Origin of the sequence: Fischerella sp. JS2, assembly GCF_032393985.1 — a bacterium.
Taxonomy (GTDB): Bacteria; Cyanobacteriota; Cyanobacteriia; order Cyanobacteriales; family Nostocaceae; genus Fischerella.
Genome location: NZ_CP135918.1, coordinates 5,248,113 through 5,709,485, shown reverse-complemented (window position 1 = coordinate 5,709,485; position 461,373 = coordinate 5,248,113). Strand labels below are relative to the sequence as shown.

Genomic DNA, 461,373 nt, shown 5'->3' with positions numbered 1-461,373 from the left:
GTCTTTACCTCTTGCTATCCTTGGGAAACATAGGTAATGATGGGCAAAGACTACTAATCTGACTAGTTAAATCTAGCGGAATTTTTTTGCTATCAAACAGGTGCATTTGTCATTTATTAAAAACTAATGAAGCATCTTAAAGCAGCTGTCACTAAATTATGTATCAAACCAAGCAACAATCCCTAACAGAAGCTATGAATATTGCTGAATTGGGAACAATGGAAATGATAGAAAATGCTGCCGTTAATGAAGAACAAATTCTGGAAGTTTTAAATGCAGTGGCAGATGAAGAATCCCCAATTGCAGAAAATCTAGAAGTTGATGGACGCGATGGGGATGAAATGGCAGCAGCGCGTCCTTCAGGGTATAATAAAACCGAGTATGATGATGCTGTGGGCGCGTTTTTTAAAGAAATGGCGCGTTATCCATTGCTAAAACCCGATGAAGAAGTTGAATTAGCGCGGCGAGTGCGGTTTTTAGAGGAAGTTAACGAAATCCAAGCTGCATTACGACAAGAACTAGGATATCAACCTAGCAAAGCAAATATAGCAGCGCATCTACAAATAACAGAAAAACAGTTAGAAAATCGTTTGTATCAAGGTAGGGTAGCGAAACGCAAAATGATTCGCTCTAACCTACGACTTGTTGTATCAATTGCGAAGCGATATTTGAATCGTGGTGTACCTTTTTTGGATTTAATTCAAGAAGGGGCGATGGGTTTAAATCGGGCAACAGAAAAGTTTGATCCGGATAAAGGATATAAATTTTCTACTTATGCTTATTGGTGGATAAGACAAGCAATTACAAGGGCGATCGCAAACGATGCCCGAACAATCCGTTTACCAATTCATATTGTTGAAAAACTCAACAAACTCAAGAAAGCCCAGCGAGAACTCAAACAAAGACTAGGGCGTAATCCTAACGAAATCGAAATGGCGGAAGCATTAGAAATTCCGCCCCAACAATTACGTCAACTCCAACAATTACGACGGCAAGCATTATCTTTAAATCATCGTGTCGGTAAAGAAGAAGACACGGAATTAATGGATTTGCTAGAAGATGAAGATAACCAATCTCCAGAAGCAAAAATGAACGAAAGTATGATGCGTCAGGAGATTTGGGAAGTGCTAGGCGACGTACTCACCCCACGAGAAAAAGACGTGATTTCCTTGCGTTATGGATTGACAACCAGCGAACCCTGCACCTTGGAAGAAGTTGGTAACATGTTCAACCTTTCTCGCGAACGAGTACGACAAATTCAAAGTAAAGCGATGCGGAAATTACGACGTCCTCACATCGCTAAGCGGTTGAAGGGATGGTTAATATAATTTGTCAATTGTCAATTGTCATTTGTCATTGGTTAAGAGTTAAAGACTTGGAACTCTTGACTATGGACGTTGATTATGGACTAATGACAAAGGACTAATGACAAATGACCAATGACTTCTCAAATTGATTTAATAGTGCGTTTTGCCGAACCTGCTGATTGCGGTGTGCTATTTGAGTTAGTGCAAGGGCTAGCAGAATACGAAAACCTCTCTCATGCAGTTACCGGCAATTCCTCTACACTCAAGGAGCATTTATTTGGCTCCCCTAAATATGCTGAGGCTATATTAGCAGAATATACAGGGCAAGCTGTTGGGTTTGCCCTATTTTTTCATAATTATTCAACATTCCTAACCAAACCAGGAATTTATCTAGAAGATATATTTGTTTTACCAGAGTATCGCAGCCAAGGAATTGGCAAAGCACTTTTGACTAAAGTTGCTCAAATAGCTGTAGAAAGAGATTGCGGACGCCTAGAGTGGAGTGTTTTGGATTGGAACGAACCAGCGCAAGCATTTTACCGCCGCATGGGAACATCGATTTTAGAAGAATGGCGCATTTGTCGAGTTACGGGTGAGGCGCTGAGGGAATTGGGGAAGGGGGGAGTGTAGGGAGATGGGGGGTGGAAAGTGGGGGGAGTATGAGGAGTAAGGGGACAAGGGAGAAATTATACCAATTCAAATAATGTTTGCGACAGATAACCCCACCCGCCTAACGGCACCCTCCTCTTTCTGAGGGGAGGGTTGGGGTGGGGTCTTATATAATCCATGTGTTGTATTCTTTTTTCAAATTGGTATAACCTATTTCCTATTCCCTGTTAAGAGTTCCCTCTTACCAATGACAATTGACAATTGACAATTTACTAACTACGACAGCCTGTCTTTTGACGAGGAAAAGCTGTGAAGCTGAGAATTAGTAAGGATTATGGACTTATTAGTCCTTATTGCAGAGGAAACATGAAATGAAAAAGATTTTGTTAGTGTTGTTGCTTGGCATCACAATCTTCACCTTCGCTTTTAATCGTCCTGCTTTAGCCGCAGATGCAGCCAACGGCGCTAAAGTCTTTAGTGCTAACTGTGCTGCTTGTCATGCGGGTGGTAAGAACTTAGTGCAAGCAAATAAAAGTTTGAATAAAAGCGATTTGGAAAAATATGGCATGAACTCAGCAGAGGCAATAATTGCCCAAGTGACAAATGGGAAAAATGCTATGCCAGCTTTCAAAGCGCGTTTAAAACCAGAACAAATTGAAGATGTTGCTGCTTACGTGTTAGGAGAAGCTGAAAAAGATTGGAAGTAGAAAAATAGGGACTAGGAACTAGAAACTAGGAACTAAAACACAAAATGAGTATTTGAAACTACAGATGCAGACATATAGACACGGGTAAAATAAGTGTTTGTTTGTGTTTGTCTGTAGTTTCATCTCAATAGTTAATTTTATTTTCACCTGCCCGATTTGCAAAAGAGATGTGTAGCTGTGTGAGGGTTTTCCGTATGGTAGGTGTGGAAAAATCAATATATTTTCAGTGTTTATTTTAGGTGATGAGTAAGAAATATTTTAGTAGTTAAATAAGAACGCAAAGCTTAGAATTCTGGCTATTTATAACGCGCGTAATTAGTACCTATTTTCCTGATTATTTTTAGGTACTTGATTTATACACAAAAAGCGAGGATTTATGAATTGCTGTTATCGCTTTGTTTTTAGTTTAATTTTAATTACTGTTATTGTGCTTAGTTGTTCATTTGTATCTGCACCTGCTTATTCATTAACTACTTCTATCATCCCAACTACAGCAGAAGATTTTTTCAAGTTGGGGATAGAAAAAATGCTATACGGTAACTACCAAGGAGCAATTCAAGAATTTCAACAAGCGATTGAACAAAAACATGATTTTGCTGCTGCTTATAGTAATCGTTGTCTTGCTTATCTCAACATTCAAGATTACCAAAATGCGATCGCAGACTGTACCCAAGCAATTAATTTTTCACCAAAGAATGCTGAGGCTTATTTAAATAAAGGCATTGCTGAGTATAGACTAGGTTACTATGAAGCGGCTATTGCTGACGATGAGCAAGCGATCGCTCTCAAACCAAGTGATTTTCGCGCCTATTATAACCGAGGAATCGCCAATGCTTCTTTGGAAAAGTATCAGCAGGCAATTACAGACTACAATCTTGCCCTAAGTCAAATCCCCCATACAGGTAGCCCTCTACTTGCTGATATCTATAATGATCGAGGGTTAGCGCGTTTAGAGCTAAGAGACTTCCAAAATGCTATGCTCGACTTTAATCGGGCAATTCGTCTCAATGCCGTTGACTATCGAGCCTATTTTAACCGAGGTTGTGCTTGTGCCAAAAGTGAAGATTACCCTGGTGCTGTAGATAATTTTACTAAAGCTATCCGGCTTAACCCAAGTGATGGTAGTACTTATATTAGCAGGGGAATAGCCTTCCATCGCCTTGGTTATGAACAAGCTGCGATCGCAGATTTACTCAAAGCAGCTGATTTCTTTGGATATCAGGGAGAGAAAGTCGCATACGAAAAAACACTATTTTTAATCAAGACTGTACAAAAGCAAATATCGTTTAAAGTCGTAGTTTCCTAAATTACTACAAAACTCTCTGTCCCTTCTACGTTTCAAAAATACGACAGTCTGTCTTTTGACAGCTATTTGCAATAATTGCTAAATATCACTGATATCAAGTTCGGCTAATTACTTACAATATTATGCTTCGTTGTTGGGCATTGGGTATAGGAAAATCATCAGTATCTTAATTACCTATTACCAACCTACGCGACGTTATAAGTATTCAAGCGAACATGATATGAATGTTTCTACTACCAGTGATATAAAAGTGAAAAAGTGCTTTTTTTTGCTTCCAGGAACTATAATTAATCTACTCATAGCCTATCCTGCTCTTGCTGATGACACTAAATACAATCAGCAGCTTATTGATAAATCTCTGCAAACAAATTCAGAAATTCCTACCTTAAGTGAAATAGAATTAACTGCGACAAATGCTGAATTATTAACTCAGCTATCTACAACATCTACTGAAGCAATAGCACAGGTAGAAACAGAACCCTCTACCACTGACGAAACTACTAACGAAGCGGATATCGAACTAGAGGCGATCGGGGAAATATACACTTTGCCCCAATCTACTCCTACTTACGTAATTGAACAAGAAGAAATTCAAAAACAAGGCTCTACAAGTGTAGCTGATGTTCTCAAAAGAATGCCAGGTTTCGCCATTAATGATGTCGGTTATGGAGCAGATATCCACACAGGTACATACTATCGGGGACATTCAATTAATCAGTCAGTATTCCTGATTAATGGCAGACCGATTAATACTAATATCAACACATATCATGGAGCCACTGATTTAAATAGTATTCCTGTAGAATCAATTGAAAAAATTGAATTATCAAGTGGTGCAGTCACAACCCTGTATGGTTCATCTGGTTTTGGTGGAGTAGTTAATATTATTACAAAAGAAGGCGGCTTCACTCCTCAATTTAATGCTGCTGTAGAATTCGGCTCATTGAATTTTAATAATCAACAAACAAGTTATAATGGCTCCTTTGGTTCTGTTAAATATAATTTCAGCTTTGAAAGAAGTTTCATCGATAATCGCTATAAAGTACCAGAAGGTGCAGCAAATCGCAATGCCGATGGTTATTTAACTAATGCAGATACTGCTATCAGTAGCTATTTTGGTAGCTTAATTTTCGATTTAAATGACAGAAATACTCTCAGTTTCGACGCGACAAAACTTAGCAGTCGTCGCGGTTTAGTATATTTTGGTTTCCCACTTCAAAAAGACCGACTAGACCACGATGGACTTAATCTTGGTTTATCTTGGAAAACCCTACTAGGTAATGGCGAGAATTCCATTCTAACAACTACATTGGGTTATAACCAGGATTACTTTAGTACTTATGGGCCGACTTCTTTTCAAGGTAGAGAATATTACCGCACTGGTGTTTTAGATACTCAATTATTTACAGCTAGATTAGATCACGATTGGCGAACTAGTCCAGGTAATAGATTGCGATGGGGTTTAGAGTTTCACAATAATAACTTAGATGGTAAGACTGAAAGTACACGTCCTGATCGAGTTGCTTTAAATGAAACTGAAAACGAGAATCTATTAAACACAGCTTTATTTGTTCTCAATACTTGGAACATCACTAAAAACTTGGAACTAGATTTAGGATTGAGACAAAGCTTTGATAGTAAGTTTGGTAATTATCTCAATCCTAGCGTGGGATTTCGTTATGGTGTGACACCAAACTTTGCTGTGCGCGGAAGTTGGGCAGGAGGACAGCGTAATCCTGGTTTAGATCAACTGTATGTTTATGATACGGTTCATGGTTGGTTGCCAAATCCAGACTTGGAACCAGAAACAGGTTCATCTTGGACTGCGGGAGTAGATGTAAATTTCTCAGAGAATTTGACAGGACAATTTACTTACTTTGGCAGTAGTTTAGACAATCGCCTGGGAATTATTCAAGGAAGATGGGAAAATATTGGGCTTGTCGATACTAACGGTTTTGAAGCAGCGTTAAAGTGGCAAATTGCTTCTAGTTGGTCTACTTTTGTTAACTATACTTATACGGATGCCCAAATTAAAACAGGAGTAGAAAAAGGCTTGCAGTTAGGCATGATCCCCTATTCTGTAGCTCAAGCTGGTATTGGTTATCAAAGTGGAGGATGGCAGGCTAATTTGTATGCTACTTATAATAGTGGCGCGCGTCGCGCCTTCTTTACCAACCCAGGAGATAAAACTACAGATTTTGTCCCACCATTCTTTAATTTAGATTTTAGCGCTCGCATCCCTTTAACAAGAACTTTAGGAATTAGGGTTTATCTAGAAAACTTACTGGGTGAACAATACGAACGAGTCAATCGTACCTACAGCCCTGGGTTTACTTTTCGGATTGGTTTAACATCGAATTAGTTAGTGGTTGTTGGTTGGTAGTTAGTAGGTACAGACGCGAGGAACATCGCGTCTGTACAATAGTAGTTAGTAGTTAGTGGTTAGTAGTTATTTAGTTGTTTAATACTTACTCCACCCTACGGGAAGCCACTTGCGTGTCTACACACTCCCCACACTCCCCCTACCCCGCACCTCCCCACCTCCCTACCCCGCACCTCCCCATGAGAGCCAAAATTGAAAACGATGTACTGTTCCTGCATCACGAAGACGTACCAGAGTATAAAAAAGGTGGTTCTGTGGTGAGGAATAGCTATTTTTGGGCGCTGCGTTCAATTGCAGGTAAAGCTTCCAGATATGGTGATTGGGAATATGAACCAGAGGTGTGGTTCGCACTCAGACGGATGCTGTTGTCTTTTACCGAGTCTGGTTATTTAGGTTTTCGAGAAACTGTACTGGAGTTTCCCGCAGGTGAGGAAATTCCAGAAGCACTGCGAGATGTTTCGACTTGGCAGTAGCGATCGCTAAACCTATGGTGCTATACGATACCTATCTCGTGGATAAAGTGTTGCCTGTCTGACGTTGGCAAGATGTAGAATTCTTGCTGTCAGCCTTTCTAGTCCAATCGCCAGTCCTCCATGAGTTGGCATTCCCAATTCAAACATCCGCAAATGAGTTTCAAAAGACACAGGATCAATACTACGATTTCTAAGTGCTTGCTCTAAATCTTCTCGTTTATGGAGTCGTTGTCCACCCGTTGTAAGCTCGATTCCTTCAAACAGCAGGTCAAAGCTTTGCGCTGCACCACCGTTACCTCGTGGGTGCGTATAGAACGGTCGCCCTATCAATGGGAAACCAATGACAAACAAGGCAGGTATTCCAGTTTCTGATTCAGCCAGTTGACAAAGCTGGCGTTCTGCTTCAGGGTCGAGATCATCTACGAGGTCACTACGACCGAAGTGTTGATTTAACAGCCTTAGACATTCGTCAAATTCCCACACTGGCACGTTCAGCATCTGAGGAAGTAGTTTTTCTCGATACCTCTTGAGTATCTCTCCATAATCTTGGTTAAGTCGTTCAAAAATAAAGTTAAGCAGCTCTCGCTCTAATTGAATCAACTCTTGTGGACTATCAATAAACCCCATTTCCAAATCTAAAGAGTAGTATTCTGTTAGATGACGGCTGCTAGCATGTGGTTCAGCACGATACACGTGACCTGTCTCAAAAACCCGCTCTAGCCCTGCTACTCCATATTCTTTATAGAATTGTGGACTTTGAGCAAGATAAGCGCAGCGTTCAAAGTATTTGATTTCAAATAAATTTGTTCCCCCTTCTGTTCCACTAGAAACGATTTTAGATGTAAATATTTCGGTAAAATATCTTTCTTTTAAGAAAAAGCGAAAATAATCCAGAATCGCTGCCTGTATTTTAAAGATGTCACCAATGCTCTGATTGCGGAGTGATAGAGGACGGTGATTTAAAATAGTGTCAATTCCAATTTCGGCAATATTTGAAGAAGAATTGAAGGGAAGAATTTGAGTAACTCGGTTGAGAACAGATATTTCAAAAACTTCTACCTCAAACCCAGCCTTTGCTCTGGTGTCTGGTCTTACTTTACCTTTAATTTCTACTGGCTCATCTAACTTGAGTGAAACTGCTTGAATTGCAGTTGAAGAAGCAACGCATTGGACTTCTCCACTACAGTCTCTAACAATGATAAATGTTGTCCGAGCCAGTTCTCGCAGACGATATACCCAGCCACAAATCATAACTTCTTCTGTTGGCAACGAATGCAGAGAAGCAATAAGCATTCGTGAGGCACTTTTCATATGTAATGGTTTCCAAACTATTAACGATGCTGGAACCATATCAACGGCGGTGCCATCCAGCTTCCACTTTCTTTGCACTTTACAAGAATGTGGCTCTTAATTGCTGCGGTATCGTCACAGTTACGTTTTGCCCTACTAATGCCCATCCTACAAAGGATCTCCTTTTCAGGCAAACCTCTCAGAGGGGTCTGTCCTCTTCGGCGAGTTGAGAAAATCTTAGCAAATTTGCCGCGATGATAGCTGATACCAATTTTGGATTAACGATTTATACAAAGTGTTTCTTCAGAGACTAGTCCCTGGTAATGGGCAAATTTAGCCAACTGCTCAAATTGTGTGCTAACCAGTCAAGTTCTGGGATAGTTAGACGATCGCCACTAACAAGTTCAAATTTCTTTATCCCTGCCCAAATGTTAATTTGAGGAGGAACTTTCACATTACCCCCTTCGGGATCTCTGTTGTATGAAAGACGAGTCAGTTCAACTTTCACAATATCTTGTCGAGCCGCACTAAGAGCTGGTGGACATTTTACTCCCAGGAGTTCACGAGTCAGAGAGATTTGCTGCCCAGTAATCCGAAGTTTGACTTGTCCGAATAAAGTATAGAGAATAGTCCAAATCAAGTAAAAGCCTACACCCAAGTGACCGATTGCAAATAGGGCTGCGAACCATCCGCCACTACTCCAGCTACTGAAAGCGATGCTGTACCACTTCACCAGAAAAGAGTTCCATGCGATCGCAAATCCAATTATCGGGATTAATCCCAGATGAAACCCTCGTGGTGGAATCAGAATCTCTAACATTTGTCTGGTGTTAGTAAGCTTAACTTTGCTACCAACAGGTTTTTTCGCAATTGCTAAGGAACTTGTTCGTAAATTTGATTTTTCTAAAGCTTCTAACGCCTGCTTTGCAGATTTCAACCGTAAATCTAGACTGGGTTCTGTAAGCCATTTTAGCCAATCAACGAGATTCGGGCTGAGATTGACTCTATCTTCAAACAGTACTCGCATCTCCCGTTGTGGCAATTCATCGGGGTGCTGTCCCGTCACCAGATAAATCAGCGTTGTCCCCAAAGCATAAAGGTCTGAAGCGGGTACTGTGCGTCCACCGAATTGTTCAGGAGGCATGTAGCCATAAGTACCAACAACCGTCCTTGTACCACTATGCACTACAGTTTGCACACTACCAAAATCAATTAGGTAAATCTGTCCAGGACTATTACCAGTGCGATCGCCTAACAAAATGTTACTTGGTTTAATATCTCGATGCACGACAGGAGGTTGGCGACTATGGAGATAATCTAAAATTTCTAGTAATTGCTTAGCGATCGCTTTTATTTCTGACTCACTAAAGGTACGACCAGACTCTATCCAATTTTGTAATGATCTAGCTTCAATATAACTTTGAACCAAAGCAAAGCCTTTGCCTAATTCAGTCTCAACCTCGAAGCGATCAATATATTTAGGAATCGCTGGATGATCTAGAGATTGTAGGACTTCTACCTCACGTTCAAAAAGTTTCAAATCATCCCAATTAAAGTCAGGACTAAACAACAGCAACTTGACTACAACAGACGATCCTGTTTGTAAATCGTTTGCGAGAAAAGTTCTCCTACCAGTCTGGCGACCAAGCAGGGATTGAATGCGATAGCGATCGCGCAAAACTTGATTAACTAGTTGATCCATTGCTTTTGGGTGATAAGCGGGGTAAACGGCTTAACACTGTTCTATCAGTCTAATCACTTACTATTTTATCTTTTTGCAATAATTCGTTATAACTATCACTAAAATTTTGCTCTTTGAGCTGTCACCTTCAACCCATAAACAGAATTGTTCACAATATCATTTCCGTAGGATGTAAGACTAGAAAAATTGCCATTTTGGGACATCTGGCGTTCTGTGCAATAGTCCTTCCACCAACACCAAGCCAACCAGCCAATTTCCTGCTCTTTTAACAGCCGCAAAAATGCTTGATAGGTAAAACCATTTTCGGGTGCATGATTTTGATCGCTACCATCAAGATCGTAATAACAGCATTGAGTTTTTCCCTCAATTTCTTCATCTTGCTTGTTAGCAATTTCACCAAAAACAATAGGCAGATTAGCATCGATAGCCGTTTTGAGATGCGGTATCCCGTCATAGCCAGCCCAATAAGCGTGACTGCTAAATAAAAGATTGCGGTTAGGATCGTAATCAATTAACTCCTGACCAATTTTCGTAAACACTTCAATAGATTGACCGCAATCGGGCGCGTCAATCATAATCGGTAAATGTAAATACTGGCGTATTTTTGTAATAGCAGTTTTGTAGGCATTCTTGAAAGTATTTAATGCACTAGTAGAATTATTAGCCCAGCGATAAACACCCAATTCATTTGCTAAATTGATGATCAGATACTTTTGATGTTTTTTAAGAACATTCAGGACAGGTTCAGAAGTCCACCAGGGAATTAACTGGGTATTTAACAGGTTGACATCACCTTTGCAGGTGAGATCCCACAAACCCAGTACTGGAATAATCCGACTCGTCTTGCATCTGGTGAGAAAATTATCCAAGTCTGCAATTGAATAAGCGGGGCGATCGCTTTGACCATAATCCTTGTACCATTGAATTCTGACAGCATTAGCTCCTGTTTTTTCTAGTTCTGCTAACTTATCAGTTTTGGGAAAATCCCAGTCATCCAGCAGGGGTAGGTTGATTCCTCGCAGAATAACTTTGTTGCCGAGGGAGTCATACAAGTATCTACCCTTGGTATATAAACTAGGATTGCGATCGCTTTTTTTGATTTTAGAGGGTCTAGCAGCTGCTGCAACCGACAGCGACAAATTGGCAAAGCAACCAATTCCAGCCCAGGCTAAAAATTTACGACGATCCATAAGGATCTCCTTATTTTTGTTTACAAAAATGTTTATCTTTCTCGCTCAGGCGAGAATTGTTTTTAAAATAATCATCTAACCAATTGCAGCCCCTAGCAATTAGCTGTTCAAAATCTAGAGTTTCTACATTCCAAAGTTCAACAAGTCCATCATCACTAACAGAGGCTATTTTTTTACCATCTGGACTGAAGCTAATATTCCAAAAAGCATAACCATGTCCATAAATGGTTTTCAGTTCTTGACCATCTGTTAACTGCCAAAGTCGGATTGTACCGTCAGCGCTGGCAGAAGCAAGAATTTTGCCATCTGGACTAAAGCTAAGTTTGGTAACTTCGGCATTATGACTATGAGTTTTGAAGGATTTGATTTCTTGTCCGTCCAAATTCCAAAGTTTGATAGTTTTATCCCGACTTGCAGAAGCGATTGTTTGACCATTGGGACTAAAACGGACATTTGTGACGAAACTTTTATGTACTTTGAAGGATTTGAGATTTTGTCCTTGCAAGTTCCACAGTTTGATTGTCCCATCATTATGAGCAGAAACAATTGTCTGACCATTGGGGCTAAAACTAGCACTGAAAACTTTACCCGTATCTGCTTTTAAGGTTCTGAGTTCTTGGCCGTTGATATCCCATAGTTTGACGGTACCATCATAACTAGCGCTCACCAGGGTTTGACCATCTGGACTAAAGTTTACATCTTTAACTTCTTTATTATGTCCTCTGAAAATTCTAATATTCTGACCATTCAAATTCCATAGTTTGATAGTTTTGTCGTCATTAGCAGTAGCAATTATCTGACCATTAGAACTGAAATTAAGACTCCAAACCCGATTCCATTCATTCTCGCTATCTGCTTTTATTAATGCTAGTTCTTGACCATCAATACTCCACAATTTAATAGTCTTATCATCTCCGGCTGAAGCAATAATTCTACCATCTGGACTAAAACTTACACTCCAAAGCGAATCATTATGTCCGATGAAAGTTTTGGGTTCTAGTAGAGCGCTAATATTCCATAGTTTAATTGTGTTATCAGCACTAGCTGAAGCAATAATTTTACCATCATGACTAAAACTGGCACTAAAAACACTATCGTCATGACTTCTGAGGGTTTTGAGTTCTTTGCCATTAACACTCCACAATTTAACTGTTTTGTCAGCACTGGTGGAAGCAATGATTTTCCCATCTGGGCTAAAACTGACACTAATTACATAATTGTCATGTTTGCCAAGAGTTCTGATTTCTTTGCCCTCTAAGTCCCACAGTCTAACGGTGGTGTCTCCTCCCGCAGTGGCGATCGCTTTACCGTCTGGGCTAAAACTCACACCAAAAATAGATTGTTTACTGGCTCTAAAGGTTTTGATTTCTCGTCCATCAATACTCCAAATTTTGATGAATCCCCCTCGATCGGCCGTGACAATAGTTTTATTATCAGGGCTACAACTGATGCTCCAAACAGAATCTTTATACCCTTTGAAAGTCTTGATTTCCTGACTATTAATGTTAAAAAGTTTGACTGTATTAAATTTGCCTTTATTAAGTTTGGCTGTATTATCTTGACTAGGAGCAGCAATTAATTTACCATCAGGGGTAAAGCAAATACTGCTCATAAACTCCTCTTCGTCCTGTCCTTCTAAGGTAATAATATCCCGCCCATCAATACCCCAAATTTTAACAGTATTATTTGCACTAATGGCAGCAATCATCTTACTATCTGGGCTGAAACTCACACTTCTAAAAAGCTGATTTGGGACAGGGAATTTTTTGATTTCCCTACCATCAATACTCCAAAGTCTAACTGTGTTATCTTCACTAGCAGTAGCAATAGTTTGACCATCTGGACTAAAAGTTACACTTCTGACAGTATCATTATGTTTTTCTAGGCGATTTTGTTCTTTGACTTTGTAAACTGCTCGTTGCAATGCTAATCTTACCGATTCTTTAGTGTTAGCATCTACCGAAGTTGTTGATTGCAATTGCATGGCTGCTTTTAGTGCTGCTACTAAAGCATCAAGTTCTTGATTTGAGTTGAATAAAGCAGTAGAAGAGATACTCAAAGATTTGATTCTTTCCTGTTGTATATCTTGGATCATCATATTGGCCCAAATTGCCGCAGCTATTGCTGTAATTAGAGTTATTGCTAATACTCCCCCGCCCATCTGAATCCGTCGTTTAGCTTTTTGATTTGCTGCAACTAAAACTTCGTTCGCTTCTGCTAAAATCCTTGATGCTTCTGCTTCTGCTTTTAATCTTTTCTGAACATCCCGCTTTTCTAATTCCTGACTAGCATCTAAAAATCTCCGATCCAAATCGCTTAAACCTTTATCTGCTGCCCAATCACGCGCATCTTGCAAAGTTTGCCCCCGCAACAAACGCGATTCATCCTGATAGTTAGAATTTACCCAAGCTTTTAATGCTTGTGCATAGGGTCGAATATTTGCCAATATTTTGTCAAGCCATGCTTGATTAAATATCTCTGCATAGATGCGATTATAAATTTGCAGTTTTCCCTGTTGCTTAACAATTAACCCCGTCAGGCGTAGTTGCATTTGTTCAGGGCTATCATCTGCGGGGATTTCTCCCTGGTGTAAGATTTGCTGATATAAGCCTAATAATCGCCCAGTTTGATTTTCTGCATTTTGCGTCAGGCGATCGCGGATTGTTCGTAAATGTTCTGGTTCGTCCTGTGCTTCCCAATTTTCAATGATTTGGTTTTGTACCAATTCCTCTACACATTGCTTTTCCTGATGTTCTCGGAATGAATAATGAGAACCACAAATTAGTTGACACAGTTTCTGAGTTAAAAATGGCTGCCCACCAGTCCACTTTAACACCTCTTCCATGATCGCTGTCGGTCTAGCAACTCTTCCCTCGAAACCTCGAATTAAAGCGTCTATTTCATTTAATTTAAATCCAGTTAATTCGATAGCTTTTCCGATATTAAAAGGTGTGCGATTTATATCAGCAATTAAATTAGAAGGAGTCGCTACTCCCAATAAGCAAAAGGTGAGCCTTTGATATTCTGGATTATCTGCCCGTTGATTATAGCAAGCACGAATAAAAGCGAAAAAATCATCTTTAAAATTTATTCTTAAAATACTATCAATTTCATCAACAAAAATAATGATTTTGCCAGGTAATTCTGTTAGTAATACATCATCAATTAATTCACTTAATCGTTGTTTTGGTGGTAAAAATTCTTGCGATCGCCACCAAGTTCCAAAATTCACTTTTCTGGATAAACCAAACCCCCGCAATAGCTCAGAAACAAATCCGCCATACCATTCGGAAGGTGTGACATGGCTGCCAATTCTTGTCAAATCAACCGATGCACATTGTATACCTTGCTCTTTCAGTTGTTTCATAATATGTACCCGCAAGCTAGACTTACCCATCTGCCGCGAGTTTAAGACATAACACAAATCCCCATTTTTTAAGCCTTCATAGAGGTCAGAATCAGCTTGACGCACCACATAAGTTGGGTGTTGATATTCTAGGCTACCTCCGAGTTTGTAATAGTTTAAATTTGTCATGATGTTTCAATGGCTAATCTGAGCATCCAGATTATAACTGTTAAAATTATCAAGAGTACTTTATCTCGTTCTTTTAGCAAGTACTTTTAAAGCATAAACTGGATTATTTACGATTATTTACGAAATCATTTCTATAGGGTGTGAGATTATAAAAATTGCCATTCAGCGTCATTTAATAATTGGTAAAATTATCCTTTTACCAGCACCAAGCCATCCAATCAATTTGTGGAGAAACCCATGACCAGAGTAAATTTAGACTTACCTGAAGAAGTTTTCTCAGCCCGTCGTCTTCCCCCAGATGACTTTGTGCGTGATATGCGGCTAGCTGCTGCTATCTATTGGTATCAAAAGAGTGAAATCTCCCAGGAAAAAGCTGCTCAAATTGCAGGTTTAAACCGCCGTGATTTTCTTGCAGCCCTTGCCCGTGAGCAAGTAGATGTGTTTGCTGTAGACTTTGATGACTTGCAACAAGAGTTAAACCGTGTTTAGTTTAATTAGCTGTAATTGACTGTTCTTCCCAAGGAGAACATGTTGAACGCCCTAAGAAATGCGTGTTACAGCCCTGGACTTTAAAAGTATAGGTAGTCCCCGAATGAACATTATTGACTCTAAAGTCTCCGCTTCCACCTCCAGGGCGTTTGATTTGAACCTCATCTTTACCGGGACGCGACCAACGCACATTGTAAGTATCGTAGTTTTCCTGGCCATTCCAATGAATGACTAAGCTATTACCATCTTGATAGAGATTATCTATGCAGGGGCGATCGTAAGCACAAGCTATGTTGTCGTTACCAAAACCAGCCTGTACAACGGATATTGGAGTCAGAAAAAGTGTTAATGTACCCAACCCCCCCAGAGTAGTAAGAGTTGCCAAGGCTGTTCCTAAATATTTTTTGGACATGATTTGTACCTACTTTAATTGAATAATGTTTGATGAATAGATGACTGAAATTGCTCGTCTGGATTAGGATTAATTACACTTTAATCTTTACTTTATAAACTCTTTCTGAATAGCCGTGTTTGATTTTGGCTGTTAATTCATCCTCGATTGGAATTATGCACCGTAATTTTATGGCTGTCGATCCAGAAAATGTCAGGAGTTCAATAGAGCATTGAATTAATAATGTTAGGTAAGCTAAATCCTTTTATCTTAACTATTTTGTCTAGATTGTTAACTGACGTAATATTTCAATTTAACCATATATGGCTACTTATTTGATTAGGTGTTAGAGGTCGTAATTAAAATTAGTCTGACCTGCAACTGACTTTTTATGACATTTACTGATCTTTTATATAAAACTGGTTTTTTAATTTCAAAATTCTCAGTTAAAACACTGATTTTTTAGGTATAGACAGCAATTAAATGAAAGCACATAATCTTAGTTAACAGTCAAGTTTGCTACTAAATTCATAAATTAAAAGGAAATAGTAAAAGGATAATTTTAAATCATGGTTAGTCAAAAAACGATTGAAATTGTCAAGGCAACTGCACCGATTATTAGAGAAAAAGGTGAAGAGATTACTAGGCGGATGTATGAAATTACCTTTGCAGAGCGACCTGACTATAAACGCGGCTTTGAAACTACTTGGATGCAGCATCTAGACGGTGGTGAGCAAGCACACAAGTTAGCTGCGGCTGTTTATGCTTATGCTACTCATATTGACCGCCTAGATGAGTTGGCTATGGCGGTAGAACACATTGCCCATCGTCATGTAGAGACTCACATACTTCCTGAGCAGTATCCGTTGATTGGCGAAAAGCTTTTGCAGGCAATGAAAGATGTTTTACAAGATGCTGCAACTGATGAAGTTATTTCGGCATGGGCTGAAGCCTATGCTGCTTTAGCAGACATTTTTATTCAAAAAGAAAAGGCTATTTATCAACAAGAAGATCGAGAACTAACTGAGCGATTAGCGAAGGCAAATGGCTAGTGGTAAGCGATTTTGGTTATGCCTTTAAATAAAGGTGATATATATGCTCAGACGTATTTTACTTTCTGTTTCGATACTAACTCTATCTGCGACTTCGATCAGTTCTACCTTAATTAGCCATCAGGATCAAGCTCAAGCTCAAGTCGCAAGACCATCAGGTATCATAACTCGCCCTAATGTTGTGACAAAATGTTATATCTATAAGCTAAATCCAAATTTAGCCCAAATACAACAAAACGTATACAACCAAGTTAATCAGTATCGAGCTTCTCAAGGTCTCGCGCCTCTGAAACTAGATGCTTGCGTAAATCAGCAAGTGCAGGCATATGCTCAAGAAATGGCTAACGCAGGAAAACCTCTCAATCATCAAGGACTTGAGCAGCGAGGGCAAGCATTATCACAAATCTTCCCCCACAATAGTTATGCCTACTACGAAAATGAGTATACCTGCTTTGGTTGTGATAGCGATCCTGCAACACCAGCAGTTCAGTGGTGGCTGAATAGTCCTGGTCATCGAAATAATATTTTGAGTCAAACTGAACTAACAGGAATAGGAGTTGCCGTGAATGACAAAGGCGAATACTATTTCGCGCAAATGTTTATTCATGCTCAGTAAGCTGTAGCAACTGTCTTGATTGTCAAGCGATCGCTTGCATATAAACAATGCAGTCGCATCACTGGAAACTTTATTTAAAAGGAAAAAGTTATGCCTAATGAGCTTTTTCGTCGCCACTTTTTGAAGGCAGGGGTCGGTTTCATTGGTGCAGCAGCAGGTAAAGTTCTATTTGGTGACTTCTCTACTGTTGTTTTAGCTCAATCTACTAGGCAACTAGAATGGCGTTATTGCCAAAAGTGTCAAGCTTTATTTTATGACGGATATGGGAAAAAGGGACGTTGCCCAACTGGTAATGGTCATGTGGCGCAGGGTCTGAATTTTTTCCTTGCCTATGACACTCCAGAAACACCGACTGCACAAGCGGCTTGGCGGTTTTGCAACAAGTGCTACATGATGTTCTATGACGGATATCCAAATAAGGGTGTTTGTCCCGCAGGTGGTGGTCATGTAGCACAAGGATACAATTTTGTCCTCTCACATGATATCCCTGCGTCGGGTCTAGAACAGAATGCTTGGCGATTCTGCAACAAGTGCCACGCAATGTTCTATGACGGATATGAGAATAAGGGTACTTGCTCTGCTGGCGGTGGTCATGTGGCAGCAGGATACAATTTTGTCCTGAGATTTAAGGGAAATCTGGAAGATGATGTTCAACTGGTTCCTTGTTCGCCACCTTCCTGTTATTGAATAAACGATCGCAATAGAGCAGATATGCGATCGGCTATTCAATACCTTATGGCAAAAGTATTGGAAAAGGAGAAAGTATTATGTATGATGAGTTTTCCCGTCGTCAATTTTTAAAAGCAAGTGTCGGTTTCATTGGTGGAGCCACAGGTACAGTCTTACTTGGTGATTTCTCTACCGTTGTTTTAGCTCAATCCAGTGGAGTACAAGATCGGTGGCGCTTCTGTCGTAAGTGTCAAGCGATGTTTTATAACGGTTATGACACTAAAGGAGCTTGTGCTGCGGGTGGTAGCCATGAAGGAGCAGGGTTTGAATTTGCTCTTCCCTACGGTGGTTCGCCAACACCCAATGCACAGGACAATTGGCGCTTTTGTCGTAAGTGCCAAGCAATGTTTTTCAATGGATATCCCAATAAAGGAGCTTGCCCTGCGGGTGGTACTCATAAAGCAGCTGGATTTAATTTTGTCCTCCCACACGATATACCGCCAACATCAACAACACAGGAAGAATGGCGCTTCTGTGGTAAGTGTCAAGTAATGTTTTACAACGGTTATGACAATACAGGAGCTTGTGCTGCGGGTGGTTCCCATGAAGGAGCAGGATATAACTTCGTCCTCCCACACTACCCATGAAGAAGAGCAGATTATGTTTACAAATTTTTCCACCAAGAGTTCTTTGTCAAAACAGCAAATTCCAAGAGATATTATGCTCAGACGTATTTTCCTTTCTGTTTCAATACTAACTTTATCTGCTACTACGATTGGTTCTACCCTAATCAGCCATCAGGATAAAGCTCAAGCTCAACATCTAGGAATACTTTCTGAGTGGGGCTTAGTCAATGTTATTAGTGTAGGTTGGGGCAGTATGGCAGTATACCATAGCGCTCCGCTCGTCAATCCCGATCACTGCTCAGTCACTAATGGTGGTTATACGACAAACTCAAATGATCCCAATCACAGCTTATTTCACACAATTCTCTTGAACGCATTTATGAATAAGAAGGAAGTTCAATTACTCATTCGGAACTGTGTTAATGATAAGCCACAGATTATTGGAGTTAATATTCGCTGATTAGCAAGATAGAGAGCGAAAAATTTCGGGTTGCCTGTTTACTCATAATCAAGTTTCCCAAATATCCAATACAGACTAATAAGTAACAAATAAAGAGTCAAAACAGAAGTTTCAAAAATAGGAAGTAATTTTATTATGACTGTATTCAAAGTGAGTACATCTAATCTTCTATCTTTTTCAACCCTGTTTATTGCGACTATGGGGTTTAGCATAATCGCCTTTTCTGAAAGAGCAGAGGCTAATCTTAGATTTTGCAACAATACTGGTGCGCTGGTGGATACGGCGATCGCTCCAAGTTGCCTATCCTAAACGATAATAGCGAGATCGATATTTCCCAACGATTAGTTGCCTTACAATAAACACTAAACCAAGAAAATTGGGAAGCAGACAATGAGTACCACAGATAATTCCCCAATAGACGATCACTCATCAGCAGATGTAATATCTGTAACAGAGTTGCAGTGTCAACTTAATGATTTACTCAAGCAACTATCACCAGAACGCTTACAGGTACTTGCTGATTTTGCGGCTTACTTGGCAAATACTGAAAGCGAGGCTGCAACCCAAGAACTTGTAGCAATTCCTGGATTGTTAGAGCGAATTAAAAAAAACCAAGCAACCCCTAAAACTCAATACGCAAACTGGAGAACTCTTCGCTCCGATGTATGAAGTCTTGCTACATCCCGATGCTCAAGAAGTGTATGTCAACGCGGACAAAAGCCTAGCGAAAAAAATCGCTCGATGTTTGGAACAGCTAGAACAAACTCCGCGTTCCCATCCAAATATTAAAGCTCTCAAGGGGGATTATGCAGGGTACTATCGCTACCGAATTGGGGATTATAGGGTCATCTACTCTATAAACGATGAGTTAGTACAGGTATTTGTTGTGGCGATCGCTCATCGTAGCGAAGCATACGAATCATGAATGATATTTATCAACAGTATTGCAGAGTACGTTTTTTATCTTGGCAGTACTGACGGCGTTGCTGTTGGTAATGCTGTGGAAATATCGAAAAGTGCTTCCAGCTACACCTTGATGGGTGGTTCTGGTAGTTTTTCCAAAAGCAACAAGTGCTATGTGACCGAACCAGAAAAAGAATCTGAGAAACAGCAAGGTATTAGCAAAGAAGCGTGGGCTGCAATTAGTGCGATCGCAGTGGCGTTAATTGGCGGTATTGTTACTATATTCGTTACGATATACAAACCTTCGCCTAGTCCATCACCTTCTAATTCTCCTTCACAATCTTCTACAATATCAAGTTCACCATCTGAAACTACTCCTGTCCCGACTGTTCCTCCATCTGCTTCTGCGTCGGCTCAAAAGTTGTCACAGGCTTTAGATATTGTCAACATAGATTTTAGTGAGCCTAAACTACGTGACCACTTAGACAACCCATCCTCTAATTATCCGCAGTTTGCTGAAGGCTGTCTCAAGCTTCTTATACCAATTCAAAAAATGTTTGCGACAGATAAGGCATTGAGGATGAAGTCATAACCAGTCAAAGAAGCAGCAATTTGAGGAGTGAGGAGAGCTAGGAGTTGAGCAACCTTGGTTTGCAGATGCTCCAGGTGATCAAATAGCTCCCATTTCAAGTCTTGCTTGAGATATTCCCAAACGCGCTCTATGGGATTCAGTTCAGGAGAATGAGCAGGCTGGAACAAAAGAACAATATTCTCTGGAATTTGTAAACGTTTAGCTTTATGAAATAAGCCGTTATCAACTTGGAGAATGTTAAGTGATTTGGGATAACAGGCAGCGAACTCGTTCAAAAATTGTTGGTAGCATTCGGTATCAACATGAGAAAACTGCCAAAATAAACTTTCCCCAGTAAGTGGTTCAACTGCTCCATATAGCCAGAACGCTTTAAATTGCCACTGCCAATCACCAATAGGCTTAACTCCGGGAAGAGTAATTTTACGTCCTTCAATGGTTTTGAGTCCAAATCGACTCTCATCTTGTACAAAATAACGAATATTTTCGTACTGGGGCAAGATAATGGCACTGTATTGAGCAATTAATTGCAAGTCATCACCGAGTTTTTTTTAAAAGACTCTAGTTTTTCTTCGTCCTGTTTTCGGTTACGCGGACGTGGGACTTTCAGCTTGGCTTTGAGCCTGTAACGTGCCAGATGATGTACAGTTGCGTACTCAGCTTGCACACCCAAGGTTTTTTCTAACCAATGTTGTATTTGTGTGTACCGTTGAAACCCACCTTCTGGTTGTTCGAGTTGTTTTTTCAAACTCGATACAGCCCAATCTGGTATTGCTCTTTTTCGACCTGAACTCGTTCCAAATTCAACAACCGCCTCAATTCCTCCTTCTCGATAATCTGCCAACCATCGATGTACTGTAGCTCGATGTTTTCCCAAGATTTTAGCAATCTCACTTACACTCATTTCTTGCCCTTTAATCAGATATAGGGCTTGTATACGTTCTTTGCTCCGAGACTGTTTTTGATGTCTGAGCAACTTCTCTAGTTCCTCGACACTATCAACTATCTCGATCTGTGTTACCCCTACCATCACATACCCTGAATGCTACTTCTGTCTATTTTTACCATCTGTCGCATTCTTTTTTCAAATTGGTATTAATAATCAACGCCTAAAGAAAAAAGTGTATTTTGACGTGATTTTTTGGAACTATACACAAGAGTTAGGAGGTAAAGTAACCTCTGATTCGCCCGATGGTGAGCTTAATACGAATATACTGAAAGCTGCTATGCTCAAGGCTTACAACACACGTAACGGCAGTAATGCTCTGTCTTTTGGAGACATTGTGGAACCAAAGCAGTGAGAAAGAGCATAAACATCAAATTTTGTAGCTTGTATACCGCTTATGAAACGTTATTAATAATATTCATACCAAGTTGTGTTTAAAAACCTCACCCCCTGCCCCTAATCCCCACTCCCCCAAGGGAGTGGGGACCCCGAGTTCCCCTCTCCTTACCAAGGAGAGGGGTGCCAAAGGCGGGGTGAGGTAATATCTATGAATGCAACTCGGTATCAATCTCCCAACCAGTAATCAAATACTATATCTTCAAGTGTTCCCGAAAATATTGTTGATATAACTGACAGCGTGGGGCTAGTTTATCACCTACCCTCTTCACCAATCCCATACTATATAACTGATATGCTTGCATTGTTTCTATACAGACTGGTTCTGTTGCTGTAACTACTTGCATAAATGCCTTAGCTAGATGAGGATTTACTTGAAGACAATTCAAAAGTCGGCGTAAGTGTTCTTCATAAATTCCGGCATTTGTAGGAGCAGTTTGTAATAAGTTTTCCAGCGTTATATCCCCAACCGCGAGGTGATAAAGTGCTAGTCTAATTAAATATGGATGTCCTCCAAACATAGACATTAATTGCTGTATTTGTGTTTGATGATAATTAAGTTTATGACGCTGGGCTAAGTCTGCTATTTGTTGTGGGGCAAATTCTATCAATTCAACTACTAACCCAACATTAAATGGTGATTGATTGATATCCAATGACCCATAATTTTCAGTTGAATGTACTACGGCTAATCGTAATTTTTCCCAAACTTCTACAGTTTTAGCTTCTTCATGCCAACTACGTAACATGGCAAAAAAACCTTGAGAAATTTCCGGATATTGAAAAACTCTATCTACTTCATCTAATGCTAAAACTAAATTATTACTGATTTTATTCAGAATATTATCTTCAAAATATGTAGTGCAATTAATTATGCTACCCCTATACTCATCCCAAGATTCATTGAAGGAAGTAGGTAGTTTTAATTTGTGACTCACATAAGCACAAAAGCAGCGTAAAAATTTATCCAAATTACTAAAAACTGTTGCTTCTGCTTGCAACAAGTTTAAACGTACTGTGTAATAACCTCTCTGATTTGAATGAGCGATAATTCTCTCAAGCAGCGATGTTTTACCCATTTGTTTTGGGGCTTTAATCCGAATTAAAGAACCTGCCTGGAGAATTGTTTCATAACAACGTTCTTCTATTGGCATTCGCGTAGCGTCTCCTGTAGAGAATCGCTGGATATAAAATGCAGAATTGAGTGGTACTAAACCTTCTGGGTATTCTGGCCGAAATTCATTTTTAATGTTACTGTAACTATCATGATGCACTTCTGCTGGTAGAATATTTATCTTTCTCAAGTTATAACGCTCGATCGCTGCGCGAAAATTAGTTTTACTAACTTCTTCCCCTAATGCTTCTGAAAGTAACTTCCACAATTTGAAACCTACATCCTGCCGGAGATATTGAGCTGAATAATCTTCATTACTGGCAATTTCCTCATAACTTAGTCCTTGCCATGATCCTTGAAGGATAATTCTTTCCACATCTTTTAAGTGTCTGTTATTTTTGTTAAAGACAACTGCATCTAAAATTTCTAACCCTTCTTCCCAGTTCATTCTTCATCCTGAATAGATATATAATATTTTTTATTTGAGTTTAAAAAAAGATTTACTTTTGAAGACTGATAAAATCAAAAGTACTGTGTTTAATAGACCACTTCAACATCTATTTCAAAGTAAATCTGCGATCGCGATTTCTTATCTATGCTGGTTTACCATTGTTTTTTCTTGCTTGCTTTCTCTTACACTTGTACGCACAACCGTATTTTTTCATGTAGAGGAATAAACAAGCTCAACAATATAGGGTCTAATTAATCACAGTCTGTTCCTACAATATCATTTAGAGACTTCCAGGGTATCAGCCAAGATATGTGCAAAACTGGGATATATGGTAAAGTTTAATTTAGCTAGATATGAATGATCAAACCAAAACAAGCAGAGGAATCAAAACATCATCTTTTGTTTGTCCAATCCCCAAAAAGCGTCCATCTTCTGCGTAAACTCGCAATATTTGTGAAGAATTATTTTCAAAAGCAATCTTCTGTCCTTGACACCATTTTTGATCTGCTGGTGCGCTTAAGCTGACAGATGGTAAATGCTGCAAAGCTATGTCGGGGGGAAGGGGTTGAAATGTTCCGGCTTGCAATTGTGCTTCTAAATCTGTAAAAGTCAGACTATCTGCTATATGAAACCCACTGCTAGCAGTGCGTTGCAAAGCTGCAAGAGTACCGCCTGTTTCTAATACACTACCCAAATCACGAGCGATCGCTCTAATATATGTTCCCGTACCACAGGCGATCGCAACATCTACTTCTGGAAATTCCCCTTCTCGCCAGTCTAAAATCTCTATTTTGAAAACTTCCACTGTTCGTACTGGTGCTTCCACCATTTCACCTTTACGCGCTAACTCGTATAAACGCTTTCCGTCTACTTGTATGGCGCTGTAATTCGGTGGAATTTGCTCAATTTTACCTTGAAACTGTTGTAGTGCAGTTTCTACTGTTTCCAGAGCCAAATTCGTCACAGCTTTCTCTGTAATAGTTTCTCCTTGTAAATCATCAGTTGTGGTACGCATACCCAGCTTAATTGTCGCTTGATAAGCTTTTTCACCAGGAAGATATTGTAATAAGCGCGTAGCTTTGCCCAGTGCAATTGGTAACACACCAGTTGCTGCTGGGTCGAGAGTACCAGCATGTCCAACTCGCTTGAGACGCAAAAGTTTTCGCGTCTTCGCTACGCAGTCGTGAGAAGTCCAACAAAATGGTTTGTTGAGATTAATGAAACCAAACACAATGAATTATTTGGGGATAGGGGATCGGGGATCACAAACAAGGAGGACACGGGAATGGAGACAAATGACTATTGTACAGACGCGATAAATCGCGTCTCTAGCTTAATCATCTAGCCCATTGTTGCAAAATATAAGCGTAAAAAGCCTCTTTATCAACTTTATCCATTGCATAAATTTTCCGTCCTCCAGACACTATCTTTGTACGTCCTTGGCTGGGGCCGCAAGTAATAATTTCGGTTTCCCACTCCTGGAGTTGATATAATTCTGGGCGGGCTAAATAAGCTGTTGCTAGTACATCCCAAAAATAATAATCCTGGGGAATCACCAGTGCATAACATTGTCCTGCTAAATCTGAGATGGGATAGTGGCGTTGTTGTCCCATTTTTCGGACGATCTCAGATGTTACAGGTACATTGTTAGTCAAATCTAGAGGACACATAATAATTTCAATTTGAGTTTGCCATACCCGTGCAGCCGAAACTGCGTCCCAATAAACATTCCATTCTGCGGAACCATCTTGTCCTGGTTCCCAATTCTTTTCCACATTACCAGAGACATTTAGCGCCCCTCCCATCCAAACGATTTTTTGAATTTTGGCTTCAATATCTGGTGCTTTATCTAATGCTGTGGCGATCGTTGTTAATGGGCCAGTTACCATTAGCGTCACAGGTTCTGGTGCCGAACGCAACACTTTCACCATAAAATCCTGACCAGGTTCTGAGACTAAAGGTGTAATAATGCGATCGCTTTGATTAAGAATCGGCAGATGATCTACCACAAAAGAATCACGACGATAGAGATAGGGGAAAGGATGAATACCGCGTACAGTACTTTCTGCGACGGGAATATGAGTACTCCCCATCAAATCCAGGATTTTACGTGTAGCACTAACAGCAGGTTGGACATAGCAATCAGCAGGAGTGACAACGACACCAAGAAGTTGGATATGATCCATAGTCATCAGTAGCATAGTTGCTAAGTAGTCATCAACACCACCATCGTGATCCATTAATACAAGTTGTTTAGACATAACAGGAGAATTAATAAATGGATGAGTTTATGAAAGCCGCCATTGACGAAGCCAAACAAGGTAGACAAGAAGGTGGGATTCCCATTGGTTCTGTGCTTGTTAAAGATGGCAAAATTGTTGGCAGAGGACATAACAAGCGTGTCCAAGACAACGATCCTGTCACTCACGCCGAAATTGATTGTCTGCGTAACGCAGGTAGAATTGGCAGCTATAAAGGTACAACACTCTATTCAACCTTAATGCCGTGCTATTTGTGTGCTGGTGCTGTCGTGCAATTTGGCATCAAAAAAGTTATAGCCGCAGAATCAAGAACTTTCCCTGGTGCAAAAGAATTTATGGTATCTCGCGGTGTTGAAGTTGTTGATTTAGATTTAGCAGAATGCGAAAAAATGATGAGTGAATTTATTCAACAAAATCCCAAACTGTGGAACGAAGATATTGGGAATTGAAGGGGAAGGATGAAGGTTCAAGTATGAAGGATGAAAAATATATTTCATGGTTGGTTAGTTGTTGGTTGTTAGATATTTCTAATGTCCACTTCCCACACTCTCCACACTCTCCACACTCCCCACACTCCCCACACTCCCCACACTTCCCACACTCCCCAATCCAAAATCAATATGACCCTACCACCCCAGTTACTTACCGATCCATTTCTGCAACTCCCAACTCCAAATTCAGTAAGAGTTGTGTGGTTTACCGAATTTGCTGGTAACAAACATTTGGTTTCCTATGGTGAAAATTTAGCTACAGTTGCTTTAGCCAAAACGACTAAACTTAGCCGCACTCGTGAAGATCAACAATCAAGAGTAGGAAGTCAAATCCAAGATGGACAAGTTTATCAACACCCTGTTTCCCGTCATATTTGGAGGCATGAAGCTGAAATAACTAGTTTAATTCCCAACACAAGGATTCCTTATCAAGTTATAAGTGTACGGGAGGATAACCAAAGTGTGAGTAGTGAAGTGTTTAGTCTTGCACCTGCACCTACATCCAACACCCCACTCAAAATTCTCCTGACCTCCGATCACCAAATCAAGCCGATGGTAGCCGCAAATTTACAAAAGGTTGTAGAAACAGTTGGACAACTAGATGCAGTTTGGTTTGCTGGTGATTTGGCGAATATTCCCGATCGCGCCAGTGAATGGTTTGATGATCATCGGGGTGGTGCATTTTTCCCCTGTTTCCAAGGTCGTGCTAAATATGAAATAGAACATAACGGTATAAAAACCAGCTACACTGGCGGACAAATTATTCAACACGCACCCATGTTTACTTGCATTGGTAATCATGAAATCATGGGGCGGTATGCTAAAAAAGGCAGTTTGAACGAAGAGTTTAACGATACTATTCCCCGGGCAGCAGCTCTGAAATTATACGGTGAGCAATCCCTGAAAGAGAATTCTTTTAATACCGATACCTACGAAGAGATATTTACTTTACCGCAGAGTCCAGAAGGCGGAAAAACCTACTATGCTACTACCTTTGGTGATGTGCGTTTGGTAGTACTTTATGCTACGAACATGTGGCGCTATACCATTAATGAAGGTAAATACAAGGGAAAATACGGTGAACCAGAAACAGAATTAAACAATCCTCAAGAGTGGGGTTACGGTCAGCATATATACGAACCAGTTGCCAAAGGAAGTCAACAATACAACTGGTTGGTACAAGAACTCAACAGCCCTGAGTTTAAACAAGCCAAGTATAAAGTCGTGATGCTACATCATCCTCCTCATACTTTAGGTGATAATATAATCCCTGCCTATACTGATCCAGTACAGATAATTGAACAGGATGAAACTGGCAATATTCAGGCAGTGCGTTATGAGTACCCCAAACAAGCAGACTATATTATGCGTGATGTGCTGCCATTATTAGAAGCAGCCGAAGTGCAGTTGGTATTTTTTGGTCATTCTCATTTATGGAACCGCTTTTGCACTCCATCAGGGATGCACTTTTTAGAAACTTCCAATGTTGGCAATTCTTATGGCGCTGCGTACGGTAAAACCAAACGTAAGAATTTACCACCTTGGGAAAGTCAGGATTATGTGGCAAGTGGTGATCCTTATGGGTTAGAACCACTCACACCTACAATTGCACCTATTTTAGATGAAGATGGTCAACCTATGCCTTACATTGCCAGTAACGATATTACAGTGTTTAGTATCTTTGATACAGGTACGGGTACAGTAAGCAGCTATCGTTTTGATACGCGCAAGCTAGATGGAGAGGTAATGAAGTTTGATGAATTTAAGCTAAATCAATAGACCTACCCTTTCTTTTTTGTGCGCTGCATCCTTAACCGACCATTTTCAGGTAGGTTGCAACTATGGATTTGTGGGACATTGCTTTATCTACTGCGATCGCTACATTTTCCCAACCCCTACTAGATGTGTATCTATCATTTTGTGAATTGGTATAACCTGCGGAATGTGGGTTAATCAAAAAGCACCTCAAGCTTTGAGGTGCTTTAAAGATTTTTTACCTTAATTTATTACATCACCACTTTCTCTAACATCAGTTTAGAAGCTTTGACCTGCTCTGGTACAGTGACGGGGTAATCTCCTGTGAAACAGGCAGAACAAAAACTTTGTGGGTCTTCTCCCGTCGCTAACAGCATTCCCTCCCAACTGAGATAGGCCAGGCTATCTACTTCTAGTTGCTTAGTGATTTCTGCTACTGATTTTGTCGCTGCAATCAACTGATCTTGACTATCGGTATCAATGCCGTAGAAGCAAGGGTGAGTGACTGGCGGTGAAGAAATTCGCATATGTACTTCTGTAGCCCCGGCTTCACGCAAGGTTTTGACAAGTTTGCGACTAGTAGTTCCTCGTACAATTGAGTCATCGACAATTATGACTCGCTTACCATTGAGTACATCTTTGAGGGGGTTAAGTTTCATGCGGATGCCTGACTCACGCATGGTTTGGGTAGGCTGAATAAATGTGCGTCCAACGTAGCGATTTTTGATCAGTCCTTCGGCATAGGAGATACCGGAGGCTTGAGAAAAACCAATGGCAGCAGGAATTCCAGAGTCAGGAACACCAATGACAATATCTGCGTCTATAAACGATTCTGTTGCTAGTTGCCGCCCTAACCGCATCCGGTAAGTGTACAAGCTTTCGTTGTGCATGACACTATCGGGACGGGCAAAGTAAATCATTTCAAAGATACACAGCTTGCGTTGCTGCTGCTGACTCCAGTGGTAGGAAGCCAAACCCTCTTGTGTAATCCAGACTAATTCACCTGGTTCTACATCGCGTAGATACTCAGCGCCAATAATATCTAAACCGCAAGTTTCAGAAGCAAGCACATAACGCACCGGATCGCTTCCCAAAGTACCAATGACTAAAGGACGAATGCCATTGGAATCGCGAACACCCATCAAACCAGCAGGTGTACCAATTACCAAACTAAAGGCTCCACTCAGACGACTAAAAGCTTTAATGCTGCCCTCTAGCCAATTTTGACCTGCGTCTATTTCTTGAGCGATCGCAAAAGCAATCATTTCAGAATCAGTTGTAGTCACCAAGTTACAGTTATTCTGTAGTAACTCTTGGCGTAACTGAATTGTATTGACTAAATTGCCATTGTGTGCTAAAGCCAGTGTTCCTAAGCAAGTATCAACAACAGCAGGTTGGGCATTTACTTTTCGACTCGAACCTGTGGTGGAATAACGAGTATGACCAACTGCCATCTGACCAGGTAAGCTGCTTAAAATTCCTTCGTTGAAGACCTGGGATACTAAACCCATGTCTTTATGCAAATGTACTTGTTCACCTTCAAAAGTAGCAATGCCGGCAGATTCTTGCCCCCGGTGTTGGAGAGCGTATAATCCAAAGTAAGTAAGTTTAGCAACATCTTCTCCTGGTGCATAGATGCCGAAAACACCGCAAGCTTCTTCTGGCTTATCTGGTCGAGTATCCTGATGAGTCATTTGGTTATTGGTTGGTAGAGGCTGGTCATCCGCAGTGATGGGATGGGTGGGAATCATGCTAGCTTTGCTCCTGATGAGGGTGTCAAGTCACTAGGATTATGTAAATGGACGGATGCAAAAATATTAATAAATGGTTAACCATCCATTAAAACAGTAGCGTAATTATTATTTTCGCGGAAGCTAATCAAGCGCCAAATGTAAAGTGCCCAAAGTATGAAATTTGATGCATCTTTAGATTACTTAACGTTCTTGGGTATTAGTGTAAATGGCTAGACGCCTTTTGATCGCCTTTAAGTAGTGATCGCTCATCTCCTCAATCCTAGCGTTGATTAAAGTTTGACCATCAGAGGATAAAACCCGCAACCCAATTTCGGAATTCCCAACTTTACCCAGTTTTTGCCAGTTTTGGCCTAGGTTTTCCTGTAAGTAAGATTCCCAAATTTCTTGTTGTTCTGGTGCTACGGAAACTAAAATTCGCCCACCACCTTCACCAAACAGTACTTCATCTAGACGTTGCGAATTATCTACAGGTAACTTGAAGCTAACTTCTGCACCCATTTTACCCGTAATACAACACTCAGCCAGAGCAATTACCAAACCACCCTCAGCACAATCATGGGCTGAACGTACCCAACCTTGACGAATTCCTTCACGGCAAGCTTTTTGTACCCGTCTTTCCCAGTCAAAATCTACCCGTGGTGGAATGCCCGCAACAATGCCGTGAATACTAGCTAAATATTCCGAAGCGCCCAAGGTAATTTTGGATTCTGATAGTCCTAAAAGATAAATTACATCACCTGCTAAGCGCCAAGCTTGACCACAAATTTTGCTTAAATCGGGGATCAACCCCACCATACCGACAACCGGAGTTGGATAAATCGGCTGAGGATTTCCTTGAGAATCAAGAGTCTCGTTGTACAGAGAAACATTACCCCCAGTTACCGGGGTTGCTAATTCCCGACAACCTTCTGCCAAACCACGACAAGCTTCTGCTAATTGCCAATAACCAATCGGTTTTTCTGGGCTACCAAAATTGAGGTTATCAGTTACCGCCAAAGGTTCTGCACCCACACAGCTAAGATTGCGTGCTGCTTCTGCTACTACGGCTTTTGCCCCTTCGTAAGGGTCAAGATAAACGTAGCGGGAATTACAATCTACTGTGGCAGCAACACCCGATTTTGGATTTTGGAGCCACTGCGTTACGGGGGTTCCTCCCGTTGTAGCATGTGGCGTGATTTTGGATTTGAGATTGGGGATTTCTTCTAATGGACGCAAACGCATCACCGCAGCATCACCACCACCGGGTAAGATCACTGTGTTGTTCTGCACCTGATAGTCATACTGGCGATAAACCCAGTTTTTAGAAGCAATCGTCGGATTATCCAGTAAATTCAAGAAAATATCATTCCAAGTATGCAGTTTTCCTTGAATTTCTATGCCAGTAGTTGTACATGCGGGCAAAGAATCTGATGTCCATTCCCAAGCTTGGCGCACATATTCTGGTGGTTCTGCTAATAATTCTCTCTCATACACAGGTGTATTTTCAGCCAAAGCTGTAGCAGGAATTTCTGCTGCTACTTTACCTCGAAAGAGAATCCGGACAACTGGTTCGGCAATGACTGTACCAGCAACAACGGCATGAAGTCCCCAACGATGGAAAATATCGATTAATTCTTGTTCCCGTCCCTTCTCGGCTACAAACAGCATTCTCTCTTGAGATTCGGAAAGCAGATATTCATAGGGAACCATCCCGATTTCGCGCACAGGTACTTTATCTAAATCAAATTCAATACCCACACCACCTTTGGCTGCCATTTCCGAGGTAGAACAGGTGATCCCAGCAGCACCCATGTCCTGGGCTGCAACAACTGCACCTGTTTTAAAAGCTTCCAGACAAGCTTCTATGAGAGACTTTTCTAAGAAAGGATCACCGACTTGCACCGCCGGGCGATCATCTATTGATGCGTTAGTTAGTTCAGCACTAGCAAAACTTGCACCCCCCATACCATCGCGTCCAGTGGTGGAACCAACGTAAAGCACCAGATTGCCAATACCAGATGCCCCAGATTTGACAATTTCGGATGTTTCCATCAATCCCAGGGCCATGACGTTGACTAAGGGATTACCAGAGTAGGCAGGATCAAAGTAGACTTCACCGCCAACGGTAGGTACTCCCACCGAATTACCATAATGGGCAATCCCTGCTACCACACCAATAAATAGCCTTTGTGTCTTAGGATCTTCCAGAGAACCGAAGCGGAGAGAATTTAATACAGCAATGGGACGCGCCCCCATTGTAAATATATCACGCAGAATGCCTCCAACACCAGTGGCGGCTCCTTGGAAGGGTTCGACTGCACTGGGGTGGTTGTGAGATTCTATTTTAAACGCTAGTCGCAGTCCCTCACCTAAGTCTACAACACCAGCATTTTCACCAGGACCCACCAGGATGCGATCGCCTGTGGTCGGAAACTGTTTCAATAAAGGGCGAGAATTTTTATAACAGCAATGCTCTGACCACATCACCCCAAACATACCTAGTTCAGCTTTGTTAGGATGACGCCCTAGTCGCCGGACTATTTCTTGGTATTCTTCAAGTTTAAGACCTTCAGATGCTATCTCTTGAGGAGAAAAAGGAGGTTCGGAAGCGCTGGTCATGGAAGTTTGCACCAAGGGGACAAAGGATTATTGTATCGATTTTCTGTCCCGTTCCTGTCAACCGATTTTGGATTTTGGATTTTAGATTTTGGATTGACTCCACAGATAAATCTCAGCTAATTCTAGGTAATTTTCCGATTGAGATTGTGATAATTATGCTCATATCTGTCGCCAGCATGGAATTAGCAAGGGTTTGTTTTGTGAGTCAACAGCAAAAATACGTAAATTTTTATCGGGTTTTTCGGCAAACAGAAATACTTCAGTATTTTCACGAGTTCTAAAAATAAAGACCATTTCATAATATATATATTTACTAGATTTACCAAGCACTCAAACCTGAACTCTAAGTTTGTTGTGTAAACATCCCATAATTGAGCTTTTGAAAATATACAGTTTTGAACGGAACAGGGTATTTTGCTATTTATCTGTTTGCAAGTACCGACAACATATACTATGACAGCGATCGCTTGTACAAAATATAATTTCTAAAAATTAGCAATACAGATAGGTTATAGGCTTGTACTGCAATTAAATTAGGATTTTAGTGCTATGAAATTATCAACTGCTATCTCTTTGTAAATTCGATAATTCATTTTTCAAGACAACCAATATTAATTGCCATGCTAAAAATATGAACCAAGATTAAATTTATTATTGCTTCACAATAGTAGTTATTTTTCCAATGCAAAAAAATATCCGGATGCTTGTCTTAAGTTCAGAATAGATACAAATAGATTCAATACTGTTCGCATCAAAGATAGTTTGTATGATTTAGTCACATCATAAACAGGTGAATCATCTTGTAATGTCAAACTTGTATGTTGAAAAATTTTTAAAGAGTTTCTTTGAATACGCAGTTCAGTGTATCTCATAATGCAGGATATCCAGCTTGAAAGGGAAAAATCCTGCTAAATACAAGATTTACCCAAGTATATTGTGATGACAATCACAAATATGCATGATTAAGATCCTATGCCTGCAATTGCTAAACAGAGAGAATAAATGACAACTGAACTCTAGCCGAGTCATTAATAGGGAACACACTAATTGCCGACAGTTTTCTCAAAGCTGTCGGCTTTTTGTTTCTAAATGCTTAGTAGTTAGTTGTTGGTGAGTCCAATTCCCGTTTGACTGATTATTGCGATCGCAAACAATGATACAAAATCTCTTTCCAGCGTGCCACATCTATTGACCAAATGACATTTATATTGGGGGTTTTTCGCATTACACCTAACTCATCCACAACTGTTGCACCCCGCGTGAGTTGGCTTGTTATTTCTACATCCACAAAATATTTGCCTTGACGGATGACAATATCTGGTTCAAGGGCAACTGCCATTGCTACGGGATCAGGTAACATCAAACCAAAGGCAGACTGGATTGTTATACCAGCATCTAAAGCTTTAATGTTGCACTCCATAGCCAGATGTGCTGTTTCTGTACCGAAATTAATAACTTGTTCTATTTCACTGGGGGTTAACGCTGCATCGTGGCGACTCAATTCCCAACCAACCATTTCACAAGGCATACCACTGTGAAAAACTATCTTAGCTGCTTCTGGGTCTACCCAGATGTTATATTCAGCAGCAGGCGTAACGTTACCAACACTATTAGCTGCACCACCCATAATTACACAACGCTGTACTAGTAGTGCAATTTCTGGCGCGCGTAATAATGCTGTCGCAATGTTAGTAAGTGGCCCTAGCGTCACTAAAGTAATTTCACCGGGATAAGTCTTAATTGTGTCAATAATTACGTCTACTGCATGTGTTGCCTGGGGCTTACTCTTAGCTTCCGTGTAGTATTTATTACCCATGCCATCGTCGCCATGAAACCAATGAGCATAACTAGATTCTCGCAACATTGGTTTGGCGCAGCCGATATACACAGGTATAGAAGCTTTGCATACTTCAAGTGTGTACAGTGCGTTTTTTGCCCCTTGTTCTACTGAGACATTTCCACTAACAATTGTTACCGCTTCCACATAGACATCTGCCCAACGCTGCGCCATAATTAAAGCCACAGCATCATCAGAAGCAGTATCTGTATCAATCAGAAATTTACGCATAGACGCTGTGAATAAAAATGATTTTGGGTAAAGGCTGTTAGTAGTTAGTGGTTAGTAGTTAGTAGTTAGTGGGTACAGACGCGAGGAACATCGCGTCTGTACATTAGTGGTTAGTTGTTAGTTTTTTAATACTTACTCCACCCTACGGGAAGCCTATGAGCGTGTCTACACACTCCACCCTTACCTTAAGCCTATGAGCGTGTCTACACACTCCTCACACTCCTCACACTTCCCCATCTCCTAAATCTGCCATGCGTTAAGAAATTTATTCACTACTCTGTTAATAGTTTGTTTAAGCTGATTCTGGCGATACCATTTTTGGAAAGCCATTTCGTAATCTTCGCCTTTGGTTTGGAAAGTATTCCAAGCATCAAGGGCTACACCTAGTCCCCAAAATAGGAAAATATACAGTGACCAAGATAGACCTGCGCCACCGACTAGATCAACTAAGAGCAAAACACCGTTGACAATGGTAAATTTACCAAAGCGCTTTTTGAATCTTCCTATACGATAGTTGTTAAAAGCTTGCCTTTGCTGTATTTCTCCTTGGGTAATTTGCCAATCGCGTTCTGCTAGTTTCAGGGTTTCTAGGGGAATTTCTAATTCTCTAGCAATTTCTAAGAGTTGTTCATAAGAAAATTCTTTTTCTTGGTCTTTGGCTTGGCGGGCGATCGCCAAGTGTAGAATTTTCTGTATATCTTCTTGAGTGTATAAACGGGTGAATGGATCTTCTGGTGCTGTCATAGTAATGTCTCTGTTATTACTTTTTTTAACTGTATTTCTACTTAATAGTGATTACGCATTTGTGCGATCGCCAGCAATGCACTTGCCAATATCCTTAGACTAGCAAACCTACGGTTGGTTTTGGTCGTTGGTTGTTGATAATTAGTTGTAGAGAATGCGTTCCATGCGCCAAACCAATATTCTTTTGTCATATCCGCCACTAGCAAAGAACTGTCCGTTGGGACTAAAGGCGATCGCACTTACCCAGTCGGTATGTCCCTCAAGTGTATTCAGTAACTTTCCTGTGGTTAAATCCCATAACTGTACTACGCCTTGTTTCCCGCCACTAGCTAATATACGTCCATTGGGATTAATCGCAATGGCATTGATCCAATTATTATGATTAATCGAGTTGTTTTCTGTAAGAGTACTAGCGAAATCTCCTGTTTTGGCATTCCACAGTTTAATAGTGCCATCATGGCTAGCAGTAACTAAAGTTTGTCCATCTGGAGTAAAAGCTAAATCACTGACTACTTGAGTGTGGGCGGAAAACTGACGAATGAATTGACCAGAATTTAAGTCCCATAACTTGACTACACCCTGAGTGTCACCACTGGCGAGGGTTTGACCGTCCGGACTAATCGTAATTTTAGAAATGTTGTTGTAGTGTACTAAAGTAGCTAGGGGACGCTTTTTTACCAAATCCCACAGGCGAATTCCATCTAAACCACCACTAGCCAGAATTTTTCCATCAGGAGTTGTAGCTAAAGATAGAACGTTGCTAGTGTGACCGCTGAAGGAACGAGTAAATTTGTTGGTTTTGAGATTCCAAAGATTAACGGTGTAATCGTTACTACAGCTAGCCAAAGTTTGACCATCTGGCGAAATCACCATAGATTCCACAGCTGTTTTCTGAGCCTTGCGGATAGTTCCTATAATATCGCCCTTTTTTATACTCCACAAACGAATAATACCGTCGTTGTGTGAACCTCCACTTACCAAAGTTTTGCTATCGGGGCTGAAGGTCAGGGATTTAATGCTTCCAGGATTATTATTAAAGGTATAAATTCGCTGGGGATGGAAAAAGTTATTGCTAGTTTCAGGATTTGGTCTGGCTTCAACAGTCGCTGGATTTACAGGCGGTATTTGTACTAAGGAAGCGATCGCCACAGCAGCTGCTATACTTACCCCTGTTATAAAGGAAATTTTAAATCTGCTATTTAAGATTTTGTCAAATACTTTACTATAACTATTATTCATATATTTTTTAGATTAGAACTACGAGCGATCGCCTCAGACTTACTTTACTTTTGTAAGTCAAGAAAAAAAACTCCACAAGAGTAGAAACCAGATAATTGGCGATCCTCCGTGAATTTTCTAATCTTAAATATAAAATTTTAAACTTAAATTCTACTGAGGTGGTTTTTTCTTAGCAATAGTCAGCATTGGTAAAGTCGGACTAGAAGAGCGGGAAGGCAAGTAATGTTGTACCACAGTTTCCTCAGCAGGTAGAGGACGACGTTGTTGACGTAGCCAAAATTTTAATAAAAGTGTTATTCCTGCTGTTCCAAAACCAAAAGCGAACAAAGACCACTTATCGTCAAATCCACCGATCAGCGCTTCTACCACTCCCATCGTAATCAATACGCTGATTAGTGGTTCTTTTCGGTATGATAATTTTAAAAAACGAGGCAATAGAGCATTCATCACAGCTTGGTTTATTTCAGTTCACCTTTTGTGTAAATTTACTGAGAAATATTAACCTGCATTTAGCACTCTGAACTAGAGCCTACATTTACATCATAATATTATATTTATTTATTAAACGAGACTACTACAGTAGACTACTTTTGGGCAGTTTTCCTAAAAGTTATGGAACCCTGACTTGTAAAAGAAGCCAGATTTCTTGTTTTTCACATCAGAAAACCAGTTGGAATACCCAACTGGTTGAAATCTTCTTCATCACTTGCTTACAAGTAGCAGGGTCGGACTTTTTAGCAATTTACTTCAGACCGAGCCATGATAAAACGCCCTTATCGGTAAAGTATTCAATCAGCACCATCAGAATAAAGCCAATCATTGCAGCTCGACCATTCAAGCGCTCAGCATATTCATTAAATCCAAATTTTGGCTCTTCTAGCTTAGGGGTGATGCTTGGTTGTGATTGTGTCATCATTTGAAAAATCCTCTTGTTGGAAAATGTAAATTAGTACACTTTTGTGGTAAAGCATATTGAGCTATATTGCTCAACTACTGTTTTACATTTTTTTATTATTCTTCATATATTTTAGAAATACTCAGGAAATCGTCAAGACCTGCCGTACAAAGTCAAGGGTTAATCGTCAATAGCCCTAAAGTTTAAAACAAGTTATATTTCTTTTGACTCTTGACTATTAACTTTTGGCTGAAGGAGCAAATCGAAGTGAATGTTAAATTGGTGATATCACGGCAAACTCAGGGAAATTCGTATTTTTGGATTCAACATACCAGGGATAAGACTGACAAACTAAAGCTAAACAAAAATTAAATTAATTAGGGGCAGTGAATGGATATAGGTGTTCCCAAAGAAACTAAAGACCAAGAGTTTCGAGTTGGGTTGAGTCCCTCTAGTGTCAGGGTACTCAAAGAAAGCGGTCACAATATATTTGTAGAAACCCAAGCAGGTGCAGGTGCGGGATTTACGGATGATGACTACAGAAATTCCGGCGCAGAAATCGTCTCAACACCAGAAGATGCTTGGAATCGCGATTTAGTGGTTAAAGTCAAAGAACCCCAAGTTGCTGAGTATATTTTATTGCAAAAAGAGCAGGTTTTATTTACTTATTTGCACTTAGCTGCTAGCCGGAATTTGACCGAACATTTAATTGATAGTGGCGTTTGTGCGATCGCCTATGAAACAGTAGAACAACCTGGTGCAAACAGGCTACCTCTGCTTACACCCATGAGCGTCATCGCTGGGCGTTTATCAGTGCAGTTCGGAGCAAGATTTCTCGAACGGCAACAAGGGGGTAGAGGTGTCCTTTTAGGTGGAGTACCTGGCGTTAAACCAGGTAGGGTAGTAGTTTTAGGCGGCGGTGTAGTTGGCACAGAAGCCGCTAAAATTGCTGTCGGCATGGGGGCTAGCGTTCAAATTCTGGATGTAAATGTAGAACGCTTGAGCTACTTGGAAACTCTTTTTGGCTCACGAGTAGAACTACTTTACAGCAACTCTGCTCATATTGAAGCAGCAGTTCGCGAAGCAGACCTCTTAGTTGGCGCGGTTCTAGTACCAGGACGGAGAGCGCCAATTCTTGTGTCTCGTGAAATGGTTAAACAAATGCGACCAGGGTCAGTCATCGTCGATGTGGCAGTTGACCAAGGCGGCTGTATAGAAACTGTGCATCCTACATCTCACACCAACCCTGTCTATGTTGAAGAAGGTGTATTGCACTATGGCGTTCCTAACATGCCGGGGGCAGTTCCTTGGACAGCAACTCAGGCACTTAATAACAGTACTCTACCATACGTGGTGCAATTAGCAAACCAGGGAATGGAGGCACTAAAAAATAACCCCGCATTAGCCAAAGGTGTCAACATCCAAAATCATCGCTTGGTACATCCGGCTGTGCAAGAGGTATTTCCAGACTTAGTGTAGGAGTGAGGGGTGCAGGGGTGTGAGTAGAGACGCGAGGAACATCGCGTCTCTACAGGGGTGTAGGGGTGTAAGAGTTTAATACAATCCCCAAAAATTAGTTAATACCCTTACACCCTCATACCCTTGCACCCTTACACCCCTTCTTCTGTCAATTGCTGAAAACTTCAATCTAATGGCATGATTAAATAATTAATAATCAATTACCCATCAAAGGCAATGACGGGAACGAGTAGTTTCTGAGTCGGTGCCAGAGCGAGTCAGGGATGGTGTAAGCCTGACCATACGGCAGAAATGAAAATCCTCCCTGAGCCGCCCTCCGAACAAAGACTCAAAGGCTTTAAGTAGATAGGGACGTGTCCCGTGCGTGATAGCGGGTCGCTCTTCCCAGTCGGGAGTAGCTGCAAAGACCTAAGTTGTGAGACTTGGGTAAATTTGGGTGGTACCGCGCTCACCTCAGCGCCCCAATGTGGAGGTGTAGAGTTTGGCTTTGGCTAGCTCTGCAATTATTCTGCATGGATAGTGAACGCGGTAATTATGTTTAGAGAAGTTGAAAAGAACCTTCGTTTTCCTAGCCTTGAGCAAGAGGTGATCGACTTTTGGAAAACGCACCATATTTTTCAAAAGTCAGTGGAGAAAGATGCACCTCAAGGAAATTATGTATTTTATGAAGGGCCGCCAACTGCTAATGGCAAGCCAGGAATCCATCATGTAATTTCCCGTGCTTACAAAGATTTGTTCCTGCGCTACAAAACGATGCAAGGCTATCGAGTGGAGCGTAAGGGCGGATGGGATACTCACGGTTTACCTGTCGAGTTGGAAGTTGAGAAGAAGTTAGGCTTTACCAAGAAGGCTGATATTGAAGCTTTTGGCATTGCCAAGTTTAACGAGTTATGCAAACAATCGGTCTTTGAACGCATCCAGGATTGGCAGGCGATGACCGAACGGATTGGTTACTGGCTGGATTTAGAAAACGCCTATATTACTTACGAAAATCAATATATTGAGTCTTGCTGGTGGTTGATGAAGTCGCTGTGGGAACGCAATCTGCTATTTGAAGATTACCGCTCGACTTGGCACTGTCCGCGTAACAATACCAGCCTTTCGGATCATGAAGTAGCACAGGGATACCGAGATGTAGAAGACCCTTCAATTTACCCGAAGTTTCCTGCATATACTGCTGAACTTGTCAAGCGTGGTTTGTTGGAAAATGAGACACAGCCAGTTTATCTGCTGGCTTGGACAACTACCCCTTGGACGCTCCCTGCTAACGTTGCTCTGGCTGTGAGGGCAGATGCTATGTATGGGCTGTTTGCAGCACCACCTCAAGCAGGCGATCGCTCACAACGAGACCTCTACATTCTTGCGAGTAGTCTGGCTGAGCAAGTCTTCGGAGAGGGGAATTATCAAACGCTGAAAACCTTTACAGGTGAAGTATTGGTGGGACTTCGCTATCAACCTCTTTTGCAAGGTTATGTACCGGAGGGAGAAGACCTTTCCCAAGGGTTCCGTGTAGTTAGCGATGAGCAGGTGATCGTCGATGAAGGAACAGGGGTGCTTCATATCGCTCCTGCTTATGGGGATCTGGAATTGGGGCGCAAGTACAACTTGCCGATGCTTTTTTCTGTGGATTTGCTGGGTCAAGTTTATCCCCAGGTGAAGCTAGTTGATGCTCCTGAGGGTGAGGGACCTTACACTGGAGAGTTTTTCAAGAACGCAGATCGGCAAATTATCGCGGATTTGCTGGACAAACAGCTCCTTTATCGAGCCACAACTATTAACCACACTTATCCATTCAACTACCGGGATAGGACACCACTCATCAACTATGCCAAAAAGAGTTGGTATATTCGGACAACTGCTGTTAAAGACAAACTTATTGCCAACAACAACAAAATTCACTGGCATCCCGAATATATCCGTGATGGTCGATTTGGAGATTGGTTAAGAAATAATATCGATTGGGCATTATCGCGGGAACGCTACTGGGGTGCGCCTCTGCCTGTATGGGTGAGTGAAGACGAAAGTGATTATATCTGTGTAGGCAGTGTCAAAGAGTTGGCAGAATTGACAGGGCGGGATTTGTCAGGGTTAGATTTGCATCGTCCTTATATTGACGAGATTGTTTTTGAGAAAAACGGCAAGTTTTTTCAGCGCGTTCCCTATACAGTTGATGTCTGGTTTGAGTCGGGAGCTATGCCTTATGCCCAATGGCACTATCCCTTTGAAAATCAGGATGTGGTGGCTCGGAATTTTCCTGCCGATTATATTTGTGAGGCGATCGATCAGACACGCGGCTGGTTTTATAGCCTACATGCTCTTGCCACCTTGCTTACAGATACTGGCGGTTCTCTGGCTCATATCGCTCAGGATTCTCCTGCTTTCAAAAATGCGATCGTTCTTGGACACATTGTGGATGAAAAAGGCGAGAAGATGTCTAAGTCAAGGGGAAATACAGTTAACCCTTGGACTGTCTTGGATTCTCAAGGAGCCGATGCACTGCGGTGGTATCTTTACAGCACTAGTCCACCAGAAAATACCAAGCGCTTCTCTCAAGCACTTGTTGAAGATACATTACGCGACTTTTTGATCACATTATGGAATACCTACAGTTTCCTAGTGCTTTACGCCAATCTCGATCAGCCAGATTTGCAACAGGATGTTCCTGTCTCGAAGCGTCCTGAGATCGATCGCTGGTTGGTGTCCAAGGTGAATGTACTGCTCCGAGATGTAACCGAGCAATTAGAAGCCTACGATCCCACTAGTGCCAGTCGAGCAATTCGCGATTTTGTGGTCAACGATCTCTCCAATTGGTATGTGCGTCGCAATCGCCGCCGTTTCTGGAAGTCGGAAAATGATGGCGATAAACTCTCAGCTTACAAAACTCTTTACGAGACGATAGTCATTGTTGCTAAACTCATGGCTCCGATGGCTCCCTTTGTGAGCGAACACATTTACCAAAATTTAGTATTGAGTGTCTTTCCTGATCAACCAGAATCAGTACATTTAGCTAACTGGGAAAAATTTGATGCCACGCTTATCGATACCAATCTGTTGCGTGACATGGAGATGCTGATCCGGATTGTAGAGTTAGGACGTGCTGCTCGTGCGACAGCAAAGGTTAAGATCCGGCAACCACTAGGGGAAATCTTAGTACGCGTTCGCAATCAAGCCGAGATGGCTGGACTCAAGCGCTTAGAAGAACAGCTCAAGGAAGAACTTAATGTTAAAAAAGTGACTTATTTAGACATAGCGACAGATTTCGTTGATTATACAATCAAGCCAAATCTGCCTCTGGTTGGCAATCGTCTCGGAAAACAAGTACCTGCGTTGAAGAAAAAGCTGGAAACTATTGATACCCGCGAAATTGTCCATAATATCCGTGAGGGTAAACAGACAGTTATTCATCTAGATGAAAAATCTTACTACCTTGAGCCGGAGGCATTTCTCATTGAGGTTAACAGTCCAGAAGGTTATGCAGCGATTGAAGAATACGGCTATTTAGCAGCGCTGAATACTCAACTCACACCAGAGTTAATTCAAGAAGGGGTTGTGCGAGAGGCGATTCGTCTCTTACAAGAGGTACGCAAAAAAGCAGGACTTAATCTTTCAGATCGGATTTGTCTTGGGTTGGAAACGTCAGGAACACTTTTAGAGGCTCTTAAAGCTCATCTGGAAATAGTGAAGAATGAAGTATTAGCCCAGGAGATTGAGTTTGCGGAACTCAAGGAGGCGTGTTATGTCACCTATGTGAACATTAACGATATACAGTTGAGAGTCACCCTTCAGAAAATCTCTGGCGATGGGGTGATGGGGTGATGGGGTGATGGGGTGATGGGGTGATGGGGAACTCACCGGTCCCCTGCAGGGGATTAGGGGCAGTGGGGGGACAAGGGGGACAAGAAGGAATTGGTTACTATATATTATTCTTCTCACACTTCTCACACCCCTCATACTCCTCATACTCCTCATACCCCTCACACTCCCCAATCCCCTATTTCACCTTAATCGGTGTCAGGGCTACACCTTTGTAGTAATGCCCTAAAATTTGCAGGTGGCTGGCTCCCTGCAAAGCTAGGTTGTAAGCGCCCCATTGACTCATGCCAATACCATGACCAAAACCTAGCCCTTGGAATGTGAAACCACCATTACCGTTGGAGACATTGAAGCGGGTACTTTTTAGCTTTAAGGCTGTACGTACTTCTTCGCCTCGTAGTATCTTTTCGCCTTTGTCGCCAACAATTTTTAAAGCTTTCACACTGTTAAAAGGCGATCGACTTTCTATAATTATTTGTTTGGCATTACCTATTTCTGGAAATTTACTGCTAATTTCCGTAGGACTAAAAGTTCTCATCCAATAGCATTCGCGGATATTTTGATCAAAGTCGGGAACAGCACGCAGGTAGGGTTCTTTGCTTAACCAAACATCTTCGACGTTTTCAGTATGTCCACCAGAACAAGCATGAAAAACTGAGAGGATAATTTGGTTGTTGTAAGTGAGGACTTGCCCGGCGGTAGCGTCAACAGCCGCATAAGTGTTACGAGATTCGCTAATCACACCTTTATAGATCTGCCAGCGATCAGGGCTAGCACCCAAATCGTAAATGGGATTGTTGCGCTGTCTTCCTCGTTCATAAAGGGCATAGGTACGAGCTGCGATCGCTTGGGCTTTGAGGGCTTCTAGGGGCCAACGGCTATCCATTTCGCCACCCAAAACACTGTAGAGATATTCTTCTAAATCTACCCAGTTAACAGCAGTGACACCTTTATTTGTGGGAACAACTAAAGTTCTTCCTCGATACCAGCGATCGCCTATATAAACAAATCCCTTACCTGTTGGTTCAATCCAAAACAAACCAGATTGCCACTTATCTAAGGCTACTCCACCGGGAACTGTTTGGGCATAGTACGCATTCATTGCTGGTAGTTGTCCCAGAGTACGCCCGCTACCATCCTTGACAATCGCAGTTGTAGAACTGCCAACTTTAACCTGCTGGGCATCCCGTTCAATTGCCACCCGCAGGATCACAGACGCTTGGGCTGGTAGACATAATGCAATCCATAAAAGTACACCGAACCACCAATGACGTCCTTTGATTTGGGAAAACAAAGAGGCTAAGAACAGTTGGAATTTCATGCCGCTGATCATTTAGTTACAGTTTATATTTATCAGACGCTCACTTTGACAGTAGTTTCCCGGAGATAGGGTTTGAATCTCCATATGATAGGGATATTTGATGGCATAACTTGTGTGGCGATCGCTTCTTTTAGCGTCACCAACAAATCTGTTGCTGCCAATATTTACGTTTTCATTACTTCTGGGTTACGCATCACTGATCAGCTAAGATTTTGCCTTTGGCTTGATTTTGTCATATCAACGATAGGGAACCGAATTACCGATGAGTCTGTGTTTTTAACCTATTCTGCCTAAGCTTTCTGATTTCAACAAGACCTTATAAACTAAATAACCAATCTTGTGCCGCTTGTGGCGATCGCAAATGTACTACTTGTAGGTGAGCATATTCCGGTTGACTAAACAAAATTGGGTACTCTTTTCGCCTTTTGTGGTAGGTATTTAGTCCCCATAACAAAATAGAATCACGACTGAATGTAGTTTTCCATGTTTCGCGGTTGCCATTACAGACTGGTTGTTGCGTCACTACGCGCCAAAATGTCCGTTTCAGCAGACGACTCATAGTTAAAACAAAAGCATAGTCTAGCCAAACAATTGTATCTGCTTTTCGCCAAATAATTTCCCGTACTTTGCTGTAATTACCATCTACTACCCAACTATCACCTGACAGTGCCTGAGAAACTCTCTGTTGAAAAATATCATCTGCTACTTCTGTCCAGTTGGGTTCCCAGTGCAGATAGTCTAACTCTACATGGGGAATGTTAAGGCGCTGTTGAATTTGCCGCGCCAAAGTCGTTTTACCTGAACCAGTGGTCCCTACGACACAAATGCGTTGCATAGCAAAATTGACACATTAAAATACACCTAAATTAAATTCGGAATTTGAAATTGTTGAAATTATTGAAGAAGGCAGCTATGCAGGAGGCAGAGGGCACAAGGAGCGATGTTCCTGGGGGATTCATACCCACCAGCAATTCGTATCCGCTAAACTTCGTTTTAGCGGGGATCTTAAACCCAAAAGCTCGGACGGCAATAGGGCTGCTCAACCGACAACTCAACATAGATGCCTCCTGCCCTGGTGCCCTCTGCCTTCCTCGCGCAGCGAGATAACTTAGTACCTTCAATTTGGAATTGACTGCTAAAAATTTTGAACAAAGGATATTATCTTGATTTAAAGTAGACCCTCACGGTTTTTTTGCCTACCAACGAGGGTATGAAAAATCGACCACCGATAAACACCGATGCACACAGATAGATCATGAGTTTGCTGCTAAATTAATTTCACAAATGACAAATGACAATTGACACCTACTTAAAAAAGTGGCCCTGAAACTCGGGCCACTTTTAGTTTCCCAGCTTAAAACTTGATGAAGATTTAATGGGACTTTTCAGTAATCGGAACCCATTCGGTGTGGAAAGTACCTGGTTTGTCGATGCGTTCGTAGGTATGGGCGCCGAAGTAGTCGCGTTGAGCTTGAGTGAGGTTTTGGGGCAAGCGATCGCGACGATAGCTATCAAAGTAATCTAAAGATGCACTAAATGCAGGTACGGGAATTCCCAATTTAGCAGCAGTTGCTAAGACTTCCCGCCAAGCTGCCTGTCTATCGAGAATTGTTTGCTTAAATTCTGGTGCTAACAGCAGGTTAGGTAATGCTGGGTCTTCGTTAAAAGCCTTCTTAATCTTGTTCAGGAATCCAGCGCGAATAATACAACCACCTTTCCAAATTCGCGCTAATTCACTCAGCTTCAAATTCCAGTTGTATGTTTGTGAAGCTTTGGATAGCAGTGCCATCCCTTGAGCATAAGAACAGATTTTTGAACAATACAGGGCATCACGCACCATATTGATGAAGTCCTTGGTTGGCCCATTGTACTTACCGGAAGGGCCTGTAAGTACCTTAGATGCAGCTACCCGTTCTTGCTTGTAGGAAGAAATAATGCGGGCATTTACTGCTGCTGTGATTGTAGGTATAGAAACCCCCAATTCCAATGCTGTCTGCACTGTCCAGCGTCCAGTACCCTTTTGCCCAGCCGAGTCGACAATTAATTCGACCAAAGGCAAATTTGTATCTGGGTCGATGTAGGGGAAGATATTAGCGGTGATCTCAATCAAAAACGAATTGAGTTCATCGGTGGTGTTCCATTCGGCAAAAACTTCGTGTAGTTGATTATGATCCAATCCACCAGCATTTTTCAGCAAATCGTAGGCTTCAGCAATCAGTTGCATATCGCCGTACTCAATGCCGTTGTGTACCATTTTCACGTAGTGACCAGAACCACCAGGGCCAATATAGGTAACACAAGGACCATCATCAACTTGGGCAGCAATTTTATTGAAGATAGGAGACAGATACTGATAAGAGCTTTCAGTACCTCCTGGCATTAAAGAGGGGCCATTAAGCGCCCCTTCTTCACCACCACTTACACCCATGCCGATATATCGAAACCCTGCGGGTTCTAGTTCTTGGGTGCGTCTATCTGTATCTTCAAACCAAGAGTTACCGCCGTCGATAATAATGTCGCCTTCATCAAGCAAAGGTTTGAGCTGGGCAATCACTGCATCTACAGGTTTACCAGCTTGTACCATGATTAAGATTCTTCTGGGTCGTTCCAGAGAAGCGACAAACTCTTCCAGGGTAAAAGCAGCTTTGACGTTTCTGCCCTGGGCGCGTTCTGCCATGAACTTGTCGGTTTTTTCGCGTGAGCGATTGTAAACAGCAATTGGGAAGCCATTACGCTCAACGTTGAGAGCGATATTTTCCCCCATGACGGCCAAGCCAATCACACCAAAGCTTTGTAGGGTCATAAATTTTTGGCTAACTCTTCGTGATCTTTTATCTTTAAGGGTAGTCCGAGATTTTCGCTTCTTTCCTAAAGAAGACATTAAAAGTTCAGCGACAGAGTATAAATGCACAAACTACACAGATAAGTAATTTCAATTTGTATCGAAATCAACAATTATCTTGCAAAATTAGTTAATGGTTAGTAGTTTGTTGTTTGTTGTTTGTTGTTTGGAACTACCAACCAACTACCAATAACCAACTATCAACCACCAACCACCAACTATCACCAGTCCCATGACGTAGTTAAGGAGAAACACGAAATGCTGGCACATGTCCTAGCACTAACAGTCGGTCTTGGCAGTATAGCCATTTATTTAGCGGCTTTCTTTTTCCCAGAAATTCACCGTAAAAATGATTTTGTCTGGAGCGGTATAGGACTGTTTTACGCGTTAATGTTATGGGTGTTTGCGCCACGCATTACCGGGGGTCTGTTACTAGGTCATATTGCCAGTGTGGCACTTTTGGTTTGGTTTGGTTGGCAAACCCTTTCATTGCGTCGTCAGTTAGCGCCTTCTGCACAACAAACCCCTGTACCGAGTACAGAAGCAGTGCAAAATACGATTCAGGAACAGGTGACTAAATTATCACTTCCACAACGTCTGGGACAGATACAAAGCAGACTTGGTGGAATTTTCTCTGGTGCTAAGAACCGCGTCCAACAAAGTGTTAGTACAAAAACATCAGAAACTTCTCAACCTACAGAAAAACCAGCTGTTGAGATTCTCGATCATCGTACTACTACAGCACAAGCAACACCAGAAGCAGCTACAACTTTAGACCAACCCATAGATACACCTGTTGATATTGAAGCTAAAACAGAGAGCGTACCGGAGGCAATTCCTCCTCATCCTCCATCACCTGACTTGGTAGAAGCTGCCCAAGAAGCTGCTGCTCAAGCCGAGGAAGTAGCAGAAAAATTAGAACAAATTCCTGTAGAAGAAATTGCACCGGATGCCGAACTTGCCCCACCAGCAGAAGCACCATCCGAACAAACACCACTGAGCGATCGCCCTAGTTAAATAGGGTACAAAAAGACAGAAAGCTGAAGATTGAGAGTAACAAGCCAATAACATAGGCTTTTCAGTTTTCTGTCTCTTATAAAGCAGTTAGTTGGTAGGGCAAACTTATTAGCTATGTAAGAGTTGGCTAATCAACACTAGTAAAGCCAGTGTCTCAACCAATTTCTCTGAAAAATTTGTTTATTAATGGTTCATTTGGTTCTGTAGTTTTGGGAATGAACGCTGAAAAAGTTCGTCTGTTGCTTGGAATAGCAACGGCTGAGTATCGATATAATCCATATAATCAAGATGAATTGGTCTGGGTGTACGGAAATATTGCGTTTTTCTTTACAAATCGTGTTTTAGCTGAAATTGCTTGGCAGACTAATATCTACACCTACGAACCTTGTTTACCCGATGCAGGATCAATTCCTCTTGATCCCTGGATTATTTGGAATGGTCTGACAGTGGTGGAAGCAGAGAGGGAACTAAGACGTAACTCAATCAATTTTCGCAAGGTTACAATCCCGAAAGGATTAACATTCGAGGGTGATAGTGTTGTAGAACTGATTACTAGCTGTAATACGCGATTAATATTTAGAAGCTATTTAAATTGGCAGTTAGAAGGTTTTAATTTATCCAAACGATTTCAAATAGATACACCTTTAGAAACCTTTCTTGAGTTCTATACTTACTGATCTTGGTAGTGCTGTCCAGTGAAAATACGCATAATGTAAAATTAGACGCAAGTCTAATAGAATGATGAGCGATCGCAACCAGTAACACAGGCAAATATTATTTTTACAATGCCCTACTGTATTAACCCCCGTTGTCCAAATCCTCTTGCTCCTGAAAATGTAAATAATTCAACTTGTCACAACTGTGGATCAGAAATACTCCTGCAAGGTCGTTATACAGTTGTTGAAAAACTAGGCAAAGGTGGTTTTGGCACTACTTTTGCAGTAGATGATCGCGGTACACGCAAAGTTTTAAAAGTTCTCACAGATGAGAACTCCAAAGCAATTGAGCTTTTTCAGCAGGAAGCACAGGTTTTGAGTCAGTTGCAATGTGCTGGTATTCCTAAAGTAGATCCTGACGGTTATTTTACAGTTCTACCAAACAATAGCTCTGCACCCTTGCATTGTCTGGTAATGGAAAAAATAGAGGGGGTTGATTTAGAAAAATGGATGAAATCTCGTCATTGTCAGCCTATTTCTCAAACTCAAGCTTTTGATTGGCTCAAACAATTAGTTAATATTCTATCTGTGATACATAACCAGCAGTATTTTCACAGAGATATTAAACCTCAAAATATTATGCTCCGACCCAATGGACAGCTGGTTTTAATCGATTTTGGAGCAGTACGGCAAGTTACCACAACTATCTTAGAAGGCGTTTGTCATACCAGAATTGTTTCTAAAGGCTATTCTCCCCCAGAGCAACAAAACGGTTACTCAGTGCAGCAATCTGACTTTTTTGCTTTAGGACGCACTTTTGTTTTTCTACTTACAGGTAAAGAACCTCAAGATTTAGCTATCTATAATCCTTTAACTAATCAACTGGACTGGCGTCCTTATGCATTGCAGATTTCGCCACTATTTGCAGATTTAATTGACTGTTTAATGGCTCCAGTTGCAAGTCAACGCCCTGAAAATACACAGGTAATTTGGCAATGGCTAGAGAAAATTGAGCAAGATATCAATCAGACAGATATATGGTCACAAAAAACATTACTACAAACATTGCCAAAATCAGTATTATCTTCTGCGACTACGATCTTTTCTCATCCTAGCAAAACACGTCAAAAAACTTGGAAAATCTTTCTTGGTTCAGGAGTAGGATTAATTGCTGCTGTTACAGCACTTATTAATCCAATTAGCACTAAAAACTCAGTTCCTACTAACAAACCCTCTGTTTTAACTCCCTCAAAAGTTTCCATCGTTAATCAAAAATCTCAAGAAACTAGAGATATTAAACCATCTGCTACTGTAGTTAATAAAAATGCAGCGATCGCTACACAGTTACAAACAGAAACCATACAACCCAAACCACAAAAATCTCAAGTAAATTTAAAATCAGAATCAAAAGCATTAAAAACTTCTGTAAACTATAAAAATAACAATCTTAATTTAAATAATAAAAGTAAACGCCCAGTTATTCTCCAAAATCAGCTAAAAATAAAAAGTAAACCAAAAAAGGAAAAAACAGAACTAAAAGTAAACAAAGACTTTAGAAAAATTAAAGTTATAACAAATAAATTATCAAGTGAAAAAACACCAAGAATAAATATTAAGCAGCAAAAACTAAAAAAGCCATTAGTTCCTCAAAAAATAAGACGTAAAACTCAAAATCAGCAAACCAGACACAGGATAAAAGTGAAGTTAAAAAGAAATCACAATCATCTCAAAAAAGACAGGAAGTAATTACTTTGACGATATATAGTTTTTTTAACGCACCAGGTAGCAAAGGTAAGCGCAGAGTAACGCAGAGTTTTTTATTGTCTGTTGATACGAATTAACTCTGTTAAAATGCTATCCAAACTGCCGTTGACTTGAATTCTATCTATCTTCTCTGCAATCCGTTCTAGCACTTCCAGTTCTTTTAAACGCAAGGCAACGGGGTTATCTTCCATCACTTTGGCAGTGTTCAACATACTACGGGTCGCAGCAGTTTCTTCACGGCGACGCACTACGTTTGCTTGAGCAGCTTTTTCCGCCTCTACAACCTTGCTCAAGATTGTTTTAATCTCACCAGGGAGAATAATATCTTTTACCCCTACTGAGTCAATTTCAATTCCATAGTCTGCGGTTTTCTCACGAATATATTCAGCAACGCTTGTATCAATTGCTCCCTTATTCTCCAGTAAGGCATCTAGAGTTCTTTCACCAACAGCAGCACGTAAGGCAAACTGTAGCTCTTTGTACAAGAAACCATTGATATCTGATAAACCATTTTTTGCTTTCAATGAATCGAGTATGCGGAAGCCAGCTGTTAAATTTAAGCGCAGAGGCACTTTATCCTTAGAGAGAATGTCTTGTCCGGATACTTCCATACTTTGCAAGCGCAGATCAATTGTTTCGGTTTGCAAAGAACGTCCAAATATCCACCAAGCATGTATCCCTGGTGGGAGTTGCGCTTGAAATTCTTGATTAATGTACAGTAGCCCAATGTGCTGTGCTGGTACTTCCCGAATATGCAAACAATTACGGCTCAAAGACACTACCTCTGGCGAACCAGATACTAATTCTGCAACTAGGTGAGGTGGTAATTTAGCATCAGCGCTGATGTCAATAATTTCTACCTCAACTTCTCGCCAAAACAGCTTACGACTATAAGGTGGGAGGATAGAAATGACCTTACCTTGATAACGGACAATTGCTACCTGCTGACTTATTAGCTGTACCGTTTTGCAGTATACTGCGACAAATTCGGAATGTCGTTCAATCAGCACATCTTCTAAAGGAAAGCTTGGGTTTGGTACAATCCGGCTAAGAGTACGGATTGTAACATCTTTGTCTACAGACCAGAATGCATACTCCCCTGGTTCTAAGGGTTGCACAAAATTATTTTGTACATAAAGTAAACCAATCTCATACTCAAAGATTTGAAACTTTTTCAGCCCATATAAATCAATACCACGTAATTGCTGCACAAACTCAGCAGGTAGTTCTAAATTTTCTTCTAAGTTGAAGAGATGGGATTCTACCTCAATAAAACCCCGCCAGAAAGCCTGTAGTTGATTAGGCCCAATACTTAGCCAATTTTGACCCAAGCGGACTAAAGCTGCTTGATTAAATGATGTTTGTACTACCAACAGATATTGTTTTAGGTCTAAGCTGTGATTCCGCAGCAAAAGTTCTAGGTTTTCAATTTCTGCTTCTGGTTGGTTGAGGTCATAAGTTTTCACCTGCCAATGCCAACCAAGATATCTGTAGTATCCAGGCTGCAAAACTTTCTTAAAATCACTACGGTGATATAAAATTCCAATTTCATTGGGTTTAATATAAAAGGCTTTCCACATAGAAATTTCAATAGGTAATTTGGGCAACTTTGCCTAATGGGAAATACTTAATGTGAATACCTGTTACTTGGCACAAAAAACGCAAGTAACACATATAATTTTTTTGAATATCCAAGTTATAGCATTTTATCTAGCTTTTTGTAATACAAATACTACAAAAAATTAAAACCAATTGGAAAAATGAATGATTGCGACAGATAGATAGCTCAAAAGCCTATCTAGTAGATATTTCACGATCCAAAATCCAATATCCAAAATCTAAAATAGTAGAACTCTGCCAATGTAGGTATATTACAGTTTCGGTGCGGGCGAGGGCATTTCCCAAACTGGATTAAGATTGCTGCTTCTTTTCCTAGACTACCCGTGGGCGATCAAGAAAAAGAAAACAACTCTCAGATATGCCGTTCAGTCTTTCTGTTCAGTGAATCTCGTTGAGAAACCAGATGAGAAAAACGAAGGGACATACTCAAGTCAGGGAAGAATACACTCGCGCTGGCTCTTTAACTGCCACTACTGAAGATCACAGGGTGACACCAGTAGTAGAATACCTACATCGCAGAGTTTGTAATTTGGGATTTCTCCCATACCATGAAAGTGGTAGTGTCTTTTGACCCGGACAGGGTTGGTGAAAAGTATAGGAATCGAACCTATAACCAATCGGCTGGAAACCGATCGCTCTACCAGTGAGCTAACTTTTGGGGAGTTTGATGTAGGAATTGAACCGACCTCAACCGATCAACTCGGATGCTCTACCACTGAGCTAATCAAACGGTGAATAGTATGCAGTGCTTGGCGGTATACGCAATTAGACCAGAGGCTAGCGCACCAGTCGGGCTTACAGAACCCGAACCACAGCTTTGCGACTTTACTACTATCTTTTCCAAATCTAGCACAGTCAAATAATGAAGCAATTCGCGTACCTTCTTGTGCTAGTTAGCCGTTCTGGACGCGTGGATTCTATAATGATTGGAACAACATCATTTGCTGCTAATTCAGGCATGAAGCTGTGACAGAAACTGGAAGCTATAAGGATACTGTAAACCTACCCAAAACTAAATTTGATATGCGGGCAAACGCTAGCAAGCGTGAACCCGAAATCCAAAAATTTTGGGAAGAGAATAAAATCTATGATCGCCTATCTCAAAATAATCCTGGCGAATTATTTATATTGCACGATGGGCCTCCCTATGCAAATGGCTCTCTGCATATTGGTCATGCTTTAAATAAAATTCTCAAAGATATTATTAATCGCTACCAACTGCTGTGCGGTCGTAAAGTGCGCTATGTTCCTGGTTGGGACTGTCATGGTTTGCCGATTGAACTCAAAGTTTTACAGAATATGAAAGCTGCCGAAAGGCAAAACTTGACACCTTTACAACTGCGGCAGAAAGCGAAAGAATTTGCCCTAAATGCTGTCAATGAACAGCGTCATAGTTTTAAACGCTATGGTGTTTGGGGTGATTGGGAACATCCATATTTGACCTTGACACCGGAATACGAAGCAGCTCAAATCAGTGTGTTCGGACAAATGGTGTTAAAAGGTTACATCTATCGTGGCTTGAAGCCAGTACACTGGAGTCCTAGTTCTAAAACTGCTTTGGCAGAAGCTGAGTTGGAATATCCAGAGGGCCATACTTCTCGCAGTATCTACGCCGCTTTTCCAGTGACGAATTTGTCGGAAGCGGTGAAACCTGCTTTGTCAAAATTTTTACCAGATTTAAGTGTAGCAATTTGGACAACCACACCTTGGACAATTCCTGGGAACTTGGCAGTGGCATTGAATGCAGAACTTAACTACGCAGTTGTAGAAGTTACTTCACCACGAGAAGATGTAGGGTTTAAATACCTCATTGTCGCTGCTGATTTAGTAGACCGCCTGTCCGCCACTCTAGAAACTCCACTCACAGTAAAAGCCACAGTCAAAGGCAAAGATTTAGAACATTCTACTTATCGTCATCCCCTGTATGACCGTGAAAGCCCAATTGTCATTGGTGGCGATTATGTCACTACTGAATCTGGTACTGGCTTAGTCCACACTGCTCCTGGACACGGTCAAGAAGACTACATTGTCGGTCAGCGTTATGGTTTGCCCATCTTAGCCCCTGTTGATGACAATGGTAACTTTACCGCAGAGGCGGGACAGTTTGCAGGGTTGAATGTGCTTGGTGATGGGAACCAAGCGGTAATTGATGCTTTGACTAGTGCTGGTTCCTTGTTAAAAGAAGAACCCTATATCCACAAATACCCCTACGACTGGCGGACAAAGAAACCAACGATTTTCCGGGCCACAGAACAGTGGTTTGCTTCTGTGGAAGGCTTCCGCGAAGAAGCACTCAAAGCGATCGCTTCTGTAAGATGGATTCCCGCCCAAGGTGAAAATAGAATCACACCGATGGTTGCAGATCGTTCTGACTGGTGTATCTCTCGTCAGCGGAGTTGGGGTGTACCAATTCCGGTATTCTACGATGAAGCCAGTGGAGAACCACTGCTGAATGAAGAAACCATTGCCCACGTGCAAGCAATTATTGCCGAAAAAGGTTCTGACGCTTGGTGGGAACTATCAGTTGAGGAATTGTTACCTCAAACATACTGCAATAATGGCCGCACCTACCGCAAAGGTACAGATACGATGGACGTGTGGTTTGATTCTGGCTCATCTTGGGCATCTGTACTCAAGCAGCGTCCAGAATTACGCTACCCTGCGGATATGTACTTAGAAGGTTCAGATCAGCATCGGGGGTGGTTCCAGTCGAGTTTGCTTACCAGTGTGGCAGTTAATAACTGTGCGCCATACAAAACTGTATTGACTCATGGTTTTGCCCTAGATGAACAAGGGCGGAAAATGAGTAAGTCGCTGGGGAATGTAGTCGATCCAGCCATTGTCATTGAAGGTGGCAAAGATCAGAAAAAAGAGCCAGCTTACGGTGCTGATGTGTTGCGGTTGTGGGTATCGTCGGTAGACTATACCTCCGATGTGCGCCTGGGTAACAATATTATCAAACAACTTGTTGATATCCGTAACAAGATTCGTAACACCGCTAAGAATTTACTGGGTAATTTGCATGATTTTGATCCAGCAAAAGATGCTATACCCTATGAACAATTACCGCAGCTAGACAAATACATGCTGCACCGGATGACAGAGGTATTCCAAGAAGTTACTGAAGCATTTGATAGCTTCCAATTCTTCCGCTTTTTCCAAACTGTGCAGAACTTCTGCGTGGTGGATTTATCCAACTTTTATATGGATATCGCCAAAGACCGGTTGTACATCAGTACTCCCAATGCTTTGCGCCGTCGTAGTTGTCAGACAGTGTATTGGTATGCACTGGAAAACTTAGCCAAAGCGATCGCACCTGTATTATGTCACTTAGCCGAGGATATCTGGCAATATCTCCCCTACCAGACTCCCTATAAATCAGTATTTGAATCTGGTTGGGTGCAGTTGGAACAAAGTTGGCATAACCCAGACCTAGCAGCTTTTTGGCAACAAATACGCGAGATTCGCCTGGATGTCAATAAGGTATTAGAACAAGCTAGGGTAGAAAAAATGATTGGTTCCTCCCTAGAAGCAAAAATCTTGCTCTACATCAGTGATACAGAATTATTGAGTGCAATCAAATCACTGAATGCTAGCAACAGCAACGGTGTAGACGAACTCCGTTACCTGTTCATTACCTCACTTGTGGAATTGGTAGATACACCAGAAAAACTGCAAGGTTCAAAATACAACTTGCAAGCCGATCAGTGGCGAATTGGTGTACTACAAGCAGACGGGCAAAAATGCGATCGCTGTTGGAATTACTCTACTCATGTGGGAGAGAATGCAGCACATCCACTCATTTGTGAACGGTGCGTGGCTGCATTAGCAGGAGAATTCTAATAGCTATCAGTAGTTCCAGTCTGTAGCTAGGAAGATGTTTTTGAATATCGAACACCGATGAAAATACAGACAGCCAACGCAAAAACCAAATCTGTGTTCATCGGTGTACCCTTCGGGAAGCCGCTTGCGCGTCTACGATAATAATTATCCCTCCAACTGCGCCACAATCTTAAAATCGACCACCCATGCGCGCGGATGAGTTATCGCTATGCATGATTAGTTCTGTTGAGTTCCAGTCTGTGGCTGGGAAGATATATTTTTGCAAAGCGAACACAGATACACACCGATGCACACGGATGGGCGATCGCTGTGCATGATCAGTTATGTTGAGTTCTAGTCTGTGGCTGGGAAGATGTATTTTTGCAAATCGAACACAGATACACACCGATGCACACGGATGGGCGATCGCTATATGTCATTCTGGAATTTTCTACTATTGACAATTGACGATTGACTAACGAGTAAAATCGCTACATTAGAAGATGGAGAAAAAAATCACAGTTGACCCACACAGAGCGGGTACTCACGTAAAACCATGAGTGTAAACGCCACTATTACAGATAATCCTTTATTAAAAGGCGCTGGTTTGCCTGATTTTGCGAAAATCAAACCAGAGCATGTAGTGCCAGCGTTTAATCAGTTACTGGCAGAATTGGAACAAGAACTAACCAAGTTGGAAGCTGATGTTCAGACAAGTTGGAGTGGTTTAGTAGAACCTTTAGAAAAAATCACCGAACGCCTGAATTGGAGTTGGGGTGTTGTTAACCATTTAATGGGTGTAAAAAATAGCCACCAACTGCGGGAAGCTTTTGAAACTGTGCAGCCCCAGGTGGTACAGTTTTCTAACAAGCTCAGCCAAAGTCAACCAATTTACAATGCTTTTAAAACCCTGCGTGGAAGTGAAGCTTGGAATAGTTTTGACTCTGCCCAACGGCGTATAGTCGAAGCTGCAATCCGTGATGCGGAACTTTCTGGCGTGGGTTTACAAGGTGAAGCACGCGATCGCTTTAACGCTATTCAGATGGAGTTAGCGGAACTTTCTACTAAGTTCTCTAATAATGTTCTGGATGCGACTAAAGCTTTTAGCTTGACGCTGACGAAGAAAGAAGAAGTGGACGGCTTACCCCCGAGTTTGCTGAGTCTGGCTGCACAAGCGGCGCGAGATGCGGGTGCAGAAAATGCTACCCCGGAAAATGGCCCCTGGCGCATCACTTTGGATTTTCCCAGTTACTATCCTTTTATGCAGTACAGCACTCGTCGCGATTTGCGGGAGGTGCTTTACAAAGCTTATATCAGCCGTGCTGCTGCGGGAGGTCTGGACAATAACCCAATCATTGAACGCATTTTAAAGTTGCGTCAAGAACTAGCAGAGTTACTTGGCTATAAGACTTATGCGGAAGTTAGCCTAGCTAGTAAAATGGCTCCCAATGTAGAAGCTGTCGAAAAGCTATTGGAGGAACTGCGCGGGGCTAGCTATGACGCTGCTGTTAAGGAATTAGCAGAATTAAAAGCTTTTGCTGCCAGTAAGGGAGTAGCAGAAGCAAATGATTTAAAACATTGGGATATTGCCTATTGGGCAGAACGTCAACGGGAAGAAAAGTTTGCTTTCACAGCTGAGGAATTGCGTCCTTATTTTCCCCTTCCCCAAGTACTTGATGGCTTATTTGGGTTAGTAGAAAGACTATTTGGTGTTACAGTCACTCCTGCTGATGGTCAAGCACCAGTTTGGCATGAAGATGTCCGCTATTTCCAAATTGCTGATGAAACTGGTAATGCGATCGCCTATTTTTACTTAGATCCCTACAGCCGTCCTGCGGAAAAACGCGGTGGTGCTTGGATGGATATTTGTATCAATCGGGGTAAAGTTGCTGAAAATGGTGTGAGCAAGACTCGCTTACCTGTAGCATATCTGGTGTGTAATCAAACACCACCCGTTGATGGTAAGCCCAGTCTCATGACTTTCGCGGAAGTGGAGACTTTATTCCACGAGTTTGGTCATGGTTTACATCACATGCTGACCAAGGTAGATTATACTTCAGCAGCAGGTATCAATAATGTTGAATGGGATGCCGTGGAATTACCTAGTCAGTTTATGGAAAACTGGTGCTATGACCGCGCAACTTTATTTGGCATGGCTAGGCATTATAAAACAGGCGAACTATTGCCAGAACATTATTATCAAAAGCTGTTGGCAGCCAAGAATTATATGAGTGGTAGCGCGACGTTGCGGCAACTCCACTTTAGCTTGTTGGATATCGAATTACATTACCGCTATCGTCCTGGTGGTGATGAAACTCCCAAACAAGTACGCGATCGCATTGCCACAACAACCACTGTCATACCTCCGTTACCGGAAGATGCTTTCTTGTGTGCTTTCGCACATATTTTTGCGGGTGGTTATGCTGCGGGTTACTATAGCTACAAATGGGCGGAAGTACTGAGCGCAGATGCTTTTGCCGCTTTTGAAGAAGTTGGTTTAGAAGACGAACAAGCTGTAAAAGCCACAGGTAAACGTTACCGTGATACAGTCTTAGCCCTCGGTGGTAGCAAGCATCCAATGGAAGTATTCAAATCTTTCCGGGGTCGCGAACCGAGTACAGAACCACTACTCCGGCACAATGGTTTAATAGCTGCTTAGTTATCAGCAAAGGCAGAGGGCAGATGGCAGAAGGGATTTATCCCTAACCCAATATGCCCTAACCTTACGACCAGCAAAGGCTGCCTTGTAGTTTAAGATCGCCACTAAATTTCTCGCAAGGGAATAGAAAAGGAGCTAAGTGAAAGATACACAAAGCTCCAAGTATGGCGCAGAAGTATAAGTAGGTAGGTTTATGGAGGACTACCCGCTTTTTTGTCTCCACAAAATTAAAGTATCAGCTATGCAAAACAACCACAATGTAAATAAAACAGTGGTGCAACAGCATTATTTTTATTGAATCGAACCGTACTTTACACCTGTAATTTTCCGTGGGAACGAGAGTAAATCAATTACGTCTGAATGTGGGTGGGTACCGTCTTTGGTGAGACAGTTGTAAATTTTTAACCTAAATGTATCGCCCAAATTACTTAAAAGTTAGCCTGTCTTTGCTTCTAAATTTACTTCTGTGTGGTTTACCCTCGGTAGCTTTCACACAGACAATTGCTCAACCACAAACTTCAAATAAACAGAATCGCGTCAACAACCGCAATCAGCAAAGTGGTAGTGTCCAAGTCAAGGTTCCGATCAAAACTCTTCCTGGACGTCGGGAAAATGGTAGCACACGTAGAGGCGGCTGTCTTTTCGGTGATCAACCGCTTATAGTTTTACTATTACCATCAACTAATCTAGGATTGACAACTGCTGCATATCCCAAGTTTTTTTGGTACACACCTGAAAATACAGCTCAAACGATCCTATTTTCTCTCTACAAAGTAGATGAAAAGCTGCGTCCGCGCACTTTAGTGTATCAAACGAACTTTAAACCCAGTCCTCAAGCTAGGATCATGAGTCTAACTCTACCTAATAATGGTAAGGTTCCACCTCTGGCAATCAACCAAACTTATCAATGGTCTGTCTCTATTGTTTGTGATATACAAGACCCTTCTCCCCGTTCTGTTATTAGTGTCCACGGTTGGGTGCAGCGAGTGAATATCAGTAATAGTTTGGCTAATCAGTTAAAGCGATCGAGTTTAAGGGAACGTCTTTCCGTCTATGCTGCACAAGGTCTGTGGTTTGATGTACTATCAACAGTTACGGAGTTACGCGCCTGTAACCCATCAGACACCACAATTTCTGATACTTGGACAAGTTTATTACAGCAGGTCGAGTTAGATTACTTAGCTAAACAGCCTTTTTACCAAAAGTGTCCTCGACGCTAATATCTATATTTGAATTAACTAACTCCCTCCCTTTATGGCAAACTACTAGTCATGCCTACCCCACTTTTCCACAGCACGACGCAGTGAACTTGGTGGCAAACTTTCTGGGGCAAAAGGTTGACCTTGGGCAACACATTCTAAGGCTTCAAAAAATGCCTGCACACCCGCAGCAGCACCATCAGGATGATCCATGATGCCAGTACCAGCGTTGAGAATCACATCTTGACCATAATCGGCTAAGGCTTTGGGAACTATACCTGGATGAATGCCAGCCGAAGGGACGGGGAAGACTCCACGACTACGCAAGATATCTCTTATTTGGGCTTCTTCTGTTGGAGCAAAAGGTAAACTGCCGTAGTGTGCTGGATATAGAACAGCGTCAGCACCAGCATGAGCCATGAGGGTTCCTAATACCACTGAATATGTCATACCATAATCGGGAGCGTCACACATTGCCCCTGCCAGTGCTGGATGGGCAAAAATGGGAATGTTGATTTCGGAGTCATTAGCTAAGGCTGATAGTACTGAAAAACCGTAGGTAAGGACATTTAACAAAAGTGCGTTCGCCCCCTCCCGTACTAAAAGACGGGCTTTCTCTAGTAATTTGTCTGCCGTACCTGTAACGTTGACTGCATACAATACTGTACGCCCTGTTTTTTGCTTGACTTCATCTATAACTTGGCGACAAGCCTGGAGGCGTTGTAGGGTGGGGGCAATATCTAAGTCCCCCAAAATTTCATCATCTTTGATAATATCCAGTCCAGCATGGGCTACTTCTGCCAAAATCGCGGCGTGGTCTGAGGCTGAAAGCCCCAATGCAGGTTTAAATATAGCCATAATCAAGGGGCGGTCAAACACCCCCAAGCGTTCACGAATACCTCTAATTCCAAGTTTGGGAGAATGACCGTAAGTTTCTGGTAGACGTACCGCCACAATTTTCGCTGCACCAGCCATTGAATATTTACCAAATATCATCGTTAAGAGACTGGCTATATCATTTTCCACATTACCTTTGGGAAAGCGAATAGTGGCAAGGCTATCACCTGTTTGGGTTTCGGTTTGGACTGAAACTACTTCTGCTAAGTGCGATCACAAAGCTGCTTCTCTATGGACAAAACGTGCATCCCAAGTTCCGACTGTTTGCCCCACCGCGATAATTTTAGCTTGCTTATAGGGGTTTACACCCGCAGGAAAGCGGTAGTCTACTTCAATGGACATTTGTCTAATGGTTAGTAGTTAGTGGTTAGTGGTTAGTTGTACTCTACAGGAAGTGCTAGGGCGTCTATGAAATCATAAACTATCAACTACCAACCACCAACTACTAACTACTAACTACTATTGTATAGACGCGATGTTCCTCGCGTCTCTACCCACGAACTACTAACTACTAACTACTAACTACAGCGTTTCCAAATAACTAAGCAGGTCTGCCATTTCTTTAGCACTAGGCTGGAATTTCGGCATGGGAGGAGTGTCGCCACTGATCACTTGATGAATTAGACCATAGGGTGATTTGTGCTTGGAGACTCCTTGTAAACTGGGGCCGACACGACCATCCGCTTCCCAACCATGACAACCAGCACAGTTGATTTGAAAGATGGCATGTCCCTGTATCGGATCACCAGTCAGGGATAAAACTGTCTTGACATAGGGGTCGGAAGCTCTTACTATGCGAACAGCAAAAATCCCCAAGACAAGCGCTAGCAAAATTGCCAGAGCCATCAAAGCGATGCGCTGAATCATGATTTTAGGTTGGGTAATTTGGTTATCCAAATTTTTTTGCTGTCAAAGTTAGGTGTACAAAAGTTTTTCATTTCATACACATAGCTTAAAATTTCTTTGATTGTGTTTGCAAGCACAAATCTATATTTTCTGTGTTCTGTTGTTGCCTAAAACCATCATCAGACATGGGATTGATGCCAAATTTGGTAAGATTGGGAACAGGACATAAATCTTTAACAACTGCAACAAGGAGATTTCAAGTGGTTGAACCCCTACTAGACGGCATTGTTCTGGGTCTCATCTTCGTAACTCTGGCTGGATTGTTCTACAAAGCCTACCAGCAATTTAAACGCCCCAATCAGTTAGGAGGTTAATTTCAGTGAACAGTGAACAATTATCAGGTGTATGATACCCACTAATGAAACTGATAGCTGATAACTGATAAATGTGAATCATTGGGGAGATAGGATGTTGGGGTAATGGGGAGACACAATTAGAAATTAAAATTTTTAATTGATTGTGTCTTTGTTCTCCCACGCCTTCTTCTCAATCTTCTGTTTCTGTTTTTCTGTAGAAAGTAAGGGCCGTGTTACCATAAATTTTTTGGCGGCAAATTTCTAAACTGGGAATTACAAGGGGTGTATGATTTTGGGGACTGTGTTCGACTGCTATTTCCCCATCAGCATCTAATAAGCGGTATGATGCGATCGCTTCTAATACTGGCTGGTAAACTTGACTAGCATAAGGCGGATCGAAGTAAATTCGATCAAACTGCTGTCCAGCGAGTTTTGGCAACCACTGCACTACATCACCACGCAGCACTTTCCATTCCTGTCCATCTTTCGCTACTTGTTGCCAGTTTTGTTGGATAATTGCACAGGCACGACTAGATTGTTCGATCGCGATCGCACTTTTTGCTCCTCTACACAATGCTTCCGCACCCATCGAACCTGTACCGGCACACAAATCTAGCCAATAACATCCTTCTATTGTTCCCTGCCAAATATTAAAAATAGCTTCTCTAACCCGGGCGCTTGTGGGTCTCGTGTCTTTACCTGGTAATGTTTTTAACGAGCGATTACCGTAAATTCTTAGAGCCATGAGTTTGGGATCGAAATTAACGCAGACTTAAGTACAAACTCACTTTCGCTCTAACTTTTGATCACAAAAAGTGGTTTACATAAAATATTAGCTAATTACTGTTCCATGAGATAACTATCCACCACTTTTTAGCAGAATCTTTCCATCTTCTCGGCATAGATGGTGGGGAGGATAAAACAGATTTATGAATGAGATAAATTTACAAAAATTAACTTGATTTTAAGCAGCAATTTCTTCGTGATCGCGGACTTGGGCAACAAAATTAGACAGAATTTGCAATCCAATATTAGAAGATTTTTCGGGGTGAAACTGGACTGCCATTAAGTTTTCCTGGGCAATAGCGGCTGTAACTGTTTGACTACCGTGAGTGACGGTAGCAGCGCGGACTTCAGGTTCGGCGGGGTCAACATAATAAGAATGGACAAAATATACCCAAGGTTGAGGCGCTAAATATTCCCATAAAAGACATTTTGGTTGAGTCAATTCGAGTTGATTCCAACCCATATGGGGAATAGTAATCCCTGGTTCTGGACGGAAGCGCCGTACTTTTCCTCTAATAATTCCTAGTCCTGGTTCACAGCCTTCTTCACTGGAATCAAACAAAATTTGCAGCCCCAAACAAATACCTAAAAAGGGTTTACCAGATGCGATCGCTGCTTTGATGGGTGCTTCTAAATTCCGCGATCTTAAATGTTGCACTGCCGGATCAAATGCACCCACTCCTGGTAATACTATTGCATCTGCTTTTTCTAATTCCTTTGCAGAATCTGTGACTTTGGGAGTGGCCCCAGCTTTTTCTAAACCTTTACAGACTGAGTGCAAATTTCCCATGTCGTAGTCCACGACTGCTATAACCGCCATTAACTTGCTCCCTGTCAATTTATTATGGAGGGTAATTCTATTTTAAATAATATTCCTTATAAAGAGAAGGTTGCTATTAATTTATTTTGAAACTTGGCTACCTGATCAACAGTCAAATTCCTCTGATGATTTATTGATTGAACTAGCTAAACTTCATTAGTTATCTCATGATTTAACTTTCTTGGCGATTGTTGCCTGTGGATACGCAACTTGTCGATAATCGAGTACCGGAAAAAATTGCAGAACTCTGGCCGGATGGGATGAACTGCTGTAGTCTGACCAAAAAGCAGAGGCAATTAAGCATGGAGTCCAATTCTAGTTTTGGTGCAACTGTGTTGCATACAAAGGTGAATTTAGAGCAATTGGTGATAGAGACAGGAAATATTGAAATTAGCCATGACCACGGCAAATTTGTCTGTTGAAGGTCTAAATTATTTAGCACTAGATTACCCAAGACAGTCCTAATTAAGAGTTTGCATCTTTATCCACGTTTCTATTTTGACTAAAGAAAAATCGTCCTCAAGAGTTGCTGATTTTTTATTAATTATTCACAGGGTGGCACTTTGATAATATTTTTTGCGTCTGTTTGTAGAAAAATTTCTCTAGGTATATGTTGCCAATCTTACTAATTCTTCCGATCGCTCAAACAACTCCTGTGCCACCATCACCACCTGAAGAAGTAGTACAAACTCAACAAGTACGTCCTTTACCAGGAAAACTGGATCGAATACCGACCTTTAATAGCAATAGTCCAGAAAAAGTTCTGACAGAAGGAATTCTCCTTTCTACCTTTCCTGGTGAAGGCAAGAAAGTCCCAACAGCACATCTCAATTATCCGTTTAAAGGAAGATTTGATATTTTTGCCCATCATGTTGCTGAAGCACCCACCCCAAATGACTTGCGATCGCTGTATCTAGGGATAATCCTACATAACCCAGGTAAACAACCAGTAAAGATTAATGTGTTTCAAGGGGCAACTTATTTAAGTCAGCCAGATGCACCCTTTGTGGAATTGCCATCTTTTACCCAAAATCTTTTGGGAAATGTTTTTGCTGGGCCAGGCGATCGCGTAATGAATGATGTCTTACGCGGACGCCGCCAAGAAATCTTTCCTGCCCAAATTGTGATTCCGCCAGGACAAAGTCAGATGCTGTTGAATGCACCAATTCCAGTCAGAGGACTTACCCCACCTTTGAATGGTCGATCTGCTTTGATGCGTCTGCATAGCAATGGTACTGTCTACGCAGCTAGTTTAGCGATGTTTGCAAAAACCAACCCTGATGGTAGCGATCGCCCACCTACTTTAGAAGAATGGGAAAATTTACTCAATAATGGTAACTTAGCCGGGCCGCGAGATAAAACCCCTACTCCTTTAGAAAAAACTGACAAACCTATAGTCTATGGACGTGTCGCAGGTGTAGCAAACGGTTCTTTTTGGCGGGCTTTTATTACAGATAATGCTAAATCCAAATATCTAACTATTCCTCAGCCTGGTCAAGCTTATTCTTATGCATTGAGTACTGTCCCTGGTGGAACTTTAGGGACTGGTCAAATTCAAAGCGCACCCATGCTAGTACGCTATCCTGACACTGCCTATCGCGCTCATGGAAATTACGGTATCCAATACAGCCTGAAGTTCCCATTGTATAACAACACACAAACACCACAAAAAGTAACTATATCTATGCAGACACCCCTGAAAGAAGACCAGTTGGTCAAACCAGGGTTACGCTTTTTGAGTACACCAGCACAGCAAGTGTTTTTCCGTGGAACAGTTCGCTTAGGCTACAAAGATGATCAAGGTAAACAGCAAACTCAGTTTGTGCATTTGGTGCAAAAGCGCGGTCAGGCTGGGGAACCTTTGGTAGTTTTGAATATGAAGGCTGGTGACAAGAGATTAGTACAAGTAGATTTCCTCTATCCACCTGATGCAACACCACCGCAGGTATTAACGGTTGAAACTGGAATCAGGGAACAGTGATTGAAGAAGGCAGAAGTACGGAGGCACAGGAGGCGTGGGTTGCAAAGCTGCGGGCGAACAAAGAACGCCGTGGCAGAAGGGAATTAAAGGGGGATACCACCGGACACGCCGTTTTGCGTCTTGTGACCCCCAGGAACATTGCAGACGACGCATTATTACACACAAAACGCGCAACCATGCGTGGTAATTCCGCTTGGCGAACTCCAATTGAGGGTGGGTTCTCAAAACGAACGTTTTTTCTCACTAATACTGAGAATAGTTGCAATAACTCCGTTCGTTTTGAGAAGGGTTGCGCGTTTTGTGCAGGTTTTTCCCTCGACCAGTAAATCTTCGATTTACTGGGGGTCTTAAACCCATTTGGCAGAGGGTACAGATGGCTCAATCACGAACGAAAACTTTAGATCTTCGCATAGCTGCCATCTGCCCGAAGCCTTTCTTGATAACTAAAAAATAAAACCCCTAGTGAATTCACTAGGGGTTGCTAAATACTCTCAAATAAACCATCTTTTTCTGAAAGAAACCCAATGTCTGCACTTTAGTTGGGAAGTACGTTGCTAGCATAGGCATCCATCCCATAGGCAGGAGTGCGATCGCTATAGTCTATATCCTTACCAGTGATGGATTTAGCCAGTTTTTCAAAAGATTCAGAACGCCAGTTACGTTCGTGGATAGGCTTTCTTTGTTCTCCCAGGAAGTAAGCCATAGAACCCAGTAAGGAAGCTGCTACCCAACCAACAATGAACAATCCTATCAAGATAGTCATCATAATCTTTAGCTCCTTAATTTAATTTTTATTGCTTTATATAAATAAATGTAACAAATATTTGAAAATTAAGTAATGGTGTGAATACCGAAAAAAAGATAGGGTATTCCACACCCATCCCGTGCAGGTGCGTCTCTACCTTCTGCCTCCTGCCTCCTGCCCTCTGCCTTTCCCTGGTCAGCAATATTTTCTCATCTCCCCTATTTCTCCCCGATTGTTTCTTAATTTACTAAATATCAAATTCATCAAAGCCATTGAGAAATGGTTTTAACTCTACTCTCCAATTAGGAAAATGCACATGAGCTATAAAACCAGTTTGTTACCCGCAGTGATGATATCTGTTGCGGCTATTAATACTCTTACCGCACCAGCATCAGCTGAGACTGCTTCAGTGAGTAACGGAAAACAAGTAGTTCCTGCCGTTTTGAGCGTCCGTCCGCCGTCTGAATATCCTGTACCGGAAAGACTTACCGAATACACAAATTCTATTGCTGATGCTACCAATCTCTCCATGAGAAATGAGCATTGTGCCACCATCTCTGGCAGTGATAACGGATGGGATGACAGTGACTGCTTCTAATTATCAACCCCATATAGCTATTGTGACGGTTGAGGAGGATTTTCATGCCTATGCGATTCGGAAAACCTTGCAAGACCGTCATCAAGTCAAATGCGACATTATCGAAACTGACCGATTAGCTGATAGTGGTAAACTCACTTGGTCGCCGACAGCAGCTTATGCGCCAATTCTCCCCACTCTTGGCGGACAAGAAGTAAATGTGCAGGAGCTAGATGTCATTTGGTGGCGGCGACCTAGTGGGACTTCATGGAAAAAATCTCACCAACCTCAACTACCACCTGATGTAGTGGATGAGGCAGCCATAGATGTCATTTTGAATGATTGTATGGCGAGTTTTACTGGCATCATGCTCAACGAATTTCGGGGCGTGTGGATTAATCATCCTGATGCTAGTCGCAAAGCAGAGAACAAACTGTCGCAATTACGAGCAGCATTGCAAGCAGGCTTACGCGTTCCTAAAACTTTAGTGAGTCAAGACCCTCAGATTATCCGCGATTTTTGTACGGCTTTGAATAACCAAGTGATCGTCAAGACAGTCGCGGGTACAACTAAAGCCCCATTAACCACCAACCAGGTCAACCATGCTTTGTTATCCTGCGATCAAACATTACGATTATCGCCAGCCATTTATCAGGAAATGATTTCTGGTACTCGTCATTTGCGAGTGAATGCGTTTGGTGATAAGTTTTACGCAGCTTTAATCACTTGCGATCACTTGGATTGGCGTGTTCATCTGGATGAGGTAGTTGTAGAACCCTATCAACTGCCAAAGGAAACTGAGACTGGTCTAGGTACATTCATGAATATACTGGGGCTACGGATGGGCATCTTTGATTTGAAATTGGATGCCAACGGCGAACCTATTTGGTTAGAGGTCAATCCCCAAGGTCAATTTTTATTTGTTGAAGGACTTTCTGATATGAAGTTAGCAGATGCATTTGCCGATTTCTTATTTCAAGAAGCGACAAGTTACACATCAAAATTTAAAACTCAGGAATCAAACAAGCTACATACTTAGCTTTGAATTCTAAGTTTTTATAGCAAAATGTTACGGTTCAATGCGTGATTCAATTCCCTTATAGGTTATGAATTTCCCACCTTACCCAAAATTACTTTGAGTAGGGTGGTTTTTTATGACTAATATTCATCAGTTCAATACACACATTTTAGTTTTATATATGTCCGCTAGAACACTTATATTATTCGTTGGGGTCGGTAATGAGTGATTATACCAATTTTGGCTTTTAGGATTTTGGATTTTGGATTGAAAGTCTTTATTGCAAAACTGTTTCTGTAATTTCAAACAATGCTACCTATCACAAATTTGGTATTATTAGTTATTTTTTCACTATGTCCAATGCTTAATGCCCAAGCTTTATATCATAAGCAATTAGTTGGACATCATATTATATGTAACAAAATTAAATATAAAAAAAGACAGGTAAATTGCCTGTCTTACACTTGATAATTCTAATCAAAATTTAGAAATTCATTTCAGCTGCTTGGACTTTTTCAACTTGCTTCTTCTTCAGAATTAGCATGATTTGAGCTAACATTACCAAGCAGATGAATGCAATCATCCATTTAACTCTGTTGGGATCTTGCAGTACGATTTCTGTGTCATCTTGACCAAAGCCACCAACGTTAGGATTATTGGTCAAAGCATCGCCATTTTTGACTGCTTGTCCTTCAGAAACAATCAACTCAGGACCAGCTGGAATTGTATCGACAACTGTTTCGCCAGAGTCAGTTTGAATGCTAAGTTGATACTTAACGCTACCGTATTCATCTTCCTCTTTGGCAATTTTGGTAATTGTGCCAGTAGCGGAAGCTGTGTAAACAGTATTGTTGCTCTTTTCGCCAGTGGGATAAACTTGTCCGCGTCCCCGGTTAGCACCCAAGTGAACTGCATATTTGCCGAAGTGAATGTTCTTGTCGCTGGCCGGATCAGGGGAAAGAACTGGGAAGACGATTTCTTGGTACTGTTCGCCAGGGATGGGTCCGACAAGGAGGACGTTATCTTGTCCTTCTTTATAAGGCTGGAAGTAAACATCGCCTACTTCTTCTTTCAATTCTTCAGGAATGCGATCTTCGGGAGCAATCTTGAAGCCTTCTGGCAACATTAACACAGCACCGACGTTCAAACCAACTTTGGAACCGTCAGCACCTACTTGTTGAACGTTGGTGTTGTAAGGAATTTTGACTACCGCTTTAAATACTGTATCAGGTAGAACTGATTGAGGAACTTCTACTTCCGCAGGCTTAGCTGCTAGGTGGCAGTTAGCGCACACAATCCTTCCTGTCGGTTCGCGGGGTGTTTCTGGATAGGTTTGCTGGGCCCAAAATGGATAAGCGGCAGCAGATTGAGGTACGGCTAGATCGCTAGTGAAGAAAAATGTCAAAGTAGCGATCGCAATGAGCAATGTTTTGGTAATTACTCTAGCACTACGAGTTAGTCTCGCTGGTGTCAAGGCTTTTCTCATCTCTTAAGGACTAGTTTCTAGGAGCAACGTCAAATAATACAGGAGAGTTGTTATCAGTTATCAGTTACCGGGTTTGCTTATTCACTAACTGTTCACTGTTCACTGAAATTTAGGCCCACCAAGGTTCTTCGCCTGTGCGGAAGTCAGTTTCTGTCCAAGGAGTGAGGACAATTTTATCATCTTGTGTAGAGGCGTGAGACAAAGCCAAAGATAGCGGTGCAGGTCCCCGGACAACTTTACCGGTTGCATCATATTGAGAACCGTGACACGGACACTTGAATTTGTTCTCAGCAGCGTTCCAAGGTACAACACAACCCAAGTGGGTGCAAACCGCATTAATTCCGTAATCAGTAATTGCTTCTTTGCTTTCTACCACAATATAAGTGGGGTCGCCCTTTAGTCCCTGAACTAGAACGCGATCGCCCACATTATGGCTTTCTAGAAACTTGCTGACACTGACATCGTTACCCAATTCATCTTTGGCAGTTGTACCACCACCAGCACCACCACTTGCAGGCGGGATAAAATACTTGACAACGGGAAATAATACTCCTGCGGCAACTCCGGTTACAGTTCCAAAAGTGAGAAGATTCATGAACTGGCGTCGCCCCATATCGGGTACGTCCATTGATTCGGAAAATTGAGCCATAATTTACGCGTTCTTGGTGTATTTTGTAAACAATTTTGACTTGAGTTCTAATTATCGAGAAACTCATGCCTATGTTTTGATGCCCATGCCCACAAAGACGCCAGTTTTTCTTTTTAAGATATTTCTAGCATCTTTTCTTGTAGCATTACATTTCTTTATATTCTTATCATACTTGAGTAACTGAACTTAACATCATAACTAAATGTAAAATATAATTGAGAACAGTCATGACAGGACAAGAATTACGTCAACTGCTGCTAGAAAAGTGGGGACGCTCTTATGATGTTCAGCTGCGCCGCACTCAAGGTAAAATATTTTTGCAAGTCATGTGGAAATATCTAGAACAAGCTTCTTTTCCCTTAAGTGAGGCTGAGTACCAAGAGCATTTGGATAGTATTGCAAACTATCTGAATTATTTAGGTGGAACAGCACAGGTACAAGAATTTATTCAAGGAACACGAGAACGTCCACGACTTGGGAAAGCTGTCAGTATTCCTCTAGACTTAGGAGAACGTTCAACGGAATGGTTAATATAAACTTTTATAAGTCTGTAAGTTTAAAACAGTAACTTCTGCTAAATATTTATTTGTTTTCACATACTTGTTCACTCTTTTAATTGCTAGCTAATACCCTAATAAGATTTTGGATTTGAGAATTTGGATTGATGTCATTCCCTTTATTGCAATCCTTTTTTAAATTGGTATAACCAGATAAACAATATAAAATTTACTACTAATGACTAAAAGCTGGAACGCGAATTTGCTTTTATTTGCGCCGAATTTTCTTATGAAAAAAGATGATTTATCTTTACCATCTAGTTGCATTCTCCGCAAAGCAACATCTACTGATATCTGGTCAATTCGCTGGTTGGTGCTGTCAGCTAAACTTGACCCGACACAATTAAATTGGCAACAATTCTGGGTGATTGAATGTGAACAACAAGTAGTAGCTTGTGGACAACTACGTAAGTTTTCCGGCGCACAAGAACTTGGTAGTTTAGTAGTCAAAGCAAATTGGCGCGATCGCAATTTGGGGAGTGTTCTGACTCAGCAATTAATCCATGTTGCTACTCAACCGCTATACCTGGAGTGTTTGGGTCAGCGTCTGGCTGAATTTTATCACAGGTTTGGTTTTGTACCTATTTGTTTTGAAGATTTACCGCGATCGCTTCAGCGCAAGTTTCAATTATCTGAGTTAGGAAAAAAGTTGCGGATTGTGCCTGTAGTATTCATGCATTACCAAGATAACTAAGTCATTTGATATACTCACCGTCCTAAAGGGTCGGTGATTCTTGATGTCTCACAGCAACAATCATTAGCTGATTGCAAAAAACAATTCAGCACTCAAAAGATATTGTCATGAAGATTGCTCACCTAGTAAAAACTCTAATGTTTTGGTAACAATAGTAATTAATTAGACATGCTCGACACTAGCTAAATACATTAAAGATATTGTAAAACTAATCTCACAAGCTAGCTAATTACACTTATTCAGTGTAAATACTGTAAAAGGTGATAATTTAGCTAATGAAGAATTTTCCTGATACCAGCTAAAAAACGCTGATTTTGGGAAAAAGAGCAATTATTGGGAGAAATTACGATATGAGGGATGTTTATCTGTTGGCAGCAGGCTTGTTAACAGGATTAGTTTTACCAGCATCGACTTTACCACAACAATCTATTTTTCATACTGATGATTATCCAGTACACGGAAAGAACAAAGAAAACTTACAGCCAGTAGTAAGTGAGACATTAGTCCCCACGTTGGAAACTTCTTCACCAGAATTTAGCGAGCAAAATTTGCCTGTAGCAACAGAATTATTTTTAACACCAAGCTATGAACCTATTTGGAAGCCTACGTCTGGAAACGAACTTTATTATCATAGATTAGCTGCTCTCAAAGCTGGTCAAATTTATACACGCATAGCCGAGGAAGAATTAAAGACATTATGGGATGGTAATAACCATCAATTAACTTATGAAGATTGGAAAAGTTTGTTAGCGATGGAAGCCAAAGCAATGGCCAAGGGTCAAGGTAAAAATCGCTTGAGTATCCTTCTTGGCGATTCCTTGAGTATGTGGTTTCCGAAAGAAATGCTCAAGCATGAAAATTTGTGGTTGAATCAGGGAATTTCCGGCGATACTTCTAGTGGTGTTTTAAAAAGATTATCGGCTTTTGCCAAAACTAAACCGAGTGTCATTTATGTCATGGTTGGGATTAACGACCTACGCCAAGGTAAAAGTAATGAAACGATTTTAAGCAATTATCGCTTGATTATCCGACGCTTACGACAAAATCATCCAGAGAGTATAATTATTATTCAATCTATCTTGCCAAGCCGCTTGTCTACTATTCCTAATAACCGCATTCGTACTCTCAATCATCAACTTGCTTTGATTGCCCAAAAAGAAGGAGTAAATTATCTCAATCTCTATAGTTGGTTTGCAGATTTTGAAGGAAACTTGCGGGAAGATTTAACCACAGATGGTTTACACCTAAGCGAAAATGGATATGAAGTTTGGCGATCAGCAATTGAACGAATAGAATCTCAACTAGCTTTTGGTTCTTAGAGCGATCGCAACAAAAATAATCACTTTGTTAATAAAATTGTTTACTAACTTGTATAAAATTCACAAGCTACAAATATTTTGTTTTTAATAGGGGTTAGGAATTAGTTAACAGTTAACAGTTAGTAATAGAATTTGACAACTGATAACTGATAATTAATAACTGAACTACACTACGCCCCCCTACACTTTCTAATCACTCTACTAGACCATGTTTCATTGCAAAGCGCACTAATTCAGCTCTATTGCTAGCGCCTGTTTTTCTCAATAAACTGCTGACGTACTTTTCCACTGTCCGAGGACTTAGGTGCAACTTTTGACCCATATCAGCATTAGAAAGACCATGAGTCAAAAGTTCTAGAACTTCTCGTTCTCTAGGAGTCAGTTCTAAGAACCACTGGGATTTTTGAATCTCATTTAACTGTGAGCCGTTACCATCCAAAGTGTTGGTATTTTCTAGATGAGAAAGACGGTATGCAGATTGAATAATTTGTGATCGCGCCAATAAATTACGAATAGCTGCTCCTAACTCTTCTAATTCAAAAGGCTTGGGTAAATACAAATCACACCCAGATTGATAACCAAGAATTCTTTCCTGTGTTTTTGTTCTTGCTGTCAACAAAATTACTGGTAGCAAACGAAATTCAGATTTTTGGCGGACTTGGCGTACCAGTTCATAACCGTTCATTCGTGGCATGACAATATCAGTAACCATCAAATCAGGATGGTACTCTTCCACCTTTGCTAAAGCTTCTTGACCGTCATCAGCAACAATTACCGAGTAGCCAGACAGTTCAAGATAATCGCTGATAGACAGACGAGTGCCCGGATCGTCATCCACTACAAGGATCGTCAAGGGCATGGACTGTACACCCCTAGCATTTTTTACTAATAAATTTGCTTCTATGATCACTATCAGTGAATACAAATAATAATAGTACTCTTATGTTTCATACTATGACAGGAGTAATAGCTAATCACTCTCCAAAGGTTGAATTGCTAAGTTTTTCTACCATCGGTAAGAGGAATTGTTATATAAAGTAACTATGGAAAAATCAGACACTCCAGAATCTATATCATTAAATATAAAAATATTTACAAATTTTAACAAAATATTCAGCATAGAACTAAAAAATAAAGTATTTTTTAGGTATATACATACATAATATGTAGTTCCAAGAAAAAAATTGAACATAAAACAGTAGATAAATCAAGACAAATAAATATAACCGTAAATTTGAAGTTAGCACATAAGTATCTGTTGTTTATAAGGCATTCATGACATTTACTTACTTCAAAAATATCTTCGGCTCACCTTGCTAAATCTATCCAGAGGTAAGAAGAAAAGACTTAACAAATTATGTATTGTGTAGATTAGTTTTGAAAAAGCAAGAAAAAAGCCTGTGGTTCCAATTAGAGATAATAATCCAACCAAAATCACGCCCTATGTGACTTATGGGCTAATTGCTGTTAATGTTGTAGCATTTCTTTATGAATCTAGTCTCCCTCCCCAATATTTAGATGGATTCTTTCACTTATTTGCAGTAGTACCGCGAGAACTTACAGCTAGTTTTGCAGGTATTTCTGTAAATCAGCCCGTACCAGAGTGGGTAACTTTATTTACTGCCCAATTTTTACATGGTGGTTTGCTACACCTTGGTGGCAACATGTTGTTTTTGTGGATCTTTGGTAACAATGTCGAAGACAAATTAGGTCATATTAAATATTTATTTTTCTATTTAGCTAGTGGTGTTCTAGCAACATTAGCTCAATGGTACTTTTCCCAAAATTCTGCTATTCCCTCATTAGGAGCAAGTGGTGCGATCGCTGGTGTTTTGGGAGCATACATCATTCGCTTTCCCCAAGCTGAAGTTCTTGGCGTTGTTCCCTTGGGATTTTTCTTCCCTACCTTCCGTGTACCAGCATACTTTTTTCTAGGATTTTGGTTTATTGAACAAGCTTTCTACGGTCTTGCTAGTCTAGAAGCACCAACAAACATTGGTATGGAAAACGGAGGTATTGCCTACTGGGCCCATGCTGGTGGTTTTGTGGTTGGGGCAATTCTTGGCCCGATACTGGGATTATTTCAACAAGATTCAGAGCAAGAAAAATATAATTGGTAGTCATTGGTCAATGGTCAATGGTCAATAGACACTTGACAATTGACAATTGACTCTTGACAATGGACTTTTTAATAATTTTTCATTGCCCGTTGCATTTCGCGCTGGTCTTGACGTTTTTTAATATCCTCTCGTTTGTCATGTAACTTTTTACCTTTAACAAGGGCGATACTAACTTTCACCCAACCGCGTTTGAGATACATCTTTAAAGGAACCAAAGTCAATCCCTGCTGCTCTACCTTACCAATTAGCTTGCGAATTTCTTGGCGATGCAGCAGTAATTTGCGTGTACGACGTGGTTCATGGTTAAAATACTGTCCACTGGCAGTATAAGGGGAAATATGCACGTTAATCAGCCATACCTCTCCATTGCGGATTAAAGCATAGCCATCTTGAAGATTTACCCTACCTGCACGAATTGATTTTACCTCAGTCCCCGTCAACTGAATACCAGCTTCGTAGGTTTCAAGAATTTCGTACAAATACCGGGCTTGCCGATTGTCACTAATAACCTTATAACCGTCGCTCTTATCACTCATTGAAAATGTTACTTGCGTCTAAATAATAACTAAAAAAATCCTTGAGGTTGCCTAGTTAATTTATAAAAGGCCATTAAACCAATATAATATGCCCAACTGGATATTAGTCCTATCCTAGCTTTTCTTAGAATGGCTGCGTTGTATATATCTTAAGCAAGAGTATATAAGGTTTTTAGTTTCCAGCTGTAGATTGATTTTGTTGTGATGGCAAGTCGGTAGAGTGGTGAATAAATTTGCAACAGATTCAGGAAAGCATCATTATGAAAAACAACTTCAGCAAAATGGTTAGCGCTAGTGTCCTCACTTTGGGCATGACAATTCTCCCCTTAACCATACCCGCGCAAGCACAAACCACCACAGATCCCACGATTAATAATCCTAATAATCCGAATGCACCAACTACCGGAGTTTATTATGATAGAGGTTTTGACTGGGGATGGTTAGGATTACTCGGTTTGTTAGGTTTAGCAGGTTTAGCAGGCAGGAAGCGTAACGATGAGTCAACTCGTTATCGCGATCCGAACGCTGTAGGTAGTAGCACCTATAGAGAATAATTCTACATACACCGTCCAATCACAACCAAACTAAAAACTGTAGTACTTTAGCAAGATGATAAAAAATGAAAAGCCTTGAGAGGTATTCTACTCAAGGCTTTTTTTACAAACTTTAATCTGTCCCAAGTTCTGGATGCAGTGAATTTACTTGTCGGTTATGGTCTGATACCACAGGATTCCAGTAGCTGGCAACTAAAGCAACTAAAAGCCACCAGACACTATTAACTACAGGGCGATACCACACAGTGTCTACAAAACCATGACCTAGCATACCTACTAAAGCAGCGATCGCTCCAATTAACCACAAACCATCTACGCTATTTAATTGTCGGAATCTTTGCAGTTGCAACCAACCTGTATTAAATATTACTAGTAGTAACCAAATGAAACTAACCAAACCAACAATTCCGGTTTCCACAGTCACTTCTAACAAAATCGAGTAGGCGCTTAAAGCGTTATACCGAGGTAGTTGGTAGAGTGGATAAATCTCATTAAAAACATCATGTCCAGGCCCAATACCAAAAATCGGAAAGTCTTGGATCATTCTGAACACCGCAGTCCAAACATTTATACGGAAGTTATTACTACTATCTTCACGCCCCGCAAAAATACTGTTAATGCGTAAGCGAAAAGTTTCCGAAACGCCAAACATGATTGCAAAAAAAGCTACAAAACACCCTAACAGTATGGGTACTAACCAGATACGCCAAAACCGGGGTAAGTAATCAGCGTACCAATAGCGTAATAGCAAGACAGCAGCAACTAGTGCGATCGCCAAACCAATAAAGCCACCACGACTGTCAGCAAAACGAAAGCAGGCAAGATTCACAACCAACATAGTGATAGCCAACCCTTTACGCAGCCATCCTCGCCAAGCAAACACCGCCGCCAAACTCAAAATCACAGCTGGTAACAAATATCCAGCCAGCAAATTTGGATTACCCAAATAACTATAGACCCTGGTATTTTTAGACAATGGAGATTCAGGGTCAACCCAAGTTGCCAGCTGTGCAGCACCAAAAATCTTCTGCCGCACACCATAGATACTGACAACTAAGGACACATGTAAGTATAAAACCAGTAAAAAAGCTCGAATCCGGGGCGATTTAAGTATCCTGGCACACAGAGCAAACAGCACTAAATAAAGTGTAAAATTTATTAATCCTTCTAAAGCTGCTTTTTTCTCTGGTGATAAGGCCGTAGCAACCACGCAGACTCCCCAATACAGCAACACCAGCAAGTGAATAGGGGTAGCAAATAAATTATTTGAGGAGCTTACCTCATCAGACAAAGTTAACAGTAGCCAAAATCCTGTACAAGCAGCTAACAAAACCCCAAGTAGGGTTGTATTCGCTGCGGTAAAAGGTGCTAACACTAACACCAAGCTGACTAAGGTAGCCGCTATGATATCTCCCCACTGCATTAAAATACTGCTTTGCCGCCAAGAGCGCAGCACTCCTACTAGAGAACCATGCAGGTAGCTAGAGTCCAGGTATTCCTGGAGTGGAAGATAAGATAATGTGAATTTTCGCCAGATTATATTCATAGATGCTGTAAGCAACTAGCACAGAGCGTAGAACTTGGATTTAATGATAGTTCGGTATTTTTCAAAAATAGAAAAATTTCCAGTCCATAGTCCATGCTAATTGAAGACAGACATCCGATTTTAGATTTTGGATTTTGGATTTGTATTCCGACTGAGTGAAATACTCAGGTGGTAAAGACATCCGCTAACAGGATTTTAGATTTTGAATTGGTTTTCTATGGAATTTGCGGGTTGTATCCTACGAGTGTGACTAGGAAGCAGTTGTTGAGGAAATATCGCTCAAAACTTCTGCTTTTTCTTGATTTAGTGGCAAACTCAGGATATAGCGGAATCCTGCCTCTGGTGATCCTTGAATTGAAAGATACCCGCCGTGTAATTCTGCTAAATGACAACTGAGCAGTAAACCTAGGCTTTCCCGCGAGAGAGAACCAGAACGCCTAGTTGTATTGAGGATACTTGATGTCGAAACTTTCACAGTTTGTGATTTGTCTAAGCCTAATGGCAGACTAGATACATCTTCTTGATCTTCCAACAGAGCATTAAATTCGGCGGCTGTCTCTTCTGTTAGTTCTAGCAACGGCACTGCACTCAGACGAAAATAAGGATCAACCTCGGTGATTCCATCTCCCAGCCAAGGATGGGAAACCCACACCGTAATGTTAAGCGTATTTTCCTTATGAGAAACATGAATTCGCACAACACTACCTGTAGCAGAAAGTTGAATCACACTAAAAATCAGGTGATAGAGTATCTGTCGCACCTTGTCTTTATCCAAAAGCCAAATGCGATTGCGTCCAGGTTCAAGAGATAGGCGAATATCCTGCTCACGGCGATTAGCAGCCTCTTCCAGAGTATTAATTGCTTGTTGACACAGCATTTCAATATCTACAGACGATAGATTCAAAGCTGTCTCAGTTTCATCCATTGCTCCCAGTTCAGAAATTTCATTTACCAGAGAAAGCAGGTATCTACCGCTATGTTGGATAATGTCTAAATATTCTCTCTGCTTGGTAGTCAAAGGCCCATAAATTTCACGTCCCAAAACACTAGCCATACCCAGTACAGATGTTAAAGGTGTACGTAACTCCTGGGTTAACTGTTCCAACAGTTCTAACTTTAGTTGACTAGTAGGAACTGAACTGGTTGGCAAAGTAATTGGACTGATTCTAATTTCACTTTCACTCTTTTTAGGCTCTGGGAGTGACCAGTCAGAAACGCTATGCGCTGTTTTTATTTCTGAAGTCGCTTGCAGGAGTCGGTTGCGTTCAAATTCGCTCATACTCCAACGAGCGATGATTTGTAAAAACTCAATGTCTCGATTGGTAAAATTGCGTGGCACTAAATCCATTACTGCCAATGCGCCCAAACAATTTCCACAAGCATCAAATAGTGGCGCTCCTAAATAAGCACGAATGCCATAATCCTCCACTAATTTGCTAGCAACAGTACTGCCTGCATCTCCTAGCTTTTTGGTATCATTTATAACTATAGTTTGCGAATTTTCTACTACTTGAGTGCAAAAAGACTCCTGACGTAGTAATTGGCGATTTTGCGCTAACTGATTCATTAATCCCAATCTAGATAAGCCTACTGCTGATTTGAACCAATGGCGTTCTTGATCGACAAATCCCAAAATCGAAATTGGTGCTTCCAAAAAGTGAGCAGCAGTTTGAGTAGCTTCTTCAAAAACTGGAATTGTTTCTGGTTGTCGTAACCCTAATTCTGACAATGCCCTGAGACGTTGTTGTTCTCTCGTTTCTGGAGATGCCCAACCATCCTTTAAAGACAACAATTTATTTTCCGACTCTACCATTACCACTGTCACCTTGATAATTCTAGATAATGTAATTTATATAACCACTGTTTATGGGTTATTCGCTATTATTCAGCATTCCCCAATTTTGTGTCCGATCAACAAAGTAGATGTAAAATTTTTCACTCGTCAAAAGATTTTTGCATAGTTAGAATACTGGTTATATATTAGTCATTTTGTCTGAGTTTAGTGCCTTAGACCTACTCATAACTAGCTTTTTACTCAAATTGGTCTCTAGAATTACTAGGAGTTTTGTTCTACTTCTTTCTAAGTACTACAGAAGTTTTTTCAGTATTTCGGAACCATGTACTGATCATTGCTGATTCTCATGTTGAAATCCGTTAGTATCTAATTCTACATGGGTAATATAAAACTAACGAGAATGGGTAATGGGGAATAACAAAGAAAAAAGACCAATTATCAATTACCAATTATCTGGAAAAATTTTGCTTATTACTGAAAATGAATATACCAATAACAATCCCTTTTGTAGACTTGAATTTACAACATCTGCCGATTCAAAATCGGCTGCAACAGGCAATCCAATCAGTATTAGAACGGGGAGATTTTGTTTTAGGAAAAGCACTTTCAGATTTTGAAGCAGCTTTTGCCACGGCTTCTGATACAAAATACGGAATTGGTGTTGCATCTGGAACTGATGCGATCGCTCTCGGTTTACAAGCTTGCAATATCCATCCTGGAGACGAAGTCATCTTACCAGCTAACACTTTTGTGGCAACACTCATTGGAGTTTTGCGTACAGGAGCAAAACCAATTTTAGTAGATTGCGATCCCTACACAGCTTTAATTGATTTAGAAGCAGCAGCAAAAGCAATTACAGCAAAAACAAAAGCAATTATTCCTGTACATCTTTATGGCCAAATGGTGTCACCGAAACAGCTATTAGATTTGGCTGATACCCATAAAATATTAATTTTTGAAGACGCCGCCCAAGCACATTTAGCCGAACGGGAAGGATATCGCGCTGGTTCAGTAGGTACAGCAGCTGCTTTTAGTTTTTATCCCAGCAAAAATTTAGGATCATTTGGAGATGGGGGAATACTCCTAACGCAAGATCAAGATGTAACTGAAAAAATGGTACGTTTGCGTAACTACGGTGCGTCCCGCAAGTATTTTCACACAGAAATAGGAACCAACAGCCGCTTAGATACCATCCAAGCTGCTGTGCTGCACCAAAAATTACCATATCTGCCAAACTGGAATCGCGATCGCCTTACTATTGCTCAGCATTATGATACTGAACTAGCAGCTCTAGCAACACAAGGTATTATTCCCATCCAAAACTACAGTGCTGAAGGGCATGTATACCACCTGTATGTAATTAGAATTTGTGAATCTTGTCCTGTAAATCGTTCTGTCATTCAAGAACAACTCACAGCTATAGGAATTCAAACAGGAATTCATTACCCAATTCCTTGCCATCTGCAACCAGGATTCTCGAATTTGGGCTATCAAAAGGGTGATTTTCCTCATGCAGAAATGCTAGCAAATCAAATCTTATCGTTACCTATATATCCAGGTTTAAGCAACAGCCAAATTCAGAAAGTTACAGATGCGATCGCCCGCATTCTAAAAGTTAATTCTTCCACTGAAAGCCTCTTGTTTACTTAAAGGGGAGATGGGGAGGTTTGGGGAGTGTGGGGAGTGTGAGGAGAATAAACAGTGACCAATAACGATTGACAATTGACCATTGACAAATGACCAAAATCTATGCTCAATCAGCGTTCATTTCAAAATATAATTTCACCAAAGTTGCTTAGCTTAGCCATTCTAGCTATTTTAGGTCTGCTATATGCTCCTGTGTTACTGTATTGGCTGGATGGTTGGTTACATAAAAATATCAGCACAGAACACGAATATTTTAGTCACGGTATTATTGGTTTACCTTTTGCTGCATATATAGCTTGGCTAAAACGGAAACTTTGGCAAAGACTACCAGATCATCAACATCCTTTTGGTGCTGTCCTCTTATTAATAGGAGGAATTTTTTATCTAAGTGGAGTTAGCGAATGGGTTAATCTTTCTTTGCCTGTCATGCTTTCAGGATTGTGCTTATGGTTCAAAGGCATTCCTGGCTGCAAATTACAAAAGTTTTCCTTGCTGTTAGTTTTTCTGGCAACACCAACACCACTTCCCTATTTAATTGCCCCCTATACCTTTCCTTTACAAAGTTTCATTGCTGGTACGGCAGGCTTTATTTTAAATCAGTTTGGTATGACAGTAACTGTCGATGAGATCAATATATATGTAGGAGGAAGAATTGTAGAAGTCGCTCCTTACTGTGCAGGGTTAAAAATGTTATTTACGACTCTCTATGTCGGCTTGATGCTACTTTATTGGACTAATACATTATCATCTCGACGCAAGACCATTTCATTTTTATTGATAGCCATGTTGATTAGCATTAGCGGCAATATTATTCGCAATACTTTATTAACCTACTTTCATGGTACGGGTAATGAAGGAGCTTTTCATTGGTTACATGACAGTTGGGGTGGTGATATGTTTTCTGCCGTCATGTTAATGCTATTGATACCTGTTCTAAATAATATTGATAATTTCTTCTCTGAATCTGTAGAAATTCAGCAAAAACAAGTTAGTGGGTAGAGACGTGAGGAACATCGCGTCTGTACATTAGTTGTTAGTGGGTAGAGACGCGAGGAACATCGCGTCTCTACATTAGTGGTTAAAATGTTAAGTAAAGTAAAATAATTCTCACATCTGAGAGTAAAAGTCAATGGTGCTATTTGGATTTGGTAAAAAATTAACCGTGCCTAGTCCTGAGGAAGCTTTGCCAGGACGGGCCGAAGCTATGCCAGTTACTAACCGTCATTATGTGCTAGGTAATCCGATCCAGCCTCCATTTCCAGAAGGTATGGAAATGGCTATTTTTGGTATGGGATGTTTTTGGGGTGCAGAACGCAAGTTCTGGCAACTACCTGGTGTTTATACTACTGCTGTTGGTTACGCTGCCGGCATCACTCCCAACCCTACTTATAGAGAAGTGTGTACTGGTATGACTGGTCACAACGAAGTAGTGTTAGTTGTGTATGATCCCAAGGAGATTAGTTACACCGATTTACTCAAAGTCTTTTGGGAAAATCACGATCCCACCCAAGGAATGCGTCAGGGTAACGATGTGGGTACACAGTATCGCTCTGGGATTTATGTATATTCTGAGGAACAAAAAAAACTAGCTGAAGCTTCGCGGGACACATATCAAGAAGCTCTCAGTAAAGCAGGTTACGGCAAGATCACCACAGAAATTCTCAATGCGCCGGAATTTTATTACGCTGAAGACTACCATCAACAATACCTGGCCAAAAATCCTGGTGGTTATTGCGGTTTAGGAGGGACAAATGTTGCTTGTCCTGTGGGATTAGTTGAATCTTAATTATATGGAATAAGTAAGTCGGCACAAATAAAGCTAAATAGTTGGGGTCGTCATTTGTCCTTTGTCATTGGCTATTGGGTAGGGGCAAGGGATTTTAGTATATTCAGTTTTGATGTCAAGATACACATACAAATGCTTTGCCCTTACAGGCATGTTTACTTTTCGTAACTTGCATTATGCTTATTCCCGCCGACTTACATCCTCTTTCCTTCTGCCTTCTGCCCTCTGCCTTGTTTCTTAAAAAAATTTTGGGTTGATTGTTAGAAAAATATGATAAAAACCAACAAGTATTAAGAAATGCTTATAAGTGGTGTAAATCATCAATTTTTAAATATCAATCACTAAAAATCGCTCATATTAGACTTTTTCCTTCTTTTTTAGACTTACAAAAAATATTGCTCATTCTATATATATATAATTGCTGGATATTTTTTGTTGTTAACAACTATTCAGAAATTCTTATTAAAAAATATTGCCACTACTTGAACTAATTGTTAAAGTGTGTATTGGCAGCAAGACTAGTAATCCTAGTAAAAATTACAGGAGTAAACTATGAGCCACATCCATTCTGCCGATCGCGTAAAGTGTTAATTTTCGGCTTTGGAGATGAAGTGAGATTCAGTAGTTCATTCGTCTTACCTCATACCGTGATTCCTAAAAGTCGTGATGGTGATTGTATAGCGAAGGTGCGGTAAGACTAGAATTTGGAGGTTAAAATCCATGAATATTCAAGGCAAGGTAGCTCTAATTACTGGAGCTTCCCGTGGTATTGGACGTGCCATAGCTTTAAAACTAGCGCAACAAGGTATGAAACGCTTGATTTTAGTGGCACGCGATCGCCATAAGTTGGCAGAGGTAGCTAAAGAAATCGAGGCAATAGGCGCACAAGCCACAATTATGGCATTAGATTTGACTAAACCAATCTTTGTAAATGTTGCTATTGCTCAACTTTGGCGTAGTTATGGCCCGATTCACTTGCTGATAAATTGTGCAGGTGTAGCCTACCAAAACTCCTTCTTGCAATCTAAACTACCCCAAGTTCAAGAGGAACTTTCCCTCAATTTATTAGGGACTTATACCCTAACTCATATGATGGCTCGACGCATGGCAAGTCGCAGCGAAGGAACAATTGTGAATGTCTCTAGCCTTATGGGGAAAGTGGCTGCACCGACGATGGCGACTTACTCGGCTACTAAGTTTGCCCTTTTAGGGTTTACGCAAGCTTTACGCCGCGAACTTGCTCCATACAACATCCAAGTCATTGCATTACTACCAGCTCTGACAGATACCGATATGGTACGCGACTTAGAGTTATTTCGCTGGGTGATGCCAATGACTCCCGAACAAGTAGCTCAAGCATTTGTATGTGGATTACAAAAAGACTCATCAGAAATTTTAGTTGGATGGCAAAGCCATTTAGCAGTTTGGTGTCAACGTTTTGCTCCTTGGTTGTTGGAGAAAATTTTACAAATGGCAACTCCCAAAGTTCAAGAATCTGGAAGACGAAAAGCTGGCAAGCAAAATATGTTCAGAACAAGGATGCATTCATCATCAGACTTTTCACATTTTGCAAATAGTTTTGTAAAACTCAGATAGATAATAAGGCGATCGCTCAAACTATATCTATCTTGAAAATAGGAATCGGGGATCGGGCAAGAGGTTTTCATCAAAAGGGTTGTGAGCATGAAAATTCTTACCCCTTCTGCCATCTGCCATCTGCCTTCATCACAAAAAAGATGTGAGAAATGCGATCGCAGCCATCCACAAAATAATACTAAACGGTGCGCCAATGAGCATACCAGCGATCGCCCAGCCTCTTTGATGTTCTTTGAAGTGTTGGACACTACGCCAACGTCTGCTTTTCCAAGCCCATTCATTACCTTTTATACCCATGATAACTGTCATTACCCAACCAATCGATGGGAAAAAACATAACAATCCCACCCAGACTTGATTAGTCCACAACCAAAACCAAGGCATGAGAAATGCACCCCAATTCCAACCAAGAATTTCATCGGGGACTTGCTCTTTGGTATTATTAATGCCGCAGCCAGAATTGTTTATTGTTTCCCTGCGCAGGGACACCACTCCATTTTTTCTTACCGACTGACGCACAATCTGACCAGATTTTAAAGACTCTAGCGCTTGTCGGGCAGTAGTAAATCTTTGTTCTGGTGCTGGTTGTGTCATCTTTTCCAACCAACAGACAAAACTGGGGCTAGTAGTCACTCGATCACTAAACTGAATTTGCAAATCAGATTGGGGTAAGTCGGCTGGAGGAGTACCTGTCAACAAATGAATCAAAGTCGCTCCCAATGCATAAAGATCAGACGCTGGAACTGCTCTTCCTCCATATTGTTCCATCGGTGCATAACCGTAAGTTCCGACTATGGTAAAGGTAACTCCTTCTTTTGCTGCTTTATCTTGAACTGCACCAAAATCAACTAAATAAATATGATTATCTTCTCCCCAAATCAAGTTACTCGGTTTGATATCACGATGTAGCACTGCTGGATTCAACTCATGCAATACTGTCAGAATATTTAAAACCTCAACAGCAACCTTGCGGACTTGCTTTTCTGTAAACCTTTTTCCCTGAGCAAGTTTTTCTTTCAGAGATTCACCAGGAATATATTTTTGTACCAAGCCAAACCAAAGTGTGCGATCATCAATACAAAAATAATCAACATACTGGGGAATGCGAGGATGATGAAGATGTTGAAGAATTTGAGCTTCTCGCTCAAAGAGTTTGAGATCATCCCACTGCACATTACCACCAAAGGCCAGGAGTTTGACGATCACTTGCGAGTTTTCCTGGGCAGAAGCTTGCAAATCAGTTGCTAGCCAAGTTTGGCGAACTCCATTGTTACCTAGTTGGCGTTGGAGTTGGTAACGATTTTGTAATATTTGTTCTACTTGCAGCATTTGGAACCTGCTTTCTCACCAACCTGATTCTTTTAATTTAGCTACAACTAATAAAACTTGTGAAAAACTGCTGGACTAAAATTGGGCTAGTTTTTTATTGCTAAAAAAATCTTCCCAGTAGTACTAATAAAATCTTCCGAAAGCAGGAGTTAAATATTGGGAAAATGTCAGTCATGGTGAAGACAGCCCTAATGAAAAAATTTCACTACAAAGCATGAAAAGACCTCACCCCTGCCCCTCTCCTCGGCAAAGAGAGGGATGTCCGATAGGACAGGGTGAGGTGAGTTTCAAGTCATAAGGAGGAAAGTGTCAGGAGTTGGGGGACAAACAACTAACAATTAACAACTAACAACTAACAACTAACCAAAATTATGCATAAACCTTGTTGTAATATGCCTGATATTCCTCCGATAACAGAGGTTTCCACCAGTTCTCATGGGTGAGATACCATGCAACTGTTAGACGTAAACCTTCTGTAACAGTCACTGAAGGTGTCCAACCTAATTGAGTTTTTATCTTGGTGGCATCAATAGCGTATCTGCGATCATGTCCGAGTCTATCTTTAACAAAAGTAATTAAGTTCGCTGCTGGACGTACGGGTAAATTAGGTGCTAATTCATCCATAAGTTGACATAACATTTGCACCAAATTGATATTTTCTACTTCATTGTTACCGCCGATATTGTAAGTTTCACCTGGTATACCACGATGAACAACTACATCTAAAGCACTACAATGATCACCTACATAAAGCCAATCTCGGACATTTTTACCATCACCATATACTGGTAATTCCTTAGCCATTAATGTATTAATGCACATCAGGGGAATAAGTTTTTCGGGAAACTGATAGGGGCCGTAATTATTAGAGCAATTAGTGATAATTGTTGGTAATCCATAGGTATGGTGATAAGCACGAACTAAGTGGTCGCTACCTGCTTTTGATGCCGAGTAGGGACTATTGGGAGCATAGGGAGTAGTCTCACTAAAAGGGGGATCATCGGGCTTGAGACTACCGTAAACTTCATCAGTAGAAACGTGTAGAAATCGATAATTTGTAGGCTGAGAATTTGCTTGCCAGTGTTGACGAAAAGCTTCTAGGAGGGTATATGTACCCACTACATTAGTTTCTACAAAAGCACCAGGCCCCAAAATCGACCGATCAACATGAGATTCTGCGGCAAAGTGGGCAATAGTATCAATATTCTCGGTTTGTAGTAGTTTGTCAATTAATGAGCGATCGCATATATTCCCTTGCACAAAACGAAAATTCTCTTGCTTCTCCAACCCTGCTAAATTGGCAATATTTCCTGCGTAAGTCAAGGCATCTAAAACTACCACTCGGTCATGAAGATAATTTTGACACCAGTGATGCACAAAATTCGAGCCAATAAATCCTGCACCACCAGTTACCAATAACTGACGACTCATTTTACTCACTCCTTTTAATGCCGCACTATAAATATTAGTCGCTGAGGCGGGGACAAGGAGGACAAGGAAGACAAGGGAGAAGGGGAAGTGTGGGGAGTGTAGGGAGAGAATGACTAATGACAATTGTCAATTGACAATTGACTAATGACTTATCTGCCAGATTTTAATGGTTTTATCTGAACTGCCACTAACGATCAACTGACTATTAGGGCTAACAGCAATAGTATTGACTGCTGCGGTATGTCCTTTGAGAGTGCGTAGGAGTTCTCCAGTATACAAACACCAAATTTTGATGGTTTTATCGGCACTACCGCTAAATAAAAGTTGTCCATCTGGACTAACAGCAACTGATTTTACTTCATCTGCATGACCAGTGAACGTATGCAGCATCTTCCCGCTTTCCAGTTCCCAAATTTTGATGGTTTTGTCAGCACTACCGCTAAACAGAAGTTGTCCATCTGGACTAATGGCAACTGAGTATACTTCACCCCCATGTCCCTTGAGGGTGCATAGTGGTTCACCTGTGCGCGGGTTCCATAATCGAATTTTTTGATCGCTGCTGGCACTGGCTAGGATTTTGCCATCAGGACTGATGGCAGCACTATGAACAGCAGAGGAATGCCATAGAGTACAAATACGATCACCTTTGTGTAGGTTCCAAATCTTGATTTTGTTACTGCCGCTAGCCAGAATTTCTCCATCGGGACTAATCACTACGAAATTCACAGGTTTTTGGTGTCCCAAAAGTTTGTGCAATAGTTTACCAGTGGACAAATGCCAAACCTTCACATTACTTCTAGGATGTTCGCAACTACCAACGGCAAGGAGATTACCATCGGAACTAACAGCAATCGAGGAAACTTCTCCCAAATCATTTTTGAGGGTGCGAATTACTTTACCTGTACTTAAATTCCAGACTTTAATGCTTTTGTCTGCACTCCCACTGACTAAAATCTGCCCATTGGGAGTGATGGCGACAGATGAAATTTTGCCTGTATGTTCGCTGAAAGTGTGACTAACAGAAGCATTTCCCAGTTGGTGTGCCTGTTTGGAGTTGGCGATCGCATATAAAATTTCTTCTACATTGTTAATACTCTGTCTATCGTCAACTGCGGAAAAATATTCTCTCAGTTTTTGCAAATATGGTGTATCTGCTGTTGTTGCGGCGCTACGCATCGCCGCAAATAGATTATTAGTTTGTACTTGTGGTACTTCGTGCAGTTGCAACCATGTGCCTATAGAGTATTGCAATTGTTCGTCCGCCAAAGAGCGATCGCTCAGATGTGATAAACTCTGGGCTAATTGCAAAGCTAACTCAGGAATCCAATAACGATGTTTTTCTTCTAGAGCTTGGTAGACTTGTTTGTATCCCAAGGCGATCGCTTGCAGTGATTGCAAGTCAATCGGACTCTTTAGCAAACTCGGCAGCAAATCTGGCAGCAGAGGCGGGACATCATGATGAACCAGGTGATAAATATCAGCTATCCAACCAGCAACTAAACAGTGACAGGTAATTAAAACTTGGCAAAGTTGCTCCAAATCTTGACGATTGATTTGATATTGTAGGGATAATTTACTAACATCTACTCCCCTAGCTCTCCATTTTTCTTCTTTTTCCAAAATTGCTAAATTACTGGCATTATCTTGACCTAAGTAATTAATTTCCTCTAAATTTTCTCCTAGTGCTATTAATTCATCTCGTATACTTCTCCACTCATAGGCGCGGTTTTTTGCTGACTGTTCCACAATTTCTCTGTAAGATATCCGAGAAATAGTTTTATAGTAATAACGCTCTTGTCCTAACCCCCAATAACCAATCCGAAAATTTAGGTAATCTCCATCGGCTTCAGACTCTAAAATCAAAATCGGCTCTGTTTTCAACATTCCAAACAGAGCCTTAATACTAGATTCACTGTGAAAACGCTTACTATCCCATGCTCCTGCTAAAAACTCTGTTGGTCTAATTGGGTCTTGTAAGGAATAATATTCACTGAGAAAATCTCGTAACCCTTCCGCTAACATTAATTCTATATCAGTAGCAAATTCCTCTTGGCGCAAATCAAACTGATCAAACCCGACTTTTGGAGGTGCTAGGAAAATTTTTAGAGGTCGGCGTTCATAATTAGTATCAGACTCTAAAATCTGCGAAGGATACAACCGCAAAGGCCAGCTATCGAATAGTTTATTAATCTCTGGGATTTTTAGCGCCGTTTCCTGTTCTTGAGTTGCGATTTGTAACTGCGTCTGATGGTAGTAAACTGCTAGCTGCTGTTCCTCTGGCTTTTGTTGTTCATATCCTCCTAAATAGCTAAGTTTTTCACTAGTACTACTGACAGTTTGGATAATTTCTTGAATTTGGGCAGGATAATCGTTCTTAGTTTCATCAGGACGTGCATCATTACTTTTTTGCACTAAACTCGCAATTACAGGCGCAAATTCTAGCACTAATTGAAGTAGTAACTTTAAGCCTTGCTCCATACACAAGTTGCCTGCTAAATAAACTTAAAAGCTTTCAGTATCATCAACGCTATAGCCTCATTCAATAAGGCATGACTGCCATCCGGCAAATTTCCATATATGCCAATTTTACTACTTTATTACATCCAAATTCACAGATAAATGAGTAAATAAGCAATAACTCACCATAGACTCTGCTATTACAAAGCTGAGTGTTAATAATCATAAAACTTTAATGATAATTCCGTCAAAACTCATTAAATCTTATAAAAATCAAAACGCGAATTGTGTGATTTGCTTCCCTCCTCAACACCCAAATTTAAAATAGCAAGGAAGTCTTTAATCCACTGCACAACTATGGAAACCAACTTAATTTCATCACTTCCATATAATCGTTATACTACACCCATTTCAATCAAAAAAGTATTAAATAACTTAGATGATTGAGTGATTATAGTCCAATATTTATTTCTATAGCCACAAATTAATAGAGTGGCTACATCAATCGATTTTGGATTTTGGACGTTGCGAAAAGTTTGTAGACGCGTAAAGCGCGTCTACAAAGCAGCACTCCGGAGGGAACTTCAAAGCTTTTCAAGACAGATTTTGGATTAAAATCATTGATTAATAGTCTATTCCAGAATCTTGAAACAAGACTCCCGCGTGCCTATTTGATATTACCTAATAACTTGAATTAACTTAATTATTTCTCCAAAGTTTATCCTGATAAGACCTTGAACAATCAAGGTCTTAGGTTAACAAAAAATTATTAAATTAAAACTCTAAAATTATCTAGAATTTTACTCCCAATTGACCATTGATGCCGCGCACAGAGTTGTAACCCGCACCCAAGAAAAGATTGTCACCAGCGCCTACCTGAACCCCGCCTGAAACAGCAAGTCCTTTATCTTCTGAATAGTATCCCAAGCCTACATAAGGTGAAACTACTGGCAAACTGATAAATTTCAGTACATCTACACCTGTAGCACTGTCGGGGCCGATTCCCAATTCAGCACCCCAATTCAAAGCCCTTGCACCCACAGAGTAAGTCACATCACCATCTTTGCTACCAACAGATACCCAAGGTTGTGGTACTAATTGAGCATGAGCGTTTTGTGGAGTAAATAATACTAAAAAACCAACTGATGTAATGATATTTCTCAAAATAGTTGCTGTTTTCACCTTTTTCTCCTACTAGTCTTTAGCTAAGAGTGACGGATTTTACCTACTTATGTGCCAATCTGAAAAATAGGGTTTAAAGACTAGAGGTCAAGCTAGGAAATTAGGAAGATAGTAATAATAACTTCACATTCCACATTCTTACATTAGTAGTGTCTATGTCACAACCGCAAATTGCTACAGTCACACCAGAGCAAGAAGCATTAATTCCCGTCATTCGAGAAAGATGGCGAAGTCTTGCGCTCTCTACACAGCCAATTGATCAGCAAAAAGCGACAGATGCAGTCACAACAGCTTATGCTGTTATGGGTAAACCAGAACCTGAAATTCGCTTTTTAAATAGTCCATTTGCAGCAAAGTCAGAAATTTTGGCAGCAGACTCACCCCGCCAGATGGCGCAAGAGGTTGGCGCACCCATACTGATTATATTTGCGATGGAACTAGAAAACCAGATGAAAAAGCAGTTAGAAGCAAAACTATGGCAGGAACTAGAAGTAAAAATGCAGCGCAAGCAGTTTCAAGAATCTCAAGGTTGGGTAGGACTGATTTGGCTATTGCCTAGTACATCAGAGTCAGAACAACAGCAATTACAGCAGCTACGCGATGAATTATTATTGCAATTTCTCGCCCAGCAACCAGGAGGAAATATAATCGTACTAATCTGGGAAAATCTTTGGCAGCATCTGGGAGAACCTTTGTGGCAGTATCTATCAAACCAATCTCTGCTGCAATGGTTATATCAACAATCCCAACTCCAAGTTTGGTTTGAAGTAGCAAATATCGCCATCCCAGGAATGTATTCTTATCTGTTACGTATGTGTACAGATGCTTCTACAGCAGCTGTGCTTGATTTTTGTATTAATGAGGCGTTGCATAATAGCGGTATGAATTGAGGTCAATTAATCATGGAATGTCCACGCTGTGGATCTTGTCATAACCGTAAGAATGGAAAGAAAAGAGGTAAACAGAATCACATTTGCTGTGATTGTGGTCGTCAATTCATTGATGTCTATAAACCACCCAGGGGCTACTCGGATGAAATCAAACAAGAATGCCTAAAAATGTACGTCAATGGTATGGGATTTCGTGGAATTGAAAGGGTGAAAAACGTTCATCATACTACCATTATTCATTGGGTTAAACGAGTGGGTACACAATTGGCGGATACACCAAATTCAAAGGAAATTCCGCAGGTGGGAGAACTAGATGAATTAGAAACATTTATTGGTTCAAAAAAAATAAAATCTGGTTGTGGACGGCGGTAAATCACTTTACTCAAGGTATTCTTGCTTGGGTTTTAGGTGATCGTAGTTCGACTACTTTCCAACAGTTATGGAACATTGTCCAGTGTTGGCAGAGTTATTTTTACGTCACAGATGGATACCCTGTTTACCCTTGTTTTGTTCCTGATGGTGACCAAATTGTGAGTAAGACCTACATGACACGAGTCGAAAATGAAAACACAAGGCTTAGACATTATTTGGCTCGTCTTCATCGTAAAACTTTATGTTATTCCAAAACCGAGGAAATGCTGAGATACTCTGTTCGATTGTTATTGCACTACCTCAAATATCGTTCTGTTCCCTTACCTGCCTAAAACATACCTTTATTCAGCAACGCCCTCTTTTTTGACTTTGAGTGCGATCGCAATTGCACCTCAAATTTCGGCTGATACCTATCGAGCTAATTTTCCCTCTAGTAATTTAGCAGTAGCAGCTAAACCATTAACTAGTCAATCAGCCGTTTAGCAGTGGAGTCTGTAGGGATGACAAGTGCTTTATACGAACAACTGCAAGGATTGTTTGGCGTGCGGTTGCGTGTGGTACGATTACGAATGAACAAATATGAGTTTGTTTCTCCTGGTGTCGTGGCGATTCCTGGACAAAGATTGGGTTTTAATAAAGGTTTTTTGGTAAGAGATCCCGATGGTCACACAATGCGGATTGTGGAGAAGTAGGGGATATAGCTGTCTATGAATTATTTCGGACTGCTATATAAGTTTTCCCTAAGTTGACTCTAAATTTTTATTCATCAAATCACATAGCAATTCTCATCAGAACTTCAGCCCTGTTTCCAGCAAAAAGATGATACTTCAAATAGCAAATTAACTAAACTAAAGTGCAGATATGCACAGGGTGAAATTATGACAATTCCAACCCAAGAAGAAATTAGATTAGCAGAAGCTTTGAATCACGTCGCCCATTGGCGGAGATGGGGGCCATATTTGAGCGATCGCCAGTGGGGAACGGTACGCGAGGACTACAGCCCGCATGGTACTGCGTGGGACTATTTTACTCACGATCAAGCCCGTTCTCGTGCATACCGTTGGGGGGAAGACGGTATTTTTGGTATTTCTGATAATCATCAGCGCCTTTGTTTTGCGATCGCCCTTTGGAATGGTGAAGATGCTATTCTCAAAGAAAGATTTTTTGGGCTAACTGGCAGTGAAGGTAATCACGGCGAAGATGTCAAAGAATATTACTTTTATTTAGATAATACCCCTACCCATTCCTACATGAAGGCGCTGTATAAATATCCGCAAACAGCTTTTCCTTACTCGCAATTAGTTGCAGAAAATCAACGCCGAAGTCGTCGAGAACTAGAATTTGAATTGTTAGATACAGGCGTATTTAATGACAATCGTTATTTTGATGTTTTTGTAGAATACGCTAAGTATTCTGCTGAAGATATTCTCATCCAAATTAAAGTAATCAATCGGGGTGCAGCAGCTAAGACCCTGCACCTGTTACCTACCCTCTGGTTTCGTAATACTTGGGCTTGGAACGGAGATACAGATAAACCTACTTTAAAAGAGATGCAATCAGGTAATAGTTTCAATATCATTGAAGCATTTCATCCAAGTTTAGGAAAGCGGTGGTTGTATTGCCAGGAAGTAACAGAAATTCTGTTTACAGAAAACGAAACAAATACAGAGCGATTATTTGGTTCTCCCAATCCATCCGCTTATGTCAAAGATGCCATAAATGACTATATCGTCAATGGTCAAAAATCAGCAGTAAATCCTGAAAAATTTGGTACGAAGGCATCTGCTGATTATGTATTAAATATTGGTGCTGGTGAAAATCAAACTATTAAATTGCGGCTAAGTAATGTACCTAATTTAGTTGAGCCATTTGGCAAAGAATTTGATAGAAATCTTTTAAAGCGACAACAGGAAGCAGATGCATTTTATCAGCGCATTACCCCATTTCCTTTGAGTGAAGATATGCGGAATGTGCAGCGTCAAGCCTTTGCGGGGATGCTTTGGAGTAAGCAATTTTACCACTATATTGTAGAGAATTGGCTCAAAGGCGATCGCAACACGCCAACCCCTCCGCCTGAACGTCAAAATGGTAGAAATCAAGAGTGGTTTCATCTCTACAATGAAGATATTCTTTCTATGCCTGATAAATGGGAATATCCCTGGTTTGCTGCTTGGGATTTAGCATTCCATGCAATTCCTTTAGCAATGATTGATCCGGATTTTGCTAAGTATCAATTGGATGTTTTAACGCGGGAATGGTATATGCATCCTAATGGGCAAATTCCTGCCTATGAGTGGAAATTTAGTGATGTTAATCCGCCTGTTCATGCTTGGGCAACTTGGCGAATTTATAAGATTGAACAGAAGATATATGGACGAGCAGACAGACAGTTTTTAGAGCGGGTATTTCAGAAGCTCATGCTCAATTTTACCTGGTGGGTAAATCGTAAGGATGCTGAGGGTAATAATGTCTTTCAAGGAGGCTTTTTAGGGTTAGATAATATTGGTGTATTTGATCGCAGTGCAGCTTTACCTACAGGCGGACATATTGACCAATCTGACGGTACAAGTTGGATGGGAATGTATTGTTTAAATATGTTAGCGATTGCTTTAGAATTAGCCAAGACTAATCCTATTTACGAAGACATTGCCACCAAATTCTTTGAGCATTTCCTCTACATTGCCGATGCAATGAACAAAATTGGTGAATTGGAAGCTAGTTTATGGAATGAATCAGATGGTTTTTACTATGATGTACTGCATTTACCGCAAAAGCAGATTACCTTAAAAGTGCGGTCAATGGTGGGATTAATTCCCTTATTTGCCATTGAAACACTTGAACCAGAAACCTTAAATATGCTTCCCGGCTTTAAAAAGCGGTTGGAATGGTTCATCCAAAATCGTCCTGACCTACGGCAAAATGTAGCTTGTATGGAAACTAAAGGAATCGGTGCGAGAAGATTACTAGCGATCGTTTCTAGGGATAAGCTAAGAAGTATTTTGCAAAAAATGCTGGATGAAAGCGAGTTTTTAAGTTCCTACGGAATTCGCGCCCTGTCGAGATTTCACGCCGAACATCCCTACATTTTTAATGTCAATGGTTGCCAATTTCGTGTAGATTATGAACCGGCTGAATCTAGTAGTGGTTTATTTGGTGGTAATTCTAATTGGCGTGGTCCGATTTGGTTTCCGGTGAATTTCTTACTAATTGAATCTCTGCAAAAATTTCATTATTACCTGGGGGATGATTTCAAAGTAGAATGTCCTACAGGTTCTGGTCAAATGATCACACTTTGGGAAGTCGCATCAGAATTATCTCAAAGGTTAACCAGAATTTTTTTAAAAGATGAGTCTGGTCAACGACCTGTTTATGGTGGAACACAGAAATTTCAAACTGATCCCCATTGGCAGGATTTAATTTTATTCCATGAGTACTTTCATGGTGATAATGGAGCCGGAATAGGAGCTAGTCATCAAACAGGATGGACAGGCTTAGTTGCTAAACTGATCCAGCAATTTGGTGAGTATAAAGCACAATATCAAGAACCAGAAATACACAAAGATCAAGAAGCGATCGCCAAAGATGAAGGCAGCAAGCAACAAATACAGTTGTGGCGGTATAAATAATAAATGTGATATTCTCATCAAACCCTTGGAAAAAGCAAATTAAAGCTTACCAGGTGGAGTATTAAAGTGAATCGTACATGGTTTTGTCTGACACTGCTGCTCATAAAGCTGTTGTATATATGATTCCTGCCAACTAAGGGGAATTTCTAGTAAGTCTCGTGTTCCGGTTATTCCTTGTCCAATGAACAATAAAACAGCAATGCAGTTCAAAAAAATGTGAACCATCCGCCAGCGATTAGTCCGATCCTGGTAGATTTCTTGTACAATCGCTAACGAAAAAATCATTAGCATAGCAACAGTGATACCGTAGTAATAGTGAGATACGTACCACTCATTTCCTCTGCGAAAAACTTCTGGCTGAGAACCCAACAAAATTAACCCCATCCCTGTTAAAGTAGCAAATATACATCGCCATGCCCGTGTTTTTGCCATATAAAGGATGAACACAGAGGAAGCGGTGGCGACACATATAGCAATTACAAAGATGAAACGCAGAGGTTCGGTTGTCCGTACTTGACTTTCAAGCATTTTGGCAAAAATTGAGTAAGCAAGCCCTAGCAAAGTAATTGTCACCACAGCCCCACTCAAAATTCGTCCTAACTGAACATGCTCTTTGCCAACAACGGGAGGAATTTTACTTTTACCCCCAGATACAGTTTGCAGGCGACGTTGGCGAACCTGCCAAGCAAAATTCACAACTATACCAATTAGAGGAAAAACAAACCCAACTGCTAGTGCAGGATGCAACAATGCAAAGAAATCTTTGAGTTCCATAAAAATATTAGGATCGACTCTAAAAAATTATTTGTGCTAGCTAGCATCAGCCGTTGGCTTAAGAGTGTTTAATTTGAATTATTCAGCCAGTGTAAGTGTAGAAAAAGTTGTAATGATTCTACCGAGAGCGATCGCTACTAATTCGGTTAAGTGTGGCATAACCAAAGGTAGCATTCGCCATTCGGCACCAAATCACAATAGAATTCATACCTGAAATTGTCAATGTGCAGAAAATTCATAGTTGCATCAAACCAGCACAGAAGTATCTAAGACTTCTCATGCAGTCTAGTAAACGAATTTATTTCATCCAATGTACTGACCTCTGAGTAGCTATTAGCCAAACTGAAATTGAAGATCGATAGACAAGGGCAAGGTAGTTGAAAGAAATCCTTATCAGGTTGAGCTTATCTTCTTGGCTATTTAATTCACATGACTAGAATCATGTTTTCATATATGTTTACAATTCATATCTCTGCTTTACATAAACAATATTAATTTTTAACCAATAATCATATATGCAATTAACTGAATTTTTTGCCAGAAGGTACGATAGAAATTCTGTCTAGTGTTTCAGTCTGATGTTAATATGACCACTAATATTAAAACTAATTAAGTTTCTGAAGAATTAATAAAATATCTGCTCATATGGTGTAAGCTTTATCATCACTTATTAATAGTAATTTTGCGTTTGATTCTAGTAATTAAGCGATCGCTTTGTAGTTTCTTCAAAGTACGGTATAAAACTTCGGCACTGATACCGATATCGCTAGCAATTTCTTTTAAAGGGCGATCTAACTTGACTGTTTTCTGATTGGGAGAAGCAATCACACGCAGGTAGTGCATTACCCGAGCGCTAGCAGAACGAATACCCCGCAACTCCAGCAGCTTTGTGTAGTGCAATCGACGTGCTAGTTGTTCTGTAAAAGTACTTGACAAGTCATAATTCTGCTGTAGTGCAGTTAAAAATAGCTGCTTGGGGAACGAAATTATTCGTGAGGGGAGTTCTGCGATCGCTGTGCAAACATAAACATTATTAAACAGTGCAACTTCAGCAAAGTACTCTCCAACTGAAATAGAGTAATGATTAATATCAAGTTCGCATGATTACTTACAATTCCCTTTTACCTCACCCCGCCTTCGGCACCCCTGTTCTTGCTAAGGAGAGGGGATGGGGGGTCCCCTCTGGGGAACTCGGGGGCCCCACTCCCCTAAGGGAGTGGGGATTAGGGGTGAAGGGGCTGTTCTTGTGAGGTTTTTTATTCTAAGTGATTAACCGAACTTGATATAACAGTTTTTCCTGCTTCCGTATAATGAACCAGCTTAATTCGTCCAGATTCTACTGCAAAGATTGCTGTCGCAGGATCGTTCTGATAAAAAAGAACCTCTCCAGTTGCTAAATCCTGATAAGTAATTACAGTCTGTAAATTAGTGAGAAGTTGGTCAAGTTTGAAAGAACTCATCGATTAATTTTCGCAATTATAAAATCACAATCAAGTTTTTAGCTAGTAGAAGCAGGGCTAAAGGATGTAACTTGATTATGATTACGTCCTGTAGATTGTGCTGAAAGATGATTGAACTCTAAGAAACTTGGTATAAAAAGATGAAAGGTGAATGAGCAATAAATTATGGATTTCTCAACAAATTCTCATTTAGGAGGAACCTTAAAAAATTCCAGCCTTATTTATTGTTCAACTCATCTAGTCCAGTAGTAGCCTAGTACTCGACCACATAGCTTTTGACTCTTTGTCAGGCGTCAGACCCCGACTTTTTTGAAAAGTCGGGGATCTGGCTCACCTATCAAAATCAATTTGATGAACCACTAGTCGCCAAATGTTATCAGACTGATATTGAAACGGTATAAACTCACAATTATACATACAGGAATTTACCCGTAAGTGCATAAATTGATCTTGTTTACCCCTATAAGAATATAGGTTTGTACATTTGTGATTTTGTGCAAATAGTATTATCGCTTATGCACATATAATTAAGCGATTAACCAGGAAACCGCGACAAGGTAGGAATTAGCCGAGGGTTTTTCTGGAATTCAATTTTGTTCATTTGTAGTTTTGTGTAGATTCTTGTAACCATTATCGTTTATTTATCTATGCACATTAGTATCCCGGATGATCTTAAGCGACAGTTCCACTCGACTTGCGCTCTGAGGGGACTAAAGATGAGCCAAGTAGTGACAGAACTAATTGAGCAATGGCTGAAAATTAACGATGCTTCTACATCTGATTTTGAAGCTGGTGAGATTGTGAACACAGACAAAGTAACTAAGCCGTAATCGGGTGGTTCAGCGATCGCTTGCAACCAACCACAATCATTCTCAACTTGTATTGAAAATATAGGATGTTGATAAGTATGGGTTTATCTGGTCCACAACGTAAAAAACTACAAGAAGCTTTAATTGATGCTTTTCCAACTACAGCATCTCTAGAGCAGATGTTGTCATTTGAATTAGATAAAAGCCTAGATGCAATTGTTGGAGGAGGTAGTTTAGCAACAGTTGTGTTTAATTTAATCAAAGTAGCAGATTCTCAGGGATGGGTTGAAAATTTAGTTCGTGCTGCATGTCAGTCAAATCCTGGAAACTCCAATTTAAAAGCTATTACGGAAGAACTGTTAACAGAAAGCTCATTCATAGTACCACCTGCTCCTTTTCCCGAACCTCCTACACAACCAAATCAGCAGCAGAAAATATTAATTTTGGCAGCTATTCCTCATGGATTACGTTTGGATAAAGAGATTCGAGAAATCGAGGAAGCTATACGACGATCTCTAAGACGAAATTTATTTGAAATTCGTCTGAGAACTGCTGTACGTCCTCAAGATATTCGTCGCGCGATCGCAGAAGAACAACCTCAAATTGTTCATTTTTGTGGACATGGCCAAGCAGATGGCAGCTTAGTGTTAGAAGATGATGGGGGAAACAATAAACCAGTTTCACCTGAAGGTTTAGCATCACTTTTTGAATTACACACTGATTATGTTCAATGCGTGTTGCTGAACGCTTGTTATTCACAACAACCTGCTGAGGCGATTAGGCAGCATATTAATTATGTTATTAGTATGAACAACCCAATAAAAGACAAAGCAGCGATCGCATTTGCTCAAGGGTTTTATGACGGGTTGGGTTACAAAAATTCTGGTAGTCAAGATGTGTTCCAAAGAGCCTTTAAAGAAGGTAGGACTGCCATTATGCTAGAAAATCCTTCACAAGGGTCAATACCAGTCTTGAAAACAAAATAGAAAAGTTAGCAGCAAAAAAAGCTAGAGATTTTCCTCATATAGTTATCAAGCAAGGGTAAAAACTCCTAATATGCCTACTTTTTAAGCATCGAAATAGTTGGATTTAAAATATGAACTTATCTTCTGATTTGCGTAAGGGACTACAAGAAGCTTTGATTAATGCTTTCCCTACTAAAGCATTATTAGAGCAGATGTTATCATTTGAATTAAATAAAAATCTAGAAGTAGTTGCAGGAGAAGGTAATTTAGAAACTGTTGTCTTCAACTTAATAAAAAGAGCAGAATCAGAGGGGTGGGTTGGAAAACTATTACGTGCTGCACGTAAGAACAATCCTGGAAACTTGCTTTTGCAAGCTATTGCCCGAGAATTCTTAGTAAATTCTTATCATAAAAAAAAGGAAGCTGAACAACAAGCTGTTAAACTCAACCATAATGATACTGGCTACTATAATAACAGTGGTTTGTCTCACTACAATTTAGGTGAATATCAAGCTGCTATAGAAGATTTCAATCAAGCAATTAAACTCAATCCTAATATTGCTAATTACTATTACAATCGTGGTTTATCTCACTACAATTTAGGTGAATATCAAGCTGCTATAGAAGATTTTAATCAAGCAATTAAACTCAATCCTAATGATGATAATTATTACTATAATCGTGGTTTATTTCGCTATAATTTAAGTGAATATCAAGCTGCTATAGAAGATTTCAATCAAGCAATTAAACTCAACTCTAATGTTGCTAATTACTACAATAGACGTGGTATGTGTCACTATAATTTAGGTGAGTACCAAGCTGCCATAGAAGATTACAATCAAGCGATTACACTCAACCCTAATGTTGATACTTATCACTACAATCGTGGTAGGTCTCTTCACGATTTAGCCGATTACTTAGGTGCAATCGAAAATTATAATCAAGCGATTAAACTCAATCCTAATGGTGCTGACTACTACTACTATCGTGGTTGGTCTCGTGGTGATTTAGAGGATTATCAAGGTGCAATTAAAGATTATAATCAAGCTATTCAAATTAATCCTAATGATGCTTTTTCCTACAATAATCGCGCTATAGTCCGTGATAAACTAAATGATAACGAAGGTGCTATTAAAGATATTAACCGAGCTATTCAAATTAATCCTAACAATGCTTTATTTTACAAAAACAAGGGTCAATTTTATGATAATAAAAATAAAAAACAGGATGCAATATCAAATTATGAACAAGCATCAAATCTTTATTTAAGACAAGGAAATATGGAAGAATATCAAAAAGTAAGAGAGAAAATTAAAAAATTAAATTCATTCCTGTGGTGGCTTTAATTTAATTTCAATTTCTACAAGTAATAATTAGTAAATCTTAAGTAAGATGCGTTAGGCTGAAGCCATAACGCACCACTGGTTGATTTCATAAATAACCTCTAATTTAATTTCAATTTCTGCAAGGAATAATTAGGGAGTGCAAAATTTCAATAAATCTACAACTTGAAAGCTTTGCACAAAGCCTGTTTTATGTTTTTATATAAGCGATCGCACAATTCAAAACATAAATAAATATTATGTAAATAATTACATCTTCCTTAATCAGTAGGGGGGGTTGGAAGAGAGTTTTTAAAGATTTATAAGAAAGACTCACAAATAATCGTTGTTGTGTACGATTATTTATGAGTTATGGATAAGTAAAATATTTATCTTCCTAAATACCTAGTTGCCATCTGCATCGCATCAGCAATATCAACATCACCATCATTGTCAGCATCTAGGAAAGAATTCAAGACAGAGTTCCCACCTAATTGGGAACTTGCACCTGTTTTCAAAAAATTCAGGACTATAGGAACCAACACTGGTAATAATTGCTCAATCATACCAGCATCCAAGCCAGTACGCTGGGAAACAGTTTCAGCCACCTGTCGTTGCATTCCTAGCGAAAATAGAGAGTTTACAGCTTGGGAACTGGGAGAAGTACCGCCGTATTGATTAACTACAGCTTGCGCTTCTGCGTTACCACCATGAGCTTGCTTTTGTTGCAAAGCAGAACGTACATAACTACCTACAATACCAATAACTGATTGCATGGTAGAAGGATCTGCACCAGTCCGATTACTTAGCTGCTTTACAGTATTGACGATATCACCCAACTGCCCTGTACTGCCTTGCTGGCTAGGATTGTCGATCGCATTGATAATTTGGTCAAAAAGTCCCATAAGCTTTGGTGATCCCTTTTCAGAACATGGGGTTTGGGGGAGTAGTAAAACCCCGAACCGTGAGAAAGGAGATACATGAACTCCCCCAGTAAAAATAGGTAATTCGATATTACCTATTTTTACTTAAGGTAGACTCTTTGAACCAACAATCCCTATCACGATAGATTTATCGGGTAGTGTCAATTACTTGGATGCAAGCAGTTGTGACACCTCTGCATGTGCCAATACAACGCTAGCTTCCCGTTGCAGAGCATTGTAGTATTTTCTGGCAAACGCATTTCCTTCCTCTTGTGGTGTCAGCAGTGCGCTAACATCAGCAATCAAATTTTCGACATCTTCCAGTGATATCGGTTTATCTGCTTGCAACATTTCATCAATTTCCACAATCACTTCAGATATGCGATGCAACCAAGCGAATTGTTCATGTTCGATGACGAGTCGGAGTAATTCTCCGTTCGATACTCGTCCACGCACCTGTTCGTAATTGATGCGTTCTGTATCCAGCAACATCCGGTGAAGGTGTAGCAATTTATTTCGCAAATCGCGCAGATATTGATGTTGATGTATTCGCTGTATAAGTATGTTAGAAGTCAATGGAACCCATCCTCTCGTTACAATAGTTTGCAGTAGCTGGAATGATTTTGTAGAGTGGGTTGAGTGGTACGCCAGCAATTAGCAACAAATTCAATGGTGATTTCGCATCTGATAAATTGGTGATCGCCACTTCCTCACCTTCCAATTCAATGTTGTAAAACCTCAACGGCAAAAGTTGGTAGTTCTTTCAATCCACAACCAGATAGTTACGGTTTTTGTTAATTTATGCCGTCATCAAGATTACCGTGCTAGATAACTCTTATATATGATTAGTCTTATATTAGCATCCATATCAGAAATGACAGATAGAGCTTAAACTACTTTACTTGCGGAAAACCGTCTATGTCGCTAGCATATGCAATAATGGGTCTGCTTCAGGAAGAACAGAGGACAGGCTACGAACTGAAAACAAACTGCTTCGATCAATACCTTGTTCACTTGTGGCCAGCAGACCAAGCACAGATTTACAGAACCCTTGATAAATTACTGGAACAGGGTTGGATTACTTGTAGCATTGAGATTCAATGTGATCGCCCTAATCGCAAAGTCTACAGTGTGACGGAGGCGGGAAAAGCCGAATTCATCCGATGGTTACAATCTCCCCAGCCTTTACCAACACTAAGAGAACCGTTACTCCTTCAGTTATTTTTCGCAGCGCACTTACCTAATGAAGCGATCGTTCAACTCCTAGAACAGCAGCTAGCTGCACGTATTGAAAAACTAACTGAGTGTGAAAAGATTAATTTACCCATGCTTGGCGATCAGTATGTGAGTCGTGAACAGATTATGCAAAGACTTGTATTAGAGTTGGTGTTACGTAGAGAACAGATTTATATTGATTGGTTGAAGACGGTTATTGAGATTATGCATCACCAGTAAACTTTGTAGAAAGGCAGGAGGCAGATAGTAAGAAGCACAAGGAAAGAAAGTTTTTTTATTGATTATTGCTGTATGCATTTCATCATGACTACTTCTGTTTATTCATTTTTCTGCAAATATTCTGGTGGTACATGATCAACTAACCAAACTCCATTATCAGAACAATAAAAAATATAACCAGCTTCATACATTGCCGCCGCATCTACAATCAATACTACTGGTTTACCATGTCTTGCACCAACTGTTTTGGCTGTAACAATATCAGCTGATAAATGCACATGATGACGCAACATTTTATTAAGTCCTGTTTGCAAAATTGAATCAACAGATTCGTGTCCTGTACCGTGATAAAGCACATCAGGAGGAGAAACAGGTTCTAGTTGTAAATCAACATCAGTGCTATGTCCTTGATTAGCACGAATGAAAGCACCTGTAGAATCAAAAGAAAAGCGTTTTTTATCGTTGTTAGCGACAACTTCATTGAGTTCTGCACGGGTTATGGGAAACTGATTTTTTTGGCACGCTGCTAATAATTCATCAACAGCAACCCAGCCACCAGGAGCAAGTTTCAAACCAATGCGTTCTGGTTGATGGCGGAGGTGTTTGCTAAGGTATTTACTAATTTTGATGAGGCGAGAATTATTCATGTAATTTATTTAAATAATCTATATCAAATTAATCTTATTAGTAGGTATATAATTTGAAAAAACTTGGTTCATTTTAGCGTCGTTTAAATTCATGTGATGTTCTAAAACTACAGCAATCACATCTCGAAAATCAGTGGTAATTGCTAAGTCTCTGCCTTGGTAAAGTTGGTTAGTTCCTAAACCTGGCCATTCTCCATAAACCTTGCCACCGCGAATTCTTCCACCTAACACCCACATGACATTTCCGTGTCCGTGATCTGTACCACCATTGCCATTTTCGCTGACGGTACGACCAAACTCAGACATAACTAAAACAGTAGTGTGTTGATAAACAGGCCCTAATCCCTTCACTAAACTTGCTAAGCCTTGTCCTAGTTGTGCCAAGTTTCTGGCTAACTTTCCTTTACTACCACCTTGATTGACATGGGTATCCCAACCTCCCAATTGCATGAATCCTAACTCGATTCGAGAGTCTTTAACCATTAATTGTGCTAAATGTAGGGCAGTTTTGGCGAAACCATTAGGTAAAGGCGCACCATTATTGGCCATTTCCATTTCGGCATTGAGGTCGGCCTTTAATGCTTGACGTGCTTGTTGGCCTTCTCGATAGGTTTGACTCAACTGATCATGACCATTGTAGAGTTGCTCAAATGCTGCTTCCACTTGGGGACGATCTAACAGTGAAGGTTTGGTAACAGCTCTATTTAAGTCCAAGTTCGCCACAGATATTTGTCCAGATAAAATGCGCGGTGTTGTCGCACTCACGCTTACTGCTTTGATGGGCGAGTTTCCTGATAAAACTCTAAGTAAACGATTCATCCAGCCGTCGGTAGTCCGCTTTATACCAGGAGTACCACTTTCCATGTAATCTTGAGCATCAAAATGGGAACGAGTAGGATCAGGAGAACCACTGGCATGAACAAAGGCAAGAGTTTTCTGTTGCCATAAAGGCATTAGGGAAGCCAATGCTGGATGTAACCCAAAATGACCATTTAAATCGAGAACTCCTCCTTCATTACCAGGTTTGGGAATAGCAATTTTTGACCGTGCCTGATAGTAAGCAGTCTCTGAGTAAGGAACTACTACACTCAATCCATCGATTGCACCACGTAGAAAGATAACAATCAAACGCTTCTGGTTACTGTTTTGGGTTTCGGATCTGGCTAACCAAGCGTTTGTTCCGACTGCTGTTAAGGTACTAACTGAAAAAGCACCTGCATGGAAAAGAAAATCGCGTCTATTCATAAATATAGTTAGTAGTTAGTAGTTAGTAGTTAGTAGTTAGTTGGTGGTGGTTGGTGAGTCATATCTGTCTTGAAAATGGGTGTGGGGGTGGTTTGGGTGTAGAGGTGTAGGAGGAGTTAAATTTTCATTGCCTCGTTGTGTAATTTATCACATTAGTGTCTTGCACCTACCGGATATCTTGCCCTCAAATAAATTTGGGGTTAAAAGCTAATTGTTAGCTCAAAGCTAACTTTGACAAAGGTTGTAACCAACTAGCGATACATAAACTCTGGACTGCCTAAGATTAATGCTGCCCGCAATTGAGGAGGACTCGAAGCAATAGCAGTTTGGGTTTTTTTGGAAAAAGAATTGCCAAGTGTATTTGCTAATTGCAAGGCATCTACTGGCTGATTGCGGCTTAGTTGGTTGTTTTTAGTTGGATTAAGTGGCATTGCCAGCCGTAAACGTCCACTGGCTAAGGCAGTGGCAAAGTTAAGACGGCGAGTCATAGCATCAGGATTTAACCATGCCTCTTGTGTGTTTTTGTAACCATCGGGAGTTTGGCAACCGTAGAGAGGCATTCCCAATTGTTTTAGAGTGTTAGCCAGGGGAGTAAAATTCTCAACTTTGATACCTGTTGCTCGTATTCCAGATACCACGTATTGATATGGTGTTTTAAATTTTGTATTAAAGTTACTCGTATCCCAGAACTCTGGACTGTGAAATAGGGTATTTAAAACTTCCCGAATATTACCATTGGTTGCTAAAAAGCGCTCTTGTAGACGTTTTACCAAAGTTTCAGGAGGACGATCGCTCACGAAATACTGAGCTAATTGATAACTAATGTGATGAGCAGTTGCAGGACTGCGAGCTAAGATATCTAAGGCTTGTTCAACTTCAGCTTCGCCGCTACCCTTAATTGTGTGTCCCAAGAAAACCTTATCGCTAAAGTCATGCCGCTTTGGGTCAAAGTAGAATCCTGAACCAGTACTAGTCTGGCGATCGCGACGGAATCCCCAACCTGTTAAAATTCGTGCTAAGGCAACCACATCTTGTTGAGTATAACCACCGTCTACCCCCAAGGTGTGGAGTTCCATCAATTCACGAGCATAGTTCTCGTTGATACCTTGAAATCTTCCCCGCGCACCAGGACTACCAGGAGCAGTATTTTGCCAGTTATCCAAGTAAAAGAGCATGGCAGGATGGCGGGCTGTTGCTTCCAAGAGGTCGCGAAAGCTGCCCAGTACATAAGGTCGAATGGCTTCTTGCTCGTATACTCCTATCCACAACCGATCCAGTCCTTTGCCCGCATAAACATTGAAATGGTTATACCAAAAATCCACCATCACTTCTTGCAGTTGTCGAGGGCTTTGTGTTGCCCTGAGTAAGCGTGCTTGGACTGCCTGTTGAATTACTAATCGTACCTTCCCATGAAGGGCTTGCTGGGCTGGTTGTTGAGCTTTAAAAACAGGCGCATATTCTCTGTATAGTTCCACTGGACTCATGTTCAGAGTCTCAAGCTGTGACAATTGATTTGTCAAGCTTTGCGGTTCCGGAATAGAATCTGGTGAGAGTTGTGATTTTATGTAATTTTCTATACCTAAAGTTTTGACTTTCGCTACATCTCCAGGACGAGGGCCAAAACTGAGGCGATTGATCACGTGTAATATTTTCGGGTCAGGGGGTGTGGAGACTGCATCACTAGGATAAATTCCTCCTAGCAAGATAAACAGTGACACTACCAAATATTTCGGTTTCACAATCATAGGTCAATTCTGTTGTTGTGTTTGATTTTGCGAGCGATTTGGAACTTTTTGCTGTTTTTTATACATATGTTCAATAAACTCTGGATTGATAAATGGGTAAAGTCGAGTTCAGAATCAACAGGAAAATAATTTCCTAACTTGTGTTAAATCTACATTTCCACCGCTAATAATTACACCAATCTTCGCGTCAGGTTAATTCATCACACCTTCTAATAATGCAGAAGCAGCTAATACTCCAGTAGGTTCTACAACTATTTTTAAGCGTTCCCATAAAAAGAGCATAGTCTTAACAATTGCTTCCTCAGATACTGTTACCATGTCATCGACGTAATTTAATACTAGAGGAAACGTAATTTTACCTAAACTAGAAGTCCGCGCACCGTCAGCGATGGTATCAGGATTATTGACAGTGTGGAGGGTTTTAGTGTGAAAAGAACGGGTAGCATCGTCAGCGCGTTCTGGTTCTACACCGATGACTTTACAATTGGGTGAAAGGGCTTTAGCCGTGATCGCACTTCCAGAAAGTAAGCCGCCACCACCACAACACACTAACAGTAAATCTAATCCACCGACTTCCTCTACTAGTTCTTTAGCTGCTGTCCCCTGTCCCGCGACTATATGAGGATGGTCGTAGGGAGGGATAATTGTTAGACCTCTATCCAGTGCCAAAGTTTGAGTTAACTCTTCCCTGTTTGTAGTCTTGCGGTCATATAAAATTATCTCTGCACCATAACCACGAGTTGCTGAGTATTTGACACTAGGGGCGTCTTCTGGCATGACTATAGTTGTGGGAATGTTGAGCAAACTTCCAGCTAAGGCGATCGCTTGAGCGTGATTCCCCGATGAAAATGTGATCACACCTTTTTGTTTTTGATCTGCTGATAACTGCAAGAGTGCATTGTATGCACCACGAAATTTAGGCGTTGCATAATAGCGGTATGAATTGAGGTCAATTAATCATGGAATGTCCACGCTGTGGATCTTGTCATAACCGTAAGAATGGAAAGAAAAGAGGTAAACAGAATCACATTTGCTGTGATTGTGGTCGTCAATTCATTGATGTCTATAAACCACCCAGGGGCTACTCGGATGAAATCAAACAAGAATGCCTAAAAATGTACGTCAATGGTATGGGATTTCGTGGAATTGAAAGGGTGAAAAACGTTCATCATACTACCATTATTCATTGGGTTAAACGAGTGGGTACACAATTGGCGGATACACCAAATTCAAAGGAAATTCCGCAGGTGGGAGAACTAGATGAATTAGAAACATTTATTGGTTCAAAAAAAATAAAATCTGGTTGTGGACGGCGGTAAATCACTTTACTCAAGGTATTCTTGCTTGGGTTTTAGGTGATCGTAGTTCGACTACTTTCCAACAGTTATGGAACATTGTCCAGTGTTGGCAGAGTTATTTTTACGTCACAGATGGATACCCTGTTTACCCTTGTTTTGTTCCTGATGGTGACCAAATTGTGAGTAAGACCTACATGACACGAGTCGAAAATGAAAACACAAGGCTTAGACATTATTTGGCTCGTCTTCATCGTAAAACTTTATGTTATTCCAAAACCGAGGAAATGCTGAGATACTCTGTTCGATTGTTATTGCACTACCTCAAATATCGTTCTGTTCCCTTACCTGCCTAAAACATACCTTTATTCAGCAACGCCGAAATTTAAAAGAACCTGTGCGTTGAAAGTTTTCGCATTTGAAAAAAACTTGACTATTCGTGCGTTGATTTACAGTTGTTGAAGTTATAACTGGGGTACGATGAGCAATACCAGCAAGATGCTTCACAGCCGTTTCAATATCGGTAAACGTAACAGAATGAAACTGTGACATGACGCCTATATGAGTAGACCTGTTAGAAATCAAAGCTATGGCAAAAATTAGGTTTTGAAAATCGACCACCGATGCACACCGATAAATCATCCGTGTGCATCTGTGTGCATCTGTGTTCGTTTTTTCTAAAACAATTCACTCAACGCTAGCCTCAATTGACTGTAAATCCTAATTCAATCAGACAGGAAACAATAATCATACAAATCACCTACAACCCGGTAACCAATTGCTTGGTAAATGTGGTTGCTAGTTGGGTTTGCCAAATCTGTGAACAAAAAACAGTATTTATACCCCTGCTGAAGTAAGATTTGACTCAAAGCTGCCACGCAAGCACTAGCGTAGCCCTTTTGGCGATATTCTGGTGGTGTGTACACCATACTAACTCCTGCACCGTTGGGTGTGACACCAGTATGACAAGCCATAGAGACGGGGATTATATCTTCCCAAATGTAAGCAGTACCGCGCTGCAAATGGTTGTCAACAGCACGTTCGGTATTTGTGGGAGGAGTGTGCAAAGCTTCTAGTACAAAGGCTGCAAACCAACGGATGAGGATTTCGCGATCGCTTTGTGTTGCCTGACGTAAGTAACCATTTGCTTTAGAGATAATCTGAACTTGTTCTAGTTGAAAAGCACGCAGGGCCATTTTTAATTGGTATGATTGACCTGTTAGGGAATGCCAATTCTCTGCAAAGGCTTTTGCCTCAGCCGTCGGGCCGTTGACTCCTGGTAGTAAATTTTGGGTAGATAGTAAATTTTGAGCGATCGCCTCTATGGCCACAAAATCGTGTATCATTGACAACAGTAAGTTCCGAGACTTTGTCTTCATTACTACTGCAATAATATCTCCGTCCGCCTCCACAATTGCTAAATAGGGTTTTTCCTCGAAGCGTTCCGGATTGTGAATCAAGGCGTGACAAAGTGCAAGTTGCACGTTATGCATTGCTTCGTGAATCAGCAAATAATCTTTCACCCTCTCATAAAATTGTTTTGCATCTTCAAATTGTTGGAGTTTCATCTAAACCCCCAATTTCCTACGATATGAAACAATAATTATGCCAATCACCTACAGGTCGATAACCTATTAATTGATAGATATGATTAGTGGTTGGATTTGCTAAATCGGTAAACAAAAAACAGTATTTATGTCCTTGATCAAGTAATTTTTGACTTAACCCTGCCAAGCAAGCACTAGCATAGCCTTTGCCACGATATTCTGGTGGTGTATACACCAAATTGATCCGCACACCATGAGGTGTGAGTTGACCACGACTAACCATTGAAACTGTTACCTCATCTTGCCAAAGGTAAACTGCTTGCTGTTGCAAATGATGATTAATCCAAGCTTGGGGATCAGATTCAACTTTGCCAACGGCTTCTAGACAAAAAGCTTCAAACCAGTGTTTCAAAAGTTTTTGATCACTATCAGTTGCTAATCGCAAATATCCTGGCGCTTGAGAAATATGGTGGACTTGTTCTAATTGAAAAGCACGCATGGTCATTTTCAATTGATAGGATTGACCTGTAAGGGAACACCATGCTTGTGTAAAAGCTTCGGACTCAAGGGTGGGGGCATTAACTGCTGATATTGATCCTGAAACTAAATATAAGTCTTGAGCGATCGCTTTGATTGCATCTAAATTTTTGCTTTGCGATAACACCAAATCATATGGTGGTGTTCTCATCGCCACTGCAACGATATCTCTGTCTATTTCTACTATTGCTAAGTAGGGTTGGGATTGATATCGTTGTGGATGATGAATCAAGGTATTAGCTATTCCTAGCAGCAAGTTATGCATTGCTTCGTGATTGAGTAAATAGTCTTTCACCCTCTCATAAAATTGTTTTGCATTTTCAAACCGTTGGAGTTTCATGAGACTCTCCTAATTTTGCACTTTCCATTTGTTCTCGCAAAGCAGTAACTTGTGAAACAACACTATCAAAGCTAGGTCACTACCTTCTAACATTGCCTTATTGAGATATAGCACTGCCAATTCCTGACTGACATAATCAGTGATCGCGTTATTACGCAGCCTAAGTGCCTCTGAAAGTAGCCGCTTGCACGTCTAATGCGTCCTTTGCAGTTCATTTTTTTATAATATTCTGTAAGTCAATAAATTATTTTATTAATGTTCAAAAAGGATTTTTCTGAATAACTACTACAACTTTTTAAAATTCAATTCCCGAAAATTTCACAGCTTCAACAGATATTTTTCTAACTCCTGCAACAAAGGATCAATCGTTTTTCGCTGAATCGTATGTGGCGGTTTCCATTCTACCCACATATAGCCACTATGTTCACTGGTTTTAATCAAAACTTCATTCTTTAACCATGCTAAAAATATGACAACTTTTTTCTCTGCTTTTTTGTTTTGAGTCCGCTTCAATTTGACTAGATAAGTGACATTAAACTGGAATTTATGATCTAAATCAATATCATTAATTCCAATTCCAGTTTCTTCAAATAATTCGCGTAAAGCACAACTGATTTCATCTTCACCTGTTTCTATATGACCTTTTGGTAAGTCATAACGGTTAGGTTTTAACAGGAGTAAAAAACTCATTTGTGGTTGCGATCGCATTACAAGTACACCACAAGATTTGATTTTACGCATTCTCCAATTTAAATAAATAAATGAGTAAATTCATACATCAAATCTACCCTACCTTTACGCAACATAGCGGGGTCTAGTCTTTCTGTGGTGTTGCAAGTCATCAGTACTACCAACCTTTGTTGCATTTGCATACCAGAATCCTCAACAACACTTTGGTACAAAGTGCCATCTAGCAAGCTTAAAATATGTTCAGTCTTATTGCTATGCTGTGCGACTTCGCTAGCACGGTCTTGAGCTAAATTGTCTGCCTCATTAATAATAATACAGATTCGCTCTAAATAATTAGGTGGTACAAAGTTAGTGATCGCATCATGATCCAAAATAAAAATCACAAACCCAAGCGATACCAAAATTTCTTTTGCTACTGCTTGTGTCCACGCAGTTTTACCTGTTCCTGGTTTACCATGTACTAAAACTGCTAATTGATTTTGATTTAGAATTGCCTGTTGAACTATATCGGTAAAGTGTTGAATATCTTCTGGAAAACTGCGAATCATAAATTGACTCTGCACCTTACCTACACGGCTTTGATATCCACTTAACATGATTGCTAAATCATAAGTCGCTTTGTTAATTAATGGAGATAAGTTTTTTGCCATTAAACTATAATGCCGTCGTCCCCGATCATAGGGATCAATTTGTAACCATAAATCATCTTTTGACCAATATGCATAAACAGTATTGATTACATCTAGCCGTTCCCAATTTACAAATTTTTCAACGGGGAAATAAAAATTCCTTTCTAAATAATATTGAGTGATTACATCAGGGCGTCCTAATATTTTTAAAACCCGCATCACAGTAATTTCTTGTAGTCGATTAAGGACATAATCGATAGGAATACTGTTACGACTAACAAATTGCGTAATGGGTGTATCTGTATTTAAAACATCCTTATAACGATAATCAGGTGTCAGTGGATCTGGTGTGATATAATTCCAAAATTTCTCAACTTCGTAGCGCGTATTTTCTGAAACAATATTTAATAAATTTGCCCACCAAGCATAGTTATTACGTCCCAAAGTTTCCGCAATGCTACTTGCTAAATTCAGACTTTTTTGAGTTAACTCCTGTGTATCATGCAACATCAGTTGACCTAAAAATCCCCAATCGAATTCCCGATGGAAAGGCCGCCAACCACTAGCCAATAAACTTTGACGGTTGTTATTAACAGGAGAACCTTCATTGTGTCTGAAATAATCAAATTCCATATTTTATCAGTTATCAGTTATTTACTAATTTAATGGAGTGATCCTTAAAAATGTAGACATATAAATTATACTTTTTAAGTAAAATAAAACACTTGCGTGTAAGTCGTCAGCGCAAGCGTCTATCGCATAGAAAAAACTCCACTGGTGAGTTATGACACACTCTTTTAAGGATAGCTACTTTTAAGCCAACCTCCCAGATTCTCAGTAATTTCCTGCGTCTACGCACCCGCCGCTTTTGAGTAACGGTACATTTCCTCTCGTACTATGTATGTAAGCTCTGAACTGTCAGGACACGCAAGCGGTGAATTTGAGATAATTTTTCCTAGTTACTAAAAATAAAGTTGGATTGGTAGTCAGGCGAGAGTTGTTAAGTTGTGCTACTACGTTGCAGATTTGATATATCAATCCAGCCATAGGCAATCTCGATCAGCTTAGTTCCTCCCCTTTCAATCTCTTTTTCATGTACTCTTTGTCCTCCAAGCGTTTGATAAAACTGACACGCAGGATTGTCTGCTAATATCCACACCAGCATGGAATCAATCTTCATCTGACCTAACCTTTGTGTTACTGTCCAAACTAGTTCACGCCCAATCCCTTTTTTTTGATGGCTCTTGAGAATATAAATTGCCCTCAACTCACCCTGATAAACTGGATCGCCTGCGCGTTCTACTCCACCATTTGCAAAACCAACGATTTGACCTGATTCATCCTCTGCAACGTAAGTAAAGTTGCCATCTTTTGGAGCGTTGTTCAAGACTTGATGCCAACCATTTTCCCGCTTCTCGTAGGATAGATTTGTGAGAAACTCATGCGGAACAATCCCTTGATAAGTGGTTCGCCAAGTATCTACATGAACTCGTGCAATTGCAGCTACGTCACTATGGGTTGCTTCTCGCACAATCATCAGCAATTTCTTACCAATACGTTCATTTGTGTAATTGAGACTCGCATCTAAGTCAAGTTGTTTTACTTTGCGATCGCTGCTCTGTATCCTCTGTGTATTACATTGTAGTATAAAAGTAATAACTGTGTCAACTTACTAAATTTAAATACTGGATGAATGTCAAAAATGGCGGCTTTGTGTGAAGGTGACACTTAGTATTACAAGTGAAATACTTGCTGGATGCGATCGCATCCAGCAAGTAGGTGTGTAAGATACCCTTAGTACTAAATCTCGCTTTTAACCATTGATAAAGTTCAAATGTTGTCAAAATTACAGAAAAATAAATTTAATACAAAAATTTTCTTTGTTTAACACAATCTTATAAGTAATTACACGTCAGTAATTCTTCCTTACAAACTTTTACAAGTGATAATTTTGCTCCGGTTAATGTTTAAGTTTTTGGTAGAGATGATTAACGGGGTGCTAGCCCTATGTCCTAAATAGAGCTTTTCTATCATGACTCGGATTATTGTCATTACTTCCGGCAAAGGCGGTGTGGGTAAAACCACCATTACAGCCAACTTGGGCATAGCTTTAGCCAAGATGGGTTATCAGGTAGCATTAGTTGATGCTGATTTTGAATTGAGAAATTTGGATTTGCTGCTGGGGCTAGAAAAACGAGTAATATACTCATTATTTGATGTTCTGACCCGGGAGTGTCGCTTAGAACAAGCTTTGATCAAAGATAAACGCCAGCCAGGTTTAGCACTTTTACCAGCAGGCAAAAAACGCAGCAAAGAATCAGTCACTCCAGAACAAATCAAATCATTATTGAACGACTTGGCACAGAAGTATCAATATGTACTCATAGATAGTCCAGCAGGTATTGATACAGGGTTTCAAAATGCGATCGCAGCTGCTACAGAAGCGTTAGTTGTGACTACACCAGAAATTTCCTCAGTACGTGATGCTAACCGTGTAATTACCTTACTAGAAGCACAAAAGATTAAGCCCATTCAGTTAATTATTAACCGTGTTAGACCCGGGATGGTGCGTGATTTAGATATGATGTCACCAGAAGATGTCCAAGAACTTCTGGCAATTCCACTCATCGGATCGATTTGTGAAGATGAACGTGTGATCGTTTCTACCAATCATGGTGATCCTTTAGTATTAGGAAAAAACAAATCACCTGCTGTAGTTGCTTTTAATAAAATTGCTCATAGTTTAGGAGGCGAAAAGGTCAACAAATTTCTTGATGTTGACTTATCTAATGACAGAATCTTAGATAGAGGTTCTACAATCGATCCAACTACTGACTTTATAAGTTTATATCCCTATTTTTAAATCGCTGGAATACTTACAGTGCTTTGCATATAGATTGAGTACACCCCTCCCTAACCCTAAGCGCTTGCGGGACTGCGTGTACACAAAAGTTGGATTTATCCCCATAATCCCCCGAAGACCGGGGGGAACAACAAATCTAGTCCCCTCCCCTTTATAAGGGGAGGGTTAGGGTGGGGTAAAACTCGGATTCATTCAGCTATTTCAGACTTATGTATATACCGTAAGCTTGCGCTTAGGGTACGCGTAGTGCGGGTGGCATTCTTCTCTACCTCACTCAGATGAAATTTGCTGTGTATTGTCGCTGAGGCTGGTAATGGGTAATTGGTAATTGGTTTTTCCGATTACCGATTACCGACTTTCACAGATGGCGAACCTGGAGGACGGTTCATTTTTCATCCCCTACAGCATTTAGGTATTAATGGTTATAGGGTTGGTGAAGCAGTTTTGGCTGTTACCCCGTTTGGGAAGTAATAACACGGAAGAAAGCGGTTGGATTATTAATTAATTTGTAATTTCCTGATATTTTATACCAGTATCATTAATATGAGAGCTAGCAATAATTTTACTAAGTATATTGAAAACAACATAAACGATGGCTGCAATCAAACAATTTTTAGCGGCAACGGCAATTAGTGTTTCTATGAGCTTGCTAGCTATAGGTGAAGCTTGTGCCTTCACTTTCACTAAAATTGCTGACACCAACGATGCATTTACTACATTTGGATTCAACCCTACGATCAATAATGATGGCACTGTGGTTTTCTCTGCAAAATCAGATGCGGTGGGCAGTGGCATCTTTATTAGTAATGGTGAGACAACCTCCACCATCACCGACACTAATGGGTCGTTTAGCTTGTTTGAGGATAAACCTGTAATTAACGATCTAGGTACTGTAGCTTTTTATGCGAACCTTGATACTATAGGTAGTGGCATTTTTACTGTTAGCAATGGAGTAACAACCACCATAGCCGAGAGCAGTCTGCCTCGAAGTGTGTTTGGTCTTCCTGTAATCAATAACAAATCTGCTGTTGCATATTCGTCTCAGGTAGAAAATGGTTCTGCCATCTTCCTCAGTATTGATGGCTCAACAACTTCTGTTGTCGATACCAATGATTCTTTCAGTGACTTTGATGGGTATGCGATTAATGACGCAAATACCATTGCCTTTTCAGCTAGGTTAGATACAGGAGAACGTGGCATTTTCACAATTACTTCAGATGGAGTAACCATCCCTATTGCTGATACCACTGGTAAGTTTAGTTTTGTTTTTCCTCCCGCTATCAACAATCCAGGAACTGTGGCATTTAAGGGAGTCTTCAAGGAAGGCGGTGAAGGTATATTTACAGTTAATAATGGAACAATAACCACTATCGCTGACAACAGCAATGCTTTTAGCTTTTTCGAGAATCCTGCAATCAACGATGTCGGAACCGTAGCATTCAAAGGTGTACTTAAAGACGGTGGCTTGGGTATTTTTACTGGATCAGATCCGGCGAATGATAAGGTAATTGCCGCAGGTGATATTTTGTTAGGCTCGACAGTAACAAATATTTATTTTTCTAATAAGGGATTAAATAACAGCAATCAGATAGTTTTCTATGCAATACTTGCTGATGGCACTGGCGGCATTTTCCGCGCTGATCCAGAGTCTGACCCTCCAACCTCTATTCCCGAAGCCACTCCCATACTGGGTTTATTAACAGTAGGTGTTATGGGTACTACTTTGCGAGTCATAAAGCGTAAAACCTCCGTCATCTGATTTTGGATTTTGGATTTTGGATTAACCCTAAAAATACATCTGTAGGCTTGTACTGTGTTCATAATGATTGGTCAAGCCCTAGTAGTGCCAATCAAATATAACAAAGCCATACGCACGGCAACGCCGCTTGTAACTTGAGTCTGAATCAGACTAAATTCCGGATCATCCATTAAGTCGGAGCTAATTTCGACACCACGGTTTACTGGCCCTGGGTGCAAAACTTTGACATTGGGTTTGCACAACTGTAGTTTTGAGCGTGTGATCCCAAACATTTGATGATATTCCCGCAAAGAAGGCAATAAATGTGCAGTCATGCGTTCCTTTTGCAACCGCAGTGTCATCACAAAATCAGCATCTTTGAGAGCTGGTTCTAATTGCCAGTGTACAAAAAGCTTACCTGGTCTGTCTTTGCCGAAATCTGCAAAGAATTTTGGTAATAAAGTCGGTGGTGCTGCCAAATGCAATTGTGCGCCACTAGCGGTGATACTCCAGATATTCGATCGCGCTACACGGGAATGAAGAATATCCCCAACAATAGCAATCTTTTTATCCTTGAGAAGTTCGAGACGGGGGTAGTCTGGATCAAGCAGAGTACAGATTGTAAATAAATCTAAAAGACCTTGGGAGGGATGTTCGTGTTGACCATCACCAGCGTTGAGGACGCTAACTCGTACACCTAAACGATCCATTTCCTGGGCGATCGCATTTGGTACTCCTGCCTCTTTATGGCGAATCACCATAATATCAGTTCCCATCGCCAAATAAGTCTTGGCTGTATCTAGGATAGTCTCTCCTTTAGTCATGGAAGAAGATGCTGAGGCAAAGTTAAGCGTATCTGCCGAAAGACGTTTAGCAGCAAGTTCAAAACTGCTACGGGTGCGAGTTGAAGGCTCAAAAAATAAATTTGCTACCACCTGTCCCTGCAAAGTAGGCACTTTCTTGGTTCGCCTTGATAGTACCTCCTGAAAACTAGCGGCGGTTTGCAGTACAGTGTCGTATTCAGCTGAGGTGAAATCAGCTAAAGACAGAACGTGATGACGAGTCCAATCAGTAGTAGGCATAAAATGAAGGCTAAAGGATGAAGGATGTAGACGCACTCATAGGCTTCTCGTAGAGTAGGATGAAGGATGAAGTATCAAATGTTGAATTATATTATTCTTCTGCCTTCTGTCTCCTGTCTTTTGCCTTACTTCACTGAAACAAAATGTAACATAATTGATACAAAACACCATGTAAAACATTAAAGGGCTTTCTCAAATATTTAGTAAATTTGAGATAGTGTTCCCTAGCTTGAATAAACATGCAATTTAATGACCTCCTGCTTAGTGAACCAGCAACTGAGGCGGCAATTGACCAAAATCCCCTGATTGTCGCACCTGAAACTTTACTGGTAGATGTCATTGTTTTAATGAACCAATCGACATCTCACAGTAAATCTTCTGTAGACTCATCATCAGTCTACTTCAGCAAAAATCAAAGATACTCCAGCTGTGTTTTAGTGGTGCAGGCAAAAGAATTAGTAGGAATATTGACAGAGAGGGACATTGTTCGACTAACAGCTGGTGGTGTTAACTTTCAAGAGGTAACAATTGCTGAAGTCATGACGAAGCCAGTGATTACTCTATCACAGGCTGAGTTTTCTGATATTTTTGGAGCGCTATTTCTGTTTCGGCGATATCGAATTCGTCACTTACCAATTTTAGGTGCTAATGGAGAAATCATTGGCGTAGTCTCACCTGAGAGTATTCGTAGTATCTTAACACCAGCTCATCTGCTTAAAGTTATACGTGTGGCAGATGTGATGACTACTCAAGTTATCCGTACTCCTAAGACAGCTTCGGTGTTAAGTTTAGCTCAAGTCATGGCAGAGTATCGAGTTAGTTGTGTAGTAATCAGCGAGGAAGAACCCCAATTAAATTTAGGATGCTTTATTCACAAACCCATAGGAATTGTCACTGAGCGAGATATTATTCAATTTCAGGCAATGCAACTCAATTTAGCACAAGTGCGGGCGGAGACTGTGATGAGTACACCACTATTTTTACTCAATCCAGAAGATTCTTTATGGACTGCTCATCTAGAAATGCAAAGGCGACGAGTGCGAAGATTAGTTGTATCTTGGGATAGTGGTAGAGGACTAGGATTAGTTACTCAAAGTAACTTGTTGCGAATGCTCGATCCTATCGAGATGCACGGAATTGTTGAGACATTACAAAGAACAGTTGAAAAGTTGAAAGATACTGTTCAATAACCAGCTGGGCGGTGGAAATCACCAACCACTTGGTTAATTTCCTGGGCGATCGCTAATAATTCCATTTCTCGCCAGCGCTTACCGACAATTTGCATTCCAATTGGTAAACCGTTTTTAGTTTGTTCAATCGGAATTACTACAGCAGGATGTCCACTCAGATTAAAGGGCATGGTGTAAGCCCCGTTTGCTACCGCATGGGGATAGGCTTTACCATCAATCTCAACAGCACTCCAAGCGGGACGATGGGTAAAGGCAGAAGTTGCAGCAACTGGAGTCAGCCAGACATCCCACGGTTCTAATGCTTCATCCATTTGGGTGATAAAGCGATCGCGTTCTGTTAATGTTTCAAAATATCCTTTTAGGCTGGGATTTAACAACTCAGGCAGTAGGCGGCTAAAATCCCCCAATTTTCTTAGTGATTTGTCGCCTTGGGTTGCAGTGCGGAATATTTGTTGTAAAGTGCGACGCAAGTTATATTTATCTATCGGTTGAGCATAGATGTTGAGGTAAGCCGCCATCCGTCCGTAGAGATTCAGTATTTTTGCAAGATCAAAACCTTTGGGATGCCAGCGTTCGATTTGCACACCAGCTTGAGAAAGAGTTTGTGCGATCGCAGCCATCGCGGCTCGAATTTCGCTAGCAACGGGAACTTCTGCCCATTCATCAATCCAAGCAATTTTGAGATTCTGTAAAGGCTTGCCAGAGGGGATATCGAGGGATACAGGCGGGACATCAGGACGCCGAAGATCAGCGCCTGCAATTAACGAAAAGCATAGCCGGATATCTTCGAGCGATCGCGCAAAACAACCCACTGTGATCATTTGCCGAATACATAACGGCATTCCAGGCACTTCAGGGATTTGTCCTGCTGTAGAGATGCGGCGATCTGTAGGCTTCAAACCATACACACCACAGAAGTGAGCAGGTTGACGCACTGAACCGGCAATATCGTTGCCTAAGTCTAAAGGTGATAGTCCTGCTGCAACAGCTGCGGCACTCCCCCCGGAACTACCGCCAGGAGTATAGTCCAGATTCCAAGGATTATTCACCCGTGGGAAGAGGGAATTCGTGCTTTGGTAATCGCCGGCTAATTCAGCCATATTTGTTTTGCCCAGGATGACAGATCCTGCTGTCCGCAGCCTTGTAACAACGGTTGCATCTTGTTGAGGTACATAGTCTTTCAGGGGAATATAGCCTGCGGTGGTACGTAGTCCTGCTGTTTCAAAAATGTCTTTAATCGTAATTGGCACACCATGCAAAATACCCCAGTTTTCACCTCGTGCTAAAGCCTCATCGGCAAGTTTGGCCCTTTGCCGAGCGTGGTCTTCATCTAAAGTACAGATAGCATTGAGTTTAGAGTTGTGTTTAGCGATTTGCCCTAAATGAGCATCCACCACTTCCAGGGATGAAACAACGCGATCGCGAATCATCTGAGCAAGCTGATAGGCGGGCGTAAAGATTAGATCGCTCATAATTACTTGTGTAGTAATGAAATTATCTTAGAAAAGTACATGCAACAAAGCGATCGCATACTTGCACATGAGAAATATTTCAGAAATATAAATAGTGCGATGTATATTTTTTTTAGATCAGCTTTGTACTTAAAAATTAGTATTAAAAACTACTATAAACAAAACAAAAAATAAATTTTTTACTTAATATCTACCTTTAGTTTCAGCAATATACCATTTTTGACGGATAATCTTTATACCGTAGTGTTAACTTCTTTCCTTAGACAGTAGTGGTTAAGTATCAGGAATGATTTAGTTTACATGTGTTACTTACATGATAAATATACAAGCAATCAACTTAAGATTTGATTTATGGCATACCAAAATCAACAATCTAATCAACCAACACAAGCGGCAACAGGAAATAGAGGTAACGGTGTGAGTACATTTCTGTCTAGTATGGCAGTGCTACTTTCTACCTTGGCTTTGGTGTGCGGTGGCTATGCAATTTACCAAGTTCTCACACTACAAAGAACACTGGATGCTTTAAATACAAAAATTAGTAGTAGTGCGATCGCTCCTAGCCAAATCAATAATACTCCTGCTGCCAATACAAACCAAACATCTACACCAGCACCTGAAGTATTCTCATCTCCCGAGGTAACAGCACAATCAGCAACTACTTCCAGTGAAACAATCCAACCTGGTCAATTTGTCCAGCCTGCCTTTGGCAAAAAAGCTGAAGTAGAGTTACTTTCAGTTAAACGGATTAAAGATCCAGAAACTGGAAACCGTGATGTCGTGAATGTGCAAATGCGTATCCGGAGGCTAGCTGCGGACAGGGTAAGTCCTGCTGAATTTATAGGGGTGTCCAACACCACAGCCCGCAATCCTGAAACGAGTGAAACTTATAAACCTATTAGCTTCGACCGTTCTACTGGTTCTGTTTCTATATTTTCACTGCGTCCCAATGCTTCGGCTGATGCCTATGTTTGGTTGAGAATTCCCCAAGGTGTCAATACCCTAGATATCTTTGTGCCAGACACAGCTGCATTTAAAAATGTGCCAATTTCCAATTAAAAATAAGCTATATCTAGTAGGTAATGGGTAATTGGTAATTGGTAATGTAAGATACTGATAATTTCCCATGCCCAATGCCCAACGCCTAATAACGAAGCATTATATCGTAAGCAATAGCCGAACTTGATATGACAGTTATCGTCTTCGGTAGTATCAATCTAGATTTGGTTGCAACTGCACCTCGTTTACCACTTCCAGGAGAAACATTGTTAGGACATGATTTTTTGAAAGTCCCTGGGGGTAAAGGTGCAAATCAAGCAGTTGCATTAGCACGACTGGGAATTCCTACACAAATGGTAGGACGTGTGGGCGCACAAAGTTTTAGTGCAGAGCTAATTAGTAGTTTGCAGGCTGCTGGTGTGCAAACTGAAAATGTATTGGTAGACGAAACTGTCAGTTCTGGTGTTGCGATCATTATCATCGACGATGCAGGTCAAAATCAAATAGTTGTCATTCCGGGTGCAAATGGATGCGTTAATCAAGAAGATGTAACCAGAATGTCGCGTCTATTGCCAGAAAGTTCTGCACTTCTTTTACAATTAGAAATTCCCATATTTACGGTAGTTGCAGCAGCACAAGCAGCAACAACAGCAGGAGTAAAGGTAATTCTTGATCCTGCACCTGCCCAGTCTAATTTACCAAATGAACTTTACCCCTTGGTAGATATCATCACTCCCAATGAAGTAGAAGCAGGGCAATTAGTAGGTTTTCCTGTCGATGGACAAGAGTCAGCAAAAAAAGCAGCCGAAGCTTTGCTAAATAGGGGTGTGAAAAATGCGATCATGAAATTAGGCGCACAAGGTGTAGTTGGTGCTACATCTGCTGAAACCTTTTTTGTACCTGCATTTACCGTCAAAGCGGTGGATACGGTTGCAGCTGGAGATGCATTTAATGGTGGTTTAGCTGCTGCACTTTCTCAAGGACTTCCTTTACGTCAGGCGATAGTTTGGGGTGCAGCAGCAGGTGCTATAGCAGCGACTAAATTAGGCGCACAAACTTCGCTTCCAGATCGGTTAACGTTTGATACTTTTCTCAAAGAAAGGGGAATTAGTCATCTAGGTTAGCTGGTACATTTTCCGGCACAATCCACAAGTAAACGTTTTTATTCTCTACCTGTACCACTTGTTGTGGTTTCCACTTGCCCATATTAAATCTGTGGGAAACAATGCGAGTACCTGGTTTGAGTTCCTTTAACAGCTTGGGTCGTAGTTTTAAATTGATATCTGGTAGTAAGTAGAGTGTTACTACTGTGGCATCTGTTAAATTAGTTTGAAATAAGTCTTGCTGACGAAACTCAACGCGATCGCTCACTCCTGCTTTTTGAGCATTGTTACGGCTTTGTTGCACAAGTCGAGGATTAATTTCCACACCTACAGCACGACTAGCATTGTATTTCTTTACAGCAGTAATAGGAATTCGCCCATCACCACTACCCAAGTCATAAACGACATCATTGCTGTTGACTTTTGCTAGTTCCAGCATTGTGTTAACTACTCGTTGTGGTGTTGGCACATAAGGCACATCTGCTTGCTTTTCTTGAGGTTTATTGACAGGAGTAGGGACTTGTGCATCTGCCTCAAAATCACCTGTTAAAGTGCTTCCTGTCATACCAAATACAGCACTAACTCCGGTGATTAGTAACAACAGAATTCTTTGAGAAATCATCATAGATATGCCCCAATCTAACTAGTTAATATTAAAACTAGACTATGCATCAAAAAACTTCTCATAGCACAACTTTTCTATTCAAACCAAGCATACCGCTAATCAAGCGATCGCTCAGTGATTAATAAGGGAACTCTTAACGAGCAACCGAGGATAATGGAAGGGGAACTATTACCCCAACCAAAACTTGCCATTTATAGAAGTGGGAGTCTCTTACTCCCGAATCAGGTACAGGAAATAGGAAAATCTGTTCCCTATTTTCTATTTCCTGTTCTCTTCTTCAATGATTGTCCATACTTAATCCCAAGAATTTATTCTTATTCCTTTTGGCATAAATCTACTATCTATAAGCAAATCTCTTGACAGATATATTCTTATATAAAGTTTGCTACATCTATAATATTGGTCTTGTTCGTAATCAATATTGAAACGTCACTCTCTACCCAAAGAGTAGAAATTTTGACATTATGAATTTGTCAGCTTTATGCAAGTCATTCAACAATGCGGTAAATAAATTTCACAAAGGCTTCTCTATATGTATATTCAGGCAAAATTTATAAAACATCTCGCAGCTGCAACAAATTTAAATCAGACTCTTCAAGGTGAAGTAAAAGTAGATAATAGCCAAGTTGATGGAGGAAATCTCCCCTATGCAAAAATTATTATTGCTGGAGGTTCTTTCGGCTTCATAATAATTTGGGCATTATTTTTAGTATTTTTGTCCAGAATGAGGAGACTTGCACAAGATAATAAGTTATTTTTCTCTGTCCAACCCTCACATAAAGTTCCCTGTAGAAACTGTCATTATTTTTCCCACAACCATCATCTGAAGTGTGCAGTGCAACCTTCTATCGTTTTAACAGAAGAAGCAATCAATTGCACTGATTACTGTCCCAAACATGAAAAAAATACCAGCAAAAATCACTGATATTATGGAATGAATATTGACATATTTTCATACTATAAGCTTCTAATTTTCTGATTCATTTTCATTAATTTTAGTTCACATTGCCATTTCTATTATTGTTGTAATAGTTGTCATTATGCTTCTAGGAACTTTTTTAAGTAGTTAGGCAAAATTAAATTCATTCATAGAGTTAGGCAATAGGTAACAGGCAATAGAGAAACAATAATGTTGTCGTAAATTATATAGCAATTGGCAATGGGATTATTAGTGCAGATAGTTGGTGCGGGGCTGGTAATTGTATCACTTATAGACATTTATCTAACTGTGTTGTTTCCTCGCCTTGGCAGTAGCTTAGTTAGTCTGCCATTAGGCAAAAAAATGTGGCGGTTGTTTCGATCGCTGGTGCGTACTGTTCCCTGCAAGGACGAAAAATTACTTTCCCATAGTGGCCCTGGACTAATCATCGTAACAGTAACATTATGGGTATCCTTGCTAATCTGTGGATTTGCTTTAATCGTCTGGGTTGATTTGGGTTCGGCTATTCAATCCAATGATGGGTGGACTGATACTAATTTTGTTAGCGCGCTTTACTACAGTGGCTTTTCACTTACGACGCTTGGAACAGGAGATTTGACACCAAAAACAGACTTTCAACGACTGCTGATGATATTAGAAGCAGCACTTGGCTTTTCGATCTTTACCTTAACTATTACTTATCTGTTATCAATTTATAGCGCCCTCATCAGACGCAACACCTTTGCTTTGAGCTTACACCACCGCTCTGCTGGTACAGCAGACGCAGCAGAAATACTAGCCAGGTTGGGAGCTAGTGGCGAACTCAGTGGTGTGCAGCAAGATATTTCCAATATGGCAAGAGATTTAATTAATTTGCTTGAATCGCAGCATTCTTACCCAGCGTTACTGTTTTTCCGCTTTCGGCAAGCTTATTATGCTCTACCACGAATACTGCTTTTAGCAATGGATACAGCTACTTTGATTAAAAGTGCATTGAACACTGAAAAGTATCGTTCACTAGTACATTCCACAGCAATAGCAGAATTATGGGGTGGAAGTCTACAACTGGTGACTGAGTTATCTAACTTTTTTTTGCCTAAGAGTCGTTCAAATTTCCATATTAATGAGTTGCAAGAGCAGGTGTGGCGAAAGCGATATTATTACGCAGTGGAAAAGTTGAGAGCTGAGGGAATCGAGACAGCAATAGATTTAGAGACAGGTGCATCTTTGTACATCTCTCTACGCCGCAAGTGGAATCCCTATTTAATTGGGCTGGCTAATTACATGGGTTATGACTGGCGTGAAATAGATCCCTATGAAAAGAATTGAGTCTAGCTACCGCAATAGCAACTAACTTAAATTAACTGTTCTCCCCCTTGTCTCCCCTCCCTTGTCTCTGTTGTCGCCAATGCATGAGACTTGTAGTGAAACGGTATCAGGGGGTAGTTGGAGTCACCGTTGGAGTTGCTGGCGGAACTCCTACTGGTGAAGTATCTGCGGGTGATGGAGTAGCAGCAGGTGTTGTAGTTGTTGGGGTTTGTGTAGCAGGCTCACAAGCACCCATAAGTATGCTTATGCCAACAGTTGAAGCTAGAAAAAGTAATTTTTTGTTCATAACTCCTCCTTTGAGAATTGAGAGGATGAGCAAAGAAGTTATTTAGAGATTTGTTTTATCGTGAGTGATTTGGTCATCCTTTACATCCACCAATAGTAGTAGCACATATTTTTGTACTAACTATTGCTCTTTCACACCCATTTGTCAGGAGAGCGATCGCCACCCCTATCAACCAAAATTTTCTCAAAGTAGTCATTGGGTAAGTTTTAATCAGTTTTTACCTTGATCAACAAACACTTGTAGTAGATTCAAATTCACCTCTAATCAAGTTGTTCAACTCCAAGTCTCGACAGCATCTGGCAATAGAAATATTTGCTTATTTGCCCAAAAAATTGAGGAACAATCAAGTTGATATTCACTATCAGTATCAAAAATAAATAAATTACTTAATTCCATTAATTCGGCGTTTTTTATGTCATTTTTTTGATGATTTTTACCTTCTATTTTTACAATCTTTTTCTTGCATCAACTTAGAGAAAATTACTAGTTATTACTTCAATAAAAAATTAACTTTTGATTGGAAAATCCAAATCAAACTATAGATAGAGAAATAATAAAATTTCGATTCCTAGACTTGATGAAAAATGTTCGACTCTAATACTTTTTGGCAATCAATTTCTGCATTAAAAACTTATCTCTCAGTCGACATTTAAAAATTTAATCTCATGCAAAATTTAACAAATAATTATTAATCAATTAATAAATTAGTTAATTGATTAGTTGATGTTGCTATCTCTGACACAAGTTCTGAAACTGAGGATAGTGACAGATTTGTTGATCAAATTTCTCACATGGAGTTTTCAGCTATGAATACAAAAAATTCTAATAATTTCTTCAAGAGCATTGCCACTTTGGTTAGTATTGCTAGCGTTAGTGCTTTCTTTAGTCTCCCAACCAAAGCTCAAGTCAATCCTAATCCTACCATTTTTGAAGAGTATTCCCATAAGGGTAATCTTGCTCAAACTACCCCTGGTGTAGGTCAAGACAGCAATACTTCTCCTGGTACAACCACCCCTGGCGTTACTCAACCAGGTACAACCACCCCTGGCGTTAATCAACCAGATACAACCACCCCTGGCGTTACTCAACCAGATACAACCACCCCTGGCGTTAATCAACCAGATACAACTACCCCTGGCGTTACTCAACCCGTGCAAAACACAACTACACCAGGAACTAATCAAAGAAATAATGGTAATGGCGTACGGGCTTTGTGGTAAATCAAAATAATACCCCTGAACTTGCCATGATCTGGAGAATAGGGAGTTGACAAGGTGAGTATTCATTCATACTCAAAATCACAAACCTATACCTGTCAGCCCCCTTTTTCCCCTCTTAATTTACTTAATGATGGTGATGGTGATGATGGGCTACTGCTAGTTGTGGGTTAACTGTCATTGCTTCTTCTGACAACAACTCAGCAATGTGAGGATTCGCCCATTGTGCTGCCATTGCTAAGAAGTCTGGGTGGTCATTAACACAAGGCATTTGCACGTAGTTGATCTGAGAATGTTTTTTCTCTAGCGCGTGAATAATGTGATGTACATCTAAGAGAGTTTCGTGGTTTTCTGTGGCAAAGCCAATAGGCATAAACATCACAGCTTTTGCGCCCAACTGAATGAGGTTTTTCGCTGCTTGTTCAACATTGGGCTGCGTCCATTCAATCAGTGGTGTATCGTGATTTAACCAACCGATGGAAATCAAAGGATAGCGGTTGATTAATTTATCCCGGATCAAGTCGTAGAGTGCTTGACTTTCGGTAATTCCGGAGGTGAAGCCTTTGGCTTTGTGGGGACAACCGTGATTCATCAAGACAATACCAATTTCTGCTGGTAGATAGGCAGCAGCTAAATCACTAGCTATTTTCTTTTCTACTAGATGCACCATCATGTCAATGTAGGCAGCTTCGTTGTAAAAAGAAGGAATGTAGCGTAGCCCTTTTACCCAGTGTTTGCTACCATCAGTCAACTGGGATAAAGCTTTATTGACCTGCTCGATCGCAATCCCACTGGTGAAGATAGAATCAACTACCAACAGTGGGTAAATTAAAAGTTTATCAAAACCTTGATTTTTGATTTCTGCTAGCACCTGATGAGGAAGAAATGGGGCGCAGAAGTTGAAGGCTTTGAAAACTTGGACGTGATCGCCCCACTTCTGCTGTAAATTCTTCTCAATACCAGCACGCTGCTTTTCAAAAATAGCATTGTGGGGAGAAATAAAATCATTGTGTTGGTGACCCCACTCATGGCGATCAAATAAAGCCAAAATTCTAGCTAAGGGAGGATAAATCCAAGCTGGTACTGGTGCAAATTTTGCTGTTAGTAAATGTAATGCTTGTTCGTTATAGTTAGCAAAATCTTCATAGCTTTCGACTTCGCCATAGCCCATCAGCAACACAGCTACTCGCTGTTGATTTGATGATTGCTCATGGTTATGTTCTAATTTTTCTGGTGTGGCAACCACAATTTTATTCCTCAATAAATTTCGGTTGTTGTTTTTCTTACTTATTAATCTATTATCCCATCCCCCTGGATAGGATATATACAAAAAGAAATACATTGATTCAAAATTTTATACCTAAGAATGACTTAGTAGGGGCGCTTTCAAGAAATAAGGCAGTGTCAATGAAAAAATTTCACCGCCAAGCATGAAAAACCTCACCCCCACCCCCTCTCCTTAGTAAGGAGAGGGGTGGCGTAGCCGGGGTGAGGTAACTTTGAAATTAGAGGGCTAGGTGCTTTAACCTTTACTTATTGGCACTTAAGTAATTATTGTGATATTTGTGACATTGAAATTCATAAACAATTATAATTGGGAAAGCTGTAATTAAATCCATATGAGTATAATTATTTGCCCAGGAATACATGAACAAGAATTAACCGACAAATTTGTCATGGCTTGGAAAGACTCAGTGATTAATAGTGTGCAATCTGCGAATTCAATAAATATACTTATTTACCCAGTAGAATTTTATTCTACATTCTCTGGGTTTCATATTTTACAGTTTTTACATCAGAACTTAGGAGATAGGCTAGAATCGCCAGTTATATTCGTTTGTTTTAGTGCTGGTGTAGTTGGAGCGATCGCAGCTGCATATTTATGGCAACTAATAGGAGGCAAAGTCAAGGCTTTTATTGCTATAGACGGATGGGGAGTACCATTGTGGGGAAACTTTCCTATCCATAGAATGAGCCATGATTACTTCACTCACTGGAGTTCTAAAATACTCGGCAGTGGTGAAAATAATTTTTATGCAGATCCAGCAGTTGATCACCTACAAATGTGGCGATCGCCCCAAAAGGTTCAAGGTTGGTGGGTAGACTCCTCGGTTGGGGAATCACTATCTAAGCAAAGTTTAACTGCGGCTGAATTTTTGCATAGACTATTGGTGCTATATGAGGAAAATTAATCCGGAAAATATAAGTATTAATCAGGAGTGAGAATTGAAGACAGTTAATCAGGGGAATAGGGGATCACAGAACAAGGGCTAGGATAGATTTTTATCTAATTCTCAATTCTCAATTCCCGATTTCCAATCCCCGCTCCCTAATCCCCGTTCGTTGCCCTAATCCCCACTCCCTACGGTTGTAGGGACCCCGAGTTCCCCTATTCCCTAACTACTGATGTTTCCAACTGAACCTGCTGCTGTAAATAAAGGATTTGGTGTCCTGCTGAGAAACCGTGGCTTTATGCTGCTGTGGATTGGACAGTTATTGTCCCAGCTTGCGGATAAAGTTTTCTTTGTTTTAATGATTGCCCTACTAGAAAACTATCCGCCTCCTGCGGGTTTAGCAGAAAATTCTATGTACTCAGCTTTAATGGTGGCGTTTACAGTCCCAGCAATTCTGTTTGGTTCTGCTGGAGGTGTATTTGTTGACCGCTTTCCCAAAAAGCTGATTATGGTTGGTTCAGATGTAGTACGCGGTCTATTGACACTGTTAATACCGTTTTTGCCACGAGAGTTTTTGATTCTACTAATACTAACTTTTGCAATCTCCACTGTGACGCAGTTTTTTGCACCGGCAGAACAGGCAGTCATTCCGCTATTAGTAAGGCGAGAAAACTTAATGGCAGCCAATGCCCTGTTTAGCAGCACAATGATGGGTGCTTTAATTGTGGGATTTGCGATCGGCGAACCGATGTTGAGTTGGGCAAAAAATTCACTCGGTCCCGATTATGGTCAAGAGTTGATAGTGGCAGTATTATACATGTCTTCTGCTGGGATGATGCAGCCAATTAACTTTAAAGACAACAGAACTACTGGCGATCAAGAAGCAACAATCCACCCTTGGGCGGACTTTAAACAAGGCTTGCGCTATCTCAAAAGAAATCGCTTGGTGTTAAATGCCATGCTGCAACTAGTAACCTTGTATTGCGTATTTGCAGCCCTAGTAGTATTGGCAATTCAATTAGCAGCAGAATTTGGCTTAAAAGAGAAACAATTTGGCTTTTTCTTAGCAGCAGCAGGTGTGGGGATGGTGATTGGAGCAGCAATTTTGGGTCATTGGGGTGATAAATTTCATCATAAGCCCTTACCCTTGATCGGGTTTTTAATGATGGCAGTGGTTTTAGGGACGTTCACTTTTGTCAACCAACTGTCATTGGCCCTAATACTTTGTGCTGTTTTGGGAATAGGTGCAGCCTTGATTGGTGTGCCAATGCAAACTTTAATTCAACAACAAACCCCACCTTCAATGCTTGGTAAAGTTTTTGGGTTTCAAAACCATGCCATTAATATTGCTCTTTCTGCACCCTTAGCAATCACTGGCCCAATCACTGATGCTTTAGGCTTGCGAAGTGTGCTAGTAGGAATGAGTGTGATAGTTGCTGTGATTGGTGTTTGGGCTTGGCAAAATACCCGTAAAGTTTTGCAAGACGTAATATAGAAGGATGTAGACGCGCCTTCTTCGGCTTCAAGGTAGAGTAGGGTGAAGGATGAAGTATGAATAAATATATTTTTTATGTTTTCTCCCTATACCCCTCATACTCCACCCTACGGGAAGCCTATGAGCGCGTCTACACACTCCCCACACTCCCCATCCCCCCATCCCCGCTTTCATGTCAGGGATAACTGATAATCTCAATAAACTATGAGAGTTTTAAATTAAAATGAAAATTTAACTACAGAAATTCAGAATTATCTTAGTTATACAGGTGAGGTTCGACTGTGCGTTCACGAAGTGTCTCCGTAGGAGAATCGCGTCCCCAAATTATTGCTCCACAAACCGAGAATCAAGCCCAGTCTAGTGTATCTCCATTGCCAGTCGTAACGCCCAGACGTGCATCTGGTGGTTTTGCGCTGCTTGACAGTCTAAAACGCCACGGCGTCGAATATATTTTTGGTTATCCTGGTGGTGCGATTCTACCAATTTATGATGATCTATACAAAGCAGAAGCTAGTGGTGATGGTATCAAGCACATCCTAGTTAGACATGAACAAGGTGCAGCCCATGCAGCTGATGGTTACGCCCGCGCTACAGGTAAGGTAGGGGTGTGCTTTGGTACATCAGGCCCAGGGGCAACTAACTTGGTGACTGGGATTGCCACTGCTTATATGGACTCGATCCCGATGGTGATTGTCACAGGACAAGTACCCCGCCATGCGATCGGTACAGATGCGTTTCAGGAAACTGATATTTACGGTATTACACTGCCTATTGTGAAGCACTCTTACGTAGTGCGCGACCCCAAAGATATGGCGCGGATTGTGGCTGAAGCATTCCATATTGCCGCAACAGGGCGACCAGGACCAGTTTTGATTGATGTCCCTAAGGATGTGGCATTTGAAGAATTTGACTATATACCTGTGCAACCAGGTTCAGCAAAGTTACCTGGATATCGCCCTACAGTTAAGGGAAATCCACGCCAGATCCATGCGGCAATTCAACTGATTCGTGAAAGTCGGCGTCCTTTGTTGTATGTTGGTGGAGGCGCGATCGCTTCTGGTGCCTACGCCGAACTTCAAGAATTGGCTGAGTTATTCCAAATCCCCATCACTACAACTTTGATGGGTTTGGGTGCTTTTGATGAGCATCATCCCTTATCTTTGGCAATGTTGGGAATGCACGGTACTGCTTATGCTAACTTTGCAGTTACCGATTGTGATTTACTCATCTGTGTCGGTGCCAGATTTGATGACCGGGTTACTGGCAAACTAGATGAATTTGCTTCCCGCGCTAAAGTAATTCATATCGACATCGACCCCGCAGAAGTCGGTAAAAATCGTGTTCCTGAGGTACCCATCGTTGGCGATGTTAAGAACGTATTGCAAGACATTTTACGCCGATGTGAAGAACTGGGTATCCAAGGTACACCCAACCAAACCCAAGAGTGGTTGAAATTAATTAATCGCTGGAAAGAAGAGTATCCTTTGGTTGTACCGCACCATGACGATAGCATCTCACCCCAAGAAGTGATTGTAGAGATCGCTCGCCAAGCACCCCATGCTATCTACACCACAGATGTGGGTCAACATCAAATGTGGGCAGCTCAATTTCTCAAAACAGGACCCCGGCGTTGGATTTCTAGCGGCGGTTTGGGAACAATGGGTTTTGGTTTGCCAGCAGCTATGGGTGCTAAAGTTGCTTTCCCGGATCAACAAGTCATCTGTATTAGTGGTGATGCCAGCTTCCAAATGTGTTTACAGGAACTTGGAACTATTGCACAGTATGGCATAAATGTCAAGACAGTTATTGTGAATAATGGTTGGCAAGGAATGGTGCGCCAGTGGCAACAAGCTTTCCACGGTGAGCGCTATTCTTGTTCCAACATGGAAGTGGGGATGCCAGATATTGAATTACTAGCAAAAGCTTATGGTATCAAAGGCATAATAGTTAACACCCAGGAAGAATTGACAGATGCGATCGCCCAAATGTTAGCTTATGACGGCCCGGTGATTCTTGATGTCCACGTTACCAAAGACGAAAACTGTTACCCAATGGTAGCTCCTGGCAAGAGCAACGCTCAGATGATCGGTTTGCCTAAGCAAGCACCGAAAGCTGACATCAAACCTGTTTATTGCAGTAATTGTGGTGCGAAAAACCTTCCCACCAATAATTTTTGTCCAGAGTGTGGAACGAAATTGTAATAAAGGTTTGTGGTCAGCGCTAAAGCGCTGACCACAAACCTTACAAAGTTAATTAACTTTGTTACAAAAGTTCATCTAAATTGATAGAATTTAAATCTCTGACTCAAAGTAGCAATATTGGTGCTGTTGAATAAAGCAAACAACCACCTGATATGATGATCAAAATCATGCAAGAATGTAATATTTATCTGCCCTTGAGTGCCTTTCTAAAGTTTTGCCGATAGGACTTATTTGTAATGTAAAAAACTGGCCACAATAAAGAAAATATCAAGCGATTAGTTGTACTGCGACTGAAATTTGTACTCCTATATCCGCTCCAGAATTTCCAAGCAAAACCTGCATAAGTAACTATCAATACAACAGTAATTAATCCACCCATTGCAATTTGCTCCACAATCAAAATAGAGAATTTGAGTTCAGTATTTGCGCGCGATCGCGAAATTTGATCATTTACACCAATCAAACATAACTAAACACCGTAGTTAAACACTCGAGTAGATAGATAATTCCTCATTATTCCAGTTTAAATTAGCTTCCCCCTTAGTATCCAGTTACTGTTCAGCAAGCTATTTGTAGCTTGGTTAAAATTAGGTATATGGGTATAAAGGTATGGGGGTGTAGGGAAAGGCAATTGTTTGTATATTTTACTGAACGCAGTTTCTGGCATAGTACTCAAAAATAATTGTAAAAACGAAAAATTCCAACATTTTCTCTTCATCCTTCACCCTACTCTACGAAAAGCCGAAGAAGGCGCGTCTACATCCTTCATCCTTCAGCCTCCTTGATTTTGTATCAACAAACAAGCTAGTGTGACGAGTAGATGTGCTTACATCTCGCTAGATGCATCTATTGGAAGTTCCTCAAACTTCAATATCCGTAGGACACTTAAGAAAGCAGACAAAACGGATTTGATTTGTCTTGACGCAGCAAGTGGTGCATACAGTTTAAGGAGGATTTATGAGAGCAGTACTGATGGCAGGGGGTTCGGGAACGCGGCTTCGTCCACTCACTTGTGACCTGCCTAAACCGATGGTACCCATCTTAAATCGACCAATTGCCGAACATATTATTAATCTTCTCAAACAGCATGATATTACAGAAATAGTTGCCACACTGCATTATTTACCTGATGCTTTGCGAGATTATTTTCAAGATGGCAGCGATTTTGGTGTACAAATTACTTACTCTGTGGAAGAAGACCAGCCTTTGGGTACTGCTGGGTGTGTGAAAAACATTGCTGAACTTCTAGATGAAACTTTTTTAGTAATTAGCGGTGATAGCATCACAGATTTTGACTTAACAGCTGCAATTGAATTTCACAAACAAAAGAAATCAAAAGCAACTTTGATTTTGACTCGTGTTCCGAATCCAATTGAATTTGGAGTGGTAATTACCGATGAAAACGATCGCATTTGCCGATTTTTAGAAAAACCCTCTACAAGCGAAATTTTTTCCGATACTGTTAATACCGGCGCTTACATTTTAGAACCAGAAGTTTTGGAATACCTACCTGCCAATACTGAATCAGACTTTTCCAAAGATTTGTTTCCTCTGTTATTGGCAAAAGGTGAGCCAATGTATGGTTACATCGCTAAAGGTTATTGGTGTGATGTTGGTCACTTAGACGCTTATCGTGAAGCTCAGTATGATGCATTAGAGCAGAAAGTAAAGCTGGATTTTCCCTATAAAGAAGAAACTCCCGGTGTATGGGTCGGTCAAAATACTTACATAGATCCGACAGCTAGAATTGAAGCCCCTGTCGTGATTGGTGATAATTGTCGTATCGGAGCCAGGGTACACATAGAACCAGGAACTGTAATTGGTGACAAGGTTACTATTGGGGCAGATGCTAATCTCAAGCGCCCAATTGTGTGGAATGGCGCCATCATCGGTGAAGAAGCACAGCTATCAGCTTGTGTAATTTCTCGTGGTACTCGTGTAGATCGTCGCGCCCATGTTTTGGAAGCTGCTGTAGTTGGTTCTTTGTCTACGGTGGGAGAAGAAGCTCAAATTAGTCCTGGCGTGCGAGTTTGGCCGAGTAAGAAAATTGATTCAGGAGCAATTTTAAATATCAACCTGATATGGGGAAATACTGCTCAGCGTAACTTATTTGGGCAACGGGGTGTACAAGGATTGGCAAATATTGACATTACCCCAGAATTCGCCGTCAAATTAGGTGCTGCTTACGGTTCCACCTTAAAACCTGGTTCCCGAGTTACGGTTTCTCGGGATCAACGTAATATCTCCCGCATGGTAACACGGTCATTAATTGCGGGTTTGATGTCTGTTGGTATTAATATTCAAAACCTAGACGCAACTGCTATCCCCATTGCCCGTACAGTCATACCCACAATGGGAGTCGCTGGCGGTATCCACGTCCGCGTACATCCGGATCGCCCAGACTATATCCTGATTGAATTTATGGATGCCAAGGGCATTAATATTTCCAAAGCCCAAGAAAAGAAAATTGAAGGGGCTTACTTTAAAGAAGATATGCGGCGATCGCTAATTCATGAGATTGGTGATGTTGCTTATCCCAGTCAAGTGGTTGATGAATACTGCATAGCCTTTGAGAAACTATTACACATAGATACACTCCGTAACAGTCGAGCCAAAGTAGTTATAGATTACGTCTATGCTGTCTCTGGGGCAGTTTTACCGCAAATGCTAGATAAATATGGCGCCGATGCAGTGGTATTGAATGCTAGTTTGAATAAGACTGCAATGTCTGCTACTGACCGGGAAGCACTATTAACACAGCTGGGTCATGTGGTAGAAGCGTTAAAGGCAAACTTTGGCGTCCAGGTTTCAGCTAATGGTGAACAGTTGATTCTAGTTGATGAATCCGGTATACCTATTCGTGGGGAAATGTTAACAGCACTGATGGTAGACATGATGTTAACTTCTAGCCCCAGAGGCACAGTAGTTGTACCAGTACATGCATCTAGTGCGGTAGAACAAATAGCCCGTCGTCACGATGGTAAGGTGATTCGTACCAAAGCTAATCCCACGGCCTTGATGGAAGCAAGCTACAAAAATGCAAATGTCGTTTTGGGAGGTAGTGCAGATACCGGCTTTATTTTCCCTCAACTGCATCCGGGTTTTGATGCCATGTTCTGCATTGCCAAATTAATTGAAATGCTAACAATCCAAGAGCGATCGCTAGCTTCAGTGCGAGCAGAATTACCACGAGTGATACACAAATCCCATATTATCCGTTGTCCTTGGACCGCTAAAGGGGCATTAATGCGTCATTTGGTCGAAACTCATCCAGCCCAAAACCTAGAATTAATTGATGGAGTGAAAATTTGTCAGCAATATGATGATAGTTGGGTGTTAGTATTACCAGATGCGAGTGAGCCACTAGTACATTTGTATGCTAATAGTAATGATCGCGATTGGGTGGATGAAACCTTGAGGAATTACCGCGCCCGTGTCCAGGCGTTTGTGGAAAGAGAACAAGAGCAAGTTGTCGCTGAGGTGTGAAGAAAATTAGGAACTAGAAGCAAAGCAGAGGGCAGTCCTGATAAAAAATTTCATAGACATGTATGAAAAACCTCACCCCCTCCCCCCTCTCCTTAGCAAGGAGAGGGGTGGCGTAGCCGGGGTGAGGTACTTTTAAGTCAGAAAGAATTTGTTTTTTCCTCTACCTTCTTAAACTAAGACACCAAGTAACATCGTTAGAGTACAATTGCTAGATTGTGATTTTGAGCTTACTAAATTTTCTGATTTGAGATTTTTAGAGTTAAATTCAATCTAAAATCTAAACTCTGTTACCCAAACCGATAATGACAGATCTTACCCCGAATTCTAGTTTTAGTTTGACACTGCGTCTGGAGATTCCTAACCGGATAGGCATGTTAGCTAGCGTTACTCAGGCGATAGCCACTACGGGTGGTAATCTTGGTCAAATTGATTTAATCGAACAAACTAGAGCTGTTTCGATTCGTGATCTCACCGTTGATGCTGCTAGTACTGAACACGCTGAAGCAATTGTACAAGCAGTTAAGGCTTTACCAGATATTAAATTACTAAATGTTTATGACCGCACCTTTAATCTACATCGGGGCGGCAAAATTAGTATTACCAGTAGAATTAGCCTCAAAAGTGTGTCTGACTTAGCAATGGCTTATACGCCGGGAGTCGGACGTATTTGTACAGCGATCGCTCAAAACCCAGAAGAAGTTTATAAATTAACTATTAAACAAAATACTGTAGCAATTGTAACTGATGGTAGCGCAGTTTTGGGTTTAGGTAATCTTGGTCCAGGGGCTGCTCTACCTGTAATGGAAGGAAAAGCAATGCTTTTCAAAGAATTTGCTGGCATTGATGCTTTCCCCATCTGTTTGGCTACCCAAGATACAGATGAAATTGTCCGTACTGTGAAAAATATTGCCCCTGTATTTGGTGGGGTAAATTTAGAAGATATTGCTGCACCTCGTTGCTTTGAAATAGAAGAAAGACTGCGGCGAGAGTTGGATATTCCCGTTTTTCATGATGATCAACATGGTACAGCGATCGTCACCTTGGCTGCACTGTTTAATTCTCTCAAGTTAGTGCATAAGTCAATGGAGCAAATTCGCATCGTCATTAACGGTGCTGGGGCTGCGGGAATTGCGATCGCTCGTTTATTGCAAAAAGCCGGGGCAGATAAAATTTGGATGTGCGACTCTAAAGGTATTCTTTCCAGCAGCCGCACCGACTTAACAGAAGAAAAACGGGAATTTGCAGTCAAAGCACAGGGTACTCTCGCAGGTGCAATGCAAGCAGCAGATGTGTTTATTGGTGTTAGCGGCCCGGGAGTCTTGACACCAGAAATGGTGCGTTCGATGGCAAAAGATCCGATTGTGTTTGCAATGGCCAATCCCATTCCGGAGATTCAACCAGAATTAGTCAGTAATGAAGTTGCGGTGATGGCAACTGGACGTAGTGACTACCCCAATCAAATAAATAATGTGTTGGCTTTTCCGGGGGTATTTCGTGGTGCATTAGATTGTCGGGCCGAAACAATTACCACTTCTATGTATTTAGAAGCAGCAAGTGCGATCGCTTCTTTAGTCAAACCATCTGATTTGGATCGCGAACATATCATTCCTTCTGTGTTTGATGAGCGAGTTGCTACTACTGTTGCGGCTGCGGTGCAACGGGCTGCACGCCAGGATGGTATTGCTCGTAGCTAGGGGTTAGGGACTGGGGACAGGGAGAGGGTTTTTGAGCAGTAGGTAGATTCCATCGCTTTTTATTTGGCAATCCGGTAAAATCCACAAATGATTGACCACGACCGCCTGTTTAAAGAACTCCTTTCCAACTTTTTCCCAGAGTTTATTGAGCTATTTTTCCCAGATGTTAGCGCATACTGGGAACCCGACTCGATAGAGTTTCTACCACAAGAAGTATTTACTGATGTTACTGAGGGAGAGCGAAAAATCCTCGATATCGTAGTGAAAGCTAAACTGAGAAATCAGCAAACTTTATTTATCATTCACACCGAACACCAATCTTATTCCCAAGCTGGTTTTGAGCGGCGAATGTTTAACTATTTTGCTCGCTTGCATGAAAAATATGCTCTCTGAGTGTACCCAATTGTTATTTATCTGCCCTTCGGGCAAGGCAGAAGGCACCAGGGCAGGAGGCTCAGTTGGGAAGAAAAGTTTGAAGGTATGCCTTTTGCCTTGACCAAATTGGGTTTAAGACCCCCACCAAATCGCAGATTTGGTGGTCTACAATTACTGGGGGTCAGAATCCCCCAGGAAAATTGAACCTTCTGCCAACTGAGCCTCCTGCCTCCTGCCTTCTTCAACCCCACGACACACCAACAATACCAGAACCTAACTCCTATCGCATTGATTTTCCTAACAAGAGAGTATTGGAGTTTAATTACGAAGTTATTCAGCTAAATAGATTACAATGGCAGGATTTTGTAAAACAGCAAAATCCCGTAGCGAGTGCCTTAATGACAAAAATGCGGATGGATGCTCAAGAACGCCCTACAGTCAAGTTGGTGTCACTCCAGTTACTTGCAAATTTGGGACTCAACCCCGCGCAAATACAGTTGATATCTGAGTTTATTGATACCTACCTCAAATTAGACGCCGAAGAAGAAGCACTCTTTGAGGAGCAACTTACTAGGATTGAACCAAGACAGCAGGAGGAAGTTATGCAAATTGTTACCAGTTGGATGGAAGAAGGTATACAGCAAGGACTGGAACAGGGAAGACAGCGAGAAGCTGCTTTGATTTTGCGACTACTAAACCGTCGTGTTGGTTCGGTGAGTCCGCCATTGCAAGAACGCATTCAGAATTTATCAATTACTGAGTTGGAGGATTTAGGTGAGGCGTTACTAGATTTTACTACTGTTGCTGATTTGGAAGCTTGGTTTGAAGCGTGCGATCGCTTCACTACCTAGCCAATGTTGCATTTATAATTCTCTGCTTGAGTCCATTATGATAAATGTATGAAAGAAGCGACGGGGGTGCAACTGAGAACTTTATATAGACTTTGCCATATTCTTACTAATGTAATGTTTCAACCAATCCATCTTGTGCGTCTTGATGAACGAACACTCAACCTGTTTTGTTTTAGCTGGACATGATGAAGTAATCGAGCTAGAAATTCAACCGGATGGGAGTATTGAACCATGACAAAAGTCAATTATGCAGCAATGAGCGATCAGGAGCTAAAGCGCTACATTCTTACCCATCGGGATGATCAGGAAGCATTTCATGTTTACATGGATCGACGGCGTTCCCGTCCTTGTGAAACTGCTATAAATTTTGATGACCTAGATTGGGAAAATAAAATAGTATCTGTAATTCAGGCACAGCTAAACTCTCACTAAGTTAATGGGATTTGTGGCATACTATCACACTCAATCCCATCAATAACTGTGCGATCGCTTGTTGATTTTCTTCGATTTCCAGAGTTTGGCGATCGCATAAAGTAGACCATGAGTGACGAGATCGCAAGTGAACTAAGATAACCTCTGCGACTCAATCATTTTGATCCCCTTGACTCAAACATGCTATTTTTGGAGTTTTCTAATAATTATTCTGCGCTCAAAAACTCCAAATACCCATGACTCAGTTCTTTCACCGCCAATTCATAAAACTGCTGGCCATGTTCGGGTGTTGCTAAAGCAGGGTTTGATCCCATCCTGCCATCTGGGTAATGCTGACGAAAGTCTTTGGCACCATATATTCTGTGTCCTTTGCCAACTTCTGGAGAAAGGGGTGCTTGCTTAATTGCTTCTGGATAGACAAATTGAGTTACCGCCACTTCACTTGGCGTTGCATGGGAACCTTCTTGATCCCCGTATAATTCTTTTGCTAACTTGAACACTGAACTACACATAAACCAGTTAGCAACTTGACATCGCACATTTTGACCATTGGGAATCTGCAAATCTTCTAGATGTGCATAAGTTTCTGAGAAAGCTGCTTTCAAGGTGGCGATGTTACCGCCGTGTCCATTGATAAAGTAGAACTTGGTAAAACCTGCTCTCGCTAAACAGGTGATGTAATCTCGCACAACTAGGATCATTGTGCTGGGGCGCAGACTAATTGTGCCGGGAAAAGTAGTATGATGCAGTGCCATGCCAACACTGATTGTAGGTGCAACTATGGCTTGGGTTGCTTCACCGACACCGCGGGCGATCGCTTCTGCACAAATCGCATCTGTACCAATTAATCCTGTCGGCCCATGTTGTTCTGTAGAACCAATCGGGAGAATTATCCCCTGAGATTTTTGCAGATATGCTTCGACTTCTTGCCAAGTACTTAAATGCAATAACATTTTGGTTATTTGTTGTTGGTTGGTTGTTGTTGGTTATTCTAACCACTGTACAGGTGCAAAACCTTGCGCCCCTACTAACCACTAACCAAAACAATAGTGCTTCTTGACATCGCTTCTAATTTCCCATGTACAGGACATACCTGCGGGAAAGGTAACTAAATCCCCTTTGCCCATTTGCACTGGTTGTCCGCCGTTGGGAGTGACAATAACATCGCCTTCTAAAAAGTAGCAGATTTCTTGAGAATCATAAGTCCAAGGAAATTTGGAGACTTCTTTGTGCCAAATATCCCATTTGGATACACCCAATTCCTCGAGGCGTTTTTGACTGGGTTGATGCTCAATCTGAATTTCCATGCTCTGTATGCTTAAATGTTTTCAACAGTAGGATTGAATATCTTCTCCACACTGATCTACTAAATAACACAAAGCCCGAAAACGCAAGCCAACAAATTGATCGTAAAGCGGGTTTAACTTACATATGGGTGGAATGTGGGCAACCTTGCGACCAAATAAAATAATATCCCGCTCAAAAGGACATTGGGCAGGGATCAATTTAGCAATAAATTTTGCCAATTTTTGATTTTGAATATCTAAGGAATCAAGCCATTGACGTAATGGTTGCAATAAATCAGATTGAGTTCTGCTGAAATAATTTTTTATTTGGGATTGATGATTATCTTTAGCGGGATTAACAAAGGCTGATAAAATAATATTTTGATTGCCAGTTTCAAGCATAATAATTACCCCTCCAATAAGTGGATTATTTACTGTGATTCTCTATTTATATTGACGCTTATTAAGTCATCAATAACTGTTCAACTAAATACAAAATAGCAAAAAAAATCTTAACTGTGTGCTTTTGCACTTATTGATTTCTAATTTCCGATATATATAATACCTATCTCGAATCTAAATTATTTACCTACTAATACACAGTACCTAGAGATGTAATTTCACAGGGAAAATCGTGGTTTTACTCTTTCTATAGCTAGATTACAGTAGGAATATTTTTGGGATGGACTGAAGTTTAGAGTATCTAGTCTCTGATAAAATGTTACCTGCGTTACAAAAGTTTATGATAAAAATATCTGAAAGTAATAATTACACATATTAATAATATTAAGCGATTATTAAAAAGAAGCTGATGAATATAAAATTTTGAATAAATCTCCCTTACTGATGAACTGGATACACCAAGTTGTATATATAAAAGGGAAGGCAGTTTTATAGTTGCTCATTTATATGTAATAGTTGCGATCGCTCACAACAAAAAAGCATAAGTTATGTTATTTATACTTCTTTGAAATCTTTAATGTCGAGCCTGTATTTAATAAGGTATTGTCTTGTTGGAAAAAGTAGTGTATGGAGCTATTGACAGCTGGAGCGATCGCGCTGGTACTATATTTGGGTGGCAAACTTGCTGGTTGGGGCATAGAAAAGGTTGATGATACATAACAACCCCATATTTAATTTTGGTTAACGCCAGCAGCTAAACTTCCTAAAATATATCCCCAACCCCAGCAATTCTAACTTTGTGGGGCGAGAAAAGGAACTTGCCACACTGCATGAAAAGTTGCATCAGTCAAACACTGTGGCAATTTCTGCTGTTGCGGGGCAGATCTATTGATTGTCGCTATCCTTAGTTATGGCGTGCCAGAGTCTTTTAGCGATTGTTTAATTCTTGCAATGATGAATTCAAATCTTGGGTGCGTTGCTGTGTGATCCGAGTTAAGCAATTAAGTTTGGTGGGTGATGCTAATGTACCGCCCTCAAATTGTCCAGCTTCAAATTCACAAGCTGTATCTCTAAATTTAATCCAAGCTAGCTGAGCATTAGTTAATCTCTTCTTTTGATTGGCGGTGATTTTTGTCTGCAAAGCTTTATAAACTTGATTTAGTTTTTGATCGGCTCCTTTATAGGCGCGATCGCTACAAATAATCATCTGTTGTGTGGTTTGAGGATTGTTACAGTTCACAGTTTGCGCTATCTGTTGAGAAGTGTCTCTAGCTAAGCTAGGCAATATATTCATAGCCAACAGTATAGGGGCAACAAGGGCAAGTAACTTGAAATTCATCATTCATTCTCAACCACATTCACCATCATCTTCCCATCAGAATTCCTCGCCTACACGTTAAGCTTGATTAAGGTAGCAATTTATTGCGCTTTTTATATTAATTTCTCTGTTACTGGTAACTTTTAACAGTTATCAGTTATCAGTGAGTAGTTATCAATTTTATTTGTGGGGTTATGGTTTCCTCGTTAATTTAGACTGAATGCTTTAATGGTGTTTCTTTATCTCTTACCATATGCCTGATAACTGTTTACTGTTCACTGTTCACTGATTTAATTTTCACTGCTTGAGAAACTCGGAATGCTAGACAAAATTTTTGACTACCTTAACTTTCATCTCAGCATTGAAGCGGCTATAGTCTTGCTGATCCTGATGTTTTTGGAGGCGGTGCTATCTGCTGACAACGCTATTGCCCTGGCTGCGATCGCTCAAGGACTGGGAGACAAAAAGCTTGAAAAGCAAGCGTTGAACATAGGTTTAGTTTTTGCCTATGTCCTACGAATTACCTTACTACTCACCGCTACTTGGGTGCAACAGTTTTGGCAATTTGAGTTACTAGGTGCAGCTTACCTTCTGTGGCTAGTATTCCAGCACTTCACGTCTGAAGAAGACGAAGAACATCACCATCACGGCCCCCGTTTTCATTCGTTGTGGCAAGTCATCCCCGTAATTGCCTTAACAGATTTAGCTTTTTCTTTGGATAGTGTCACCACTGCGATCGCTGTTTCTCAGGAAACTTGGCTTGTGCTAACTGGGACAACTATTGGTGTTATTACCCTGCGCTTTATGGCAGGTTTGTTTATCCGGTGGTTGGATGAATTTAAGAACCTAGAGGATGCAGGTTATATCACTGTTGCACTGGTAGGATTACGCCTCTTGATCCGGGTAGTAAATGAAGATTTAGTGCCACCACAATGGTTGATGATTACTGCGATCGCCCTAATTTTAACCTGGGGATTTTCCCAACGCACCCAGCCTGCATCAGTAACGGAACTGGAGAAGACAGAAGTAGTGCAGTCTAAAGAAGTTGAGGAAGTGTGAGGAGTAGGGGGAGTGTGAGGAGTAGGGGGAAGTGTGAGGAGTGGGGGAAGTCTGAAAAATATAATAAAGTCTTTTCTCCTCACACCCCTCACACCCCTCATCCTCTGAAATTACTCGTGCAACCAAGGTATTGAGTGCGGTTGCCAATTTACTAATTCTTCATCCTTAAACCACAAGGCAATTTCGCGCTGTGCGGTTTCAATAGCATCGGAACCATGAATGATATTGCGGCCAATATTGACGCCAAAGTCACCCCGAATTGTCCCGGGTTCTGCTGTTAAGGGGTTAGTTGCACCAATCATTTTCCTGGCAGCAGCAACAACGCCTTCACCTTCCCAAACCATTGCGACCACAGGACCGGAAGTAATAAACTCAACTAACCCTGCAAAAAATGGTCTTTCCTTGTGAACGTCGTAGTGGGCTTCAGCTAAATCTCGGCTAACATGCAAAAATTTTAAGCCAACTAGGGTAAAGCCCTTGGTTTCAAAGCGGCGGATAATTTCACCAGCTAATTTGCGCTGTACACCGTCAGGCTTAATGGCAATAAATGTGCGTTCCAAAGCTATCTCCTCAAACTGAATTAATTTGTCCTTTGTCCTTTGTCATTTGTCAATTGACCAATCACCAATGACTAATGACCAATAACCAATGACCAATCAAACAATATCTCACAAATCAACTTCTGGTGCATATACGTTGAAGAATGAATACGTTAAATTTTGAATGACGCAATACCCTGAAATATTTTTTGGGGTTTCAGGCTATTGCTAGTGTGCTTTTTGCTCTAATAGTTGTAAATTCGTGGGTGAAGATAAAGGTCAGGAAAATGCGTCTTGATTCTACTGCTGCATCTGATGAGGTGGTGAAGCCGCCGTCCCATAATGGTAAAAAATCTGAATTGAAAAATCACAAGCACAAAAAACTGCTGCCACCTGCCAGCATACAAGAAGGAACAGGCGTTTGGAAAATAGAAGATAGCGAAGCGCTGTACCGCATTGAAGGTTGGGGGCATCCTTATTTTTCCATTAACGCAGCAGGTCATATTACTGTTTCCCCAAAAGGCGATCGCGGCGGTTCTCTGGATTTATATGAGTTGGTTAATGCCCTCAAGCAGCGTAATCTAGGACTGCCGATGTTGATTCGGTTTTCTGATATTTTAGAAGACCGGATTGAGCGGTTAAATGCTTGTTTCGCCAAAGCGATCGCTCGCTACAACTATCCTGGTATTTATCGTGGTGTATTTCCGGTCAAATGTAATCAGCAGCGCCATTTGGTTGCTGATTTAGTACGTTTTGGCAAACCCCATCAATTTGGCTTAGAAGCAGGTTCTAAACCAGAATTAATGATCGCCCTGGCGATGCTAGATACACCAGGAGCATTATTAATTTGCAACGGTTACAAAGACCAAGAATACATTGAAACGGCGATGCTAGCCCAAAGATTAGGGCAAACACCAATTATCGTCTTAGAACAAATAGAAGAAGTAGATGTGGTAATTGAAGCCAGTCGCCAGTTAGGGATTCAGCCAATTGTCGGGGTGAGAGCGAAACTCAGCACCCAAGGTATGGGACGCTGGGGAACCTCCAGTGGCGATCGCGCTAAATTTGGTCTCACAATTCCGGAAATTATCCAAGCGGTGGAAAAGTTACGTGCTGCTGATTTGTTAGATTCTTTACAACTGCTGCATTTTCATGTAGGTTCACAAATTTCTGCCATTAATGTCATCAAAGATGCCATCCAAGAAGCTAGCCGGATCTATGTAGAATTGGCAGCGTTGGGGGCAAACATGAAGTATCTCGATGTTGGTGGTGGTTTGGGTGTAGATTACGACGGTTCCCAAACCAATTTCTATGCTTCCAAAAATTACAACATGCAGAACTATGCCAATGATATTGTGGCAGAGTTAAAAGATACATGTTCAGAGCGGAATATACCTGTACCAACACTGATTAGTGAAAGTGGTAGAGCGATCGCTTCTCATCAGTCGGTATTAATTTTTGACGTTCTCAGTACCAGCGAAGTTCTGACAGAATTACCTGATCCGCCCAAAGATGGGGAATCCCACATCATCACTTATCTTTGGGAAACTTATCAATCAATTAACAAAGAAAATTATCAGGAGTTTTACCACGACGCCACCCAATTCAAAGAAGAAGCCATTAGCCGCTTCAATTTGGGAATTTTAAGTCTGACTGAACGCGCCAAGGCAGAACGTCTATACTGGGCTTGCTGTCAAAAAATACTGAATATCACCAGAAAAGAAGAATACGTACCTGATGAATTGGAAGACCTAGAAAAAATTATGGCTTCTATCTATTACGTAAATCTTTCCGTGTTTCAATCAGCACCTGATTGTTGGGCGATCGACCAGTTATTTCCCATTATGCCGATCCATCGTCTAGATCAAGAACCAACACGACGGGGTATTCTAGCAGACCTCACCTGTGACAGTGACGGCAAAATTGACCGCTTTATCGATCTGCGGGATGTCAAGTCAGTTTTAGAACTGCATCCGTTTAAAGCCGGAGAACCCTACTACTTGGGGATGTTCTTGAATGGAGCGTACCAGGAAATTATGGGGAATTTACACAATTTATTTGGTGATACCAACGCCATTCACATCCAATTGACACCCAAAGGCTTCCAAATTCAACACGTAGTCAAGGGTGATACGATGAGCGAGGTAGTGAGTTACGTACAATACGACTCCGAAGACATGGTAGAAAATATCCGCCAGCGTTGCGAATTAGCTTTAGAAGAAAATCGCATTACACTAGCGGAATCACAGCGACTGCTACAAACCTATGAGCAGAGTTTGCGGCGGTATACATATTTGAGTAGTTAGTGGTTAGTGGTTAGTGGTTAGTGGTTAGTTGCAAAAATCCAACTACTAACTACTAACTACTAACTATTAACAATTAGCTAGCATTTGTTCCCAGTAATTCTGCGATCGCTTGATGTTCGACAGGAGTGTGAGATGGCGGTATTTGACGGGCATCGGTAATCAGCCAGTCTAAAGCGGCAGCTTGGACATCGATTGTTGCCCCCGTCTTATCCACACAATAGCGTCCAAATACTAGTTTATCGACTAGTCGCACTCCTGCGCCCAGGCGAGACCATTCAAAGATGACGCTGTTTTCCACCGTTGCACCATTGCATATCCAGCAATTGGGGCCGATCATAGTCGGACCGACAATTTTCGCCCCGTCTTCTATCTTGGTCATGCCACCGATGTACACTGGGCCTGTAATGTCAACTTTGTCCCAATTCACAGCTACGTTTAAGCCAGTGTAAATGCCAGGGGCAACTTGTTGACCAGGAATTTGGACGTTTTTAATCTCGCCCAGTAGCACACCGCGAATTGCGCGCCAATAATCTGGGACTTTACCAATATCTACCCATTCAAAATTCATAGGAATGGCATAGAAAGGGGCACCCATTTCTACCAGTTTGGGAAATAGTTGACTACCGATATCAAACTCTACACCAGAAGGTATGTAATTTAGTACCTCTGGTTCAAAAATATAGATACCTGTATTGATATTGGTGCTGAGGGCTTCTTCTACCTTCGGCTTTTCTTGGAAAGCTTTAACGCGACCATCTTCATCGGTAACAACCACACCGTAGCTGGAAACTTCTTCCCGTGGTACGGATTTCATAATAATGGTAGCGATTGATCCCTTAGCTCTGTGCCATTTGACTGCTGCTGTCAAATCCAGGTCAATTAAGGCATCTCCGCACAGGACTACAAAAGTATCATCAAAAAATGGGTAAAAATCCTGGATTTTTTTCATGCCGCCAGCAGAGCCAAGGGCCTCACCCACTAGCGTACCTTCAACAATTCGCCCTTCAAAAGAATAAGCAATCTGTACGCCAAAGCGCTGACCATCACGGAAATAACTTTCTATTTCTTCAGCCAAATGGCTCACATTGACCATAATTTGGTCAAATCCATGTTGGCGTAACAGTTCTAGTAAAAATTCCATCACTGGCTTTTGCAGGATGGGCATCATCGGTTTGGGCATAGTGTACGTAATCGGACGTACCCGAGTTCCCTTGCCCGCTGCCAGAATCATTGCCTTCATATATACTTATTCCTCAACCACAAGCCAGTAAACTTTCAGTGAGTGATACTTAATCATCGGTTTGTTTTTGCTCCAAGTCATCCTTAAAACCACGGAATACGGGAATTGTCGGACATGGTATAACCATATGCATAGCAAGATGACATGTGTTCGCGTAGTGCGTTCAAACTGCCTGCCTCGTTCTTGTGGAACGGGGGAGGCGTTTCTTGAGTAGAAACTTTCTTCATAACCAACTAGCGATCGCTTATCCTTTCAATTTACCCGGATTTAGGGGTGAGCTGAAGCATTAATTCTAGAAATCATTGATATTTTTAGATCAAATATTACTTATTTCATTAACTGTTCCAATTGTCTACTATTATTTTCTTTGCCTGTAAGTAATCTTATTTTTATGTCTTGGTAAAACTCCTCTTGGAGTAACTCCACTTTCGATTGAGCCGAGAGTAATAGTAACGCCCAAAAAACACTAACTTTATGGCCGTTTGGTGAATTGTGACCTGTTTCATGCTGCTGTGATTGTTTTGTTTGTGTCCATAGCTGCACTAATTGTTCCAAATTCAACCAATTTTGTTCCAAACAAAGTTCTGTTGACCAACGGTACAAAACCTGCTCTAGTTCTCCAGCGACCTCGGTAAGATTTTCCTGATGAGCCAGTTCTAATGCGGCTCGCATTGTTTGCAGGCTGGGCTGTCGCCGAGGACGCGACGGCTTATTGACTTTTTCTACTAGTTTTAATTGCTCTGCCATAACCTGCAATTGCTCTATGAGCTCTTGCAGAGTCACACGACGTTTTGGTGGTGGCATTGCTGCTGGACGACGACGGATATGGCGCTCAAATTGCAGGCGATGAGCTTGGTAAAGTCCCCCTTCTTCTATCTCTTCCAAGAGGTTATCATCTGCTAAAGCTTCCTGTTCATCAACAGCTGATTGCAATTGCATCAAGGTATTTGCTTTGAATAATACCAGCATTGATGCAGATAAAAAAGCTTGTCCAGATTGAGATAAGTCGGCTTCATAGCCTTTTTGTGTTGTCTGTGGCGCCATTAATTCTATATAGCGGTCTATCACCTCAATCACCTGCACATCCCAAGGGTCTATTTCTCCTTTTTCAGCCTGATGTATGAGATTTTCAATTGTTGCCAGTAACTCAGAAGCATTCATTAACTTTAGTTATTGGTTGTTAGTTGTTGGTTGTTGGTGAGTACCTTAGCACAGCAGTACCAAGGTATAGTTATTCCAACCAACAAACAAGCATTAACAAAGAACAAAAAATATAAGAATCATCATTTAATCATTTTTTCTAATTTTAGTGCTATTCATCGCATCCAAAGTACCTTTAATTGTCCCAGCAATAGGTACTGCCAAGAGTGATCCTAAAAACCCAGCAATCTCAAATCCCATTAAAATTGACACAAAAATCCAGATGGGATTGATGCCAATAAAATCTCCAAGTAATTTTGGCCCTAACAAATTGTCTTTCACTTGCTGCATAACGATCGCTGCGATCGCTACTTGAATAGCCAGCCACCAATTTTGTAGTAGTAGTAAAATTGTGACAGTACCAATACCTAGAGTTGCCCCCACAAAGGGAATAAGTTCGGATACACCAATGAAGATGGCAAACAAAAGTGCAAAGGGGACTTTCAGAATCAAAAAAATGGGAGTAAGACTCACCACCATGAACAAGCCTAACAATAGTTGAATCAGAAAAAAGTTTTGAAAATTTAGCCTTAAAGATGTAGTGAAAGGCACACGGATATGAAATGGTAAAAGGTTGACTAAAGCATACCAAACGCGATCGCCATACAAAAGCATGTAAAATGCCAATACAACTACCAACACCACATTCAGTACTCCTGACAACAGTGTTCCCGCAAATCCTACAGCCCCAGAAGGTATTTGCTGCACCAAAATTTGGATATTGGCGTTGATTTGTTGATTGATGACGCTGAAATTTAAAGGCAAACGCCGCTTCTTTGCCCAGATTTGTAATTGCTCTAAATTATCTTGACTACTATTTAACCAATCGGGAATTTTATCTAACAATTGATTTGTTTGGTCAATGACCATTGGTACGAGCGTTACACCTAAAATGACCAACAAAGTCAAAGTCAAAAGCAATACAATGATTACTGCTTGGGCGCGAGAAATACGGGCGCGCTCAAAAAACTTCACTGGATAATTCAGCAAAAAAGCAAGTATTGTGGCAACACTAAAAATTGTAATAGGATGCTGGAAATAGCTAAACAGTACAGACAGTAGCCAAACATTCAGCGCGATGATTGGACCGCCTAGACCATAGATTAATAGATTTTGAACAGAGGCCCAACGTCGCATTTGATGCAATGTTATTTACAAAACTCTTGGCTGGATTGGTAAAAGTTACTTAGCGCTGATTATCATCATAATTATTTTTGACAAAACTACCAGGATAAAAACTCTATGGACAAAACTGTAGCCGATCTACGCAAAGACTACACCTTACAGGACTTAAATGAAACCGATGTTGCTGCAAATCCTTTTATAGAATTTCAAAAATGGTTCGACGAGGCATTGGCAGCGCAGTTGCTAGAACCAAATGCCATGACTGTTGCTACTGCAACGACCGATGGTAAACCCTCAGCAAGAATGGTGTTGCTAAAAGATTTTGACGAAAGGGGTTTCGTTTTCTTCACCAACTACAACAGCCATAAAGGACAAGAATTAGCCGAAAATCCCCAAGCAGCCCTTGTTTTTTGGTGGGCAGAACTAGAAAGACAAGTCCGCATTTGTGGGCATGTAGAAAAAGTATCTGAAAACGATTCAGATAGCTACTTTCAAAGCCGACCTTTCAACAGTCGCCTGGGTGCGTGGGCATCCAATCAAAGCGAAGTCATCGAAAGTCGAATAATTCTAGAACAACGTCTGCAAGAATTAAAAGCTAAGTATGAAGACCAAGATGTACCCCGACCACCTCACTGGGGAGGCTTACGGGTAATCCCTACAGAAATAGAATTTTGGCAAGGACGTTCTAACCGCCTGCACGATCGCATTTTATATACTCGTTTAGATGATGGTGATTGGAAAATACAGCGTCTATCACCCTAGAGTTCTAATATATTGAACGGCTGCTATCTATATTCATTGTCTTCATCAGGATCATCAAAGGGGGGTATTTCCCCTGTGATTCTTGAATTTATTTCCCGAGATGCGCCAATATTTATAGAGGGTGAAGGAGATTTAGATGTGAATGATTCTAAATCTGTTGTTAGGTGGCGTCTTTGCTCTATTCTTTTGCCAATCTCCTCTAATTCTCGCTGAAATTGATAGCCTAGTTGAACTATCTCTTCAGGAGTGAGCTTATACTCGCTCAGGTTCTTAGCTGCATCGTCTAAAACATTGATCGCCCAGATAATATCTTGTTTTGCTTGTACTAAACGCTGCTTGGCTTTTTCAAAATCGGCTTGGCTCATTTTAAATTTGTTGATTGTTAGTAGTTAGTTGTTAGTGGTTAGTAGGTACAGACGCGATGTTCCTCGCGTCTGTACATTAGTTGTTAGTTGTTAGTGGTTAGTTGTTAGTTGTTATTGAATACTTACTCCACCCTACGGGAAGCCTATGAGCGTGTCTACACACTCCTCACACTCCACCCTACGGGAAGCCTATGAGCGTGTCTACACACCCCACCCTTACCTTAAGCCACTTACGTGTCTACACACTCCTCCCCACTGCCCCTAATCCCCTCTAGAGGACCCCAAGTTCTCCATCTCTGTCGATCTCCAACTAACTGCCCCTAGAACTTCTGCTATAGATTCGGCAAAGTCTTTGCCAGTTAGCGTTGGCAATTGTGGATTTTCATTCAATTTCTTCAAAAGCGCAGATTTGAGTTCCGGAAGACCTGCACGGATGCTTTCTAGGTCTGGATCTTTACCAACCCACTCCCAAAAGTCTCTGCTATGATCTCTTGCTAGGCTATAAGTTAGGTAGCGGTAGGCTTGCTTTTGAGTTTCATCCGCGTCATCCAGGCGATAAGCTAGTGCATACCAGCAGGCAAAATAATACAGTAAGCGGTAGTTTAATACTGTAGTAGCATCCCAGTTTTTTGTTGTTTCCAGGTTTTGGATTTCCTGTTTTGCTGCCAAGATCAAATCTTCTTTTGCTGTAAGTAGTTGGGTGATTGCACGAGCAACTTTTATCCTTAACTGCACAGTTGGTTCTGTAACTCGCTTGAGTGCTTCATCGTAGCGAGCGATCGCGCTTTGGAGATGACCGACTCTTCTATCACCTTTTTCTGTACGTGCCAAGAGACTATAAGTCTCAGCTAAATTATCGTATGGTTGATACCAATCTGGGTTAAGGTTAATACTGGTTTGCAAATCCTCAATTGCTAACTGGTAAAAAAATCGACCATGAGTTTGGGCGCTTGTTTGATTGAGAACACCAAAAAAATTATGAATTCTAGCTTGATAGTGTTTACGCGACTTGCCTAAGTAGTAGAAGGGAACAGCTTTTACCATTTCTTGCCTACACAGTTCTACTGCTAGCCAACGTGTAGCTGTTCTCTGTAACTGTCGAAAGCGGTCTTTCAGTGCTACTTTTGGTTGTTCATCCGAAGAACTGACTATTTTGCGATCATCTGATTCCCAGACAGTGTAAAGTACAGAAGCCACCCGACCTTCAATATCTGTGATTTCAAAAGTCATGCCGATTCTTTCGTGATCTTCACCTTGGCTTTGGAGAATACAGGTGACTTTAGTGCCAAAAGGTGGAAATATCACCTTCAGCAATTGCACAACCGGATCTATTTGGTCAGGTGTAAATTCATTGAGTGAAGCAACCAAATCAGCTAATCTTTGGTCAGGGGTTGAACGTGGAAGAGGTAACTTATCTGGTGGACGATAGGTTTCGGGCCCTAATTTTTCGATGTGCTGTTTGACACGCTGGTGAACACCTTTCATTTCCCGTATCAATTTTTCCCGTGTCAATTGTGACAAACCTGACAATACACTTTCCATTTCATCAGCACCAGTGGCATTGCTGAAATTGTCGATAATCAGTTGGGATGAACGGTAAATAATTAGTACAAGAATTCGCTGAATCACCAGCAAACTCAGTAAAATTACTACTATCTTAGCTAAGAAAAAGACAATGGATGTCAGTTCTTTATCTACTGCTTCAAGAGTGTCTGACAATTTTCGCTTAGAAGTCTTGACTTTGTTCGACTGACTCGATTTTGGTGTAACAGTTGTTGTGGGAATAACTGTTGGAGTGGCTGTTGTTTGTGGGTTTGGTACAGGTGTTTGTGAATGCGCCACTCCAGAATTGACAACCAATAAGGTGAAGATTAACAAAAGCTGTGCTTTCACAATGAGTTGTTGGTTGTTGGTAGTTAGTAGTTAGTAGTTAGTGGTTGGTTGCTATTTATTCTCCTCATACTCCTCATACTCCACCCTTACCTTAAGCCGCTACGCGTCTACACACTCCCCCCATCTCCCCACCTCCTACTACCCTTCGCTAACTGCTGTTTTAGTAGCAAACTGAATTCTAGGATCGGGCATAAATTTATACCGCAGATAATACCCTGCCCCAATAAATAACGCAATTAATAATGTACCAATACCTAAAGGACTAGGAAGCCAGAAAACTGCTTCTATATGGTTGAGTTCGCCTGGGTTGAGGTGCCACACTAGCTGATTGTTATTTTTTTGTGGTACGGGAGCGTTTTCTGTTCTTTGAATACTTTTTGCTCCCCAAGGAGTCTTCAAGCTAAAGTCTAAATCGAGAATGGAACCAGCATTTGCCAAGACATTACCGTCGCTGGAAATTAAAGCAAGCGATCGCAAATCTAAATCATAAATCAAGTGATTCCGCACCAATAGCAAAAAATTATTCTGATTTAGAAGTAAATTTGACTCTACTTTTGGCAGTTGTGACTCAGATTCACTAGTGACAGGTTTGTGATTAACAGTAGGGTGAAAAAATTGATTGAATTTTGTTTGCAATTCTTCACCATTAGTAAAAGGAATTGTTACAATCACTTCTTCCTTAGAAGGTCGCCGCACTTTACCTTCTTGTTGGCGAGCGCGACGTTCTACACTATTTAACCATTCATACACAGGTTCACCACTAAAGCTGGTAAGACGTTCTCCCAACTTAATATGCTGCACTAACTCACCGCTATTAGAGTTATCAAAACGTACCCCCACGTTATAATCCACGCACCCAGTAAGCAGCAAAGTTGCTATTAGCATGAGGCAAATAAATCTCAGCCACACAAAACTTTTTCTAAAAGTAGACAAATTGATCACTATAAAAATCTCCTCAAAAGTCAATAGTCATTGGTCAATAGTCATTGGTCAATAGTCATTGGTCAATTGTCATTTGTTATTCTCCCCCTTGTCCTCCTTGTCTCCCTTTTCCCGATCCCCGATCCCTAATCCCTGATCCCCTATCTCTAAACATTCAACCAAATTAAACTCACCAATGTTAAACCAATCGCAATTAAAGCTACCCAGATAAAGCGATTATCTTTAGTATTGACCTGAGTGATATCAACTAATTCTCGCTCAGGAGGCTTTTTAGATCCAAAAGATTTATTAGGATTAGCAGAGAAACTAATTTTACTTTCATTATCAGCAAGATTGCTAAAATCAGGAATTTGAGTCATCCATTCTTGGGGACGTTGCAATCTGGGTGCTTTGAGAATGTATTGCAGTCGCCGCGCTTCTTTACTTGTTTCATGATGGGGATGGCGTTTGAGTTGTTCGCATAGGGCGATCGCATCATCTGTTCGTCCTGCTGCTTCATAAGCTGTCGCCAGCCAAATTTGTACTTCACCACTCAGGCGAGTGTTACGGGCCAACAAGGCGCTTGCTTTTTCTAGTTGTTCAATAGCTTCTCGGTATAGCCCACTTTCAAAGGCTACTCTTCCTTGCTGGTAGCGATTTTTGGCAATTTCTATACTCTCTGAACTCACGTTTTACTCACAAATTCAGCACTGCCTTCATTGTGCCAACGGTAGCAGCATTTGTGAAATCCTTCTAGCAATAAGTCATATGATCTTGGATTTTGGATTTTAGATTTTGGATTTTGGATTGACACTTACACCAAGGCTAAATCCGCTTTCTCGTACCATCAAGTGATTATTGGTCAAAAAATATAAATTTGTTTATTATTTGGCGTTGGTCGACAAAAAATAGTGATTTATTATTTAACTATATAGTTAAATTTTCCCACAAATTTATTGATCATCATTTAGTAAATCAAAAATATGCTTAAAATCAAGCTTAATTCAGCGTATTTACTAGGATTGGCTTTCACTATAGGACTGATGGGTGCAACCACAACTCCTGTTTCTGCCCAGCAGGTAATAGTAATTGATCAAGGGGGTTTTTACGGAGTTACTCAACCTCCAATACCGACTGTCGGTAGCTTTATATACGGTAGTCCTATCGCTACGCCTATGCCTGTAGACCCAGTGACGGGATTAATGCTAAATCGTAGTATTTATAATACTTACCCGAAAGTGCATCACAATATACCAGATAACGTCTTAGTTAATCCTGTGTTGGTGAATCCTAAAATTAGAAACTCAACATTGATTAATCCTGTGATTGTTAAAGATTCTTGGTATCACAACAGACCTATCCAGCAGCCGATAATCATTCAGCATCCTTGAAGAGATGGGGAAAGGTTTATTAATTTTGTTGTCAGGAGAAGGGATTTATCCCTTCTGCCTTCTGCCCTCTGCCTTTCTCTGATAAATTCAAGATATAAACTGAGAACCAAAAATCATCGTGCCAATACCGCCGTCAGTGAAGATTTCTAGTAGCAGGGCGTGGGGGATGCGACCATCAATAATGTGTGCGGCGCGGACTCCTTGGGCAAGCGATCGCACACAACAATTAACTTTAGGAATCATGCCACCACTAACGACACCACTAGCAATTAGATCACGGGCTTCTTTAATATCTACTTTAGGGATCAAGCTAGTCGGTTCTTTGTAATCTTTTAAGATACCGCGTGTATCGGTTAGCAAAATCAACTTTTCTGCCCCTAGCGCTGCTGCTATTTCTCCCGCTACGGTGTCAGCATTGATATTGTAAGCTTGTCCGTTATCATCGGCAGCAACACTGGAGACTACGGGAATATACCCACTATTTACCAGTGTTTCTAAAATCCGAATATTGACATTACTTACTTCCCCAACAAAACCGATGCCTTCATCTCCTTGGGGACGGGCTTTAATCAGGTTGCCATCTTTACCACATAGTCCCACAGCAGAACCACCAGCTTGGTTAATCAAAGAGACAATTTCTTTATTAACACGACCGACTAACACCATTTCCACCACATCCATTGTGGGGGCATCCGTAACACGCAGACCATTCTTAAATTGCGGTTCGATTCCTAGTTTATCTAGCCAACTGTTAATTTCTGGTCCACCACCATGTACCACTATTGGTCGTAAGCCAACGCAGGATAAAAATACAATATCGCGGATGACTTTATCTTTGAGGTTGCTATCTTTCATAGCAGCGCCACCATATTTGACAACTACAGTTCGACCTGTAAATTGTTGGATGTAAGGCAGTGCTTCACTCAGCACATGTACGCGAGTGGCTGCATCTTGTCGAATGTACTCAGAATCATTGATCATAATTAAGTTTATGAGGAGCTTTTGTTAGCTAAATTGGTACTCCCAACAATTTCTCACACAAAAGAATATTTGTTGCTAAGATGTTCGTGCTGATTTAGTAAGGGTATTAAGTATAAGGGTATAAGGGGTGTGAGGATGTGATGATGTAAGAGTGTAAGGGTATAAGGGTGTAAGAGGAAATAAGAGTTTTTTAATTCATATCCCCAGAATCCCCCTACACCCCTAAAATCCTCCTATACCCCCACACCCTCATACCCCTACACCCATTTATCCCCACACCCCTATATTTTCTAGGACAATGTTGCAAATCCAACAGGTATTACGCGATCGCTATCAGCTTATAGAAAAACTTGGTGAAAATGCTGGTCGTCAAACCTGGTTAGCATGGGATTTGTCCACTCAAGAGCAAGTCATCGTTAAACTGCTCACTTTCAGCGACCAAGCACAGTGGGAAGATATTAAACTTTTTGAGCGAGAAGCCCAGATACTCAAACAACTAAATCATCCACGCATCCCAAAGTATCGTCATTATTTTGCCTTTGAAGACCAAGTACTTCACTTTGCCCTAGTGCAAGAATACATTCCTGGTTCATCATTTAAGGAATTACTTGCAAAAGGCAGGGTGTTCAGCGAAGCAGAAGTACGGAAAATTGCTGCTGAAGTTTTAAAAATTTTGATTTACCTGCACAGTTTAAGTCCGCTGGTATTGCATCGCGACATCAAACCCAGTAATTTGCTATTAGGAAAAAATTCCCAGATTTATTTGGTAGACTTTGGCGCAGTGCAAGACCGCGCCGCTAAAGAAGGGGCAACTTTTACGATAGTGGGAACCTATGGTTATGCCCCATTAGAACAGTTTGGTGGTAGGGCCACTCCGGCGTCTGATCTTTATGCTTTGGGTGCAACCTTAATTCATTTACTAACCCGTATCCCACCAGCAGATTTGCCACAGCGAGATTCTCGCTTGCAGTTTGCCCATTTACTAAAAGTTAATCCTGGGTTTGTTCGCTGGTTAGAACAGTTGACACAACCAAACTTAGACAGACGCTTCACAAGTGCCAAAGAAGCGCTGAAACTTCTTAAAGCAAATCAAATTGCTATCTCTGGATTAGTCCGTGCTAAACCTGCTGATAGTCAAATTCAACTGCAAAAATCTCCTGAACACTTACAAATTAAGATTCCTGTGCTGTGGAAAAAAATATTAATTGATCCGAAGAACTGTGCTGCAACAGTAGTACTAGCAATTTGGTTGTACTTTTTCAGTGGCGGTTTTGGGTTGGGTAGCATAGAAGGTTGGATATGGCTCATAGCTAGTCTTCTGTTGGCAGCTTGGTTTCTATTGCCTAATTTCGTGGAAACAAATATTTACTTTGACCATTACCAGTTTGAAATTGAATTGAAATTACTAGGTCTTTGCTTGCGTAGACAAAAAGGAAAAGTTTCAGAAATTGACAAAGTATTTAGTGGTGATACTGGTGGTTATGGTAGCCAGAAAGTACCAGAAGTAACCTTGGCTGTAGGTGTATCTGAGTATTCCTTTGGAAAATTGAAGCCACCTTTAAGTAAACAAGAGTGTCGCTGGATGGCAGCAGAAATCAGGCATTGGTTAGGAATTGGTTAGTAGTTAATGGATAGTGGTTAGTAGTGAATCGATTTTTAGATAGTGAACTGCTACTTTTTTACAAATATCTATTATCTACTACTAACCACTAACCGCTAACAATTTTTATGGGGAATTTGGGGATGTTAGAAGCAGGAGAAATACTTTGTAATCGTTATCAACTCCAGGAAAAATTAGGTCAGGATGCTAGCCGTCAAACTTGGTTAGCCCAAGATTTGGCGAAACAACCTCAAGAACAAGTCGTCGTCAAGTTGCTAATTCTCAGCCCACAAATGCAGTGGGATGAACACAAACTGTTTGAACGCGAAGCTCAAGTTTTAAAAAATCTCAATCACCCTCGTATCCCCAAGTACCGAGATTACTTTGTTTTGGAACATCAATCTGGCTCTAAATTCCCCTGGTTTGGGCTAGTGCAGAGTTATATTCCTGGAACATCCCTACAGAAACTAATAGATAAAGGTCAACGCTTTTCGGAATCACAGGTAGAAAAAATTGCTGTTGAAGTTCTTAGTATTCTGGTTTATTTACACGAACTCAACCCACCTGTGCTACATCGCGATATCAAACCTAGTAATTTAATCTGGGGTGAAGACAAGCGGGTTTATTTGGTTGACTTTGGCGCGGTACAGAATCAAGCGGTGCTGGAAGGTGCTACTTTTACTGTTGTGGGAACCTATGGCTACGTGCCAATTGAACAGTTTGCTGGTAGGGCTGTTCCTGCTTCGGATTTGTATGCTTTAGGTGCAACTTTAATACATTTACTGACAGGGATGTCTCCTGCCGATTTACCTCATCGAGATGCACGCATTCTCTTTACTGATAGAGTTAACGTTGACCTGGGTTTTGTCAATTGGATTGGTAAAATAACTGAACCAAACGTATTAGAAAGACTTAGTACTGCCCGGGAAGCACTAGCAGCACTTAAGAATAAAAATGCCCTAACCCCACCGATAACTAGCCGCAAGCCCACAGGTAGTCAAATTCAACTCAACAAGTCTGCCAGTGAATTGGAGATTAAAATACCAAGACGCGGTGGTAAAGCTTTTAAGTTATTCTACCTGGTGGGAATCATGATTCCTTTTCTCTGGCAACTGCCACAATTGATTAATTTTTTGACAAGGGGAAGCAGTTCTCAGACATGGTTCTTTTGGCTTTTCTCTGTGGCGATGCTGATTGCGGTGGTGCAAGGAACTCTGTTACCCACTTTTGGACATACTGATCTTTATTTTGATCGCCAAAATTTTGAAATACGTTGGAAGTTATTTGGTTTTTGCTACAAGCGACAACGGCGTCAGACAGTATTAATTAACAAAATATACCAAGAGCAAGTTAACCAAGGTTCCGCCCCCAGAGGAGTCACCATAGAAGTAGAAGGACAGAAATTCACTTCTAGTCCTTTGTCAACTATAGAACGTCATTGGCTAATTCAAGAGATTGGGGAATGGTTGGGACTGGATCGGAAGTAGGAGTGTGGAGAGATGGGGTGATGGGGTGTGTAGACACGCTCATAGGCTTCCCGTAGGGTGGAGTATAGAATAACCACTAACTACTAACTACTAACTACTAATGTACAGACGCGATGTTCCTCGCATCTCTACCCACTAACTACCAACAACCAACAATCAACTATTTACTAATTCTTGAGAATGCTAGGAATAGCCTCTATGATTCGTGTGATTGTTTGTTCTGATGTTTCCTCTTGTGTGATGGTAATTCTTAAATCGGCTTGGCTATAAAGTGGTTGTCTTTGTTCAAGGAGCGATCGCAGTTTTCCTTGAGGATCTGTATCTTGCAGCAATGGTCTTGTGGTATCTTCTACTAGACGGTTATATAGTATTTCCACTGGTACATCTAGCCAAATAATTATACCGTGATGCAGGTAACTCCAGTTGTCTCGCCGTAGTACTATTCCCCCACCTGTGGCAATAACTAGCTTTGTAAAAGCACAAACTTGGGCTAACACTTCACTTTCCAACTGGCGAAATGCTGCTTCTCCTTCTTCAGCAAATAGTTGATTGATGGTTCTTCCTGCTGCTTTTTCTAGCAGATTATCTGTATCTACAAATCCATATCCGAGTTCATAAGCCAGCATTCGCCCTATTGTGCTTTTACCAGCACCCATCATACCTATTAAGTACAAGTTAATTCCTTGTAATCGCTCATCCAACAATCGCTGCATTCCATTTCTACCAATTTTGGATTTGAGATTTTAAATTTTAGATAGAGAGTATGTTTTAAACAAAACTGCCTAGTCTAACTTTGCTATGTAGCCAATGGTTTGATTGAAACGTAGCATTTCGAGACTGCGATCGCCATAAACACCTTCTATTTGTTGTTGGCAACACTCAATGGCAAAATCGTTTAAGTCTTCTGAGTCAATACTATACATATCTTTAAATATCTCTGGTTCTACCCGGCAAAAACGCGGGCGGTCTGGGTAAATTTGACATTCACGGCTATCATGGTCATAGTTAATACACCATCCTCCGTCACCTATCATACTTAAATAAAGTTCCAGTTCTTCTGGAGTTAAATATTCATGCAAGTCTGGACGGTACTGAGGGTCGAGATGACAGCAGGCCCCACATTGTTTTACACATTGCCAAGTTGCCATTTTTTATACCTTTGATCGACGGTCAGTAAATTAGTACAGCTGTGTGCCCATATAGTGGTTAGTAGAAGTGTACAGCTAGCTATACCTCATACAGTGATTGATTCTTTACTACTAACCAACAACTACCAACTACTAACTAGTCCTCATTTTAGTTTTTTATGTGCTTTCTTATAATTTTGTTAAGTAAATTAAATTTAACAGCTGATCCCCGGATATGATAAATTCCGAGTTTGACAATCAGAGTCATACATATCTTTTAGGGTTACTGGGAGGGAATAATGTTTGAGGCTATAACCAACATCAATTGGGAAGTAATTTTTCAGCTATTGTTCGTAGCGTTGATCATGTTAGCTGGTCCGGCGGTAATTTTTGTACTTGCTTTTCGTGGTGGCGACCTCTAATATAAAATCCAATTAATTTTAATCTCCTTTGCTCTGGCCCGCTTAATGCGGGCTTTGCTTTTTATTTTGGTGGTTGTTGGTTGTTAGTAGTTAGTAGTTAGTGGGTAGAGACGCGAGGAACATCGCGTCTGTACATTAGTGGTTAGTTGTTTACTCCACCCTACGGGAAGCCACTTGCGTGTCTACACACCCCACCCTTACCTTAAGCCGCGCAGGGCGCACGGCAGGTGACGCCTCTTTCTTTATGCCGGGAGACCCTTACTTTACAGAAGCCGAGTAAAGCGCGTCTACGGCAATCGCTCATGGGGGCCGGTGAGTTCCCCACCACCCCATCTTCCCACACTCCCCTATTTGCAAGTCCCCAAAGCCCTAAGTGCTGCTTGAATAATGCCGTCATAGTGTGATTGCGAGATATCGACTTCTTTGGCGTCTTGGCGATTATTACCCAGCAAACCGACCGTTTGTCCTTGCCCAATAGCTAAAACCTTGCCATCGGGATTTTTTATTCTTAATTCAGCTAAAGAACCATTTTGATAGATGCCACAGGTATATTGACGCTGATTGTACTCAAAAGCAGCTTTTGATGTAGCAGGGAAAAAAGTAAACGGTGAGTGCGACTGACTGGCGAGTCTAGCACCGACTAGTTCTAATTCAATGGTGGTGTTGCCATCAAAATGATTTTCTCGCAGTTTATAAGCAATATCTATTCTTTGTGGTAGGGGAAAGTAGTCGCGCCACCGCCAAGCGATCGCTTTAATTTTAAATTGTTGTTGGTCAAGTGTTTGAGCAACTGTTAGTTTAATATGACCTTTGCCAACGGTTTGCTGTTCTATGACTTGGACATTAGCTGTCCAGAAGATTGGATCGGGGTTGTCGATTCCGCAAGGTTCTAAAGCGTGGAGTTGTTGATAGAGTTCTTGATTAATTTGATTAAAGTTAGCTTCAGCATCAATTTTTAATAATGGTTTCAGGTGCTGAATTTCTAGACATTGGTTAGCGAATTCTACCAAACGCGATCGCAATGCTGCTAAATTTTCGGCAGGTAAAGAAAATCCGCCTGCGGCTTTGTGTCCCCCAAATTTGCCCAGCAAGTCTTGGCAATATTCCAAAGCTGCAAAAACATGAAATTCTGGTATTCCGCGTGCAGAACCGCGAATTTGCTTGTCATCTTCATAAGTACCGATGAACACAGGGACACCGTAGCGTTCTACCAAGCGGGAGGCAACAATACCTATAACACCATGATGCCAGTTGGGTTGCACCACAACCAAAACACGGTCTTCCTGTAGAGATGTAACATATTCTGTCTCAACTAATGCGATCGCTTCTTGTTCAATTTGTTCACACATCTGCTGGCGATGCTGGTTAATTTGCTCACACTGCATCGCTCGTTCTAAGGCAATCCCCATATCATCTGTAGTTAGTAACTCAATCATAATTTGGGGATCACCGATTCTACCAATAGCATTAATGCGTGGTCCAAGCCGAAACCCAATGTCTTCAGGCTTTAATGATTTTGGATTGGGGAGGTGGGGAGGTGGGGTGATGGGGTGATGGGGAGAAATTTTTCCTTGTCCCCCTTGTCCCCGATCCCCGATCCCCGACACCTGAATTAACGCCTGTACTCCTGCTAGTTGCGATTTAGGTAATTGCAGCAAACCACGTTTTACCCAACGGCGATTGACTCCAGTTAAGGGAGCTAAATCAGCAATGGTTCCTAGTGTAAACAGTTCTAACATTGGTTTAATAATGCCACTGTTAGCTTGCCCTAGCTGTTGAGCTAGAGAAACTGCCAAAATGTAAGCAACACCCACACCAGCAACACCGCGATATATAGAAGATTCTGGTAATAATTTTGGGTTAAGAATGGCGTTGGCTGGGGGTAATTGTTGCGGAATGTCGTGATGGTCGGTGACAATTACTTGTAGACCCAGTTCTCTGGCTCTGGTAATGGGTTCAAACGCAGAGATACCATTATCAACAGTCAGGATGAGTTTCACACCTTCGCTGTGGAATTCTTCTACAATTCTTTTATTGATGCCATAGCCTTCATGCATCCGGCTGGGAATGGCGTAATTTACCTCTGCGCCTAACCAGCGTAAACTACGTAATAGCAAAGCAGTGCTAGTCATACCATCTGCATCGTAATCTCCACAGATGGCAATTTTTTCTTTACAGGTAATGCAAGATTGCAACAACTCTAAACTGACTGCTAAATCTGGAAATTCCTGCAAAGGTGAAGGCAGATTTATGGACTCAGAATTTAAAAAAGCTTGTGCTTGTTCCGGGGTTTCAATACCACGATTAATTAGTAGCTGATTGAGCAAAGATGGTAAATTAGTCGCCTTTGCCAGATTGTGGGCTAATTCTATTTTCTGCGGGTAAATTTGCCAACGTTGATTAGGCAAACGTCGAAGGGGTTTTGTTGCTGTAGTTGGGAATTGGTCTAGCACAATTTAGAGCTGGGCGTGAGCATACCAATTATCAATAATGGCATGAAGTTCGACGCCAACAATTACAAATTCAGCCTTTTTCATAACACGTCTACTCTGCCATCATCAAGAATGTAAATTGCGTGATCGCCAGGAGCAAACCAATTAGGACGCAGTTCTACTCCCAAGGTTGCAAAGTTGAGTTTTGAAATATTTGCTTTTAAAGGTAAACCAGTGTCATCCCAAAATAAGAGAGATACATTTGGCTCTGTACCATCTCCTTGGTTTATCTGTAGTTCTTGTCCTGGTTGTAGAGGAATCGGATTAGTACTAGATGGCTTCTGTATAATTAGTACCCTTGGAGTGCGATTGACTACTTTAACTTGAATGCGTTGACCAGGTGAAAATTGAATTGGACTTTTACCACATTTGGAAGCACAAGTACCAGCGATCGCACTGTAATCATTCGCTGATGGTAAAAGCAGAGTGGTTGCTATTAAGGTTGCACAGATAAACTTAGACATAGGGTTGAGGTTTATACAGAACACTGAAGGTGTGTAGATTTTAATACCTCAGACTAACACCACATTTTGTTCTTTGTGTAGATTAAATGTAAATAAAATTACTTCGATAAACTTCTTGAAGTAATTATAAATTTATGCGTGATGTGAATTAGAGTTGAAGAACGAACCACTCTACTAGCGTGTCTATCCTTAAATAGTGCATTAATAAAACGTATGAGGCAAGAGAGAACACATACACACAGAGATAGAAGAAGAGATTTTTTGCAACATTTTAGCCTTGACCTAAGGAAGGCAGAAGGCAGAAGGTTTAATTAGCAAAAAATTTAATGTGATAGACCACTAAGCTTTGTCTTTTTGCAATGAAAGCCCTAGATAGTATACAAAGCGCTCTCGTAATTGCTCAACCGTTAAATTCTGAGTCCAGTACTCTAGCAAGGCGTGACCAAATGCCCAAGCATTTTGGTTGGGTGAACCAGAGTTTTCTAACAGTAATGGCCAAAGAGCCAGTAGATCAAACTTTAGTGTTCTATCAGTACTTAATAGTAAAAATAAATCATAAGCCATCTGGAGTTTGCCAATTACAATTGGCAACTGTTCGGCTGGGATTTTCTCGGCGAGTAGATTTGCTAAAGTGGGAGATCCAGTTGAGAGGGTAGAAATAAATTTGAGAATTGGACTTTTGAGTAATGCAGTTAGCCCTTGAGTTGTTGCCATCTGGAAGGTGTAGTGGTCGATGATTTTGGCAGCAGCGACACTCCGGGCTTCTAGGTTACGCAAAAAACGAGCTAGACGCAATTGCTTAGCAGGTGCGATCGCATCAATTAATACTAAAGATAAGGCATCTATCCCCCAAGCACTCCGACCTGTATTGCTGTCACTTGTGACAACAGGTAAAACTCGATTACAAAAATCACCCAACTGTTGAGCCCGGTACTGTGTTGCTTCCCGAATTGCCACTTCTTTTGGTCGTTCTCCCCATTGCCAATCATAGGGAGGCTGCCATTCTCGAATCGGACGCAGGCGATCAACTTGAGTGACAATGGCAATAGCAGGCAAATCTGCTACTTCCTCTTTCATGTCTCGCAGAAAGTCTACATCCATTTGCAGAGCAGGATCAAGGGCAGGGGTGACTAGTAGGAGCAAGTCTGCATGATTGGCATAATCAAGCACAAGTGTGCGTAAATCGTTACGGTTGACTTGTTCGTAACCAGGAGTGTCCCAAAGGTTTAAGGTTGCACCTTCTGGTGCTTGCCAGTGATAAATCTGAATTTTATCAGTACTAGGTAATACATCAACTTCAGCTAAATCTGCTTGGAATAAGGTATTAATCAAGCTACTTTTCCCAGCCCCAGTTCTCCCTATCAAAAGAATATTAACGGGTTTTTGCTCAACTATCTCCACAGGTTCGGCTTGGGCGAGGATTTCTCGCAGAGTTTGGGTTTTGGTTGGGGCTGGAGATGGTGGGACAACAGGAGATTCGACAACAGGTACAATACCACTGTAGAGAGCGATCACTTGCTGACATAAATTCCTCAGTGCTGCTTCTCTAAGTAACTGACTTAAATTCACTAATAGTTGCTGATTTGCTTGATTACTGTAACTTTGACTGGCTCGGTTTGCTATTGCTGCAACTGGGTTCAATAGCCACTGTGCCAAGTTCCAAACGCGTAATAATTTCCTAGCGGAAGGTTCCAACTTCTGGTACATCTCATAAGCTTGAAATGCTTGCCCAACAGTAACTTGATTCAGAGCTGGAGATAACTTTTGCATCCACTGATCCATCTCATCTACCGTACCTCGAATCAGTGCGTAAGCCTGGGGAACGTAAATATTTAGCAGAGGATATTTAACTTCCGGGTGATAAATATTGGCAATGGCAATCACAACAGCTTGACAACGCTGCCAAAAAGTTTGCCAGTCTTCCCAAATCGGTGGATCACTTTGTGATGCTTGCAGAATTTCTTGAAGTGCTGCTTCGGCTCGATTGGTGGCATCGGTTTGCTCTGAAGGAATTGTATCACCTGTGGCAGACTCTAGTTCTTTTGTCACCTCTGCCATCACAAATTCTACTTGAGCGATCGCAGGGCGAGTCCATTGTACCAGTAGCCAACGCCAGCCGACAAACACCAGGATAAACACACCCCAAATCCAATTCAGCCCCCACTCGTGAATTTGCAACCCCGCCGATACCAGTAAGAAAGTGATGATGGTTGCGATGGGAGTTGCCAAGACGAGCCATTGCCAAAGTTTTAGTCGCACCATTGCCTCATACCTGTCCAAATTGGAGCTTTTGTATACTATTTATGGTATCTAATTGCGATCGCGCTTCCAGAACCTTCAGTTGCAGATGGGCTTTGAAAGTATGGTAATTTGAAAAATCATCATAACTCTGCGTTGAAATACTCCGATTAGTGAAAACAGACAGCATATTTTATCGCCTATTTCAAGAATTACCTGATATCTTCTTTGAACTAATTGGCAATTCTCCCGAAACTGCCACAGGGTATGAATTCTCATCAGTTGAAATCAAACAAACCGCTTTCCGAATCGATGGTGTATTTCTTCCGGAAACAGAAGAAAGCCCAGTTTACTTCGTAGAAGTCCAGTTTCAACCAGACTCCGGAATTTACTCGCGGTTGTTTACAGAAGTTCATTTATACCTGCGGCAAAACCAACCTGAAAACGATTGGTTTGCTGTGGTGATTTATCCATCTCGCAGCATCGACACAGCAAAAACCATACATTACCGCGAGTCTTTTGCTTCTGGGAGAGTCACCCGTATTTATTTGGATGAGTTAGGGGAAACTGCATCCCTACCCATTGGCATTGCTACGATTAAATTAGTGATCGAAAATGAATATAAGGCAATCGAGTCAGCCAGGGAGTTAATTACTAGAACTAGCCAGGAAGTTGGTTCAGTACAACAGCAAAAATTATTGCAAATAATAGAGACGATATTGGTCTATAAATTTCCCAGTATGGAGATTGAGGAGATACAACAAATGTTTGGATTAAGCGAGTTGAAGCAAACACGAGTATATCAGCAAGCTTTTGCAGAAGGCGAACAGAAAGGAAGACAGGAAGGAATAGAAGAAGGAGAACGTAGAGGAAAATTGATTGCTGTAACACCAATGTTAGCTGCTGGGTTGACCGTGGAGCAGGTAGCGCAGGCTTTAGGTTTAAGTGTAGATGATGTCAGAAAAGCTGCACAACAACCTCAGTAAGCGAGGAGATCTAGGAAATGTCGCGATACGCGAAGCGTCAAGCCTCCGGCTTATCGCCATCTCTAAAATGCGATCGCTTACTTCAAAACAACTACAATGCAAATTTAGACCCCCAGATCCCCGACTTCTTCAAAAAGTCGGGGATCTAATCCAACTTCAACTACTTTAACCCCAATTTTTTCCTCAACTCATCACTATAGAATGCCTTATCCCAATTTTTGCAGTTTTCACTTGCTCAGGTGTGAGGTTCAAAACCTGTGACAAATCTGAACCCTCCAAATTGGTATTATTCAGGTTGATATCTTGGAAATTAGCAAAACGAAAATCTTTAAAACTCAAGTCAGCACCACAGAGATTACTACCAGGGACTATTAACAACATTTGCCTCTGATTAGGGTCAAAATTATTAGGTAGTATTGTTTCTTCGTTGTAAATAGCGTTTTTGAGATTTGCAAACAAAAGGTCGGCACTAGTGAGGTCTACTCTGCTGAGGTTGGCATTACTGAGGTCGGTACTGCTAATGTCGGTATCGCTGAGGCTGGCATATCTGAGGTTGGCACTGCTGAGGTTAGCACTAGTGAGGTCTACCCTGTTGAGGTTGGTATAGCTAAGGTCGGCACTGCTGAGGTAGGCATTGCGGAGGTTGGCGTCACTGAGGTTAGCACTACTGAGGTCGGCATTGCGGAGACTGGCATCACAGAGGTTGGCATCGCGGAGACTGGCATTGCTGAGGTCGGTTTTTCTGAAGATGGTATCATAGCCGCTAAGGTCGGTATCGCTGAGGTTGGCGTTGTTGAGGTCGGCATTGCTGAGGTTGAGTTTGCTCAAGTCTTCACCTTCAAAACTAGGGCAACCTTCAAAGAATACAGACAGTAGATTTTCTGGAAGCCATCGCCATTGCATCCTTTCCCAACACCCCTCAGTCAACAACTCTATTGCGGCACGGCTTCCTTGTTTTTATATTTCTAATAGTTTCCCAAGCATCGTAGTAACTTCTTTGTCTTAAATAAGGGAGAATCATTACTGAAGCAACCAACAGAGGTATTACTATAAAGCCTGTATTTTGTAAGAACACCATTAATCCAATCTTTTGGCTTGCCTGAATAAATTCTTTTGCTAAAGGAGCAAAAGATAATTGATTTCCTTGCTCTTTCAGCCATGCTTTCGCAATTTTTAACTGTCTTCCTCGCAACAAGTAATCTCTTGCCTTCCCTTGACGACAACACAATCATTTACATCGAAGCATCAGAAGACGTGAAGATTCCCTCTGTTATCACCGCAGAGGAGGAAGAAGAAGTATTAGATGAAAAGGGAATGAGTCTGGAAGCAATCCGCAAGCAAATGGTGCAGAATTTCCAAGCAATTCAAGTTACGATTCGTGCTTACACTGTTTACACGTTGAATGCCTTTAAACAAATGCCGATCACCAACGCCAATGTCGATAAAGTCACCTTAGAATTCGGTATCGAACTAGGTGGAGAAGCAGGGATTCCTTATGTGACAAAAGGTACAGCTAAAAGCAATATGAAGATTACCGTTGAATGTTCGTTTCCCAAAAAAGATGAAAATAAATAGGGGTTGTCCTGATACTGAATAAAAAGCTTAATCAATCACACTATCCATCGGCAAATACTCTTTCAAAGCTTCCGCCTCACTAGCTGTCACTACAGGAACAGATAACGATTGTGTTGATGGAGCAAATAACTGTTCTAATTGATGCAAACTTGTCAAACTCCCGCACAATAATAATTGATCCTGCGCTTGCAATTCCATTTTGCTATTGGGGAAGCGAATAAATTTGCCGTCGCGGCGCATTGATTGCACTTGCACCCCAAATTGTTGGCGAATCTTCAAATCTGCCAAAGTTTTACCAAGCAATGGACAATCAGCATTGACTATTACCCACTGACAAGCACTATTGTCTCCAGGAACAGCCGCCCTCCCAAGAGCAAATTCTTCTAAAGCAGCGAATTCTTCACCTGAACCTACCACCAATAAGCGATCGCCTTTTTCCAACTTGGTATTAGCATCGGGATAATCTATTTCTTCTCCATTGGCGCGGCGAATAGCCATTAAACTCACCCCGGTTAAGTAGCGCATATCAGCTTCTTCTAAAGTCATACCAATTAAGGGTGAAGTTTCTGGTAGGGAATACCAACGGTTATTTAAGTCTTGAGTAGCCTGTCGCAAATGACGGGAAACTTGGGAAGCTGATTGTTCTGGACGCAAGTCTAAATAATGACGGTTGCGGATTTCTTGCATTTCCCGTTGTACAACAACACTCGAGAATCCCACTACATTTAATATGTAGGTTGCCATTTCTATACTCGCTTCAAATTCTGGTTGCACCACTTCCCTCGCACCCAGTTGGTAAAGAACTTCAATATTTTTATCGCTGGTGGCACGCACTACTACATCTAAATCAGGCGATAATTCTAAAGCCCGTTTCAGGCAAAGCCGAATACTCATTGGATCAGGAAGTGCGATCGCCATTCCTTTGGCTTGACTAACCATCGCAGTTTCTAAAACGTGAAAACTCACACAATTTCCGTAAACATAAGGTACTCCCGCCTCCCGTAACTGTTGAATTCTACTTTCAGATTGGTCAATCACCAATACAGGTAAGTCGTGTTGCTGTAACAATTTCACCAAATTTTTACCGACTCGCCCGTAACCACAAACCACGATATGGTCTTTAATTGGTAATTCTTCCGCGACTTCTATGGGCTTACCCTCGCTACTAAAATAAGGCTTCAGCCAAGGCATTGATTCAAGCCAATCAAAAACAATCGGTACTAATCGCAACACAAAGGGAGTCAATACCAATGTTACCGCCGTTGTTCCCAAAATCAGTAAATATATCTGCCGAGAAACCAGTCCTAGTGCCTGTCCTTCACTAGCCAAAACAAAGGAAAATTCCCCAATCTGCGCCAGTCCGAAACCTGCAATTAATGCCGTCTTCAGAGGGTAGCGAAACAGTTTGACTAGCGGTGTGATAATCAAAAATTTACCAATAAATGCGATCGCCACTAGCCCCAAAATCAATTCCAGGTTCTGCCACAAAAACACTGGATCGATTAACATCCCAATCGAGGCAAAGAATAAACTTGCAAAAATATCTCGGAGTGGTTCCACATAAGTCAGGGTTTGATCAGCATACTCCACCTCTGAGATCATCAAACCCGCGACAAATGCTCCCATTTCAATCGACAGCCCTAAATACTCTGTCAACAGGGCAATACCCAAACACAGGGCCACTACTCCTAATAAAAATAACTCTCGACTTTCTGTACGGGCTAACATCCGCAACAAAGGCGGGATGATCCACTTACCAGCGATCACAGCACCCCCTGCAAACAAGCCAATCCGCACCAGGGCTGTTAGCACCGCCATTACAATCGATTCCCCTGGTTGATGCAAAGCCGGCAAAACTGCCAACATTAGTCCTAATGCCAAATCCTGCACCACCAGAATTCCTAGCATCACCTGTCCATGAGGCGTTTCCGTCTCGTTGCGTTCCATTAAACATTTGAGGACAACTGCTGTGGAAGACAAAGATAGAATTGCCCCCAAAAACACGCCTTTAGCTGGTAAAGTTCCCCAAAACCCTGTCAAACCGCACACCACAACCGTGACTGCGATTGTCAGGGTGATTTGTAATCCACCTCCACCGAGGGCGATCGCTTTGACTTTTTTGAGTTCCGCAAAGGAAAACTCAACTCCCAAGGCAAATAATAGAAAGGCAACGCCGAACTGTGCTAGAGTCTCTACTTGAATTAATTCTTTAATTAGTCCCAGCCCCGTTGGACCGATAACAATCCCCCCAATCAGATACCCTAGTAAAACAGGTTGTCTTAAAAGCGCCGCCAAAAGTCCGCCGCAGGCGGCGACAGCGAGAACTGATACTAAATCAACAATTAATCTAAAATCTTCTTGCACAAGTTTTTCAAAGAACTATTAAGACCTATTTACAATCAGCATACAAAAGTTTGATATGGCTGTGGGGAGTTCCGCAGTAAATGAAATAACAGCTTTGAAATGGGTTTTATGTAGTTCCTTGCAATAAAATTAAGTATGCACAAACAAAACAAATTGTCAAGAATAGATATGATTAATTAAATTTCTCTGCTGGCAAGCTAAGAGGATGTCTCAAAAGGTTGGGGCGAATATAATTTGCTACTACACAAGCAAAGTCCACCTTCGTGGACTAACAATAAAATCAGGCTTTTAAAACCTGCGGAGGTAGGTAAAGTCTCGTATAGCCGTTTACTTTTTTCTTTTGCTGCAAATCTTTCTTAAAATTTCAATGGCATACGAGTATCATGAACAAGCTAAAGACATTCTTTAATATTATTACCTGACCAAGTTCCTGCAAATTCTAGTAAATCTTCAGCTATAGAACCGCGTAAGTGATTTTTAATTGACTGTTTTTCTGTATGACTGATTTTGATTTCTCGAAGAAAATTAAGTGCTTCTGTTAGTAATTCTGGTGGTAAAGTTTCTATTTCTTGCAGCAGTTGTTCTTTTATTGTCATGGTAGGTGACTCAATTACAATTTGATATATTAATTGCTAATTACTACAATATATTAATTATTTATTCTGATTTAGCGTCATCTTCTGGCTCTACATCAGGCACTTTTTTTCATGCTACCTAAGGGCAGACACCCTTAACCAGTTTTGCTGATGTGGCCTCTGCCAAGCTTTGCGAATATGCTCAAGCTTAAAGATATTACGTTTGCGATCGCTCCAGGAATGCACGAAAGCGATCGCCTGACTCATACCATTACTGTTCAATGGCTTTAAAAGCTGTAACCCTTATTCTGCATATCTTAGAGCTTTTATTATAAATAAATCAAATCCTGATGATGGAGAGCATTAACTAAAGCGTTAGGTGATTTTCGCTCGTTTCTCAAATAAGTTCTCACTCGTTCCCACTAGACATCTCCAGAAATGAATTATGCGTTACCCAAAATCCTTGTAGAGACGCAAAATTTTGCGTCTCTACATTTTTTTCACCAGAGGTCTACTTAATTTACATCCAGAGTTAGTGGAACTTCGTATATTAATTTTGCATTTTTGACTAATCTTTAATTAACAAGAATTAATCAAAATTTACGTAGAGTTTGTCAAACCGATTCCCCGTATATAAAGCAGTTTTGACTTAATTTCAAACCAGCCAGCAAAATTAATGTTAGTGCAGGGCTAGCACTTGACAAGTCACAAATATTACACTAAAAAGTGTTGTCTCATAAAATTTGCTTGGGGAGATAGAAACACTACAGCCCGTAAAATAGTCTGTTGTTCATCAGCAGATAGGATTTTTTGTATCTCTATGACTACCGTAGATCGCACTCAGAAGTTGGTTCCAGCAGCTGTGTCTAATTTACAAGTTAACCGTCTTGTTACCAGCATGGTAGCCGGGATGTTAGCTGCTTTCCCTGTAGCATTAGCACTACCCGTAGAAGCTTTACAGGTAAGGATGACTCCAGCTAATCCGAAATTAGGGGATACATTATCGGTTTTCATTAGTGTAGATAATCCGGTCGCTAGCGCGACTCCAAAAGTCTCTTCTGGAGAGAAAACTTACCCAGCGTTTGAAGTTGCGCCTAATCAGTATCGGGCTTTTATTCCCACTACACCATTGCAAAAGGCTGGAAAAAGAACAATTCGAGTCACCGGAGATGGTCAGGTACGGAACTTATTGGTGCAGGTGAACTCACGCAAGTTCCCTGTACAACGAATTAATTTACCCCCAGGTAAAGCAGGAGTAGAAGCCACAGAATACGAACTCAAGCGTGTATCAGAATTTAAAGCCCTGCAAACACCACAAAAATACTGGAGTGGCGTTTTTATCAAACCAAATGCGGGGCGAATCTCTACTATCTATGGTGTACGTCGTTACTATAATGGTAAATTTGCAAAAGATTACTACCATCGCGGTGTTGACTACGCTGGTTCTACGGGTTCACCTGTAGTGGCTCCGGCGGCAGGAAAAGTTGCTTTAGTAGGAAGGGTATCCCAAGGTTTTCGGGTTCATGGTAACGTTGTTGGCATTGACCACGGTCAAGGAGTAACAAGTATTTTTATGCATCTGAGTCGCATTAATGTCAAAGAAGGCGATATGGTTAAACCCGGTCAAGTCATTGGCGCGGTGGGTTCTACAGGTGCTGCTACAGGACCTCACTTACACTGGGGATTATATGTCAACGGTCAATCTGTTGACCCAACACCGTGGCGATATCAAGAATTTAAATAGTAAATCATTGTGTATTGTTTGCCCAAATTGGGCAAAATAAACTGGATTGGTACCGTCCCTCCTTGCTTGGATGGCTTATAAAATATGAGCATTATGAGTATAGAAAAAATTGTGCAACAGTCTCTCCAGGATGGTTATTTGACACCAGCAATGGAAGCAGAAGTTGGGCGAATCTGTGACAATGCCAACGAACTCTCAATTGAAGAGTACATGGCACTTGATCGACTGATGGGGGCGCTGTTGACTGGTGAGGTGATAGCGGTACCACGCAAACAGTTTATTAATGTTATGGAAGAGTTGGTACTGACAGAAGCGATCACCCGTGTAGCAGAAATCGAAGCTACTAGCGAAACTTCCTTGGATGTTGGAGATATTGCTGCTTACGCCCTCAATCGGCTACCCCCTCTATATGCAACTACGGAAGAAGGTGCTAGCTATCAGCGCCAACACGCCAAGGCAGAACTACAAGAATTAATTGCCCAGCAAGTTAGTGAAGCGATTAGCCGCTACCTGGATAGACCGAATTTCTTTCCAGAACGGCAAGTATTGGGTAAAAACACTGGTAATGAAGTTTTACGCCAAGTCAGTACTTTACTCCAAGCCTACGCACCCAATTTTGAGCAAAAGTCACAATCTTAAAGTAGTTAGTGGATAGTGGTTAGTGGTTAGTAGGAAAATCGAACAACTAACAACTAACAACTAACAACTAACAACTAACTACTGTCGAACTTCCACTTTTGTACCTACACGTACCTGTTGGAACAACATACGAACATCGGGAGTACGCATACGCAAGCAACCGTGGGAAACGGCACTACCCACTAAGCTATCATCTGGTGTACCGTGAAAGCCGATTTTGTTGTGGCCATCTGACCAAAAACCTATCCATCTATCTCCCAGAGGGCTATTTACACCTGCTGGGAACACTTTACCTGTGATTGGGTGACGCCAAATAGGGTTGCGCCGCATGTTTTGAATTTCAAAAGTACCTGTGGGTGTTTCCCAGCCTTTTTTACCTATGCCAGTAGGATAACTGGCAATAACTTGATCTTGACGGTAAACATAAACGCGGCGATCGCTTAAATCAACTACTACATGTGTCTGATTGGCAGATGCCAGAACAGTAGAAGGCTTTTGGGGCATCGAAACCTTAGCCAACAGGGACTGAATCGGGCGAGAGACATTAGCTTTGTGTGTTTCATTGGGGATGGAACTTTTTGGCTTTGTAGTTGTACCTGCTGCCGTTGCTACATAAATTCCACTAGTGTCTTGATTTGTGGGAGGTTCCATCAAATTAGAAACATGCCAATGGACAGCGAGAGATAAGAAGCCCGTGCCAAAACAAAGTAACATCGCCATACGCGTTACAGATTCATTTCTTACCGTCGCCATCGTTTATTTTCTCCAAAAATCCCCGGTTGACTGAGCCATCAGATCACGACTTTACTTACTTTAGCTTTAATAGAAGCGATTGTGCTTCTTAATTTATAGGACTTACGCGATCAGAGTGCAACGTTCGTGGCAGGGTGTAGGAGTGTAGGGGTATAACGGTTATTGACACCTCCTTGAACCCCTTTCCCGAACCTTTGATTTTTGGTTCTCATGCGTAAGTCCTAAATTATTTACAGTTAGTTAATTACTGAAAAACTTTTCAGACTCTGTTGTAAATCAATTACCAAAAATTTACAAACATTTAGCAGTTCCATTATGAATTTGTTCATACTCATGGGCAAACTAGGGCTATACAGATATTGCCATTGCCTAATTTTGCAAAAAATCCGGGTAAGAATTTTATAGTTACTTCCTGGAACCGAAGAGGCGCAGCAGGCAATCATTAATTTTAAGTGGTGTTCATGGTGTGGGTGGGAGCAAATATTATGTTAGAAAAACTATTATTAGCAATAACGATTACATTTTCCCTCAATTTATTTGTGCACGTTCGCTTACTAGAAGAACCTAACAGTGGTGCTAAATTACAGCAGTTAAAAGAATCAGCACCTACTATTTTGGTGAGGTTGCCACAAAAGTAATCGGTAATGGGCATGAATCAGTTAACAGTTAACAGTTAACAGTTTAAATTGATAACTGATTAGTGATTTTAGATATCATAAAAAAATATTTTTGGCAATAGTACGTATTCAGTGATGTTTGCTGTCACAAAGATACGTAACGTCACTGTGTCTGACAAACATATATCTGTCAAAGTATCCTGTGTTCCAGTCATAAATCCGTCACTTATACAAGGAACTTCCAGCAGATAAGTAGGTCTAATAGATAGGGATGATTTACAGCCAGTACGATCTATGAGCGAATCGATTACTGTATCCTGGTCAACTGTTGATGCAAGACTCCCGGAAGCATCAGTGCAAGTTGACAAACTTTCTAACCACGATTTAATTTTACGCTGTCAGACTGGACTGCGCCCAGATCGTGCTGCATTTGCAGAACTACTGCGTCGTTATCAATCCCAAGTCGATAGGGTATTGTATCATTTGGCCCCTGATTGGTCTGACAGAGCGGATCTCGCTCAAGAAGTTTGGATTCGGGTCTATCGCAATATTCACCGATTGCAAGAACCATCTAAATTTCGGGGTTGGTTAAGCCGCATTGCTACTAACTTGTTCTACGACGAGTTACGCAAACGCAAGCGAGTTGTCAGTCCTGTCTCGCTGGATGCTCCCCGTTCGGTAGACGACGGCGAAATGGATTGGGAAATCGCAGGAGATACTCCTGGACCAGAGGAAGAACTTACAACTAGAGAGTTTTATGAGCAATTGCGAGACGCGATCGCGGATCTGCCTGAGGTGTTCCGTACGACGATAGTTCTAAGGGAAATTGAGGGTATGGCATACGAAGAAATTGCCGAAATCACAGGAGTTTCCTTAGGAACAGTCAAATCGAGAATAGCCAGAGCTAGAGCCAGGTTGCAATCGCAGTTACAAACTTATCTTGGTTCCTAGTTTAAAGTTCTACCTTTATGATTAATGGCAGATTTTTATATTTCATTAAGGTTTATTAAGATTATGGAAACTGCTTCTGCCATCAACAAAAACAGGAGAAATAATGAGCAACTGGGGCCGAGTCCGCTATGTTTACCCGTGCATGAATTGGTAATAATGTTAAGATGACTACTGATTCTCATTTAAATGACCATTCCTACTTGCAATTAAATATCGATTTGCTAGATGGGGAGGCAGAGCATACCAATGAATCAACGGGTGCTATGGATATGGTGAAGCGCGATCGCTTCGAGTTATTGAGTGCTTATCTTGATGGAGAAGTGACAGCTGCCGAACGTAGGCAAGTAGAAGCACTACTGGCAAACGATCAGGCGGTAAAGTGCTTGTATGCGCGACTTTTGAAGTTGCGTCAGGGCTTACGAACTATGCCCATACCACAGTCGCAGCCGGTGGAAGAAACTGTTGAACGAGTCCTATCTCGTTTACGTCGTCGCCGTGCGCGTTTGGCCTTGATCTGGGGAGGTACAGCGATTGCTGCGACCCTGATTGGTGCAGTATCTGGGTTATTACCAGGCGGGAAATTAACCCCACAACTGGCTCAACGGCCTGCAACAGAACAGGCGCAACTAGCACAGCCAGAAAATATTGCTGCACCATTAATTGTTTCTATTAACAATCCTATCTTGCCAATTCCGAAAGCAGCAGAAACTACTCCAGAAAAGCCAGTTAACCTGGAAAAACAGTTACAACCGTTAAGTATAGAAAACGAATATCATTAAGAATTATGAATGATAAATTATGAATCATAAAAAAAATTCATAATTTATCAATTAGTCCACCAACCATCAGCTTGGTAAATACCTCGCAATTGTTCAATCATTTGTAAGGTCATCAAGTAAACCCAAGCCCAGCCAAGGGAACGTCCTTGTAAATCATATATTTCTATTTGTTGGCGATTATACAAATTTTCCGAAGCAGGTCTAGCGGGGTGGTAATCTTCCAGTTCATCTAGTTCAGCTAGAATATCGGGACAATTAAATTCTAGTAAATACCCGTAGACACAATTATTTCCCAATGTCATGGCTGGGTAGCCTTGGGGTAGAGCAAACAGTTTGCCTAGTGCATAAGCTTTAGTCGCATTTACCACTTTGCGATCGCAGTAGATATTATAATTAGCTTCTCCTGGTTTGAGGGTGCCATAAACAAACACCCGCAACAAATCAGAATATTTTTTCTTTAATTCAATCATTGCTTATTTCAACCAACCTGTTCGTCTGCCTACCATCATCTAAAATATGTAGGCAGACTATGGTTAAAGTCCAGTAGGAGAGTTTTTGTGGATTCCCGATATAACCCAACCGCAATTGAGGAAAAATGGCAAAAGACATGGAATGAACTTGGCTTAGATAAAACTTCCCCAGACACCAATAAGCCAAAATACTACGCCCTGTCCATGTTCCCCTATCCATCGGGCAGCCTGCACATGGGTCACGTCCGTAATTATACGATTACCGATGTGATTGCCCGCCTCAAGCGAATGCAAGGGTATCGGGTACTGCATCCGATGGGTTGGGATGCTTTCGGTTTGCCCGCAGAAAACGCCGCCATTGATCGGGGTGTTCCCCCTTCCAAGTGGACTTATCAAAATATCGACCAGATGCGGCAGCAATTGCAACATCTGGGTTTATCAATTGATTGGGATTGTGAAGTTGCCACCTGTTCACCAGACTATTACAAATGGACACAGTGGATTTTCTTGCAGTTTTACCAAGCGGGGTTAGCTTACCAAAAACAAGCAGCTGTGAACTGGGACCCTATCGATCAAACAGTATTGGCAAACGAACAAGTTGACAGCGAAGGACGTTCCTGGCGTAGTGGGGCAAAAGTTGAACGCAAATTGTTGCGACAGTGGTTTTTCAAAATTACTGACTACGCCGAAGAATTGTTGAATGACTTGGAAAAATTGCCAGGTTGGCCGGAACGTGTCAAATTGATGCAAGCCAACTGGATTGGCAAATCTATAGGCGCATATTTGGAATTTCCCATTGTGGGTAGTTCTGAAAAAATCGGTGTGTATACTACCCGTCCAGATACAGTCTACGGCGTTAGTTACGTGGTGTTAGCGCCAGAACACCCGTTGACACAATTGGTGACTACAACTGAACAGCAAGCAGCAGTAGCAGCGTTTGTGAATGAAGTCACCAACCAAAGCGAATTGGAACGCACTGCTGAAGATAAGCCCAAGCGGGGTATACCGACGGGTGGTAAAGCAATTAACCCGTTTACAGGGGAAGAAATTCCTATTTGGATAGCTGATTATGTCCTGTATGAGTACGGTACAGGTGCAGTCATGGGTGTACCAGCACACGACGCACGGGATTTTAAATTTGCCAAGGAACAGAATTTACCGATTAAAGTGGTAATTATTCCGGAAGGAGGCGATGCATCAGCCCCATTAGAAGCAGCTTACACCGAACCTGGAATTTTGGTGAATTCTAGGCAATTTGATGGTATGAATTCCATCGATGGCAAAAAAGCAATCGTAGAATATGCCGAAAAACAAGGCTTTGGCAAAGAACGAGTGCAGTATCGCTTGCGGGATTGGTTGATTTCCCGACAACGTTACTGGGGCGCGCCTATCCCTATCATCCACTGTCCCGACTGTGGTGCAGTACCTGTTCCCGATCAAGACTTGCCCGTAAAATTACCAGAAGATGTAGAATTTACCGGACGTGGTGGTTCGCCTTTGGCTAAATTGGAAAGCTGGGTGAATGTACCTTGTCCAAACTGCGGTACACCAGCCAAGCGGGAAACTGACACGATGGATACGTTTATTGATTCATCGTGGTATTTCTTGCGGTTTACTGATGCGAAAAACGAACAGCAAGTTTTCGACTCTGCTAAAGTAAACGACTTCATGCCCGTGGATCAATATGTGGGTGGCATTGAACACGCGATTTTACATTTGTTGTATTCGCGGTTCTTTACCAAAGTATTACGAGATAGAGGCTTGTTGAACTTTGACGAACCCTTCCAACGCTTGTTAACTCAAGGTATGGTGCAGGGTTTGACTTATTTCAACCCTAACAAAGGTGGTAAAGATAAATGGGTTCCCTCCTATCTTGTTGATCCTAACGATCCCCGCGATCCTCAAACTGGCGAACCACTCCAACGTATCTACGCCACAATGTCCAAATCAAAAGGCAATGGTGTAGCGCCAGAAGATGTGATTAATAAATACGGTGTCGATACCGCCCGGATGTTCATCTTATTCAAAGCACCCCCAGAAAAAGACTTGGAGTGGGATGAAGCAGATGTAGAAGGGCAATTCCGTTTCTTAAATCGAGTTTGGCGCTTAGTAACTGAGTTTGTTAATAGTCATTTGTCATCTGTCACAAACAAAGGACAAAGGACAAAAGACAAAGGACAAATGACAAAAATCGAAAAAGACTTGCGACGGGCAATTCACACGGCGATCAAAGAAGTCAGTGAAGACGTAGAGGACGAATATCAATTCAACACCGCTATTTCAGAATTGATGAAGCTAAGTAATGCCCTCACTGATGCTACTTGTAAAGACTCGCCAGTATACGCAGAAGGTACTGAGACTTTAGTTGTCCTGCTGGCGCCTTTTGCACCCCACATTGCTGATGAGTTATGGCATTTATTGGGTAACACCAACTCAGTCCATACCCAAACCTGGCCGAAGTATGATTTAGCAGCATTGGTTGCTGATGAAATTAACTTAGTGATTCAGATTATGGGTAAAACTCGCGGTGCAATTCTAGTTCCTGCACAAGCAGACAAAGCAGAGTTGGAGAAGTATGCCCTGGAATCGGAAATTGGTAAGCGCTACCTCGAAGGTAAAGAAATCAAAAAGGTGATTGTAGTACCTGGTAAGTTGATTAATTTTGTGATTGGTCAATAGTTAGTGGTTAGTGGTTAGTGGTTAGTGGTTAGTAGTTAGTAGTTATATCATTTCACGTTAATCACCATACATATAAATTTGTAGAGACGCGAAATTTCGCGTCTCTACACCGTCTGTAATTTGTATCAAGGTTTTCATAAAATGGTATTAGTGGTTAATAGTTAGTGCTCTAACTACTAACAACTAATGTACAGACGCGATGTTCCTCGCGTCTCTACCTACTAACCACTAACTACTAACAATTTATGATACGTAAAAGCGCTTGAGTAATTTTGCGAACTCAAGCGCCTTTTATATATTTCTATACCAAATCACTTGTTTGATGCAACATTTGATATTCGCAATAACCTTTAATTTAGGGGGTATTACGAAAATAACTTGTGGCAAACATATGGTGAAGTGGTATCACTCCTTGCACAAAATAAGAATATCTTTTCTGGTATAAAACGCGGTCTTGGGTAAGTGACAGTTTCTAAACTGACACTAGTATAACTAAGCAGCAATTGATTACAAATTAAGCCAAATGTATGGCATTACCCCGCTTGACCCTCAGCACAATATGGTATAAGAACATGCTCGTAACTAGTAGTTAATTGTTACAAAAAGTATGAGCCTTAGTGAGTAAGATCCAAAACACATATGAAAATTTTTGTACCAGGACGCCTGTGTATATTTGGTGAACATAGTGATTGGGCGGGAGGATACCGCCATCTCAACCCTGAATTAAAAATAGGCTACACATTGCTGGTAGGTACGAATCAGGGCCTGTATGCACAAGTGAAGCCTCATCCCAATCAATTAATTCTTAGTACCTCCCTTGGGGATGGAACTCGTAAATCCCTAACTCTACCGATGGAAGCACAGGCTTTGCTAGCAGAAGCTAGGAAGGGTGGATTTTTTAGTTATGCTGCTGGTGTTGCTTATCAATTTTTAGTAGGGGCGCATAACTGTGTTGGGGGAATAGAAATTGACAATTATCTAACAGATTTACCGATTCAAAAAGGGCTGTCATCGAGTGCGGCTATTTGTGTATTAGTGGCGAGGGCTTTTAATCTGGTATATGACTTAAAGATGTCCATCCAAGAAGAGATGGAGTTTGCCTATCTCGGAGAGATTACCACCCCTTCTCGTTGCGGACGCATGGATCAAGCTTGTGCTTACGGTAATCGTCCCATTGCTATGATCTTTGATGGTACAGATACAGAGATCATCGAACTTAGTGTTCCCAAGGATTTGTTTTTTGTCATAGTGGATCTTGGTGCTAGCAAAAATACTCAAGTAATTCTTAGTAAACTTAATCAGTGTTATCCCTTCGCTACGAATGCAGTGCAAGCGAATGTGCAAAAATATCTGGGTTCTATCAGCTATCAAATTACTCAAGCCGCCATTGACGCCTTACAAAGCAATGATGCAGAACAAATTGGTACTCTGATGAGACAAGCACAGATAGAATTTGACAAGCATTTAATCCCGGCTTGTCCTGAGGAGTTAACAGCACCCGTCTTACATCAATTGCTGAATTATGCACCGATTCAACCTTATATTTTAGGTGGAAAAGGTGTTGGTTCCCAAGGTGATGGCACAGCACAATTTATTGTCAAAGACAAAGAAAATCAACAAAAAGTAATTAAAATCATTGAAAGAGATTTCCCACACATGCAATGTTTACAACTGACTATTTATGCCGAAAAATCAAATTAAAAAAGCTATAATCCCTGCTGCTGGGTTTGGTACTCGCTTATTTCCTGCTACCAAAGTTGTGAAAAAAGAACTTTTCCCAATTATTGATCAAGATGGCAGGGTCAAACCTGTAATTCAGCTTATAGTTGAAGAAGCAATTAGTGCTGGGATCGAAGAAATTGGCATTATTGTGCAACCAGAAGACAAAAAAGTTTTTATCGATTTATTTAAATACCCGCCTAAAGCTGAACTGTTTGAAAAGCTATCACCAGAAAATCAAAAACATAGTAAACACATTGTAGATTTAGGTGACAGAATCAAATTTTTGTCACAAAAAGAACAAGCAGGTTATGGACACGCTGTATATTGTGCTAAAGAATGGGTAAATGATCAACCATTTTTACTGATGTTAGGCGACCATATTTACGCATCAGACATCAAAAAATCTTGTGCGCGTCAAGTCTTAGAAGTTTACACCCAAGCAAATCAAAGTGTTGTTGGTTTAACAACAATCTCAGCAGAAATTATTCATAAAGCTGGGTGTGTCACAGGAGTTTGGCAAAAACATAATTCTATTCTTTCGTTGACACAAGTCTACGAAAAACCAACTGTTGAGTATGCACGTCAGCATTTGCGTGTAGAAGGCATAGTAGAGAATGAATTTTTATCTATTTTTGGGTTGTATGCATTAACGCCAAGTATTTTTGATTTTCTCGAAGAGAATATTAATAATAACTTTCGAGAACGTGGCGAATTTCAATTAACAACCTGTCTGGAAAAGTTGCGTCAAGCGGAGGGAATGATCGGATATGTTGTGCAAGGAAAAAGTTTTGATATTGGGATGCCTGATGCTTATTTACAGACGCTAATTGATTTTAGAAATAGGTAATAATACAAGTGGTAAATACCAATGGCAATGAAGTTAGAAAAAGTCGTTCCCTTTGGGCGATCGCTTGATGAATATGTGCAAATGTTCAATCTGACTAAATCAGATTTGCACAAGCGAATTTTAGGGGTTGGCGATGGCCCGGCTAGCTTCAATGCAGAAGCTACAAAAATGGGTGTACAGGTGACTTCAATTGATCCAATATATCAATTTAGTGGTGATGAAATCCTGAAAAGATTTCATGAAGTTGTTGATAATATCATTGACCAAGTAAAGGCAAGTCCTAATGATTGGATTTGGTCTTATCATAAATCTGCTGATAATTTAAGATTAAATAGAGTGCAAGCAATCAATAAATTTATCAGTGATTATGATCAGGGAAAACAAGAAAAAAGATATCTAATTGGTGAACTCCCAAAACTGAATTTTCCAGATAAAGAATATGATATAGCTTTATGTTCACATTTTCTCTTTTTGTATTCAGATCACCATGATTACCAATTCCACTTTGATGCCATTAAGGAGATGCTGAGAGTTAGTCAAGAGGTACGGATTTTTCCTCTGCTAACTCTGATGTTGCAACGTTCGCCCTATCTTGATCGCATCACCCAAGAATTACAAGAACTAGGATATACAGTTTCAATTGTCAAAGTAGAATACGAACTACAAAAAGGTGGTAATGAAATGTTGTTGATTCGGTAAATATAACAGCATTACAAGTAATTTAACCACCAATTTTGATGTTTTGCTTTATAGTTGGCAAACCAATTACAAATGGGATACAAGATAACAAGCACGATGATCCAGAGAATATAAATCTTTGGTAAATTATACCCATAGTCTGGTGGCATTAGACGAGATATGATGTAGGGCTGAATAATTGCTTTCCAACCGTAACTAGGGAAGGCAAGTAGGACAGCAGCAATGTGGATTAGCCAAAGGTGGATAATGTAGAAAAATAGAGGAACTCGACCGAAGAGTGCAAGGGGTTTAAGAATTCTAAATCTATGGTTTTCAAACAAATGAAATATTAGGATTGCTATACCAAGGGTTATCAATAAAAAGAGCAATGAAGGTGGATATTTATGGCAGTTGATAAATGATAGCAGGGTGCGAGAAAAGCTAGACTGAAATGACCAAGGTTTAGGGTCGCCATAAACATTAATTGCTCGGAGGATAATGAAGCTTACAATTAGACTTAACCCTAAACGTTGAAGCAACTGGCTGCGCTGAGATTTTGCCAAATTAAATACTCTTCCAAAAGCATAACCTACCGCCATCACTCCTATCCAAGGAATGAGGGGATAGACGATGAAAAAGGTGATTCCAGGAAAGGGTGTGAACATTTGTTGTTCGTGAAGCACCGCCCACAACCAACCCCATCGTCCTAACTGGTCAACATGTAAATTATCAAACAAATTGTGTCCGACTATGAGCAGGATTCCGAATGTAGCGATCGCTCTAGTTGGAAGATGAATCAGCACTGCTAAGACTACCATAGACCAACCAATGACCCACAGTACACCCGCCCCCAAAAAGGTCGGGTTGAAAGTCCATGCAAGGCTAATTACTGTTAACTCCAGAAACACCAACCATAATCCGCGCGTGAACAGAAAGCGAGAAAGTTCTCGTTTGTTTTTATAACGCTGGAGAGAAAGATAGGTGGCGATACCTGCTAGAAAAACAAAAGAGGGCGCGCATAAATGAGTCGCCCATCTAGTGAAAAACAAAGGGATGGTAGTCTGGGTGATATCTAAGGGATTAAACCGGACATTGGTAAAAAATGATCGCACATGGTCTAAGGCCATTAGCACCATGACAAGTCCGCGCCACACATCTATGGATAGCAGGCGCTTACTTTGAGGCTGGTCATAATTGTCAGCGTTGGAAACAGAAACTATCGAATTCATCGTATAAATCGTTAAAATAGTGGATATGGGGTAAAGAGGATGGCACTCAATATCAATGCGATCGCAAAGTCCCAACTTACTTAACTATTTAGTAGTGGAACTTTACGCAAGATGAACGCCCTCATCCTCAACAGCCTACAGGTTTTTTAAATTCCTGGAAATCTTACCCCTCCACCTTTTTCCGAATTTGGTAAGAAATCGTCAAAAACCGCAGTTCTTTTGCCTGGTGCGGTTTCTGAATGTATTATTTGCAAAGAAAACGCTTAATATCAATTAATTATTAATTCACAACGTTACAAATACCATCTATACGTTGCTTTAATAAAGATTTTAAAGCTGCTTCTTGAGACTTCAACTTCACAATTGTTGGTTGTTCTTCCACAAACACAAGTCTTTTCTTAGCTAGCTCAACTTGTACTGTTTGCAAATCTGCCAAAATATCATGCACGCCAGATATCTTACCACCAGCAGCAGCATCTTGTGCTTCCACCTCACCGCGATTGAATTTGCGGCATAACTTGGCTTGTAATTTTACCTGTTGAATGCTTGCTTTGGAGTTAATTTCCTGCTTAGCAATAGCAAAACCAGCTGCATAACTAGCTATTCCTACAGAAACCACAACTACTGCTGAGCCTACCAGCCGACGCAGCTTGAGAACCGATCCAGAATTTTGAATACTTCTCTGTTCAGAATCGCCCTTAGTTTCCATAAATTTGACTAACTCAATGGCTCAATTTTGGAGACAGAATATTTCCAAAATAAGTTCCAATTTACCTACAGCTGCTTCTAATACCTATATTATCCCAGTATTGGCATCTATTTCGCTTCATCCATAGGCAAGATAAATTTTTTCTCACTAACCCCTTGACTCTCCAGCAAGGTAGAGATTTCACAATGAGATTAGTTGATTAAATAGAGTGCGTAAAATGAAACTTCCCCTTAAAGTTCCTAATATGGCTTGTTCTGCCTGTGTCGAAAGCATCACAAAAGCGGTGAAAACCGTTGATCCAACTGCCATCGTTCAGGCTGATACCAAAACTAAGCTTGTCTATATCGAAACTCAAGCAGCAGAAGTTGCCATCACAGAAGCAATTACAGCCGCAGGTTATACGGTTACTGGCAACTAAAATCTTGAAAAAGCAGTTCAGGACATCGTTAGGAGGTTTGACAATGGAAAACACGAATCTGAAACTGCGGGGTATGAGTTGTGCCTCTTGCGCTAAAACAATTGAAGATACGATTCGCTCCGTTGATGGTGTGAATGAGTGTAGCGTTAACTTTGGGGCAGAGCAAGCCACTGTCACCTATGACAAGAGAAAAACTAACCCAAAAGCAATTTGCGATGCGGTAGATGCGGTAGGATACTCTGCTCAACCTATACAAGACGATGATTTACTTACCACGGATGATGCAGAACAGCAAGCACGTCAAGCCGAAAATCGAGCCTTAGTTAGAAAAGTTTGGGTTGGCGGCATAATCAGCGCCATTCTAGTCATTAGTTCGCTACCGATGATGACGGGGTTGTCCATTCCTTTGATTCCCATGTGGTTGCATAATCCTTGGTTACAGCTTGTGCTGGCAACACCTGTGCTGTTTTGGTGTGGTGCATCTTTCTTTATCAATGCCTGGAAAGCTCTCAAACGTCACGCGGCAACAATGGATACTTTGGTGGCAATTGGTACAGGTGCCGCTTATCTCTATTCCCTCTTCCCCACCTTCTTGCCTGGGTTCTTCACTAACCAGGGATTACCAGCTGATGTGTACTACGAAGCAGCTGTAGTCATCATTACTCTAATTTTGCTGGGACGACTGCTGGAAAATCGTGCCAAAGGACAAACCTCCCAAGCAATTCGTAAGCTTGTAGGCTTGCAAGCTAAAACCGCTCGTGTGATTCGCGATCGCAAAGAGGTTGACATTCCTATTGCCCAAGTAATTGAAGGTGATATTGTTTTAGTGCGTCCGGGTGAAAAGATTCCTGTGGATGGCGAGATTATTGATGGCTCCTCGACTATTGATGAGGCAATGGTCACGGGTGAAAGTGTACCTGTGAAGAAACACCCAGGTGACGAAGTGATTGGAGCCACAATCAACAAAACTGGTAGTTTCAAATTCCGAGCCACGCGAGTCGGTAAAGATACATTTTTAGCGCAGATTGTCAAGTTAGTACAGCAAGCCCAAGGGTCGAAAGCACCAATTCAAAAGCTAGCCGACCAAGTTACTGGATGGTTTGTGCCTGCCGTAATTGCCATTGCGATCGCTACTTTTATCATCTGGTATAACATCATGGGCAATGTGACGATGGCACTGATTACAACAGTCGGAGTCCTAATCATTGCATGTCCCTGTGCCCTTGGCTTGGCAACTCCAACCTCCATTATGGTAGGGACAGGTAAGGGTGCAGAAAATGGCATCCTGATCAAAGGGGCAGAAAGTCTGGAACTCGCGCACAAGCTCAAGACTGTTGTTCTCGACAAAACGGGTACAATTACGCAAGGTAAGCCGACTGTCACCGATTTTATAACCGTTAGCGGTACAGCCAATAACAATGAGCTAAATCTTCTGCGCCTTGCAGCATCCGTCGAACGCAATTCAGAACATCCTTTGGCAGAAGCAGTTGTGCAGTATGCTCAATCTCAAGGTGTAGAATTAACAGATGCACAGGAGTTTGAAGCGATCGCTGGTAGTGGTGTGCAAGGGTACGTGTCAAATCAATGGGTACAAATTGGCACTCACCGTTGGATGAATGAGTTAGGCATTGATACAAGTGCATTGCAGGAACATTGGGATCGCTTGGAGTATCTAGGTAAGACGGTGATCTGGATTGCTGTAAATAGCACAGTCCAAGGGATTATGGGCATTGCTGATGCGGTGAAACCATCTTCTGTAAACGCGATTCGGGCATTGCAGAAAATGGGATTGGAAGTAGTGATGTTGACCGGGGACAATCGCCGCACTGCCGAAGTCATTGCCCGGGAAGTGGGCATTAAGCGAGTCTTGGCGGAAGTTCGCCCGGATCAAAAAGCCGAGACTGTCGAACAAATTCAGTCGGAAGGCAAAATAGTGGCAATGGTCGGGGATGGTATTAATGATGCACCAGCACTAGCTCAAGCCGACGTTGGGATCGCAATTGGCACAGGAACAGATGTAGCGATCGCAGCTAGTGATATTACCCTGATCTCTGGAGATTTACAAGGTATTGTCACTGCCATTCAACTGAGTCGTGCCACGATTCGCAACATTCGTCAGAATCTCTTTTTCGCCTTTATCTATAACGTCGCTGGGATTCCAATCGCAGCCGGAATTCTTTTTCCCTTCTTCGGTTGGTTGCTTAGTCCAATTATTGCAGGTGCAGCAATGGCGTTTAGTTCTGTATCGGTAGTGACGAATGCCCTGCGTTTGCGTAACTTTCAACCTAAAACAATTGGTTGAATAAATCACAAGGAGTAATAACAATGCTTAGGAAAGTAACATTTTTTGCAACCTTGGCAGGATTTGGATTTTTACTTGGAGCTATTTGGGGCGCATTAGTATAGCTTGCCCTATAGTTGCATTCGCTAACGGAGGTGTTTAAATAATGAACAAAACAGCAATCATTGGCAGTGTTGCCAGTTTGGGATTGGTGTTTGGAATTGCTTCTCACAAAGCAGTTGCACAAATGTCCCACGAACAGATGCAATCATCTCAAGCAAAACAAACAAGTCAGTTCCGTCGCATCGAACAACCATTGTGGGCAAAAGCAGCTGTTAGTGCTGGTGGATTAGGATTGATCGGACTGGAGTTATGGTGGTTTTTGCTGAGTAAGCCAAAATCGCAAAAAGCACAATTAAAGCAGGGAGTCCAGGAAGTAACAATTACCGTTGATGGTGGATATGAACCAAGCCAAGTTGTAGTTAATTCAGGTCAAAGAGTCCGGCTCAACTTCTACCGTCAAGATCCCAGTAGTTGCCTTGAAGAAGTCCGGTTTCCTGACTTCTATATTGCCCAACAGCTACCCCTTAACCAAGTTACTCCGATTGAGTTTACTCCCAAGCAACCAGGGACTTACACTTTTACCTGCGGCATGAATATGTTTCGGGGCGAAGTTAAAGTCGAAGCAGGGCAAGGGCAAGTTCAATCTTCAAAGGATGATGAGACTGTAGCAGATACTCAACCAACTAAGTAGGAGTTAATTATGTTAACCCAAGAAACACTCAAGCAAATTGGTTTAGTTGCTAAAGAAAGTGGCATTCCTATCAAAACAATTCGTTACTACGAAGAACTGGGCTTACTCAAGGCTTCGGATCGGACTGAGGGCGGATTTCGATTATTTAACTCAACTGTTTTTGCCCGCTTAAGCTTTATTAAGCGCGCTCAGAACCTGGGATTGAGCTTGTTAGAGATTAAAGAGTTGCTGGATGTGCATGACCAAGGGGACTTACCCTGCGACCACATTAAAGCAAAACTAAATGATAAAATTGCAGCGATCGCACACCAAATCGAACAGCTACAAGTGTTGAAGTTGGAGTTAGAAGGGCTACTTTCAGGCTGGGAATCGGTTTCTGAAATACCTGAAAATACCATCTGTCCGATTATCGATCCGACTTAGAAAATCAATTTTTAAATTGGTATTCAATATCTTTTGCTTCAATGATACCGATAAGTATCATTAATCTTACGGTCACGCTTGCTTGTAAAGGTTGTAGCTTAAGTACGGAATTAGAATCTAGTTTAGATTGGGTTACAAAAGGTTGTATATAAGCGACTAATGAAGATAATACGGTGGTTTTTCGACATTTTTGACGGTTGATGATTATCAAAAAATTATGGTATCATTTACGACTTGTATCCAATGCTAGGAAAAACACAAAGGTAAAAGGTAAAAGTAAAAAAACCTTCCCATTACTTTTACCTTTTACCTTTTACTTTTGGCTATTTGAGGGAGTAGTCAAACAACCTTCTCCATAAACACAGTACATGAACTATCGTTATACCGTTCAATTGAGTAGAAACCAAGTTTTCTATAAAGTTTGAGTGCTTGTGGTTGTCGCTTTTCGTCAGCTAGATCGAGTCTCACTTTCCGATACCCTGCTTGCTGGGCAAAATCGAAGAGCATTTGAGCCATTTTCCAGCCAAACCCCTGTCCTCGATAGTCTTTGAGAAACCACATTCGCTTGAGTTCACAAATTTCATCATCAAGTCGTCGAATTGCCCCTGTGCCTACAACTTGTTCACCATCGACCAAGACTAAGAATATACCGCAGTTGTCGAAATAATGTGACTGCACATTCTCGATATCGGACATTGAATCAAAGCGCAAAAAATCTGCTTCAGTTAGTACACCTTGCCAAATTTCTAGGCTAACTCCCACAACGATTTGCTTGGCTTGTTCGATCTCATGTTGCTGGATTGGTCTAATTTCAACCACTGGCTTTGCTCTGATTATGTAAGGATTGAGGTTTTTGTGGAGGGGAAGAAATTCTCAGGGGGTCTACAAAATCATAATAATTTGAGCGATCGCCAATTTGCTTCAGAGTCCTCTATAATTGTTCAGAAATCAAGACATTCTTCTTTGTATCTTCAATAAGTAATACTTGATTTCGGATCATACTTATGCATTATTACGTTCACCCGTTTCAACTCGAACTCCATAAATTGGAAAACATGATTGTGCATGTTCAACATGTCATATTATGTTCGCTTGAATACTTATGCTGTCGCGTAGGCTGGTAATAGGTAATGGGTAATGGGAAAAACCAATTACCCATTACCCCCAAACAAGCATAATATCGTAAGCAATTAGCCGAACTTGATGTCAATAATCGGGAAGTAAAGAAAATCGCTGATTCTGGATTATTCACTTCCCAGGCTATTGGTGAGGAAGGAGGTGATACGGTTACTACTCAAGCATTTGGTGAAGAGGGGGGTTTTTAAAAAAGTGTACATGATTTAGTGAGCGTTGAAACGCTCACTACGAACTAGAACAATTTAAATACGACTATGAATATTTTAATTTTAGGCAATTCTTCAGATGCTCATGCTGTGCATATGAAGAATGTTTTGACACAGGCGGGAGCGACTGTAGATTATTTAGATACTCGGATGTTCCCCAGTCAACTAAAAATATCTTGGGAACCTAATTCTGTTTTCGGTTCTCTCAAGTTATCTCCAGAATATCAATTAGATTTTCAAGATATTCACAGTGTTTATTGGCGTAGCTTGGGTAGCGTTGGTATTCCTTCTCTAGAAGATTCCCATCAACAAAACATCGCCTTCAATGATTCTATGAGTGTGCTGCGAACATTATTTAAGGCATGTCCAGCACGTTGGGTGAACTCTTGGGAAGCGTATCAATTTCATAAAGAAAAACCTCTACAACTTCGCCAAATTCATCTTTTAGGTGTCAAAATTCCCCAAACTTTGATCACCAACGATCCACAAGAAGTGATCAGGTTTGCTAAATCCTACGAAAAAGCCATTTTCAAACCTGTATACGGTGGCGCTCATACTCAAACTTTAACCGCATCTGTGTTAGAACCGAAGCGACTAAATATAGCTTTGAGTATTGCTCCTGTTACCTTACAAGAGTATATTCCTGGAACTAACGTTCGCAGTTATGTAATTGGTGACTCTGTTTATGCGGCCGAGATTCGCAGTGATGATTTAGACTTTCGCACAGACATAGAAGCGGAATTAATTCCGGTGGAATTGCCAAAACAAATTCAGCAGCTGTGTAAAGACATCGCCAAAGCATTGTATCTAAAATGGACGGCGATCGATTGGCGACAAAATCCTGCGGGTGAGTATGTTTTTTTAGAAGCCAATCCTAGTCCGATGTTTCTCCATTTTGAAAGACAGACAGATTTTCCAATTACCGAGAAGTTAGTAGAATTGTTAATGGTGAGATCGTAGTCAATAGGTTGATGCAATCGCCCAAATCTTACCGCATTTGTGATCGCCTCAAAGACAAAATAGCCTTAAGAGCTTAAGCATGAGCAATAGACTTTTACGAATCGTGATGCGTAAAGCCGCCTTTTTCTAAAGGGCGGATATAAGCGAACATGATGAATTTATTCATCCGTGAAGGGGGTCATTAATATACTCTAAAACCTTCTGAGTACTAATCTTTCCAGTCGTGTCAAACATATAAGAATGTGTCCATAAGCTAGGTAATCTCAATAATTCTGGAAATTCTTTTCTTAGTAGTCTTGATGACCTTCCTTTAAAAGCTTTAACTATTTGAGATATTGAGTGGTGCGGATCATATTCAACTAGTAGATGTATATGATCCGGCGCAACTTCTAATGCTTTGATAATCCACTTCTTGTCATTAGCAACAGACTGGAATACTTCAATGCATCGAAGTTTTAAGTTTTCGTTATTAGCGAATACACGAGCGCGTCTGCATGGTATCCAGATTAAATGGACAGTAGCTAATCCAACAGCATGATTGTAATGATTATAAACAGTTTTCATGTAGATGAGTATTGATTATCTACACCACTGATGATATCATAATCACATGAAAACCCTGAAGTTTAAACTGTATCAGCACAAAAGAAATAGATTCCTCAAGCGCATGATTAACGCGAGTGGGATAATCTACAATCATTGTATTGCCCTACACAAACGCTACTATCGAATGTGGGGCAAACACTTAAGCTGTGCAAAACTTCAATCTCATATTGCCAAACTGCGGAAATGTAATCCATTTTGGCAAACAGTAGGTTCTCAATCAGTACAAGATATTTGTCAACGCATTGAGAAAGCCTACCAATTATTTTTTAAACACAACAAAAAAGGAGTTAGACCGCCAGGATTTAAAAAAGTTAAGAAATACAAATCATTCACTCTTAAACAATCTGGATACAAGTTTTTAGGTGGAAATCGAGTCAAGATTGGGAACAAAGTTTATCAATTTTGGAAGTCGAGAGAGATAGAGGGAACAGTCAAAACCTTAACCATAAAACGCACTCCTTTAGGCGAGCTATTTATGATTATAGTTGTTGATGATTGTTCTAATTCAAAAATCAAGTTTGCGACTGGTAGAATAGCGGGATTTGATTTTGGATTAAAAACATTCCTCACTTGCTCGGACGGAACAAAAATTGAGTCTCCCCAATTTTTAAAACAATCATTAAATGCCATTAGGAAAGCTAGCCGACAGCATTCTAAAAAACTCAAAGGTTCATCAAACAGAGAGCGATTTAGAAAAAATCTAGTTCGCAAATATGAGGATATTTCTCATCGTAGACGTGATTGGTTTTGGAAACTCGCTCATAAATTAACAGATAATTTTGATGTGCTTTGTTTTGAAACCTTAAATCTTAAAGGAATGCAACGTCTTTGGGGTAGGAAAATATCAGACTTGGCGAGGCGTGAATTTCTGCAAATTCTAGAATGGATTGCTAAGAAGAAGCATAAACAAGTAGTGTTTGTAGATCAATGGTATCCATCCACAAAAACTTGTTCTAGCTGTGGACACATTTTAGAAAAATTGGATTTGTCGATTAGACGCTGGCGTTGTCCTTCATGTCAATCTGAAAATGATAGAGATGAAAACGCCAGTCTTAATATTAAAAGAGTCGGGAGTTCGACTCTAGGAGTAGGAGATGTTAGACAGTCTCAGACTGCAATCTCTGTTTGATGCCTGAATCCCCCGTTTTCAAAACGGGGGAGTGGCTCAATTTGAGTTAGGAATTGATAAAAGCGGGGTAAATACGTAATCACAGCTTTTGCATCGAAAACGTTGGTGCTTTAACCCATCAGCTAATACTTGAAAACCATTTTTTTGAAGTTCTTTTGATTTGCAGTTAGGGCATTTTAGATTCGACGGGGTCTTTGGCACTCGTTGAGGCTGTTTTGGGTGTTTATTGTGTCTAGTATCAACTGCACCAGTTGTAGCGTCAAAAGTGGTTTGAGTTTGCACGTTCAAGTACAAAGCGCTGGAATCATCAGGGCGAGCATGAAGATATCTACTGGTGGTTGCGATCGACGCATGACCAAGGGTATTTTGTACCGGCGTTGCTGAATAAAGGTATGTTTTAGGCAGGTAAGGGAACAGAACGATATTTGAGGTAGTGCAATAACAATCGAACAGAGTATCTCAGCATTTCCTCGGTTTTGGAATAACATAAAGTTTTACGATGAAGACGAGCCAAATAATGTCTAAGCCTTGTGTTTTCATTTTCGACTCGTGTCATGTAGGTCTTACTCACAATTTGGTCACCATCAGGAACAAAACAAGGGTAAACAGGGTATCCATCTGTGACGTAAAAATAACTCTGCCAACACTGGACAATGTTCCATAACTGTTGGAAAGTAGTCGAACTACGATCACCTAAAACCCAAGCAAGAATACCTTGAGTAAAGTGATTTACCGCCGTCCACAACCAGATTTTATTTTTTTTGAACCAATAAATGTTTCTAATTCATCTAGTTCTCCCACCTGCGGAATTTCCTTTGAATTTGGTGTATCCGCCAATTGTGTACCCACTCGTTTAACCCAATGAATAATGGTAGTATGATGAACGTTTTTCACCCTTTCAATTCCACGAAATCCCATACCATTGACGTACATTTTTAGGCATTCTTGTTTGATTTCATCCGAGTAGCCCCTGGGTGGTTTATAGACATCAATGAATTGACGACCACAATCACAGCAAATGTGATTCTGTTTACCTCTTTTCTTTCCATTCTTACGGTTATGACAAGATCCACAGCGTGGACATTCCATGATTAATTGACCTCAATTCATACCGCTATTATGCAACGCCTTTGTACCAAATGTAGTGGCGCACCTCGGTTGAGGGAATGGGTTGCGTGAGCGTGTCTCAACCAATGGGGAGACACCTTTTTATCAATACCCGCTTTTTGTGCCGCAGCAGCCACAATTCGATTAACTTGGGATTGGTCAAGGGTTCTGCCAAGCGAATCTTTCTCCCTGGACACGAACACAGGGTCTGACCCAACAGCATTGTTCTTCAACTTACACAGTTTCTTCCAAACAGGCTCGGGCAGAAGCACGATTCTAGTTTTTCCACCTTTGCCGAATATAGTCAATTGTCCACCAGGCTTTCTTGCAGATAAATCCTTCCAACGCAAAGCGCACAATTCTTGCACCCGCAAGCCACCGGTGTAGAGCAACAGCAAGATAGCCTGATTTCTGGGGTTTTTTTCTGCTGAAATCATCGCAGCCACCTCTTCTTCAGAGAGGATGCGTTCGTTGAGAGTATCCTTAATTTTTGGCTGCCTTAAACCTATACTCACATTCGTCGGCAACATACCAATTTTATGCCCGTAACTCAACAGTGATCTAACAGCAGCCATCTTTAACCTTTGTGTATCAGGGGCGTAACCAAAAAAGGTATCCTGCCAGTTTTGAAGGTCAGCTAATGTGACTTTATGGAGTGGTTTTTTTACCCAACAGAGAAACTCACTTACGCAACGCCTGTAGCCTCGTTGTGTATCATTAGACAAACCATGCAACCACATTTCAATCAGGTGATGATCTGTGTCAGAGGTTGTCAAATCAGGCTTTGAGTGTTCGTAGTTTACCTGCATGAGTGCAAACAGATAACTCTTATCTTGCACTCAATTTTATCAGATAGTGTGATACGTTAGATAAAATTTTTATACCCGCCCCAACTACCATCAAAAAGCGATCGCAGGGGGGCGAAGTTAATGCTGGTACCCGCAACAGACCGTAAGAAATTTTAGTACTTTGTTGTAGGCGATCGCTCGCCAAATAGTTGTTGATCGACATCGGGGAACGATCAAAGTAGATTCTGTTCTCGGGATAATCTATATCCACATAAAGCAAATTTTTTCAGACATGAATCCAAAATCCAAAATCCAAAATTGTTTCACCTTGGTATTGTAATGACAAACTCTGCTCCTTGGTTGAGTGCGGAATTCACTTCGAGAGTACCACCGTGTTTTTCCACAATAATTTGACGGGCGATCGCTAACCCTAAACCAGTACCTTTACCAACGGTTTTCGTAGTATAAAGATGGTCAAAGATTTTTTGCTTGACTTCCTCAGTCATTCCGACACCATTATCTTTGATACTAATATTTACTTGTTTGCAGTCTTCACTCAGTTTAGAAGTGATGGTGATCAGGTTTGGGTTAGCTTGAATATCAGCAAAGCTACGTCCAAGATTTGACTCTTCCAGTGCATCGATGGCATTAGCCAATATATTCATAAATACCTGATTTAACTGTCCTGGGAAACACTCAATGTGGGGTAAATTACCGTAATTTTTAATGATATTAATTGTTGGACGGTTTTCATTTGCTTTGAGACGGTGTTTGAGAATCAAAATAGTGCTATCTAAACCCTCGTGAATGTTGAAAGCAACTTTATATTCAGAATCGGCGCGAGAGAATGTACGCAGGCTATTACTAATTTCGCGGATGCGTTGCACCCCTTCTTTCATAGAAAAAATTAATTTTGGTAAATCTTCTCGCAGATATTCTAAATCAATATTTTCGATTTCTGACTCAATTTCTTCGCCTGGTTTCGGAAATTTATCTTGATAAAGAGTAAGCAAATTAAATAAATCTTGAACGCCTTCACATGCTGGCTGAATATTGCCATTAATAAAGCCAACAGGGTTATTAATTTCGTGAGCGACACCCGCAACAAGATTACCTAAAGCGGACATTTTTTCGCTTTGGATAATTTGTAATTGTGCTTGTTGTAAGTTTTGCAGTGCTTGTTCTAGTTCCTGAGATTTTTGCTGTATAATTGCTTCTGCTTGTTTGCGTTCAGTTATATCTAAAACTACACCATCCCAAACTAAGGAACCATCTTCTTGTGCTTCTGGTTGAGATACAGCTTGAATCCATTTCAATTTGCCTGCTGGTGTAATAATGCGCCATTCATGTTGAAAAAGTGTGAGATTTTGCGCTGATTCCAACATCAACTGCTCAATTTTTGTAATATCCTCAGGATGTTCTAAAGAACGTAAGGTTTGATTTCCAGACATCAATTCTTCTGCTGTTACTCCATAGAGGTTGTAGCAACCAGAACCTAACATATGGCATAGAAGCAGTACCATCCGCAGTGAGGTGGAGTTGGTAAATAACTCCAGGGATATTATTAGCAAGCTTTTGCAATAGAGCTTTACTTGCTCGTAAATCTGTATAAAGTTGAGCATTATCTAAAGAAATGCCAGCTTGGGTACAGAGAAAATTTAAAATAACTAAGCGATCGCTTGTAAATATCCCTTGAGTCAATTTATTTTCCAGATAAAGAATACCCACTAAATGTCCTTGATTGAGAATTGGCATACATAACGCACTCTTAGGTTGAACAAAGTGCATATATTCCCCAATCAATCCAGAAATATCAGTTTGCAGATTGTCAATAACTACTGTTTCTTGAGTATTTTTGACATAATGAATCAGTTCTTTAGGGATGTCTCGACAAGTTTCTATCGGTTGTGTGTCTAAGATAGTTTCTATTTCACCCTGGAAATTCGCTTCGTGATTGATATAAGTAATTGCTCGTACTTGCCAGGTATCTCCTTGAGGCAAAATTAATACAGTCTTTTTAGCACCAGAGTTTTCTAAAATAATGTGGGTGAGGCTGGTAATGAGTTGATCCAACTCGATGGAACTAGAAATAGCTTGAGCAGCCTTAAGGACAGAGGTAAAATCGAGAGCATCAGAAATACTGTTGCTGCTACTGCTAGAAGTGCGAGTGGATGAAGAAGTCCTAGCAAAACCAAGATTAGCAATGGTTTCTAAGGGATTTAGGTTAAGTTGTCGCTGTTGCAGAATTGGTTGCAACAATTGGGGATATAGTTTTTCTAACTCATCAGCTAAAGCTGATGCTCCCCAATGAGCATAGCAGTAGTAGGCTTCCTGCATATAGCCTGCGGCCACTTTTTCTTTACCCCATTCCAGGTAAAATTTGGCAGCGAGTTCATTAGCGATCGCTTCTTCTTGCATATATTCGTTATCTTTAGCTTGGGCGATCGCGCGATCATAAAGTTCAGCAGCTTGCCAACATTGCCCTAATACTCGAAGTTTTTCAGCCTCTACTAAATTATGACGATGCTGATTATTCATTGGAGCATGTTCCGCCCAGAATTTCATTTTTTCTTGGTTAGTTTTCACTTGTTCTAAATACTGTTGTCTTTCTTTGATATTTGCTTGAAAATAATGTGCCAACAAAGCCAATGAATGATAAAAATTAAGAATAACAACTTGCATAAAACCAAAAGCCGAGCCTGCTTGTTCATTAGCTAAGTTAACTTGTTCTATAGCCTGAGCATAATTTCTAAACTGGTAAAGTAGAATTGTTTTAGCGACATAAAAAATAAACAGCACTGTACCACTTTTAGCTGTAATAAAATTTGTTAGCATTTGCAATTCATTAAAACTTTCGCCAACTAATAAATATTTTTCTGAAGATTGTCCTTGTAAATTTAAACCTAGTTGTCGCCATATTTGAGAAAAATGAATCGGAATTTCCTGTTTAATTTGCATGCAAATTTCTATATACTTTGCTTGTTGATTAACAGCAAACTCTAAATTATTAGCTGAAAAGAATAGATAACTGCACAAATTAGCAGCAGAATATCCTCCCCATTCAATATCTCCAGTATCTATCCCACTTTGTACTGCTTCTTGCAAGGGTGTAATACTATTTTTTGCATGTTCTTTCCAAGTTCTAATGTTAGAATTATATAAATTATAAATTTTAGCCTTTAATTCTTTAGCATCAAATTTTTCCAAGAGTTTTAAAGCGATATTACCAGCATAATAACCGTCATTTAATTTCCCAATTCCAGAAAGTAATAGGCCATAAAAACAGTATGCAAAAGCTGATAATTCTGAATTACCATGTTCAATACAAAGATTAACCATTGTAATAATCACTTGGGGAAAAATTTCTGGTTTTGCCATAAAAATAGGAGCGCAGAGAATTTTTAAAATCCCCATTGCTGCTATTTTATCTGGGGCTTTCATTACCAAAAATTTATCTATATCTGCTAAATTTGGTAAGTCAATTACTAAGCTTTCCTCATTAGTTAAATTTATCAAATTAATGTCCAAATTTTCTAACACTTGCAGCCCAAGTTCTACTGCTTGCAGCATTTTTAACTGGGCAATATAAATTTGCATTTGTAGTTCATAAATCTTGACTTTATCCAGTAGCTTTTTAGTGTTTTGTAAAGCGATCTCAGTTAGTTCTGTGGCTTTGGTAAAGTTAGTATTTAAATATTCCGATTCGGCAATTTCAATATATAAGTTTAAAGTTAAATCATACTGAGATTGCCAACAATCAGACTCTAGTAATCCTAAAGCAGTGTTTAGATAATTTGCTGCTGCCTCATAAGCTGTGGCAGATTTAGCTTTATGACCTGCAATTAAATTAAGTTGGGCTAGCTGATTTTTTTCTACTTGCTCAGTAATTAAATCTACTCCTATATTTAGCTGGTTAACTATTGTAAAAATATTTTCATTTTCTTCAATTTGAGGAGTATTTTTTAACAGAATTTGCCCAATTTTTAAATGAGTCCATTGCTTCTGAGATTTAGGAATCAAAGAATAAGCAGCTTGTTGAACACGATCATGCAAAAATTTATATACAACAATCTCACTATTTTCCTGATTAACTGCTTGATTTACATCACCAACATAAAATTTATAAACATTACTCTGGGGTAAAATTAATCCTTCCTGCAAAGCCTTCCATAAACACATCGCAGTTTCTATGTCTGATTGTTCAAAAATAACTGCTAATGTTTTTAAATCAAATTGATTACCAATACAAGCAGCTAACTGCAATAATTGTTGAGTTGATTGAGGCAGATTTTGCAATTTAAATGCCATAAATTCAACCACATCATCGGTTAGCGATCGCTGATTAATTTGTGCAATATCACATTGCCAACATCCATCTGACAAATTAAACTCAATCAAGCCATCTTGATGTAATCCTTTTAAAAATTGAGAAGTAAAGAATGGGTTTCCTTTAGTTTTTTGATAAATTAATTGTGAAAGAGACCATGCTAATTCTTCTATGCAACCCAATGTATCAGCTACTAACTGATTCAGTTTTAAATAACTAAGATTTTTTAGTGTAATTGTATTAATTTTTGCATTTATCTCTATAATTTTATCTAAAGTTAACATCAAGGGATGGGTTGGTGTGACTTCATTATCTCTATATGCCCCAATTAATAACAAATATCCATTATTCGCATCACTAATTAGTAACTCTATAAGTTTCAATGAAGCAGAATCAGCCCATTGTAAATCATCTAAAAATACTACGAGGGGATGCTCTTTAGTAGTAAATACTTGAATAAATTTTTGCAATAATAAATTAAATCGATTTTGAGCAGCGCTACCTGACAATTCTGGCGCTAGTGGTTGTTGCCCAATAATCATCTCTAATTCGGGAATAACTTCAATAATTACTTCTCCATTTTCCCCTAAAGCTTCAAGAATCTTAGTTTTCCATTCTTGAATTTCTTGATTACTTGCCGTCAATAACTGTCTGATTAAATTGCGGAATGCTTGAACAAATGCTGAAAAGGGAATATTACGATTGAATTGATCAAATTTTCCTTTAATAAAATAACCACGTTGTTTAACTATTGGTTTATGAACTTCATTAACAACTGCGGTTTTACCAATTCCTGAAAATCCCGCTACTAACATTAATTCTGATGCACCATTAGCAACTCGTTCAAAAGCATCTAGCAGTGTTTGAACTTCTTGCTCTCGACCATAGAGCTTTTCTGGGATAAGAAAACGGTCTTGAATATCTCTTTTACCGATTTCAAAAGCTGGAATTTCTCCTGTTTCTGTGAAGCTGTGCAAGCAAGTTTCCAAGTCATACTTTAATCCTAAAGCACTTTGATAGCGTTCCTCCGCATTTTTTGCCATGAGTTTGGTAATAATTTGCGAAATCACAACTGGGACATCAGAATTGATTTGATGAGGTGGTTTTGCTTGTTTTGCCAAGTGTGCGTGAACTAATTCCATTGCATCATCTGACTGAAAGGGTAATTGTCCAGTCAGTATTTCGTAAAAAGTCACACCCAGCGAGTAAAAGTCTGTGCGATAATCAACTCCTCGGTTCATGCGCCCAGTTTGTTCAGGAGATAAATAAGCTAGAGTTCCTTCTAAAACATTAAAACTTTGGATTTCTTGCACTTCTCGCGGTAACAAAGAGGCGATACTAAAATCTATTAATTTTACTTGTTTGGTCTGGGGATTAATCAAAATGTTGGCTGGTTTAATATCTTTATGAATAACGCGATCGCTATGCAGTTGACTCAAAATATCTGCAATGGGAATTGCGACTTGCAAGAAATTTGTGAGGAATTGCGTATTTCTCTGTTCTATTCCCCATTCTTTTAAAGAAATTCCGCCAAAATCCTCCATGACTAAAGCGTAACCGTTACGGTAGCTTTCTAAGCTGTAGGGTTCAATCACACCAGGTAGGTCGAGATTTTTAGCAATGACGTACTGATTACGAAATTGTAGAAGTTCGTGAAAGCTAGGGTATTCCAAACGCATCAGCTTTATCACCACTGGTTTTTGGTCTAGCTGTCGAATACCCCGATAAACTAGCGTACGCTTACCTGAGTAAATTTTTTCTCCAATACTATAACCGGGGAGTTGAACCTCAACGATGCTGACCATACCTGCTATCTCCTACTAATCTAGAGTTAGTATTCCCACTCAACATCCCCAACTTGCACTCAACGGTTGCTGACGATTAGAAAGATAATGGATTTAGGATGGATGCGCGATCGCGGTCTTTGTGATCGATTTAGGAGGGGTGTAGGGAAAGATCGCGCACTGAGCGCGGGATTAAAATAAGAACGCCATAGACGCGTAGCAGCTTCTCGTAGAGTAATACATCTTTCTTCTCCTACACCCCATACCCTTACACCCTTACACTCTAGTTTTTGTAATAGATAAAGCAAAATAGTTAGGAACAATTATCGTTGTTGAAATTATCCTTATTTGATAACTTAATTTTTGTTATAACCAATTGCATCTGCCAATTTTATCAAAGGTTTTTCAATGTGGTTGAAATTTGGTGTAAATTCAGACGGTAATTTAGTATGTATTGAAGATGTTTCTAGGGGAAAAACTTCACTTACATGTCCCTATTGCAGTAGTGGACTAACTGCTAAAAAAGGCAAAATTAAAGAGCATCATTTTGCTCATAATCACGAGACTTGCCGTCGAATTGCTAAGGGTGAGTTTCCATTTTTACCATTTTATGATAACTTTAATATTAATTTATCTAGCAAAGATTTAGAGCAATTAAAACTGCTTTGGAAAGAGTATGGGTCTAAAAATTACCCAATTGATGCTCACGCTTGTTTTCCTAGTTTAATAAAAGCAGGGATGTTGAGGAAAAATGTTTACACAGTTCCCAAAGCCTATGAATTTACTCATTTAGGTAAAATTCCTGTTGGAGCATTAGAGTTGATGCACTTTAACGAAGTGCAAGAGCCATTATTGCAAAGTAAGTTACTGAAACTAGAACTATCTGTAGCACATGCTAAACATAAAAATTCTCCAGACTTATCATATATGCTAACTGATTTACAACTGTATCGCGCTCAACTCAGACGCATTTTATCTTGTAGTCTCTATTTTTTAGAAATTCAAACTTCAAAGAGTACTTTATACAAGATAGGAGTAACTACAAGACCGATTCAAGAGCGAATAGCAGAAATCAAAAAAGATTTATTTTCCTATCATCAAACTGTTACTCCTGTAGTGCTAGGAAGTTGGAATCACAGAGGGAATGTAGAAAAATATTTCAAACACCGCTATCAGAATTTTAATTATCCCATTGGTAGTTTGACAGAATACTATAAATTTAATTTTGATGATATTAAATCCGTGTTGTCTGACCTACAACAAATGAAACCGAAAGTACTATCTCCTGTTGAAATAGATATTCTTGAAAACAAACCTAGCCTTGTCATTATGCAATAGTGAGTATAGCGATCTCTTTGCCTGTGCTATTGCAACAATCAGCACTTATTGAAAAGCAACTGTTTGAGGTCATAGAATGGTGCGTAGACTCAGTAGTTTTTGTAAATTAAAAAGCTGTTGTATTTGTTGCAACTTCAAGTCATGAAAAATACATTATTTGACAAAACCTTCCGTGACAGCGATGGCAAAATTGTTATAGCTCAGATGCCAAATCTACCGATTATTGTCTGGTTCACAGCTAGTTTACTCAAACTAGTTTTTCCAACAGGTGAAATTAATACAGGGTTGGACGTACTGGCAAATGGCTCTTTGTTTACTTGGGCATGGTTGGAATTATTTCAAGGCGTTAATTATTTTCGTAGAACGCTAGGTTTGGTTGTACTTATCGGTCTTATCGCCGCAAGAACTGTAGGTATTGATGCACTTGGGAATTTTGGTTTTTGATGCCATAGCAAGCACTCAAATCCAAAATGTACTATAGCTGTTGCTGTTCTCGTTTGGATAGATGCAATACACTTGAACCCCACCCCCAACCCCTAATAGCACACGCTTAAGGGACTGAATTTGTTATTTCCCCCCGAATATCGGGGGGATTAAGGGGGGTAAATCCAACTTGTGTGTACACGGTAGGCTTGCGCTTAGGGGAGCAAAAGCTAGGTGCAGACATTAAGTTTTGATGCAAAACAGTTCAAATACAGCAACCGAGAGCGATAATTTTCAGGCTACATTTGAATGAATTTTCATATGAATTAACATTCATGTTGATAATTATTTTCCTATTGCAAAGTGATGCACCCAAAATCACGGATTTCGGCTCTGCAACTACACCACAAGATGTAACCGCTACTTAACTACTTAAGCTCAACATCCAGAAGGGGCATCTCAATGACATCAAAGGGAAAGAAAAAAAGTTCACGTAGGGGTTTTCTGCAAGGAGTAGCAATTACTACAGCTGCTCTGACGGGAGGCGAGTTGCTCAACAAAGAGCCAGCAGAAGCTGCGGCCGAAGGTGAATTTCCGGCAGTCACACCACAATCAACAACAACTGAATTTGACTTTACGCAGAAATCAGGTGTCTTGCAACCAGATCAGATTATTGATAGTGCCTGCCAATTTTGCAACTCCCTTTGTCGTTTGAAGGTTCATGTCAAAGACGGACGTATTATCGATGTCTTGGGTGAACCAGACGATCCAGTCCAAGCAGGAGGCTTTTGTGTCAAAGGCCCGATGATGACCCAATTAGTTTACAATCGCTTCCGTCTGAAAAGTCCAATGAAGCGGGTTGGAGGAGAAAAAGGTTCTCCCAATTCTAAATTTGAGCCAATTTCCTGGGATGAAGCCCTCTTAACCATAGCGAGGAAGTTTTTGGCACTGAGGGACGCGGGCGAAGCTAGAGCGATCGCTAACAAAACTTCTGGCAGACTACCACGAGGTACGGGTTCTCTGGTTGGGCGTTACTTCACTCTCTTGGGTAGTCCCAATGACACTGATGTCGGCCCTGTTTGCAACGATGCTGGTGGCAATGCCTTAGCATGGACTTTTGGTTTAAGTAATTTTACTAATGGCTACGGTATTGATAGTGCAACTGGAAAAGAAGACTTGGGGTCTGCAAGATTCTTTCTGTTTTTAGGAACAAACCAGGCAGAAACCCATCCTGTGACCTTTGCCTATCTTCTCAGGAGCCGCGCTCAAACCAAAGCCAAGCTAGTCGTCATCGACCCCCGCTTAACTCCCACAGGAGCGCAGGCAGACGAGTGGATTGCACCCAAGCCACACACAGACCAAGCTTTGGTGTTGGGAATGCTCCATCACATCGTTACCAACAATCTCTACGATGCTGTCTTTGTCAAAAAATGGATACTGGGTTTTAATGAACTGAAAAAGCATCTCGTCAGCAACAAATATACACCAGAATGGGCTGCGGCAATTACTGATGTCCCAGCAAGTAAAATTAAACAGATTGCTGAAGCATACGCTAAAACTAAGCCTGCTGCTATCTTCTGTAATGCAGGAATTTCTCATCAACTGGGAGCCTTTGACACGTATCGCTGTTTAGCATTTTTGGCTGCGATTACAGGTAATATTGGCATCAACGGTGGTGGTTGCAACTTCATGCACAACACTTGGCCCGGTGCTTTGAACTTGCCACCCATCAAGGATAAAACCCCAAACAAAGATATTGCCCTGCCCGTAGGGCCTGATTATTTTGCTGAATCTATCCTCACAAGCAAACCCTACCAGTTAAAAGCCATTGTCACTCAAGGTAATCCCCTACTCGCTTGTTCTAATACAACTAGGGTACAGGAAGCTTTTCGCCAACTGGAATTTTATGTCTACACTGGATTGTTTATGGAGGAGTCAGCATACTACGCTGACATTATTTTACCTGTTACTAGTGGCTTTGAAATGCAAACCGTCTATATGCGGCGAGATGATCGGGCAATCCGTTGGCAAAATCAAGTAGTATCTCCAGTTGGAGAATCAAAACCAGACTGGCACATTTGGATTGATTTAGCACACGCCACAGCTAAGTTAGACAAACGCAATCCACCAGAGTACTGGAGGGAGAATTTTCCGCAAGCATGGAAAGACTACCGTAATCTTTGGGCGACATTTGTCGCCAATACTCCTGGTATGGGCGGTATGACTGTTGAACGAATGTCCAAGCGCACTGAACCTTTACGCTGGCCCTGTCCAACAGTGGATCATCCTGGTGTCAGCACGCTTTACTTAGATCATCCTTCTTGGTATAAAGCAGCAGAAGCACTTAACCCACAAAACAAAGGCAAAAGATTCCTTACTCCTAGTGGCAAGATCGAAATTTACACACCTTTACAGCAAAAGCAACTAGCTAGTGCTGGACACTCTGCCTTACCTATCTTCTACACCCATCCGGAAGTTACAGGTAATAATCCTAGTATTGAGTATGAAGCTCAACTGGTTAAAAATCCGGTTAACCCTCAAGCACTGACTCAAAAAGTTATATTGGGAAAAATTTCAACAGGGGAAGTGCATAAACAGTACCCGCTAATAGGAATAACCGGTAGGTCTAGTGTGGTTCATTTTCACTCAGTTACACACTGGACTTATAGAGGGAAGCAAATGAATGGTGTTCGTTTCATTCAAATCCACCCAAAAGCAGCACAAACAGTAGGTATAAAAAATGGTGATGGAATCATCGTTGAAAGTCCCAGAGGATCTATCAATGGAACAGCGCTGATTTGGGATGGGATTCGAGAAGATACAATTTTCGTGCCTAATTGGTTCGGTCAACAGCAAAAAATGGCGGAAGAACTCGCGACTCCCTACTACGTACCAGCGAATATTTTGATAGATAAGCAGTACTACGACAATCTCTCAGGACAGCAGGCTTTCAAATGTTTTGCCTGTCGGATAAAGAAGGCGTAGCCGAGAGTGCGATCGCACTGTGTAGTTCATTTAACTTGACAAAGCCAAGATCCGCTTTTAATCCGCTCGGCGATAGGGTGTTTTGTTGTCGCTCCAGGCTCAGATGTGTTACGATGCCATTCTTGCCAAGTCTGTGCAGCGAGTTCGGAAAACTCACCCCGCACTTGAAACCAACTAGGATTATCTTCTCTACTCCACAAACTACATAGCAAATCTAAAACTTTTTCTGAGGTGCGGTTCCTAATAGGATTCAGTTTGTTTTTGTTTGATTCACTTAAGTGATCTTCTTCCTTGAAGACCCTGCTTAGTCCCTCCTTAGTGCTAAAGTTGCTAAGCTTTTGTGAGCATCTCGAAATATTGAAGAGTGCATCACAAATCCGACGATTCAAGCTTAAATATACAGACCCCTTCAGTGCCTTTAAAAAACACTCTAAAGCACTGGTAGGGTCATCTTGGATAAAAAGTAAATATTCTCCATCAAGCAAATAAATCTCTGAAAGAACAGCTTGGCAAAAATTTTGACTGTGACCAGCTGTTAAATCAGTTTTAGCAAGTTTATTAGCAAAGTTGGATGCCTGTCTTGGCAAATTACCATCTCCAAGTCTGACCCAGATTCGTCCTGCTAAAGCTAGCCATCGAGACGCCCGTTGAGTTAAACCAATACGTAATGCATAGTGTGCTGCTCTGAGAAAATATTCTGCGGCTTTTGAGAGCGTAGTTTTTTGATCACAAAGGTAAAACTCTATGCGCGCCACATTCCCATAAATTTCAGACAAGGCTAGATAAACATCCCAACCAGGATCTTTGTAGCAAGATCCTGGTTTAATTGCACCCCTAATTTTAATGTCCCATTCTTTTAATCCCAGCCACTTGCTTCTGTTGCTCTGGGAAAATAAATCTGGCTCATGTCCGCAGGAAAGCTTGTACAAGTAGACCTCTGATTGAATTAAAGCCTGGATAGGAACAAGTTCTTCTTTTACTTGCTCGTCTTCCTCAAAGACTTTTTCAATTTCTTGAATAAGCAGTTGTGCATTACTGATGTTACCTTGAAAGTTTGACAGTCTTAGATCCAAGCGTTTTGCAAGAAAATAGCAACGGTAGAAGTTAAGTCGATACGAAAAGTAAATATTCTCTTTGGGAATTTTCTTTAATTCTTCTCTGGCTGTATCAGCAATTTTCTTAATTTCAGCAGGCTGACACTCCTGATCAAGAAATTGAAATTTTTGAAAAGCTCTTCTTGCTCTAGTTAATCGTTTTCTCAACTCAGAGAGAGCTTTGCAGACTGAACCGTAGATTTCTAGATCGAGTTTCCCATTTGTGTTTTGATCTACGAGCCATTGTTTGGCAGCATAGACAATTGCTTGCAGCATAGTGATAATTGAGTCTCGGTCTACCCAAATTCCCTGATACTGTTGCTGATTGCCCAGAATTACCGTTGTTTCAACTAAAGAATCAATACTGCTGTCTAAGGTCTTTGTTGAGATGCTGACGTTAGCTACATCTTCTGTCAAACCCATGTGTAGGCTACAAGCACCGATAGCATTTTCTAAGATTGTGTTGCCAGAAGTATATATCCATTCAATCGGCTCATTAGATTTGCCATCATGACTCAGGCTACAAGTGACTATCGCCATAATCACTGGAGTCAGTGAATCAAGCGACTTTGCTTCTAGTTGTGTTGTTAAGCATGAACCTGGAGTATTCAGATCGCACTCCGCCTGATGACCTATCTGGACAAATTGATGGTATAAATCGCTATACTCCTCTTCTGCATTAATATATCGAGATAAAGTTTGGAATTCTAACTTTTGAACTCTAATACGCAGGTTAGCCACGTCTTTAGGCATTTGCTCCTTGATGACAATACTCAAAAAAAGCGCGATCGCTTCTTGTCGGGTAAAGTTTGTCTTTCCTCCGGCTTTAAGTCTTTTCCAGGTTCGTTCTAGCTTGTCAATTACTTCCAGCCTCAGTTTTAAGCCCAACGTAGGGTAAGATTTGCAAGATCTGCGTAGTTCCTCAATCAGATGCCCTAGAGAGTCATTATCTCGATACTCAGAGTTCTCCTGAGAAGACTTTTTACTTGCAATTGCTATTTTGTTACTTGCGATCGCCAAAAACTCTTGAGTTGTGGGCAGTAAATCTTCAAAATCCAAAAACTCAAGCAATGCAACTACTTGAGCAACTTGAAAAAACCTTTCTGGAGTTACCCGAATCATCTTGGTTTTTTCTGGTAAAAAACCTGCGGACTCCAGTAACTCGTCTACTCCAATCTCTTTCAATAAACCTCGTAGTTCCTTAGAATTTGGTTCGACTTGTTCTGTTGTTTTTTCAACCTCTGTTTTTGATTTCCTCTTAGATGCTTTCCCGTTTTGTAGACTCTCGCACAGTTTGATCAAACCTTCACGATCAATCGGTAACCGCTCTTTTACCCCATTCAAAAAATCAATCACAACCGGTCGGCTAACACCCATCCCTTGTGATAGTTCCACCTGCGTTGCTCCCAATTTATCTAGGAAGAAGTGGAGCATCTCCCTTAGTGCTTCTTGATCTCCAACACTTTCTTTACTCATATTCTGGAATTCTATAAATTTTTAATGTCAATTATATTGACATTAAAACACCTGTATTTAGTTTTTTTGTATTTAAGTATACTTAAAATCTTCAAAAACTTGCTTTATAGTTAACAGGTACATGAAATTTACAATTTTTGGACAAAATTAGTCAAAAAATTTATTTTTAGTATCACCAGATACAAAAAATGTTTTTTTTATGAATGTATTATTCACATGTATACAAGCTTAACAGTAAGCTAAAAGATTATGCTTCCCAAAGCAGTAGAGGAAATCCTCTATTACTGCAAACAAAGGATAGCTAGATTTCAGAAATTTAAGGATACTGGACTTATAGAAATCCGATGTTGCCCACATAGAGGTCAGTACAAAGTCGAGTGTCGCTGCGGAGAGTTTGAACATTTCCCAATTACGCCAGAAGACCTGGCTGTTTGGAACCCACCTCCGCTGCCTAAACAATGGGAAACGCTGGAAACCTTAGAACATGTTTTGGTCACACTTAATAGCGCATTATTTGAGACTTTTTCTCAACGGCAAGGCTATGCGACTATTATAATTTTCTATCGCTCACATGACGATCAATACGGGTTCCAGTTTATGCCATCAGTGATTTACGGAATTAAGCCTTGTTGACCCTAGAGGTGATAACGTAAAGCTCAACCTCATGAATTTTTGGATTGAATCTTACTTGGTGTGAGAGTGGTTCCGAACAATCTAAATAAATTTTTGCTGACAGCTCATCGATGAGAATAACCACGACGGATGCTGGTGAAGTTTTAGCTTCGCGCATCCGTTTTTTGTCTCTAGCAACCAACAAAGCAAATTAATCACTGGGAGAGGAAAAAGTGAATTTACCAAACAATCAATTCTTTGGGTATTTTACTTATTTAGCTTTGCTCACCATCGTTTTAGCAGTATTAGCAAAATTTGATAGAAGCGTCACCGTGCAAGTCACACCTTTAAGCTTACGAGTGGAAATCAATGATCCTTTTGCTGGGTGTGCAATTGAGTTTTTGTCAACTGTAAGACAAATTGAATCACCTACGCTCCATATTGGAGTTCATAGCCATGACCACAAATCAGTATAGTCCTCTGTTCAAATTGACTGTTAAGTTCCTCAAATATTTCTTGCTAGCAATATTTGCCTTTGTGATCACCTGCATTCTATCAATGAGTTTTGGGGCTTTGGATTTTGTCGCAGCACTGCTACCGTTTATAGGCAATTGGTTTTATAAGCTGGGAGTTATTCTGTTGTGTTTGATGACAATAACAGTAATCTTAGAATCCCTACGTTAAATATGACTCAAAGCCCTGTAGCAGGACTTTCCTCTAAGAAAGCCCTAGTCATGAAATCGGATGTTGGGTGTGGTGAAATCAGAGGTGATAAACCTTGGCTCTAGTTAGCAAACTCAGTAGCGATCGCACCACCGTCCAGCTAGTCTTAATACTCTCTCAAAAACTTTTTGCAATACAACCAGGGAAACTGCCCTATGGTAGAGGAAAAGTCAATTCTGCTCTGTAGAAATTGAGAGTTAGAACGAACAACTCAGGAGAACGGAGAACATTAACAAGATATAAAGTTGTTGCTGCTATCCTTAGGATTAAAGTGCAACCGTGCAGGTTATTTTCTACCAACCCCATCCAACAAACAGAAACAATGCTGCTGAGTGAGCAGATCACAAATGTAATAAAGGAGACTATTCATGTCAGTCGCTAAAGTGATCGAAATTGTAGCTTCTTCTGAAAAAAACTTTGATGATGCAGTGCAACAGGGTTTAGCAGAAGCGGCGCTGACGTTGCGTGGTATTAGCGCTCTTGAAATAACTAACTGGACTGCTGATGTTGAGAACAATCAGATTGTGCGCTACAAGGTGACAATGCATATTGCTTTTAAGGTCGAACATAATACAACCACCCCTTGATGAGCTACGTGATTTATTCTTAAGTAAATACTTGACCGTGAATTAGCTTTCGATATGGAAGGATATTAAGGAAAAGTCTAAACTTTAGTGTTTATTTATACAGTTTTAGCTTAGTCTTAAGAGTTTTCACCGAAATCACAATCTCACATATCGGTCAACTAAAGCTTGTGCTGCTTGATAGTGCTTCTCTAGTAATTGAGGAGGAGAAAGTACCTGCACTTTATCCATATAACGATTCACCCAGATACTAAACTCATCTAATGAACGAGGTGGGAGGGGAACTGCATAATCCACATAACAAGGTTTACCTGTAGTTGTATCTACAGAACCGATAGTAATTTTTTGTTTGGGATGACGGCGTTCTCCCTCAACAATAAAAGATGTAACTGGAGGAAAAAAACGTACTTTTACCTTAACAAACTCTAACTTCCCTTCTAATTCCAGCTTTTGCTGTTGTAAATCTCCTAAATATAAACCCCAGCCGTTTTCTAGCAATTGATAGGCTTTGGCTAGGCTATTTCTTTGTGCTTCTAGTCCTCTAGCTAATTGACTTAAAACTACACAGTAGTTCTTAAAGCGATTCAAACGGCCTATAGCTAAATGTGCATTTTCACAATACTCATAGAGTAAATACCAAGCAATATCGTGATAAATAAGTTGTAAAGGTATAACTCGCATGGGGCCGATGCGACTATTGCCGTATAAGTCGCTACCACGAGAAATTTCAATTGCTAATCCCTGACTAATTGCTTTTTCAACTACAAATAATTGATGAAATAAAGTGTCTCGGTTTTCTCCTCGCGCGGTCATTTCTTCAGGGTCTGTGTAAATAATGGCACGGTTGAGATGCTGGCGGACTGGGTAGAAAAATTCTCCTTTTAATTCCATATCCAAACCCCGCAATCTTTTGGAGAGTGTTTGGTAAATTCGTCTGAGTTGAGGATCACCTTGGAATTGGGCTTGTGATGCTAAAGCATTAAATGCTACTTTGAGTTCTTCCGAAGCTAAAGCACCAGTACCAAGGTAGTAACCCCAACGATACATGCGGCGATCTAAAATACCGTAGCGGCGTAGGGTTTCTAAGTCTTTACGGATTGTGGGAATTGCAGGATAACCCGTTGGTAATTCTACACCGCATTCAGCAGCTAATTTTTGTAGGTAGATTTGTACTTGGACTAGTGCATTGTGGTGTTGATGATCTGGAGAATCTGAAGCGGTGAACTCTGGACAACCTATACCTGGATGTTTCAGCAAAGTTGCAATTAGTAACATCAGGCGTTCAAATGCAAGGTTGTCTATGTAAGGATGGGATGGAGGTTTTTTGGACATGTGAAAAAGAAAATATTGTAATCATCAATTTTAGTTTGCTAATAAATTCTTGGATAAAGCTTTTTAGTCAATTTGTATAAAAGTATTTAATTATAGTCTTTTTATGGCTTAAATAAAATTTAAGTAATATCTTAGTTATAAAGACTACAATAAATTATTTAAATTATTTCCTCATCTATGTATATATCGCCTCGTGTTGCCACACTACGTAATGCTTTGGTATCCATATTCAATGGCAGTATTACTTTGATTATTCTGCTGATTGCTCCTTTAGGGTTAGCAGCAGTGATCATCAATACATTATTAGTAACAATAGCTACTTTTTTTGTCGCTACTATTGCTGACAGAGCGATCAGGTGGTTAGAACCAGGACAAAAGGCAGAGTTAATCTCTGCATCTAGACCAAGAAATAAAAATGCCCTTAGTCACCTCTTGTCTTCTATTTTGAGAAATGAGCATCGCAGAGATTAGTAAAGATTAATTAATAAAGTTTAAATGCACACTCTCTACGTTTCTCAACAGAACTGCTATGTCGCCTTGCAACAAGAAAAACTGATAGTCAAACAAGGCGAAACTGTATATGCACAGGTGCAATTGCCATTGTTAGAACAAATTTTGATTTTCGGCAATTCCCAGGTTAGCACCCAAGCAATTCGGGCGTGTTTATGGCAGAACGTTCCTATCGCCTATCTTTCACGTATGGGTTACTGTTACGGTAGGTTATTACCACTGGAACGGGGATATCGCCAATTGTCACGCTATCAACAGCAACTTTCAACAGTTGAACGGCTGATGACTGCACGAGCGATCGCCCAAACTAAAATCAAAAATAGTCGAGTTTTGCTACGGCGACAGAAAAAGCGACTAGAATCAGAAGAATTGGAAAAAACACTGCAAAATCTTGATTATTTGGCTGCTCAAGCTGGTGAGGCTGATAGTTGGGAACGATTATTAGGATTTGAAGGTGCAGGTGCGGCTCAGTATTTTTCAGCTTTTGGCAGGTGTATCACCAACCCAACTTTTGTATTTACTGGGCGTAGTCGCCGTCCTCCGGGAAATCCTGTCAATGCTATGTTGAGCTTTGGTTATCAAGTTCTGTGGAATCATTTATTAGCACTAATTGAACTCCAAGGACTTGATCCTTATTATGCTTGTTTACATCAAGCCCATGATGGTCATGCAGCATTGGCTTCCGATTTAATCGAGGAGTTTCGCGCTCCAATTGTAGATTCTTTGGTATTGTGGCTGATTGATCGTAAAATTGTTGACGCTCAACAAGACTTTGAATATCACAATGGCGGTTGTTATTTAAATGATTCGGGACGGAGGAAATATTTGAAGGCATTTGTTCAGCGTATGGGAGAGGAAATACAAACTGATGCAGGTGATAAACAACCGAAATGGGATTTACTCAACCGACAAATTAAGGTTTTTAAGCAGTTTGTCTACAATCCTAGCCATCATTATCAGCCTTATCGAATTGATTAAAGCCAATCAATCATGTTGTTGTACGTCGTAGCTTATGACATTCCTTGCAACAAACGCCGCAAAAAGGTGTCTGATTTATTGGAAGGCTATGGACAGAGGGTTCAATATTCTGTTTTTGAATGCCAGTTGACTACAGATCAATATAATGAACTTCGCAAGCGGTTAAAGAAACAGGTAAAATTAACAGAAGATAATGTGCGATTTTATCCTTTATCACGGCATACTTTGGCACAAGTGGAAACTTGGGGAGTTGGATCACCTCTGATTGAACCACCTAGCTCTGTGATTATATAAGAGCAAGTACCGAAGTTCAGCCCAAATTCCGCAAATGCCTATTATTTTGTTGTGAACTTCGGTTCTTTATGGGATAAGGGTTTTAGCCTTTTTGGTTGGAGGAATTGAAATGTTTTTGTCTACAAAATATCTGAACTTCGGAAATCGGCTCTGGAAATCTTACCGGGTAACAGTTTAAAATGGGACTCTCCCCACTCGCTGGGGAAACTAATTGAATGGAAACGTAGTGTAGATCGAGCGATCGCAGATGGTGAAGAAGACTCCCCACTCGCTGGGGAAACTAATTGAATGGAAACTCCTCTCGGAAATCCCTCAAAGCGCCGTCGACCTCCCCACTCGCTGGGGAAACTAATTGAATGGAAACTGTACATGATGTTCCGGGAGTGGAAAGAATTAGATTTGCTACTCCCCACTCGCTGGGGAAACTAATTGAATGGAAACATTGCCATTGATCGCAATTGCAAGGACTCATCATCCAACCTCCCCACTCGCTGGGGAAACTAATTGAATGGAAACTCTATTTACGCTAATGGACAGGTTTATGAGCTTACTCTCCCCACTCGCTGGGGAAACTAATTGAATGGAAACGCTCTAATTAATGCAATTAACCTGTTATAGAAGTCATCCTCCCCACTCGCTGGGGAAACTAATTGAATGGAAACGTGGTACAGTTACAGAATTTCCATAATTACCCCAATCACTCCCCACTCGCTGGGGAAACTAATTGAATGGAAACCATTGATTAAATTTACCTCTAACAATGTGATTACCTCCCCACTCGCTGGGGAAACTAATTGAATGGAAACTTAAAACTTGGTGAGGGGTAATTGATCGCTACATATTCTCCCCACTCGCTGGGGAAACTAATTGAATGGAAACCATTATTCATCCGTTTCATAGAATGCGATCGCCTTGAACTCCCCACTCGCTGGGGAAACTAATTGAATGGAAACGAAACCATATTTGGGATTAATTTTGATGGCTTGGTTGAGATCTCCCCACTCGCTGGGGAAACTAATTGAATGGAAACCTCACTGGGGAAACTAATTCAAATGTCAAGAGATAAGAAAATATTGTTGACTATTTTCCCATAGAATCTGAAAGCCTTGCCATTCAACAATCTGAAGCATTTTTTATATATTGTACCGAATATTTACAGAAATTCGACAAAATCAGATAACAATTAATACAATCTAATCTGGAGGTTAAGAAAGGAAAATTACTTGTGTCAGAAGAATATTGGCGAGCGAAAATATGGGGTTTACTCCATGATCCTGTGTTAAAAGCATTGCATAGTAATAGTGGACGTGGGGAAAACAGTTTCTGGCAACAACTAAAGGTAATGCAACCTTGGGTTGAGAAAGGCTGGAATCCAGAAAAATCATGTGGTACAGCACTCAAGCATATCAAGTTAGCTGACTACATTGCTTCAGCAAGCGATCGCGGGGCTATTGGTAGTGTGAGCGCGAGTATCAATTATGGACAGGGTAATAACCGAGAACAGGGGTTAGAAATCTCTCACCTACTATCCGGGGCAAAACGCAATTTTAAAATTAAGCAGCACTCGGAACTGCTAGCGGCAAACCGTAAAAATTACTTAGAATCTAAAGAACAAAAGCTACTGGAAGCAATACCAGTAGAATTAAGGACAGATATTAAAAATATTAGGCTTCTGTTTTGGTGGCTGTGGCGTTGTTTACCAGCCGCAACGTGTAAAGAATTTGGTGATGATGAATCTTTGATGTTGATACCGGCTGAAACCCGCTTACCAGATAGTTCTATTTGGAGTCACGCCAGTATTACGGCTGCTTTGGCTGGTGCTTTGGCTGGCTATGACTTGACAGCCGCAGAGATTGAACATTGGCCAGCTAACAAAACTTCATCTCATCCCTATCTAGCCAGTTTTACATTTACACCTGTACAAGAACTTATTAAAGCCAGTCGCAAAATGCGGGATTTTTGGGCAGGTTCTTGGCTTCTGCACTATCTTTCAGCCAAAATCTGTTGGGAAGTTTCCAAAAAATACGGCCCTGACTGCTTTCTTTATCCCAGCCTTTACCAACAGCCATTAATAGACCATTGGTTATTAAAGGAATTTTCTAAGTTGGGGTTTGATAAATGGATAGAAAAACCTAAAGCTAATCAACTCTTAACGGCTGGTTTTCCTAACGTGTTGGTGTTAGTGCTACCAAAAGATAAAGTGAAAGCTGCCTTGCAATTAGCTAAACAAACACTTTTGGAAGAGTGGGGACGCATTGGTAATTTAGTTTTTGACGAATTACAAACGAAACGCCGTTGGATGCCAGATTTAGCAGCAGATAGCAAAACTTGGCAAGGTTGGTTAGAGTCTCAATGGCAGTTTTATTGGACAGCTTTACCTATAGGTAAAGAGGGAGAAAATTTAAAAAATGCGGCGATTCCTAAAGAAAGAGAAACAGAATTTTTAGAATGGCTAAATGCCCAAAATAAAGCTTATATAACTAATCAAAAATACAATCTATTTCAAGATAAAGAAATAAATTTCCTCCGGGAAGCATATCAACAGCGTTGGGAAAACCAAAAACGAAAATTTAGCGTCAATGTTGGTTCTTGGTGGGCATCTATTTTTGATGCCAATCGCTATGCTTTAGCAGCTGTTAAAAATGCCCGTAATTGGGAATTACCGACAGCTTTCGGCCCCCGTTCTACGATTTCTGGTATTGGCCCGGTGGTGCATCCTGGTAATGATTGGATTACAGAAGGGAAACGAAAAAGTATTGGGAACACCACGCAGGTTTATTTGATGGTAGAGAACAGTTAAATGCTACTGAAACAGTGAAACGGGTTTTACATAAAATTTTACCCAATTTGTTGCAATTATCTGAAGAGAAAATTGCTGCTTCTTATCCTGATTTAACTTCAGGTGTAGCCGGATATTTAAAAAATAGCGATCGCCAGGAATTAGAAAAGTTTAATCAAGCTTGTAAGGCTGTAAAAAACTTATTAATTAAAGAAAAAAATACTATTCTCGATGTAATTACAGAAAAATGGGGTATTCCTTGGATTGACGAAAATAGGGATGCAGAATTAACACAGTTTCATCCTCGATTATTAAATTCAGGCTGGCTGATAGAAGATTTAGATATCCCTGATGACCAAAGAAACAGTTATCGAAGTCTGATTGAAAAAACCATAACTCAGTATTATCCTGATAAAAATCCTGCTGATTGGTATGTATTGGCTGCGGGTGATGGCGATAGTATGAGTGAATGGTTGCAGGGTATAAAGCTAAAAGAATATCGAGATTATATTCCTTCGCAATTATCGGTATCGCTGGAAAGCTTCCAAAAGTTTTTAGAAGTCAAAAAACGGATGGGGCCATCAACCCATAACGCCCTCAGTCGTGCTTTGTTAGATTTTTCTAATCAATTAGTACCTTATCTAACAGAACAGCGTTATGCTGGACGCTTGATTTATGCAGGTGATGATGATGTTTTAGCCTACAGCAATCTTTGGGAGTGGGATAAATGGCTATGGGATATTCGCCAATGTTTTCGGGGAAGTGAAGACCCCCAAGGGGAATTTGATACTGGTGACGATTATTGGACTGCTAAGGCTATGCTGTCGCAGCAAGTAACCACAAGACCATTATTTACGATGGGGAGGAATGCAACTATTAGCTTTGGGATTATCATTGCACATCATTCTGTACCGTTAGCGATCGCCCTCGAAAATCTCTGGGAAGCTGAGAAAAAGGCGAAGGAACACGAATATCATCATAGCTGTCGTTGTCAAGATAAAAAAGCTTGCTTTAATAAAAAAGACGCTGTAGAAGTGCGGGTGTTATACGGTAATGGCAACATCTTAAAATCCACTGCTAAATTTGATGTTTTCCATCAGTGGCAGAAATTAATTACAGACAAAGAATTAGACAATGCCATTTTTGAACAAGCCGCCAGCCTTTGGAATCAACACCCAGCACCGAGTCTAGAGGCGATTTTACCTTGGACAAAAGCATTTTGCGATCGCCGTGATCAATTCCAAGGAGATAAAACAGCAAAAACCCAGTTTCAAGCAAATTTAGCTGATTTTCTCCGAGGTTTAGTTCTCACTACTAAAGAAAAAGACCTAGACAATGAAATTCAAAATTGGTTAAAACTTGCAGCTTTTATCAAACGCAACCGAAGAATTATGAATTATGAATTATGAATTATGAATTATGAAAGGCAAGAGGGAGTGATGAGTGAGGAAAATATAAAAACTTGGGATATTCGAGATAGGTCTTTTGAATATGCGTTGAGAGCAATTAAATTATTTGAGTTTTTGCAGGAAGAAAAATATGGTGCGGGTTACATAATCGGAAAACAATATTTGCGTTCAGCTACTTCTATTGGCGCTAATATTCAAGAAGCTCAATCTGGTGAGAGTAAAGCTGATTTCATCCATAAGTTTAGTATCGCTCAAAAGGAAGCAAGAGAAAGTTTATATTGGCTACGTTTATTAGTTAAATCGGCAATTGTTTCCAGCGATCGCTTGACAGATTTGATTCAATAAACCTAAGAACTAATTGCCATTATCACCAAAATCATTATTAACATCCAAAAAAACAAATAATCACAACTCATACCCCATTCATAATTTATAATTCCTATGTATTGGTATAAACTCACGCCATTAGATATCTTAATGCTCAGAGATGCCAAACCATTTTCACCACAAGAAAGGGCTTGGGCAGGTAGTATTTTTCCTCCCAATGGTCATACTATTGTTGGGGCATTGCGGGAATTATTAGGGGAGAAACAAAACTTCAATATTATTGGGCCGTTTCTGTGTTATGAAAACAACGGAAATAGCTTATATTTTCCCCGTCCATTAGGTTTTGTGAAATCCACACCTCTGGTTCCTTTAGCATGGGAAACTAAATCTCATTTACATAACGTTGTTTTCCGCGATGAAACTCAACCTTGTCCTTTAGTTAAACCTGTTAACTCACCACCAGAAGATGAGGAAGATGATGTAATAAAATGCGACGGTTCAGAATTGAAATTTAGACAATATCTGCCATATTCAGTAGTCAAAACATATATAGAAACGGGAAAGATAGAGAAAGATGATTGGCAAGTAATCTCTGGGAGTTATGAAGACCAACCTTGGACAATAGAAACGCGATCGCACAATAGTATTGAACCAGGAACAAAGCAAGTCAAAGATGCTGATGGTTACTTTGTCGAAAATGCAATTCGTCTCCATGCTGGCTGGAGTTTAGCAATTGGCATAGACAAAAACATCGAGACTCCAACAACTTTACGATTAGGAGGAGAAGGACATCGGGCTATTTTACAACGTTGTGATGAATTATGCGAACAATGGTCAAATCTGCAACAAATTTCCCAAGCAAATTTTACATCTGAAGGAAAGTCAATTGCTTATTTAATCACTCCCGGAGTTTTTGAACGCAATCACAAAACCACAATTAATAATTCCCTCTGTCGTGCTTATCCGTGGGAATGGAAATTAGCGCATACTGTGAATGAAAATCAAACCCCAGAAGATAGATATTTAGTGAGTATGGCGACAGAGAAACCAGTACCTATTAGTTGCCGATTTCGTGACAAAGATGAAATCAATAAAAGTATTCCTGCACCGCAAGTTTTCGCTGCCCCTCCTGGAAGTTTGTATTATTTAAATCAGCCGCGATCGCTGTTTCAAGATAACGAACAAACTAGGGTAAATAACTGGCGAAAACTCGGCTATTCCGAATTACTGTGGATAAATTATAAATTATGAATTAGAAAGAGCTTAATAGATTTTATTTGTAAATTTTGGAATTTAATTATTTAAATTAAGTGAGAAGAATTATGTCTGATTTTAGAGTTGGTTATATATACAGCCTTGCACCTATTCATTGTGGTGGTGAAGGTGATTTAGGCAACATTTTAGAAATTGCCCGTGAAGTGCATACAAATTTTCCTTATGTTCCTGGTTCATCTCTTAGAGGAACTCTCAGAGATGAAGTCAAGTTACAGGATGAAACAGCAGTCGATATTTTATTTGGTAAAGAGTTAGATAAGCAAGGTCAAATGGGAGTACATCAGGTATGGTTTGGAGATGCACGCTTGTTATGGGTTCCTATGCGAACCATGTCAATGAATGGTGGTAAAGATGTATTTACCTGGGTTAGCTGTCATTCTTTGATTCGCGATCATGCAATCATTACACAGCAAAATTCTGTCATTTTTCCTAACCAAGCTGTAGGTACTTCGGCGGGTACATATCTGGTTGCTGATGCTCAAATTAAAGTCACTCAGATGTCTAATGAGCAAAAACAAGCAACAACCTTAGCTGGAACTTGGCCAAATTCTCTTAAAAGTGCTGTTCAACCGACTTGGGAAAATAATCGCATTGTTTTACCCGATGCTGATTTTCAAGTATTAATGGAACACTCTTTATGGACTCAAGTTCGTAACAAAATTTAAGATGAAACAACAGGTGCTAATCAAGCAGGTTCGGCTGAAGTGTTTTGGACAGATGTATGCATTCCTAGAGACACGATTTTCGGCGTTGCATAATAGCGGTATGAATTGAGGTCAATTAATCATGGAATGTCCACGCTGTGGATCTTGTCATAACCGTAAGAATGGAAAGAAAAGAGGTAAACAGAATCACATTTGCTGTGATTGTGGTCGTCAATTCATTGATGTCTATAAACCACCCAGGGGCTACTCGGATGAAATCAAACAAGAATGCCTAAAAATGTACGTCAATGGTATGGGATTTCGTGGAATTGAAAGGGTGAAAAACGTTCATCATACTACCATTATTCATTGGGTTAAACGAGTGGGTACACAATTGGCGGATACACCAAATTCAAAGGAAATTCCGCAGGTGGGAGAACTAGATGAATTAGAAACATTTATTGGTTCAAAAAAAATAAAATCTGGTTGTGGACGGCGGTAAATCACTTTACTCAAGGTATTCTTGCTTGGGTTTTAGGTGATCGTAGTTCGACTACTTTCCAACAGTTATGGAACATTGTCCAGTGTTGGCAGAGTTATTTTTACGTCACAGATGGATACCCTGTTTACCCTTGTTTTGTTCCTGATGGTGACCAAATTGTGAGTAAGACCTACATGACACGAGTCGAAAATGAAAACACAAGGCTTAGACATTATTTGGCTCGTCTTCATCGTAAAACTTTATGTTATTCCAAAACCGAGGAAATGCTGAGATACTCTGTTCGATTGTTATTGCACTACCTCAAATATCGTTCTGTTCCCTTACCTGCCTAAAACATACCTTTATTCAGCAACGCCCGATTTTCTATTTCTCTTGGGGTTACAGTCTCCTCAAAGATAAACCTGTGAAGCCAGAACAACATGATGTATTAATGAACATTTTGCAGGGGCTTTTTCAAGTTGGTGGTCAAGCCAATGTGGGGCGCGGTTGGGTGCAAGGTTGGACAAATAATGCTACATCACCTGCTCAAGTAAAAGTTGGAGTATAGAGGAGAAAATTATGCCCGATCAATTAAATAAACCTCAAAGACCACAAACAGCAAAAGCTAATTCAATTACGCCACCTACTAAACCAGCTAATATTGATAGTGGTTTTAGTCCTACTCAAGTATTACCAGAACAGATGAGTTTGGTTGCACACGAACATATCCAAACTTATTTAAAAAATCAGCGTAAATCAAACATAGATAAAAATGATCTCACGGCTGTTTTGCGTTTATCGCAGCATTTACGAGTATTTGGCTTGCTGTCTGCGGTTGGTTATGTGAACCAATCTAACGCTCAAGGCGGTGAAGTGCGAGAACGTACAGTTCCTGTTTGGGAATCACTGCTAGGTCAGATGATTAATCAAGCAAATCCTCCACAACGGGAACAACTGATGGCACAAATAGTAGAACTGACTAAACAGCAGCCACAACAATATATGGCTACTTGGCGCAGGTCTTTGATATTAGCTAATCATTGGAATTTCTGGGCTAGAGCTTATCAGGAGGATTAATGTACACTGGTTCTCGATTAATTGAATTGTTAGAGTTACAACATCAAAGGCGATCGCAATCTGGCTTATTCAAAAAAGGTACTTTTACTATCCAGTGGCGTGCTAAAGTTGGTTCTTTTCCTCATCCAGATGTAGAAACTATCGTTTCAGCCGGCGAACCTTGCGGCACATGGCGACCTACTCAAGGACGACCGGAAGATAAACGTAATGTTAATGAAAATTGGGAACGTTTACGAATATTACCTCTGAATGGTTATATTCCTGGTGCTTCTATCAGAGGAATAGTAAGAGCTTGGGCAAAACAACGCCCTGATATTTTACCTAGAATGTATGAACTTTTGGGGTATCAAAACAACGATACAATCACTGCTGGTAAAATTGAATTTCTGGATGCTTGGCCTGATGAACCAACCAAACTGACTTTAGATATTGTTAATCCTCAGCAGGAGTTTCAAGTTTATCATCAAGGACAAGGTATGCCTATATCTCTCTATACCTTGGGCAATGGTAAAGATTATATTCCTGTTACAGTAGCCATTCGCGGCATTCCAGGACGAGCTACCGATGCAGAAGTCAGTGAAGTTTGGGGATGGGTGCAGCAAGCATTGAGTTTATACGGTGTTGGTAGCCGGACGGCTTCTGGATATGGAACACTGAAGTTTTCTGATTCCTTCAGACTAACTCCTGATCCTGATTGTGCAATAAAGCAATTTGACTTTAGTCTCTACAGTCAAGGTAGTGCGGGGCCAAATATGCAAACAATGGAATTGCGCCCTTCCCATTGGCGTGGCTGGCTGAGGTCTTGGATTTTGCGGTTTTTGCTGGGAGTAATGTCTCAGCAAGATGCTAAAAAAACCGTTGGTGAGTTGTTAGGAACCTTAGAACCACAAACCCGTAAAGGTTGTGTACGTTTGCAGATGTTTAAGGGAACAACTTGGGGCGATCGCTCCACCGATCAACCAAGATTTTACGCCTGGAAAGGCAAACTACAAATTAGCGCCCCCAACGACATCTTAAATCAAATTATTCTGCCGATTATGCGATTTGCAGTCATGGTTGGCGGTGTAGGGCGTGGTTGGCGCAGACCGTTGCACATATACTACATGAACAATGGTCATGCAGCTGCACGGGGAACGCTTTTGACCTTAACTCACAAAGTAAGAAATCGAGGTACACAGCAATGGGAAACCAAACCCTACGGTTTACCTTTAAATGCAGCTGCATGGACAAAAGCTTATAGCGATTGGTTAGCAGCAGTTCAACGCCAATGGCCTGATAGAGTTACAGCTGATAACCATAATATTAGCGCCGAAGTTTTCTCACCTAGTACCTGTGCAATCTACGCTGTTCCTGGCCCAGACAGTGAACCAATAGAACGCCGTGAACCTTACTGGAAACAAGCAAACGACGCAGAAGCAACTCGTGGTGACGGGATGTACTTAATTTATCAACAAACTGCACCACGAAATTACAAGCGCAATCTTGATATTGGCGGGAATGCAGGTGTAGGTAATGCTTCTTGTTCTTGGGCGAGTATCAAGCGGGTAAATATTCCCAACAAAGAAGAAGAAACAGACTGTCAAGAAATTGTCTGTCTTTTTATGGGCGGACAAACACCAAATTCTGACCATGTGCGATCGCGTTTTCTTCGCGATCTAGGCAAAATGAGTGGTGCTGTGCATGTATTTGGTGTTCAACCTCCCACTAATCCTTAAAAGCGCGATCACACTCCTCGCTAATACTACGCCCAAATTTTTCCTTTATGACAACTATATCAACTGAAACTAATCGCGTAGATACATTAATTATTACTGTTGGTACTCGCCAAGTTGGTTGGCGTTGTCAAGATGGAGTAATTCGTTCTTTTGGTGCTGATGGTAATATTGGCTATCCATGCCACGTCAAAGAACTTTATCAAGAATTAGGAATTGAACGTAGTTTTCACCAAGAAAATGATCTAAATTCTCCTTGGAGTGCTAGAGATTTAGGTAAACGCTATTACGAATACTGTATAGAATGGCTCGGTGGTGACTTTAGTCAAGTTGAACTACTTTTAGACCAAAAAATTATTGAGACGGGTATTAAACTGGGTTTAAAACATATCATTTTATGGGGAACTGACCAACCAGAAAATGTTTCTTGGACTTTTCGCCGATTAGATACTCTTTGGTTAGCACAATTAATGGCAGGAAAAATAAAAAGTATTTTTCCGGATGTGAGAGTAGATGTTCACGCACCAGAGATTAACGCAATTGATAGTAATGCTATTCGTCAAGAACTAGAAATTTTAGTCTTAAAAGAAGCTTTAAATTATTTCTCTCCTTCTGGAGATGAAGAATTTGTATTATGGATACAAAATAAAGGCTGTGCGCCTGCTGTAGCATCCAGTGTAGAAATTTGTGCCGCAGCTTTGGTACGTCAATGTCAAGTTTTTAATGCCAATCCCGATGAACCAGAAGAGTTCTTCCCCAGAATGCCAAATGGTGTTAGAACTGCTGCTCATTCCCAAACCTTTAAACTCATTCCGATGGGGGAGTATTTTTGGTCGCTAGAACGTTTGCGGGTAGTTTCTGCTTGGGAAAGAGGTGATTTTTCAGAAGCCCAAATTTGGTTAAAAGTGCATCAAAGTCGTCATAAGATTATATATAAATTAGCTGGAATTTTATTAAGCTATACCAACTGGGAAACAGATAAATTTATCAAAAATATTAGTGATTGGCTGCGTTATAATAATGTTGCTAAAGCAGTAAATAGCGAACAAATTCAAGCTTGGCAAGACCAATTAAACCAAATTAAATTAGACGATACGAGTAAAGTTTGGGAGTCTACTTTGTTGATTGAACTACCGCTTTATCGTCAAAATTACACTACAGCATTTATTCAATTTGCACATATTTTAGAGCGCCTACTATATATTCAATTTCAAGAAAACAATTGGTTAAATAAGGGATTTTTGACCATACCACCACATCAGGCACATCGAGCAGAGTATGAACCAGCACTGTTTGATTTAATTCAAGCTTGGTGTATATCTCGGAATTTTAATCAAGATAATAGATGGTCTAGATTGTTAGATCGCATTCGGAGAAAACGCAATCAAGTAATTCATTCGAGTGAACCTGTGACATTGAGCGAAATTTGTTCTCTTTGGAATAAAGGTGGTTTATTCTCGGTAAAAGCATCAGAAAATCCAGCAGTTGTCAATGATTTGATGATAGAACTGCTTAAACAAGTTAGCACTGCACCAAACTTAGATCAACTGCTGGTGCGATCGCTTTACAAATGGGCTTTAAAAGTGCTGCAAGAGTCAAGCTAACAATCACCATGTCAGCATACCATTACCCTTGCTGTATGCATCTTAGGAGTATTCATATAATACTGCTGATCCCAGTTTGCTGTTCCAATGCTACTAATTACCACTTCACCAAACTGACAATTGCCTCTACCAACTCCTCTGGAGAGACTGGTTTTGCAATGTGTTTGTGGAATCCTGCTGCTAATGCCTGTTGTTGGTTAATCTCTCCAGCGTAAGCAGTCAGGGCAAGTGCCGGAATTCGTCCTCTGTTTTGCGAAGGTAAACTCCTGACTTGACGCATGAGTTGATAACCGTCCATCTCTGGCATCCCAATATCACTGATTAAAACATCTGGCTTGAATATATGCAATGCTTGCAATGCTTCAACTGCGGATGCTGTTACTCTCACCTGTGCTCCTGTTTGTTGGAGAATGGTGAAAATTAGCTCTCGCATATCGGCTTCATCATCCACGACTAAGATTCGCACATTAGCGAGGGGGGAAGCATCAACCACACTGTTTGCAGACACGGGCGCATATGTTTTTCCTTGGTTCTCATTTTTTGATATTGGCAGAGAAACTGTAAATGTTGCGCCTAATCCTTCTCCGGGACTTTCTGCCTTCACAGTTCCACCATGCAGTTCAGTAAAATACCGGACAATCGCTAGTCCTAATCCCAAACCACCAAATTTTCGGGTCGTTTTGCTATCCTCTTGTCGGAAATACTCAAATACGTGTGGAAGAAACTCTCGATTGATTCCTTTGCCTGTATCTTTAACTTGAATTTGAGCATCAGTGCCAACTTGTTGCAGCCGAATTTCGATTTTTCCTCCAGATGCTGTAAACTTAACCGCATTGGAGAGTAAATTCCATAGAATCTGTTGTAGGCGACCAGAATCACCTAAGATCGGCCCAATATCACCTGCTACAACCTTCTGGATTTTAATGCCTTTGGTCTCGGCTGATAGACGCACAGTTTCTAAAGCTGCATCAATGACTTCCACCAAATTCACTAGGCATATATTCAGCACCATTTTGCCGCGCAAGATACGTGAGATATCAAGTAAGTCGTCAATCAGTTGAGTTTGCAATTTGGCATTGCGCTCGATTGTTTCTAATGCTCGTTTTGCACTTGATTGATCAAATGGGCGAGTTTGCAACAGCTTTGCCCAACCCAGAATTGGGTTGAGGGGCGATCGCAACTCATGGGATAATACTGCTAAAAATTCATCTTTAATGCGATTTGCAGCTTCAGCTTTTTCTCGGGCAGCTTGCTCTTGTTGCAGCAGTTGAATGCGCTGCTGTTCCAGTTGTTTTTGGTCTTCAATATCGGTTGCTGTACCAAACCATTTAATCACCTGGCCTTGCTCATTCTTTAATGGTACTGCTTGATGTAAATGCCAGCGATACACCCCATCGGCTCGGCGTATTCGCCCTTGTGCTTGATAGTAGCTGCCATCTTGTTGGGCGATCGCCCATTTTTGGCTGAGTATGGGTACATCATCAGGATGAACAACGGCTGGCCAGCCGACCGTTTGTGCTTGTGCCAGTGTCAACCCCGTGAAGTTAGACCAGCGTTGGTTGATATCAATCAACACACCCTCTGTATTAGCTGTCCAGACTAATTGGGGAATCGATTCTGCTAAATATCGATAACGTTCTTCACTCTGACGCAAAGCTGCTTCTGAGCGTTTACGCTCAGTGATATCACGAGAAATACACAACAACCGTTCGACTTGTCCATCTGCACCTCTAATTGGAGTTATTTGCACATCCCAGTACTTCGGCTCACCGTTTAAGGTGGGACAATAGCCTTGAAAAGTTCCCACTCCACCTGCTTTAGCTGTGTTGAGTGCTTCTTGGGCTGCTCTTTGGTCAGCTTTTTGCCAAAACTTGACCCATGAGTGACCGATCAGTGAGGCGATGTCATTAGCTCCTAACAATTTCTGACCACCCGGATTCATGTACAAAAGCGAACCTTCCAGATCCAATACCTTAATACAATCCTCAGTACTTGCCAAAATTTGCCGATTAAATGCTTCACTTTGCTGCAACGCTGCTTGGGCTTGTTTGCGATCACTGATGTCAGCGACAATTGACAAACAACTAATCCCAGCTTGCGCTTCATCTACCGGGGCTGACCAGAGTGCCACATCAATAGATAAATTGCCTTTTTTGAGCCGTTGTGTTTCCACTCCTGCTAAAACCTGTCCTTGCATAGTAGCAGCAATATTGTTGAGAAATTCATTGCGTTTGTCGTTGGGAATTATAGGCAAAAACTGTCCCAGTACTTCTTGCTGGCTCCAGCCAAAAATTCGCTCTGCGGCCGGATTCCAAATTTTCACCGTGCCATCTGCTTGCAATCCCATAATCGCTAGGGGACAAGCTTGAATTATCGCCTCTAAAGTCTGGTTGCTCTTGGCTAAAGCAAGTTCAACATGTTTGCGCTCTGTAATATCCAGCGCCATCCCCGTCATGTGCTGGGGCTGTCCGTTGCGATCATCGTAAAATGTTTGCCCGATCGCACTCAGCCAGCGCTCGCCCCGATTTGGGTGGAAAATGCGGAATTCAACATTGAGGTCGGTGCGGTGTGCTAAAGCATTGCGGACTACCTGATCGACGCGATCGCGGTCTTGTTCAACAATTGATAAAAGCCAATTTTCATAGGAGGGTTGAGTAGTTCCTCTATCAAGCCCATACAGGCCGTAGTATTCTTCTGACCAGGTAACTTGGTTGGTGATAATATCCCAGTTCCACACGCCGGCATTAGCAGCTTTTTGGGCAATCCTCAATCGTTCTTCATTTTGATGTATGGTTTCTTCGGCTTGCTGGCGCTGGGTGATGTCGCTGACTAATCCTACAAAGCCTGCAACGTTTCCCTGCTGATCAATGCGAGGAACGTAAGTAGCACTGATAAAGCGTGCGCCTCCATCTTTGTAAGGAATTTTGCTCTCAAAGGTAACTTCTTGCCCTGCCAATACCTGTTCAATGTAAGGACGAATCTTTGCATACGCCGCGTCGCCTAGCACTTCCCACATATGCTTGCCATACACCTGGGAGGCAGGTTTTCCAAACCATTCTTCATATTTTTGGTTATTGAAGCGGTAACGCTGTTGAGCATCAATAAAGGAAATCAGCACCGGGACAGCGTTTGTGATCAGTCGCAGTTCGGCTTCTCGTTGTCGTAGTTCCTCTTCAGCCCGGACTTTTTCGCTGACATCGATCGCCACGCCAGCCAGAAGTTTTTGCCCAGCTGCATTACGAAAGGGGAACTTAAAGGACATATAAATATGTTCCCCATCTTGATGCTGAATGTTTTCCAGTATTTGCATCGGCTGTCCACTGGTTAACACGCTCAGATCATTTGTGGAACACTGCTGGGCAATTGCTGGTGGTAGTAACTCAAAATCCGTTTTACCAAGTAAATCCGATTGTGATCGCCCGTATACCTGCTCTACCCAGGAATTAGCATAAACATATCGCCCAGATTCATCCTTAATAAATGCTGCAACTGGGCTATAGTTCATAAAACTTTGGAACAGTTGTTGACTTTCTTGCAATGCAGCTTCTGTGCGCTTGCGATCGCTAATGTCTCGAAAATACATCGCTAATCCGTCTGTTGAAGGAAATAGCGAAACATCGAGCCAGCGATTCAGGGGAAGCGAAAACGCCTCAAACCTGACAGTTGTTTGCTCTGCCATTGCTTGCTCAAACTGCTGAGCAATGACAGAATTTTGTTGGGTAACTTCGGGGAACACCTCTTGCCAACTTTGACCAAGGAGTTCCTGAGGCGATCGCCCTAGCATCCTAGCAGCTTCCTGATTGACGTAGGTGTAGCGCCAGTCGCGGTCAAAGGCGATGAAGGCATCGGTGATACTTTCCAGAATATGAGAAATGCGTTGATTGGCTGCTTGCAGGGATTGTTCAAATTGCTTGCGCTCTGTGATGTCAAGGGTTACACCAACCATACGTATCAGTGTGCCTTGAGAGTCATACACCAGTTGACCTCGGACAATCAACCAGTGAAGACTGCCATCAGGATGATAACAACGCTCCTCCACCTCATAGTCCGTTCGTTCTTCTATAGAACGTGCGATCGCAGCCTCCACAAGCGGGCGATCATCGGGGTGCAAGGCTGCAAATAAGGTTTCATGCGTAAATTCTGCATCAGGCGGTAAGCCAAAGTTCGCCTTGCATTGATCTGAACAAGTGAGAACTCCCGTTGTCAGATCATGTTCCCAGGAACCAAGCTTTGCGGTTTGCAAAGCAATCCTAAAATGCTGCTGTTGTTGTTGTAGTGCTAATTCTGCTTGTTTGCGGTCAGTAATATCGCTAAAGGAAACCGCTATCCCGTCGTTTAACTTCACAACGACGTTACGAAACCAGCCTGTCAGTTCTTTACTGTCGTAAAACGTCTCAAATGTTGCCGAGACACCAGTTTCGGCGACACTCACGTAGCGAGCAAAAATACCACTAGTTTTACAATCGGGAAACAGGCGCAGTAGGTACTGACCGAGTAACTCCTCTGGTGTACGGTTCACACCTCTAGCAGCGACTGAATTAGTGTATTCGATTTGGAAGTCAGCGATTTCCCCTGCTGCATCTCGGACGCTAGTCAAAATGATGAATCCGTCGGGCGATGCTTCTAGCACCAACCGAAATCTTGCCTCACTCTCTGATAATGGAACTGTTTCCATATTTTCTATAGCACAAGGATGGTTAGAAATCGCACCTTTGACCTCACTTATCGAACGCTTGACTCTGCTTCTGAAAAATATTGTTCTAACAAAATTTGGCTTTGCTCAACAAGCTCAACAACAGGTGAACGGCTTAAGTCGTTGAGCATTGCTTTAATTTGCTTGAGTGCCAGAGGTGAGGGCTGCATGTGACCGTTTTCCCATCGATTAATCGTACTAAAAGCAACTCCTAGTGTTTGTGCAAACTGCTCTTGGCTTAATCCAGTTAACTGCCGTAATTTACGAATCAGATGGCTAACTTCTGGTTGCCCAAACGCAACTGTTTTTTTAACCATGAGAACTCAATAGATGAAGCTATTTGGTATAGCGTCTGCTATATATCTTAATTCTGAGGAGGTGAATTTATAAACCTATCTACCTTAAGAAATAATTGTTGAGGATTTCGGCATTGTCTTGTGATGTTACGCATGACCAAAAAGCTTTGCTCAGGGATGCGATCGCTAATTCTTCTTATGGAGATGTTTTGCGATCGCACTACTAATCAATTAGTGTCGTCTTGCAGTTTTGTATTTGCATTACCGTGTAATGCCAATACGTCGCTGTGTTATGTTAATACGTCGCTGTGTTATGTTAATACGTCGCTGTGTTATGTTAATACGTCGGTCTATAATCTTAACCCACTTTCTCTAAAAATTTCACCTTACTGTTAGATTTATTGTTGCAAAGGGAACATTAAAATTGTACCTTAGTACGTATGCAACAATGCCTATCCAAAATACAACAAACCGTTTGCGCCCTCAAATTATCAGTAAAGATATTGACTCATTGCACGGCTTACAAACCATCAGCACCTACAATACAACCCGTGCTGATGCCTCTGTTGACAGCTTACAGCAAGCTTATCAGGTTATGTTGGCAAAGCAACAAGCCGAAACAGAGAGACTAACTTTATACCGTGCGGCGGCTGATGCTGCTAGATTAGCATAATGGGAATTTCACAATGCTGTATTAGCCATGAAAGAAGTCATACGCGGGCAATATGGCTCAGACAGCGACCAAGCCCAAGCCGTTGGACTCAAGAAAAAATCAGATCGCAAACGTCCTAACCGCAAAAAGCCAGTTGCGGCTGCAAGTTAAATAACTAATAATTGGGCGTTGCTGAATTAGAATATAGACATCCTCTAAATTTGTGTAACGCCCGATCTCCAGCGTTCAAGATGCTAATTTGAGCTTCTGGGATTTCAATTTCTATTTTGTTTCCTGGTAAAACTTTGGTTGTGATATGTAAAGCTGATTGCATAAATTTCCACCCTAAATACTTAAAACATCTTCGTAAATATCTGCCATTGTCAAGCTTAAGCCAACAGAATCTAAACTTAATTCATTCTCTTTGCCTAAAATTTCCAGTAACCAATTGCCTTGAGAAACTTGACGATAAACTTCTACTTTCATGTCATCTTGGGAAACTAATACATATTCCCGTAAACTTTCTAATTCTTGGTAATTAACAAGTTTTTCTCGCTTGTCCGTGACTTCTGTACTTGGTGATAGCACCTCTATAATGAGGCAAGGATAATTTAAAAAATAGCGGTCTTGATCTTGGGAATCGCAAGAAACAACCACATCAGGATAATAAAATATATTGTTATTTTGATTTGCTAATTCTATCCTGACTTTCATATCAGCCATAAACACACTACAGGAACCACCTCGCAAATGTGAACGTAGTCTGCTGGCAATATTTAGTGTAATTGTATTATGTTCCTTGCTACCGCCAGACATAGCAAAGATTTGACCACCAAGATACTCATGGCGAACCTCACTATATTGTTCTAATTGGAGGTATTCATCAATAGTTAGGTAGGTTAATGGTAAAGACATGGTTTGAGTGAAAAAAAATTGAGTTTACTACCAATACTACTCGAAACCATCTCCTTCAATTACTGTTTCCGATTTCCTTACTGATTATACTCTCCCCGTAGTAATAAAAGAGGGATTAGTGTTCTCCAAGCTTTAAGAGAGCGGCTGCGCTGCAAAGAAATCTGGGTAGTGGCGTAAATAGAAAGTTCCTCGTACAGCAAGGAGCTTATTCTCAGTCTGAGCTTGATGCAGCAAAAGCCGCTTACGATGCGCTCGTCGCCCAACCTAATGCAACAGAACACCAAGTGCAGCAATCCAAAACGGAGGTGATTCAAGCACAAGAAAATTTGCACAATGGTGAGGTTAAGTTAGCTTCCACAGTTTGCCCCCGGTCGCAGGTACCTTCACACTACCCCTTACGCCAGAAATATCAGGGATTTACACTGATCTGAGTGCCATTTGTTTCAGACACAGTGGTTGCACCAACTGCCATTACTTGAGACCATTCACTGACACGGTTACTATCTAAAACAGCACGCACTCGATAACCAAGCTGAATCTTGTGTATTAACAAGATTAAATCACGGTTGAGTAATCCTTGTGATTTTTGGTTTTCATTAGATGCAACTTGTAAACGAAAGCAGCGATCACTTTGCCGTTTCAACTTTGGAGATTTCCCCTCCATCAGCACCGTTTGTAGTTCGTACTCTTTAGCTTCGGGATAGGGTTCCCAGCAAAGTTGCCAGTAAGTTGACCAGCGAATTAACTGTGTTGGTAGTTCCTCGACTTCATCGGACAATGTAGAAACAAGGCCGGTGACGGGAGGTTGTACAACTTGAGGCTGATTAGAGGTGATGTCAGCAGCTAAAGATGAACCACTATCAACACTTAATATTAGTCCAAATATCAAAGTGAACAGCACAATCAATCGTAGGCATTTTAATTGTACCGACAATATTTTCCGATTCATAATGATGCAAAAGTCTGTTGTTTACCACTCCACAGGTAAGATAATGCTGCCGTTGTCTGCATAGATCGTTCGAGAACGGATATAAGTTCTGGGAGCTACTGTAGAATTGAAGACAGCACTTCTTTGCCCAACTGCTGAGTTGTTACCGATGCTGGCGCGGAATATAACGGAGTTTGGACCTAACCCAACAGCATTACCGATGCTGGTTTCAGGGCCATTAGCAACACCATTGACAACCTGCCTACCACCATGAACTAGAGCGCGAGGCCCATAACCAATGCCATTACCAAGAGTCAAACTAGTGGTCTCTAAAGCGTGAAATACAACATCATTTGCCATCCCAGCAATTTGTCCAACATTAAAAGGTTCACCCTCGTCAGCACGCAGTGAAATTCTATTAGCTAGTTTGTTTTTGAGCGTTGCTAAAGAATCTTGAAAAGTGATGTTGCCGATAATGCGGTTACGATAGTTTGGATCACGAGTGGCAATTCCACCTATCTGCGGTAGACCTCCGGAGTTAAAAGATGTGACTGGAGCGTAATTTATCCCTTTTACGTTTGACAAGTCTGTTCTGGCCAATTCTGTGTAACCTTTGGCAAATGCCTCATTGACTTCAATGATGCCTTCCATCAATCTAACGTCCGCTTGTGTCAAGTTTGCTACCTTCCCCAAACTGCCACTAGTAGCTTCTAAGTTAGTTGTGACGTTTTTACCTGGCAGGACAACTTTACCAGCAGGTAAGGTAACACCAGGGCCAACCCGCGAGAGAAAGTTGACTACCGTGTTTCTTTCTATAGTTGCACCGTCAATTTCACAGTTGAAAGCAAGAAATGCCTCTGGAATATCGTTGTTGAACTGAGTATTGGTAATCGGGTCGGTAAAAGGCCCGCTTGAGCCTTGAGTACCGATTTTGGCTGCACCTTTGATGGTGGCCATGTGTGCCATAATCACTCGCGGTCCAATCTCCACTCCCGTTCCCGAAGCGATAATTCTCACTTGGTCTTGGACGTTAGAATCTGCCGCGATACTAATAGGGGCATTAGTAGCGTCTAATTTGGCAAATGGGGCGATGTAGACTTTTTCGCCCAAGGTAATATTTGTGGGATTGGTGATTGTGGCAGCGGGGTCAACGAAACTAGCTGACTCTGAAGGTGCTGTACTTGGACATATAGGTAGGTTTCCCACAGTTGGATTACACGTTCCTCCAGCAGCTATTGCGGGTTGTATATATATCTGTGTACTGATGACAGACGCTAGGATAATTGCAGTTAAGACACTAAAAATTGTGCGAGGTTTGAACATGGAAAGAAAACTCCTCATGGGTGATAGAATATTTGGCTATGGGATAATCTGCGTTAATGGATCAAAGATGTATTGAGGTGATCGCAAGCTGAAAAATCATCCAAAAATTACACTGCAAAAGCCTCTACTTACAGTCTTTCTCTGTATTAGGTATCAGACAAAGAATTAACCCCCCCAAAAACCTGCCAAGTTGAAGAATATTTGCAGGATAAATGATAATAAGGGACTTAAAATCGGAACTGTAATTGTCGTTGTAGCCCCGGCAACTGCATCATTGTAGACAGTCTCCCAAGCATCTGGGCCGCTAGTGGATTGTCCATAGACCTTTGTACTGACGGCCAACGTGAAGCTAAGCACAGTTAAACCAGCTAGTATTGTACGACGTTTTAACATTATTCCTTGATACCTAAATAGTTCGCCAAGTTTATTTGGTAGAGTAAATCGAAAATCTAAAACAAAAGTTTTAACTTTTCGCTTTACCTAACCTAATAACTCTCAAATTTCAGTCGATGAAAACTTAATTGCTACCAGCAGCAACTAACAGCTTATTGTATGAGCATTTGCTACTTTACACTAGAGACTTTTATATTAGTAAAAATTATATTTTTGATAGAAATATTAGCTAATTTATGATTGAGAACTTTATTTTTAGCCTGATAAATAGGAATATCGAAATTATCTATCTTACGATGGATGTTTTAGTTTTACTTTAATGATTAACTTCTAGAAGTTAATTTTAATAATATAAATTAGCTATTGATAAGTTAAAGCTAATTTGATAGGAGACTTTTTATAAAGTAAATATTTAGGATACAAAACGACGTAGCATAATCCTAGTAGTCTGCCAATAAAATTATGACAGGTTTAAATCAGGATAAAATCGTTGAAACTTAACTCTGGCATCTGAAGCTGCAAAACGCCAATCAATTTTAGGTAGTAGTGCATTGTAATGATTTAGCATCTTAAGATTAGCATTGTAATGATGGACAAAATACCAAATTGCACCAATATGCTTGTCCAGCATTTTAGAGAACGACAATGTTTTACGAACTAGCTGGTGCATAGCTCCTGTATTAAACGACTCTTACTGATTTTATTATTACTATGCACTACTACCTACTACTCATCTACTTCTCGCCATAATGCCTGGAAGCCGCTTCTAGAGCAAGTGCCACTGCACCCCATAATGGTGCGTCGTCACCCAACCCTGCTGGGACAACCTCAAAATTAATCTCTGGTAAAGCCGTCTGTTGCGCCACTTGACGAATCACCTGCCAATATCCTTCCCCTGCCTTTGTCACACTTCCACCCAAAACAAATCGCTGCGGATTAATCAAATTTGCCACATTGCCAATACCCACACCCAACGCCCAAGCCGAACGGTGTAAAATTTCCTGTGCTAACTTATCACCTTGGGCCGCCGCTTCACTCACAACCTTCCCAGTAATTAACTCCAAATTCCCCTCCACTAAATCCCTCAATATCTCCCCTCTTTGTGTTCTTTGCGGTTCGTTTAATAAAACCTCCCTCACATCCAACGCCATATACGGCCCCGACGCCAACCTTTCCACACATCCCTGCTTTCCACACAAACATACTGGCCCAGCTGGATCTACTACCATGTGTCCAATTTCCCCAGCCATACCATCCGCACCCCGCCAAGGCTTACCATTGAATATCCAACCACCACCGACGCCAGTGCTAACAGTAATGTAAAACAAACTATCGTACCCAACCCCCGCACCATATCTGTATTCACCCAACGCCGCCACATTCGCATCGTTGTCAACACCAACAACTACACCATATTCCTCCGCCAACAATTGCCGCAAAGGTATATTTTCCCAACCAGGGACGTGATGTGATAGCCTGACTGTACCCGTATTGGCATCGACAGGCCCGCCAAAACTGACACCTATTGCCGCTGGTTTTTCTCCTAACAACAGAGAATGAATGAGCGATCGCATAATCTCCAAATCAGTGCTAGCATTACCAGCGGCTGGCGACAAAGAGCGTTCGTAACCCAACCACTCTTGAGAACCAGCATGTGCGATCGCTGCTGCTAGCTTAGTGCCACCAAAATCAAGTGCTAAAATTAAACTCACAATTTTTTGTTAGTAGTTAGTTGTTAGTTGTTAGTAGGTAGAGACGCGATGTTCCTCGCGTCTGTACATTAGTAGTTAGTAGTTAGTTGTTAATAAAGGTAATTTTAACCACTAGCTACCAACCACCAACCACTAACCACTAACGTCAAGTACACCATCAATAAATCTTTGTAATCGCTCATAATGTGAGCCTTTCCAATATATTTGAGCGCAGTTCTGACAGCGATGAAATTCATCAGTGTATAACACTACAGTATCTGGTAACTGATCAATAACAGCCTGCTTATCCACAGATTGTAAGACGCCATTACAACGCAGACATCGTTTAAAAGGTGATGCTAATTCAAACAAATTAAAACGTCGTAATACTTCAACAATTTGTTGTTGTGGGTCAGTATTCCTGACATAATAACCATAAGTAACTGCACCCCGCATCAAAAGACCCTTGTCGCGTGTTAACAGAATACGGTTTTGAGTGCTAGAGATTTCTGCTAATTCAGGGTCATCATAATCATTTTGATATAACGTATCAAAGCCTAATAGTCGCAAAGATGATGCTAATTTGCCAAGATGAATATCCAACACAAAGCGGATAATATTTAGCGGCTTCGGCCGTACCCGGCTCAAAATAGGTGTTTGTGCTACCGTGGAAACAGGATAGACATTGATCTTATCTCCATCTTGAACAATGTAAGAAAAATCAACCGATTCTCCATTCACTTCAATACAATCAACTTCAGGATGGGGAACACCCAAAGCTTCTATCATGTCCTTGATGGATGCTCTTTCTCCAAAAAAATGCTCTATTCTCACCTGTCTTTTGTCAGGTGGCAGAAAATCATTCAATTCTGCGTAAAATTGGAAGGTTGCCCTAGCCATAGCAACAAATCATTTAATTTTTCTATGTACACCATAGTAACTTCTATGGACAAAAACAGGCGATCGCCATAAGGACTAAATCATCTTCATTGCCAAAATATCTCATTTTCATGGTAATTAACCCAATTTATCGGAAATAATACTAATAAACAGTTGATTTTTCTTTATGCTCACTTGTTTGCTTATGTATTGATAACTTTTATCTTTTAGACTAGGATATGCAAGCATAAATGATATTAGCCTCTTCTAACTTTAAACCTATGTTAATCTTGATTTAACAAGGCTTTAGCACTATCTCAAACATAGATAAAGCCACATGTATTAAAAAATACTTGCAACTAAGATAAACATAAGTTAGATTCGAGGCGGATACTCATTATGTAACTGTAAATTTATTTTTTAACAGGAGGTGGAGAAGCGTCACATATTGATTGAATCAGACTAGAGTATTGAGTAGAAATACTTCTTATGACTGTGTTTTAATCAATAAGTAATTGTTAATATTTTTAGTAGCCTTAAAATATATGAGTTCAAGTTAAAAACATTAACTTTGGCTCTATTTCTTTATGACTTTTATTTTTTTATAATTTTGTTGAGAATCATTTGCAAGATGGAAAAATTAGAATATATATTTAAATCAGGGATTGGGGAAATTTTCTTAAGCAATAACTTCCCAGGGAAATCAGTAATTGTATTTACTGAGCAAGTGAATCAACGTACTCATAATATTTGGAATATTGATGAGATGAAAGTACAAACATCAAGTAACCCTTGATGACAGCATTCATTACATACAGTCAATAAATATAAATTTGGCTACTTTTATTGCCAAAACAAAGTTAATAAAGTCTGCTTTTCAACACCGAGAAATTTTACAATCTCTGTTTGCAACAAAGGAGGATTTTTTCAAACAATGTTGATGTCTTTTATGAAAACAATATTTACAGCACAAACCTTAGCAAGAATTAATGTTATAAAGTTGCTACCAGGATTGGGCTGGAAGATAGCAATTATTCCTGTTTTCTCTTGTTTGCTAATTAGCACATGATTTTTTGATTCATCAAATTAGCAAGCAGTTTTTACAGAGAGATTGTAACTAAAAATACTATCTCTTTTAGTAATATGATTTGTTCCCTAAGTACACCCATCATTACGCTTCGATGAACACTTTCTTTTGTTCCGATAATTCCCGTACCGCAGGAGAAGATATTATTGGTAGTGTTGGCAATCACCAAACTTATGTATTAATTGAGTGTCCAACTCCTTGGGCAGCAGAAGCCTTTCATTCTCGCTGGGTTCCAAACAATTTACGGACTTTGGTAGAGGAAGTCCAACGTGCAAAACTGCCAATTAAATTTTTATTAATTGCTAATAATTTATCCCATAAATCAGACAGTACAACCCTTTTGATTTATCAACAACAAGAAGGGCTGTCTTATGGTTTCTCTAAAAGAGAGTACAGATTAGAAAATATCCAGCAAGCAGCAGTAGTAATTAAAAAATATTTATGGAGTAGAAACTCTGGAGGTTATGAATTAGATACAAATTCAACAAGAGATATTCTCGTATGTACCCACGGTAGTCATGATAAGTGCTGCTCTCGATACGGTAATCCTTTTCACTTTCATGCTACAAATATTGTTGCTGATTTGAAGTTAAATAATGTACGGATTTGGAAATCTAGCCATTTTGGTGGACATCGGTTTGCACCAACTTGCATAGATTTTCCAGACGGGAGATATTACGGCAATCTCAATCAAGATTTATTTAAGTCGATTGTGACTCGTACTGGCGATATTCAATCTTTGGAAAAAGCTTATCGGGGCTGGGGAATCTTGCCCAGTTCAATTCAAGTTATGGAACGAGAATTGATGTTACGTTATGGATGGGATTGGTTTAACTATAAAGTAGCGGGCAGAATAATTGAGCAAAGTGCAGATAAAAAGACAATTCGGGCTGAGTTGAGTTTTGAAAAACCTGATGGCTCACAATATAATTATCAGGCTAGGTTGGTAAAAGACGAAACAAAAACTGTGGAATTGAAAAGTTCTTGCAATGCTAAACAAGAATCAGTATTCGTTAAGTATGCTGTTGCTAGTCTTTGGCTAACTTCTACACAATTTATTACTGTAACAGCGTAAAATTGTAATGTTTGTAAACGCACAGAGAAGTTTGTAGACGCGCTTTGCGCGGCTTCCCGAAGGGTGCGAAGGTTTCCTCCGTTAGCGTAAGATCCTCGCGATAGCGAGGCTCAAAGCTTCGGTGGGGACGCAAAGTCAGCGCGGAGGGACGCAGAGTTTTTCTGCATAGAATTCGCTACGAATAAATGCAATGCTGTACTAAGAAAACGTGAAGTTGCTCATGCTACGGTTGTGCCACTTTAAATAGAAGCTAGGGTAAAACATTTGTGATGCGGCTAATGTTCGCTTCTACAAGTTTGTCGCGCAAATGCTTTACCCACAGCAAAATCATAGTTATTGGAAGAGTTATTTGACCCAAAGTGGTCAAGTAACTATTTTTCAGCAATAATCACGTTTGTATCTTCATTTGCTGAAGACTGGTCTTGTGTTAGCTGCTTCTTCACGGTTACTAAATAAACTGCTAACAAAATTGTAAATAGAATACCTTCCATAGCCACCTCCTAAGGGTGATGCAATGTAATTACTGATAAGCGATCGCTTGATTCATACTTAATACATCACCACGTTTACACCTAATTCCCAAGTGCAGTACAAATAACTTAACTTTTTTGGCTGTTTGAGGGGGAGGTGGGGAGATGAGGAGTGTGAGGGGTGTAGTTCACTTATCAGTTATCAAATTCTATGACTCACAGTTAACTGTTCACTGTTAACTGTTAACTGATTTCTAACCTTACCGCCACACTACCTGCATGAGCTGGTAAACCTTCGGCTTGGGCGAGGCTGATTGCTGCTTTGCCTATGGTTTGTAATGCTTGTTCATCGCATTGCAAAGAAGTAATCCGCTTCACAAAATCGTAGACACTTAAGCCGGAAGCAAAGCGGGCTGAACGTGCTGTTGGTAAGACGTGATTGGGACCGCCGACATAATCACCAATTGCTTCTGGGGTGTGACGACCTAAAAACATGCTACCAGCACAGCGAATTTGCTTGGCAAGCTGTTGTGGTTCGTCTACGCATAATTCCACATGTTCTGGTGCTAATTGATTCAGCAAAGCAATGCTTGCGGCTAAATCACTGACAATAATCACCGCACCATGATTTTCCCAACTTTTACTAGCTACAGCTTGAGTAGATAAGGTTTTAAGAATTTGTTCAACGGCCTTGATCACAGCTTGGGCAAAAATTTCTGAGTCAGTAATTAGTATAGATTGAGCGCTGGGGTCGTGTTCTGCTTGTGATAGCAAATCCCAAGCAATCCATTCTGGATGATTCTGATCATCGGCTACTACCAAAATTTCAGATGGGCCAGCAATACTGTCAATGCCAACTCTGCCGAATACCTGACGTTTTGCTTCTGCAACATAGGCATTGCCAGGCCCAACAATTTTATCAACAGGGGCAATGCTTTGTGTACCATAGGCGAGAGCTGCTATTGCCTGCGCTCCACCGATACTATAGATTTCTGTAACACCTGCTACTTGAGCTGCTGCCAATACTGCTGGATTAATTTCACCGCCAGGCATTGGCACTGTCATGACAATTCTCTCAACACCAGCGATTTTAGCGGGCAGTGCATTCATTAGCAAAGAACTGGGATAACTTGCCCTTCCCCCAGGTACGTAAATTCCAACTGTTGTTAAAGCTACCCAATTTAAGCCAAGTTTCACACCCACTTCATCGGTGTAGGCAATATTTTGGGGTAGCTGTTTTTGATGAAAAGCAGTAATTCTCTCAGCAGCAACTTCCAACGCAGCCCTGACTTCCTGGGGACATTTGGCAGCTTGTTGAGTAACAAAAGTATCACTCAGACGAAAAGATTCAGGGCTGTAGCGGTCAAAACGAGTAGTATATTCCTTAACTGCTGCATCACCACGCGCTTTGACATCAGCAATAATTTCTTTGACAGTGCCACTGACATCAACCGTTGCTTCCCTGCGTTCGTTGACAAATGCTTGGAATTGGATAGAAAAATCTTGGTCGGTTGTTTTCAGTAGCTGCATAGTAAATCTCTCGGCAGTAGTGCGCGTTCTCAAGGGATAATAACTAGTTTAAAGTGGGAGTTAAGCATTTTAACAAAGTTTAAGCCCTCGATAAATACCAAAAAATTCTCATATGACAGTTGAAAATAATAAATCTAGTCAGCCAACAAACGTGCTGTTTTATGGACGTACTCTTAAAGAATACGTAAGCATGTTTGATATAGAATTGTCTGCTTGGCAAGGATGTAAAATTTTAGACTGTCCCGCAGGGCCAGCTTCTTTTGTTGAGGAAGCTAGACAGCAAGGGTTAGATGTTATCGGCTGTGATCCTTCATATACCGATGAACTACTAGTAATGGTTGATAATGGAAATAATGATATTGATAAAACTATAGAAGTAAGTTCACAGTATTCTCAATACTTGAGTCAACAATTTTACTCTTCATTAGAACAGATGAAAGAATATGCCACTAAAGCATTAAAAATATTTGCTGAATCTTATTCATTAGGCAGAAAAGAAAATGTATACATCCAAGCAGCACTGCCTAACTTACCATTTTGTGACCGAAGTTTTGATTTAGTTCTCAGTGGTAACTTTCTTTTTATTTACAGCAAACTCATTAACCCAAATCTGGAAAAGTTTGATTATGAATTTCACCGACAAGCGATTATAGAGTTGCTGCGCGTAAGTAAAAAAGAGGTGAGAATCTTTCCGGTTGGTAATTTAACAGGACAACCTCATGAATATGTCTCACAGCTACTAACGGAATTAAAAACACAGAGAATTGTTGCTGAGATAGTACCAGTCCAATATCAAATATTTCAAACTGGCAATCTCATGTTACGTTTAACTCGTTTATAGGCTGGTCTTACTTGCCAGAATATACTGCGATCGCATGAGGTATAGGACGATTGGTAGAAATCAAAGGTTTGCCATCTACAATGATTCCAGTACTACCACCACCATCTAACATCGCTTGGGCGCTAGCACCAAAGTCTTTCAACACTCTGGATGCATCGATTTGTCGAGCGTAATTGCTGGAATATAATAATACTGTTTCTTGAATGCGATCGCCATTAACATCCCGAACACCGACAAAAGTTCGTGGTAAATACCTTGTAGGATACTTATCTGCATTCACATCTAATACGCCGACTACTTCCGGGAAACGCGCAAACGTCTGTTGCAAATACGTCTGAATATTTGCACTTGCCAATAAAGCGTTTACAGCAAAAGTGCGAATTTGACCAGGGTATTCTTTACCAATAGCATAGCCGTAAGTAATCAAATCTCCTCGCACTTTCAAGCCAAAAGCAATTCCCGTTGGTTGTTCGCGAGTAGAAAAAAACGCACCATTGACAACAACTCTCGCTTTTCGAGATGATGTATTTTGCTTAACAGCATCTTGCCAAAACTGATTGAGCGTCTTTTTGCTCACCTTGTCTTGAGAAGTATTATCTACTGCACCAATTAAATTTTCTATAGTTCCTTCAGTAATATTAACTATTGTGACATATTCTAACTTTCCGTTTGTGTAATCTTTCTTATATACTTGTACGCCAGTATCTTTCACGACCCGTTGAAAGCCAGAAGGAATTGATAACGCTTGGGTTATAGGGCTGTGGGTGAAAAGTAAAACGGTGGTGATGGCTAATAGTAATGTTTGCGACTTCACTAAAATAGTTAATTACATTTGTTTAGCGTATACGCCTCCTAATTTTCTCACTGAAGGGGATTTTATTGCTTAATGGGACTTACGCAAGAACTTTCTCAAACTCTCGTTTTTTCATGATTTTGCGTAAGTCCTGACTTAAGTGACCATCTGCGATCGCAAGATCTAAGTTTACCCTACTCATCCTTGAGTGTTGATCGCTAACTTGTAGCCCATCCATAGGAAGGCGATAATTGTCACTGTTGGTTTTGGCACACAAGCAGAAAAAATATGGGGTACGACTTGAACACGCTAGCAGAACTTTACAAAAACACTCTCCTTGACGATGTACTTCCTTTTTGGGAAAAACACTCTTTGGACTGGGAGTACGGCGGTTATTTTACCTGTCTGGATCGCGAGGGTAAAGTTTACGATACAGACAAATTTATCTGGCTGCAAAACCGCCAAGTGTGGACTTTTTCGATGCTTTGCAATCAGCTAGAAAAACGCGAAAATTGGTTAAATATTGCTCGCAACGGTGCTAATTTTCTCGCCCAACATGGCAGAGATGCTGATGGTAACTGGTACTTTGCACTAACTCGGGCAGGTAAACCACTAGTACAGCCCTACAATATCTTTTCTGATTGCTTTGCGGCAATGGCATTTAGTCAATATGCCCTCGCTAGCGGTGAAGATTGGGCAAAAGATGTGGCAATGCAAGCTTACAATAACGTTTTGCGGCGCAAGGATAACCCAAAGGGCAAATATACCAAAATCTATCCCGGCACACGCCCGATGAAATCTTTGGCTGTGCCAATGATTTTGGCTAACCTAACTTTAGAAATGGAATGGTTGCTATCAAGTGAAATTCTGGAAAATGTTTTATCTGCAACTGTTCAGGAAGTGATGACTGATTTTTTAGACCAAGAAAAGGGGCTAATGTACGAAAGTGTTGCTCTTGATGGTTCACATATTGATTGTTTTGAGGGACGGTTAATTAACCCTGGTCATGGTATTGAAGCGATGTGGTTTATTATGGACATTGCCCATCGCCAAAATGATACTAAAACTATTAATCAAGCTGTTGATGTGGTATTAAATATTCTCAATTTTGCTTGGGACAAAGAATATGGCGGTTTGTACTATTTTATGGATGCAAACGGTCATCCACCACAACAACTGGAATGGGATCAAAAGCTGTGGTGGGTGCATTTAGAATCGTTGGTTGCATTGGCAATGGGTTATCGTTTGACAGGACGGGAAGCATGTGAAAAATGGTATCAAAAAGTACATGATTATGCTTGGTCGCACTTTGCCGATCCAGAATTCGGTGAGTGGTTTGGTTATCTCAATCGCCGTGGGGAAGTGCTGTTGAATCTTAAAGGTGGCAAGTGGAAGGGATGTTTTCATGTACCACGTGCGATGTATCTTTGTTGGCAGCAGTTTGAAGGGTTGAGTTCGCAGTCAGTTTAGCGAGGAGTATTCTTTAAACGCAAAGGAACGCAGAGGTTTACGCAAAGGGGCGCAGAGTGTTAATCAGAGTTACTTGGTTTTGTGTTTTCAAATAATTGGGATGTTCCCGTTTTGCCTGTGTTGAGAAGCTAGAGTAAAAACAGATTTATCTGATGGGTGTCGTTATGAATGTTGTTACACCGAAGCGATTCACAATTGACGAATATCATCGGTTGATTGAACTCGGATTTCTGACGGAGGGCGATCGCTCTTATTTAATCTTAGACAACTAACTGAATTAATGATTTACACTTGGTGATTCAAGATTTTGTCACCCCTACGCCACACCATACCCTGTATATTCTCTTGCATAGACAGGCTGTAATCCCAACACAATATCTTTGCTTTGGCCCACCCATTGCTACTAATTCATCAGCAAGCAACTTATCGGTCTGGTTGCGTTGAATCCAAATTTTACCGTCTTTAATGTCCAAATGCATTTTTAAATCAGTAGCATATTGTAAGAAGTTCTTGACCGAAGAAAGGCAGAGGGCAGAGGGCAGAAGGCAGCTAAAGAGATTCAAGGGTGTGCCTGATGCCATAAGGGTCACAAGCCCCTAAATTCATTTATGAAAAAATAAGAAAGTATGTATTTCGAGACGCAAAGCGCAAGAAAGACTACGTCCTTGCTAAATCCCTTAAATTTATTTATAGGGATACATAACTGCCTTCAGACGAGCGTACTTCTGCCTTCTTAATATTCTTAAGGATATTAAAGCTTTATTTATACAAACCTGGTGTGACACTTGCGCTAATATATCCCCTATTGCCTTTGTGCAATTATGTGGGGAGTTGTGCAAGAATATGAGCAAGTATCTCAAAACACAGGACACAGACAATCTTGTTAATATCGCTGACCAATTCACTCTTCAGGGAAAGGTTAGAACTGTTCAAACATTTGGCAGTGGTAATATCAATGACACTTTTCTAGTTACAGTAGATTCTCCAGATGCAAAGCATTTTGTCCTGCAACGGATTAATACACAGGTATTTCGCCAGCCACAGTTGATTATGCAGAACATGTGTACTTTCACTGAACATGTTCGCATGAGGTTACAGCATAGCCCCTTAAACCGTCGCTGGGAAGTGCCGCGTGTACTGTTGACTAAGGATGGTCAAGACTATTGCACAGATACTGAAGGCTCGTTTTGGCGGGCAATTAGTTTTATTGCAGACTCGCAATCTTTTGACACGATGCAAAGCACGGAACAAGCCAAAGAAATTGGCTATGCTTTGGGGATGTTCCACAATCTGATCAGTGATTTGCCCCCAGAAAGACTTGCTGACACCCTCGAAGGCTTTCATATTACGCCACTTTACCTTCAGCAATACAACGAAGTTTTAGCAAAAACTAGCCCGTGCCAATCCCCAGAAGTCAATTATTGCTTACAGTTTGTGAGTGGGCGCCAAACTTTTGCCCATGTTCTGGAAGATGCCAAAGCTACAGGCAAACTGCCTTTGCGTCTAATGCACGGCGATCCCAAAATCAATAATGTCATGTTTGACACTAAGACTAACCAAGCCGTAAGTGTCATAGACCTCGACACTGTTAAGCCTGGTTTGGTACATTACGACATTGGCGACTGTTTGCGATCGGGCTGTAATCCTGCTGGAGAAGAGACAGAAGAATGGGAAAGCGTTTATTTTGATACAGAACTATGTCAGGGAATTCTCCAAGGATATCTCTGTGTCGCCAAGGAATTTCTTACAGAAAATGACTATACCTATATATATGACGCGATCCGTCTCATCGCCTTTGAGTTAGGACTACGATTCTTTGCTGACTATCTAGCCGGGAATGTCTATTTCAAAGTCAAGTACCCAGAACACAACTTGGCGAGGGCGCTTGTCCAGTTTAAGTTAACCGAGAGTATCGAATCTCAGGAAGCAAATATTTGCAAAATTATTCGAGACGTGAAATGAATAAGCAAAATTTTTCCCTGCAACCTTTCCCTACTGACAAGTCACTGCCTAATATAAAGATTACAGGCCATATTGCGCGATATGGTAATCAAATCAATCTCTGCTACACACTTTCTGGTGACTTAGAAGAAATTGCGATCGCCCCACTATCAGATCCACCTCAGCGCCAGCATGAACTTTGGGAAGACACTTGCTTTGAGTTCTTTTTGGGCATCAAAAACTCGCAACAGTATTGGGAATTCAACCTTTCCCCGGCTGGACACTGGAATATTTATAGTTTTAATGGGTATCGTCAAGGTATGCAAGAGGAAACAGCTTTTACAAGCCTACCGTTTAGTGTCCAGTATCAATCAGATAATTTAGTGCTTGCTTTAAATATAGATTTGAGTGGTATCGTCTCACAAGAGCAAACCCTTGAAGTTGCAATTACTACTGTTATCAAACACAGAGATGGAATTAGTTATTGGGCGTTGACGCATCAAGGGAAAGAGGCTGATTTTCACCTACGAGATAGTTTTATGATTGAGTTGTGAATTAGAGAAATAATACTTTACAATAAATAATTTTGTGTTGAAGAATGCGAGATATTTTTATCATTGAGTTGGTAGATGAGTGCGCTCATCAATGACAGTTAGATTATTTATTGGATGCAAGTGAAATTAGTATAGTCATTAGGCAATTTATACCAAAATTATTATATTTAAGCTTGCTTTCAAATTGTTGTTATTGCAATCTATTTTTAGATATTACCTACTATAGCATTCTTAAATGTTTCGTGAACAATAAGATTTCCGACTTCTTAAATAAGTCGAAAATCTGGCTTGATCAACAGTTACAACTCCTAGACTGATTTCCAAATAAATAAGGATGACTTATAAGATAAAAAGTTTATTAGTACTATTTTAATTATTTTGACTCATAATTCATTCAATACAAATAATATATACCTATTTCTTTGGATGTAGAGGTAACTTATTCCAAAGTATATATGTCAAATTATTCCAAGTGATTGATGAATAAATAATCAATAATAAGCTTAATAAAGTTACATGCCTTAATTCACATTTAAAAATAAATCATTTTTTTGGTGGTAACTAATCATATGGTTGTAGGTATACATAGACGTGCTGTAGGGGTGTTTTCTCATCGTCGTGATGCAGAAGCAGCCCTACATGAATTGAGAGATGCTGGCTTTCCAATGGACAGAGTATCTGTCGTAGTGCGTGATGCCGATCGCAACGATCAAATTGCCGGTGCTGAAGTAACAGAGAATGTTGGCAATAAAGCTGATGAAGGAGCAACGGCTGGAGCTGTTTCTGGTGGTGTTTTAGGTGGACTGACTGGTTTATTAGTTGGGCTTGGGACTTTGGCAATCCCTGGAATTGGCCCAATTATGCTGGCTGGTGCAGCTGCAACTACCTTAGCTACAACTCTAGCTGGGGCTGGAATTGGTGCAGTAGCAGGTGGTTTGCTTGGGGCTTTGATTGGTTTGGGAATTCCCGAAGAACGAGCCAGAGTTTATAATGAACGAGTAGGGCGAGGGCATTACTTAGTCATCATAGATGGCACAGATGAGGAAATTGCCAGAGCAGAAGCAATTCTCCGACGTCGGGGAATTGAAGAGTTTGAGGTCTATGACATACCTGTTGGCACAGCCAATTATACTGCCACCCCCGGACGGGATTTAGGTGTAACTCACAAACACGCCATCGGTTACTTTTCACGTCTGGAAGATGCAGAAGCCGCAATTAACGATTTGCGGGCTGCGGGTTTCCCCTTGAGTCAAATTTCCTTGATTCACAGAGATTTGTCACGACGCGATCGCTTTAGTGGTGTCACTTTACGCGATCGCTTTGACGATGCCATTCACAACCTGAGATTGAGACTACCAGATCATCGTAGTCGTTTCTATCATGATCGGATCAATCACGGAGATTATGTAGTGGTTGTTAGCGGTACAGATGCAGATATTCAACGTGCTGCTGCGATTCTCAATCGTCATGGAATTCGAGATTGGGAAATTTTTGACCCCACAGTAGATTACACCACTACCCCTGGACGAGATTTAGATGTAACTCACAAACAAGCCATCGGTTACTTCTCTAATCTGCGTCATGCAGAAGCCGCAATTGATGATTTACGGGCTGCGGGCTTTCCCTTAAGTCAAATATCCTTAATTAATAGGGATTTGGGACGAGACAGTTTTCCTGGAGTGAGTGTAAGCGATCGCTTAGATTTCACCAGATGGAGACTTCCAGATCAGCGCGCTCGTTTCTACAACGAACGTTTCCATAATGGAGATTATGTAGTAGTCGTGAGTGGTACTGACGCAGATATCCAACGTGCTGCTACCATTCTCAATCGTCACGGAATTCAACAGTGGGAGATTTTTGATCCCACAGCAACAGATTATGTTGCTACTCCTGCACCAGTTTCTAGCTATGGTACAGCACCTTTGCAAAGAAAAAGAGCCATTGGCGTATTTTCTCATCCTCGAGATGCACAAGCAGCACTCATGGAACTGAGAGACTCTGGATTCCCCATGAACCAAGTATCTCTGATTGCTAAGGACAGTGGCGATCGCCTTCCTGGTGTCAACACAGGTGCAACCACAAATTTAGCTGCACAAACAAAAGCTGATGAAGGTGCAAAAGCTGGGGCAGCCACAGGCGGAGTGTTAGGTGGTTTGGGAGGTTTACTAGTTGGTTTGGGAGCCTTAGCCATTCCCGGAGTAGGCCCCGTAATTGCAGGTGGTGCTGTCGCCACAGCTTTAGCAACAACTGTTGCAGGTGGCGCGATCGGTGCTGCGGCTGGCGGCCTAACAGGTGGACTCATTGGCTTGGGAATACCTGAAAATCGGGCGCGATTGTATAGCGATCGCTTCAACAGAGGTGACTATTTGGTAATGGTAGATGGCACAGATGAGCAAATCCATCGTGCAGAAGCAATTTTGAAGCGTCGAGGAATTGCAGACTTTGACATCTTTGATGCTACTGATATAGACCGTACGCATCACGCAGCACCAGTTACCGATACTAGTCAAACTAGTTATTCACCGGAATTAGGAGTGGAGGAACCCAAAGTCATTATTATTGACCGTCGGGAGGAAACCATCTAAGTAAAAGGAACTAAGGAAATAGGAAATTGGGCAGAACAATTAGCAATGAAGAATTGAGAATAAAGTTTTTCCTGTTATTTTCTATTTCCTACCTTGAAAAATTACTCTTTGCACTCAAATATTTTGTTTTTCATGTCTTGTATTACTATTAAAATCTAAACAAATGAACAAGCTAACTTTCTTCTTAATCAGTGGTCTTTTAATATTTACAGCTGCTTGTGATAATGGTGCTAGAACAAGCCAGACCGCACCTAATAATACTAATGTATCTCAAACAGAAACACCAACGGCTCAAGAAACTCAAGAAGCTAAACAAGATGCCCAAAGTGAACTTCGCAGAAGACAACTCAATCAAGATATTCGCGCTCGTGAACAGCGAAATAATACATTTAATGAAGGTAGCGCTCAAAATAGAAACCCAGACAACATTGCTAGTGAAGTTCGCTCTAAGTTAGAGGCTAATATCCCCAGAGGTAGTTTAACAGTTGAGGCTGATAAGGGTGGTGTTGTCACCGTTTCCGGAACAGTAACAAATGAACAAGAGCTAGCTAAAATTGAACGTTTAGCTAAGGAAATCAAAGGTGTAACAGCTGTGAATGTTAAAGCTACAGTTGTCAAACCAAAAACCTAAAGCGGTTAATAACTACGCCAAGTAAAAAACAATATTTTCTGAATCATTCCTTGTTAGTTGAGTGTTGGTGGTCAAGTAGAAAATCATTTTTCTATTTGACCATTTTCACATAGTACAAGTTTGATAGCTTATATCAAGTTCGGTTAATCACTTAGAATAAAAAACCTCACAAGAACAGCCCCTTCACCCCTAATCCCCACTCCCCTAAGGGAGTGGGGGCCCCGAGTTCCCCAGAGGGGACCCTCCCATCCCCTCTCCTTAGCAAGAACAGGGGTGCCGAAGGCGGGGTGAGGTAAAAGGGAATTGTAAGTAATCATGCGAACTTGATATTATATCTGTGAAGGTCGGTAATTGATAATGGGAAAAACCAATTATATCATGTTCGCTTGAATACTTATATTGTTGTGTGGGCTGGTAATTGGTAATGGGAAAAACCAATGATCTACAGCGAAGCATAATATAAGCAATTAGCCGAACTTGATATTACTAATTACCCAACTCAATAGATAATACAAGTGTCCAAACGGATATGATATTACTTCTTCCTTCTGATAGATAAATTTATGACTAAGCTGTTTACCTCTTGAGGGATGAAAATTTTCATAAATTATTTATATATTTAGAAATATATAAATAATTTACACATTTGTCTTGAAGTAATCATGTCTCAATTACCTGGAAAAGCAATCTCATATTGGATTGCTTCAACTCTTTCTATGTCTCATTTTCCATCTCTCACGCATGACATATCGGTTGATGTGGCAATAGTGGGGGGAGGTATTGTGGGAATCACAGCTGGTATGCTCCTCAAGCGTGCCGGAAAAACTGTGGCTATCCTTGATTCGCAACAGATTGCAACGGGTGTCAGTGGACATACAACAGCAAAAATTACTTCACTTCACCAATTAATTTACGCGCAATTGATTAAGGAAATTGGTGATCAAAAAACACAAATTTATGCAGATTCTAATCAAGCTGCTATTGAAAGAGTAGCACAATTTGTAGAAGAAGAAAATATCAATTGTGATTTTAGTCGTAGAAGTGCTTATACCTTTGCAGAAACAGCAGAGAATTTAGATGACATCAAAAAAGAAGTAGAAGCAGCAGTTAATTTAGGATTGCCAGCTTCCTTTGTGACAGAAACTTCTTTACCATTTTCTATTGCTGGAGCTATTAAATTTGATAACCAAGCTCAATTTCATGCTCGTAAATATTTGCTGCATCTTGCAAAATTAATTGATGGTAATGGCAGTTATATATTTGAAAATACCCGCGTAGAAAACGTCGAAGAAGGTACTCCCTGTCAGGTAGTAACAGCGACAGGAACTGTCAAAGCACAAAATGTAATAGTATCTACTAATTTACCTATTCTCAATCAAGGACTATTTTTTGCTAAGACTTATCCCAAGCGTTCCTATATTATTGCTGCTCGCATAGACCCAGCAAGAGCGCCAGAAGGAATGTATATTGGTACTGGCAGCGACTATCATTCAATTCGGACAACTCCTGCTGGTGATGGTGGATTGCTGTTATTAGTCGGTGGCGGTGGACATAAAGTTGGTACTGTTACCAAAACCGAAGAACGTTACCAAAAACTAGAAACTTATGCTCGTTCCCGTTTTAGAGTCGAGCAATTTGAGTATCGCTGGTCTACACAGGATATGGTGTCTTTTGATCAGCTACCTTATATTGGTAAACTTACCCCCTTTAGTAAGAATGTCTACGTAGCAACAGGATTTAGCCTTTGGGGTATGAGCAAAGGTACACTAGCAGGAATGTTGCTTTCAGATTTAATTTTAGGAATAGACAATCATTGGTTAAAACTCTACGATTCTACGCGTACAACTCCATTTTTAACTACCGAATCACTCAAGAATAACCTAGAGGTAGGATTTCATTGGGTAGGCGATCGCCTCAAGGGACTTGATGATTCTTCTTTGGCAGCAGTAGCAAAAGATGAAGCTAAGCTACTGACAATTGATGGTAAAAAGATAGCTGCCTACCGCGATCAACAGGGACAACTTCACACAATTTCGGCTACATGCACCCATCTCGGTTGTATTGTCAACTGGAACAGCGCCGAAAAAAGTTGGGACTGTCCCTGTCACGGTGGACGTTATGACTATGATGGCAAAGTGTTGCACGGGCCACCAGTCAAGGATTTAGAAAGTTACCAAGGTTAATGAGGTGGGGAGTGTGAGGGGTGTGAGGGGTGTAGGGAGTGTGAGGAGTAGTGAACAACCAACTACCAACAACTAACCACTAACCACTAACGCTTAACCCTTGACATTATGGCATCCACTCTAAAACTACTCCTACACTACTATCTTGATATTGCCGTGAAGTCTGTTGCTTAAAACCAGTAGATAAGCGTAGATTACGAGTGATCGCATAACCAATTGCAGCCGTTGTTAAACCCACTTCTTCTTCACTACCGGGAGAAACCCAACTTTGAGTTACAGAAATATCTGCCGCACCACCACGAGATAATACCAATAACAACTTGATACCTACATTCACCCCATCTGTAGAATAATCATTAGTTTGTAAATTCTGATATCCTACCAAGGGTGCAAAGTTAACATAGCTACCTAAAGGACGTAGATAATAATATAAATTACCACCATAAGACTCATACTTACCGTTGAATGCTGACTCATACTCAGCACTCACCGTCAAACCACTCCGACCGATAAATACATCTTCTACACCAAAAATTATTCCCCCTCCCTGTTCCCCAGAATAGCCTAGCCGTACCTTAGTACGAAAACTGGGATCATTCTGAATTTCCTCCAAAACATTCGGTACTTCCCGTCGCCAGCGCTGCAAAACAGGACTCTTTTTAATCACCTCTGGACTTAAATCCAAATCCTGGGCAGAATTACTAGAAGTTTCACACCAACCAGGGTTAGCTACCAAAAGCAAACTCATACCCAATCCAAAACAAAAAATAGACAACTGGCCTCTCATTCCTTGGTGTCCTATACAGAAGCCGCTGACGCGTCTATGGCGTCATGGCGGTTAATAAAAAAGTGGCCCTGCTTTCAGCAGAACCACTTAATTTTTAGCAAAACCTAGAGAACTTAGCGCACAGTACCTTCAGCAACAGTTGCGTCAATAGGTTTCATGAAATACAAGCGCAGAGTTTGCCAACCATTGGAAATGTAATAAGGTAGCTTTTGGAAGAACTGTAAAAACTTAGGAGTGTTAGAATTGGCGATCGCTGTCAATTTCTCGTTATTCTGAACACAAATTTCCAAGCGATCATAAAACTCCGGATTATTGACATCCAGCATTACTGGGAACACCCGTCCAGCAGTTTCATTTGTCTTCTCAATCACATATTTGTCATATTCACGCGCATCCAACCCAATAGAAGCGTAGAAGTCTTGACGCTGAATATCGTTGAGATACATTGTCGCAAACACTGACAACAAGAAGAACCGACACCACAACCGCGCCTTCCAGTCATTTAATATTTGTGGCTGCGCTTTCATCACAGCATCAAAGAAATCCCCATGACGGTTTTCATCCTGACACCAGTTTTCAAACCACCGGAAAATAGGATAAATTCGATCCTCCGGATGTGCTTCCAGATGACGATAAATAGTGATATAGCGCCAGTAACCAATCTTTTCCGAAAGATAAGTCGCGTAGAAGATAAATTTCGGCTGGAAGTAGGTGTAATTTTTGCTCTTTGTCAAAAATCCTAAATCTAGAGACAGATTAAAATCTGCCAATGCTTTATTCAAGAAACCAGCATGACGCGCTTCATCCCGCGACATCAGGGCGAAACACTCTGCCAAAACAGGGCTTTTGTCCTTGAGGCGGCGGCTGAGTTCTTTGTATAGCAAAAAGCCAGAAAATTCTGCTGTACAAGAACGCTCTAAAAATTCAACAAATAAGCGGCGAGTATCCCCGTCAATATGATCCCAGGATTGTTCAAACTCCGCATCCCGAACAAAGTGATGGCGGTTGTAGTCAGCGCGGAACTCTTCTAGGATGGCTCTTAATTCATCTTCGTTGACGGAGATATCCATCTGCGCCATCGCATCAAAGTCTGTGGTGTAAAACCGGGGTGTTAACAGGGTTTCTTTTGCCGGGACTTTAATTCCTGGACGCAATTCTTCAAAACCTGGTTTTTTTAGGGAATCTACCATGTTGTGATTGCTCTTGTGTTTTTTATTGTTCAATGCCCTAGAAAGCCAAGGTTTTTGCTTTCAGGCGGTGCAACAGACAGAATAATGCATTTTGTGTATTAAAAATCAGTCTACCAAGGCATGGCGTGACAGTAGAGGGATAAAACATTAAGAGTTGCAACAAATTTGGGGGATCGGGGATCGGGGATTGGTGAATAACTTTGTCCTTGAATCTACTCGAATTCAGAAAATTGCAAATAGACTGAGGATATGATCTTAAGCATGGTGATTAGTAATACCTAGCAAACTTCCAATCCACAATCCACAATCCACAATCCAAAATCCAAAATCGACATGACCGACCAACCCCGTACTCGCGAAGAACTATACGATCGCATCCGTAAAATGGGCAGAGACGAATTCATCCTCGAAGAGATGATCCGCTACGGTTTTTGGCCTGCCCAAGGTAGTCTACCGGAAGATCCAGCAGATGAAATTCGCCGCGTCGGGGAAATTCGTCGGGAACTTGACCAATTGCGCCGGGAAAGTGGGCGCTTAAAAAATGAACAAGCGCTGCGAAAGCAAATGCTTAAGCAACGTTTGGAGGAGTCGCGGCGCAAGCGCCAAGAAACAAAAGAACGCCAGGAACAGGAACGCCTAGAACGTGCCGAAGCATGGAAACAAAAAAAGCAACAGGAAATAATTTATCTTGGTGAAGGAGTATCGGCTGGGTTAAATCATACCCAAGCTAACGCAGAACGATTACAAAGCTACGGTTTACCAATACTCAACACTGCTGAACAAATAGCCGCAGCAATGGGAATTAGCATCGGTAAACTACGATTTTTGGCATTTGACCGCAAAACCTCTACTGTCTCTCACTACATTCGCTTCAAAATGCCGAAAAAAACTGGGGGAGAACGGCTGATCTCAGCACCCATGCCTAGTTTAAAACAAACACAGCATTGGATTTTAGAAAATATTCTCAAAAAAATAACAGTTCACGACGCTGCTCACGGTTTTTGCGCCCAACGTTCTATTGTTACTAACGCCACTCCTCATGTTGGTGCTGATGTCATTATTAACTTTGACCTCAAAGACTTTTTTCCTTCCATTTGTTACAAGCGCGTCAAAGGACTTTTTCAATCTTTTGGTTATTCAGAAGCAGCTGCGACAATTTTTGGTTTGCTGTGTACCGCCGCCGAAGTTGAAGAATTAGACCTAGATGGCAAGACATATTATGTTGCACTGGGGGAAAGACATCTTCCCCAAGGTTCACCAGCAAGTCCGGTAATTACTAACCTTTTGTGTCGTCGTTTAGACCGCAGATTAACTGCAATGGCAGAAAATTTCGGATTTACTTACACTCGTTACGCCGATGACCTCACCTTTTCTGCGGTTGGTGATAGTCAGCGTTACATCTGTAATATTCTCAAACAAACAGAATCAATTGTGACTCATGAGGGTTTTACGATCAACCAAGAAAAAACCCGCATTCTTCGCAAATCTCGTCAGCAGGAAGTTACAGGAGTTGTAGTTAATAATAAGCTCAATATTTCTAAGAAAGTATTAAAACAATTTCGTGCTACTTTATACCAAATTGAAAAAGATGGTTTAGAAGGTAAACATTGGGGGAATTCTCCGAATTTAATTGCTACTATTACTGGCTTTGCTAATTTTGTCGCAATGGTGAATCCAGAAAAAGGAGCAGAGTTTCAACAACAAGTAAAACGTATTAAATCGCTACACAAAGTCAAGGGTCAAGAGTCCAAAAATCTTTAGATGAGGATTTTAACTCCAGCTTTATTAAAGGATAAGGGGTATAAAGAAGAAGGGGAAGGGGAAAAAGAATTTTTATGAGTGCTTTCTCTTTAACCTTTGCTTTTTACCTAATTAAAGCTGCCCAAAGAACTTTCCCCCACAAGGTATAAAGCCCCTATTTTTTTATATAGGATTCCTTTTACCCTTTCCCCATCTTCCTTCATTGACTGTTTTGGTTATTAGGAATCTGGTTGTTGGGAATCTGGTTGTTGGGAATCTGGTTGTTAGGAATTGGTTGAGTTTGAAAAGAAGGCTGAAAAATCGTGTTATCTGTTCTATTAGCAGGTATAAAAGTAGGTAAATACTCACTAACGTAATTGCTGGCATCAATACAGGTATTTATGGCTTGAGTAGGCGCTAAATTGTCAATTTGCAATCGTAAACCCACAACGCATTGAGCATAGCGCCTTGGTAACAAACTCAGACCGCAATTACTTAAAATTGTTCTGTTCAATAACTGTTTATCTAGAACTTGGTTTCCTTCTTCAGTATTTTTACTGATGCCAACTACACACGCGCCTACATCTTCAGGACGCCATGCCCGTATACAGGTAGATAGTGCTTCTACCGCAGCTATTTCTGTCTCATCTTCAATTTCAGCTACACAAGAGGACAAATCTCTCGGACGCAATGCCCTTGCACATGCGCTTGCTGCTGCGTCCGCAGTGATGCCTGCCTTTAGGAGTCGAAAGGCACACGCCCTGTAATCACCTGTGGTAACAGCGATCGCACTTGTACTAGGTAAAAAAGTCATTCCTAACCATCCGATCACAACCAATGCTGGTGCGGCTATCCCAGCACTCAATCTTTGTTTAGCTTTTAGCATACTTCTGTATAAATAGTTACCATTTTTCTTGAAAGACATTTCCGTTCTACTCCAGTCACGCAAAGTTATGCTATCTCATCTTCAAAGTTTGTTCTCACCTATTTTGGCAGGAAGCTTTGAATAGGGACAGACAAGGAGGACAAGAAATTTTGGATTTCAATCTCAAATCCAAAATCTAAAATCTAAAATTCTTTTTGATCACCAATCACGCCTAATTACTTGTATAATATCTTGTGGAGTTAGCGAAAATGTCCTGGCTGCTGGCATTTAGCGCTACCGTATGAGGCTTGAAACTCAAGCAGTGACTAACGGTAAGTCGCGCGATCGCAACTAAAAGCTTGAAACAACAAGTACAGTACGGCGAGACACGCCGGAACTGACTCTGGAGCAATCAGAGTAAAAGCTTGGAAACAGAAGCAACTTCATTTAAATCAGTAAACAGTAATCAATACCTGATAACTGAGAACTGTTAACTGAGAACTGTTAAAACGTGGTTCTGTAAACCAAGAATCTCTAGCACTTTTGGGCAGGGAATGTCAAAATGATATGTCTGGGTAACAGTTGAAATTAGGATTAGATTAGGAAGCTCATGTCCCGATACAGAGGACCACGACTAAGAATTACACGTCGCCTGGGTGAATTGCCAGGACTAACTCGTAAGAGCGCCAGACGCTCTTATCCTCCCGGTCAACACGGTCAGAACCGTAAGAAGCGCTCTGAATACGCTATCCGTCTTGAAGAAAAACAAAAACTCCGTTTCAACTACGGTTTGACAGAAAAGCAACTACTACGATACGTACGGAAAGCCAGACGTGTAACTGGTTCTACCGGACAAGTGCTACTGCAATTGCTAGAAATGCGCTTGGATAATACGGTTTTCCGCTTGGGTATGGCTCCAACTATCCCAGCAGCACGCCAGTTGGTAAACCACGGCCATGTCACAGTCAACGGTCGCGTTGTAAATATTCCCAGTTACCAGTGTCGTCCGGGAGAAGTTATTGCTGTAAGAAATAGAGAAGCATCCCGGAAGCTAGTGGAAACTAACTTACAATATCCCGGTTTAGCTAACCTTCCCAGTCATCTTGAATTTGACAAAAACAAGATGGAAGGTAAAGTCAATGGTGTCATTGAACGTGAATGGGTAGCACTAAGTATTAACGAACTGCTTGTAGTTGAGTACTACTCACGACAAGCATAATATACTCCCGACGCCAACTGCATTTGCAGTGTGGCGTGGGTTTATATGAAAAATTTCTCTTTTAAGCATTAAGGACGGCTGCCTACCCGCCCTATTTTTATATTGATTCATCACAATTTTGCTGCTTATTGACATTTTACGAGCATACTTTGTCATTTAAGCAGCTTTTTTGTGTCTAAACTTTTTACATTTGTGAGTTTTGGATAATAAGAATTCATCATTCGCGTCATCAAAAGTAAATATTGCTGAGTTGCGGAAGTAGTACCAAGAATGAAATGTTTCCAGACATTAGATGAGTAATGAGAAGCTGTGTGGAAACAGTTAGATAAATTGACTATTTCTAAATCAAAAATTGTTTTGCTCACCCTAACAGGTGATGGCAATTAAATCTTCTTATCGATATCTTAAAAGTACCAGGAGTTTTATAACTCTGGAGACTAATATTATGAAAAAGATAATTATGACAAGTCTAGTAGCTTTAATGACCGCTACTAGTTTTCTCCTCAATGATCAACCAGCTCAAGCTCATCGACGCTACCGCTATCATGATGCCTATCCTTTTTATCCATTGAACTATTGTTATCCGATTACCCATTGGCTTGTTGATGAAGATCCAGCCTATCATCCCCAAGCTTACGCTGATGGATATCGCCAAGGACGTGAGAATGCTAAAGAGGGGAAAGAGTACAAGCCACGCACAGCTGGTGGTGAATTTGCACGTGGTTTTGATGATGGTTATTACGGAAGGAAGTTTGCTGGTCAAAAAAATATTGTTCCGAATGTATATAGACCATATACCACAACAGATTGTGGTTGGTTTTGATTGTGGTATTACTGATTCCTTAACTACCAGAAACTTACAAAATCATCTAATAGTTTCAAAACTGAGTTGATTGCATACAACTCGTCGCCATTAGTAGTGTTACGGTTACTCAAAGCGATCGCAAAGTGCGTAATGACAGGTTCTCATCCAGGTGATCGCACTTTTGTTGATGGGGTTGATGTAGGCGATCGCTTGTCAATTTTCTTCTACACTTAACACTCAACGAGGCAAAATATCATCTAAGCGAAGTTGAAGATGGGGCAAAAGCGGTGAGTTAATTAATTGATTTAATCGATATTGTTGTTGAGTATAAATGTCTTCAACTAGTTGACAGATAGTGAAGGTAGGTTGTTTAGGTTTACCAATAAATGCGACTCCACCTAATCCTCGATAATCCACAATCCAATATTCAGGAATGCCTAAAAGTGCATACTCTTCTACCTTCCGAGCATAGTCGGTTTCCCAGTTGGTACTAACAACTTCAACCACCAGTTTCATAGAGCGTCCCTGGGTAATTACAGGTTCTCGTTCCCAAAGAGGTTCGCGATCAAGAACGGTTTCATCAAGCACTACAATGTCAGGACGACGAACTGTAGCTGCATCTGCAAAGGGGTAAATTAAACAAGTACGAGGAATAAACCAGGGGAGTTGTTCTGCAACAAGGTGTATACCAATTTGAGTTGCAAGTTTGCCACTCACTGTTTCGTGAGGGCCTGTAGGTTCCATGTCAATTAGTTCTCCGTCTGCTAATTCATAGCGGGGATTATCTTGATATTGGGAGAGAAAATCTTCTTTAGTGAGGGTTTTTTGGGAGATAAATGTCATAAAAGCCAATCTCCTGAAAGTATGTTGTTTTCATCTTAAACGCATTCATAATTTCTAATTAACCAGCTACTACTAACCGATTCTGCATATTTCACAATAGAGTATCAAGTTTAGCTAGTATTCTTAAGCCTTCTTCTGGATCGCCAGTTGCAGCCATTGCTTTAAATCTTGTGTAGGCATCAAATTCTGCTAAAGCTATATTGTGATCGCGGTTTAGAGACTGTTCTCAAGTTAGCTTATTTTCGCAAGCGATCGCACTTCTGATGATGGGGTTGATATGGGCGATGCTCCGTTCGCGCAAGCGTGCCGGAGGCATTAGGAGTCGCTACGCGGACGCATTTTCAGTCTAAATATAATTAATAGTACAAAGAATCTAGAGGTAGGAACGATGCAATATCAGATATTTGTTAGGAGTCGATCCGAAAGCCACTTTGTTGCATCTGTTGTGGGAATGCCAGACTTAACAGTTGAGAGGAGAACAGAAGAAGAAGCGATCGCCTTGGCGATCGCATTCTAAGCAACTGTGTTAAATAAGCGATCGCACTTTTGGTAATGGGGTTAATTTAGGTGATCGCATTTCTGATGATGGGAGCAAAAGCGATCGTATTTTTGGTGATGGGGTTGATAGGGGCGATCGCTTTAAGGTATTGTCCAATCTTCCATTAATAAATTAGGCACTTTGGTAAAATATTTAGTATTGCGTGTAACCAAAATACCGTTTATGGACAAAGTAATAGCAGCAATGCGTAAATCTCTCGTACCTATACGAATTCTCTGACGAACTAATTCTTGATAAATATTGTAAGCAGAATGGTCAAAGTCAAGTAATTTGAGCTTGTTAAGGTATTCCACACCATCCCTTAATCCTTTGTAAGCCAGTATCAGTTTTTCAGATTGGGAAGGTTGATCGTTATACTTATTAATTACATTCAGCCATCCTTTCATTTGTTCTTCCAATGTCACAACTGTGATGGCTGTATTAACAAAATTAATTTGGTTGAGACGCTGTGTAACAATTGGATGTTCTCTTTGAAAAAGTGATAAATGGTCAGTATCTAGCACCCAAACAACTATCACTTTACCTCATCCTCTGCATCAATTCGTTGATAGTATTCCTCCATTTGTGTATCAACTTTACTGCGTTCTGCTTTTATATCAGCTAGTACCTCATCAAAAAGTGGATTATCTTTATACATTCCAGCTACCTTGAGCCAAGGATTATCTGTTTGGGGAGAATCTATTTCTAAAGTAACTATTCTTGAATTCTGTAAACGTTTTTGTAAAAGCTGCTGTAAGTTTTCTAGAGCTTCATTTTCAGTTTTGCCAGAGCTTTTACAGTCTGATAAACCTAGCACAACTGCACTAAATCTACCATCTGGCTCACTTTCAACTAGCACAGTATAAGTTAGCTTAGAAGCATCACTATTAGAACTTGTTGAAGGGCTAAAACTAATCATACTTTTTCCTTTTATCTAGGGTGTTTTAATTTTAAAGTATTTAAAGATGAATTAATGTAGACGATGTCTGGTGACAGTAACTATTATGGCGTACTTCGCCAACGCGCTTGAGTAATTGATCATATCCCTCATAGCCAGGACGACATTGCCCTGCTTGATTACCAGCGAGAATTGTTTCAACATTGTCTAATATCAGCAGACATCGGTTTGATTGCAAACATTCCATCAGCTTTGCTAGTTTGCTATCAAAGCTTTCGGCGATCGCCATCTCCTTTCGCAACCCCGACAGCAAAGATTGCAGGATGTTGGTTATTTGTTCCTCTACTGGTGGTGCATTTTGCAGGCTGCGCCATACCACTACTTCAAATTCGCTTTGAATTTGTAGCCCCAACTTCACCGCTAAGGTGCTTTTGCCAATACCACCAATTCCTATAAGTCCAACTAAACGACAGCGTTCTTCTAATATCCACTGTCATAGCTGCAATAATTCTTCACTGCGACCAAAAAACACAGATACATTCGGTGCTTCTGCCCAATCATACTGAGGATTTGCTTGTCGAGTTTCTAGTTCCTCTAAGGTCGAGGTAGGTCGGGTATAATCGTTTGGAGATAACTCCAAACCAAAAGCCGTAAAGGCGGCCTGCAAGGAACTTTTATCTACAGGTTCCAAGCGTGCCAAAATTCTAGAGATAGTGTGGAGAGCTAAACGGGTGCGATCGCTCAACTCTTCTAAAGTAAAATCGTCTCCAGCATTCTCCTCAAACTCAGCTTGAATTTTGGCAGCTTGAAATCTCTCCCAGCCTTTGGGAGTAAGGATTACACCCCGTTTACGACGAGCTTTTTGCTGTTGCATCAGCTTTACCTAAAATTCCAGTAGATGTTTCCCACGAAAGAAAATGCTTCAAAATAGAAGCAAACAGCCCTGAAATAAAGCTTTCAGGGTCAAAATTTAAATAAATATATATATAAAAGGATATATCAAGCGAACTCTTCTATTTAAGATATGGGCAAAGATTAAGTTAGTTATGCACAAATCAAGGCTGTTCGTTGTTAAAAGCTAGCGTTTTTAAACGCAGTCCCGATGAAACAAGTTTCACGAACTTTGCCATGAAAAACCTCACCCCTTGCCCCTCTCCTTGCTAAGGAGAGGGGTGTCCTCTCTTGACGGGGTGAGGTTACTTTCAAGATAGAGGTACGCAGAGTTTTTCTATGGAAAATTCGCTAGGAATTCAATTCAAGATAAGAATCTATATAAATTGGGCTTGACTATCGCCTGATTGTAAATTTATGTAAACACAAGAATAAATTTTTCCTGTCCCAACTGAAGAACCTATAGAAGCAAGGCTAACCACTAGGAGAGTCCTGTGAATAGTGGGTGACAGGCAATGATGAACATTGAACAAGCAAAATTATACACACGAATTCAAGAGTTTTCTTTAGATGAAAATAATGCTGTTTATCCTTTCAGCAGAAAGCTAGCTAAAGAAAATGGTTGGAGTGCCGAATATACAAAACGGGCAATTGAGGAGTATAAAAAGTTTGCTTTTTTAGCGGTAGTTGCTGGACATACGGTGGTTCCATCAGAACAAGTCGATCAAGTTTGGCATCTGCACTTAAGTTATACACATTCTTATTGGGAAGAATTTTGTGCAAAAGTTTTACAAACACCACTGCATCATAATCCTAGTCAGGGTGGTAGTGTGGAACTTGGTAAATTCCAAGATTTGTATATCAAAACTTTGGCAAGTTACGAGCGTTTTTTTGGGCAAACTCCACCGCTAGATATTTGGCCATTGCCGCATATTCGTTTTAATCGTGATACGCATTTTGTGCGGGTGAATACTCAGGAAAACTGGGTTTTACCGAAAAAATTAGTGAAGTTGCCAAAGATAAATATAGCTCGTTTTTCACTGCGCCCGACAGGAAATTTATCGTTAATTTGGCTACCACTATTTTCTTTGGGATTATTAGTAGCAAATAATAAGCCTTTGTTAGCAGCTTCTATTACCAATCCCCTGAATTTAAGCGGCCCTGATTTCCTCTGGTTTTACTTTTTGACGGTAATTATTACTTTTGTCATAGCTAGAAGTTTACGTTGGTTTTTAAGTATATCTGCTAATAATCCACGTAGTGAATCTGGCTCTCTCAATGGTTATGAATTAGCATATTTGGCTAGTGGTGCCTATAGGGCAGTAGATGCTGCGATCGCTAAACTTGTGCAAGACAAATATCTCACAGTTTCGGCCACAAGTCGTACTTTGCAGTTGGAAAATACTCTTTGTGCCAATAGTCATCCTTTAGAGAAATCAATCGCAGAAGCAATTACTGAGGAAAGTGTCAGTGGTACGAATTATGCTCCTATTGAAACTATCCGCAAAAGAGCCATATCTGCAACAAATTCAATTAGGCGAAACTTGGAAAACCAAGGTTTGCTGGTTAGCGATCGCCAAGCGAAGATAATTCAAATTGCGACTGCAATACCCGTCTTAGCAGTACTTTTGTTGGGAATCAGCAAAATCTTTGTGGGGCTTTCCCGAGGGAAACCTGTAGGTTTCTTAATTGGAATGTGCATTATGACGGCTATTCTTGCGTTCTTGCTATTGCCTAAGCCACACCGTACTCGATTTGGCGATCGCACCCTCAATTACTATCGCTCATCTTACTCCCCTAGCTCATCTGACATTGCATTTGGTGTTGCTTTGTTTGGTAGTGCAGTTTTAGTAGGTTCTTTAGCAGATTTAAAACAAGCCCTCGTACCACCAAGTACTAGTAGTGGTGATGTTAGCAGTAGTGTTGGTAGTGGTTGTGGTGGCGGTTGCGGTGGTGGCTGTGGTGGTGGTTGTGGTGGTGGTTGTGGCGGCTGTGGTGGTTAATATGAAAAATTCCATCCTGATAATTACTGGTATTGCAATCGCCTTAGGAATTTTGGCTGGTGTGTTCATAGTTGGACTAATTTTTTTGCAACGCCAACGCCTCGCAATCGATAGCCTTGTACGCACGGATAATATCGTCGGTTGTTACGGAACTGTGGAAATTCCTCTCAACCGCAAAAGCCCCGGAAAAATCCGTGTCAATCTCAAAGGTTCCTTAGTAGATTTTGTCGCCCTCACCGATGAAACTCAACAATTTCACCAAGGCGATCGCGTTGTTGTTGTGAGGATGAAGGGTAATAAGGTGTGGGTGGTGGGGGTGTGAGGGTGGGGATTAGGGGCAGTGGGGAGATGGGGAGATGGGGAGATGGGGAGTGTGAGGAGTGTGGGGAGAATAGCTATTAACTACCAACTACTAACCACTAACTACTAACCACTAACTACTAACTACTAACTACTAACTGAGTTATGAAAAATATTGCAACTGTACAAGTCGGGCAAATTCCAGCTGATCGGCCTGTCACAACAAATAAAGATAATGGGATGGAAGGATTACTATTTACTAGCCTTCCGATTGCTGCTTCTATTTTTGGCGCTGTTGTTATTGTCTGGTTTTTAAAGTCGTTTTTGTGCATTTGCAAGCCGAATGAAGTTTTGATTCTTTCGGGGCGTAAGTGGCGAAATCAGGATGGACAACAAGTAGGTTATCGGGTATTGGTAGGTGGACGTGCGATCCGGATTCCGATTGTGGAAACTGTCAAACGCATGGATGTAACGACAATGCCTGTGCGGGTAGAGGTGCGGAATGCCTACGCCAAGGGAGGAACGCCTTTAAATATTCAAGCGATCGCTAACGTGAAAATTTCCACTGATGCGGCAGTGGTGGGTAATGCGATCGAACGTTTTTTAGATCGCGATCGCTCAGAATTGGCGCGTGTTTCTCGCGAAACTTTAGAAGGATATTTACGGGGTGTTGTGGCTACCCTCACACCCGAAGAACTCAACGAAGATAGACTAAGTTTTGCTGAACGTATCGCCTCTGATGTCAGTCGTGATTTAGCGAAACTGGGATTACAACTCGATACTTTGAAAATTCAAAGTGTGTCTGATGATGTCGATTATCTCAAATCCTTGGGACGCAAGCAAATAGCCTTAATTCTCAGAGATGCAGAAATTGCCGAATCAGATGCGATCGCCCAAGCCGAACAAGTGGAAGCCCAATGTGAGGAACACGCCCAAGTTGCCAAAACCCAAGACAGAATCATTGTTCTGGAAAAAGAAAACGAACTGCGTAAAATCAAAGCCAAGTTAGAACAGAAAGCCCGTTCCGAAGAAGAAATTACCAAAGCCGCAGCCCAAGAGAAGAAAGCCAAAGCCGAACAAGCACTGCAAGCACTACGGGCTGAATTAGAACGTCTGCGTTTGGAAGCAGACACAGTTTTACCAGCCCTCGCCCAATCTCAAGCCCAAGAACTTCATGCCAGAGGTGAAGCCGCCGCTTTGGAAGAAAATGCGAAAGCAGCAGCCTTAGTCAACGATATTCTTTCCCAGGTTTGGCAGCAAACAGGAACTGAGGCTGGCAAGTTGTTCTTAATTCAACAAATCGAAATGGTATTACAAGAAGCTGTGCAAATTCCCCAGCGAATTCAAATCGATAAAGTGAATGTGATTGACAACGGTGATGGTAAATCTTTGGCTAGTTTGGTAAATGTTTATCCAGAGATTGTGTTGCAGTATTTAGAGAATGTGAATCGGACTTTGGGTATTGATGTGACAGGGACTTTAAATCAGCAAAATAATTAATTTTTTAATCGAACACCGATGCACACCGATGCACACAGATAGATTTTGCCCTCTGAATCTGAATTTAGTACTCATAACCCTCAACCACCAACGAACAATTCCCCTGCAATCATCGGTGTGTATCGGTGTGCATCTGTGTTCGCTTTTTCCAATTTCATTCCTCCCATCGCCGTTTACTTATTCGAGGAAAAATATCATGGAAATCATAGCTTTACTACTCGGAATTTTTGGTACTGGTACTGCTGCTGGTTGGTGGGTGATTCGCAATTTGTACTATATTTGTCAGCCAAGTGAGGTGTTGATTTTTGCTGGTAGTCGCACTTCTACAGGTGATAGCAATTCGGTAGGATACCGTTTGGTAAAAGGCGGTAGTGGAATTCAAATCCCCCTGATTGAAAAGACTTTCCGCATGGATTTAACGAATATGATTATTGAATTGCGGGTGGTAAATGCCTTTTCTAAAGGTGGTATTCCTTTGACGGTAGAAGGGGTGGCGAATATTAAAATTGCTGGCGAAGAACCAATTATTTACAATGCGATCGAACGCTTGTTGGGTAAAACTCGCAAAGATATTGAACAGTTAGCCAAGGAAACATTGGAAGGAAATTTGCGGGGGGTATTGGCGAATCTCACACCGGAACAAGTGAATGAAGATAAGATTGCTTTTGCGAAAACTTTGTTGGAAGAGGCGGAGGATGATTTAGAAAAGTTGGGATTGGTTTTGGATAATTTGCAAATTAAAAATATTTCTGATGAGGTACGTTATTTAGATTCAATTGGACGTAAGCAGCAGGCGGAGTTATTACGAGATGCGCGCATAGCGGAAGCGCAAGCTAAGGCGGAGGCGATTATTAAAAGTTCGGAAAACGATCGCATTACTAAGTTAAGGCAAATTGCACGCGATTTGGAGGTGGCGAAGGCGGAAGCGGAACGCAGAGTTAGAGATGCACTGACAAAGCGCACGGCGATGGTGGCGGAAGTGGAAGCGGTAGTCAATGCAGAAATTGCGCGGGTACAAGCAGAGGTGGCGGTACAAACTGAACGTATCAAACAGGTGGAAAAGCAGTTGCAAGCTGATGTGATTGCGCCAGCCGCAGCCGCATGTCAGCAAGCGATCGCCAAAGCCAAGGGCGATGCAGCCAGAATTATCGAAGATGGTAAAGCCCAAGCCGCAGGTACACAGCGTTTGGCTGAATCTTGGCAAAATGCTGGTGCGGCGGCGCGAGAAATATTCCTGTTCCAGAAGTTGGAACCATTGTTGAAAATGATGGCTGCGGGAGTTCCGCAAGTGGAGGTAGAAAATTTGACTGTTATTGATGCTGCTAATGGTGGTAATGTGCCAAAATTCGCATCTTTCTTAGAACAGTTACGCCAGACTACTGGTATCGATGTTAGTAAGGCGATTAATGAATTCAAGGGTGACGGGAAAATTCTGATTCCGGAAGTGAAATCAAATCTGGATAAACGCCCTTAGAAACTGTAGCAGTAGGTTGAGCCAAGACTGTTAAAAGTTAACTAATTCTTTACAGTATGGATGAATTCAACGCGCAAATCCTCCAACTTGTTCAAGAAGCTTGTCAGCATCCCAGAGGTAGTTTAGAACGCAAAAGGAAACTGAATCAAATTATTTGTCTGATTCAAAAATCGGGTAGACTTTTGCGATGTACAGGTGTACCTGATGTAGAGGAAGCTTTTCAGAAAACCTGGATATATTTTTGCCAAAATCTCTGTGAAGCAACTACTGCTAGGAATCCTTATGATCCCAAACAAGGTTGTGTGATTAGCTGGTTAAATGGTTACTTGTATTATCGTATTAAAGAAATTAGTCAGAGAAATAAACAAGAGAGAAACAGAAGAATTAATCCCTTCACAGGAGAAAATGGTGAAGCAATAGATCCTTTAGATATTATTCCCGCACCACCAGAACCATCACCTATGCTCAAAGAAATTCGGGAATGGCTTACAAATGAAACCAGTAGATTACGGCGTATTCATATTAGCGATCGCCCGGATGTTAATTGTCAAGTTATGATTGAACGCCGTTTTCTTTTGGAAGTTGCTTGGAAAGTTTTATCCCAAGATTTTGGTGTTCCTATCCCGACTCTCAGCAATTTCTATCAAAAAAAATGCCTACCTTTGCTAGAAGAATTTTGTAAATCCCAAGGCTATCTTGATTAATAGTTTTTTGAAATTTGAATCTACAACTATGAATTACTTAACTGAACGTCAAACTATATCTATCCCTATTTCTGAAGAATTCCGAGAAAATGCTCTTAAATTTGTCAGAGAACAACCAACACAAACAAGAGCAAGGCAAGTATATTTAAATACTTTAGCTGTCCAGGTAGTTAATACCTATTTGCAAATGCTAGATATTCCTACAGATTTAGAATCTAGCTATAGTTGGCATCCTTACCGGAGATTAATTGATGATGTCGCCGATTTAGTCTTAACTGGGATAGGACACTTAGAATGTCGAGCAATTCGCACAGGCGATCGCGTTTGTTATATCCCGCCAGAAGTTTGGGATGATCGCATTGGTTATGTGGTTGTCGAAATTAATCAAACTTGTAAGGAAGGTAAAATCTGGGGATTTTTGCCTCATGTTACCGCCGCAGAAATTGATATTAACCAGTTACATTCATTGGATGAATTAATTGAGCGATCGCATCTAATTTCTTTAAGAGCATGGCTAGAAAATATTTACACAACTGAGTGGCAAACAGTTGAAGAATTTACTCGTAAAAGAAAACCTCAATTTGCTTTTCGCTCTATTAAACGTGTCAGAGGATTGAAATTAGAATCACAAGATATTGTTTGGCAAATTATTGAGCAATTTTACCCCAATCATAGTTGGCAAAAAGGTTTACCATCCAAATTATTGTCCAAAAAATTTAATAATCGTTGTGAAAAAATAGAGGTAAATAATAATAGTAACATTTCCTCAGAACTTCTGGATATTTTAGTTCATTTAATCAAAACTACTGAAGATGAAGAAACACGTTGGACTCTTGCGGAAATTTTGTGGACTCTTCAACCGAACCACCCTGCTGTGACTGCTAGACGCATTATGGATTTGGGAATGCAGTTAGATGGTAGCGCTGTAGCTTTGATGGTAGCAGTTTTACCAAAACCAGATCAAACAGTTGCTGTGCTATTACGGGTTTATCCTATGAATAATGCTTATTTACCATTAGGTTTACAATTAGCAGGATTATATGAGGATGGACAAGCATTTTTAGAAGTTCAAGCTAGAGAAGAAGATGATTATATTCAATTAAAATTTTGTGCGGAATTTGGTGAGAGATTTCGAGTTAGGGTTGGTTTAAATGATGCAATGATTACAGAAAATTTTATCATCTAGATATGAATTATTGGAACTTGTATAGAAATCATTTTTTATCAAACACAGATCACACAGATAGACACAGATAGATTTTCATCGGTGTTAATCGGTGTTAATCGGTGTTCGTTTTTCACACCTTCATTGATGCGATCGCCATTTACTGATTTAAGGAAAAACAGATTCATTTTTTAATCGAACCCAGATGCACACCGATGGATTATTCGTTAGCTATTGAGTGGTGATTTCTAGCCATGAATTGATGTTAAACATTAAGTTATCAAGTGGTGGTAAATGTGGTTAAGCAGGTTAAACTAGTTATTTTTGAAATAGGAGAGGGTTCTTTTGAGAGGGGATTTCCTGTCAAAGTGAGAATTGGTGAGGCTGGTAAGCGTCATATTGCTGAGATTTCTGGTAGATTACCACCTGCACCAGAAGTTCCGACAACGTACACTACATGGCAATCTATTTATGAAAAATTGCCAGCAAATTGGTTGATTATTATTCCTAAAAATCAGATTACAAACTTTTCTAGTAAAGATGCTTGTAATCAAGCTGCTAAAGCATTTCAAGATAGTTTCAACACCTGGCTAAATCAAGCGCCTGTTTTAGAAATAGAGCGACAATTATCAAGACAAATTGGTAATTCTGAAGATATTCGCTTTATTTTACAGACTTCAGATTCATTATTGCGGAGATTACCTTGGCATTTGTGGGGTTTTTTTTCTACTAGCCATCCCCAAGCAGAAATAGTCATTGGTTCAGAATACGAACCATCAACAAAGCAACTGAAAGTACCAGTCAAAATTTTGGCAATTTTAGGTAGTAACCAGGGAATTGATCTCAATCAAGATTTATACTTTCTCAAAAACTTACCAGGTGCAAAAGTTAAGGCATTAATCGAACCTACACGCCGTCAACTGATTGACAATTTGAGAACTCAACCTTGGGATATTTTATTTTTTGCTGGACATAGTATCAGTAAAGAAGGTGACAGTTGGGGAGAAATTCAAATTAATGCTGATGAGAGTTATTTATCATTACGAAATTTACGTTACTCTCTCAGACATGCAGTCAGACAGGGATTAAAATTGGCAATTTTTAACTCCTGTGATGGATTGGGATTAGCACGCAATTTAGCTGATTTACGCATTCCTTACACAATTGTCATGCGGGAACCTGTACCTGATATTATTGCCCAAGAGTTTTTAAAATATTTTCTGACTGCATTTACTAGTGGCGAATCTTTATATGCGTCTGTAAACCAAGCACGGGAACGCCTATATGAGGAGTGGGAAAGAGATTATCCTTGTGCTTCTTGGCTACCTGTAATTTTTCAGAATCCAGCCGCAACGGAACTAAAATATCCCCGAATTTTGAACTGGAAACAAAAGGCTTTTCGCACAGCTATTGTCACAGTTTCACTGGGGTGTGTTGGTGCAGTTTTGTGGCGTGGGATTGATGAAATTAATTTCCGTAATCGGTTTAGTGATGGCGATAAAATTTTAGTAAAAACAGTTTCTACTGAATATAAAAAGCAAGGAGTGCAAGCATTATCATGGAAAAATTATAATCAAGCAGTTAGTAAATTCAAGATTTCTTTACAACAAAAACCTAATGATCCAGAATCATTAATATATTTGAATAATGCCAAGATTGGCAATCAAGAAAAATTGACGATCGCAGTTGTGGTTCCTATTGGTACAAATCCTGATGTTGCCCAGGAAATTTTGCGGGGTGTAGCACAAGCCCAAGATGAAATTAACCGTAGAGATGGTATTAATAGTCAGTTACTAAAAGTTGAAATAGTCAATGATGATAATAATCCTGCGATCGCTCAAAGGGTTGCCAACAGATTTGTCCAAGATCAAAAAAATATTTTGGCAGTCATCGGACATAACAGTAGTGATGCTAGTGTCCCTGCTGCTAATATTTATCAAGCCGGAAAATTGGTGATGATTTCACCAACTAGTACTTCTCCATTGGTAACTAATCCCGAAAATCGGTCTGCTGGGAGTTATATCTACAGAACCGTCATCAGAAATGATGTGATTGCCGAAACTTTAGCTGAGTACGCAAAAAAAGAAGGCAAAACTCGCATTGCTATCTGTCGTGATTCTCAAGCAAAAGATCAGTCTTATGAACCAGCAATAGCTTCAGCACTGAGCAAAAATGATATTCAGTTAATTGATATTCACTGTGATTTGTCAGCCAAGAATTTTCAGCCAGAAGTCGCCATTGAACGTGCAATCAAAGTGCGAGCAAATAGTATATTTCTCAATCCCCATGTTGACAGAATTGATAAAGCTATAGAAGTTGCTAAAGCTAATAAAGGCAAATTAATGCTCTTTGGCAGTCACAGTATGCAAACTCAAAAAACTCTCAAAGCAGGTAAAGCTGTTAACGGTTTAGTGATGGCTGTTTCTTGGCACACCGACGCTTCTGCTAATAAAAAATTTGTTAAAGATGCCTATAAACTTTGGAGTGATCCAAATTCTATCACTTGGCGCACAGCAAATGCCTACGATGCTACAAATGCGATCGCTCAAGCTTTAATCCAAAAAGATAACACCAGAGAAGGCATCCAACAAGCTTTATCCGGTAGTTTTGTTTTAGAAGGCGCTACGGGGACTATTCAATTTTCACCTTGGGGCGATCGCATCGGTACGGCGGTGTTAGTGGAAGTTAAACCCGATCCCAAAAATCCTAGTAACTATAGTTTTGTACTCAAAGACTCTGTTTTTAATCGTATTAGCTTGGGAGATAAAATTTTAGCTCAAGATACACAACCTAGTAACGAGAAAAAAGCAGGTATACAAGCTTTTGCAGCAGAGAAATATGAGGTAGCGATCGCATATTTTCAAAAATCTCTGCAAAATATGCCCAATGATCCTGAAACACACATATACTTACAAAATGCCCTTGCTGCTCGTCATGGCAAAGTTTTAAAAATTGCTGTCAGTGTCCCTCTGGGTAGTAATCCCAATGTTGCTAAAGAAATACTGCAAGGTGTGGCTCAAGCTCAAGATGAAGTTAATAATAAAGGTGGCATTCAAGGATATTTATTACAGATAGAAATAGCAAATGACGATAACAATCCTGATATTGCTAGAAAAATTGCTAACTATTTTGTCAACCACAAGAAAATTTTAGCAGTTATTGCTCATAATGCCTCTGATGCTTCTGTCAAAGCATGTGGAATTTACCAAGATGGAAAATTAGTCAATATTTCTCCTACTAGCTTTTCGTTAAAATTGTCGGGATGTGGTTCCTATATATTTCGCACTGCTCCCAATCTCCGTTTTCTTGCTGATTCTGTTTCTCACTATGCCATCAATGTTGCGGGGACAAAAAACTTGGCTATTTGTGTAGATGAAAAAGCTATAGATAATCAATCTTTTCGCGATGAATTTGCTTCTGCTACCATTGCCGATGGTGGAAATATTGTGAATATTAGGTGTGATTTTTCTGCACCAGATTTTGATCCTCCTAAAATTATTGCAGATGCAATTAGTAATGGTGCTGAAGGATTATTTTTAGCTCCCCATATTGATAGAATTAGTAAAGCTTTAGATTTAGCTAAAGCCAATCAAGGCAGACTCACATTATTTGCCAGTACTTCACTATATACCTTACAAACTCTCCAACAAGGAAAAGCTGATATTAATAATTTAGTGTTAGCTGTGCCTTGGGAAGCTAGGAGTAATTTTGAAAGTGAATTTGCTAAAAACTCCCGCAAACTTTGGAGAAGTTTAGTAACTTGGCGTTCTGCTACAAGTTATGATGCAACTGTAGCCATAGTTAATGGTTTACAGCAAAGTAAAACTCGTGATGGACTGCAAAAAGTCTTGCGAAATCCCAAATTTTCTGCCATTGGCGCGACTGGTAAAATCCAGTTTTTACAATCAGGCGATCGCCATATTCAAAACAAGAATGATATTATTTTGGTGAAAATTAAACCAAGTCATAAGTTTGCAAATCAATATGAATTTTTTCCTTTATCTCCTTAATACCAATATAAAATTTTTTCCTTAACTAAATTGCGTCCCTCACGAGAAACCTTAAGCATTTTCCGGTTGAGAAGATAACGAGTTTTACCTTTAATCGCAACATATTCACTATCTTCTGCTTTCGCAGAGGAGTTGTAGTTTAGCTGTAATGGCAGAGTAATTATATTAGTTCCATTCTTAGTCACAGCTATATAAGTATCTGGCGTTTCTCTACCACAAATATACACAATATAGTTTTTGGTTGCAGCTTCTACAAAGGAAGTATTACCTTCAGGACAACCCTTCACTAAAGATTGACCATCAGCTGCGATCGCACTATTAACTTTTTCTCTTAAAACAACACTACTACGTTTAGTGAGTTTAGTTACTACTAATTCATAGGGTGTAACAGTATATATTACCCCAGTATTTTTAGCAAAGTAAGCTTCACCTACTTGATTACTGACGGGAATAATAATTTTACTACTACTATTTTTATAAATTTGTACGTAATAACCTAGAGAGTTTTTTTCGTCTCCCCTGCAAATATAAACATAATATTTAGCTGTCTCAAAAATTCGCTTCGGTAGTAATTGTGCAGATGGACAAACTTGTTTTTTTGTTAGTTGGATAAAGGAATAATTGAAGTTATTTACTGATGTAGATTCCTTTATAATTTGTGCTTGTATTTTTGCAAAAGGAGAGAAAAATAATAAGCAGTTGAGACTGACAAAGGCTAACTTTAAACTTCCTTTGTGATACAATCTAAATTGTAAAAACTTCATATTTTTAAATTTTTAAACAGTAAAACTACCACCATTAACAACTAGTTCATGGTGTGGAAATATCAGTGTTTTAACGGTTGTAAAGCTGAAATTATTATCCTACGAAAAAAAATCCAGAACAACTAAAAGCCCTGGACTTATTTATTTTTTTAAAAATCTAATTCTTAAATAAAGTTATTGTTAGGGTTACTGGTTAATGCTTAGTGGTTGATAGCTATTCTCCTCACACCCCTCACCTCCCCATTGCCCCTAATCCCCACTCCCTTGTGGGAGTGGGGGCCGGTGAGTTCTCCATCTCCCCACACCCTCAGAGTAGTAAATAACAAATCAACCACTAACTACCAACAATCACAACGCTAAGTTCTATCATGGAGAGTAAATAGGTTCTGTTTGAAACTGCTGTATTCTCGAATCCAGGCTGAAAGGCTGGTAAATTGGAGAAAGGCAAGCAACTTTAGAGCTGACCAAACGGATAAGGACTGCTATATGAAAAGCAAGCATCAATTTGTCTACGCATGTCTGTTGCAAAGCGCTGTAGTATTTTCTACGAACTTACTATCCGTTGGTGATGTTATTGCTCAAGTTACACCATCTCCCGCAGTTACTCAACAGCCTCCACAGCAACAAGTTAGAGAACTAGTCCAAACAGAAGTAGACCGGGCTTTTGGTCGAACACGCAATTTACTAAACATTTGGGTAGTTATACTAACCGTATTTCCTGTCGCCGTCATTGCTTCTTTTTGGCTATTGCGGCGGGCTGTGGTGCGTGAAATCGTAGATAGAGCTACACAGCAGTTTAAGGAATTAGAAGAATTACAAAATCAACTAATCAGGGTGAGAGAAACTGCTCAAAACAGTATTCAACAAGCCAAAAATATTACTGCTGACTTAGAACAAGAAGCCAAAGCGGTTCGAGAACAGATCATATCTGTAATTCCATCAGAAATATCTCAATCAAAACTACAGGCATTCACAGAATTAGAAAAACAAATTAACGTATCAAAACAGGAATTAAAAAATTTAGAAACAGAATTTGGCTCTCGTTTGTCTGAATTAGAAATAGACGCTCAACATCAAAAAAATATCACGCTTGATACTTTAGGTAAATTAAAATCAGAACTAATATCAGAAATTTCTCAGTTACAGCACGAACATCAAAAACAAAGAGAACAAACTTTTGCCGATTTAGAAGCGTCGCGACAAGAATTTACCTCTCAGCTAACTGCCTGGCAGTCAGAGGTAAAGCAAAAAAATGAACAGATTCGGGAAAATTTACATCAAACACAGCTAGAATTTACGGCTCAATTATCAGAGATCAAAACAGAAACTCAACAGCAGAAAGAACAAGCTTTTGCACTACTCGAACAATCAATTACAGAGTTGACATCAAAACTGGCTGAAATCCAGTCTGATGCTCAGCAACAGAAGCAGCGAATTATAGAAAATATGGAAGGTTTACAAACAGAGTTTGCTGCTAAATTAACAGAATATCAGTTAGCGAATCAACAAAATCAGGAACACACAGCTGCTGATTTAGAAAAATCACGACAAGAATTTACATCTCAATTAGTAAAATGGCAATCGGAAGTTGAGCAACAACAACAGCAAGTTTTAGCTACTGTGACTAATTGGCAATCAGAATTCGCCGCACAGCTTGCCAATTTAAACCTCATAACTCAACAACAAAAAGAACAAGCCTTGGCAGATTTAGAAGCTTCCAAGCAAAACTTAATATCGCAATTTGTCTCGCAATTGGCTGGTTCGGAGTTGGAAGTACAGCAACAAAAGCAACAAATTCTGGCAAGTTTGCAAACATTACAGTCAGAATTTACCTCGCAATTGTCAGAATTACAAACAGGGACGCAACAACGCCAAGAACAAGCTTTGCTTCAATTAGACAGAGCAATATCTGAGTTAACAGCTCAATTGGAAAATGTGCAGTTAGAGACTGAGGAACAAAAGCAACGAGTCCTGAAAAGATTGGAGAAATCACAAGCGGACTTTACAGCCCAACTGACGCTATGGCAAGTAGGAACTCAACAACAAAAAGAACAAGCTTTGGCAGAACTAAATAAAACAGTATCTGAGATTAAATTTCAACTTAGTGATGTACAAACAGAAGCTGTACAGCAAAAACAGCGCATTATTAAAAGGTTGGAGAAATTACAGACTGAAATTGCTTCGCAAATCTCTAAGCTGTTGATAGATGTGAAACGTAGCAAGGAATTAGTAATCGAAAATTTAGAAAAATCAGGTTCTGAATTGGCCTCTCAGTATTCAGAATTACAGTCAAATGCACAATCACAAAAGTTAGAAATTATCGAAAAACTAGAAAAAATCAAGTCAGATTTTATCTCGCAACTGGCTCAGTTACAAACAGAAGCTCAACAACAAAAAGAAGAAACCCTCAAACAACTTGCGGAAATTACACCCCCAGCTAATTTAGAAACTGTCACTGCGGAAGTTCAAGAAATATTGAAGCCAGAACCGCAACAAACACCAGACTCAGAAACTGGTGAACAAGAAAATATATTGACTGCTAATGATTACCTCAAACAGGGAGATGTGCTGCTTGCAGAAAAACGTTATGAAGATGCGATCGCTCTCTATAAAAAAGCAATTAAACTTAACCCAGACGAGCCAGTAATATGGTTGAAGCGGGGTATTGCTTTGGCAAGATTAAAACAATACCAAGATGCGATCGCCTGTTACGATCAAGCCTTACAAATTAACCCTGAATATCATCAAGCTTGGTGTGACAAAGGTGTAGCACTCGGATTCCTCCAGCGCCAAAAAGAAGCTTTTCAATGTTTTGACAAAGCCGTCAAAATCAAACCAGATGATGCTGTAGCTTGGTTAAACCGGGGACTAGCCCTAGAAGAATTGGAAGAATACGAAGAAGCGATCGCATCTTTTGATACAGCACTCCAATTAAACCCCGACTCTTACAAAGCATGGAATAACAGGGGTTACGCCCTCGTGATGCTGGGTGATGACGATGAAGCAATTCAAAGCTTTGATCGGGCGTTGAAAATTAAACCAGATTACGCCAACGCCTATTACAACAAAGCCGCCTGTTATGCTTTACAACCCCAGCTAGAATTAGCCTTAGAAAATCTCCAACAGGCAATAAATCTCAATCCCAGGTATAGACAACAAGCAGAAACCGACATAGATTTTGAGTTAATTGCCAAAGACAAGCGCTTTCGGCAGATGATTGCAGATAATAAAGACAGAAGGCAGATGGCAGATGGCAGAAGGAACCCTGTAAGGCAATCTGAAATTTGACTTGATATATTACAGGGTAGCTTGAATCCAAAATTTAACATCTTAAGCTATTACTATGCCTACATCTGTCATTGACACTCAAGACACAGCAGCTATCCAAGCAGCCCAAACAACAGTTGCAATATGCGATCGCTCACACTGGGGACGAATTAAAGTATCTGATGATGATCGTCTGCGCTTTTTGCACAATCAAAGCACCAACGATTTCCAAAAACTGCAACCAGGACAAGGCTGTGATACGGTTTTTGTGACATCCACCGCCCGTACCATTGACTTAGCAACAGGCTATGTTATGGAAGATGCAGTAATGCTTTTGGTTTCGCCTAATCGTCGTGAGTATCTGTTGCAATGGCTAGACCGTTATATCTTTTTTGCTGACAAAGTACAACTGACTGATATCACTGATGATACTGCGACTTTGAGTCTCATCGGGCCAGACAGTGACACTATTGTGGAAAAGTTAGGCGCAGGCACAATTATTGGTCAACCCTACGGCAATCACCTAGTATTTGATGGTATACATATAGCCGTTGGTAGTGGTCTTGCTTCTCCCGGATACACCCTGATTTTGCCAACTGCCATCAAAGAAAGCATCTGGAATAAAATAGTCGAGTTAGGCGCAGTACCAATGAGCGATCGCGCTTGGGAAGTGTTACGAATTACCCAAGGTCGCCCTGTTCCAGACCAAGAACTGACTGAGGATTATAATCCTTTGGAAGTGGGCTTATGGCAGACCATTTCATTTAATAAAGGTTGTTACATTGGCCAAGAAACTATTGCCCGTTTAAATACTTGTAAAGGTGTAAAACAACACCTCTGGGGTATCAATCTCATTGCTGCTGTGGAACCAGGAACAACTATTACAGTAGGGGATGAAAAAGTCGGTAAATTAACCAGTTGCATTGAAACTGTAGATGGTTATCGTGGTTTAGGCTACATCCGTACTAAAGCGGGTGGCGTAGGTTTACAAGTCAAAGTCGGAGAAGTTACAGGCGAAATTGTAGAACTTCCGTTTGTTTCTCACGAGTACCCAGAGTAAGTAAGTCGGTAGGAATAAACATAACGGGAGTGACAAAAGTCAACATGCTTGTAACAGCAAAGCATTTGTATGTATATCTTGACATCAAAACTGAATGTACTAGTACAAATGCTTTGTCCCTACCCGATGACGTAGACGTGCCTTCTTCGGCTTCCCGTAGGGTATGACAAATGACAAATGACGACCCCTACTAATTAGCTTTATTTGTGTCGGCTTAATTTAGTCAAGGAGACAAATAATATGGAACTCAAATTAGTGGCAATGGAAATTCCTGAAGGAAGTAATATTATCATTGGGCAAACACACTTTATTAAAACAGTCGAAGATTTGTATGAAATTATGGTGGGAACTTCATCTCAGGTGAAATTTGGTCTTGCTTTTTGTGAAGCATCAGGAGTTTGTTTAATTAGAGTGACAGGCAACGATCGCAATCTTGAAGAAGTAGCAACAAAAAATGCCCAAAATTTAGCAGCAGGTCACAGCTTCGTTATTCTCTTAAAACAGGCCTACCCGATTAACTTTTTGAATGCCATCAAACAGTGTCCGGAAGTGTGCAATATTTACTGTGCTACAGCCAATCCGGTGCAGGTGATTGTTGCTGAAACAGAACAAGGGCGTGGCATTATGGGTGTAGTAGATGGATTTTCACCCAAGGGTGTAGAAAGTGCTGAGGATGTGAAGGCACGCAAGGAATTGTTGCGGAAGTTTGGTTATAAGCTATGATATCATGCCCGCTTGAACACTTATATTGCTCGTTGGGGTCGGTAATGGGTAATTAGTAAACACTCTGCGAACCTTTGCGTAAACCTCTGCGCGACTGTGCGTTTAAAAATAAACCTTTGCACCTACCCTACGCAACGCCTTACAGCCTACGAGAAGCCACTACCTTGACGGGAAGCCGCTTCGTGTCTACAAACTTTTCGCAAAATCTAAAATCCAAAATTGTCTGACTATTCCACAACCTCATTAACTGGGAATCGATCAATCAACTGAATAGCGCGTAAAGCATTACGCCGCAAAGATTCTGACATATAAGGTACGTGAGGAATTTGTGACAATAAATCCAGCGTCCGCCTTAAAATTCGCACAACATCACCTTCATCTAAAGTGGTATTGTCGCACAGTTCAACCCAATCCATCCCTAATGCCCATTGTTCAACCAAGGCGATTAACTCAAATTCCAACCAGATGGGTAAAGCGACGTTATATCGGCGTTGTAATTGGAACATCTTACGGCGAATTCCGCGTAATTTCGCTAAAGCCTCTGCAACTTGATCACTGAGATCAAAGCGCACTTTACTATCTGGACGCGGGGTTTCTGTCACTAAAGCAGCAGCAGCAGCAGCTAAACAGTGGGGATCAAGGTTATCTAGTTCTCCACTGGCTAAGGCTAAACCAAGCCACAATTCATTTTCACCCCGAATTGCTGCTGCAATTTGTCCTAGTTGTGTAGGTAATAGGTTATCTAAGCATTCAAAGTATTGCAAAATTTCAATCAGGCTAAGAAACTCTTCCCAATGCCGTTGGGACTGTTGCTCTACCTGTGTTTGCAACTCTTGAATTTCTGCTTCTAGTTCGGCGGCGCGTACCTTCCGTTTGAAAATAGTACCGACATTGCCAGTTTTGTGTAGTGGGTGAGCTTCTATTTGCTCTCGCAAGGCTGCAACTACCTGAAGTTGTTCAGCTACTTCGGGTGCCATATTTAGAGACTCCTCCGGTTCGGGAATTTGACTAGCAATAGCCATACTTTCTTCATCACCACGACACGACTGTCCCGGCTTTAAAGACATCTGTGCAGGTGGTAGCAAGTCAGGAGGTACGTCAATCCGTGGTAATTCTGCATATAAATTGACTACATCTGCTGTAGTTGCCACATACCAACGGTTATCTCTGCCTAAACAAACTAAATAAGGTGTTTGGCTAGCACCTTGGGTTTTGCCTATTAACACTGCGGTTACTGGTAGAGACATTGTTAAGTATTTACCCTTAAGGCAAAGTAATGTCCCTGACACAGCAAAGCTGAGCATCATTGTTAATTCTTCTTGTCGCCCTTCGTCTGCTTGCTCTTGCAGTGTGTTTAATATCTTTTGTTCTACTTTTAGGCGTTGTCGCAGTTTTTCATAACTAGCTATTTCGCTTTCTTCAACCGTAGCAATTTGCGTCTTAATTTGCTCTAATTCTGCTTGCAATTGAGCGATATATTGTTGCCTTGGTTGGAGATGCACATTTGCTAGATATTGCCCAAAGCTGCGCTCTATGAGTTCTCTGGCTTCATCAAGAGTGTGGATTTGCAGCAAGTTCAGCACCATGCCATAACTAGGCGTAAAATGGCTAACCAACGGGTCTGGTTTTTTGATTGCCAAAGCTGCTGCGTGTTCTGCTCCCTCGAAGGGAGTTTGTAATGTCACCACATGACCGACTTTATCCATACCCCGACGTCCAGCTCTTCCTGCCATTTGCAGAAACTCAGAGGCTGTCAACATCCGGTGTCCGGTGTCGGTACGTTTGGATATGGTAGAAATAACTGTTGTCCGAGCAGGCATGTTAATTCCTGCTGCTAGTGTTTCTGTGGCAAATACTACTTTAATTAGCCCTTGCTGAAATAGTTCTTCTACTAGTACTTTCCAGGCTGGTAAAATCCCAGCGTGGTGGGCGGCGATACCCTTGTAAAGAGGAGCTATGTGACCGGAACGCCCCGCCTCTGGGTTACGGGTTAAAAATTCGTCAATCTGTCGCCGTAACTGCTGCGCCTCTTGCTCGTTCACCAGCCACATCTCACCGACTTCTGCCACTGCTTTATCACAGCCGCGACGACTGAAGATAAAGTAGATTGCTGGCAGCATATCTCGTTCTTGGAGGTGAGTGAGAATAAAATTGATACTAGGTGCTTCTGGTCTGCGATTGCCTTTGCCCTTTTCTAGCTCTTTTTTTCTGCCTCGCTTGAGCAGACGGGGGTTAATTTGGGTTTTATCGTCATTCAGGAGTGGAAATACCCCTTTGAGATTACCAAAGTGAAATTCTAAAGGAACAGGACGAAAATCGGAGTAGATGAGATCAGTGGGGCCGTGGACTTGATTGAGCCAGTCGGTAAGTTGTTCACTATTGGCAACTGTTGCTGATAGGGCGATCAGTTGAATTTCGCGGGGGCAATAAATTATCGCTTCTTCCCAAACTGTTCCCCGTTGGCGATCATTCATGTAGTGGCACTCATCTAACACCACTGCTTCTACGTCTGTTAAGGAAATACCAACTTGCCCGATGGGTGTGCCGTAGAGCATGTTACGGAAAATTTCTGTAGTCATGACTACAATGGGCGCATCCCGATTGATGGAGGCATCTCCTGTTAACAATCCAACTGCGTCAAAGCCGAATTGTTCACGAAAGTCACGTAATTTTTGGTTAGAAAGTGCCTTCAGGGGGGTAGTGTAAAATACCCGTTTTCCTCGCGCTAAGGCACGATAAATACCATATTCTCCAACCAAGGTTTTACCTGAACCTGTTGGCGCACAAACCACTACAGAGCGTCCAGCATTTAGAGAGGCGATCGCATCTAGCTGGAATTTATCCAGTTCAAAAGGAAATACAGAACTGGGGTCTACTTCTGAAGACAGTGCAGAATAATTCACTCAATCACAATTGCAACCAGACTTTTTACTATATTATATGAACCCTTGGCAAGTAGGGCATTAGGGATCGGGGATCAGGGATCGGGGATCGGGGACAAGAAGGACAAGGAAGACAAGAGAAAATACTTTTCACACCCCTCACACCCCTCACACCCCTCACACCCCACCCTACGGGAAGCCGCGCAAAGCGCGTCTACACACCCCCCCTACTCCTCACACTCCCCATCTCCCCACCTCTCACTTCCCCAACTCCTGAGAACGAATGGTAGCAGCTTTAACTGCCTCAATGAGAGCAGAGCGGAATGCTGAACGTTCTAATTGGGCTATGCCAGTAATTGTGGTTCCACCAGGACTGGTAACACGATCTTTGAGTTCTGCGGGGTGGAGTTTGGTGTCATGTAGTAACTGAGCAGTTCCTAAGACTGTTTGTAAAGCGAGTTGATAGGCAATTGCTCTAGGTAAACCAGCAGCGACTCCTCCATCTGCAAGTGCTTCTATCATTAACGCTACGTAAGCTGGTCCACTACCTGATAAACCAGTTACCGCATCCATTAACGACTCCGGAACTTCTACTACTTCCCCCACTGCTGAAAACAACTGTTGTGCTGTTTCCGAGTGTTTACTATGGGTGTAAGCACCAGGAGCGATCGCAGTCATACCCGCACCTACAGTTGCTGGTGTATTGGGCATGGCTCGAATGACTGGCAATTGGGGAAAAGCTGCTTCTAATTTAGATAAAGTTACACCTGCCAACACAGAAATTACTAGTGGTGAATGCCCTTGCTCGAGAACATCCGCTAATTCTTGAGCGATCGCACTGAAAACTTGCGGTTTAACCGCTAAGCATATCACTTCGGTTGTTTGGCTGAAAACCAGACGGTTATCATCTGTCACTGCCACATTGTACTGATGCGCTAAAAATTTCTGGCGTGTGGGCTGTGGTTCACTAACTATCACTTCTGATGGGTGATAAATCGAGCGAGCAATAAGGCGGGATAATAAAGCTTCTCCCATTACCCCGCCACCAATTAATCCAAATTTATAACTCATTAGTCATTAAGTCATTAGTCATTAGTCAATAACCAAGAGCGTTAACTTGAGGACTATGTACTCTTGACTATTGACATGAGACTAAATTTAGTTTATTGTACCATGCGATTGGGTTCATTGCCCCAGGTTTGGTTGCCAGGTGCAGGGCGGGAGGTACGAACTGGTGGTTGAGGTACTTCGTGTAGAACTCCGCCTTGAGTGCTGACTTGCACACAACTGGGTGTAAACAAAAAGATGCTTTCGCCGATACGTTCTTGATGTCCATCCAACGCGTAAGTGCCACCTGCAACAAAATCAACAGCTCGCTGTGCTTGATCCGGGTCCATGATTGTCAAGTTTAATACCACAGACTTTCGCTCTCGTAAAGCTTGAATCGCTTGTGGCATTTCTTCAAAAGTACGTGGTTCTAGTACTAAAACTTCTGAAATACCGTTAATAGCACCGGGCATACCAATAACATTACTCATCGTTTTTGCAGAAGCAGTTGCTACATCTGGATTTGCATTCATTGTAGGCATTGGCTCACGCCAACGTCGATTTGCAGAGGTCGTTTCTTGGGGTACAGGCTGTTGATTTTGTTCCTGATATAGATTCTGATAGCTTTCTGCTTCAGGCTCTTCCTCATAGTACTCGTATTCTACTGGCTCATTTAAACCAACAAAGTCTCTCAGTTTGGAGAAAATATTGTTCATAGTGTTACGCTCCTGGTGCAAATCACCTTCAAAGGATGTGACAGCAACTAATGCTGCCAATCTGTGCCGCTATGACATAAGGCGGACTATTTTGCAATTCTATAAGTTGTTTGTAGCATATACTACGGCACAAACCATCAACGGACGCCCCCCTAGAACGTCTGTATTTAATTTGTACGCAATAATGAGTCAAGATTATAGCCTAACTATTTTTGAATGCAAAGTTGCTGCAACCCCAAATTTCTTATGTGTTTGCTTTTGTTTATACTATATCCTGAGTTATTTGCTAGACCAGTATCTTTGAGAATTTATAGTTTTGTGAAATGGGATGAGTCCTGCACTAATTAGAGGGTGTTGGTGGTGCGGACTCTGATTCCATTTTGGATTTTGAATTTTAGATTTTGCGAAAAGTTTGATCGCCAGCTTGCGGCGCTCAAAGTTTTTCAAGATGGATTGAGAAGAGCCTTACGCATAAGAGTTCTGTAAGTCTCTGTGTCGCATTCTTTTTTCAAATTGGTATGACTAATAATTCGGATCACGAAGTCCCAAACTTCATATGTGGGAGCAATCAAAAATTGTTTGATCCCCACCACAGGTCTGATAACTGTACCCTACGGGAAGCCTATGAGCGCGTCTACACTGTTAACTGAATTTATTCCCAATCCCTTATCCCAATTTAAGCACCACGCTCTCCAAATAAGATAGTTCCCAAACGCACCATCGTTGCACCAGCTTCTACGGCTAGTTGATAATCACCTGACATTCCCATCGACAAATGCTGCATTTGAATATGGGACCAGTTTTGTTCCTGGATTTCTTGTGCTAGTTCGCGTGTGCGATTAAACACTGCCACAATTTCCTGGTCATTTAATCCTAGAGGCGGGATTGTCATCAAACCTTGAATTTGTAAATTTTTGTATTGATTCAGTGTTGGTAGGTCAGCTAAAAGTTGAGGTACACTCCAACCCGACTTATTAGGGTCAGGAAGAATTTTGACTTGCAAACACACATAGGGACTGACACCTATTTGCTGGGCCAACTCGTTTAGGCGCTGTGCCAGCTTCAAATTATCTACTGAGTGAATCCACTGAAAATTTTCTAAGGCTTTTTTGGCTTTATTGCTTTGCAAGTGTCCGATAAAATGCCAAGTGATATCAGATAAATCTTGTAAGTCAGCTTGTTTTGCGATCGCTTCTTGAATGCGATTTTCACCAAAATCTCGAATTCCCGCAGTATAGGCAGCACGAATTACATCACTTGGGACTTGCTTGGTAACAGCTATCAACCGAACTGAAGGTGGTAGTTGTGCGCGCACAGTATTAATACGTTCACTAATCGAGCCACTCATTGGAAGGTGCGTTGGAAGATACTCTGCAACTGATCGTACTCCTGGGCTTGTCCAGCACGACGTAGGTTACGCAAGCGATTTTCTAGCAGCATTCTTGCTTCAGTACGTCCTATCGGCTGAAATTTGACACCTTTAGCATCGGATATTACTAAAAAAAATAGGCGCTGAGCATACAGTGTAGTGAATAACTCTTGGTTTTCATCCACCATACAGATCCTATAGAGCAAACCCCAAGTTGGATGATTTATGTAAGTTTCTGAGCTTTCTGGGTTCATTTAATACTTGAAGGTAAGAATAGATAGTATGTTTTTGCAGTTGAATGCCAAGATTGGTAAGGCTGACGGTTTCATTTGCATAAATTAAAGGTAAAGGGGTAAGAGGAAAGGAATAAGGGGAAAGGGAGTTGAGATGCCTTTACCCTCTAGCCTTTAACAGTTATTCAGTTATCAGTCATCAGTCATCAGTATTCATTACTAAGTATAAGTCCCCCAATAATGGGTGTCAGGTATTGCTGGTGGGTAACATACCCTCACCATACGCCTGATAACTGTACCCTACGGGAAGCCTATGAGCGCGTCTACACTGTTCACTGTTCACTGTTCACTGTTCACTGTTCACTGATTTAACCTTTCACCAAACCGATAGTAATGTGTAGCTAAGGCATATTGCCGTCGTAACTAAATGGCATTAGCTTTTGGGGTAAAGTTCACAGAGGGTTTGGGGAAGTAGAGACACGAAAGGAAAATTTGCCCATTCCTTCCTATTTTGCTCTCATCCTCTGTTTGTTTCCCCTCTACCAATGCTGCCATAATTGCCGTCTTTTTGTTATACAAATTCGCCAACAACCTAAGAATAGACTTTCTGTAGAGCTGGGATGGAAAAAGAACAAGGTTCATTGGTTGTTAGTTGTTGGTTGTTGGTTGTTGATTGTTGGTGGTTAGTGGTTTACCACTCCCCCTTCCGTTGTCTTCCTTATCCTCCTTGTCTTCCTACTCCCCGATCCCCAAAAACAGTTGCTAGCGCCTGTAGTTGTGCCTGAGCTTTATGTAAAGATTCATGCCATTCTCGCTCAGGATCGCTGTCTGCGACAATTCCTGCTCCCACTTGTCCCCAGACAGTGTTGAGTGGTGAGGTGATGGGGTTTATATGATGGAGTGATGAAGTGATGGGGTAATGGGGAGAATCTAATTCAATATTCTCCCTAACTCCCGATCTCCCCACCTCCCTATCTCCCTCTACCTCTTCAGGTGAGGAGGGAACCAACAGCAGGGTGCGAATTAAGATGTTTAAATCCAAGTTACCTTGCCAATCCAAGTAGCCGCAGGAACCATAGAACAAACTACGCCGTACAGGTTCTAGTTCTTCGATGATTTCCATACAGCGGACTTTGGGACAGCCTGTGATTGTACCACCAGGGAATATGGCACGAATCAAGTCAACAGCACTAACATCATGTCTGAGAGTACCTGTGATGTTGCTGACCAGATGCATGACGTGGCTATATCGCTCAATAGTCAATAGTTCATCAACCTTTACACTTCCCCATTCACAGACCCGTCCTAAATCGTTGCGTTCTAAATCTACCAGCATGATATGTTCGGCACGCTCTTTGGTGTTATTAAGTAACTCTTGTGCTAATTTTTGGTCTTGTTCTGGCATGATCCCACGCGATCGCGTCCCTGCGATCGGCCTGGTGGAGACGTGAAAAGTCGTGTCTGTATGTCTTTGTGACTTTACTAACCTCTCTGGTGAACAGCTAATCACTTCCCCCCAAGGTGTTTGGAAATAGCAAGCAAAGGGAGAAGGATTGATCTGCTGTAAAGCACGATATATTTCCCAACCAGAAGCAGTTGTATGTGTTTCAAACCGCAACGACAAATTAGTCTGAAATATGTCTCCAGCCTGGATGTATTTTTTGGCACTGTTAACTGCTGCTTCGTACTCTTCTTGAGAACTATGGAAGCAAAGAGGGGGGAGGATGGGGAGAGTGTGATAGGGAGATAGGGAGGTGGGGTGGTGGGGTGGTGGGGTAAAATCTTTCTCCCCATCTCCCAATCTCCCCATTGCCCCTAATCCCCACCCCCCCAAGGGAGTGGGGACCCCGAGTTCCCCATCATCTTCGTGTTCGAGTTTCCTCTCTAACTCATCCAACCCGTCGGGACTAGTGGCGGCTAACCATAAAATTTGCTCCCAATGATCCAAAACAGCAAAACTATCTGGTTCGTACCAAAAAGCAACTGGAAATGGCAATGAATCAGATTTAGTGTATGGTAGCCGTTCAATTTCTCTGGCGATATCATATCCTAACCAACCGAGCCAACCACCGGTGAAGGGGAGGTGGGGAGGTGGGGAACTCGGGGTCCCTACTCCCTTGGGGGAGTGGGGATTAGGGGCAGTGGGGGGAGTGTGTAGACGCGCTTTGCGCGGCTTCCCGTAGGGTGGGGTGTGAGGGGTGTGAGGGGTGTGAAAAGTATTTTCTTCCTCTTGTCCCCCATGTCCCCGATGTCCCCCACCTCCCCCTACTTTTGCTTGCAATAACTGTTCTAGAAAGGGTAAAACATTTCCCAGCGCAGGAGTCCACATTTGGGGGTATCCATCCACATACCGAGGAGTACCTGCACAAATAGAATAACGGGCTAATTGAGGGTTATCTGTGGGTGTGGGGTATGGGCTTTCTAATAAAGTTGCTATTTCTGATGTCTGTGTAGAACCAAATAAAGCTTTAAAAATATGGGAACCAGTGCGATTATCTAAAGGAAGCGATCGCCAATACCAAGGTTGTGTCATAAATTTGACTAGCTCAATTAATTGTAATTTAGGAGATAATTGAAAATTAATTTTGAGTGTGTTTTTGCTGTATGTGGTTTTTTTATCTTAAAGTAATTTTGTATACTATCTAAAGCAAGTAAATTTTCTAGTAATATGAAGATTATTCGTACTAAAATTCCTGATATTTTCATCATCGAACCTCAAGTCTTCCAAGATGATCGTGGCTTTTTCTTTGAAAGCTATAACTACCAAAAATTTGCTGAAGTAACTAGTAATTTGTTTAACTTTGTTCAAGACAACCATTCTTACTCTAAACAAAACGTTTTGCGTGGTTTACATTACCAAATTCGACAACCACAGGGAAAGTTGGTCAGAGTTGTAATTGGTAGTATATTTGATGTTGCTGTAGATATCAGAAAAAGCTCCTCGACTTTTGGTAAGTGGATAGGTTGTGAACTCAATGCCGAGAACAAACGCCAACTCTGGATACCACCAGGCTTTGCTCACGGATTTGTTGTCCTTTCAGAAGTTGCTGAAGTCCTCTATAAAACCACCGACTATTACGCACCCCAATATGAACGATGCATCCTTTGGAATGATCCTGACTTGGCGATAGATTGGCGTCTCACCACATCACCAATCTTATCTACTAAAGACAAAGCAGGTAAACCTTTGAAAGAATCCGAAGTTTATACTCAATCCCCAATTTTGGCTATAAAGTAGATGATTTTGGTTGTGGCGTAACCTGTGGCATATTTTCCCAAAATTTGAGGTTAAAGAACACTGAATTAGCTAACTATTTCACTGCAATGATGGCAAAGTCGTTCCACACTATTAAATCTGAAATTAAGTAGCTGGACATAATCAAATGTAAAATGCTAATTCTTGGAACTCTGTGAGAAAGAGGGTTTTTCCTTCTGTCATCTGCCTTCTACTTATCAACAAACAAGACTATAAAAACAGTAATTTTTCTAGCTGAGGTCTAAAAAATCTAAAAAGGGAACACACGGGCATGATTATATCAATCAAACATAACAAGATGTGTAACATAGTGTAAAAAAAAGAAGAAATAAAACACAAGGTTGTAGTAGTACTAATGGATTTTTGTACTAACTATGAAAAAGGCGATCTACCTCAGCCTATATATTTGTTCATTATTCACACAATGAGATCCGTTGACTTGAGATTAAAAAAATCTTAAAAAATCTAAATTTTGCTTTAAAATCAGGAGCTTTGAAGTATTAATTTAAACATTAATTTATGAGTAAATTAATTCTACTAATCGGCAGTAACGGTCAATTAGGCAAAGAACTGCAACAAAGTTTATCAACCTACGCAAATGTAATTTCAATTGCACGTCCTACTGTAGATCTTGCTCAACCAGATACTATATGCAGTGTAATTAGAGAAAAGCAACCACAAATCATTATCAATGCTGCTGCTTATACTGCTGTTGATAAAGCTGAAAGTGAACCAGAATTAGCAAAAGCGATTAATACAATCGCCCCGCAAATTTTCGCACAGGAAGCCAAAAAACAACAAGCTTTTCTAATTCATATATCTACCGATTATGTTTTTGATGGCAACAGCAGCCGTCCCTATCAAGAAACAGATAAAACTAACCCTTTAAATATCTATGGTCAAACTAAACTAGCAGGAGAAGAAGCTATTCGCGAGACTTACATTCATCATCTTATTCTTCGTACTGCCTGGGTTTATGGAACTTTTGGCAAAAGCAATTTTGTCAAAACAATGCTACGACTAGGAAGAGAAAGAGAAGAAATTCGTGTTGTTGCAGATCAAATTGGTAGTCCTACTTGGGCGAGAGACATAGCAGAAACTATAACCAAATTAATACCTTTGTTGAATTCAGAAATTGCTGGAACTTATCACTATACAAATAGTGGTGTTGCTAGCTGGTATGACTTTGCTGTTGCAATTTTTGAAGAAGCCCAACAATTAGGTTTCCCTCTAAAAGTACAGCGAATTGTTCCGATTACTACTTCAGGATATCCCACACCTGCCCGTCGACCTGCATACTCAGTTCTCGCATGTGCCAAAATAACTGAGACTTTGGGAAATCATGCGCCCCATTGGCGGCAGAGATTAAGGAAAATGTTGAAAGAGTTAGTAGTTAGTGGTTAGTGGGTAGAGACGCGATGTTCCTCGCGTCTGTATATTAGTGGTTAGTAGCTGTTTTTCTACCACTAACTAATATTCACTTTTCTACTACTAAACTAATATCCACTTTTCTACCACTATCCACTAACTAATACTTATGAAAGCATTAATTCTTGCTGGCGGTAAAGGTACTCGTTTACGCCCTCTTACTTATACAGGGGCAAAACAACTGGTTCCCGTTGCTAATAAACCAATTTTGTGGTATGGCATTGAAGAGATGGTTGCTGCTGGTATAACTGATATTGGCATCATTATCAGCTCAGAAACTGGAACAGAAGTACAAGCCAAAACTGGAAATGGCGATCGCTTTGGCGCAAAAATTACATACATCTTACAAGACCAACCAGCTGGACTTGCCCACGCCGTGAAAGTTGCTTATCCCTTCTTAGAAGATTCGCCTTTTGTCATGTACTTAGGCGATAACTTAATTCAACAAGGCGATTTAAGCTACTTTTTACAAAAATTTACTAACCAACAGCAAGATGCTATTATTCTCCTGCGTCAAGTAAGCAATCCTAGTGCCTTTGGTGTAGCTAGGATTGATGAAACAGGGCGAGTTTTGCAGTTAGTCGAAAAACCCAAAGTACCCCCGTCTAATTTGGCATTAGTAGGGGTTTACTTCTTTTCTCCTGTTATTCATGATGCGATCGCCTGTATCCAACCTTCCGCACGAGGTGAACTAGAAATCACCGATGCTATTCAATGTCTAATAGATCAGCAAAAGCAAGTTCTAGCTTGCCAATTGCAAGGCTGGTGGCTAGATACTGGTAAAAAAGATGACTTGCTAGAAGCGAATCGTCTGATTCTGGACACCTACTTAAACACGAAAATTTTAGGGGAAATCGATGCCGAAAGTAATATCATCGGTCGAGTTCAAATTGGTACTCATTCTCAATTAGTGAACACTACTATTCGTGGCCCTGTAGTTATAGGTAGCAATTGTTATTTAGAAAACTGCTTTATAGGCCCTTACACCAGCATTGCCGATAATACCCAACTTATTGAAAGCGACATAGAGCATAGTGTAGTTTTGGAAGGTGCTAAAATAACGAGAATTCATCAACGTATTATTGACAGCGTAATTGGACAAAGGGCGCAATTAACTACTGCACCACAGCGTCCTAAAGCCTTGCGATTTATGATTGGTGATGACTGTCAAATTGAATTAACGTGATTTATTTTTTAACAGTCAACTATTATTCTACAAATCTTATTGCCAAATTAATCAGTTCTCTACCCAGGGAGAAAAATTTAGATTTCAAAGTAATTATTATCAACAACTCCTTTGATGATGATTCTATTGTTAGTCTAAAAGATGAGAATGTAATTATCTTGAATGCTACCAAGAATTTAGGGTTCGGTAATGCCTGTAATCTTGGTCTGAAATTTATATATGCTGAAGATCCACAGGCAATTGTTTGGATAATTAATCCAGATGCATATTTAATAGAAAGTGATTTAAATAAAGTCCAATCATTTTTTCAATTTCAACCCGAAATTTCTATTCTTGGCACAATAATTCATACTCCTGCTGGTGAAGTTTGGTTTGCAGGTGGTTGTTTTAATCTTAAAACAGGTGAAATTTCGAGTTGCAACTTATTCATAGAGCAAAATCAAGATTATATTAAATGTGATTGGGTAACAGGTTGTAGTTTCATAATTAATTTTTGTAATTTTGGAGAATGCCCTTTATTTGATCCTGCTTACTTTCTTTATTATGAAGACTTTGATTTTTGTCAACGTTACGCCCAACAAGGACATTTAATCGCAGTAACTCAGAAATTTGGAGTTATACATCAACCGTCTTCTATTACTAATAAATATGTCTTCCGCAAAATCAAAAATAGTACTTATAGTTATTTATTAAGTTTAGATAGATATACAAATCAACTAGTTTTTAGCTTGAGATTAAGTAGACTGGTTTTTTATGCGTTATTCTTAATGTTCATCAAGCCTCAGATAGGGTTGGGGAAAATATATGGAGTTTTTCTTTATTTTTGGAAAAGAGGTAATGAGTAAACAACAAGATACCAGAATTCTTTAAGAATTCTGGTATCTAATATATCAATTTTAACAACTAATTTACGATTGCTAATAACTGATAATTTAAATGTTAGGCTAAGGTTATCTTAGTGAGCTTGAAACTACAGACTAGTGTTATGGTTGTGCAAACTCTACCCCGTTACTACTCAACAGCAGAATATTTGGCACATGAAGAAACTGCTGAGTACCGTAGCGAATATTGTGATGGAGAAATTGTTCCAATGACAGGAGGTTCGATTAATCATAATCAAATCATTGTTAATTTAATTATTGCTCTAACTCTTGCTCTCAAGGAACAAGGTTACAGTGTTTATGCCAATGATCTACGCTTGTGGATTCCTCGCTATCGTCAATACACCTATCCTGATGTCTTAATTATCAAAGATGAACCTATTTTTGAAGAAGGACGTAACGATACAGTCCTCAATCCCTGTATAATTTTTGAAGTTCTCTCAAAGTCTACAAGCAGTCGCGATCGCGGTGACAAATTTACTTATTACCGTTCTATACCTGAATTCCAAGAATATATTTTGATTGACCAGTATTCTACCCACATTGAGCAGTTTAGTAAAACTTCTGATGGTAATTGGTTATTTAGAGAATCTGAGGATAAAGATGGAGTTTTGACTCTATTTTCAGTAAACTGTCAAATACCATATCATCAAATTTATGAGCGGATTAAGTTTGAATAAATGAGCGATTTATTAATTAATTTATCTGTGGTATTTTCTCAACCTACAGGTATAAGTAACTATGCTAAAAATATTTTTCCTTATTTAAAACCTCTTAACCCCACCTTATTAACTGCCCTAAATTATCCAGAATTTAAATGTTACTCAATCCCAGGTAATCTTACTCCTGCTGATGGGACAAAAGGGCATCTTGATCGCTTGTTATGGACACAGTTTCAATTACCAAAAATATATAAAAACTTAAAATCTCAACTGATTTTTTCCCCTCTTCCAGAAGCACCACTTTATTCTAATTGTCGTTTTGTCGTAATGGTTCACGACTTAATTCCATTGCGTTTTCCTAAGCGCTTTTCGCCCCTGACACCCTACTTTCGCTACTATATTCCCCAAGTTCTTCAGCAGGCACAACACATTATTTGTAATTCCCAAGCTACAGCTAAAGATATTACTGATTTTTACCAGGTTCCTGCTAGGAAAATTACGCCAATTCTCTTAGCGCATGATGTTAAGCGTTTTCGACCTGTTAGGGAAGATACGGGAATATGGGGACAAGGAGGACATGGGGGACAAGGGAGTAGTCTTTCTTCTTTGTCTTCTCATCTCTCGTGTGTTTTCATAGCCCCGTCATCAAAATCTTGCCCTTACTTTCTCTACATTGGTAGACATGATCCCCATAAGAACCTACACAGACTCATCGCTGCTTTTGCAAGTTTACCAAATCATTTTGATTACCAATTGTGGTTAGCAGGGCCACAGGATAAACGTTATACTCCCCTGTTGCAAGCGCAAGTTGAGGAATTGGGTATCGCTAAGCAAGTCAAATTTTTGGACTACGTTCCCTATAGTGAATTACCAAAAATAATTAGTGGGGCGATCGCACTTGTCTTTCCTAGTCTCTGGGAGGGTTTTGGTTTCCCGATTCTAGAAGCAATGGCCTGCGGTACTCCTGTAATTACCTCTAATATTTCCTCTCTCCCAGAAGTTGCTAGTGATGCTGCCATTCTCATCAACCCCTACAATACTAGAGAAATTACAGAAGCAATGGATAAAATTGCTACTGATACACAACTGCGCGATCGCCTATCCATTGCTAGCATCACTAGGGCAAATCAATTTAGCTGGGAAAAAACAGGACTAGCAACCACAGAAGTTTTGAAACAGTATCTTTAAGAAAGGCAAAGGGCAGATGGCAGAAGGATAAATTACTTCTTCACCCTTCATAATTCATAGTTCATAATTTTTAAGGAGTTCCCACTGCCCCAGAGTAAACTAAACCCCGTTGCATATCCATTGTCAGAATCGACCCATCTCGAATTACTTGTGTTGCCTTCTTGACACCGACTATCACAGGAACACCGAGACGCAAACCAATAACTGCGGCGTGACAAGTAAGACTATCTTCTTCAGTAATAATACCTGCGGATTTGCGAATTACCTCGACAAAATCGGCACTAGTGCGGGGTGCAACCAAAATATCACCAGGATTAAAGTTACTCACATCCATACTGGTATGTGCTACCCTGGCACGACCACTGACTGAACCTTGCCCAAGTCCAATTCCCCGTCCTAATACAGCTGTCACAACTTCTACTTTAATTAAATCTGTTGAGCCAGACACACCTTGGAGTGTACCGGCGGTCATGACTACTAAATCTCCCTCAAAAACGAGATTATTTTCTAAAGCTACGTTAATTGCTGCTTGGAACGTTTGACCAGTGGAGGGCAATTCTAATACCAATAACGGTTTGACTCCCCATACTAATTGCAGTTGTCTTGCAACATTTACATGGGGTGTAATCGCTAAAATTGGTGTCCAAGGACGGAATTTAGAAACGTTGCGAGCTGTGGAGCCTGTTTGAGTCAAGCTCATAATGGCTGCGGCTCCTAGTTGTTGAGCGATTTGTCCTACTGCTTGGCTAATCGCGTTAGGAATAGAACGCTTTCGATCTCTAACTTGGCTTGCGTTATTGTTTTGGATGTTTTCTTGCTCAATTTTTTCCGCAATCCGTGCCATTGTCGCCACAGCTTCGACTGGGAACTTACCCACAGCAGTTTCATTGGAGAGCATCACCGCATCCGTACCATCTAAAATCGCATTTGCCACATCCGACACTTCGGCACGGGTAGGACGGGGATTATTGACCATGCTGTCTAACATCTGGGTAGCAGTAATGATGGGAATTCCCAAGCGATTAGCAGTAGCAATTAATCGCTTTTGCAGCATAGGAACATCTTCTGCTGGTAGTTCTACCCCTAAATCCCCTCTGGCTACCATCACGCCATCACACAAAGCCAAAATTGCTTCCATTTGTTCGATCGCTTCGTGCTTTTCGATTTTGGCAATCACTGGAACATTTTTACCTGTGCTAGAAATTAGTTCCTTAATTTCCATCACATCTTGGGGGTTACGAACAAAGGAAAGTGCCACCCAGTCAACACCTTGATCCAGACCGAACATCAGATCCTCACGGTCTTTGTCGGTCATGGCTTTAATAGAAAGGTAGACTCCAGGAAAGTTTACGCCCTTGTTATTGGAAAGAGTCCCAGGTACGGTAATACGACAGTGGAGATCGCCTTTTTCTTTATTAATATCTTCTACGAGCATTTCGACGCGCCCATCATCAAGGAGAATCCTTGCTCCTACAGGCACTTCCTCTGCTAAATAATCATAGGTAACGCAGCTAATATCTTGTGTACCAACTACTGGACGGTTAGTTAAGGTAAAGCGATCGCCTTTTGCTAGCACTATCGACCCATTCTCAAACTTGCCCAAGCGAATTTTCGGCCCTTGCAAGTCTTGGAGAATTCCCACCGGTTGATTAAGCTCAAAGGCAGTTTGCCTAATCAGGCGAATGTTGCGCTGATGATCAGCATGAGAACCGTGAGAAAAGTTCAATCGCAACGTCGTTGCACCAGCTTCAATAATAGCTTTGAGCATTTCTGGACTGCTGGTGGCAGGGCCAATGGTGGCAACAATTTTGGTTCGGCGTAAAGAGTCTTTCAATTGCATAGAGGCTGACAGATTCAGTTATCAGTTATCAGTTTTATCAATGTTCACTGAATAACTGTTCACTGTTCACTGATTGAATGGGGGAACTCATAGCAGGTTAAGGATCAAAGCCAGAAGCTTCGACTCGAATCATACCGTTATTTTGCCCATGATATGCGAAGATTATCGATAAATCTTGCTACACAAAACTTTAAAACTTTATTATTTTTTAGAGTGGATTTAGTGCTATTACTTTTGCTCTAGAGGAAAAGAGAAGGGGAATGTTTTTTACTTTACCCCTTTACCCTTCCCCTTTACCCTATTGAAAGTGAAGTCTCTTGACCAACAGCCAATTGCCAAGGAGGATAACTATGTAGAAAAATTCCAGGATGAAGGATGAAGGATGAAGTGTGAAGAATGAAGGATGAAGTGTGAAGGGTGTAGACGCGCTCATAGGCTTCTCGTAGAGTAGGGTGAAGGATGAAGTGTGAAGGATGAAGTATGAAGGATGAAGTATAAATTTTTATCCTTCTGCCTTCTGCCTTCTGCCTTCTGCCTTCTGCCTTCTGCCTTCTGCCTTCTGCCTTTTGCCTTCTGCCCTCTGTCTTTTTTTACTAGCAACATTTGATTAATAAGGAGTTCACGATGCTGACGTCGGAGGCACAGAAGCCACTGACAGTCCCCCCCAAAGAATTGTTAGCGCCTCCCGGTGGTTTTAACCCGACGCTGCTAATGTTTTTGGCAGCTGTGGCAATTGTTGTGTTATCTTGCCTTGGTTACTGGGTTTGGCACTGGCCGCACTGGATATCATTTGTCATGAACGTTATTGCCCTACACATTTCCGGTACGGTAATTCATGATGCCTGTCACCAGTCTGCCCATCACAACAAGATAATTAACGCGATGTTGGGGCATGGTAGTGCTTTGATGCTAGCTTTTGCTTTTCCAGTATTTACACGGGTACATTTGCAGCATCATGCTCATGTCAATGATCCAAAAAATGACCCGGATCATTTTGTTTCTACAGGTGGCCCCCTGTGGTTAATCGCAGTGCGTTTTTTCTACCATGAGGTATTTTTCTTCAAACGACGTCTCTGGCGCAAGTATGAACTTCTTGAATGGTTTCTCAGCCGTTTATTTGTGGTGACAATTGTCTTTGCCTCAGTTCATTACCATTTTTTAGGTTACGTTCTCAATTTTTGGTTTGTACCTTCTGGCATCGTCGGGTTAGCTTTGGGATTATTTTTTGATTACTTGCCCCATCGTCCTTTTGCTGAGCGCGATCGCTGGAAAAATGCTCGTGTCTACGCTAACCCAATTCTCAACATTCTGATTCTCGGACAGAACTACCACTTAATTCATCATTTGTGGCCTTCTATTCCTTGGTACAATTATCAGCCTACATACTATCTCATGAAGCCTCTGCTAGATCAAAAAGGTTGTTATCAATCTTTAGGATTACTCCAAAAAAAAGATTTTTTTGATTTCCTTTATGACATTTTTTTAGGAATTCGTTTTCATCGAAAAAAATCAGCGGACAGGAGCGAAGCATTGCAACATGTATCTTTAGATTAAACAAAAAATTTTTTGTACAAATTCTTCTTCCGTACAATAGTTAATAGTTGGTAGTGGGCTTATTACCACTAACCACTATTTACTAGGATGGTATGCAAAACACTAGCTAAAGTAAGCACTGGTGATGAAGATGAAAATTTGGATGTGGAGTACTATTGGACTGCTCGTTACTAACTTAGTTGTAGTTACAATTGTAGCGTTTTTGATTTACAGAGATAGTGTCCAACCAAACCAGAATCGAGCGCTCGACGAACAGAAATTAGCGATGATCAAAACTTAGTACAAAATTGTCAAACTTCGCGCCCCTTTGCGTTCTCCTTTGCAAACCTTTGCGTTTAAAAACACAACGAAATTAATGCAAACCAGTACTTAGGGTGAGCCATGTTTGTGTAATTGCAAGTCTTGCAATTTTGGAGTAGGAGAAACTATCTGTACAGACCAATAGCTGACAACCATGAGAATTACACCAGAGACAGCACCAAGCACTAGACCAATTAGCAAAGCTGGTCTTTTAAGAAAAATAGTAACAGTGGTATTTCTAACCTGACTATCATTCTCAAAATCTTGGTTATCACTTTGTCCAGATGAGAGGTTTTGAAGTTGCAACTCCTCGTTATCTTGCCTTGGTTTGTAAAAATTTCTTGGTGACAGTAGCGTCTCTGGGATAGTGAATTTACTCGTTTGCTCATCCAACAGTGGTGGTGATATTTTATTCTCTCCAGAAATTAGATAAGTATCCGCTTCTGGCGGTAAAGTTTGGGGTGTAAAGGTGAATAGCGATGTAGAAGTAAATTTTGTCTCCTGTGTTGATGCGTAGAGGTTAGCCAACGGTAGCAATGCTAATAGCGCCTCTTGTGCTGATTGATATCGGTCTTTAAAGTGGTAATGCACCATCTTATTAAGTACTGAGGCGAGTTCAGCACTTACTGGAGTTAAATGTTGCCAAATCACTTCACCCGTATGCCCGTCTTCTGGTAATTGTGTTGGATGTACCCCTGTCAGGGCTTGGATGCCAATCATACCCAAAGCATAAATATCACTATTGCGCCGTGGTTTGCCTCGTTCTTGTTCATGAGGCATATAGCCAGGTGTACCGATCGCAATGGTAGTATTTTGTTCAGGGGGAATAAAATCTTTAACCAATTGATTCCAGATGGGCTTAACAGCACCAAAGTCAATCAGAACTAAGCGATGATCTTGCTTACGTCTGAGAATGTTGCTTGGCTTGACATCTCGGTGAATCAACCCGTGACTATGAACAAAATTCAGGATTTCTAAAACTTCTACTAGTAGTTGAAAAACTTCCTTTTCTAACCACTGTTTACCAAGGGGAAGCTCTACACTTAGAGGATGCCCATCAATAAATTCTTGTACTAAATAAAACTCTAAATTATCTTCAAAATGAGTCAGAAGATTAGGAACTAGGTTATAATCACCTAGTTTTTTCAAGGCTTCTGTTTCTCGAATAAACAGTCGCCTACGTATTTCTACTGAAATAGGACATTTATCACTTGGTAAGAAATGCTTGACTACACAAGTAGGACAGCCGGATGAGTAAATATCTTGTGCTACATAGGTTTGACAAAATATACCTTGACTTAAAACTTGAACAACTCGGTATCGTTCTCCTAGCAACTGACTCAACATGTCACGATTGATCTGACGGCTATATTAAGTAACTTTACTTAAATCAAATTTACTTATAGATTTAATATATAGTTTTTATAAAGAAAGTTTTAGGTATAACCACCAGAAGTTACATTTAAATCTTATCAAGAGTTATCAAGAGCGTGCATTCAAATCCAAATTGCTTTGACCTAGTAAACGCCAGTAAGAGAAGATGACTAATGAACGTAAAAGAAGCGTCCCACTCAGCAGAGACGCTGTACAGATAGTCAGAGGTCTAGTTGTCGGCGAACTGATCACAATTATTATTATTGGTGGACTCTGGTTATGGCTCAGACCACGCTTGCAAATCGATAACCGTGCTTTCTCTAGACCTGCGAGTCAAGGTACAAATACTACCTCTGATCTTAGCGATTCAACTTTCCAGACAGTGACAAATGTTCCCATTGGCTCATTCAAACATGGTGGGAGTACTGCTTGGGCATCTGTTAGACCGTTAGTAGACGCCCAGATCCAAAATCTTCGTCCGGAACTACAGTTACGCTATGTAGACCCCATCAACAGCAGTCCTGGTTCTGGGTCGGGAATTCAAATGTTACTTGATGGGGAATTAGATTTTGTTGAATCTTCTCGTCTCCCCACCGCCGCAGAACAGGAAATTGCTAGGCAACGAGGTTTCACGCTTGCATCACGTCAAGTTGCTGTTGATGGTGTAGCGATCGCAACTCATCCATCACTGCAAGTTTCAGGTATAACTGTGGAACAATTACAGCAGATTTATTCCGGAAAAATCACAAATTGGCAGCAAGTAGGCGGTCCTGATTTAGTAATTACTGCCTTTTCTGGGCGTCCAGAGAGCGCAGATACAGTCATATCTGCTGACAAGCAAATATTAGACCCGCAAACTTTTGGTTCTAAAATTCAGTATGTCTATTCTCCTACGGAAGCACTGCGCCGAGTTAACCAGACTCCTGGTAGTATTTATTACGCTGCCGCTCGGACAATAGTACCTCAATGTACAGTCAAACTTTTAAATGTGGGTTTAGTTCCTACAAAATTAGTTTCACCCTACATTGAACCTTTAGTAGCAAAAAATCAGTGTCCGCAAAAGCGCAATCAAGTAAATACAGAGGTTATTAATAACGGCAGTTATCCATTAATTACCAAGTTGTATGTGATTACTAAACAGAACAATGGTCAACAACAGCAAGCAGGAGAGGCTTATACAAATCTTTTGTTGACCGATCAAGGACAAAGGGTAATAGAAGAGGCTGGTTTAATCCCGGTGCGCTAGGGGTTGAACCCAATCAGGACGTAACTTTTGGGCATGACGTAAATAGATATGAAACACTGAGGCAGATCCTGGCAAATAAGCATGGACTAAAAATCGAATACAGCGTTCCAAACTGCCTTTGACATGCATTTGTTGGACATCTAGCATGGCGACAGTATCCCAGTGGGGGCGTTGGCGTGCTATGGCAGCCGGAAAAATTGCATCCAAGTCCTGTGTGACTGTAAAAGTAATGCTAATGATATCTGAAGGATGCAGTTGATTACGTTTTTCCAACTCATCTAATAGTTCCATTACTGATTCTTGCATTGCCTCAACCGTATTTTCTGAAACGGTTGTTGCGCCGCGAATAGCACGCGTTCGCCACTCTACCATTTATCCTCCTTAAATTAGTCAATTGTCAATTGTCAAGGGTCAATCGTCAAAAATTTATCCTACTGATAACTTGTACCATTCAAGGCAAGAGCAAGAGCTTCTTGCTCTTGTTCTTGTTACCAAGTTGAACCTGGTAACAAGGATTTAAACTTTATGCTATGGACATTTGACAATGGACATTTGACATTTTTATGGTCTATACAACCACAAAGGTAGACCACTTGTAGACACTTCAAACTCTAGCCAGCTAATTCCAGATGCAGCCTGACTATTTCCTGGAAGTAAGCGACTCAATAAAGGTTTGCGTTCTTCTAGGGTAAAGACGGGTGTTTTTTCCGGATCAAGACCAACTAGTTCTGCTGCCCAACGACGAGCATCTTCTTCTGTTCCTAATCTGTCTACAATACCCAATTCTAAGGCTTGCTGACCAGTAAAAATCCGACCATCGGCAAAACTTCTCACAGTTTCTACTGCTAAATTCCTAGCTTCAGCAACTGTTTGCACAAACTGTTGATAACTAGTATCAATCAATTCTTGCAAAATATTTTGTTCTGCTTCAGTCAGTTCTCGGTCAAATGCCAAAATATCTTTGTAAGGACCAGACTTAATTACTTTGAAGGAAACACCGATTTTTTGTAGCAAGCGTTCTAAGTTGTTACCGCGCAGAATTACACCAATGCTACCCGTAATTGTCCCTGGGTTAGCCATGATATGTTCAGCGCCCATACCAATGTAGACACCCCCAGAAGCAGAAATATTGCCAAAACTAGCTACAATTTTGACTTTTTCACGTAAGCGTTTGAGGGCGCTATAGATTTCCTGGGAATCACCTACTGTACCGCCAGGACTATCAATGCGTAGCAGCAAAGCCGGGAATTTTTTCTCTTCTACGGTTTCTAGGGCTTCTAGTACCCGTTTGCGAGTGTTGCTAGCAATCGCACCAGTAATTTCAATTCGAGCTATTTGTTTACGAAATCTAGGCTTAAAAGGCCAAACCATGTGCAGTCAAGAATACTTCTAAAGTCAATAAAAGGCAAAAGTGCTAATCCGAATTTTAATGGAATTTTTATGGTTTGCGTGTGTATTATTGATGTTTTGCTTTTTGAGCAATCTGTTGTACATCCAATCAAGGGTGTAGACACCAAAATCTACAAGACTTTTGTAGACCTTGTACCATAAAAAATTTAGTTTGGTTTTGATTCAACTTACCCAGTTGTAGAGATAAACAATTTTTTCACTGAAAAATCTAAATTACAGAAATTTTTTATCTATAAAAATTTTGCTTGATTTTATGACGATTTAAGTATACGTCACAGCGAAAATTAGTAAGATTATTTCAATTATATCTAAAATTTGACTATATTAAGCTTGTTGTCTTTCACTGAATCTTAGCCTACCTATACTCTTTGTAGAAGTTGCAACAGTAGGGTAAGTCAGCTATGGAAATGCCTTTGGCGTAGAGAAAAAAGCTGAGAGTCTACGCCCACATACAGTAAATGTATCTTCTTTGACTGGCTGCATCTTTATCCTCAACAATATTAGCTTGAACCACGCAGACCACTAAGGAGATTAACGTAAGATTTGACACCTATAATAAGCATAGGTATCAAACAGTCCTCCAACAAAGCTACAGGTCAAACTAATAGTAAATAATCCTCCGATCGCGTTGCCGCTACCAAAAATAGCAAGAAACTGCATAATGGGAGTAGCGATCGCTTCAGTCACAGTTTGTAAGACGGGGATATAACCCATTAGCGATACAGTTAACAAGATGCTGCCGACCAGAAACATAGGTGCGACAAAGCTAAAAATGATCGTCAGTAGTAGTGATCGCAGAAAGTTCATCCAAATTGTCATGAAGGTCTAGCTCCCTGAATTAATAAGACAATAGCTGTTTTCCTGAGTAGTCACTTTCTACAATAAGTGCGATCGCTCTTCGATGGGCGAGATTTCAAAAATCTTAAGTTTTCATTAAAATACCTACACACAAATTTTCAGGTGTATTGTCAAGCTAAACAAAGCACTCAATCTAGATAATCCCCAAAAATCAAGCCTGAAGCGACTAGCTACAAACATATGCATAGACGAAGCAATGTTAATTTCTGAGAATTTCTGAAATGAGATTTAAAGTTAGTTAACCGAGGTGGGGAGATGGGGTGATGGGGAGTGTGTAGACACGTAGCGGCTTAAGGTAAGGGTGGAGTGGGGGAGTGTGTAGACACGCAAGTGGCTTCCCGTAGGGTGGAGTAAGTCATGTTAAAGAACAACTAACTACTAACCACTAACAACCCTTTGGGTTCGCCAGTCCCCCTACCCTTACCTTAAGCCGCTGCGCGTCTACGTGACGGGAACCGCCTTTTTGGGGGGCTGGACTCACCAACAATCAACAACCAACAACCAACAACCAACTAAATTGCTATTCTTAATTGCAGTTACTGAGTTAGCTGGTGAACATTGAGCGAGATTACATCCACATCTAGTTTGGGAAAATGGAGTCAGCGGTTGCTGGCGGCGATTTTTTTAGGTGGACAAGTTATCATCCATCTCCTCAGAGGTAAAATCCATCGTCGCAATACTCTAGAGCAAATGGCTGTAGTAGGGCCAGATTCGCTGTTTATTGCCCTATTAACGGCTGTTTTTGTAGGTGCAGTATTTACTATTCAGGTAGCACGGGAGTTTATCACCTTTGGTGCAGGAAATCTTGTTGGTGGGGTATTGGCGGTAGCCTTAACACGGGAACTCTCGCCAGTCCTAACAGCTGTGGTGATCGCAGGGCGTGTTGGTTCGGCATTTGCAGCCGAAATTGGCACAATGCGGGTAACTGAACAAATAGATGCTCTATTGATGCTAAAAACTGATCCAGTTGATTATTTAGTTATTCCCCGCTTACTTGCTTGCCTATTAATGATGCCAATTTTGACCCTGCTATCTTTGGTGACAGGAATGTTGGGGGGCTTGATCATTGCCACAAATATTTACAATCTCTCTGACACACAATTTCTGGACTCTGCCCGTAATTTTCTTGGCAGTTGGGATATCATTAGCGCCATGATCAAGGCATGTTGCTTTGGAGTTTTGATAGCCATAATTGGTTGCAATTGGGGTTTGACAACAACGGGAGGAGCCAAAGGTGTGGGACAATCAACGACAACTGCTGTTGTTACTGCCTTATTGATCATATTTATTAGTAATTTCTTTCTTTCTTGGTTAATGTATCAAGGAACAGGTAGTGCGTTATTGCAGGGGTTTTAAAGTGGTTAGTAGTTAGTAGTAGTAGTTAGTAGTTGGTTTAGCCACTAACCACTAACGATTAACCACTAACTCCTAGAATAGGAATAATGTCTACTAACAGAACAGGATTCAAGACTGTGACTACAACAAGCACACCATTATCAACATCAACTGTGGAACTTAAGCCTAGTTACAACATCCCTGTAGTGTTAGTGATTTTGGCTATTCCACTACTTTTGGTGCAACCTTGGGTAGGAGGTGCGATCGCCCTATTTGGGTTATTTCTCATGTTTCAGACACTCACAATACGTCTGCAATTCACTGCTACCGATTTAGATGTTTACAGAGGGGAAAAGTTAATTAGGCGATTTCCTTACCAAGAATGGCAAAACTGGCGGATATTCTGGGAGCGTGTTCCCATTTTGTTTTACTTTAAAGAAGTTAAAAGTATTCATTTTTTGCCAATTTTATTTGACCCCAACATTCTAAAAACTTGTTTGGAACAACGCTGTCCGCGTATTTAGGAAATCAGTGAACAGTGGTCAGTTATCAGTGATCAATTGGTAGCTGATGATTGGTAACTGATAACTGATACCTGAGTTTTTATTTGCGTCATAGGAATTACACTATTTTTTATGTATCCAGAGGAATATCAAAACCCACAACCAACAGATGAGTCTTTGCAATCACCAGCAGAAAAAAGCCCTACATCTACAAATGAACAAACAGAAAACTTATCTGTTGAACCAGTCTTAGAATCAACAACACAGAACTCCACAGTGGATACAGAACAAAATAATCAAACTTCTGTCTTACCTATAGCAAACTCACAAGCCAGCAACTCTAAAGATGAGTTTGTGGTGCAGCAACAAGAGGAAATCACCACTTTAGGATTAGAAAATCAAGCAGAAATCCAAGTAACACAACGACTTGCCCAGTTACAAGCACAAGAACAAGCCCTAAAAGCAGAAATTGCTAACTTGCAGGCTGCATATAAAACTCTGCAAGCACAAATGAATCAAACGCAAATTCTGATGGGGAATTTTGTGCAAGAGACGCTTTCTAGCTTAGAACAGCGTAAGAATACGCTACAAATTTCTATAGAACAGCTCGAAAGGCGTCAAGAACGCATCCGTAGCGAGATGCGAACTACGTTTGCAGGTGCTTCTCAAGAATTGGCAATTCGGGTACAAGGTTTTAAAGACTATCTCACTGGTAGCTTACAGGATTTAGCAGCTGCCGCAGAACAATTACAACTAGTTTCCGCACCAAAACCAGAACCAGAAAAAGTTATCATCAAAGAAGTCAGACCTGCTGAAACCCAACCAGGAACACCACAATTTGCCCAGCAGCAGTTTCAAGACACTACCAAGCAAATTCGTCGCCTGATTGACCAGTACCGCACCAAGCCAGATTATTATGGGCCACCGTGGCAGCTGCGTCGTACATTTGAACCTGTCCACGCCGAAAGAGTTTCTAACTGGTTTTTCAACCAAGGTGGACGGGGTGCTTTGCGGACGATGGGTAGCAGGTTACAGAATATACTGATTTCCTCAGCAATTATATCGATATTGTATAAACTTTATGGCGATCGCGTCCGTACTTTAGTTTTAGCTAATACACCGGAACGCTTGGGTGAATGGCGGCGTGGCTTACAAGACTGCTTAGGAATTGGTCGTCCAGATTTTGGGCCTGACCGGGGAGTTGTATTATTTGAGTCTCCAGAAGCAGTGGCACAAAAAGCCGAACGCTTGGAAAAATCCAAGCAACTGCCTTTAATTATCATTGATGATTCTGAAGAGTTAATCAGCTTGGCACTGTTGCAATTTCCTTTATGGTTAGCCTTTGCCCCTGACCCCAAAATGATGAGAAGTTACGAAGATGATTTTTAATAATGGGTAATAAGTAATGGGTAATGGGCAAGAATTACCTATTACCAACTACCAATTACCAATTACCAATTACTAACTATGTCTACTTGGTTAATTTTGTGTGGAGCAATTCTATTTGTAGCTTACCTGTTGGGTTCTCTACCCACTGGTTACACAATAGTGAAGCTATTAAAAGGCATTGATATTCGGGAAGTTGGTTCCGGTTCTACGGGAGCAACTAATGTGTTAAGAACACTGGGTAAGGGGCCTGGGGCATTTGTTTTGTTAATTGATTGCCTCAAGGGAGTTTTAGCTATCTTTCTGGTTTACTGGTTGTTTAACTTTGCCCAAAATCAAGATTTAATTCCCTCAACCGTCAATTTTGGAATCTGGCAAGCGTGGATGGTAACTTTAGCAGGACTAGCAGTAGTACTCGGACACAGTAAATCTATTTTTTTAGGGTTTACTGGTGGTAAGTCTGTTGCTACCAGTTTGGGAGTATTGCTGGCGATGAATTGGCAAGTCGCTTTGGCAACAGCAGGAGTATTTGCCGTTGTCGTAGCAATATCAAGAATTGTATCTTTAAGTTCAATTTCTGGTGCGATCGCAGTTTCCATTTTCATGGTACTTCTGCACCAACCCCTACCCTACATCTTGTTTGGCGTTGCGGCTGGTTTGTATGTAATTTTGCGGCATCGTAGTAATATTGAGCGTATTATTGCAGGTACTGAACCAAAGTTAGGACAGAAGTTACAGACACAGACACCGGAAAGCGTCAATATATAAAAGAAAAAACGAACACAGATGTACACCGATGTAGACGCCCCTAAGGGCGGCTTCCCGTAGGGTACACCGATGAACACTGATAATTCTTAGCCACTAACGGTAATCGCAATTTAAAAAAATAATACAACACATGATTATATAAGACCCCACCCCAACCCTCCCCTTTCCAAGGGGAGGGTGCCGTTAGGCGGGTGGGGTTATCTGCCGCAAACATTATTTGAATTGGTATAATCTATCTGTGTCAATCTGTGTGCATCGGTGTTCGATTTTTAAACATAAATTTTTCAGGCTATGCTTACCAAGGCAGAGGTTTCCCATCGCGGAAGAATCCACCGGTTGGGCCATCATCTGGTAATGTGGCTGCCCACACAATCCCTGCTGCACCATCCTCAACTGGTCTTCCTCCTGCACCACCCATATCGGTTGCAACCCAGCCTGGACAAACTGAGTTAACCAAAATGCCAGTACTTCTTAACTCGTCAGCTAACATTCGAGTCAGGGCATTGAGTGCTACTTTTGACACACTGTATGCAGGTGTGCCACCACTCATGCTAGTCAACGATCCAGCCCCACTGGAAACATTTACAATTCGACCATGTTGGCTTTGGCGTAGCAGGGGAATAAATGCTTGACACATGCGCCAAGGGCCAAAGGTGTTGGTTTCCAATGCTTCGTGTACTGTATCAAAGTTAGCATTAATTGCCTGCTGCCAAGTGTCGTAGAGAATGCCAGCATTATTAATCAGGATATCTAATCGCCCAAATTCTTCTTTGACTTGAGTCGCTAGGCGATCAATACTCTCTTGATTAGTCACATCCAGCCAACGCGGTAAAACCTCAAGTCCTTCTTTTGCCAATGTCTCGGCTGCGGCTTTTCCCTTTTCTAAGTTACGCGCTCCTAAAATTACAGTAATATTTTGACGAGCAAGTTGACGTGCAACTTCCAGTCCGATACCGCGATTTGCACCAGTAGCGATCGCTATCCTTGGTATTTGCTTTTCTGAGTTCATTGGCCCTCCTTAGTGGTTGTGATACCCACACCAGAAAAGTTACAGTAATTTATAGTGCGATTTGTAAAGTGTATAATTACAACTTGCGTTTAATATTACAACATACCTAATAATGCCTGCTTAAACTCTGTTGCACTCTTAAATTGAAGAAGGCAGCTATGCAGGAGGCAGAGGGCACAAGGAGCGATGTTCCTGGGAGAATTCATACCCACCAGCAATTCGTATCCGCTAAACTTCGTTTTAGCGGGGGTCTTAAACCCAAAAGCTCGGACGGCAATAGGGCTGCTCAACCGACAACTCAACATAGATGCCTCCTGTCCTCTGCCCTCTGCCTTCCTCGCGCAGCGAGATAAATTTCTGGTTTCTCTACTAACGCTAAATCAATTACCTCTGCTAGTTTTTGCGGAATAGATGCATCGCGTTGGCGAATAGGTAGGGGTTCATTTTGCAACACTGCCAAAAAAGTCGCAATACAAAATCCCGCACGCGAATAGCTGGCGGGTTGATATCTAACAAGCAGTGATAGCGGAAAATAGTACTATGGTCTTCATCATTAGGTAGTTTTGGGTTACAGTCGTTTGACCTACCAATAATGCAAGTGGTGCGAGAGTCAAAAATATATTGTCTTGTAGTTTGCCTTCGGTAATTGTAAGAGTAATTTTGGTAGGTATTTGGTATTTATTATATGTATTTTTACGGCATTAATTTTTATTGTAGGAATTTTTAGCCCTATCCTAGACTTCATACAGCAATAGGTGAGTTATCCTCACCAAAACTAGCCACGTCCACATAACGTTCAACCGCCAAGCTTGTGCGGTTTTGTTTAATTCTCTCAATTTCATGCAGGGTTTCTGCTGTTAGGTAACTCTCGCCACAATGAGGACAACTGATTATTGGAATATTCTCAATTACCAGCAAGTCTTCACCTTTACCATACGTCCTCGCAACCCTGCGAATATTTACACCTTGACTACTGCAAATATCGCACTTCATTTTGCCCTCTCCCATCTTAGACTCGATATACGGTAATGATAACTAACTTTCCTGTTAAACCAAGTTTGGCGATGACTTCGACTTCTACACCGTCAGAGGTTGTTCCTCTAATGCGGTATTTTTATTCGACAGTGACTTTATGTTTTTGACGTTCCAATATATCACCTGTCAGGATGCTTTTTTGGATATCGTAGATTGTTAAATTATCATCGTTCATTTCTTCTTCTGCATGGAGAGTCATTACATATTGAAGCGATGTGACCTTCTCCCGCATTCGTCGTAAAATTTCATCGAACATGAAATCTGTTAGTTAAAGCAAGTATTTCTGAGAATTTCTCAATATACTCCAATACGGTTCAGTTACAGCAGAATTTAGGAATCAGAAGTCAGAATACCCTACGGGAAGCAAGCTACAGAAGTAAAATTTTCTCTATGTCTGGCTTTTAGACCTAAGCATTGTACTTCACTTAATTGCAACGTGCTGTACTTTCGTAGACTTGCTGGGAAATTGCCAGATAAACAAGACGCTATTCCCAAATTTTACCGACACTCATGAGATATAACCGATAAAGTTGTTGCTCAGTCGAGGTTGGCGATCGCATCCAACAGGTAATGACGAACCTAACTCATCAATAAGGCGACCTGGGGAGTGATTGCCTTAGTATTTTTATTCATAGCTTTTTTTCTCTTGAGCAAGCTTTTTCTCTTGCTCACTACACCACTGCGCTATTAAATCTTTAGCAACACTACTCATATCCGTTTCTGCCTGGACACATAGGGACTTGAAACGGATTTTTAATTCCTTGCCAATTACCAGTTTGACCGTATCTTCGGGTTTTGCCATCACATCATTCTGGCATAGCATAGGGGGAATCTCAGCAATATTCCCATATTTTCATATTCCCATATTCCCTAATTCCCCCAAAATTGATATAATTTTCCCCAGAAGTAATAACCCCGACGTGCCAGCACCACTTTCCTAAACCCGGCATTCGCTGTTCTTGCCAAGTAGAACGTGAATGCTGAGTTTAAGGACTCAGCACTTGGAAACGTTTTTGTGGTGTCAATAGACACCACTTTCTTAATAAAAGATGAGCAAATCTAAAACAATCGTCAGTGTCGGAGTGGCGATCGCATTTTTTACAACTAGCCTTCGTATGTTTCTCTGCCAAATCAGAAGAGTCAAATAGGAGTAATTATGCCAATACCTCAAACAACAAAATTTATTTCTGAAGGCTATCTCATTTGTCAAAAATACTACCTTCATGGATAAAGATACAATCCCGAAATGACGAGCTTAAATGCTGAGGACGCTGAGATAGAACACGTTTTAAACAATTACATCTGGGAACAAAGAAAAATAAGCGAGAAGCCTCATGAGATAAAGTATAGACACATCAAAACACATTACTTTGTCTATGAAGTGCAAAAAGAAACTAGAAATTCTGAAAACGAGCTGGAGTTCAGAGAGCTTGAATGTGCCTATAATGTAAGGTTTAAGGAAATTTGGAGATGTTTTTATAAGCCGCAAAACGTTCTTAATCCTGATTCAGAAAGAATTGTTGAAGATGTTAAGAATCTTGGTAACTTTTTCCTCTTTTCTTATAAGAGTCTGGATGATTTAATCAGAAACAATATGATTCTTGGCTGGACAACAGAGGAAGTGATTGCAGCTATTCATCATTTGCTGGAATTAAATCCAAATGATTTACTGGATCATGAAAGAGAAAAAATAGAACAGCTGAGACAGTGGGTTAATCAAAAACCAGAACTAGCAGCATAACTGGAATCTTTCTATCTCAAATATCTCCGCACGCACACGTATGTAAAGATCTATTACTTTGCATACGTTTTTTTATGCGATCGCCCCCTACCCCACCCTACAGTTGCTCCATCTTCATCTGTGGCACTGACAGCATCACCACTTTAATTGGCATTAGTCGTTCCACATTTGTGTAGGGCTTTGAGACTTCCTTGAGTGGTGGCGTTTACTATGACGGTAAGGATTTGGCAAATTTGGATCTCCAAGGTTTACGCAGGTCGTTGGGTGTAGTGCTGCAAAATGGCAAAATCGGATCAGGCTCGATTTTTGATAATATTACTGCCGGGGCATTAGTCACAATCGATAAAGCTTGGGAAGCCGCACGTATGGCAGGTTTGGCAGATGACATCGAGCAAATGCCAATGGGAATGCACACTATTATTAGTGAGGGGGGAACTAATCTTTCTGGTGGACAACGACAAAGATTATTGATTGCGCGATCGCTTGTTGGTAAACCAAAAGTTATCCTCATGGATGAAGCCACCAGCGCTTTAGATAACCGCACCCAGACAATTGTTAGCAACAGTTTAGATCAGTTGCAAGCTACCCGTGTGGTAATTGCCCACCGCCTCAGCACGATTCGCAATGCTGATCGTATATATGTGATCGATGCTGGGCGAGTCGTGCAAGAAGGTACTTTTTTGGAGTTAATATCCCAAGAAGGATTATTTGCCCGATTGGTAGCCAGACAGTTGGAACATTCGGTGATTGGCGGGTAGAGTTTTCTTTTTGCGTTAATTCGTAGCGGTTTTAAACGCAGAGGGACGCAAAGGTAAACGCAGAGGGGCGCTGAGTTTTGGTGTCAAAATTTCGCTATGAATTTATGTAATTTCGTACTAAAGAGACTTTCTAGTCTGTTCCCTGTTCTCCATAGAAAATAATTCATCGATTGCGTTCGAGGCGGCGGATAATCCGTGTTAACAATTCTTCTCCTACTACAGGTTTGAGTACGTAGTCATCTGCGCCAACGGCAAATACTTGCTGTACGGTTTCTATTTCCCGGTGTGCAGTCAGAAACAAAATCGGTAATCCTCGCCATTTGGGATCGGTACGTACCGCTTGGCAAAGTTCAATACCATTGATTTGGGGCATTTCGACATCTAAAATCACTAAATCAGGTGCGATCGCTTCTAGTACTTCCCAAAAACCTAACGGTTTAGCTAACCCTGTCATCCGTATACCCCAAGGTTCTAACATGGGACGTAGGGCAGCTAAAATCAATGGGTCATCATCTACAATAAGTACATTAATTGCTAAATTTTTGTGTTTTTGTAATATTTGAGAGGCAATATCCCATACCTGCATTGCTGTTACTGGCTTGACTAAAAATCCTCGTCCTCCAGCACGGGCAATGGTAACACGGTCTGCTAGCCCATTCGCGGTAGTCAGAACAATTACGGGTATGGGTGGAGTGCGTTTTGCTAATTCTGCTAATAATGTCAAACTATCTTCCCGTGTTCCCACCTCATCCATATTCAGAACTACTAAATCTGGTGATGTTGTTTTGAGGTAATTTTTGACACCTTCAATTGTGGCTATCTGCTCGCATAGTGTACCCGTACCCAGCGCTAGCTGTTGCAACTCTGCCCCTAGTTGCAGATCAGGTTCAATTAATAATAAACGGGTGTTTGCAGAAGCTGGAACAGGGAGAGTTGATTGATGACTAGGTTTTTGGACTGCAAGATTTAACAAGTCGCCCAACTGTTGAATTAATGACAGCAATTGCTGCTTTTGGATTGTTGATAATTCGCCCTTTTGACTAAAATTTACTTCTATTTTTCGTGCTATTTCAGTCCCAGCATCCAGTTCAAACATTCCCAAAACACCAGCTAGTTTGTGCGCCGCCTGTTGGGCAGATTGACTTAATTCTGCTGTTAAGTTGTTACTAGCAAGAGCGGTTGCAGCTTGTGCCAATACATCCATACGCTGCGTCATCAGCCCTTGATACTGGTTCCACAAACCACCCATCGCTTGTTGAAACTGCTGCACCACAGATGCGGAATTTACTGAATTTGCGGAGTTAGGATCAAAAGAAACCTCCCCCCTGTCCCCCTTGTCCCCGTGTCCCCCTTGTCCCCGTGTCCCCCTTGTCCCCTGCTTTAACTTCTGAGGATTAAGCCGATATCCCACACCGTAGACATTCTCAATCCAATCTACAGCCCCCGCAACTTTCAGCTTATGTCGCAACCATTTAATGTGCGATTTGACAGTTTCCTCCTGTGGTGGATCATCAAAAGTCCAAAGATGCTCAATAATATCGCCCCGACTGTATACTCGCGATGGATTCCGCATCAACAGTTCTAGTAGACTGTATTCTTTGGGTGTTAATTCGATTTGTTTTTCGTTATAGGTAACTTGGCAACTACTCGGATCTAGCCGCAATCTCTCAATCTCCAGTACCGGGGTATGAGGAATTTCACCCCGACGTAAAAGGGCGCGGATTCGTGCTTGTAGTTCTTCTAAATCCAAAGGTTTGATCAAGTAATCATCTGCACCTGTATCCAGTCCCCGAATGCGATCGCTACTAGCATCTTTTGCCGTCATCAACAAAATCGGAGTATTACAACCTTTTTTACGTAATTTTTGACACAAGGATATCCCGTCTATTTTCGGTAATCCCACATCCATCAGCAGCAGGTCGTAGTTTGTGCTTTGGCTATATTCCCAGCCCATTTGACCATCCTGAACAACATCAACAACATAGTGTTGCTTGGTCAAAGACTGCAACAAAACACTCACTAATACCTCGTCATCCTCGATGAGCAAGATTCTCACTGCCGACTTCCTTTATTTTCCTATTCCCTATTAACTGTTAACTGTTCACTGATTCAATTCGTTAGTTCAATAATTTCATCAAAGCAGAAACTGCGTACTAAATTTGCTAAATTTTCTGCCAAGTCAGAATGAGTTTGCGGAATTTGCTCTATTAATTGGAAAATTCGCTCAGCATCAACTTCAACTGCTGCTTGATTAACTTCTTCTAGCCATGCAGCCGACATCACAGTAATCGCAGAGTGCAGATCCACAATGGAAGATTGAATATTCTCTGACTGATTGCTTGTTACATTGTCGCTGCTGTCTTCTGCATACACATAGCGTACCTGCAAATATTCAGCTATCTTTTCAAAAATTACTTGTTCTCGGAATGGCTTGCGAATTAAATCGTCGCAACCAACGGCTAAGATACTTGCCTGTTGTTCTTCAAAAGCACTAGCAGTCAGAGCAATAATTACAGTGCGGAAATTTGTAGCTGTAGTTTTTTCCCTGGCTCTAATTTCTTTTGTTGCGTCGTAACCGTTCATTATAGGCATCCGCATATCCATCCATATTAGGTGGGGTTGTCGATTTTGCCATCTAGCGATCGCTTCTTGCCCGTTATTGGCAGCATCTACCTCAAAACCTACACTACCAAGGAGTTGCACAATTAAGTCACGGTTTTCGGGGCGATCGTCCACTACGAGAATACGGTAAGAGGGTTGATCTGCTGCCAACCCAATCACCCGTCCCTTACTCAACTTTGGTGCAACTTTCAATGCTGATGCCAAATTGACTTGGATATCAAAGCTAAAAGTAGATCCTTGTCCCAAGGTACTACTAAAGTGAATCTCACCCCCCAGCAATCGCACAAACTGACGGCTGATAGTTAGCCCTAACCCAGTACCTTCCTTAGTTTGGATACCGCTTGTTGTCTGGACAAAAGGCTGGAAAAGATTCTCCATTTCTTCTGGTGCGATCCCCCGTCCGGTGTCTTCGACTTCAAAGATTAGGGATTGGGGATTGGGGAGATGGGGAGTGTGGGGAGTAATGTAGAGACGCGATTCATCGCGTCTGGAAGTGTGGGAAGAAAAATTTCCTTTTTGTCCGCCTTGTCCCCGATCTCCAGTCCCCAACCTCGCCCGTAATGTTACTCCTCCTGCTTGTGTAAATTTAACGGCATTACCCAAGAGGTTAATCAGAACTTGGCGGAGTTTGCCCTCGTCTGTGTTGATATAACGGGGAAGATCGGGAGCAATTTCAAAGTTGAGAAACAAATGCTTTGCTTGTGTCCGTGCCTGGAACATTTCTTGTAAAATTTGCAACAGTAAATAAAGATCGAAATCTTCGGGGTTGCAAACAATGTGTCCGGCTTCTATTTTGGACATTTCCAACACATCGTTAATCAGGTTGAGTAAGTGTTCGCCACTACGGTTAATGGTAGCCAAAGATTCACGCTGATTTGAGTTGAGGCTGGTGTCTCGTTCCATTAATTGAGAAAAACCCAGGATGGCATTTAAAGGCGTGCGGAGTTCGTGACTCATATTAGCCAAAAAAGCACTTTTGGCACGGTTAGCAGTTTCGGCGGCTTCTTTGGCAATTCTCAGTGCCTCTTCTGCTTGATGCCTAGATCGACCGATCGCTATGATTTCACCTACGAGTTTTAATAAATTAATATCTTCTTGGTTCCAGGTTTTCGTCTGATGAATCATCGCTGCACCCACAAACCCAACCACTCTACCAGCATGAAGCATGGGTACAGCAAGTAAAGATTGAAACGACATACTTGCAAACAATTTTCGCTCAGGTAGATGGGGCGGTAGTTTTTCCACACAAGAGATTTGGCGATGTCTACCACAGAGAATCGGCTCATAGAAATAGGGGAAAGCTTCCACAGGCGAACCTCTGGCAATATCAATCAATGGGGGAACATCTTCACTGCACCATTCATGAATGAGATAAAATTCTCTTTGATCGCTGGAGCATTCAAAAATGCAACTGTGTTCAGCATCAATAAACTGAGCGATCGCTTGTAGTGTAAAATTAATTGCTGTTTCTAAATCTTGGTCAATAAATTGCCGAGAAATGCTGCTAATTAAACTTTCTGCTTGAGTACGACGTTGCAAGGCTTCCTCTGCCTGTTTGCGATCGCTAATATCACGAGCTATGCCCACAATCTGGAAATTACCTTGGGCATCTTGTGTGCGGACTATGTTTGCAGTTTGCCAAACCCAGCCCCCATTACGACGTCTGCCACGAAACTCAGTATTAGAAATTCCTTCACCTGTTGCTAAAACAGTTTGGGCGGCATCTAGACATTTTGGCACGTCTTCGGGATGGGTAAAGGATGCAAAGTGATTGCCTTCTATTTCCTGGGGGGCAAATCCGGTAGTATTCAAGATATTAGGGGATATGTAAGTAAATACCCCATGAGGATTAATAACAAATAGTACATCATTAACTTTTTCCACGATCGTGCGAAACTTTAACTCGCTTTGCTGTAGGGCTGCTTCTGCTTGTTTGCGTTCTAGTTCCGCACCGGCACGGGCAGCAAAAATTTTCATAATCAGTTCCCGCCCCGGATCGGGCTGCATTGGTTTGACATCTATCACTGCTAGATGTCCAATGATTTCGCCGCATGAACTAGTCAGAGGAACACCTAGAAAACTTTCGGCATTCATCCTCACTAAATCTGCATCTTCGGGGAAAGCGGCTTGCACTTGTTGGGGGTAGTGACACATCTTGCCTTGTAAAGTGTGTTGACAAGGTGTACCGCGCAAATCATATTCCAAGTTGTCACCAATATTCCCACAACACCAAAAAGCCAAAGTCCGGACTTTCGTTTTTGGCTCATCATTAAATTCAGTCACTAGGGCATACTGAACTTGCAATACCTCAGCAAGGTAACGAACGCAGGAATTAAAGAATTCATCACCTGTTTTAGCTGCTGTCCCCTCAACAATTAAGCGTAAAGCTTGTTCTTGGTATTTGCGATCGCTAATATCTGTAAAGACAGAATCTAAACAAGACTCTTCTACATTGAGGCGGATTGACAATAATACCCAAACGACAGAGCCATCAAAGCGACGCAATGCGAGTTCAAAGTTACGTACCTCGCCGTACTTTTCTAACTCAGCTAACATTCGGGTGCGGTCATTTATATTAACATATAAGTCAGTGGTGAAATGTTTGCCAATCAGGTCAGCAGCACAGGCAAAACCTAGAATCTCCGCACCGCGTTGATTAGCATCCACTATTAATCCATCTTTCTGGCGAGTGCGAAAAATCCCTACTTGAGAATTTTCAAAGATGTTGCGGTATTTCATTTCACTACGACGTAAGGCTTCTTCTGCTTGCTTGCGTTCTGTAATATCGCGTCCCACACCTGCGATCGCAATTTCACCACTAGAAGTATTAATTGTGGAAGTGTTAAAGTTAAACCAACGCCAACTGCCGTTTTTGTGTCGCAGTCGCACCTCAATACCAGTCAACTTTTCCCCTAAAGCTGCCCTTTGTAATGCAGCAGCGCTAATTGCCAAATCTTCTGGTTTGGTAAACTCCACCACAGAATGACCTTCGATTTCTGCCAAGCTATATCCCATAATTGAGGTGACATTAGGCGAGTGATAGGTAAAAATTCCGTCTAGGTTGAGAACAAATATCAGATCATTGGCATTTTCAACAATAGTACGGAACTTTAACTCACTTTCCTGGAGGGCTGCTTCAGCGCGTTTGCGTTTTGTAGCATCAGTCCCTACTGAAAGAATTTCAATTAAGTTGCCTCGCTCATCTAAAATAGGCTTATTTGCCCAGACTATCCAAACGCGATCGCCATTTTTACACAAGTTCTCGTTTTCGTTAAATATATACTTTTCTGGGTGCTGACAAATATCCACCATTAATGCCTGTAAGTCGCGTCCAGAAGTTTCAGTTTCGGGAACAATTGTGCCAACGACATTGCGTCCGATAATTTCATCTACATCGAAGCCAAACAGCCTTTGACCGTAATCATTTAAAAATATAATGTCACCATTGCCATCCCAACGCAGAATGATGCAGTTGGCTGTTTGTACCAAATCGCGGTATTGTGCTTCGCTTTGGCGTAAGGCTTCCTCAATAAGTTTGCGAACTGTAATATCTCGCACTATAGCTAAAACATGTGGCTTTCCGTTGTAAATGCAAGTTGTACCTTTGACTTCCACATCTATTAAAGTACCATCTTTGCAGACATCAACCGCTTGCCCGTAAAATTGCTCACCGACTCGCATTGTCTTCAGATACTCATAGAAAACATGATGGGAGTCTGGGTGAATGTAGGCTGATGGATGCAAAGCGATAAATTCTTCGTAGGTGTAACCATGCATTTGGCAAGCAGCCGGATTCACTTCGACGACTTTTTCAGTTTCTATCTCAGTAATAAATAGTCCATCATTGATTGCTTCAAAAATACTACGGTATTGCAACTCACTTTGTCGCAGCGCCTCTTCTGACTTTTGGCGTTGAGTAACATCACGGAAACTCCACACTCTACCAATAATTTGTTCGCCGATACGCTGAGGACAGGAGTAGCGCTCAAATACTCTGCCATCTCGCAATTCTAACAAGTCGTTACTTACTAGCTCTGGCTGGGCATATAATTCTCGAACTCGTTGCAAAAACCCATCGGGATCTTTTAGCTGATTCGCTAGATGCATCAACCGCTTCAAATGATCTGGTTCCGTCAAAATTTCTGGCGGAACTGACCACATTTCTAAGAACTTTTGATTATAACTGGTAATATTACTGTAAGTATTAACTGCTAAGATACCATCTTGAATTGATTCAAAGATCGCACTTAACAAAGACAAAGAGTTTTCTAAAGTGACTTGGGTTTGTTGGCGTTCACGTAGCGCGGCTTGCCGTTCGCTAATATCCCGCCCTAATACTACAAGAGCCTTGCGTCTCCCATCCTGGTGAAACAGGGGTGCTTTAATCATATCTAAACTACTGGCTGTCCCATCAGGTCGGGGGACAATTTCTTCTACACGATGCACACATGCCAATTGCCAAGCTTGCTCATCTGTGTCGCAGCAATTAAGCAAGACATCATGATAAAAATTGGCGAATTGTGCTAGTTCTGCGTCGGTTTTGCCTCGATAATCAACGCCTTGTAGTTCTAAAAACTCCAGGTTAGCCTGGTTTGACAGCAACCATCTTCCCTCGCCATCTTTTAAACAAATAATATCGGGTGTAGCGTTAATTAATGTCTGCAATCGTTCCTCAATTTCTTGCAGGGATTCTTGAGTTTGTTGAATTTTTGTAATATCTCGAATCACCAGTACGGCAAATTTTTCCTCAGCTAATCTAGTGCAGTTCCCAGAAATTTCTAATATCAGGCTACGTTCACCTTGTGTTAACTGATAATTTGTTGTTGCGTATTCCCCATTTAGTAATCGCACATCCGGATAGAAATTTTCCGCAACTGGTTGTCCGGTTTGTGCTAAAGGTAGTAAATCAGTTAACTGCAAGCCGCAAACAGTGCCGTGGAGTTGGTTAACCAGAGACTCAAAGCTAGAATTGCACCATTGAATGCGTCGGTCTTCTCCTATCCAGACTACAGCATCCGCGATCGCACTTAGCGTTACTTCCATTTTGGTGAGGGTAGCTTGCAATTGCTTCACCTGCTCTAGCTGTTGTGCGCTCATCACCAACTCCTTGATGCCTCCGAGAAAGAAATAGCAACTTGGTATAGAAATTTTAGCGTTAGTCAACCCTCGGAAGAATTAACTACGCAAAATTACATATTCATTAGGAAAAGACAAAAATCAGTAATCAGGGTGCGACAGCAGAGGAAATCGTTTATCGGTATCCATCTCTAAAATCTGGCTGATGTTTATGTCATGATCGCTTTCTATCTTAAGCAACAACAGGAAGTAGAAGCTTACCTACAACAGCGACGACAACGATTGCAGGAGATTCAGGCAATGAATCAAGCGAGATTTGATCCGCAAGGTTTGCGTGATCGCCTGTTTGCCCGTAGAGCAGAACAAGAAGCAGTCAAGAGGGGGAGATGGAGGGTCAAGTTCAGTATCTCCCGTGGTAAGCGGTCTAATTTAGCCGTTAGGCTGCTTAGTTTATTCCCCAGCGAATGTATCCTCTGCTAGTAAATGCATAACCTTACGCCATGCAGTTTCCCCTTCTAGTCCAACAACTTCAAACACCCGCGCAAAACGTTGTCTTTGATCGCCGGATAACTGACTCTCTAAACATAAGCCTGATGGTGTAAGGGTTAGGCGTTTGATCCGGCGATCAGTGGTGTCAATATTAGATTCGACTAGCCCTAATTGGGTCAGTTGCCGTAATGGACTGTTCAAAGACTGTTTACTGATTCCGAGAGTCGCCAGTAATTCGTTAACGCTTAATCCTGGCTTGCGACCAATAAAATATAGAATCCGATGATGGACACGCGAGAGACCACGCTCGGCAAGTATGGCATCTGGCTTTGCAACAACTGCGCGAAAAGCAAAGTGCAACGCTTCCAGAGCCTCGTTAAGTTCTTTTTCCCGCTCGCTTGGCAAACTATTTAGGTCAGTCATGTTGACATATTAATCGATGTTCAGCTAATTTGAGTATGTCAACCTATATGACCTATTTTGTGACCATGCCGATCCTCAACGCAGATTTTGCATTCAGCTTTGCCCACAGCTGGATCGAGGGCTGGAATCAACGTGACATCGATGCTGTCCTGAGCCACTACGCGGATGACTTTGAGTTGGCTTCCCCTTTGATCCCATCTATTGTTGGAGAATCTAGCGGCATTCTCCAGGGTAAGGCAGATGTGAGAGCTTACTGGAACAAGGGGTTAGCGCAAATCCCTGACCTTCATTTTGAACTGAAAGAAGTTTTGACGGGTGTAGATAGCATCACGCTCTATTACCGAGGGCATCGGGGCATGGTGACTGAAGTGCTATGGTTCGACGGTACGGGAAAGGTAAAGAAAGCTTGGGCTTGTTACGCCATTGACATCATAAGGGTAAGTAATGAAGCAATCGCCAATTTCAGCTGAATCGATTTCAGCACCGTTCGGTAAGACGATATATCCAGAACCTTATGCTTCTCTTGTGAAGGGACGACAAAAGCGAAAATTGGGTGAGTATTTTGGCTTGACTCATTTTGGAGTTAATTTAACTCATCTCTCGCCCGGTGCAGTTTCTGCTCTTGCTCATAGCCACTCAAAGCAAGAAGAATTTATCCTAGTATTGGAAGGCAGCCCAACGCTGGTATTAGGCGAAGAGGAATTCGTTTTGCATCCTGGTGACTGCTACGGATTTAAGGCAGGCACAGGTATCGCCCATCAACTGATTAATCGGTCTGAAGAGAACGTAACCTATCTTGAGGTTGGCGATCGCACTGAGGGAGATGAGGTCGAATACCCAAATGATGATCTCAAAGCAACACAATTGTCGAATAGTGAATGGGCTTTAACGCACAAAGATGGTCGCGCATTTTAGACCTGTTGCACGAATATTTGAAATACCCCCCTTAGTCCCCCCTTGCCAAAGGGGGAAAGCAATACATCAACTCCCTCCCCTTAGTAAGGGGAAGGTTGGGGTGGGGTTTTGAGGATTCATGCAAGAGGTCTTTTGAAGAGGGTAGGAGGCAGAAGGCAGTCCCAATGAAACAAGTCTCACCACCAAGCATGAAAGTGGAATTTATCTGTGTAGGTTAAGATTAATGCAAAGACTAGCAGCCAGTCGGCTGAATTTGTTATGGCATTAACATCCCGTGTTGTTCATAGCGACCCCGACATTTTGGGAGGAACCCCTGTTTTTGTTGGAACTCGTGTGCCAATCAGAACCCTGCTTGATTATCTTGAAGCTGGTGATTCATTAGATGTGTTTCTAGACCATTTCCCTAGTGTTAGTCGTGAACAGGCGATCGCAGCGCTTGAATTAGCAAAGGAAATGCTGACAGCCTGTGCGAATCCTGCTTGATGAATGCACTCCACGACCCTTAAAGCGGGAACTTGCTGATTACGAAATATGCACAGTTGTCGAGATGGGATGGTCAGGAAAAAAGAACGGTGAGTTGCTGCGGCTTATGAGTCAAGAGGGCTTTACGATTCTGCTCACCACAGACCAGAATTTGCGCTATCAGCAAAATTTACAGCAAGCTGGAGTGGCAGTTGTTGTCCTTATAGCACCTAGCAATAGACTCCCGGATTTAGTTCCTCTAATACCAGATGTTCGTAAAGTGCTGAACACAATTGCTTCAGGAGAAATAGTTGAAGTTGGAGGTTATTGAAAATAATATAGCAGGGCAGCACAACAATTCAAATGCGACGGACTGCCGAAAGCTTTTGGTGATCTGAAAACAAAGTACTCTTTTTCGCTTTGAAGATATCTTTCTCTTTGGGTAGTTCAACCGTGTGATCGCACATATTTGTTATAAGTATGAACTGCAAATTTATGCAAATTTGCCAGCAGTCTATGCAAATGCTGGCAAATAAAATATGTAAAATATAGCGGATTAATTTATATTGTTTGAATTAATAAAACATATCCGCTGTTTATTGATCTCATAGATTGTCCTAATAGATCAAGAGTACAAAAAGCAATATTTTCTCTTGTTATACCTTAAACAAACTGCAATTCATACTTATCCAAAATCGGCTGTATATTTTCCATATTTGGTGGCGAAGAACTTGCAACATCACCCATTTCTTCATAAAAAGTCTTCGCTTTTTCAGGCGCTATTAAAACCAAAAACTTAGCAAAAGCAGAACGAATCTTGAAAGCATGATTAGTATTTTCAGGAATATTCACAAAAAATCCTGGTGTTGCTACGATTATTTCTTTACCAACTTGTAATTCTAATTCACCTTCTAGAATATAAAATGCTTCTTCCCAAGGGTGAGTATGCAGGGGTGGACCATTATTTTCTGTATCTTCTATTTCATAAACTGTCCAAGCTCCATTGCTGGTTTCCCCGGTTGCTTTAGTTGTGAATTGTCCACCCAAAACTGAGAATTTCTTACCTTCTCCTGCTGCTACAACAGTTGGTTGATGCATGGTTGAGCTTTGCATATTAGTGAACTCCTGAATATGTGATTGTATATGTATGAACCACAAACTTAATTTGATGTTTTTAAGATTAGTAATTAATCGGGGAGAAATAGGGGAGACAATTGGGTAATGGAAAAATTATTTGTAAAGGATTATTAAGTCAGTGAACCAACGTTAAAATTTCTAATAAATAATTAGTAGCCTTTTGTGGCTCGAGTTGATATTGCAATGCCTAACCAGTCACTCACCTCACCCAAAGCTGATATTTTGGTAATTGATGACACACCAGAAAACCTAAACCTTCTATCTGCCATGCTGACAGAACAAGGGTATAAAGTTCGCAGTGTGACTAAAGGTTCTACAGGATTGCGGGGAGCAAATGCAGTTCCCCCAGATTTGATTTTGCTGGATGTTAATATGCCACAGATGAATGGTTATGAAGTCTGTCAGCAATTAAAGATAAATGATCGCACCCGCGAAATTCCGGTAATTTTTATCAGCGCTTTAGGTGATGTGCTAGATAAAGTCAAAGCGTTTGCAGTTGGCGGGGTGGACTATATCACTAAGCCTTTTCAACTAGAAGAGGTTTTAGCACGAATTGAAAATCACTTGATGATTCGCCAACTGCAAAAACAACTCCAAGCGCAAAATGAACGGTTGCAGCAGGAAATTCGCGATCGCACCAAAGCTGAAGAGAAGTTTGCTAAAGTTTTTCGTTCCAGTCCCAATCCGATCGCGATCGCTACAGTTGCAGAAGCGTGTTTTATTGATGTCAATCCCAGTTTTTTGAAAATGAGTGGCTATTCCCCAGAGGAAGTGATTGAACACACCTTTGCGGAACTTGATTTGGGTAAAGATACAGTAGCGATCACTCAAATAATTCAATGTTTACCTGATATTGGGTCAATCTATAATCAAGAATTTGAATTTTCTACTAAATCTGGAGAAGTTAAAACCACACTAATATCTATTGAATTAATTGATCTAGCTGGAGTACCATGCGCTTTATTAATCGCCAATGACATCACCGAACGCAAACGCCTAGAAAACGAGTTTATTTCTTTAGTTAGTCATGAGTTGCGTACACCTTTGACTTCCACAATGGGAGCATTGGATTTATTGGGTGCAGGACAATTAGGAACTCTGACTGCACAGGGACAAAAAATTCTCAGCATCGCTACTAATAACACTGAACGTCTCATTCGTTTGGTGAACGATATTCTCGATTTAGAACGGATGAAATCGGGCAAAATTTTCATGCGGAAGGCTAAGTGCAATGTTGCTGAACTGTTAATCACAGCAACAGAAGCGATGCAAGCAATGGCAGATAAATTACAAGTCAAACTGATTGTTAATCCTTTAGCAATTGAAATTTGGGCAGATCCTGATCGCCTGCTACAAACCCTAACCAATTTACTCAGCAACGCGATTAAGTTTTCTGAAGCAGGAGATACCGTCTGGATTAGTGCCACACTTTCAGAATCTCAAGGTGTTGAATCTGAAGAAAATCACCATTTCTGCACAAAAGATAGTTCTTTACCCAACTACCTTTTGATTACTATCCAAGATCAAGGACGAGGAATTCCTGAAGATAAATTACAAATAATCTTTGAGCGCTTTCAGCAGGTAGATGCATCCGATTCTCGCAATAAAGGCGGAACAGGTTTAGGACTTGCTATTTGCCGGAATATTGTACAGCAACATCATGGAAAAATCTGGGTTGAGAGCGTTTTGGGTGAGGGTAGTACGTTTTATGTAATTTTACCTCTAATAAGCTCTAAATCCACATAATCATATAAGAGTAACATTATGAGCAGAACTATCTTAGTTGTTGACGATGAAGAAGATGTGCAGGCGATCGCAAAATTGGGATTAGAAATGGGTGCAGGTTGGCATGTGTTGACTGCTGATTCTGGTCAGGAGGCATTGCATGTAGCTGCCAACTCTCCAGTTGATGTGATTCTACTAGATATAATGATGCCTGATATGGATGGGCGTGCCACCTTACAACAACTCAAGGCTAACCCGGTTACTAAATCAATTCCTGTAATCTTACTTACTGCCAAAGTCCAAGAGTCAGATCAAAACAGTTTTACTGAGTTAGATGTAGCTGCTGTCTTTGCCAAGCCTTTTCGTCCCTTGAAATTGGCAATGCAAATCAGTCAAGCATTGGGCTGGTGCTAATAACCCACCATTGTTAAAACGTCTGTCAAGTCGGTCGAGTATTTCTTGAATCCCTAGTTTCACTTTGTGCGATCGCAGATGTGCGTGTTTCGTTAACCGCGTTTGATAAAATTCTATTATCGAATTCATCTCAATTCAGGGTTGGACTTCGCGCAGCCGACGCTCTAAAAAGCGGCGTTCACTGTCATTGGTAACTAATGCCAGCGCCCGGGCATAGCCTTGAGCAGCTGCTTGAGAGTCCCCCATCCGTCGCAGCAGATCGGCACGGGTAGCGTGAAACAAATGGTAGTCGTCGAGTTGAGGGGCAAGCTTATCAGTAAGGACAAGCGCTGCTTGAGGACTATTGACCATCGCGATCGCCACCGCCCGATTCAATGAAACGATCGGCGAAGGCTGTAACTGTTCCAGCACATCATAAAGCCGCGCAATCTGCGCCCAGTCGGTTTGTTCTGCCCGCGCTGCTTGACAATGGAGTGCCGCGATCGCCGCTTGTACGGCAAACGGGTTCAATTCGCCCCGCAGCGCCTCCTCTACTAGCGGCAACGCCTCAGCAATTTGTTGCTGGTTCCAGCGAGTACGATCCTGATCTTCGAGCAAAACGAGATCGCCTGCTGCGTTAAGACGGGCATCGCGTCGGGAGTCGTGCAGTAGCATCAGCGCCACCAGTGCCGTGACTTCTGAGGGTGGTTGGGGGGACATCAATTGCCTTATTAGTTGTCCCAATCGAATAGCTTCGGTGCAGAGGTCAGCCCTGACCATCGCCTCACCCCTGGTCGCTGCATAGCCCTCGTTGAAAATTAGATAAATCACTGTCAGTACCGCCTCTATCCGGGGAGAGAGAGCGCTCGGATCTGGCACTCTAAAGGGAATTCCCGCATCCCGAATTTTGCGCTTGGCACGGACTAGCCGTTGTGCCATCGTTGCTGTGGGTACGAGAAAGGCGCGGGCAATTTCATCGGTTTCCAGACCGCCCAGCATTCGCAGTGTCAGAGCGACTTGCGCCTCAATCGTCAGTGCCGGGTGAGCGCAGGTGAAAATTAATCGCAGTCGATCATCTGGAATCTCATCCGAATCGTAGGTTGGCTCTTCGTGAGTCGGAATTAACCCGGATGCTGCATACCATTCCAACTTTTCCGTGAGTCGTGTTCGCCGTCGGAGACGATCAATCGCTTTATATCGAGCCGTGCGGATAATCCAGGCACGGGGAAGATCCGGAATTCCCCCAGATTGCCACTGATTCACTGCGGCTGCAAAGGCTTCCTGTGCCGCTTCTTCAGCAATATCAAAATCTCCTACCAACCGAATCAGAATGGCAACGATCCGCCCCCACTCAGCACGGTAAACAGAAGCGATTGCCTGGTTTATGTCTAGTTTTGCGTTTAAAGTCATACCTGGCATAAAAATTGTGGGCAAGGTGTCGATTTGCGCCAACCTCATTCGACTGACTTACACAGGAGAACAACAGAGGTTGCTTCGATCATATTTTATAGTACATCTGCTCGCATTGAATCAGAAAATTTTTCTAGCGAGGTGTCGATTTGCGCTAACGCCGTTCGACTCATTTATAGAAAACGCAAAAGGAGAATCGATATGCAATGAGGCAAACGAATACCCGTCGATCGCAAGACGGTGAATGGTGAGAAAGCAGCCTAAATCCTAGTTGGGCTGTACATTCAGCTAAAACGCTTATCAATGGAGAAATCATGCGAAAACTTAAGCTCCAAATGCAAATTACGGTTGACAGCTTTGTTGCAGGCTCAGAGGGTCAGTTAGACTGGATGACTTCTCACTGATTGAAAACAGGTTGATCGACGAGTTGAATCTGTTTGTCAACCCGGTTGCGATCGGAAAAGGGATGCAAATATTTGAAAGTCAAACGCCTTTGAAGTTGATAACTTCTACTGCTTATGCCTGCGGCGTTGTAGTGAATACCTACGAACTTCAATAGCGTCTTCAACCATCATTATCGAAAGGAAATGATCATGACAACCCGACAAAAAATCACGCCCTGCCTCTGGTTTAACTTCAATGCTGAAGAAGCCGTTAATCACTACCTGAGCATTTTCAAGAACAGCAAGATTTTGGAGGTTTTGCACTACGGCGATGCCATGCCCGAACACAAAGGCAAAGTGCTGATTATCCGCTTTGAAATTGAAGGGCAGCAGTTTCAGGCACTCAATGCTGGACCGGAATTTCCATTTACTGAGGCGATTTCCCTTAGTGTGGACTGCGAAACCCAGGAAGAAGTTGACGAACTGTGGAGTAAGCTGTCCGCAGGTGGACGTGAAGGTGAATGTGGCTGGTTAAAAGACAAGTTCGGTCTGTCTTGGCAAATTGTGCCGCGAGTCCTGACGGAAATGCTCAAAGACAAAGATGCTGACAAGGCAACGCGCGTAATGCAAGCCATGTTCACAATGAGCAAGATTGATATTGCCCGTTTACAGCAAGCCTACAACCAGAAGTAGTCCACAGAGGAGCCTCTATTAGTCGATGGACGAATGACATCCTACATTAATCGTTCAACTGATGCACGAAAATCAACTCAAAAGTCCAACCTATGAAATACATACTGCTAATCTACCTGGAAGAACATGCCCTGAGCGACACCGAGCGGGAGCAGTGTTATAAAGACTCTGTGCAACTCGCCCAGGAACTCAACTCGAAGGGGCAATATTTGGCAACCGCCCCACTCCATCCAGTCGCAACAGCAACCAGTGTCCGGGTGCGCGACGGCAAATCACTCGTGACCGATGGACCCTTTGCTGAGACGCGCGAACAATTGGGTGGTTTTTTTCTAATTGACGCTCAGGATCTGGATGAGGCAATTGCGATCGCCACCCAAATTCCAGCCGTTCAAGTCGGCACGGTCGAAATTCGTCCCGTAATCGAAGTCGCGGGTTTACCAGAATCTTAATTGCATCCAAACCAACCTGAATCTTAACCTAAGGAGTATCTGATGAAACTTAATCCTTATTTGATGTTCAACGGCAACTGTGAGGCAGCATTCAAGTTTTATGAGCAGTGTCTCGGTGGCAAAATCACGATGATGATGACGCATAAGGAGGCACCCTCGGCAGAACAGGTACCCCCTGAATGGCATGACAAGATTATGCATGTTTGTCTCGACTTGGGAGACCGACTCTTGATGGGATCTGATAGTCCGCCTGGATATTTTGAAACCCCTCAAGGCTTCTACGTGCAGATCAGTGTTGAGACCCCAGCAGAAGCGGAACGAATTTTTCACACGCTGGCAGAAAACGGCAAAGTCACCATGCCGCTCAATCAAACCTTCTGGTCTGCCCGCTTTGGCATGTTAGTCGATCAGTTCGGTACGCCGTGGATGATCAACTGTGAGCAAACAACTTGAACATTGTGCAGTGAGCTGCATTGGCTAGTATCTATCGGTCAGAGTTCTCAAGGATAAAAAGGAGCTAAAACGGGGTAAAAGTAGCTAAGACGCATTTTGCCGCCACGTGTCATCTGTAAATCTTACTCAGACTTGGTTTTAGAAAAAAACTAACTTTTACCTAAAAATCAGGATTTGGCAGACCAGATTTGCTACTTTGAGTCGTACCATTTGAATCCCTCTAATTTCTAGAGCTTGAAACTTTTGTGGCTACGTTACTAAATGCTGTGCCAAATAACTTAAACTTCAATTGGTACTGCAAAAACAAGGTTTTTTAGAGATTTTTGTGTCAATAAGCCATTTTATTTTTGGAAAGCTCTTGTAGCAAGGCTAAGAGATTTTACATAGTGGCTGGTGTCATACTTACTACTTTACCCTCAAATAAGGCGTTGCAAAGTAATCCAAGTACACAGGCAATAGAAAGCTATTTCCCTAACTGGTTCAAATTGATGTCAGGTGGTATTAAAACTTCATTAATCGCATGGATAACACCGTTACTTGCTTTGATGTTCGGTTGAGTTACACTTGCATCGTTCACCGCAATTTGATTAGTGCCAGGATTAATTTGAATATTGATAGGTCTATCCTCAAGCGTTTTCAGTTCTCCACGCTTGAGTTGATCGGTAGTGAGTTCACCAGACACCACATGATATTTCAAAATCTTAGTCAACGTTTCTCGATTCTCAGGTTGTAATAGTTTGTTCAGGGTCTCTTTAGGTAAAGCAGCAAAGGCTTCATCAGTCGGAGCAAAAACTGTATAAGGGCCTTTGCCTTTGAGAGTGTCTGCTAAACCTGCTGTTTTCAATGCAGAACTTAATGTTGTAAAGTTCAATGTAGACAGAGCATAAATGTCACCAGGCTCTGTTGTGGAAGTCGTTGAAGTGGTTGTGTTAGTGGAACCACGAGTATCTGAGGTAGATGTAGTTGTGGAACTGGTTGTGCTAGTGGAACTACCATTATTCGACGTAGATGTAGTCGTGGAACTGGTTTGGCCGATCGCATTATTGCGACCCACAATATAATTAGTAGCGGCAACATTGTTAGGAAGTGGTTCTATTTTTCCTTGCCGCACTAAGGCTTGATACAAAAGTGCTGCGGCTTCCGCACGGGTGAGATTTCGGAGTGGATTGAGAGCTTTTACATTTGGGTAGTTGACCACAATATTTGCTTGTGTAGCAGCAGCTATAGGATTGATAGCGTAAGCAGGTATCCATCCAGCATCTTGGTAGTAACTTCTAAGAATATTTGCTGGCGTACCATTAGGAGATAAACGCAAACCATTTGCTAAAGCAGTTATCGCCTGCGCTCTAGGAATAGGTTGCTCTGGGAAAAACAATGTGCCGCCATAACCTACCATAAATCCTGTTTGAAAGGCTTCTTGTATTTCAGAAGCCGCCCAGTAATCACCAGGAACATCCGTAAATCCAGATTCACCTAACTGTCGAACTTGATTTTGCTCAAAAGCTTTGGCTATCATTGTAGCAAATTCTGCACGTTCCACAGGCTGCTGTGGTCTAAAAGTTCCATTAGGAAAGCCTGTAATAATGTTTCTTTGGGCTAGAGCTTGAATAAATGGTCGCGCCCAAAAATCAGGTGCAACATCAGAAAAGTTGACCTCTGCACCCGGACTTGGAGATGGAGAAGTCGTTTGAGCAACGGTGGGAGCAGAAATTGTTACAGGAACGATCGCTGCGAATGTCATGGTAACTCCTAGCAAAGCGGCGCTACCCGATGACCAACGTAAGAAGCTAAACATTGAAAATATCCTCCGAATTATGGGATTAGATTTTAGACAGGTTTACCCAAGGCAAAAGTAAAAAGATAATTTGATGCCAAAAAACGTAGAAACTCAGCAAAAGCACATAACATCTGAGTTTTCCCAACTTAATGAGAAGAAATAGGCATTACACAATCAAAAAATGATTTAATGCTATATTCTTCTTTCTAAATCATTTCAATTGTGCAACACCTAAAAGTTAGTTAAAAAGGATGTTGAGGTTAAGTTGTTGAATGCTAATTCAGTTATTGAACTGCATCTAGTTTGAAGATATCTCTAAAAGGTGGAAAACTTGTGGAGGCTGAAGCGAGTGTGGGACGACGGCTTCATAACAGAAAAGAGAACTTAGCAGCCCTCTGGAGTGCGTGTCACTTTTTTTCCATCTGAGCGGTAAGTCTAATGTTTCGCCAGGGCAGTTATCTAAGGTGCGATCGCTATTATTGAAAATTAGATATTGCTAAGAGGTTGTCGATTTTTTGAGGAAGTGCGATCGACCCTGAGTGTGAAGGATTAGGTAGTGGCTGCAAACAGGGGTGTTGTGTCAGTGTAGACCCTGATAGCAGTCACACTTCCTGCTGAGTTGCGCACACCCATCACCATTTTCAGGTGGAGCATCTAGGAAAGCTGGATAATTTCTTCGACGTCCAATAATTGGTTAATTTTGGCTTAATCAAATGTTTAATTTTACACAACTAGTCATTAAATCTCTGCCACTACATTAACTTAAGGCACTGCAACAACCTGCTTCTACGTTCTATTTATATGTACGAATACTCTCAAGCTTTGAAAGCTAAGAGTGCTTGTGATGGATTTTACTGCCCATCTGCTAAAGGAAGAAGTCATGAACTGGAAAGCCCGCCTCGTCAGGACAACAGCTTTGTACTTGGTAGTTCCCTTCACTGTGATTTTGACCGTGGTCGAACCGCTTGTTAGCAGTGCTAACCAGCAATCAAAGCAGACGGGCAAACGCTATTGGCAGTCACTTCCTTTAGGAATGCCTAATTTGAGCGAATCACGGGTATCAAAACAGATAGCACCTGGTGTTACCCACACAGTTATTGTTAGGGGCGAGCAGTCAAACCGTGACGTGTATACAGTCGATGTCACATTCCAAGCCAGCCTTAAAGCAGCTCAAACTGTTGCTGAATCGTTGAAAGCTCAAGGATACCAACCTCAGATCAAACCAATATTGCAACGAGCACCAGATGATCCAGAATCTGGTCCGCTCGGTTATTTAGTTCGTGTTGGTGCTTTTAGTACAGAAGCTCTTGCTGTTAATTTGCGTTTGCAACTTGAAGCGGCTGGATATTCAGGGTTGCGAGTTGTAAACACAGCAGAGGATGGGGGAAAGACTACTGGCCCGTGGGTGGTGAATGTACTTGAGGTAGACCCCAAGCAGTATTACCTTAAAATTGCTCCTGCACTTGCTACTGAAATTGTCCCTGATAATGAACCTTTGACACAGCTTTCACTGCGAACATTAGCTGTTGCAGCAGTGAACGGAGGATATTTTGTGATTGGAGCTAACGATGGCACCCCAGGCGACCTAGCAGGTATTTCCATTATTAATGGTAAGCTGGTGAGCGAGGCAGTCAATGGCAGAACAAGCCTTATTCTTCCCTCGGGTTCCAGTCTAGATGCTCGTATAGCTGCTGTGTCATCTAAAATTGCTGCAACGGCAAACGATGGTGCAACACGTGAGGTCGATGGGTTGAATCGTAAACCTGGTTTGATTCGAGGTTGCGGTGGTGTCGGTGGAGATATCCCTACTGAAAGCCCTAAGCATGACTTTACTTGTACAGATAGCAGTGAGCTAATTCAATTTACACCTGCATTTGGGAAATCCACAGAGCCAGGAGAGGGAGCGGAAGTTGTACTTGATGCATTAGGTAACGTTATTGAATTCCGCCAGCAACGTGGAGGTCAGATCCCAAGCAATGGCTCAGTGTTATCAGCAACGGGTGATGCTATTGAGTGGTTGCAAAATCATGGGCAAATAGGCTCAAAGATTGACATTGATACTCGTGTTTTGGCGAATGGAGAAGAACTGCCAATAGACGAGGCTGTTGGAGTCATCAATGGTGGTCCGAGATTGCTACGTAATGGAAAAATAGAGATCACTGCCTTTAGCGAAGGATTTCATTGGCAGGATAACCCAGAGTTTTACTATAGATTTGGAGTACGACGTAACCCTCGCACACTAGCTGGAATTACTGCAACAGGAAAGCTGCTTTTGGTTACAGTTGACGGCCGTCAGCCCACGTGGAGTGTAGGTGCGAGTTTTTCTGAAAGCGCTCGAATTATGCGATCGCTAGGAGCAATAGATGCTGTCAACCTTGATGGCGGAGGTTCGACAACCATAACTATTAACCAGCAACTCGTTAACCGTCCATCTGACTCTACTGGAGAGCGACCAATAGCGGACGCTATTGTCATCCAAAATAGAATTGACACTCCTACACCTTGAATAATATCAAGTTCGGCTAATTGCTTACGATATTATGCTTTTTTGGGGGTCATTGGTAATTGGTTTTTTCCATTACCCATTACCCATTACCTGTTACTAGCCTAGTATCTGGAATTGAGGTCGCAGCAAGGGAGATTGAAAAACGATAAATTGTATCTCCATGCTGCCAAACCCCCTTGCTGACAAGCCTGCCCGAATCAAAAATTCAGATTTAGATATACTCTTTGCCAACCTTCATTGTTAGTTGAGTTCTTCCTTGACAAGATTCAGCAGGTACTCGCGGGTGGATTCAAGAATAGCTTTGCTTAGTCTCGAATCCCCAGTCGCTCGTGCAAGTGACACCGCTCCAACCATGGCTGCAAACATGAAGCTGACTTTTGCTTGTTTCTGCGAATACGTTGTCTCAGGAAGATGTTCGCCAATAGCATCAAAGACCTCCGACAATTTTTCTGTAAAAGCTTTTCGCGTTGATAGGGAACATCGCGCTACTTCGGCTGAAAGTGTAGGGAGCGGACATCCCAATGTTGGCTGGTCTCGGTGTTTCTCGCTTAAGTAAAAGTCAAGCATGGCTGGAAAACCCTCTGCTTCCAGGGCAACTAGCATGGCATCCAAACTTTGGTTCAATGCAAACACAAACGACTCCGCAACGAGCTCCTCCTTGTCGGCAAAGTGGGCATAAAATCCACCGTGCGTCAGGTCTAACGTACCCATGAGCTTGGCGATCCCGACTCCCTTAAATCCGTGAGTCCGAAATTCTCTCGACGCGGATTCGACGATCCGCTGATGGATTTCCATTTTGTGTTCGTCTTTGTAGCGCATAGGTTCAGTATGAGTAAATGATGGTCATCATATAACACAATTGTGTCGTAAAAACAGCTAGATGGTAAAGTAACAAGTTTCAAATTTGGTCATAATGCCATATTCCAGTAGCTTAAGCGATAAAGAGTGGGAACGTTTAGGAGCTGTGGTGGTGCTGGACAAAGCTATTGAGGAATTATCCAAATTGAAAGTTGTTTGGTTTCTAGCTTCGGAATTCAAAATTAATCCTTGGGTTGCAGATTATGGACTCTAAAGTTTTCCAGACATTCTGCTAAGACTGGCAATGACTGCAATCAACTCGGCTGCTCTAACTGGTTTAGCGATGTGTAGCTGGAAGCCTGCTGCAATAGCCTCTGTGTAATCTTCTACCCTGGCATATCCTGTGAGTGCAACTGCGGGAATACGTCCGCCCATTTCTGGTTCAAGTTCCCTAATTTTACGGATAAGCGTGTAGCCATCTTCGTCTGGTATCCCGATATCACTCACTAAAACATCTGGTTTGAATTGTTCGAGCGATGTCAGTGCTTCGCCTGTTGAGCCAACAGCAATAACTTCTGCTCCACACTCTTGCAGTACCGTACTAATCCACTTGCGCGTGTCCGTTTCGTCGTCCACAACTAGGATGCGTAAGCCGTTAAGTTTTGGAGGATTGTCTAATGGTGCTGCATCTTCTGCAATAGTTGGCAGCTGTATCTGGTCTGTATTGTTTGGCTGAGCAACTTCTGACGGGGAAATGGCTGTGAACGGTAGCTTGACTGTAAAAGTTGCTCCTTGCCCTATTCCCTGGCTTTCTACTTGAATACTGCCACCGTGTAATTCTACCAAATGACGAGCGATCGCCAGTCCTAAACCTAACCCCTTATTTGACTTGGTACTCGTGCTATCTGCCTGACGAAAGCGGTCAAAAACATACGGCAGAAACTCAGGACTGATACCCTTACCTGTGTCGCTGACAGTAATTTGGGCATAGCGGTTTTTGTGATGGGATGATGAGGCGGTGCGGTGGTGGGGACTTGATTCTACTTTCTCCCGATCGTTGACTACTTCTAGGCGCACTTCAACCCGTCCGCCATCAGGTGTAAACTTAATTGCATTAGAAAGCAGATTTAATACGATTTGTTGCAAGCGATCTGAGTCACCCCAAATAGGTTCTAGCGAGGTATCAAGCGCCGATTCAATTTGAATAGATTTAGCATCAGCCACTGGTTGTACAACTTCTAAAGCTTGGGCGATCGCTTCTACCAAATTAACTCTGCTAAAATTCAGTGAGAGATTTCCTTGAACAATGCGCGAAATATCAAGTAGATCTTCAATCAGTTGCATTTGCAAGTTGGCATTGCGCTCAATCGTCTCCAGCGCATCTTTTGCTCTATCCTCATCCAGCCTACCTGTTTGCAACATTCCAACCCATCCCAGAATTGCGGTCATAGGGGTACGTAATTCATGAGAAACTACTGCCAAGAAATCATCTTTTGAGCGGTTTGCGGCTTCTGCTTCGGCACGTGCGGCTTGTTCGCGCAGTAGTAGTTGCTCACGTTCTTCTTCAGCCTGTTTTCTTTCACTCAGGTCTTGCATAATTTTTGAGAAGCCGCGCAGATTTCCGTCTTGATCTCGTAAAGGTATGATGACACAGTGCGCCCAGAAATGTGTGCCATCCTTACGGACGTGCCAGCGATTTTCTTTGGAAAAACCCTCGCTAACTGCTATTGTCAGTACTTGCTCAGGTCGTCCGCGCTCAATTGCTTCTGGTGTAAAAATGTGCCGGAAATGCCGACCAATAATTTCTGCTTCTTGATAGCCTAAAATGCGTTCTGCTCCAATATTCCAATTGAGAAATAATCCGTTCGGATCAAGCATGAAAATTGCATATTCTTTCACTCCTTCTACAAACAAACGGTAGCGTTGTTCGCTTTGGTGCAATTTTTCCTGACTTTGACTTAGGCGATCATAATTGCGTTGTGCTTGGTGTGCATTAATTTCGGCTCGTCGTTGGGCAGAACGCAACATCTGATTTAGTATACTGATTAGCAATGATACTAAGACAAACTGAACCAAGCCGATTGTGTTGAACCCAATTACAGTCAGCGAAGAAAATGGAGCTAAAAAGAAGTAGGCACAAGCTAAAGCAGACAGAACAGTCGCCAGTAGCCCCGGTTCTAAACCACCATACCAAGAGCTAACCATAACAGCAGCAAAAAATAGCGGGTAAGCGCTAAACCTATGCAGTAGCCATAGCGACTGTGTAAGTAGTAGTGCTAGTAAAACTGTTAAGATAGCAACGCCATAGCGTTTTATTAAAGAGCGCGTTAATTTTTGCATCTTTTATTCTCTCTAGTCGCACCGCAGGTACAGTTAGAGAACAGACATCAAAGAGTTAGTTGTTTGGGAATCCTCTATTTTTACCCAAATTTTCCCCTTTTAAGTTCTAACTTTAGAAATAAACTTGCTGGTGAGAGCAAAACGCCGAGCTAAAAGTTTTGCCTGGTGTACACGTGTGTCACATCAAGAAAGCGGCTGAATTTAGCCAAGCTGTAACAGAATTTCTACGAAAGTAACTTTTACTGTTTCTACACGAGATTTCCACTTTTAAGTTTTATCTTTAGGGATGAGTACCATAACACTTTGTTGCAGCAGAATTCAAGTAAGTATAAAATGACAATAACAACACAGTACAGTACTGCAACTATTCAACTTAACTCGCTAGCAGATTTAGACAAGGTTGTATCCCAACAGTTCAATTTACCTCAACGCCCATATTCAACAGATATGAGAGCGGCTTTAGAACTAGTTGTTCAAGTTTTGCAAAATTCTGAATCTGCTTACTTTGAAATTTCTCGCTCTGAGTCTAATGCGTTCCCAGGTCTACCCTTTGTGGTAAGCTTTGATAAAGAGAAAAAGACTTATGGTAAGACTGCTCCTTTGGCAATTTGCCATGATGCTCTCCATAGGCTGAAAAGTGTTGTAGTAACAATACCAAATAGTTATTACTGGAATCTAGAATGATCGATGCAAAACACTCTACGTAGTGAGAAAAAACCTATTTTTAGAGTGTAATTAGTTAGGTTAAATATCTCTCATCTACAAACCGTAAATTCTTGACAAAGAGTAACACTCTCCGCTGCTGTAAAGCAGCGGTGTTTTGAATATTGTCTGCCCTTCGGGCAAGACAGAAGGCACCAGGGCAGGAGGCTCAGTTGGGAAGAAAAGTTTGAAGGTATGCCTTTTGCCTTGACCAAATTGGGTTTAAGACCCCCACCAAATCTGCGATTTGGTGGTCTACAATTACTGGGGGTCAGAATCCCCCAGGAACATTGAACCTTCTGCCAACTGAGCCTCCTGCCTCCTGCCTTCTTCAATATTTTGATTTCAGATAGATATACTTGTTTCTTAACTTAAGGCTTTTCTAAACTATAGAAATTTTAATAGTAAGCGATCGCCTTTTATCGGTGATTCAAAAATAGGAAGAAAATAACGATGACTGCCAAGCAAATCCTTGTTATTGATGATGAAGACGACATCCGTAAATTGATTCAAACCTGTTTGGAGATCATGGGGGGTTGGCAGGTATTGACTGCGAAAAGTGGGAGTGAAGGACTGCTCTTAGCTCAAACTGCTCGCCCTGATGCCATCCTCCTAGATGTCATGATGCCTGATATGGATGGAACAAGCACGTTTCAAAGTTTACAAGCAAATCCAGCAACTAAGCATATTCCTGTCATTTTACTAACAGCTAAAGGGCGCGATACAGAAGCATATAAGTTTACTCAATTAGGTGTAAAAGGCGTAATCAGTAAACCCTTTAATCCTCAAAAACTTGCAAATCAAGTAGCAGCAGCTTTAGACTAAACTAATGACTAAAAGGCTTCTTCCTTAGATTTTAAGCTCCCCGTTCACGGGGAGAGAACTAAATATCTTCATTACTTTGATTTAGGGCGAGGAAACTTAGAAGGTGGCTTGAAGTTTTCTACTGGTACACCCTTAAGTGCCTTCTGCATAAAATCACGCCAGATAGGAGCTACCATACCTCCGCCTGTTGCGTGGTGAGCTAATTGTCGGTTGTCGTCCCTTCCTACCCAGATGGCAGTCGTTAACTGCGGTACACTACCAATAAACCAAATATCTTTTTCTGAGGAGGTTGTACCCGTCTTCCCTGCAACTGGACGACCTATAGCTGCACCTTTGCCAGTTCCTTTTCTCACTACTGTTTGCATCACATCTAAAGTTGCTGCTGCTGCCCAAGGGTTAAGTACTAACTTAGGATTAGGAGTATTATCTAGTAACACATTGCCACTACTATCAGTGATATGGGCAATAATCGTTGGCGGAGATTGCCACCCGTAATTAGCAAAAGTTGCATAAGCGCTAGCTATTTCTAGTGGTGTTACACCAATTGCACCTAAAGGCAAAGAACTCACAGGTTCCATCGGACTCATAATTCCTAAAGTACGGCAAGTTTCGATGATTTTATTCATACCTACCGCTTTGCCAATCTTGATTGCAGGGATATTACGGGACTGGGCAAGGGCAGTGCGAATCGATATTGCTCCCATAAAGCTATGATCGTAGTTTCGTGGATAATACCAACCGTTACCATCTCGATACCTAACTGGAGTATCTAACACCGTTGTGCGTGGTGTAAATTTGCCACTAGCAAAGGCAGTATAATAAACAAACGGTTTAAAAGAAGATCCTGGCTGACGGTGGGCTTGAGTTGCTCGGTTAAATTCGCTAGTTTTTGAATCTACACCACCTACTAGTGCTTTTACAAAGTGTGTGCGAGGATCAATGGCCACTAGAGCTATTTGATTGTTGTTTAATCCTTGACCTTCAAGGGTTTGATGCCACTGCTTGACAGTTTTTTCTGCCATCATTTGGAAGCTTGTGTTTACTGTGGTTTGTACCCGCATTCCACCTTTGAGCAGTGCTTCACGCCCAAACTTTTTAATAAGTTCCTGTGCTACGGCATTGGTAACATAAGGCAAAGCACTACCTTGAAATGACTTGATTTTACCAAGTTTGATTTCTTGTTTGAGGGCGTTATTATACTCTTGCTGGCTAATCCAATTCAGTTCTAGCATCCGCCCCAGCACTTGTTTTTGTTTTTGTTTTGCTAGCTTCATATTCACAAACGGGCTAAACTCTTCTGGAGCTTGAATTAAACCCGCCATCATCGCTGATTCGCCTAGAGTCAAATTTTGTGCTGATTTTTTGAAGTAAGTGCGTGCTGCCGTTTGGACGCCATAGTTATTGTGACCCCAGTAAACTTGATTGAGGTACATCTCTAATATTTCATCTTTAGTAAGAACTTGCTCTAGGCGAATTGCTAGTACTGCTTCTGCTATTTTTCGGGTAAAAGCACGTTTCTGAGATAAAAACAGATTTTTCACCAACTGCATAGTGATTGTAGAACCACCTTCTCGGACTTCCCCTGCTGCCCAGTTAGCTAAGGCAGCACGTCCAACTCCAGTGGGATTAATACCATTATGCTCGTAGAAGTGGCTGTCTTCACTAGCTAATATAGCTCGTTTCAAATAAGGGGAAATTTTATTTAGAGACACTACTTGTCGATTAGCTTCCCCGTGTATGCGCATTAAAAGTTTGCCATTAATATCATAAATATAAGTTGTTTCTGAGGGAAAAAAGTTTTGTAGTTGTCTAACATCTGGCAGATTACGGAAACTAATAGCTAGACCAACTAGCCCTCCAGCCATAATAGAGCTTGATAACATAGTAATTGATAGGAGCATACCGCCAGTTATTTGAGCGACTCCTTTCAAAAACTCAAATCTAGGTAAAATCTGAAGTTGTGATTGTTTCTCTGTAAAAGTTTTAAATGAAGACACGGCAATTGGACTTCCTTACTGACAAATCTAACTATAACTAACAACAATTAATTTGGTAGAGATAGGTTGTTAACTGTTTGATAAATAAATTTAGTAATTATATAAGTAGATAAATTACTTTTTTAGAAAAATATAATTTATATATTGTATAGGTAAAAATCTGCAAAAATTTAACTTTTATACTTACAAACATGAACTGAAATGTGAAGTATATGAATTATATTTAAAGCAGAACTTAATATTCTAATGCTTTTGTTTTTATTTAGATTTTAAGCTTGAGAAGTCAAAAAATCGAGTAAAAATCGGGTAGAAATCGGGTAGACAAGATCAGCAATTATAATTAAGTTTCTATCTCATTTGCATATAGATAGACCTATTTATATCTCTGCAACAATAAAGACGTGCCGTGGCACGTCTCTATAAGGATTTTGGGTAACGCATAATTAAATTCGGTCGATGTCTATTTGGAATGCGATCGCCCCAATGATGCCTAACGATGTTGGTCATTCCGCTTATCAACAATTTCCACTACACCCTCGTCAGTAGTAGTTCCTGTATATCTCTGTGTAGTCCGATCAACATTATTCACATTCATCTCAGCAGAAGCTACATCGCCAGATACATCGTATATGGCCCAATCTCGAATATCGTGATTCCTCAAAATAGAGCCAGCATGGTTAATTTCATCCTCACTACCATCTACAATCACTAAAAATTCACCTTGGGATACCCGTTGACTATAAGTTCTGGCTTCTTCTTCTGGAATACCCAAACCAGTCAGCGCTCCTACAAGACCACCTGCGGCTGCACCAATACCTGCACCAGCCAAAGTAGTTGCTATAGTTCCGGCTGCAAGAAAGGGCCCCACTCCTGGAATGATTAAAGCTTCCAAGCCAACGAGTAAACCACCAATACCACCCAAAACAGTGCCTGTGACCGCACCAATTCCAGCACCTTCTTGAGCTTCATTGTCACCGCGATCGCTCACGTCAGATTTATCTTTAACAGTAGCTCCACCTATTTGCTCATTGCGGTCTATATCCTTTGCCAATACAGAGACTCGATCCATAGGGAAACCTGAATCTCTAAGTCTGGAGAGCGCGTTTTCTGCGGTTTGGCGGTTAGGGAAAGTACCAACTGCACGCTTACGTCGTTGTATAGCCATTTTGTCTCCTGAAAAAATTACAACTTTGTTTACGCAGATTTATATTTAGCTTCCCTCGCAAAACATAGTTATTCATCAGTCTATAGGTTTACCTTTTTATCTATCAGAAGAAGAGGAGAAAAATTTACAGTGGTATTAACACTATCTCTTCAGTAATACTTTTGCAAATTTCATAAATTCTTCACCAGTTTTCCACTATTGGGAATTATGCTGAAATCACAACCATTTTTAGAATCCTTTTGGTTGTTGAGGCGCTTAACTTTTTCTTATGCTTAATATGTATATCTTAAATATTTTTGATTTAAAAAATATTGTAGTTATTAATTTTTCAAAAATATTTATATTACAGTTTCATTCTCATTTCGTCAGTTATTACATAATTAATGGAGACTTTTATGAATCCACAAAACCTCAATTTCAAAAATAACAAAGGGCTATTAAAAAGTATCTTTGGCAGTTTATTAATTGGTCTGCCAGCTATTCCTCTTGCCGCATCAGCAGCGCCTTCTTCTGTACTCAACCCTTGTCCTAGCATCTTCTATGAAGAGCCACATAATAATCGAGTTTTGGTTCCAGAGGGATGCCCACCGAATGCTGCAACTCTCCGATTAAGAGAACAACGGGGAGTTATGATACAGCCGGGGGGTCTACCTGTGAATCGCCAAACAATACCTGCTCCTGAAACCAGACAAAACGCCATCGCCAATATCACTCCAACAGCAGGAACAGTAGATGTAAGATTGAAAAATAATACTAATGCCCGTATTTCCTATCAAGCGATTCCCTACACAAAACCTCGAATTCTTGCAGGTGGAGAAGAATATGTCCTGCAAGACCTACCAACACCTGTGACTATCACAATGGTGCGTGAAGATGGGGGGTTTATCCAGGCTAAGCCCATACCTACCTCTGAAAAAGGGGTACTAGCAATTACTTTGGATGAAACAGCTAACTTTTCTAACAGTGATACCGCATTAAGAATTCAAAGAGATGGTCAGGTCTTTTTGAACTAAGTCAAGGTGACTAATTGAACTAATTTGGAACAAAATTAACACCAAAGTTGAAGGAGTTTTACTAACCATGAATAGGCTTAATCGAAATAATAGCTTGATCCAAAAACTGTGGAAAACCAATGCAGCTGCTTTAGCACTTTCTACTGTAGTGCTTGGAGCTTGTACTAACAATTTAGAACGAGAGTCAGCAGTACCAGAAAATAATGTCACTACTGAAGAAGTTACCGATAATACAAATCAACTTCTCGGTAAAACAGTGACCATTAGAAGCAAACCTATTGAAAAATTGAGTGCATCAACTTTTACAATTAGCGATAAGCAATTTTTTGGCACTGAACCTATCTTAGTTGTGAATGCTACAGGAAAACCTTTTACTTTTCCTGCCGATCCAAACACACTCATTCAAGCTACAGGTCAGGTAAGCAAATTTGTAGTTGCAGATATTGAGCGAGAATACAATTTGGACTTAGATCCAAACTTGTACACAGAGTACGAAAACAAACCCGCAATTATTGCACAGTCATTAGCGCAAGCACCGAAACCTGGTGAAATTACTACAGATCCCCAGCAATACTACGGTAAAAGACTGGCGGTAACAGGAGAAGTGGAGAATATTACAGGTGTCAACTCATTTACACTAGATGAAGACAAGTTGTTAGGTGGACAAGACTTACTAGTCTTGCACACTAAACCACAACCAAAGGTGAATGAGAATGAGAAAGTAGCAGTTACAGGTGTGTTACGTCAGTTTGTTGTTGCCGATCTGGAACGGGAATACAACCTGACTTGGGATTTGGACTTGAAGCGGAAGTTAGAAGCAGAATATAGCAACAAACCCGTGCTAGTTGCTGATGAAGTCTATCCCTCAGCAATTCCGCAGTAAAGTGTTCTACATAACCTTGTAGGTTCAGCATTGGATTTCATAGAATAAGTAGTACCATTTCAAAAGCATCAGGCGTTGTCAAAGAAAACAACTCTAACGCGCATATTTACTATGAAGTGAGCAGGCGTACCCAGCCCCAATTTCTATCTAACAGGTGGATCAGAAATTGTATTGCAAATCGTCCTCATAACTAAGGCGTTATGAACATTCTTAAGCAAGCATCATTGACACTGCGTCTAGTCAAACTCAAACGGTTTTTTGGGTCACTGTTCTATCCACTTCAACGAGACTATTTGGAACGCCGTTGTTACACTCACCAAACTTTAGAAGCGGTTGAAGAAATTGGAAACATTGAAAAGGCTGAGCCTACCAAACGAGGAGGACACTTCTACTTTGAAGAAATTGATCTAGAAATTTGTTTCCTGAGTGCCGAATTAGTCCAAGTTGATTGGAGGCCTGGGATACCTCCTATTTCCTATGCCATATCCCATCACGACTGGGCAGGAGTGGAAGTGACTTTTCAGGAGAGGGAGAATGCCTGGGTAGTATCCAGCACTAAACTGAAGGTGATTGTAGACGCGGATGGTAGGTTGGAATTTCACAATGGACTTGGACAAACATTACGAAAAGAACTACCTCCTCAGCGACGGGCAAAACTATCGCGCCAAATCAAAAGTGAAGGTTGGGTGCATCAGGCACAACTGCGATCGCACGAACATATATACGGTTTGGGAGAAAGGGCGGCTCCATTAAATCTCCGCACTTCAGCTGATAAAGGCAAACCCAGAACCTACCGAATGTGGAACTATGATGCGGGAGGTATATATGGACCAGGAACTGACCCACTCTATCTGTGCATTCCCATCTATTTAAGTCTGCATAAGGAGGGCAGTTATCTAATTTTCTATGAAAACTCTTTTCCTGCCAACTTTAGCTTCCAAGCTTTAGCTGTAGCTGAGTTTGAAGGCGGTGCGCTGCGTTATTACTTTACTGCTGGTTCACCTACTCAATTACTAGAGCATTACACAGAATTAACAGGTCGCCCACCCCTACCTCCCCGTTGGGCACTTGGCTATCACCAGTCGCGTTGGGGGTATGAAAAGGAAGCTGCACTGCAAAAAGCAGCCAAGGGATTTGAAACTCATGACATTCCTGTGAGTGCAATGCATCTAGATATTGATGTTCTTGATGGATTTCGCGCTTTCACTATCGATCCTGATCGTTTTCCTCACATATCTGAGTTAGCTCAAGAATTAGCAGCTAAGGAAATACGGTTGATTACCATCATAAACCCTGGTATTAAAGCAGACCGAAAAAATAAACTTTTTCAGGAGGGACGCGCCCAGGATGTATTTTGCAAACTCCCAAATGGTGAACCTGCGATCGCTCCTGTTTGGTCGGGTTTCGCTGCTTTCCCCGATTTTACCAACCCGCAAGCTCGTCATTGGTGGAGTAGACAGTATGAATATCTGCTCGATTTGGGTATCACTGGATTTTGGCATGATATGAATGAACCGGGGGTTTTTGTTCTTTGGGGTGATCCTTCACTACCGCCGTATTCAACCCGGCATTTTATGGAAGGTAGAGGCGGCGACCATCGCGAAGCTCATAATTTTTATGGTTTGCTTCAGGCTCAGGCTGCATACGAGGCGCTTTGCGAGTATCAACCACAGCAACGTCCTTTCATCGTTTCACGCTCTGGTTGGGCTGGGTTACAACGCTACGCCTGGACTTGGACAGGGGACATTGAAACCAGTTGGGCTGGGCTACGCCAGACAATTCCAACAGTGCTAAATCTAGGGTTATCTGGGATTCCTTACAGTGGTTCTGATATTGGTGGATTTAAGGGGAATCCAAGTGCTGAACTTTACTTACGCTGGTTCCAGATGTCCTGCTTTATGCCGTTTTGTCGCACCCATTCTGCCAATAATACCAAGCCCCGCACACCCTGGAGCTTTGGCGAACCAACACTAAGTATTATTCGGGAGTTTTTGCGATTGCGCGACCGCCTAATGCCCTACTTCTACACGTTAGCTTGGGAAGCAACCCAAACCGGACATCCCCTGGTTCGTCCGCTCTTCTGGGCTGATAGTGAAGATTCCAATCTTTGGAATGTTGAAGATGCTTTTTTGTTGGGTGATGCTCTATTGGTTTGCCCAATTGTGGAGGAAGCTGCAACCTCGCGTTCAGTAATTTTACCGAAAGGGCATTGGTATAACTTCTGGGACGATACTTTGATAAAAGGTGGAAGACAGATTAATCTGGAAACACCTCAAGACCAGATACCAATTTTGGTAAAAGCGGGAAGTATTTTGCCGATGCAAGCGGAACAACAACTGATGCTTCAACTGTATCCGCCTATAGAGAAAGATTGTCAAGGTATTGTATATAGTGATGCTGGAGATGGCTATGGTGAGTGGCGATTAGATAAATTCCAAATGAGACGAAACTCCAAGGAATTGGAGCTATCTTGGGAAGAACAGGGAAATTATGCTTTCCCTTACGAAAGTGTCCAATTACACCTTCATGCAGTGGCAGCCGAACAAGCTTGGATGGACGGTACAGAAGTTGACCTGAAGGGAAAAGTTTTGGAGTGCAACCGCTTTCAGCAAGTTCGTTTTGAGGGAATTTGAACAAAAAATTGTACGTTCAAGCTGCTAGTAATTCTGAATGAGCAAAGGAAAATGGCGGTTGACATACTTTGGAATCCTGAGCCAATTATTACCATTCAGCGCCTGTTCGGTGTCAGATGGAATTGGCTATTTGAGATTCTCACGCAATTTGGGACGGCTAAGGCTGTTACCGTAGTCTTTGCTTTAGGACTCTGGATTTCAGGACGACGGCTTGCCTATGGCTTGCTTGGAGTCGTGCTTTTAGCAACAGTGATAGACGTACTAATTTGGAGTATCTTCCCTGTGTCGCGTCCCCACGATCCCCAGATTATTATTTGCACAGATCCAGGAGTACCGTCGTTTCCCAGTGGACACACAGTAACTGCAACTACTTTGTGGGGGACATTGACTGCGTTTGGTCGCATCCCGGCAGTTATTTCGGTATACATTGTTTTTCTTGTAATGCTAGCTCGCCTGTATCTTGGTGTACACTATCTGGCAGACTTACTCGGTGGCGTGGCGATCGCGTTGATTTTGGTGGTTATTTATCAGCGTTTGTGGCAGAAGCTTATGCGCTGGTTCTCTGGACGGACATTTCAATTCTTCCTAGTTCTAGGTCTTTCAGCACCAATTGCAGTACTTCCTTTCACGAGTTTCTCTCCTAGAGGTTGGGAACTTTTTGGTTATGCGATCAGTTTGGAAATTGGAATGCCGCTTGAATATTGGTATGTTCGCTACTCCCCAACCAAAATTCCTCGCAAAAAGCAAGTGCTGAAAATTGCAATCGGCTTGGGGGGACTGGTAACGCTTGTACTTGTATCTCGCCTCATCATGAGTAGTGGATTAGTGCGTGAGGCTGTGACATCTGGCTTAGCGGCGCTGTGGATCGCGTTCTTAGCACCAGCGCTGTTTACAAGCATGGGTTTATCTAGGCATTTGCACCGAACTCAGTAATAGTTGTAAGGCGATCGCTCAATTACATACAGACAAGAGTAGAATTTGCAAGCTAACTATGAAGAAAATCAAATACTTTTTATTCGGGTTATTAGGGTTAATTGCCGCACTTCTAATTTACGGCTTAATCGAACCCTACACTATTGATACAGAACCGCAAGTGGCCGTAATTCCGGGTCTTCCCACTGCTTGGCAGGGGCAAAGAATTGCAGTTATTGGTGATTGGCAAGTGGGAATGTGGCTGGCAAACACCCCTACCATCCGCAGAATTGTCGCGCAATTAGTTAAACAGCGTCCCAGCGCAGTGCTGATTATTGGTGACTTTATATATAAAGCAGGCGACGACCCCAACGCGGAAATAAATCAAGCAATAGAGTTGGTTCGTCCATTACCGACTGCGGGTATTCCTACATACGCTGTTTTAGGTAATCATGACTATGGGATGAAATCTAAGCACGGTTCCCCGGACGTAGCACAAGCCTCTAAACTAGCTGCATCTTTGGAAACTGCGGGGGTGCAAATGTTGCAAAATGAGGCTGTGCCATTGGCATCATCCACCAAGATAGATGAGCAAGAAATTTTATACTTGGTAGGTATTGGCTCAGATTGGGCTAATGAAGATAAACCCCAAGTAGCACTGGCACAAATACCAGATACAGCACCCAGATTTGTAATGATGCATCATCCTGATTCCTTTGCCAAATTTCCTGCCAACACTGCACCTGTGGCTGTAGCAGGACACACTCACGGAGGGCAAATTAGTCTACCATTCACTCCTGAATGGTCTTGGTTAACTTTTGTGAAGGAGGATGAGGTTCATGCTGACGGTTGGATCGATGGGTATGGACAGCCAGGAAACCATCTTTACGTAAACCGAGGAATCGGTTTCAGTATCCTACCAATACGGATTAATTGCCCGCCTGAAATCACTCTTTTCACACTTAGACAAAGCGGCAAATCCACATAAAGATTGTTATTTTGACTATTGGTTTCTAATTGGTGTAATAAAAAATTTAGCGTTGCTGATAATGTTGCTTGTTTTGGAGAACTCACATGGTGCTTTACAAACTGGATGAATACTATCCCAACTATCAAAATGAAATTTTCGATGGCTATAACATCAAAAATTTTGATGTTTATGCTCAAGATAATAAGGTTGGTTCTGTAACCAACATGATGATTGATGATGAAGGTTATTTCCGATATTTTATAGTTGATACAGGCTTTTGGGTTTTTGGTAAGAAAATATTGCTACCTGTAGGGATGGCTCGTATTAATTACGAAGATAAACGGGTGTATGTCCCTGTATTAACTAAACAGCAAGTGGAAGATTTACCCGAATTTACCGAAGATTTGGCAACCGACAAAGATTATGAAGAGCGAGTCAGAGGTGTTTATCGTCCTTACATGACCACACCAACTACAGGTTTCATTTATGGTGCGGATATCTATAACTATCGGCAAGAACCTTATTTTTATGCTCTCAACGATCTAAATCTCAGAATGTATGAAGAACGACTCCGAGCCAGAAGAAACAATAGCAGAGTGAACATATTATAAACTGATCTGCTTTTTTCCAGATTAGTTAAGTTCGCTACGTTTTTGGAGGATTGTGAATGATGTGGATATGGAACCTTTTGCTATACGGAAACCGCCTTGGGGGCTGGACTTACAAAGGACACAAAGAACGCAAAGAAAGAGGTTTAACTAAATTGTCCAAATTGCTTTGCCTAGCAAAGTTCATGTGGTGGAGTACTAGTTAGCTGATTAATATAGGAATAAATAGCACTAAATGAGTAATAAAAGCGATCGCAATTCAAATAAGCAAATATCTAGCCAACAGCAGGAACAAAATACAATCAGCATACCAGAGTCACCACACGGTTGGGAAAATTTAAAATGGCTTGGGCCAAGCTTTTTGTGGATGCTTTCAGCAGCAGGTTCTGGAGAGTTACTATTTACACCAAGAATTGCTGCACTCTATGGTTACTCACTGCTATGGGCCCTGCTTGCTGCTGTGATCCTAAAATGGTTTATTAACGGTGAGGTGGGTCGCTTTTCAGTTTGCACGGGTACAACTATTCTTGAAGGTTTTAAACAACTTCCTGGCCCGAAAAACTGGGCGATCTGGTTGATATTACTACCACAATTAGTAGTAGCAATTTCTACTGTAGCTGGACTAGCAGGAGCAGCCGCTACTGCACTGATTTTAGTAACAGGAGGAACAATTCAACTGTGGACAGTGATTATTATCGTTGTCACAGCAGCAATTGTTGTATTAGGTCAGTACAGTGTAGTAGAGAAGATATCTTCTTATGTGGGTATTGCCCGTACAATTGCAGTGGTAGCAGCTGCTATTTTTGTTTTTCCCAGCTTCCGCCAACTAGCAGCCGGATTATTACCGCAAATACCTCAAGATGTACAGTATCAAGAAATACTACCTTGGCTAGGTTTTATGCTAGCAGGAGCAGCCGGATTGATGTGGTATTCCTACTGGGTAGAAGCCAGAGGGTACGGTGCTGCTAGTGTTAAGGGAAAAGAAAGGATAGACCCCAAGCAACTCAACCAACAGGAAAAAAAGAAACTGCGCGGCTGGGTGAATCTGATGACCATATCCAACACCTTAGCTGTGGTTGGTGCGTTATTAGCGGCGTTGTCTTTTTTGATTCTCGGTGGCGAGTTGCTGCGTCCGCAGGAACTTGTACCAAAAGAAAATCAGGTAGCAGAAACTCTAGGAAGCTTGCTAGGCGACCTTTGGGGACCGTTTGGCTTTTGGTTTATGGTGGCGATTGTTTTTATTACCTTTTGTAGCACTGTCCTTTCAGTAGAAGATGGTTTTGGGCGGATGTTTGCTGATGGTACGCAGATTATTCTACAAGGATTTGGTGTGCAGGGACGCTGGACTAAGGAGAAGTTCTTGCAGCGTATTTATGTTGTCGTGTTACTAGCAGTTCTACCAATTACCGTTTATTTGTTCTTTGGTCAACCTATCGGCTTGCTACAAACCGCAGGTGCAATCGAAGCTGCCCATATTCCTATTGTCACTGGACTTACACTCTTTCTCAACCATCGGATGCTGCCAAAAGAACTACGACCATCAAAGATAATTTTTGCTGGTACTGCGATCGCGGGAATATTTTTCGCTGTATTTGCAGTTATTTATCTTTTACAACTACTGGGTATAGTTGGGTAGGCGTGGAGTTCCGAGTTAAAATTGATGCGATCGCTCACCTCACGCTAGCTGTAGAAAATATCAGCAAACAGAGTTTTTACAATCTGGTCAAGATGCACCTGCACTAGTTGCTATTGTTGAAAATGCCTTAATAGCGCCTTAATAGCACCGATTATTGCCTTTTTCACCTTTATTGGTTCAATGGGTAATGTCCCTTTAGCAGCCCTACTATGGTCAAAAAATGCTTCTTTTGCGTGTGTGATGAGTTTTTTAGGCGCTGACTTAGTGGCGGCGACTGTAATTTATTTACAAGCGAAATATTACGGTTGGAAATATGCAGCTTATCTTTCAGGATTACTTTATGTTTGCATGGTTGCCGCAGGAATAACCGTACATGGAATTTTTGCTCTTTTCAATGCCATACCACTCAAAGAACTGCACTGACAGAGTTGGTGCAATTTGCGATTGACTACACCTTCTAGCTAAACATAATTTTTGCAGTTATTGGTGGAGTATTGCTGTGGCTGCACTTTAACGACAATAGTTCCCAACCTCAACGACACAGACAACAAGATTCACAACAGCAGGAAACAGCTAACTAATTTAACATAGAAAATCTTTGGTAAATTCAATTCTTGAGCTTTAAGATTTAGTTTTATCTCCACATATATAAGCTTGACAAAATCTATTTTTTAGATAAGAAAGAATTGCTACTATCTTCATGATTTAAGAATTTCATAAGATTGTGAAAATTAAATGAAATTCTGATAGCTCTTTAGAAAGAATTTTTTATTCCTCCACTAGCTGGAGGCGATCGCTACTGTAAACTTCTATAGTAATCCCAGAATCAAAATCACAGTCGTCAAAAATTAAATACAAATCTATGTAATTTTTGGGACATTGATAGCAATAATTTGATTGATAAATATACTCAATAAATTTACCTGTTAATTCATTTATTGAAACCTTGAATTATATAAAGAGTTAACAAGAAAAAAGTCATAAAAAATTTGTTTTTTGCATTATTGACCCTAATTTAAGGATTCCAATAAATATTATGAGCTATTCCCCCTACCTACTTAAAGGTCAAAAAGCACTTGTAACAGGTGCTAGTTCTGGCATTGGTGAAGCTATAGCTCGTTATTTGGCTACCTCAGGTGCAGCAGTAGCTATTAACTATCATTCTGAAGCTGAAGAAGCCCAAAAAATAGTCGAAGATATTAGAGCGAATAATGGTGAGGCTTTTACCATTCAAGCTGATGTCAGCCAGGAAGATCAAGTAAAGGCGATGTTTAAACAGACACTCCAGCACTTTGGAACTATTGACATCTTAGTGAACAATGCAGGTCTGCAAAAAGATGCACCTTTTGTAGATATGACACTCGACCAATGGAATAGAGTAATTGGAGTAAACTTAACAGGGCAATTTTTGTGCGCTAGAGAAGCTGCCAAAGAATTTTTGCGTCGAGGTGTGCAACCTCAAATCTCTTGTGCCGCAGGCAAAATAATTTGCATTAGTTCAGTGCATGAGGTAATTCCTTGGGCAGGTCATGTTAATTATGCAGCTAGTAAAGGTGGTATTCATATGATGATGCAAAGCATTGCCCAAGAACTAGCTCCTCATAAAATCCGTGTTAATAGTATCGCCCCTGGTGCAATTAAAACTCCCATCAATAAATCAGCTTGGGATACCCCACAAGCCGAGGCGAAGTTACTCCAATTAATTCCGGCAAAACGAGTTGGTGAAGTTGAAGATATTGCCAAAGCCGCAGTGTGGCTGGCTTCTGATGACTCTGATTATGTCAACGGTACAACTCTGTTTGTAGACGGTGGTATGACTTTGTATCCAGGTTTTACGGAGAATGGATAGAAAAGGGACTACGGACTAATAAAGCTGCCTTCTGCCCTCTACCTTCTGCTTTCTAATCTTATGCCCACACAAGTTACTGTCAACCCTGGTTTAATCACGATTAACGACGGTTCCACATTTCTTGTCACAGCTAGTGATGGTTCCATCGACGATAATCAAGCACAAGGTTTTTTTGTTCGCGATACACGCTTAATTTCTTACTACGAAATTTCTCTCAATCGCTACCGACTGGTGCTGTTAGCTTCTAGCAATCTCAATCATCATAGTGCTATTTATCAATTCACCAATTCGCAATTCCCTACTGTGAACGGGAATTTACCTTCTGGTAGTTTGCTCGTAACCATTCGACGCGACATAGTAAGAGGAATGCACGAAGATATCGAGATTGCCAATTATCACTTAGAACCAGTTGAGTTTCAACTGATGTTGGCAATTCGTTCTGACTTTGCAGATATTTTTGAGGTGAGATCCAAAAACATCGTCATGCGAGGTAATACTGAAACAGTATGGAAAGACGGTGTACTCACTACCAAGTACCGTAACGGTTCTTTTGTCCGAGGCATCGTGACCGAACCAGTTTGCTCTAGTTCTGAAGCAAGCTATGCTAATGGCCGTTTGATGTTTAATGTAGTTATTACTCCAGGCAAAACATGGCACACTTGTATTAACTTTACAGCCTTAGCCAATGGGGATGTCCTCAAACCTCAACAAACCTGTGCAGTATCTCATACAACAGAAGCGGCAAAGGTAAGAGATGAATTTCTCAGTAATGCGACAAAGTTGCAATCTTCTAATGCCGAGATTAGGGGATTTTATCAGCAGGCGCTCGTTGATATGGGAGCGTTGCGGATTGAGGTAAATGACAATAGTCATCAATTTTGGATGCCAGCTGCTGGTATTCCTTGGTTTATGGCCGTTTTTGGCCGTGACTCTGTAATTACTAGCTTGCAAACGATGGCGGTTTATCACGAATTTGCCCGTGGTACACTTGTTCGGTTAGCTCAACTGCAAGCAACACAGTTAGATGACTGGCACGATGCTCAACCCGGCAAAATGCTGCATGAATTGCGGCGTGATGAATTAACCAAACTCAATCAACTCCCGTACAATCCTTATTACGGAACGGTAGATACTACTATTCTCTGGATTGTGACCCTGGCTGAGGCTTATAGCTGGAATGCCGATCTGGGTATGCTGAATGAATGTCGATCGCCATTAGAAAAAGCACTAACTTGGATTGATAAGTACGGCGATTTTGATAATGATGGGTTTGTTGAGTATATCACTCATTCTAGCCACGGATTACGCAATCAAGGCTGGAAAGATTCGGGTGAATCAATGGTTTACCCGAATGGCAAGTTAGTTGAGCCGCCTATTGCTTTGTGTGAAGTGCAAGGTTACGTATACGATGCTTGGCTAAAGGCAGCTTTAATTTATGAGGTGTGGGGAGAACCAGAACAAGCCAAAAAGCTACGTCAAAAAGCAGAAGAATTGTACCAACACTTTAACGATCGCTTTTGGATGGAAGAGGAAGGCTTTTACTGTCTTGGCTTAGATAACAATAAGCAACAAATTAAGTCTATCGCCTCAAATCCAGGTCAATTGCTCTGGTCTGGTATTGTACCCCAAGAACGAGCGAAAAAAGTTGCTGAGCGACTTTTCCAACCAGATATGTGGTGTGGTTGGGGTCTGCGGACTCTTAGCTCAAAAAATCAAGCTTATAACCCCATTAGTTATCAAAGGGGAAGTGTTTGGCCGCACGACAACTCTATTATTGCCGCCGGATTAAAGCGATACGGCTACCACCAAGAAACTAACCAGATTGCTGAAGGGATTTTTGCTGCTGCTAGTTATTTTCAAGCAGGGCGAATGCCGGAATTATTTGGAGGAATTGAACGTCGAGACGATAACTTTCCAGTTCCTTATCCAGATGCCAATATACCCCAAGCTTGGGCAGCTGGTTCAATTTTCTTACTCATTCGCAGTATCTTAGGACTCGAAGCCGATGCACCACAGCGAAATTTAAAGGTACAGCCAAATCTACCAGAGTGCTTGCCAGACTTAGAATTGACAAATCTAAGTGTGGGAGACGCAAAAGTGTCATTGCGTTTTTGGCGGGAGGGAGAACAGACTCGATGGGATGTCACTCATATTGAAGGCGAATTAGAAGTAATGAAAGAGGACAGAGAATAGGGAACAAGGAATAGTAAAAAATGGCTTCAGATTCATCCAAGAAAACAATTTTTGCGGCGATGGGTGCTAATTTAGCGATCGCTATCACGAAATTTGTCACTGCTTTCATTACCAACAGTTCAGCGATGATATCTGAGGGTATTCATTCACTAGTAGATACTGTTGATCAATTATTACTGCTGCTCGGAATTCGCATGAGTCAAAAGCCAGCAGATGATAGTCATCCCTTTGGTTATGGGCAAGAACTTTACTTTTGGACTTTAATTGTTGCTATCCTTATTTTTTCTATTGGTGGAGGAATGTCTATTTATGAAGGAATCATTCATGTAATTAACCCTAGTCCTTTAGAAGACCCAATGTGGAATTATATTGTCTTGGGTATAGCAATAATATTTGAGGGTTTTTCTTGGACTGTGGCTTTAAGAGAGTTTCTGCCAACCAAGGGTAATCAAACATTTTGGCAAGCAATTAAAAATAGTAAAGACCCTACTATATTTACCGTCTTATTTGAGGATTCTGCGGCAATTTTAGGTTTGCTTGTAGCTTTATTAGGAGTTTTTTTAGGACATTTATTTAACAATATTTATTTTGATGGTATTGCCTCAATTATTATTGGCATTATCTTAGCTATAGTAGCAGTATTACTAGCAATTGAAAGTAAAGGATTATTAGTTGGAGAGAGTGCTAATTCTCAAACTATAGCTAATATCCGTTCTTTATCCAAAAAAGAACCAAGAGTCCAAGAAGTTATACGTGTACTTACAATGCAACTTGCTCCACAGGAAGTATTACTCAACTTAGAAATTCAATTTTCAAAAAATCTCACAGGTGAAGAAATAGCATCCACTGTAGATAATTTAGAAGCTAAAATTCGCCAAAAACATCCTGAAATTAAACAAATATTTATCGAAGCTAAATCCTTAGCAGCCACTCGTAAATCTTCTCGGACTTCTTAAGACAATCTCAATATTACTCTCTGCGTCTGGAGCGTGATTATATCAACCAATTTATTCAGGAAAAAAAATAAATATAAAAAAATTGTGATTCCCAAAAAAGTAGATTATGAATACATCAAAACCTGAAGTTGTCGTCATTACCGGAGCCTCCGCCGGTATAGGAAGAGCCACTGTCCGCGCCTTTGCCAAACGAGGGGCGTACATTGGACTAGTCGCCCGCAGCCGCGATGGGCTAGAAGGGGCGCGTCAAGAAGTTGAATCAGCTGGCGGTAAAGCATTGATGTTACCAACTGATGTTTCCAATCCAGAGCAAGTAGAGGCTGCTGCGGCAGCCGTTGAGAAGGAGTTTGGCCCGATTGATATTTGGGTTAATAACGCGATGGCATCAATTTTGTCGCCATTTTTGGAGATCAAACCAGAGGAATTTCGGCGCGTTACCGAGGTGACATACCTGGGATATGTGTATGGCACAATGGCGGCTTTGCGACGGATGAAGCCACGCGATCGCGGCACAATTGTCCAAGTCGGTTCTGCCTTAGCTTATCGCTCAATTCCTTTACAGTCAGCTTATTGCGGTGCTAAGTCTGCGATTCGCGGATTTACAGACTCTATTCGGTGCGAACTGCATCATGATGGTAGCAACGTTCACATCACAATGGTACAAATGCCAGCAGTCAATACGCCGCAGTTTGACTGGATTAAGAACAATATGCCCCATAAATCCCAGCCAGTGCCGCCTATTTTCCAACCAGAAGTGGCAGCTGAGGCGATTGTATGGGCAGCAACTCACAAACGGCGAGAACTTTATGTCGGTAGTTCCACAGTTGAGGCTATTTTGGGAACTAAAGTTGCCCCAGGAATACTAGACCGCTACCTCGGTAAGACTGGATATCAAAGCCAGCAGACAGACCAACCAGAGAATCAAAATCGCCTTAGCAACTTGTGGGAACCCCTACCAGGTGATCACGGCGCTCATGGTAGATTTGATGACCAAGCACAGGATTACAGCACTCAACTTTGGGCAACTGAAAATCAAGATTGGCTGATTTTAGGATTGGGTGCTGGTGTTGCCCTAGTAGCGTTAGGGGCTTATTTAGGACGTCAAGCTCAACCTCAAACTTATGCACATCAAGAAGACGACAGAATCAGTGAGTCAGATATTAATACTGAAGTAGCGCGACAGTTGCATCAAAAAGTAAATCGCAGCAGCAAACTAGATAACTGGAATCTATTAACAGGATTAGCTCGATTTGCTTGGAAAGCATTAACAACAGAATCTCAAAATCACCAAAAAGCTACCCAAAGCTAGACGATGAAAATTTTTACTCAAGCACAAGCTTTTGGCTCACCTGGCATCGATCCCCGATGGACTCATGCGAATAAAGATGGAGTCGGAACAGCCTACTCTACTTCCAGCCGCGTTTGGTTTACTGTCTGGAACGGTGTTGTCACCGAAGTCTACCATCCTACAGTGGATCGACCCCAAATTCGGGATTTGCAATATCTTATTTCTGACGGAAAAAGCTTTTTCCATGAAGAGAAACGCCATCTGCAATCAAAAGTGGAACATCTGTGGACTTATGGTTTAGGATTCCGCATTACTAATTGCGATCCCCAAGGGCGTTATGCCATTATCAAAGAAGCGATCGCTGACCCGCATTTATCCTGTATTTTACAACACACAAAGTTAACAGGAGAGCGTGAGTTCGTTTCCCAAATCCAGTTATACGCTTTGTGTGCGCCACATCTGGAGGTTGGCGGTCGAGGTAATAATGGTTACGCAGTAGAAGTTGCTGGACAAAATATTCTTGTAGCAGAAAAAGCAGGAACTTGGCTAGCGCTAGGTGCAACAGTCCCGTTTAATCGTCTTTCGTGTGGCTATGTTGGTCAAAGTGATGGCTGGACAGATTTAGCTGATAATTTCCAGATGGATTGGCAGTTCAACAGAGCTTTAGATGGTAATTTGGCTCTGACTGGAGAGTTAGAGCTAGATAGTAGTGAAGAGTTTACTTTAGGACTAGCATTTGGCACAACACTGCACAATGCAATTTCCACACTGTTTCAGTCGCTGAATCTGCCTTTTGAACAGCAGAAGCAGCAATATAACGAACAGTGGAAGCGATCGCGCAACGATATCAAACCATTAGAAAATATTTCCCATGACGAAGGTAAGTTATATCACAGCAGCATTAGTTTGTTGTTGGCACATGAAGACAAAACTTATCCTGGTGCTTTAATTGCATCTATGGCTATTCCTTGGGGTGAAGTCAAAGACGACCAAGACCAAGGGGGATATCACCTTGTTTGGACGCGGGACATGGTGAGCAGTGTAGCAGGTTTAGTGGCGGCTGGGGAAACAGATACAGCAGTGCGATCGCTGATTTATCTGGCTACCAGCCAGCAGGAAGACGGCGGATTTGCTCAAAACTTCTGGATTGATGGTGAACCCTACTGGAAGGGCATTCAACTTGATGAAGTAGCCTTTCCCATTCTTCTAGCATGGCTTTTACACCAGGAAAAAGTATCACTGCACTTTGATATTTATCCGATGATTCTACGGGCGGCGGGTTATTTAATTCGTCACGGCCCTGCTACCCAACAAGAACGCTGGGAAGAATGTAGCGGTTATTCACCTTCGACACTAGCCTGTAACATAGCTGGCTTAATCTGTGCTGCCCAATTTGCCCACGAACGTGGCGATGAAGCCACAGCACAATTCATCGAAGAATATGCCGATTTTTTAGAATCACACATTGAAGATTGGACGGTTACTACCGAAGGAACTCTAGTTCCTGGTATCAAACAACATTACATTCGGATTACTCCTACAGATATCAATAATCCTCAACCGAATGAAAATCCGAACCAAGGAACTCTTTTCCTCAGCAGTCAGCCACCTGGTGAAACAGCAGAATTTCCGGCAAAGGAAATTGTCGATGGCGGGTTTTTGCAATTGGTACGTTACGGAATTCGTAAACCTGATGACCCAATTATTGTTGATTCTGTCAAAGTCATTGATACAGTCTTGAAAGTAGATACACCTGTTGGATCTTGTTGGCATCGTTACAACCACGACGGCTACGGACAGCAAGAAGATGGCAGTCCCTATATGGGTTGGGGTAAAGGACGTGCTTGGCCTCTGTTGACAGGAGAACGCGGACATTATGAATTGGCTGTTGGTGGTGATGTCAAGACATATATTCAGGCGATGGAAGGATTTGCTTCAGATACTTGTTTGCTACCAGAACAGGTTTGGGATGAGGCAGATAAACCTGATGTGCATATGTACTTAGGAAAACCAACTGGTTCTGCAATGCCCCTAATGTGGGCGCACGCAGAGTATATCAAACTGCTGCGATCAACTCATGATGGTCAGGTGTTTGATTTTATCCCAGCAGTAGCGAATCGCTATTTAGGCGATCGCTCTAGGTGTAAGTCGCTGGAAGTCTGGAAATTTAACCGTCAAGTCAGTAAGGTCAAAAAAGGCCATACCTTAAGAGTTCAAGCTTTAGTGTCTTTTCAATTACATTGGTCACAGGATAATTGGCAAACTGCACAAGATACGCCTTCTACTTCCACAAAGTTGGGGGTAAATTATGTGGACATCCCAGTTTCTGCTGACCAGCAAGAACCAATAAGCTTTACTTTTTTCTGGATTGAAAGCAGTAAATGGGAAAGACGCAATTATAAGGTTACGGTCGATTAGCTTTATGATTCTCACACCTGAGTTAGATGTTTTTGCTCTAACATTTCGGTCACGTAGATAACTAACACTCCTCGATTGTAGGAGAGTAACAAAATGCCCAAATGGCTTTATGACATTGCGATTATTTCATTAATTACTGCTGGTATTTGTTCTTTGATAATTGCGCTCGATATCTTTACTAAACATCCACAAAATATGTGGATTATGCAAGTAGTTTGGCCAGTGACAGCTTTGTGGTCAGGGCCACTGGGACTTTATGCCTATTACAAAGTAGGTCGCCTGAGTACCAAACAGCGAGTTCAAAGAGCAAAAGAACGAGACGAAGAACCTCCAAATAAGAAAAAACCCTTCTGGCAAAGTGTTGGTATAGGAGCAACTCATTGCGGCAGTGGTTGCACTTTAGGAGATATTATTGCCGAATGGTTTGTTTTTTTCGTGCCAATTGTTATCTTTGGTAGTCACATTCTTGGCACTTGGGTATTAGATTATATTGTCGCATTCATTTTTGGGATTGCTTTTCAATATTTCACCATCAAACCGATGCGAGGACTTTCGATGGGTGAGGGTCTCAAAGCTGCGGTGAAAGCGGATACCCTTTCGTTAACAGCGTGGCAAGTTGGGATGTATGGTTGGATGGCGATCGCTTTTTTTCTTCTTTTTTCACCAGAAACATTACGCCCAAACAATCCTGTGTTCTGGTTCATGATGCAGATTGGTATGTTTTGTGGCTTTCTCACTAGCTATCCAGTAAATTGGTGGCTGCTTAGTCAAAAAATTAAAGAAGTCATGTAATTAATGCCTATCACCACTTCATCCTCCCAGAAAAAATTGAACAGTACATCAATAATAGCGATCGCCCCGCAATACATTTTAGATTTCACATAATCCAAAAGAGCCATTTTTATGCAGAATAATCAATCACATAAACCGACAATTGATTACTGGTATGTCTGGACTGATCAAGATGGTGTAAGCCATCAGTCCCGCCGTCAAATTGAGGACTTTACCCACAAAGGTATAGCACCTGGTACTTCTCCTCAATGGCTATCTAATTTGAAGCAGCCTAATGCCACAATTACGTATACTGTTTTACCAGTAGGATGGATTGGAGAGTGGCATGAGAACCCGAAGCCTCAGTGGATTGTGCCACTGTCGGGACGCTGGTTTGTGGAGACTATGGATGGTCAACGAGTGGAGATGGGTCCTGGCGAAATTTCATTTGGAGGAGACCAAGGTACAAAAGAAGATGCACAAGGACACAAAGGTCATCTGTCTGGAACAGTAGGCGATCAGCCAGCTGTTTTGATGATGGTGCAATTTGAAAAAACCCCAAGTATGGAGTAGCTTGAGAAAGAAAGGCAGAAGTAAAGATCTTAAGTTAAAAGAGATTTTTTCTGCCTTATTCTCTCTTTATGCAGGAGGCTGTACTGCTGTACCTACACCGTATTCATACACTAATTCTCCGCCATAGTGAGCGCCGTAGCTAATTGCGCCCACTGCGATCACTGTAATGACAAAATAAATAATAGCAAGTTTTGGAATACCTTCCCTTGTAATACAGCGCCAAATCCACAACACTACAAACACTACAGTAGAAGTTATTTGAAAATGTTCGTGACTCTCTAAAATTTCATGGGCTTCTCCACTAACTTTAACTGTATGTTCAGCTTGCATTCCTGTAAACACAGTTACAATTGCTGATAACACACCTACAGAAAAACACCACCATCCGGCACTAGTTAAGGATTGCTTTTTCAGCAAATAACCAAGAACATCAAACAGCAAACCTACAGAAAGTAGTGCCAAGGGAAAATGAACAAATATCGGGTGAATGTTTTGCATATATCATCTCAACTTTTATGAAAAAACATGAGAGTTTATCTTCTTTTAATGATGATAATGATAATTTTTATTTACAGTTGATTCTAAATTAAAAAATAGATTGATTTGTTATTTGAAAAATCAAAATAAATGAATTTGTTTATACTTAAATTAACGTTATTGAATAGATTATATAAAATATATAAAGCTAATTTCTATAGGACTTACGCAGTAGTAACGGAAAAACGAACCACCCTCCGGGTACTCTACCTTGAAGCCGCCCTTACAGGCGTCTACGCCAGTCCCACTACCCTTACCTTAAGCCACTGAGCGCACAGCGACACGCTGCGCGAACGTGTCTACGTGACGGAAACCGCCTTTTTGGGGGACTGGACTCACAAAGAACACAAAGAAAGAGGCTTTCTGAGAGATTTTGCATAAGTTCTATTATATCTAAGTTTTCATTTTATTTATGTTACTGGCTGTTAATAAAATGAAGTTAGTGTGACATTAAAATGATAAAGGGATGGAATTTTAATTATTCAAAATTAATTTTTAAATTATATTATATATTCTATTTAGAATATAGGTAAAAGTTTTCTTTAAAAGAAAATATTTCTTTAGATATATAATATTTGGGAAAATAGAATTAAAAAATTAGATAACGTTAGACTTATAAGGTAAATTTTGAAGTTATTATTCTATCCCTTCTTGTTGAAGACTAAGGGCTGTTGAATTACTAAAAATGCAAATAAAGATGAGTAATATGTCAAAAACTGATAGTCATCCTTATTTTTTTACTCCTCAATCTTCTAGTCCAGAATATCCACTCTTGGTATTTTTACCGGGAATGGATGAGACAGGAAAGGAGATGATGCGTATTCAAACAGCAGGTTTAGAAGCGGCTTTTGATGTTCGTTGTTTTGTAATTCCACCAGATGAACTTACAAACTGGGCTAATTTAGCGGAGGAAGTAATATCTCTGACTCAAGCCGAACTAAAAAAAGTACCCCGAACTTCTGTTTACCTGTGTGGTGAATCTTTTGGTGCTTGTATAGCACTAAAAGTTATGGAGAAAATACCTGAAATGTTTGCTCGATTTATTTTAATCAATTCTGCTTCTTCTTTTCATCGGGTAAGTTTGCTTTATTTTTGTTCCCTTTTGTTTCCTTATACACCTAACTTTTTTTATCAAATTTCATCTTTTATAGCTTTGCCTTTTCTTGCTCCTGTAAATCGACTTTCTCCTGCTGCAAGAGAAGCATTGTTGGAAGCAGTTAGTTCTGCACCTAAGAAAACAGCTGAGCAACGTCTTTTCCTTCTAAGAGAATTTTCAATAGATGAAAATAAACTATTTCAAATTACTCAACCTGTGTTGCTGATTGCTAGCAAAAATGATCGACTTTTACCTTCACAAGCAGAAGCTCAACGCTTAGCTAAAATTTTTCCCCAGTCTCGATTAGTGACCTTACCTCACAGTGGTCATGCTTGTCTAGTCGAAACAGATGTTAATCTTTGGCAAATTCTACAAGCAGAAAACTTTTTGAATTGAGTTATGCAGTTATGTGGCACTAATTTTTTGATTTATTAAATTTTTTACTGATTGAGTAATAGGATATCTTCTTAAATTTAGAATGCAAGAACCGACTATCTATAGAATCGTCTGTCACTCTTTGAAGCTATGGACAAATAATCTGGAGAACTCATTCTAGAAAACTTTTAAAACGCCAAAAAGCATTACAGCTAGGTAAGCAAAATAGACTCCGTTGAGGGTGATCACCTCCCAAAGCTGGAAACTGTTTTTGTCAGAACCCCAATAAATAAAGGCAGCATATACTATCCCTAGCAATGCCACAAAAGCTAAATTAACGCAAAATATCAATAAGTTGTCTATAGACAAATTTACCAGAGCCAGTGGAAAGAAAGCTAGTGTCATAGTGACTGTATTGTCAGCAATGACATTTGTAGTAGCAGCCGTGATTTGACCGCTACATGCTACACTCCAGGTAGCAAATATTTCTGGTGCAATGCTCATGGTTGAGGTGATAAACAGCCCGCCTATGAGCTTGGAAATTCCTAATAAAGAAACAATATTTTCTGTTGCTGTGACTGTAAAATAAGCACCTAAAGCTAACAGGAGAACACCTAAGGTAGCAACAATAATCTCTTTTTTATTCCATCGTACGGCTTGACCATCCTGGCGATCGCGCATTATTGCTTGTGCTACATAAACTATATAAGCTGCAAGCATAATCCAACCGTCAATAGGTTGCAGCCCCCGCCAGGGCTGAGGAAGAGTTAGTACGGCTGCCAATGCGATAATTCCTAGATAAGGCAAGGCTTGTACATACAAAGCCTCTGGTTTAACCCGCATGGAATGATGACGGCGGCGATTGGACTTGGAATTTTTAGTATGTTTGCGAGAGGCGATATAGGCAACAGTAACAATTGCCGGAACGGAAATAATATTTGAACCGAGTAAATTACCCAGTCCAATGTCTTTCAAACCTTGAACAGCGCTGACAACGTTAGTACCTACTTCTGGGCTAGCAGTAGCAAGAGCAATAAAAGCAGCGCCTGCGGCTTCTGACAAACCCCACTGTTGTCGTATTTTTTTGAGTGGTTCAGCTAGTTTGTCTGCTCCCCAATGCGCCCCCCATGCAGCAGCAGCCAAAACCAATACCCAGAAAAATAATTTCATTTTACAGAGCCAAGGGAAAAAGGCAATACGCCGAAGCGATCGCTCACAGCTAAACCAAATACTATAAGACCAATGAGGAGAAAAACTACATCCCCAAGGTCTAGCTTTCCTAATCCACTACTACGCCCCCTTAAAAACCCTCGCATCTCTAATGCTGACATTAGTACCGGGCCACGTCTGAGAACAGCAAACAGAATCGGTAGAGACATCCTGATTGAATTCCAGATGAAGCGGAAGAAGTGCCTTGGATCTAATTCAACACCCTTCATCCTCATTGCATCCGCGATCCGGAAAGCTTCACTCAGGGTAGTGTACAACAATCGGTATGATAACCCAACTGCAAAGGCAACTACTCCAGGAAGCCGCAATCCCCGCAAGCCTCTTGTCAATTCGTCGGCATCCATTGTTGAAAGCAAGGAAATGCTGATGATGATTGAGGCTGTCCATGCCAATACGAGACGCAGTTCGGCGGTGGCTGCTTCCAAGGCTTTGCTAAAATCCCCTGCTAATAAATCCGCACCTGCTGGAACGAGAATTAGAGTCAAAAAGGTCGGGATGTGAATTGCCCATAGCAAAGCTATCCACTTCCAAGGAGTGCGTGAGATTGCTGCTAGAATCAGTCCCAAGATGGTCAGCACCATTAGCCATTGCCAGTTTGGAGCTAAAAACAGGTATAAAAATAGCAAAAAAAACAACACAATCTTCACACGCGGATCACGGCGATGAATAACCGTGTCTTTATCTTGGTAGAGGACAGGTACATTTGAGGAAGCCACGAATTAGTCTCCTTTTGCTAATTACAAAGCTTTGAAACAAGCTCGTCACAGGTCAAGGCATTGATACCGATATGTTGAGCCAGCCTAGCAACACGCGGCAAGTTTACGTGCAACTCTTGCAAGCGTTCCCAATTATCTTGGGCAAACACGCTACTTACTGAACCTTGCAGCACGACTCTACCTTGATTTAAAACCGTTACCGTGTCGGCTGTTTCACAAACAAAATCAACGTTGTTGCTGATCAGTAACACTGCTTTTCCCAACGCTTGTAGCCGTGAGAGTAACTGAGCAATTTTTTGACGTGATGACGCACCTAAACCAACTGTCGGTTCATCGAGAATTAGCACCTTTGGGTCTACGACGAGTGCTGAGGCAATAGTAACGAGTTTACGCTGACCACGCGGTAGTAGAGTCGGGTCGCAATCAAGCCAATTCTCCTCAATTCCCACCAATTCACAGACTTGAGATACCTTTTCCTCAATATGGTTGTCGTCGTAGCGTTTCTGCCGTGAGAACAAACTATTACTCTTGTGCTGACGCTGCTTAAGCGGGAAAGCTATCTCATCTTTGACTGTTCGTTCACTAATATGCTCATCTGGGTTCTGAAGGACGGTTCCGACCATCAATGCTAGTTCCGGAACACTTTTATCCCGCGTGTTTGTGTTGCAAACAGTGACTTTACCCTTGGTCGGTTGCAACAACCCGGCGATGTGCTTAGCTACTGTGGTTTTACCTGCACCATTGTGACCAACGATCGCATGAATTTCGCCTGCACGGATCTGGATGTTTATGTTTGCGATCGCTTTGTTTTCACTTGAGTAGCAGTACGTTACGTCCTCTATGCACACTATCGGCTCACCAAAGTTTTCACTTGTCAAGGAAGTTGTTTTGTGAACAGTGGATGTGACTGACGGCTTAAACACTCGCTGTAAATCAAAAGCCACCACTTGCTTAAATTCTTCTGGTGTCAGTGGTGACTCAGAAAGTCCCAAACAATGGGCAACACGCACACTTACCGGCAGTTCAACGTCAGCTTGTGAAAGCAGGTCTTTGTCTCGAAAAATTTCTTGTGGAGTTCCTTCGGCAATGATTTTACCGTCAACTAAAACTAGAAGCCTGTCGGCACATTGAGCGAGGAAATTAATATCTTGCTCAACAACTACCAGTGTCTTTTTACGGCACAGTTCATTGACGATGACACGCACTTGCTCTTGACCTCTGGGGTCTAGCTTATCGATGACGTTATCAAGGATGAGTAGCTGGGGATCTATCGCCAGAGTAGCAGCGATCGCTAGTCTTTGCTGTTGACCGCCAGACAATTCCCAGATCCGCTTTTTCTCAATATTTTGACCAGTACCCAGTCCTACCTTTTCCACAAGTTCGCGTGCTTGTTCCTCAGCTTCCTGCTGAGAAAGACCACGGTTGACGATCAGAGGTGTTGTTACCTCATCTAGTACCTTTATTTGCACCAACTGGGCTTCGTAGTCCTCGAATACCATCCCGACTTGCCGATCATGTTCTTCTGAAGAGGTATCCAGTGGATGATGGTCTACTACTTCAAGTTCCCCAGAGGATTCACCGCCGGTAATCCGTGGGGCAAATCCAGCGATCGCCATACATAGTGTTGTCTTCCCAGCTCCAAGAGGCCCAATAATACCAATAATCTCTCCCTGCTTCATCTCGAAGGAAATACCGTCGATGGTAGTTTCATCTGCCCCTGGGTAGGTAAATGTAAAATCTTTGGCATTTACTATCGACATTCTTTACTCCTTTGCAACAAAAGCTGGTCAACTTTAAGAAGCACTAACTGTAGTGCGATCGCGTCTTCGCTTATAATTGGGTTCTTTACCACGAGGCGCAAAGCCAAAGTAACGCTCTACCCGACCGTAAAGGTGTGGCATGATCAAAATCAAGGGAATCACACCCATAATTAGACCGTCAGTGATAGTATTTCCGATGGCTGACCAGACGGCAACATTAAAAGTTTCTGTACTGAAGATAATAAAAGACGAAGCCTCAATTACCGCATGTACAAACCCTGCTACGATTGCAGCGATCGCTAAACGAATTTTATTTAGGGGGTTACTGCCAACAATGTAGCCTGACATCATAAAACCCACTACGTAACCGATCGCCCCAATTGGGTCGTCAATTTCATAACCTTCAAGCAGATCTCGGAGAAATTCTCCTAGCATTGCTCCCAGTGATACGGCTAAAAGTGGCCAAAATTTTCTAGGAACAAGGGCAGTAAATGCTAAAGGGATGAAAAATGGTTTAAAGTCGATATCAACAGGAATTTCTGGTATTGCCTCGAACAGTGTCAGAGCAATAAAGAATATTACCGAGCAAAGTACTGCAATTACTACTAACTTGGGTGTATTAGCACTTTTCATGCTCCGACTCCCTAATGATTGAATTAATGATTTAATTTTTGTTTAGTTTTTTTGATTCTAGTAGAAAATGCTTTTTAAAAAGAAATGACAATTCGTGAGCAACAAATGTAAAAATAGCATCAAAAAATTGCTCAAAACTTTACTTTTTAAGCAAAAGTATATCTAGTTGCCTAGACAGTAACCTTTACTTAGCAACAGATGTAGAACAAGTATTGTGATTTTTACACAATGTTTGGAATTCTTTTTGTTATTGTAAAGTCATTATGATCTTCTTTCATTTTTACTTCTATTTCTTATGTCTAAAGAAGTATATATAGAGATTAATTTATTAACTATTATTTAATATATAATTAATCTAAAATTAAACTTGTAAGTATTTAAAACTATTAATCTAAAAAATATATTCAAATAAAAAATATAAATTTGCACAATATTATAAGTATGTAATTTTACTATTATTGTTTGTAGCGATTAACTATAACAGTGGGATTACCATTACACTATGCAAGGATAGTTGGTTAATGTGAGCCCATTGACTGAGCATTGCTTTTGATAGATTTTTTCTAGCTCTTATCCAGGCAAAATAAATTTGGGCAAACTAGCATTTGCTCTTAGCTTATTCTGGAAGCAAACATTTTCATGAGAATTCTGTTGGTGGAGGATGATGATTCGCTTGCTCAAGCGGTGGCAGCTGTTCTGAGCAAGCAAAATTATGTAGTAGATATTGCTGCTGACGGTGAAGCTGGTTGGGAATTAGTGACTGTTTGCAACTATGACTTAATTTTGTTAGATGTCATCCTACCCAAGTTAGATGGCATTAGCCTTTGTCGGCAACTACGACAAGAGGGCTATCAGATGCCCATTCTGCTACTTACAGCAAAGGATAGCAAAACTGATAAAGTTATGGGTTTAGATGCTGGAGCAGATGATTATGTCGTTAAACCCTTTGACTTTCAAGAATTATCAGCTCGCATTCGTGCTTTAGGGCGTCGGGGAAATTCCTCTTTACCTCCAGTTTTGGAATGGGGAAGCTTACGCCTTAATCCTGGTAGTTGTGAGGTAACTTATGCAGACAAAGCATTGCATATAACAGCAAAGGAATTTAGTATTCTAGAGCTTTTTTTACGCAATAACCAACGCACCTTTAGCCGCAGTGCAATTGTAGATCATCTTTGGGCTGCTGATGTAGACCCACCAGAAGATGACACGATTAAATCTCATATCAAAAGTTTGCGGCAGAAACTCAAGGCAGCAGGCGCGCCCTATGATTTTATTAAAACCGTTTACGGATTGGGCTATCGCCTCAAGCCTAATCCCAAAAAGCAAAAGTCTCAGGTAAGCAAAAAAGAGTCAATTCCAACGCAGCAAGAAATTTTTGCGGCAGCCTTTGCCAAAGCGCGGGAAGATTTTCAAGCTAAGCTTGGTTCACGCATCGCTGTTCTGGAGCAAGCTAGTAAGGCTCTCAAAGAAGGTGGTATGCTGGACTCTAGGCTGCAACAAAATGCAGAGCAAGAAGCCCACAAGCTGGCGGGTTCATTGGGAAGTTTTGGTTTTGCTCGCCCTTCGTTATTAGCTGAAAAAATAGAAACTATACTTCAAAGTAAAACGCCTATTAACCAAGTTCAGTCTCAACATTTGTGTGAACTCCTAAAGGAATTGCAACAGGAACTACTAGAACAAACTCCGAATCATTCAACTTGGGATGAACAAGCATTGAATGAGCAACAGCAGAATGCGCTGTTGATAGTAAGTAATGATAGACAACTAGTTGAAGGATTAGTTAAAGAGGCTGCAACACAGGGAATGCATGTTGACATTGCTATTAATGTTGCTGACGCTAGGATTGCTATAGAATCTTCAAGTCCTGACGTGGTGCTACTCGACCTTTACTGTGCTGATGGCGTAAAGAACAGCTTGAATTTACTAGCAGAATTATCCAACCGAACACCGCCAATACCTGTATTAGTTTTCACTGACCGAAATAATTTTACTGACCGTGTAGAAGTTGTGCGAGCAGGTGGACGTAGTTTTTTGTATAAGTCCATGCCTCCCAAACAAATGTTAGAGCTAGCTAGCCGAATACTGCAACCAATAGTTGCTAGTAAAGTAAAAGTAATGATTGTAGATGACGATGTACAGCTGTTAACTGTTATACGGAATTTACTAGAACCTCAAGGAATTAAGCTGACAACTCTTGAAGATCCGCGTCGCTTCTGGGAAACCCTAACCGAGTATTCTCCTGATTTACTGGTATTAGATTTAAGAATGCCTCATGTAAATGGAATTGAATTATGTCAGACGGTGCGTAATGACCCTTACTGGAGTAAACTGCCAGTGGTATTTCTTACTGCTTACGTCAAACCAGATACTGTAGATCGGATATTTGCAGCTGGCGCTGATGATTGTATCTGCAAACCAATAGAGGGAGCAAAACTAATTACTCGCATTTTTAAACGCCTAGAGCGGATTCAATTAATTAGCAAGATATCTGAAACTAGTCATTAGACCTTTTGCAAAAATATTTATATATTAATTTGTATTGCTATGTGTAACTTTTTATATGACATTTAGCAGTTTATAATTTTTGTTTTTTATCATATGTAGGATAATTTTTAAATAATCAACTATCTATGGTAAGATATAGATATAAATATAAAAACTATCTAGTTTTTTTTCACAGGTTTGTTGTCATAGGTGTGATGTTATTTATACTTCTCACTACTATGACAGTTAGTTACTCTCAAGAAGAAAATCCTACTGGTAATCAAATTCCAGAAGCTGTTAGTAAGATAGATGGTACTCCCGTAATTTTGGGAGATAAAACACTATTTATTATCAAAAAAAATGTCGGTTCTTTTTCTCCTCAAGAGCGATCGCAAGCAGTTACCAATAGAATCGAAACAATAGCAAATGATCCATCTATTCGTATTAATGGATTAAAAGTTTTAGACGAGCAAGACACTACAAATATTGTCTTAGGAGAGAAACTAATATTTACTCTTACCGATAATGATGCAAAAGCCGCAGGTAAAAGTAGACAAGAATTGGCTCAAGAATATGTGCAAATAATCGATGACTCTATCAGTAAGTATAGAGAAGAGCGTAGCTTAAATAATATTTTAAAAGGTTTCCTCTACAGTTTTCTTTCTACTCTAGGTTTATTTATATTTTTGAAAATATTTAATCATATTTTTCCAAAAATTATTACTAGGGTACAGAATTGGCGCGGAATTAGGATTCCTGCGATCAGAATTCAAGATATTGAACTTTTACCTGCATCTAGAGTCAGCAATATTGTTACTAGAGTAGTGAAGTTACTCCGCCTGATTCTAATCTTAGGGGTTATATATGTCTATGTTTCTTTAGTGTTGAGCTTTTTTCCTTGGACAAGACAGCTTAGTTCTAGACTTATTAGTTACTTTCTTGTAACTATCTATCAAGGTTGGCTAGCATTTGCAGCTTATTTTCCTAACCTGTTCGCTTTGGGATTAATTTTCTTTGTCACCTATTATGTTTTGAAAATTATTAGACCAATATTTACAGAATTACGTAATGGAAATATATCTTTTCCCGGTTTTTATCCCGACTGGGCAGAACCGACATATAAATTAGTATTCTTTTTAATCATCGCCTTAGCATTTGTGCTGGCTTTTCCCTATTTACCAGGATTTGGTTCACCAGCTTTTCAGGGAATATCTGTATTTTTAGGTATTCTGTTTTCGTTAGGTTCTACAGCAGTGGTGGCTAACGTTGTCGCTGGAACTATTCTAATTTATACCCGTGCTTTTCAAATTGGCGATCGCATTAAAATTGGCGATGCTATTGGCGATATAGTGGAAAAAACTCTGTTAGTAACCCGTATTCGCACTATCAAGAATGTGATAATTACTATACCAAACGGAACTGTACTAACTAGCCAAATTATCAACTATAGCGCTCTTGCTCAAGACCCTAATTATCATTTAATTTTACATACTACGGTAACGCTTGGCTATGATTTACCGTGGCGCAAAGTTCATCAAGTTTTAATTGATGCCGCACTAGCAACGAAAGATATTTTAGCAGAACCTGTTCCTTTTGTGTTGCAAACTAGTTTAGATGATTTCTATGTCAGCTATGAATTAAACGCTTATACTAACAAGCCAATGTTGATGGCGGTTATTTATTCACAACTGCACCAAAATCTTCAAGATAAATGCAACGAAGCAGGAATTGAAATTCTCTCTCCCCATTATTCAGCTATTAGGGATGGGAACCAAATTACCATACCAGAAAATTATCTGTCTCAAGATTATCAAGCACCGGGATTTCGTCTCTCTCCCTTGGATAACCTATTTAAACAGTTCAATGGAAATACACCAGAGTCGGGTGAATCATCTCAGTTAAACAAGTGAGGAGAAATAAGAGTTAATGATACGAATTCTAACACTTTTAGCTTTATTGATTGCTATCGCCGCCGTGATTTTTGCACTCCAAAATTCTACCCCTGTTTTGGTGCAGTTTTTAGCTTGGCAAGCTCAAGAATCAATGGCATTAGTGCTATTGCTGACTTTTACATTCGGTGTGTTGTTTGGCTGACTTGTCTCGCTGCCAGCAATCATTAAAAATATCAGAAAATTATCCCATCATAGACGAAAAATTGAAGAACAAAACTATGAAATAGAAAATTTGCATCATAATCTTATGGAAGCAACAAATCAAATAAAGGCGTTGCAAGTAACACAAACACATTCTCAAACAGAAATCAAATCTTTGAATTACTCAGAGGATATACCTGTTACTGATAATAGAAATTAATTTTTTAATTAACCTATCAAAAAGGATTAACCTGTGGCAAACGCTTTGAGTACCATCCAACGCTTGCTAGCCGACCCCACGGCGATCAAGTTGATTGAAGTGGCTGTAGGTATTGCGATAGTAGCGCTGATTTTCCGGGTTTTAGGTCAGATTTTACCGCGACAGGTTCAAGATACTGATTTGCGCTATCGCATCCGCAAGGCAGTTAGCCTTGTAGGGTATGCAATCATAGCGTTGCTAATTGTATTGGCATTTAGCGATAGCCTGGGAAGATTAACGGTCATATTTGGGGTTATCGGTGCTGGTGTGGCTTTTGCACTACAAGAGGTTATTGGCAGTTTTGCTGGTTGGGCAGCTATCTCCTTGGGACAATTTTACAAGCCGGGAGATCGGGTGTTACTCGGTGGGATTATGGGCGATGTCATAGATATTAGTATCTTGCGTACCACTTTGATGGAGTGTGGCGAATGGGTGAAAGCTGATCTCTACAACGGACGCATTGTGAGAATTGCTAACAGTTTTGTATTTAAAGAACCTGTATTTAATTATTCTGCCGATTTTCCTTTTGTCTGGGATGAAATTACTTTGCCGGTGAAATATGGAAGCGATCGCCATTTAACCAGAGAAATTCTCCAAAAAGTAGCTGATGAAGTTGTAGGTGAATATGTGCTTCAGGCAAAAGCGAAATGGCAAAATATGGTACACAAGTATTTAATTGAAGATGCCAGCATTGAACCAGCAGTCACTTTGGTTGCTAATGATAACTGGATAGAATTTACACTGCGGTATATAGTAGATTATAAAAAACGTCGAGGCAAAAAAGATGTAATTTTCAGCCGTATTCTTGATGAGTTTGACAATTGTGAGGGGCGGATAAGTGTTGCTTCTACAACTATTCACATAGTTGAAACACCTGCATTTAATGTGAAACTTGTAGATAGCAGAAATGGAATGTGACATACTCCCCGCGCCGCCCCTTCGTGGACGGCGGGGGCTTCTCAGCGACTCCCGGCAACCCGTCGGACATTGACTGAGCTTTGAAGGACGGGATGCCCCGCCGCCCTGTATTTTATATTTCGCGCTGCGTTGTAGTCGCGGTCGTAACTAGCACTACACTGGCAACTGTGCCACCTATCAGCCAGTACTTTTGGAACTGTCGCGCCACAATCAGAACACTCTTGACTTGTGCCATTGGGATTAATCGCTACTACCAAACACCCAGCACTTGCAGCCTTGGTGTTCAGAATTTGTAGGAATTGACCCCATCCAGCATCGGTTACGGACTTGGCAAGCATGGACTTGGCAAGTCCTTTGATATTTAAGTTTTCATGGGCGATAACCTGGGATTGATTTAACAGCCATATTGCAGTTTTATAGTGGAAATCTTTGCGCTGATTGGCAACTTTTAAGTGAGTCTTAGCAACACGTTTAATAGCTTTCTTACGACGATTTGACCCCTTATTTTTGCGGGATAAATGACGTTGCAACCGCTTCAGTTTTTTCTCGCTTTTACGGTAGTGTTGGGGAATTTCTACTTCCTGATTGTCACTTGTTACCAGAAACGATTTCAACCCCATGTCAATACCTACTGTGTTTACGTCGGTGGGCGTGACATCATTTGTAAGGCTAGGCACAGTCACATCTTCAAGACTGAGACTGATATACCAACCGTCAGCTTTGCGGTTAATTGTGGCAGTTTTGATTTTGAATCCGTCAGGTATGGGACGGTGCAAAATCATTTTGACTTTGCCGATTTTGGGTAACTGGATAAATTTATCCTGAATATGTTCTGGTTTAATGGGGTCAGGGAATGACAGCGAACGATAACGCCCTTTCCCTTTGAATCTGGGACGACCAGATTTCTTGCCATTAGTATCACCTTTTAGCCAGCGTTCAAACGTCTTTTCAACCCGTGCAATTACGTCTTGTAGGGTGTGGGAAAGCAGTTCTTTGTAGTCAGCAAATAAGATTTTAGTGTTGGTTAAATCTCGCTTCTGGCTGTAATAACTGGGTTTGTCTTTTAGCTGTGGTAGGTGACAAACTTCTAAGGAACAACGGTCAATGTCACATCGGTTTTCAAGGTACCAGTTGAATCGTTCAGCCAGCCGATAGTTGTATTGGCGACGACATAACTCTAGCCAGCGTTCAAACGTGGCTATCTGCTGTTTTGTTGGTCGTAAACGGTACTGGTAGGCTAGGCGCATAGGAAGGCAGGAGGAAGGAATTAAAGTTAAACATCTTTTAGTTCGCCGCCCTTCCTAGCACGCTCTAACTCTTCTTCACAAAGAACTTCTATTAAATTCGACAGTGAACGTTTCCGAATCTTGGCTAATCGTTCCAAGTCAGACTTTAATGCTTCGTCCAAATAAAGCGACATTCGCTTTTTGGCTGTAACCACCGATGACACCATAATGCTACTCCAAAACTATACTCCCTTCATTGCAGCGCGAGGGTAGCATTAAAGTAAAACATAAAAGATGTTGTAATAGCATTAAAGTAATGCTACCTTCTTAATAGAGAAAGCGGCCACGCCTGGACAGCAAATAACCGCTTTTCTAATCCAAATATTTATGGAGATTTCCATTATGACATTAGCTTAGCAACGATTGAAGTTCAAGCTGTAGCGCAATCCCAGCTAAACCTTTACATCCAGCAGCAATCAGAAGAAGCCGCAGAATATGAAATTGACTCTGTAGATGATGTATTCGGCAGACTTTACCGTGTCTGGGGTGGTGAAAAAGGTATTAACCTACTCGGCACGTTTTATCAAAACCTAGATGGTTTCTGGATATCCCAGCCTTGCCATACAAGCAATCGCCTGACTTGGGACACCAGTGAAGAAGCTGTAGCAGCAATCCTTAACGCATAAATCCAGTAACTACGCGGCTTCGCCACAAGCGACTGGTTTCACCGTTTAGACAAAAACCGAGGTGGGGTAATGGAAGAAGAAAGTATTGAATCAATCAAATATACTCTGCAAGGCTTTCGCTACTGTTGCCTTAACCAGATTCATTGATGAATTAATCCAAATTTTGAACTCTGAAGGCTTTTTGCTTGAAGACTTGTTAGAAGCGCTTGCTTCGATGGCTGATAAACAACCATCCCTTGGGGAAGTTGTAAATCATCTAGAAAAAGCTGCATCTGAAGTACGTCGCATTCACAAATAGTGAAACAGTTTTTATGACAAATTTTTGTAAATTACCCAGCAGAGGCTGGGTCAATTTGACATACGTTCGCACAGTTCGATTTTTCTATAAAGTCCATTTTATTAGGCTCCCACTATTTTCTTGTCAGGTGATTTGGAGTAATGGCGATAGAGAAAAATTCGTGGGTGCAGATGCCCAAGCTATTGCCCGCTCCCTTAGCAAAACTATTGTTACTGCCACGGGTATGCGTAGTCGCATGAAAATCAAAGATTTAAGCTAACAACCTTCATAGGATGACGTACTACAAATCAACTGCTAGGTCTATCTCTGATTTGAAAGCACATTTGGTTTTGACCACAAAGTACCGCAAGAAAGTAATCACACCTGCGATGCTGATTTGATTAGGTGAATTAATAAACCACATATCCCAGAAATGGGGTTGTGAAGTTGTTGAATTAAGGCGCGAAAGTGACCCTTCGGGTTCGCAGTCGCTCTACTTGGGGAGACCCCAAGACCGCGCTGCTCACCACGTTCACCTGTTATTCCGGTACTACCCACAGATGCAATTATCAAAGTTCGTTAACGCCTTAAAATCCTATACAAGTCAACAAATCCGTAAAGAGTTTTTGTTAGAGATTAGGCGTGTCTATTGGGGCAAACCTGTGTTCTGGAATAGCGCCTATTTCATTGCTTCTTGTGGTGGGGTAACTGTCGAAGTTCTAAAACAATACGTCCAAAACCAAGATTCCGCCAGTAGTGCCGATAAGAGAGTGGCGGTTCCTCACCCACCCCATTCACCCCGTCAAAGAGGCGGTTGACATCGGCTCAGGGGTGGGATTCGTCACCGAGAAAGCCATTCTTAAGGGTGCCGCCCTACCCTTCGGGAACGCTCCGCGAACGGGACGACGTGGGGCTGCTGGCGGAAATAGCTCAAACGGTGCAGTTACCTTGGCGAAGGTGTGGCGGGGATACTCTAAATCTCGGTAAGTACCAGTGAAGCGCTCAAGTTGAGCATCCGTAAGGGTTAGCAGTTTAACAGGTGCAGGTTTTTTGGTAACTGGAAAATAGCGGTCTAAAAATTTAGTTAGGAATTTTCCATGCACTCCACTAAAACTGTTACTGGCAATAAAAATACCAATATTTTGCTCAGGCATGAGGGTGAGAGAGCTAGAATACCCCCGCAAGCTTCCCAAATGTCCAATCATGCGAATGTTGTTTTCTAAACGTTCGCGAAAACTATAGCCAGTACCCGGTAATTTGGGATGGTGAGTGAAGTGCTGTTTGTGCATCAGCCTGACAGTATCTTCTTCCAAAATGCGCGAGTTTTCGTAGCGACCAAGCTGTAGGTGAGCAATCATAAACTGAGCCATATCTGTAGCTGTTGTACTCATAGCCGCAGCTGGGGCAATATTCAAATATAGATATGGGACAGGTTTAAAGTTGCCATTTTGATACTGATAACCCACAGCCAAATCATTAGCTAAAGCTGGCGGTGGTGGCTGAAGAAATGTGCTGCGGTTGATCTTCAGCGGCTGCAAAATGTTTTTGTTAATGTATTCAACAAAGGGAGTACCAGAAATTTTTTCTACTAAATAGCCTAATAAAGCGGTGCTATGGCTGGAATAGCCATATATTTTACCAGGAAGCCAAACAACGGGTGGCATATACTTAGCAAGATAATCTCCTAATGGCTTTATTCCTGCTGCGGTACGGGCTGCAATACCAATTCGTCGCTTCGTCGTACCGTCAGTGTGTGTCATTAACTGAGCGACTTTGGCTGGTTCGGGGTAAGGGTTTTCCAGTTGGAAGCCTGTCAGGTATTTGTTGACAGAAGCATCTAAGTCAAGCTTTCCTCGCTCATACAACTGCATTGCTGCTGTTGCTGTAAATACCTTGGAGAGGGAAGCAACACCAAACAGAGTTTTATCGGCAATTACTGGTATATTTTTCTCAACGTTGGCATAACCATAACCCTCAGCGAAAAAGAGTTTCCCATCTTTTACTACAGAAATGACAGCCCCAGGAACGTGAGATTTTAACAGTTCCTCATTCATGATTTTGTCTACAAAGGCTTCAAATTCTTGGGAATCATTTAATCTAGGTGTAGTATGAGATGGTAGTACAGGTGGTTGGGGTGTAACAGGTTGTTGCTGTTGAGGTTCTGAAAGCGGAAAATTCGGTGTATTTTTACTCCAGCCAGGTAAGGCAGGCAGGAAAAAAATAGGATGCCTATCATTACCCAGCATATCAGCTTTTTGGGATTACACATCCAATTATTTGCAATATTTTTTATCAAAAACTTATCCTATATAATTCTTAAATTTTTCTATCTTCTGATATAAAATACCTTTTTCTTTGTTTATATAATTTGGCAGAAATATACGTTTATGACCGCAGCTTAAAACTTACTGATAATTTCTCCACCAAATTTCCACTTTTTAGTTTTAATATAAGAAATTTAAGTAATTAAACTCACTGAACTCATGCGATCGCCATACTTATTAATTTGTAAAATAGTCAGACTAACCTTGCTAATTGCTAGGAGATGAAGATTTACTTAATTTATAGAGATACTTTCCTTACTAAAGATTTAGACAAATGTTTGTTGGTTAGGTTGCCATAATCCCTGTTCTAGCTCTTCAACCCCTTCAGGAGTTTCTCTATTGTGTCGACTCATATTAAAAAATATTAAGCCAAGCACGAATACAGCTAAGCTACTAAAAATCAATACAAAGGCACGTATCAATATATTACTAGGACGTGGATTTTGCATTTTTGTAGGTAATACCTTCAAGTGTGGTTTATTTTAGATTACTATTCAGTACCATACATTCTTCTGTCTGAGGAATGAGAAAGCATTCTTAATTAAAAATCAGCCTTGAAGAGGCTTTTTTCGGAGAAAAAAAATTACTAGGATTGGATAATTAAAGTCAGCACAATCGCCGGGAATCGGAAAATAACAAAAATCTGGGGGTGGCGCAGTGCATTTCGGACAATTAATCGGCTTTCTTGCTCTTGTAATCTCGCTTTATATTCTGTGGCAAATTCGGCAAATAGTTTTACTGGCATTTGCAGCTGTAGTGTTGGCAACAGTCCTCAGCCAAATGGTGAAATTTTTCCAAAGATTTCGCATTAAGCGAGGCTTTGCAGTAACGATCACAGTTGTGATTGTACTAGTCATTTTAGTATGTTTTTTCGCGCTGATTGTGCCACGTATTATTAACCAATTGCAACAATTTGATAACTTAATGCCGATGGCGTTAGAACGGTTACGAGCGTGGAATAACTGGTTAGAAAATTTAATTCCAGACCAATTTTTAGAAAATATTCGTGGACTTAGATATCTTACTCAGAGTTTACAAAGTTGGTTTAATCAGCTAATTAATAACTTTTTCTCTTTAGTCAGGAGTTCGCTTTCTATTATTCTAGGAATATTACTGTTTGTAGTTCTGACAATTATGCTCTTAGTTAATCCATTGCCATATCGGCAAGGATTTATCATGCTATTTCCTGCTTTCTACCGCCGACGAGTTGATGAAATTCTTAGTAAATGTGTAATAGCTTTAACTGGCTGGATAAAAGGCACTCTCTTAACAATGTCAATCATTGCAGTTTTAAGCTATGTTGGATTATTGATTTTGAGAGTTCCATTGCCACTAGTTAATGCAGCTTTAGCTGGAATATTAGAGTTTATTCCAAATGTGGGACCGACCTTGAGTGTAATTCCACCAGCAATACTTGCTCTGAGTGATGCTCCTTGGAAAGCAGCCGCAGTGGTAGCGTTATACTTTGGAATTCAACAGGTTGAAAGTTTGATTGTTGTACCTGTAGTAATGAAAAGTCAGGTATCTCTGCTACCAGCAGTTACTTTATTGGCAGTAGTACTTTTTGGTAGCTTTTTTGGATTTTTAGGAGTATTTCTTGCTGTTCCCCTAGTAATCGTGTGCCAAATTTGGATCAAAGAAGTTTTGGTTAATGATATACTCAATCACTGGCAATCAAGTAAATAAATATTATTTGACTAACATGCGATCGCTTTGATTTTGGTCTGATTAATTATTGGAGTTGGAGAAGGAGTTGGCGGAGGATTAACCTTATTGTTTAGCTGTATGATTCTGTTTGGGAATTCTTTGTTTGTGCATTATGACTTGTCCATTCTTGTAATGCCCAAAGGCTAAGAACGGCAGCCAATCCAGCCCCAAGAGTATCCATAACTAAATCGATAATAGTATCATTCAAACTTCCAACTACTTCAGTAGGAAGAATCTTACCAGCTGACCATTCTGTAATTTCCCATAATGCCCCAATTGCGATGCCAAAACTCGCAATTGTAACCAAATACAAAAGTTTATGATTACGAAAGATATTCAGCATGGAGCTATAGACTAAAAAACTGAGTGCTAAAGTAATTGCAAAAGTAGTGTAAGCATGAACAATTTCGTCATACGGTCCTGGCAGATAAAATAAACCCCAGACCCAACCCGCAGCATTTAATAACGCTGCAACGACAAACAGGAAATCGAATAATGTTGGCAGTCGGTCATCTTTAATTACAAACACCAAAGATATAACTAAAAAACATACCAGAGCCAAGGCATTTAACCAATTACCTAGAAATGCTGCAACTATTACAAATATTGTAAGTAGAGCTTGTCCTACCCATGCAATTACTCGAAAACCTCGCCAGTTTGTACTGATCATTTCTCTGTCCTATACAAACTATGGCGTTGCTGAATAAAGGTATGTTTTAGGCAGGTAAGGGAACAGAACGATATTTGAGGTAGTGCAATAACAATCGAACAGAGTATCTCAGCATTTCCTCGGTTTTGGAATAACATAAAGTTTTACGATGAAGACGAGCCAAATAATGTCTAAGCCTTGTGTTTTCATTTTCGACTCGTGTCATGTAGGTCTTACTCACAATTTGGTCACCATCAGGAACAAAACAAGGGTAAACAGGGTATCCATCTGTGACGTAAAAATAACTCTGCCAACACTGGACAATGTTCCATAACTGTTGGAAAGTAGTCGAACTACGATCACCTAAAACCCAAGCAAGAATACCTTGAGTAAAGTGATTTACCGCCGTCCACAACCAGATTTTATTTTTTTTGAACCAATAAATGTTTCTAATTCATCTAGTTCTCCCACCTGCGGAATTTCCTTTGAATTTGGTGTATCCGCCAATTGTGTACCCACTCGTTTAACCCAATGAATAATGGTAGTATGATGAACGTTTTTCACCCTTTCAATTCCACGAAATCCCATACCATTGACGTACATTTTTAGGCATTCTTGTTTGATTTCATCCGAGTAGCCCCTGGGTGGTTTATAGACATCAATGAATTGACGACCACAATCACAGCAAATGTGATTCTGTTTACCTCTTTTCTTTCCATTCTTACGGTTATGACAAGATCCACAGCGTGGACATTCCATGATTAATTGACCTCAATTCATACCGCTATTATGCAACGCCAAAAAATTTAGATTGTAGAGCAAAGGTAAATTAACAGTTATCTCTAACCTGTGCGGCGATATTGTCCTGTGTCTGTTTCATTTCTGCTCGTGTTCCTATTTAATTGCTGACTACGAGTGTTTGTTTACACCATTTACGTTTATTTACGGTAGATTATCTGCCTATTATTTAGCGATCGCTTCTACGTAGAGTCATAAAGCTCTGGGAGAGCAATTTGTAATTTTGAATACATTTATACAGCTATTTACTCAATACTCCACCAGTTTTCCACTTTTTAGATATATGTTTAAAATTAGAAGCAGTTAAGAAGATAGAAGTACGCTCGTCTGAAGAAGGCATTCCCACGAAGGAATTCGGGGGATTTGATAAAGCGGCAAAGCGTTTATTTGTCTCCTTAAATAATGATGCCTTTAAACCATTTGGCAGAACCCAGAGGACTTAAAACTGTATAAATTCTTACTTTCTTCTCTTCTGCCCTCTGCCTTCTGCCTTTCTTCCAGTAAATTTACTGGCACGAAACAACTTCAGCTTAATACTGTTTTTTACTCACTAATTGCTAGTTGTTGCAGACTTGTTAGAGAGAAACATAGTTCTTCTGTAAAAATTTTAGCTTGAGGACAAATGCTCTCATGGTAAAAACCATCCAGAATAATTACAATTATTTTCCAAAATTTGGGAAAGATGCTCCTTGGTTGTGGCGTCCAAATTTCCAAGATATAAATTCAGCTCTTTTGGCTGTTTCTCTGCTAGAAGACGAATTAAATAAACGTTACACAATGCTGCAAAGTGTAAAGGTTTTAAATATTGACAACTACAACAATATAGCCGCCGAACCAATACCTCACATTGTTGTAGTATTCAATAATAGTACTAATTTAATAGGAGAAAAGGAGCCTAAATCTGTATTTGAATCTACTTGTAAGCGGATAATTGCAATGGGTAAGGCTGTTGGAATTCACTTAGTTTTAGGTCTTATCTAGAGCTTCGTTGAAACTAAAGTTGGAGTCAGATCAAGTCTTGATAATTAGTTATCATTAACATTTCTCTATGTCGGGTGCATCAACCTATGTGATAAGTCTTTAATTAGACACGATATAATGAAATACTCAGCCGAAAAAATGGAGTTTACTAGTGCTAGGTTCGTTGCTGGAAGTTTTAAAGAGCGATGGGATATTACAAATCGGCTGGCTAGGATTAGTTGTACTGTTAGCTTTTATCAGTGGTGGTTTGTTTTTCTCTAAAGTCAATTTGCGTTTAAGCTTTGTACAAGCGCTACTAACTCCTTTAATTTCGTTTCGCGAAAGAAGTGCTTATCAAAAAATTGTCAAGCCTTATGAGAACTGGTTAAGTGTCGCCGTTAGTCTTTTAATCGCTGATATATTTGCTATTTTACTACCAGAATCAAGTTGGTCTAGGCTAATAGAAATTCCAGTTGGTTTAGCCTTAACTATTACTGCTGGTTGGTTAACTTCTCAACTGTTCAAGCAGTTTTTTGATTTCTATCTCTTGGATGCAGCAATTAAAAGTGGACGGAAAGTTAATAGTGAGTTATTAATTCTTACTAAGTTACTTGCAAATATAACTATTGTAGTTGCAGCGACTATTATTTTTGCTCAAACTCATCAAATCAATATTTTTGGGTTGGTAGCAAGTTTAGGAATTGGTGGATTAGCACTAGCCTTTGCTGCTCAAAAGACGCTAGAACAAGTATTAGGTGGTGTTGTTCTCTATCTGGATCGCCCCTTTGTTACTGATGACTATATTGGTTTACCAGATGGAACTTTTGGTCGAGTCGAATCAATTGGCTTGCGCTCCACTAAAATTCGCACTTCTGGTAAAGGTACACTGATAATTGTCCCTAACAGTTCGCTTACCCAAGTTAATATTGAAAACTTCACGGGTGCTAAAAAAGTTATGGCAATTACTTATTTAAACTTCTATCGTGCCATCAATAGTGAAGAACGAGCTTTGATTCGGCAAGTTATCATTGAAAGTACCGTTGATATCTTTGGAATTGATACACGTAGCACTGATGTCATTTTTAGAGATTTGCCAGAGCAATTAGGACAATCTTCTAAGCTACAAACAGCAGAGCGTACGCAAGCCCAGATTACTTTTTTTATTTTAGGTTCTGGTGAAGTTTCAATGGAATTACGACGTCAACTTCTCGATCTTGCTAGTCAGAGTCTTACTAGGCGATTGAAAGAATATGGTATAGCCTTTGATATTGACGAACCAACTATCTATGTTGATTCTCCTATTACAATTTAAAACTTATTTATGAAGTTTTCAGAAATTACTCAAAATATTATTCAGTTTGGAGAAATAGCAAAGCCTGTATTAATCCAATTTGGAATATTTCTACTACTTATATTTTTATCTTTACTTATAGGAAGATATACACCTTTCTTTATAAGACTAATCCTTCAGCAATTTTTTCCCCAACAACTAACAGCAGTTTATGAAAAATTAATCCAGCCGATTAGAAACTTAGTTAAAATTACTGGGACTTTAATCTTAATTTCTTTTTCTCTGAATTGGATTAAAGAATACCAATTAATCTATAATTTTATTAGACCTTTTATTGATTTAGCAGTCATCATTAGTATTGCCTGGTTAGCGTCCCGTTTATTTCGCCAATTTATTCTTGTCTATGGAATAGATTTACTCCGCAAGTTTGGTCGGGAAGTTGATGAGCTACTATTAGTATTTGAGACTTTAGCAAATGTAATTATTGGCTTTTTTGCTGTGCTAGCTTTTGCTAAGAACCGATTCGATTTAATTGGCTTAGTGACCGGCTTAGGTATTGCAGGAGTAGCAGTTGCTTTTGCCGCTCAAAAGACATTAGAGCAATTGTTGGGAACTATTGTTTTGTATTTAGATCGCCCGTTTGTCCCTGGAGAATATATTCGTTTACAACGTTCTCAGCAAATCCCAGAAGGTCTATTTGGTCGTGTTGAATCGATTGGTTTACGTTCTACTAAAATTCGCACAGCAGCAAAAAGTACACTTTTTATTGTACCAAATTCTATCTTGGCAAATTTAGAAATTGAAAATATTACTAGAGGCAAGAAAGTAATGGTCTTGCTCTATATTGACTTTTTAAAGATTTTAGAAGAACGAGAAAAAGCATTGGTGCAGCAAGTTATTACTGAAGGTACTAATTCTTTATTTGGAATTGACCCAGGCAGTACCAATATTACTTTGACAGATGATTCTGAAAATCAAATAACCCATACTAGGGTAACGTTTTTTATATTGGGTTCAACTGAAAACTCAATTCAACTCAGAAAGCGATTGCTGGAATTAGCGAATAATAAAATTACTAAGCATCTTCTTAATTATGGTATTAAATTTAGAATCCAAGAACCAACTATCTATGTAGAATCACCTGTTACAATCTGAAGCGATGGATAAATAAATCGAGAATTAACCAAGTTTTTAGGTTTGATTCAATACGCTTCATAGCACTATTCACTCTACAAACACTTCATCAGTGCACGCATCAGGTTGCTCCCTTTGCCGAAAGAGCGTTTGTCACATTCCATTCCTTTTTCACAATTTTACCAACTTTTTAAATATGTCCCAATGTATGGGCAGGATGCGATCGCAACTCTAAGATTTCAGTTTTTTTGTTTGATTGAACAGACACAGGTGAAGCTTGTTTGTTGAATGTAGGTTTGGGAGGTCTGCAACATTGACAATAAAGGGGCTACTGTGCTGTGTAACTTTACGAATAAATAAGGTTGGGATTGTTTCTTGGAAAGTGCCTAAGGTCTCAACCAAAACTGTATTAGTACATCTGTGTTTTGGAGTGTGACAAATTAATTAGGCGGTTTTCTACGAATGCTACAAATAAAGACAAGGGTTACTTACAGAATTCGATAAAGCTAAGGCTTGCAATAAGATTTTAATGTTCAATGCCACACCCGTAGCAAGTTTTGCCTACGGGAGGCAATGAGAGGACACATGAATAGTTTTACTGATTCTCAAATAATTGAAACTGCAAAAAATCACATATTAGAAACATACAGGGACTATGCTTATCCAATTGTCCCAACTGATGAATATGACCATCCACTGCCCTACGAGCCTGAATGTGTCCCGTGGGTTGTTTGCAAATCAATAGAAGTTAAAGACGGGTGCATCCAGAGTAGAGCAGATGAGGAATGGGAAGTCAGTATTGGTGTTGACTGGAAGTGGAGTCGCCAAGAGGAGAAACAGGAGAAAGAAGAGGAAGAAAAAGATGTATTGCTATGGGTGAGCGTGTTTGCTAAAGACGGACAACTTTATTGTGGCGAAATTGATCGAGTCTGGCCAAAAGTAATTACTAAGAAACACTCATAACAGACTTCCCAGATGTTCCCGCAGCCCGACTCTAGTTGGAGCGCTCTAATACCACTTCACAAAATTCCTGATACAAATTCTCACCTTTGTTCTCCTGATCCTGCTGTCTTCCTGCTAAGCATTGCATACGAATTTTGTCAAAGAAGGAAGTTTAGCAAGAGGTCTATTGTACTGCATCTGGTAGCTTATACTCGGATTCCTTCGATCACATTTGTGTTTGATTCTGTAGTAATCACTTTGTTCAGCTTGAAGCCGGAAGCCTCAAACAGAGTTTGAAATTCCATTTTTGTACGTTCACGACCGCCTGAAATGGCTATCAGCATATGGATATCTAAAAACTTACCCCAGGAAGGTTCATTACCAGGTGGAAGGATCTGCTCGACCAACAAAAGTTTGCCGTTTTCCACCATAGCGCTGTGACAGTTTCTCAGAAGAGCGATCGCGCGTTCATCATCCAACAAATGGATAACGTATTTGAGAATATAGGCATCACCATCGCTTGGTACAGATTCAAAAAAGCTTCCAGCAATAATTTGGCAGCGTTTTAATACCCCCTCTGCTTCAAGAACACTCTTGGCTCCTTCAACAACCGATGGTCTCTCAAACAGAATGCCTTCCATTGTAGGATTGACTTTCAGAATAGAGGCGATGAAACTTCCGTGTCCACCCCCAACATCAACCAACTTACGGATAGATGAAAAGTCATATGCTGCAACAATCTCAGTTTTATCCGTTGCTGAAACATTCGTCATCGCCTCGTCAAAAGTTTTTCCTGCCTGTGGGTTTTGTGCATAATACTCAAAAACTGGCATACCGTACAAATTCTGGAAAGCGTTATCACCAGTTTGGATGCTGTAGACAATATCCCCCCAAGCGCGGTAGTGTTCTTCACCAAAACTAATCGCAAAAGCACGTATTGAGTTAGGAACATCACTCTGGAGATAAGTAGCTAATGGTGTTAGGGTGAAGCATCCCTGTTCATTCTCAGCAAAAATCCCTACACTAGCAAGCGCACGCATAACTCGATAAAGAGCTTGTGCATTTGTTCCAGTCCAATTTGCCAGTTCATCGCAACTGTGCGAACCATCTTTCAACATATCGGCTATACCAAGCTTCGCAGCAGCGTATATTGCTCGTGAAACCCAGTAACTAGTAGCCAATTGAATCATTGCTGTTTGTGATGGCATATCTTGGGAGATTTGAGTATTCTCTTGTAGGAACATGATTTACTTGTCCTTAAAATAATTAAGTTATGTGCATGAAGACATTTAGACTTCCCCAAAAAAAGTTTTAACTCCACCGTGCTGTTTGTTCTAAACTCTAATTTTTGAAGAAGTCTTTTAATATTTAAAAATTTTTTGGTATTACAAGCTTAATTCCTCACCGAAACAGCAACTTTGGGTCAGTTATCTGTTCTGTCAAAATCCAAAATTACGTCATCATGAGGAAAAGCTATAGGCTCGGGGTCAATTAAGAAAGTAGTTTGTGAATACCACTGTCCGTTAACCTCAAACCTTTCAAATTCACTTTCTAAAATTGCCCAAGTTCGCGGATTAAGCGCAGCATTATACTGCCACCTGAAACGGTTTGTTAGCTGAAGTTCACGTTCCAATGTCTCTAAATCACTCAGACGCCAAAAGCGAGTCATTATGCGTTGAGTTGATTCGATCGCAGGAGTTTGTAATGCCATCTCCATCGGTTTATTAATAATAATTTGTTTGCGATCAGAGCATCTGACAATGGAAACGGGTCTTTCACTCTCTCCTGCCTGCACTATCTGCTTTAATAGTGGCACGGGCAGATGCAGCAAAGAACATAATACTTCACCATCTGTGCGTAAAATTGCTTCTGCTGTTTCATAAGGAGTTGGTGATTGTTCTAATGCCATCCAGCTAAAAATTTGGATAGGAGACTTACAGCATCGCCAAGCGATTTTTACTTTACCTTTGATATTGTAGGCTGTCTCAGTTAGGCACTCTCGATACATCATAGCTAACTGTGTTGCAGCTTGCTTACTAGGAGCTTTGATTGTTATACCCTCGTGAGTAAAGAAATAATTCCAATGAGGTTGATTGAGAACTTTAAATAGTTCCATTTTCAATACCTGTCTGATATTTGCTGTTGTTGCCATAAGTTGCAAACCAAAGCTTTTGCTGTAATTGTTCAGGTACAGCTAAGGCTTGCATTATCACAAGGAAATCATCTTTTGTCGGTAAAACTTCAGCGCCAGCAATTTGTTTGAGATTTCTTACGCCTGTACGCCGTCGAAGCTTGTTGATATTGCGTTGAACTAACTCATGAATAGTTGTTGGTTCTGGTTCGGTTTCTTTTGTGATAGTTTTTTTACCTTGTCTTGCGGTAAGCGCTTCAGCAACAATTGATCCGACAAGGCTACTAATAGTTTGTCCTTCTTGTTTTGCCCAGTGTTCCAGTTGTTTTTTTGTGTCTAAATCACAGATGAAAGTGACTTTTTCTTTTTTTGTTGGCATCTTGAATAAATCCATAACCCTGAATTCTTCTTTATCATGGTCTATGCTCCTTGAAGGACATTTTCTTTAAAGTTCTAACCCTCTTGACAGGTTCGGAACCAAAATTTAATATAGCATCAGCAGCTAAAAAATGTCCATATCCAACACACCTATTTTTATTTATAAAGAGAAAATTGATTTGGTGATTATTAGCGTGGACAAAACCATAACTCAAAACATAGTTCAAGTTGGCTCATACCTAGTCAATTGCTGGAAGAGGATGCAAATATATCAACTTGCCTAGATTAAAACCACCTACTTTAACAGCAATCAAGCAATTTAAGTTGAGAATGCCATTAAACACATTGGAGCATCTAATGTCTAATCCTGCGATCGCAGTCATTGGAATGGGTTGTTGGTATCCTGGCGCACATGATTTACCGCAGCTTTGGGAAAACATACTTGCAAGGCGGATTCAATTTCGTAGGATACCCCAACAGCGACTACCGCTTTGTGAGTACTATGATCCCGACCCGACTGCGGCTGAAAAGACCTACGCGACCCGTGCGGCTGTGATTGATGGTTTTAAGTTCGATTGGATTGGTAAACACATTCCCAAAGGAACTGTTGAATCGGCAGACATCGTTCATTGGCTAGCCCTGGAAGTCGCACTCTCTGCTTTGGAGGATGCTGGCTACACACGGGAAAACGTTGTTACTAAACGTTCAGGTGTAGTGCTTGGCAACACACTGACTGGGGAGCAAATGCGGTCTAATGCCATGCGCTTGCGCTGGCCTTATGTTCAACGAGCAATGCGCGCTGCTGCCGAAGCAAGAGGACTGCCATCACAACTAATACATGAACTGTTAGAGACTACGGAGGAGTACTATAAATCGGCATTCCAAGCGATAACTGAGGATTCACTGGCTGGATGCCTTTCCAACACCATAGCTGGAAGAATCTGCAACTTTCTTGACTTTAATGGTGGTGGGTATGTAGTGGACGGTGCTTGTTCCGCTTCACTGATCGCAATTGCTACCGCCGCTACAGCCTTAGTTAATCACGACCTGGATTTGGCACTTGCTGGAGGTGTCGATGTTAGTCTAGATCCTTTTGAAATCGTTGGATTTGCCAAAATGGGCGCAATTACCGCTCAAGACATGACAGTCTACGACAAAAAAGCTAGCGGTTTTATTCCAGGTGAAGGTTGTGGTTTTGTGGTTCTCAAACGCTTGGAAGATGCTCGTCGAGATGGCAATTATGTGTATGCAGTGTTGCGTGGCTGGGGGATCTCCTCTGACGGCAGAGGCGGCGTTACTGCACCTAAACGAGAAGGTCAAGCGATCGCACTTTTGCAGGCCTATGACCGGGCAGGCTACAGAATTCGCGACCTTGATTTGATAGAAGGACATGGTACAGGTACTCCTGTAGGCGATCGCGCAGAATTGGAAGCTATTGGACTAGCTATGGGTTCTCATGGAGAAACGACAAAGCGTACTTGTGGTATCACCTCCTTTAAATCAATAGTTGGTCATACAAAAGCGGCGGCTGGTGTAGGAGGATTTATCAAAGCTGTAATGGCTGTTAATTCTCGCATCCTACCGCCCACTGCTAACTGTAAAGAACCCAATCAGGTATTTGAGACATCTGCTAGCTGTATATACCCAATCCTCCAAGGAGAAATCCGCAGCAAAACCGAAACTCTACGAGCAGGTGTTTCAGCGATGGGATTTGGCGGCATTAACTGCCATGTAACCCTTGAGTCCGGTGATAGTCCCTCTGTTCGTCTGGCAACTTCTATTGAAGAGCGTGCTTTATTAGTCTCTAAACAAGATACAGAACTGTTTGTGCTTAGTGCTGAGTCTATTTTAGCCTTGCTTCAACGCACCCAGGCTGTAATCCGCCTTACAGAAGGAATTAGCGTCGCCGAACTCACCGATTTGGCAGTACACCTGACTCAGGAACTGGATTTAAAATCGCCAGTTCGGGCAGCTATCATTGCTGACACACCTGAAGAGCTAATTGACAATCTCAAGCAACTGGAAATAATGCTGAGCGAAAAGCCGCCTGCCAAAGGAGAGATCGCGATTAGCCAACAGAAAAACATCTGGCTTGGCAATACAGTTTTCCGGCGCAGAGTAGGTTTTTTATTTCCCGGTCAAGGTTCTGGACAATTAAATATGGGGCGCACACTTGTTGAACGCTATAGTTGTGCCCGCGAACTTGTCAAGCAAGCAGATGATTGGTTGCAGGAGATGGGAGCATCAGCAGTTAGCCAATTCATCTTCCGTCCTGTGGAGCAAGCGGTTAACGCAGAGCAAATTCAGGAGTGGTCAACCGCACTAGCACAAACACAAATTGCCCAGCCTGCTATTTGTCTAACCTCTTTACTTTGGACTCGTAGACTTGCTAACCTTGGCATCAAGCCTGTAGCAGTAGCGGGACATAGCCTTGGTGAACTTACTGCTTTTCGGGTTGCAGGTGCTTTTGATGACAAAGCTTTGCTAAACTTAGCAACTGTTCGAGGGCAAGCCATGTCTGCACCAAAAAGCAATGCCGGAACTATGGTCAGTTTAGCTTGCTCACACCAAACGGCAGCTAAACTCTTGCAGCAAGTTAATGGTTATGCAGTTGTAGCAAATATCAATAGTCCAAAGCAGGTTGTTATATCTGGCGATCGCTCAAGCATTCAGCAAGTTATTGAACTTGCCGCAGATCATGGCATTCAAACATATCAGCTTCCTGTTTCTCATGCATTTCATTCTCAAATGGTTTCTGAAGCAGCCGGGCATCTAAAAAACCATGCACCAATTCCAGAAACCCTTGGGGAAATTACTACCCAGCTATTTTCAAGTGTAGATGGACAACAAGCACAACCCGGACTCAAACTGCGCGACCATTTTGCACAGCAAGTCACAGCGCAAGTTAACTTTGTTGCTTTGGTGCAAAATCTAGCCCAGTCATGCGATTTGATTATAGAGGTGGGTCCTGGAAAAGTTCTCTCGGGTTTAGTAAAAGATATTATTGACCCTGGTAATCTTTTGTGTCTTCCCGTTGAATCGAAACCTGGATTGGATAAAGATTTCAATACTGTGTTAGCTGGTCTTTTTGTTTACGGTAGCGAAATCAACTGGCAAGCACTTTACGACAAGCGTCTTGTCCGACCTTTTACACCAGCATCAGATCGTGTCTTCATAGAAAACCCTTGCGAGCATCCGTTTCAAGTCTCTGCTGTCATTCCATCCAAAGTCACACTACCCTCTCAAGATCGGGTCGAGTCAATGATTGCTGATGGAACCAATGTTTCACCACAGGTTGTATCTCAAGTACTGTTCGATTACCTTTCTCAAAGAGGCAAGTTTCTCGCCGAAGTGGTTCGAGCAGACATGCAAAACCTGCCGTCACTCCTAACGCCTCACAACAGTGCTATCAATGGCCAGAGTCAAGCACAGACTTCTCTCATTTCTGTTGAGCCAAAGTTGGAAACAAAAGTAGAAACCTCTAAAAACTACAGCAAAACTAAAGATATTGAGGAACTTCTGATAGAACGGATTGTCCAGAGGACAGGGTATCCCAAAGAAAGCATTTCCTTGCAAGCACGACTGCTTGACGATTTAAACCTAGATTCGATTAAAGCTGGTGAATTGGTTGCAACTCTGGCTAAGGAATGTAACGTAGCAGGTGAGATTGATCCATTAACTCTTGCCAATGCCACACTACAAGAAGTTGCTGTTGTCATTTGTACAACTCTAGCGAAAAAGAAAGCAGATATTGCAGCGATCGCACCAAACGCACCAAAAGTAACAGTATCTAGTCAAGCCCCAAACTTTTCAGCATCTATACCTAATCTTCTCTTAGAACTAGTAGAACAACGAACTGGCTTTCCCCGAGAAACCTTGTCAATGAACTTACGTTTACTCAATGATTTGAACCTAGATTCAATCAAAGCTGGAGAGTTCGTTGCAGAGGCAGCCAAGCGTGCCCAAGTGCCAGGACGACTTGACCCATCACAATTTGGGCGTTGCTGAATAAAGGTATGTTTTAGGCAGGTAAGGGAACAGAACGATATTTGAGGTAGTGCAATAACAATCGAACAGAGTATCTCAGCATTTCCTCGGTTTTGGAATAACATAAAGTTTTACGATGAAGACGAGCCAAATAATGTCTAAGCCTTGTGTTTTCATTTTCGACTCGTGTCATGTAGGTCTTACTCACAATTTGGTCACCATCAGGAACAAAACAAGGGTAAACAGGGTATCCATCTGTGACGTAAAAATAACTCTGCCAACACTGGACAATGTTCCATAACTGTTGGAAAGTAGTCGAACTACGATCACCTAAAACCCAAGCAAGAATACCTTGAGTAAAGTGATTTACCGCCGTCCACAACCAGATTTTATTTTTTTTGAACCAATAAATGTTTCTAATTCATCTAGTTCTCCCACCTGCGGAATTTCCTTTGAATTTGGTGTATCCGCCAATTGTGTACCCACTCGTTTAACCCAATGAATAATGGTAGTATGATGAACGTTTTTCACCCTTTCAATTCCACGAAATCCCATACCATTGACGTACATTTTTAGGCATTCTTGTTTGATTTCATCCGAGTAGCCCCTGGGTGGTTTATAGACATCAATGAATTGACGACCACAATCACAGCAAATGTGATTCTGTTTACCTCTTTTCTTTCCATTCTTACGGTTATGACAAGATCCACAGCGTGGACATTCCATGATTAATTGACCTCAATTCATACCGCTATTATGCAACGCCACAATTTGCTAATGCCACATTGACAGAGATTGCCAATGCCTTGCAGCAGCTTTTAAATTTCCCAGAGCATTCACAGTCGAATCTGCCCAAAACCCCTAAGGATGCGCCTAAACCCTCAACCTTGACAAGCTTTGGGGAAAAGTCTTGGGGACGCAACTTTGTTATTCAGTATGTGGAGGAAGCTCAAGTAACTCTCATTGCAGGTCAACAAAAGCACTGGAAAACTGCAAACGTGCTGCTTCTATGTACTCCGGAGCAAGTAACAGTGGCAGAAGCAGTGCAAAAAGAACTGCAAACTCAAGGCGCACAGGTTCAGATTAAATCTTTTGCGGAAGCCAATGAGCAGGCGCTGACAAACAGTGTTGATTTCTCCGATTTTATTGCTTTTCTTCCTCAACTACCGAGCGAAGGGTTGTCAGCAGACGTTCGTTTGCAAGAAATAATTAGGCGCTTACACACTGTAGCAACACTTACACCTGTCTCTAGCAAACCGCACCGACCCACAACCTTGGCTTTAATTCAGTTTGGTGGAGGATACTTCGGCAAGCAACCACAAATCGCCAATATCGAACAGTGCTGTACAAGGGCCTTTGCAGCTAGTATCCATTTTGAGCGACCCGATTTGCAAGTCAGAGTGATTGATTTTTCTCCAGATGTTAATCCTGCTTCGCTAATAGAACGCATAAGCTATGAACTTTCCACATCTGAGACTTATAGTGCAGTGGGCTATGATTCTCAACTAACTCGACGTGTTCCCCGACCAATTCTACAACATCCAGCAACATATCAAAAAAGACCCATTTCCTGGTCAGCAGAGGATGTTGTTTTAGTTACAGGTGGTGCTAAAGGTATTACCGCTACCTGTGCCTTTGCTTTTGCCCAAGCGACGGGTGTGCGTATGGCCCTAGTTGGTAGTTCACCCCACCCGCAAGGCAAAAATGACGAAATTGCTAACACACTGGAAAGCTTCACAAAGGCAGGATTAACTTGTCAATACTATCAATGTGATATTACCAATGCCGAAGCAGCGATCGCTTTGATTCACCAAGTACGCCAAGAGATAGGCAAAATTACAGGGGTAATCCACGGCGCTGGACTTAATAAGGCAAGAAGAGTAGAGCAGGTTTCTGTACAGACAGTAAGTGCAGAAGTTGCACCTAAAGTCCTTGGAGTTCTGAATCTCTGCAATGCGTTGCAAGACGAGCCACCAAAACTATTTGTGGGCTTTGGATCGATCATCGGCATCATAGGTGTGCCGGGCAATGCTTGGTATGCTTTTTCAAATGAAGCGCTAGACCTCATTTTGCGCCGCTTTCAGCTAGAACATCCAGAAACATCCGTTCTTACCATTGCCTTTACTGGCTGGGAAGAGGTTGGCATGGCAGTACGCATGGGTAGTATTCCGGCTCTAGTCAAGCTTGGACTCTACCCCATATCCAAAGACGAAGGAGTGCGTAGATTTCTCAATTTGATGCTGAACGATCCTGGCGATCGCCAAGTTGTGGTTGCAGGTAGAGCAAGATTTGATACATGGTTGCCAAAGCTGCCACCAATCCCAGATGCCTCAAGATTTTTAGAGCAGATAATCTATATAGAACCTGGAGTAGAAGTGATTTCTCGAGTTCATCTGGATATAGGTAAAGACTTATACATCAGGGATCACATTTATAAAGGCTCGTACCTGTTTCCAACGGTATTTGGTCTAGAAGCTATGGCTCAGGTTATTGCCTATGCTACAGGTCAATCTCACTTCCAAGCGTTGCGTATAGAAAATATTCGCCTTGAACGACCCATTGTAGTAGACTCTGTAGCAGGTGTAGACATCGAAATTCATGCAGAGGTGATTGAAGATTGGTCTGCTGGTGCTAAACAGAGAGTGCGCGCAGGCATTAGAACAGAACAGACAGGCTTTGCTGTAGATCATTTCTCAGCAACCTTTGTCTTGAACATCGATAGCGATTTGCCCAAAGTTAGTGTCGAACTCCCAAAGACTCCGTTAGATATTCAACCCCAGCAGGATCTTTACAGTTGGTTGCTATTTCAGGGTTCTCGCTTTCAACGCCTACAGCAGATTTACACCCTTAATGCTAAGGAGTGTGTTTTCAGCACAGAAATACGTGCATCCTCTTCTACGGGTAAGGACAGCTTTGCTGGCGAAATTTCATCTCCTTTACTACTTGGAGATCCGTTTTTCCGAGATTCCTTGCTTCAGGTTGTACAGCTGATTATTCCACAAGACATTAGTCTTCCCACTGGCATTGATAGTATCGAACTTTATCAACTAAATAAAAATGTTGCCAGCAAATGTATGGGAGTTGCCACCCTTGAGGAGCGGGATGGTCAACAATATCGTAGTACCGTCTTTGCCTTTGCTCAGGATGGGCAAATTATAGAAAGGCTTGAAGGTTATCAATTAAGAATTTTAGAGCATCGCGAAGACCATCCCACGGCTGAAGAACTAGCACAGCCGAGCCAACGAGATGAACAAATGTTGTGTACTCAGTTGGCTCATTGGGCTGAGCAGTTCCAGGTAACTGTACCGGAAGTGTCTCTAGTCTATCTTCCAGGCTTACATGAGCTATCAAGAGCAGAACGTCATCAGCGAGAACTCCCAGTATTCTCAAGAGCGATCGCAAAGCTGCTTAATACCAATCAATAATGGCATCACCTCTGATTAGGAGTGTTAAATGGTGAATACATCGCTATCAACTTCCGTAGAAATTAAGGATCACAACATTGACCATACATCAATACCTCTGCAAGCTCCAGGTCTGCCACAGATTCAAATTAAATGGCTGGATTCAGGTAAACCTGTGCTTGAAGGGTTAGAAGAAAAAGCTATCAATGTGTCTCTCTCTCATGATGACTATGTCTGCATGTGTGTTGCTGGTTATGGGCTTCAAGGTTGCGATATTGCTCCAATCATACGCAGAACACAGCAAGAATGGATTGCTTTGTTAAGCTCTGCTCGGGAACCATTAATGCAACAGTTGTTACGTATTAACGACTCGTTAGACCAAGCTGGTATCCGTATTTGGGCAGCAGTAGAGGCTGTGCGTAAGGCAACCAATGCTTTAGATATCGACTTGGTGATTACTCAAACTAAGGAAGATTGTGTTCTGTTTCAGGAGGTATTTTCCGGGGGTAAGTTTCAAGTTCTTACCTTTCCAATTCGGCTAACTCGGGGTTCTCAAAGAATGGTAGCGCTGGTTGTACAAAATACTTAGCTTATAAGTTCCTATTACAAAGTTATGGTCAAACGCAAAAATTAACACGGAGACAGTTGTGAATGCACAGCACTCAATTACCAGAATATGACGTTGTAGTACTAGGTACAGGATTTGCTGGTAACTGCCAAGTCCGACACCTGTTACTCAAGATTCCAGATATTCGAGTAGCCCTTATTGATCCTCGTCTGCAAGAAGATTTAGAAGCAGACTTCAAACCTGGCGAGTCAATGATTGAAATTGGCACACTTTTTGTTTGTAAAGAACTGGGTCTTTATGATTATGTGGTTGAAAATCATCTACCCAGAGTCGGCTCAAATTTCCACTGGCCGAAAGACCCAACTCAAACAGCAATTGCCGATGACTACTATCACATTTGGTGCAATCGACAACCTGAACTTGATTCTACTCAAATCAACAGCGCTAGATTTGAGCAAGACTTGCTACACATGAATCAACAGATGGGCGCTGACTTTTTTAAAGGTCGTGTGGTTGATCTAGATTTAACCCCAGGTAATGCCCTCAAAACAGTTAAGGTGCAGCTAGACAACAAGAACATCGAACTGAAAGCTAAACATATCATTGATAGTGCAGGTCGCAAATTTCTTGTCGGGCAAAAAACACATAACCTCCTGTTTAAACCGGAAAATCTGGATGGAGTCAACGTTGGATCAGCATGGGTACATGTCAAAAATGTAGACCGTAACATTTTTCACAATGGTTACGACCCGTATAGTGCAACTTGCAGCCATTACTATGCCACTAATCATTGGTTTGGTTATGGTCACTGGCTGTGGATGATTCCCACAGACAAGTACACTCAAGAAATATCCATAGGTGTCATTCACCACCATGATGTGATTCCTGCTTCTGATATTAATACTCAGGAAAAGTTCTATGCTTTTCTCAAGGCAAATCATACCAATTTATATAAGTTACTCAGCAGTGGTGAGAATGTAGACTTTCACTATTTGCCAAACATTACTTACACCAGTAAGGTTATGTTCTCGCCAGACAACTGGTATGTGCTTGGTGATGCAGCTTGCTGTTTTGATATTTTCTATGCTTCAGGAACAACAATGATTTCATTCAGCATCGAAAGTATCACAGAAATCATCCGCGCCAAACTTGCTGACGAGTCTAATGCTGAGGAGAAGCGCTCCACTTATAATGACTTCTGCATTGCCTATGCACATCAAGTCAACTATCAGATGAAACATCGTGCCCAACAACTTGGACACGCCAGCATTATGAGTTGGCGCATCTACTTGGAGCATATGTGGCTTTTTGGGTTGACTTTACCAATTTATGTAGGCAAATGGTTTTTAGACCCGGAGTATATTCGCACGTATCTCAGCCAAGTTCCTAGTGTACAAAGAGTAATTTCTGAGGTGTACGAGCAGTTTAACAAGTTAGTAGAGCAGGGTGCAAATATCGGCTTAATGGATATCTACCGAGCCGATCAATTGTTTGGAGATTATACTCCTGTTAAGCCTCAGGACGACTACTTGGAGAACGCAAAATTTGAACCCAAGCATTGCAATGTTTTTGCCAGCTTAAAACATACTTACTTTTATACTGCTATTTGGTACATCCTTTTTCAGTGGAAAGGCTTTGGTCTTTTGGGCGTACTGGCTCCACGCCATCTCTACAACTTCTTCAGTTTGTGGAAGGGAGTATTAGATGCTACTGCAAGGGAGAGAGCTTACTGGCAACATATGAAACATATACCTACTAATAGTGAGGTGGTGCAGATGCGGCAGGAGTTTAAAAACTACCGATATCAAGCACAATTGCAGCCAAGGTGAGACTTGAAAATAGGTGTGGGGGTGAAGGGTCTAGGGGTGTAGGAGGAGTTAAATTGTCATTCCTTCGTTGTGGGCATAATTGCTGTGGGGGTCTGACTTGATTTGCAAACTGATTGTTAACAAATTCAAAATTCAAAATGGAGTTGTCAATGCATACTATTCAACAGCAAGAATATGATGTCGTCATTATGGGTGCAGGCTTTGTAGGAGTCTGTCAAGCTCGACACCTCTTGCTAAAAATCCCCAATATCCGAATTGCTCTGGTTGACCCTCGTCCAGAGGAGCGCACAGACAAAGACCTCAAACTTGGTGAATCAATGGTGGAAATTGCCACCTTGTTTGTATCTAAAGAATTGGGACTCCATGAGTACTTGATCGAAAATCATCCTCCCAAATCTGGGTTGAACTTTCACTGGGCTAAAGACCCAGCGAAAACAGAGACAACTGACGATCACTATCACGTTTGGTCTAATCGACGCTCACCCATTCAAACTTTTCAAATGAACCGCGCTAAATTTGAGCGGGACTTACTGAGAATGAACAAAGAAATGGGTGCTACCTTCTACAACGGTCGTGTGGTTGATGTAGATTTGACTCCAGGGGATGCCCTCAAAACAGTCAAGGTCAAGCTGGGCAACGAAGATATAGAACTCAAAGCTAAACATGTCATTGATGGCTCAGGTCGCAAGTTTATTATTGGACACAAGACAGACAACCTCTTATTCGGCCCAGAAAACCTTTTTGGAGTACACAGTGGTTCAGCTTGGCTACGTGTAAAACATGTGGATCGGACTATTTTCCACAATGGTTATGACCCCTACGGTGCAACTTGCAGTCATTACTATGCCACCAATCACTGGTTTGGTCATGGTCATTGGCTGTGGATGATTCCTACAGATAAGGATACTCAGGAAATATCAATTGGTGTTGTCCACCATCATGATGTGATTCCGGCTTCTGACATTAATACTCAGGAAAAGTTCTATACCTTCCTAAAGGCAAATCACGTTAACTTGTATAACTTGCTTAGCAGTGGTGAAAATGTTGACTTTCACTACTTACCAAGACTTGCCCACAAGAGCAAGGTTATGTTCTCTCCAGATAATTGGTATGTGCTTGGTGATGCAGCTTGTATTTTTGATGCCTTCTATTCTTTAGGGACAACGATGATTTCGTTTGAGATTGAAAGTGTCACAGAAATCATCCGTGCTAAGCTGGCTGGCGAACCTGATGCAGAAGAAAAGCGCGCTATCTATAACAGCTTCAATGTTGCTTACACAGGTGCGGTTAACTACACCATGAAAAATCACGCTAAGCATCTGGGCCATGCAAGCATCATGAGTTGGCGCATTTACTTTGAGTATATGTGGTTCTTCGGGTTAATTTTACCTATGTATGTAGGTAAATGGTTCTTAGATCCGCAGTATATTTGTGCATACTTGCAGGGTTCTGGTGCTGCTAAGAGAGTGATTGCTGATGTGTATGAGCAGTTTAGCCAGCTAGTTGATCGCGGTGCAAATATAGGGTTAATGGATGCCTACCGAGCTGATCAATTGCTTGGACACTACTCTACAATTCAACACTTTGGCAATTATCTAGAAAACGCTAAGCTTGAACCGAAGCGCCATAACATTTTTGTCAGTGGGACATATGCCTACTTTTACCTTGCCATTTGGTACATAATGTTCCAGTGGAAAGGCTTTGGGCTTGTGGGTGTATTGGCTTCACGAAATCTCTACAATGTCTTCAGCTTACTGTCCTCATCAGTAAAGTCTGGTTTCGGCGCACTCAGTTACTGGCTCCAGAACAGAGGTGTACCGACTAATAGCCAGGTAGCAAAAATGCACCAAGAGTTTAAAAGCTACCAATATCGACCTGAACTCCAGCCTTGGACACAGGATATAACTGCTCTCAAAGTTAAAATTCAAAACTCTAGCGAGCAACAACTAAACGGTATAAATGCATCAAAAGTTCAAGAAGTTGCAGTATCTAGTTAAATGACATAACTGTTTGTAGCGATCGCTTCAGTGATCGCCACAAACCTAAACAAAAGTTTTTTAAATAAGAGTTGCGATGTTTTTTCTCAAAGTTGCACACCCTTAGAATTTCAGTTGGCTCACTATCCTGATGGAACTTCTTGGTAAAGCAACAATATGTCCAGATTATCTCAAACTTTAGACTGCTACAAAATTCAAAAGGGAATCCATCTGTTGGGATTGAGTATTTCAGAGTCAGAACTGAAAGAACTACTGTCTGGAAATAGCATTTCACTCGAAAGTAGAGATTTAAGTGAAATAGGCTTATTGTTTATTCTTGCAGATGCACTTTCGGCAGCAAATTTCTTTAAAAAAGCTACTTTTCGAGATTTATCAGAGGTAGTTACAGAAGATGTAACTAGTCCCGGTATTCCAATTTTTTGTTGGAATTCAGAAGTTGGTCGATGCTATTTGTACTTAGCTTTAGTAAATGGTCAGCCTGCACTAAAAACTTGCTATCAGTATTTCTAAAAAGATTTTTGTTACACAATTTTTCTATACTAACAGAAAGGAGAGAGTAAAGATGGTGTTTGTATCTTCTACATATATGCGACTGAAATCACCTCTTTATATCCCACTGCTGATCTTCTATGTTATACAGGCTATGCTTCAAGTTGAACGCGCCTCTGGCAAGCTCAATACTCGATATCGGTGGATAGATGGCGAATTTTGGACGCTAAGTCTCTGGCGAGATGAAGCATCAATGAAAGCCTATCGTAATCAAGGAGTACATCGACAAGTCATGCCAAAACTAGTTAAGTGGAGCAGCGAAGCAGGCCTGGTAAATTGGTATCAAGAAAGTACACAACTTCCAGATTGGCAAATCGTAGAAAAACGGATGCGGGAAACAGGAAGAATGCAAAAATTTGGGCATGTTGCGGGATAGCGCCAGAAAACGCTATTGTACTTAAATAGGAATAGTAATTAAGTTGAGTAGCAAAACTTAATTCTCCACTGAAAATACTCAAACTATTTCTATAAGGCTTTATTTATCAAAGACTCCATAGGAAATACCAATGCTAACAACCATTGGAAGTGGCACGGACTTCATCGTATACCGGAAAGACCTAAGCCAATGTAAATTTGTTTCTGCCGGAATAGAAGCAGATCTGGAATTAGATCAAGTACTCTTAAAAGTTGATAAGTTTGCATTGACCGCCAATAATATCTCTTACGCTGTGGTAGGAGAGACTCTAGGATACTGGGACTTTTTTCCTGTTGCAGACGAAGCTTGGGGACGAATCCCAGCGTGGGGTTTTGCTGAGGTGATTCGTTCCAAAAAAGACAATGTGGTAGAGGGCGATCGCGTTTTTGGATTCGTGCCTATGTCAACTCATCTTATACTGCAACCTGATGCAGTATCCCAAGAAGGCTTTGTTGATGCCTCGCCGCACAGGAATAAGTTTGCGACGTTGTACAATCAATACCAATTGGTAAAACATAATCCCCTTTATATACCTGAATACGAAGATCACTGGGCGCTTTTTTGGCCTCTGTTCATGAGCGCTTTTGTGTTAGACGAATTCTTAAGCGAAAACAACTTTTTCGGCGCGCAAGCAATTTTGATTTCCAGTGCATCAAGTAAGACTGCGATCGCGTTGACGTTTCTTTTATCTCGAAAGCAGAGTTCTCAGTGTCAGATTATTGGTCTTACCTCACCAGCAAATCTGCCCTTTGTTAAGGATCTTGGATATTATAACCAGGTGCTTACCTATGATCAGATCCAATTGCTTCCCAATAATTTATCGGTGGTTTATGTGGATATAGCAGGTGATAAAAATCTATTGAGAACTCTCCATAATTACTTTCAAAACATGAAGTACAGCTGTTTGCTGGGTGCAACTCACCGCACACCTCAAAGCGGTTTAGAAATTAATAATAAGCTTCCAGGTCCCTATCCAAAGTTTTTCTTTGTCCCAGAGGAGATGCACAAGCGAGTACAGCAATTGGGAGCCAATGTTTTTTATGAATATTTTGACCAGTCATGGTCACAATTTTTGCTATCAATCAGCAAGTGGATTGTGCTAATTAATAGCACAGGTCAGGCGCTTGTAGAGAGAACTTACTTAGACATACTTGCAGGTCACTCACAACCAAATCAAGGTTACGTGCTTTCTCTAAGGACGCGATCGGTTCAATAGCCAGTCAGTAGTAGCGCTCGGTCTACACCATGTAGCGCTGAAGCTAGTGTTTCTGGACATTCAAGGTCGAGCAAATGTGTTTCCACACTTTGGTCAAACAACTGGGCTTTTTGGGGCGATCGCACTACGGCAAGTGGACTCACCAAGACGCCAAGAATTAAGTTTTTCAATTATTTAATAATTCACTGCTACCTTATATTCCTAAGTCTCTAGCTACCATGGTTGCCAAGGTCGCTGTTGAACATCAATCTCACCTGATGAAACGGAAGCATCCCAGTGAGTGCAATCGTCTTCGCACCAGAAGCGCAAATCTATGCAGGCATTACCAATTTCCAAACGACGGAGTGTCAGTTCCGGTAGCCAATGTGGCAAGCAAGGTCAACGTAAAGACGGTTATGAGGAGCATCAGCAGCAAGACCAACAATTGCCTGTAAGAGGTGAAAAACCGAGCCAGCAGCCCATGCTTGGGGAACGTTAGCCTCAATGTAGGGAACTGGAAAAGCTCCAGGTTTTTCTTCGATACCAGAATATACTTCTGGGAGGCGGTAGCTAGCAAAATAGCTGGCAGCCTGAAAAATACTGCGAGCCACACGTGCTGCCTCTGCTGCAAAACCGTAGCGTTTTAACCCCAAAGCAATTATGCCATTATCATGAGGCCAGATTGAGCCAAGATGGTAGGAATAAGGATTAAATGCTGGATTTTTTGCCGACAACGTGCGAATGCCCAAACCAGTAAACATATCTGGCTGAAGTAAATTTTCGACAACACTAGCTGCACGTTCGGGGCTAACAATACCACTCCACAGACAGTGACCTGCATTTGAGGTAATAGTTCGCACTGGTTGTTTTTGTGGGTCAAGTGCCAAAGCATAAAAGCCAATATCTTCACACCAGAAGTTTTCCTCAAAACGTGCTTGGAGTTTTGCGGCTTTGGTACGTAATTCGCTAGCATAACCACCTTCACCTAAAGCATCAAATACCTCTGCCATCCGCATCCAAGCATCGAAGACATAGCCCTGGAGTTCACACAACGCTTTCGGGGCTTCGACTTGGCTTCCATCAGGGTAGACAATTGCATCCCCTGAATCTTTCCAACCCTGGTTTTCAATACCCATATTTGAAAGGGTTTTGTATTCTTGAAACCCATCCCCATCTAAATCGCCATAGTTATCAATCCATTCTAAACACCGCAACGCTGTTTCGCGATACTCCTGTAACAGCGAGTTGTCTCCTAGCCATTTCCATGTTTCATGGAGAACAATCAGATACAAAATTGTGGCGTCGGCAGTTCCATAGTAGGGCGTAAACGGTATTTTTTGAAAATGGGCTAATTCACCTTTACGCAGTTCGTGTAAAATTTTACCTGGTTGAGAATCACGCCAATGATCCACCACCGTTGCCTGCAACTGTGCCAGTTTTTTCAAAGCACCACGAGCAAAACCGGGATGAACGATTGTACTCTGCAAACTAACAATTAAACTGTCACGACCGAAGATACTGACAAATTTAGGAACGCCAGCAGCAGGTATCCAAATATCAGGTTCTAAATCATAGTCGTAAAGTCTTAGTGCAGCTAAGTCAGAAACAGATTGTTTATATACGCGGTAAACTTCCTCGTTAGCTACTGTAAGTTCGGTGACTGTTTCCACCCACTGACGATGCAATTGTTCTAGTTCTAAATTAACTTCTGTATCAACCGCAGAGTCATAACAAATATGCACAGGTTTGCGAACACGGTCATTGACAACGAGAATGAAGTTACCGCAAGTATGCCAAGCTTCACCTGGTTGTAGCACGACTTCAAAACAGATACGACCATTGGCGTAATACGGTTCAGATGTGTAGTTCCGCAGTTGATAGATTAAACAGCGATGAAAATCTTTGTTGTTGTAGGTTGTATGCAGTTCGCTACGGTCTTTATCCCATCGGGTTTCGATGCAACCGCGACGCACAAACTTGCCCATTTGAACTTCATAAATATCGGCAAAGTCTGACCGAAGCGCAATTTCTAGATTAAAGCTAACAGGCTGGAGGCTATAATTGGTCAGATCGAGGTCTTCATGGATACCTCCTTCTACTGTACGGCTAATGGTTAGCGATAGCGCACCTTGGGGAATTGTCCCTGCTTCGGTAGTTAATTCTGGATTGGTGAGATAAATCCGCGCTGCGTAATAAGTCGTTGTTGTGGAGCGCAGACGCATCCAAGGCCTACCATCGAGCAAGCAGGAATAGTAACTCAAAAAACGAGTGTCGTCTGTAAAAATACCTAAAAACTGTTCGCGGTCAATTTGTCCATTCAGGTCAGTTACCATGAAGGTACTACCATGATTGATGGTTAAAAATGGGGGGCCAATAGTGATTTGCATATTATGATGGTTAGCGATGAACTTGATCAGCAGATAAAGGCAAGCAAACGGTAAAACGAGTCTCTCCAGGTTTTGATGTAAAGGTGATGCTGCCACGATGACGGTTTTCAACGATCCGCCTCACTGTCTCCAATCCCAAACCTGTGCCTTTGCCAACCGATTTTGTGGTAAAGAACGGCTCGAAAATGCGAGATTGAACTTCGTTGGGAATACCTGAACCAGAGTCAGTAATTTGAACTTGAATTTTGTCATGACTGCAAGCTGTGGCAATTTCAATAATGCTGGCTCCAGCATCAATAGCGTTATCAATTAAATTTGTCCACACCTGATTGAGTTCGCTGCCATAAGCCAGAATCTTAGGAAGATTGCAATTATAAGCGCGGCGAATTTTAATACCCTGCTTGAGCTTATGAGCAAATAATTTCAGCGTATCCTCCAATCCATCATGCACATCAACTAGTTGCACAGCGCCTTGATCCATGTAGGAATAAGATTTCATTGCTTGTACTAACTCAGAAATCCGCTTTGCCCCTTTTAATCCATTGGTAATCATGGACATGACATCGAATGAAAGCGCTAGCCAACGTAGTCCCAGATCTCGGAGTTCGGTTGGGTCATTTCTCCAGCGTTGGGTCAATTTGTCAAGTGTATCGATTTCAATCCCAGAAGCCGCTAGTGGTTCGGCAAGCTTCCAAGCCTCCTGAACTCCGTAGTCTTCAAGCCATTCTAGAAGTTGCTCTTCGCGATCGCCAATTGTGATCAAATTAACACTCCCATGAATAATTGCGTCGTAGCCATCGTCTCGCGCTTTAAACCATTCCTGGCTATGTTCTTCATCAATTTGGTTTCGTCCAGCGACCAAGTTCATCCGTTGTAGTTCCAATAAGGCAGGAACAACATTTTGCAGTGTCCGCACTACTGCTGCTGCTGGATTGTTTAGTTCGTGTGCTAAACCAGCAGACAAAGTACCCAGTGCTGCCATCTTTTCGCGTTGACGGATAAACGATGTTAGCCCTTCTAATCGCCGTTGCACTGTTTGAAACACAATCCGCTCAAAGTCGCGACACTCGTGGAGTAATTCGAGAAAATCATCTCCAGAAAGTAAATGCAACCGACAAGGACTTAAAGCACGCAACGTGACTGGAACTATTTCGTCGGTTAGCACTTGAACTTCACCAAAGAACGCCGGTGCCTCGTGCAAGCCGAGGGGCATAGCAATTCCTTCGGTGTTGCGAGTGATGCCGACCCGACCGGATGATAAAATAAAAAATCCCCGCCCAACTTCTCCCTCCCGAACCAGGATTTCACCTGTTTCTAGTTCGATTTCTTGAGCGCGATCGCATACCCAATCAAGTCGATGTTCGGGCAGTTTTTGAAATAATTCCAGCTTTAGCAAATCGTTTTTACACAGCACAGCCAGGTGTCCTTCTGTATTTGCAAATAGCTACCGATGATAAATCTTGCTTGATGAGAAGCCAACAATCACTTTATTCATAATAAATTAACTCTTGTTCTAAACAATTCCACCTGTAGCGTGGATATTCTGACCAGTCCCCAATGAGCATTATCAGATACCAGCAGTGCCACAACATGAGCAATATCATCGGATTGTTTAAGTTGGGCAAGCGATCGCATGAGAAGCCTCCTTTCGTCACCGCCTGCAAAAATATTCTCAGGACATAATCGCTTTTACTGGGTTGGTCACAATCTCTACTCCGCTTTTAAAAAATACTTAATGAGGTCTTTGCTGCGTTTGTATAACTCTGGCTTTAGCGACTTGTCTAAATACGCTAGCTTTGCTTTGATTTGCTCTAACGCTAGCCTATATGGTTGTATATGTATTATTAGGTCAAAGATAATTTGATTTACATCGGCTTACCTCAGAAATCAAAGGAAAATTATTATGTCAAATAAACTCGTTGATCCTGTCATACGCAACAACGAGATAGCTGAGGCACTAATTACAGCCATTGGAATTTCTTAACCAGTGTAATTTAATGTCAGTGACACAATAAGCGGTGCAAAGGCCAGTTTTCCTGATGCTGCGTTTCGCTTGCTGACAGTGGTAATTTTGATAGCTATTCAGCAATCATAAGAGGTAATGACAGTGATTAAAAGATATTCATTCTGGAAATTGACGGTCATAATTTTTACAGTAGCATCGCTCCTGATTGTGCCAACAATTGGCAGTGGTGCCAATATAAAAAGTGAGTGGAGATTGGGTGGTCAGAACCTAAACAATACGCGATATCAAGCAACTGAGAAATACCTCAGTCCGGCGAACGTGGCACAATTGTCCCCTAAATGGGTTTTTACAACGGGCGGTGACATTTCTGCGACACCGGCGGTCTTAGATGGAGCGGTATACTTGCCTGATTGGGGTGGCAACTTGTTCAAGATTGATGCACAGACGGGTACACAGATTTGGTCAAACAGCATCGCTAGCTACATCAGCGACCCAAGTATCCCAAAAGCGGTCTCACGCACTAGTCCAGCGATCAAAGGGAACAAAGTGATTATCGGTAGTCAAGAAGGTGCCTTTCTGATGGCAATTAACAAAAATACTGGAGAGCTTATCTGGAAGACAAAACTGGACGATCATCCAAACGCCATCATCACTCAGTCGCCAGCTATTTATGGCAACCATGTATACGTTGGGGTTTCCTCATTAGAGGAGACAGTACCTAGCACAGATCCAAATTACCCGTGCTGCATCTTTCGTGGCAGTATGACGGCGGTCAATTTGACTACTGGTAGGATATTGTGGAAGACCTACACTGTCCCAGACAACGGCGGTCAACCAGGTGGTTACTCAGGTGCAGCAGTATGGGGTAGCACACCAGCAATTGACCCTAAACGTAACTTGGTATATATAGCAACAGGTAATAATTACGATGTACCTCAGACGGTAAAAGATTGCATCGCTAATCTCTCAACGCCCAGCGATCAGTCGCAGTGTCTCGATCCAAATAATCATATTGACGCGATCATGGCACTCAATCTTTATACTGGTGCGATTAAATGGTCAAATAAGTTGCAGGGATACGATGCGTCCACTCTGGCCTGCTTTCCAGGCTTTGATCCGACAAACTGCCCTGACCCAAAGGGAGAGGACTATGATTTTGGTCAGGCACCCATGCTATTTACTGTTAAGAATGCTGGAAAACGACACGACTTAGTCGGCGCTGGGCAGAAGAGTGGTATCTTTTGGGCGCTTGACCCGGATACTGGCAAAGTTGTTTGGAGTCAAATCATTGGCCCTGGTGGCCCAATAGGTGGAATTATGTGGGGTTCAGCCACCGATGACCAACAAATTTATGTTGCGAATTCAAACTCCCTATCCCAGAAGCACACGTTACAGCCCTCAGGTGAGACTATTACAGGTGGATCATGGAGTGCGCTCGATGCAGCAACTGGCAAAATTATCTGGCAGATTGCAGATCCAGGCGATAAGGACGCTCAGCCTCCAACGATTTCACCTGGTGGGGGCGCTCAGGCTCCAATGACAGTAGCGAATGGAGTGGTTTATGCAGGCTCTATGGTAGCAGAGCAAGGCGTAAATAATATGTATGCATTAGACGCAAAGACTGGCGAAATTCTCTGGAAATTTAACAGTGGAGGGTCAGTGGTTGCAGGTGCAGCAGTGGTTGATGGCTCGGTGTACTGGGGATCTGGCTACAAGCGCTACGGCCCAACCGTGTCGAATAATCAGTTCTACGCATTCACAGTCTTACCGTAGGTCTTTTATCGTTCTTTTATTTCTGTGGCAAAAGAAATATTCAGTTGTAGTAACTTAAATGTATTGATAATTAGATTGTTTATACGATACTAATAATACTTTTATAAAATCATATTTACTATCTAATTTTCAACAACTGAAAGTACAGTGAAAGCACTTATTGGCGCTACTAAAACAACATAATTTATGATCAACAAACAAATTATTACTGTATTAGGAACTATTGTTGCACTTATTCTTTTACCCTTATGGTTGGTTCAAAATAAGGCAAACAGTCAAAGCTTACAGGTGGATAATTTAGACGAAAAAAAGATAATAGGAACCTGGCGTGTAAGGGTAGATGTCGATCCAAATCCTATAGGAGACCCGCCAATATTTTATGGTTACACTACTTTTAATAAGGGGGGAACGTTAATTGAATCAAGCTCATATTCCCTTGAAGGTAGTCGTCCTGGTCATGGAGTGTGGAAGAAAATCGGTAAAAACAAGTTTAAAACTGTCTTTGAGAAGTTTATAGAGTTTAACCCTGTTACTCAGCAACAAGGAATTTTTGTCTTCAGAGTAGAGGAAGTGATTAATTTGATTGGAGACGATCGCTTTCAAGGTTTTGAACAAGTTTCACTTTGTAATAATGCAGGAGAGGAGTGTCAGTCTCTTGGAACAGCTCATACTTAAAGCATTCGCCTGAATGTAGATTGAATAATAATAGGGCTTAAGCAGTAGTAACGGAAAAACGAACCACCCTCCGAGTACTCTACCTTGAAGCCGTCCTGTCCCCCTACCCTTACCTTAAGCCGCTGAGTCGCAAAGCGACACGCTGTGCGAACGCGTCTACGTGACGGAAACCGCCTTTTTGGAGGCTGGACTCACAAAAGACAAGGATTATTTGCAGAATAACTCTGATATTAGTAAGAGCGATCGCAACTCTATTAGTCAGAGGAACACTGAAGGTAGTACCGATTACCCTAGCACCCAAGATTAAATTTTTCGCCATTTTGCCTGTAACTTTTACTAGTTTTTTAAACTTGAGTTAAATCAGTCAATCGTTACAACTAGGTGAACTAAATGATTGTTCCGTCTGGAATAATGGCATTTTTCAATACGACAATAATACCAGTATTAATATAAAAGCCTTGGTCTTCTCTGTTTGCCTCTGAAATCTGTTCTTTGTTAATCAGTTTTACGTTCTGACCAATACGAGCATTTTTGTCAATGATCGCACCACGGATGGTAGTATTTGACCCAATACCGATGGGTATACTTCCTAGATTAAGGTTGCTTTGGCGTTCTACATAAGGTTGATAGTAATCTGCACCCATAATCAGAGTATCTTGAATTGTACAGCCTGCTTCAATTCGTGTCCGAATACCCAAAACTGAATGCTGAATCTGACAATCCTTGAGAATGCAACCTTCCCCAATAAGCGAATCAGTCACCTGACAATTGAGGAGTTTGCTGGGAGGAAGCGATCGCCCTCTGGTATAAATGGGTGCTTCTTCGTCATAGAAACTGAAGGGTGGCTGTGGGTGCTGAGTCAGTGCAAGATTAGCATTGTAAAATGCTTCAATTGTGCCAATATCTTCCCAGTAACCATCAAATAAGTAAGCCTGAATATTATGAGTGGTTGCTGCTGCTGGAATAATTTGTTTACCAAAATCAGTTTGTTCGGGGGACTTCTCCAATAAATCTACTAACACCTGTGGCTTAAATACGTAAATCCCCATTGAAGCTATATAAGGCTTTTGTTTTGCGTCTTCACCTGTTAAACCCAACACAGTAGTGTCAACCTGCATTTGCTGTAATGCATCACCTTTAGGCTTTTCACTGAAGTTGAGAATCTTACCAGACCAATCCATCTTCATTAAGCCAAAGGCAGATGCACCCTTTTCATCCATAGGAACAACGCCAAGTGTGATATCTGCGTTGGTTTCCCGGTGACGCTGGATAAATTCGCTGTAATCCATGCGATACAGATGATCTCCAGAGAGAATCAAGTACTCACTGATCTCCCACTCTTTGAATAACCAGAGATATTGACGAACTGCATCTGCTGTGCCTTGGAACCAATTAGAACTTTTTGGTGTTTGCTGTGCTGCTAAAACTTCCACAAATCCTTCATTAAAACCAGAGAAATTATAAGTCCGTGAAACATGACGATTAAGGGATGCAGAATTAAATTGCGTTAGCACATAAATTTTATAAATTTGGGAATTAATACAATTACTAACAGGGATATCAATCAGTCGATATTTTCCTGCGAGGGGAACAGCTGGCTTTGCACGCAACTTGGTTAATGGATAGAGTCGAGTACCAGCTCCGCCACCAAGAATAATTGCAAGTACTTTTTTCACGGCAACCTCATAAGTTGGTTTTGATTAAGAGTTTTAACCCGCAGTTGTCTCACGGGTTCTTGCTTCAACCCCATTTATTAGATGTGAAAATTTGTTTGTCCCTAGATGAAACAATTAAATTTTGGAGCGGATAAGAGTACATTCGTCAACCTTAAACCATCGTCTCTTACCACGTCGCATCTTCACCAATACACGACCAGGTTGCCACCAGGAAGAAGGAATCACAATACCGTCACTGCCGTTGGGGAGTTTGACAAATGTACCCGGAATAATAGACATATATTGATTGTGATAATGTAACCAAAGCGAACAAGATATAGAATTTCGCGGGTATTTATACCCGCGAAAATTTAGATTAGGAGTGTATCCGATGAAATATTAAAAAAATCTAAAGACTAGTCAAAGTGTAACTGTTGTTTATGTTCGTTTTAATTTTCTAAATTTTTCTTTACAAAAGAGCCTGGTCTTAGAAAAACGCGGGGACAAGGAAAATAGGGAGAACCAATGCATTGGACTCCTTTCCGGACTTGTAGCATCTACCGTCACCTGACGTAGACAAGAAGGACAAAACAGGGAAACGCAGAGAAAACCAATAACTAATCTTTTGACACTTGACAAAAATTTTCATCAATACCGATATCTAAGATGTAAGCAGTTCATAGGCCTAATGACTTAATTTAAGATTTGCTTTATGTTCTACTCTGAAGCTAATTTTTTCTGTAAGTAAACAGTTACCTTTGTTCCTTGATCTTCTTGACTTTCTAAACTAATTTCACCACCGTGTAACTCGACACAGGCTTTGACGATCGCTAATCCTAAACCTGTTCCGGGAATTGTACCAACGTTGCTGCCGCGACTAAAAGTTTGAAACAAATGTTCTTGCTCGGCGATGGGTATGCCAATTCCCTCATCTTTAACCTCAAAAATGATATGCGAATCGTTTCCCATCAGGTGAACTTCTATATTGCCTTGATCTGGAGAGTATTTAATGGCGTTCGATAGTAAATTGACCAAAATTTGCCGCAAAAGCTTGTGATCACCCCAAAAGCCCTTGGTATTTCCTGTAATCTTAAAGATTAACCTATGGCGATCGCTCAAAGTCTGTCGCTGTTCTTCAATAATGTCAGCAAAAAATTGCAGCAATTCAAATGGCAGTGGTGTGAACTTGGCTTTGCCGAATTCAAATTTCTCAATTATCAACAGATCATCAACCAGTTGGCTCATTTGTCTGGCTTTGTCTTCAATTAGTTGCAAAAATTGTTGATTTTTAGCTTCATCTAAAGTGTCGCCATGTTGTTTGAGTGTTGATGCGGCTGCCAAGATCGATGCTAAGGGGGTGCGATATTCATGAGAAACTGTAGAAACAAATTGAGATTTAAAGGCGTTAAGCTGCTTTTGGGTTTCGGAAACTTCCAAAGCTTGCCGAAATTGTTCAGCTTGTTGGATAGCGATCTCCAACTGTCTAGCTAATTGATTAAAGATCTCGATTTCATCTGTCTGCCACTGGCGCTGATTTGAACCTAGACACGCAACCAACAAACCCCAAACTTTAGTAGATTCTCCTTGATTATTTAACACCAGAGGAACTACCAGATATGCTTGTTGATTCTTTTTTCGATTTTCCGACAAGATGATTGACGCTTTCGCTTTCCTAAATGTAGTTGCTCCTCCAATTTCTTCAATACTGGATTGGTAATTTTTTCTTAGGAAAGATGTAAATTTGGCAATCGGATCAGTGTAACTAGTCAAGCCTGTCTCACACAGTTTTGTCAAATAGAGTTCGCTGACTTTTTCATCAACCTGATAAACTACAACGCGATCGCACAATAATAACTGCTGTACTTCGCTGACAGCTGTCTGTAAAATTTGTTCTCGGTGAAGTGACTGACGAATACGCAGTGCGATCGCCGCAGCTAATTGTTGTTGATGTTGTATCTTGCTGAACTGCTTTTGTAGGAGTGACTGCTGAATCGCATTGCGGACGGTTAATTGCAGCGTATCTGGTTGTAGATATTGCTTCACCAGATAATCTTGAACACCACGTTTCATTGCTTGCACAGCAACACGCTCATCACCCTGCCCAGTTAACATAATTACAGGCAGTGGCATTTCCAATTTTTGCTGTTGAAGTTCGTCTAAGAACTCCAATCCGGTCATATCTGGTAAGCAAAAGTCCAGCAAAATCGCATCACAGTGTTTTTTTTTGGCACAGTGCTAACCCAACCTCCGCCGAGGCTGCTTCCAAAATCTGGTAGGACTGCTGGGGATCGCTTAAAAGATATTCGCGATAAACCTCTCGATCCTCCGCACAATCATCCGCAATCAGTAGTGTCCAAACATTTGACATGAACAGATAATCGGAGAAATTTTTGACTTTAAAATCATCGGTCGAACCAAAAAATTAAAAAAAATCTAAATATTAAATTTTAATTTGCATCAGGCACGGATTACAAACTTTTATTTTTATACTTTTAATCATAGCAAATCCTTTCCATCAGAAATGCGAGATTTCTGAATCTCAAAAGGGTTTCAGCATTTTGAAATTAGATTTAGGCCGAATTAGAAATTGGTGCCGTGTTTGCTTCTAACCAGTAGTCTACAAATGCCTGAAAAGTTTTTTCTAATTCGTGAGAGTCAAAAGGTTTGATGAGATAGCCATTTGCTCCTTTTTGATAGCAAAATTCAATATCTTTAGGATTTGAAGACGTAGTGAAGACAACAATCGGAATTTCTTTGAGATTTTGATCTTGTTTAACTTGTTCTAGTACATCGCGACCATCAGTACCTGGTAAATTCAGGTCAAGCAGAATCACTGATGGACGTGGTGCAACATCCGAATTGCCATAGTCTCCTTCTTGATAAAGAAAATCTAAAACCTTGTCTCCGTTTGTACAGCGATACACAGGATTTTGCACCGCTTTTTGCTCCATCAGCAGTTGGAGTACCTCAAAATCCTCATCACTATCCTCAGCGATGAGTAGGGGATTGTAGTGTTTTGTTTTCATTTGTAATATAAAAAACTGACTATTATTTCCATAGATATTACAATAATTTTACAAAATTTATCAATTCTTAATAAGTAGGCAATGTAAAGTAAAACGTTGAGCCTTCACCATAGATAGACTCCACCCAAATAACTCCACCATGACGTTCGATAATCTTCTTAGCGATCGTCAGTCCTGCACCTGTTCCGCCCTCATACAAATGTTGCTCGTGCAGCCGCTTAAACAACCGAAAAACGGTTTCTAGATGTCTTTCACGAATGCCGATACCGTTATCTCTGACGTAGAAGGTGATCGGGGATTGAGAAGAAGACGCGCAGACTTGATCAGACAAATTTCCCGCGTCCGCGCGTCTTAATATCTCCGTTTCCTCTTCTAAATAACCAATCTCAATCCATACTTCTGGCTTGTCGTTATACTTGCAAGCATTGCTGAGTAGGTTTATAAACACCTCACTTATGAGGATGGAGTCACAACGAACGATGGGTAACGGACGGGGAATGCGAATATTGAGTTGAACATCTTGACGGCTAATATATAAATCTTCCTGCACCCGATTTACTAATTCGTTGAAATCTGTAGGTTGGAGATTTAATTGTGCCTGTCCGAGGCGTGAAAATTTGAGTAAAGCATCAATCAGCGATTCCATCCGCCGAGTTAGGCGCAATAGAGTTTGGAGGCGAGCTTTCCCTGTGTCATCCAATATTGATTCGTAGCCTTTTAATAACAATGTTGAGAAATTATGAATACCGCGTAATGGTTCCTTAAGATCGTGAGAAGCGGCATAGGCAAAGGAATCTAACTCTTGGTTGCTGCGTTCTAATTCTTGGTTTATCTGGGCTAATTCATCCGCTTTGTTAAGAACAATACTCACGATCACACTTTTGATAGCTAATGCATTCTTCAATTCACAATCTTTCCAAGGTAAGGAGGTGAATCGAACCGTTTCTTGCCACCGGGCAAAGGATTTGCGCAAAGACCAAGTTACACTACCATCGCTAGCAACCGACATAGAAGCATGAGGATCGCCTGCCCAAGTTAAGGTTTGCAGTACTTCTGGACGAAACCAGAGGATAGAATACTGACGTACCTGAGAAATTTGCAACAGCAGCAAGCCGCTAGCAACACTAGAGAACGCTTCTGCATCTGGATAAATTTTCGGCAGGGAATCGCTATAAAATAGAACATCGCTAACTTGAGTATTAGCCCACCGAATCAGAGTGCGAACCTGATCAAGGGTTGGTGTTGCTCCCAGCAGCGTGATTTCTCCTGCCAAACAAATAGCCGCTCCTTGGGCATTTACTAATTCCAGCAAGTGCGAAGCAGGATTTACCAGAGCTTGTTTGAGATCATTAAATTGGGAAATTGATTCTATAAATTCTGATTGCAAGGAGCGAAGTTTGAGAATATAGTCTAATTCTTCGTCATTGACTTTATTGGCTAACTCTGAGGACACAAACTGTCCCAACAACTCGCATCCTTCCCGAATTTTGTAAGGAATATGTTTAGGTGTGTGATGATGACAGGCAATTAATCCCCACAGTTGGCGATCGCGAATCAAAGCAATGACTAAAATAGCCGCTACGCCTATGTTTTGATGATATTCTACACAGCAAGAGTCAACTCCCCGTAATACTGCCATGCTCAAGTCAAGTGGTTGTCCCGTAACTGGATTCTCTGCTGGAACCAAATCAACAGCTGCTACAGCCAAATTAGGAATAAATCGCAGCAATCCTTGGGTGTATAATTCTCTAACGGGCTGGGGAATATCTGTAGCGGGATAGTGCAGCCCTAAGTAGGGCGGTAAGTCATCGGTTTTTGCTTCTGCAATTACCTCCCCTGCTCCTTGTGGGTTAAATTGATAAACCATCACCCGATCAAAGCCTGTGAGTTGGCGAACTTCTTGGGTGACTAAATCAAAGAAATCGCAGCTAGTAGATACCTGTTGTAATTTTGCGATCGCTCTTTTGATCAGCGCCGACACACTAAAGAAATTCACGTTTGTCTGTTTGGTGCTTGGTTCTAGTTCGAGGATGATCACATTTGCACTTCGATGAACCATCCCATCGAAGTATTGCTCATCTACCGAGATCTGGATTGATAGTTTGAAAGGACTAATATTGTCTATATCTGCCAAATTTTGCCGAAAAGCTGCAAAAATTTGCTCATTTAATAGACTATCAAGGCATTGACCAAGCAAGTTCTCAGGCTGAACATTAAAGAAATCTTGGATATTAGCACTTACTTGCAGAATTGTTAACTCAGGATATGAAAGAGCTAGCAGAATGCCATGCGGCTGAATCGAACCTGAAAAATGAACAGGTTCGCGATCAGAACTCATTTAAGTAAGAAATCTCATCACTATCACAGTTTATTGAATAATATTTTAATTAGTTAAGACTAGTCAACAACATTCTAAAGAAAATATTAAATTTTTTTATAAATCTTACAGACGTAATGTGATTCTACTGTGAGAGAATATAAAAAAAATATTAAATCTTTAGGGGAATAGGACGATGCTGATTAGCTCTTCAATGCTGCGTTTGACCTGGGCTGTAATTGAAGAAACCCTAAGCACTGAACTCCTAACTCTTACCGATACAGCTTTGATCAAACTAATCCTACAACAAATTTCTAGCAAAATTCTGCTGAGTGGTGAGGAAGTCTGCGCTTTGTATAGCTACGTTGGCTCTAAAACTACATTGATCCGTGATTTGGCTGAATCTCGTATCGCTGCTTAATAAGCATCTCAGGTTCAAGTTTTTGTTTGGGTTAGCAACTAAATCTTAATAAATAATTAAGAAAATCTTCTGTTCAATCTTAACAAACAAGTCATCTAGAGGTTAAAGCTAGAGACTTCCTATGGACAAGAAGTAAGCTCGGTTGTAAAGAGATCAATGAACTTATGAAGACAGAAATAGAACTACTACTGTTCCTGAACTTGCTGATACCAGCTTCTTAGTTTCACTGTTAAGAAATGCTTATTCAATATGAATCTGCATCGAAAAAAGTTAAATTTTGTAACGAAACTTACTTTTTTTTTATTTTCTCTTTTCTAAACTCGATAAGTAAAAATACTAAAAACGCTTTAAGATAAGGGAAAATTCTGGTAATGACAGCGCAACTACTTGCTCCTGCGTCTTCAGATTCTTCTAACAAAATTCTTTGCTGCTATGTCAATTTTAGTAATCTGATTCAGGTTGCTCGGATTGAGAACGTTCCGAATTGGTACTTTGAGCGAGTAGTGTTTCCTGGACAACGACTCTTATTTGAAGCGCCAGCCAATGCTCAACTAGAAATCCATACAGGCATAATGGCAAGTGCAATTCTATCAGACCGCATTTGCTGTCAGAGTCTCCAAGTTCATAACTCCAAGAGTGCTTAAAAAGTCTTTTTGGCACTCAAGAAAATGGTAGATGTGTTCCCGAAACTTGAGCGAGAATCTGAAATTGCTCGTCATTAATGCGACCTGCTTGGTGCAGTGTTTGTGTAATCTCAGAAATCGTCAAGACTGAATGCGCTCGATAGCCATGCTCCCGCAGTCTGTCTTTAACCCCTTGTTCATGATCTAAAAACACCACAATGTCGTGAACTTGTAAGCCAACAGACTTAATTTTTTCTGCCCCTTCCATTGCACTTTTGCCACTGATGAGAATGTCATCAACAACAACAATTGTTTCTCCTGGCTGAAAGTTTCCCTCAATCACTCGTCGTGTCCCGTGTGCCTTAACTTCCTTGCGAGGAAAAATCATTGGATAATTCAGACGCAGTGCTAGGCCAGTTGCAGTCGGTAAAGAGCCGTAAGGAATACCTGCAATCCGATCAAAGCTTAGGTCTTTGAGAATCTCGGCATAAGCATTTAAGATTTTATGGAAAATTTGGGGATTAGAAATGACCTTGCGTAGATCAATGTAATAAGGGAATGTTGCTCCCGAAGCTTGGACAAAATTGCCAAACAGAATGCAACCAATGTCGTAGAGCTGCAAAATTAAGTCTAAGTGAGGATGAGTATTCAATGTGCAGACATTGGATAGCCACAAGTCGCAAGTGGAAGCAGAACTGATAATTTGGGTTCTAGTTTGATTGATTTGCTCGCGTAGAGCGCGGATTGGCTGGTTTGGGTTTTCACGACTTAACCAATCTTGAGGAACGGGAATAAGTAAACCTTCACTGTTTGCATTCACTCCAGCACTCAAAAATTGGTTCAAGTTAGTATTTTCTTGCCAGATACTACGAGCCATGATTAATCGTTCGGGAGCTAGCGATCGCACAAGAGCTAAAATTTCTGGTGCAGTTGTACCAACTTCCAGACCCAATTGTTCAGGAGTACCCCAATTTCTAGCTTCTTTTACCACCTCTAAATAAAGTGGTGATTCCGGTGTAGGATATTTCTGCAATTTGTCTGCCGCAGGATTCGACGTACAACACAACACAAAAACTCCTTTACCAGGATAAAGCAAAAATGGGGCAATATGATCTTGTCCAGCGTAAGGATTAAGAGTAATTGCATCAAAGAGCCACACATCAAACACCAACCGGGCAAAGATGGTGCTGGTGTTGAGGTCACTATGTTTGGCATCTAAAATAACTGGGATATGGGGTGGAATTGCTGCAAGTGTCTGTTGCAGGAGTTCTATTCCTGGTGTACCTAGTGCTTGATAAAACCCAAGAGTAGGCTTGTAGGCGCAGACGATATCGGCTGTTTGGGCGATCACGAACTGCATCCACTCTCGTAAACTACAGATAATGTCATCTCCAGTACTGTTGTAGTGGGTAGGCATCATCTCTGGATTGGGGTCAAGTCCTACAAATAGTAAGCTCTGGTTACGAGCGATCGCCGCCTCTAACTTGTTAAAAAAGTTCATCATTAAATCAGTGAACAGTTATCACTTATCAGTTAACAGTAAACAGTTATCAGTTAGCAGTTTTAATAAATTGCCTATAAGGCATGCCAGGTTTTGGTGGCAAGTTTAATACCAAGGTATACCTGTTCAGAAGGTAGGAGGCAGAGGGCAGAAGGAAACCCACCCTTAAAAGAGTGGATTTTTACAATAACGTTTTATATCAAGTTCGCATGATTACTTACAATTCCCTTTTACCTCACTCCGCCTTCGGCACCCCTCTCCTTAGCAAGGAGAGGGAATGGGGGTGAGATTTTTTATTCTAAGTGATTAACCGAACTTGATATTATACCTTACTGCAAGCAGATTCAGTATAATTACTGCTTTGAAGCCAGTTTAAACCCAGAACTAAAGTTTTAATTGATACTCTTAACCTTCTGCCATCTGCCCACCTACGGAAGCCGCTGAGTCGCAAAGCGACACGCTGCGCGAACGCGTCTACGACCCTCTGCCTTTCTTTGTAACTGTTTACTGTTAACTGATAACTGTATAAATAAGATTTGCCTATAGTTAATATAGTCTTTATAAAACTTAGATAGCTTGATTAATTTTTGTAAACTAATGTAAAGTTATTATTACAGGCAAAGACATTCCTCGCCTGATTCGTTCATAAAACAATTAACCGCAATCATAAGAACAATGACAGCAACTTTACAACGCGCCCAAAGCGCTAACGTATGGGAGCGGTTCTGCAACTGGATCACCAGCACCAACAACCGTCTATACATCGGTTGGTTCGGGGTATTGATGATCCCGACGCTGCTAGCCGCAACCACCTGCTTCATCATCGCCTTCATCGCCGCACCTCCTGTAGACATCGATGGAATCCGTGAGCCAGTAGCAGGTTCGTTACTATACGGCAACAACATCATCTCTGGTGCAGTAGTACCTTCTTCTAACGCCATCGGTTTACACTTCTACCCAATTTGGGAAGCAGCATCCTTAGATGAGTGGTTGTACAACGGTGGTCCTTACCAGTTGGTAATTTTCCACTTCTTAATCGGCGTATTCTGCTACATGGGTCGTGAGTGGGAATTGTCCTACCGCTTAGGGATGCGTCCTTGGATTGCCGTAGCATACTCTGCACCTGTAGCAGCAGCAAGCGCAGTCTTCTTGATCTACCCCTTGGGTCAAGGTTCCTTCTCTGACGGTATGCCCTTGGGTATCTCGGGAACCTTCAACTTCATGTTGGTGTTCCAAGCCGAACACAACATCTTAATGCACCCCTTCCACCAGTTAGGTGTAGCAGGTGTATTCGGTGGAAGTTTGTTCAGTGCAATGCACGGTTCTCTGGTTACATCTTCCTTAGTTCGTGAAACAACCGAAACCGAATCTCAAAACTACGGTTACAAGTTCGGTCAAGAGGAAGAAACCTACAACATCGTAGCTGCTCACGGTTACTTCGGAAGGCTTATCTTCCAATACGCTTCCTTCAACAACTCTCGCAGCTTGCACTTCTTCTTGGCTGCTTGGCCTGTAGTCGGAATCTGGTTCACTGCGCTGGGTATCAGCACAATGGCGTTCAATCTGAATGGTTTCAACTTCAACCAGTCAGTGATTGACTCTCAAGGTCGCGTCATTAACACCTGGGCAGACATCATCAACCGCGCTAACCTGGGTATGGAAGTTATGCACGAGCGTAACGCTCACAACTTCCCCCTCGATTTGGCTGCTGCTGAAGCTGCTCCTGTCGCTCTAACCGCTCCTGCGATCAACGGTTAATAATTGATCAAGACGCAAACAATCGCGTCAAACTAAATAAAAAGCGCTCTCAAGAAAAGGGGGCGCTTTTGAGTTTCTAGTGGCAGGAATATCAATGTTTTCGTGGTAAAAGTAAGGCAAGCAGTTTTAAACTTAATAAGAAAAAAGCTGTTAAGTTAGCTGTCACGATTTTTACTTCTTCCTCCTTCTGCCTTCTGTGACGCCAGGTGACGCCTCTTTCTTTATGCCGGGAAACTCTTACTTTACAGAAGCCGAGTAAAGCGCGTCTACGGCAATCGCTCATGGGGGACTCACCGGCCCCTGGTGGGGATTGGGGGCTCGGGGTCCCCTTTGAGGTTGGGGGAGGAACCCCCTGCGTAATAGTCGTTGCCTCACCACCGCAGTGGCTCCTCTGCCTTACCCCAACCAAGCTCACCAAAAGTGGTCAAGAACCCAAATTTTTAGTCATTTCTGTGCATTTTCCGTGTTCGCTGCTATTCCATTAACATAAGTGCGAAGGGATCTAAACGTACATACCAAGGCATAGGCCTATCTTTGATAGTTGCCCATTTTTCCTTAAATACTTCTGCTTGCAGATGGTAATCATGGGAAGCACTACCAGAGGAATGCAACTTCAAGAACAACGTCATTCGGTGTGGTGTTTCCGTTGCTCTTACTAGCCAACACCTGAAAGTATTATTTTGATTAGAGTCATTAGTAAAGGTGATGTGATGGGCGCGAATACCGACGTGGGATAATTCATTGGGGATAGTGTCAACCACCTGTAGGTTACAACCCCAGTCCACTGCTTCTATTTGCCCAAACTGGGCAGCTACAGCAGTAGAAAAATTTTTACAGCCTGTTAACTGGGCAGCTGTAACTGTAGTAGGTCGCTCAAACACATCATGTCTTGTACCATTCTGAATTATTCTGCCCGACTCCATCACTAACAGATTAGGACAAACCCGGTAGGCTTCTTCCATACTATGTGTGACAAACAGGGTGACACCTTGATAGTCAGCTAGGGTTTCTATCATCTGTTGTTCTAGTTGACTACGCAGAAACGTATCAAGCGCAGAAAACGGTTCATCTAATAGTAAAGCTTCTGGTTGGCTAGACAAAGCCCGGGCGATCGCTACTCGTTGCTGCTGTCCCCCGGAAAGTTGACTTGGATAGCGATCGCCAAAACCCAACAATTGCACATCAATCAATTTTGATTCTACCTGCTGCTTAATTGCTGTTCCCGATATGTCCTTGGGTAAGCCAAAGGCAATATTTTGTGCCACATTCATATGAGGGAACAGAGCATAGTTCTGGACTACAAAACCAATGCGGCGTTCTCGACTTGGGATATTGATTCCCCCTTGGGAATCAAATAATACTCTACCATTCAAAATAATCTTGCCTCTGGTGGGTGTCTCAATGCCAGCAATGCAGCGCAAAATCATACTTTTACCAGCACCGGAACCTCCCAAAAACCCTAGAGGCTGGCGATCAGCACTGAATGAAACTTTTAAATAGAACTCAGGAAGTACTTTTTCGATATCTACAATCAATCCTCCTTGTCCTGCTTGTCTTCCTTGTCCTGCTTGTCCTGCTTGTCCCCCTTGTTCCCTTGTCCTCCTGTGTTGTCTTCTATTTTTTTCCCTACGTTCCTGCCAATAGTTGACAGCAATGATTCCAGATAGAGAAATTACCATAATGGCGATCGACCAGAACCAAGCTTCTTCCATCGCTCCGGCTTCCACGGCAAAATAAATCGCCATTGGAATTGTCTGGGTTTGTCCAGGGATATTCCCCGCTAGCATCAAAGTTGCACCGAATTCACCTAAAGCACGAGCAAAAGCCAGAGTTGTTGCAGCCAAGATGCCAGGAAAAGCTAAGGGTAAACTAATCCGCCAAAAGATAGTTGATTCAGTTGCACCGAGAGTTCTCGCTACCCGCAAGAGATTCTGATCAATTTGTTCAAAGGCTCCTAATGCAGTTTTATACATTAGTGGTAGAGAAACTACTGTAGCTGCGATCGCTGCACCGTACCAAGTAAAAACAATGCTGAAGTCTGATCGCAAACTCTCCATGAGTTTTCCCACCGGTCCATTTTTACCAAAAAATACCAGTAGTATGAAGCCAACTACTGTTGGCGGTAAAATCAAAGGAGCAACCAAAATACCTTCAATCAAGGACTTAGCCTTACCACGATATCCCAGCATCCAATAAGCAGTTGCAATGCCAAGAAAGAAGGTAATAAATGTGGACAGTAAGGATGTTTTGAGTGATATCCAAAGAGGAGATAAATCTTGTGGCATGGTTGGTAGAAGGCAGAAGGCAGAAGGCAGACGGCAGAAGGCAGACGGCAGAAGGCAGACGGCAGAAGGTAGACGGCAGACGGCAGAAGGCAGAAGGCAGATCCTCCATTTATTCCACAAAGCTTAAAATTACTTGCTTGGTGCTAGGGTAAATCCTTGCTTTTCAAACACGGTTTTGGCTTGATTACCTCCTAAAAATTCCTGAAAATCCCTGGCAGCGTTAACATTTTTACTGCTATTGAGAACTGCGATCGGACAAACAACCGGGGAGTGTGTATTTTCTGGTGCAGTCGCCACAACTTTTACTTTCTGTGAGCTTTTAGCATCGGAAAGATAGACTATCCCAGCATCTGCGTTTCCTGTCTCCACATAATTGAGAGCCTGACGAACATCTTTAGCGAGACAGCTTTGGGTTTAACTATCAACACCATTGACATTATTATTAAGCCCAGATGAAATAATTGCCTATAATGCGATCGCCTTCCCCATAGTGTCAATGAAAATATCATCAGACTACCCAAAACTAAGTAAAAGTCACTCTCCCCGGATATAGCCGGGGAGCAAATTAAAAATTGATACTTTAAACTGCTAACGGTTTACAGCTGTTGGTTGTGAAGGTAAGATAAAGCCGTATTTTTGTAGTACAGTCTTTGTTTTGTCACCGGATAGAAACTGAACAAAATCTTTGGCTGCTTGGGTATTTTTACTTCTTTTTAAGACTGCCATTGGATAAACAATCGGAGAGTGATATTTTTCATCAGCAGCCACTACGACTTTTACTTTGTTAGATATTTTCGCATCAGTCAGGTAAACTAAGCCCGCGTCAGCATTACCGCTTTCTACTGCTGCTAAAACTTGACGTACATTATTAGCATAAACAAACTTGGGTTTGATTGATTGGTAAATGCCCAATTTCTGAAGAGTTTGTTCTGCATATTGCCCTGCTGGCACGCTTCTTGGTTCGCCAATGGCAATTTTCTTAATTTTAGAGTCTCTCAAGTTATAAAAACTGCTAATGCCTGTAACATTGTTTGGCACAACTAATACCAGACGGTTTTTCGCTAAAATTCCACGAGTACCTGCTAATAGCTGTCCTGATTGCTCTAAGGTGTCCATCTGCTTTTTGCCAGCTGAGATAAACACATCTACAGGCGCTCCCTGTTGAATTTGTTGTAGCAATGCGCCAGAAGCCCCAAAGTTGTATCTAATGTTGACATTTGGTTTAGTTTGTTGGTAGTCCTTCTTGACTTCTTCCATTACATCTTTCATGCTGGCAGCAGCAGACACAAGCAATTCAGTGTTTGATTGTGCTAGCACAGAGGAAGAAATTAATGGCAAGCCTACTGCTAAAATCAAGCTAGTTAATGCTATGCCTATAAATGTGAAAATGTGTCTTCTTTTCATTGAACAATCACATGTTTAGTAGATTTTTTTCTGGTTAAAATTGACAGTTGGTAAGATTATACCAACTTTACCAGAGTATACCAATTAGTTTGGTAGAATTTTGTGCCAAGAAAAAAACACAAGTCTATGCAGTGATTAAGTCCAACGATATTGTTATTGCTAAAGATTAAAGCCGAGCCAATTTATTCTATTAATAATTGGAGAGACATCTGTAACTTTTTCCTTTGTAAAAATCTTTCAGTAATTTAGGTTTTTACAGATTGCAGGTCATGATTACACTTGACAAAGAACTTATGCAGTAGAAGCTAAAATCGGCTTTCAGTCTAAATATTTACATTTCTCTAATTTCAAATAAAAACTCAAGTTTACCTAACTTTATTTATTAGTAACAGCTTTCACATTTAGAAAACGTAACTGCTGATACTTTTTTATTAACTAAGTTGGTATAGGGTAACAAGATACCTACTTGGTTGGTAAAACTAGATAATGTTGATGCTTATGTTTAGTTTCCGATTGAATAATCATACTTCAACTGTATGACGTACTCCTAAAGCTCTAGCTAAGAAAGAGTTAGCTCATATCAGTTAAATAATCAAACATGCACCTCCTCTTAATTGCTTACAGCAGATGGACTGCTCCTGTTCATCTGCTATTTCTCTGTGTGTTGAATTCATCTTAAAAATAATCTTCTTGTGATTAAGCAAAATTTCCTATTTTTGTAGATTCATTTTGATTAAATAGTTCATGGATTGAGACAATGACAGAAGAATCTAGTTTTTTAGCTAACCTACCAGATTTTCTTTATCCTCGCAGTCCTTATCATGGTCAATTTAAGCCTGAGTATTTGATTTTTGATGCTAACCTACAGGAGTTTTCCCAAAGGGTCAACTACATCTGTAACTTACAAACTAATGGTAAGCTTTCCCCACAAGAGGCTTACAAACAAATAAAAATACTCTGGAAACAGCTCAAACGTACTAAAAAGGAACTCAATATTAAATAGCTTGTGAGTGTGTGAGGCGATCGCCTACCTTAAGCTAACAGAACTTACGCAAAAACTCTCTCAAACTCTTATTCCTACCCTGCGGGAAGCCTATGAGCGCGTCTACGTGTCCTTTGTGTCCTACCCTAGCGGGAAGCCTATGAGCGCGTCTACGCGGTTCGTTTTTCCGTTACTAGTGCGTAAGTCCTAGCTAATCGTGCAGACATACTGGCAATTTTCAACAATGACTAATTGCTAATACATCTGCACACTCAATAGTGGATCAAGGTCGCCGAAAATATCTGGGTTTTAAAGGGGAAGTAGGAGCAGACACTACTAGGATATTTCTAACGTTACTAACGTAACGTCCTCCTGCTTGATCACCAGGAACCACTAAACGAGCAAATCCTTCATCAGTTAGATCTTGGATACTACCATCGCTGGCTTTCTTTGCGTAGGCAACCAGCACTTGTTTAGCTTCAAAATTTGGGTGAATTTCGCCAATAGCCACAGTTGCTCCATAACAGTCAGTGGCTTCAACAAGAACGTACTGTCGGAGGAAGGCGTTTTTTGTATTTGGGCCAGAATTACCAGGTTTTAGTGGTCCTGTAGCGTTCTCGTTATTAATTAATTCCCACAAGGGGACTCCGTAATATGTTTCTGTCCTCTGCCCCGATCCTGTTTGAAAAGATACAGTAACCTCGGTAACTAGAGATGGGTTTAAATTCTTTAAATCCTCTTGCAAATTTTTGAGCTTTTGCAAGTTAAAGATTGTTGGATTGCTGACTTCACCACCCAGGCGGAATATCTGTGAGGCACCACCACGACAGTCATTTTCTTCCCAAGGTGCTGGTTGATTTTCTGATTCCCAAGGAATATTGCTTCCTGGGTCAGCTAAAGTAGGTTGCCATAACCCAAGTATCGATAGGGTTAAGGACACAATAGCAATCCGATGAGTAAAATGCATACAACACACCTTAGTAGAATTACAGAAAAATCAGGAGCATGTTTTGCTAAGGATACTGCTAGCTAAGTTTTAGTTGAAAGCACAGAGAAGGTAGAGAAAGTAACTATCTAAGTTGCTAAAAACTTTGTTGGTATACCAACTTTGTTTATATCACAATCTGGTTCACTTAAGGTTAATAGCTGTACTTTTTTAGGCGATCGCAAGCTATTTTTTAGACGTTGATAGGCGTAAATTTATGTAAGGCAAGAATTTGAGCCAGGGAGCAGTGGCTCCTTTATGCTGGGGAAAGAGTCCACCGCACTGGCTCACCGCTTCGTGTCTACGCGTACTTTGCGTCTTTGCGGTTTAATTATTTCATCCCTAAATTCAGCAACGCCGAGAGAGCGATCGCACATCCAAGGGCAAAGCGGAAACTAACCGTACCGAACTGATTGCGGTTTAGCAGCAGAAATTTCCTCCGGTCGCAACAGCAACCTATTACCCTGCTCATCTGTGCACTCATAGAACATGCCCAAGCTGCGGCTATCAGCACTACCGCGAACTGTAACCCGTTTACCATATTGCGGCATTCGAGGTTCTATGATGTAAACCTTCTGCCCAATTCTAAAGGTGTTTATCATAGTGCAATTGTACTAATGTACTAATTATAGTAGTACAAAAAACAGAAGGAATCGCACACTTGTTGTATCTGTTCACATTCTTCTGGCAAGTAGTGTATTCTCCATTCCAGGCAATTACTGTACAAATAAAATCGTTAACTTTTTCCTTTAGATTAGTACCACTCTATAATTTAGGCATTGAGTTAGGCATTTCAAATGGCACGACCAGGTGGCAATCCAGATTTTGGGACAAAATATCGCTTTGATTACGGCAGGGATGAACCACTATCAGAGCAAGTGAAAGTATTAATGCATCCTCATATGAAGTGTCAATTAAAAAATCTGGCTGACCAGAAAAAATGTACGGTGCCAGATTTAATCAGAGAAGCCATTGACCTATATTTAGCTAGCCAGCAGACTTCTCAAGCAAGCTAGAACTTCAACCAATGAAGGATTAAACAAACAGCACAGCATCTCCCTCTTCTCAGAAACTGTAACATTAGGTTGTTACTCGTAATCAAAAATCTAGAAAAAATTTGATGCAATCGATGTTTCAAAAAACTCATGGCGTGATCGCTGCTGGACATGAAAAAACTGCCGAAGCAGGAGCAGAAATGTTTGAATTGGGTGGCAATGCTTTTGATGCCGCAATTGCTGCAATGTTAGCATCTTTTGTGGCAGAATCGATGCTGACATCAGCAGGTGGTGGTGGTTTTTTGTTAGCTCATTCCAAAGAAAATCAAAATATTTTATTTGATTTTTTTACTCAAACACCACTACAAAAAAAATCACTGCATGAGATTGATTTTTACCCAGTTGAAGTTGATTTTGGCGATGCTGTACAAAGCTTTCATATTGGGCTAGGAGCAATGGCTGTACCGGGAAATATCCTGGGAGTATTTGAGGTTCATAACAAACTTGGTAAATTGCCCTTTGATGTAGTAGCCTCACCAGCGATTCATTATGCTCAAAATGGTATAGAAATTAGTGAGTTTCAAGCATGTATTTTAAAAATGCTTAAACCGATTATTTTAGCATCTAATGAATCTAGAAGAATATATGCACCAAACGGTACACTCAAAACAACTGGTGAAATTTTAGTCATGAAAGATTTCGCAGCAACTTTGACTGAGTTAGCAGCTAGAGGAACAGAATATTTCTACTCAGGAGAAATAGCTGAAAAACTTGTTAAAGATTGTCAGAATCGCGGTGGTTATTTGACGCTAGAAGACCTAAAAAATTACCAAGTTATACAAAGGAAACCTCTGGAGTTTAATTACCGAGGACATACATTATTGACGAACCCACCTCCTAGTTCCGGTGGAACCCTCATTGCTTTTTCCTTAGCACTGTTATCATCGATTGATTTCACAAATATAGAGTTTGGTTCTCCTCATCATTTGCAAATTTTATCTCTTGTAATGCGTTTAACAAATGAAGCTAGAAAAAATGGATACGATGCCTACATTTATCATCCCGAACTTGCTCAAAACTTTTTATCTCATGAACATTTTCAACCTTACAAACAACAATTAAAAAGAATGGTTAATAAATTGGGTAGTACCACCCATATTAGTGTCATAGATAGTGAAGGCAATGCGGCTTCAGTGACAACATCACATGGTGAAGGTTGTGGCTACATCATTCCCGGAACAGGAATTATGGTTAATAATATGCTAGGCGAAGATGATTTAAATCCTCAGGGATTCCATACTTGGCTAGAAAACCAGAGAATTTCTTCAATGATGTCGCCTACGATTGTACTTAAAGATGGCAAGCCAGAAATCGTTTTAGGCTCTGGCGGGTCAAAGCGAATTCGTACGGCGATTTTCCAAGTTATTTCTAACTTAATTGATTGGCAAATGCCTGTCTGTGAAGCGGTAGAAAGTCCACGGTGTCACTGGGATAATAATATCTTTAATATTGAACCAGGTCTTCAGCAAAAAGATATGACAAACCTGCTACTTGACAACGATACAAAATTAATTTTATGGCAGCAAAAGAATATGTTTTTTGGTGGTGTGAATACAGTCTCAAAAACAACCACTGGAGTCATGGAGGCGGCGGGAGATTCTCGTCGAAGTGGTGTGGGAGTGATCATTTGCTAAAGGACTGGCAAGAATTTATGACAGTATGAGAGGATACTTAAAATTTCAAATTTCTTAGAATTCATGACATTAATATCCTTAGCTATTTAGAACAAAACTATAGTAAGTAAATTTTGTCAATACGTTTTTCAGTAGAAATAATTTTACTCATGTTTACTCGCTTCGTCCTCATTCTTTTGGTCACGCTCGGCGGAGCGGGGCTCACAATTCAGATGGCTTGGAATGCACGTTTGCGAACCTCAACTGGCTCTACGGTTCTCACCACAATGATCTCAGTGTTCGTAACTTTGGTTTCACTGACTCTATTATGGATCAGCCCAACGACGAAGCATGGCTCTATCCCTGCATTTAATTCTCTTCCAATATGGGCCTGGTTCGGTGGGGTTTTTGCAGCTTACTACCTTGTAGCGTCCCTGATCGCGATCCCAATTTTAGGTGCTACGGCAGTTTTTTCTTTGGTGATTGCCGGACAAATGCTTGCGGCACTCATCTTGGATTCTACTGGCGCATTTGGTGTTACCCAGATTTCTCTGAGTACTTTTCGCGTCTTGGGAACGGTATTATTGCTTATTGGAGTCATCCTCATTCAAAAACACTGACAAACCTCTAACCATGTGCTGGTGGTAAAAGTCAAAAGAGAATATTTTGAGAGAATTGATGAGGCGATTATTCTAAGGCATCACTGTTGTCATGACAGCAAGAATCGAAATAATTATAAATTCGCCAGAAGTAATACTTGAATTGCGACCATTACTTTTAATATATCCTGATTTCAAATAGGTAATAAATTAAAAAACTTCCTAGTAGGTATAAGATTAAAGGCTGATATAATTCTTGCTTCATAATTGCAGTATATGCATTTTTTATTACTTCTTAACTCTACTTTAAGAGCTAAGCTCAAGTTCAAATTAGGCTTTTTTTCACATAAATAAAAATGTGCGATCGCGCCTGGTGTGTCATGGATTGTGGTCTAAAGATTATCTGTATGATATTTTTCGTGAATGGTATTAATCACTTTATTTCAAGCAAAGTGATAATTGATTCTCTACTTTACCAAACCCACATCGTTTTGACGCACTATCTACTTTAATATGTCAGTAAGTAGGGTAATTCATCTTTAATCTGAGGTGCTTGCGAGCATGACTTAACAGAATCAACATTTACGCTCTAACAAATTTTTTGCAAAAGAATTCAGTAAATTTTTCAAGCAAAAAAATTTTAACCATAATATTTACCAACAAGTGGAGTCAAGAAATTGAAACCTAAGTTTGACTCGTTAGTAGTGCGTAGTATCAACAAAGCTGAAATTATTAGAACCATACAGCAATTAGTGCCACCTGGTTCAACCACTCCTGAAGATCCTAGAGTGCTTGCGACTTTGCAGACCCTCACAGCAAAGTTGATTCAAGCATATATGGCAGAAGGCAAATTGCAAGCAGATCCTTTCGCCGACGTACACGAACGTAGGATTCATCTATATCAAGCCGAAGTTAGCAAACAACTTCAAGGAAAAGTAGTGCTTGTAACTGGAGGTGAGGGTTGCGTCGGTAGCCATCTAATAAATAAACTTGTTGAGCTTGGTGTACGACGTGTAGTTTCTGTAGACAAAGCACGATGTTCTAACTCTTTAGAACTCAAACCAATTGGAGAACAGAAAGCATCAGTTACACTATATGCAGCTGATGTACGCAATTATGATGCTCTCACACATATATTTGGCATTGAGAAGCCAGATATTGTCTTCCACTTAGCAGCCCAACGCCTACCTTGGCTTGCTGAGATTCAAATTCGAGAAACAGTTACGACTAGTATCTTCGGTACGCAAAATATCATTCAACTTTGTGAAAATTACCGAGTGCAGCAATGTATTTTCTCCTCAACGGGTAAGGCGTCTAGGTATTCCACAACTGAAGTTTATGCAGCCTCGAAGAAATTTTGTGAGTGGCAATTTGCCCAAGCAGCGTCTGAAGGCAAAGTCATTTATGGAATGGTACGCTTTACTCATATACTGGAGAACAGCTCGTTTTGTAAGCAAATAGACGATAATATCCAGCAAAATCGAATTGTCAATGTTCATGCTCCTGCTCGTTATGTAACGGCTCAAAATGTTAGCGAAGCTGTACACTTATTACTGAATGCCATCGTATTATCTCAGCCTGGTAGCTTACGATTTATTACAGTACGTAATCTAGGCTGGCCTACAGAAACTTTAGAAGTAGCACTATATAAAATACTTCAATCTGGCAAACAGCTTCCAATTTATTTTCAAGGTTTGATACCAGGATATGAAGAGTATTTTTTTCTTGGTCATATTGATTGGAGTAAACCAACAGAAATTAATCTCCTAGCTAATGTATTGGAACCACAGTTCATCGACGATTATGGAGATATATTTATTGGAGAAATGGCACCCTTTTCTCCACAACTACTGTCTAAATATTTAGCTGTTTTACAAACCTTGGTAGATGTACCTTTCTTGCCAGAGATTCAAATAAAACAATCTTTGGGAAAAGCAGTAGAAGAGGTAGCTAGTTCCATTTTTTCTCAAGCATCTCCCCAAACACTCTTAAAAATTTTAAAATGGGGGGTTAACTCAAAATCTTTATTAGCAGAAGGAATTTCTATACATGTCTATCGAGACATTCTGGAACTATTAGTTCAAGGTTTGTATGGAAGACTAAACAAAGAGATTTTGATCAACGCCCAAATGACTCTGAATACATTTGATGAGTTAATTGAGATACTTGCAAACTTATCTTCTATTGCAGAAGAGATTGCGTATCTACAGGCAGTTTCTCGAAATTTAAGAGAGCTTAAGGGCTGATAAAGGGTGGTATTGAAAATTGTCGATATCATCAGGTGTCCTTAGTGAAATCCCCTAATTTTAATTATGGGGATTACCTGTTTCCTCTTAATCAGAGGTTATCGCTCATTGACCAACACTCTTTGATTTTTATGTCATGATCTCTACCTGCTTTTTTCTCTTTTGACAATGAATTAGCCCTACAACCCTTCAAAATAATTATCATTTTTGTTAACTGTAAATTTTTTCTCTGAAAGTCCCTTAACTACTTATTAGTGGGGATTCGTAGTTTTTGTATTAGGATTCCAGTCTGTTCGTCTGCCTACAACCATGCCAATTTTTTTGCCAACTTCTTTGCCTTTTGGCCCTAGAACTGTACTCCCAATCACTCCACCAATAACAGCTGTACCAGTTTCACCTAAGAAATCACAGGCTGTATTACCTAACCAACTTCCTTTTTGCTGTTGAGAAGACAATGGTTTTACATTAGAAACAGTTGCAGAATTTTTCTGAGTGATCTGATTGGCTTGCCGCACTGTATCCTCTCCAAGCTGCGCTCCAATAGTAAAACCAACTACACTGCCTACTTGAGTACCAACAATCGCGCCTGCTGGTCCCATTGCTATCCCAGCTACAACTGCTCCAACTGTTCCTCCTACTGTTTCTCCAACAGTAGCTCCAATCAAGCTGCCTCCAAGTTCTTGCATCGTGGTCTTGGATGCAGGAGAGGGAATATTTTCTATGACTTCGGATACTGTCTGAGCAACAGCTTGACCTGCTTGGGTGGTAGCATTCCCGATCGCTTCGCCAAAACTAGCAGTTGTTCCTGCCATCATTTTTCCAGTCAAGAAAGCAGCACTTCCAATCGCTTCACCCATATTGTTGGCTGTTGCAGACAAGTATGGTAAACCAGAAGGTGTAACGCTATCAAGAACATCTCCAACATTAGCAGCAGTTTGCAGAACCGTTTTTCCAGCCTGGTATGCCATGTCATTAATTACTTCTGCCATGCCTGCTGTAGTTTCAGTCACAACTTTTCCCGTTTGGAATGCTGCATCGCTGATTGCTTGTCCGATTCCATTCGCAACTGTAGCAAAAAATCCTAAACAAGGAGCTTTATGAGTCGAAATTCTAGCTAACTGAATACTAGAAGATTGGGGACAAACTTCAATTACCTCTGCTTTGACTTCAATGTCTGAGAATTGAGCTTTGATGATTGCTTCACTTGACATGGAAATAACCTCAAAAAATTAGGATGGAAGATTTAACCCTATCTAAGGGTGAAAGTAGAATGCTGTGCCAACAACAGCATAGGTAATGAGAAGCAAAGCTCCTTCTAACCAATTAGATTTTCCATCAGTGCTGATGGAGTTAGTAATCAAAACTGCGATCGCCACTGCCAGTACTTCAAAGGGGTTGAAGTCTAAATTCATTGATTGCCCCATTAACTGACCCACCAAGACCAACACAGGAGCAACAAACATGGCTATTTGCAAGCTCGATCCCATTGCCACTGCCACTGCCAAATCCATTTTATTTTTCATTGCAAAGGTGGCAGCAGTGATATACTCTACTGCTCCTCCAAAAATAGGAATGAGAATGACGCCTGTAAAAAGATCAGTTAGACCTAATGTAGAAATTGCTTCTTGTAGGCTTGCTACTAGAGTATCAGATACAAAGACCAGAACAATCGTGCAAATGAGCAGAATTCCTACTGACTTCCATAACCCAGTCTTATGTTTGTCAGATTCAACTGCATCTGGGTCAGTCTGTTCTAAATCTCTAAGTTGATAAATAGATTTGTGGGTTTTCATGGAAAAGACCAAGGTCAATCCATAGAAAAATAACAACAAGAAAGCAGCAACAATCGAAAAATGATTAATTGTTGCAGGTTGCAAGCCTGTGGAAGTGAAATTAATAGCAGTTGGTGAAAGCAGTACTACTAATGCTAAATTCAACGAAGAAGCGTTGATACGAGCAACAGTTGGTTGAAAGCTTTGCTCTTTAAACCGCAATCCTCCTAACAGAATTGCTGCTCCTAGTGCCAAAAGAAGATTGGCAACGATTGTACCTGTAATACTAGCTTTGACTACATCTACTAGTCCGGCTCGAAGTGCAACAATCGCGATGATTAACTCTGTAGCGTTGCCAAAAGTAGAGTTAAGCAAACCCCCCAAGGATGGGCCGATAACTTCAGCGATCGCTTCTGTAGAGTCAGCAATAAATGCTGCTAAGGGAATGATTGCCAAGCCACAGGCAATAAAAACAACTATCGAGGGAAAATTTAGCCATTCTGCGATGAATGCAAATGGCACAAAAACCAACATGCGTAGCAGAATTACCTGTTTTTGAGTCATTTTTAAGACTCCTAAGTAAAAAAAGTTCTCTGTTGTTAATTACTCCTATCCCAATACGATTTGGCTCAAGGATAAAAACTATTATCCAACTGTTAGAGTGTATTTGTGTATACTCAGAATAGTCTTAAATACCTGCTTAAATGCTGCGACAAACTATTAATTACGGTTGCCGTAGTAAAGCCTATTTGACAATATTTTAAATGACTGAGATAATAGCTTGCCTAAAGAAAAATTATCACATTTAAAATCTTTTCATTGAAAAATTAATTATATTTAACATACACAAATATGGTATTAGGGAATAGAAAACGGGTAGCCCTATACTAGGTGTAACCTTCAAAAAATAGTTTTCTTAGTGTCTTAGTGGTGAAAAATTTCTATGTATTAACCACTAAGACACAAAGTTACCAAGTCTTATATCTTGCACCAAGGTCGAAACTCAAGTTTTGAATCCAAAGCACGCCATGAGTTAAAACGGTTTCTAATACCAATTCAAATAATGTTTGCGACGGATAACCCCACCCGCCTAACAGCACCCTCCCCTTGGAAAGGGGAGGGTTGGGGTGGGGTCTTATATAATCCATGTGTTGTATTCTTTTTTCAAATTGGTATAACCTTTGTCTGAGTCATCTTTTCAAATGTTTGTGGAAATTATACCTTTTGGATAGTAGGTATTACCCAAATAGAAAGAGTAAGTATAATTTTTTTTTATATACGCTATGAAAGTAGAGAGCTATTTGAGAAGTAAGTTTTATGGATAATCTTTTATTAGTTTCTATTCTTGGTTTTGTGATTTTATTTGGAATGACATTATTGATAGTGGAGGAATTTACTATCGAAAGAAGGGCTATTTTAGCTGAATATCGCAGGAGAAGGAAATAATTCGAGGATATACGTAAAATTTTTTGAAAGGGTGATTGATGATCTGTAAAGATACAGAAGAAATATAAAAGAAAAACAACTTAACTTTACTGAGCAATTCTCACATACTTTTACAACAAAAGCTTTTTACTTGTTTGAGTTGTAGCTTATGATGTTGATTAATATGAGATTTAAAACCCTTTCATTTAGATTCTCTCGATGTAATGAGCTATCAGGTCATTCACTCTACTTTTGGACGTTATCGTATTCGTATACCTCAACTTGCTCATGATTCAGACTTTGCTAGCAAACTCAAGGCGCTAGTTGAATCGTTGTCATTTGTGAGTGAGGTTCGTATTAATGCACAAGCAAGTTCACTAATTGTCAGCTATCAAGATGATGTTTGCAGCACAACGGCTCTAGAAAAGTTTGTTGTCTGTATCCAGACTGCTCTAGACTGTGTTGAAATTACTTTTACAGAATCTCTACCTGAAGGAGAAGACCTTAAACCGGAAGTTAATCAATGGAAGGATTTAGGATTTCCTTTCCTCAGTCTAAGTTTGGCTTTGCTAGCAGCTCCTTTGGAGTTACCACCATTGCTTTTGGTTTTAGCAATTGCTGGCGCAGCTACACCTTGGTTGAACCGTGCTGCTGATAGTCTGATCAATCAACGTCAGCCGAATATTGATCTACTCGATTCAGCATGGATGACTATGCAGACTGTCCAAGGTCAATTTATTGCACCTGCACTCAAGACAGTTTTAGTAGAAGTGAGAAGAACCCTCAGGGGGAATACAACCGAAACTAGAGAAGAACTATCTTTGAATGTGTTGAATGAATTAGATCAATATGTTTGGGTAGAGTTAGATGGAGAGGAACGACGTGTCCATATCAGCAATTTACACCAAGGCGATCGCATCATCATTAAATCAGGCGAAATGATTTTGGTAGATGGGATCGTTGTTTATGGTTATGGTTTAATCGATACCCAGAATTTGACAGGTAGCTCTACACCTGTTGTATGTTCCCAAGGACACGATGTCTATGCCTCTACAATATTGCTTGAAGGTGAGTTATGTGTTTTGGTGAAAAGAATTGGACTTAACACCCGTGCTGGCTTAGCTGCTTTTCTCGCGGAATTAGCGCCTGTTCATGATACAAAAATTGGTGCTTTGCAAGCAGAATTTGTAAGAAACGCAATTTTCCCGACTCTAGCTTTAGGTGGCACTATCTATCTCATGACAGGTAATATTGGTGCTGCTATCTCACCCTACCAATTTGATTTTGGCAGTGGTATTCCCATTTCGCTTTCAACAACAGTTCTGCAAGCACTGATCTATGCTGTGCGACATGGAATCTACATTCGCAGTGGTGGCATTTTGGAAGCATTAGCGCAAATTAATGCGATTGTCTTTGATCTTGACATACTAGCTCTAGATTCTCCTGAGACTATAGAAGCTATTGCTATTCTCCAGAGTCAAAACATAGATATTTACTTGGTTTGTAATGCTCCTGAATCAATGGCTTTTGATATTGCAACTGGGTTAGGAATTCATTCCCACCAGGTTTGTGCAGAAGTTCCTCTAACCCAAAAAATCAATCTGATTCGTGGGTTGCAGCACCAAGGTAAGATAGTGGCTTTCGTGGGAGATGAGGATGATGATGCAGTACGGCTTGCTCATGCTAATGTCTCTATTTCGTTTGCTAAGACGAGTGAGATTCCCCATCGGACAACTGATGTTGTCATTTTAGAAGATGACTTACGCGGAGTCACACATGCCATTGCGATCGCCAAGCGAGCAATGGAAACAATCTACGAAAACACTGCAACCATTGTCATTCCCAACCTCTTTATGCAAATAGGCGGTGGAATGGTGTTGGGTGTAAATCCTGTGTACAACGTAATTGTAAATAATGGTACAGCCTTTATAGCTGAATTCTTGAATGGTTCACGTCCACTTTTTGAGACAAACTTCTTACCTCCTCTAAGAAGCAGTTCTCAAAGAATCAGTCAGGGAAGTGTTGCATCAAATGGTAAAGCACTCAAACAAGGTGAATTGGCAAAGCGCTTGGGAGTATCATCTCAGTCTCTTACCAGCAAAAGATTAAAGCCTGAGTTTCCTATATGGACTCAGGCTAAAGATCCAGAAGGAATAGCATGGGATTTTGATCCAGTAGCAAAGCGCTACCGACATTCACTCGCTTGAAGTTTTGTAGGATTCTCTTGAGAATATGCATTTGCACATCTTGCATCTGCTGTTTGTTGAGTCACAAACAGATGAGCTGATAAGTCAGTGAGAATGACTAGCATAAGAAAAGCAAATGGGCCAATCGCAAGGGTAATCGCTAACTTGCGTAAGTCAAAGAACTCTGGATATTTGAGCATGGTAAAAAATCTCCGGTAGAGGGAAGGCTTTTCTCTCCTGATTAAAAATTAGGAGAAGTAATATCATGTCCGTTTGAAGACTTATCATATCTGTGAAGGCCGGTAATTGGTAATGGGTAATAGGTAATGGGAAAAACCAACTACCAATTACTAACTACTAATTACCAACAAGACCAACCATATCGTAAGTAATTAGCCGGACCTGATGTAATATCAAGTTTCCATGATTACTTATAATTCCCGCTTAACCTCACCCCTATCCCTCTCCTTGATGACAGGGACGCCGAAGGCGGGGTGGGGTTTTAATTATTAAGTCGCTTTCTCTGCAACACCGTTTTTAGTGGTATGCAGCAAGTTGTATAAGATTGCAATTATACACAAGGCTGCGACTTAGACATGACGGACTAGCTTCACCCTTAAGTATGCAGAGATAAGCAAGTATATACAGCAGAATTCATCTGAATGAGGTACAGAAGAAACCCACCCGCGCTAAGCGCACCCTCCCCATTTGCAGGGAGGATTAGAGAGGGGTGTTACTCCATCTAGATGCAAAGTGCTGTAAGTGGTGAAAATTAAGGTGACTGGTGAAGCCGACAGGTTGGATAGATTCGGAAATTGCACTCTTGGCAATTCTTAGCAAAATTTATTTCAGGATTACTAGTACTCTGGCAAGGCAACGCAAACTAGTTAGGTTGCCAGACCACCAGTAGACTGGTAAATAAAGACTGACAACCACCAAGAGGTTATCAGTCTCTAGCAAGACGTTAGCTGTTCACCTCCATGCCTTACAGAGATTAACCGATAGTTACCTCACGGGGAGTACTACTGTCGCTAGTTCCGTTTTTGGAAGATGAACGCTCTGCTTTTGCTTCAGCAACTAAATCCTTGAAGGATTCGCTAGCTTCAGCGAAAGTAGATTGAGCCTTATCAATGGCTTCAAAAGTCCAAATCAATCCTGTTTTTGCTGCACCCCTTGCAGACTCAGAAACATTGTGACCAGTTGCAGAATCAAGAGCACTAACAACAGGTACTAAAACCAATGCTCCAACTCCAATGACAGCAGCAGTCATTGGTTCAAGACCTAGCAAAAGAGCCTCAAATTCCATATTTACTTTACCTCCAAAATCATAGAAAAACCCGCTTGCTTCAAGTTGCAGCTATTTAGACAACTCGAATCTAAGTTGTGAAGGTATGTCACCTCAAATAATTAATGAAAAATGCAGAAACGAATCTTCAATAGCTACATCAAGCAATTACAAGAAGGCTAGTTAGTGAGAGTAAAAACTGTAGAAAAACAGGTAGCGAAACTTTCTAAATGTTTCCACCTATGTGATTTCATATTACATCGTATCAGGAAAAGAAGGTACTAGAAACAACATTAAGTTTTTGTTATAAAAGTAGACATGATGAAATATTTGTTTTACTTTTAGCAAATAATTGTATTTTTTATAGCTTTGGAATCTCAGTTTCCGATCAAACTTACTCATAATTAATTACAGATAAGTATGCAGATAAATCAGGAAAAATATTGATTGAAGTTGTTAGTAGTCAATTGCTAGTTACTATTAGCCATTAGCTATTAGTAATTCTAAGAGACACTTGATGGAAATTATCTGCTGAAATTTCGTGTTTTCAGTGTAGAGGCTTAATATTTTGTGCTTTTACAAACTTAATGAGCAATCAGTAGCTTTATTTGTAGAGATTATATTTTGCGGCTGGTTGTGGAACTTGTGACTCATTACAAGCAAATAGCCGTAGTAAATATTCTTTACAGTAGAGTCAAGCAAGCAATAGGGTAATATCTATTTCCCTTAATTAATTTAAGATCGAGCAGCTTAAATTCTTTACACTGATTACTGTTGTGTATATACTACTAAAATATAAAATATCTACAAAAATTGTTTTGAAGTTGATAAGTGCTTGAGCGTTCTTGGTTTGTCAGTACTATTCAACTAGGTTTTTGTATGAGCCATCAATCATAGATAAATGATCTAGCGGCGTAAAGGACTCTTACAAACTGTTGACGCACAAAATACTTTGCTGTCTTCTAGTTAATTTGAATTAGTTGCTAAACAAAGCTGATTTCATTAAGCAAAGAGAAATTTTGGATTTCGAGCTTGTTCTAGCTTGTTCAGGTTGGGTTAAAGCCCCCAATTGCTCCTAACCTTTAACCTCTAAAAAACTATGAAAAGTTTATCAAGAAATAAAGCTAATACTAGTAAAGTTAAAGCCCTTCAGTTTCTGTTTGTGGGGCAAAGCAGACTAGCAATTCTACTCAGCTTACTCAAGAACTTAGATTCACGCAGTCGTTTAGGAGTATCAATAATGATGGGGATGGCAGCCTTTATAGTTATGCCAGACTTTATGCACCTAGATATTCAAATCCTTGCTGCTTGGATCTGTGGCATTCTTTGTTTTTTAATGCTGTTTGTGTTAATGGCAAATAGCGCTACTCCTCAAAAAACTTACTATCTTGCTCAAGGCAAAGAAGCACAACATTCAGTAACTTTTATCTTGGTTATAATTACTGCTTGCACTAGTATCTTTGCCATTGGGCTGATGGAGACAAACAATCAAAACATACCAACTTCTGCTTTTGTCCTGGAAGTCAGTTTGTCTTTGATAGCAGTGCTTTGTTCTTGGTTTTTAACGCATACTGTGTTTGCACTCCACTACGCTACTTGCTACTACCACCGAGAACTAATGCTTCAGGGAGAAGAATACGCAAAGGGGTTAGACTTTCCTGGTGAAGAAGAGCCTGATTTTTGGGATTTTATGTATTTTTCTTTCACTATCGGCATGACTGCCCAAACCTCTGACGTATCAATTACATCTTTGCCAATGCGACTATTGGCTTTAGGACACGCAGTAGTCTCGTTTCTTTTCTATATGGTGATATTGGCTTCTAGCGTTAACGTTGTCTCTGGATTGATTTAGACTGATATTTTTGATCGCAAAAATAATACTTGCTACCTTGTATCAGTTATTTATAACATCTGGTCAAAAGTAGGTTATGAATATCGTTTCTTTACTCATGACTTGTAAAAACCTAAGCCCAAAACACCGCACAATTATGTCTTTGTGGTTAGCTGCTTTGGTTTTTTTGCTCATGCCGTATTTCACTATAGAAGTACGCATTCTTTCAGCTTGGAGTGCTGGAGTTCTCTGCTTTGTAGCCTTAGCTTGGTTTATGATGTTTGATGCGACTCCTGGTAAAACTCGCGATCGTGCCCAACGCCAGGAAGCCGATCATCTTGCAGTTTTTCTACTAGTTGTATGTGTTGCCTTTAGTAGTCTGTTTGCGATCGCACTCGTGTTAGCGAAACATAAGGATTCCTTTACCCTCTCTGTTGGATTGTCTAGTATGGCAATTTTTAGTTCCTGGGTTCTAATACAGACAATGTTCGCATTGAATTACGCGGCATTCTATTACCGCAGCAATGACTTAAGTCCTCAAGGGGAAGCAATGGGAGGCTTAGAATTTTCTAATGTAGAACTTCCGTGCTATTTAGACTTTCTCTATTTTACGTTCACTCTTGGCATGACGTCTCAAACATCCGACACACAAATTACCTCGTCTGCTATGCGACGGTTAGCACTAGGGCATACAATTATGTCATTTTTTTTCTACAGCGTAGTAATCGCCTTAACAGTAAGCATAGTTTCCGGGTTGTTTTGAACTCAATGCTCTTCTGTAAGGAGGCTTGCATCCAGAAGAGAGAATGAAAATATTTCTTTCCCTATTCCCTTTTTTCAAGACAGTAATTTTGTTCCCTAACCTGTATAGGAGAATTTATTATGCATCTTATATCAGCTTTTTTGCTAGGTATTTCTGCAAATATAGATAACTTAGCAGTAGGAATTGCCTATGGTTTCAAAAACATCAAAATAGGTTTATCTACAAATCTATTTATTGCCTTTATTTCTGCTTTAGGTACTTATCTTGCCACATCGGTTGGGGAAGATATCAGTAAAAGTTTAAATATAAGTGTTGCCAACATTATAGGTAGTACTGTTCTCGTAGGTATTGGAGTTTGGGTAATTAGGGAAACATTAAAAAGAGAGCGAAAAAAGATGAAAATGCTCTTGAGAATGCAACAGACGCAAATACCTATTACAACGAGATTTTCTTCACCTTCTTCCAGGGCTGTGATGGAACAATCTCCAACAATTATGACAGAGGAATTTTCTCAAGAAATTATTCGTGAGTTTTCCTATGCAACATATATAGAAAACCCTGCAAAAGCCGATATAGATAAATCGGGTTACATTGATGTTCGAGAGTCAATAGCCCTAGCATTTGGTTTAACATTCAATAATCTAGGTAGTGGTATTGGTGCTGGGATTTCCGATGTTAATTTGATGGTTATGACACTTCTTACCTTTATATTTAGCGTTTTAGCAATTATGGGAGGATATGTTTTAGGCGATCGCTTTACTACAAGACTACCTGGGTTGTGGGCTGGAACTCTTTCTGGATTCCTGATGATTGCTACAGGAATATACGAATACTTTGTTGTTTGAAAGAGGTTAGTAATACCAAATAGGCACGCGGGAGTCTTGTTTCAAGATTCTGGAATAGCTTATTAATCAATGGTTTTAATCCAAAATCTAAAATCCAAAATTGGTATAAGTGGTTAACGATTAATAATACTTTAAATTATAAAAGTAATACTAATTAACCACTAACCACTAAATCATATTATCTTTGTTTTGATTAGTGATATAACGGGAGCAAATCAATGACATTATTGAAACTTGTAAAATAGTCTCGTAGTGCCTTAGCAGAATCACCTGTGAACTCTATCCATTCGTAATGGTAGAGATTGGATGTGATCCTGTCTTCCTGGAGTAGGGAAGCACTTGGAATGGCAATCAACAAAGAGACACTTTCTTCTTCAGAGCGGGTTTGACCTTCTAACCGAATAGCGGCAATATAGTTTGTGTTAACCACAATATTATCAATTTTTATGAATGCCATGATTTTTTTAGTCCGAAACAGCTTGATCTAAAAACCATGCAACAATGAAAGTCTGTGTTTATGAAATTAAATACCATTAATTATTGATGTATCTTTACAAAGATTGTAATCTATACAAATTACCAACTTAAAAAAATATAGTTCAGTTATTTCTAACTCACTGCTAACAGATACTAATGAGACTTCAGGGGAATTATGACAGAAACGAGTCTAAAATGTGTGTAGCAATCTTGTTTGCATTCTGAAAACTTTTTGAGAGAAGCCAGCAGAAGTACAAAACATTACATCTATTACAAAGTTATAAACCAAGCCGAACTTTGTAAGGGGATGCAAATGTTCTAGTACTCGACCACATAAGTTTTGACAGGTCGCGAGGCGTCAGATTACCGACTTTTTTAAAAAAGTCGGGGGTCTTGACCAACCTATCAAAATCAATTTGGTGAACTACTAGGCTACCTTTACAAGAGGTTTACAGATTGCTGAGGATTGCTTAATACCATCCATAACAGAATCAGCGTTTTACAATATCGGGGATGTAAAGGTGTAAATCCATTGTTGTTTGTGATTGGTTAGTGCTAACTAATCAAGTCCTTACAGACAATTGGTTATGGCTGTATTCTAAGCTGCACCTTTACACTCCATTCCTTTTTCAGTTATCAGTTGTCAGTGAACAATAACTGATCACTGAGGTATCTATCAAGTTGAGGGTTTTATTTGGGCAAATGGAATCTATCGAACTCGCGTTAATAGGAAATAGCGCTTATACAAAGTAGCTTTTCTCCCTTGTCTTCCCTGTCTGTCTTGTTTCTTGGGCGACTAATATCTTTGAACGTAACTTGTTATCAGGCTTTTGTGGCTTGTTTTCCTGTCCATCGTTGCCAACGTAAAATTCCCTCTTCAATTCGCTTGGGATCTTCGTCTCCAGCAAAACAAATTCGTCTTAAACGTTCACAAGCAATTAATGCTTCACCATGTCCTATAGAAGGAATAATTACAAAACTACCTGGTTTGGTAAAAAAGCTAATCAAGTAAGAAACAATTCCTTCAACACCCTCAATGTCAGGATGATGATTTGGTTTGAGCAAAGGTTCTTGGGAGAAAATAGCAGTGTATATGTTTCCTATAACTAATTCAAATCTAAAGGGCATTTGATTACATTTGCAAAGATTGTAGATTGATCCTTCACGACACATCACAGCTACAACATGAGCTTCGTTGATTAAATAGTCGTGCTTCCAAGAACAACAAGGAGGAGCGATCGCTAATGCAGCATTAGATGGTAAAAGTTGAATAAAATCTTCAGCAGTAGTATCGCCGCAATAAATCATATGTCGATCTAGAATCCAAACTTCGTCAGTCTGTACCTGAATTTCATCAGTCTTAATATTTTTTGATACACGTTGAGTTGACTTGCTAGACTCTTTGGCTTCCTTTTGGGCGATCGCATTTTGCACAGCAATTAACTGAAGTTGTTTTTGTTTCTCTCTTGCTTGTGCTGCTAGCTTTTTTTGCTTTTCTAGTTCGGCTCTTTTTTGTTGTGCTTTAGCTTCTTGCGCTGCTATTTCTGCTTGTTCTGCCTCTTGTCGTTCTTTACTACCTGCCCTAGCTACTTTTAGTAATGCTGAAGTACTCTTGGCAATTGGTGTTCCTTTAATCATTTCTTTAACTTCTGGAACTATGTTTTTAGCAATTTGTTTACCATATTGTAAAGTTCGCTCTGTATAGCCTATTTCTTGTGCTAACTCTAATGTTGTTTTCGGGGGTGGTGAAAATATTTCACCACCTCTTTGAGTAAATTGGTTGTCTCCTACCTTTGCTCGTAGTCCCATCCTTTCTAAAATCCGGTCGCGTTCCAGCCATAATTCAGACCGTTCTAGAGCATCTAATTCGCTACGAATTAAATTTTCGTCAATTTCTGCTAGACGAGCATGGTCTTTGTCTTCACAAGTAATAATATGACATTCTATTTCTTTGAATCCAATAAGCTTACAGGCAGTCAGACGGTGCAAGCCTGCCACGAGATTGAGGTTTTGGTCTAAAGTAATAGGATTTAACAGTCCATTAGCTTTAATGGACTCCATCAACTCAGCGACTTTTTGGTCATTCAGAGGACGCCTGTTTGGAAGAATATTGACACAATTAATGTCAACGGAGGACATAGCATTCTTTCTCTATTAATCCAAGATTTAATTGAAATGTGATAGTCGGAAATTGAAAAGACATTATTATGTGTTTTATGAAGTGTTTAAACTTGTTTACTATATCTTTTAAAATCTTTACCATACATTCAACCGGGTTTTCAATGGTATACACCTCCAAACACTAAATACACATTTGATAAATCATTGCTAATTATTAGTATAAGTTATTGTGTGGGTAATTTGCTGTCAAACGCTGATATCAAGTGGTTACTTGCTACACATATGGTACACTCTAGCTCATGAGTTTGTTATTAGATAACGCTAAAATCGCATTGTATAGTTAGTTAAGACTAGCCCAAAAATTAAGAAAAAGTTAAAAATAAAACTTACTGCTAGAAGTATGTCAATTTAACATGTAAGCTAAGTTCAAATGGCAGACTTCCCCATTGGGCAAGTAATAAATGCTCCAAAAACCAAGAAAGATTTTCTTGCAATTAATACAGTAAAATAAAAAAATATCTAACTGAAAAAACTTAAAAAGCTTTATTACAATCAATATTCTTCTGCCCTATCCAATAGCTATCTTCTTGCTATTAGCTTTATTGGAGTATTTTGATACCTCAGTCCTTCTCCTATAAACTATCTAAATCTAAATCATGCAAAAAGAATATACCCTTATTGGTAGATATTTCTGATACGCCTATCTCTCTTAAGAGATAAATTAGACGAAAGAATAATAATTCTGCTGAGCTACTAAATAGTAATTGCTGATATTCAGCAAAACTTATATATTGAATCGGTAATTTTATACTCTCTTACAGAGCAATGACTCCTAAGATAGTTGCAACAAAGGGATACTTCTGTAAAGATGTTTGTCAATTTCTGGAAATTATTTTTTAAACCCAATTGATATAAACAGTAGAACCATATGAAACTACTTGCGGAAACAGAACCTCTTTCTTTAGAAAAGCGTGTTGGAGAAATAGATTACCAAATCATCCATATTACTAGCGGTCGCTTCCGGATTAAAATTCCTCGATTATCTAAAGATGTAGAGTATACCAACCAACTTATTTGGTTAATTGAGTCTTTCGACTTCATCATTAACGTTCGCATTAATCCAGCAGCAGAGTCACTCATCATTCACTATCAAGAAAACCTTGTTTCTGGTACTACGGTTCAAGAGAGTCTACTGACGATGATTCAACAGGCAGCGATCGCCGAAACTTCGTCAGAAATAGTCCGGACTCAAACAGAATTTAAATCAGAACTTGACTGGGTGTTAGAGAGAGTAGGAATGCCTGTCTTTAGTTTAGGATTAGCACTCCTAGCCCAACACTTCCTACCTGTTCCACCTTTGTTGGTGGCAGGAGTGGTAGCTGTTGCCGCAATTCCCTTTATTCAACGTACACTCGATCTCATGGTGACAGAGCGTCATTTGGATGCGGATATTCTGGATATCCTCTGGATGAGTCTTTATACCATCAAAGGTGACTTTGTCGGCCCAGCATTAATGGTCAGCCTCATAGAGTCAGGAGATGTACTCAGAGACGCTACCGCCCGTGCTAATGAACAACAAATGTTAGATTTGCTGCAAGGAGTAGATAAGTACGTCAGGATAGAGCGGGATGGACAAGAGGAGCATATTCAATTAAGTGAGGTGAAAAAAGGCGATCGCATTGTTGTTTATGCAGGTGAGACAATTCCCGTGAGCGGTCGGGTATTAAGAGGTACTGCTCTCATCGACGAACACAAGCTCACAGGTGAATCTAAGTTAGTTTCTCGCTCAGAGGGACAAGTCGTCCATGCTTCAACCCTAGTATTAGAAGGTAAAATTTGTATCCTCACAAAACGCACGGGCAAGAATACTCGCCTTGGCTTAGCAGTGCAACTGATGCAATCTGCGCCAGTACACGATACTCGCGTGGAAGATTACGCCTCTAAAATCGCCAATGCGCTAATCGCACCGACCCTATTATTAAGTGGAGTCATTTTTGCCTTTACGCGAGATGTATCGAGAGCGCTTGCTCCCCTCCAGCTTGACTTTGGACACGCCATTCGGATTGCAGTTCCCACAACTGCGCTTGCAGCCGTCACCTATGCTGCTCGTCAGGGAATTTACATCCGCAGTGGTCGAGCTTTGGAAATGCTAGCACGGATAGATACCATCGTCTTTGACAAAACTGGAACCTTAACTCAAGGAAATGCAGCCGTCGTAGCGATTGAAACAGCACACGAGCAAATTTCGCCCCAGGAAATCCTAGCGCTTGCTGCTTCTGCTGAACAAGGTAATTCCCACCCTGTAGCGAGTGCCATTATTCGCCGCGCTGAAGAAATTGGAGTTGAAATTAAACCTTCTACAACCAAGGACTATCGTATTGGTTTAGGAATTGTTGCCCAGATTGAGGATGCAAAGGTTTTAGTGGGTAGCGAACTGCTCCTGCAACAAGAGGGTATCAATTTAGATGCCATCCACAAAAAATATCCAAACTTGAAAACTAGCACTTACTCCCTTGTTTATCTGGCTAAGAATAATCAACTACTGGGAGTTATTTTGTTTACTGATCCTCTGCGTCCAGAAAGTACAAAAGTTGTTGAATCTTTACAATGTCAGGGTATGACAACTTACATGTTAACAGGAGATAATCAGCATGTAGCAAATCATGTAGGTACTCAGTTAGGCATCAACCAGGATCACACTTATGCTCAAGTATTCCCTGACAAAAAAGTTGAAGTTATTTGTAGTTTAAAAGACAGAGAGCGGACGGTTGCATTTGTTGGTGAAGGTATTAACGATGCTGCTGCTCTTGCTCATGCTGATGTCTCGATATCTTTTCTCGAAGGAAGCGATATGGCCAGAGAAACTGCTGATGTCGTACTTTTGGATAACGATCTGCGAGGTATTACCCATGCTATTGCCATTGCAAAACGAGCAATGGACATTATTTATCAGAATACAGCGATCGCTGCAATTCCCAATATTAGCGTTGTCCTCGCAGGAGTTTTATTCGCATTAGATCCAGTGTTAGGAGTAATCATCAGCAATGGTTCAGCCTTACTAGCAGAACTAAACAGCTTCCGACCTCTATTTGAGCCTGACACAGACCCCGACTCATATGTAGTAGACGAATCCTTAATCTCTACGTTTGCTAATTCTCAAGAAGCCAGTAATTCTAGCAACACCAAAAAAAAGACAACAACAATTTCTGATTTATTGCCTACTTAAAACATAAAATATGTGACAATTATAATATCGACTTCTAATACCAATTCATTATAATGATGCACTTGATAATAACCCCTACCTCTGGTGTCCTTCCAAAACACCGAGGGAATACAGGGGATAGAATTAAGCTCAACTTTATAGATATGGTATAGGCAAGTCAATCAATTTTGGATTTTAGATTGACTGCACACTACTTGCGGGATGCAGCTTCGAGATTTTAGAGCAAGCAATTTTAGGTTTATGCCTCTGACAAGTGATGGGGCGTAAACCAAAAACCTTAATCCAAAATCCAAAATTGGTACTGTCAAAGATTTAACTTAGGTAAAGAGGTTATCATTATGCCTCGCTGCCCCGTTTGCCAAAGTAAGTATATCCATAACAAGGACGATTATTGTCCTTGCTGTAATTGGAATCTGCCACCTTATCCATTTCCTATGGCGTGGATTCCCGAAATTGTCCAAAAAGAAAACATCAGATTGGCTTGGGCGAAACAAATATGGACAGCCTTTAAGTTAGCCCAAGAACGATTCAAGCAAGCACAAATGCAGCTTGAGGAAGCAAAGCAACGTGCATCACAAATTAGTTTGCAGTTTGAACAAAGCTATCAAGAACGGTCTACTCTTACCGAAACCTTGCACAAACAAGAAGCCAAACTCACACTCTTGCAGGAGCAGTTGCAGCAATCGACTCAACAGATAGCACAACTACGAACTGAACTAGAGGGCATTAAACAAGAGCGCAAGCACAAGCATACAATAGTACCCCACTTCCAGTTAGAGAAAGTTTCTACTTCAGTCAAAATACAAGAGTTTAGCTTTGAAGTTGTCACCTTAAACAACTCGGGACAACCAATCAACTGCTCTATCAACAAAGCACAATATTTTCAAGAGTATCTGGGAAATAATGTCTTTCTGGACATGGTTTACATTCCAGGAGGAACATTTTTGATGGGATCTCCTGGGGATGAATTAGGGCGAGAGAACAATGAAGGACCCCAACATCTAGTCGCCCTTCCACCTTTCTATTTCAGCAGATTTCCCATTACTCAAGCCCAGTGGAGAGTGATTGCTCAACTTCCCCAAATTAACAGATATCTCAACCCAGACCCCTCTAATTTCAAACATCCAGATACTCCTGTTGAAAAAGTTTGCTGGTATGATGCCATTGAGTTTTGTGCAAGACTTTCCCAACTCACAGGACATAAATATCGACTACCAAGTGAAGCAGAGTGGGAATTTGCGTGTCGCGCTGGAACTACAACTCCTTTCCACTTTGGTGAAACTATCACCTCTAATCTCGCTAATTATGACGGTAGCTATATTTATGGTTCTGGAACGGAAGGGCCATATCGCCAACAGACTACTCCTGTTGAATATTTTCAAATAGCTAATGCTTTTGGGCTATCGGACTTACACGGCAATGTCTGGGAATGGTGTGCTGATTCTTGGCATGAAAACTATCAGGATGCACCTGCTGATGGCAGTATTTGGCAGTTAGATGAGTCTAATAACTGTCGTGTATTGCGAGGTGGAGCGTGGTATTGTCTCCCCGCCCTCTGCCGCTCAGCCCAACGACACTGGGATCAGGCAGATCACGCAGGTAGTGGTACTGGTTTTCGAGTAGTCTGTTTTACAATCTAAGAGAATAGTGATTCAATAGTTATTTATCCTTAATTTATGATATAAGAAAAATTGAGAGTAAAACTGTAAAACTCTATTTTTCAAAAATCAGTTCTAAAAGCAGCTAAGTAGTTGCTTTTCTTTGTAGATTTTCAAGTTTTGTCCAGCAATTACCTATTTGGGTTGTATCTTGTCATCAGCAATATCTAAATTGCATAAATGTATATTTATGTAATTTGATGTTGACTTACTGGAATTCACCATCTGTTTCCCTCAGCCTAAGCTGAGATAAAGATGATGAACTTATATTTTCTGTTTTTCAATAGAGAAAAGTGAGGATAAACGTGTCGCCACAACAAGTAAAACAATTAAATCAACTAAAACAATTCCATCAACTAGTTCTTCAAGATTCTTCCTTAAAAGAACGTTTAAGAGTAGCGACAGACCAAGCCAGTCTTGTAAGCATAGCAGTACAGTTGGGAACTGAACTGGGTTATAGTTTTACCTACCAAGAAGTCGAGGCTTATATTGACCAAAATATATTAACTTTAATGAGACAATTTTTATTTTAAGAAGGAGTGTAAGGTTACTTGCTGTAAAAACTTAGTTTATATAAAGCCTGCTGATGCGGGCTTTTTGGCGTTGCATAATAGCGGTATGAATTGAGGTCAATTAATCATGGAATGTCCACGCTGTGGATCTTGTCATAACCGTAAGAATGGAAAGAAAAGAGGTAAACAGAATCACATTTGCTGTGATTGTGGTCGTCAATTCATTGATGTCTATAAACCACCCAGGGGCTACTCGGATGAAATCAAACAAGAATGCCTAAAAATGTACGTCAATGGTATGGGATTTCGTGGAATTGAAAGGGTGAAAAACGTTCATCATACTACCATTATTCATTGGGTTAAACGAGTGGGTACACAATTGGCGGATACACCAAATTCAAAGGAAATTCCGCAGGTGGGAGAACTAGATGAATTAGAAACATTTATTGGTTCAAAAAAAATAAAATCTGGTTGTGGACGGCGGTAAATCACTTTACTCAAGGTATTCTTGCTTGGGTTTTAGGTGATCGTAGTTCGACTACTTTCCAACAGTTATGGAACATTGTCCAGTGTTGGCAGAGTTATTTTTACGTCACAGATGGATACCCTGTTTACCCTTGTTTTGTTCCTGATGGTGACCAAATTGTGAGTAAGACCTACATGACACGAGTCGAAAATGAAAACACAAGGCTTAGACATTATTTGGCTCGTCTTCATCGTAAAACTTTATGTTATTCCAAAACCGAGGAAATGCTGAGATACTCTGTTCGATTGTTATTGCACTACCTCAAATATCGTTCTGTTCCCTTACCTGCCTAAAACATACCTTTATTCAGCAACGCCGGCTTTTTTTATAGCCGCTATTCGGCATTGCATAAAATGAGGATGAATAATGAACCGCCCTACTCTACGAGAAGCCACTTCGTGTCTACGTGACGGAAACCGGAGCCACTGCGGTAGACTCATCAAGACGGCAAGAACGCCAAGAATTAACTTTTTCGGTTAACAGAGAAAATAAAATCTCGCAAATATGCAACGCCAAAAATAGAATTATAGAGATTACTAATAGTTTTCATTACAATTATTGTAAAAGTTATTCTCTTGCTTCTCTACCTGCACCTATAACATAAGAAAAAATAATATGAATGTAAGAGGACTATATAGGGAACAAAAGTATTGAAAACCGTTCTATATCTAAAAATTGATATATTTATCTGTAAATAATCTATTTTTTCAAAATCTCTCAGATTATTCCCGAAAATAGTTTCTAATGCTCTCTATCATTACTATAATCAATAAAATTTCTCTTATAAAGAAAGCATATTGATTGATAGTATACTATTGTTAAATTTAAATCTTCTTTTAAAAATGATGAATTACTTAAAACAAAGTTAACAAAACTTTCTATCTTTATATTTGATTTTTTATGTAAACTCTTCTTTAATTAGAGATAACCTTAAAGTAGAAACACACATCACACTTCTACGCATAAATCATTTCTTGGGAAATGGTTGGTTTATTTGTGGGGCGACAATTGATGTTGTCTCGAAAAAAGAAGGTTGCTAAAACTTTTATATCACTCAAGTTTTGGTAATTCGATGATTATCTAACTAATAATAATCATCAACTTCTTTGATTCTAATCAAAAAACGTCAATCAAATTAACAAATGACTTGATCTTTCAACAGTTAATAGTTCAAAGCTTGGCAAAAAATTCCTACCAAACTTTGATGTATTTATGATGATTCAGGAGACTAATTAAAAGCTTCCTGAATGCACATTCACAGTTACAAGCTGTAAAGACTTGCAAAAATTTACAGCAAGTTATTGTTTTAAGATTTGTACCTTGGACAACAACTCAATATAGGAGTGCCTTATGACGGTTACAGCAGTTGCGGATAGATTGGTTATATCAGTAGAGGCTCACTCCAGTCAGGCAGAAAACATTCATTATCAGGTTGTGCATTGGATACCAGGACGTTTTCGCATCCGAATTCCTCGACTACATGAAGATGAAGAGTACACTACTAAGCTTAAATACGTTCTTGACACAGTCGAATTTGTGACAGAAGTCGAAATCAACGCCCAAGCTAGTTCCCTAGTAGTTAGTTACAAACATCAACCAACTGCAACTGCCATTGCCATAGTGCAAGAAAAGCTATTCACTGCAATTCAGCGAGCATCTGAGGTTGAAGTTCCCCTGGGATGGACAGGGGAAACTGAAGAGAAAAAAGCTGATAATGAGGTTGATTTTGTAGAACGATTAGGATTTCCTATTGCAGGTTTGGTGTTGAGTGTGGGGGCGCTAGTCGGCTTGCCAATTCCAGGTTTTGTGATTGCAGGTGTTGTATTTGTTGGCGCAGTGCCAGTCTTTAAACGAGCATGGGAAGCAATTCAACAAGATCGTCAACTGACTATTGATTTCCTTGATGGTTTGGCAATCTCCTTACATACCCTCCAAGGACACTACTTTGCACCTTCGTTTATGTTGGGTTTAGTAGAAGGTGGTGAAGCCGTTCGGGATATGACTGCTCGTGGTAGTGAACGAGCCAATCTTGACTTGATGTCTTGTTTGAATAAAACTACCATCGTTATTCGTGATGGTCAGGAAATAGAAATCGACACGAAAGATGTGGTAGTGGGTGATCATGTCCTGGTATACCCCGGCGATCAGGTTCCCGTTGACGGCATCATCTTGACAGGTACTGGTATTCTTGACCAGTGCAAGCTGACTGGAGAATCAGTTCCTGTGACTCGTCGAGAAGGCGATGAAGTGTTTGCTTCAACGCTACTAGTAGACGGTAACTTGACAATACTGGCAGAGCGAACTGGCAACAACACTCGTGCTGGTGTAATCGTCAACTTAATGCAGGCGGCTCCGGTGCATGATACCCGTGTCGAAAACTATGCGGCAACAGTGGCAAATCAGTTTGTGCTGCCTACCCTGTTAATTGCTGGTGGTGTTGGGCTTGCTTCAGGCAACCTTAATCGGGCAGTTGCGCTGTTGACACTAGACTTTGGTACTGGCATTCGCGTTTCCGTCCCCACAACAATTCTCTCTGTACTCACCTACGCCGCTCGTAATGGCGTCCTTATCCGCAGTGGTCGAGCCATTGAAATTTTGGCAACCATCGATACCGTTGTCTTTGACAAGACAGGAACATTGACCATCGGACATGCAGGCGTCAATGACATTGATATCATGGACGATCGCTTCACTAAGGATGAGGTGTTATGTCTCGCTGCTACTGCTGAACAAGGGCTGACCCACCCAATCGCGGAAGCGATCGTTCACAATGCTAGAGATAAGGGACTCGTTCTCAAGGAATGTGAAGAGTGGGAGTACAAAGTCGGTTTGGGTGCAGCAGCAAAAATCGATGGAATGCAGATCATTGTGGGTAGCCCCCGGTTTATGACTCAGGAAAACGTCGATCTAGATGAATATGATCGCCGCTACCCAGATGCCAAGTCTGGAGGGCAATCTCTGGTATATGTGGCAGGTGATGGCAAACTCATAGGTGTGATTCGCTATAGCGATCCACCACGGGAAGAAAGTAAGGCAGTGATCAAGGAACTAAAGGAAATGGGCATCAATGCTTATATGTTAAGTGGTGATGTCACACGAGTAGCTAGAGCGATCGCTGGTAATTTAGGCATGAATCCTGATAACATCTATGCAGAAGCCTTCCCAGAGAAAAAAGTTGAAGTTGTCAAAGGATTGCACGACAGTGGAAAAACTGTTGCCTTCTGTGGAGACGGTATCAACGACTCAGCAGCTTTAGCATACGCCGATGTTTCCATCTCCTTTGCAGGTGCAACAGACATCGCCAGAGAAACCGCTGATGTGGTACTAATGGAAGACGACCTACGCGGCTTAATCATGGCAATTAAATGTGCCCGCCAAGCAATGGATATTATCTGGCAGAATACAGCGATCGTTGCCATTCCTAACCTCGGCGCTCTGCTCTCAGGTATTTTCTTTGCCCTCGATCCAATTTTGGCAGTCGTCATCAACAATGGTACTGCTATTTTGGCAGAACTCAATGGTCTACGTCCATTGATGGGACCGGGTGATGTCACTCCATTAGGCCATACACTCAGTGCAGTCGAAATAGCCGAACAAGAGAATCGGCTTCACCAGCATCAACCCACATCTACATCTAACCAAGTTCTACCAACCTATGATGTGCAGGTTGAAGAGGTTCTTGTTTCTTCCCAATTGCAATCTGAGGTGAAAGAGCAACTAGCTCACACCAATGGACATAGCAACCATGAAAATGGCAATGGCAATGGCAATGGCAATGGCAATGGCAATGGACATAAAGAAAATGCTGCTATTACTCTAAATGGAATAAATGTTTCCCTAGTCACTAGTCAACCAACCACAGTTAAGGCAGCAAAACCTTCTGAAAATAAAACAGTACAACTCAAGCAAAGTGAATTAGCAAAACGCTTAGGATTATCTGCGCAAGCACTAACACGTCACCGTTCCAGACCCGGTTTCATTGAGTGGAGCAGAATCCAAGATCCAGAAGGCATTGCTTGGGTATACGAGCCAACAACTAAGTCTTTCCATGTAGTTGATTCTGTAATCTACGGAGTGCAATCACCTGCCGAGAGTTTAGTTTAGCTAGAGAGAGCATGGGATATCCATAGGGTGTCCCTTTCTCTTGACATACTAAATATAAAGTATTCAATTAAAAATGAACTTACATTCTGGAAACAATAAGCTTGACCAAGCTAAATTACAATTCTACGGTTCTATATTCAAAATGAACTCATATATAACAAAAAAAGAGTTCTGTAAAATCAACTTAGAACCATGTAATTCCAAATTTGCAATGAACTTATTCCTAGACAAGAATGGGCTGAATACAATATTTGTGCTTTGAATCCCCAAAAGAATTTGTATGTTCCAAAGAATTTTAGTGGCATTAGATAACTCAGAAACGAGTCAACATGTTTTTGAAGAAGCACTGTCGATTGCTAAAGTAACCCATGCACGCTTGATGCTACTACATGTTTTGTCGGATTTAGAAATTGGCTATCCAAATGTCAAAAATCTAGATGAACATTTAGATAAATGGGAAGAGTACAGTAAAAAGGGACTAGAACTATTACAAACTCGTCAAAATATTGCCAATTACACAGGTGTCAATACTGGTTTCACTCAAATCCCTGGATCTGCTCCCTCCACCATCTGCAATTTGGCTAAGTCTTGGAAGGCTGACTTGATTGTAGTTGGACATCAAAAAATGTCTCACTTCCAAGAATTAGCTCGGGGAAGCGTTAGTAATTACGTTATGCATTACGCACCATGTTCAATTTTAACCATACAACCAACATAGCAATCAACACTACCAAATAGGTCGGCATAAATAAAGTTAGATACTTAGGGTCGTTATTAGTCAATAGTACTAGTCCCTAGTTCTTAATTCCTGTTCCCTGTTCTCTTTTAAATTTCATAATCTGGGAGATGGTTATGCTACACAGAATACTAGTTCCAATTGCTAGTTTTGACAGCGTCGGCAAGTTCATTTTTCAGGAAGCACTCGAGCTAGCACAAGCAACCAGAGCAAACCTGAGATTACTGCATGTTCTATCTTTGGATGACAAAGATACCCCTGGGATATTGTCATTAATGAATACTTCAGAAAGCAAGAAACGCTGGGAAGAGTTTGAGAAGCCTGGTTTGGATCTACTCAAATCTTTTGCAAATGAAGCAATTGCAGCAGGTGTATCAACTGAGTATTCTCAAATTTTAGGTAGTCCTAGCCGTATTATTTGCGAAACAGCTAAAACCTGGGAGGCTGATTTAATCGTAATGGGGCGTCGGGGAATTACAGGAATTAGTGAATTTATTTTAGGTAGTGTCAGCAACTATGTCACTCATCATGCACCTTGCTCAGTACTAGTAGTACAATCTTCAACTTCAGATGAATCTGAAAATTTCAAAGAAACTGAATTGGCAAATATCTCCTCAAGATAAAGGTGATTTAGCCATGAGAAATGGCTGTAATGTCAACTTGATTGTATTACCTGCGTCATCAAAAAACTGACTTTTAACACCTTTTTACCTTTCTTGTTCGTAAAGAGACAAAGAGATTTATGTAGACGAAAAGAGCTGAACATTGATCATAAGAGTGCAGAAGCTACTGCACTCCTCGTCTATAATACGGCTTTTCATTATAAATTCTAAGCTTAGAGGAGAGGTTTGATGTCAGTTTTGGGTAATCAAGCAAACTTCATGTTATTCATAAATAATTTCTAGAGCAAAGTTGAGTTAGTCTTGATCTAATATTCAAGTATTTTGCTCAAGATTATTTTTAGTACTAACTTTCCTAGTGCTTACATGTTATTTTGAAATGCTGCTTCTGTTACGGGATTGTTTATATTGGGAAAAATCTATTTAGTTTTTCCCGGTAAATTAACAAATATTTGCTGATTCGGGGTGGTTTTATCACCAAAATAGTAGTGAATTTAAATTAGGTGTTTAATCACCTAGAAGTTGTCACATTCTTCATTCTCTTCAGTCAAACAATCAAACTTTAGAGTGATAACTATGTCAGTCACAAAATCTAACCAAGAGATATTAAGCACAAGCAATCGCTTCATGTCCCGTAAAGATGCATTACTTTTACGGATGCTGATTTTTGTACCCATTTGCTTAATTTTGAGCAGACTGGATGTTAATCCATTGCTTGTCTTTATCATGGCAGGTTTGGCAATTATTCCTTTAGCAGCTTGGATTGCCAACTTTACAGAAGCGATCGCTACTCGTATTGGCCCTACCTTTGGCGGTTTGCTTAACGCAACTTTTGGCAATGCAACTGAAATGATTGTCTCCGTAGTCGCCCTCCAAGCCGGACTGATAGAAGTAGTCAAAGCTAGTTTAATCGGCTCAATCATGGCAAACCTATTATTAGGTTTAGGTTTTGCTCTCTTCTTAGGGGGATTGCATGTCCAGAAGCAACCTTTTCGCCTGAATGCAGAAAATCTTGGTACAGTTGCTAGAGTAAATGCTTCTATGCTCAACTTGGTAGTTGTTTTTTTGCTGGCTCCAACTGCAATTGAGATTACCTCTATTACTTTGTACCTGGAAACAACTAATGGTTTTTCTTATATTGCATCAGCACTCATGCTCATCTGTTACATCTTGATGTTGCTGTTCTCAATGAAAACCCATAGCTATCTTTACGGATTAGATGAGGATGCTGAACCTGAAAGCTACGGTAGCGAAGCTAGAGGATTATATAAATTAAAACTCCACATTGGACTGCTTCTGGCAACAACAATAGTTCTGTTATTTGTCTCGGAAGTACTTGTAAGTAGTTTAGAAGAGGCGATCGCTACCACAGGTGTAACAGAACTTTTTACTGGAGTCATTCTGATTCCTATGTTTGGTGCAGCAGTTGAAATCATTACCTGTGGCATTTGCGGCACCAAAAATAAGGTCGAGTTAGCATCCTCAGTCGCGATCGGCTCCAGCCTGCAAATTGCTATGTTTGTAACTCCAATCTTAGTTTTTGCTGGTCTGATTATGGGTAAACCAATGAACTTGGACTTTGACAACTTTACAGTCTTGGGGTTGGGCATTGCAGTTTTAATGACAAACTCCGTCAAAACCGACAGACGCGCTAACTGGCTAGAGGGAATATTACTGTTGATAACTTATGCTATGCTAGCCGCTGCTTTCTTCCTGCATCCTTCTTTAGCAGGCTAATTAGTTCTGTATTTTACCTGCCTCGATACTTCTTTGTGAAATACCTACCCTTGAAAGGGGCAGTAGGGGTGTAGTGACTGTAGAGAGTAACAAGATGTTGAAAAAACCAAAACAAGCACCGCAAAAAGTAAAGTCAAAAGCTCTATTTGCCACGGCAGCTATTTATCAGCCGAGTATTCACTGGCTAGCTATTTTTGTACCTATCAGTTTTGCTGTAGCATTCATACCAATAATTAGAAACGAGGTCGGGTTATTTTTTACCTCCTGTCTGGGCCTGATTGTAGTTGCTTATTGGATTGGAGAAGCAACAGATCAATTGGCTGAGAGAGTCGGCACGATTTGGGGCGGGATGCTGAATGCTGCCTTTAGTAACTTGCCAGAACTGATTTTTGGTTTGATTGCCGTAGCTAAAGGTTTGGGACCGCTAGCAAAAGCCGCTTGGACAGGTGCGATTATCAGCAATATGTTGGTTGTTGTCGGCGCAGCGATTCTTGTTGGTGGCTATCGCTATGGCACAGTAACATTTCCTCTAGAACGGGCTAAAGATGCCGCAGCAGGGTTGATGATTGCGGCTACTGCCATCCTTATGCCATCAATCTATGCCCATGCAGTTGATTTTTCGAGCGAGAAAATCAGCGCTAATGATGTCATCACTGACGTTTCGGTTTGGTTATGCGTATTCCTACTCATGGCATATGGAGGTAGCTTAGTTTATGCCTTAGCTAAATCTAGGGTAGTCGGTGTATTTGAGAGGAGTCCGTTGGAGCAAACTCCAGCTTTAGAAGCTAAACTACCTTGGAGCGTCAACTTTTGTGTGGGAGTGCTGGCTGTTTCCAGCGTTTTGATTGCCATGCTGTCTAACTTTGTTGCCGACTGCGTTGATTCAATTACGGCTGGGTTGGGATGGACCGAAATTTTTGTAGGCGCGATCATCATTGGAATTATTGGCAACGTAGGCGCGTTGATGAGTGCAGTACTTGTCGCCGTGAGAAACAAAATGGATCTCAGCTTTGAGATTGGGATGAATGCTGCCTCTCAAATTGCGTTGCTAGTGATTCCGACGCTGATAATCAGCTCCAATGTAGTGGGTAAGCCAGTTGATTTCCTATTTAGCCCGCCTCAAATTGCTGCTTTAGTTGGCAGTGTAATGATTGTGGCTCAGATTTCCCAAGATGGGCGCTGTAACTGGTTGAATGGGCTGCAAATGCTGATCTTTTTTGGAGTAATAGGTGTCTTATTTTACTTTGATCCAACTTAACTGGAGTTTAGACTAGAATTGTTTAAGCTTATCAAAGTGTTCTATTTCACTAGTTCTTTTCAGATAAACGTGAGTCAGATCCCCGACTTTTTCAAAAAGTCGGGGATCTCATCGCCTATCAAAATCAATGCGATAGACCACTATCGCAAACTATGCACATCCTCTATACAGGTTCTAGTCCTCTCGTCACCCCGTTAGGCTCCTGAAATGAACCATTGGAGTCATTGTCATAATGGCAGGCAATGAAATTATGCTGAGGTAGTTCTAAATCTACTGGAGGAGCGCTGGTATTGGCAAATTGTCCTGGGGTTGGCCCTGTTTGGGAATCGTAGTCACTCAGCTGACTCTGAGGATATACATAGGCATGGCTTACAGGGTCATATGCTAGTACTTCACCTGTCTCGATATGATAAATCCAGCCATAAATCTTTAACCTACCTTGATACAACCTGGAGTGGACAATGGGGTAAGTTCTCAGATTTTCAATTTGTGTTAGGACATTCTCCGCGATCGCTATCTCTAATAGTTCCTCAGACTGGAATGTTCTGTAGTTGTCTTTTACTAATCTTCTGGTAGCTTCCGCATGTTTGAGCCAATCATAAACCAAGGGCATTTCTTGTTTGAGGCTATCCAGTGTCAGCAATCCTTTCATCGCTCCACAGTGGGTATGACCGCAGATCACAATCTGTTAATCGCATACTCTATTGATGCCCCTTCACCACCATTAGCTGCTCCATAAGGTGGAACAATATTACCACCTGATTTGTCTAAACTTTCCAAAATTTTGGCTAGTTCAAAAGAGTTGGCAATAATTTCTATTTTTTTGACTAGGTGCATAACATTACCTCCAAAATAGGTTAATTCCGTACAGATATAGCGGAATTCCCACAATAATGTTGAACGGAAATGTAACTGCTAGAGCAGTAGAAACATAAAGGCTGGGATTTGCTTGTGGAACAGTTAATCGCATCGCTGCTGGCACAGCTATGTAAGAGGCACTCGCACACAGTACAGCAAATAAAAGTGCATCTCCTTGAGGCATACCAATTGCTTTGGCGATCGCTAACCCAATGACTGCATTGACTATTGGGATCAGGATGGCAAATGAAATCAGAAAAACCCCTGTTTTTTGCAAGTCTTTGATTTTTCTAGCTGCAACTAACCCCATATCTAATAAAAAGAAGGTGAGAACGCCATAAAACATTCCCTGAGTAAAGGGTTCTAAAACCTGCCAACCGTGTTCCCCTGTTAAGAATCCAATCAGCAGACTACCAACTAAAAGAAAGACTGAACTGTTGAGAAATGCGTCTCTTAAAACTTTCGGCCAAGAAAAGTCCCGCTTGCCATCAGTAGTGAATAGATTCACCAGGATCAAACCAACAATGATGGCTGGGGATTCCATCAGAGCTAAGGCTGCTACCATGTAACCATCAACAGTAATGCCCAGTTCATTTAAAAAGGCACTCGCCGTAATGAAAGTAACAGCACTGATAGAACCATAAGTCGCAGCGATCGCAGCGGCATCGTAAGTATCTAGCTTCAGCTTCAGAATAAAAAAAGTGTAAATTGGCACAAGACAAGCCATCAGAACTGCTGCTATAAGTGTCAGTACTACTTCTTGAGTGATGCTGCTTTTAATCAGTTCTACCCCTCCCTTAAACCCAATCGCAAACAGCAGGTAAAGGGAAAAAAGTTTGGGTACAGGTGCGGGAATTTCTAAATCAGACTTGACAAAAACAGCAGTCATTCCCAAGAAAAAAAACAAGATTGGGGGATTGAGGAAGTTGGATACGATCAAATTGGCATCCATGTCCATCCCTCCTTATGCTGATGAAACTGAAAGTTTAAAAAACTTTGCATCGAAAAAAACTTACACAACGTGTATTGTTACCTAATGTCAAATGTGAAGTATCTCAAAATTCATACTATTTCACAAAATTCTTGATACAAATCCTTCTTCTGTCTTGTTTTCAGATTAGTCTGGAAAAAGGAAAAGGAAGATAAAAAGGTATTTTTCTCTTTTTTCCCGATTCTTGCTCTCCAATCCCTGATCTTTAATTCGTAACAATGGGCAATTTTCTCAATCTTTTCCTCAAAAAAAATCTTTTGATACAGCCGCTACATACGGCAGTCAAAGGTAGAGCTAGATATAAGGTTAGCGGACTGTATAATTCACAAAGTCTCAAAACATACCTTGAATCTAGACTTTTAGAAGAGAAAATCGATCACACAAGTTGCATTACGGATGACAAACAACTCGCCAACTTCAGCCTGAGTAATCAAATTTGGGTCTATGCGAGAGTCGGAGCAAGTGATAAATAAAACTCTAGGCTTTTGACCATGAGAGAGTTGCTCAAATAACTCCAAATGAGTAGAGAAATAACTGCTTTTAAACTGTTGCAGACCACTAATTAGTTTTCTCATAAGCTAAGTACTGTTTTGCATAAATATCGTAGCGATCTTAAACGCACAGAGAAGTTTGTAGACACACAGCATCCTAGAGGAAACCTGAAAGCTTCGATGGGGACAACGTAGGGGCGTCTACGCCCCTACACACGAAGGAATATAGTCGCAATAACCCGCCTGGGGTTCAAACCCCAGGCTGATAGCAAAAGTCTTCTTAAAGAAGACTGAAAAAGAAGTTGACTCCATTTTAATGGAGTTGAGCTATGAGCCGCTGAACTTGAGTTCTGGGCGGAATTTAAGGCTTACTGACATTGGCGCAAGGTTTGAGTTAAGGAAATTCGTAGCGAATTTCCTTAAGGGGTTCGGGATTTGCGTTTCCAAAATCGCCATAGAGAAACCCCTAGCAAACCTAGCATGATAATCCAACTGGTTGTGGTAGAAAAATCAAAGTTGTCCATTAGGTAATCTAACTTCAAGTAAAAGTTTTACATTTAAGAGACAGCCAGACTCCTCCCAACAAATGCCGCTAACTCTGTGGCTAATGCAGTTACTGCTTCTGCAACCCATTCAGCAATCAAGCCAACTACTATTTCTGTCATGAAGCTGGCGATCGCTTCAACAATCACTGACCTAACCCACTCTGCCAAGACATTAACAATAAATTCAGTTATAGCTTCTGTCACTAATATGATTAACCAACCCATACGTTCACCTATTATGGAATCAATCCAAAATCTAAAATTGAATGACCTAACCCTGTTCTTGTTTGTCTTCAAAAGCAACTATCAAATATGGTTCTTCAAATTTACCTGATTGAATAGCTAACTTTTGCAAATCTGGAGGTAAAAGAATATTTCGCCGTTGCTCTCCTGCTTCAACAGTAAGTTCATTACCATGTTGAGTTAACTTAACCTGTTTTTTAGTGAATCCCGGTAAAAATACAAATAATTGACGAGATTCTAGATCAATCTTGAGTGGTAAAGGAGCTTGATGGTTGTTATTAAAATCAGGTAAGGCTTTCAGCAAAGGCTCCCAGTTATCCTCTTTTAAAGCTGGAATGGAAGTAACACTCAAGGGAGTAAAGATTTGCTGTAAATCGGTGAGGTCGTCGCTTTCCTGACACTGATAAGCCAGAACACCACTCACGATTAGGTTTATCTGTTGAGCGCTCCCCCAAAGCCATTTAGTCTGTGCGATCGCTCCTGGTTCATTATTTGTCACCAGGTAGCATGTTAGCTTGCTTGCATTTCCCACAACATCAGTACCTTCAGCAATCCAACTACGGATTTGATCTACACCTTGTTGCACTTTTGCAGCATCCACATTTGCCGAAACAATCGCAGAAGCAATTGGCCCACCAATCGAATCAGCTATTTTGTGTAAGCTAAATCCCTCAAACATCTTCCCAAATCGCTGAAAATACCAGTTCAACATTCCTGGTATGCCTAACATCCGCAATGTTTCTAAGTCTCCCCGACTATCGTAGATAATGACTTCATACTCGCCACTCTGATAGTATTGGCGCATAGCATTAAAATACAGGAGACTGTCAAATCCAGGGAGCAAAATTAACTCTCCTGAGTAGATCTCTTCAGAGTCAGGTATGGGGATATAGAGGGACAATAGTTGCTTAACTTCTTCCCAGGTTTGATCTAGCATTGTTGTAGCTTGCAACTGCACAGCTTGGAGATTGGGAGCAACAACCTGGGGAATATGCGTTAGCGGAGTTTTCAACAAATTTTCAGCATTGGGACTAGGGTTATGAGTGACAAACAGTACTTCTTTCCCTTGTTGAGAAAACCATTTGGCAGTGGCGATCGCTAGCGTTGTATGTCCTGTCCCTGCTTTACCTATAAATGTAATGATTCTGCTCATTGAAATATTAACCTTTCACCTAGAATTACTGAAATGCATATGAAACTTAGGTGTTAGAAAACTCTAGCCGATATGAAGTAGAGTTAATTAACCCAGAAGATAAATATTCAAGTAATTCTATGTGAGTTAGGAGGAACTAATGAAATTGGCTAAAATTTGAAAAAATTGACCAATCGTGAAAAAAAATTGGTCAATTAAAAAATTAAGGTTCTAGAGTACAAAAGCAAGCGGCAGCTACTAGAAGAAATGGAGTACCAGGAATCAAAGGCAGAAGTATCCCAACAATACCAATAACAGCGGATATCGAGCCAACAATAATTCTTGCGGCATTTCTCATCTGCTTAAACATAATTCATTTGTCCAAATACTTGCGATTTCCTACTAATTGAAATGTAGCAGAAAAATTACTTCTTGACTCAAAAAATTAATAGTGCGTTACTATACTAATAGTTAATTGCAACGATAAGCGAAAATTCATCCCACTGCCTAATTTTAATTAAAAATTCTATCATCCTTGCATTGAATTGGTGGTAAGGTGATGTTAACGGTAATGTATTCCCTTGAAACATAAAAATTCGAGGTACTTATGTACTCTTCCTTGAGCTTTGCTCCTCGCAACGGTGTTTGGACTCAACGGTTCAATCGGTTTATGCATACACTTGCGTTGTTGCTTCCCAATATTCTGTTATCACTGGTCATATCTATTCTTGCCTCAATTATTCTGACCATTTTTGCCTATGGGTTGAGCGCGATCGCAGGGTTTCCCATCATGCCCTTTTTCCTGATCATCATTTAACCTAGACGGTGTTTAAGCCAGAATGCTAACAGTGGCATTGCTATGCGATAGCCATATTTAGAACCGTAAACAAGTCCTTTTTGTTCCAATCCAGCCAGCGCCCCTTGCAGACCTCCTCCTCTAGAAAGTTGGTGTTTCTCAATATATTCGCGTGAGTGTGGGCTGTCAGTTGGGTCAAGAGCTAGACTTTCTAAAACACGAGCCTGAATAGGTGGAAGCAGTAAAATTAAGGACTCAAAAGTTAGAGATAGATCTTCTACTAAACTTAAAGCACTACGGTGGACGTGGTGAGTTTGAATTAATCCGTCTTCAAAAGGATAAACTATTGAGGATGATTGCAGTTGAGAGCTTATGACTCCAGGTGTATTTTTCTTAGTGCCTTCATCTTTCATCCTTGCAAAAGCTCGACAGTCTAACCAAATCCGACGGGCAAGAGCTATAGCATCCCCAAGATGACCTTGAACGTAGTTAAGAAACATATTAAGTGCTTGACTATCTGTTTCAAACTTAAGTCCTTCTGCTGCCATCGCATCTATAATCCAAGACTGGAGGTCTTTGCGCTCCAGAGGTGCTAAGGTAACAACATGCAAATTGCTTTCATAAACCCAGGGTTCTGGAACTGTAGCAATGAGGACATAGCTAACACGGTTTTGCCGCTCAACTTCCTGGCGTAGATAATCTTCCCACTTACGAGTTCGATCCCAAGAGCGGATGTGAGGAAAATTTTGAAATACTAACACAACTCGGCAATCAAGCCATTCTGCCATCACTTGCGGTAGGGTCAACAGAGCTTGTAGGATAACCCAGTTATCCTTAGACGGGACGTGCCATACTAAGCGAGTTCGTCGCGTTAAATGTTGTTCTAGAATCAACGGATGTTCAGTACTCCATCTTTGGATGAGTTCTAATTCAGCTGGAGCTGAGAATACTTGCAGCAGTCCTTCTGCCAACAGTTCCAACAAGCGAGAAGAATTTGTCGCTCGCAGACAGTCAATTTCCAAAACCCTAGCTCCTATCTGTTGGGCAGCCCAGCAGATGAGGGCTCGTCGTCCATTTCCTGGAATACCTGCCACCATTAGGTCGCCATCCTGAGCAAGAATTGTGCTAACTTGCTGTAGTTCTGCCTGCCTGCCTACTAAAAATCGCGGAACAAAAGGATTGCTGACCATTTTTTCAGGAAGTAAGGGTTAGGGATTACTATACGCTTAAGGTAAGAGTAATTATTGATAGATATAATTTTAGATTATACCTAATACCATTTAATAGTATTTAAATCTTTTACAGATACTATTATTTATTTCCATAAATCTAAGAATCCTATTTGAGTTGTGAACAATTCAGCTTGCCTAGATCCCCGATTTTTGGAAAAGTCAAAGGTCTTGTTTTTCACATATCGGTACTTTTGAACTGCTATCTGCTTACTTTAGTAATTACTAATCCATTAAAAGTACTGAAGAGTGTTATTAATTAAAGTTATAGTAAATACTATTTAATAGTGCTGTATAGTAATATAAGTACTATTAAATATTGCAATTATCCCTAACAGCATTACTAGGAATTTCGATTCATGTCTTCTAGTACCATATCAGACTCAGCTTTTGCGAAGCCTGAAGCTCCGGCTTGGCATACCATTGAGGTTGATCAAGCACTCCTGAAGCTGAACAGCGATCGCACCTCTGGTTTAACAACCAGACAAATTACAGAAAATCAGCGGCATTACGGTGCTAACGAATTGGTAGAGACAGGAGGGCGTACACCCTTAGAAATCTTTTGGGACCAGTTCAAAAACATCATGCTGCTGATGTTGATTGCAGTTGCGATCATCTCTGCAATTTTGGATATTCGCGAATCTTTTACAGCTGGGAAGTTCGTATTTCCCAAAGATGCTGTCGCAATTTTTGTAGTGGTACTCCTAAATGGGATACTAGGCTACATTCAAGAAAGTGGTGCTGAAAAAGCTCTTGCAGCACTAAAAAACCTAGCTTCGTCAAAAGTGCGAGTTATTCGGGATGGTAAGCCAGTAGAAGTAGAGTCAAAGGAACTGGTACCAGGAGACATCATGCTGCTAGAAGCTGGAGTCAAAGTA

General features: G+C 41.0%; 401 protein-coding genes, 1 tRNA gene, 16 pseudogenes, 1 CRISPR repeat array and 2 other annotated features (1 of these 421 cut by a window edge). Of the genes and pseudogenes, 228 read left to right on the top strand and 190 right to left on the bottom strand.

Annotation, left to right across the window (positions count from 1 at the left end; all coding sequences use genetic code 11):
• The first annotated feature begins 158 nt into the window (after positions 1 to 158).
• From RS893_RS24320 to RS893_RS24295, 6 genes are all read left to right on the top strand, one after another.
• Positions 159 to 1,328, top strand: a complete 1,170-nt coding sequence (locus RS893_RS24320; protein WP_315788241.1) for an RpoD/SigA family RNA polymerase sigma factor — start codon at positions 159 to 161, stop codon at positions 1,326 to 1,328.
• A gap of 111 nt (positions 1,329 to 1,439) precedes the next feature.
• The gene (locus RS893_RS24315; protein WP_315788240.1) at positions 1,440 to 1,937 is read left to right on the top strand and encodes a GNAT family N-acetyltransferase; all 498 of its coding nucleotides are present in this window, start codon (positions 1,440 to 1,442) and stop codon (positions 1,935 to 1,937) included.
• A 350-nt stretch (positions 1,938 to 2,287) separates the two neighbouring features.
• A complete protein-coding gene (gene petJ / locus RS893_RS24310) occupies positions 2,288 to 2,623 on the top strand; it encodes a cytochrome c6 PetJ (RefSeq protein ID WP_315788239.1) in 336 nt (111 codons plus the stop codon).
• Positions 2,624 to 2,999: 376 nt separating this feature from the next.
• Positions 3,000 to 3,929 carry a tetratricopeptide repeat protein gene (locus tag RS893_RS24305; protein WP_315788238.1) on the top strand — a complete coding sequence of 310 codons (930 nt, stop codon included), beginning with the start codon at positions 3,000 to 3,002 and terminating at the stop codon, positions 3,927 to 3,929.
• A gap of 220 nt (positions 3,930 to 4,149) precedes the next feature.
• Positions 4,150 to 6,291: a TonB-dependent receptor plug domain-containing protein gene (locus tag RS893_RS24300; RefSeq protein WP_396336386.1), complete on the top strand. Its 2,142-nt coding sequence runs from the start codon at positions 4,150 to 4,152 to the stop codon at positions 6,289 to 6,291.
• 200 nt (positions 6,292 to 6,491) lie between these two features.
• Positions 6,492 to 6,785: a hypothetical protein gene (locus RS893_RS24295; protein WP_315788237.1), complete on the top strand. Its 294-nt coding sequence runs from the start codon at positions 6,492 to 6,494 to the stop codon at positions 6,783 to 6,785.
• Between the two features lie 12 nt (positions 6,786 to 6,797).
• On the opposite strand, the gene aspS is transcribed toward RS893_RS24295, so the two are convergent.
• From aspS to RS893_RS24275, 4 genes are all read right to left on the bottom strand, one after another.
• A complete protein-coding gene (gene aspS / locus RS893_RS24290) occupies positions 6,798 to 8,174 on the bottom strand; it encodes an aspartate--tRNA(Asn) ligase (protein WP_315788236.1) in 1,377 nt (458 codons plus the stop codon).
• Between the two features lie 211 nt (positions 8,175 to 8,385).
• A complete protein-coding gene (locus RS893_RS24285; protein ID WP_315788235.1) occupies positions 8,386 to 9,777 on the bottom strand; it encodes a serine/threonine-protein kinase in 1,392 nt (463 codons plus the stop codon).
• 98 nt (positions 9,778 to 9,875) lie between these two features.
• On the bottom strand, positions 9,876 to 10,967 hold the full coding sequence (locus RS893_RS24280; protein WP_315788234.1) for a cellulase family glycosylhydrolase: 1,092 nt from the start codon (positions 10,965 to 10,967) through the stop codon (positions 9,876 to 9,878).
• A gap of 10 nt (positions 10,968 to 10,977) precedes the next feature.
• Entirely contained in the window at positions 10,978 to 14,502 is a 3,525-nt protein-coding gene (locus tag RS893_RS24275; protein ID WP_315788233.1) for an AAA-like domain-containing protein, read from the bottom strand.
• 237 nt (positions 14,503 to 14,739) lie between these two features.
• Between RS893_RS24275 and RS893_RS24270 the strand changes: the two genes are divergently transcribed.
• Positions 14,740 to 14,991 carry a UPF0175 family protein gene (locus RS893_RS24270; protein ID WP_315788232.1) on the top strand — a complete coding sequence of 84 codons (252 nt, stop codon included), beginning with the start codon at positions 14,740 to 14,742 and terminating at the stop codon, positions 14,989 to 14,991.
• 1 nt (position 14,992) lies between these two features.
• On the opposite strand, the gene RS893_RS24265 is transcribed toward RS893_RS24270, so the two are convergent.
• On the bottom strand, positions 14,993 to 15,403 hold the full coding sequence (locus RS893_RS24265; protein WP_315788231.1) for a fibronectin type III domain-containing protein: 411 nt from the start codon (positions 15,401 to 15,403) through the stop codon (positions 14,993 to 14,995).
• Positions 15,404 to 15,951: 548 nt separating this feature from the next.
• Between RS893_RS24265 and RS893_RS24260 the strand changes: the two genes are divergently transcribed.
• The 8 genes from RS893_RS24260 to RS893_RS24225 all read left to right on the top strand — a co-directional run bounded on the left by RS893_RS24260 (position 15,952) and on the right by RS893_RS24225 (position 20,300).
• A complete protein-coding gene (locus RS893_RS24260; RefSeq protein WP_315788230.1) occupies positions 15,952 to 16,434 on the top strand; it encodes a globin domain-containing protein in 483 nt (160 codons plus the stop codon).
• Between the two features lie 43 nt (positions 16,435 to 16,477).
• On the top strand, positions 16,478 to 17,050 hold the full coding sequence (locus RS893_RS24255; protein ID WP_315788229.1) for a CAP domain-containing protein: 573 nt from the start codon (positions 16,478 to 16,480) through the stop codon (positions 17,048 to 17,050).
• Between the two features lie 90 nt (positions 17,051 to 17,140).
• Positions 17,141 to 17,737: a hypothetical protein gene (locus RS893_RS24250; RefSeq protein WP_315788228.1), complete on the top strand. Its 597-nt coding sequence runs from the start codon at positions 17,141 to 17,143 to the stop codon at positions 17,735 to 17,737.
• Positions 17,738 to 17,817: 80 nt separating this feature from the next.
• Positions 17,818 to 18,366 carry a hypothetical protein gene (locus RS893_RS24245; protein ID WP_315788227.1) on the top strand — a complete coding sequence of 183 codons (549 nt, stop codon included), beginning with the start codon at positions 17,818 to 17,820 and terminating at the stop codon, positions 18,364 to 18,366.
• Positions 18,323 to 18,805, top strand: a complete 483-nt coding sequence (locus RS893_RS24240; RefSeq protein WP_315788226.1) for a hypothetical protein — start codon at positions 18,323 to 18,325, stop codon at positions 18,803 to 18,805. Before RS893_RS24245 ends, RS893_RS24240 begins: the two co-directional genes overlap by 44 nt.
• 390 nt (positions 18,806 to 19,195) lie before the next feature.
• A complete protein-coding gene (locus RS893_RS24235; protein WP_315788225.1) occupies positions 19,196 to 19,474 on the top strand; it encodes a hypothetical protein in 279 nt (92 codons plus the stop codon).
• Complete coding sequence (locus RS893_RS24230; protein ID WP_315788224.1) at positions 19,467 to 19,730, top strand: type II toxin-antitoxin system RelE/ParE family toxin; 264 nt, start codon at positions 19,467 to 19,469, stop codon at positions 19,728 to 19,730. Before RS893_RS24235 ends, RS893_RS24230 begins: the two co-directional genes overlap by 8 nt.
• Positions 19,731 to 20,300: a hypothetical protein gene (locus RS893_RS24225; RefSeq protein WP_315788223.1), complete on the top strand. Its 570-nt coding sequence runs from the start codon at positions 19,731 to 19,733 to the stop codon at positions 20,298 to 20,300. It abuts the gene before it with no gap.
• Here the strand turns inward: RS893_RS24225 and RS893_RS24220 are convergent.
• The 5 genes from RS893_RS24220 to RS893_RS24200 form a co-directional block, all read right to left on the bottom strand.
• Complete coding sequence (locus RS893_RS24220; RefSeq protein ID WP_315785248.1) at positions 20,255 to 20,830, bottom strand: IS630 family transposase; 576 nt, start codon at positions 20,828 to 20,830, stop codon at positions 20,255 to 20,257. The two genes, RS893_RS24225 and RS893_RS24220, sit on opposite strands and share 46 nt — an antisense overlap.
• Positions 20,821 to 21,327, bottom strand: coding sequence for a helix-turn-helix domain-containing protein (locus tag RS893_RS24215; protein WP_315785251.1), 507 nt, complete (start codon positions 21,325 to 21,327; stop codon positions 20,821 to 20,823). The genes RS893_RS24220 and RS893_RS24215 overlap by 10 nt, the downstream gene beginning before the upstream one ends.
• Positions 21,328 to 21,833: 506 nt before the next feature.
• Entirely contained in the window at positions 21,834 to 23,201 is a 1,368-nt protein-coding gene (locus RS893_RS24210; RefSeq protein ID WP_315788222.1) for an AAA-like domain-containing protein, read from the bottom strand.
• 364 nt (positions 23,202 to 23,565) lie between these two features.
• Positions 23,566 to 24,435, bottom strand: a complete 870-nt coding sequence (truB, locus tag RS893_RS24205) for a tRNA pseudouridine(55) synthase TruB (protein ID WP_315788221.1) — start codon at positions 24,433 to 24,435, stop codon at positions 23,566 to 23,568.
• A 106-nt stretch (positions 24,436 to 24,541) separates the two neighbouring features.
• Positions 24,542 to 25,465, bottom strand: a complete 924-nt coding sequence (locus RS893_RS24200; protein ID WP_315788220.1) for a nucleoside hydrolase — start codon at positions 25,463 to 25,465, stop codon at positions 24,542 to 24,544.
• Positions 25,466 to 25,482: 17 nt separating this feature from the next.
• Between RS893_RS24200 and RS893_RS24195 the strand changes: the two genes are divergently transcribed.
• Both RS893_RS24195 and RS893_RS24190 read left to right on the top strand, forming a co-directional pair.
• Positions 25,483 to 25,914, top strand: coding sequence for a nucleoside deaminase (locus RS893_RS24195; protein WP_315788219.1), 432 nt, complete (start codon positions 25,483 to 25,485; stop codon positions 25,912 to 25,914).
• A 171-nt stretch (positions 25,915 to 26,085) separates the two neighbouring features.
• Positions 26,086 to 27,735 (top strand): metallophosphoesterase family protein, encoded by a 1,650-nt coding sequence (locus RS893_RS24190; protein ID WP_315792087.1) that lies wholly within the window; start codon positions 26,086 to 26,088, stop codon positions 27,733 to 27,735.
• Positions 27,736 to 27,766: 31 nt separating this feature from the next.
• Here the strand turns inward: RS893_RS24190 and RS893_RS24185 are convergent, their stop codons facing one another.
• From RS893_RS24185 to RS893_RS24150, 8 genes are all read right to left on the bottom strand, one after another.
• Complete coding sequence (locus RS893_RS24185; RefSeq protein WP_315788218.1) at positions 27,767 to 27,913, bottom strand: hypothetical protein; 147 nt, start codon at positions 27,911 to 27,913, stop codon at positions 27,767 to 27,769.
• A gap of 49 nt (positions 27,914 to 27,962) precedes the next feature.
• Complete coding sequence (gene purF, locus RS893_RS24180) at positions 27,963 to 29,462, bottom strand: amidophosphoribosyltransferase (RefSeq protein ID WP_315788217.1); 1,500 nt, start codon at positions 29,460 to 29,462, stop codon at positions 27,963 to 27,965.
• 183 nt (positions 29,463 to 29,645) lie between these two features.
• Complete coding sequence (gene purL, locus RS893_RS24175; RefSeq protein WP_315788216.1) at positions 29,646 to 32,063, bottom strand: phosphoribosylformylglycinamidine synthase subunit PurL; 2,418 nt, start codon at positions 32,061 to 32,063, stop codon at positions 29,646 to 29,648.
• Positions 32,064 to 33,198: 1,135 nt separating this feature from the next.
• Positions 33,199 to 34,131: a nucleoside hydrolase gene (locus RS893_RS24170; protein ID WP_315788215.1), complete on the bottom strand. Its 933-nt coding sequence runs from the start codon at positions 34,129 to 34,131 to the stop codon at positions 33,199 to 33,201.
• A 240-nt stretch (positions 34,132 to 34,371) separates the two neighbouring features.
• Complete coding sequence (locus tag RS893_RS24165; RefSeq protein WP_315788214.1) at positions 34,372 to 34,875, bottom strand: 2TM domain-containing protein; 504 nt, start codon at positions 34,873 to 34,875, stop codon at positions 34,372 to 34,374.
• A 141-nt stretch (positions 34,876 to 35,016) separates the two neighbouring features.
• Positions 35,017 to 36,114 (bottom strand): WD40 repeat domain-containing protein, encoded by a 1,098-nt coding sequence (locus tag RS893_RS24160; RefSeq protein ID WP_315788213.1) that lies wholly within the window; start codon positions 36,112 to 36,114, stop codon positions 35,017 to 35,019.
• A 150-nt stretch (positions 36,115 to 36,264) separates the two neighbouring features.
• Positions 36,265 to 36,561, bottom strand: coding sequence for a hypothetical protein (locus tag RS893_RS24155; RefSeq protein WP_315788212.1), 297 nt, complete (start codon positions 36,559 to 36,561; stop codon positions 36,265 to 36,267).
• A gap of 295 nt (positions 36,562 to 36,856) precedes the next feature.
• On the bottom strand, positions 36,857 to 37,030 hold the full coding sequence (locus tag RS893_RS24150; RefSeq protein ID WP_315792151.1) for a hypothetical protein: 174 nt from the start codon (positions 37,028 to 37,030) through the stop codon (positions 36,857 to 36,859).
• Between the two features lie 369 nt (positions 37,031 to 37,399).
• On the opposite strand from RS893_RS24150, the gene ald reads away from it, so the two are divergent.
• Complete coding sequence (gene ald, locus RS893_RS24145; RefSeq protein WP_315788211.1) at positions 37,400 to 38,488, top strand: alanine dehydrogenase; 1,089 nt, start codon at positions 37,400 to 37,402, stop codon at positions 38,486 to 38,488.
• 207 nt (positions 38,489 to 38,695) lie between these two features.
• Positions 38,696 to 38,955: a binding site (T-box leader), on the top strand.
• 67 nt (positions 38,956 to 39,022) lie between these two features.
• Positions 39,023 to 42,304, top strand: coding sequence for an isoleucine--tRNA ligase (ileS, locus tag RS893_RS24140; RefSeq protein WP_315788210.1), 3,282 nt, complete (start codon positions 39,023 to 39,025; stop codon positions 42,302 to 42,304).
• Positions 42,305 to 42,479: 175 nt separating this feature from the next.
• On the opposite strand, the gene RS893_RS24135 is transcribed toward ileS (RS893_RS24140), so the two are convergent.
• Positions 42,480 to 43,634: a SpoIID/LytB domain-containing protein gene (locus RS893_RS24135; RefSeq protein WP_315788209.1), complete on the bottom strand. Its 1,155-nt coding sequence runs from the start codon at positions 43,632 to 43,634 to the stop codon at positions 42,480 to 42,482.
• Between the two features lie 72 nt (positions 43,635 to 43,706).
• Here RS893_RS24135 and RS893_RS24130 point away from each other — a divergent pair, with 72 nt between their 5' ends.
• On the top strand, positions 43,707 to 43,916 hold the full coding sequence (locus tag RS893_RS24130) for a hypothetical protein (protein WP_146007593.1): 210 nt from the start codon (positions 43,707 to 43,709) through the stop codon (positions 43,914 to 43,916).
• Between the two features lie 22 nt (positions 43,917 to 43,938).
• On the opposite strand, the gene RS893_RS24125 is transcribed toward RS893_RS24130, so the two are convergent.
• On the bottom strand, positions 43,939 to 44,457 hold the full coding sequence (locus RS893_RS24125) for an AAA family ATPase (RefSeq protein ID WP_315788208.1): 519 nt from the start codon (positions 44,455 to 44,457) through the stop codon (positions 43,939 to 43,941).
• 537 nt (positions 44,458 to 44,994) lie between these two features.
• Positions 44,995 to 46,425, bottom strand: coding sequence for an NADP-dependent phosphogluconate dehydrogenase (gene gndA, locus RS893_RS24120; protein WP_315788207.1), 1,431 nt, complete (start codon positions 46,423 to 46,425; stop codon positions 44,995 to 44,997).
• A gap of 297 nt (positions 46,426 to 46,722) precedes the next feature.
• Between gndA and RS893_RS24115 the strand changes: the two genes are divergently transcribed.
• The 3 genes from RS893_RS24115 (at position 46,723) to RS893_RS24105 (ending at position 49,883) form a co-directional block, all read left to right on the top strand.
• Positions 46,723 to 47,481: a Ycf66 family protein gene (locus tag RS893_RS24115; protein WP_315788206.1), complete on the top strand. Its 759-nt coding sequence runs from the start codon at positions 46,723 to 46,725 to the stop codon at positions 47,479 to 47,481.
• 149 nt (positions 47,482 to 47,630) lie between these two features.
• Positions 47,631 to 48,158 carry a hypothetical protein gene (locus tag RS893_RS24110; protein ID WP_315788205.1) on the top strand — a complete coding sequence of 176 codons (528 nt, stop codon included), beginning with the start codon at positions 47,631 to 47,633 and terminating at the stop codon, positions 48,156 to 48,158.
• A gap of 108 nt (positions 48,159 to 48,266) precedes the next feature.
• Positions 48,267 to 49,883 (top strand): serine/threonine-protein kinase, encoded by a 1,617-nt coding sequence (locus tag RS893_RS24105; protein ID WP_315788204.1) that lies wholly within the window; start codon positions 48,267 to 48,269, stop codon positions 49,881 to 49,883.
• Positions 49,884 to 49,954: 71 nt separating this feature from the next.
• On the opposite strand, the gene RS893_RS24100 is transcribed toward RS893_RS24105, so the two are convergent.
• Positions 49,955 to 51,481: a slipin family protein gene (locus tag RS893_RS24100; RefSeq protein ID WP_315788203.1), complete on the bottom strand. Its 1,527-nt coding sequence runs from the start codon at positions 51,479 to 51,481 to the stop codon at positions 49,955 to 49,957.
• 443 nt (positions 51,482 to 51,924) lie between these two features.
• On the opposite strand from RS893_RS24100, the gene RS893_RS24095 reads away from it, so the two are divergent.
• Complete coding sequence (locus RS893_RS24095) at positions 51,925 to 52,092, top strand: hypothetical protein (RefSeq protein ID WP_315788202.1); 168 nt, start codon at positions 51,925 to 51,927, stop codon at positions 52,090 to 52,092.
• Positions 52,093 to 52,182: 90 nt separating this feature from the next.
• On the opposite strand, the gene RS893_RS24090 is transcribed toward RS893_RS24095, so the two are convergent.
• Positions 52,183 to 52,251: transfer RNA gene (locus RS893_RS24090), tRNA-Gln, on the bottom strand.
• Between the two features lie 236 nt (positions 52,252 to 52,487).
• Between RS893_RS24090 and ileS (RS893_RS24085) the strand changes: the two genes are divergently transcribed.
• The 3 genes from ileS (RS893_RS24085) (at position 52,488) to RS893_RS24075 (ending at position 59,222) form a co-directional block, all read left to right on the top strand.
• Positions 52,488 to 55,364, top strand: a complete 2,877-nt coding sequence (gene ileS / locus RS893_RS24085) for an isoleucine--tRNA ligase (RefSeq protein WP_315788201.1) — start codon at positions 52,488 to 52,490, stop codon at positions 55,362 to 55,364.
• Positions 55,365 to 55,899: 535 nt separating this feature from the next.
• Entirely contained in the window at positions 55,900 to 58,002 is a 2,103-nt protein-coding gene (locus RS893_RS24080; protein ID WP_315788200.1) for a M3 family metallopeptidase, read from the top strand.
• Between the two features lie 410 nt (positions 58,003 to 58,412).
• A complete protein-coding gene (locus tag RS893_RS24075; protein WP_315788199.1) occupies positions 58,413 to 59,222 on the top strand; it encodes a DUF928 domain-containing protein in 810 nt (269 codons plus the stop codon).
• Positions 59,223 to 59,267: 45 nt separating this feature from the next.
• Here the strand turns inward: RS893_RS24075 and RS893_RS24070 are convergent.
• Both RS893_RS24070 and RS893_RS24065 read right to left on the bottom strand, forming a co-directional pair.
• Positions 59,268 to 60,440 (bottom strand): annotated as a pseudogene (locus RS893_RS24070) (RuBisCO large subunit C-terminal-like domain-containing protein).
• A gap of 180 nt (positions 60,441 to 60,620) precedes the next feature.
• On the bottom strand, positions 60,621 to 60,995 hold the full coding sequence (locus RS893_RS24065; RefSeq protein WP_315788198.1) for a cytochrome c: 375 nt from the start codon (positions 60,993 to 60,995) through the stop codon (positions 60,621 to 60,623).
• A 209-nt stretch (positions 60,996 to 61,204) separates the two neighbouring features.
• Between RS893_RS24065 and petG the strand changes: the two genes are divergently transcribed.
• The gene (gene petG / locus RS893_RS24060; RefSeq protein ID WP_102174753.1) at positions 61,205 to 61,318 is read left to right on the top strand and encodes a cytochrome b6-f complex subunit V; all 114 of its coding nucleotides are present in this window, start codon (positions 61,205 to 61,207) and stop codon (positions 61,316 to 61,318) included.
• A 172-nt stretch (positions 61,319 to 61,490) separates the two neighbouring features.
• On the opposite strand, the gene rsmD is transcribed toward petG, so the two are convergent.
• Together rsmD and hisH are read right to left on the bottom strand one after the other, a co-directional pair.
• On the bottom strand, positions 61,491 to 62,045 hold the full coding sequence (gene rsmD / locus RS893_RS24055; protein ID WP_315788197.1) for a 16S rRNA (guanine(966)-N(2))-methyltransferase RsmD: 555 nt from the start codon (positions 62,043 to 62,045) through the stop codon (positions 61,491 to 61,493).
• A gap of 219 nt (positions 62,046 to 62,264) precedes the next feature.
• Positions 62,265 to 62,906 (bottom strand): imidazole glycerol phosphate synthase subunit HisH, encoded by a 642-nt coding sequence (hisH, locus tag RS893_RS24050; protein ID WP_315788196.1) that lies wholly within the window; start codon positions 62,904 to 62,906, stop codon positions 62,265 to 62,267.
• Between the two features lie 197 nt (positions 62,907 to 63,103).
• On the opposite strand from hisH, the gene RS893_RS24045 reads away from it, so the two are divergent.
• Together RS893_RS24045 and RS893_RS24040 are read left to right on the top strand one after the other, a co-directional pair.
• Complete coding sequence (locus tag RS893_RS24045) at positions 63,104 to 63,328, top strand: hypothetical protein (protein ID WP_315788195.1); 225 nt, start codon at positions 63,104 to 63,106, stop codon at positions 63,326 to 63,328.
• Positions 63,329 to 63,516: 188 nt separating this feature from the next.
• Positions 63,517 to 64,887 carry a DUF3370 domain-containing protein gene (locus RS893_RS24040; protein ID WP_315788194.1) on the top strand — a complete coding sequence of 457 codons (1,371 nt, stop codon included), beginning with the start codon at positions 63,517 to 63,519 and terminating at the stop codon, positions 64,885 to 64,887.
• Between the two features lie 535 nt (positions 64,888 to 65,422).
• Here RS893_RS24040 and RS893_RS24035 read toward each other — a convergent pair.
• On the bottom strand, positions 65,423 to 65,653 hold the full coding sequence (locus tag RS893_RS24035; protein WP_396336385.1) for a photosystem II protein, Psb35-related: 231 nt from the start codon (positions 65,651 to 65,653) through the stop codon (positions 65,423 to 65,425).
• Between the two features lie 295 nt (positions 65,654 to 65,948).
• On the opposite strand from RS893_RS24035, the gene RS893_RS24030 reads away from it, so the two are divergent.
• Positions 65,949 to 66,230: a hypothetical protein gene (locus RS893_RS24030; RefSeq protein WP_315788193.1), complete on the top strand. Its 282-nt coding sequence runs from the start codon at positions 65,949 to 65,951 to the stop codon at positions 66,228 to 66,230.
• Entirely contained in the window at positions 66,169 to 67,248 is a 1,080-nt protein-coding gene (locus RS893_RS24025; RefSeq protein WP_315788192.1) for a hypothetical protein, read from the top strand. The genes RS893_RS24030 and RS893_RS24025 overlap by 62 nt, the downstream gene beginning before the upstream one ends.
• A gap of 463 nt (positions 67,249 to 67,711) precedes the next feature.
• Here the strand turns inward: RS893_RS24025 and petA are convergent, their stop codons facing one another.
• Together petA and petC are read right to left on the bottom strand one after the other, a co-directional pair.
• A complete protein-coding gene (petA, locus tag RS893_RS24020) occupies positions 67,712 to 68,713 on the bottom strand; it encodes a cytochrome f (RefSeq protein ID WP_315788191.1) in 1,002 nt (333 codons plus the stop codon).
• A 109-nt stretch (positions 68,714 to 68,822) separates the two neighbouring features.
• Positions 68,823 to 69,362: a cytochrome b6-f complex iron-sulfur subunit gene (gene petC, locus RS893_RS24015; protein ID WP_315788190.1), complete on the bottom strand. Its 540-nt coding sequence runs from the start codon at positions 69,360 to 69,362 to the stop codon at positions 68,823 to 68,825.
• A gap of 227 nt (positions 69,363 to 69,589) precedes the next feature.
• Between petC and RS893_RS24010 the strand changes: the two genes are divergently transcribed.
• The 3 genes from RS893_RS24010 to RS893_RS24000 all read left to right on the top strand — a co-directional run bounded on the left by RS893_RS24010 (position 69,590) and on the right by RS893_RS24000 (position 71,932).
• Positions 69,590 to 69,898: a DUF3067 family protein gene (locus RS893_RS24010; protein ID WP_009458069.1), complete on the top strand. Its 309-nt coding sequence runs from the start codon at positions 69,590 to 69,592 to the stop codon at positions 69,896 to 69,898.
• 250 nt (positions 69,899 to 70,148) lie between these two features.
• Complete coding sequence (locus RS893_RS24005) at positions 70,149 to 70,613, top strand: GNAT family N-acetyltransferase (protein WP_315788189.1); 465 nt, start codon at positions 70,149 to 70,151, stop codon at positions 70,611 to 70,613.
• Between the two features lie 350 nt (positions 70,614 to 70,963).
• Positions 70,964 to 71,932, top strand: a complete 969-nt coding sequence (locus RS893_RS24000; RefSeq protein WP_315788188.1) for an SGNH/GDSL hydrolase family protein — start codon at positions 70,964 to 70,966, stop codon at positions 71,930 to 71,932.
• 193 nt (positions 71,933 to 72,125) lie between these two features.
• Here RS893_RS24000 and RS893_RS23995 read toward each other — a convergent pair whose 3' ends face one another.
• Complete coding sequence (locus tag RS893_RS23995) at positions 72,126 to 72,791, bottom strand: response regulator transcription factor (protein WP_315788187.1); 666 nt, start codon at positions 72,789 to 72,791, stop codon at positions 72,126 to 72,128.
• Between the two features lie 541 nt (positions 72,792 to 73,332).
• Between RS893_RS23995 and RS893_RS23990 the strand changes: the two genes are divergently transcribed.
• Positions 73,333 to 74,052, top strand: a complete 720-nt coding sequence (locus RS893_RS23990) for a rhomboid family intramembrane serine protease (RefSeq protein ID WP_315788186.1) — start codon at positions 73,333 to 73,335, stop codon at positions 74,050 to 74,052.
• A gap of 68 nt (positions 74,053 to 74,120) precedes the next feature.
• Here RS893_RS23990 and smpB read toward each other — a convergent pair whose 3' ends face one another.
• Positions 74,121 to 74,588, bottom strand: coding sequence for an SsrA-binding protein SmpB (gene smpB / locus RS893_RS23985; RefSeq protein ID WP_315788185.1), 468 nt, complete (start codon positions 74,586 to 74,588; stop codon positions 74,121 to 74,123).
• 260 nt (positions 74,589 to 74,848) lie between these two features.
• Between smpB and RS893_RS23980 the strand changes: the two genes are divergently transcribed.
• Complete coding sequence (locus RS893_RS23980) at positions 74,849 to 75,142, top strand: WGxxGxxG family protein (RefSeq protein ID WP_315788184.1); 294 nt, start codon at positions 74,849 to 74,851, stop codon at positions 75,140 to 75,142.
• A gap of 112 nt (positions 75,143 to 75,254) precedes the next feature.
• Here RS893_RS23980 and RS893_RS23975 read toward each other — a convergent pair whose 3' ends face one another.
• Together RS893_RS23975 and RS893_RS23970 are read right to left on the bottom strand one after the other, a co-directional pair.
• Positions 75,255 to 76,688, bottom strand: a complete 1,434-nt coding sequence (locus RS893_RS23975; protein ID WP_315788183.1) for an IctB family putative bicarbonate transporter — start codon at positions 76,686 to 76,688, stop codon at positions 75,255 to 75,257.
• Positions 76,689 to 76,938: 250 nt separating this feature from the next.
• Positions 76,939 to 78,501, bottom strand: coding sequence for a GAF domain-containing sensor histidine kinase (locus tag RS893_RS23970; protein ID WP_315788182.1), 1,563 nt, complete (start codon positions 78,499 to 78,501; stop codon positions 76,939 to 76,941).
• A gap of 462 nt (positions 78,502 to 78,963) precedes the next feature.
• Here RS893_RS23970 and RS893_RS23965 point away from each other — a divergent pair, with 462 nt between their 5' ends.
• The 4 genes from RS893_RS23965 to RS893_RS23950 all read left to right on the top strand — a co-directional run bounded on the left by RS893_RS23965 (position 78,964) and on the right by RS893_RS23950 (position 83,512).
• The gene (locus RS893_RS23965) at positions 78,964 to 80,133 is read left to right on the top strand and encodes a DegT/DnrJ/EryC1/StrS aminotransferase family protein (protein ID WP_315788181.1); all 1,170 of its coding nucleotides are present in this window, start codon (positions 78,964 to 78,966) and stop codon (positions 80,131 to 80,133) included.
• Positions 80,134 to 80,232: 99 nt separating this feature from the next.
• Entirely contained in the window at positions 80,233 to 81,129 is an 897-nt protein-coding gene (gene crtB, locus RS893_RS23960) for a cyanoexosortase B (protein WP_315788180.1), read from the top strand.
• A 130-nt stretch (positions 81,130 to 81,259) separates the two neighbouring features.
• Positions 81,260 to 81,916, top strand: a complete 657-nt coding sequence (msrA, locus tag RS893_RS23955) for a peptide-methionine (S)-S-oxide reductase MsrA (RefSeq protein WP_315788179.1) — start codon at positions 81,260 to 81,262, stop codon at positions 81,914 to 81,916.
• Positions 81,917 to 82,636: 720 nt separating this feature from the next.
• A complete protein-coding gene (locus tag RS893_RS23950) occupies positions 82,637 to 83,512 on the top strand; it encodes an SDR family NAD(P)-dependent oxidoreductase (RefSeq protein WP_315788178.1) in 876 nt (291 codons plus the stop codon).
• Positions 83,513 to 83,641: 129 nt separating this feature from the next.
• On the opposite strand, the gene RS893_RS23945 is transcribed toward RS893_RS23950, so the two are convergent.
• The 4 genes from RS893_RS23945 to RS893_RS23930 form a co-directional block, all read right to left on the bottom strand.
• Positions 83,642 to 84,841, bottom strand: coding sequence for a serine/threonine-protein kinase (locus RS893_RS23945; protein ID WP_315788177.1), 1,200 nt, complete (start codon positions 84,839 to 84,841; stop codon positions 83,642 to 83,644).
• Positions 84,842 to 85,210: 369 nt separating this feature from the next.
• Positions 85,211 to 86,272 carry a dTDP-glucose 4,6-dehydratase gene (gene rfbB, locus RS893_RS23940; protein WP_315788176.1) on the bottom strand — a complete coding sequence of 354 codons (1,062 nt, stop codon included), beginning with the start codon at positions 86,270 to 86,272 and terminating at the stop codon, positions 85,211 to 85,213.
• 141 nt (positions 86,273 to 86,413) lie between these two features.
• Positions 86,414 to 88,750 carry a WD40 repeat domain-containing protein gene (locus tag RS893_RS23935; protein WP_315788175.1) on the bottom strand — a complete coding sequence of 779 codons (2,337 nt, stop codon included), beginning with the start codon at positions 88,748 to 88,750 and terminating at the stop codon, positions 86,414 to 86,416.
• A gap of 771 nt (positions 88,751 to 89,521) precedes the next feature.
• Entirely contained in the window at positions 89,522 to 89,911 is a 390-nt protein-coding gene (locus RS893_RS23930) for a hypothetical protein (protein ID WP_315788174.1), read from the bottom strand.
• A 155-nt stretch (positions 89,912 to 90,066) separates the two neighbouring features.
• Between RS893_RS23930 and RS893_RS23925 the strand changes: the two genes are divergently transcribed.
• The 4 genes from RS893_RS23925 (at position 90,067) to RS893_RS23910 (ending at position 94,799) form a co-directional block, all read left to right on the top strand.
• On the top strand, positions 90,067 to 90,801 hold the full coding sequence (locus RS893_RS23925) for a hypothetical protein (protein WP_315788173.1): 735 nt from the start codon (positions 90,067 to 90,069) through the stop codon (positions 90,799 to 90,801).
• Between the two features lie 12 nt (positions 90,802 to 90,813).
• A protein-coding gene (locus RS893_RS23920; protein WP_315784082.1) for an IS1 family transposase occupies positions 90,814 to 91,505 on the top strand; the annotation gives its coding sequence in 2 pieces (ribosomal slippage) (positions 90,814 to 91,138 and positions 91,138 to 91,505; 693 coding nt in all).
• A 168-nt stretch (positions 91,506 to 91,673) separates the two neighbouring features.
• Entirely contained in the window at positions 91,674 to 91,865 is a 192-nt protein-coding gene (locus RS893_RS23915; protein ID WP_315788172.1) for a hypothetical protein, read from the top strand.
• Between the two features lie 186 nt (positions 91,866 to 92,051).
• Positions 92,052 to 94,799 carry an MGH1-like glycoside hydrolase domain-containing protein gene (locus RS893_RS23910; RefSeq protein WP_315788171.1) on the top strand — a complete coding sequence of 916 codons (2,748 nt, stop codon included), beginning with the start codon at positions 92,052 to 92,054 and terminating at the stop codon, positions 94,797 to 94,799.
• A 39-nt stretch (positions 94,800 to 94,838) separates the two neighbouring features.
• On the opposite strand, the gene RS893_RS23905 is transcribed toward RS893_RS23910, so the two are convergent.
• The 3 genes from RS893_RS23905 to RS893_RS23895 all read right to left on the bottom strand — a co-directional run bounded on the left by RS893_RS23905 (position 94,839) and on the right by RS893_RS23895 (position 97,033).
• The gene (locus tag RS893_RS23905) at positions 94,839 to 95,573 is read right to left on the bottom strand and encodes a DUF4079 domain-containing protein (protein WP_315788170.1); all 735 of its coding nucleotides are present in this window, start codon (positions 95,571 to 95,573) and stop codon (positions 94,839 to 94,841) included.
• A 663-nt stretch (positions 95,574 to 96,236) separates the two neighbouring features.
• Positions 96,237 to 96,509 carry a Crp/Fnr family transcriptional regulator gene (locus tag RS893_RS23900; protein ID WP_315788169.1) on the bottom strand — a complete coding sequence of 91 codons (273 nt, stop codon included), beginning with the start codon at positions 96,507 to 96,509 and terminating at the stop codon, positions 96,237 to 96,239.
• 320 nt (positions 96,510 to 96,829) lie between these two features.
• The gene (locus RS893_RS23895; protein WP_315788168.1) at positions 96,830 to 97,033 is read right to left on the bottom strand and encodes a cyclic nucleotide-binding domain-containing protein; all 204 of its coding nucleotides are present in this window, start codon (positions 97,031 to 97,033) and stop codon (positions 96,830 to 96,832) included.
• An 895-nt stretch (positions 97,034 to 97,928) separates the two neighbouring features.
• On the opposite strand from RS893_RS23895, the gene RS893_RS23890 reads away from it, so the two are divergent.
• Together RS893_RS23890 and RS893_RS23885 are read left to right on the top strand one after the other, a co-directional pair.
• Complete coding sequence (locus tag RS893_RS23890; protein ID WP_315788167.1) at positions 97,929 to 98,828, top strand: effector-associated domain EAD1-containing protein; 900 nt, start codon at positions 97,929 to 97,931, stop codon at positions 98,826 to 98,828.
• A gap of 110 nt (positions 98,829 to 98,938) precedes the next feature.
• Positions 98,939 to 100,153 carry a tetratricopeptide repeat protein gene (locus RS893_RS23885; RefSeq protein ID WP_315788166.1) on the top strand — a complete coding sequence of 405 codons (1,215 nt, stop codon included), beginning with the start codon at positions 98,939 to 98,941 and terminating at the stop codon, positions 100,151 to 100,153.
• 365 nt (positions 100,154 to 100,518) lie between these two features.
• Here the strand turns inward: RS893_RS23885 and RS893_RS23880 are convergent, their stop codons facing one another.
• Together RS893_RS23880 and RS893_RS23875 are read right to left on the bottom strand one after the other, a co-directional pair.
• Complete coding sequence (locus RS893_RS23880; RefSeq protein WP_315788165.1) at positions 100,519 to 101,034, bottom strand: DUF937 domain-containing protein; 516 nt, start codon at positions 101,032 to 101,034, stop codon at positions 100,519 to 100,521.
• A gap of 183 nt (positions 101,035 to 101,217) precedes the next feature.
• Positions 101,218 to 101,628, bottom strand: coding sequence for a hypothetical protein (locus RS893_RS23875; protein WP_315788164.1), 411 nt, complete (start codon positions 101,626 to 101,628; stop codon positions 101,218 to 101,220).
• A 342-nt stretch (positions 101,629 to 101,970) separates the two neighbouring features.
• On the opposite strand from RS893_RS23875, the gene RS893_RS23870 reads away from it, so the two are divergent.
• A complete protein-coding gene (locus RS893_RS23870) occupies positions 101,971 to 102,507 on the top strand; it encodes a PadR family transcriptional regulator (RefSeq protein ID WP_315788163.1) in 537 nt (178 codons plus the stop codon).
• A 98-nt stretch (positions 102,508 to 102,605) separates the two neighbouring features.
• Here RS893_RS23870 and RS893_RS23865 read toward each other — a convergent pair whose 3' ends face one another.
• From RS893_RS23865 to RS893_RS23850, 4 genes and pseudogenes are all read right to left on the bottom strand, one after another.
• Entirely contained in the window at positions 102,606 to 103,154 is a 549-nt protein-coding gene (locus tag RS893_RS23865) for an RNA 2'-phosphotransferase (RefSeq protein ID WP_315788162.1), read from the bottom strand.
• A gap of 18 nt (positions 103,155 to 103,172) precedes the next feature.
• On the bottom strand, positions 103,173 to 104,399 hold the full coding sequence (locus RS893_RS23860) for a DUF1501 domain-containing protein (RefSeq protein ID WP_315788161.1): 1,227 nt from the start codon (positions 104,397 to 104,399) through the stop codon (positions 103,173 to 103,175).
• Positions 104,400 to 104,650: 251 nt separating this feature from the next.
• Entirely contained in the window at positions 104,651 to 106,144 is a 1,494-nt protein-coding gene (locus tag RS893_RS23855; RefSeq protein ID WP_315788160.1) for a DUF1800 domain-containing protein, read from the bottom strand.
• A 114-nt stretch (positions 106,145 to 106,258) separates the two neighbouring features.
• Positions 106,259 to 107,062: pseudogene (locus RS893_RS23850) on the bottom strand (pyridoxal-phosphate dependent enzyme); the annotation flags it as partial.
• Between the two features lie 41 nt (positions 107,063 to 107,103).
• Here RS893_RS23850 and RS893_RS23845 point away from each other — a divergent pair.
• A protein-coding gene (locus RS893_RS23845) for an IS1 family transposase (protein ID WP_315784082.1) occupies positions 107,104 to 107,795 on the top strand; the annotation gives its coding sequence in 2 pieces (ribosomal slippage) (positions 107,104 to 107,428 and positions 107,428 to 107,795; 693 coding nt in all).
• Between the two features lie 22 nt (positions 107,796 to 107,817).
• On the opposite strand, the pseudogene RS893_RS30570 reads toward RS893_RS23845, so the two are convergent.
• From RS893_RS30570 to RS893_RS23815, 6 genes and pseudogenes are all read right to left on the bottom strand, one after another.
• Positions 107,818 to 107,991 (bottom strand): annotated as a pseudogene (locus RS893_RS30570) (pyridoxal-5'-phosphate-dependent protein); the annotation flags it as partial.
• Between the two features lie 173 nt (positions 107,992 to 108,164).
• Complete coding sequence (locus RS893_RS23835) at positions 108,165 to 109,007, bottom strand: GNAT family N-acetyltransferase (RefSeq protein WP_102150719.1); 843 nt, start codon at positions 109,005 to 109,007, stop codon at positions 108,165 to 108,167.
• A 16-nt stretch (positions 109,008 to 109,023) separates the two neighbouring features.
• The gene (locus RS893_RS23830; RefSeq protein ID WP_315788159.1) at positions 109,024 to 109,863 is read right to left on the bottom strand and encodes a GNAT family N-acetyltransferase; all 840 of its coding nucleotides are present in this window, start codon (positions 109,861 to 109,863) and stop codon (positions 109,024 to 109,026) included.
• Between the two features lie 318 nt (positions 109,864 to 110,181).
• A complete protein-coding gene (locus tag RS893_RS23825) occupies positions 110,182 to 110,604 on the bottom strand; it encodes a bis(5'-nucleosyl)-tetraphosphatase (protein WP_315788158.1) in 423 nt (140 codons plus the stop codon).
• Between the two features lie 8 nt (positions 110,605 to 110,612).
• Complete coding sequence (locus tag RS893_RS23820; RefSeq protein WP_315788157.1) at positions 110,613 to 111,815, bottom strand: AAA family ATPase; 1,203 nt, start codon at positions 111,813 to 111,815, stop codon at positions 110,613 to 110,615.
• A gap of 129 nt (positions 111,816 to 111,944) precedes the next feature.
• Positions 111,945 to 112,027, bottom strand: a sequence feature (23S ribosomal RNA rRNA prediction is too short).
• Between the two features lie 155 nt (positions 112,028 to 112,182).
• Positions 112,183 to 112,719 carry a GNAT family N-acetyltransferase gene (locus tag RS893_RS23815; protein ID WP_315788156.1) on the bottom strand — a complete coding sequence of 179 codons (537 nt, stop codon included), beginning with the start codon at positions 112,717 to 112,719 and terminating at the stop codon, positions 112,183 to 112,185.
• A gap of 495 nt (positions 112,720 to 113,214) precedes the next feature.
• On the opposite strand from RS893_RS23815, the gene minD reads away from it, so the two are divergent.
• Both minD and RS893_RS23805 read left to right on the top strand, forming a co-directional pair.
• Entirely contained in the window at positions 113,215 to 114,045 is an 831-nt protein-coding gene (minD, locus tag RS893_RS23810) for a septum site-determining protein MinD (RefSeq protein WP_315788155.1), read from the top strand.
• Positions 114,046 to 114,637: 592 nt separating this feature from the next.
• Positions 114,638 to 115,804: a DUF7453 family protein gene (locus tag RS893_RS23805; RefSeq protein ID WP_315788154.1), complete on the top strand. Its 1,167-nt coding sequence runs from the start codon at positions 114,638 to 114,640 to the stop codon at positions 115,802 to 115,804.
• A 71-nt stretch (positions 115,805 to 115,875) separates the two neighbouring features.
• Here RS893_RS23805 and RS893_RS23800 read toward each other — a convergent pair whose 3' ends face one another.
• On the bottom strand, positions 115,876 to 116,865 hold the full coding sequence (locus RS893_RS23800; RefSeq protein ID WP_315788153.1) for an aspartate carbamoyltransferase catalytic subunit: 990 nt from the start codon (positions 116,863 to 116,865) through the stop codon (positions 115,876 to 115,878).
• A gap of 239 nt (positions 116,866 to 117,104) precedes the next feature.
• Between RS893_RS23800 and RS893_RS23795 the strand changes: the two genes are divergently transcribed.
• Positions 117,105 to 118,055, top strand: coding sequence for a CBS domain-containing protein (locus RS893_RS23795; RefSeq protein WP_315788152.1), 951 nt, complete (start codon positions 117,105 to 117,107; stop codon positions 118,053 to 118,055).
• On the opposite strand, the gene RS893_RS23790 is transcribed toward RS893_RS23795, so the two are convergent.
• Entirely contained in the window at positions 118,049 to 119,527 is a 1,479-nt protein-coding gene (locus RS893_RS23790; protein WP_315788151.1) for an amidase, read from the bottom strand. The genes RS893_RS23795 and RS893_RS23790 overlap by 7 nt on opposite strands.
• Before the next feature lie 417 nt (positions 119,528 to 119,944).
• Between RS893_RS23790 and RS893_RS23785 the strand changes: the two genes are divergently transcribed.
• Both RS893_RS23785 and rbsK read left to right on the top strand, forming a co-directional pair.
• Positions 119,945 to 120,586, top strand: coding sequence for a hypothetical protein (locus RS893_RS23785; protein ID WP_396336473.1), 642 nt, complete (start codon positions 119,945 to 119,947; stop codon positions 120,584 to 120,586).
• A gap of 128 nt (positions 120,587 to 120,714) precedes the next feature.
• Entirely contained in the window at positions 120,715 to 121,650 is a 936-nt protein-coding gene (gene rbsK / locus RS893_RS23780; RefSeq protein ID WP_315788149.1) for a ribokinase, read from the top strand.
• Here rbsK and RS893_RS23775 read toward each other — a convergent pair.
• On the bottom strand, positions 121,634 to 122,251 hold the full coding sequence (locus tag RS893_RS23775) for a methyltransferase domain-containing protein (RefSeq protein WP_315792085.1): 618 nt from the start codon (positions 122,249 to 122,251) through the stop codon (positions 121,634 to 121,636). The genes rbsK and RS893_RS23775 overlap by 17 nt on opposite strands.
• A 535-nt stretch (positions 122,252 to 122,786) precedes the next feature.
• Here RS893_RS23775 and RS893_RS23770 point away from each other — a divergent pair.
• The 4 genes from RS893_RS23770 to RS893_RS23755 all read left to right on the top strand — a co-directional run bounded on the left by RS893_RS23770 (position 122,787) and on the right by RS893_RS23755 (position 126,008).
• Positions 122,787 to 123,179, top strand: a complete 393-nt coding sequence (locus RS893_RS23770) for a hypothetical protein (RefSeq protein WP_315788148.1) — start codon at positions 122,787 to 122,789, stop codon at positions 123,177 to 123,179.
• 234 nt (positions 123,180 to 123,413) lie between these two features.
• Complete coding sequence (locus RS893_RS23765; protein ID WP_315788147.1) at positions 123,414 to 124,502, top strand: potassium channel family protein; 1,089 nt, start codon at positions 123,414 to 123,416, stop codon at positions 124,500 to 124,502.
• A gap of 95 nt (positions 124,503 to 124,597) precedes the next feature.
• A complete protein-coding gene (locus RS893_RS23760; protein WP_315788146.1) occupies positions 124,598 to 124,834 on the top strand; it encodes a hypothetical protein in 237 nt (78 codons plus the stop codon).
• Between the two features lie 760 nt (positions 124,835 to 125,594).
• The gene (locus tag RS893_RS23755) at positions 125,595 to 126,008 is read left to right on the top strand and encodes a hypothetical protein (RefSeq protein ID WP_315788145.1); all 414 of its coding nucleotides are present in this window, start codon (positions 125,595 to 125,597) and stop codon (positions 126,006 to 126,008) included.
• Between the two features lie 124 nt (positions 126,009 to 126,132).
• Here RS893_RS23755 and RS893_RS23750 read toward each other — a convergent pair whose 3' ends face one another.
• On the bottom strand, positions 126,133 to 127,251 hold the full coding sequence (locus tag RS893_RS23750; RefSeq protein ID WP_315788144.1) for a ferrochelatase: 1,119 nt from the start codon (positions 127,249 to 127,251) through the stop codon (positions 126,133 to 126,135).
• 373 nt (positions 127,252 to 127,624) lie between these two features.
• Between RS893_RS23750 and RS893_RS23745 the strand changes: the two genes are divergently transcribed.
• The 9 genes and pseudogenes from RS893_RS23745 (at position 127,625) to RS893_RS23710 (ending at position 138,713) form a co-directional block, all read left to right on the top strand.
• A complete protein-coding gene (locus RS893_RS23745; protein ID WP_315788143.1) occupies positions 127,625 to 128,197 on the top strand; it encodes a hypothetical protein in 573 nt (190 codons plus the stop codon).
• A 214-nt stretch (positions 128,198 to 128,411) separates the two neighbouring features.
• Positions 128,412 to 129,674 carry an MFS transporter gene (locus RS893_RS23740; RefSeq protein ID WP_315788142.1) on the top strand — a complete coding sequence of 421 codons (1,263 nt, stop codon included), beginning with the start codon at positions 128,412 to 128,414 and terminating at the stop codon, positions 129,672 to 129,674.
• 281 nt (positions 129,675 to 129,955) lie between these two features.
• Complete coding sequence (ilvB, locus tag RS893_RS23735) at positions 129,956 to 131,875, top strand: biosynthetic-type acetolactate synthase large subunit (protein ID WP_315788141.1); 1,920 nt, start codon at positions 129,956 to 129,958, stop codon at positions 131,873 to 131,875.
• 957 nt (positions 131,876 to 132,832) lie between these two features.
• Positions 132,833 to 135,361, top strand: a complete 2,529-nt coding sequence (locus RS893_RS23730) for a mannose-1-phosphate guanyltransferase (RefSeq protein ID WP_315788140.1) — start codon at positions 132,833 to 132,835, stop codon at positions 135,359 to 135,361.
• 302 nt (positions 135,362 to 135,663) lie between these two features.
• Positions 135,664 to 137,055, top strand: coding sequence for a malic enzyme-like NAD(P)-binding protein (locus tag RS893_RS23725; protein ID WP_315788139.1), 1,392 nt, complete (start codon positions 135,664 to 135,666; stop codon positions 137,053 to 137,055).
• A gap of 87 nt (positions 137,056 to 137,142) precedes the next feature.
• Positions 137,143 to 137,445 (top strand): annotated as a pseudogene (locus RS893_RS23720) (flagellar assembly protein H); the annotation flags it as partial.
• Positions 137,446 to 137,630: 185 nt separating this feature from the next.
• Entirely contained in the window at positions 137,631 to 138,281 is a 651-nt protein-coding gene (locus RS893_RS23715) for a DUF4351 domain-containing protein (protein ID WP_315788138.1), read from the top strand.
• A gap of 48 nt (positions 138,282 to 138,329) precedes the next feature.
• On the top strand, positions 138,330 to 138,467 hold the full coding sequence (locus tag RS893_RS30380) for a DUF6888 family protein (RefSeq protein ID WP_396336382.1): 138 nt from the start codon (positions 138,330 to 138,332) through the stop codon (positions 138,465 to 138,467).
• Between the two features lie 45 nt (positions 138,468 to 138,512).
• Complete coding sequence (locus RS893_RS23710; RefSeq protein WP_315788137.1) at positions 138,513 to 138,713, top strand: DUF6887 family protein; 201 nt, start codon at positions 138,513 to 138,515, stop codon at positions 138,711 to 138,713.
• 1 nt (position 138,714) lies between these two features.
• Here the strand turns inward: RS893_RS23710 and RS893_RS23705 are convergent, their stop codons facing one another.
• The 5 genes from RS893_RS23705 to RS893_RS23685 form a co-directional block, all read right to left on the bottom strand.
• Positions 138,715 to 138,840 carry a hypothetical protein gene (locus RS893_RS23705; RefSeq protein ID WP_315788136.1) on the bottom strand — a complete coding sequence of 42 codons (126 nt, stop codon included), beginning with the start codon at positions 138,838 to 138,840 and terminating at the stop codon, positions 138,715 to 138,717.
• 79 nt (positions 138,841 to 138,919) lie between these two features.
• On the bottom strand, positions 138,920 to 139,666 hold the full coding sequence (locus RS893_RS23700) for a creatininase family protein (protein ID WP_315788135.1): 747 nt from the start codon (positions 139,664 to 139,666) through the stop codon (positions 138,920 to 138,922).
• 81 nt (positions 139,667 to 139,747) lie between these two features.
• Positions 139,748 to 140,020, bottom strand: a complete 273-nt coding sequence (locus tag RS893_RS23695; protein WP_315788134.1) for a cupin domain-containing protein — start codon at positions 140,018 to 140,020, stop codon at positions 139,748 to 139,750.
• A gap of 21 nt (positions 140,021 to 140,041) precedes the next feature.
• Complete coding sequence (locus RS893_RS23690; RefSeq protein WP_315788133.1) at positions 140,042 to 140,401, bottom strand: Mo-dependent nitrogenase C-terminal domain-containing protein; 360 nt, start codon at positions 140,399 to 140,401, stop codon at positions 140,042 to 140,044.
• 928 nt (positions 140,402 to 141,329) lie between these two features.
• Positions 141,330 to 141,743 (bottom strand): lysozyme inhibitor LprI family protein, encoded by a 414-nt coding sequence (locus tag RS893_RS23685; RefSeq protein WP_315788132.1) that lies wholly within the window; start codon positions 141,741 to 141,743, stop codon positions 141,330 to 141,332.
• Positions 141,744 to 142,037: 294 nt separating this feature from the next.
• Here RS893_RS23685 and RS893_RS23680 point away from each other — a divergent pair, with 294 nt between their 5' ends.
• A complete protein-coding gene (locus tag RS893_RS23680; protein ID WP_315788131.1) occupies positions 142,038 to 142,778 on the top strand; it encodes a TerC family protein in 741 nt (246 codons plus the stop codon).
• A 110-nt stretch (positions 142,779 to 142,888) separates the two neighbouring features.
• Here the strand turns inward: RS893_RS23680 and ndk are convergent, their stop codons facing one another.
• Positions 142,889 to 143,338, bottom strand: coding sequence for a nucleoside-diphosphate kinase (gene ndk / locus RS893_RS23675; protein ID WP_315788130.1), 450 nt, complete (start codon positions 143,336 to 143,338; stop codon positions 142,889 to 142,891).
• 266 nt (positions 143,339 to 143,604) lie between these two features.
• On the opposite strand from ndk, the gene speA reads away from it, so the two are divergent.
• Entirely contained in the window at positions 143,605 to 145,623 is a 2,019-nt protein-coding gene (gene speA, locus RS893_RS23670) for a biosynthetic arginine decarboxylase (protein ID WP_315788129.1), read from the top strand.
• Between the two features lie 73 nt (positions 145,624 to 145,696).
• Here speA and RS893_RS23665 read toward each other — a convergent pair whose 3' ends face one another.
• The 3 genes from RS893_RS23665 to RS893_RS23655 form a co-directional block, all read right to left on the bottom strand.
• Entirely contained in the window at positions 145,697 to 146,863 is a 1,167-nt protein-coding gene (locus RS893_RS23665; protein ID WP_315788128.1) for an NDP-sugar synthase, read from the bottom strand.
• A gap of 327 nt (positions 146,864 to 147,190) precedes the next feature.
• Entirely contained in the window at positions 147,191 to 148,024 is an 834-nt protein-coding gene (locus RS893_RS23660; RefSeq protein WP_315788127.1) for a ScpA family protein, read from the bottom strand.
• 126 nt (positions 148,025 to 148,150) lie between these two features.
• A complete protein-coding gene (locus RS893_RS23655) occupies positions 148,151 to 149,200 on the bottom strand; it encodes an AI-2E family transporter (RefSeq protein ID WP_315788126.1) in 1,050 nt (349 codons plus the stop codon).
• Between the two features lie 105 nt (positions 149,201 to 149,305).
• Between RS893_RS23655 and pdxH the strand changes: the two genes are divergently transcribed.
• The gene (gene pdxH / locus RS893_RS23650; RefSeq protein WP_315788125.1) at positions 149,306 to 149,950 is read left to right on the top strand and encodes a pyridoxamine 5'-phosphate oxidase; all 645 of its coding nucleotides are present in this window, start codon (positions 149,306 to 149,308) and stop codon (positions 149,948 to 149,950) included.
• A 23-nt stretch (positions 149,951 to 149,973) separates the two neighbouring features.
• On the opposite strand, the gene RS893_RS23645 is transcribed toward pdxH, so the two are convergent.
• The 4 genes from RS893_RS23645 to RS893_RS23630 form a co-directional block, all read right to left on the bottom strand.
• Positions 149,974 to 150,315 carry a hypothetical protein gene (locus RS893_RS23645; protein ID WP_315788124.1) on the bottom strand — a complete coding sequence of 114 codons (342 nt, stop codon included), beginning with the start codon at positions 150,313 to 150,315 and terminating at the stop codon, positions 149,974 to 149,976.
• 261 nt (positions 150,316 to 150,576) lie between these two features.
• On the bottom strand, positions 150,577 to 152,208 hold the full coding sequence (locus RS893_RS23640) for a hypothetical protein (protein ID WP_315788123.1): 1,632 nt from the start codon (positions 152,206 to 152,208) through the stop codon (positions 150,577 to 150,579).
• Positions 152,209 to 152,346: 138 nt separating this feature from the next.
• Complete coding sequence (locus RS893_RS23635) at positions 152,347 to 153,093, bottom strand: DUF3153 domain-containing protein (protein WP_315788122.1); 747 nt, start codon at positions 153,091 to 153,093, stop codon at positions 152,347 to 152,349.
• 203 nt (positions 153,094 to 153,296) lie between these two features.
• Positions 153,297 to 153,818 (bottom strand): tetratricopeptide repeat protein, encoded by a 522-nt coding sequence (locus RS893_RS23630; protein ID WP_315788121.1) that lies wholly within the window; start codon positions 153,816 to 153,818, stop codon positions 153,297 to 153,299.
• 294 nt (positions 153,819 to 154,112) lie between these two features.
• On the opposite strand from RS893_RS23630, the gene RS893_RS23625 reads away from it, so the two are divergent.
• Positions 154,113 to 154,520, top strand: coding sequence for a hypothetical protein (locus RS893_RS23625; RefSeq protein ID WP_315788120.1), 408 nt, complete (start codon positions 154,113 to 154,115; stop codon positions 154,518 to 154,520).
• A gap of 87 nt (positions 154,521 to 154,607) precedes the next feature.
• On the opposite strand, the gene argB is transcribed toward RS893_RS23625, so the two are convergent.
• A complete protein-coding gene (gene argB / locus RS893_RS23620; RefSeq protein WP_315792084.1) occupies positions 154,608 to 155,504 on the bottom strand; it encodes an acetylglutamate kinase in 897 nt (298 codons plus the stop codon).
• A gap of 295 nt (positions 155,505 to 155,799) precedes the next feature.
• Between argB and RS893_RS23615 the strand changes: the two genes are divergently transcribed.
• Together RS893_RS23615 and RS893_RS23610 are read left to right on the top strand one after the other, a co-directional pair.
• The gene (locus tag RS893_RS23615; RefSeq protein ID WP_315788119.1) at positions 155,800 to 157,122 is read left to right on the top strand and encodes a serine/threonine-protein kinase; all 1,323 of its coding nucleotides are present in this window, start codon (positions 155,800 to 155,802) and stop codon (positions 157,120 to 157,122) included.
• 122 nt (positions 157,123 to 157,244) lie between these two features.
• Positions 157,245 to 158,588 carry a serine/threonine-protein kinase gene (locus tag RS893_RS23610; RefSeq protein ID WP_315788118.1) on the top strand — a complete coding sequence of 448 codons (1,344 nt, stop codon included), beginning with the start codon at positions 157,245 to 157,247 and terminating at the stop codon, positions 158,586 to 158,588.
• 167 nt (positions 158,589 to 158,755) lie between these two features.
• Here the strand turns inward: RS893_RS23610 and RS893_RS23605 are convergent, their stop codons facing one another.
• The gene (locus tag RS893_RS23605; RefSeq protein WP_315788117.1) at positions 158,756 to 159,301 is read right to left on the bottom strand and encodes a shikimate kinase; all 546 of its coding nucleotides are present in this window, start codon (positions 159,299 to 159,301) and stop codon (positions 158,756 to 158,758) included.
• Between the two features lie 69 nt (positions 159,302 to 159,370).
• Complete coding sequence (locus tag RS893_RS23600; protein WP_315788116.1) at positions 159,371 to 159,736, bottom strand: YkgJ family cysteine cluster protein; 366 nt, start codon at positions 159,734 to 159,736, stop codon at positions 159,371 to 159,373.
• Between the two features lie 278 nt (positions 159,737 to 160,014).
• On the opposite strand from RS893_RS23600, the gene psb30 reads away from it, so the two are divergent.
• On the top strand, positions 160,015 to 160,137 hold the full coding sequence (psb30, locus tag RS893_RS23595) for a photosystem II reaction center protein Ycf12/Psb30 (protein WP_315788115.1): 123 nt from the start codon (positions 160,015 to 160,017) through the stop codon (positions 160,135 to 160,137).
• A 347-nt stretch (positions 160,138 to 160,484) separates the two neighbouring features.
• Here the strand turns inward: psb30 and RS893_RS23590 are convergent, their stop codons facing one another.
• The 3 genes from RS893_RS23590 to RS893_RS23580 all read right to left on the bottom strand — a co-directional run bounded on the left by RS893_RS23590 (position 160,485) and on the right by RS893_RS23580 (position 165,355).
• Positions 160,485 to 162,590: a single-stranded-DNA-specific exonuclease RecJ gene (locus RS893_RS23590; protein WP_315788114.1), complete on the bottom strand. Its 2,106-nt coding sequence runs from the start codon at positions 162,588 to 162,590 to the stop codon at positions 160,485 to 160,487.
• Between the two features lie 80 nt (positions 162,591 to 162,670).
• Positions 162,671 to 163,093: a hypothetical protein gene (locus RS893_RS23585; RefSeq protein ID WP_315788113.1), complete on the bottom strand. Its 423-nt coding sequence runs from the start codon at positions 163,091 to 163,093 to the stop codon at positions 162,671 to 162,673.
• Positions 163,094 to 163,432: 339 nt separating this feature from the next.
• The gene (locus RS893_RS23580; protein ID WP_315788112.1) at positions 163,433 to 165,355 is read right to left on the bottom strand and encodes a GTPase family protein; all 1,923 of its coding nucleotides are present in this window, start codon (positions 165,353 to 165,355) and stop codon (positions 163,433 to 163,435) included.
• Between the two features lie 149 nt (positions 165,356 to 165,504).
• On the opposite strand from RS893_RS23580, the gene RS893_RS23575 reads away from it, so the two are divergent.
• Positions 165,505 to 166,317, top strand: a complete 813-nt coding sequence (locus RS893_RS23575; RefSeq protein ID WP_315788111.1) for an Rpn family recombination-promoting nuclease/putative transposase — start codon at positions 165,505 to 165,507, stop codon at positions 166,315 to 166,317.
• Positions 166,318 to 166,500: 183 nt separating this feature from the next.
• Here RS893_RS23575 and RS893_RS23570 read toward each other — a convergent pair whose 3' ends face one another.
• Both RS893_RS23570 and RS893_RS23565 read right to left on the bottom strand, forming a co-directional pair.
• The gene (locus RS893_RS23570; RefSeq protein ID WP_315788110.1) at positions 166,501 to 167,220 is read right to left on the bottom strand and encodes a pentapeptide repeat-containing protein; all 720 of its coding nucleotides are present in this window, start codon (positions 167,218 to 167,220) and stop codon (positions 166,501 to 166,503) included.
• A gap of 16 nt (positions 167,221 to 167,236) precedes the next feature.
• Positions 167,237 to 167,509 (bottom strand): hypothetical protein, encoded by a 273-nt coding sequence (locus RS893_RS23565; protein ID WP_315788109.1) that lies wholly within the window; start codon positions 167,507 to 167,509, stop codon positions 167,237 to 167,239.
• Between the two features lie 11 nt (positions 167,510 to 167,520).
• Here RS893_RS23565 and RS893_RS23560 point away from each other — a divergent pair, with 11 nt between their 5' ends.
• On the top strand, positions 167,521 to 167,892 hold the full coding sequence (locus RS893_RS23560; RefSeq protein ID WP_315788108.1) for a CU044_2847 family protein: 372 nt from the start codon (positions 167,521 to 167,523) through the stop codon (positions 167,890 to 167,892).
• Positions 167,893 to 167,919: 27 nt separating this feature from the next.
• Here the strand turns inward: RS893_RS23560 and RS893_RS23555 are convergent, their stop codons facing one another.
• Together RS893_RS23555 and RS893_RS23550 are read right to left on the bottom strand one after the other, a co-directional pair.
• Positions 167,920 to 170,256, bottom strand: coding sequence for a cation:proton antiporter (locus tag RS893_RS23555; RefSeq protein WP_315788107.1), 2,337 nt, complete (start codon positions 170,254 to 170,256; stop codon positions 167,920 to 167,922).
• 392 nt (positions 170,257 to 170,648) lie between these two features.
• Positions 170,649 to 170,852, bottom strand: coding sequence for a DUF2281 domain-containing protein (locus RS893_RS23550; protein WP_315788106.1), 204 nt, complete (start codon positions 170,850 to 170,852; stop codon positions 170,649 to 170,651).
• A gap of 799 nt (positions 170,853 to 171,651) precedes the next feature.
• On the opposite strand from RS893_RS23550, the gene RS893_RS23545 reads away from it, so the two are divergent.
• On the top strand, positions 171,652 to 172,575 hold the full coding sequence (locus RS893_RS23545) for a M23 family metallopeptidase (RefSeq protein WP_315788105.1): 924 nt from the start codon (positions 171,652 to 171,654) through the stop codon (positions 172,573 to 172,575).
• Positions 172,576 to 172,668: 93 nt separating this feature from the next.
• Entirely contained in the window at positions 172,669 to 173,214 is a 546-nt protein-coding gene (locus RS893_RS23540) for a late competence development ComFB family protein (RefSeq protein WP_315788104.1), read from the top strand.
• A 78-nt stretch (positions 173,215 to 173,292) separates the two neighbouring features.
• On the opposite strand, the gene RS893_RS23535 is transcribed toward RS893_RS23540, so the two are convergent.
• Positions 173,293 to 173,967 carry a L,D-transpeptidase gene (locus tag RS893_RS23535; protein ID WP_315788103.1) on the bottom strand — a complete coding sequence of 225 codons (675 nt, stop codon included), beginning with the start codon at positions 173,965 to 173,967 and terminating at the stop codon, positions 173,293 to 173,295.
• 485 nt (positions 173,968 to 174,452) lie between these two features.
• Here RS893_RS23535 and RS893_RS23530 point away from each other — a divergent pair, with 485 nt between their 5' ends.
• The 3 genes from RS893_RS23530 (at position 174,453) to RS893_RS23520 (ending at position 176,314) form a co-directional block, all read left to right on the top strand.
• The gene (locus RS893_RS23530; RefSeq protein WP_315788102.1) at positions 174,453 to 174,605 is read left to right on the top strand and encodes a hypothetical protein; all 153 of its coding nucleotides are present in this window, start codon (positions 174,453 to 174,455) and stop codon (positions 174,603 to 174,605) included.
• 273 nt (positions 174,606 to 174,878) lie between these two features.
• Positions 174,879 to 175,535, top strand: coding sequence for a sigma-70 family RNA polymerase sigma factor (locus RS893_RS23525; RefSeq protein WP_315788101.1), 657 nt, complete (start codon positions 174,879 to 174,881; stop codon positions 175,533 to 175,535).
• 164 nt (positions 175,536 to 175,699) lie between these two features.
• On the top strand, positions 175,700 to 176,314 hold the full coding sequence (locus tag RS893_RS23520) for an anti-sigma factor family protein (RefSeq protein ID WP_315788100.1): 615 nt from the start codon (positions 175,700 to 175,702) through the stop codon (positions 176,312 to 176,314).
• A gap of 47 nt (positions 176,315 to 176,361) precedes the next feature.
• On the opposite strand, the gene RS893_RS23515 is transcribed toward RS893_RS23520, so the two are convergent.
• A complete protein-coding gene (locus tag RS893_RS23515; RefSeq protein WP_315788099.1) occupies positions 176,362 to 176,784 on the bottom strand; it encodes a gamma-glutamylcyclotransferase family protein in 423 nt (140 codons plus the stop codon).
• 87 nt (positions 176,785 to 176,871) lie between these two features.
• Here RS893_RS23515 and leuS point away from each other — a divergent pair, with 87 nt between their 5' ends.
• From leuS to RS893_RS23495, 4 genes are all read left to right on the top strand, one after another.
• Positions 176,872 to 179,463 (top strand): leucine--tRNA ligase, encoded by a 2,592-nt coding sequence (leuS, locus tag RS893_RS23510; protein ID WP_315788098.1) that lies wholly within the window; start codon positions 176,872 to 176,874, stop codon positions 179,461 to 179,463.
• 639 nt (positions 179,464 to 180,102) lie between these two features.
• Complete coding sequence (locus tag RS893_RS23505; RefSeq protein WP_315788097.1) at positions 180,103 to 181,164, top strand: GHMP kinase; 1,062 nt, start codon at positions 180,103 to 180,105, stop codon at positions 181,162 to 181,164.
• The gene (locus tag RS893_RS23500) at positions 181,145 to 182,032 is read left to right on the top strand and encodes a UTP--glucose-1-phosphate uridylyltransferase (RefSeq protein ID WP_315788096.1); all 888 of its coding nucleotides are present in this window, start codon (positions 181,145 to 181,147) and stop codon (positions 182,030 to 182,032) included. The genes RS893_RS23505 and RS893_RS23500 overlap by 20 nt, the downstream gene beginning before the upstream one ends.
• 21 nt (positions 182,033 to 182,053) lie before the next feature.
• Positions 182,054 to 182,731 (top strand): SAM-dependent methyltransferase, encoded by a 678-nt coding sequence (locus tag RS893_RS23495; protein ID WP_315788095.1) that lies wholly within the window; start codon positions 182,054 to 182,056, stop codon positions 182,729 to 182,731.
• Between the two features lie 11 nt (positions 182,732 to 182,742).
• On the opposite strand, the gene RS893_RS23490 is transcribed toward RS893_RS23495, so the two are convergent.
• Complete coding sequence (locus RS893_RS23490; protein WP_315788094.1) at positions 182,743 to 183,939, bottom strand: DUF1624 domain-containing protein; 1,197 nt, start codon at positions 183,937 to 183,939, stop codon at positions 182,743 to 182,745.
• Between the two features lie 280 nt (positions 183,940 to 184,219).
• Positions 184,220 to 184,648, bottom strand: a complete 429-nt coding sequence (locus tag RS893_RS23485) for a hypothetical protein (protein ID WP_315788093.1) — start codon at positions 184,646 to 184,648, stop codon at positions 184,220 to 184,222.
• A gap of 217 nt (positions 184,649 to 184,865) precedes the next feature.
• Here RS893_RS23485 and RS893_RS23480 point away from each other — a divergent pair, with 217 nt between their 5' ends.
• The 4 genes from RS893_RS23480 (at position 184,866) to RS893_RS23465 (ending at position 188,524) form a co-directional block, all read left to right on the top strand.
• A complete protein-coding gene (locus RS893_RS23480; RefSeq protein WP_315788092.1) occupies positions 184,866 to 185,066 on the top strand; it encodes a heavy-metal-associated domain-containing protein in 201 nt (66 codons plus the stop codon).
• Between the two features lie 43 nt (positions 185,067 to 185,109).
• Positions 185,110 to 187,368, top strand: coding sequence for a heavy metal translocating P-type ATPase (locus tag RS893_RS23475; protein WP_315788091.1), 2,259 nt, complete (start codon positions 185,110 to 185,112; stop codon positions 187,366 to 187,368).
• A 145-nt stretch (positions 187,369 to 187,513) separates the two neighbouring features.
• Positions 187,514 to 188,101 carry a cupredoxin domain-containing protein gene (locus RS893_RS23470; protein WP_315788090.1) on the top strand — a complete coding sequence of 196 codons (588 nt, stop codon included), beginning with the start codon at positions 187,514 to 187,516 and terminating at the stop codon, positions 188,099 to 188,101.
• Positions 188,102 to 188,110: 9 nt separating this feature from the next.
• On the top strand, positions 188,111 to 188,524 hold the full coding sequence (locus RS893_RS23465; RefSeq protein WP_315788089.1) for a heavy metal-responsive transcriptional regulator: 414 nt from the start codon (positions 188,111 to 188,113) through the stop codon (positions 188,522 to 188,524).
• Between the two features lie 339 nt (positions 188,525 to 188,863).
• Here the strand turns inward: RS893_RS23465 and RS893_RS23460 are convergent, their stop codons facing one another.
• Positions 188,864 to 189,343 carry a GNAT family N-acetyltransferase gene (locus RS893_RS23460; protein ID WP_315788088.1) on the bottom strand — a complete coding sequence of 160 codons (480 nt, stop codon included), beginning with the start codon at positions 189,341 to 189,343 and terminating at the stop codon, positions 188,864 to 188,866.
• Positions 189,344 to 189,915: 572 nt separating this feature from the next.
• Here RS893_RS23460 and RS893_RS23455 point away from each other — a divergent pair.
• Positions 189,916 to 190,827: an MvdC/MvdD family ATP grasp protein gene (locus RS893_RS23455; protein ID WP_315788087.1), complete on the top strand. Its 912-nt coding sequence runs from the start codon at positions 189,916 to 189,918 to the stop codon at positions 190,825 to 190,827.
• Between the two features lie 162 nt (positions 190,828 to 190,989).
• On the opposite strand, the gene tnpA (RS893_RS23450) is transcribed toward RS893_RS23455, so the two are convergent.
• Positions 190,990 to 191,391 carry an IS200/IS605 family transposase gene (gene tnpA / locus RS893_RS23450; RefSeq protein ID WP_315787365.1) on the bottom strand — a complete coding sequence of 134 codons (402 nt, stop codon included), beginning with the start codon at positions 191,389 to 191,391 and terminating at the stop codon, positions 190,990 to 190,992.
• Positions 191,392 to 191,437: 46 nt separating this feature from the next.
• Between tnpA (RS893_RS23450) and RS893_RS23445 the strand changes: the two genes are divergently transcribed.
• Positions 191,438 to 192,562 carry a transposase gene (locus tag RS893_RS23445; RefSeq protein ID WP_315787367.1) on the top strand — a complete coding sequence of 375 codons (1,125 nt, stop codon included), beginning with the start codon at positions 191,438 to 191,440 and terminating at the stop codon, positions 192,560 to 192,562.
• A 36-nt stretch (positions 192,563 to 192,598) separates the two neighbouring features.
• On the opposite strand, the gene RS893_RS30565 is transcribed toward RS893_RS23445, so the two are convergent.
• From RS893_RS30565 to RS893_RS23420, 6 genes are all read right to left on the bottom strand, one after another.
• On the bottom strand, positions 192,599 to 192,763 hold the full coding sequence (locus RS893_RS30565) for a transposase (RefSeq protein WP_425475845.1): 165 nt from the start codon (positions 192,761 to 192,763) through the stop codon (positions 192,599 to 192,601).
• A 196-nt stretch (positions 192,764 to 192,959) separates the two neighbouring features.
• Positions 192,960 to 193,651 (bottom strand): IS1 family transposase gene (locus tag RS893_RS23440; protein WP_315784082.1). Its coding sequence is split into 2 segments (ribosomal slippage): positions 192,960 to 193,327 and positions 193,327 to 193,651, totalling 693 coding nucleotides; the frame shifts between segments, so codons are not numbered across the junction.
• A 17-nt stretch (positions 193,652 to 193,668) separates the two neighbouring features.
• The gene (locus RS893_RS23435) at positions 193,669 to 194,508 is read right to left on the bottom strand and encodes a tyrosine-type recombinase/integrase (protein ID WP_315788086.1); all 840 of its coding nucleotides are present in this window, start codon (positions 194,506 to 194,508) and stop codon (positions 193,669 to 193,671) included.
• Complete coding sequence (locus tag RS893_RS23430; protein WP_315788085.1) at positions 194,498 to 194,680, bottom strand: hypothetical protein; 183 nt, start codon at positions 194,678 to 194,680, stop codon at positions 194,498 to 194,500. Before RS893_RS23430 ends, RS893_RS23435 begins: the two co-directional genes overlap by 11 nt.
• 100 nt (positions 194,681 to 194,780) lie before the next feature.
• Positions 194,781 to 195,908, bottom strand: coding sequence for a sensor histidine kinase (locus RS893_RS23425; RefSeq protein ID WP_315788084.1), 1,128 nt, complete (start codon positions 195,906 to 195,908; stop codon positions 194,781 to 194,783).
• On the bottom strand, positions 195,868 to 200,589 hold the full coding sequence (locus RS893_RS23420; RefSeq protein ID WP_315788083.1) for an AAA family ATPase: 4,722 nt from the start codon (positions 200,587 to 200,589) through the stop codon (positions 195,868 to 195,870). The genes RS893_RS23425 and RS893_RS23420 overlap by 41 nt, the downstream gene beginning before the upstream one ends.
• A 387-nt stretch (positions 200,590 to 200,976) precedes the next feature.
• Between RS893_RS23420 and RS893_RS23415 the strand changes: the two genes are divergently transcribed.
• From RS893_RS23415 to RS893_RS23405, 3 genes are all read left to right on the top strand, one after another.
• Positions 200,977 to 201,906, top strand: coding sequence for a GIY-YIG nuclease family protein (locus tag RS893_RS23415; protein WP_315788082.1), 930 nt, complete (start codon positions 200,977 to 200,979; stop codon positions 201,904 to 201,906).
• A gap of 141 nt (positions 201,907 to 202,047) precedes the next feature.
• A complete protein-coding gene (locus RS893_RS23410; protein WP_315788081.1) occupies positions 202,048 to 202,350 on the top strand; it encodes a hypothetical protein in 303 nt (100 codons plus the stop codon).
• A 441-nt stretch (positions 202,351 to 202,791) separates the two neighbouring features.
• Entirely contained in the window at positions 202,792 to 205,314 is a 2,523-nt protein-coding gene (locus RS893_RS23405; RefSeq protein ID WP_315788080.1) for a molybdopterin-dependent oxidoreductase, read from the top strand.
• A gap of 26 nt (positions 205,315 to 205,340) precedes the next feature.
• Here the strand turns inward: RS893_RS23405 and RS893_RS23400 are convergent, their stop codons facing one another.
• Positions 205,341 to 207,884: a hypothetical protein gene (locus RS893_RS23400; protein ID WP_315788079.1), complete on the bottom strand. Its 2,544-nt coding sequence runs from the start codon at positions 207,882 to 207,884 to the stop codon at positions 205,341 to 205,343.
• Between the two features lie 845 nt (positions 207,885 to 208,729).
• On the opposite strand from RS893_RS23400, the gene RS893_RS23395 reads away from it, so the two are divergent.
• The 3 genes from RS893_RS23395 to RS893_RS23385 all read left to right on the top strand — a co-directional run bounded on the left by RS893_RS23395 (position 208,730) and on the right by RS893_RS23385 (position 209,806).
• Entirely contained in the window at positions 208,730 to 208,972 is a 243-nt protein-coding gene (locus RS893_RS23395; RefSeq protein WP_315788078.1) for a hypothetical protein, read from the top strand.
• Positions 208,973 to 209,274: 302 nt separating this feature from the next.
• The gene (locus RS893_RS23390) at positions 209,275 to 209,406 is read left to right on the top strand and encodes a hypothetical protein (RefSeq protein WP_315788077.1); all 132 of its coding nucleotides are present in this window, start codon (positions 209,275 to 209,277) and stop codon (positions 209,404 to 209,406) included.
• Between the two features lie 181 nt (positions 209,407 to 209,587).
• Positions 209,588 to 209,806 carry a dodecin family protein gene (locus tag RS893_RS23385; RefSeq protein WP_315788076.1) on the top strand — a complete coding sequence of 73 codons (219 nt, stop codon included), beginning with the start codon at positions 209,588 to 209,590 and terminating at the stop codon, positions 209,804 to 209,806.
• Positions 209,807 to 209,941: 135 nt separating this feature from the next.
• Here RS893_RS23385 and RS893_RS23380 read toward each other — a convergent pair whose 3' ends face one another.
• Positions 209,942 to 211,135 (bottom strand): WYL domain-containing protein, encoded by a 1,194-nt coding sequence (locus tag RS893_RS23380; RefSeq protein ID WP_315788075.1) that lies wholly within the window; start codon positions 211,133 to 211,135, stop codon positions 209,942 to 209,944.
• A 177-nt stretch (positions 211,136 to 211,312) separates the two neighbouring features.
• Between RS893_RS23380 and csx18 the strand changes: the two genes are divergently transcribed.
• The 13 genes from csx18 (at position 211,313) to RS893_RS23315 (ending at position 224,225) form a co-directional block, all read left to right on the top strand.
• A complete protein-coding gene (csx18, locus tag RS893_RS23375; RefSeq protein ID WP_315788074.1) occupies positions 211,313 to 211,606 on the top strand; it encodes a CRISPR-associated protein Csx18 in 294 nt (97 codons plus the stop codon).
• A 24-nt stretch (positions 211,607 to 211,630) separates the two neighbouring features.
• Entirely contained in the window at positions 211,631 to 212,623 is a 993-nt protein-coding gene (cas1, locus tag RS893_RS23370) for a CRISPR-associated endonuclease Cas1 (RefSeq protein ID WP_315788073.1), read from the top strand.
• A gap of 12 nt (positions 212,624 to 212,635) precedes the next feature.
• The gene (gene cas2 / locus RS893_RS23365; protein WP_315788072.1) at positions 212,636 to 212,917 is read left to right on the top strand and encodes a CRISPR-associated endonuclease Cas2; all 282 of its coding nucleotides are present in this window, start codon (positions 212,636 to 212,638) and stop codon (positions 212,915 to 212,917) included.
• Positions 212,918 to 213,104: 187 nt separating this feature from the next.
• Positions 213,105 to 213,947: direct repeats of the CRISPR family, unit length 36 nt; unit sequence CTCCCCACTCGCTGGGGAAACTAATTGAATGGAAAC.
• 195 nt (positions 213,948 to 214,142) lie between these two features.
• Complete coding sequence (locus tag RS893_RS23360) at positions 214,143 to 215,717, top strand: type III-B CRISPR-associated protein Cas10/Cmr2 (RefSeq protein ID WP_315788071.1); 1,575 nt, start codon at positions 214,143 to 214,145, stop codon at positions 215,715 to 215,717.
• Positions 215,645 to 217,105 carry a type III-B CRISPR-associated protein Cas10/Cmr2 gene (gene cas10 / locus RS893_RS23355; RefSeq protein ID WP_315788070.1) on the top strand — a complete coding sequence of 487 codons (1,461 nt, stop codon included), beginning with the start codon at positions 215,645 to 215,647 and terminating at the stop codon, positions 217,103 to 217,105. The genes RS893_RS23360 and cas10 overlap by 73 nt, the downstream gene beginning before the upstream one ends.
• 3 nt (positions 217,106 to 217,108) lie before the next feature.
• Positions 217,109 to 217,450, top strand: coding sequence for a four helix bundle protein (locus RS893_RS23350; protein ID WP_315788069.1), 342 nt, complete (start codon positions 217,109 to 217,111; stop codon positions 217,448 to 217,450).
• Positions 217,451 to 217,546: 96 nt separating this feature from the next.
• Complete coding sequence (locus RS893_RS23345) at positions 217,547 to 218,683, top strand: type III-B CRISPR module-associated protein Cmr3 (RefSeq protein WP_315788068.1); 1,137 nt, start codon at positions 217,547 to 217,549, stop codon at positions 218,681 to 218,683.
• A 71-nt stretch (positions 218,684 to 218,754) separates the two neighbouring features.
• Positions 218,755 to 219,372: an RAMP superfamily CRISPR-associated protein gene (locus RS893_RS23340; RefSeq protein ID WP_315788067.1), complete on the top strand. Its 618-nt coding sequence runs from the start codon at positions 218,755 to 218,757 to the stop codon at positions 219,370 to 219,372.
• 121 nt (positions 219,373 to 219,493) lie between these two features.
• Positions 219,494 to 220,185 (top strand): IS1 family transposase gene (locus RS893_RS23335; RefSeq protein ID WP_315784082.1). Its coding sequence is split into 2 segments (ribosomal slippage): positions 219,494 to 219,818 and positions 219,818 to 220,185, totalling 693 coding nucleotides; the frame shifts between segments, so codons are not numbered across the junction.
• A gap of 71 nt (positions 220,186 to 220,256) precedes the next feature.
• Positions 220,257 to 220,400: a hypothetical protein gene (locus tag RS893_RS23330; protein WP_315788066.1), complete on the top strand. Its 144-nt coding sequence runs from the start codon at positions 220,257 to 220,259 to the stop codon at positions 220,398 to 220,400.
• 11 nt (positions 220,401 to 220,411) lie between these two features.
• Positions 220,412 to 220,909: a hypothetical protein gene (locus tag RS893_RS23325; RefSeq protein WP_315788065.1), complete on the top strand. Its 498-nt coding sequence runs from the start codon at positions 220,412 to 220,414 to the stop codon at positions 220,907 to 220,909.
• Entirely contained in the window at positions 220,909 to 222,624 is a 1,716-nt protein-coding gene (locus RS893_RS23320; RefSeq protein WP_315788064.1) for an RAMP superfamily CRISPR-associated protein, read from the top strand. The genes RS893_RS23325 and RS893_RS23320 overlap by 1 nt, the downstream gene beginning before the upstream one ends.
• A 47-nt stretch (positions 222,625 to 222,671) precedes the next feature.
• A complete protein-coding gene (locus RS893_RS23315; protein WP_315788063.1) occupies positions 222,672 to 224,225 on the top strand; it encodes a hypothetical protein in 1,554 nt (517 codons plus the stop codon).
• Positions 224,226 to 224,322: 97 nt separating this feature from the next.
• On the opposite strand, the gene RS893_RS23310 is transcribed toward RS893_RS23315, so the two are convergent.
• Together RS893_RS23310 and RS893_RS23305 are read right to left on the bottom strand one after the other, a co-directional pair.
• Positions 224,323 to 228,900, bottom strand: coding sequence for a PAS domain S-box protein (locus RS893_RS23310; RefSeq protein ID WP_315788062.1), 4,578 nt, complete (start codon positions 228,898 to 228,900; stop codon positions 224,323 to 224,325).
• Between the two features lie 47 nt (positions 228,901 to 228,947).
• Positions 228,948 to 229,235 (bottom strand): helix-turn-helix transcriptional regulator, encoded by a 288-nt coding sequence (locus tag RS893_RS23305; protein ID WP_315788061.1) that lies wholly within the window; start codon positions 229,233 to 229,235, stop codon positions 228,948 to 228,950.
• Positions 229,236 to 229,662: 427 nt separating this feature from the next.
• Here RS893_RS23305 and RS893_RS23300 point away from each other — a divergent pair.
• A pseudogene (locus RS893_RS23300) lies at positions 229,663 to 230,037 on the top strand (hypothetical protein).
• Positions 230,038 to 230,211: 174 nt separating this feature from the next.
• On the opposite strand, the gene RS893_RS23295 reads toward RS893_RS23300, so the two are convergent.
• From RS893_RS23295 to RS893_RS23265, 7 genes and pseudogenes are all read right to left on the bottom strand, one after another.
• On the bottom strand, positions 230,212 to 230,781 hold the full coding sequence (locus RS893_RS23295; RefSeq protein ID WP_315788060.1) for a Uma2 family endonuclease: 570 nt from the start codon (positions 230,779 to 230,781) through the stop codon (positions 230,212 to 230,214).
• 409 nt (positions 230,782 to 231,190) lie between these two features.
• Complete coding sequence (locus RS893_RS23290) at positions 231,191 to 231,730, bottom strand: hypothetical protein (RefSeq protein ID WP_315788059.1); 540 nt, start codon at positions 231,728 to 231,730, stop codon at positions 231,191 to 231,193.
• A gap of 21 nt (positions 231,731 to 231,751) precedes the next feature.
• The gene (locus RS893_RS23285; protein ID WP_315788058.1) at positions 231,752 to 233,032 is read right to left on the bottom strand and encodes an acetyltransferase; all 1,281 of its coding nucleotides are present in this window, start codon (positions 233,030 to 233,032) and stop codon (positions 231,752 to 231,754) included.
• 165 nt (positions 233,033 to 233,197) lie between these two features.
• Positions 233,198 to 233,425 (bottom strand): hypothetical protein, encoded by a 228-nt coding sequence (locus RS893_RS23280; RefSeq protein WP_315788057.1) that lies wholly within the window; start codon positions 233,423 to 233,425, stop codon positions 233,198 to 233,200.
• Positions 233,426 to 233,996: 571 nt separating this feature from the next.
• Positions 233,997 to 234,089: pseudogene (locus tag RS893_RS23275) on the bottom strand (IS1 family transposase); the annotation flags it as partial.
• A gap of 70 nt (positions 234,090 to 234,159) precedes the next feature.
• Positions 234,160 to 235,137 carry an ROK family protein gene (locus tag RS893_RS23270; protein WP_315788056.1) on the bottom strand — a complete coding sequence of 326 codons (978 nt, stop codon included), beginning with the start codon at positions 235,135 to 235,137 and terminating at the stop codon, positions 234,160 to 234,162.
• A 132-nt stretch (positions 235,138 to 235,269) separates the two neighbouring features.
• On the bottom strand, positions 235,270 to 236,016 hold the full coding sequence (locus RS893_RS23265; protein ID WP_315788055.1) for a Mut7-C RNAse domain-containing protein: 747 nt from the start codon (positions 236,014 to 236,016) through the stop codon (positions 235,270 to 235,272).
• 610 nt (positions 236,017 to 236,626) lie between these two features.
• Between RS893_RS23265 and RS893_RS23260 the strand changes: the two genes are divergently transcribed.
• On the top strand, positions 236,627 to 236,791 hold the full coding sequence (locus RS893_RS23260) for a hypothetical protein (RefSeq protein ID WP_315788054.1): 165 nt from the start codon (positions 236,627 to 236,629) through the stop codon (positions 236,789 to 236,791).
• Positions 236,792 to 237,176: 385 nt separating this feature from the next.
• Positions 237,177 to 238,157, top strand: a complete 981-nt coding sequence (locus RS893_RS23255) for a sucrase ferredoxin (RefSeq protein WP_315788053.1) — start codon at positions 237,177 to 237,179, stop codon at positions 238,155 to 238,157.
• Positions 238,158 to 238,870: 713 nt separating this feature from the next.
• Here the strand turns inward: RS893_RS23255 and hisD are convergent.
• A complete protein-coding gene (gene hisD / locus RS893_RS23250) occupies positions 238,871 to 240,157 on the bottom strand; it encodes a histidinol dehydrogenase (RefSeq protein WP_315788052.1) in 1,287 nt (428 codons plus the stop codon).
• Between the two features lie 112 nt (positions 240,158 to 240,269).
• Here hisD and RS893_RS23245 point away from each other — a divergent pair, with 112 nt between their 5' ends.
• Complete coding sequence (locus RS893_RS23245; protein ID WP_315788051.1) at positions 240,270 to 240,998, top strand: class I SAM-dependent methyltransferase; 729 nt, start codon at positions 240,270 to 240,272, stop codon at positions 240,996 to 240,998.
• Between the two features lie 7 nt (positions 240,999 to 241,005).
• Here RS893_RS23245 and RS893_RS23240 read toward each other — a convergent pair whose 3' ends face one another.
• Positions 241,006 to 241,812, bottom strand: coding sequence for a phosphodiester glycosidase family protein (locus RS893_RS23240; protein ID WP_315788050.1), 807 nt, complete (start codon positions 241,810 to 241,812; stop codon positions 241,006 to 241,008).
• A 267-nt stretch (positions 241,813 to 242,079) separates the two neighbouring features.
• On the opposite strand from RS893_RS23240, the gene RS893_RS23235 reads away from it, so the two are divergent.
• Together RS893_RS23235 and RS893_RS23230 are read left to right on the top strand one after the other, a co-directional pair.
• A complete protein-coding gene (locus tag RS893_RS23235; protein WP_315788049.1) occupies positions 242,080 to 243,261 on the top strand; it encodes an AGE family epimerase/isomerase in 1,182 nt (393 codons plus the stop codon).
• A 164-nt stretch (positions 243,262 to 243,425) separates the two neighbouring features.
• Positions 243,426 to 243,521, top strand: a pseudogene (locus tag RS893_RS23230) (Uma2 family endonuclease); the annotation flags it as partial.
• 56 nt (positions 243,522 to 243,577) lie between these two features.
• On the opposite strand, the pseudogene RS893_RS23225 reads toward RS893_RS23230, so the two are convergent.
• Positions 243,578 to 243,740 (bottom strand): annotated as a pseudogene (locus RS893_RS23225) (element excision factor XisI family protein); the annotation flags it as partial.
• A 364-nt stretch (positions 243,741 to 244,104) separates the two neighbouring features.
• On the opposite strand from RS893_RS23225, the gene RS893_RS23220 reads away from it, so the two are divergent.
• The 5 genes from RS893_RS23220 (at position 244,105) to RS893_RS23200 (ending at position 251,155) form a co-directional block, all read left to right on the top strand.
• Positions 244,105 to 245,223 carry an aminoglycoside phosphotransferase family protein gene (locus RS893_RS23220; protein WP_315788048.1) on the top strand — a complete coding sequence of 373 codons (1,119 nt, stop codon included), beginning with the start codon at positions 244,105 to 244,107 and terminating at the stop codon, positions 245,221 to 245,223.
• A complete protein-coding gene (locus RS893_RS23215; protein ID WP_315788047.1) occupies positions 245,220 to 245,756 on the top strand; it encodes a DOMON-like domain-containing protein in 537 nt (178 codons plus the stop codon). Before RS893_RS23220 ends, RS893_RS23215 begins: the two co-directional genes overlap by 4 nt.
• 569 nt (positions 245,757 to 246,325) lie before the next feature.
• Positions 246,326 to 248,341: a general stress protein gene (locus tag RS893_RS23210; protein ID WP_315788046.1), complete on the top strand. Its 2,016-nt coding sequence runs from the start codon at positions 246,326 to 246,328 to the stop codon at positions 248,339 to 248,341.
• A 163-nt stretch (positions 248,342 to 248,504) separates the two neighbouring features.
• A complete protein-coding gene (locus tag RS893_RS23205; protein WP_315788045.1) occupies positions 248,505 to 248,972 on the top strand; it encodes a BON domain-containing protein in 468 nt (155 codons plus the stop codon).
• 662 nt (positions 248,973 to 249,634) lie between these two features.
• Entirely contained in the window at positions 249,635 to 251,155 is a 1,521-nt protein-coding gene (locus RS893_RS23200; RefSeq protein ID WP_315788044.1) for an FAD-dependent oxidoreductase, read from the top strand.
• A gap of 106 nt (positions 251,156 to 251,261) precedes the next feature.
• On the opposite strand, the gene RS893_RS23195 is transcribed toward RS893_RS23200, so the two are convergent.
• Both RS893_RS23195 and acsF read right to left on the bottom strand, forming a co-directional pair.
• The gene (locus RS893_RS23195; RefSeq protein ID WP_315788043.1) at positions 251,262 to 251,942 is read right to left on the bottom strand and encodes a hypothetical protein; all 681 of its coding nucleotides are present in this window, start codon (positions 251,940 to 251,942) and stop codon (positions 251,262 to 251,264) included.
• Between the two features lie 113 nt (positions 251,943 to 252,055).
• Complete coding sequence (acsF, locus tag RS893_RS23190) at positions 252,056 to 253,132, bottom strand: magnesium-protoporphyrin IX monomethyl ester (oxidative) cyclase (RefSeq protein WP_315788042.1); 1,077 nt, start codon at positions 253,130 to 253,132, stop codon at positions 252,056 to 252,058.
• A gap of 333 nt (positions 253,133 to 253,465) precedes the next feature.
• On the opposite strand from acsF, the gene RS893_RS23185 reads away from it, so the two are divergent.
• On the top strand, positions 253,466 to 254,893 hold the full coding sequence (locus RS893_RS23185; protein ID WP_315788041.1) for a reverse transcriptase family protein: 1,428 nt from the start codon (positions 253,466 to 253,468) through the stop codon (positions 254,891 to 254,893).
• A 199-nt stretch (positions 254,894 to 255,092) separates the two neighbouring features.
• On the opposite strand, the gene RS893_RS23180 is transcribed toward RS893_RS23185, so the two are convergent.
• Positions 255,093 to 255,797 carry a hypothetical protein gene (locus RS893_RS23180; protein WP_315788040.1) on the bottom strand — a complete coding sequence of 235 codons (705 nt, stop codon included), beginning with the start codon at positions 255,795 to 255,797 and terminating at the stop codon, positions 255,093 to 255,095.
• Between the two features lie 550 nt (positions 255,798 to 256,347).
• On the opposite strand from RS893_RS23180, the gene rpsD reads away from it, so the two are divergent.
• From rpsD to RS893_RS23165, 3 genes are all read left to right on the top strand, one after another.
• Complete coding sequence (gene rpsD / locus RS893_RS23175; RefSeq protein ID WP_315788039.1) at positions 256,348 to 256,956, top strand: 30S ribosomal protein S4; 609 nt, start codon at positions 256,348 to 256,350, stop codon at positions 256,954 to 256,956.
• Positions 256,957 to 257,401: 445 nt separating this feature from the next.
• Positions 257,402 to 257,779: a hypothetical protein gene (locus RS893_RS23170; RefSeq protein ID WP_315788038.1), complete on the top strand. Its 378-nt coding sequence runs from the start codon at positions 257,402 to 257,404 to the stop codon at positions 257,777 to 257,779.
• 66 nt (positions 257,780 to 257,845) lie between these two features.
• Entirely contained in the window at positions 257,846 to 257,995 is a 150-nt protein-coding gene (locus RS893_RS23165) for a hypothetical protein (RefSeq protein ID WP_315788037.1), read from the top strand.
• A gap of 3 nt (positions 257,996 to 257,998) precedes the next feature.
• On the opposite strand, the gene RS893_RS23160 is transcribed toward RS893_RS23165, so the two are convergent.
• Positions 257,999 to 258,604, bottom strand: coding sequence for a Uma2 family endonuclease (locus tag RS893_RS23160; RefSeq protein WP_315788036.1), 606 nt, complete (start codon positions 258,602 to 258,604; stop codon positions 257,999 to 258,001).
• A 91-nt stretch (positions 258,605 to 258,695) separates the two neighbouring features.
• Positions 258,696 to 258,803: pseudogene (locus tag RS893_RS23155) on the bottom strand (toxin-antitoxin system HicB family antitoxin); the annotation flags it as partial.
• Positions 258,804 to 258,992: 189 nt separating this feature from the next.
• Between RS893_RS23155 and RS893_RS23150 the strand changes: the two are divergent.
• A complete protein-coding gene (locus RS893_RS23150; RefSeq protein ID WP_315788035.1) occupies positions 258,993 to 259,121 on the top strand; it encodes a hypothetical protein in 129 nt (42 codons plus the stop codon).
• A gap of 9 nt (positions 259,122 to 259,130) precedes the next feature.
• On the opposite strand, the gene RS893_RS23145 is transcribed toward RS893_RS23150, so the two are convergent.
• From RS893_RS23145 to RS893_RS23125, 5 genes are read right to left on the bottom strand one after another with little or no spacing between them, the layout of a single operon-like run.
• Positions 259,131 to 259,259 carry a hypothetical protein gene (locus RS893_RS23145; protein WP_315788034.1) on the bottom strand — a complete coding sequence of 43 codons (129 nt, stop codon included), beginning with the start codon at positions 259,257 to 259,259 and terminating at the stop codon, positions 259,131 to 259,133.
• Positions 259,244 to 259,681 carry a type II toxin-antitoxin system VapC family toxin gene (locus RS893_RS23140; protein ID WP_315788033.1) on the bottom strand — a complete coding sequence of 146 codons (438 nt, stop codon included), beginning with the start codon at positions 259,679 to 259,681 and terminating at the stop codon, positions 259,244 to 259,246. Before RS893_RS23140 ends, RS893_RS23145 begins: the two co-directional genes overlap by 16 nt.
• The gene (locus tag RS893_RS23135) at positions 259,678 to 260,061 is read right to left on the bottom strand and encodes a type II toxin-antitoxin system HicB family antitoxin (protein ID WP_315788032.1); all 384 of its coding nucleotides are present in this window, start codon (positions 260,059 to 260,061) and stop codon (positions 259,678 to 259,680) included. Before RS893_RS23135 ends, RS893_RS23140 begins: the two co-directional genes overlap by 4 nt.
• A gap of 40 nt (positions 260,062 to 260,101) precedes the next feature.
• The gene (locus tag RS893_RS23130; RefSeq protein WP_396336472.1) at positions 260,102 to 260,527 is read right to left on the bottom strand and encodes an NB-ARC domain-containing protein; all 426 of its coding nucleotides are present in this window, start codon (positions 260,525 to 260,527) and stop codon (positions 260,102 to 260,104) included.
• Positions 260,528 to 260,533: 6 nt separating this feature from the next.
• Positions 260,534 to 260,914: a hypothetical protein gene (locus tag RS893_RS23125; protein WP_315788031.1), complete on the bottom strand. Its 381-nt coding sequence runs from the start codon at positions 260,912 to 260,914 to the stop codon at positions 260,534 to 260,536.
• A gap of 532 nt (positions 260,915 to 261,446) precedes the next feature.
• Here RS893_RS23125 and RS893_RS23120 point away from each other — a divergent pair.
• From RS893_RS23120 to RS893_RS23095, 6 genes are all read left to right on the top strand, one after another.
• Complete coding sequence (locus RS893_RS23120; RefSeq protein ID WP_315788030.1) at positions 261,447 to 262,934, top strand: TIGR04222 domain-containing membrane protein; 1,488 nt, start codon at positions 261,447 to 261,449, stop codon at positions 262,932 to 262,934.
• Positions 262,870 to 263,256, top strand: coding sequence for an NfeD family protein (locus RS893_RS23115; RefSeq protein WP_315788029.1), 387 nt, complete (start codon positions 262,870 to 262,872; stop codon positions 263,254 to 263,256). The genes RS893_RS23120 and RS893_RS23115 overlap by 65 nt, the downstream gene beginning before the upstream one ends.
• Positions 263,257 to 263,399: 143 nt before the next feature.
• Positions 263,400 to 264,734 carry a flotillin family protein gene (locus RS893_RS23110; protein ID WP_315788028.1) on the top strand — a complete coding sequence of 445 codons (1,335 nt, stop codon included), beginning with the start codon at positions 263,400 to 263,402 and terminating at the stop codon, positions 264,732 to 264,734.
• 196 nt (positions 264,735 to 264,930) lie between these two features.
• A complete protein-coding gene (locus tag RS893_RS23105) occupies positions 264,931 to 266,208 on the top strand; it encodes a flotillin family protein (RefSeq protein ID WP_315788027.1) in 1,278 nt (425 codons plus the stop codon).
• 56 nt (positions 266,209 to 266,264) lie between these two features.
• On the top strand, positions 266,265 to 266,912 hold the full coding sequence (locus tag RS893_RS23100; protein ID WP_315788026.1) for a sigma-70 family RNA polymerase sigma factor: 648 nt from the start codon (positions 266,265 to 266,267) through the stop codon (positions 266,910 to 266,912).
• Positions 266,913 to 266,940: 28 nt separating this feature from the next.
• The gene (locus tag RS893_RS23095) at positions 266,941 to 268,098 is read left to right on the top strand and encodes a DUF1822 family protein (RefSeq protein ID WP_315788025.1); all 1,158 of its coding nucleotides are present in this window, start codon (positions 266,941 to 266,943) and stop codon (positions 268,096 to 268,098) included.
• Positions 268,099 to 268,136: 38 nt separating this feature from the next.
• Here the strand turns inward: RS893_RS23095 and RS893_RS23090 are convergent, their stop codons facing one another.
• Entirely contained in the window at positions 268,137 to 268,265 is a 129-nt protein-coding gene (locus RS893_RS23090; protein ID WP_315788024.1) for a hypothetical protein, read from the bottom strand.
• 108 nt (positions 268,266 to 268,373) lie between these two features.
• Here RS893_RS23090 and RS893_RS23085 point away from each other — a divergent pair, with 108 nt between their 5' ends.
• The gene (locus RS893_RS23085) at positions 268,374 to 272,087 is read left to right on the top strand and encodes an ABC transporter substrate-binding protein (RefSeq protein ID WP_315788023.1); all 3,714 of its coding nucleotides are present in this window, start codon (positions 268,374 to 268,376) and stop codon (positions 272,085 to 272,087) included.
• Here RS893_RS23085 and RS893_RS23080 read toward each other — a convergent pair.
• The gene (locus tag RS893_RS23080; RefSeq protein ID WP_315788022.1) at positions 272,084 to 272,851 is read right to left on the bottom strand and encodes a hypothetical protein; all 768 of its coding nucleotides are present in this window, start codon (positions 272,849 to 272,851) and stop codon (positions 272,084 to 272,086) included. The genes RS893_RS23085 and RS893_RS23080 overlap by 4 nt on opposite strands.
• 486 nt (positions 272,852 to 273,337) lie before the next feature.
• Between RS893_RS23080 and RS893_RS23075 the strand changes: the two genes are divergently transcribed.
• From RS893_RS23075 to RS893_RS23065, 3 genes are all read left to right on the top strand, one after another.
• Entirely contained in the window at positions 273,338 to 276,139 is a 2,802-nt protein-coding gene (locus RS893_RS23075; RefSeq protein WP_315788021.1) for a tetratricopeptide repeat protein, read from the top strand.
• Between the two features lie 55 nt (positions 276,140 to 276,194).
• Complete coding sequence (locus RS893_RS23070; RefSeq protein WP_315788020.1) at positions 276,195 to 277,178, top strand: folate-binding protein; 984 nt, start codon at positions 276,195 to 276,197, stop codon at positions 277,176 to 277,178.
• A gap of 240 nt (positions 277,179 to 277,418) precedes the next feature.
• Positions 277,419 to 277,901 carry an adenosine-specific kinase gene (locus tag RS893_RS23065; protein WP_315788019.1) on the top strand — a complete coding sequence of 161 codons (483 nt, stop codon included), beginning with the start codon at positions 277,419 to 277,421 and terminating at the stop codon, positions 277,899 to 277,901.
• Between the two features lie 227 nt (positions 277,902 to 278,128).
• Here the strand turns inward: RS893_RS23065 and RS893_RS23060 are convergent, their stop codons facing one another.
• The 6 genes from RS893_RS23060 to RS893_RS23035 form a co-directional block, all read right to left on the bottom strand.
• The gene (locus RS893_RS23060) at positions 278,129 to 280,804 is read right to left on the bottom strand and encodes an RNA helicase (protein ID WP_315788018.1); all 2,676 of its coding nucleotides are present in this window, start codon (positions 280,802 to 280,804) and stop codon (positions 278,129 to 278,131) included.
• A gap of 237 nt (positions 280,805 to 281,041) precedes the next feature.
• On the bottom strand, positions 281,042 to 281,854 hold the full coding sequence (gene proC / locus RS893_RS23055) for a pyrroline-5-carboxylate reductase (protein ID WP_315788017.1): 813 nt from the start codon (positions 281,852 to 281,854) through the stop codon (positions 281,042 to 281,044).
• Between the two features lie 92 nt (positions 281,855 to 281,946).
• Positions 281,947 to 282,546, bottom strand: coding sequence for a cell division protein SepF (locus RS893_RS23050; protein WP_315792082.1), 600 nt, complete (start codon positions 282,544 to 282,546; stop codon positions 281,947 to 281,949).
• A 676-nt stretch (positions 282,547 to 283,222) separates the two neighbouring features.
• Positions 283,223 to 283,894 carry a YggS family pyridoxal phosphate-dependent enzyme gene (locus RS893_RS23045; RefSeq protein ID WP_315788016.1) on the bottom strand — a complete coding sequence of 224 codons (672 nt, stop codon included), beginning with the start codon at positions 283,892 to 283,894 and terminating at the stop codon, positions 283,223 to 283,225.
• Positions 283,891 to 284,169 carry a transcriptional coactivator PipX gene (pipX, locus tag RS893_RS23040; RefSeq protein ID WP_016865403.1) on the bottom strand — a complete coding sequence of 93 codons (279 nt, stop codon included), beginning with the start codon at positions 284,167 to 284,169 and terminating at the stop codon, positions 283,891 to 283,893. Before pipX ends, RS893_RS23045 begins: the two co-directional genes overlap by 4 nt.
• A gap of 697 nt (positions 284,170 to 284,866) precedes the next feature.
• Positions 284,867 to 286,681, bottom strand: coding sequence for a chorismate-binding protein (locus RS893_RS23035; protein ID WP_315788015.1), 1,815 nt, complete (start codon positions 286,679 to 286,681; stop codon positions 284,867 to 284,869).
• 135 nt (positions 286,682 to 286,816) lie between these two features.
• Here RS893_RS23035 and rfbC point away from each other — a divergent pair, with 135 nt between their 5' ends.
• The 6 genes from rfbC to RS893_RS23005 all read left to right on the top strand — a co-directional run bounded on the left by rfbC (position 286,817) and on the right by RS893_RS23005 (position 292,749).
• Positions 286,817 to 287,386, top strand: coding sequence for a dTDP-4-dehydrorhamnose 3,5-epimerase (gene rfbC / locus RS893_RS23030; RefSeq protein WP_315788014.1), 570 nt, complete (start codon positions 286,817 to 286,819; stop codon positions 287,384 to 287,386).
• Between the two features lie 537 nt (positions 287,387 to 287,923).
• On the top strand, positions 287,924 to 288,808 hold the full coding sequence (gene rfbD / locus RS893_RS23025) for a dTDP-4-dehydrorhamnose reductase (protein ID WP_315788013.1): 885 nt from the start codon (positions 287,924 to 287,926) through the stop codon (positions 288,806 to 288,808).
• A 133-nt stretch (positions 288,809 to 288,941) separates the two neighbouring features.
• The gene (locus tag RS893_RS23020; protein ID WP_315788012.1) at positions 288,942 to 290,018 is read left to right on the top strand and encodes a glucose-1-phosphate thymidylyltransferase; all 1,077 of its coding nucleotides are present in this window, start codon (positions 288,942 to 288,944) and stop codon (positions 290,016 to 290,018) included.
• The gene (locus tag RS893_RS23015; protein ID WP_315788011.1) at positions 290,015 to 290,863 is read left to right on the top strand and encodes a glycosyltransferase family 2 protein; all 849 of its coding nucleotides are present in this window, start codon (positions 290,015 to 290,017) and stop codon (positions 290,861 to 290,863) included. Before RS893_RS23020 ends, RS893_RS23015 begins: the two co-directional genes overlap by 4 nt.
• A 140-nt stretch (positions 290,864 to 291,003) precedes the next feature.
• Positions 291,004 to 291,579 (top strand): Uma2 family endonuclease, encoded by a 576-nt coding sequence (locus RS893_RS23010; RefSeq protein ID WP_315788010.1) that lies wholly within the window; start codon positions 291,004 to 291,006, stop codon positions 291,577 to 291,579.
• On the top strand, positions 291,580 to 292,749 hold the full coding sequence (locus tag RS893_RS23005; RefSeq protein ID WP_315788009.1) for a glycosyltransferase family 1 protein: 1,170 nt from the start codon (positions 291,580 to 291,582) through the stop codon (positions 292,747 to 292,749).
• 70 nt (positions 292,750 to 292,819) lie between these two features.
• On the opposite strand, the gene pyk is transcribed toward RS893_RS23005, so the two are convergent.
• On the bottom strand, positions 292,820 to 294,589 hold the full coding sequence (gene pyk, locus RS893_RS23000; protein WP_315788008.1) for a pyruvate kinase: 1,770 nt from the start codon (positions 294,587 to 294,589) through the stop codon (positions 292,820 to 292,822).
• A 624-nt stretch (positions 294,590 to 295,213) separates the two neighbouring features.
• Between pyk and crtR the strand changes: the two genes are divergently transcribed.
• Together crtR and RS893_RS22990 are read left to right on the top strand one after the other, a co-directional pair.
• A complete protein-coding gene (crtR, locus tag RS893_RS22995) occupies positions 295,214 to 296,143 on the top strand; it encodes a beta-carotene hydroxylase (RefSeq protein ID WP_315788007.1) in 930 nt (309 codons plus the stop codon).
• A gap of 142 nt (positions 296,144 to 296,285) precedes the next feature.
• Positions 296,286 to 296,423 carry a hypothetical protein gene (locus tag RS893_RS22990; RefSeq protein ID WP_315792150.1) on the top strand — a complete coding sequence of 46 codons (138 nt, stop codon included), beginning with the start codon at positions 296,286 to 296,288 and terminating at the stop codon, positions 296,421 to 296,423.
• A gap of 89 nt (positions 296,424 to 296,512) precedes the next feature.
• Here the strand turns inward: RS893_RS22990 and RS893_RS22985 are convergent, their stop codons facing one another.
• Entirely contained in the window at positions 296,513 to 297,790 is a 1,278-nt protein-coding gene (locus tag RS893_RS22985) for a serine/threonine-protein kinase (protein ID WP_315788006.1), read from the bottom strand.
• 193 nt (positions 297,791 to 297,983) lie between these two features.
• Between RS893_RS22985 and RS893_RS22980 the strand changes: the two genes are divergently transcribed.
• A complete protein-coding gene (locus RS893_RS22980) occupies positions 297,984 to 299,063 on the top strand; it encodes a PstS family phosphate ABC transporter substrate-binding protein (RefSeq protein ID WP_315788005.1) in 1,080 nt (359 codons plus the stop codon).
• Here RS893_RS22980 and aroH read toward each other — a convergent pair.
• From aroH to RS893_RS22965, 3 genes are all read right to left on the bottom strand, one after another.
• Positions 299,046 to 299,435, bottom strand: a complete 390-nt coding sequence (aroH, locus tag RS893_RS22975; protein WP_315788004.1) for a chorismate mutase — start codon at positions 299,433 to 299,435, stop codon at positions 299,046 to 299,048. The two genes, RS893_RS22980 and aroH, sit on opposite strands and share 18 nt — an antisense overlap.
• A 189-nt stretch (positions 299,436 to 299,624) precedes the next feature.
• Complete coding sequence (gene sppA, locus RS893_RS22970; RefSeq protein ID WP_315788003.1) at positions 299,625 to 300,434, bottom strand: signal peptide peptidase SppA; 810 nt, start codon at positions 300,432 to 300,434, stop codon at positions 299,625 to 299,627.
• Between the two features lie 570 nt (positions 300,435 to 301,004).
• Positions 301,005 to 301,292, bottom strand: a complete 288-nt coding sequence (locus RS893_RS22965) for a hypothetical protein (RefSeq protein WP_315788002.1) — start codon at positions 301,290 to 301,292, stop codon at positions 301,005 to 301,007.
• Positions 301,293 to 301,916: 624 nt separating this feature from the next.
• Between RS893_RS22965 and RS893_RS22960 the strand changes: the two genes are divergently transcribed.
• The 4 genes from RS893_RS22960 (at position 301,917) to plsY (ending at position 305,323) form a co-directional block, all read left to right on the top strand.
• Positions 301,917 to 302,687, top strand: a complete 771-nt coding sequence (locus RS893_RS22960) for an MlaE family lipid ABC transporter permease subunit (RefSeq protein WP_396336471.1) — start codon at positions 301,917 to 301,919, stop codon at positions 302,685 to 302,687.
• An 86-nt stretch (positions 302,688 to 302,773) separates the two neighbouring features.
• The gene (locus RS893_RS22955; RefSeq protein ID WP_315788000.1) at positions 302,774 to 303,190 is read left to right on the top strand and encodes a DUF3119 family protein; all 417 of its coding nucleotides are present in this window, start codon (positions 302,774 to 302,776) and stop codon (positions 303,188 to 303,190) included.
• Between the two features lie 111 nt (positions 303,191 to 303,301).
• Positions 303,302 to 304,558, top strand: a complete 1,257-nt coding sequence (locus tag RS893_RS22950) for a DUF3086 domain-containing protein (protein WP_315787999.1) — start codon at positions 303,302 to 303,304, stop codon at positions 304,556 to 304,558.
• Between the two features lie 78 nt (positions 304,559 to 304,636).
• Positions 304,637 to 305,323, top strand: a complete 687-nt coding sequence (plsY, locus tag RS893_RS22945) for a glycerol-3-phosphate 1-O-acyltransferase PlsY (protein WP_315787998.1) — start codon at positions 304,637 to 304,639, stop codon at positions 305,321 to 305,323.
• A gap of 295 nt (positions 305,324 to 305,618) precedes the next feature.
• Here plsY and RS893_RS22940 read toward each other — a convergent pair whose 3' ends face one another.
• The 5 genes from RS893_RS22940 to RS893_RS22915 form a co-directional block, all read right to left on the bottom strand.
• Entirely contained in the window at positions 305,619 to 306,332 is a 714-nt protein-coding gene (locus RS893_RS22940) for an SDR family oxidoreductase (RefSeq protein ID WP_315787997.1), read from the bottom strand.
• Positions 306,333 to 306,630: 298 nt separating this feature from the next.
• Complete coding sequence (locus tag RS893_RS22935; RefSeq protein WP_315787996.1) at positions 306,631 to 306,783, bottom strand: hypothetical protein; 153 nt, start codon at positions 306,781 to 306,783, stop codon at positions 306,631 to 306,633.
• Between the two features lie 290 nt (positions 306,784 to 307,073).
• Complete coding sequence (locus RS893_RS22925; RefSeq protein ID WP_315787995.1) at positions 307,074 to 307,325, bottom strand: type II toxin-antitoxin system MqsA family antitoxin; 252 nt, start codon at positions 307,323 to 307,325, stop codon at positions 307,074 to 307,076.
• Positions 307,326 to 307,446: 121 nt separating this feature from the next.
• Positions 307,447 to 307,623 carry a DUF4258 domain-containing protein gene (locus tag RS893_RS22920; RefSeq protein ID WP_315787994.1) on the bottom strand — a complete coding sequence of 59 codons (177 nt, stop codon included), beginning with the start codon at positions 307,621 to 307,623 and terminating at the stop codon, positions 307,447 to 307,449.
• Between the two features lie 369 nt (positions 307,624 to 307,992).
• Positions 307,993 to 308,190: a plasmid partition protein ParG gene (locus RS893_RS22915; protein WP_315787993.1), complete on the bottom strand. Its 198-nt coding sequence runs from the start codon at positions 308,188 to 308,190 to the stop codon at positions 307,993 to 307,995.
• Positions 308,191 to 308,613: 423 nt separating this feature from the next.
• Between RS893_RS22915 and RS893_RS22910 the strand changes: the two genes are divergently transcribed.
• Together RS893_RS22910 and RS893_RS22905 are read left to right on the top strand one after the other, a co-directional pair.
• Positions 308,614 to 309,108: a hypothetical protein gene (locus RS893_RS22910; RefSeq protein ID WP_315787992.1), complete on the top strand. Its 495-nt coding sequence runs from the start codon at positions 308,614 to 308,616 to the stop codon at positions 309,106 to 309,108.
• Between the two features lie 176 nt (positions 309,109 to 309,284).
• Positions 309,285 to 309,866 (top strand): annotated as a pseudogene (locus RS893_RS22905) (ATP-binding cassette domain-containing protein); the annotation flags it as partial.
• A 163-nt stretch (positions 309,867 to 310,029) separates the two neighbouring features.
• On the opposite strand, the gene RS893_RS22900 reads toward RS893_RS22905, so the two are convergent.
• On the bottom strand, positions 310,030 to 311,922 hold the full coding sequence (locus RS893_RS22900; protein ID WP_315787991.1) for a response regulator: 1,893 nt from the start codon (positions 311,920 to 311,922) through the stop codon (positions 310,030 to 310,032).
• Positions 311,923 to 311,975: 53 nt separating this feature from the next.
• Complete coding sequence (locus RS893_RS22895) at positions 311,976 to 317,585, bottom strand: PAS domain S-box protein (protein ID WP_315787990.1); 5,610 nt, start codon at positions 317,583 to 317,585, stop codon at positions 311,976 to 311,978.
• Positions 317,586 to 317,780: 195 nt separating this feature from the next.
• Between RS893_RS22895 and RS893_RS22890 the strand changes: the two genes are divergently transcribed.
• Positions 317,781 to 318,044 (top strand): hypothetical protein, encoded by a 264-nt coding sequence (locus tag RS893_RS22890; protein WP_315787989.1) that lies wholly within the window; start codon positions 317,781 to 317,783, stop codon positions 318,042 to 318,044.
• On the opposite strand, the gene RS893_RS22885 is transcribed toward RS893_RS22890, so the two are convergent.
• Positions 318,015 to 318,476 carry a helix-turn-helix domain-containing protein gene (locus RS893_RS22885; RefSeq protein ID WP_315787988.1) on the bottom strand — a complete coding sequence of 154 codons (462 nt, stop codon included), beginning with the start codon at positions 318,474 to 318,476 and terminating at the stop codon, positions 318,015 to 318,017. The genes RS893_RS22890 and RS893_RS22885 overlap by 30 nt on opposite strands.
• A gap of 35 nt (positions 318,477 to 318,511) precedes the next feature.
• Between RS893_RS22885 and RS893_RS22880 the strand changes: the two genes are divergently transcribed.
• The 4 genes from RS893_RS22880 (at position 318,512) to RS893_RS22865 (ending at position 320,184) form a co-directional block, all read left to right on the top strand.
• Positions 318,512 to 318,946 carry a nuclear transport factor 2 family protein gene (locus RS893_RS22880; protein WP_315787987.1) on the top strand — a complete coding sequence of 145 codons (435 nt, stop codon included), beginning with the start codon at positions 318,512 to 318,514 and terminating at the stop codon, positions 318,944 to 318,946.
• Between the two features lie 97 nt (positions 318,947 to 319,043).
• Positions 319,044 to 319,391: a cupin domain-containing protein gene (locus RS893_RS22875; RefSeq protein WP_315787986.1), complete on the top strand. Its 348-nt coding sequence runs from the start codon at positions 319,044 to 319,046 to the stop codon at positions 319,389 to 319,391.
• A 258-nt stretch (positions 319,392 to 319,649) separates the two neighbouring features.
• Positions 319,650 to 319,874 carry a DUF433 domain-containing protein gene (locus RS893_RS22870; protein WP_315787985.1) on the top strand — a complete coding sequence of 75 codons (225 nt, stop codon included), beginning with the start codon at positions 319,650 to 319,652 and terminating at the stop codon, positions 319,872 to 319,874.
• Positions 319,858 to 320,184 (top strand): DUF5615 family PIN-like protein, encoded by a 327-nt coding sequence (locus RS893_RS22865; protein ID WP_315787984.1) that lies wholly within the window; start codon positions 319,858 to 319,860, stop codon positions 320,182 to 320,184. The genes RS893_RS22870 and RS893_RS22865 overlap by 17 nt, the downstream gene beginning before the upstream one ends.
• Before the next feature lie 332 nt (positions 320,185 to 320,516).
• Here RS893_RS22865 and RS893_RS22860 read toward each other — a convergent pair whose 3' ends face one another.
• The gene (locus tag RS893_RS22860) at positions 320,517 to 320,966 is read right to left on the bottom strand and encodes a cupin domain-containing protein (RefSeq protein WP_315787983.1); all 450 of its coding nucleotides are present in this window, start codon (positions 320,964 to 320,966) and stop codon (positions 320,517 to 320,519) included.
• 207 nt (positions 320,967 to 321,173) lie between these two features.
• Between RS893_RS22860 and RS893_RS22855 the strand changes: the two genes are divergently transcribed.
• Both RS893_RS22855 and RS893_RS22850 read left to right on the top strand, forming a co-directional pair.
• Positions 321,174 to 322,736 (top strand): hybrid sensor histidine kinase/response regulator, encoded by a 1,563-nt coding sequence (locus tag RS893_RS22855; protein WP_315787982.1) that lies wholly within the window; start codon positions 321,174 to 321,176, stop codon positions 322,734 to 322,736.
• Between the two features lie 18 nt (positions 322,737 to 322,754).
• Positions 322,755 to 323,129, top strand: coding sequence for a response regulator (locus RS893_RS22850; RefSeq protein ID WP_315787981.1), 375 nt, complete (start codon positions 322,755 to 322,757; stop codon positions 323,127 to 323,129).
• 135 nt (positions 323,130 to 323,264) lie between these two features.
• Here the strand turns inward: RS893_RS22850 and RS893_RS22845 are convergent, their stop codons facing one another.
• Positions 323,265 to 324,566: an RNA polymerase sigma factor gene (locus RS893_RS22845; RefSeq protein ID WP_315787980.1), complete on the bottom strand. Its 1,302-nt coding sequence runs from the start codon at positions 324,564 to 324,566 to the stop codon at positions 323,265 to 323,267.
• Between the two features lie 545 nt (positions 324,567 to 325,111).
• Between RS893_RS22845 and RS893_RS22840 the strand changes: the two genes are divergently transcribed.
• From RS893_RS22840 to RS893_RS22830, 3 genes are all read left to right on the top strand, one after another.
• Positions 325,112 to 325,594: a VOC family protein gene (locus RS893_RS22840; protein ID WP_315787979.1), complete on the top strand. Its 483-nt coding sequence runs from the start codon at positions 325,112 to 325,114 to the stop codon at positions 325,592 to 325,594.
• Positions 325,595 to 325,686: 92 nt separating this feature from the next.
• The gene (locus tag RS893_RS22835) at positions 325,687 to 326,043 is read left to right on the top strand and encodes a YciI family protein (RefSeq protein WP_315787978.1); all 357 of its coding nucleotides are present in this window, start codon (positions 325,687 to 325,689) and stop codon (positions 326,041 to 326,043) included.
• Positions 326,044 to 326,085: 42 nt separating this feature from the next.
• The gene (locus RS893_RS22830; RefSeq protein WP_315787977.1) at positions 326,086 to 326,496 is read left to right on the top strand and encodes a VOC family protein; all 411 of its coding nucleotides are present in this window, start codon (positions 326,086 to 326,088) and stop codon (positions 326,494 to 326,496) included.
• Positions 326,497 to 326,959: 463 nt separating this feature from the next.
• Here RS893_RS22830 and RS893_RS22825 read toward each other — a convergent pair whose 3' ends face one another.
• Positions 326,960 to 328,291 carry a fasciclin domain-containing protein gene (locus tag RS893_RS22825; RefSeq protein ID WP_315787976.1) on the bottom strand — a complete coding sequence of 444 codons (1,332 nt, stop codon included), beginning with the start codon at positions 328,289 to 328,291 and terminating at the stop codon, positions 326,960 to 326,962.
• Between the two features lie 826 nt (positions 328,292 to 329,117).
• Between RS893_RS22825 and RS893_RS22820 the strand changes: the two genes are divergently transcribed.
• A complete protein-coding gene (locus RS893_RS22820) occupies positions 329,118 to 330,779 on the top strand; it encodes a phosphodiester glycosidase family protein (RefSeq protein WP_315787975.1) in 1,662 nt (553 codons plus the stop codon).
• Positions 330,780 to 331,019: 240 nt separating this feature from the next.
• Here the strand turns inward: RS893_RS22820 and RS893_RS22815 are convergent, their stop codons facing one another.
• Positions 331,020 to 331,574 carry a TetR/AcrR family transcriptional regulator gene (locus RS893_RS22815; RefSeq protein WP_315787974.1) on the bottom strand — a complete coding sequence of 185 codons (555 nt, stop codon included), beginning with the start codon at positions 331,572 to 331,574 and terminating at the stop codon, positions 331,020 to 331,022.
• A gap of 118 nt (positions 331,575 to 331,692) precedes the next feature.
• Between RS893_RS22815 and RS893_RS22810 the strand changes: the two genes are divergently transcribed.
• Entirely contained in the window at positions 331,693 to 331,851 is a 159-nt protein-coding gene (locus RS893_RS22810) for a hypothetical protein (protein WP_315787973.1), read from the top strand.
• On the opposite strand, the gene RS893_RS22805 is transcribed toward RS893_RS22810, so the two are convergent.
• Positions 331,848 to 333,917, bottom strand: coding sequence for an ATP-binding response regulator (locus RS893_RS22805; RefSeq protein ID WP_315787972.1), 2,070 nt, complete (start codon positions 333,915 to 333,917; stop codon positions 331,848 to 331,850). The genes RS893_RS22810 and RS893_RS22805 overlap by 4 nt on opposite strands.
• Positions 333,918 to 334,250: 333 nt before the next feature.
• On the opposite strand from RS893_RS22805, the gene RS893_RS22800 reads away from it, so the two are divergent.
• Complete coding sequence (locus tag RS893_RS22800; protein ID WP_315787971.1) at positions 334,251 to 334,601, top strand: hypothetical protein; 351 nt, start codon at positions 334,251 to 334,253, stop codon at positions 334,599 to 334,601.
• 471 nt (positions 334,602 to 335,072) lie between these two features.
• Positions 335,073 to 335,444 carry a response regulator gene (locus tag RS893_RS22795; protein WP_315787970.1) on the top strand — a complete coding sequence of 124 codons (372 nt, stop codon included), beginning with the start codon at positions 335,073 to 335,075 and terminating at the stop codon, positions 335,442 to 335,444.
• 71 nt (positions 335,445 to 335,515) lie between these two features.
• Here RS893_RS22795 and RS893_RS22790 read toward each other — a convergent pair whose 3' ends face one another.
• On the bottom strand, positions 335,516 to 337,441 hold the full coding sequence (locus RS893_RS22790) for a transglycosylase domain-containing protein (RefSeq protein WP_315787969.1): 1,926 nt from the start codon (positions 337,439 to 337,441) through the stop codon (positions 335,516 to 335,518).
• 490 nt (positions 337,442 to 337,931) lie between these two features.
• Complete coding sequence (locus RS893_RS22785; protein WP_315787968.1) at positions 337,932 to 338,606, bottom strand: general stress protein; 675 nt, start codon at positions 338,604 to 338,606, stop codon at positions 337,932 to 337,934.
• A gap of 395 nt (positions 338,607 to 339,001) precedes the next feature.
• On the opposite strand from RS893_RS22785, the gene RS893_RS22780 reads away from it, so the two are divergent.
• The 15 genes from RS893_RS22780 to RS893_RS22710 all read left to right on the top strand — a co-directional run bounded on the left by RS893_RS22780 (position 339,002) and on the right by RS893_RS22710 (position 357,309).
• Positions 339,002 to 339,619: a hypothetical protein gene (locus tag RS893_RS22780; protein ID WP_315787967.1), complete on the top strand. Its 618-nt coding sequence runs from the start codon at positions 339,002 to 339,004 to the stop codon at positions 339,617 to 339,619.
• Between the two features lie 67 nt (positions 339,620 to 339,686).
• Entirely contained in the window at positions 339,687 to 340,502 is an 816-nt protein-coding gene (locus tag RS893_RS22775; protein WP_315787966.1) for a hypothetical protein, read from the top strand.
• A gap of 200 nt (positions 340,503 to 340,702) precedes the next feature.
• Positions 340,703 to 343,135 (top strand): glycoside hydrolase family 31 protein, encoded by a 2,433-nt coding sequence (locus RS893_RS22770; protein WP_315787965.1) that lies wholly within the window; start codon positions 340,703 to 340,705, stop codon positions 343,133 to 343,135.
• A gap of 51 nt (positions 343,136 to 343,186) precedes the next feature.
• On the top strand, positions 343,187 to 344,068 hold the full coding sequence (locus RS893_RS22765; RefSeq protein ID WP_315787964.1) for a phosphatase PAP2 family protein: 882 nt from the start codon (positions 343,187 to 343,189) through the stop codon (positions 344,066 to 344,068).
• A 58-nt stretch (positions 344,069 to 344,126) separates the two neighbouring features.
• Entirely contained in the window at positions 344,127 to 345,035 is a 909-nt protein-coding gene (locus tag RS893_RS22760) for a metallophosphoesterase (RefSeq protein WP_315787963.1), read from the top strand.
• 86 nt (positions 345,036 to 345,121) lie between these two features.
• On the top strand, positions 345,122 to 345,628 hold the full coding sequence (locus tag RS893_RS22755) for a PRC-barrel domain-containing protein (RefSeq protein ID WP_315787962.1): 507 nt from the start codon (positions 345,122 to 345,124) through the stop codon (positions 345,626 to 345,628).
• 232 nt (positions 345,629 to 345,860) lie between these two features.
• Complete coding sequence (locus RS893_RS22750) at positions 345,861 to 347,261, top strand: Nramp family divalent metal transporter (protein WP_315787961.1); 1,401 nt, start codon at positions 345,861 to 345,863, stop codon at positions 347,259 to 347,261.
• 141 nt (positions 347,262 to 347,402) lie between these two features.
• The gene (locus RS893_RS22745; RefSeq protein ID WP_315792080.1) at positions 347,403 to 347,684 is read left to right on the top strand and encodes a permease; all 282 of its coding nucleotides are present in this window, start codon (positions 347,403 to 347,405) and stop codon (positions 347,682 to 347,684) included.
• A gap of 613 nt (positions 347,685 to 348,297) precedes the next feature.
• Positions 348,298 to 349,110 carry an SDR family oxidoreductase gene (locus RS893_RS22740; RefSeq protein WP_315787960.1) on the top strand — a complete coding sequence of 271 codons (813 nt, stop codon included), beginning with the start codon at positions 348,298 to 348,300 and terminating at the stop codon, positions 349,108 to 349,110.
• Positions 349,111 to 349,170: 60 nt separating this feature from the next.
• Positions 349,171 to 351,303 carry a glycogen debranching N-terminal domain-containing protein gene (locus RS893_RS22735; RefSeq protein WP_315787959.1) on the top strand — a complete coding sequence of 711 codons (2,133 nt, stop codon included), beginning with the start codon at positions 349,171 to 349,173 and terminating at the stop codon, positions 351,301 to 351,303.
• 20 nt (positions 351,304 to 351,323) lie between these two features.
• Positions 351,324 to 352,259: a cation diffusion facilitator family transporter gene (locus RS893_RS22730; protein ID WP_315787958.1), complete on the top strand. Its 936-nt coding sequence runs from the start codon at positions 351,324 to 351,326 to the stop codon at positions 352,257 to 352,259.
• Between the two features lie 106 nt (positions 352,260 to 352,365).
• Positions 352,366 to 353,568 carry an SDR family oxidoreductase gene (locus RS893_RS22725; RefSeq protein ID WP_315787957.1) on the top strand — a complete coding sequence of 401 codons (1,203 nt, stop codon included), beginning with the start codon at positions 352,366 to 352,368 and terminating at the stop codon, positions 353,566 to 353,568.
• 3 nt (positions 353,569 to 353,571) lie between these two features.
• Positions 353,572 to 355,965: a glycoside hydrolase family 15 protein gene (locus tag RS893_RS22720; protein WP_315787956.1), complete on the top strand. Its 2,394-nt coding sequence runs from the start codon at positions 353,572 to 353,574 to the stop codon at positions 355,963 to 355,965.
• 93 nt (positions 355,966 to 356,058) lie between these two features.
• Complete coding sequence (locus tag RS893_RS22715) at positions 356,059 to 356,757, top strand: DUF4396 domain-containing protein (protein ID WP_315787955.1); 699 nt, start codon at positions 356,059 to 356,061, stop codon at positions 356,755 to 356,757.
• A 111-nt stretch (positions 356,758 to 356,868) separates the two neighbouring features.
• Positions 356,869 to 357,309 carry a cupin domain-containing protein gene (locus tag RS893_RS22710; protein ID WP_315787954.1) on the top strand — a complete coding sequence of 147 codons (441 nt, stop codon included), beginning with the start codon at positions 356,869 to 356,871 and terminating at the stop codon, positions 357,307 to 357,309.
• 66 nt (positions 357,310 to 357,375) lie between these two features.
• Here RS893_RS22710 and RS893_RS22705 read toward each other — a convergent pair whose 3' ends face one another.
• Positions 357,376 to 357,807 carry a DUF2231 domain-containing protein gene (locus RS893_RS22705; protein ID WP_315787953.1) on the bottom strand — a complete coding sequence of 144 codons (432 nt, stop codon included), beginning with the start codon at positions 357,805 to 357,807 and terminating at the stop codon, positions 357,376 to 357,378.
• A 745-nt stretch (positions 357,808 to 358,552) separates the two neighbouring features.
• Here RS893_RS22705 and RS893_RS22700 point away from each other — a divergent pair.
• The gene (locus RS893_RS22700; protein ID WP_315787952.1) at positions 358,553 to 359,338 is read left to right on the top strand and encodes an alpha/beta hydrolase; all 786 of its coding nucleotides are present in this window, start codon (positions 358,553 to 358,555) and stop codon (positions 359,336 to 359,338) included.
• A 156-nt stretch (positions 359,339 to 359,494) separates the two neighbouring features.
• Here RS893_RS22700 and RS893_RS22695 read toward each other — a convergent pair whose 3' ends face one another.
• Genes RS893_RS22695 through RS893_RS22680 form a run of 4 tightly spaced genes read right to left on the bottom strand, consistent with a single transcriptional unit; the run spans position 359,495 to position 363,656 of the window.
• On the bottom strand, positions 359,495 to 360,487 hold the full coding sequence (locus RS893_RS22695; protein ID WP_315787951.1) for a sodium:calcium exchanger: 993 nt from the start codon (positions 360,485 to 360,487) through the stop codon (positions 359,495 to 359,497).
• Positions 360,484 to 361,263, bottom strand: coding sequence for an energy-coupling factor transporter transmembrane component T (locus tag RS893_RS22690; protein ID WP_315787950.1), 780 nt, complete (start codon positions 361,261 to 361,263; stop codon positions 360,484 to 360,486). Before RS893_RS22690 ends, RS893_RS22695 begins: the two co-directional genes overlap by 4 nt.
• 17 nt (positions 361,264 to 361,280) lie before the next feature.
• Positions 361,281 to 363,023 carry an energy-coupling factor transporter ATPase gene (locus RS893_RS22685; protein ID WP_315787949.1) on the bottom strand — a complete coding sequence of 581 codons (1,743 nt, stop codon included), beginning with the start codon at positions 363,021 to 363,023 and terminating at the stop codon, positions 361,281 to 361,283.
• Positions 363,024 to 363,056: 33 nt separating this feature from the next.
• Complete coding sequence (locus RS893_RS22680) at positions 363,057 to 363,656, bottom strand: hypothetical protein (RefSeq protein WP_315787948.1); 600 nt, start codon at positions 363,654 to 363,656, stop codon at positions 363,057 to 363,059.
• Between the two features lie 639 nt (positions 363,657 to 364,295).
• On the opposite strand from RS893_RS22680, the gene RS893_RS22675 reads away from it, so the two are divergent.
• The 4 genes from RS893_RS22675 (at position 364,296) to RS893_RS22660 (ending at position 369,410) form a co-directional block, all read left to right on the top strand.
• Positions 364,296 to 366,161 carry a response regulator gene (locus tag RS893_RS22675; protein WP_315787947.1) on the top strand — a complete coding sequence of 622 codons (1,866 nt, stop codon included), beginning with the start codon at positions 364,296 to 364,298 and terminating at the stop codon, positions 366,159 to 366,161.
• Between the two features lie 218 nt (positions 366,162 to 366,379).
• Positions 366,380 to 368,050, top strand: a complete 1,671-nt coding sequence (locus RS893_RS22670) for a mechanosensitive ion channel family protein (protein WP_315787946.1) — start codon at positions 366,380 to 366,382, stop codon at positions 368,048 to 368,050.
• 16 nt (positions 368,051 to 368,066) lie between these two features.
• Complete coding sequence (locus tag RS893_RS22665) at positions 368,067 to 368,234, top strand: LapA family protein (RefSeq protein WP_315787945.1); 168 nt, start codon at positions 368,067 to 368,069, stop codon at positions 368,232 to 368,234.
• Positions 368,235 to 368,486: 252 nt separating this feature from the next.
• Positions 368,487 to 369,410, top strand: coding sequence for a mechanosensitive ion channel family protein (locus tag RS893_RS22660; RefSeq protein ID WP_315787944.1), 924 nt, complete (start codon positions 368,487 to 368,489; stop codon positions 369,408 to 369,410).
• Between the two features lie 41 nt (positions 369,411 to 369,451).
• On the opposite strand, the gene RS893_RS22655 is transcribed toward RS893_RS22660, so the two are convergent.
• Both RS893_RS22655 and RS893_RS22650 read right to left on the bottom strand, forming a co-directional pair.
• Positions 369,452 to 370,657 (bottom strand): transposase, encoded by a 1,206-nt coding sequence (locus RS893_RS22655; protein WP_315787943.1) that lies wholly within the window; start codon positions 370,655 to 370,657, stop codon positions 369,452 to 369,454.
• 26 nt (positions 370,658 to 370,683) lie between these two features.
• Positions 370,684 to 370,863, bottom strand: a complete 180-nt coding sequence (locus tag RS893_RS22650) for a ribbon-helix-helix domain-containing protein (protein WP_315787942.1) — start codon at positions 370,861 to 370,863, stop codon at positions 370,684 to 370,686.
• A 544-nt stretch (positions 370,864 to 371,407) separates the two neighbouring features.
• On the opposite strand from RS893_RS22650, the gene RS893_RS22645 reads away from it, so the two are divergent.
• The 3 genes and pseudogenes from RS893_RS22645 (at position 371,408) to tnpA (RS893_RS22635) (ending at position 372,417) form a co-directional block, all read left to right on the top strand.
• The gene (locus tag RS893_RS22645; RefSeq protein WP_315787941.1) at positions 371,408 to 371,620 is read left to right on the top strand and encodes a hypothetical protein; all 213 of its coding nucleotides are present in this window, start codon (positions 371,408 to 371,410) and stop codon (positions 371,618 to 371,620) included.
• Positions 371,621 to 371,633: 13 nt separating this feature from the next.
• The gene (locus RS893_RS22640; RefSeq protein WP_315787940.1) at positions 371,634 to 371,879 is read left to right on the top strand and encodes a hypothetical protein; all 246 of its coding nucleotides are present in this window, start codon (positions 371,634 to 371,636) and stop codon (positions 371,877 to 371,879) included.
• Between the two features lie 13 nt (positions 371,880 to 371,892).
• A pseudogene (gene tnpA, locus RS893_RS22635) lies at positions 371,893 to 372,417 on the top strand (IS200/IS605 family transposase).
• On the opposite strand, the gene RS893_RS22630 reads toward tnpA (RS893_RS22635), so the two are convergent.
• Complete coding sequence (locus tag RS893_RS22630; RefSeq protein ID WP_315787939.1) at positions 372,394 to 373,845, bottom strand: serine hydrolase; 1,452 nt, start codon at positions 373,843 to 373,845, stop codon at positions 372,394 to 372,396. The pseudogene tnpA (RS893_RS22635) and the gene RS893_RS22630 overlap by 24 nt on opposite strands.
• Positions 373,846 to 374,189: 344 nt before the next feature.
• Positions 374,190 to 374,372, bottom strand: a complete 183-nt coding sequence (locus RS893_RS22625; RefSeq protein WP_315787938.1) for a hypothetical protein — start codon at positions 374,370 to 374,372, stop codon at positions 374,190 to 374,192.
• A 208-nt stretch (positions 374,373 to 374,580) separates the two neighbouring features.
• On the opposite strand from RS893_RS22625, the gene RS893_RS22620 reads away from it, so the two are divergent.
• Positions 374,581 to 375,609, top strand: coding sequence for an AI-2E family transporter (locus RS893_RS22620; protein WP_315787937.1), 1,029 nt, complete (start codon positions 374,581 to 374,583; stop codon positions 375,607 to 375,609).
• Between the two features lie 91 nt (positions 375,610 to 375,700).
• Here RS893_RS22620 and RS893_RS22615 read toward each other — a convergent pair whose 3' ends face one another.
• Positions 375,701 to 376,300: a hypothetical protein gene (locus RS893_RS22615; protein WP_315787936.1), complete on the bottom strand. Its 600-nt coding sequence runs from the start codon at positions 376,298 to 376,300 to the stop codon at positions 375,701 to 375,703.
• A gap of 46 nt (positions 376,301 to 376,346) precedes the next feature.
• Positions 376,347 to 377,038, bottom strand: a protein-coding gene (locus RS893_RS22610) for an IS1 family transposase (RefSeq protein WP_315784082.1) whose coding sequence is annotated in 2 segments (ribosomal slippage) — positions 376,347 to 376,714 and positions 376,714 to 377,038 — 693 coding nt in all. Because the reading frame shifts where the segments join, the coding sequence is not laid out codon by codon here.
• Positions 377,039 to 377,707: 669 nt separating this feature from the next.
• Between RS893_RS22610 and RS893_RS22605 the strand changes: the two genes are divergently transcribed.
• The 4 genes from RS893_RS22605 (at position 377,708) to RS893_RS22590 (ending at position 381,425) form a co-directional block, all read left to right on the top strand.
• Positions 377,708 to 378,058: a hypothetical protein gene (locus tag RS893_RS22605; RefSeq protein WP_315787935.1), complete on the top strand. Its 351-nt coding sequence runs from the start codon at positions 377,708 to 377,710 to the stop codon at positions 378,056 to 378,058.
• A gap of 151 nt (positions 378,059 to 378,209) precedes the next feature.
• Positions 378,210 to 379,349: a mechanosensitive ion channel family protein gene (locus tag RS893_RS22600; protein WP_315787934.1), complete on the top strand. Its 1,140-nt coding sequence runs from the start codon at positions 378,210 to 378,212 to the stop codon at positions 379,347 to 379,349.
• A 9-nt stretch (positions 379,350 to 379,358) separates the two neighbouring features.
• A complete protein-coding gene (locus RS893_RS22595) occupies positions 379,359 to 380,483 on the top strand; it encodes a mechanosensitive ion channel family protein (protein WP_315787933.1) in 1,125 nt (374 codons plus the stop codon).
• A gap of 564 nt (positions 380,484 to 381,047) precedes the next feature.
• Entirely contained in the window at positions 381,048 to 381,425 is a 378-nt protein-coding gene (locus RS893_RS22590) for a hypothetical protein (protein WP_315787932.1), read from the top strand.
• A gap of 185 nt (positions 381,426 to 381,610) precedes the next feature.
• On the opposite strand, the gene RS893_RS22585 is transcribed toward RS893_RS22590, so the two are convergent.
• The 3 genes from RS893_RS22585 to RS893_RS22575 form a co-directional block, all read right to left on the bottom strand.
• Positions 381,611 to 382,648 (bottom strand): methyltransferase, encoded by a 1,038-nt coding sequence (locus RS893_RS22585; protein ID WP_315787931.1) that lies wholly within the window; start codon positions 382,646 to 382,648, stop codon positions 381,611 to 381,613.
• 179 nt (positions 382,649 to 382,827) lie between these two features.
• Complete coding sequence (locus tag RS893_RS22580; protein ID WP_315792079.1) at positions 382,828 to 383,520, bottom strand: hypothetical protein; 693 nt, start codon at positions 383,518 to 383,520, stop codon at positions 382,828 to 382,830.
• Positions 383,507 to 383,914: a ribbon-helix-helix domain-containing protein gene (locus RS893_RS22575; RefSeq protein ID WP_315787930.1), complete on the bottom strand. Its 408-nt coding sequence runs from the start codon at positions 383,912 to 383,914 to the stop codon at positions 383,507 to 383,509. Before RS893_RS22575 ends, RS893_RS22580 begins: the two co-directional genes overlap by 14 nt.
• Positions 383,915 to 384,243: 329 nt before the next feature.
• On the opposite strand from RS893_RS22575, the gene RS893_RS22570 reads away from it, so the two are divergent.
• Positions 384,244 to 387,921, top strand: a complete 3,678-nt coding sequence (locus tag RS893_RS22570) for a beta-ketoacyl synthase N-terminal-like domain-containing protein (RefSeq protein WP_315787929.1) — start codon at positions 384,244 to 384,246, stop codon at positions 387,919 to 387,921.
• Positions 387,922 to 387,934: 13 nt separating this feature from the next.
• Here the strand turns inward: RS893_RS22570 and RS893_RS22565 are convergent.
• Positions 387,935 to 388,626 (bottom strand): IS1 family transposase gene (locus tag RS893_RS22565; protein WP_315784082.1). Its coding sequence is split into 2 segments (ribosomal slippage): positions 387,935 to 388,302 and positions 388,302 to 388,626, totalling 693 coding nucleotides; the frame shifts between segments, so codons are not numbered across the junction.
• A gap of 59 nt (positions 388,627 to 388,685) precedes the next feature.
• Between RS893_RS22565 and RS893_RS22560 the strand changes: the two genes are divergently transcribed.
• From RS893_RS22560 to RS893_RS22530, 7 genes are all read left to right on the top strand, one after another.
• On the top strand, positions 388,686 to 391,325 hold the full coding sequence (locus RS893_RS22560; protein ID WP_315787928.1) for an SDR family NAD(P)-dependent oxidoreductase: 2,640 nt from the start codon (positions 388,686 to 388,688) through the stop codon (positions 391,323 to 391,325).
• 28 nt (positions 391,326 to 391,353) lie between these two features.
• Complete coding sequence (locus tag RS893_RS22555; protein WP_315787927.1) at positions 391,354 to 391,893, top strand: hypothetical protein; 540 nt, start codon at positions 391,354 to 391,356, stop codon at positions 391,891 to 391,893.
• 62 nt (positions 391,894 to 391,955) lie between these two features.
• Positions 391,956 to 393,701, top strand: coding sequence for a tryptophan halogenase (locus tag RS893_RS22550; RefSeq protein ID WP_315787926.1), 1,746 nt, complete (start codon positions 391,956 to 391,958; stop codon positions 393,699 to 393,701).
• Between the two features lie 149 nt (positions 393,702 to 393,850).
• The gene (locus RS893_RS22545; protein WP_315787925.1) at positions 393,851 to 395,698 is read left to right on the top strand and encodes an NAD(P)/FAD-dependent oxidoreductase; all 1,848 of its coding nucleotides are present in this window, start codon (positions 393,851 to 393,853) and stop codon (positions 395,696 to 395,698) included.
• A gap of 156 nt (positions 395,699 to 395,854) precedes the next feature.
• Positions 395,855 to 396,208 (top strand): hypothetical protein, encoded by a 354-nt coding sequence (locus RS893_RS22540; protein WP_315787924.1) that lies wholly within the window; start codon positions 395,855 to 395,857, stop codon positions 396,206 to 396,208.
• 52 nt (positions 396,209 to 396,260) lie between these two features.
• Positions 396,261 to 396,623 carry a DUF3291 domain-containing protein gene (locus tag RS893_RS22535; protein WP_315787923.1) on the top strand — a complete coding sequence of 121 codons (363 nt, stop codon included), beginning with the start codon at positions 396,261 to 396,263 and terminating at the stop codon, positions 396,621 to 396,623.
• 130 nt (positions 396,624 to 396,753) lie between these two features.
• The gene (locus tag RS893_RS22530; RefSeq protein WP_315787922.1) at positions 396,754 to 397,878 is read left to right on the top strand and encodes a DUF2855 family protein; all 1,125 of its coding nucleotides are present in this window, start codon (positions 396,754 to 396,756) and stop codon (positions 397,876 to 397,878) included.
• Here RS893_RS22530 and RS893_RS22525 read toward each other — a convergent pair.
• From RS893_RS22525 to RS893_RS22515, 3 genes are all read right to left on the bottom strand, one after another.
• On the bottom strand, positions 397,872 to 398,048 hold the full coding sequence (locus RS893_RS22525) for a hypothetical protein (RefSeq protein WP_315787921.1): 177 nt from the start codon (positions 398,046 to 398,048) through the stop codon (positions 397,872 to 397,874). The genes RS893_RS22530 and RS893_RS22525 overlap by 7 nt on opposite strands.
• A 177-nt stretch (positions 398,049 to 398,225) precedes the next feature.
• Positions 398,226 to 400,340 carry a glycogen debranching N-terminal domain-containing protein gene (locus RS893_RS22520; protein ID WP_315787920.1) on the bottom strand — a complete coding sequence of 705 codons (2,115 nt, stop codon included), beginning with the start codon at positions 400,338 to 400,340 and terminating at the stop codon, positions 398,226 to 398,228.
• Positions 400,255 to 401,658 carry a sensor histidine kinase gene (locus RS893_RS22515; RefSeq protein WP_315787919.1) on the bottom strand — a complete coding sequence of 468 codons (1,404 nt, stop codon included), beginning with the start codon at positions 401,656 to 401,658 and terminating at the stop codon, positions 400,255 to 400,257. The genes RS893_RS22520 and RS893_RS22515 overlap by 86 nt, the downstream gene beginning before the upstream one ends.
• A gap of 720 nt (positions 401,659 to 402,378) precedes the next feature.
• Here RS893_RS22515 and RS893_RS22510 point away from each other — a divergent pair.
• Positions 402,379 to 403,983 carry a PQQ-binding-like beta-propeller repeat protein gene (locus tag RS893_RS22510; RefSeq protein WP_315787918.1) on the top strand — a complete coding sequence of 535 codons (1,605 nt, stop codon included), beginning with the start codon at positions 402,379 to 402,381 and terminating at the stop codon, positions 403,981 to 403,983.
• Positions 403,984 to 404,169: 186 nt separating this feature from the next.
• A complete protein-coding gene (locus RS893_RS22505; RefSeq protein ID WP_315787917.1) occupies positions 404,170 to 404,658 on the top strand; it encodes a hypothetical protein in 489 nt (162 codons plus the stop codon).
• Between the two features lie 109 nt (positions 404,659 to 404,767).
• On the opposite strand, the gene RS893_RS22500 is transcribed toward RS893_RS22505, so the two are convergent.
• The 7 genes from RS893_RS22500 to RS893_RS22470 all read right to left on the bottom strand — a co-directional run bounded on the left by RS893_RS22500 (position 404,768) and on the right by RS893_RS22470 (position 411,677).
• A complete protein-coding gene (locus RS893_RS22500) occupies positions 404,768 to 404,977 on the bottom strand; it encodes a hypothetical protein (RefSeq protein WP_315787916.1) in 210 nt (69 codons plus the stop codon).
• 67 nt (positions 404,978 to 405,044) lie between these two features.
• On the bottom strand, positions 405,045 to 406,334 hold the full coding sequence (locus tag RS893_RS22495; protein ID WP_315787915.1) for a glucose-1-phosphate adenylyltransferase: 1,290 nt from the start codon (positions 406,332 to 406,334) through the stop codon (positions 405,045 to 405,047).
• Positions 406,335 to 406,448: 114 nt separating this feature from the next.
• The gene (locus tag RS893_RS22490; RefSeq protein WP_315787914.1) at positions 406,449 to 406,613 is read right to left on the bottom strand and encodes a hypothetical protein; all 165 of its coding nucleotides are present in this window, start codon (positions 406,611 to 406,613) and stop codon (positions 406,449 to 406,451) included.
• Between the two features lie 417 nt (positions 406,614 to 407,030).
• Complete coding sequence (locus RS893_RS22485; RefSeq protein WP_315787913.1) at positions 407,031 to 408,515, bottom strand: sensor histidine kinase; 1,485 nt, start codon at positions 408,513 to 408,515, stop codon at positions 407,031 to 407,033.
• 7 nt (positions 408,516 to 408,522) lie between these two features.
• Entirely contained in the window at positions 408,523 to 408,681 is a 159-nt protein-coding gene (locus RS893_RS30560; protein WP_315787912.1) for a hypothetical protein, read from the bottom strand.
• Between the two features lie 202 nt (positions 408,682 to 408,883).
• Positions 408,884 to 409,339, bottom strand: a complete 456-nt coding sequence (locus RS893_RS22475; protein WP_315787911.1) for a response regulator — start codon at positions 409,337 to 409,339, stop codon at positions 408,884 to 408,886.
• 67 nt (positions 409,340 to 409,406) lie between these two features.
• Positions 409,407 to 411,677: an ATP-binding protein gene (locus tag RS893_RS22470; protein ID WP_315787910.1), complete on the bottom strand. Its 2,271-nt coding sequence runs from the start codon at positions 411,675 to 411,677 to the stop codon at positions 409,407 to 409,409.
• 175 nt (positions 411,678 to 411,852) lie between these two features.
• Between RS893_RS22470 and RS893_RS22465 the strand changes: the two genes are divergently transcribed.
• Positions 411,853 to 412,077, top strand: coding sequence for a hypothetical protein (locus tag RS893_RS22465; protein ID WP_315787909.1), 225 nt, complete (start codon positions 411,853 to 411,855; stop codon positions 412,075 to 412,077).
• A gap of 371 nt (positions 412,078 to 412,448) precedes the next feature.
• Positions 412,449 to 412,715: pseudogene (locus RS893_RS22460) on the top strand (DUF1830 domain-containing protein); the annotation flags it as partial.
• A gap of 22 nt (positions 412,716 to 412,737) precedes the next feature.
• Here RS893_RS22460 and RS893_RS22455 read toward each other — a convergent pair.
• Positions 412,738 to 414,201, bottom strand: coding sequence for a bifunctional orotidine-5'-phosphate decarboxylase/orotate phosphoribosyltransferase (locus RS893_RS22455; protein WP_315792078.1), 1,464 nt, complete (start codon positions 414,199 to 414,201; stop codon positions 412,738 to 412,740).
• 675 nt (positions 414,202 to 414,876) lie between these two features.
• Between RS893_RS22455 and psbA the strand changes: the two genes are divergently transcribed.
• Positions 414,877 to 415,959: a photosystem II q(b) protein gene (psbA, locus tag RS893_RS22450; protein WP_315787907.1), complete on the top strand. Its 1,083-nt coding sequence runs from the start codon at positions 414,877 to 414,879 to the stop codon at positions 415,957 to 415,959.
• A gap of 91 nt (positions 415,960 to 416,050) precedes the next feature.
• On the opposite strand, the gene RS893_RS22445 is transcribed toward psbA, so the two are convergent.
• A complete protein-coding gene (locus RS893_RS22445; protein WP_315787906.1) occupies positions 416,051 to 416,242 on the bottom strand; it encodes a hypothetical protein in 192 nt (63 codons plus the stop codon).
• A 190-nt stretch (positions 416,243 to 416,432) separates the two neighbouring features.
• Positions 416,433 to 418,244, bottom strand: a complete 1,812-nt coding sequence (modB, locus tag RS893_RS22440; RefSeq protein ID WP_315787905.1) for a molybdate ABC transporter permease subunit — start codon at positions 418,242 to 418,244, stop codon at positions 416,433 to 416,435.
• On the opposite strand from modB, the gene RS893_RS22435 reads away from it, so the two are divergent.
• Positions 418,165 to 418,371: a hypothetical protein gene (locus RS893_RS22435; RefSeq protein ID WP_315787904.1), complete on the top strand. Its 207-nt coding sequence runs from the start codon at positions 418,165 to 418,167 to the stop codon at positions 418,369 to 418,371. The genes modB and RS893_RS22435 overlap by 80 nt on opposite strands.
• A 2-nt stretch (positions 418,372 to 418,373) precedes the next feature.
• On the opposite strand, the gene modA (RS893_RS22430) is transcribed toward RS893_RS22435, so the two are convergent.
• Both modA (RS893_RS22430) and modA (RS893_RS22425) read right to left on the bottom strand, forming a co-directional pair.
• Positions 418,374 to 418,613 (bottom strand): molybdate ABC transporter substrate-binding protein, encoded by a 240-nt coding sequence (modA, locus tag RS893_RS22430; protein WP_396336381.1) that lies wholly within the window; start codon positions 418,611 to 418,613, stop codon positions 418,374 to 418,376.
• 219 nt (positions 418,614 to 418,832) lie between these two features.
• On the bottom strand, positions 418,833 to 419,648 hold the full coding sequence (modA, locus tag RS893_RS22425; RefSeq protein ID WP_315787903.1) for a molybdate ABC transporter substrate-binding protein: 816 nt from the start codon (positions 419,646 to 419,648) through the stop codon (positions 418,833 to 418,835).
• A gap of 757 nt (positions 419,649 to 420,405) precedes the next feature.
• On the opposite strand from modA (RS893_RS22425), the gene RS893_RS22420 reads away from it, so the two are divergent.
• The gene (locus RS893_RS22420; protein ID WP_315787902.1) at positions 420,406 to 420,651 is read left to right on the top strand and encodes a DUF7219 family protein; all 246 of its coding nucleotides are present in this window, start codon (positions 420,406 to 420,408) and stop codon (positions 420,649 to 420,651) included.
• Positions 420,652 to 420,913: 262 nt separating this feature from the next.
• Here RS893_RS22420 and RS893_RS22415 read toward each other — a convergent pair whose 3' ends face one another.
• Positions 420,914 to 421,597: a hypothetical protein gene (locus RS893_RS22415; RefSeq protein WP_315787901.1), complete on the bottom strand. Its 684-nt coding sequence runs from the start codon at positions 421,595 to 421,597 to the stop codon at positions 420,914 to 420,916.
• A 413-nt stretch (positions 421,598 to 422,010) separates the two neighbouring features.
• Positions 422,011 to 422,217, bottom strand: coding sequence for a hypothetical protein (locus tag RS893_RS22410; RefSeq protein WP_315787900.1), 207 nt, complete (start codon positions 422,215 to 422,217; stop codon positions 422,011 to 422,013).
• A 195-nt stretch (positions 422,218 to 422,412) separates the two neighbouring features.
• Here RS893_RS22410 and RS893_RS22405 point away from each other — a divergent pair, with 195 nt between their 5' ends.
• From RS893_RS22405 to RS893_RS22390, 4 genes are all read left to right on the top strand, one after another.
• Entirely contained in the window at positions 422,413 to 422,631 is a 219-nt protein-coding gene (locus tag RS893_RS22405; RefSeq protein WP_315787899.1) for a CopG family transcriptional regulator, read from the top strand.
• 104 nt (positions 422,632 to 422,735) lie between these two features.
• A complete protein-coding gene (gene ggt, locus RS893_RS22400; RefSeq protein ID WP_315787898.1) occupies positions 422,736 to 424,304 on the top strand; it encodes a gamma-glutamyltransferase in 1,569 nt (522 codons plus the stop codon).
• Between the two features lie 149 nt (positions 424,305 to 424,453).
• Complete coding sequence (locus RS893_RS22395) at positions 424,454 to 424,903, top strand: DMT family transporter (RefSeq protein WP_315787897.1); 450 nt, start codon at positions 424,454 to 424,456, stop codon at positions 424,901 to 424,903.
• Positions 424,904 to 425,559: 656 nt separating this feature from the next.
• Positions 425,560 to 427,128: a polysaccharide biosynthesis protein gene (locus RS893_RS22390; protein WP_315787896.1), complete on the top strand. Its 1,569-nt coding sequence runs from the start codon at positions 425,560 to 425,562 to the stop codon at positions 427,126 to 427,128.
• Positions 427,129 to 427,379: 251 nt separating this feature from the next.
• On the opposite strand, the gene RS893_RS22385 is transcribed toward RS893_RS22390, so the two are convergent.
• Together RS893_RS22385 and cax (RS893_RS22380) are read right to left on the bottom strand one after the other, a co-directional pair.
• Positions 427,380 to 428,339 (bottom strand): hypothetical protein, encoded by a 960-nt coding sequence (locus RS893_RS22385; RefSeq protein WP_315787895.1) that lies wholly within the window; start codon positions 428,337 to 428,339, stop codon positions 427,380 to 427,382.
• Positions 428,340 to 428,381: 42 nt separating this feature from the next.
• Positions 428,382 to 429,464: a calcium/proton exchanger gene (gene cax / locus RS893_RS22380; protein WP_315787894.1), complete on the bottom strand. Its 1,083-nt coding sequence runs from the start codon at positions 429,462 to 429,464 to the stop codon at positions 428,382 to 428,384.
• 1,085 nt (positions 429,465 to 430,549) lie between these two features.
• On the opposite strand from cax (RS893_RS22380), the gene RS893_RS22375 reads away from it, so the two are divergent.
• Positions 430,550 to 432,532: an HMA2 domain-containing protein gene (locus RS893_RS22375; protein ID WP_315787893.1), complete on the top strand. Its 1,983-nt coding sequence runs from the start codon at positions 430,550 to 430,552 to the stop codon at positions 432,530 to 432,532.
• On the opposite strand, the gene RS893_RS22370 is transcribed toward RS893_RS22375, so the two are convergent.
• Both RS893_RS22370 and RS893_RS22365 read right to left on the bottom strand, forming a co-directional pair.
• Positions 432,511 to 432,711, bottom strand: a complete 201-nt coding sequence (locus RS893_RS22370; RefSeq protein ID WP_315787892.1) for a hypothetical protein — start codon at positions 432,709 to 432,711, stop codon at positions 432,511 to 432,513. The genes RS893_RS22375 and RS893_RS22370 overlap by 22 nt on opposite strands.
• A 794-nt stretch (positions 432,712 to 433,505) precedes the next feature.
• A complete protein-coding gene (locus tag RS893_RS22365; RefSeq protein WP_315787891.1) occupies positions 433,506 to 433,817 on the bottom strand; it encodes a DUF5132 domain-containing protein in 312 nt (103 codons plus the stop codon).
• 1,078 nt (positions 433,818 to 434,895) lie between these two features.
• Here RS893_RS22365 and RS893_RS22360 point away from each other — a divergent pair.
• The 3 genes from RS893_RS22360 to RS893_RS22350 all read left to right on the top strand — a co-directional run bounded on the left by RS893_RS22360 (position 434,896) and on the right by RS893_RS22350 (position 437,235).
• Positions 434,896 to 435,648, top strand: coding sequence for a DUF1345 domain-containing protein (locus RS893_RS22360; RefSeq protein WP_315787890.1), 753 nt, complete (start codon positions 434,896 to 434,898; stop codon positions 435,646 to 435,648).
• A gap of 76 nt (positions 435,649 to 435,724) precedes the next feature.
• On the top strand, positions 435,725 to 436,390 hold the full coding sequence (locus RS893_RS22355; RefSeq protein ID WP_315787889.1) for a DUF1345 domain-containing protein: 666 nt from the start codon (positions 435,725 to 435,727) through the stop codon (positions 436,388 to 436,390).
• Positions 436,391 to 436,509: 119 nt separating this feature from the next.
• Positions 436,510 to 437,235: a manganese efflux pump gene (locus RS893_RS22350; protein ID WP_315787888.1), complete on the top strand. Its 726-nt coding sequence runs from the start codon at positions 436,510 to 436,512 to the stop codon at positions 437,233 to 437,235.
• Positions 437,236 to 437,428: 193 nt separating this feature from the next.
• On the opposite strand, the gene RS893_RS22345 is transcribed toward RS893_RS22350, so the two are convergent.
• Entirely contained in the window at positions 437,429 to 437,692 is a 264-nt protein-coding gene (locus RS893_RS22345) for a hypothetical protein (RefSeq protein ID WP_315787887.1), read from the bottom strand.
• 842 nt (positions 437,693 to 438,534) lie between these two features.
• On the bottom strand, positions 438,535 to 439,851 hold the full coding sequence (locus RS893_RS22340) for a ParB/RepB/Spo0J family partition protein (RefSeq protein WP_315787886.1): 1,317 nt from the start codon (positions 439,849 to 439,851) through the stop codon (positions 438,535 to 438,537).
• A 910-nt stretch (positions 439,852 to 440,761) separates the two neighbouring features.
• Between RS893_RS22340 and RS893_RS22335 the strand changes: the two genes are divergently transcribed.
• The 9 genes from RS893_RS22335 to cax (RS893_RS22295) all read left to right on the top strand — a co-directional run bounded on the left by RS893_RS22335 (position 440,762) and on the right by cax (RS893_RS22295) (position 454,210).
• Positions 440,762 to 443,059, top strand: coding sequence for a heavy metal translocating P-type ATPase (locus tag RS893_RS22335; protein WP_315787885.1), 2,298 nt, complete (start codon positions 440,762 to 440,764; stop codon positions 443,057 to 443,059).
• Between the two features lie 338 nt (positions 443,060 to 443,397).
• The gene (locus RS893_RS22330; RefSeq protein WP_315787884.1) at positions 443,398 to 444,699 is read left to right on the top strand and encodes a formylglycine-generating enzyme family protein; all 1,302 of its coding nucleotides are present in this window, start codon (positions 443,398 to 443,400) and stop codon (positions 444,697 to 444,699) included.
• Positions 444,700 to 445,022: 323 nt separating this feature from the next.
• On the top strand, positions 445,023 to 445,250 hold the full coding sequence (locus RS893_RS22325; protein WP_016868883.1) for a Nif11-like leader peptide family natural product precursor: 228 nt from the start codon (positions 445,023 to 445,025) through the stop codon (positions 445,248 to 445,250).
• Positions 445,251 to 445,356: 106 nt separating this feature from the next.
• Positions 445,357 to 446,048 (top strand): IS1 family transposase gene (locus RS893_RS22320; protein WP_315784082.1). Its coding sequence is split into 2 segments (ribosomal slippage): positions 445,357 to 445,681 and positions 445,681 to 446,048, totalling 693 coding nucleotides; the frame shifts between segments, so codons are not numbered across the junction.
• A 1,057-nt stretch (positions 446,049 to 447,105) separates the two neighbouring features.
• Positions 447,106 to 449,859 carry a heavy metal translocating P-type ATPase gene (locus RS893_RS22315; RefSeq protein WP_315787883.1) on the top strand — a complete coding sequence of 918 codons (2,754 nt, stop codon included), beginning with the start codon at positions 447,106 to 447,108 and terminating at the stop codon, positions 449,857 to 449,859.
• 280 nt (positions 449,860 to 450,139) lie between these two features.
• Positions 450,140 to 450,577, top strand: coding sequence for a universal stress protein (locus tag RS893_RS22310; RefSeq protein WP_315787882.1), 438 nt, complete (start codon positions 450,140 to 450,142; stop codon positions 450,575 to 450,577).
• 134 nt (positions 450,578 to 450,711) lie between these two features.
• Complete coding sequence (locus tag RS893_RS22305) at positions 450,712 to 451,218, top strand: universal stress protein (RefSeq protein WP_315787881.1); 507 nt, start codon at positions 450,712 to 450,714, stop codon at positions 451,216 to 451,218.
• Positions 451,219 to 451,842: 624 nt separating this feature from the next.
• Positions 451,843 to 452,952, top strand: coding sequence for a calcium/proton exchanger (cax, locus tag RS893_RS22300; RefSeq protein WP_315792077.1), 1,110 nt, complete (start codon positions 451,843 to 451,845; stop codon positions 452,950 to 452,952).
• 94 nt (positions 452,953 to 453,046) lie between these two features.
• On the top strand, positions 453,047 to 454,210 hold the full coding sequence (gene cax, locus RS893_RS22295; protein WP_315787880.1) for a calcium/proton exchanger: 1,164 nt from the start codon (positions 453,047 to 453,049) through the stop codon (positions 454,208 to 454,210).
• Positions 454,211 to 454,373: 163 nt separating this feature from the next.
• Here the strand turns inward: cax (RS893_RS22295) and RS893_RS22290 are convergent.
• The 3 genes and pseudogenes from RS893_RS22290 to RS893_RS22280 all read right to left on the bottom strand — a co-directional run.
• Positions 454,374 to 454,975, bottom strand: a pseudogene (locus tag RS893_RS22290) (carbonic anhydrase); the annotation flags it as partial.
• A pseudogene (locus RS893_RS22285) lies at positions 454,967 to 455,047 on the bottom strand (P-II family nitrogen regulator); the annotation flags it as partial. The pseudogenes RS893_RS22285 and RS893_RS22290, both read right to left, overlap by 9 nt.
• Before the next feature lie 4 nt (positions 455,048 to 455,051).
• Positions 455,052 to 456,020: a sodium-dependent bicarbonate transport family permease gene (locus RS893_RS22280; RefSeq protein ID WP_315787879.1), complete on the bottom strand. Its 969-nt coding sequence runs from the start codon at positions 456,018 to 456,020 to the stop codon at positions 455,052 to 455,054.
• Between the two features lie 257 nt (positions 456,021 to 456,277).
• On the opposite strand from RS893_RS22280, the pseudogene RS893_RS22275 reads away from it, so the two are divergent.
• A pseudogene (locus RS893_RS22275) lies at positions 456,278 to 456,433 on the top strand (phosphatase PAP2 family protein); the annotation flags it as partial.
• Here RS893_RS22275 and RS893_RS22270 read toward each other — a convergent pair.
• The 4 genes and pseudogenes from RS893_RS22270 to RS893_RS22255 form a co-directional block, all read right to left on the bottom strand.
• Positions 456,434 to 456,634, bottom strand: a pseudogene (locus tag RS893_RS22270) (carbonic anhydrase); the annotation flags it as partial.
• Positions 456,635 to 457,107: 473 nt separating this feature from the next.
• Positions 457,108 to 457,320: a hypothetical protein gene (locus RS893_RS22265; protein WP_315787878.1), complete on the bottom strand. Its 213-nt coding sequence runs from the start codon at positions 457,318 to 457,320 to the stop codon at positions 457,108 to 457,110.
• 46 nt (positions 457,321 to 457,366) lie between these two features.
• The gene (locus RS893_RS22260; protein ID WP_315787877.1) at positions 457,367 to 458,491 is read right to left on the bottom strand and encodes a Get3/ArsA fold putative tail anchor-mediating ATPase NosAFP; all 1,125 of its coding nucleotides are present in this window, start codon (positions 458,489 to 458,491) and stop codon (positions 457,367 to 457,369) included.
• 202 nt (positions 458,492 to 458,693) lie between these two features.
• The gene (locus RS893_RS22255; RefSeq protein ID WP_315787876.1) at positions 458,694 to 458,840 is read right to left on the bottom strand and encodes a DUF454 family protein; all 147 of its coding nucleotides are present in this window, start codon (positions 458,838 to 458,840) and stop codon (positions 458,694 to 458,696) included.
• A 237-nt stretch (positions 458,841 to 459,077) separates the two neighbouring features.
• Between RS893_RS22255 and RS893_RS22250 the strand changes: the two genes are divergently transcribed.
• On the top strand, positions 459,078 to 459,287 hold the full coding sequence (locus RS893_RS22250) for a hypothetical protein (RefSeq protein WP_315787875.1): 210 nt from the start codon (positions 459,078 to 459,080) through the stop codon (positions 459,285 to 459,287).
• Here the strand turns inward: RS893_RS22250 and RS893_RS22245 are convergent.
• Positions 459,284 to 460,456, bottom strand: coding sequence for an ATP-binding protein (locus RS893_RS22245; protein ID WP_315787874.1), 1,173 nt, complete (start codon positions 460,454 to 460,456; stop codon positions 459,284 to 459,286). The genes RS893_RS22250 and RS893_RS22245 overlap by 4 nt on opposite strands.
• A 398-nt stretch (positions 460,457 to 460,854) precedes the next feature.
• On the opposite strand from RS893_RS22245, the gene RS893_RS22240 reads away from it, so the two are divergent.
• On the top strand, positions 460,855 to 461,373 hold the start of the coding sequence (locus RS893_RS22240) for a cation-transporting P-type ATPase (RefSeq protein WP_315787873.1). Its footprint extends 2,346 nt past the window's final position; the window shows 519 of its 2,865 coding nt (coding positions 1–519); the start codon lies at positions 460,855 to 460,857; its stop codon lies off the right edge, out of view.

Bases quoted from the DNA above. Each gene is read 5' to 3' on its own strand.
- RS893_RS22860 (WP_315787983.1), bottom strand. From the start codon at position 320,966: ATGCAAAGCTCAACCATGCATCAACCAACTGTTGTAGCAGCAGGAGAA.
- RS893_RS23835 (WP_102150719.1), bottom strand. From the start codon at position 109,007: ATGAAACTCCAACAATTTGAAGATGCAAAACAATTTTATGAGAGGGTG.
- RS893_RS23045 (WP_315788016.1), bottom strand. From the start codon at position 283,894: ATGAGTGGCTCGATTAGTGAACGTATTAATACTGTGCGCGCACAACTA.
- RS893_RS23220 (WP_315788048.1), top strand. From the start codon at position 244,105: ATGAGCAAGTATCTCAAAACACAGGACACAGACAATCTTGTTAATATC.
- RS893_RS22915 (WP_315787993.1), bottom strand. From the start codon at position 308,190: ATGCTATGCCAGAATGATGTGATGGCAAAACCCGAAGATACGGTCAAA.
- RS893_RS24160 (WP_315788213.1), bottom strand. From the start codon at position 36,114: ATGAATAATAGTTATAGTAAAGTATTTGACAAAATCTTAAATAGCAGA.
- RS893_RS22840 (WP_315787979.1), top strand. From the start codon at position 325,112: ATGACAACCCGACAAAAAATCACGCCCTGCCTCTGGTTTAACTTCAAT.
- rpsD (WP_315788039.1), top strand. From the start codon at position 256,348: ATGTCCCGATACAGAGGACCACGACTAAGAATTACACGTCGCCTGGGT.
- RS893_RS22885 (WP_315787988.1), bottom strand. From the start codon at position 318,476: ATGACTGACCTAAATAGTTTGCCAAGCGAGCGGGAAAAAGAACTTAAC.
- RS893_RS23180 (WP_315788040.1), bottom strand. From the start codon at position 255,797: ATGTCTTTCAAGAAAAATGGTAACTATTTATACAGAAGTATGCTAAAA.
- RS893_RS23005 (WP_315788009.1), top strand. From the start codon at position 291,580: ATGAGCGATTTATTAATTAATTTATCTGTGGTATTTTCTCAACCTACA.
- RS893_RS23420 (WP_315788083.1), bottom strand. From the start codon at position 200,589: ATGGTCAGCATCGTTGAGGTTCAACTCCCCGGTTATAGTATTGGAGAA.
- RS893_RS22780 (WP_315787967.1), top strand. From the start codon at position 339,002: ATGAATCCACAAAACCTCAATTTCAAAAATAACAAAGGGCTATTAAAA.
- RS893_RS22650 (WP_315787942.1), bottom strand. From the start codon at position 370,863: ATGGTGTCATCGGTGGTTACAGCCAAAAAGCGAATGTCGCTTTATTTG.
- RS893_RS23635 (WP_315788122.1), bottom strand. From the start codon at position 153,093: ATGCTAATAGCAACTTTGCTGCTTACTGGGTGCGTGGATTATAACGTG.
- RS893_RS23605 (WP_315788117.1), bottom strand. From the start codon at position 159,301: ATGCAGCGATTGTTGGATGAGCGATTACAAGGAATTAACTTGTACTTA.
- RS893_RS22895 (WP_315787990.1), bottom strand. From the start codon at position 317,585: ATGAGCGCACAACAGCTAGAGCAGGTGAAGCAATTGCAAGCTACCCTC.
- RS893_RS23820 (WP_315788157.1), bottom strand. From the start codon at position 111,815: ATGGAATTTGATTATTTCAGACACAATGAAGGTTCTCCTGTTAATAAC.
- speA (WP_315788129.1), top strand. From the start codon at position 143,605: ATGCGTCTTGATTCTACTGCTGCATCTGATGAGGTGGTGAAGCCGCCG.
- RS893_RS22595 (WP_315787933.1), top strand. From the start codon at position 379,359: ATGAAGTTTTCAGAAATTACTCAAAATATTATTCAGTTTGGAGAAATA.
- RS893_RS24315 (WP_315788240.1), top strand. From the start codon at position 1,440: ATGACTTCTCAAATTGATTTAATAGTGCGTTTTGCCGAACCTGCTGAT.
- RS893_RS23290 (WP_315788059.1), bottom strand. From the start codon at position 231,730: ATGAATCGGAAAATATTGTCGGTACAATTAAAATGCCTACGATTGATT.
- rfbD (WP_315788013.1), top strand. From the start codon at position 287,924: ATGAGTAAATTAATTCTACTAATCGGCAGTAACGGTCAATTAGGCAAA.
- RS893_RS22740 (WP_315787960.1), top strand. From the start codon at position 348,298: ATGAGCTATTCCCCCTACCTACTTAAAGGTCAAAAAGCACTTGTAACA.
- tnpA (WP_315787365.1), bottom strand. From the start codon at position 191,391: ATGAAAACTGTTTATAATCATTACAATCATGCTGTTGGATTAGCTACT.
- modA (WP_315787903.1), bottom strand. From the start codon at position 419,648: ATGAAAAGAAGACACATTTTCACATTTATAGGCATAGCATTAACTAGC.
- RS893_RS22420 (WP_315787902.1), top strand. From the start codon at position 420,406: ATGACAGAAGAATCTAGTTTTTTAGCTAACCTACCAGATTTTCTTTAT.
- RS893_RS24270 (WP_315788232.1), top strand. From the start codon at position 14,740: ATGACCAGAGTAAATTTAGACTTACCTGAAGAAGTTTTCTCAGCCCGT.
- RS893_RS23860 (WP_315788161.1), bottom strand. From the start codon at position 104,399: ATGAATAGACGCGATTTTCTTTTCCATGCAGGTGCTTTTTCAGTTAGT.
- RS893_RS23910 (WP_315788171.1), top strand. From the start codon at position 92,052: ATGACAATTCCAACCCAAGAAGAAATTAGATTAGCAGAAGCTTTGAAT.
- acsF (WP_315788042.1), bottom strand. From the start codon at position 253,132: ATGGTAGATTCCCTAAAAAAACCAGGTTTTGAAGAATTGCGTCCAGGA.
- RS893_RS22405 (WP_315787899.1), top strand. From the start codon at position 422,413: ATGGCACGACCAGGTGGCAATCCAGATTTTGGGACAAAATATCGCTTT.
- RS893_RS23265 (WP_315788055.1), bottom strand. From the start codon at position 236,016: ATGGCTAGGGCAACCTTCCAATTTTACGCAGAATTGAATGATTTTCTG.
- RS893_RS23430 (WP_315788085.1), bottom strand. From the start codon at position 194,680: ATGTCGATCAACAACTATTTGGCGAGCGATCGCCTACAACAAAGTACT.
- RS893_RS22625 (WP_315787938.1), bottom strand. From the start codon at position 374,372: ATGCAAAATCCACGTCCTAGTAATATATTGATACGTGCCTTTGTATTG.
- RS893_RS22720 (WP_315787956.1), top strand. From the start codon at position 353,572: ATGAAAATTTTTACTCAAGCACAAGCTTTTGGCTCACCTGGCATCGAT.
- RS893_RS22550 (WP_315787926.1), top strand. From the start codon at position 391,956: ATGCACAGCACTCAATTACCAGAATATGACGTTGTAGTACTAGGTACA.
- RS893_RS22475 (WP_315787911.1), bottom strand. From the start codon at position 409,339: ATGAAAACAAAACACTACAATCCCCTACTCATCGCTGAGGATAGTGAT.
- RS893_RS22555 (WP_315787927.1), top strand. From the start codon at position 391,354: ATGGTGAATACATCGCTATCAACTTCCGTAGAAATTAAGGATCACAAC.
- RS893_RS23200 (WP_315788044.1), top strand. From the start codon at position 249,635: ATGTCTCAATTACCTGGAAAAGCAATCTCATATTGGATTGCTTCAACT.
- RS893_RS22730 (WP_315787958.1), top strand. From the start codon at position 351,324: ATGGCTTCAGATTCATCCAAGAAAACAATTTTTGCGGCGATGGGTGCT.
- RS893_RS22955 (WP_315788000.1), top strand. From the start codon at position 302,774: ATGTCTACTAACAGAACAGGATTCAAGACTGTGACTACAACAAGCACA.
- RS893_RS22990 (WP_315792150.1), top strand. From the start codon at position 296,286: ATGTGGAGTACTATTGGACTGCTCGTTACTAACTTAGTTGTAGTTACA.
- RS893_RS23925 (WP_315788173.1), top strand. From the start codon at position 90,067: ATGTCACAACCGCAAATTGCTACAGTCACACCAGAGCAAGAAGCATTA.
- RS893_RS23120 (WP_315788030.1), top strand. From the start codon at position 261,447: ATGATGAACATTGAACAAGCAAAATTATACACACGAATTCAAGAGTTT.
- RS893_RS24235 (WP_315788225.1), top strand. From the start codon at position 19,196: ATGAGTACCACAGATAATTCCCCAATAGACGATCACTCATCAGCAGAT.
- RS893_RS22310 (WP_315787882.1), top strand. From the start codon at position 450,140: ATGTTCCAAAGAATTTTAGTGGCATTAGATAACTCAGAAACGAGTCAA.
- RS893_RS22770 (WP_315787965.1), top strand. From the start codon at position 340,703: ATGAACATTCTTAAGCAAGCATCATTGACACTGCGTCTAGTCAAACTC.
- plsY (WP_315787998.1), top strand. From the start codon at position 304,637: ATGTCTACTTGGTTAATTTTGTGTGGAGCAATTCTATTTGTAGCTTAC.
- smpB (WP_315788185.1), bottom strand. From the start codon at position 74,588: ATGAGTGATAAGAGCGACGGTTATAAGGTTATTAGTGACAATCGGCAA.
- RS893_RS22715 (WP_315787955.1), top strand. From the start codon at position 356,059: ATGCCCAAATGGCTTTATGACATTGCGATTATTTCATTAATTACTGCT.
- RS893_RS22545 (WP_315787925.1), top strand. From the start codon at position 393,851: ATGCATACTATTCAACAGCAAGAATATGATGTCGTCATTATGGGTGCA.
- aroH (WP_315788004.1), bottom strand. From the start codon at position 299,435: ATGGTAGAGTGGCGAACGCGTGCTATTCGCGGCGCAACAACCGTTTCA.
- RS893_RS24005 (WP_315788189.1), top strand. From the start codon at position 70,149: ATGAAAAAAGATGATTTATCTTTACCATCTAGTTGCATTCTCCGCAAA.
- RS893_RS22910 (WP_315787992.1), top strand. From the start codon at position 308,614: ATGACGAGCTTAAATGCTGAGGACGCTGAGATAGAACACGTTTTAAAC.
- psbA (WP_315787907.1), top strand. From the start codon at position 414,877: ATGACAGCAACTTTACAACGCGCCCAAAGCGCTAACGTATGGGAGCGG.
- RS893_RS22735 (WP_315787959.1), top strand. From the start codon at position 349,171: ATGCCCACACAAGTTACTGTCAACCCTGGTTTAATCACGATTAACGAC.
- RS893_RS23465 (WP_315788089.1), top strand. From the start codon at position 188,111: ATGTTAACCCAAGAAACACTCAAGCAAATTGGTTTAGTTGCTAAAGAA.
- RS893_RS23890 (WP_315788167.1), top strand. From the start codon at position 97,929: ATGTTGATAAGTATGGGTTTATCTGGTCCACAACGTAAAAAACTACAA.
- RS893_RS22605 (WP_315787935.1), top strand. From the start codon at position 377,708: ATGGTAAAAACCATCCAGAATAATTACAATTATTTTCCAAAATTTGGG.
- RS893_RS23340 (WP_315788067.1), top strand. From the start codon at position 218,755: ATGTCTGATTTTAGAGTTGGTTATATATACAGCCTTGCACCTATTCAT.
- RS893_RS22825 (WP_315787976.1), bottom strand. From the start codon at position 328,291: ATGTTTAGCTTCTTACGTTGGTCATCGGGTAGCGCCGCTTTGCTAGGA.
- RS893_RS22705 (WP_315787953.1), bottom strand. From the start codon at position 357,807: ATGCAAAACATTCACCCGATATTTGTTCATTTTCCCTTGGCACTACTT.
- RS893_RS22830 (WP_315787977.1), top strand. From the start codon at position 326,086: ATGAAACTTAATCCTTATTTGATGTTCAACGGCAACTGTGAGGCAGCA.
- RS893_RS22680 (WP_315787948.1), bottom strand. From the start codon at position 363,656: ATGAAAAGTGCTAATACACCCAAGTTAGTAGTAATTGCAGTACTTTGC.
- RS893_RS24225 (WP_315788223.1), top strand. From the start codon at position 19,731: ATGATATTTATCAACAGTATTGCAGAGTACGTTTTTTATCTTGGCAGT.
- RS893_RS23660 (WP_315788127.1), bottom strand. From the start codon at position 148,024: ATGAATGCTTCTGAGTTACTGGCAACAATTGAAAATCTCATACATCAG.
- csx18 (WP_315788074.1), top strand. From the start codon at position 211,313: ATGTATATATCGCCTCGTGTTGCCACACTACGTAATGCTTTGGTATCC.
- RS893_RS30560 (WP_315787912.1), bottom strand. From the start codon at position 408,681: ATGTCAAATGTTTGGACACTACTGATTGCGGATGATTGTGCGGAGGAT.
- RS893_RS22670 (WP_315787946.1), top strand. From the start codon at position 366,380: ATGACAGTTAGTTACTCTCAAGAAGAAAATCCTACTGGTAATCAAATT.
- RS893_RS23500 (WP_315788096.1), top strand. From the start codon at position 181,145: ATGCCGAAAAATCAAATTAAAAAAGCTATAATCCCTGCTGCTGGGTTT.
- RS893_RS23700 (WP_315788135.1), bottom strand. From the start codon at position 139,666: ATGTTATTGCATTTAAGTACTTGGCAAGAAGTCGAAGCATATCTGCAA.
- RS893_RS22350 (WP_315787888.1), top strand. From the start codon at position 436,510: ATGCATCTTATATCAGCTTTTTTGCTAGGTATTTCTGCAAATATAGAT.
- RS893_RS23885 (WP_315788166.1), top strand. From the start codon at position 98,939: ATGAACTTATCTTCTGATTTGCGTAAGGGACTACAAGAAGCTTTGATT.
- RS893_RS23525 (WP_315788101.1), top strand. From the start codon at position 174,879: ATGAGCGAATCGATTACTGTATCCTGGTCAACTGTTGATGCAAGACTC.
- RS893_RS24080 (WP_315788200.1), top strand. From the start codon at position 55,900: ATGAGTGTAAACGCCACTATTACAGATAATCCTTTATTAAAAGGCGCT.
- RS893_RS23080 (WP_315788022.1), bottom strand. From the start codon at position 272,851: ATGAAGTTTTTACAATTTAGATTGTATCACAAAGGAAGTTTAAAGTTA.
- RS893_RS22360 (WP_315787890.1), top strand. From the start codon at position 434,896: ATGAAAAGTTTATCAAGAAATAAAGCTAATACTAGTAAAGTTAAAGCC.
- RS893_RS23410 (WP_315788081.1), top strand. From the start codon at position 202,048: ATGAAAAATACATTATTTGACAAAACCTTCCGTGACAGCGATGGCAAA.
- RS893_RS23470 (WP_315788090.1), top strand. From the start codon at position 187,514: ATGAACAAAACAGCAATCATTGGCAGTGTTGCCAGTTTGGGATTGGTG.
- RS893_RS22575 (WP_315787930.1), bottom strand. From the start codon at position 383,914: ATGCCAACAAAAAAAGAAAAAGTCACTTTCATCTGTGATTTAGACACA.
- RS893_RS23285 (WP_315788058.1), bottom strand. From the start codon at position 233,032: ATGTTCAAACCTCGCACAATTTTTAGTGTCTTAACTGCAATTATCCTA.
- RS893_RS23295 (WP_315788060.1), bottom strand. From the start codon at position 230,781: ATGTCTTTACCATTAACCTACCTAACTATTGATGAATACCTCCAATTA.
- RS893_RS23255 (WP_315788053.1), top strand. From the start codon at position 237,177: ATGAACACTTTCTTTTGTTCCGATAATTCCCGTACCGCAGGAGAAGAT.
- RS893_RS23095 (WP_315788025.1), top strand. From the start codon at position 266,941: ATGAATTACTTAACTGAACGTCAAACTATATCTATCCCTATTTCTGAA.
- RS893_RS22435 (WP_315787904.1), top strand. From the start codon at position 418,165: ATGCCAAGAAAGAAGGTAATAAATGTGGACAGTAAGGATGTTTTGAGT.
- RS893_RS23970 (WP_315788182.1), bottom strand. From the start codon at position 78,501: ATGGTAGAGTCGGAAAATAAATTGTTGTCTTTAAAGGATGGTTGGGCA.
- RS893_RS24150 (WP_315792151.1), bottom strand. From the start codon at position 37,030: ATGATGACACAATCACAACCAAGCATCACCCCTAAGCTAGAAGAGCCA.
- RS893_RS24200 (WP_315788220.1), bottom strand. From the start codon at position 25,465: ATGTCTAAACAACTTGTATTAATGGATCACGATGGTGGTGTTGATGAC.
- RS893_RS23315 (WP_315788063.1), top strand. From the start codon at position 222,672: ATGACAACTATATCAACTGAAACTAATCGCGTAGATACATTAATTATT.
- ald (WP_315788211.1), top strand. From the start codon at position 37,400: ATGGATATAGGTGTTCCCAAAGAAACTAAAGACCAAGAGTTTCGAGTT.
- cax (WP_315792077.1), top strand. From the start codon at position 451,843: ATGTCCCGTAAAGATGCATTACTTTTACGGATGCTGATTTTTGTACCC.
- RS893_RS23905 (WP_315788170.1), bottom strand. From the start codon at position 95,573: ATGGAACTCAAAGATTTCTTTGCATTGTTGCATCCTGCACTAGCAGTT.
- RS893_RS22305 (WP_315787881.1), top strand. From the start codon at position 450,712: ATGCTACACAGAATACTAGTTCCAATTGCTAGTTTTGACAGCGTCGGC.
- RS893_RS22255 (WP_315787876.1), bottom strand. From the start codon at position 458,840: ATGTTTAAGCAGATGAGAAATGCCGCAAGAATTATTGTTGGCTCGATA.
- RS893_RS24010 (WP_009458069.1), top strand. From the start codon at position 69,590: ATGACAGGACAAGAATTACGTCAACTGCTGCTAGAAAAGTGGGGACGC.
- RS893_RS23480 (WP_315788092.1), top strand. From the start codon at position 184,866: ATGAAACTTCCCCTTAAAGTTCCTAATATGGCTTGTTCTGCCTGTGTC.
- RS893_RS23855 (WP_315788160.1), bottom strand. From the start codon at position 106,144: ATGATTGTGAAACCGAAATATTTGGTAGTGTCACTGTTTATCTTGCTA.
- RS893_RS23210 (WP_315788046.1), top strand. From the start codon at position 246,326: ATGGTTGTAGGTATACATAGACGTGCTGTAGGGGTGTTTTCTCATCGT.
- RS893_RS23400 (WP_315788079.1), bottom strand. From the start codon at position 207,884: ATGAGTAAAGAAAGTGTTGGAGATCAAGAAGCACTAAGGGAGATGCTC.
- purL (WP_315788216.1), bottom strand. From the start codon at position 32,063: ATGACCAGCGCTTCCGAACCTCCTTTTTCTCCTCAAGAGATAGCATCT.
- RS893_RS22750 (WP_315787961.1), top strand. From the start codon at position 345,861: ATGAGTAATAAAAGCGATCGCAATTCAAATAAGCAAATATCTAGCCAA.
- RS893_RS22375 (WP_315787893.1), top strand. From the start codon at position 430,550: ATGAGCTATCAGGTCATTCACTCTACTTTTGGACGTTATCGTATTCGT.
- crtB (WP_315788180.1), top strand. From the start codon at position 80,233: ATGCTCAATCAGCGTTCATTTCAAAATATAATTTCACCAAAGTTGCTT.
- RS893_RS22585 (WP_315787931.1), bottom strand. From the start codon at position 382,648: ATGTTCCTACAAGAGAATACTCAAATCTCCCAAGATATGCCATCACAA.
- RS893_RS22760 (WP_315787963.1), top strand. From the start codon at position 344,127: ATGAAGAAAATCAAATACTTTTTATTCGGGTTATTAGGGTTAATTGCC.
- pdxH (WP_315788125.1), top strand. From the start codon at position 149,306: ATGGACAAAACTGTAGCCGATCTACGCAAAGACTACACCTTACAGGAC.
- RS893_RS22455 (WP_315792078.1), bottom strand. From the start codon at position 414,201: ATGAACTTTTTTAACAAGTTAGAGGCGGCGATCGCTCGTAACCAGAGC.
- rbsK (WP_315788149.1), top strand. From the start codon at position 120,715: ATGACAGTTATCGTCTTCGGTAGTATCAATCTAGATTTGGTTGCAACT.
- RS893_RS23805 (WP_315788154.1), top strand. From the start codon at position 114,638: ATGGCTGCAATCAAACAATTTTTAGCGGCAACGGCAATTAGTGTTTCT.
- RS893_RS24115 (WP_315788206.1), top strand. From the start codon at position 46,723: ATGCTGGCACATGTCCTAGCACTAACAGTCGGTCTTGGCAGTATAGCC.
- RS893_RS23110 (WP_315788028.1), top strand. From the start codon at position 263,400: ATGAAAAATATTGCAACTGTACAAGTCGGGCAAATTCCAGCTGATCGG.
- RS893_RS23935 (WP_315788175.1), bottom strand. From the start codon at position 88,750: ATGGAGCAAGGCTTAAAGTTACTACTTCAATTAGTGCTAGAATTTGCG.
- psb30 (WP_315788115.1), top strand. From the start codon at position 160,015: ATGTTTGAGGCTATAACCAACATCAATTGGGAAGTAATTTTTCAGCTA.
- RS893_RS23950 (WP_315788178.1), top strand. From the start codon at position 82,637: ATGAATATTCAAGGCAAGGTAGCTCTAATTACTGGAGCTTCCCGTGGT.
- pipX (WP_016865403.1), bottom strand. From the start codon at position 284,169: ATGAACCCAGAAAGCTCAGAAACTTACATAAATCATCCAACTTGGGGT.
- RS893_RS23405 (WP_315788080.1), top strand. From the start codon at position 202,792: ATGACATCAAAGGGAAAGAAAAAAAGTTCACGTAGGGGTTTTCTGCAA.
- RS893_RS22265 (WP_315787878.1), bottom strand. From the start codon at position 457,320: ATGGGTTGGTTAATCATATTAGTGACAGAAGCTATAACTGAATTTATT.
- RS893_RS24285 (WP_315788235.1), bottom strand. From the start codon at position 9,777: ATGGATCAACTAGTTAATCAAGTTTTGCGCGATCGCTATCGCATTCAA.
- RS893_RS23485 (WP_315788093.1), bottom strand. From the start codon at position 184,648: ATGGAAACTAAGGGCGATTCTGAACAGAGAAGTATTCAAAATTCTGGA.
- RS893_RS23540 (WP_315788104.1), top strand. From the start codon at position 172,669: ATGAGTATAGAAAAAATTGTGCAACAGTCTCTCCAGGATGGTTATTTG.
- RS893_RS23320 (WP_315788064.1), top strand. From the start codon at position 220,909: ATGTACACTGGTTCTCGATTAATTGAATTGTTAGAGTTACAACATCAA.
- RS893_RS23795 (WP_315788152.1), top strand. From the start codon at position 117,105: ATGCAATTTAATGACCTCCTGCTTAGTGAACCAGCAACTGAGGCGGCA.
- RS893_RS22505 (WP_315787917.1), top strand. From the start codon at position 404,170: ATGATCAACAAACAAATTATTACTGTATTAGGAACTATTGTTGCACTT.
- RS893_RS23745 (WP_315788143.1), top strand. From the start codon at position 127,625: ATGAGTATAATTATTTGCCCAGGAATACATGAACAAGAATTAACCGAC.
- petA (WP_315788191.1), bottom strand. From the start codon at position 68,713: ATGAGAAAAGCCTTGACACCAGCGAGACTAACTCGTAGTGCTAGAGTA.
- proC (WP_315788017.1), bottom strand. From the start codon at position 281,854: ATGAGTTATAAATTTGGATTAATTGGTGGCGGGGTAATGGGAGAAGCT.
- RS893_RS22395 (WP_315787897.1), top strand. From the start codon at position 424,454: ATGTTTACTCGCTTCGTCCTCATTCTTTTGGTCACGCTCGGCGGAGCG.
- RS893_RS22985 (WP_315788006.1), bottom strand. From the start codon at position 297,790: ATGTTGAGTCAGTTGCTAGGAGAACGATACCGAGTTGTTCAAGTTTTA.
- RS893_RS24000 (WP_315788188.1), top strand. From the start codon at position 70,964: ATGAGGGATGTTTATCTGTTGGCAGCAGGCTTGTTAACAGGATTAGTT.
- RS893_RS24320 (WP_315788241.1), top strand. From the start codon at position 159: ATGTATCAAACCAAGCAACAATCCCTAACAGAAGCTATGAATATTGCT.
- RS893_RS23325 (WP_315788065.1), top strand. From the start codon at position 220,412: ATGCCCGATCAATTAAATAAACCTCAAAGACCACAAACAGCAAAAGCT.
- crtR (WP_315788007.1), top strand. From the start codon at position 295,214: ATGCTGACGTCGGAGGCACAGAAGCCACTGACAGTCCCCCCCAAAGAA.
- RS893_RS23535 (WP_315788103.1), bottom strand. From the start codon at position 173,967: ATGGCGACGGTAAGAAATGAATCTGTAACGCGTATGGCGATGTTACTT.
- RS893_RS23980 (WP_315788184.1), top strand. From the start codon at position 74,849: ATGAAAAACAACTTCAGCAAAATGGTTAGCGCTAGTGTCCTCACTTTG.
- RS893_RS23515 (WP_315788099.1), bottom strand. From the start codon at position 176,784: ATGATTGAATTAAAGAAAAAATATTCTGATTTGTTGCGGGTGTTTGTT.
- RS893_RS22630 (WP_315787939.1), bottom strand. From the start codon at position 373,845: ATGCTGGGTAATGATAGGCATCCTATTTTTTTCCTGCCTGCCTTACCT.
- RS893_RS23740 (WP_315788142.1), top strand. From the start codon at position 128,412: ATGTTTCCAACTGAACCTGCTGCTGTAAATAAAGGATTTGGTGTCCTG.
- RS893_RS22755 (WP_315787962.1), top strand. From the start codon at position 345,122: ATGGTGCTTTACAAACTGGATGAATACTATCCCAACTATCAAAATGAA.
- RS893_RS22370 (WP_315787892.1), bottom strand. From the start codon at position 432,711: ATGCTCAAATATCCAGAGTTCTTTGACTTACGCAAGTTAGCGATTACC.
- RS893_RS23425 (WP_315788084.1), bottom strand. From the start codon at position 195,908: ATGTCTGGAAATCAAACCTTACGTTCTTTAGAACATCCTGAGGATATT.
- RS893_RS22280 (WP_315787879.1), bottom strand. From the start codon at position 456,020: ATGGATGCCAATTTGATCGTATCCAACTTCCTCAATCCCCCAATCTTG.
- RS893_RS24075 (WP_315788199.1), top strand. From the start codon at position 58,413: ATGTATCGCCCAAATTACTTAAAAGTTAGCCTGTCTTTGCTTCTAAAT.
- RS893_RS23775 (WP_315792085.1), bottom strand. From the start codon at position 122,251: ATGATTTCTCAAAGAATTCTGTTGTTACTAATCACCGGAGTTAGTGCT.
- RS893_RS22850 (WP_315787981.1), top strand. From the start codon at position 322,755: ATGAGCAGAACTATCTTAGTTGTTGACGATGAAGAAGATGTGCAGGCG.
- RS893_RS23195 (WP_315788043.1), bottom strand. From the start codon at position 251,942: ATGAGAGGCCAGTTGTCTATTTTTTGTTTTGGATTGGGTATGAGTTTG.
- hisD (WP_315788052.1), bottom strand. From the start codon at position 240,157: ATGCAGCTACTGAAAACAACCGACCAAGATTTTTCTATCCAATTCCAA.
- RS893_RS23215 (WP_315788047.1), top strand. From the start codon at position 245,220: ATGAATAAGCAAAATTTTTCCCTGCAACCTTTCCCTACTGACAAGTCA.
- RS893_RS23125 (WP_315788031.1), bottom strand. From the start codon at position 260,914: ATGCAACAGCAAAAAGCTCGTCGTAAACGGGGTGTAATCCTTACTCCC.
- RS893_RS22695 (WP_315787951.1), bottom strand. From the start codon at position 360,487: ATGAAATTATTTTTCTGGGTATTGGTTTTGGCTGCTGCTGCATGGGGG.
- RS893_RS23020 (WP_315788012.1), top strand. From the start codon at position 288,942: ATGAAAGCATTAATTCTTGCTGGCGGTAAAGGTACTCGTTTACGCCCT.
- RS893_RS23610 (WP_315788118.1), top strand. From the start codon at position 157,245: ATGTTAGAAGCAGGAGAAATACTTTGTAATCGTTATCAACTCCAGGAA.
- RS893_RS24125 (WP_315788208.1), bottom strand. From the start codon at position 44,457: ATGCAACGCATTTGTGTCGTAGGGACCACTGGTTCAGGTAAAACGACT.
- petJ (WP_315788239.1), top strand. From the start codon at position 2,288: ATGAAAAAGATTTTGTTAGTGTTGTTGCTTGGCATCACAATCTTCACC.
- RS893_RS23865 (WP_315788162.1), bottom strand. From the start codon at position 103,154: ATGAATAATTCTCGCCTCATCAAAATTAGTAAATACCTTAGCAAACAC.
- RS893_RS23755 (WP_315788145.1), top strand. From the start codon at position 125,595: ATGAATACAAAAAATTCTAATAATTTCTTCAAGAGCATTGCCACTTTG.
- sppA (WP_315788003.1), bottom strand. From the start codon at position 300,434: ATGGTTTGGCCTTTTAAGCCTAGATTTCGTAAACAAATAGCTCGAATT.
- RS893_RS24165 (WP_315788214.1), bottom strand. From the start codon at position 34,875: ATGACAGCACCAGAAGATCCATTCACCCGTTTATACACTCAAGAAGAT.
- RS893_RS22245 (WP_315787874.1), bottom strand. From the start codon at position 460,456: ATGGTCAGCAATCCTTTTGTTCCGCGATTTTTAGTAGGCAGGCAGGCA.
- RS893_RS23895 (WP_315788168.1), bottom strand. From the start codon at position 97,033: ATGAGTTCTTTCAAACTTGACCAACTTCTCACTAATTTACAGACTGTA.
- RS893_RS22675 (WP_315787947.1), top strand. From the start codon at position 364,296: ATGAGAATTCTGTTGGTGGAGGATGATGATTCGCTTGCTCAAGCGGTG.
- RS893_RS22795 (WP_315787970.1), top strand. From the start codon at position 335,073: ATGACTGCCAAGCAAATCCTTGTTATTGATGATGAAGACGACATCCGT.
- RS893_RS23205 (WP_315788045.1), top strand. From the start codon at position 248,505: ATGAACAAGCTAACTTTCTTCTTAATCAGTGGTCTTTTAATATTTACA.
- RS893_RS22685 (WP_315787949.1), bottom strand. From the start codon at position 363,023: ATGTCGATAGTAAATGCCAAAGATTTTACATTTACCTACCCAGGGGCA.
- RS893_RS23965 (WP_315788181.1), top strand. From the start codon at position 78,964: ATGAATATACCAATAACAATCCCTTTTGTAGACTTGAATTTACAACAT.
- RS893_RS24215 (WP_315785251.1), bottom strand. From the start codon at position 21,327: ATGGTAGGGGTAACACAGATCGAGATAGTTGATAGTGTCGAGGAACTA.
- RS893_RS24195 (WP_315788219.1), top strand. From the start codon at position 25,483: ATGGATGAGTTTATGAAAGCCGCCATTGACGAAGCCAAACAAGGTAGA.
- purF (WP_315788217.1), bottom strand. From the start codon at position 29,462: ATGATTCCCACCCATCCCATCACTGCGGATGACCAGCCTCTACCAACC.
- RS893_RS22655 (WP_315787943.1), bottom strand. From the start codon at position 370,657: ATGCGCCTAGCCTACCAGTACCGTTTACGACCAACAAAACAGCAGATA.
- RS893_RS23870 (WP_315788163.1), top strand. From the start codon at position 101,971: ATGTCGCTAGCATATGCAATAATGGGTCTGCTTCAGGAAGAACAGAGG.
- msrA (WP_315788179.1), top strand. From the start codon at position 81,260: ATGGTGCTATTTGGATTTGGTAAAAAATTAACCGTGCCTAGTCCTGAG.
- RS893_RS23090 (WP_315788024.1), bottom strand. From the start codon at position 268,265: ATGAATCTGTTTTTCCTTAAATCAGTAAATGGCGATCGCATCAATGAA.
- RS893_RS23680 (WP_315788131.1), top strand. From the start codon at position 142,038: ATGCTAGACAAAATTTTTGACTACCTTAACTTTCATCTCAGCATTGAA.
- RS893_RS22725 (WP_315787957.1), top strand. From the start codon at position 352,366: ATGAATACATCAAAACCTGAAGTTGTCGTCATTACCGGAGCCTCCGCC.
- hisH (WP_315788196.1), bottom strand. From the start codon at position 62,906: ATGGCGGTTATAGCAGTCGTGGACTACGACATGGGAAATTTGCACTCA.
- RS893_RS22410 (WP_315787900.1), bottom strand. From the start codon at position 422,217: ATGATAAACACCTTTAGAATTGGGCAGAAGGTTTACATCATAGAACCT.
- RS893_RS24305 (WP_315788238.1), top strand. From the start codon at position 3,000: ATGAATTGCTGTTATCGCTTTGTTTTTAGTTTAATTTTAATTACTGTT.
- RS893_RS23105 (WP_315788027.1), top strand. From the start codon at position 264,931: ATGGAAATCATAGCTTTACTACTCGGAATTTTTGGTACTGGTACTGCT.
- RS893_RS22820 (WP_315787975.1), top strand. From the start codon at position 329,118: ATGGATTTTACTGCCCATCTGCTAAAGGAAGAAGTCATGAACTGGAAA.
- RS893_RS22665 (WP_315787945.1), top strand. From the start codon at position 368,067: ATGATACGAATTCTAACACTTTTAGCTTTATTGATTGCTATCGCCGCC.
- RS893_RS22470 (WP_315787910.1), bottom strand. From the start codon at position 411,677: ATGAGTTCTGATCGCGAACCTGTTCATTTTTCAGGTTCGATTCAGCCG.
- RS893_RS23475 (WP_315788091.1), top strand. From the start codon at position 185,110: ATGGAAAACACGAATCTGAAACTGCGGGGTATGAGTTGTGCCTCTTGC.
- cax (WP_315787894.1), bottom strand. From the start codon at position 429,464: ATGACTCAAAAACAGGTAATTCTGCTACGCATGTTGGTTTTTGTGCCA.
- gndA (WP_315788207.1), bottom strand. From the start codon at position 46,425: ATGACCCTACAAAGCTTTGGTGTGATTGGCTTGGCCGTCATGGGGGAA.
- RS893_RS23825 (WP_315788158.1), bottom strand. From the start codon at position 110,604: ATGCGTAAAATCAAATCTTGTGGTGTACTTGTAATGCGATCGCAACCA.
- RS893_RS23815 (WP_315788156.1), bottom strand. From the start codon at position 112,719: ATGATTGTGCGAGAAGCAACCCATAGTGACGTAGCTGCAATTGCACGA.
- RS893_RS23100 (WP_315788026.1), top strand. From the start codon at position 266,265: ATGGATGAATTCAACGCGCAAATCCTCCAACTTGTTCAAGAAGCTTGT.
- RS893_RS22800 (WP_315787971.1), top strand. From the start codon at position 334,251: ATGACAATAACAACACAGTACAGTACTGCAACTATTCAACTTAACTCG.
- RS893_RS24295 (WP_315788237.1), top strand. From the start codon at position 6,492: ATGAGAGCCAAAATTGAAAACGATGTACTGTTCCTGCATCACGAAGAC.
- RS893_RS22890 (WP_315787989.1), top strand. From the start codon at position 317,781: ATGATCGCTTTCTATCTTAAGCAACAACAGGAAGTAGAAGCTTACCTA.
- RS893_RS22765 (WP_315787964.1), top strand. From the start codon at position 343,187: ATGGCGGTTGACATACTTTGGAATCCTGAGCCAATTATTACCATTCAG.
- minD (WP_315788155.1), top strand. From the start codon at position 113,215: ATGACTCGGATTATTGTCATTACTTCCGGCAAAGGCGGTGTGGGTAAA.
- RS893_RS22845 (WP_315787980.1), bottom strand. From the start codon at position 324,566: ATGAGGTTGGCGCAAATCGACACCTTGCCCACAATTTTTATGCCAGGT.
- rsmD (WP_315788197.1), bottom strand. From the start codon at position 62,045: ATGGCTCTAAGAATTTACGGTAATCGCTCGTTAAAAACATTACCAGGT.
- RS893_RS24275 (WP_315788233.1), bottom strand. From the start codon at position 14,502: ATGACAAATTTAAACTATTACAAACTCGGAGGTAGCCTAGAATATCAA.
- RS893_RS22980 (WP_315788005.1), top strand. From the start codon at position 297,984: ATGACTAATGAACGTAAAAGAAGCGTCCCACTCAGCAGAGACGCTGTA.
- RS893_RS23505 (WP_315788097.1), top strand. From the start codon at position 180,103: ATGAAAATTTTTGTACCAGGACGCCTGTGTATATTTGGTGAACATAGT.
- RS893_RS24130 (WP_146007593.1), top strand. From the start codon at position 43,707: ATGATAGGGATATTTGATGGCATAACTTGTGTGGCGATCGCTTCTTTT.
- modB (WP_315787905.1), bottom strand. From the start codon at position 418,244: ATGCCACAAGATTTATCTCCTCTTTGGATATCACTCAAAACATCCTTA.
- RS893_RS23915 (WP_315788172.1), top strand. From the start codon at position 91,674: ATGACAAGTGCTTTATACGAACAACTGCAAGGATTGTTTGGCGTGCGG.
- RS893_RS22570 (WP_315787929.1), top strand. From the start codon at position 384,244: ATGCCATTAAACACATTGGAGCATCTAATGTCTAATCCTGCGATCGCA.
- RS893_RS22465 (WP_315787909.1), top strand. From the start codon at position 411,853: ATGCTGATTAGCTCTTCAATGCTGCGTTTGACCTGGGCTGTAATTGAA.
- RS893_RS24245 (WP_315788227.1), top strand. From the start codon at position 17,818: ATGTATGATGAGTTTTCCCGTCGTCAATTTTTAAAAGCAAGTGTCGGT.
- RS893_RS24260 (WP_315788230.1), top strand. From the start codon at position 15,952: ATGGTTAGTCAAAAAACGATTGAAATTGTCAAGGCAACTGCACCGATT.
- RS893_RS23665 (WP_315788128.1), bottom strand. From the start codon at position 146,863: ATGAAGGCAATGATTCTGGCAGCGGGCAAGGGAACTCGGGTACGTCCG.
- RS893_RS22950 (WP_315787999.1), top strand. From the start codon at position 303,302: ATGTATCCAGAGGAATATCAAAACCCACAACCAACAGATGAGTCTTTG.
- RS893_RS22965 (WP_315788002.1), bottom strand. From the start codon at position 301,292: ATGACAATTTGGATGAACTTTCTGCGATCACTACTACTGACGATCATT.
- RS893_RS22775 (WP_315787966.1), top strand. From the start codon at position 339,687: ATGAATAGGCTTAATCGAAATAATAGCTTGATCCAAAAACTGTGGAAA.
- RS893_RS22535 (WP_315787923.1), top strand. From the start codon at position 396,261: ATGGTGTTTGTATCTTCTACATATATGCGACTGAAATCACCTCTTTAT.
- RS893_RS22880 (WP_315787987.1), top strand. From the start codon at position 318,512: ATGTCAACCTATATGACCTATTTTGTGACCATGCCGATCCTCAACGCA.
- RS893_RS23135 (WP_315788032.1), bottom strand. From the start codon at position 260,061: ATGATTAGTTTTAGCCCTTCAACAAGTTCTAATAGTGATGCTTCTAAG.
- RS893_RS23625 (WP_315788120.1), top strand. From the start codon at position 154,113: ATGCTTAAAATCAAGCTTAATTCAGCGTATTTACTAGGATTGGCTTTC.
- RS893_RS22615 (WP_315787936.1), bottom strand. From the start codon at position 376,300: ATGATCAGTACAAACTGGCGAGGTTTTCGAGTAATTGCATGGGTAGGA.
- RS893_RS23070 (WP_315788020.1), top strand. From the start codon at position 276,195: ATGCCTACATCTGTCATTGACACTCAAGACACAGCAGCTATCCAAGCA.
- RS893_RS22700 (WP_315787952.1), top strand. From the start codon at position 358,553: ATGTCAAAAACTGATAGTCATCCTTATTTTTTTACTCCTCAATCTTCT.
- RS893_RS22415 (WP_315787901.1), bottom strand. From the start codon at position 421,597: ATGCATTTTACTCATCGGATTGCTATTGTGTCCTTAACCCTATCGATA.
- RS893_RS22540 (WP_315787924.1), top strand. From the start codon at position 395,855: ATGTCCAGATTATCTCAAACTTTAGACTGCTACAAAATTCAAAAGGGA.
- petC (WP_315788190.1), bottom strand. From the start codon at position 69,362: ATGGCTCAATTTTCCGAATCAATGGACGTACCCGATATGGGGCGACGC.
- RS893_RS23160 (WP_315788036.1), bottom strand. From the start codon at position 258,604: ATGACATTTATCTCCCAAAAAACCCTCACTAAAGAAGATTTTCTCTCC.
- RS893_RS22260 (WP_315787877.1), bottom strand. From the start codon at position 458,491: ATGAGCAGAATCATTACATTTATAGGTAAAGCAGGGACAGGACATACA.
- cax (WP_315787880.1), top strand. From the start codon at position 453,047: ATGTTGAAAAAACCAAAACAAGCACCGCAAAAAGTAAAGTCAAAAGCT.
- RS893_RS23150 (WP_315788035.1), top strand. From the start codon at position 258,993: ATGCAATATCAGATATTTGTTAGGAGTCGATCCGAAAGCCACTTTGTT.
- RS893_RS22805 (WP_315787972.1), bottom strand. From the start codon at position 333,917: ATGCAAAAATTAACGCGCTCTTTAATAAAACGCTATGGCGTTGCTATC.
- RS893_RS24280 (WP_315788234.1), bottom strand. From the start codon at position 10,967: ATGGATCGTCGTAAATTTTTAGCCTGGGCTGGAATTGGTTGCTTTGCC.
- RS893_RS24240 (WP_315788226.1), top strand. From the start codon at position 18,323: ATGAAGGAGCAGGATATAACTTCGTCCTCCCACACTACCCATGAAGAA.
- cas1 (WP_315788073.1), top strand. From the start codon at position 211,631: ATGCACACTCTCTACGTTTCTCAACAGAACTGCTATGTCGCCTTGCAA.
- RS893_RS22590 (WP_315787932.1), top strand. From the start codon at position 381,048: ATGAATAGTTTTACTGATTCTCAAATAATTGAAACTGCAAAAAATCAC.
- RS893_RS23260 (WP_315788054.1), top strand. From the start codon at position 236,627: ATGGAAAAATTAGAATATATATTTAAATCAGGGATTGGGGAAATTTTC.
- RS893_RS23235 (WP_315788049.1), top strand. From the start codon at position 242,080: ATGGGGTACGACTTGAACACGCTAGCAGAACTTTACAAAAACACTCTC.
- RS893_RS23585 (WP_315788113.1), bottom strand. From the start codon at position 163,093: ATGTCTAAGTTTATCTGTGCAACCTTAATAGCAACCACTCTGCTTTTA.
- RS893_RS22640 (WP_315787940.1), top strand. From the start codon at position 371,634: ATGACAAATTTTTGTAAATTACCCAGCAGAGGCTGGGTCAATTTGACA.
- RS893_RS23550 (WP_315788106.1), bottom strand. From the start codon at position 170,852: ATGACAATAAAAGAACAACTGCTGCAAGAAATAGAAACTTTACCACCA.
- RS893_RS23380 (WP_315788075.1), bottom strand. From the start codon at position 211,135: ATGTCCAAAAAACCTCCATCCCATCCTTACATAGACAACCTTGCATTT.
- RS893_RS23685 (WP_315788132.1), bottom strand. From the start codon at position 141,743: ATGATGAATTTCAAGTTACTTGCCCTTGTTGCCCCTATACTGTTGGCT.
- RS893_RS23075 (WP_315788021.1), top strand. From the start codon at position 273,338: ATGAAAAGCAAGCATCAATTTGTCTACGCATGTCTGTTGCAAAGCGCT.
- RS893_RS23350 (WP_315788069.1), top strand. From the start codon at position 217,109: ATGAATTATGAAAGGCAAGAGGGAGTGATGAGTGAGGAAAATATAAAA.
- RS893_RS23830 (WP_315788159.1), bottom strand. From the start codon at position 109,863: ATGAAACTCCAACGGTTTGAAAATGCAAAACAATTTTATGAGAGGGTG.
- RS893_RS22835 (WP_315787978.1), top strand. From the start codon at position 325,687: ATGAAATACATACTGCTAATCTACCTGGAAGAACATGCCCTGAGCGAC.
- RS893_RS23655 (WP_315788126.1), bottom strand. From the start codon at position 149,200: ATGCGACGTTGGGCCTCTGTTCAAAATCTATTAATCTATGGTCTAGGC.
- RS893_RS22920 (WP_315787994.1), bottom strand. From the start codon at position 307,623: ATGTTCGATGAAATTTTACGACGAATGCGGGAGAAGGTCACATCGCTT.
- RS893_RS23800 (WP_315788153.1), bottom strand. From the start codon at position 116,865: ATGCCTACTACTGATTGGACTCGTCATCACGTTCTGTCTTTAGCTGAT.
- RS893_RS22855 (WP_315787982.1), top strand. From the start codon at position 321,174: ATGCCTAACCAGTCACTCACCTCACCCAAAGCTGATATTTTGGTAATT.
- RS893_RS22315 (WP_315787883.1), top strand. From the start codon at position 447,106: ATGACGGTTACAGCAGTTGCGGATAGATTGGTTATATCAGTAGAGGCT.
- ileS (WP_315788210.1), top strand. From the start codon at position 39,023: ATGTTTAGAGAAGTTGAAAAGAACCTTCGTTTTCCTAGCCTTGAGCAA.
- RS893_RS24255 (WP_315788229.1), top strand. From the start codon at position 16,478: ATGCTCAGACGTATTTTACTTTCTGTTTCGATACTAACTCTATCTGCG.
- pyk (WP_315788008.1), bottom strand. From the start codon at position 294,589: ATGCAATTGAAAGACTCTTTACGCCGAACCAAAATTGTTGCCACCATT.
- RS893_RS22940 (WP_315787997.1), bottom strand. From the start codon at position 306,332: ATGAACTCAGAAAAGCAAATACCAAGGATAGCGATCGCTACTGGTGCA.
- RS893_RS24105 (WP_315788204.1), top strand. From the start codon at position 48,267: ATGCCCTACTGTATTAACCCCCGTTGTCCAAATCCTCTTGCTCCTGAA.
- RS893_RS22710 (WP_315787954.1), top strand. From the start codon at position 356,869: ATGCAGAATAATCAATCACATAAACCGACAATTGATTACTGGTATGTC.
- RS893_RS23975 (WP_315788183.1), bottom strand. From the start codon at position 76,688: ATGAATATAATCTGGCGAAAATTCACATTATCTTATCTTCCACTCCAG.
- RS893_RS22530 (WP_315787922.1), top strand. From the start codon at position 396,754: ATGCTAACAACCATTGGAAGTGGCACGGACTTCATCGTATACCGGAAA.
- RS893_RS23520 (WP_315788100.1), top strand. From the start codon at position 175,700: ATGACTACTGATTCTCATTTAAATGACCATTCCTACTTGCAATTAAAT.
- RS893_RS23310 (WP_315788062.1), bottom strand. From the start codon at position 228,900: ATGGAAACAGTTCCATTATCAGAGAGTGAGGCAAGATTTCGGTTGGTG.
- RS893_RS23545 (WP_315788105.1), top strand. From the start codon at position 171,652: ATGACTACCGTAGATCGCACTCAGAAGTTGGTTCCAGCAGCTGTGTCT.
- RS893_RS23645 (WP_315788124.1), bottom strand. From the start codon at position 150,315: ATGAGCCAAGCCGATTTTGAAAAAGCCAAGCAGCGTTTAGTACAAGCA.
- RS893_RS24135 (WP_315788209.1), bottom strand. From the start codon at position 43,634: ATGATCAGCGGCATGAAATTCCAACTGTTCTTAGCCTCTTTGTTTTCC.
- RS893_RS23765 (WP_315788147.1), top strand. From the start codon at position 123,414: ATGGGATTATTAGTGCAGATAGTTGGTGCGGGGCTGGTAATTGTATCA.
- RS893_RS23065 (WP_315788019.1), top strand. From the start codon at position 277,419: ATGGAACTCAAATTAGTGGCAATGGAAATTCCTGAAGGAAGTAATATT.
- RS893_RS24230 (WP_315788224.1), top strand. From the start codon at position 19,467: ATGTATGAAGTCTTGCTACATCCCGATGCTCAAGAAGTGTATGTCAAC.
- RS893_RS23710 (WP_315788137.1), top strand. From the start codon at position 138,513: ATGACAAAAGTCAATTATGCAGCAATGAGCGATCAGGAGCTAAAGCGC.
- RS893_RS23615 (WP_315788119.1), top strand. From the start codon at position 155,800: ATGTTGCAAATCCAACAGGTATTACGCGATCGCTATCAGCTTATAGAA.
- RS893_RS22500 (WP_315787916.1), bottom strand. From the start codon at position 404,977: ATGGCGAAAAATTTAATCTTGGGTGCTAGGGTAATCGGTACTACCTTC.
- rfbB (WP_315788176.1), bottom strand. From the start codon at position 86,272: ATGAGTCGTCAGTTATTGGTAACTGGTGGTGCAGGATTTATTGGCTCG.
- rfbC (WP_315788014.1), top strand. From the start codon at position 286,817: ATGAAGATTATTCGTACTAAAATTCCTGATATTTTCATCATCGAACCT.
- RS893_RS22335 (WP_315787885.1), top strand. From the start codon at position 440,762: ATGAAACTACTTGCGGAAACAGAACCTCTTTCTTTAGAAAAGCGTGTT.
- RS893_RS24100 (WP_315788203.1), bottom strand. From the start codon at position 51,481: ATGTGGAAAGCCTTTTATATTAAACCCAATGAAATTGGAATTTTATAT.
- RS893_RS23010 (WP_315788010.1), top strand. From the start codon at position 291,004: ATGGTTGTGCAAACTCTACCCCGTTACTACTCAACAGCAGAATATTTG.
- RS893_RS23170 (WP_315788038.1), top strand. From the start codon at position 257,402: ATGAAAAAGATAATTATGACAAGTCTAGTAGCTTTAATGACCGCTACT.
- RS893_RS22355 (WP_315787889.1), top strand. From the start codon at position 435,725: ATGAATATCGTTTCTTTACTCATGACTTGTAAAAACCTAAGCCCAAAA.
- RS893_RS24300 (WP_396336386.1), top strand. From the start codon at position 4,150: ATGAATGTTTCTACTACCAGTGATATAAAAGTGAAAAAGTGCTTTTTT.
- RS893_RS23490 (WP_315788094.1), bottom strand. From the start codon at position 183,939: ATGAATTCGATAGTTTCTGTTTCCAACGCTGACAATTATGACCAGCCT.
- RS893_RS23770 (WP_315788148.1), top strand. From the start codon at position 122,787: ATGTATATTCAGGCAAAATTTATAAAACATCTCGCAGCTGCAACAAAT.
- RS893_RS22870 (WP_315787985.1), top strand. From the start codon at position 319,650: ATGGCATTAACATCCCGTGTTGTTCATAGCGACCCCGACATTTTGGGA.
- RS893_RS22330 (WP_315787884.1), top strand. From the start codon at position 443,398: ATGCCTCGCTGCCCCGTTTGCCAAAGTAAGTATATCCATAACAAGGAC.
- RS893_RS22340 (WP_315787886.1), bottom strand. From the start codon at position 439,851: ATGTCCTCCGTTGACATTAATTGTGTCAATATTCTTCCAAACAGGCGT.
- RS893_RS24190 (WP_315792087.1), top strand. From the start codon at position 26,086: ATGACCCTACCACCCCAGTTACTTACCGATCCATTTCTGCAACTCCCA.
- ggt (WP_315787898.1), top strand. From the start codon at position 422,736: ATGCAATCGATGTTTCAAAAAACTCATGGCGTGATCGCTGCTGGACAT.
- RS893_RS23415 (WP_315788082.1), top strand. From the start codon at position 200,977: ATGTGGTTGAAATTTGGTGTAAATTCAGACGGTAATTTAGTATGTATT.
- RS893_RS22810 (WP_315787973.1), top strand. From the start codon at position 331,693: ATGCCATATTCCAGTAGCTTAAGCGATAAAGAGTGGGAACGTTTAGGA.
- RS893_RS24155 (WP_315788212.1), bottom strand. From the start codon at position 36,561: ATGAATGCTCTATTGCCTCGTTTTTTAAAATTATCATACCGAAAAGAA.
- RS893_RS24210 (WP_315788222.1), bottom strand. From the start codon at position 23,201: ATGAACTGGGAAGAAGGGTTAGAAATTTTAGATGCAGTTGTCTTTAAC.
- RS893_RS23345 (WP_315788068.1), top strand. From the start codon at position 217,547: ATGTATTGGTATAAACTCACGCCATTAGATATCTTAATGCTCAGAGAT.
- RS893_RS22580 (WP_315792079.1), bottom strand. From the start codon at position 383,520: ATGGAACTATTTAAAGTTCTCAATCAACCTCATTGGAATTATTTCTTT.
- RS893_RS23570 (WP_315788110.1), bottom strand. From the start codon at position 167,220: ATGCAATGGCGATGGCTTCCAGAAAATCTACTGTCTGTATTCTTTGAA.
- RS893_RS22490 (WP_315787914.1), bottom strand. From the start codon at position 406,613: ATGTCTATTATTCCGGGTACATTTGTCAAACTCCCCAACGGCAGTGAC.
- RS893_RS23730 (WP_315788140.1), top strand. From the start codon at position 132,833: ATGAGAGCAGTACTGATGGCAGGGGGTTCGGGAACGCGGCTTCGTCCA.
- RS893_RS23695 (WP_315788134.1), bottom strand. From the start codon at position 140,020: ATGGAAATTCAGATTGAGCATCAACCCAGTCAAAAACGCCTCGAGGAA.
- RS893_RS22385 (WP_315787895.1), bottom strand. From the start codon at position 428,339: ATGTCAAGTGAAGCAATCATCAAAGCTCAATTCTCAGACATTGAAGTC.
- RS893_RS23580 (WP_315788112.1), bottom strand. From the start codon at position 165,355: ATGGTGCGACTAAAACTTTGGCAATGGCTCGTCTTGGCAACTCCCATC.
- RS893_RS23530 (WP_315788102.1), top strand. From the start codon at position 174,453: ATGTTAGAAAAACTATTATTAGCAATAACGATTACATTTTCCCTCAAT.
- RS893_RS22785 (WP_315787968.1), bottom strand. From the start codon at position 338,606: ATGGCTATACAACGACGTAAGCGTGCAGTTGGTACTTTCCCTAACCGC.
- RS893_RS23305 (WP_315788061.1), bottom strand. From the start codon at position 229,235: ATGGTTAAAAAAACAGTTGCGTTTGGGCAACCAGAAGTTAGCCATCTG.
- RS893_RS22365 (WP_315787891.1), bottom strand. From the start codon at position 433,817: ATGGAATTTGAGGCTCTTTTGCTAGGTCTTGAACCAATGACTGCTGCT.
- RS893_RS23995 (WP_315788187.1), bottom strand. From the start codon at position 72,791: ATGCCCTTGACGATCCTTGTAGTGGATGACGATCCGGGCACTCGTCTG.
- RS893_RS24095 (WP_315788202.1), top strand. From the start codon at position 51,925: ATGAGAAAAACGAAGGGACATACTCAAGTCAGGGAAGAATACACTCGC.
- RS893_RS23280 (WP_315788057.1), bottom strand. From the start codon at position 233,425: ATGTTAAAACGTCGTACAATACTAGCTGGTTTAACTGTGCTTAGCTTC.
- RS893_RS22445 (WP_315787906.1), bottom strand. From the start codon at position 416,242: ATGAGCGATTGCCGTAGACGCGCTTTACTCGGCTTCTGTAAAGTAAGA.
- RS893_RS23600 (WP_315788116.1), bottom strand. From the start codon at position 159,736: ATGGCAACTTGGCAATGTGTAAAACAATGTGGGGCCTGCTGTCATCTC.
- RS893_RS24265 (WP_315788231.1), bottom strand. From the start codon at position 15,403: ATGTCCAAAAAATATTTAGGAACAGCCTTGGCAACTCTTACTACTCTG.
- RS893_RS24170 (WP_315788215.1), bottom strand. From the start codon at position 34,131: ATGCGTAAATTTCTGATTGATACAGATACTGCTTCTGATGATGCTGTG.
- RS893_RS23245 (WP_315788051.1), top strand. From the start codon at position 240,270: ATGACAGTTGAAAATAATAAATCTAGTCAGCCAACAAACGTGCTGTTT.
- RS893_RS22925 (WP_315787995.1), bottom strand. From the start codon at position 307,325: ATGAAGTGCGATATTTGCAGTAGTCAAGGTGTAAATATTCGCAGGGTT.
- RS893_RS23185 (WP_315788041.1), top strand. From the start codon at position 253,466: ATGACCGACCAACCCCGTACTCGCGAAGAACTATACGATCGCATCCGT.
- RS893_RS23050 (WP_315792082.1), bottom strand. From the start codon at position 282,546: ATGAACAATATTTTCTCCAAACTGAGAGACTTTGTTGGTTTAAATGAG.
- RS893_RS24035 (WP_396336385.1), bottom strand. From the start codon at position 65,653: ATGATGACTATCTTGATAGGATTGTTCATTGTTGGTTGGGTAGCAGCT.
- RS893_RS24025 (WP_315788192.1), top strand. From the start codon at position 66,169: ATGAGCATTGTGCCACCATCTCTGGCAGTGATAACGGATGGGATGACA.
- RS893_RS30380 (WP_396336382.1), top strand. From the start codon at position 138,330: ATGAAAGAAGCGACGGGGGTGCAACTGAGAACTTTATATAGACTTTGC.
- RS893_RS24040 (WP_315788194.1), top strand. From the start codon at position 63,517: ATGTTGCCAATCTTACTAATTCTTCCGATCGCTCAAACAACTCCTGTG.
- RS893_RS22250 (WP_315787875.1), top strand. From the start codon at position 459,078: ATGTACTCTTCCTTGAGCTTTGCTCCTCGCAACGGTGTTTGGACTCAA.
- RS893_RS23725 (WP_315788139.1), top strand. From the start codon at position 135,664: ATGACAGATCTTACCCCGAATTCTAGTTTTAGTTTGACACTGCGTCTG.
- RS893_RS23495 (WP_315788095.1), top strand. From the start codon at position 182,054: ATGGCAATGAAGTTAGAAAAAGTCGTTCCCTTTGGGCGATCGCTTGAT.
- RS893_RS23035 (WP_315788015.1), bottom strand. From the start codon at position 286,681: ATGACACAACCTTGGTATTGGCGATCGCTTCCTTTAGATAATCGCACT.
- RS893_RS23880 (WP_315788165.1), bottom strand. From the start codon at position 101,034: ATGGGACTTTTTGACCAAATTATCAATGCGATCGACAATCCTAGCCAG.
- RS893_RS23385 (WP_315788076.1), top strand. From the start codon at position 209,588: ATGTCAGTCGCTAAAGTGATCGAAATTGTAGCTTCTTCTGAAAAAAAC.
- RS893_RS23790 (WP_315788151.1), bottom strand. From the start codon at position 119,527: ATGAGCGATCTAATCTTTACGCCCGCCTATCAGCTTGCTCAGATGATT.
- RS893_RS23445 (WP_315787367.1), top strand. From the start codon at position 191,438: ATGAAAACCCTGAAGTTTAAACTGTATCAGCACAAAAGAAATAGATTC.
- RS893_RS22815 (WP_315787974.1), bottom strand. From the start codon at position 331,574: ATGGAAATCCATCAGCGGATCGTCGAATCCGCGTCGAGAGAATTTCGG.
- RS893_RS23945 (WP_315788177.1), bottom strand. From the start codon at position 84,841: ATGCTGCAAGTAGAACAAATATTACAAAATCGTTACCAACTCCAACGC.
- cas2 (WP_315788072.1), top strand. From the start codon at position 212,636: ATGTTGTTGTACGTCGTAGCTTATGACATTCCTTGCAACAAACGCCGC.
- RS893_RS24250 (WP_315788228.1), top strand. From the start codon at position 17,141: ATGCCTAATGAGCTTTTTCGTCGCCACTTTTTGAAGGCAGGGGTCGGT.
- RS893_RS23690 (WP_315788133.1), bottom strand. From the start codon at position 140,401: ATGCTTGAAACTGGCAATCAAAATATTATTTTATCAGCCTTTGTTAAT.
- RS893_RS22345 (WP_315787887.1), bottom strand. From the start codon at position 437,692: ATGGCATTCATAAAAATTGATAATATTGTGGTTAACACAAACTATATT.
- RS893_RS23455 (WP_315788087.1), top strand. From the start codon at position 189,916: ATGAATATTTTAATTTTAGGCAATTCTTCAGATGCTCATGCTGTGCAT.
- RS893_RS24030 (WP_315788193.1), top strand. From the start codon at position 65,949: ATGAGCTATAAAACCAGTTTGTTACCCGCAGTGATGATATCTGTTGCG.